The sequence below is a fragment of the Priestia sp. JSM ZJ58 genome, assembly GCF_044383985.1.
Lineage (GTDB): Bacteria > Bacillota > Bacilli > Bacillales > Bacillaceae_H > Priestia > Priestia zanthoxyli.
Genome location: NZ_JBISEM010000001.1, coordinates 1153433 through 1607062, shown reverse-complemented (window position 1 = coordinate 1607062; position 453630 = coordinate 1153433). Strand labels below are relative to the sequence as shown.

The 453630-nt window shown below is 37.6% G+C and carries 510 protein-coding genes, 1 other RNA gene, 10 pseudogenes and 2 riboswitches (2 of these 523 only partly in view); of the genes and pseudogenes, 147 read left to right on the top strand and 374 right to left on the bottom strand.

What is annotated here, in order from left to right:
* The 5 genes from ACH6EI_RS08570 to ACH6EI_RS08550 all read right to left on the bottom strand — a co-directional run.
* Nucleotides 1-690, bottom strand: the 5' portion of a protein-coding gene (locus ACH6EI_RS08570; RefSeq protein WP_099331129.1) for an N-acetylmuramoyl-L-alanine amidase. Its footprint begins 156 nt before the window's first position; only the first 690 of its 846 coding nucleotides appear in the window; it begins with the start codon at nucleotides 688-690; its stop codon lies off the left edge, out of view.
* Between the two features lie 271 nt (nucleotides 691-961).
* Nucleotides 962-1585 carry a LysE family translocator gene (locus tag ACH6EI_RS08565; RefSeq protein WP_028414432.1) on the bottom strand — a complete coding sequence of 208 codons (624 nt, stop codon included), beginning with the start codon at nucleotides 1583-1585 and terminating at the stop codon, nucleotides 962-964.
* 158 nt (nucleotides 1586-1743) lie between these two features.
* On the bottom strand, nucleotides 1744-1878 hold the full coding sequence (locus ACH6EI_RS08560) for a hypothetical protein (protein WP_255219779.1): 135 nt from the start codon (nucleotides 1876-1878) through the stop codon (nucleotides 1744-1746).
* 135 nt (nucleotides 1879-2013) lie between these two features.
* Complete coding sequence (locus ACH6EI_RS08555) at nucleotides 2014-3657, bottom strand: glutamate/serine transporter AimA (protein ID WP_099000364.1); 1644 nt, start codon at nucleotides 3655-3657, stop codon at nucleotides 2014-2016.
* Nucleotides 3658-4040: 383 nt separating this feature from the next.
* Entirely contained in the window at nucleotides 4041-4598 is a 558-nt protein-coding gene (locus ACH6EI_RS08550; protein ID WP_028414434.1) for a thioredoxin family protein, read from the bottom strand.
* 351 nt (nucleotides 4599-4949) lie between these two features.
* On the opposite strand from ACH6EI_RS08550, the gene ACH6EI_RS08545 reads away from it, so the two are divergent.
* The 3 genes from ACH6EI_RS08545 to ACH6EI_RS08535 all read left to right on the top strand — a co-directional run bounded on the left by ACH6EI_RS08545 (nucleotide 4950) and on the right by ACH6EI_RS08535 (nucleotide 7285).
* Nucleotides 4950-5081, top strand: a complete 132-nt coding sequence (locus tag ACH6EI_RS08545) for a hypothetical protein (RefSeq protein WP_013057845.1) — start codon at nucleotides 4950-4952, stop codon at nucleotides 5079-5081.
* 343 nt (nucleotides 5082-5424) lie between these two features.
* Nucleotides 5425-6558, top strand: coding sequence for a processed acidic surface protein (locus ACH6EI_RS08540; protein WP_099331130.1), 1134 nt, complete (start codon nucleotides 5425-5427; stop codon nucleotides 6556-6558).
* Between the two features lies 1 nt (nucleotide 6559).
* Entirely contained in the window at nucleotides 6560-7285 is a 726-nt protein-coding gene (locus tag ACH6EI_RS08535; protein ID WP_028414436.1) for a class D sortase, read from the top strand.
* Nucleotides 7286-7314: 29 nt separating this feature from the next.
* Here the strand turns inward: ACH6EI_RS08535 and ACH6EI_RS08530 are convergent, their stop codons facing one another.
* Nucleotides 7315-8106, bottom strand: coding sequence for a sulfite exporter TauE/SafE family protein (locus ACH6EI_RS08530; RefSeq protein ID WP_028414437.1), 792 nt, complete (start codon nucleotides 8104-8106; stop codon nucleotides 7315-7317).
* Nucleotides 8107-8417: 311 nt separating this feature from the next.
* Here ACH6EI_RS08530 and ACH6EI_RS08525 point away from each other — a divergent pair, with 311 nt between their 5' ends.
* Complete coding sequence (locus ACH6EI_RS08525; RefSeq protein ID WP_013083913.1) at nucleotides 8418-8987, top strand: GNAT family N-acetyltransferase; 570 nt, start codon at nucleotides 8418-8420, stop codon at nucleotides 8985-8987.
* Nucleotides 8988-9180: 193 nt separating this feature from the next.
* Nucleotides 9181-9396, top strand: coding sequence for a hypothetical protein (locus tag ACH6EI_RS08520; protein WP_165573214.1), 216 nt, complete (start codon nucleotides 9181-9183; stop codon nucleotides 9394-9396).
* On the opposite strand, the gene ACH6EI_RS08515 is transcribed toward ACH6EI_RS08520, so the two are convergent.
* On the bottom strand, nucleotides 9389-10213 hold the full coding sequence (locus tag ACH6EI_RS08515) for a 5'-nucleotidase, lipoprotein e(P4) family (protein ID WP_028414438.1): 825 nt from the start codon (nucleotides 10211-10213) through the stop codon (nucleotides 9389-9391). The genes ACH6EI_RS08520 and ACH6EI_RS08515 overlap by 8 nt on opposite strands.
* A gap of 417 nt (nucleotides 10214-10630) precedes the next feature.
* Here ACH6EI_RS08515 and ACH6EI_RS08510 point away from each other — a divergent pair, with 417 nt between their 5' ends.
* The gene (locus tag ACH6EI_RS08510) at nucleotides 10631-11263 is read left to right on the top strand and encodes a YitT family protein (RefSeq protein WP_028414439.1); all 633 of its coding nucleotides are present in this window, start codon (nucleotides 10631-10633) and stop codon (nucleotides 11261-11263) included.
* Between the two features lie 40 nt (nucleotides 11264-11303).
* Here ACH6EI_RS08510 and ACH6EI_RS08505 read toward each other — a convergent pair whose 3' ends face one another.
* Nucleotides 11304-12302 (bottom strand): NADP-dependent oxidoreductase, encoded by a 999-nt coding sequence (locus ACH6EI_RS08505; RefSeq protein ID WP_014459317.1) that lies wholly within the window; start codon nucleotides 12300-12302, stop codon nucleotides 11304-11306.
* A gap of 128 nt (nucleotides 12303-12430) precedes the next feature.
* On the opposite strand from ACH6EI_RS08505, the gene ACH6EI_RS08500 reads away from it, so the two are divergent.
* On the top strand, nucleotides 12431-12658 hold the full coding sequence (locus ACH6EI_RS08500) for a hypothetical protein (RefSeq protein ID WP_028414440.1): 228 nt from the start codon (nucleotides 12431-12433) through the stop codon (nucleotides 12656-12658).
* Between the two features lie 88 nt (nucleotides 12659-12746).
* Here ACH6EI_RS08500 and ACH6EI_RS08495 read toward each other — a convergent pair whose 3' ends face one another.
* Entirely contained in the window at nucleotides 12747-13181 is a 435-nt protein-coding gene (locus ACH6EI_RS08495) for a hypothetical protein (RefSeq protein WP_028414441.1), read from the bottom strand.
* Between the two features lie 251 nt (nucleotides 13182-13432).
* Here ACH6EI_RS08495 and ACH6EI_RS08490 point away from each other — a divergent pair, with 251 nt between their 5' ends.
* The gene (locus tag ACH6EI_RS08490; protein ID WP_028414442.1) at nucleotides 13433-13891 is read left to right on the top strand and encodes a GyrI-like domain-containing protein; all 459 of its coding nucleotides are present in this window, start codon (nucleotides 13433-13435) and stop codon (nucleotides 13889-13891) included.
* Nucleotides 13892-13919: 28 nt separating this feature from the next.
* Here the strand turns inward: ACH6EI_RS08490 and ACH6EI_RS08485 are convergent, their stop codons facing one another.
* Together ACH6EI_RS08485 and ACH6EI_RS08480 are read right to left on the bottom strand one after the other, a co-directional pair.
* On the bottom strand, nucleotides 13920-14393 hold the full coding sequence (locus tag ACH6EI_RS08485) for a hypothetical protein (RefSeq protein ID WP_028414443.1): 474 nt from the start codon (nucleotides 14391-14393) through the stop codon (nucleotides 13920-13922).
* Between the two features lie 98 nt (nucleotides 14394-14491).
* Nucleotides 14492-14617: a hypothetical protein gene (locus ACH6EI_RS08480; protein ID WP_016764808.1), complete on the bottom strand. Its 126-nt coding sequence runs from the start codon at nucleotides 14615-14617 to the stop codon at nucleotides 14492-14494.
* A gap of 303 nt (nucleotides 14618-14920) precedes the next feature.
* On the opposite strand from ACH6EI_RS08480, the gene ACH6EI_RS08475 reads away from it, so the two are divergent.
* Nucleotides 14921-15805: a YitT family protein gene (locus ACH6EI_RS08475; protein WP_016764809.1), complete on the top strand. Its 885-nt coding sequence runs from the start codon at nucleotides 14921-14923 to the stop codon at nucleotides 15803-15805.
* Nucleotides 15806-15843: 38 nt separating this feature from the next.
* On the opposite strand, the gene ACH6EI_RS08470 is transcribed toward ACH6EI_RS08475, so the two are convergent.
* From ACH6EI_RS08470 to ACH6EI_RS08430, 9 genes are all read right to left on the bottom strand, one after another.
* Nucleotides 15844-16602 carry a cytochrome c oxidase assembly protein gene (locus ACH6EI_RS08470; protein ID WP_028414444.1) on the bottom strand — a complete coding sequence of 253 codons (759 nt, stop codon included), beginning with the start codon at nucleotides 16600-16602 and terminating at the stop codon, nucleotides 15844-15846.
* Entirely contained in the window at nucleotides 16595-17077 is a 483-nt protein-coding gene (locus ACH6EI_RS08465; RefSeq protein WP_047750497.1) for a DUF2243 domain-containing protein, read from the bottom strand. The genes ACH6EI_RS08470 and ACH6EI_RS08465 overlap by 8 nt, the downstream gene beginning before the upstream one ends.
* 806 nt (nucleotides 17078-17883) lie before the next feature.
* Nucleotides 17884-18294 carry a disulfide oxidoreductase gene (locus ACH6EI_RS08460; RefSeq protein ID WP_028414446.1) on the bottom strand — a complete coding sequence of 137 codons (411 nt, stop codon included), beginning with the start codon at nucleotides 18292-18294 and terminating at the stop codon, nucleotides 17884-17886.
* Nucleotides 18294-19001 carry a DsbA family protein gene (locus tag ACH6EI_RS08455; protein WP_098112343.1) on the bottom strand — a complete coding sequence of 236 codons (708 nt, stop codon included), beginning with the start codon at nucleotides 18999-19001 and terminating at the stop codon, nucleotides 18294-18296. Before ACH6EI_RS08455 ends, ACH6EI_RS08460 begins: the two co-directional genes overlap by 1 nt.
* Before the next feature lie 38 nt (nucleotides 19002-19039).
* A complete protein-coding gene (locus tag ACH6EI_RS08450) occupies nucleotides 19040-19891 on the bottom strand; it encodes a M56 family metallopeptidase (RefSeq protein ID WP_014459306.1) in 852 nt (283 codons plus the stop codon).
* Nucleotides 19892-19894: 3 nt separating this feature from the next.
* Nucleotides 19895-20308 (bottom strand): BlaI/MecI/CopY family transcriptional regulator, encoded by a 414-nt coding sequence (locus ACH6EI_RS08445; protein WP_013057865.1) that lies wholly within the window; start codon nucleotides 20306-20308, stop codon nucleotides 19895-19897.
* An 84-nt stretch (nucleotides 20309-20392) separates the two neighbouring features.
* Nucleotides 20393-20530 (bottom strand): YvrJ family protein, encoded by a 138-nt coding sequence (locus ACH6EI_RS08440; protein WP_013057866.1) that lies wholly within the window; start codon nucleotides 20528-20530, stop codon nucleotides 20393-20395.
* A gap of 55 nt (nucleotides 20531-20585) precedes the next feature.
* Nucleotides 20586-20798, bottom strand: coding sequence for a DUF2922 domain-containing protein (locus tag ACH6EI_RS08435; RefSeq protein WP_014459305.1), 213 nt, complete (start codon nucleotides 20796-20798; stop codon nucleotides 20586-20588).
* A 15-nt stretch (nucleotides 20799-20813) separates the two neighbouring features.
* Complete coding sequence (locus ACH6EI_RS08430) at nucleotides 20814-21032, bottom strand: DUF1659 domain-containing protein (RefSeq protein ID WP_013057868.1); 219 nt, start codon at nucleotides 21030-21032, stop codon at nucleotides 20814-20816.
* A 118-nt stretch (nucleotides 21033-21150) separates the two neighbouring features.
* Here ACH6EI_RS08430 and ACH6EI_RS08425 point away from each other — a divergent pair, with 118 nt between their 5' ends.
* Entirely contained in the window at nucleotides 21151-21594 is a 444-nt protein-coding gene (locus ACH6EI_RS08425; RefSeq protein WP_028414451.1) for a hypothetical protein, read from the top strand.
* Between the two features lie 38 nt (nucleotides 21595-21632).
* Here ACH6EI_RS08425 and ACH6EI_RS08420 read toward each other — a convergent pair whose 3' ends face one another.
* Together ACH6EI_RS08420 and ACH6EI_RS08415 are read right to left on the bottom strand one after the other, a co-directional pair.
* Nucleotides 21633-21779, bottom strand: coding sequence for a hypothetical protein (locus ACH6EI_RS08420; RefSeq protein WP_165351766.1), 147 nt, complete (start codon nucleotides 21777-21779; stop codon nucleotides 21633-21635).
* Nucleotides 21780-21936: 157 nt separating this feature from the next.
* The gene (locus ACH6EI_RS08415) at nucleotides 21937-23259 is read right to left on the bottom strand and encodes an AlbA family DNA-binding domain-containing protein (protein WP_099331131.1); all 1323 of its coding nucleotides are present in this window, start codon (nucleotides 23257-23259) and stop codon (nucleotides 21937-21939) included.
* Between the two features lie 148 nt (nucleotides 23260-23407).
* On the opposite strand from ACH6EI_RS08415, the gene ACH6EI_RS08410 reads away from it, so the two are divergent.
* Nucleotides 23408-23962: an HAD-IIIA family hydrolase gene (locus tag ACH6EI_RS08410; protein ID WP_099331132.1), complete on the top strand. Its 555-nt coding sequence runs from the start codon at nucleotides 23408-23410 to the stop codon at nucleotides 23960-23962.
* Here ACH6EI_RS08410 and ACH6EI_RS08405 read toward each other — a convergent pair.
* Nucleotides 23913-24488, bottom strand: coding sequence for a poly-gamma-glutamate hydrolase family protein (locus ACH6EI_RS08405; RefSeq protein ID WP_099331133.1), 576 nt, complete (start codon nucleotides 24486-24488; stop codon nucleotides 23913-23915). The two genes, ACH6EI_RS08410 and ACH6EI_RS08405, sit on opposite strands and share 50 nt — an antisense overlap.
* Nucleotides 24489-24725: 237 nt before the next feature.
* On the opposite strand from ACH6EI_RS08405, the gene ACH6EI_RS08400 reads away from it, so the two are divergent.
* Together ACH6EI_RS08400 and ACH6EI_RS08395 are read left to right on the top strand one after the other, a co-directional pair.
* Complete coding sequence (locus ACH6EI_RS08400; RefSeq protein WP_034328103.1) at nucleotides 24726-25259, top strand: TetR/AcrR family transcriptional regulator; 534 nt, start codon at nucleotides 24726-24728, stop codon at nucleotides 25257-25259.
* Nucleotides 25256-25582 (top strand): DMT family transporter, encoded by a 327-nt coding sequence (locus ACH6EI_RS08395; protein WP_013057875.1) that lies wholly within the window; start codon nucleotides 25256-25258, stop codon nucleotides 25580-25582. Before ACH6EI_RS08400 ends, ACH6EI_RS08395 begins: the two co-directional genes overlap by 4 nt.
* Nucleotides 25583-25679: 97 nt before the next feature.
* On the opposite strand, the gene ACH6EI_RS08390 is transcribed toward ACH6EI_RS08395, so the two are convergent.
* Nucleotides 25680-27257: a peptide chain release factor 3 gene (locus tag ACH6EI_RS08390; protein ID WP_028414456.1), complete on the bottom strand. Its 1578-nt coding sequence runs from the start codon at nucleotides 27255-27257 to the stop codon at nucleotides 25680-25682.
* A 242-nt stretch (nucleotides 27258-27499) separates the two neighbouring features.
* Nucleotides 27500-27697 (bottom strand): cold-shock protein CspD, encoded by a 198-nt coding sequence (gene cspD, locus ACH6EI_RS08385; protein WP_013057877.1) that lies wholly within the window; start codon nucleotides 27695-27697, stop codon nucleotides 27500-27502.
* A gap of 327 nt (nucleotides 27698-28024) precedes the next feature.
* Between cspD and ACH6EI_RS08380 the strand changes: the two genes are divergently transcribed.
* On the top strand, nucleotides 28025-28747 hold the full coding sequence (locus ACH6EI_RS08380; RefSeq protein ID WP_226313301.1) for a DUF421 domain-containing protein: 723 nt from the start codon (nucleotides 28025-28027) through the stop codon (nucleotides 28745-28747).
* 77 nt (nucleotides 28748-28824) lie between these two features.
* On the opposite strand, the gene ACH6EI_RS08375 is transcribed toward ACH6EI_RS08380, so the two are convergent.
* The gene (locus tag ACH6EI_RS08375; RefSeq protein WP_033580536.1) at nucleotides 28825-30312 is read right to left on the bottom strand and encodes a hypothetical protein; all 1488 of its coding nucleotides are present in this window, start codon (nucleotides 30310-30312) and stop codon (nucleotides 28825-28827) included.
* Between the two features lie 535 nt (nucleotides 30313-30847).
* Here ACH6EI_RS08375 and ACH6EI_RS08370 point away from each other — a divergent pair.
* From ACH6EI_RS08370 to ACH6EI_RS08360, 3 genes are all read left to right on the top strand, one after another.
* Complete coding sequence (locus ACH6EI_RS08370; RefSeq protein WP_034267848.1) at nucleotides 30848-31462, top strand: NAD(P)-dependent oxidoreductase; 615 nt, start codon at nucleotides 30848-30850, stop codon at nucleotides 31460-31462.
* Nucleotides 31463-31484: 22 nt separating this feature from the next.
* Complete coding sequence (locus ACH6EI_RS08365) at nucleotides 31485-31733, top strand: hypothetical protein (RefSeq protein ID WP_033580533.1); 249 nt, start codon at nucleotides 31485-31487, stop codon at nucleotides 31731-31733.
* A gap of 238 nt (nucleotides 31734-31971) precedes the next feature.
* Nucleotides 31972-33051, top strand: coding sequence for a PrsW family intramembrane metalloprotease (locus ACH6EI_RS08360; protein WP_099331135.1), 1080 nt, complete (start codon nucleotides 31972-31974; stop codon nucleotides 33049-33051).
* A gap of 468 nt (nucleotides 33052-33519) precedes the next feature.
* On the opposite strand, the gene ACH6EI_RS08355 is transcribed toward ACH6EI_RS08360, so the two are convergent.
* The 7 genes and pseudogenes from ACH6EI_RS08355 to ACH6EI_RS08325 form a co-directional block, all read right to left on the bottom strand.
* Nucleotides 33520-33660, bottom strand: a complete 141-nt coding sequence (locus ACH6EI_RS08355; RefSeq protein WP_014459290.1) for a hypothetical protein — start codon at nucleotides 33658-33660, stop codon at nucleotides 33520-33522.
* Between the two features lie 262 nt (nucleotides 33661-33922).
* A pseudogene (locus ACH6EI_RS08350) lies at nucleotides 33923-34189 on the bottom strand (manganese catalase family protein); the annotation flags it as partial.
* A 43-nt stretch (nucleotides 34190-34232) separates the two neighbouring features.
* A complete protein-coding gene (locus ACH6EI_RS08345) occupies nucleotides 34233-35189 on the bottom strand; it encodes a siderophore ABC transporter substrate-binding protein (protein WP_028414464.1) in 957 nt (318 codons plus the stop codon).
* Between the two features lie 23 nt (nucleotides 35190-35212).
* On the bottom strand, nucleotides 35213-35971 hold the full coding sequence (locus ACH6EI_RS08340; protein ID WP_028414465.1) for an iron ABC transporter ATP-binding protein: 759 nt from the start codon (nucleotides 35969-35971) through the stop codon (nucleotides 35213-35215).
* The gene (locus tag ACH6EI_RS08335; protein WP_034267834.1) at nucleotides 35965-36912 is read right to left on the bottom strand and encodes an iron chelate uptake ABC transporter family permease subunit; all 948 of its coding nucleotides are present in this window, start codon (nucleotides 36910-36912) and stop codon (nucleotides 35965-35967) included. Before ACH6EI_RS08335 ends, ACH6EI_RS08340 begins: the two co-directional genes overlap by 7 nt.
* Complete coding sequence (locus tag ACH6EI_RS08330) at nucleotides 36905-37855, bottom strand: ABC transporter permease (protein ID WP_028414467.1); 951 nt, start codon at nucleotides 37853-37855, stop codon at nucleotides 36905-36907. The genes ACH6EI_RS08335 and ACH6EI_RS08330 overlap by 8 nt, the downstream gene beginning before the upstream one ends.
* A 563-nt stretch (nucleotides 37856-38418) precedes the next feature.
* Nucleotides 38419-39225: a cell wall hydrolase gene (locus ACH6EI_RS08325; protein WP_099331136.1), complete on the bottom strand. Its 807-nt coding sequence runs from the start codon at nucleotides 39223-39225 to the stop codon at nucleotides 38419-38421.
* Nucleotides 39226-39587: 362 nt separating this feature from the next.
* Here ACH6EI_RS08325 and ACH6EI_RS08320 point away from each other — a divergent pair, with 362 nt between their 5' ends.
* On the top strand, nucleotides 39588-39842 hold the full coding sequence (locus ACH6EI_RS08320; protein ID WP_013057893.1) for a hypothetical protein: 255 nt from the start codon (nucleotides 39588-39590) through the stop codon (nucleotides 39840-39842).
* 81 nt (nucleotides 39843-39923) lie between these two features.
* Here the strand turns inward: ACH6EI_RS08320 and ACH6EI_RS08315 are convergent, their stop codons facing one another.
* The 6 genes from ACH6EI_RS08315 to ACH6EI_RS08290 form a co-directional block, all read right to left on the bottom strand.
* Nucleotides 39924-40088, bottom strand: coding sequence for a hypothetical protein (locus ACH6EI_RS08315; RefSeq protein WP_013057894.1), 165 nt, complete (start codon nucleotides 40086-40088; stop codon nucleotides 39924-39926).
* A 490-nt stretch (nucleotides 40089-40578) separates the two neighbouring features.
* Nucleotides 40579-40764, bottom strand: coding sequence for a hypothetical protein (locus tag ACH6EI_RS08310; RefSeq protein WP_014459286.1), 186 nt, complete (start codon nucleotides 40762-40764; stop codon nucleotides 40579-40581).
* Between the two features lie 556 nt (nucleotides 40765-41320).
* The gene (locus tag ACH6EI_RS08305) at nucleotides 41321-41884 is read right to left on the bottom strand and encodes an NAD(P)H-dependent oxidoreductase (RefSeq protein ID WP_098112347.1); all 564 of its coding nucleotides are present in this window, start codon (nucleotides 41882-41884) and stop codon (nucleotides 41321-41323) included.
* Between the two features lie 235 nt (nucleotides 41885-42119).
* Nucleotides 42120-42680, bottom strand: a complete 561-nt coding sequence (gene lepB / locus ACH6EI_RS08300) for a signal peptidase I (RefSeq protein ID WP_098112348.1) — start codon at nucleotides 42678-42680, stop codon at nucleotides 42120-42122.
* An 86-nt stretch (nucleotides 42681-42766) separates the two neighbouring features.
* Entirely contained in the window at nucleotides 42767-43126 is a 360-nt protein-coding gene (locus tag ACH6EI_RS08295; RefSeq protein ID WP_028414471.1) for a nuclear transport factor 2 family protein, read from the bottom strand.
* Nucleotides 43127-43233: 107 nt separating this feature from the next.
* Nucleotides 43234-43779 carry a CBO0543 family protein gene (locus ACH6EI_RS08290; RefSeq protein ID WP_028414472.1) on the bottom strand — a complete coding sequence of 182 codons (546 nt, stop codon included), beginning with the start codon at nucleotides 43777-43779 and terminating at the stop codon, nucleotides 43234-43236.
* Nucleotides 43780-44061: 282 nt separating this feature from the next.
* Between ACH6EI_RS08290 and ACH6EI_RS08285 the strand changes: the two genes are divergently transcribed.
* The gene (locus ACH6EI_RS08285; RefSeq protein ID WP_028414473.1) at nucleotides 44062-44718 is read left to right on the top strand and encodes a DUF975 family protein; all 657 of its coding nucleotides are present in this window, start codon (nucleotides 44062-44064) and stop codon (nucleotides 44716-44718) included.
* A 114-nt stretch (nucleotides 44719-44832) separates the two neighbouring features.
* A complete protein-coding gene (locus ACH6EI_RS08280) occupies nucleotides 44833-45246 on the top strand; it encodes a DUF1259 domain-containing protein (RefSeq protein WP_028414474.1) in 414 nt (137 codons plus the stop codon).
* Nucleotides 45247-45362: 116 nt separating this feature from the next.
* Here ACH6EI_RS08280 and ACH6EI_RS08275 read toward each other — a convergent pair whose 3' ends face one another.
* Both ACH6EI_RS08275 and ACH6EI_RS08270 read right to left on the bottom strand, forming a co-directional pair.
* Nucleotides 45363-45692, bottom strand: a complete 330-nt coding sequence (locus ACH6EI_RS08275) for an AzlD domain-containing protein (protein ID WP_033580525.1) — start codon at nucleotides 45690-45692, stop codon at nucleotides 45363-45365.
* A complete protein-coding gene (locus ACH6EI_RS08270; protein WP_033580524.1) occupies nucleotides 45689-46414 on the bottom strand; it encodes an AzlC family ABC transporter permease in 726 nt (241 codons plus the stop codon). Before ACH6EI_RS08270 ends, ACH6EI_RS08275 begins: the two co-directional genes overlap by 4 nt.
* 95 nt (nucleotides 46415-46509) lie before the next feature.
* Here ACH6EI_RS08270 and ACH6EI_RS08265 point away from each other — a divergent pair, with 95 nt between their 5' ends.
* Nucleotides 46510-47061 (top strand): helix-turn-helix domain-containing protein, encoded by a 552-nt coding sequence (locus ACH6EI_RS08265; RefSeq protein ID WP_028414477.1) that lies wholly within the window; start codon nucleotides 46510-46512, stop codon nucleotides 47059-47061.
* A gap of 38 nt (nucleotides 47062-47099) precedes the next feature.
* Here the strand turns inward: ACH6EI_RS08265 and ACH6EI_RS08260 are convergent, their stop codons facing one another.
* Together ACH6EI_RS08260 and ACH6EI_RS08255 are read right to left on the bottom strand one after the other, a co-directional pair.
* Nucleotides 47100-47783, bottom strand: a complete 684-nt coding sequence (locus tag ACH6EI_RS08260; RefSeq protein WP_028414478.1) for a TerC family protein — start codon at nucleotides 47781-47783, stop codon at nucleotides 47100-47102.
* A gap of 272 nt (nucleotides 47784-48055) precedes the next feature.
* The gene (locus tag ACH6EI_RS08255; RefSeq protein ID WP_028414479.1) at nucleotides 48056-49039 is read right to left on the bottom strand and encodes a LacI family DNA-binding transcriptional regulator; all 984 of its coding nucleotides are present in this window, start codon (nucleotides 49037-49039) and stop codon (nucleotides 48056-48058) included.
* Nucleotides 49040-49199: 160 nt separating this feature from the next.
* On the opposite strand from ACH6EI_RS08255, the gene ACH6EI_RS08250 reads away from it, so the two are divergent.
* Nucleotides 49200-49679: an RrF2 family transcriptional regulator gene (locus tag ACH6EI_RS08250; RefSeq protein ID WP_013057917.1), complete on the top strand. Its 480-nt coding sequence runs from the start codon at nucleotides 49200-49202 to the stop codon at nucleotides 49677-49679.
* Nucleotides 49680-49697: 18 nt separating this feature from the next.
* Nucleotides 49698-50081 (top strand): nuclear transport factor 2 family protein, encoded by a 384-nt coding sequence (locus tag ACH6EI_RS08245; protein WP_028414480.1) that lies wholly within the window; start codon nucleotides 49698-49700, stop codon nucleotides 50079-50081.
* 37 nt (nucleotides 50082-50118) lie between these two features.
* Here the strand turns inward: ACH6EI_RS08245 and ACH6EI_RS08240 are convergent, their stop codons facing one another.
* Nucleotides 50119-50943 carry an SPL family radical SAM protein gene (locus ACH6EI_RS08240; protein WP_099000372.1) on the bottom strand — a complete coding sequence of 275 codons (825 nt, stop codon included), beginning with the start codon at nucleotides 50941-50943 and terminating at the stop codon, nucleotides 50119-50121.
* A 446-nt stretch (nucleotides 50944-51389) separates the two neighbouring features.
* Here ACH6EI_RS08240 and ACH6EI_RS08235 point away from each other — a divergent pair, with 446 nt between their 5' ends.
* Both ACH6EI_RS08235 and ACH6EI_RS08230 read left to right on the top strand, forming a co-directional pair.
* On the top strand, nucleotides 51390-51518 hold the full coding sequence (locus ACH6EI_RS08235) for a hypothetical protein (RefSeq protein WP_255219776.1): 129 nt from the start codon (nucleotides 51390-51392) through the stop codon (nucleotides 51516-51518).
* A 145-nt stretch (nucleotides 51519-51663) separates the two neighbouring features.
* A complete protein-coding gene (locus ACH6EI_RS08230; RefSeq protein WP_099331137.1) occupies nucleotides 51664-52188 on the top strand; it encodes a hypothetical protein in 525 nt (174 codons plus the stop codon).
* Nucleotides 52189-52325: 137 nt separating this feature from the next.
* Here the strand turns inward: ACH6EI_RS08230 and ACH6EI_RS08225 are convergent, their stop codons facing one another.
* Nucleotides 52326-52766 carry a cell wall hydrolase gene (locus ACH6EI_RS08225; protein WP_014459259.1) on the bottom strand — a complete coding sequence of 147 codons (441 nt, stop codon included), beginning with the start codon at nucleotides 52764-52766 and terminating at the stop codon, nucleotides 52326-52328.
* A 77-nt stretch (nucleotides 52767-52843) separates the two neighbouring features.
* Nucleotides 52844-53362: a dihydrofolate reductase family protein gene (locus ACH6EI_RS08220; protein WP_099331138.1), complete on the bottom strand. Its 519-nt coding sequence runs from the start codon at nucleotides 53360-53362 to the stop codon at nucleotides 52844-52846.
* 90 nt (nucleotides 53363-53452) lie between these two features.
* Between ACH6EI_RS08220 and ACH6EI_RS08215 the strand changes: the two genes are divergently transcribed.
* Entirely contained in the window at nucleotides 53453-54388 is a 936-nt protein-coding gene (locus ACH6EI_RS08215; RefSeq protein ID WP_099331139.1) for a helix-turn-helix transcriptional regulator, read from the top strand.
* Between the two features lie 256 nt (nucleotides 54389-54644).
* Here ACH6EI_RS08215 and ACH6EI_RS08210 read toward each other — a convergent pair whose 3' ends face one another.
* Both ACH6EI_RS08210 and ACH6EI_RS08205 read right to left on the bottom strand, forming a co-directional pair.
* The gene (locus ACH6EI_RS08210) at nucleotides 54645-57794 is read right to left on the bottom strand and encodes a bifunctional cytochrome P450/NADPH--P450 reductase (protein WP_099331140.1); all 3150 of its coding nucleotides are present in this window, start codon (nucleotides 57792-57794) and stop codon (nucleotides 54645-54647) included.
* A gap of 26 nt (nucleotides 57795-57820) precedes the next feature.
* Complete coding sequence (locus ACH6EI_RS08205) at nucleotides 57821-58399, bottom strand: TetR/AcrR family transcriptional regulator (RefSeq protein WP_028414486.1); 579 nt, start codon at nucleotides 58397-58399, stop codon at nucleotides 57821-57823.
* 303 nt (nucleotides 58400-58702) lie between these two features.
* Here ACH6EI_RS08205 and ACH6EI_RS08200 point away from each other — a divergent pair, with 303 nt between their 5' ends.
* Nucleotides 58703-59071 (top strand): nuclear transport factor 2 family protein, encoded by a 369-nt coding sequence (locus tag ACH6EI_RS08200; protein ID WP_033580511.1) that lies wholly within the window; start codon nucleotides 58703-58705, stop codon nucleotides 59069-59071.
* Nucleotides 59072-59140: 69 nt separating this feature from the next.
* Here ACH6EI_RS08200 and cotJC read toward each other — a convergent pair whose 3' ends face one another.
* The 3 genes from cotJC to ACH6EI_RS08185 are packed head-to-tail and all read right to left on the bottom strand — an operon-like array spanning nucleotide 59141 to nucleotide 60237.
* On the bottom strand, nucleotides 59141-59710 hold the full coding sequence (gene cotJC, locus ACH6EI_RS08195; protein WP_025751043.1) for a spore coat protein CotJC: 570 nt from the start codon (nucleotides 59708-59710) through the stop codon (nucleotides 59141-59143).
* 21 nt (nucleotides 59711-59731) lie between these two features.
* The gene (locus tag ACH6EI_RS08190) at nucleotides 59732-59992 is read right to left on the bottom strand and encodes a spore coat protein CotJB (protein WP_025751042.1); all 261 of its coding nucleotides are present in this window, start codon (nucleotides 59990-59992) and stop codon (nucleotides 59732-59734) included.
* Nucleotides 59989-60237 carry a spore coat associated protein CotJA gene (locus ACH6EI_RS08185; protein WP_028414488.1) on the bottom strand — a complete coding sequence of 83 codons (249 nt, stop codon included), beginning with the start codon at nucleotides 60235-60237 and terminating at the stop codon, nucleotides 59989-59991. The genes ACH6EI_RS08190 and ACH6EI_RS08185 overlap by 4 nt, the downstream gene beginning before the upstream one ends.
* A 203-nt stretch (nucleotides 60238-60440) precedes the next feature.
* Here ACH6EI_RS08185 and ACH6EI_RS08180 point away from each other — a divergent pair, with 203 nt between their 5' ends.
* A complete protein-coding gene (locus tag ACH6EI_RS08180; protein ID WP_033580509.1) occupies nucleotides 60441-60803 on the top strand; it encodes a hypothetical protein in 363 nt (120 codons plus the stop codon).
* 87 nt (nucleotides 60804-60890) lie between these two features.
* Here ACH6EI_RS08180 and ACH6EI_RS08175 read toward each other — a convergent pair whose 3' ends face one another.
* The 3 genes from ACH6EI_RS08175 to ACH6EI_RS08165 form a co-directional block, all read right to left on the bottom strand.
* Nucleotides 60891-61025: a hypothetical protein gene (locus ACH6EI_RS08175; protein WP_260503752.1), complete on the bottom strand. Its 135-nt coding sequence runs from the start codon at nucleotides 61023-61025 to the stop codon at nucleotides 60891-60893.
* Nucleotides 61026-61183: 158 nt separating this feature from the next.
* Entirely contained in the window at nucleotides 61184-61813 is a 630-nt protein-coding gene (locus ACH6EI_RS08170; protein ID WP_108674788.1) for a LysE family translocator, read from the bottom strand.
* Nucleotides 61814-61840: 27 nt separating this feature from the next.
* Complete coding sequence (locus ACH6EI_RS08165) at nucleotides 61841-62674, bottom strand: AraC family ligand binding domain-containing protein (RefSeq protein ID WP_099000376.1); 834 nt, start codon at nucleotides 62672-62674, stop codon at nucleotides 61841-61843.
* A gap of 202 nt (nucleotides 62675-62876) precedes the next feature.
* Here ACH6EI_RS08165 and ACH6EI_RS08160 point away from each other — a divergent pair, with 202 nt between their 5' ends.
* The 6 genes from ACH6EI_RS08160 (at nucleotide 62877) to ACH6EI_RS08135 (ending at nucleotide 67419) form a co-directional block, all read left to right on the top strand.
* Entirely contained in the window at nucleotides 62877-63698 is an 822-nt protein-coding gene (locus ACH6EI_RS08160) for a sensor histidine kinase (RefSeq protein ID WP_028414492.1), read from the top strand.
* The gene (locus ACH6EI_RS08155) at nucleotides 63699-64340 is read left to right on the top strand and encodes a response regulator (RefSeq protein WP_028414493.1); all 642 of its coding nucleotides are present in this window, start codon (nucleotides 63699-63701) and stop codon (nucleotides 64338-64340) included.
* A gap of 134 nt (nucleotides 64341-64474) precedes the next feature.
* On the top strand, nucleotides 64475-65854 hold the full coding sequence (locus ACH6EI_RS08150) for a PepSY-associated TM helix domain-containing protein (protein ID WP_099000377.1): 1380 nt from the start codon (nucleotides 64475-64477) through the stop codon (nucleotides 65852-65854).
* Nucleotides 65855-65883: 29 nt separating this feature from the next.
* On the top strand, nucleotides 65884-66348 hold the full coding sequence (locus ACH6EI_RS08145) for a FixH family protein (protein WP_099000378.1): 465 nt from the start codon (nucleotides 65884-65886) through the stop codon (nucleotides 66346-66348).
* Between the two features lie 140 nt (nucleotides 66349-66488).
* Nucleotides 66489-66911, top strand: a complete 423-nt coding sequence (locus ACH6EI_RS08140; protein ID WP_099000379.1) for a NucA/NucB deoxyribonuclease domain-containing protein — start codon at nucleotides 66489-66491, stop codon at nucleotides 66909-66911.
* A 163-nt stretch (nucleotides 66912-67074) separates the two neighbouring features.
* The gene (locus ACH6EI_RS08135) at nucleotides 67075-67419 is read left to right on the top strand and encodes a DUF1516 family protein (RefSeq protein WP_028414497.1); all 345 of its coding nucleotides are present in this window, start codon (nucleotides 67075-67077) and stop codon (nucleotides 67417-67419) included.
* A 40-nt stretch (nucleotides 67420-67459) separates the two neighbouring features.
* Here ACH6EI_RS08135 and ACH6EI_RS08130 read toward each other — a convergent pair whose 3' ends face one another.
* The 20 genes from ACH6EI_RS08130 to ACH6EI_RS08035 all read right to left on the bottom strand — a co-directional run bounded on the left by ACH6EI_RS08130 (nucleotide 67460) and on the right by ACH6EI_RS08035 (nucleotide 86232).
* Nucleotides 67460-68053, bottom strand: a complete 594-nt coding sequence (locus tag ACH6EI_RS08130) for a hypothetical protein (protein WP_028414498.1) — start codon at nucleotides 68051-68053, stop codon at nucleotides 67460-67462.
* Between the two features lie 152 nt (nucleotides 68054-68205).
* A complete protein-coding gene (locus ACH6EI_RS08125; RefSeq protein WP_028414499.1) occupies nucleotides 68206-68862 on the bottom strand; it encodes a TetR/AcrR family transcriptional regulator in 657 nt (218 codons plus the stop codon).
* 22 nt (nucleotides 68863-68884) lie between these two features.
* Entirely contained in the window at nucleotides 68885-70162 is a 1278-nt protein-coding gene (locus tag ACH6EI_RS08120; protein ID WP_099000380.1) for a glycosyltransferase, read from the bottom strand.
* 332 nt (nucleotides 70163-70494) lie between these two features.
* A complete protein-coding gene (locus tag ACH6EI_RS08115; RefSeq protein WP_108674790.1) occupies nucleotides 70495-70980 on the bottom strand; it encodes a hypothetical protein in 486 nt (161 codons plus the stop codon).
* 78 nt (nucleotides 70981-71058) lie between these two features.
* On the bottom strand, nucleotides 71059-71727 hold the full coding sequence (gene fsa / locus ACH6EI_RS08110; RefSeq protein ID WP_099000382.1) for a fructose-6-phosphate aldolase: 669 nt from the start codon (nucleotides 71725-71727) through the stop codon (nucleotides 71059-71061).
* A 49-nt stretch (nucleotides 71728-71776) separates the two neighbouring features.
* Nucleotides 71777-72670, bottom strand: coding sequence for a phosphogluconate dehydrogenase (NAD(+)-dependent, decarboxylating) (gene gnd, locus ACH6EI_RS08105; protein WP_014459235.1), 894 nt, complete (start codon nucleotides 72668-72670; stop codon nucleotides 71777-71779).
* A 30-nt stretch (nucleotides 72671-72700) separates the two neighbouring features.
* Complete coding sequence (gene tkt / locus ACH6EI_RS08100) at nucleotides 72701-74695, bottom strand: transketolase (RefSeq protein ID WP_099000383.1); 1995 nt, start codon at nucleotides 74693-74695, stop codon at nucleotides 72701-72703.
* 28 nt (nucleotides 74696-74723) lie between these two features.
* Nucleotides 74724-76226: a glucose-6-phosphate dehydrogenase gene (gene zwf, locus ACH6EI_RS08095; RefSeq protein WP_028414505.1), complete on the bottom strand. Its 1503-nt coding sequence runs from the start codon at nucleotides 76224-76226 to the stop codon at nucleotides 74724-74726.
* 445 nt (nucleotides 76227-76671) lie between these two features.
* Nucleotides 76672-77043 (bottom strand): hypothetical protein, encoded by a 372-nt coding sequence (locus ACH6EI_RS08090; protein WP_034328210.1) that lies wholly within the window; start codon nucleotides 77041-77043, stop codon nucleotides 76672-76674.
* Nucleotides 77044-77310: 267 nt separating this feature from the next.
* On the bottom strand, nucleotides 77311-78165 hold the full coding sequence (locus ACH6EI_RS08085; protein ID WP_028414507.1) for a GAF domain-containing protein: 855 nt from the start codon (nucleotides 78163-78165) through the stop codon (nucleotides 77311-77313).
* 306 nt (nucleotides 78166-78471) lie between these two features.
* Nucleotides 78472-79038: a GNAT family N-acetyltransferase gene (locus tag ACH6EI_RS08080; protein WP_028414508.1), complete on the bottom strand. Its 567-nt coding sequence runs from the start codon at nucleotides 79036-79038 to the stop codon at nucleotides 78472-78474.
* Nucleotides 79039-79271: 233 nt separating this feature from the next.
* Nucleotides 79272-79661, bottom strand: coding sequence for a VOC family protein (locus ACH6EI_RS08075; protein ID WP_028414509.1), 390 nt, complete (start codon nucleotides 79659-79661; stop codon nucleotides 79272-79274).
* 5 nt (nucleotides 79662-79666) lie between these two features.
* Nucleotides 79667-80227, bottom strand: a complete 561-nt coding sequence (locus ACH6EI_RS08070; protein ID WP_028414510.1) for a shikimate kinase — start codon at nucleotides 80225-80227, stop codon at nucleotides 79667-79669.
* Nucleotides 80228-80238: 11 nt separating this feature from the next.
* Nucleotides 80239-80691: a hypothetical protein gene (locus tag ACH6EI_RS08065; protein WP_226313302.1), complete on the bottom strand. Its 453-nt coding sequence runs from the start codon at nucleotides 80689-80691 to the stop codon at nucleotides 80239-80241.
* Nucleotides 80692-80921: 230 nt separating this feature from the next.
* Nucleotides 80922-81617: an ABC transporter ATP-binding protein gene (locus ACH6EI_RS08060; RefSeq protein WP_028414512.1), complete on the bottom strand. Its 696-nt coding sequence runs from the start codon at nucleotides 81615-81617 to the stop codon at nucleotides 80922-80924.
* Nucleotides 81617-82702 carry an ABC transporter permease gene (locus tag ACH6EI_RS08055; protein ID WP_028414513.1) on the bottom strand — a complete coding sequence of 362 codons (1086 nt, stop codon included), beginning with the start codon at nucleotides 82700-82702 and terminating at the stop codon, nucleotides 81617-81619. The genes ACH6EI_RS08060 and ACH6EI_RS08055 overlap by 1 nt, the downstream gene beginning before the upstream one ends.
* A 72-nt stretch (nucleotides 82703-82774) precedes the next feature.
* Nucleotides 82775-84157: a sensor histidine kinase gene (locus ACH6EI_RS08050; protein WP_108674791.1), complete on the bottom strand. Its 1383-nt coding sequence runs from the start codon at nucleotides 84155-84157 to the stop codon at nucleotides 82775-82777.
* Nucleotides 84154-84828, bottom strand: a complete 675-nt coding sequence (locus ACH6EI_RS08045; protein ID WP_028414515.1) for a response regulator transcription factor — start codon at nucleotides 84826-84828, stop codon at nucleotides 84154-84156. The genes ACH6EI_RS08050 and ACH6EI_RS08045 overlap by 4 nt, the downstream gene beginning before the upstream one ends.
* Nucleotides 84829-84991: 163 nt before the next feature.
* Complete coding sequence (locus tag ACH6EI_RS08040) at nucleotides 84992-85873, bottom strand: PhzF family phenazine biosynthesis protein (protein ID WP_028414516.1); 882 nt, start codon at nucleotides 85871-85873, stop codon at nucleotides 84992-84994.
* A gap of 14 nt (nucleotides 85874-85887) precedes the next feature.
* Entirely contained in the window at nucleotides 85888-86232 is a 345-nt protein-coding gene (locus ACH6EI_RS08035; RefSeq protein ID WP_028414517.1) for a YunG family protein, read from the bottom strand.
* Nucleotides 86233-86422: 190 nt separating this feature from the next.
* On the opposite strand from ACH6EI_RS08035, the gene ACH6EI_RS08030 reads away from it, so the two are divergent.
* Nucleotides 86423-87196 carry a DUF2628 domain-containing protein gene (locus ACH6EI_RS08030; RefSeq protein ID WP_028414518.1) on the top strand — a complete coding sequence of 258 codons (774 nt, stop codon included), beginning with the start codon at nucleotides 86423-86425 and terminating at the stop codon, nucleotides 87194-87196.
* A 58-nt stretch (nucleotides 87197-87254) separates the two neighbouring features.
* Here the strand turns inward: ACH6EI_RS08030 and ACH6EI_RS08025 are convergent, their stop codons facing one another.
* From ACH6EI_RS08025 to ACH6EI_RS08015, 3 genes are all read right to left on the bottom strand, one after another.
* Nucleotides 87255-88391, bottom strand: a complete 1137-nt coding sequence (locus ACH6EI_RS08025; protein WP_108674792.1) for a sensor histidine kinase — start codon at nucleotides 88389-88391, stop codon at nucleotides 87255-87257.
* Between the two features lie 80 nt (nucleotides 88392-88471).
* Nucleotides 88472-89044, bottom strand: coding sequence for a GNAT family N-acetyltransferase (locus tag ACH6EI_RS08020; RefSeq protein ID WP_028414520.1), 573 nt, complete (start codon nucleotides 89042-89044; stop codon nucleotides 88472-88474).
* 347 nt (nucleotides 89045-89391) lie between these two features.
* Nucleotides 89392-89697 carry a hypothetical protein gene (locus tag ACH6EI_RS08015; protein ID WP_051418588.1) on the bottom strand — a complete coding sequence of 102 codons (306 nt, stop codon included), beginning with the start codon at nucleotides 89695-89697 and terminating at the stop codon, nucleotides 89392-89394.
* 516 nt (nucleotides 89698-90213) lie between these two features.
* On the opposite strand from ACH6EI_RS08015, the gene yjcZ reads away from it, so the two are divergent.
* Nucleotides 90214-90363 (top strand): sporulation protein YjcZ, encoded by a 150-nt coding sequence (gene yjcZ / locus ACH6EI_RS08010; protein WP_014459214.1) that lies wholly within the window; start codon nucleotides 90214-90216, stop codon nucleotides 90361-90363.
* A gap of 298 nt (nucleotides 90364-90661) precedes the next feature.
* On the opposite strand, the gene ACH6EI_RS08005 is transcribed toward yjcZ, so the two are convergent.
* From ACH6EI_RS08005 to ACH6EI_RS07995, 3 genes are all read right to left on the bottom strand, one after another.
* Nucleotides 90662-91108, bottom strand: a complete 447-nt coding sequence (locus tag ACH6EI_RS08005; protein WP_028414522.1) for a GNAT family N-acetyltransferase — start codon at nucleotides 91106-91108, stop codon at nucleotides 90662-90664.
* Between the two features lie 20 nt (nucleotides 91109-91128).
* Entirely contained in the window at nucleotides 91129-91512 is a 384-nt protein-coding gene (locus tag ACH6EI_RS08000; RefSeq protein ID WP_025751010.1) for a MerR family transcriptional regulator, read from the bottom strand.
* Between the two features lie 364 nt (nucleotides 91513-91876).
* Nucleotides 91877-92812 carry an aldo/keto reductase gene (locus ACH6EI_RS07995; RefSeq protein WP_028414523.1) on the bottom strand — a complete coding sequence of 312 codons (936 nt, stop codon included), beginning with the start codon at nucleotides 92810-92812 and terminating at the stop codon, nucleotides 91877-91879.
* Nucleotides 92813-93081: 269 nt separating this feature from the next.
* On the opposite strand from ACH6EI_RS07995, the gene ACH6EI_RS07990 reads away from it, so the two are divergent.
* The gene (locus ACH6EI_RS07990; protein WP_028414524.1) at nucleotides 93082-93297 is read left to right on the top strand and encodes a hypothetical protein; all 216 of its coding nucleotides are present in this window, start codon (nucleotides 93082-93084) and stop codon (nucleotides 93295-93297) included.
* A gap of 34 nt (nucleotides 93298-93331) precedes the next feature.
* On the opposite strand, the gene ACH6EI_RS07985 is transcribed toward ACH6EI_RS07990, so the two are convergent.
* Complete coding sequence (locus ACH6EI_RS07985; RefSeq protein ID WP_108674793.1) at nucleotides 93332-94252, bottom strand: DMT family transporter; 921 nt, start codon at nucleotides 94250-94252, stop codon at nucleotides 93332-93334.
* 108 nt (nucleotides 94253-94360) lie between these two features.
* Between ACH6EI_RS07985 and ACH6EI_RS07980 the strand changes: the two genes are divergently transcribed.
* Nucleotides 94361-95260, top strand: coding sequence for an AraC family transcriptional regulator (locus ACH6EI_RS07980; RefSeq protein ID WP_028414526.1), 900 nt, complete (start codon nucleotides 94361-94363; stop codon nucleotides 95258-95260).
* Nucleotides 95261-95290: 30 nt separating this feature from the next.
* Here ACH6EI_RS07980 and gvpU read toward each other — a convergent pair whose 3' ends face one another.
* The 16 genes from gvpU to ACH6EI_RS07900 all read right to left on the bottom strand — a co-directional run bounded on the left by gvpU (nucleotide 95291) and on the right by ACH6EI_RS07900 (nucleotide 104522).
* The gene (gvpU, locus tag ACH6EI_RS07975) at nucleotides 95291-95707 is read right to left on the bottom strand and encodes a gas vesicle accessory protein GvpU (RefSeq protein ID WP_013057987.1); all 417 of its coding nucleotides are present in this window, start codon (nucleotides 95705-95707) and stop codon (nucleotides 95291-95293) included.
* Between the two features lie 23 nt (nucleotides 95708-95730).
* A complete protein-coding gene (gene gvpT / locus ACH6EI_RS07970; protein WP_186807953.1) occupies nucleotides 95731-96606 on the bottom strand; it encodes a YtxH domain-containing protein in 876 nt (291 codons plus the stop codon).
* 36 nt (nucleotides 96607-96642) lie between these two features.
* Nucleotides 96643-96945: a gas vesicle protein gene (locus ACH6EI_RS07965; protein WP_028414528.1), complete on the bottom strand. Its 303-nt coding sequence runs from the start codon at nucleotides 96943-96945 to the stop codon at nucleotides 96643-96645.
* A 21-nt stretch (nucleotides 96946-96966) separates the two neighbouring features.
* Complete coding sequence (locus tag ACH6EI_RS07960) at nucleotides 96967-97251, bottom strand: gas vesicle protein K (protein ID WP_028414529.1); 285 nt, start codon at nucleotides 97249-97251, stop codon at nucleotides 96967-96969.
* Nucleotides 97205-97492, bottom strand: coding sequence for a gas vesicle protein (locus tag ACH6EI_RS07955; RefSeq protein WP_033580320.1), 288 nt, complete (start codon nucleotides 97490-97492; stop codon nucleotides 97205-97207). Before ACH6EI_RS07955 ends, ACH6EI_RS07960 begins: the two co-directional genes overlap by 47 nt.
* 17 nt (nucleotides 97493-97509) lie before the next feature.
* Nucleotides 97510-98319 (bottom strand): GvpL/GvpF family gas vesicle protein, encoded by an 810-nt coding sequence (locus tag ACH6EI_RS07950; protein ID WP_028414531.1) that lies wholly within the window; start codon nucleotides 98317-98319, stop codon nucleotides 97510-97512.
* The gene (locus ACH6EI_RS07945; RefSeq protein WP_013084016.1) at nucleotides 98320-98586 is read right to left on the bottom strand and encodes a gas vesicle protein GvpG; all 267 of its coding nucleotides are present in this window, start codon (nucleotides 98584-98586) and stop codon (nucleotides 98320-98322) included.
* Between the two features lies 1 nt (nucleotide 98587).
* Nucleotides 98588-99355 (bottom strand): GvpL/GvpF family gas vesicle protein, encoded by a 768-nt coding sequence (locus ACH6EI_RS07940; RefSeq protein ID WP_028414532.1) that lies wholly within the window; start codon nucleotides 99353-99355, stop codon nucleotides 98588-98590.
* A 14-nt stretch (nucleotides 99356-99369) separates the two neighbouring features.
* Nucleotides 99370-100296 (bottom strand): gas vesicle protein GvpN, encoded by a 927-nt coding sequence (gvpN, locus tag ACH6EI_RS07935; RefSeq protein ID WP_099000389.1) that lies wholly within the window; start codon nucleotides 100294-100296, stop codon nucleotides 99370-99372.
* A 28-nt stretch (nucleotides 100297-100324) separates the two neighbouring features.
* A complete protein-coding gene (gene gvpO / locus ACH6EI_RS07930) occupies nucleotides 100325-100591 on the bottom strand; it encodes a gas vesicle protein GvpO (RefSeq protein WP_028414534.1) in 267 nt (88 codons plus the stop codon).
* Between the two features lie 74 nt (nucleotides 100592-100665).
* Complete coding sequence (gene gvpA, locus ACH6EI_RS07925) at nucleotides 100666-100932, bottom strand: gas vesicle structural protein GvpA (RefSeq protein WP_013057997.1); 267 nt, start codon at nucleotides 100930-100932, stop codon at nucleotides 100666-100668.
* A gap of 19 nt (nucleotides 100933-100951) precedes the next feature.
* Complete coding sequence (gene gvpQ / locus ACH6EI_RS07920) at nucleotides 100952-101425, bottom strand: gas vesicle protein GvpQ (protein WP_099000390.1); 474 nt, start codon at nucleotides 101423-101425, stop codon at nucleotides 100952-100954.
* Nucleotides 101426-101450: 25 nt separating this feature from the next.
* Entirely contained in the window at nucleotides 101451-101936 is a 486-nt protein-coding gene (gene gvpT, locus ACH6EI_RS07915) for a GvpT/GvpP family gas vesicle accessory protein (RefSeq protein ID WP_048019585.1), read from the bottom strand.
* 60 nt (nucleotides 101937-101996) lie between these two features.
* The gene (gene gvpA / locus ACH6EI_RS07910; protein ID WP_013058000.1) at nucleotides 101997-102257 is read right to left on the bottom strand and encodes a gas vesicle structural protein GvpA; all 261 of its coding nucleotides are present in this window, start codon (nucleotides 102255-102257) and stop codon (nucleotides 101997-101999) included.
* Nucleotides 102258-102707: 450 nt separating this feature from the next.
* Nucleotides 102708-103193 carry a general stress protein gene (locus tag ACH6EI_RS07905; RefSeq protein ID WP_047750451.1) on the bottom strand — a complete coding sequence of 162 codons (486 nt, stop codon included), beginning with the start codon at nucleotides 103191-103193 and terminating at the stop codon, nucleotides 102708-102710.
* A gap of 108 nt (nucleotides 103194-103301) precedes the next feature.
* A complete protein-coding gene (locus ACH6EI_RS07900) occupies nucleotides 103302-104522 on the bottom strand; it encodes an MFS transporter (protein ID WP_099000408.1) in 1221 nt (406 codons plus the stop codon).
* Between the two features lie 109 nt (nucleotides 104523-104631).
* Between ACH6EI_RS07900 and ACH6EI_RS07895 the strand changes: the two genes are divergently transcribed.
* On the top strand, nucleotides 104632-105498 hold the full coding sequence (locus tag ACH6EI_RS07895; protein WP_033580312.1) for a LysR family transcriptional regulator: 867 nt from the start codon (nucleotides 104632-104634) through the stop codon (nucleotides 105496-105498).
* A gap of 27 nt (nucleotides 105499-105525) precedes the next feature.
* On the opposite strand, the gene ACH6EI_RS07890 is transcribed toward ACH6EI_RS07895, so the two are convergent.
* From ACH6EI_RS07890 to ACH6EI_RS07870, 5 genes are all read right to left on the bottom strand, one after another.
* Nucleotides 105526-106005, bottom strand: a complete 480-nt coding sequence (locus ACH6EI_RS07890) for a DUF2798 domain-containing protein (protein ID WP_033580311.1) — start codon at nucleotides 106003-106005, stop codon at nucleotides 105526-105528.
* A 252-nt stretch (nucleotides 106006-106257) separates the two neighbouring features.
* Complete coding sequence (gene gltP, locus ACH6EI_RS07885) at nucleotides 106258-107502, bottom strand: glutamate-aspartate/proton symporter GltP (protein WP_098112378.1); 1245 nt, start codon at nucleotides 107500-107502, stop codon at nucleotides 106258-106260.
* A gap of 200 nt (nucleotides 107503-107702) precedes the next feature.
* Nucleotides 107703-108041, bottom strand: a complete 339-nt coding sequence (locus ACH6EI_RS07880; protein ID WP_029715023.1) for a zinc ribbon domain-containing protein YjdM — start codon at nucleotides 108039-108041, stop codon at nucleotides 107703-107705.
* Nucleotides 108042-108131: 90 nt separating this feature from the next.
* A complete protein-coding gene (locus tag ACH6EI_RS07875) occupies nucleotides 108132-108332 on the bottom strand; it encodes a hypothetical protein (protein WP_034263931.1) in 201 nt (66 codons plus the stop codon).
* A gap of 32 nt (nucleotides 108333-108364) precedes the next feature.
* Entirely contained in the window at nucleotides 108365-108547 is a 183-nt protein-coding gene (locus ACH6EI_RS07870; RefSeq protein WP_099000392.1) for a hypothetical protein, read from the bottom strand.
* Between the two features lie 223 nt (nucleotides 108548-108770).
* Here ACH6EI_RS07870 and ACH6EI_RS07865 point away from each other — a divergent pair, with 223 nt between their 5' ends.
* Nucleotides 108771-109109 (top strand): hypothetical protein, encoded by a 339-nt coding sequence (locus ACH6EI_RS07865; protein ID WP_099000393.1) that lies wholly within the window; start codon nucleotides 108771-108773, stop codon nucleotides 109107-109109.
* 29 nt (nucleotides 109110-109138) lie between these two features.
* Here the strand turns inward: ACH6EI_RS07865 and ACH6EI_RS07860 are convergent, their stop codons facing one another.
* From ACH6EI_RS07860 to ggt, 3 genes are all read right to left on the bottom strand, one after another.
* Nucleotides 109139-109750 carry a CBO0543 family protein gene (locus ACH6EI_RS07860; RefSeq protein WP_098112381.1) on the bottom strand — a complete coding sequence of 204 codons (612 nt, stop codon included), beginning with the start codon at nucleotides 109748-109750 and terminating at the stop codon, nucleotides 109139-109141.
* A 38-nt stretch (nucleotides 109751-109788) separates the two neighbouring features.
* Nucleotides 109789-110289 (bottom strand): CBO0543 family protein, encoded by a 501-nt coding sequence (locus ACH6EI_RS07855; RefSeq protein WP_034263928.1) that lies wholly within the window; start codon nucleotides 110287-110289, stop codon nucleotides 109789-109791.
* A gap of 206 nt (nucleotides 110290-110495) precedes the next feature.
* Nucleotides 110496-112106 (bottom strand): gamma-glutamyltransferase, encoded by a 1611-nt coding sequence (ggt, locus tag ACH6EI_RS07850; RefSeq protein WP_099000394.1) that lies wholly within the window; start codon nucleotides 112104-112106, stop codon nucleotides 110496-110498.
* 176 nt (nucleotides 112107-112282) lie between these two features.
* Here ggt and ACH6EI_RS07845 point away from each other — a divergent pair, with 176 nt between their 5' ends.
* Nucleotides 112283-113671, top strand: coding sequence for an alpha/beta fold hydrolase (locus ACH6EI_RS07845; protein ID WP_108674794.1), 1389 nt, complete (start codon nucleotides 112283-112285; stop codon nucleotides 113669-113671).
* Nucleotides 113672-113705: 34 nt separating this feature from the next.
* Here ACH6EI_RS07845 and ACH6EI_RS07840 read toward each other — a convergent pair whose 3' ends face one another.
* Together ACH6EI_RS07840 and ACH6EI_RS07835 are read right to left on the bottom strand one after the other, a co-directional pair.
* Nucleotides 113706-114035 carry a 4Fe-4S dicluster domain-containing protein gene (locus ACH6EI_RS07840; RefSeq protein ID WP_033580302.1) on the bottom strand — a complete coding sequence of 110 codons (330 nt, stop codon included), beginning with the start codon at nucleotides 114033-114035 and terminating at the stop codon, nucleotides 113706-113708.
* Entirely contained in the window at nucleotides 114035-115633 is a 1599-nt protein-coding gene (locus tag ACH6EI_RS07835; protein ID WP_034263924.1) for an FAD-dependent oxidoreductase, read from the bottom strand. The genes ACH6EI_RS07840 and ACH6EI_RS07835 overlap by 1 nt, the downstream gene beginning before the upstream one ends.
* 492 nt (nucleotides 115634-116125) lie before the next feature.
* Between ACH6EI_RS07835 and ACH6EI_RS07830 the strand changes: the two genes are divergently transcribed.
* The gene (locus tag ACH6EI_RS07830; RefSeq protein ID WP_034263923.1) at nucleotides 116126-117556 is read left to right on the top strand and encodes an MFS transporter; all 1431 of its coding nucleotides are present in this window, start codon (nucleotides 116126-116128) and stop codon (nucleotides 117554-117556) included.
* A 103-nt stretch (nucleotides 117557-117659) separates the two neighbouring features.
* Here the strand turns inward: ACH6EI_RS07830 and ACH6EI_RS07825 are convergent, their stop codons facing one another.
* Complete coding sequence (locus ACH6EI_RS07825; protein ID WP_049165602.1) at nucleotides 117660-118202, bottom strand: GNAT family N-acetyltransferase; 543 nt, start codon at nucleotides 118200-118202, stop codon at nucleotides 117660-117662.
* Nucleotides 118203-118295: 93 nt separating this feature from the next.
* Between ACH6EI_RS07825 and ACH6EI_RS07820 the strand changes: the two genes are divergently transcribed.
* Nucleotides 118296-118769 (top strand): hypothetical protein, encoded by a 474-nt coding sequence (locus ACH6EI_RS07820; protein WP_223546186.1) that lies wholly within the window; start codon nucleotides 118296-118298, stop codon nucleotides 118767-118769.
* Nucleotides 118770-119174: 405 nt separating this feature from the next.
* Here the strand turns inward: ACH6EI_RS07820 and ACH6EI_RS07815 are convergent, their stop codons facing one another.
* Nucleotides 119175-120359, bottom strand: a complete 1185-nt coding sequence (locus ACH6EI_RS07815; RefSeq protein ID WP_099000397.1) for a M20 family metallopeptidase — start codon at nucleotides 120357-120359, stop codon at nucleotides 119175-119177.
* The gene (locus ACH6EI_RS07810; protein WP_099000398.1) at nucleotides 120349-121677 is read right to left on the bottom strand and encodes an LLM class flavin-dependent oxidoreductase; all 1329 of its coding nucleotides are present in this window, start codon (nucleotides 121675-121677) and stop codon (nucleotides 120349-120351) included. Before ACH6EI_RS07810 ends, ACH6EI_RS07815 begins: the two co-directional genes overlap by 11 nt.
* A 367-nt stretch (nucleotides 121678-122044) precedes the next feature.
* Here ACH6EI_RS07810 and ACH6EI_RS07805 point away from each other — a divergent pair, with 367 nt between their 5' ends.
* The 4 genes from ACH6EI_RS07805 (at nucleotide 122045) to ACH6EI_RS07790 (ending at nucleotide 126529) form a co-directional block, all read left to right on the top strand.
* The gene (locus ACH6EI_RS07805) at nucleotides 122045-122737 is read left to right on the top strand and encodes a response regulator transcription factor (protein ID WP_099000409.1); all 693 of its coding nucleotides are present in this window, start codon (nucleotides 122045-122047) and stop codon (nucleotides 122735-122737) included.
* A complete protein-coding gene (locus tag ACH6EI_RS07800) occupies nucleotides 122730-123734 on the top strand; it encodes a sensor histidine kinase (RefSeq protein WP_099000399.1) in 1005 nt (334 codons plus the stop codon). Before ACH6EI_RS07805 ends, ACH6EI_RS07800 begins: the two co-directional genes overlap by 8 nt.
* Before the next feature lie 100 nt (nucleotides 123735-123834).
* A complete protein-coding gene (locus ACH6EI_RS07795; protein ID WP_098112392.1) occupies nucleotides 123835-124596 on the top strand; it encodes an ABC transporter ATP-binding protein in 762 nt (253 codons plus the stop codon).
* Complete coding sequence (locus ACH6EI_RS07790; RefSeq protein ID WP_099331163.1) at nucleotides 124586-126529, top strand: ABC transporter permease; 1944 nt, start codon at nucleotides 124586-124588, stop codon at nucleotides 126527-126529. Before ACH6EI_RS07795 ends, ACH6EI_RS07790 begins: the two co-directional genes overlap by 11 nt.
* A 48-nt stretch (nucleotides 126530-126577) precedes the next feature.
* Here the strand turns inward: ACH6EI_RS07790 and ACH6EI_RS07785 are convergent, their stop codons facing one another.
* The 3 genes from ACH6EI_RS07785 to ACH6EI_RS07775 all read right to left on the bottom strand — a co-directional run bounded on the left by ACH6EI_RS07785 (nucleotide 126578) and on the right by ACH6EI_RS07775 (nucleotide 129110).
* The gene (locus ACH6EI_RS07785; protein WP_099331164.1) at nucleotides 126578-127192 is read right to left on the bottom strand and encodes a GNAT family N-acetyltransferase; all 615 of its coding nucleotides are present in this window, start codon (nucleotides 127190-127192) and stop codon (nucleotides 126578-126580) included.
* Between the two features lie 107 nt (nucleotides 127193-127299).
* Nucleotides 127300-127902 carry a dienelactone hydrolase family protein gene (locus ACH6EI_RS07780; protein ID WP_099331165.1) on the bottom strand — a complete coding sequence of 201 codons (603 nt, stop codon included), beginning with the start codon at nucleotides 127900-127902 and terminating at the stop codon, nucleotides 127300-127302.
* A gap of 5 nt (nucleotides 127903-127907) precedes the next feature.
* A complete protein-coding gene (locus ACH6EI_RS07775; protein ID WP_099331166.1) occupies nucleotides 127908-129110 on the bottom strand; it encodes an aminotransferase-like domain-containing protein in 1203 nt (400 codons plus the stop codon).
* Between the two features lie 519 nt (nucleotides 129111-129629).
* On the opposite strand from ACH6EI_RS07775, the gene ACH6EI_RS07770 reads away from it, so the two are divergent.
* From ACH6EI_RS07770 to ACH6EI_RS07760, 3 genes are all read left to right on the top strand, one after another.
* Nucleotides 129630-129956 (top strand): PadR family transcriptional regulator, encoded by a 327-nt coding sequence (locus tag ACH6EI_RS07770; RefSeq protein ID WP_028414558.1) that lies wholly within the window; start codon nucleotides 129630-129632, stop codon nucleotides 129954-129956.
* Nucleotides 129957-130496 carry a DUF2812 domain-containing protein gene (locus ACH6EI_RS07765; protein WP_028414559.1) on the top strand — a complete coding sequence of 180 codons (540 nt, stop codon included), beginning with the start codon at nucleotides 129957-129959 and terminating at the stop codon, nucleotides 130494-130496. It abuts the gene before it with no gap.
* A gap of 95 nt (nucleotides 130497-130591) precedes the next feature.
* Nucleotides 130592-130768 carry a hypothetical protein gene (locus ACH6EI_RS07760; RefSeq protein ID WP_165573543.1) on the top strand — a complete coding sequence of 59 codons (177 nt, stop codon included), beginning with the start codon at nucleotides 130592-130594 and terminating at the stop codon, nucleotides 130766-130768.
* Between the two features lie 26 nt (nucleotides 130769-130794).
* On the opposite strand, the gene ACH6EI_RS07755 is transcribed toward ACH6EI_RS07760, so the two are convergent.
* From ACH6EI_RS07755 to ACH6EI_RS07705, 11 genes are all read right to left on the bottom strand, one after another.
* Nucleotides 130795-131571: a sulfite exporter TauE/SafE family protein gene (locus ACH6EI_RS07755; protein ID WP_028414560.1), complete on the bottom strand. Its 777-nt coding sequence runs from the start codon at nucleotides 131569-131571 to the stop codon at nucleotides 130795-130797.
* Nucleotides 131572-131641: 70 nt separating this feature from the next.
* Entirely contained in the window at nucleotides 131642-131866 is a 225-nt protein-coding gene (locus ACH6EI_RS07750; RefSeq protein WP_108674795.1) for a sulfurtransferase TusA family protein, read from the bottom strand.
* Nucleotides 131867-131890: 24 nt separating this feature from the next.
* Nucleotides 131891-133018 (bottom strand): MBL fold metallo-hydrolase, encoded by a 1128-nt coding sequence (locus ACH6EI_RS07745; RefSeq protein ID WP_028414562.1) that lies wholly within the window; start codon nucleotides 133016-133018, stop codon nucleotides 131891-131893.
* Nucleotides 133019-133080: 62 nt separating this feature from the next.
* Nucleotides 133081-133632 (bottom strand): sulfurtransferase TusA family protein, encoded by a 552-nt coding sequence (locus tag ACH6EI_RS07740; protein WP_098112398.1) that lies wholly within the window; start codon nucleotides 133630-133632, stop codon nucleotides 133081-133083.
* A gap of 55 nt (nucleotides 133633-133687) precedes the next feature.
* Nucleotides 133688-133984 (bottom strand): rhodanese-like domain-containing protein, encoded by a 297-nt coding sequence (locus tag ACH6EI_RS07735; protein ID WP_098112399.1) that lies wholly within the window; start codon nucleotides 133982-133984, stop codon nucleotides 133688-133690.
* Nucleotides 133985-134006: 22 nt separating this feature from the next.
* Nucleotides 134007-134363 carry a rhodanese-like domain-containing protein gene (locus ACH6EI_RS07730; RefSeq protein ID WP_028414565.1) on the bottom strand — a complete coding sequence of 119 codons (357 nt, stop codon included), beginning with the start codon at nucleotides 134361-134363 and terminating at the stop codon, nucleotides 134007-134009.
* A gap of 27 nt (nucleotides 134364-134390) precedes the next feature.
* Complete coding sequence (locus ACH6EI_RS07725; RefSeq protein ID WP_013058040.1) at nucleotides 134391-134873, bottom strand: DsrE/DsrF/DrsH-like family protein; 483 nt, start codon at nucleotides 134871-134873, stop codon at nucleotides 134391-134393.
* Between the two features lie 46 nt (nucleotides 134874-134919).
* Nucleotides 134920-135147 carry a sulfurtransferase TusA family protein gene (locus ACH6EI_RS07720; RefSeq protein WP_028414566.1) on the bottom strand — a complete coding sequence of 76 codons (228 nt, stop codon included), beginning with the start codon at nucleotides 135145-135147 and terminating at the stop codon, nucleotides 134920-134922.
* A gap of 91 nt (nucleotides 135148-135238) precedes the next feature.
* On the bottom strand, nucleotides 135239-135499 hold the full coding sequence (locus tag ACH6EI_RS07715) for a metal-sensitive transcriptional regulator (RefSeq protein ID WP_028414567.1): 261 nt from the start codon (nucleotides 135497-135499) through the stop codon (nucleotides 135239-135241).
* On the bottom strand, nucleotides 135489-135848 hold the full coding sequence (locus ACH6EI_RS07710) for a sulfurtransferase (RefSeq protein ID WP_099000403.1): 360 nt from the start codon (nucleotides 135846-135848) through the stop codon (nucleotides 135489-135491). Before ACH6EI_RS07710 ends, ACH6EI_RS07715 begins: the two co-directional genes overlap by 11 nt.
* Before the next feature lie 343 nt (nucleotides 135849-136191).
* Nucleotides 136192-136509, bottom strand: a complete 318-nt coding sequence (locus ACH6EI_RS07705) for a hypothetical protein (RefSeq protein WP_028409369.1) — start codon at nucleotides 136507-136509, stop codon at nucleotides 136192-136194.
* A gap of 158 nt (nucleotides 136510-136667) precedes the next feature.
* Between ACH6EI_RS07705 and ACH6EI_RS07700 the strand changes: the two genes are divergently transcribed.
* On the top strand, nucleotides 136668-136886 hold the full coding sequence (locus ACH6EI_RS07700; RefSeq protein WP_028414570.1) for a hypothetical protein: 219 nt from the start codon (nucleotides 136668-136670) through the stop codon (nucleotides 136884-136886).
* Between the two features lie 107 nt (nucleotides 136887-136993).
* On the opposite strand, the gene ACH6EI_RS07695 is transcribed toward ACH6EI_RS07700, so the two are convergent.
* The 3 genes from ACH6EI_RS07695 to ACH6EI_RS07685 form a co-directional block, all read right to left on the bottom strand.
* Nucleotides 136994-137530 (bottom strand): hypothetical protein, encoded by a 537-nt coding sequence (locus ACH6EI_RS07695; RefSeq protein WP_028414571.1) that lies wholly within the window; start codon nucleotides 137528-137530, stop codon nucleotides 136994-136996.
* A gap of 149 nt (nucleotides 137531-137679) precedes the next feature.
* The gene (fabI, locus tag ACH6EI_RS07690; protein ID WP_013084067.1) at nucleotides 137680-138459 is read right to left on the bottom strand and encodes an enoyl-ACP reductase FabI; all 780 of its coding nucleotides are present in this window, start codon (nucleotides 138457-138459) and stop codon (nucleotides 137680-137682) included.
* Nucleotides 138460-138589: 130 nt separating this feature from the next.
* The gene (locus ACH6EI_RS07685; RefSeq protein ID WP_028414572.1) at nucleotides 138590-139462 is read right to left on the bottom strand and encodes a LysR family transcriptional regulator; all 873 of its coding nucleotides are present in this window, start codon (nucleotides 139460-139462) and stop codon (nucleotides 138590-138592) included.
* Between the two features lie 114 nt (nucleotides 139463-139576).
* Here ACH6EI_RS07685 and ACH6EI_RS07680 point away from each other — a divergent pair, with 114 nt between their 5' ends.
* The gene (locus tag ACH6EI_RS07680) at nucleotides 139577-140470 is read left to right on the top strand and encodes a DMT family transporter (RefSeq protein ID WP_098112404.1); all 894 of its coding nucleotides are present in this window, start codon (nucleotides 139577-139579) and stop codon (nucleotides 140468-140470) included.
* A gap of 160 nt (nucleotides 140471-140630) precedes the next feature.
* A complete protein-coding gene (locus ACH6EI_RS07675) occupies nucleotides 140631-141059 on the top strand; it encodes a hypothetical protein (protein WP_141483523.1) in 429 nt (142 codons plus the stop codon).
* Nucleotides 141060-141141: 82 nt separating this feature from the next.
* On the opposite strand, the gene ACH6EI_RS07670 is transcribed toward ACH6EI_RS07675, so the two are convergent.
* From ACH6EI_RS07670 to ACH6EI_RS07660, 3 genes are all read right to left on the bottom strand, one after another.
* Nucleotides 141142-141633, bottom strand: a complete 492-nt coding sequence (locus tag ACH6EI_RS07670; protein WP_098112406.1) for a GNAT family N-acetyltransferase — start codon at nucleotides 141631-141633, stop codon at nucleotides 141142-141144.
* 23 nt (nucleotides 141634-141656) lie between these two features.
* The gene (locus tag ACH6EI_RS07665) at nucleotides 141657-141839 is read right to left on the bottom strand and encodes a hypothetical protein (RefSeq protein ID WP_223546684.1); all 183 of its coding nucleotides are present in this window, start codon (nucleotides 141837-141839) and stop codon (nucleotides 141657-141659) included.
* A 169-nt stretch (nucleotides 141840-142008) separates the two neighbouring features.
* Nucleotides 142009-142719, bottom strand: coding sequence for a GntR family transcriptional regulator (locus tag ACH6EI_RS07660; protein WP_014459154.1), 711 nt, complete (start codon nucleotides 142717-142719; stop codon nucleotides 142009-142011).
* Nucleotides 142720-142887: 168 nt separating this feature from the next.
* On the opposite strand from ACH6EI_RS07660, the gene ACH6EI_RS07655 reads away from it, so the two are divergent.
* Together ACH6EI_RS07655 and bglA are read left to right on the top strand one after the other, a co-directional pair.
* A complete protein-coding gene (locus tag ACH6EI_RS07655) occupies nucleotides 142888-144774 on the top strand; it encodes a beta-glucoside-specific PTS transporter subunit IIABC (protein ID WP_099000404.1) in 1887 nt (628 codons plus the stop codon).
* A gap of 13 nt (nucleotides 144775-144787) precedes the next feature.
* Nucleotides 144788-146227: a 6-phospho-beta-glucosidase BglA gene (gene bglA, locus ACH6EI_RS07650; protein ID WP_099000405.1), complete on the top strand. Its 1440-nt coding sequence runs from the start codon at nucleotides 144788-144790 to the stop codon at nucleotides 146225-146227.
* Between the two features lie 77 nt (nucleotides 146228-146304).
* Here the strand turns inward: bglA and ACH6EI_RS07645 are convergent, their stop codons facing one another.
* The 5 genes from ACH6EI_RS07645 to ACH6EI_RS07625 all read right to left on the bottom strand — a co-directional run bounded on the left by ACH6EI_RS07645 (nucleotide 146305) and on the right by ACH6EI_RS07625 (nucleotide 150306).
* A complete protein-coding gene (locus ACH6EI_RS07645) occupies nucleotides 146305-146454 on the bottom strand; it encodes a hypothetical protein (RefSeq protein ID WP_013058052.1) in 150 nt (49 codons plus the stop codon).
* A 201-nt stretch (nucleotides 146455-146655) separates the two neighbouring features.
* On the bottom strand, nucleotides 146656-148053 hold the full coding sequence (locus ACH6EI_RS07640) for an NCS1 family transporter (RefSeq protein ID WP_099000406.1): 1398 nt from the start codon (nucleotides 148051-148053) through the stop codon (nucleotides 146656-146658).
* A 241-nt stretch (nucleotides 148054-148294) separates the two neighbouring features.
* The gene (locus ACH6EI_RS07635; RefSeq protein WP_028414580.1) at nucleotides 148295-148558 is read right to left on the bottom strand and encodes an excalibur calcium-binding domain-containing protein; all 264 of its coding nucleotides are present in this window, start codon (nucleotides 148556-148558) and stop codon (nucleotides 148295-148297) included.
* Between the two features lie 98 nt (nucleotides 148559-148656).
* The gene (gene bla, locus ACH6EI_RS07630; protein WP_028414581.1) at nucleotides 148657-149589 is read right to left on the bottom strand and encodes a class A beta-lactamase; all 933 of its coding nucleotides are present in this window, start codon (nucleotides 149587-149589) and stop codon (nucleotides 148657-148659) included.
* A gap of 171 nt (nucleotides 149590-149760) precedes the next feature.
* On the bottom strand, nucleotides 149761-150306 hold the full coding sequence (locus ACH6EI_RS07625) for a helix-turn-helix domain-containing protein (protein WP_028414582.1): 546 nt from the start codon (nucleotides 150304-150306) through the stop codon (nucleotides 149761-149763).
* 137 nt (nucleotides 150307-150443) lie between these two features.
* On the opposite strand from ACH6EI_RS07625, the gene ACH6EI_RS07620 reads away from it, so the two are divergent.
* Together ACH6EI_RS07620 and ACH6EI_RS07615 are read left to right on the top strand one after the other, a co-directional pair.
* Nucleotides 150444-151061 (top strand): LysE family translocator, encoded by a 618-nt coding sequence (locus tag ACH6EI_RS07620; protein ID WP_028414583.1) that lies wholly within the window; start codon nucleotides 150444-150446, stop codon nucleotides 151059-151061.
* Nucleotides 151062-151169: 108 nt separating this feature from the next.
* Nucleotides 151170-151304: a hypothetical protein gene (locus ACH6EI_RS07615; RefSeq protein WP_260503756.1), complete on the top strand. Its 135-nt coding sequence runs from the start codon at nucleotides 151170-151172 to the stop codon at nucleotides 151302-151304.
* Nucleotides 151305-151326: 22 nt separating this feature from the next.
* Here the strand turns inward: ACH6EI_RS07615 and ACH6EI_RS07610 are convergent, their stop codons facing one another.
* Nucleotides 151327-151653, bottom strand: a complete 327-nt coding sequence (locus ACH6EI_RS07610; RefSeq protein WP_028414584.1) for an MGMT family protein — start codon at nucleotides 151651-151653, stop codon at nucleotides 151327-151329.
* Between the two features lie 345 nt (nucleotides 151654-151998).
* On the opposite strand from ACH6EI_RS07610, the gene ACH6EI_RS07605 reads away from it, so the two are divergent.
* Nucleotides 151999-152550, top strand: coding sequence for a MerR family transcriptional regulator (locus tag ACH6EI_RS07605; RefSeq protein WP_028414585.1), 552 nt, complete (start codon nucleotides 151999-152001; stop codon nucleotides 152548-152550).
* A 32-nt stretch (nucleotides 152551-152582) separates the two neighbouring features.
* Here the strand turns inward: ACH6EI_RS07605 and ACH6EI_RS07600 are convergent, their stop codons facing one another.
* Nucleotides 152583-153467 (bottom strand): LysR family transcriptional regulator, encoded by an 885-nt coding sequence (locus tag ACH6EI_RS07600; protein ID WP_028414586.1) that lies wholly within the window; start codon nucleotides 153465-153467, stop codon nucleotides 152583-152585.
* A gap of 253 nt (nucleotides 153468-153720) precedes the next feature.
* Between ACH6EI_RS07600 and ACH6EI_RS07595 the strand changes: the two genes are divergently transcribed.
* Complete coding sequence (locus ACH6EI_RS07595) at nucleotides 153721-154938, top strand: MFS transporter (protein ID WP_098999222.1); 1218 nt, start codon at nucleotides 153721-153723, stop codon at nucleotides 154936-154938.
* Between the two features lie 215 nt (nucleotides 154939-155153).
* Here the strand turns inward: ACH6EI_RS07595 and ACH6EI_RS07590 are convergent, their stop codons facing one another.
* Complete coding sequence (locus ACH6EI_RS07590) at nucleotides 155154-155729, bottom strand: LysE family transporter (protein WP_098999221.1); 576 nt, start codon at nucleotides 155727-155729, stop codon at nucleotides 155154-155156.
* A 139-nt stretch (nucleotides 155730-155868) separates the two neighbouring features.
* On the opposite strand from ACH6EI_RS07590, the gene ACH6EI_RS07585 reads away from it, so the two are divergent.
* Nucleotides 155869-156741, top strand: a complete 873-nt coding sequence (locus tag ACH6EI_RS07585) for a LysR family transcriptional regulator (RefSeq protein ID WP_098112413.1) — start codon at nucleotides 155869-155871, stop codon at nucleotides 156739-156741.
* Nucleotides 156742-157069: 328 nt separating this feature from the next.
* On the opposite strand, the gene ACH6EI_RS07580 is transcribed toward ACH6EI_RS07585, so the two are convergent.
* Nucleotides 157070-157459 (bottom strand): VOC family protein, encoded by a 390-nt coding sequence (locus ACH6EI_RS07580; protein WP_028414590.1) that lies wholly within the window; start codon nucleotides 157457-157459, stop codon nucleotides 157070-157072.
* A gap of 221 nt (nucleotides 157460-157680) precedes the next feature.
* Nucleotides 157681-158069, bottom strand: an RNA gene (rnpB, locus tag ACH6EI_RS07575) — RNase P RNA component class B.
* 248 nt (nucleotides 158070-158317) lie between these two features.
* On the opposite strand from rnpB, the gene ACH6EI_RS07570 reads away from it, so the two are divergent.
* The 3 genes from ACH6EI_RS07570 (at nucleotide 158318) to ACH6EI_RS07560 (ending at nucleotide 161917) form a co-directional block, all read left to right on the top strand.
* Nucleotides 158318-159136: a histidinol-phosphatase gene (locus ACH6EI_RS07570; RefSeq protein WP_028414591.1), complete on the top strand. Its 819-nt coding sequence runs from the start codon at nucleotides 158318-158320 to the stop codon at nucleotides 159134-159136.
* Nucleotides 159137-159430: 294 nt separating this feature from the next.
* Nucleotides 159431-161011, top strand: coding sequence for a histidine kinase N-terminal 7TM domain-containing diguanylate cyclase (locus ACH6EI_RS07565; RefSeq protein ID WP_028414592.1), 1581 nt, complete (start codon nucleotides 159431-159433; stop codon nucleotides 161009-161011).
* Between the two features lie 144 nt (nucleotides 161012-161155).
* The gene (locus ACH6EI_RS07560; protein ID WP_098999219.1) at nucleotides 161156-161917 is read left to right on the top strand and encodes an MBL fold metallo-hydrolase; all 762 of its coding nucleotides are present in this window, start codon (nucleotides 161156-161158) and stop codon (nucleotides 161915-161917) included.
* Nucleotides 161918-162054: 137 nt separating this feature from the next.
* Here the strand turns inward: ACH6EI_RS07560 and ACH6EI_RS07555 are convergent, their stop codons facing one another.
* Together ACH6EI_RS07555 and gdh are read right to left on the bottom strand one after the other, a co-directional pair.
* Nucleotides 162055-163044, bottom strand: a complete 990-nt coding sequence (locus tag ACH6EI_RS07555) for a DUF4003 family protein (RefSeq protein WP_028414594.1) — start codon at nucleotides 163042-163044, stop codon at nucleotides 162055-162057.
* A 142-nt stretch (nucleotides 163045-163186) separates the two neighbouring features.
* Nucleotides 163187-163972: a glucose 1-dehydrogenase gene (gene gdh, locus ACH6EI_RS07550; RefSeq protein ID WP_028414595.1), complete on the bottom strand. Its 786-nt coding sequence runs from the start codon at nucleotides 163970-163972 to the stop codon at nucleotides 163187-163189.
* A 449-nt stretch (nucleotides 163973-164421) separates the two neighbouring features.
* On the opposite strand from gdh, the gene ACH6EI_RS07545 reads away from it, so the two are divergent.
* Together ACH6EI_RS07545 and ACH6EI_RS07540 are read left to right on the top strand one after the other, a co-directional pair.
* Nucleotides 164422-165048, top strand: a complete 627-nt coding sequence (locus tag ACH6EI_RS07545) for a nitroreductase family protein (protein ID WP_081732904.1) — start codon at nucleotides 164422-164424, stop codon at nucleotides 165046-165048.
* A gap of 60 nt (nucleotides 165049-165108) precedes the next feature.
* Nucleotides 165109-166413, top strand: a complete 1305-nt coding sequence (locus ACH6EI_RS07540; protein ID WP_099331168.1) for an aldehyde dehydrogenase — start codon at nucleotides 165109-165111, stop codon at nucleotides 166411-166413.
* Nucleotides 166414-166450: 37 nt separating this feature from the next.
* Here the strand turns inward: ACH6EI_RS07540 and ACH6EI_RS07535 are convergent, their stop codons facing one another.
* The 6 genes from ACH6EI_RS07535 to ACH6EI_RS07510 all read right to left on the bottom strand — a co-directional run bounded on the left by ACH6EI_RS07535 (nucleotide 166451) and on the right by ACH6EI_RS07510 (nucleotide 172404).
* On the bottom strand, nucleotides 166451-167821 hold the full coding sequence (locus tag ACH6EI_RS07535) for a DUF2254 domain-containing protein (protein ID WP_047750403.1): 1371 nt from the start codon (nucleotides 167819-167821) through the stop codon (nucleotides 166451-166453).
* 398 nt (nucleotides 167822-168219) lie between these two features.
* Entirely contained in the window at nucleotides 168220-168993 is a 774-nt protein-coding gene (locus ACH6EI_RS07530; protein ID WP_099331169.1) for a TPM domain-containing protein, read from the bottom strand.
* Nucleotides 168993-169562, bottom strand: coding sequence for a LemA family protein (locus tag ACH6EI_RS07525; protein ID WP_028414600.1), 570 nt, complete (start codon nucleotides 169560-169562; stop codon nucleotides 168993-168995). The genes ACH6EI_RS07530 and ACH6EI_RS07525 overlap by 1 nt, the downstream gene beginning before the upstream one ends.
* Before the next feature lie 287 nt (nucleotides 169563-169849).
* A complete protein-coding gene (locus ACH6EI_RS07520) occupies nucleotides 169850-170470 on the bottom strand; it encodes a polysaccharide deacetylase family protein (protein WP_028414601.1) in 621 nt (206 codons plus the stop codon).
* Between the two features lie 127 nt (nucleotides 170471-170597).
* The gene (locus ACH6EI_RS07515; protein WP_028414602.1) at nucleotides 170598-171947 is read right to left on the bottom strand and encodes a glycosyltransferase family 2 protein; all 1350 of its coding nucleotides are present in this window, start codon (nucleotides 171945-171947) and stop codon (nucleotides 170598-170600) included.
* Nucleotides 171948-172161: 214 nt separating this feature from the next.
* Nucleotides 172162-172404 (bottom strand): spore germination protein, encoded by a 243-nt coding sequence (locus ACH6EI_RS07510; RefSeq protein WP_013084095.1) that lies wholly within the window; start codon nucleotides 172402-172404, stop codon nucleotides 172162-172164.
* 220 nt (nucleotides 172405-172624) lie between these two features.
* On the opposite strand from ACH6EI_RS07510, the gene ACH6EI_RS07505 reads away from it, so the two are divergent.
* The 3 genes from ACH6EI_RS07505 to ACH6EI_RS07495 all read left to right on the top strand — a co-directional run bounded on the left by ACH6EI_RS07505 (nucleotide 172625) and on the right by ACH6EI_RS07495 (nucleotide 174735).
* Nucleotides 172625-172942, top strand: a complete 318-nt coding sequence (locus ACH6EI_RS07505) for a winged helix-turn-helix transcriptional regulator (protein ID WP_013058076.1) — start codon at nucleotides 172625-172627, stop codon at nucleotides 172940-172942.
* A 30-nt stretch (nucleotides 172943-172972) separates the two neighbouring features.
* Nucleotides 172973-173608, top strand: a complete 636-nt coding sequence (locus tag ACH6EI_RS07500) for an FMN-dependent NADH-azoreductase (protein WP_028414603.1) — start codon at nucleotides 172973-172975, stop codon at nucleotides 173606-173608.
* A 491-nt stretch (nucleotides 173609-174099) separates the two neighbouring features.
* Nucleotides 174100-174735, top strand: a complete 636-nt coding sequence (locus tag ACH6EI_RS07495; RefSeq protein ID WP_099331170.1) for an FMN-dependent NADH-azoreductase — start codon at nucleotides 174100-174102, stop codon at nucleotides 174733-174735.
* Nucleotides 174736-174796: 61 nt separating this feature from the next.
* On the opposite strand, the gene ACH6EI_RS07490 is transcribed toward ACH6EI_RS07495, so the two are convergent.
* Nucleotides 174797-175336, bottom strand: a complete 540-nt coding sequence (locus tag ACH6EI_RS07490; protein WP_028414605.1) for a GNAT family N-acetyltransferase — start codon at nucleotides 175334-175336, stop codon at nucleotides 174797-174799.
* Nucleotides 175337-175534: 198 nt separating this feature from the next.
* Here ACH6EI_RS07490 and ACH6EI_RS07485 point away from each other — a divergent pair, with 198 nt between their 5' ends.
* The 4 genes from ACH6EI_RS07485 to ACH6EI_RS07470 all read left to right on the top strand — a co-directional run bounded on the left by ACH6EI_RS07485 (nucleotide 175535) and on the right by ACH6EI_RS07470 (nucleotide 177901).
* Complete coding sequence (locus ACH6EI_RS07485) at nucleotides 175535-175744, top strand: hypothetical protein (protein WP_028414606.1); 210 nt, start codon at nucleotides 175535-175537, stop codon at nucleotides 175742-175744.
* Between the two features lie 4 nt (nucleotides 175745-175748).
* Nucleotides 175749-176273 (top strand): hypothetical protein, encoded by a 525-nt coding sequence (locus tag ACH6EI_RS07480; RefSeq protein ID WP_099331171.1) that lies wholly within the window; start codon nucleotides 175749-175751, stop codon nucleotides 176271-176273.
* Between the two features lie 238 nt (nucleotides 176274-176511).
* Entirely contained in the window at nucleotides 176512-177405 is an 894-nt protein-coding gene (locus tag ACH6EI_RS07475; protein ID WP_028414608.1) for a tyrosinase family protein, read from the top strand.
* 292 nt (nucleotides 177406-177697) lie between these two features.
* Nucleotides 177698-177901 carry a YjcZ family sporulation protein gene (locus tag ACH6EI_RS07470; protein WP_375164330.1) on the top strand — a complete coding sequence of 68 codons (204 nt, stop codon included), beginning with the start codon at nucleotides 177698-177700 and terminating at the stop codon, nucleotides 177899-177901.
* A 57-nt stretch (nucleotides 177902-177958) separates the two neighbouring features.
* On the opposite strand, the gene ACH6EI_RS07465 is transcribed toward ACH6EI_RS07470, so the two are convergent.
* From ACH6EI_RS07465 to ACH6EI_RS07450, 4 genes are all read right to left on the bottom strand, one after another.
* Nucleotides 177959-178936, bottom strand: coding sequence for a ring-cleaving dioxygenase (locus tag ACH6EI_RS07465; RefSeq protein ID WP_028414610.1), 978 nt, complete (start codon nucleotides 178934-178936; stop codon nucleotides 177959-177961).
* A 211-nt stretch (nucleotides 178937-179147) separates the two neighbouring features.
* A complete protein-coding gene (locus tag ACH6EI_RS07460) occupies nucleotides 179148-179771 on the bottom strand; it encodes an FMN-binding negative transcriptional regulator (protein ID WP_099331172.1) in 624 nt (207 codons plus the stop codon).
* 273 nt (nucleotides 179772-180044) lie between these two features.
* A complete protein-coding gene (locus ACH6EI_RS07455) occupies nucleotides 180045-180422 on the bottom strand; it encodes a hypothetical protein (RefSeq protein WP_098999213.1) in 378 nt (125 codons plus the stop codon).
* A gap of 23 nt (nucleotides 180423-180445) precedes the next feature.
* A complete protein-coding gene (locus ACH6EI_RS07450) occupies nucleotides 180446-180619 on the bottom strand; it encodes a glycine zipper domain-containing protein (protein WP_167387325.1) in 174 nt (57 codons plus the stop codon).
* Between the two features lie 293 nt (nucleotides 180620-180912).
* Here ACH6EI_RS07450 and ACH6EI_RS07445 point away from each other — a divergent pair, with 293 nt between their 5' ends.
* Nucleotides 180913-181485 (top strand): CBO0543 family protein, encoded by a 573-nt coding sequence (locus tag ACH6EI_RS07445; RefSeq protein WP_098999212.1) that lies wholly within the window; start codon nucleotides 180913-180915, stop codon nucleotides 181483-181485.
* Nucleotides 181486-181661: 176 nt separating this feature from the next.
* On the opposite strand, the gene phaZ is transcribed toward ACH6EI_RS07445, so the two are convergent.
* From phaZ to ACH6EI_RS07430, 3 genes are all read right to left on the bottom strand, one after another.
* Complete coding sequence (gene phaZ / locus ACH6EI_RS07440) at nucleotides 181662-182558, bottom strand: intracellular short-chain-length polyhydroxyalkanoate depolymerase (RefSeq protein WP_028414614.1); 897 nt, start codon at nucleotides 182556-182558, stop codon at nucleotides 181662-181664.
* 207 nt (nucleotides 182559-182765) lie between these two features.
* Nucleotides 182766-182957 (bottom strand): hypothetical protein, encoded by a 192-nt coding sequence (locus ACH6EI_RS07435; protein ID WP_013058089.1) that lies wholly within the window; start codon nucleotides 182955-182957, stop codon nucleotides 182766-182768.
* Between the two features lie 89 nt (nucleotides 182958-183046).
* Nucleotides 183047-183577: an ECF transporter S component gene (locus ACH6EI_RS07430; RefSeq protein ID WP_028414615.1), complete on the bottom strand. Its 531-nt coding sequence runs from the start codon at nucleotides 183575-183577 to the stop codon at nucleotides 183047-183049.
* 421 nt (nucleotides 183578-183998) lie between these two features.
* Between ACH6EI_RS07430 and ACH6EI_RS07425 the strand changes: the two genes are divergently transcribed.
* Both ACH6EI_RS07425 and ACH6EI_RS07420 read left to right on the top strand, forming a co-directional pair.
* Complete coding sequence (locus ACH6EI_RS07425; protein WP_028414616.1) at nucleotides 183999-184502, top strand: YehS family protein; 504 nt, start codon at nucleotides 183999-184001, stop codon at nucleotides 184500-184502.
* Between the two features lies 1 nt (nucleotide 184503).
* Entirely contained in the window at nucleotides 184504-185211 is a 708-nt protein-coding gene (locus tag ACH6EI_RS07420; protein ID WP_028414617.1) for a M48 family metallopeptidase, read from the top strand.
* A 53-nt stretch (nucleotides 185212-185264) separates the two neighbouring features.
* Here ACH6EI_RS07420 and fbp read toward each other — a convergent pair whose 3' ends face one another.
* Both fbp and ACH6EI_RS07410 read right to left on the bottom strand, forming a co-directional pair.
* Nucleotides 185265-187193, bottom strand: coding sequence for a fructose-1,6-bisphosphatase (gene fbp / locus ACH6EI_RS07415; protein WP_098999211.1), 1929 nt, complete (start codon nucleotides 187191-187193; stop codon nucleotides 185265-185267).
* Nucleotides 187194-188060: 867 nt separating this feature from the next.
* Nucleotides 188061-188936, bottom strand: coding sequence for a YitT family protein (locus tag ACH6EI_RS07410; protein ID WP_013058095.1), 876 nt, complete (start codon nucleotides 188934-188936; stop codon nucleotides 188061-188063).
* 289 nt (nucleotides 188937-189225) lie between these two features.
* Here ACH6EI_RS07410 and ACH6EI_RS07405 point away from each other — a divergent pair, with 289 nt between their 5' ends.
* Nucleotides 189226-189426 carry a cold-shock protein gene (locus ACH6EI_RS07405; protein WP_025908891.1) on the top strand — a complete coding sequence of 67 codons (201 nt, stop codon included), beginning with the start codon at nucleotides 189226-189228 and terminating at the stop codon, nucleotides 189424-189426.
* Nucleotides 189427-189623: 197 nt separating this feature from the next.
* Here the strand turns inward: ACH6EI_RS07405 and ACH6EI_RS07400 are convergent, their stop codons facing one another.
* The 15 genes from ACH6EI_RS07400 to ACH6EI_RS07330 form a co-directional block, all read right to left on the bottom strand.
* On the bottom strand, nucleotides 189624-189797 hold the full coding sequence (locus ACH6EI_RS07400) for a hypothetical protein (protein ID WP_014459100.1): 174 nt from the start codon (nucleotides 189795-189797) through the stop codon (nucleotides 189624-189626).
* 207 nt (nucleotides 189798-190004) lie between these two features.
* The gene (locus ACH6EI_RS07395; protein WP_013056405.1) at nucleotides 190005-190208 is read right to left on the bottom strand and encodes a cold-shock protein; all 204 of its coding nucleotides are present in this window, start codon (nucleotides 190206-190208) and stop codon (nucleotides 190005-190007) included.
* Nucleotides 190209-190503: 295 nt separating this feature from the next.
* The gene (locus ACH6EI_RS07390) at nucleotides 190504-191907 is read right to left on the bottom strand and encodes an MFS transporter (protein ID WP_028414619.1); all 1404 of its coding nucleotides are present in this window, start codon (nucleotides 191905-191907) and stop codon (nucleotides 190504-190506) included.
* Between the two features lie 796 nt (nucleotides 191908-192703).
* Nucleotides 192704-193918: a threonine synthase gene (locus tag ACH6EI_RS07385; protein ID WP_099331173.1), complete on the bottom strand. Its 1215-nt coding sequence runs from the start codon at nucleotides 193916-193918 to the stop codon at nucleotides 192704-192706.
* A 369-nt stretch (nucleotides 193919-194287) separates the two neighbouring features.
* Complete coding sequence (locus tag ACH6EI_RS07380) at nucleotides 194288-194935, bottom strand: MOSC domain-containing protein (RefSeq protein ID WP_099331174.1); 648 nt, start codon at nucleotides 194933-194935, stop codon at nucleotides 194288-194290.
* Between the two features lie 20 nt (nucleotides 194936-194955).
* A complete protein-coding gene (locus ACH6EI_RS07375) occupies nucleotides 194956-196143 on the bottom strand; it encodes an MFS transporter (RefSeq protein ID WP_099331175.1) in 1188 nt (395 codons plus the stop codon).
* 63 nt (nucleotides 196144-196206) lie between these two features.
* A complete protein-coding gene (locus ACH6EI_RS07370; RefSeq protein WP_099331176.1) occupies nucleotides 196207-196887 on the bottom strand; it encodes a FadR/GntR family transcriptional regulator in 681 nt (226 codons plus the stop codon).
* A gap of 138 nt (nucleotides 196888-197025) precedes the next feature.
* Nucleotides 197026-197934 carry a hypothetical protein gene (locus tag ACH6EI_RS07365; RefSeq protein ID WP_098999205.1) on the bottom strand — a complete coding sequence of 303 codons (909 nt, stop codon included), beginning with the start codon at nucleotides 197932-197934 and terminating at the stop codon, nucleotides 197026-197028.
* 271 nt (nucleotides 197935-198205) lie between these two features.
* A complete protein-coding gene (locus ACH6EI_RS07360; protein WP_098999204.1) occupies nucleotides 198206-198496 on the bottom strand; it encodes a hypothetical protein in 291 nt (96 codons plus the stop codon).
* Between the two features lie 13 nt (nucleotides 198497-198509).
* Nucleotides 198510-198791, bottom strand: a complete 282-nt coding sequence (locus ACH6EI_RS07355; protein WP_099331177.1) for a hypothetical protein — start codon at nucleotides 198789-198791, stop codon at nucleotides 198510-198512.
* A 30-nt stretch (nucleotides 198792-198821) separates the two neighbouring features.
* The gene (locus ACH6EI_RS07350) at nucleotides 198822-199604 is read right to left on the bottom strand and encodes an SDR family NAD(P)-dependent oxidoreductase (RefSeq protein ID WP_098999202.1); all 783 of its coding nucleotides are present in this window, start codon (nucleotides 199602-199604) and stop codon (nucleotides 198822-198824) included.
* 188 nt (nucleotides 199605-199792) lie between these two features.
* Nucleotides 199793-199927 (bottom strand): hypothetical protein, encoded by a 135-nt coding sequence (locus ACH6EI_RS07345; protein ID WP_261763710.1) that lies wholly within the window; start codon nucleotides 199925-199927, stop codon nucleotides 199793-199795.
* A gap of 152 nt (nucleotides 199928-200079) precedes the next feature.
* On the bottom strand, nucleotides 200080-200820 hold the full coding sequence (locus ACH6EI_RS07340; protein ID WP_098113692.1) for a CPBP family intramembrane glutamic endopeptidase: 741 nt from the start codon (nucleotides 200818-200820) through the stop codon (nucleotides 200080-200082).
* Between the two features lie 158 nt (nucleotides 200821-200978).
* Nucleotides 200979-201206 (bottom strand): hypothetical protein, encoded by a 228-nt coding sequence (locus ACH6EI_RS07335; RefSeq protein ID WP_098113691.1) that lies wholly within the window; start codon nucleotides 201204-201206, stop codon nucleotides 200979-200981.
* Nucleotides 201207-201250: 44 nt separating this feature from the next.
* Entirely contained in the window at nucleotides 201251-201697 is a 447-nt protein-coding gene (locus ACH6EI_RS07330) for a helix-turn-helix domain-containing protein (protein WP_223546196.1), read from the bottom strand.
* Between the two features lie 255 nt (nucleotides 201698-201952).
* On the opposite strand from ACH6EI_RS07330, the gene ACH6EI_RS07325 reads away from it, so the two are divergent.
* Both ACH6EI_RS07325 and ACH6EI_RS07320 read left to right on the top strand, forming a co-directional pair.
* Nucleotides 201953-202459, top strand: coding sequence for a CcdC protein domain-containing protein (locus ACH6EI_RS07325; protein ID WP_176521448.1), 507 nt, complete (start codon nucleotides 201953-201955; stop codon nucleotides 202457-202459).
* 215 nt (nucleotides 202460-202674) lie between these two features.
* Nucleotides 202675-203619, top strand: coding sequence for a phosphotriesterase family protein (locus tag ACH6EI_RS07320; RefSeq protein WP_099331179.1), 945 nt, complete (start codon nucleotides 202675-202677; stop codon nucleotides 203617-203619).
* 83 nt (nucleotides 203620-203702) lie between these two features.
* Here the strand turns inward: ACH6EI_RS07320 and ACH6EI_RS07315 are convergent, their stop codons facing one another.
* From ACH6EI_RS07315 to uxaC, 9 genes and pseudogenes are all read right to left on the bottom strand, one after another.
* Complete coding sequence (locus ACH6EI_RS07315; RefSeq protein WP_099331180.1) at nucleotides 203703-204965, bottom strand: SulP family inorganic anion transporter; 1263 nt, start codon at nucleotides 204963-204965, stop codon at nucleotides 203703-203705.
* A 469-nt stretch (nucleotides 204966-205434) separates the two neighbouring features.
* Nucleotides 205435-207840, bottom strand: a complete 2406-nt coding sequence (locus ACH6EI_RS07310) for a glycoside hydrolase family 31 protein (protein WP_098999198.1) — start codon at nucleotides 207838-207840, stop codon at nucleotides 205435-205437.
* A gap of 118 nt (nucleotides 207841-207958) precedes the next feature.
* Nucleotides 207959-209347, bottom strand: coding sequence for a glycoside-pentoside-hexuronide (GPH):cation symporter (locus tag ACH6EI_RS07305; RefSeq protein ID WP_048019648.1), 1389 nt, complete (start codon nucleotides 209345-209347; stop codon nucleotides 207959-207961).
* A gap of 145 nt (nucleotides 209348-209492) precedes the next feature.
* Nucleotides 209493-210839, bottom strand: a pseudogene (larC, locus tag ACH6EI_RS07300) (nickel pincer cofactor biosynthesis protein LarC).
* A 25-nt stretch (nucleotides 210840-210864) separates the two neighbouring features.
* Nucleotides 210865-211635: a nickel pincer cofactor biosynthesis protein LarB gene (gene larB, locus ACH6EI_RS07295; protein WP_099331182.1), complete on the bottom strand. Its 771-nt coding sequence runs from the start codon at nucleotides 211633-211635 to the stop codon at nucleotides 210865-210867.
* Between the two features lie 46 nt (nucleotides 211636-211681).
* The gene (gene larE / locus ACH6EI_RS07290) at nucleotides 211682-212491 is read right to left on the bottom strand and encodes an ATP-dependent sacrificial sulfur transferase LarE (RefSeq protein ID WP_099331183.1); all 810 of its coding nucleotides are present in this window, start codon (nucleotides 212489-212491) and stop codon (nucleotides 211682-211684) included.
* A gap of 30 nt (nucleotides 212492-212521) precedes the next feature.
* Entirely contained in the window at nucleotides 212522-213292 is a 771-nt protein-coding gene (locus tag ACH6EI_RS07285) for an SDR family oxidoreductase (protein WP_099331184.1), read from the bottom strand.
* Nucleotides 213276-214574: a nickel pincer cofactor-dependent isomerase, group 22 gene (locus tag ACH6EI_RS07280; RefSeq protein ID WP_397377038.1), complete on the bottom strand. Its 1299-nt coding sequence runs from the start codon at nucleotides 214572-214574 to the stop codon at nucleotides 213276-213278. The genes ACH6EI_RS07285 and ACH6EI_RS07280 overlap by 17 nt, the downstream gene beginning before the upstream one ends.
* A 70-nt stretch (nucleotides 214575-214644) precedes the next feature.
* A complete protein-coding gene (gene uxaC, locus ACH6EI_RS07275; protein WP_099331186.1) occupies nucleotides 214645-216048 on the bottom strand; it encodes a glucuronate isomerase in 1404 nt (467 codons plus the stop codon).
* Nucleotides 216049-216283: 235 nt separating this feature from the next.
* Here uxaC and ACH6EI_RS07270 point away from each other — a divergent pair, with 235 nt between their 5' ends.
* Nucleotides 216284-217471 (top strand): ROK family protein, encoded by a 1188-nt coding sequence (locus tag ACH6EI_RS07270; RefSeq protein WP_014459076.1) that lies wholly within the window; start codon nucleotides 216284-216286, stop codon nucleotides 217469-217471.
* Between the two features lie 489 nt (nucleotides 217472-217960).
* Here the strand turns inward: ACH6EI_RS07270 and ACH6EI_RS07265 are convergent, their stop codons facing one another.
* The 8 genes from ACH6EI_RS07265 to ACH6EI_RS07230 form a co-directional block, all read right to left on the bottom strand.
* A complete protein-coding gene (locus ACH6EI_RS07265; protein ID WP_098999190.1) occupies nucleotides 217961-218170 on the bottom strand; it encodes a hypothetical protein in 210 nt (69 codons plus the stop codon).
* A 104-nt stretch (nucleotides 218171-218274) separates the two neighbouring features.
* Nucleotides 218275-218460 carry a hypothetical protein gene (locus ACH6EI_RS07260; protein ID WP_047750373.1) on the bottom strand — a complete coding sequence of 62 codons (186 nt, stop codon included), beginning with the start codon at nucleotides 218458-218460 and terminating at the stop codon, nucleotides 218275-218277.
* Nucleotides 218461-218626: 166 nt separating this feature from the next.
* A complete protein-coding gene (locus tag ACH6EI_RS07255) occupies nucleotides 218627-218932 on the bottom strand; it encodes a hypothetical protein (RefSeq protein WP_098113683.1) in 306 nt (101 codons plus the stop codon).
* A 240-nt stretch (nucleotides 218933-219172) separates the two neighbouring features.
* On the bottom strand, nucleotides 219173-219826 hold the full coding sequence (locus ACH6EI_RS07250) for an ABC-2 transporter permease (RefSeq protein WP_098999189.1): 654 nt from the start codon (nucleotides 219824-219826) through the stop codon (nucleotides 219173-219175).
* Entirely contained in the window at nucleotides 219827-220678 is an 852-nt protein-coding gene (locus tag ACH6EI_RS07245) for an ABC transporter ATP-binding protein (RefSeq protein ID WP_098999188.1), read from the bottom strand.
* A gap of 275 nt (nucleotides 220679-220953) precedes the next feature.
* Nucleotides 220954-221193: a hypothetical protein gene (locus tag ACH6EI_RS07240; RefSeq protein WP_034268427.1), complete on the bottom strand. Its 240-nt coding sequence runs from the start codon at nucleotides 221191-221193 to the stop codon at nucleotides 220954-220956.
* 55 nt (nucleotides 221194-221248) lie between these two features.
* Nucleotides 221249-222013: a membrane protein insertase YidC gene (yidC, locus tag ACH6EI_RS07235; RefSeq protein WP_098999187.1), complete on the bottom strand. Its 765-nt coding sequence runs from the start codon at nucleotides 222011-222013 to the stop codon at nucleotides 221249-221251.
* Complete coding sequence (locus ACH6EI_RS07230; protein ID WP_098999186.1) at nucleotides 222014-222325, bottom strand: hypothetical protein; 312 nt, start codon at nucleotides 222323-222325, stop codon at nucleotides 222014-222016. It lies immediately after the preceding gene.
* Between the two features lie 291 nt (nucleotides 222326-222616).
* On the opposite strand from ACH6EI_RS07230, the gene ACH6EI_RS07225 reads away from it, so the two are divergent.
* Complete coding sequence (locus tag ACH6EI_RS07225) at nucleotides 222617-222892, top strand: DUF4190 domain-containing protein (protein WP_098999185.1); 276 nt, start codon at nucleotides 222617-222619, stop codon at nucleotides 222890-222892.
* Between the two features lie 787 nt (nucleotides 222893-223679).
* On the opposite strand, the gene ACH6EI_RS07220 is transcribed toward ACH6EI_RS07225, so the two are convergent.
* From ACH6EI_RS07220 to ACH6EI_RS07200, 5 genes are all read right to left on the bottom strand, one after another.
* Entirely contained in the window at nucleotides 223680-224969 is a 1290-nt protein-coding gene (locus ACH6EI_RS07220; protein ID WP_099331187.1) for an FtsW/RodA/SpoVE family cell cycle protein, read from the bottom strand.
* Between the two features lie 8 nt (nucleotides 224970-224977).
* Nucleotides 224978-225385 carry a PadR family transcriptional regulator gene (locus tag ACH6EI_RS07215; RefSeq protein ID WP_099331188.1) on the bottom strand — a complete coding sequence of 136 codons (408 nt, stop codon included), beginning with the start codon at nucleotides 225383-225385 and terminating at the stop codon, nucleotides 224978-224980.
* Nucleotides 225386-225388: 3 nt separating this feature from the next.
* Nucleotides 225389-225922, bottom strand: a complete 534-nt coding sequence (locus ACH6EI_RS07210) for a sigma-70 family RNA polymerase sigma factor (RefSeq protein ID WP_099331189.1) — start codon at nucleotides 225920-225922, stop codon at nucleotides 225389-225391.
* Between the two features lie 142 nt (nucleotides 225923-226064).
* Nucleotides 226065-226322: a hypothetical protein gene (locus ACH6EI_RS07205; protein ID WP_099331190.1), complete on the bottom strand. Its 258-nt coding sequence runs from the start codon at nucleotides 226320-226322 to the stop codon at nucleotides 226065-226067.
* Nucleotides 226323-226379: 57 nt separating this feature from the next.
* Entirely contained in the window at nucleotides 226380-226787 is a 408-nt protein-coding gene (locus ACH6EI_RS07200) for a DUF1878 family protein (protein WP_033580205.1), read from the bottom strand.
* Nucleotides 226788-226955: 168 nt separating this feature from the next.
* On the opposite strand from ACH6EI_RS07200, the gene ACH6EI_RS07195 reads away from it, so the two are divergent.
* A complete protein-coding gene (locus tag ACH6EI_RS07195) occupies nucleotides 226956-227156 on the top strand; it encodes a hypothetical protein (RefSeq protein ID WP_099331191.1) in 201 nt (66 codons plus the stop codon).
* Between the two features lie 62 nt (nucleotides 227157-227218).
* Here the strand turns inward: ACH6EI_RS07195 and ACH6EI_RS07190 are convergent, their stop codons facing one another.
* The gene (locus ACH6EI_RS07190; RefSeq protein WP_099331192.1) at nucleotides 227219-227716 is read right to left on the bottom strand and encodes a hypothetical protein; all 498 of its coding nucleotides are present in this window, start codon (nucleotides 227714-227716) and stop codon (nucleotides 227219-227221) included.
* 107 nt (nucleotides 227717-227823) lie between these two features.
* Here ACH6EI_RS07190 and ACH6EI_RS07185 point away from each other — a divergent pair, with 107 nt between their 5' ends.
* Nucleotides 227824-227994 carry a hypothetical protein gene (locus tag ACH6EI_RS07185; protein WP_167387326.1) on the top strand — a complete coding sequence of 57 codons (171 nt, stop codon included), beginning with the start codon at nucleotides 227824-227826 and terminating at the stop codon, nucleotides 227992-227994.
* Between the two features lie 14 nt (nucleotides 227995-228008).
* Nucleotides 228009-228782: a Cof-type HAD-IIB family hydrolase gene (locus tag ACH6EI_RS07180; RefSeq protein ID WP_099331193.1), complete on the top strand. Its 774-nt coding sequence runs from the start codon at nucleotides 228009-228011 to the stop codon at nucleotides 228780-228782.
* 26 nt (nucleotides 228783-228808) lie between these two features.
* Here the strand turns inward: ACH6EI_RS07180 and ACH6EI_RS07175 are convergent, their stop codons facing one another.
* The 3 genes from ACH6EI_RS07175 to ACH6EI_RS07165 form a co-directional block, all read right to left on the bottom strand.
* Entirely contained in the window at nucleotides 228809-229174 is a 366-nt protein-coding gene (locus ACH6EI_RS07175; RefSeq protein ID WP_028414653.1) for a cupin domain-containing protein, read from the bottom strand.
* Between the two features lie 31 nt (nucleotides 229175-229205).
* Complete coding sequence (locus tag ACH6EI_RS07170; RefSeq protein ID WP_099331194.1) at nucleotides 229206-230459, bottom strand: erythromycin esterase family protein; 1254 nt, start codon at nucleotides 230457-230459, stop codon at nucleotides 229206-229208.
* 136 nt (nucleotides 230460-230595) lie between these two features.
* On the bottom strand, nucleotides 230596-231657 hold the full coding sequence (locus ACH6EI_RS07165; protein WP_099331195.1) for a beta-carotene 15,15'-monooxygenase: 1062 nt from the start codon (nucleotides 231655-231657) through the stop codon (nucleotides 230596-230598).
* A gap of 189 nt (nucleotides 231658-231846) precedes the next feature.
* Here ACH6EI_RS07165 and ACH6EI_RS07160 point away from each other — a divergent pair, with 189 nt between their 5' ends.
* Nucleotides 231847-232149: a hypothetical protein gene (locus tag ACH6EI_RS07160; protein ID WP_028414656.1), complete on the top strand. Its 303-nt coding sequence runs from the start codon at nucleotides 231847-231849 to the stop codon at nucleotides 232147-232149.
* Nucleotides 232150-232566: 417 nt separating this feature from the next.
* Here ACH6EI_RS07160 and ACH6EI_RS07155 read toward each other — a convergent pair whose 3' ends face one another.
* Nucleotides 232567-232893, bottom strand: coding sequence for an antibiotic biosynthesis monooxygenase family protein (locus tag ACH6EI_RS07155; protein WP_028414657.1), 327 nt, complete (start codon nucleotides 232891-232893; stop codon nucleotides 232567-232569).
* A 232-nt stretch (nucleotides 232894-233125) separates the two neighbouring features.
* On the opposite strand from ACH6EI_RS07155, the gene ACH6EI_RS07150 reads away from it, so the two are divergent.
* On the top strand, nucleotides 233126-233950 hold the full coding sequence (locus ACH6EI_RS07150; protein ID WP_028414658.1) for a hypothetical protein: 825 nt from the start codon (nucleotides 233126-233128) through the stop codon (nucleotides 233948-233950).
* A 92-nt stretch (nucleotides 233951-234042) separates the two neighbouring features.
* Here the strand turns inward: ACH6EI_RS07150 and ACH6EI_RS07145 are convergent, their stop codons facing one another.
* A complete protein-coding gene (locus ACH6EI_RS07145) occupies nucleotides 234043-235500 on the bottom strand; it encodes a S8 family serine peptidase (RefSeq protein ID WP_098999178.1) in 1458 nt (485 codons plus the stop codon).
* Nucleotides 235501-235757: 257 nt separating this feature from the next.
* Here ACH6EI_RS07145 and ACH6EI_RS07140 point away from each other — a divergent pair, with 257 nt between their 5' ends.
* Nucleotides 235758-236624: an alpha/beta fold hydrolase gene (locus tag ACH6EI_RS07140; RefSeq protein ID WP_223546198.1), complete on the top strand. Its 867-nt coding sequence runs from the start codon at nucleotides 235758-235760 to the stop codon at nucleotides 236622-236624.
* A 233-nt stretch (nucleotides 236625-236857) separates the two neighbouring features.
* Here the strand turns inward: ACH6EI_RS07140 and ACH6EI_RS07135 are convergent, their stop codons facing one another.
* From ACH6EI_RS07135 to ACH6EI_RS07095, 9 genes are all read right to left on the bottom strand, one after another.
* On the bottom strand, nucleotides 236858-238321 hold the full coding sequence (locus tag ACH6EI_RS07135; RefSeq protein ID WP_098999177.1) for a sensor histidine kinase: 1464 nt from the start codon (nucleotides 238319-238321) through the stop codon (nucleotides 236858-236860).
* Nucleotides 238309-238986 carry a response regulator transcription factor gene (locus ACH6EI_RS07130; RefSeq protein ID WP_049165724.1) on the bottom strand — a complete coding sequence of 226 codons (678 nt, stop codon included), beginning with the start codon at nucleotides 238984-238986 and terminating at the stop codon, nucleotides 238309-238311. The genes ACH6EI_RS07135 and ACH6EI_RS07130 overlap by 13 nt, the downstream gene beginning before the upstream one ends.
* Before the next feature lie 7 nt (nucleotides 238987-238993).
* On the bottom strand, nucleotides 238994-239767 hold the full coding sequence (locus ACH6EI_RS07125; protein ID WP_048019469.1) for an ABC transporter permease: 774 nt from the start codon (nucleotides 239765-239767) through the stop codon (nucleotides 238994-238996).
* A gap of 13 nt (nucleotides 239768-239780) precedes the next feature.
* Nucleotides 239781-240608 carry an ABC transporter permease gene (locus ACH6EI_RS07120; RefSeq protein ID WP_098999176.1) on the bottom strand — a complete coding sequence of 276 codons (828 nt, stop codon included), beginning with the start codon at nucleotides 240606-240608 and terminating at the stop codon, nucleotides 239781-239783.
* Nucleotides 240605-241330, bottom strand: coding sequence for an ABC transporter ATP-binding protein (locus ACH6EI_RS07115; RefSeq protein WP_098999175.1), 726 nt, complete (start codon nucleotides 241328-241330; stop codon nucleotides 240605-240607). Before ACH6EI_RS07115 ends, ACH6EI_RS07120 begins: the two co-directional genes overlap by 4 nt.
* Nucleotides 241331-241393: 63 nt before the next feature.
* Entirely contained in the window at nucleotides 241394-241657 is a 264-nt protein-coding gene (locus tag ACH6EI_RS07110) for a YesK family protein (RefSeq protein WP_098113665.1), read from the bottom strand.
* Nucleotides 241658-241710: 53 nt separating this feature from the next.
* Nucleotides 241711-242022, bottom strand: coding sequence for a hypothetical protein (locus tag ACH6EI_RS07105; RefSeq protein WP_098113664.1), 312 nt, complete (start codon nucleotides 242020-242022; stop codon nucleotides 241711-241713).
* Nucleotides 242023-242430: 408 nt separating this feature from the next.
* Nucleotides 242431-243897: a SulP family inorganic anion transporter gene (locus tag ACH6EI_RS07100; RefSeq protein ID WP_098113663.1), complete on the bottom strand. Its 1467-nt coding sequence runs from the start codon at nucleotides 243895-243897 to the stop codon at nucleotides 242431-242433.
* 208 nt (nucleotides 243898-244105) lie between these two features.
* The gene (locus ACH6EI_RS07095; RefSeq protein ID WP_028414668.1) at nucleotides 244106-244309 is read right to left on the bottom strand and encodes a helix-turn-helix domain-containing protein; all 204 of its coding nucleotides are present in this window, start codon (nucleotides 244307-244309) and stop codon (nucleotides 244106-244108) included.
* Nucleotides 244310-244541: 232 nt separating this feature from the next.
* On the opposite strand from ACH6EI_RS07095, the gene ACH6EI_RS07090 reads away from it, so the two are divergent.
* Nucleotides 244542-245084 (top strand): recombinase family protein, encoded by a 543-nt coding sequence (locus tag ACH6EI_RS07090; protein WP_098113662.1) that lies wholly within the window; start codon nucleotides 244542-244544, stop codon nucleotides 245082-245084.
* 62 nt (nucleotides 245085-245146) lie between these two features.
* Here the strand turns inward: ACH6EI_RS07090 and ACH6EI_RS07085 are convergent, their stop codons facing one another.
* The 3 genes from ACH6EI_RS07085 to ACH6EI_RS07075 form a co-directional block, all read right to left on the bottom strand.
* Entirely contained in the window at nucleotides 245147-245758 is a 612-nt protein-coding gene (locus ACH6EI_RS07085; RefSeq protein ID WP_028414670.1) for a DUF421 domain-containing protein, read from the bottom strand.
* A 175-nt stretch (nucleotides 245759-245933) separates the two neighbouring features.
* Nucleotides 245934-246317 carry a DUF302 domain-containing protein gene (locus ACH6EI_RS07080; protein WP_098999174.1) on the bottom strand — a complete coding sequence of 128 codons (384 nt, stop codon included), beginning with the start codon at nucleotides 246315-246317 and terminating at the stop codon, nucleotides 245934-245936.
* Nucleotides 246318-246442: 125 nt separating this feature from the next.
* Nucleotides 246443-247156 carry a DUF4396 domain-containing protein gene (locus ACH6EI_RS07075; RefSeq protein WP_098999173.1) on the bottom strand — a complete coding sequence of 238 codons (714 nt, stop codon included), beginning with the start codon at nucleotides 247154-247156 and terminating at the stop codon, nucleotides 246443-246445.
* Nucleotides 247157-247339: 183 nt separating this feature from the next.
* Between ACH6EI_RS07075 and ACH6EI_RS07070 the strand changes: the two genes are divergently transcribed.
* Complete coding sequence (locus tag ACH6EI_RS07070; RefSeq protein ID WP_098113660.1) at nucleotides 247340-247669, top strand: four-helix bundle copper-binding protein; 330 nt, start codon at nucleotides 247340-247342, stop codon at nucleotides 247667-247669.
* 83 nt (nucleotides 247670-247752) lie between these two features.
* On the opposite strand, the gene ACH6EI_RS07065 is transcribed toward ACH6EI_RS07070, so the two are convergent.
* Nucleotides 247753-248595 carry a LysR family transcriptional regulator gene (locus ACH6EI_RS07065; protein WP_098113659.1) on the bottom strand — a complete coding sequence of 281 codons (843 nt, stop codon included), beginning with the start codon at nucleotides 248593-248595 and terminating at the stop codon, nucleotides 247753-247755.
* 117 nt (nucleotides 248596-248712) lie between these two features.
* Here ACH6EI_RS07065 and ACH6EI_RS07060 point away from each other — a divergent pair, with 117 nt between their 5' ends.
* On the top strand, nucleotides 248713-249456 hold the full coding sequence (locus ACH6EI_RS07060; RefSeq protein WP_028414675.1) for an SDR family NAD(P)-dependent oxidoreductase: 744 nt from the start codon (nucleotides 248713-248715) through the stop codon (nucleotides 249454-249456).
* A gap of 74 nt (nucleotides 249457-249530) precedes the next feature.
* Here ACH6EI_RS07060 and ACH6EI_RS07055 read toward each other — a convergent pair whose 3' ends face one another.
* The gene (locus tag ACH6EI_RS07055; protein ID WP_098999172.1) at nucleotides 249531-250262 is read right to left on the bottom strand and encodes a nucleotidyltransferase domain-containing protein; all 732 of its coding nucleotides are present in this window, start codon (nucleotides 250260-250262) and stop codon (nucleotides 249531-249533) included.
* Nucleotides 250263-250484: 222 nt separating this feature from the next.
* Between ACH6EI_RS07055 and ACH6EI_RS07050 the strand changes: the two genes are divergently transcribed.
* A complete protein-coding gene (locus tag ACH6EI_RS07050) occupies nucleotides 250485-250745 on the top strand; it encodes an HPr family phosphocarrier protein (RefSeq protein WP_028414677.1) in 261 nt (86 codons plus the stop codon).
* A gap of 197 nt (nucleotides 250746-250942) precedes the next feature.
* A complete protein-coding gene (locus ACH6EI_RS07045; protein WP_028414678.1) occupies nucleotides 250943-252004 on the top strand; it encodes an NAD(P)-dependent alcohol dehydrogenase in 1062 nt (353 codons plus the stop codon).
* 77 nt (nucleotides 252005-252081) lie between these two features.
* On the opposite strand, the gene ACH6EI_RS07040 is transcribed toward ACH6EI_RS07045, so the two are convergent.
* The 3 genes from ACH6EI_RS07040 to ACH6EI_RS07030 all read right to left on the bottom strand — a co-directional run bounded on the left by ACH6EI_RS07040 (nucleotide 252082) and on the right by ACH6EI_RS07030 (nucleotide 253327).
* The gene (locus ACH6EI_RS07040; protein ID WP_028414679.1) at nucleotides 252082-252471 is read right to left on the bottom strand and encodes a MerR family transcriptional regulator; all 390 of its coding nucleotides are present in this window, start codon (nucleotides 252469-252471) and stop codon (nucleotides 252082-252084) included.
* Between the two features lie 248 nt (nucleotides 252472-252719).
* On the bottom strand, nucleotides 252720-252896 hold the full coding sequence (locus ACH6EI_RS07035) for an aspartyl-phosphate phosphatase Spo0E family protein (RefSeq protein WP_223260221.1): 177 nt from the start codon (nucleotides 252894-252896) through the stop codon (nucleotides 252720-252722).
* Nucleotides 252897-253138: 242 nt separating this feature from the next.
* Nucleotides 253139-253327, bottom strand: coding sequence for a hypothetical protein (locus tag ACH6EI_RS07030; protein WP_028414680.1), 189 nt, complete (start codon nucleotides 253325-253327; stop codon nucleotides 253139-253141).
* Nucleotides 253328-253602: 275 nt separating this feature from the next.
* Here ACH6EI_RS07030 and ACH6EI_RS07025 point away from each other — a divergent pair, with 275 nt between their 5' ends.
* Together ACH6EI_RS07025 and ACH6EI_RS07020 are read left to right on the top strand one after the other, a co-directional pair.
* Nucleotides 253603-254130 carry a cupin domain-containing protein gene (locus tag ACH6EI_RS07025; RefSeq protein WP_049165744.1) on the top strand — a complete coding sequence of 176 codons (528 nt, stop codon included), beginning with the start codon at nucleotides 253603-253605 and terminating at the stop codon, nucleotides 254128-254130.
* Nucleotides 254131-254282: 152 nt separating this feature from the next.
* Entirely contained in the window at nucleotides 254283-254594 is a 312-nt protein-coding gene (locus tag ACH6EI_RS07020; protein WP_028414682.1) for a hypothetical protein, read from the top strand.
* 172 nt (nucleotides 254595-254766) lie between these two features.
* On the opposite strand, the gene ACH6EI_RS07015 is transcribed toward ACH6EI_RS07020, so the two are convergent.
* The 3 genes from ACH6EI_RS07015 to ACH6EI_RS07005 form a co-directional block, all read right to left on the bottom strand.
* The gene (locus tag ACH6EI_RS07015) at nucleotides 254767-255471 is read right to left on the bottom strand and encodes a hypothetical protein (RefSeq protein ID WP_049165748.1); all 705 of its coding nucleotides are present in this window, start codon (nucleotides 255469-255471) and stop codon (nucleotides 254767-254769) included.
* A gap of 16 nt (nucleotides 255472-255487) precedes the next feature.
* A complete protein-coding gene (locus ACH6EI_RS07010) occupies nucleotides 255488-256645 on the bottom strand; it encodes a ParM/StbA family protein (RefSeq protein WP_034268326.1) in 1158 nt (385 codons plus the stop codon).
* A gap of 397 nt (nucleotides 256646-257042) precedes the next feature.
* Entirely contained in the window at nucleotides 257043-257915 is an 873-nt protein-coding gene (locus tag ACH6EI_RS07005) for an STAS domain-containing protein (RefSeq protein WP_049165752.1), read from the bottom strand.
* Between the two features lie 231 nt (nucleotides 257916-258146).
* On the opposite strand from ACH6EI_RS07005, the gene ACH6EI_RS07000 reads away from it, so the two are divergent.
* The gene (locus ACH6EI_RS07000) at nucleotides 258147-258359 is read left to right on the top strand and encodes a cold-shock protein (protein WP_049165754.1); all 213 of its coding nucleotides are present in this window, start codon (nucleotides 258147-258149) and stop codon (nucleotides 258357-258359) included.
* A gap of 446 nt (nucleotides 258360-258805) precedes the next feature.
* Nucleotides 258806-259312: a hypothetical protein gene (locus ACH6EI_RS06995; protein ID WP_223546688.1), complete on the top strand. Its 507-nt coding sequence runs from the start codon at nucleotides 258806-258808 to the stop codon at nucleotides 259310-259312.
* A gap of 113 nt (nucleotides 259313-259425) precedes the next feature.
* On the opposite strand, the gene ACH6EI_RS06990 is transcribed toward ACH6EI_RS06995, so the two are convergent.
* The 4 genes from ACH6EI_RS06990 to ACH6EI_RS06975 all read right to left on the bottom strand — a co-directional run bounded on the left by ACH6EI_RS06990 (nucleotide 259426) and on the right by ACH6EI_RS06975 (nucleotide 264895).
* Entirely contained in the window at nucleotides 259426-259923 is a 498-nt protein-coding gene (locus ACH6EI_RS06990; protein ID WP_028414688.1) for an ankyrin repeat domain-containing protein, read from the bottom strand.
* Between the two features lie 133 nt (nucleotides 259924-260056).
* Nucleotides 260057-261568 carry a methyl-accepting chemotaxis protein gene (locus ACH6EI_RS06985; protein WP_098999169.1) on the bottom strand — a complete coding sequence of 504 codons (1512 nt, stop codon included), beginning with the start codon at nucleotides 261566-261568 and terminating at the stop codon, nucleotides 260057-260059.
* Nucleotides 261569-261584: 16 nt separating this feature from the next.
* Nucleotides 261585-263228 carry a sensor domain-containing diguanylate cyclase gene (locus tag ACH6EI_RS06980; RefSeq protein WP_167387327.1) on the bottom strand — a complete coding sequence of 548 codons (1644 nt, stop codon included), beginning with the start codon at nucleotides 263226-263228 and terminating at the stop codon, nucleotides 261585-261587.
* Between the two features lie 338 nt (nucleotides 263229-263566).
* Nucleotides 263567-264895: an SH3 domain-containing protein gene (locus tag ACH6EI_RS06975; RefSeq protein ID WP_098113652.1), complete on the bottom strand. Its 1329-nt coding sequence runs from the start codon at nucleotides 264893-264895 to the stop codon at nucleotides 263567-263569.
* Nucleotides 264896-265242: 347 nt separating this feature from the next.
* Between ACH6EI_RS06975 and ACH6EI_RS06970 the strand changes: the two genes are divergently transcribed.
* The 4 genes and pseudogenes from ACH6EI_RS06970 (at nucleotide 265243) to ACH6EI_RS06955 (ending at nucleotide 267566) form a co-directional block, all read left to right on the top strand.
* Nucleotides 265243-266454: an AGE family epimerase/isomerase gene (locus ACH6EI_RS06970; RefSeq protein WP_394530360.1), complete on the top strand. Its 1212-nt coding sequence runs from the start codon at nucleotides 265243-265245 to the stop codon at nucleotides 266452-266454.
* A 133-nt stretch (nucleotides 266455-266587) separates the two neighbouring features.
* On the top strand, nucleotides 266588-266890 hold the full coding sequence (locus ACH6EI_RS06965) for a hypothetical protein (protein ID WP_048019436.1): 303 nt from the start codon (nucleotides 266588-266590) through the stop codon (nucleotides 266888-266890).
* 17 nt (nucleotides 266891-266907) lie between these two features.
* Nucleotides 266908-267210 carry a hypothetical protein gene (locus tag ACH6EI_RS06960; RefSeq protein WP_016764991.1) on the top strand — a complete coding sequence of 101 codons (303 nt, stop codon included), beginning with the start codon at nucleotides 266908-266910 and terminating at the stop codon, nucleotides 267208-267210.
* Between the two features lie 132 nt (nucleotides 267211-267342).
* Nucleotides 267343-267566: pseudogene (locus tag ACH6EI_RS06955) on the top strand (hypothetical protein).
* Here the strand turns inward: ACH6EI_RS06955 and ACH6EI_RS06950 are convergent.
* Entirely contained in the window at nucleotides 267559-268500 is a 942-nt protein-coding gene (locus tag ACH6EI_RS06950; RefSeq protein WP_099331197.1) for a magnesium transporter CorA family protein, read from the bottom strand. The pseudogene ACH6EI_RS06955 and the gene ACH6EI_RS06950 overlap by 8 nt on opposite strands.
* A 165-nt stretch (nucleotides 268501-268665) precedes the next feature.
* Between ACH6EI_RS06950 and ACH6EI_RS06945 the strand changes: the two genes are divergently transcribed.
* Nucleotides 268666-269523: an STAS domain-containing protein gene (locus tag ACH6EI_RS06945; protein WP_099331198.1), complete on the top strand. Its 858-nt coding sequence runs from the start codon at nucleotides 268666-268668 to the stop codon at nucleotides 269521-269523.
* Nucleotides 269524-269568: 45 nt separating this feature from the next.
* Here ACH6EI_RS06945 and ACH6EI_RS06940 read toward each other — a convergent pair whose 3' ends face one another.
* Together ACH6EI_RS06940 and ACH6EI_RS06935 are read right to left on the bottom strand one after the other, a co-directional pair.
* Nucleotides 269569-269793 carry a hypothetical protein gene (locus ACH6EI_RS06940; RefSeq protein WP_028414694.1) on the bottom strand — a complete coding sequence of 75 codons (225 nt, stop codon included), beginning with the start codon at nucleotides 269791-269793 and terminating at the stop codon, nucleotides 269569-269571.
* 32 nt (nucleotides 269794-269825) lie between these two features.
* Nucleotides 269826-270695 carry an SDR family oxidoreductase gene (locus ACH6EI_RS06935; protein WP_047750323.1) on the bottom strand — a complete coding sequence of 290 codons (870 nt, stop codon included), beginning with the start codon at nucleotides 270693-270695 and terminating at the stop codon, nucleotides 269826-269828.
* A gap of 221 nt (nucleotides 270696-270916) precedes the next feature.
* Here ACH6EI_RS06935 and ACH6EI_RS06930 point away from each other — a divergent pair, with 221 nt between their 5' ends.
* On the top strand, nucleotides 270917-271255 hold the full coding sequence (locus ACH6EI_RS06930; protein ID WP_034264441.1) for a YflT domain-containing protein: 339 nt from the start codon (nucleotides 270917-270919) through the stop codon (nucleotides 271253-271255).
* A 259-nt stretch (nucleotides 271256-271514) separates the two neighbouring features.
* Here ACH6EI_RS06930 and ACH6EI_RS06925 read toward each other — a convergent pair whose 3' ends face one another.
* The 4 genes from ACH6EI_RS06925 to ACH6EI_RS06910 form a co-directional block, all read right to left on the bottom strand.
* A complete protein-coding gene (locus ACH6EI_RS06925) occupies nucleotides 271515-273170 on the bottom strand; it encodes a M14 family metallopeptidase (RefSeq protein WP_099331199.1) in 1656 nt (551 codons plus the stop codon).
* Nucleotides 273171-273750: 580 nt separating this feature from the next.
* On the bottom strand, nucleotides 273751-274335 hold the full coding sequence (locus tag ACH6EI_RS06920; protein WP_099331200.1) for a hypothetical protein: 585 nt from the start codon (nucleotides 274333-274335) through the stop codon (nucleotides 273751-273753).
* A gap of 156 nt (nucleotides 274336-274491) precedes the next feature.
* Entirely contained in the window at nucleotides 274492-275571 is a 1080-nt protein-coding gene (locus ACH6EI_RS06915; RefSeq protein ID WP_099331201.1) for a DNA alkylation repair protein, read from the bottom strand.
* 2 nt (nucleotides 275572-275573) lie between these two features.
* The gene (locus ACH6EI_RS06910; RefSeq protein ID WP_099331202.1) at nucleotides 275574-276056 is read right to left on the bottom strand and encodes a GNAT family N-acetyltransferase; all 483 of its coding nucleotides are present in this window, start codon (nucleotides 276054-276056) and stop codon (nucleotides 275574-275576) included.
* A 327-nt stretch (nucleotides 276057-276383) separates the two neighbouring features.
* On the opposite strand from ACH6EI_RS06910, the gene ACH6EI_RS06905 reads away from it, so the two are divergent.
* Together ACH6EI_RS06905 and ACH6EI_RS06900 are read left to right on the top strand one after the other, a co-directional pair.
* Complete coding sequence (locus tag ACH6EI_RS06905; protein ID WP_099331203.1) at nucleotides 276384-277514, top strand: GerAB/ArcD/ProY family transporter; 1131 nt, start codon at nucleotides 276384-276386, stop codon at nucleotides 277512-277514.
* 74 nt (nucleotides 277515-277588) lie between these two features.
* Nucleotides 277589-278059, top strand: coding sequence for a hypothetical protein (locus tag ACH6EI_RS06900; RefSeq protein ID WP_099331204.1), 471 nt, complete (start codon nucleotides 277589-277591; stop codon nucleotides 278057-278059).
* Nucleotides 278060-278117: 58 nt separating this feature from the next.
* Here ACH6EI_RS06900 and ACH6EI_RS06895 read toward each other — a convergent pair whose 3' ends face one another.
* The 5 genes from ACH6EI_RS06895 to ACH6EI_RS06875 all read right to left on the bottom strand — a co-directional run bounded on the left by ACH6EI_RS06895 (nucleotide 278118) and on the right by ACH6EI_RS06875 (nucleotide 282760).
* Nucleotides 278118-278363, bottom strand: a complete 246-nt coding sequence (locus ACH6EI_RS06895) for a hypothetical protein (RefSeq protein WP_050690391.1) — start codon at nucleotides 278361-278363, stop codon at nucleotides 278118-278120.
* Nucleotides 278338-279897, bottom strand: coding sequence for a sodium:solute symporter family protein (locus ACH6EI_RS06890; RefSeq protein WP_099331205.1), 1560 nt, complete (start codon nucleotides 279895-279897; stop codon nucleotides 278338-278340). Before ACH6EI_RS06890 ends, ACH6EI_RS06895 begins: the two co-directional genes overlap by 26 nt.
* 278 nt (nucleotides 279898-280175) lie before the next feature.
* Complete coding sequence (locus tag ACH6EI_RS06885) at nucleotides 280176-280871, bottom strand: FadR/GntR family transcriptional regulator (protein WP_013058211.1); 696 nt, start codon at nucleotides 280869-280871, stop codon at nucleotides 280176-280178.
* A 225-nt stretch (nucleotides 280872-281096) separates the two neighbouring features.
* A complete protein-coding gene (locus tag ACH6EI_RS06880; protein ID WP_099331206.1) occupies nucleotides 281097-281726 on the bottom strand; it encodes a CPBP family intramembrane glutamic endopeptidase in 630 nt (209 codons plus the stop codon).
* A gap of 104 nt (nucleotides 281727-281830) precedes the next feature.
* Entirely contained in the window at nucleotides 281831-282760 is a 930-nt protein-coding gene (locus ACH6EI_RS06875) for a hypothetical protein (protein ID WP_099331207.1), read from the bottom strand.
* A gap of 116 nt (nucleotides 282761-282876) precedes the next feature.
* On the opposite strand from ACH6EI_RS06875, the gene ACH6EI_RS06870 reads away from it, so the two are divergent.
* Entirely contained in the window at nucleotides 282877-283377 is a 501-nt protein-coding gene (locus tag ACH6EI_RS06870; RefSeq protein WP_033580165.1) for a GNAT family N-acetyltransferase, read from the top strand.
* Between the two features lie 73 nt (nucleotides 283378-283450).
* Entirely contained in the window at nucleotides 283451-284140 is a 690-nt protein-coding gene (locus ACH6EI_RS06865; RefSeq protein ID WP_028414707.1) for a YoaK family protein, read from the top strand.
* A 36-nt stretch (nucleotides 284141-284176) separates the two neighbouring features.
* On the opposite strand, the gene ACH6EI_RS06860 is transcribed toward ACH6EI_RS06865, so the two are convergent.
* Nucleotides 284177-284386 (bottom strand): hypothetical protein, encoded by a 210-nt coding sequence (locus tag ACH6EI_RS06860; RefSeq protein ID WP_028414708.1) that lies wholly within the window; start codon nucleotides 284384-284386, stop codon nucleotides 284177-284179.
* 53 nt (nucleotides 284387-284439) lie between these two features.
* The gene (locus ACH6EI_RS06855) at nucleotides 284440-285198 is read right to left on the bottom strand and encodes a DeoR/GlpR family DNA-binding transcription regulator (RefSeq protein ID WP_014458988.1); all 759 of its coding nucleotides are present in this window, start codon (nucleotides 285196-285198) and stop codon (nucleotides 284440-284442) included.
* 164 nt (nucleotides 285199-285362) lie between these two features.
* Here ACH6EI_RS06855 and ACH6EI_RS06850 point away from each other — a divergent pair, with 164 nt between their 5' ends.
* The gene (locus ACH6EI_RS06850) at nucleotides 285363-286238 is read left to right on the top strand and encodes a Cof-type HAD-IIB family hydrolase (RefSeq protein ID WP_028414709.1); all 876 of its coding nucleotides are present in this window, start codon (nucleotides 285363-285365) and stop codon (nucleotides 286236-286238) included.
* 28 nt (nucleotides 286239-286266) lie between these two features.
* On the opposite strand, the gene ACH6EI_RS06845 is transcribed toward ACH6EI_RS06850, so the two are convergent.
* Nucleotides 286267-286497, bottom strand: coding sequence for a DUF3953 domain-containing protein (locus ACH6EI_RS06845; RefSeq protein WP_028414710.1), 231 nt, complete (start codon nucleotides 286495-286497; stop codon nucleotides 286267-286269).
* Between the two features lie 11 nt (nucleotides 286498-286508).
* Nucleotides 286509-287474, bottom strand: a complete 966-nt coding sequence (locus ACH6EI_RS06840; RefSeq protein WP_028414711.1) for a 2-hydroxyacid dehydrogenase — start codon at nucleotides 287472-287474, stop codon at nucleotides 286509-286511.
* A gap of 126 nt (nucleotides 287475-287600) precedes the next feature.
* On the opposite strand from ACH6EI_RS06840, the gene ACH6EI_RS06835 reads away from it, so the two are divergent.
* On the top strand, nucleotides 287601-288083 hold the full coding sequence (locus ACH6EI_RS06835) for a DUF2500 domain-containing protein (RefSeq protein WP_028414712.1): 483 nt from the start codon (nucleotides 287601-287603) through the stop codon (nucleotides 288081-288083).
* A 429-nt stretch (nucleotides 288084-288512) separates the two neighbouring features.
* The gene (locus ACH6EI_RS06830) at nucleotides 288513-288953 is read left to right on the top strand and encodes a DUF5391 family protein (RefSeq protein WP_028414713.1); all 441 of its coding nucleotides are present in this window, start codon (nucleotides 288513-288515) and stop codon (nucleotides 288951-288953) included.
* A gap of 72 nt (nucleotides 288954-289025) precedes the next feature.
* Here ACH6EI_RS06830 and ACH6EI_RS06825 read toward each other — a convergent pair whose 3' ends face one another.
* Together ACH6EI_RS06825 and ACH6EI_RS06820 are read right to left on the bottom strand one after the other, a co-directional pair.
* Entirely contained in the window at nucleotides 289026-289160 is a 135-nt protein-coding gene (locus ACH6EI_RS06825; RefSeq protein WP_255293408.1) for a hypothetical protein, read from the bottom strand.
* 127 nt (nucleotides 289161-289287) lie between these two features.
* Nucleotides 289288-289899 (bottom strand): annotated as a pseudogene (locus tag ACH6EI_RS06820) (transglutaminase-like domain-containing protein).
* A 139-nt stretch (nucleotides 289900-290038) separates the two neighbouring features.
* Between ACH6EI_RS06820 and ACH6EI_RS06815 the strand changes: the two are divergent.
* Both ACH6EI_RS06815 and ACH6EI_RS06810 read left to right on the top strand, forming a co-directional pair.
* On the top strand, nucleotides 290039-290671 hold the full coding sequence (locus ACH6EI_RS06815) for a LysE family translocator (protein WP_028414714.1): 633 nt from the start codon (nucleotides 290039-290041) through the stop codon (nucleotides 290669-290671).
* Nucleotides 290672-290837: 166 nt separating this feature from the next.
* Nucleotides 290838-290978 (top strand): hypothetical protein, encoded by a 141-nt coding sequence (locus tag ACH6EI_RS06810; RefSeq protein WP_013058226.1) that lies wholly within the window; start codon nucleotides 290838-290840, stop codon nucleotides 290976-290978.
* A gap of 81 nt (nucleotides 290979-291059) precedes the next feature.
* Here ACH6EI_RS06810 and ACH6EI_RS06805 read toward each other — a convergent pair whose 3' ends face one another.
* From ACH6EI_RS06805 to ACH6EI_RS06730, 16 genes are all read right to left on the bottom strand, one after another.
* Nucleotides 291060-291473: a DUF5301 domain-containing protein gene (locus tag ACH6EI_RS06805; RefSeq protein WP_028414715.1), complete on the bottom strand. Its 414-nt coding sequence runs from the start codon at nucleotides 291471-291473 to the stop codon at nucleotides 291060-291062.
* Between the two features lie 31 nt (nucleotides 291474-291504).
* Entirely contained in the window at nucleotides 291505-291669 is a 165-nt protein-coding gene (locus ACH6EI_RS06800) for a hypothetical protein (protein WP_165573570.1), read from the bottom strand.
* A 74-nt stretch (nucleotides 291670-291743) separates the two neighbouring features.
* Nucleotides 291744-291956: a hypothetical protein gene (locus tag ACH6EI_RS06795; RefSeq protein ID WP_028414716.1), complete on the bottom strand. Its 213-nt coding sequence runs from the start codon at nucleotides 291954-291956 to the stop codon at nucleotides 291744-291746.
* 24 nt (nucleotides 291957-291980) lie between these two features.
* Nucleotides 291981-292181: a helix-turn-helix transcriptional regulator gene (locus ACH6EI_RS06790; RefSeq protein WP_034328143.1), complete on the bottom strand. Its 201-nt coding sequence runs from the start codon at nucleotides 292179-292181 to the stop codon at nucleotides 291981-291983.
* A gap of 434 nt (nucleotides 292182-292615) precedes the next feature.
* Entirely contained in the window at nucleotides 292616-292861 is a 246-nt protein-coding gene (locus ACH6EI_RS06785; RefSeq protein ID WP_028414718.1) for a hypothetical protein, read from the bottom strand.
* A 118-nt stretch (nucleotides 292862-292979) separates the two neighbouring features.
* Nucleotides 292980-293480 (bottom strand): GNAT family N-acetyltransferase, encoded by a 501-nt coding sequence (locus ACH6EI_RS06780; RefSeq protein WP_028414719.1) that lies wholly within the window; start codon nucleotides 293478-293480, stop codon nucleotides 292980-292982.
* Nucleotides 293481-293624: 144 nt separating this feature from the next.
* Nucleotides 293625-294242, bottom strand: a complete 618-nt coding sequence (locus ACH6EI_RS06775; protein ID WP_028414720.1) for an acetate uptake transporter — start codon at nucleotides 294240-294242, stop codon at nucleotides 293625-293627.
* A 142-nt stretch (nucleotides 294243-294384) separates the two neighbouring features.
* Nucleotides 294385-296679, bottom strand: a complete 2295-nt coding sequence (gene metE / locus ACH6EI_RS06770) for a 5-methyltetrahydropteroyltriglutamate--homocysteine S-methyltransferase (protein WP_108674796.1) — start codon at nucleotides 296677-296679, stop codon at nucleotides 294385-294387.
* Nucleotides 296680-296829: 150 nt separating this feature from the next.
* Nucleotides 296830-297018, bottom strand: a riboswitch (cobalamin riboswitch).
* A gap of 79 nt (nucleotides 297019-297097) precedes the next feature.
* A riboswitch (SAM riboswitch) is annotated at nucleotides 297098-297208 on the bottom strand.
* Nucleotides 297209-297288: 80 nt separating this feature from the next.
* On the bottom strand, nucleotides 297289-297540 hold the full coding sequence (locus ACH6EI_RS06765) for a hypothetical protein (RefSeq protein ID WP_028414722.1): 252 nt from the start codon (nucleotides 297538-297540) through the stop codon (nucleotides 297289-297291).
* Nucleotides 297541-297798: 258 nt separating this feature from the next.
* Entirely contained in the window at nucleotides 297799-297969 is a 171-nt protein-coding gene (locus tag ACH6EI_RS06760) for a hypothetical protein (protein WP_186806743.1), read from the bottom strand.
* Nucleotides 297970-298126: 157 nt separating this feature from the next.
* Complete coding sequence (locus ACH6EI_RS06755; RefSeq protein ID WP_223546690.1) at nucleotides 298127-299002, bottom strand: metallophosphoesterase family protein; 876 nt, start codon at nucleotides 299000-299002, stop codon at nucleotides 298127-298129.
* Nucleotides 299003-299148: 146 nt separating this feature from the next.
* Entirely contained in the window at nucleotides 299149-299397 is a 249-nt protein-coding gene (locus tag ACH6EI_RS06750) for a hypothetical protein (protein WP_108674797.1), read from the bottom strand.
* Nucleotides 299398-299540: 143 nt separating this feature from the next.
* Nucleotides 299541-300920, bottom strand: coding sequence for a sugar porter family MFS transporter (locus tag ACH6EI_RS06745; protein ID WP_108674798.1), 1380 nt, complete (start codon nucleotides 300918-300920; stop codon nucleotides 299541-299543).
* 145 nt (nucleotides 300921-301065) lie between these two features.
* Nucleotides 301066-302490 (bottom strand): L-arabinose isomerase, encoded by a 1425-nt coding sequence (araA, locus tag ACH6EI_RS06740; protein WP_108674799.1) that lies wholly within the window; start codon nucleotides 302488-302490, stop codon nucleotides 301066-301068.
* Between the two features lie 29 nt (nucleotides 302491-302519).
* Nucleotides 302520-303218 carry an L-ribulose-5-phosphate 4-epimerase gene (locus ACH6EI_RS06735; protein ID WP_108674800.1) on the bottom strand — a complete coding sequence of 233 codons (699 nt, stop codon included), beginning with the start codon at nucleotides 303216-303218 and terminating at the stop codon, nucleotides 302520-302522.
* Nucleotides 303212-304843 carry a xylulokinase gene (locus ACH6EI_RS06730; RefSeq protein WP_108674801.1) on the bottom strand — a complete coding sequence of 544 codons (1632 nt, stop codon included), beginning with the start codon at nucleotides 304841-304843 and terminating at the stop codon, nucleotides 303212-303214. The genes ACH6EI_RS06735 and ACH6EI_RS06730 overlap by 7 nt, the downstream gene beginning before the upstream one ends.
* A 338-nt stretch (nucleotides 304844-305181) precedes the next feature.
* Between ACH6EI_RS06730 and ACH6EI_RS06725 the strand changes: the two genes are divergently transcribed.
* On the top strand, nucleotides 305182-306288 hold the full coding sequence (locus ACH6EI_RS06725) for a GntR family transcriptional regulator (protein ID WP_028414728.1): 1107 nt from the start codon (nucleotides 305182-305184) through the stop codon (nucleotides 306286-306288).
* An 88-nt stretch (nucleotides 306289-306376) separates the two neighbouring features.
* Here ACH6EI_RS06725 and ACH6EI_RS06720 read toward each other — a convergent pair.
* A pseudogene (locus ACH6EI_RS06720) lies at nucleotides 306377-307384 on the bottom strand (HD domain-containing protein).
* Between the two features lie 230 nt (nucleotides 307385-307614).
* Between ACH6EI_RS06720 and ACH6EI_RS06715 the strand changes: the two are divergent.
* Nucleotides 307615-307995, top strand: coding sequence for a FixH family protein (locus tag ACH6EI_RS06715; RefSeq protein ID WP_028414730.1), 381 nt, complete (start codon nucleotides 307615-307617; stop codon nucleotides 307993-307995).
* A gap of 45 nt (nucleotides 307996-308040) precedes the next feature.
* On the opposite strand, the gene ACH6EI_RS06710 is transcribed toward ACH6EI_RS06715, so the two are convergent.
* The 5 genes from ACH6EI_RS06710 to ACH6EI_RS06690 form a co-directional block, all read right to left on the bottom strand.
* Nucleotides 308041-308418: a hypothetical protein gene (locus tag ACH6EI_RS06710; RefSeq protein ID WP_108674802.1), complete on the bottom strand. Its 378-nt coding sequence runs from the start codon at nucleotides 308416-308418 to the stop codon at nucleotides 308041-308043.
* Between the two features lie 73 nt (nucleotides 308419-308491).
* Complete coding sequence (locus ACH6EI_RS06705) at nucleotides 308492-309175, bottom strand: hypothetical protein (RefSeq protein WP_108674803.1); 684 nt, start codon at nucleotides 309173-309175, stop codon at nucleotides 308492-308494.
* 177 nt (nucleotides 309176-309352) lie between these two features.
* Nucleotides 309353-310720, bottom strand: a complete 1368-nt coding sequence (locus ACH6EI_RS06700; RefSeq protein ID WP_165573979.1) for a ferrous iron transporter B — start codon at nucleotides 310718-310720, stop codon at nucleotides 309353-309355.
* Between the two features lie 13 nt (nucleotides 310721-310733).
* Nucleotides 310734-311465 (bottom strand): FeoB small GTPase domain-containing protein, encoded by a 732-nt coding sequence (locus ACH6EI_RS06695; protein ID WP_034267073.1) that lies wholly within the window; start codon nucleotides 311463-311465, stop codon nucleotides 310734-310736.
* Entirely contained in the window at nucleotides 311458-311715 is a 258-nt protein-coding gene (locus ACH6EI_RS06690) for a FeoA family protein (protein WP_397377002.1), read from the bottom strand. The genes ACH6EI_RS06695 and ACH6EI_RS06690 overlap by 8 nt, the downstream gene beginning before the upstream one ends.
* A 425-nt stretch (nucleotides 311716-312140) precedes the next feature.
* On the opposite strand from ACH6EI_RS06690, the gene ACH6EI_RS06685 reads away from it, so the two are divergent.
* Entirely contained in the window at nucleotides 312141-313070 is a 930-nt protein-coding gene (locus tag ACH6EI_RS06685) for a DUF3298 and DUF4163 domain-containing protein (protein WP_108674806.1), read from the top strand.
* Between the two features lie 346 nt (nucleotides 313071-313416).
* Here ACH6EI_RS06685 and ACH6EI_RS06680 read toward each other — a convergent pair whose 3' ends face one another.
* On the bottom strand, nucleotides 313417-313584 hold the full coding sequence (locus tag ACH6EI_RS06680) for a hypothetical protein (RefSeq protein ID WP_165573574.1): 168 nt from the start codon (nucleotides 313582-313584) through the stop codon (nucleotides 313417-313419).
* A 353-nt stretch (nucleotides 313585-313937) separates the two neighbouring features.
* Here ACH6EI_RS06680 and ACH6EI_RS06675 point away from each other — a divergent pair, with 353 nt between their 5' ends.
* A complete protein-coding gene (locus ACH6EI_RS06675; RefSeq protein WP_028414738.1) occupies nucleotides 313938-314318 on the top strand; it encodes a VOC family protein in 381 nt (126 codons plus the stop codon).
* Nucleotides 314319-314458: 140 nt separating this feature from the next.
* Here ACH6EI_RS06675 and ACH6EI_RS06670 read toward each other — a convergent pair whose 3' ends face one another.
* From ACH6EI_RS06670 to ACH6EI_RS06660, 3 genes are all read right to left on the bottom strand, one after another.
* The gene (locus ACH6EI_RS06670) at nucleotides 314459-315664 is read right to left on the bottom strand and encodes a hypothetical protein (RefSeq protein WP_028414739.1); all 1206 of its coding nucleotides are present in this window, start codon (nucleotides 315662-315664) and stop codon (nucleotides 314459-314461) included.
* A 278-nt stretch (nucleotides 315665-315942) separates the two neighbouring features.
* Nucleotides 315943-316326: a FixH family protein gene (locus ACH6EI_RS06665; RefSeq protein ID WP_108674808.1), complete on the bottom strand. Its 384-nt coding sequence runs from the start codon at nucleotides 316324-316326 to the stop codon at nucleotides 315943-315945.
* Nucleotides 316327-316530: 204 nt separating this feature from the next.
* On the bottom strand, nucleotides 316531-316878 hold the full coding sequence (locus ACH6EI_RS06660) for a DUF6054 family protein (RefSeq protein WP_028414741.1): 348 nt from the start codon (nucleotides 316876-316878) through the stop codon (nucleotides 316531-316533).
* Between the two features lie 143 nt (nucleotides 316879-317021).
* Here ACH6EI_RS06660 and ACH6EI_RS06655 point away from each other — a divergent pair, with 143 nt between their 5' ends.
* Entirely contained in the window at nucleotides 317022-317441 is a 420-nt protein-coding gene (locus tag ACH6EI_RS06655; RefSeq protein WP_108674809.1) for a MarR family winged helix-turn-helix transcriptional regulator, read from the top strand.
* Nucleotides 317442-317487: 46 nt separating this feature from the next.
* On the opposite strand, the gene ACH6EI_RS06650 is transcribed toward ACH6EI_RS06655, so the two are convergent.
* Both ACH6EI_RS06650 and ACH6EI_RS06645 read right to left on the bottom strand, forming a co-directional pair.
* Nucleotides 317488-318651: a DUF4179 domain-containing protein gene (locus ACH6EI_RS06650; protein WP_108674810.1), complete on the bottom strand. Its 1164-nt coding sequence runs from the start codon at nucleotides 318649-318651 to the stop codon at nucleotides 317488-317490.
* A gap of 19 nt (nucleotides 318652-318670) precedes the next feature.
* Nucleotides 318671-319183, bottom strand: a complete 513-nt coding sequence (locus tag ACH6EI_RS06645) for a sigma-70 family RNA polymerase sigma factor (protein WP_108674811.1) — start codon at nucleotides 319181-319183, stop codon at nucleotides 318671-318673.
* Between the two features lie 148 nt (nucleotides 319184-319331).
* Between ACH6EI_RS06645 and ACH6EI_RS06640 the strand changes: the two genes are divergently transcribed.
* Nucleotides 319332-320345, top strand: coding sequence for a S66 family peptidase (locus ACH6EI_RS06640; RefSeq protein ID WP_099331210.1), 1014 nt, complete (start codon nucleotides 319332-319334; stop codon nucleotides 320343-320345).
* A gap of 146 nt (nucleotides 320346-320491) precedes the next feature.
* On the top strand, nucleotides 320492-320674 hold the full coding sequence (locus ACH6EI_RS06635; protein WP_108674812.1) for a hypothetical protein: 183 nt from the start codon (nucleotides 320492-320494) through the stop codon (nucleotides 320672-320674).
* Here the strand turns inward: ACH6EI_RS06635 and ACH6EI_RS06630 are convergent.
* Nucleotides 320649-321002: a DUF4181 domain-containing protein gene (locus tag ACH6EI_RS06630; protein WP_099331212.1), complete on the bottom strand. Its 354-nt coding sequence runs from the start codon at nucleotides 321000-321002 to the stop codon at nucleotides 320649-320651. The genes ACH6EI_RS06635 and ACH6EI_RS06630 overlap by 26 nt on opposite strands.
* Before the next feature lie 192 nt (nucleotides 321003-321194).
* Here ACH6EI_RS06630 and ACH6EI_RS06625 point away from each other — a divergent pair, with 192 nt between their 5' ends.
* Nucleotides 321195-321845, top strand: coding sequence for a DUF975 family protein (locus ACH6EI_RS06625; protein ID WP_098999716.1), 651 nt, complete (start codon nucleotides 321195-321197; stop codon nucleotides 321843-321845).
* 48 nt (nucleotides 321846-321893) lie between these two features.
* Here ACH6EI_RS06625 and ACH6EI_RS06620 read toward each other — a convergent pair.
* Nucleotides 321894-322810 (bottom strand): annotated as a pseudogene (locus ACH6EI_RS06620) (DMT family transporter).
* Between the two features lie 515 nt (nucleotides 322811-323325).
* Between ACH6EI_RS06620 and ACH6EI_RS06615 the strand changes: the two are divergent.
* A complete protein-coding gene (locus ACH6EI_RS06615; protein ID WP_034267107.1) occupies nucleotides 323326-324168 on the top strand; it encodes a C40 family peptidase in 843 nt (280 codons plus the stop codon).
* A gap of 57 nt (nucleotides 324169-324225) precedes the next feature.
* Here ACH6EI_RS06615 and ACH6EI_RS06610 read toward each other — a convergent pair whose 3' ends face one another.
* The gene (locus ACH6EI_RS06610) at nucleotides 324226-324897 is read right to left on the bottom strand and encodes an MOSC domain-containing protein (RefSeq protein ID WP_098999715.1); all 672 of its coding nucleotides are present in this window, start codon (nucleotides 324895-324897) and stop codon (nucleotides 324226-324228) included.
* Between the two features lie 54 nt (nucleotides 324898-324951).
* The gene (locus ACH6EI_RS06605) at nucleotides 324952-325167 is read right to left on the bottom strand and encodes a hypothetical protein (protein WP_098113254.1); all 216 of its coding nucleotides are present in this window, start codon (nucleotides 325165-325167) and stop codon (nucleotides 324952-324954) included.
* Nucleotides 325168-325634: 467 nt separating this feature from the next.
* Between ACH6EI_RS06605 and ACH6EI_RS06600 the strand changes: the two genes are divergently transcribed.
* Nucleotides 325635-326810 carry a NupC/NupG family nucleoside CNT transporter gene (locus tag ACH6EI_RS06600; RefSeq protein ID WP_098113255.1) on the top strand — a complete coding sequence of 392 codons (1176 nt, stop codon included), beginning with the start codon at nucleotides 325635-325637 and terminating at the stop codon, nucleotides 326808-326810.
* Between the two features lie 51 nt (nucleotides 326811-326861).
* Here ACH6EI_RS06600 and ACH6EI_RS06595 read toward each other — a convergent pair whose 3' ends face one another.
* The 9 genes from ACH6EI_RS06595 to ACH6EI_RS06555 all read right to left on the bottom strand — a co-directional run bounded on the left by ACH6EI_RS06595 (nucleotide 326862) and on the right by ACH6EI_RS06555 (nucleotide 339007).
* Nucleotides 326862-327095 (bottom strand): hypothetical protein, encoded by a 234-nt coding sequence (locus ACH6EI_RS06595; protein WP_141483543.1) that lies wholly within the window; start codon nucleotides 327093-327095, stop codon nucleotides 326862-326864.
* Nucleotides 327096-327944: 849 nt separating this feature from the next.
* The gene (locus ACH6EI_RS06590) at nucleotides 327945-329399 is read right to left on the bottom strand and encodes a GntP family permease (RefSeq protein WP_098113257.1); all 1455 of its coding nucleotides are present in this window, start codon (nucleotides 329397-329399) and stop codon (nucleotides 327945-327947) included.
* A 201-nt stretch (nucleotides 329400-329600) separates the two neighbouring features.
* On the bottom strand, nucleotides 329601-331589 hold the full coding sequence (locus tag ACH6EI_RS06585) for a YjhG/YagF family D-xylonate dehydratase (RefSeq protein ID WP_098113258.1): 1989 nt from the start codon (nucleotides 331587-331589) through the stop codon (nucleotides 329601-329603).
* 111 nt (nucleotides 331590-331700) lie between these two features.
* On the bottom strand, nucleotides 331701-332630 hold the full coding sequence (locus ACH6EI_RS06580) for a dihydrodipicolinate synthase family protein (protein ID WP_098113259.1): 930 nt from the start codon (nucleotides 332628-332630) through the stop codon (nucleotides 331701-331703).
* 308 nt (nucleotides 332631-332938) lie between these two features.
* Nucleotides 332939-334243 carry an MFS transporter gene (locus tag ACH6EI_RS06575; RefSeq protein WP_098113260.1) on the bottom strand — a complete coding sequence of 435 codons (1305 nt, stop codon included), beginning with the start codon at nucleotides 334241-334243 and terminating at the stop codon, nucleotides 332939-332941.
* 101 nt (nucleotides 334244-334344) lie between these two features.
* Nucleotides 334345-335811, bottom strand: a complete 1467-nt coding sequence (gucD, locus tag ACH6EI_RS06570) for an alpha-ketoglutaric semialdehyde dehydrogenase GucD (RefSeq protein ID WP_098113261.1) — start codon at nucleotides 335809-335811, stop codon at nucleotides 334345-334347.
* Nucleotides 335812-335914: 103 nt separating this feature from the next.
* Entirely contained in the window at nucleotides 335915-336808 is an 894-nt protein-coding gene (locus tag ACH6EI_RS06565) for a fumarylacetoacetate hydrolase family protein (RefSeq protein WP_108674813.1), read from the bottom strand.
* A gap of 74 nt (nucleotides 336809-336882) precedes the next feature.
* Nucleotides 336883-337647, bottom strand: coding sequence for an IclR family transcriptional regulator (locus tag ACH6EI_RS06560; protein WP_098113263.1), 765 nt, complete (start codon nucleotides 337645-337647; stop codon nucleotides 336883-336885).
* A 355-nt stretch (nucleotides 337648-338002) separates the two neighbouring features.
* A complete protein-coding gene (locus tag ACH6EI_RS06555) occupies nucleotides 338003-339007 on the bottom strand; it encodes an AbaSI family restriction endonuclease (RefSeq protein ID WP_098113264.1) in 1005 nt (334 codons plus the stop codon).
* Between the two features lie 431 nt (nucleotides 339008-339438).
* Between ACH6EI_RS06555 and ACH6EI_RS06550 the strand changes: the two genes are divergently transcribed.
* Nucleotides 339439-339990, top strand: coding sequence for a DUF4352 domain-containing protein (locus ACH6EI_RS06550; protein ID WP_108674814.1), 552 nt, complete (start codon nucleotides 339439-339441; stop codon nucleotides 339988-339990).
* Nucleotides 339991-340157: 167 nt separating this feature from the next.
* Here ACH6EI_RS06550 and ACH6EI_RS06545 read toward each other — a convergent pair whose 3' ends face one another.
* From ACH6EI_RS06545 to ACH6EI_RS06535, 3 genes are all read right to left on the bottom strand, one after another.
* Nucleotides 340158-340430, bottom strand: coding sequence for a hypothetical protein (locus tag ACH6EI_RS06545; RefSeq protein ID WP_372491966.1), 273 nt, complete (start codon nucleotides 340428-340430; stop codon nucleotides 340158-340160).
* Nucleotides 340431-340594: 164 nt separating this feature from the next.
* Entirely contained in the window at nucleotides 340595-341443 is an 849-nt protein-coding gene (locus ACH6EI_RS06540) for a sialate O-acetylesterase (RefSeq protein ID WP_397377981.1), read from the bottom strand.
* 91 nt (nucleotides 341444-341534) lie between these two features.
* Nucleotides 341535-341762, bottom strand: coding sequence for a hypothetical protein (locus tag ACH6EI_RS06535; protein ID WP_098999710.1), 228 nt, complete (start codon nucleotides 341760-341762; stop codon nucleotides 341535-341537).
* A 501-nt stretch (nucleotides 341763-342263) separates the two neighbouring features.
* Here ACH6EI_RS06535 and ACH6EI_RS06530 point away from each other — a divergent pair.
* Nucleotides 342264-342452: a hypothetical protein gene (locus ACH6EI_RS06530; protein ID WP_014458940.1), complete on the top strand. Its 189-nt coding sequence runs from the start codon at nucleotides 342264-342266 to the stop codon at nucleotides 342450-342452.
* A 262-nt stretch (nucleotides 342453-342714) separates the two neighbouring features.
* Here the strand turns inward: ACH6EI_RS06530 and ACH6EI_RS06525 are convergent, their stop codons facing one another.
* The 11 genes from ACH6EI_RS06525 to ACH6EI_RS06475 all read right to left on the bottom strand — a co-directional run bounded on the left by ACH6EI_RS06525 (nucleotide 342715) and on the right by ACH6EI_RS06475 (nucleotide 348699).
* Nucleotides 342715-343200, bottom strand: coding sequence for a tetratricopeptide repeat protein (locus tag ACH6EI_RS06525; RefSeq protein ID WP_108674815.1), 486 nt, complete (start codon nucleotides 343198-343200; stop codon nucleotides 342715-342717).
* Between the two features lie 123 nt (nucleotides 343201-343323).
* On the bottom strand, nucleotides 343324-343617 hold the full coding sequence (locus tag ACH6EI_RS06520) for an RNA polymerase alpha subunit C-terminal domain-containing protein (RefSeq protein ID WP_098999708.1): 294 nt from the start codon (nucleotides 343615-343617) through the stop codon (nucleotides 343324-343326).
* Between the two features lie 163 nt (nucleotides 343618-343780).
* A complete protein-coding gene (locus ACH6EI_RS06515; protein WP_108674816.1) occupies nucleotides 343781-344488 on the bottom strand; it encodes a DNA alkylation repair protein in 708 nt (235 codons plus the stop codon).
* Nucleotides 344489-344528: 40 nt separating this feature from the next.
* Nucleotides 344529-344900 carry an iron chaperone gene (locus ACH6EI_RS06510; RefSeq protein WP_098999706.1) on the bottom strand — a complete coding sequence of 124 codons (372 nt, stop codon included), beginning with the start codon at nucleotides 344898-344900 and terminating at the stop codon, nucleotides 344529-344531.
* A gap of 139 nt (nucleotides 344901-345039) precedes the next feature.
* The gene (locus tag ACH6EI_RS06505; protein ID WP_108674817.1) at nucleotides 345040-345633 is read right to left on the bottom strand and encodes a YdeI/OmpD-associated family protein; all 594 of its coding nucleotides are present in this window, start codon (nucleotides 345631-345633) and stop codon (nucleotides 345040-345042) included.
* Between the two features lie 163 nt (nucleotides 345634-345796).
* The gene (locus ACH6EI_RS06500; protein ID WP_226313303.1) at nucleotides 345797-345964 is read right to left on the bottom strand and encodes a hypothetical protein; all 168 of its coding nucleotides are present in this window, start codon (nucleotides 345962-345964) and stop codon (nucleotides 345797-345799) included.
* Nucleotides 345957-346364, bottom strand: a complete 408-nt coding sequence (locus ACH6EI_RS06495) for a MepB family protein (protein WP_108674818.1) — start codon at nucleotides 346362-346364, stop codon at nucleotides 345957-345959. Before ACH6EI_RS06495 ends, ACH6EI_RS06500 begins: the two co-directional genes overlap by 8 nt.
* Nucleotides 346365-346441: 77 nt before the next feature.
* Complete coding sequence (locus ACH6EI_RS06490) at nucleotides 346442-346876, bottom strand: SMI1/KNR4 family protein (protein ID WP_108674819.1); 435 nt, start codon at nucleotides 346874-346876, stop codon at nucleotides 346442-346444.
* Between the two features lie 249 nt (nucleotides 346877-347125).
* Nucleotides 347126-347629: a MepB family protein gene (locus ACH6EI_RS06485; RefSeq protein WP_108674820.1), complete on the bottom strand. Its 504-nt coding sequence runs from the start codon at nucleotides 347627-347629 to the stop codon at nucleotides 347126-347128.
* 492 nt (nucleotides 347630-348121) lie between these two features.
* Nucleotides 348122-348427: a hypothetical protein gene (locus tag ACH6EI_RS06480; protein ID WP_108674821.1), complete on the bottom strand. Its 306-nt coding sequence runs from the start codon at nucleotides 348425-348427 to the stop codon at nucleotides 348122-348124.
* A 104-nt stretch (nucleotides 348428-348531) separates the two neighbouring features.
* Nucleotides 348532-348699 carry a hypothetical protein gene (locus ACH6EI_RS06475; protein WP_165573584.1) on the bottom strand — a complete coding sequence of 56 codons (168 nt, stop codon included), beginning with the start codon at nucleotides 348697-348699 and terminating at the stop codon, nucleotides 348532-348534.
* A 272-nt stretch (nucleotides 348700-348971) separates the two neighbouring features.
* Here ACH6EI_RS06475 and ACH6EI_RS06470 point away from each other — a divergent pair, with 272 nt between their 5' ends.
* On the top strand, nucleotides 348972-349880 hold the full coding sequence (locus ACH6EI_RS06470) for a DMT family transporter (RefSeq protein ID WP_048019380.1): 909 nt from the start codon (nucleotides 348972-348974) through the stop codon (nucleotides 349878-349880).
* Nucleotides 349881-350134: 254 nt separating this feature from the next.
* Here the strand turns inward: ACH6EI_RS06470 and ACH6EI_RS06465 are convergent, their stop codons facing one another.
* The 3 genes from ACH6EI_RS06465 to ACH6EI_RS06455 are packed head-to-tail and all read right to left on the bottom strand — an operon-like array spanning nucleotide 350135 to nucleotide 352548.
* Nucleotides 350135-350926: an amidohydrolase family protein gene (locus ACH6EI_RS06465; protein ID WP_108674822.1), complete on the bottom strand. Its 792-nt coding sequence runs from the start codon at nucleotides 350924-350926 to the stop codon at nucleotides 350135-350137.
* Nucleotides 350916-351323, bottom strand: a complete 408-nt coding sequence (locus ACH6EI_RS06460) for a carboxymuconolactone decarboxylase family protein (protein WP_108674823.1) — start codon at nucleotides 351321-351323, stop codon at nucleotides 350916-350918. Before ACH6EI_RS06460 ends, ACH6EI_RS06465 begins: the two co-directional genes overlap by 11 nt.
* Before the next feature lie 34 nt (nucleotides 351324-351357).
* On the bottom strand, nucleotides 351358-352548 hold the full coding sequence (locus ACH6EI_RS06455; RefSeq protein WP_108674824.1) for an MFS transporter: 1191 nt from the start codon (nucleotides 352546-352548) through the stop codon (nucleotides 351358-351360).
* 104 nt (nucleotides 352549-352652) lie between these two features.
* On the opposite strand from ACH6EI_RS06455, the gene ACH6EI_RS06450 reads away from it, so the two are divergent.
* The gene (locus ACH6EI_RS06450) at nucleotides 352653-353486 is read left to right on the top strand and encodes a helix-turn-helix transcriptional regulator (RefSeq protein ID WP_108674825.1); all 834 of its coding nucleotides are present in this window, start codon (nucleotides 352653-352655) and stop codon (nucleotides 353484-353486) included.
* A 120-nt stretch (nucleotides 353487-353606) separates the two neighbouring features.
* Here ACH6EI_RS06450 and ACH6EI_RS06445 read toward each other — a convergent pair whose 3' ends face one another.
* Nucleotides 353607-354989: a hypothetical protein gene (locus ACH6EI_RS06445; RefSeq protein ID WP_108674826.1), complete on the bottom strand. Its 1383-nt coding sequence runs from the start codon at nucleotides 354987-354989 to the stop codon at nucleotides 353607-353609.
* Nucleotides 354990-355551: 562 nt separating this feature from the next.
* Nucleotides 355552-355962: pseudogene (locus ACH6EI_RS06440) on the bottom strand (Y-family DNA polymerase); the annotation flags it as partial.
* 152 nt (nucleotides 355963-356114) lie between these two features.
* Here ACH6EI_RS06440 and ACH6EI_RS06435 point away from each other — a divergent pair.
* Nucleotides 356115-356342 carry a hypothetical protein gene (locus tag ACH6EI_RS06435; RefSeq protein ID WP_108674827.1) on the top strand — a complete coding sequence of 76 codons (228 nt, stop codon included), beginning with the start codon at nucleotides 356115-356117 and terminating at the stop codon, nucleotides 356340-356342.
* 202 nt (nucleotides 356343-356544) lie between these two features.
* On the opposite strand, the gene ACH6EI_RS06430 is transcribed toward ACH6EI_RS06435, so the two are convergent.
* Entirely contained in the window at nucleotides 356545-358236 is a 1692-nt protein-coding gene (locus tag ACH6EI_RS06430) for a hypothetical protein (protein WP_108674828.1), read from the bottom strand.
* An 87-nt stretch (nucleotides 358237-358323) separates the two neighbouring features.
* Here ACH6EI_RS06430 and ACH6EI_RS06425 point away from each other — a divergent pair, with 87 nt between their 5' ends.
* On the top strand, nucleotides 358324-358455 hold the full coding sequence (locus tag ACH6EI_RS06425) for a hypothetical protein (protein ID WP_310876523.1): 132 nt from the start codon (nucleotides 358324-358326) through the stop codon (nucleotides 358453-358455).
* 443 nt (nucleotides 358456-358898) lie between these two features.
* Here ACH6EI_RS06425 and ACH6EI_RS06420 read toward each other — a convergent pair whose 3' ends face one another.
* The 4 genes from ACH6EI_RS06420 to ACH6EI_RS06405 all read right to left on the bottom strand — a co-directional run bounded on the left by ACH6EI_RS06420 (nucleotide 358899) and on the right by ACH6EI_RS06405 (nucleotide 368447).
* Complete coding sequence (locus tag ACH6EI_RS06420) at nucleotides 358899-362795, bottom strand: CHAT domain-containing tetratricopeptide repeat protein (protein ID WP_310876524.1); 3897 nt, start codon at nucleotides 362793-362795, stop codon at nucleotides 358899-358901.
* A gap of 203 nt (nucleotides 362796-362998) precedes the next feature.
* A complete protein-coding gene (locus ACH6EI_RS06415; RefSeq protein WP_397376986.1) occupies nucleotides 362999-366205 on the bottom strand; it encodes an SIR2 family protein in 3207 nt (1068 codons plus the stop codon).
* Between the two features lie 726 nt (nucleotides 366206-366931).
* Entirely contained in the window at nucleotides 366932-367843 is a 912-nt protein-coding gene (locus ACH6EI_RS06410; RefSeq protein WP_108674832.1) for a hypothetical protein, read from the bottom strand.
* Between the two features lie 22 nt (nucleotides 367844-367865).
* Complete coding sequence (locus ACH6EI_RS06405) at nucleotides 367866-368447, bottom strand: hypothetical protein (RefSeq protein ID WP_397376984.1); 582 nt, start codon at nucleotides 368445-368447, stop codon at nucleotides 367866-367868.
* Nucleotides 368448-368662: 215 nt separating this feature from the next.
* Here ACH6EI_RS06405 and ACH6EI_RS06400 point away from each other — a divergent pair, with 215 nt between their 5' ends.
* The gene (locus ACH6EI_RS06400) at nucleotides 368663-368863 is read left to right on the top strand and encodes a cold-inducible protein YdjO-related protein (RefSeq protein WP_033580116.1); all 201 of its coding nucleotides are present in this window, start codon (nucleotides 368663-368665) and stop codon (nucleotides 368861-368863) included.
* 233 nt (nucleotides 368864-369096) lie between these two features.
* Here the strand turns inward: ACH6EI_RS06400 and ACH6EI_RS06395 are convergent, their stop codons facing one another.
* The 3 genes from ACH6EI_RS06395 to ACH6EI_RS06385 form a co-directional block, all read right to left on the bottom strand.
* A complete protein-coding gene (locus ACH6EI_RS06395) occupies nucleotides 369097-369297 on the bottom strand; it encodes a cold-shock protein (protein ID WP_033580115.1) in 201 nt (66 codons plus the stop codon).
* A 911-nt stretch (nucleotides 369298-370208) separates the two neighbouring features.
* Complete coding sequence (locus ACH6EI_RS06390) at nucleotides 370209-370385, bottom strand: hypothetical protein (protein ID WP_165573594.1); 177 nt, start codon at nucleotides 370383-370385, stop codon at nucleotides 370209-370211.
* 126 nt (nucleotides 370386-370511) lie between these two features.
* Nucleotides 370512-371027, bottom strand: a complete 516-nt coding sequence (locus ACH6EI_RS06385) for a hypothetical protein (RefSeq protein ID WP_108674835.1) — start codon at nucleotides 371025-371027, stop codon at nucleotides 370512-370514.
* A 259-nt stretch (nucleotides 371028-371286) separates the two neighbouring features.
* Here ACH6EI_RS06385 and ACH6EI_RS06380 point away from each other — a divergent pair, with 259 nt between their 5' ends.
* Nucleotides 371287-371454 (top strand): gamma-type small acid-soluble spore protein, encoded by a 168-nt coding sequence (locus tag ACH6EI_RS06380; RefSeq protein WP_033580113.1) that lies wholly within the window; start codon nucleotides 371287-371289, stop codon nucleotides 371452-371454.
* A gap of 51 nt (nucleotides 371455-371505) precedes the next feature.
* Here ACH6EI_RS06380 and ACH6EI_RS06375 read toward each other — a convergent pair whose 3' ends face one another.
* Nucleotides 371506-372546 (bottom strand): zinc-binding dehydrogenase, encoded by a 1041-nt coding sequence (locus ACH6EI_RS06375; RefSeq protein ID WP_108674836.1) that lies wholly within the window; start codon nucleotides 372544-372546, stop codon nucleotides 371506-371508.
* Between the two features lie 298 nt (nucleotides 372547-372844).
* A complete protein-coding gene (locus ACH6EI_RS06370; protein WP_014458924.1) occupies nucleotides 372845-373339 on the bottom strand; it encodes a lactoylglutathione lyase family protein in 495 nt (164 codons plus the stop codon).
* A gap of 143 nt (nucleotides 373340-373482) precedes the next feature.
* Here ACH6EI_RS06370 and ACH6EI_RS06365 point away from each other — a divergent pair, with 143 nt between their 5' ends.
* Nucleotides 373483-373818, top strand: a complete 336-nt coding sequence (locus tag ACH6EI_RS06365) for a winged helix-turn-helix transcriptional regulator (protein WP_108674837.1) — start codon at nucleotides 373483-373485, stop codon at nucleotides 373816-373818.
* A gap of 728 nt (nucleotides 373819-374546) precedes the next feature.
* Here ACH6EI_RS06365 and ACH6EI_RS06360 read toward each other — a convergent pair.
* Nucleotides 374547-375020 (bottom strand): hypothetical protein, encoded by a 474-nt coding sequence (locus ACH6EI_RS06360; protein WP_098112499.1) that lies wholly within the window; start codon nucleotides 375018-375020, stop codon nucleotides 374547-374549.
* A gap of 473 nt (nucleotides 375021-375493) precedes the next feature.
* On the opposite strand from ACH6EI_RS06360, the gene ACH6EI_RS06355 reads away from it, so the two are divergent.
* The gene (locus ACH6EI_RS06355; RefSeq protein WP_098112498.1) at nucleotides 375494-375682 is read left to right on the top strand and encodes a hypothetical protein; all 189 of its coding nucleotides are present in this window, start codon (nucleotides 375494-375496) and stop codon (nucleotides 375680-375682) included.
* Nucleotides 375683-375862: 180 nt separating this feature from the next.
* Here the strand turns inward: ACH6EI_RS06355 and ACH6EI_RS06350 are convergent, their stop codons facing one another.
* Both ACH6EI_RS06350 and ACH6EI_RS06345 read right to left on the bottom strand, forming a co-directional pair.
* Nucleotides 375863-376432, bottom strand: coding sequence for a GNAT family N-acetyltransferase (locus ACH6EI_RS06350; protein WP_098112497.1), 570 nt, complete (start codon nucleotides 376430-376432; stop codon nucleotides 375863-375865).
* 105 nt (nucleotides 376433-376537) lie between these two features.
* The gene (locus ACH6EI_RS06345) at nucleotides 376538-377413 is read right to left on the bottom strand and encodes an ABC transporter six-transmembrane domain-containing protein (protein ID WP_223546694.1); all 876 of its coding nucleotides are present in this window, start codon (nucleotides 377411-377413) and stop codon (nucleotides 376538-376540) included.
* Nucleotides 377414-377611: 198 nt separating this feature from the next.
* On the opposite strand from ACH6EI_RS06345, the gene ACH6EI_RS06340 reads away from it, so the two are divergent.
* Nucleotides 377612-378433 (top strand): MerR family transcriptional regulator, encoded by an 822-nt coding sequence (locus tag ACH6EI_RS06340; protein ID WP_108674838.1) that lies wholly within the window; start codon nucleotides 377612-377614, stop codon nucleotides 378431-378433.
* A 228-nt stretch (nucleotides 378434-378661) separates the two neighbouring features.
* Here the strand turns inward: ACH6EI_RS06340 and ACH6EI_RS06335 are convergent, their stop codons facing one another.
* The 18 genes from ACH6EI_RS06335 to ACH6EI_RS06250 form a co-directional block, all read right to left on the bottom strand.
* A complete protein-coding gene (locus tag ACH6EI_RS06335) occupies nucleotides 378662-379075 on the bottom strand; it encodes a DUF6892 domain-containing protein (RefSeq protein ID WP_098112494.1) in 414 nt (137 codons plus the stop codon).
* A 531-nt stretch (nucleotides 379076-379606) separates the two neighbouring features.
* The gene (locus tag ACH6EI_RS06330; RefSeq protein ID WP_108674839.1) at nucleotides 379607-380926 is read right to left on the bottom strand and encodes an MFS transporter; all 1320 of its coding nucleotides are present in this window, start codon (nucleotides 380924-380926) and stop codon (nucleotides 379607-379609) included.
* A gap of 93 nt (nucleotides 380927-381019) precedes the next feature.
* The gene (gene dgoD, locus ACH6EI_RS06325) at nucleotides 381020-382168 is read right to left on the bottom strand and encodes a galactonate dehydratase (RefSeq protein ID WP_013058319.1); all 1149 of its coding nucleotides are present in this window, start codon (nucleotides 382166-382168) and stop codon (nucleotides 381020-381022) included.
* Nucleotides 382155-382817: a bifunctional 4-hydroxy-2-oxoglutarate aldolase/2-dehydro-3-deoxy-phosphogluconate aldolase gene (locus ACH6EI_RS06320; protein ID WP_108674840.1), complete on the bottom strand. Its 663-nt coding sequence runs from the start codon at nucleotides 382815-382817 to the stop codon at nucleotides 382155-382157. The genes dgoD and ACH6EI_RS06320 overlap by 14 nt, the downstream gene beginning before the upstream one ends.
* A 17-nt stretch (nucleotides 382818-382834) precedes the next feature.
* The gene (locus ACH6EI_RS06315; protein WP_108674841.1) at nucleotides 382835-383788 is read right to left on the bottom strand and encodes a sugar kinase; all 954 of its coding nucleotides are present in this window, start codon (nucleotides 383786-383788) and stop codon (nucleotides 382835-382837) included.
* Between the two features lie 17 nt (nucleotides 383789-383805).
* Nucleotides 383806-384564, bottom strand: a complete 759-nt coding sequence (locus ACH6EI_RS06310; RefSeq protein WP_108674842.1) for an IclR family transcriptional regulator — start codon at nucleotides 384562-384564, stop codon at nucleotides 383806-383808.
* 500 nt (nucleotides 384565-385064) lie between these two features.
* On the bottom strand, nucleotides 385065-385814 hold the full coding sequence (locus ACH6EI_RS06305; protein WP_098112488.1) for an ABC transporter permease: 750 nt from the start codon (nucleotides 385812-385814) through the stop codon (nucleotides 385065-385067).
* Nucleotides 385815-386576, bottom strand: a complete 762-nt coding sequence (locus tag ACH6EI_RS06300) for an ABC transporter ATP-binding protein (protein WP_028414816.1) — start codon at nucleotides 386574-386576, stop codon at nucleotides 385815-385817.
* A gap of 189 nt (nucleotides 386577-386765) precedes the next feature.
* Entirely contained in the window at nucleotides 386766-387119 is a 354-nt protein-coding gene (locus ACH6EI_RS06295) for a DUF1048 domain-containing protein (RefSeq protein ID WP_013058327.1), read from the bottom strand.
* 70 nt (nucleotides 387120-387189) lie between these two features.
* Complete coding sequence (locus ACH6EI_RS06290; protein ID WP_028414817.1) at nucleotides 387190-387510, bottom strand: PadR family transcriptional regulator; 321 nt, start codon at nucleotides 387508-387510, stop codon at nucleotides 387190-387192.
* Between the two features lie 541 nt (nucleotides 387511-388051).
* Complete coding sequence (locus tag ACH6EI_RS06285; protein ID WP_098626300.1) at nucleotides 388052-388954, bottom strand: AEC family transporter; 903 nt, start codon at nucleotides 388952-388954, stop codon at nucleotides 388052-388054.
* 91 nt (nucleotides 388955-389045) lie between these two features.
* Complete coding sequence (locus ACH6EI_RS06280; protein ID WP_108674843.1) at nucleotides 389046-390479, bottom strand: aldehyde dehydrogenase family protein; 1434 nt, start codon at nucleotides 390477-390479, stop codon at nucleotides 389046-389048.
* Between the two features lie 30 nt (nucleotides 390480-390509).
* Complete coding sequence (locus ACH6EI_RS06275; RefSeq protein WP_108674844.1) at nucleotides 390510-391244, bottom strand: GntR family transcriptional regulator; 735 nt, start codon at nucleotides 391242-391244, stop codon at nucleotides 390510-390512.
* A gap of 84 nt (nucleotides 391245-391328) precedes the next feature.
* Entirely contained in the window at nucleotides 391329-392669 is a 1341-nt protein-coding gene (gene sftI / locus ACH6EI_RS06270; RefSeq protein WP_098626296.1) for a sulfoquinovose isomerase, read from the bottom strand.
* 113 nt (nucleotides 392670-392782) lie between these two features.
* On the bottom strand, nucleotides 392783-394822 hold the full coding sequence (locus tag ACH6EI_RS06265) for an alpha-glucosidase (RefSeq protein ID WP_108674845.1): 2040 nt from the start codon (nucleotides 394820-394822) through the stop codon (nucleotides 392783-392785).
* 56 nt (nucleotides 394823-394878) lie between these two features.
* Nucleotides 394879-395550 carry a DUF4867 family protein gene (locus tag ACH6EI_RS06260; protein ID WP_108674846.1) on the bottom strand — a complete coding sequence of 224 codons (672 nt, stop codon included), beginning with the start codon at nucleotides 395548-395550 and terminating at the stop codon, nucleotides 394879-394881.
* An 86-nt stretch (nucleotides 395551-395636) separates the two neighbouring features.
* Nucleotides 395637-396317 carry a transaldolase family protein gene (locus ACH6EI_RS06255; RefSeq protein WP_028414826.1) on the bottom strand — a complete coding sequence of 227 codons (681 nt, stop codon included), beginning with the start codon at nucleotides 396315-396317 and terminating at the stop codon, nucleotides 395637-395639.
* A 163-nt stretch (nucleotides 396318-396480) separates the two neighbouring features.
* Nucleotides 396481-397878, bottom strand: a complete 1398-nt coding sequence (locus ACH6EI_RS06250) for a glycoside-pentoside-hexuronide (GPH):cation symporter (protein WP_108674847.1) — start codon at nucleotides 397876-397878, stop codon at nucleotides 396481-396483.
* Between the two features lie 735 nt (nucleotides 397879-398613).
* Between ACH6EI_RS06250 and ACH6EI_RS06245 the strand changes: the two genes are divergently transcribed.
* The gene (locus tag ACH6EI_RS06245; RefSeq protein WP_154989972.1) at nucleotides 398614-398838 is read left to right on the top strand and encodes a hypothetical protein; all 225 of its coding nucleotides are present in this window, start codon (nucleotides 398614-398616) and stop codon (nucleotides 398836-398838) included.
* A gap of 84 nt (nucleotides 398839-398922) precedes the next feature.
* Here the strand turns inward: ACH6EI_RS06245 and ACH6EI_RS06240 are convergent, their stop codons facing one another.
* From ACH6EI_RS06240 to ACH6EI_RS06215, 6 genes are all read right to left on the bottom strand, one after another.
* Nucleotides 398923-399666 carry an alpha/beta fold hydrolase gene (locus tag ACH6EI_RS06240; protein WP_108674849.1) on the bottom strand — a complete coding sequence of 248 codons (744 nt, stop codon included), beginning with the start codon at nucleotides 399664-399666 and terminating at the stop codon, nucleotides 398923-398925.
* A 133-nt stretch (nucleotides 399667-399799) separates the two neighbouring features.
* Nucleotides 399800-400396, bottom strand: a complete 597-nt coding sequence (locus ACH6EI_RS06235; RefSeq protein WP_189643507.1) for a GNAT family N-acetyltransferase — start codon at nucleotides 400394-400396, stop codon at nucleotides 399800-399802.
* Between the two features lie 249 nt (nucleotides 400397-400645).
* Complete coding sequence (locus tag ACH6EI_RS06230) at nucleotides 400646-401977, bottom strand: DUF4179 domain-containing protein (RefSeq protein ID WP_108674851.1); 1332 nt, start codon at nucleotides 401975-401977, stop codon at nucleotides 400646-400648.
* Nucleotides 401967-402494, bottom strand: a complete 528-nt coding sequence (locus tag ACH6EI_RS06225; protein WP_080754480.1) for an RNA polymerase sigma factor — start codon at nucleotides 402492-402494, stop codon at nucleotides 401967-401969. The genes ACH6EI_RS06230 and ACH6EI_RS06225 overlap by 11 nt, the downstream gene beginning before the upstream one ends.
* 561 nt (nucleotides 402495-403055) lie before the next feature.
* Nucleotides 403056-404477, bottom strand: coding sequence for a sensor histidine kinase (locus tag ACH6EI_RS06220; protein WP_108674852.1), 1422 nt, complete (start codon nucleotides 404475-404477; stop codon nucleotides 403056-403058).
* A complete protein-coding gene (locus ACH6EI_RS06215) occupies nucleotides 404470-405171 on the bottom strand; it encodes a response regulator transcription factor (RefSeq protein ID WP_108674853.1) in 702 nt (233 codons plus the stop codon). Before ACH6EI_RS06215 ends, ACH6EI_RS06220 begins: the two co-directional genes overlap by 8 nt.
* 153 nt (nucleotides 405172-405324) lie before the next feature.
* On the opposite strand from ACH6EI_RS06215, the gene ACH6EI_RS06210 reads away from it, so the two are divergent.
* Together ACH6EI_RS06210 and ACH6EI_RS06205 are read left to right on the top strand one after the other, a co-directional pair.
* A complete protein-coding gene (locus ACH6EI_RS06210) occupies nucleotides 405325-406074 on the top strand; it encodes an ABC transporter ATP-binding protein (protein ID WP_221816652.1) in 750 nt (249 codons plus the stop codon).
* Entirely contained in the window at nucleotides 406071-408686 is a 2616-nt protein-coding gene (locus tag ACH6EI_RS06205; RefSeq protein ID WP_108674855.1) for an ABC transporter permease, read from the top strand. The genes ACH6EI_RS06210 and ACH6EI_RS06205 overlap by 4 nt, the downstream gene beginning before the upstream one ends.
* A 735-nt stretch (nucleotides 408687-409421) precedes the next feature.
* Here ACH6EI_RS06205 and ACH6EI_RS06200 read toward each other — a convergent pair.
* The 4 genes from ACH6EI_RS06200 to ACH6EI_RS06185 all read right to left on the bottom strand — a co-directional run bounded on the left by ACH6EI_RS06200 (nucleotide 409422) and on the right by ACH6EI_RS06185 (nucleotide 412852).
* On the bottom strand, nucleotides 409422-409709 hold the full coding sequence (locus ACH6EI_RS06200; RefSeq protein ID WP_108674856.1) for a 3-isopropylmalate dehydrogenase: 288 nt from the start codon (nucleotides 409707-409709) through the stop codon (nucleotides 409422-409424).
* A gap of 131 nt (nucleotides 409710-409840) precedes the next feature.
* The gene (locus tag ACH6EI_RS06195; protein WP_108674857.1) at nucleotides 409841-411019 is read right to left on the bottom strand and encodes a DUF418 domain-containing protein; all 1179 of its coding nucleotides are present in this window, start codon (nucleotides 411017-411019) and stop codon (nucleotides 409841-409843) included.
* A 409-nt stretch (nucleotides 411020-411428) separates the two neighbouring features.
* Nucleotides 411429-411638, bottom strand: a complete 210-nt coding sequence (locus tag ACH6EI_RS06190; protein ID WP_028414832.1) for a hypothetical protein — start codon at nucleotides 411636-411638, stop codon at nucleotides 411429-411431.
* 674 nt (nucleotides 411639-412312) lie between these two features.
* The gene (locus tag ACH6EI_RS06185; protein ID WP_028414833.1) at nucleotides 412313-412852 is read right to left on the bottom strand and encodes a TetR/AcrR family transcriptional regulator; all 540 of its coding nucleotides are present in this window, start codon (nucleotides 412850-412852) and stop codon (nucleotides 412313-412315) included.
* Nucleotides 412853-412991: 139 nt separating this feature from the next.
* On the opposite strand from ACH6EI_RS06185, the gene ACH6EI_RS06180 reads away from it, so the two are divergent.
* Nucleotides 412992-413330, top strand: coding sequence for a DUF2834 domain-containing protein (locus tag ACH6EI_RS06180; protein WP_051418592.1), 339 nt, complete (start codon nucleotides 412992-412994; stop codon nucleotides 413328-413330).
* Nucleotides 413331-413734: 404 nt separating this feature from the next.
* On the top strand, nucleotides 413735-414289 hold the full coding sequence (gene lepB, locus ACH6EI_RS06175) for a signal peptidase I (RefSeq protein WP_028414835.1): 555 nt from the start codon (nucleotides 413735-413737) through the stop codon (nucleotides 414287-414289).
* A gap of 85 nt (nucleotides 414290-414374) precedes the next feature.
* Here lepB (ACH6EI_RS06175) and ACH6EI_RS06170 read toward each other — a convergent pair.
* The 7 genes and pseudogenes from ACH6EI_RS06170 to ACH6EI_RS06140 all read right to left on the bottom strand — a co-directional run.
* A pseudogene (locus tag ACH6EI_RS06170) lies at nucleotides 414375-414545 on the bottom strand (carboxymuconolactone decarboxylase family protein); the annotation flags it as partial.
* Nucleotides 414546-414611: 66 nt separating this feature from the next.
* Nucleotides 414612-414803 (bottom strand): annotated as a pseudogene (locus ACH6EI_RS06165) (tautomerase family protein); the annotation flags it as partial.
* A 114-nt stretch (nucleotides 414804-414917) separates the two neighbouring features.
* Nucleotides 414918-415544 (bottom strand): hypothetical protein, encoded by a 627-nt coding sequence (locus ACH6EI_RS06160; protein ID WP_028414836.1) that lies wholly within the window; start codon nucleotides 415542-415544, stop codon nucleotides 414918-414920.
* Between the two features lie 19 nt (nucleotides 415545-415563).
* Nucleotides 415564-416115, bottom strand: coding sequence for an SF0329 family protein (locus tag ACH6EI_RS06155; RefSeq protein WP_028414837.1), 552 nt, complete (start codon nucleotides 416113-416115; stop codon nucleotides 415564-415566).
* A gap of 1016 nt (nucleotides 416116-417131) precedes the next feature.
* A complete protein-coding gene (locus tag ACH6EI_RS06150) occupies nucleotides 417132-417482 on the bottom strand; it encodes a DUF2178 domain-containing protein (RefSeq protein WP_014458864.1) in 351 nt (116 codons plus the stop codon).
* Nucleotide 417483: 1 nt separating this feature from the next.
* A complete protein-coding gene (locus ACH6EI_RS06145) occupies nucleotides 417484-417711 on the bottom strand; it encodes a helix-turn-helix transcriptional regulator (RefSeq protein WP_028414839.1) in 228 nt (75 codons plus the stop codon).
* 241 nt (nucleotides 417712-417952) lie between these two features.
* The gene (locus ACH6EI_RS06140) at nucleotides 417953-418537 is read right to left on the bottom strand and encodes a DJ-1/PfpI family protein (RefSeq protein ID WP_098112479.1); all 585 of its coding nucleotides are present in this window, start codon (nucleotides 418535-418537) and stop codon (nucleotides 417953-417955) included.
* A gap of 137 nt (nucleotides 418538-418674) precedes the next feature.
* Between ACH6EI_RS06140 and ACH6EI_RS06135 the strand changes: the two genes are divergently transcribed.
* Entirely contained in the window at nucleotides 418675-419118 is a 444-nt protein-coding gene (locus ACH6EI_RS06135) for an Lrp/AsnC family transcriptional regulator (RefSeq protein WP_098112478.1), read from the top strand.
* A 133-nt stretch (nucleotides 419119-419251) separates the two neighbouring features.
* Complete coding sequence (locus ACH6EI_RS06130) at nucleotides 419252-420151, top strand: alpha/beta hydrolase family protein (RefSeq protein ID WP_098112477.1); 900 nt, start codon at nucleotides 419252-419254, stop codon at nucleotides 420149-420151.
* A 233-nt stretch (nucleotides 420152-420384) separates the two neighbouring features.
* Here the strand turns inward: ACH6EI_RS06130 and ACH6EI_RS06125 are convergent, their stop codons facing one another.
* From ACH6EI_RS06125 to ACH6EI_RS06075, 11 genes are all read right to left on the bottom strand, one after another.
* Nucleotides 420385-421764: a PTS ascorbate transporter subunit IIC gene (locus ACH6EI_RS06125; RefSeq protein WP_028414843.1), complete on the bottom strand. Its 1380-nt coding sequence runs from the start codon at nucleotides 421762-421764 to the stop codon at nucleotides 420385-420387.
* A gap of 21 nt (nucleotides 421765-421785) precedes the next feature.
* Nucleotides 421786-422067 carry a PTS sugar transporter subunit IIB gene (locus ACH6EI_RS06120; RefSeq protein WP_028414844.1) on the bottom strand — a complete coding sequence of 94 codons (282 nt, stop codon included), beginning with the start codon at nucleotides 422065-422067 and terminating at the stop codon, nucleotides 421786-421788.
* Entirely contained in the window at nucleotides 422067-424109 is a 2043-nt protein-coding gene (locus ACH6EI_RS06115; RefSeq protein ID WP_098112476.1) for a BglG family transcription antiterminator, read from the bottom strand. The genes ACH6EI_RS06120 and ACH6EI_RS06115 overlap by 1 nt, the downstream gene beginning before the upstream one ends.
* A gap of 337 nt (nucleotides 424110-424446) precedes the next feature.
* Nucleotides 424447-425283 (bottom strand): alpha/beta fold hydrolase, encoded by an 837-nt coding sequence (locus ACH6EI_RS06110; protein WP_098112475.1) that lies wholly within the window; start codon nucleotides 425281-425283, stop codon nucleotides 424447-424449.
* Between the two features lie 36 nt (nucleotides 425284-425319).
* On the bottom strand, nucleotides 425320-426411 hold the full coding sequence (locus ACH6EI_RS06105) for a low temperature requirement protein A (protein ID WP_189643470.1): 1092 nt from the start codon (nucleotides 426409-426411) through the stop codon (nucleotides 425320-425322).
* Nucleotides 426412-426667: 256 nt separating this feature from the next.
* The gene (gene ycaC / locus ACH6EI_RS06100; RefSeq protein ID WP_033580062.1) at nucleotides 426668-427312 is read right to left on the bottom strand and encodes an isochorismate family cysteine hydrolase YcaC; all 645 of its coding nucleotides are present in this window, start codon (nucleotides 427310-427312) and stop codon (nucleotides 426668-426670) included.
* Between the two features lie 172 nt (nucleotides 427313-427484).
* Complete coding sequence (locus tag ACH6EI_RS06095; protein WP_028414849.1) at nucleotides 427485-428051, bottom strand: NADPH-dependent FMN reductase; 567 nt, start codon at nucleotides 428049-428051, stop codon at nucleotides 427485-427487.
* A 155-nt stretch (nucleotides 428052-428206) separates the two neighbouring features.
* A complete protein-coding gene (locus ACH6EI_RS06090) occupies nucleotides 428207-429145 on the bottom strand; it encodes a ring-cleaving dioxygenase (protein WP_108674266.1) in 939 nt (312 codons plus the stop codon).
* Nucleotides 429146-429287: 142 nt separating this feature from the next.
* Entirely contained in the window at nucleotides 429288-429686 is a 399-nt protein-coding gene (locus ACH6EI_RS06085) for a DoxX family protein (RefSeq protein WP_013084346.1), read from the bottom strand.
* A gap of 611 nt (nucleotides 429687-430297) precedes the next feature.
* On the bottom strand, nucleotides 430298-431065 hold the full coding sequence (locus tag ACH6EI_RS06080; RefSeq protein WP_224980445.1) for an FUSC family protein: 768 nt from the start codon (nucleotides 431063-431065) through the stop codon (nucleotides 430298-430300).
* Nucleotides 431066-431249: 184 nt separating this feature from the next.
* On the bottom strand, nucleotides 431250-432518 hold the full coding sequence (locus tag ACH6EI_RS06075; protein ID WP_098112472.1) for a glycosyltransferase: 1269 nt from the start codon (nucleotides 432516-432518) through the stop codon (nucleotides 431250-431252).
* Between the two features lie 573 nt (nucleotides 432519-433091).
* Between ACH6EI_RS06075 and ACH6EI_RS06070 the strand changes: the two genes are divergently transcribed.
* The 3 genes from ACH6EI_RS06070 to ACH6EI_RS06060 all read left to right on the top strand — a co-directional run bounded on the left by ACH6EI_RS06070 (nucleotide 433092) and on the right by ACH6EI_RS06060 (nucleotide 436528).
* A complete protein-coding gene (locus tag ACH6EI_RS06070) occupies nucleotides 433092-434594 on the top strand; it encodes a BCCT family transporter (RefSeq protein ID WP_108674267.1) in 1503 nt (500 codons plus the stop codon).
* Between the two features lie 403 nt (nucleotides 434595-434997).
* A complete protein-coding gene (locus ACH6EI_RS06065) occupies nucleotides 434998-436179 on the top strand; it encodes a cation:proton antiporter (RefSeq protein ID WP_098999680.1) in 1182 nt (393 codons plus the stop codon).
* Nucleotides 436180-436318: 139 nt separating this feature from the next.
* The gene (locus tag ACH6EI_RS06060) at nucleotides 436319-436528 is read left to right on the top strand and encodes a hypothetical protein (RefSeq protein ID WP_028414856.1); all 210 of its coding nucleotides are present in this window, start codon (nucleotides 436319-436321) and stop codon (nucleotides 436526-436528) included.
* Between the two features lie 47 nt (nucleotides 436529-436575).
* Here the strand turns inward: ACH6EI_RS06060 and ACH6EI_RS06055 are convergent.
* The 8 genes and pseudogenes from ACH6EI_RS06055 to ACH6EI_RS06020 all read right to left on the bottom strand — a co-directional run.
* Nucleotides 436576-436755 (bottom strand): annotated as a pseudogene (locus ACH6EI_RS06055) (IS3 family transposase); the annotation flags it as partial.
* A gap of 373 nt (nucleotides 436756-437128) precedes the next feature.
* The gene (locus tag ACH6EI_RS06050; RefSeq protein ID WP_108674859.1) at nucleotides 437129-437410 is read right to left on the bottom strand and encodes a hypothetical protein; all 282 of its coding nucleotides are present in this window, start codon (nucleotides 437408-437410) and stop codon (nucleotides 437129-437131) included.
* A 10-nt stretch (nucleotides 437411-437420) separates the two neighbouring features.
* On the bottom strand, nucleotides 437421-437810 hold the full coding sequence (locus tag ACH6EI_RS06045) for an SHOCT-like domain-containing protein (protein ID WP_016766321.1): 390 nt from the start codon (nucleotides 437808-437810) through the stop codon (nucleotides 437421-437423).
* Between the two features lie 11 nt (nucleotides 437811-437821).
* Nucleotides 437822-438187: a DUF2089 domain-containing protein gene (locus ACH6EI_RS06040; RefSeq protein ID WP_028409887.1), complete on the bottom strand. Its 366-nt coding sequence runs from the start codon at nucleotides 438185-438187 to the stop codon at nucleotides 437822-437824.
* A 280-nt stretch (nucleotides 438188-438467) separates the two neighbouring features.
* A complete protein-coding gene (locus ACH6EI_RS06035) occupies nucleotides 438468-439913 on the bottom strand; it encodes a DHA2 family efflux MFS transporter permease subunit (RefSeq protein ID WP_028414859.1) in 1446 nt (481 codons plus the stop codon).
* A 535-nt stretch (nucleotides 439914-440448) separates the two neighbouring features.
* Nucleotides 440449-440982 carry an SF0329 family protein gene (locus ACH6EI_RS06030; protein ID WP_098999679.1) on the bottom strand — a complete coding sequence of 178 codons (534 nt, stop codon included), beginning with the start codon at nucleotides 440980-440982 and terminating at the stop codon, nucleotides 440449-440451.
* Between the two features lie 149 nt (nucleotides 440983-441131).
* Complete coding sequence (locus ACH6EI_RS06025) at nucleotides 441132-442829, bottom strand: MFS transporter (protein WP_028414861.1); 1698 nt, start codon at nucleotides 442827-442829, stop codon at nucleotides 441132-441134.
* Between the two features lie 68 nt (nucleotides 442830-442897).
* The gene (locus ACH6EI_RS06020; RefSeq protein WP_028414862.1) at nucleotides 442898-443527 is read right to left on the bottom strand and encodes a TetR/AcrR family transcriptional regulator; all 630 of its coding nucleotides are present in this window, start codon (nucleotides 443525-443527) and stop codon (nucleotides 442898-442900) included.
* Nucleotides 443528-443813: 286 nt separating this feature from the next.
* Here ACH6EI_RS06020 and ACH6EI_RS06015 point away from each other — a divergent pair, with 286 nt between their 5' ends.
* Nucleotides 443814-444008 carry a hypothetical protein gene (locus ACH6EI_RS06015; protein ID WP_028414863.1) on the top strand — a complete coding sequence of 65 codons (195 nt, stop codon included), beginning with the start codon at nucleotides 443814-443816 and terminating at the stop codon, nucleotides 444006-444008.
* Between the two features lie 231 nt (nucleotides 444009-444239).
* Here the strand turns inward: ACH6EI_RS06015 and ACH6EI_RS06010 are convergent, their stop codons facing one another.
* The 4 genes from ACH6EI_RS06010 to ACH6EI_RS05995 form a co-directional block, all read right to left on the bottom strand.
* Nucleotides 444240-444437, bottom strand: a complete 198-nt coding sequence (locus tag ACH6EI_RS06010; protein WP_098999678.1) for a ChaB family protein — start codon at nucleotides 444435-444437, stop codon at nucleotides 444240-444242.
* Between the two features lie 152 nt (nucleotides 444438-444589).
* Complete coding sequence (locus ACH6EI_RS06005) at nucleotides 444590-446104, bottom strand: glycoside hydrolase family 32 protein (protein WP_028414865.1); 1515 nt, start codon at nucleotides 446102-446104, stop codon at nucleotides 444590-444592.
* A 54-nt stretch (nucleotides 446105-446158) separates the two neighbouring features.
* Nucleotides 446159-447868, bottom strand: coding sequence for a glycoside hydrolase family 13 protein (locus ACH6EI_RS06000; RefSeq protein ID WP_081732912.1), 1710 nt, complete (start codon nucleotides 447866-447868; stop codon nucleotides 446159-446161).
* A gap of 319 nt (nucleotides 447869-448187) precedes the next feature.
* The gene (locus tag ACH6EI_RS05995; protein WP_028414867.1) at nucleotides 448188-449180 is read right to left on the bottom strand and encodes a LacI family DNA-binding transcriptional regulator; all 993 of its coding nucleotides are present in this window, start codon (nucleotides 449178-449180) and stop codon (nucleotides 448188-448190) included.
* Nucleotides 449181-449570: 390 nt separating this feature from the next.
* Here ACH6EI_RS05995 and ACH6EI_RS05990 point away from each other — a divergent pair, with 390 nt between their 5' ends.
* The 5 genes from ACH6EI_RS05990 to ACH6EI_RS05970 all read left to right on the top strand — a co-directional run.
* A complete protein-coding gene (locus tag ACH6EI_RS05990) occupies nucleotides 449571-450800 on the top strand; it encodes an MFS transporter (protein ID WP_034328168.1) in 1230 nt (409 codons plus the stop codon).
* A gap of 1069 nt (nucleotides 450801-451869) precedes the next feature.
* Nucleotides 451870-452130 (top strand): hypothetical protein, encoded by a 261-nt coding sequence (locus tag ACH6EI_RS05985; protein ID WP_047750117.1) that lies wholly within the window; start codon nucleotides 451870-451872, stop codon nucleotides 452128-452130.
* Between the two features lie 190 nt (nucleotides 452131-452320).
* The gene (locus ACH6EI_RS05980; protein ID WP_028414868.1) at nucleotides 452321-452752 is read left to right on the top strand and encodes a hypothetical protein; all 432 of its coding nucleotides are present in this window, start codon (nucleotides 452321-452323) and stop codon (nucleotides 452750-452752) included.
* A 144-nt stretch (nucleotides 452753-452896) separates the two neighbouring features.
* The gene (locus ACH6EI_RS05975; RefSeq protein ID WP_028414869.1) at nucleotides 452897-453130 is read left to right on the top strand and encodes a hypothetical protein; all 234 of its coding nucleotides are present in this window, start codon (nucleotides 452897-452899) and stop codon (nucleotides 453128-453130) included.
* A gap of 111 nt (nucleotides 453131-453241) precedes the next feature.
* Nucleotides 453242-453630, top strand: the 5' portion of a protein-coding gene (locus ACH6EI_RS05970; RefSeq protein ID WP_028414870.1) for a hypothetical protein. 205 nt of this gene lie beyond the right edge of the window; 389 of the gene's 594 nt are visible here — the first part of the coding sequence; the start codon lies at nucleotides 453242-453244; its stop codon lies beyond the right edge, outside the window.

Genomic DNA, 453630 nt, shown 5'->3' with positions numbered 1-453630 from the left:
AACAATCTGCTGCCCAATTTGCAGTTTGGTAGGATCTACGCCGGGATTTGCATCCTGCAGCTGCTGAACGGTGATATTATACTTCTTTGCAATGCTATAAAACGTATCTCCAGATTGAATGATATAGAATGTAACGCTAGTAGAAGGTAAGTTTAAATACGCAGCAATTCCACGCGCGTGTGCTTCTCCCACTTCACGAAGAAACGTCGCGTTTTTTAATTTTTCACCGTCGGCTGTTGTATCGATAAACAAGTTTTCAGTTAAAACAGCAGGCATATTTGTTTCACGCAGGACAGCATAATTAGCTGTTTTTAAACCGCGATCTGCAATCGTTCCAAATTTGCGCATGGTTGGTAAAATCTCTGCATGAAGCTCTTTTTGTAAAAGAGAAGATTGACTTCCCTCTTGTGATGGATAGCGATACGTTTCAAATCCAGTACCTCCGCCGGCATTAATGTGCATCGAAACAAATATATCTGCTCCCCATGCATTAGCTCGGTTCGCTCGATCTGATAATGAAACGAACACATCGGTTGAACGAGTTACTTGAACATCTACTAAATAGTTATGCTCTAAATACGCCCGCGCGTGTAGTACAAGCTGCAGCGTAATATCTTTTTCACGCAAATTATTTCCTAAAGCGCCTGAATCTGTACCGCCGTGCCCTGCATCTAGCCATACTTTTTTCATGTGAACCTTTCCTTTCAGCCATAATATGAAAGAACTTGGGGTTAACACCGGCTTTGTCCGATGTTTTATCTCTCATTTTATATATATATGTAAGTGGACAAGAAGGGTTCGTCCTCTTAAAGGTTAGAGAACAATAACTTAAAAAACTGGATTTTACCATAAACATAAAAAATCCGAACGAATTGGATTTATCGTTCGGATTTCCCTTTAACTAACCTATGTCCACGCCTCTTAATAGAGATAAAAAGCAGGTTCGCCATCTTATCTTCTGCTATTTCTCACTAAAAGCAATTTTTAAGCCAATAAGTGTAAAGATAGAGCCTTGCACGAGATTAAGCCGCTTAGACAGCGCCGGAGATTTTCGCAAAAACTCCCCTACTTTCCCTGCAAATAGACTAATTAACGTAAAGATAATCAGCGCTTGAACTAAAAACACAGCTCCATAAACAAGCATTTGCTGCGTGGTGTGTCCGGTTGAATGATTAACAAACTGAGGTAAAAGAGCAAGAAAAAAAAGCGAAACTTTTGGATTTAGCAGGTTCATAATCACTCCTTTTTTATATAGCACCTTGTACTCAATGGCTTCTTTATTTTCAACAGCGAGAGCGGAATCTTTGGCTGTAAACGTCTTATAAGCCAGATATAATAAATAAGCTGCCCCAGCGTATTTGACAATAGCAAATGCTAAAGCTGATTGATAAATAATAGCCGACAGACCCAACGTTGCCGCTGCTATATGACCAAGCAAGCCCGTGCAAAGACCTAATGAAGTCGAAATCCCTGCGTGTTTACCGTTTGATATGCTTTGTGCTAAAACAAATAAGTTATCAGGACCAGGCATAACCGTAAGCAAAGCGGCGACACCTAAAAAAGAAGTGATTGATACGATATCCATAAGTCGTTCTCCCCCTGCATGATTTTGCCAACCATTATAGCATTTTTTACTATCTAGTATTCAAAAAAAGAAAATTTATCCATAAAAAAAGGCTGGGACATAACTAAATCAATCTAATCTAAAGACGAATAAATTGTATACATGAGCTGAGCTGCTTGTTACACAGCTGTTGATTTCCGTGCAAGGCTTCGCTTTCCGCGGGCGGCCGCTGAGCCTCCTCGTCGCTTACGCTCCTGCGGGGTCTCATCTGTTCCGCTTTTCCCGCAGGAGTCTTCGCCTTGTCCTCCAATCAACTGCTAGAAGCAATTGAAAACATGAAATCTATCTTCAACATAACAACAAAAAACACGAACTACCAATTAAAAATAATTAATAGTTCGCATTTGACTTTAACTGAAATACTTTTGTCCCAGCCTTATTTTTACTACTTATTTAATTTGTTTTTCCATGATTTGTTCTTTAGCCGAGGCAGACTGTGCTTCCGCTGCTTTCATTTCATTATTAACATGAATTGCTTCTTTTAAATACTCTGTTTTGTACCCGCTTTTAAGTGCCCAAGCATAAAAGAAAAGTGCAACAATTGCAATAAGTCCCATATCCCAGCCGTATTTAATAATATTGAGTCCCCCGAATTTTTCACTTCCTATCCAGGAGATTGTCATCATACATAATAAGTAGACAATCATCCAAACGCCAGCTCGGAAGTTTTGACCAAAGCCTTTCCATTTTGATTTTGCTTGATAATAAAAATAAATTGGCAAACCAATTAAAATAATAAATAATACCTGTCCAGTTAACGGCCATCTCGCCCAGTAAAGAGTAAGTGAAGCAAAAATAAAGCCAAGAGGCGCTATTACATTTAACCCTTTTATACGTAAAGGTCTATAAAGATCGGTCCCCGTTTTTCTTAACGTCATAGCTGTGATAGGACCAGTAAGATATGAAATTAACGTAGCTACAGAAATAATTTCGGCTAAAATTCCCCAGCCTCTAAATAAAAATAAAAAGATGAATGAGACAAATAGATTAAAAAACATGGCTTGACGAGGAACGCCGTAAAGCGGATGAACTCGTCCTAGTATATTCGGCAAGTATTTATTTTTTTCCATACCATAAATCATGCGTGACGTGGTAGCTGTATACGTAATACCTGTTCCTGATGGCGATACAAACGCATCGGCATATAAAACAATAACAAGCCAGTTAATATTTAGTGCAATCGCTAAATCGGCAAACGGCGAATTAAAGTTCAGATGACTCCATCCTTTTACGATTTCTGAAGGATTTACCGCTCCAATAAACGCAATTTGAAGCAATACATAGATCACGGTTGCAATCAAAATGGATCCTACCACGGCAATTGGAATAGAGCGTCCCGGATTTTTCGCTTCTCCCGCCATGTTAATAGGGCTTTGAAAACCGTTAAAAGCAAACACAATCCCAGACGTAGCAACAGCTGTCAACACGCTTGCCCATCCATTTGGAGCAACGCCTCCTGCAGAGGAAAAGTTTCCGCCGTGAAATCCTGCAAATAAAAGAGCACCAATTGTAAGCCCTGGAATCACAATTTTAAAAACGGTAATAAGTGAGTTAGCTTTCGAAAATAAGCCTACCGTCCAATAATTTAAAAGAAAATAAATGATTAATAGCCCTGTAGCAATAGCCAAGCCTTTTCCAGTAAGAATTCCGTTTTCTACTAAACTGCCTGTCCATTTCGCCCACTCCCACGGCCATGAACTCATGTACTGAACAGAGGCAACCGCTTCAACAGGAATAACGGATACAATGGCAATCCAGTTTGCCCAAGCCGCAATAAAGCCAAGAAATGAGCCGTGCGAGTACTGCGTATACTTAACCATACCTCCTGCTTCTGGAAACATCGATCCTAGTTCACTGTAAGAAAGAGCTATAAATAAAATAACAACCATTCCAATAATCCAAGAAGCAATTGCTGCAGGGCCTGCAATTTGAGCAGCTCTCCATGCCCCAAACAGCCATCCTGATCCAATAATAGATCCAAGGCCGACCATCATGAGAGAAAACGTTCCCATTTTTCTATGTAAGTTATTCATGTATCTAACACCTTTCTTCTATATATTCTGAGAAGTGAGTTATTAAGCGCTTTCATTAAATTTAAAAAATAAAATTCATTTTGATCTCTAAAAATGCTGCTTAAAAGTACTAACCAAAAGCTTTTACATTCATTCACGCGTCCCCCTTCTTCATTTATTATTTGCTATTATATCATCATCAAGTTAAAAAAGTACGCGTTTTGAATAAAAAATATTTTTATTTTTAGAATTTTGTGCGTTTTACCAATTAAAAGTGCGCGTTTTGAACACTAACATTTATAAAAACAGCCTTTTCATTAAAGTGATATACAAACGATTTTGCTGCAATAACCAGAAAAAAAGCAGGGTAAAATGAAGCGCTCATTTTACCCTGCTTTTTTAAATTATTTTACAACAGCTAACACTGTTTCTTTGAAGCTGTTATAAACATACGACCAAAGAGCCGGTTCTTCTTTATATCTTGTTCGTAACGCAGAAAAGACTTCTTTTTGCTTTTCTTCAAACGAAGGATCTTCTTTTGAAGGAAGTTCGGCGCGAAGCTCATCCACGATTTGCTGAACTTCAGGAGCACGAGGACCCCATTTACCTAGTAAATTTCCTTCATTATTAAAAATTAAAATAATCGGAATAGCACGGCCGCCGTTTGTTAAGTGACGATCAATTAATTCGGTGTCCGCATCGCGCAGTGCAACACGCACATCGATACCGGCAGCTTCAGCTACTTTACGAATGATTGGGTTAATCATCATCGCATCTCCGCACCAATCTTCAGTAATCGCTAAGAAGTGAAGCTTGTGAGCTTTTAATTTGTCAGCCAGTCCATCTTTAGGAAGCTGAAATTGTTCATAAACAGCTAAACTTTCCTCTTTTAATGTACTCATGTCGTTCATATATGTTTGAATTGATTTTCCTTCTTCAAAATACTGCTGTTCTGTTTTCATCAAGATCCCTCTTTCTTTTTTGTATACGAATAGATTAGATATCCAATCTCGTTTTCGTCTTTTCTATACGCACTACTAGTATAGCTTTTAAGCACCATGAATCAAAATATAAAAGTCTGCGTGCTCATTTTGATCATGTTTTTTTATTCTGCGACGGAATTCATAAAACTTCAATTTAAAAACAGCACATTGAGATGTTATAAAAAAAGAGAATGGGGTACATGTACACTATCAATGTAACAAATTTTAAATCTTTGTGAATATTTGAGAATGTTTATTGTGTAACCGTCATCTTTTGATTATGATAATGATATGTTAGCTACTTGACTAAATATGGAGGATGAGGCGAATATGAATCAATCCCCGCATGAAAAGCGAAAAAAACGCAAACAGTTTGTAGAACGTTTAAGACTAAAAGGAATCAAAATAGAGCTGACAAAACCGCGCTCTCACTTTTCTTCACTATCCTTACTAAAATCATAACTCGTAGCCACCTTTTTCTAAAGCGGAACGGTATCGAATTTCAACTATCTATGCTAATGCTTACATATCATTTCAAAAAGAACAGCTTCTAAGTGCTGTTCTTTTTTGATGTTTCTTTATATTTCTGCTTTGTCAAAAAAATTATAAACCTTTTTCTTTATTTTCCCCTTTTTTCTACCTAGGTCTTTCCGCTCCCTTCCATATGGTATTCTCAAAATATATAGTTCTATAAATACCTTAAATTACCACTATATTCAAGGTATATATAATATAAGTATATATTGTAAATTTATAACTCTTACTATATAATCTTGTAGAAAACGTAAAAAAAAGGAGAAAATTGATGAAAAAACTGGGGACAATTTTATTATCATTTCTGCTGTTTGTTGGCGTATTTCCAACGTCTTCATTCGCAGCCGCGTCAACATTTGACGCAGACTTCAACAAATATTTAAAATCGGTAAGCCAAACGCGAGGTTTTGAAGTAACCAAAGACGACGTTGAATATTCACTTTCACTGTATGACGATAGTCTTGAAAACTACGATACAATCGCAGATTTAGAAGATTTGTTAGGTGAACCGATTGCAGCTGACTTACATAACGTGCAAGATTTGTATGCAGATTTTGACTTAGACAAAACAAGCTTAAATGCGTTATTAAAAGAGAACGGCCAAAGCTTAGACGATTATGTGTACCTAGATGATTTATACGATGATGTCGGCTTCTATCTAGAAGGCGATGACTGGTATGAAGATGATGAGTCATATGACGAAGAAGACACTTCTTACGATGATGAATTAAGTGAAGAAGATTTAAGCGACTTACTATCATTTATGCAGTCTGAATTAGGCTTAACTTCAGAAGAGTTAAATCGAATTGAAGCACATTTTACATCGTTAGAAGATGAGCTTTCAAATGAAGCAACGCTTAACCGCTTAGATCAATTAGGCGAGCGCTTAGCGGCATTCGAAGATTTTGATACAGCAACAGAATTATCTGCTGATCAAATCGCTGAATTAATGTCTATTTATAAAGAAATGCTAACAATCTTCCATTTAGACGCTAAATTTTCACTTGTACAAGGTGGAAATGAAAGATCGCTTTCTCTTACTGATTTAATCAACTTAGAAGAATTAAAAAATGCAAGTCTAAAAATTTCTCTTTATACAACAGACGGTAAATTTTTAGCAGACATGGTGATCACAGGCGATATGTTTAATTCTGATATCATCACAGACACAGGAAAAGAAGTAGAAAAATCTGCTGAAGCTGTAGCAAAACCAGCTCAAGCGCAAAAACCAGCAGTGGAAAAGAAACAAGAACCGGAGAAGCAACAAACGAACAGCGCTGTACAAAAAACCGTTAAAGGCGGAAAACTTCCGGAAACGGCTTCTAATTATGTAACAAATACATTAATTGGATTAGTGCTTGTAGCAGCTGGCTTTGTTCTTTTCCGCAAAGTGAGACGCGCATAAAATGGAACCAAGAAAAACAAGAAGAACAATCAATCGTAAAAAGCGGTTGATTGTTCTTTCCCTTTTAGCCGCTGTCATCTGCTTTGGTCTTTGGTTTACAACAACAAACGCCTATAAATTTGCAAGAGGCTATTTGGCATTTAAAACAATGGATACAGAAGAACCAGCCGCAGCTTCAGTCTCTAAAAGCAAGGACTCATCAACAGCAGACTCTTCTGCTGAAGCTTCTTCTGTTGAACCCAAAAAAGCGGTACACTCTCGTACTGCTAGCTCAGAAAAAAAGCCAAAAGTGTCAAATGTGTCTTATCCGAAACAGCCAAAAATCGGTGATTTAATGGGAGAACTATATATTCCTAAATTAAACGCGAAGCTGCCAATTTATCACGGTACGAACGAAGATGAATTAGAAAAAGGCGTCGGTCATTTTGCGGGAAGCGTGCTGCCTGGTCAAAACGACAATTCTGTTCTATCAGGACATCGCGATACGGTTTTTCGTAAGCTTGGCGACGTGGGTGAAGGCGATTCGCTTGTGGTAAGTACAGCAGCAGGCACCTTCACATACAAAGTAAACAAAGTACGAATTGTGGATGCGGATGACCGGACCGTTATTGTGCCAAAACCTAGAGCCACTTTAACCGTCAGCACCTGTTATCCATTTAACTACGTTGGTTCAGCACCTGAACGCTATATTTTAGTCGCTCACCTTGTTGCATCAACAACAAAATAAAAAAGCTGCCCTTAAAGAGGCAGCTTTTTTTAATGAATAGATTTCATTAGTAAATCAAACCATATTTTCAACGAAGTCGCCGTAATAACGACTGCTAAGATCACTTGCAGCGACGCTACCTTCGTCTTTTGCCCGACAAAAGCGCCAATCGGAGCTGCTAGTAAGCTTGCTCCAATAATCATAAGTGCCGGAAGCAAAAGGACTTGATGCGTCATTACTTTACCGAATGTTGTTCCCATAGACGAAATAAACGTCACGGCTAATGAGCTTGCAATCGTTACGCGCACGGGAATTTTTAACACAGTAATCATAATAGGCACGAGTAAAAATGCGCCTCCTGCTCCGACAATCCCCCCGCAAATTCCAACTAAAAACGCCAGAGCTGCTGCCAATGGTTTTGAAAACGTCACTTCGAATGAATCAGCCGCTGGATTATTTTTTTTGGGCATAAACATTAATCCTGCAGCAATTGTTGCCATCACGCCGTAAATGAAATTAATCATTCCTTCTGAAAACGAGTTTGATAGCGTCGAACCAATGAGACTGCCAACTAAGACGCTGATACCCATATATAAAATTAACGGTTTATTCAAATAGCCGCCCTTTTTGTAAGCAAGAGCTCCTGAAACAGACGCAAACAGCGACTGTACGGCTCCTATACCAGCTACTTCGTGTGCGCTGAACATTCCCACTCCTACAAGAGGCGGAACAAATAGCAACAGCGGGTACAAAACAACTGACCCTCCAATTCCAAGCATACCTGCTAAAAATGACCCGAAAAACCCGAGTGCAAATACCGTTATTAATAGTTGTACATCCATGTTTTTACCACCTGCTTATCAATCCAATATCATGTTTGTTATAAAGTATGTATAAATTACAACGCCTTATCTCTTCTTCCATTGTATCACTGTATATGCTTCTTTTCTGTAAAAATATTGATAAAAGTGCTTTCAATTATTAATTTTTTTAATCATTAAAATCCTATCGACTTTATGCGTTATTTACTTTTAGCCTAAACTTCCTCGTTCTCCCTTCTATTACTTGTGGTAGAATAAAGAAAAACTAGATGTTAGAACTGCCTACATGCTACGCTTATCTCAGCAGGCCCATCATCACAGGAGGCTTTCGTATGTTTGAATACAAAATTGATGACGAAGTTAGTTTGCATTTAATTGAATCAACTGACGCTTTCCCCTTGCTTTCTCTTATTAACGAGTCAAGACCTTACCTAAAAGAATGGCTCCCATGGGTAGATAGCATGCAAAGTATTGCTGACTATGATGAACTCATCCCTGAATGGAGAGCTCAATACTATAATAACCAAGGGTTCCAGGCGATCATTCGGTACTACGGAGAAATCGCCGGAATGATTGGTTTCCACGGAATTAATTGGGGAAATAAAAGTACAAGTCTCGGCTATTGGATTGGACATGATTTCCAAGGAAAAGGCATTATGACAAGAGCCGTACACGGATGCCTGAATTATGCATTTAATACGTTAAACCTTCATCGAGTCGAAATACGCTGCGGCGTTAATAATGAAAAAAGCAAAGCCATCCCTACGCGTCTAGGTTTTACGGAAGAAGGCATTTGCAGAGAAGGTGAATATCTATATGATCACTACCACGATCTTGTAATTTATGGCATGTTAAAACACGAGTGGAAGCAAGCTCCTTATGCTCCGTGGCTTCTTTCTTAAAAAGTAGAATCATTTGGACAAGCTATCGTTTAAATAGGGTATAGTAAAAAGATTAAAAGAAGCTGGGACAACACAATATGTGAGTTGAAGAGAAATCCGAACGAGGTTGATTCTTAATGAAGAATCAACCTCGTTCGGATTTTTTATTGTGATGCTGAACACAGGTTTCATTCAATGCAGGTGATACCAGCTGTTGATTGGAGGGCAAGACGAAGACTCCTGCGGGAAAAGCGGAATAGATGAGACCCCGCAGGAGAGAAGCGACGAGGAGGCTCATCGGCCGCCCGCGGAAAGCGAAGTCTTGTACGGAAATCAACAGCGGTGTAACAAGCGGTTTAGCTCATGTATCCAATTTGTTCGCCTTTTGATTGGAGCGATTTCGTTATGTTTCAACCTATTTTTTAATTAAAATATTGAAGCTGTTCGCGGCGAAGCTTATCTTTTTGTTTGTCCGAAATTGAGTAGTCGTAGTTATAAATAGCTCCTTCCCAATCTCCATACATTGGATTTGGAAACACAATTAGCTTTTGACCAAATGCTTCTTTTTGTTCTTCTACAAGCTTATTTCGATCGTTCATCGACTTTTTATCAAAGCCGCTAAAATCAGATAAGTTATCACCAAACAGCAGGACTACATTATGATTCGTCGCTACTTTTTGACGGCGCGTTTCTTTTCCTTCGTCTTTTGGACCCGTCAACAGCACATGGTCTTTGGTTGCTTGAGGAATATGTAAATTCTTTAGGTTTTTAATTGTTGCCTCAAGCTGAGAAGTTGTACGGCCTGAAATGTAGTAAATATCTACACCTTTTTGATCTGCATACGTCAAGAAATCGACAGCACCTGGCACTGCTTTCGCTTTTGCTGCTTGCACCCATTCATCCCACTTATAAGGGAATCCTTTACCCGTTTTGATGGCTGAAGCTTGAAATGGGCTATTATCAAGCACGGTCTCATCTAAATCCAAAATAATGGCAGGCTTTTTATCGGTACTTTTTGCAAGCGCCTCATCTAAACGAAGCTTCCCTGTATTATAGCCTTGGTAATACAAAGCTTTCATTTCGCCGGATGTCTGGTACCAAGCGTCCGCCATAATTTGCTGATCAGCTAGATTTTGAACGGGTTCTTTTTTCTCAGCAGAAACCTCTTTTTCCTGCTGAGGGGCACATGCTGTAAGCGAAAAAGCAAGTACAGCCACACCTGTCAACGCTGATAATTTCTTATTCATTTTGCATCCACTTCCATCTCTACATATTTTCATGCTAATAATGTTATATATTACCTCAATCAAACAAAAAATCAACACAAATACGAATAATATTTTAATTAATAATTAAAATAGTTCGTTTTAACTGATATTCCTTCCCTTTTTTTGACCATTATCCAAATATTTGTTTATACATTTTCCAAAATCCGTTTTTCTCATTCTTTCTTTTTAATCTTTTTTTAGAAACATATCGGCTTATCACTCATTTGCTCCAGAAGAACTCAATAAATCTGAATTATCTAACTTTTTATCTTGTGTTAGATTCTCTCACAAAAGTGCTTTTTTTTGAAAAGATATATAGTAAAATAGATTTTGTGAATTAAAAGACGGTGTTTTCTATCGAAAGTATTGTATAAATATACAAAAGGGGATGGAGATATGAATCACGTAAAACAATGGGGATGGATTACCTTTGGCTGCTTATGCGTTGCCATCGGAATTCAATTTTTAACCGCTTCTAACCTCGTTATTGGCGGAACGGCAGGACTTGGCATTGTGCTGCAGCATTTAACCGGTATTTCATTTGGGGTATTGTTCTTTATCATCAATCTACCGTTTTATTTTATGGCTCTTACACAAATTGGACTGCAGTTTACGATAAAAAGCTTCATCAGCGTTAGCTTGATGTCAGTGATGTCCGATTTATTAGCTGCCAACTTTTCATTTGCACTTCCGCATCCGCTTGTAGCCGCGGTTATGGGCGGCATTATCGTCGGCATTGGACTAATCTTTTTGTTTCGTCACGGCTCTTCTCTTGGCGGAATCAACATGCTATGCGTGTTTCTTGATAAGAGATTTGGCATTAATCCAGGTAAAACAATGCTTTTGACAGATGTGTTGATTGTAGGCTCTGCAACAGTGGTATTCGGCGTAGTTCAAGTTCTTTATTCGTTAATTGGTATTTTTATCATGACAGGACTGCTTGGACGCTATCACAAACGCTCGCCAATCGAACGAACTGGTGAACATATTGAAGAAGAAGCCAAGCAACAAACGGCTTCAACTATGTAAAAAAACCGTGCGGAAATGATCCCGCACGGTTTTTTTACGCTTATTCTGCTACTTTTACAAGCTGTTTTCCTAAGTTTGCTCCTTCGAATAACCCAAGGAACGCTTCAGGTACATTTTCAAAACCTTCTACAACGTTTTCGCTGTACTTGATTTTCCCTTGCTGCACCCATTCGCCTAACTGCTTAATGCCTTCAGGGAATTTGTCAGCATAGTCGGCTACGATAAACCCTTTCATTAGCGCACTGTTAATTAATAAAGGTGTTTGAACACGTGGTCCAACATCTTGTTTTTCTAAGTTATACAGTGAAATTTGGCCGCAAAGTGGAATGCGCGCAAATTTATTTAATAAGCTAACAACTGCATCTGAAATCTCTCCGCCGACGTTTTCAAAGTAAACGTCAACACCATTAGGACACGCTTCTTCTAACGCTTCTTTCACATTTCCTTTTTTATAATTAATCACTTCATCAAATCCGAGCTCATCTTTTAAATAAGCAATTTTATCTTCAGAACCTGCGATGCCGACAACACGTGCGCCTTTAATTTTAGCGATTTGACCAACAACAGATCCAACAGCACCTGCTGCACCGGAAACGACTACTGTTTCGCCTTCTTTTGGCTGACCGATTTCAAGCAGTCCAAAATAAGCTGTGAGACCAGGCATACCAAGAACGCCGATAGCCGTTGTAATTGGCGCTAGCTCTGGATCAACTTTCTGTAAGTTTTTTGCTTCTGCGGCTGAATAGCGTTTCCAAGGAAGCATACCTGTCACGATATCGCCTTCTTTAAAGCGATCTGATTTTGATTCCGTTACGCGTGCTACAATGCCGCCTGCAAGCGGTGCGTTTAGCTCAAATGGAGGAACATATGATTTTGTATCGTTCATGCGTCCTCTCATATACGGATCAACAGAAAGGTAAAGTGTTTGAACAAGTACCTCGCCTTCTTTCGCTGTAGGCATTTCAATTTTTTCGTATTTAAACGTATCTTTTGTTGGCATTCCCTTTGGGCGTTCTGCTAATAAAATTTGTTCATTCATCGATATCGCTCCTTTTTATTTCTCTGTTTTTTGTAAAATGTGCTAAACTTACCTTTGTTATTTTAAATTATATATTGTGCACAACGCAAAAAATATGATTGTGCAATAACACCGAAGGAGAAAAAGACATGGAGCTAATTCGCTGTAAAGAAAATGTTGTTAAAAAACTAAACGAGTTTGTTCAAGTAACTCCCCCCGTTATTTTGTTTAAAAAAGGCAATATGTATCCGATTAAAATGGATATCAACTATAACTGGATTGCCACGGATGAACAAGGTCATGAGCATATTGTCGCTTCAAACACAAAGAATGTGCAGGACGACTACTGGTTTAGCTACCATTTTGACTTATATTAAGGAGTTTCCCGGATTTACTCTTCGTAAACGTTATATAAATAAAGTGTTGCATCAGTAAAAAAACAGCGCCAGAATTCTGGCGCTGTTTTTATGTAGTAATCGCAATTGCACGGGTAGTCGTTTGAACGGTCACCCCAGTTGAAGACCGGACAAAAAATTCCATTCTGACTGAGTACGTGTATGTACCAATTGATGCTACTGTATCTACCCATGTAAAAGAAAGAGCATTTTGCTGAGTAAATGATAGTGTTAGAACGGCTGCAGCTCCTTGCTGTAAATTCTGTGAAAACAAAAGCTGAGAATTTCTATATACTCTAAGTGTTACCCCGTATTGATAGCTAGTTAATCCAAGAGGAATGTTTGCTTCAATTGTAGCAAACCCATCTATTTTCATCTTCTGATTGTTTTTTTTCGTCTCAGCATTTACTGTTAAAATGCTCGTTTCAGAACCGTAAGTCAACGACTGCACGCTTTGAGACTGCGATGAAAATATATTCAGCTGGCTTTGAATTACGTCTCCCATTACTTTCCCTCCTCTTAGTTATATGAAATATATGGTAATAAAGTATATACTTACCTTTTGGTTTACATGACTAAGAGTTCAAAGACCTCCGTCAACCAGCTTGCTAAAACTATTTCTTAATTCACAAAAGCTGGCTACTGTAATGTTCCATTTTCTGCATCGATATCTACTTAAGATTATGTTACAATCACGGTAAAGTAATTTATGATTGATAGAATAAAAGCTAGAGCTTGAAAAATTCGAGGTGGATTATGCAAGGTAAAGTTGTATATAAAGAAGGATTTTCAGTGATAGGCATAGCAAAAAACGGAGAGTATCAAAAAGAGAATCTTTTGAAGCAAATACTTAAAGAAAAAGAAATGATTAGCTCTTCAAAAGAACCTTATATGGTTACAGGCATTTGCATGGCTCCGAAAAAAGAAAATTATTTTTATATTGCAGGGACAGAAGTGGCTGATACGGCTTGTATTCCAAACGGTATGAGCGTTCATACGTTTCCTTCGTTTACATACCTGCAGTTTAAACACAGAGGTCCCATTACATCGCTTGGGTCGACGTATAACAGCATCTGGAATGAATGGCTGCCGAACTCTTCTTACAGCATGATTGAAGGTCCTGCTCTTGAAATTGTAAATACAGCTATACACGGCAATTTATATAGTGATACATATGAAATGGATATTTATATTCCCATAAAGCTTGGACATTAAAAAAGGTGAACTTACGTTCACCTTTTTCCTATTTTTGCAGCTGTTTATATAAATGATAAAGAGTAAAAACGCACTCTGGATGCCGCTCTTTATGGTTAAAAAAGCCATGGGGAAACATGAGTGAAAGATTCCCTTTTTCAATTCCGGTTACATACTTGTTTTCCATAAGCGGATATTCTTTCACAACCCAGCGCGCTTCATCAATCGTAGACGTAACCACTTCACCAAAGTATACGCCCATACACTCTTCGAATTCTTCTTTTGTCATCGAAAAATAGTCAAAACAATTGCTGTCTTCTAGATCATAGTAAAGAAGCTCTAATATTTTCAAACTTTCATCTGTAAAATCAACGGTGAATTCAGCTACCGCTTTGCTTATTTCATGAATATGATTCATGCACTGTTCGCGCACTTGATGATAGTAATAGCTAGCTTCAAACTGATGTTCACACGTCACTAGCGATTCTCCGTATGATGTTGTTAGATCATGATGCTTGCTCATGCTGACACCTCCACGCTAAGCTTATGGAGCAAGTATAACATTAACCAAGCTACTATTGAGCATCTTCCATTAACAACCTATCCGCGGCAATATTAGGTTCACTTTTTACTCATTATTCTGCCGTACACAAATCCTCCGCTAACAAGAAGAATACCGCTAATTAATACGCTGCTTAAAAAGATTTGCGAGTGCATCAAGTGATTATACATCATCCACACGCTCATTTCGTCATCTCCTTTTGGCCTTTTTTAACTAGTATCCCCGATTTTCTTGCCGCACATGCCGGCATTTTCATCATTTTTTCATCAAGCCTCTATATAGTTAAAGCCGTGAAGCCAATTATCTTTTTTCATCGTTTTACTCTTTAAAAAGCCTGCTTATGACTCTAAAGCAGGCTTTTTTTTATAGAGTGAAATAAGTAATTAAGCCGTCTATCCCCACTAATTGTGCATAGTAAGGTATAATTAAAGATAGTTTCACTTTTCTAAAGTGAGAAATACATAGGAGACATCAAAGGAGACATGCAAATGACAGAACTCGAAAAAGCGAAAATTCAGCACCGAAAGCTGTCCAAGGGACAGGTATTTGGTAGGGCTATCGCCATTGCGATCGGTGCCCTGCTCATGGCCACAGGACTTGAAATCTTCCTTGTTCCAAACCACGTTGTGGACGGAGGAATTACCGGTATTTCCATCATGCTTTCGCATATTACCGGCGTAAATCTAGGAATCTTTCTTTTTGTACTAAATCTTCCGTTTGTATTTATCGGGTACAAGCAAATGGGAAAAACATTTGCCCTTTCCACTATTTTTGGCATACTGGTTGTATCCATCTTAACTTCTATGTTTCATGATGTCCCCGCGTTTACCGCAGACGTTCTCCTTGCTACCGTTTTTGGAGGGATTATTCTCGGAATTGGAATTGGACTCGTAATTCGCTACGGCGGAGCGCTTGACGGTACGGAGATACTTGCTATTTTAATCAGTAAAAAAATTCCGTTTTCTGTAGGAGAAATTGTAATGTTTTTCAACTTCTTCATTTTAGGAGCAGCGGGATTTGTGTTCACCTGGGACCGCGCCATGTATTCTATCCTTGCGTACATCATTGCGGCTAAAGCCATTGATACAGTTGTAGAAGGATTGGAAGAATCAAAATCAGCTTGGATTATTAGTGATCATTCTGATGACATCGGCGATGCGATTAATGCGCGTCTAGGTAGAGGCGTTACCTATTTGCACGGTGAAGGTGCTTATACGGGCGATGATAAAAAAGTGATTTTCTGCATCATTACGCGCCTTGAAGAATCAAAGCTAAAAACCATTGTTGAAGATTTTGACCCTACTGCCTTTTTAGCCGTTGCAGATATTACCGAAGTCCGCGGCGGACGCTTTAAAAAACGAAACATTCACTAAAAAAAACGCGCAGAAAGCATGATGCTTTCTGCGCGTTTTTATGTAAAAGAGACTTTTTGAACCCGCTTAAACCATTCATAACAAAGAAGTACAATTAAACATAAGTCGATTAAATCGCCTCCGTAATACATCAGCATAGCCCCTTGCTGCGCCTCTTCTGCCGAGACGTGCATAGGCGGGTGAGCGTACACATATTTTGATAAAATACCGTGGGCGGCAAGAGCAAGAACCAATACGAACGCTCGGTACGTAAAAGTTTTTTGATGCGGCGAAGGATCAATTGAAATCATCGATACGGTGAATAAATAGCCGGCTAAAAATACGTGAATATGTACAGCGACATGCACGAAAAAAGAGTGATGCATCATGCCATACAGACTTGTTGTATAAAGAATCCAAAGTCCTCCTACGTTAAGAACAGAAGCTGTCACCGGACTGCTGATGAACCGAACAAACCGTCCTTTTAAAAGTTTTGACACCTTTCTGGCTGCATGAACCGGAAGCGTGCGAAGCAGCAGTGTAAAAGGTGCTCCTAACGCCATTAAAAGCGGAGCTAACATACCTAAAAGCAAATGCCCCGTCATATGCGCGGTAAAGTCCATATGAGCACGAGCTGCGAGCGGTCCTGCTACAGAAGATATGGCGCATAAAATACCAAGTGTCCAGCTGGACGTCCTATATAATGACCATTTTCTATACGTTGCATTTGAAGACGTTACAGCCCACACGTATAAAAAAAAGGCAGCGACAAAAGGCAGGGCTAATAAAAGCTGAGATATTACTTTATATTTAATCATGATGTGCACCTTGTTTACGTGTAAACCATGTTAACATGATGCCAATAAGCAGCATCAAACATGCAAGTACATTCCACGTAATGTCGTAAGGTGCAATCTTCACTCCGTACCGAATTTGGTGAAGGCCCATAAGCTTATGTTGCACGGTCCCGTCATAAAGCTGAAACGCCCCGGCTCCAAGCAATACTCCTCCTATCCACCTTTTCACCCACCAGCCGCCCCGGCGCCTTAGATCTGCCACCATAAAAAGTGATGCAATTGTAGCGAACCAGCTGAATGCATGAAACAAACCGTCTGACACTAAACCAGCGGCCGTTGTGGACTTATCATAAAAATGATGCCAATGAAGCAGCTGATGAAACACTGCTTCATCAATAAAAGCAACTAACCCTACGCCAAACAAAAAGCCTGACCAGCTATTTCGAGCGCGGTGAACCACGCGCTGATTTGCAGTTGCTTCGTGCTTCTTTTCCATATATATCCCTCCCTGCCAGTTCTTTAAGTTTATATCGATTCTAATGAACGTATACCCTATTAAAGAGAAATGAATCTATAATATGGAAAAATAGGAGCTATATCCTAATCTCGTTTTCACTATCTTTTCACCATAAAGGTATAGGATAGTATTTGCGAAGCCAATTAGCATATTTTTTCATAGTTTTACTCCCTTTCTAATGACCTGTTTCCCCAAAGCAGGTCTTTTTTATATCCCGCTTCTCTTTTCACCATTTTTTCACCATAAAGGTATAGGATAGTACTTGCGAAGCCAATTAGCATATTTTTTTCATAGTTTTACTCCTTTTGAAGACCTGCTTCCCCAGAGCAGGTCTTTTTTTATATCCAGTTTCTTTTTTCATCATTTTTTCACCATAAAGGTATAAGATAGTACTTGCGAAGCCAATTAGCATATTTTTTCATAGTTTTACTCCCTTTCTAATGACCTGTTTCCCCAAAACAGGTCTTTTTTTATTTTTTCTAAAAGCTTCCATCTTTTCACCGTTTTTTCACTTTTCTTTTATATACTGTTCTTGTCAAAACAATTTCATCATTTTTCATAAATGACCCCTATTTATTCCCCGCTTTTTGTGAGCGGGGCTTTTTTTATAAGAAAAGCATATTTTTTAAAAAAGCTTTTCTCTTTTCACCGTTTTTTCACTTTTCTTTTATATACTGTTCTTGTCAAAACAATTTCATCATTTTTCATAGATGTACCCTATTTGCACCCGCTTCTTGTAAGCGGGACTTTTTTTGTTTTCAGATAAAAAAAGCTTAACCCGGAGGTTAAGCTTTTTTCATCTGCTTGCGAAGAACAAGCATCATAATCGTAATAATGGTAAACGCAATAAACGCTAAAAAAGGAATGGTGATAAATCCAAGCCAGTTAATATATTGACCTGAGCAAGGAACACCGCTTGTACACGTTTCAAATGCTTTAAGAGCCGGTATCTTCTGCAGGCAATAATGATAGCCTGAAAGCGCCATACCAATCACCGAAAACGGCAGGACGTATTTGTAGATGAACGTATCATTCCGATACACGGCTACACCTAACACAATCGCGAGCGGATACATTAAAATTCGCTGATACCAGCAAAGTTCACACGGGATAAAGTGAAGAACTTCACTAAACGTTAAGCTTCCAAGCATCGCGATAAGCGCTGTAATCCACCCGAAAACTAAAGACTTGTTCATTATTTGTTCTCCTTAGCCGCATCTTTGACCATTTGATCAAAGTCATCGATTGTTTTTCCTTCGAATTTTTTGCCGCCTACATAAATGGTTGGTGTACCTGTAATGCCTAAGTCATTGGCTGTCTTCATATCTTGATCAAACGCATCTTTTCCTTTTTCATCTTTAAATGCACTCGCTACTTTTTTTGCATCGGCATCGCTAGATACTTCTTTCAGCGTATCTTCCAAGTAAGATTCCGTTAAGACATCTTTCTTTTCGTCCGCTGCGTTTTGCTTTTTATAAAGAAGTTCATGGAATTTCCAAAATGTATCGTTTCCAAGCTCTTTGTATACCGTCTCGGCAAACTCTGCTGCACGAGAAGAGTCGTTGTTGATAAACGCATAGTTCATAAAGTAGAATTTGACTTTACCTGTATCTACATAATCTTTTTGAATCAGCGGGAAAAAGGATTCCGTGAAGTTTTTACAAGCCGGGCATTTGTAGTCTCCAAACTCTACCACTTCTACCGGAGCTGACTCTTTTCCAAGATACGGCTGATTATCATATGTAAGAGCGGCCTTTTCATCTCCTCCGCCCTTTGACATATTAGAAAGGACGATTAACCCTAAAATACAGACCGCAATAATTCCAATCACCCAAAAAATCCACTTGCTCGAGGACGTTTGCTGATTGGGCGTTACTTTTTTCTTTTTCTTTGCTTTTGACACAATCTCATCTCCTTCTTTTCTTTCTCTCTCTTAAAAACTTACAAAGCTGTTAGAGCTGTAAAAATTAGCGCACACAAAATAAAAAACACGTATAGCGACGTCAGCGTTAAAACAACAGGAGGCTGCATCGGCATTTTGGTTTCCGGATTTAAAATATATTGAATGCGATAATTAACCGACGTATCAGCAAATGATACGTGCGCACACGAAAGACTACCCTGTCCCGTTTTTACCATTTTTAAAAGCGCGCTGCCGATGTGAGCAGGCGTGCCATTTTTCACAATGGCATCTTGATCAGCCAGCACTTCACGCATGACCTTGAAGCGTTTATGGCTCCATTTAATAAACGGAATATACCATAGTGCAGAAGCAAGCGTGCTTAGTAAAAATGTTTTGAGCGGATCTTTGTTTGCAACGTGCGACTGCTCATGGTAAATAACAGCTTCTAGTTCATTTTCATCAAGCACAGACAGCAATCCTGTAGACAGGACGATATGCGGTGTAAACAACCCCATTGTTAATGCAATGGGCTGATCTGTTGTTAAAACTGTTAAACCTTTTCCATACGCTTTTTGCAGGTTAGTCGTTGTTGTTTCATCTCGCAGCTTCGTAATCATTTTACGGACTTTCCGCATTTGAATCACTTGCTTTACAGCTTTAATGAACAGCACGAACATCGTATGAAAAACAACCGCATTCAGCATGTATTCAATAAAAAACAAGCCGAAAAAGTGGGCTACTTTATTACAAAGTAAAATTAAGTTGAACGATAAATTCCATCCAAACAGCAAATGCAGCACATACATGCCCATCTGCATAAGCAACGTCACGGCAATAAAAAAGCACAGGTTAAAAATAAGCTTAGAACGCTTTAGTATTCCTTGATTCATTGATTATTCATCCTTTTTTAACTGTTTGACTTTTGATTCGAGCATGCTTAGCAGTGAATCATCCACTTCTTCTAGCGCATCAAGCATATGAGTAACAGCAAGCGAGCCAAATTCATCGATTAATTCGTGCGTTAACTCTTTCGACTGAGCATCGATAAATTCCTCTTTAGAAAGAATTGGCTGATACATTGATGTACGTCCTTTTAGACGCTTTTGCAACACGCCTTTTTCCACCAATCGATTCATAACGGTCATAACGGTGTTGAAGTTAACTGCTTTTTCTTTCTCAAGCACGTGCTGCACGTCTTTAATGGACATTTCACTTCCGTTCCATAAAGCCGTCATAATTTTCGCTTCAAGCGGGCCAAAAAAGCGATTAAGGCCGGTTTCATTAAATTTAAATTTTTCAATTTTCATATTTGACACCTCACACTACCAATTGTAGTGTGAGGTGTCAAATCCGTCAACTTTTCCATGACAACCGCCTTACAATTGTCATAATCACTTTTTTACTTCATCGGTTAAATGCTGAATGGACAGCACAACTGTATCGAGCTTGGCTTCGATTCGGTGAAGTAAATAAAGCGTCACCACCACTGGAAAACCAACGTCTGAGACAAGCGTAAACCATTCTGTCATCTTCCTCTCTCCTTTTAAAAAAGCCCTTCGCACCGAAGTGGAAGGACTTTCATTTTTAAATCGTAAATTCCGTTACATTTCGCTCGACGATTTGAGCGCCTTTTTTAGCAACGAGCGCTCCGCCGCTTGAAGTAAAAACATCGCTTGCGATCAGCGCGTTCATTGCTGCTGTGATGGCTGCTGCGTCTAACGTATCTTTTGGTGATTCAATCGATAGGCTTACTGCTTTTTGTGACTCATTCAAAAACTGCATCGTTAAAGTTTTCATACTCTACCTCTTTTCTTATTTTAAAAGTGAAAACGTGACAACTTCGTTGATTTCAACAAGCGGCAGCGACTGCAGGCTGGCGATGGTTTCGCTTGCTGTAATGAGTGCATCTGCAGAACTTCCGGGCTGAATGTTCATATAGGATTTTGTCTTTAAATCGGGTTTTCCATCCTCTTTTATTCCTTGTTCTAATACTAAGCGAAGCTGGCTTGAATGCTGAATTTTTTCTGCCATCTTTTATTCCCCCTTTCACTTTATATATAGAAATGGAAATAGGAAAGAGGGATGATGGAAACATAAAAATTTTTGGTTTATAATGGGAGATAGTCTGAGTTAGAAAGAGGCTTTGGTAATGAGAAAGTGGAGCTTTTTATTTTTTGTTCTAGCATTCATGCATCCAGCTTCAGCACTTGCTGATGACGGTGCAGATGAAAAAAAGCTTGGTCCGTTTTACTACACGGTTTCTCATGATTATAGTCGAGAAAAATGGGATGTAGGGGTGTTAAATCAGCAAGACAAAACGAACATTCCTGAGACTGATTTGAACGATGAAACGCTAAAACTGTTTCAAAGCACGGTTGATGATTTAGCAGAGCTCGCGATTCGATTTGCTGCTATGAGCGTACTGCTTGTATGTTCACTCGTTGTTTTTACGTACTTTCGCATTCAAAAAAAACGCCCTTTTCTCCGCTTGTTTTTTATTTTTTCAAGCGTTGGCTTTCTATTTTGCGTCTATACATCATTGGAGTTATTTAAAAAAACTGAACAAGCAAAATCTTTATTTTACTTACTATGACTTGAAACCAAAAAAAACCAGCCGATTGGCTGGTTTTTTCATGCATTTCTTACGGTTATGTAGTTCTGTTCATACGTCATTTCTTCCGTTTGCTTTTGCTGCTCCAAATGATAATAAGCAGCGCATACTCCTCCTAGACCAGCAAGTGCTAGGACAATTAGAAGTATGGATGTCGCTTTTTTCATTACTTTTTCTCCCCTTATGTTTAACCCTACCTAGCAACGGCAGCTGTAAAAAAGAGTCCCCTTTCTCTTCTTTACTTGCTCATTACTTACGAAAGATATTATCATACTTTTTTTCATTTTTGTCATTTTTTTAGCTATTGTCAAAAAATTGTATATTTTATACTCGGTTTAACGAATGTTTAAGAAAGTCCATGGACTGGTTTTTTGAAAGGCCAAACGCCGTTACGATATAATCAACGTAGGCAAGAAGCTCGACGTTTCCCCCTAGTTTTGTTGTTTTAAATGATTGATTAAACCGATACTGCTTTTTATCTGAAAAGACGAGCCCTTCTTCTTCTAGAAATGTTTGAAACTGCTGATGCGGAAAGTAAAGCACATCATTTCGAACGTTCTCTAAATCAATTACAATAATCATGTCTTCGAGCTCAGTTTTTAATTCCATCATACAATCGATGTATCCGCCGATGCAGCTGATTAAAGATGTAAGAAAAAAGGGTCCGTTTATATATTGAAACTGCTCAAAAATCGTCTCATCAATGTAGCTTGAAATGCTGGATTTCAGCACGTCATGAATTTGTTTTGGTTCTTCCATATACGGAATAGGAATGTGAAACTTAGCTGATCCGTTATAAAACTGCTCCCACGCAATTGTTTTATCATATGCATCAATTACGTCTGTGCTTCGAAAAATGATGGATTCCGCTGAATAAGAAGCTTTGACAAACGGTGTATGCAGCATCACCGTACTCTCATCGTCCAAACGATAGTGTTTTGGTTCGCTAGACTTGCTTAAAATATATTGCTTTAACCGTTCTTCTTCCATTTGTTCGATTAAATGCAAATCATATAGTGGCAGCACGTACATATTACACATCCCGTAATGAATATAGCTTTTCCCGTGCATCGGCCACTTTCTGTTATAGATAGACAGTTCTTTTGTGCAAAATTCCTCTATTCGCTGCGTTTGATCCTCCGATTTTTGATAAAGACGATCTAAATGATAGCGATCATCGATTTCCGTAACCGGAGATGTGCCGCTTCCAATTCTTCTGTAAATTTTCCCGTAAGACATGTACGGAGGGTTCGGACCTTCGGGAATCCAAATAACAAAAACACCTTGCCCGGGGTGATCTTCAGGTGATAAAAAGCGCGTAACGATACGAGGAATGGGATTGGTGACATCTTTCAGCATATTATTAATAAACAGCTCATATTCCTTGCGCTCGAGCAGGTTAATGGAATGGTCGTCTTCATCTACGCCAAAAATAAGCCACCCTCCTTTTTCATTGGCAAACGAAGCGATGATATTTGGGATTTTCCGTTTGACCGTTGAGCTTACTTCGCGCTTGAACTCAAGCTGATAGCCTTCTTCTAAATGTTTTTCCATCATGCGCTGCACATCTGAAAACTCAATTTCTCCAATTGTTTTTTTCTTTCCGTCTTCGCTTATAAATGGTGAATAAAACGATTCTTCGTTCACTTGTCTTCCCCTCCTCACCACTTCTATTTAACTTATCCATATGATGAGAAGTAAAAAGACAGTCATACTTCTTTGATTTTTTTCAAAAAACAAAGTTTTTACCGAATTCATCCTGTTTTATATTATGATAGAAAAAGAGGTGAATAACATGATTGAAGCAATATTTTTAGACCGAGACGGAACGATTGGAGGTAGTAATGACATTCAATATCCAGGTGATTTTCAGCTGTTCCCCCAAGCAAAGCAAGCGATTAAAGACATAAAGAAACAAAACATTCCGCTGTTTTCCTTTACGAATCAGCCCGATGTTGCAAAAGGAAAGGTAAATAAATCACAGTTTATCTCTGAACTTTTAGCTTTTGGATTTGATGATGTTTACCTTTGTCCTCATGAAGATTCAGACGCCTGTTCGTGCCGCAAACCAAACCCCGGCATGCTGTTAAAAGCAGCGGAGGAGCACAGCTTAAATTTGGCTAACTGCATCGTGATTGGCGACCGGTGGAAAGACCTAGTAGCGGCCAGTGCAGCAGGCGCTCACTGCATTTTAGTGTTAACAGGAGCCGGGCATGACACGTTACATAAACGAGGAAAATGGGCTGATGTACAACCAGCCTTTATTGCAGCCAATATACAGGAAGCTGTTCAATTTATCTTTACATCACTGAGTTCACAGCCGATACTATCGCATTCACATACTCGTTGAACAGCTGCTCATCCTGTAATAATTGTTCATACTGCGGAGTGGTGATTTCAAGCTGCAGTCCTTTATGCCGCTGATTGTCGTTGGCGATATTTCGAGGTGAAACGCCTTTTAAATGTACGGGCGTTTCACTGATCGGAAAATTCGAAAGTGCTTGACGCACCGCTTTTTCTAACTTTTCGTCTCTTCCTCCAATATAAGTTGTGCAGACATCGCTATAGGCACCGTGAAGAGAAATGGTGACCTCTGATTTTTTCACAAGATGACGGGCCATTTCTTCATCGTAGTTTGCAGACGTAACATGTAATTCAAACGGATTTTCTGTTTTCAGCGTTTTAAATACGTACACCGTTGCGTTCAGCTTTTCTGCTATTTTTTCCGCTACTTCTCCTGTCCCAATTTCCATCGTTCCTCCGTGAATCGCAAGCACGACAATTTCTCTCCGGCGAATGACACACTCTATTTCGTAATCAATTCCCGCTCGTTCACACTGAGATAATTCTTGAAAACTTTGATACACATCCCTCATCTGTTTCTTCACACCTTTCTTTTATCTTTCATATACCCAGGCTTTAATTTTCCTTTTTCTTCATATAGTAAAAGTAGTAAAGGGATTAACCCTTTGTTTACGCGTTCATTTTTGTTTTTATACTTTATATTTTAGTGTGCACAAAAATTTTTTTTGAAATTCGAAATAAAAGTATTGCCAAACAAACCGTCCAGACGGTAAAGTATTCTAGGGAAAATCAAAAAGGAGGAAATTCATGTGTCTACATATGATGATATATTGCTTGCGGCCACTCAGGTTGTACAGCGTGACGGCGTTGGAAATTTAACGCTCGAAAAAGTAGCAAAAGAAGCCGGTGTTAGTAAAGGCGGCTTGTTGTACCACTTCTCATCAAAAGATGAATTGATTCAGCAAATGCTGTACTCAGTCACAAAGCAATATGATGACGGGCTACACGTGCAAATTGAACATGATGATGCTCCTGGCAAATGGAGCCGGGCTTATCTCGCTGAGACGCTTCATGACCTTCAGCGTGAACAAGCGATGAGCGCAGGGTTGCTTGCAGGTATTGCAACGAATCCTGAACTTCTGCAGCACCTTCAAACACACTATGAAAAGTGGCAGCAGCATATTGAACAAGACGGCATTGACCCTGTCCTTGCTACCATCGTGCGCTTAGCAGCCGATGGATTATGGTTCAGCCAAATGTTTGGGCTCGCACCCGTGGATCCAGACATGCAAAAACAGATTCAACAACAACTTCGGAAATTAACAGAGGAGGGTTTTCGATGAAAGCCTATTTATTTTTAGCAATTGCAATTAGTTCAGAATTATTTGGTACATCTATGTTAAAAGCATCAAACGGATTTACAAAATTTTGGCCTAGTCTTGGTGTTTTATTAGGATTTGGTCTTGCTTTCTATGCGCTTTCCACATCACTTCAGCACATTCCACTCAGCGTTGCATACGCCATTTGGTCTGGTGTAGGAACTGCTGTGACAGCTGTAATTGGCGTAGTCATTTGGAAAGAAAGCGGCAGTCTTACGATGGTATTTGGCATCGTATTAATCATTGCAGGAGTCATTCTTTTAAATTTAAAATCAGTGGCTCATTAAAAAAAGAGCCAGTAAATACTGACTCTTAAGCAAAGGAGGAAAATCGACTGTCTACTTATGAAAGTAGTATGTATCGTTTTCCTTTTTTTATACTCTTTTATAGATTAAACGGATCTAGGAATTTAACAGATGGATATTTGTCCTGGAACAAACGCCATACAAAATCGTTTTCAAACATAAGAACAGCATGCTTATCACGATCTTCTACTAGCATCACGCGAGAATCTAGCATGCGATCTTCAATTGTTGCTTTGTCTACCCATTTTGCAATGTTGTGAGACATGCGTGTGAATTCAAGATCGACATTGTACTCACCTTTCATACGATGTTCAAATACTTGGAACTGAAGTTCACCGACTGCTCCTAAAATATAATCTCCAAAGAACGGCGTACGGTAAAGCTGTACCGCCCCTTCTTGTACAAGCTGATTAATCCCTTTTTCAAAGTGCTTGGATTTCATTGCGTTTTTCGCACGAACTTTTACAAACAGTTCAGGCGGGAACTTTGGAAGAGCATCAAATTCGAATACTTTTCCTTCTCCTACAATTGTGTCCCCGATTTGATACGTGCCTGAATCATATAAACCAATGATATCTCCAGGATACGCTGTGTCTACTGTTTCACGGCTTGACGCCAGGAACTGATGAGACTGCGCTAGCTTCATTTTACGGTTTGTTCTTGCTAACGTCACGTTCATTCCACGCTCGAATTTCCCTGAACATACGCGTACGAACGCAATGCGGTCGCGGTGAGCTGGGTTCATGTTCGCTTGAATTTTAAAGATGAAACCTGAGAAGTTTTCATCCGTAGGCTGAACGGTGCCATTCGTTGATTCACGAGGCTGCGGCGGTGATGTTAATTGTAAAAATGAATTAAAGAAAGACTGTACACCAAAGTTTGCAATCGCACTTCCGAAGAAAACAGGTGTTAATAGACCTTGCTTTACTTTTTCAATTGAAAAATCATTACCTGCTTCGTCTAATAGAGATAAATCATCCACTAAGCCTGGTAAATACATTTCATCGACGTGCTTTTTAATTTCATCGTCGATATTTTCACCGTCAAAGTCTGCAAAATATGACTCTTTGTTTCCTTGGTATACTTCAATTTGTTTTGAAAAACGGTCATACGTTCCTTGGAATCGTTTCCCCATGCCAATTGGCCACGTTACAGGGTATGATTCAATACCGAGTACATCTTCAATTTCTTCAAGCAGCTCAAGCGGCTCTTTTCCTTCACGGTCTAATTTATTGATAAATGTTAGGATGGGAATACCGCGCATACGACAAACTTTAAAAAGTTTAAGCGTTTGTGCTTCAATCCCTTTTGTTCCGTCAATAACCATGACCGCACTGTCTACAGCCGTTAAGGTACGATACGTATCCTCACTGAAGTCTTCGTGTCCTGGTGTATCCAAGATGTTAATAAAGTGATCTTTATACTCAAACTGCATAACACTTGATGTAACCGAAATTCCACGTTGTTTTTCGATTTCCATCCAGTCAGATGTAGCAAACTTGCCTGATTTTTTTCCTTTAACCGTTCCGGCTGAACGAATCATTCCACCCAGTAACAGCATTTTTTCTGTTAACGTTGTTTTCCCGGCATCCGGGTGAGAAATAATGGCGAATGTACGACGTGAATCGACCATCGTTTCTTGAAGTTGGTTGCTCATACGTTTTAAAATCCTTTCTGCTCTACAATTCCTATTTTCATCATTTCATTATACGCTTTTTTTATACTGCGTGACTAGTTTTTTTCATATTTGAATACTTCTGCAAAATCAAAGAAATCGTCAACAAGGTGTAAAAAGCGAACAAGAAAAGACCCCTTTTATAAAAGGGGCCTTCTCCCAGTTTAGTTTAACGAACGACCAGAGAAACGTTCTGCTGATCGGCTTAAACTTTATAAAAAAAATTACTTTTGAACGTTAGCAGCTTGTGGTCCACGGTTGCCTTCAACGATTTCAAATGTAACTTCTTGACCTTCTTCTAAAGTTTTGAAACCTTCGCCTTGGATAGCAGAGAAGTGTACGAATACATCGTCTTGTCCTTCTACTTCGATGAAACCGAAACCTTTTTCAGCGTTGAACCATTTTACTTTACCTTGTAACATATCTCTTTTCCTCCTTGTGTGACAATCCACACATTGTGTATTACTCTATTCCTGCTCTTACAATAAGTCAAGACGAACACTTCGAACTATCCTTACCGAACAAAAATAAGCACCTTTATTGTAACAAATCCTCCAAAAAATTTCAAAGGAATTTGCACATTCTTTTTGTTCGCTTCTATCCCTTACCTACAGCCTTTCTACCCCTTTTTAAGCAGCCGAATGTGAACGAATTATCCGCACTTCTTCTTGATTTTTCTTCTTGTATAACGATCCTTTAAATGGATAACGCTATAGAGATAAATACTCTTTCTATTTATGAGAAAGCAGGTGACATCACAAGCGATGGAAGACATTCTTTTGTCCCTTCTTAGAACCTTTGTTTCTTTTATTATCTTAAGCATTACAACTTTCCTGATTGGAAAACAAATTAACACGCATAATAATCATTTTACATTTGCAATGTCCATCATTATTGGATCGTTCATCGCAAATATGGGATTTGATTTAAAATTAAAATTTCTGCCGATGTTCGCTTCTTTTGCTTTTCTTGTGGCCATTCATTTTCTTTTAGCATCAACAGCTCTAAAAAGCAGGCGCTTACGAAAATGGATTACAGGCCGCCCGACGGTTATTATGGAAAAAGGAAAGCTTCTTGAAGCAAATATGAAAAAAGTCAAATATTCCATTGACGACTTGAATCAGCATTTACGAGAACTAGGAACGTTCAACATTGCTGAAGTAGAATTTGCTGTTTTAGAAGTAAGCGGAAAACTGTCGGTATTAAAGAAAACTGCTTATCAAAACATTGCCAAACAGGACGTTTTGTCTAAGCCGTTTAAAGAAATGAATTTACCGGTAGAACTCATCATGGACGGAGAAATTATTCATAAAAATTTAACATCTCAATATACCGAACAATGGATCAACCTTAAGCTTTCAAATCGTCAGCTTCAGTTGAACCAAGTGCTGTATGCAGTTGTGTCAACAAACGGCATGCTCTATGTAGATGAGTATAAAGATCAGCTGTCCGCTCCTACAGACAGAGAATAAGGTTGAGACATAACTAAACGAGTTTGATTCTTCATAAAGAATCAAACTCGTTCGGATAAAATACGTTTGTCCCAGTTTTACTGTGCCATTTCTTCAACTGTTCCTTCTTTTAAGCCATAATAGTTCCGCTCAAATCGCTTTATTTCTTGATCATAGCGGCGTACTTTTGCATCGGCTAGCTGGCGGCTTTGTTTTGTTTCTTCAAGCAGCTCGACCTGCTGATTAATTTGAAAAATAGTCGTCGTCAGCTCGTCTTGATAATCATAAATTTCATTTTGAATATCCACGCATACGGGCAAGCGATTTGCTAAAATAAAGTCCGTCATTTGCATAAGCACTTTTTTACGCTCTACTTCTTTCACTTTGCTTTTGACAGCTCGTTCTGCAGAACGGAACGTCAGCCTTACTTTAGAGAAGAAGTCACCTTTAATCGAAAGCTTGCGCTGCAGTTCTTCTACATCCTGTTTTAATGATTCATGCTCTTCAATCATTTTTTGAAGCACAAGCCCTCCGTTTAACGATGTGAGCTCCATTTCATCAAGCTGATGGCGAATGGCTGTTTTGAGCGTTTCAATTTGTTTCACCGTCTTTTTCTCCGTAGCGCGGAGCTGCTTAACATACTGCTCTGTTTTATAAATAAAGTTGTCTAACCGTTCACGATCAAACAGTGACTGCTCTTTCTTTTTTACATAATCTTGATACGTTGTGTGTACAGATGACCACTTGATCAATAGAGACTGATAATTCAACAGCTCATCCTGATGCTCAAGCTTGTACGTCCACATCAGCTGAACAACTACTAATAACAGCGGTAAAAACGTTCCAGCTTCTTTGCGTTTTGCAATAATTTCATGACTTTCAAAGCTCGCCATTAAAAAAAGCGGCGCATTCATACTAAATAGCAGTGCTGGCGGGTAATTAACGGGAATAAAGATACTCATTACGGTTGCCATAAGGCCTGAAATAGCAGGGTATGCGTGCGGAGGAAGCTGTTTGTATAGCTCGATTGTCCCTTTTTTTTGCAGCAGTTTCACAAGCGCTGCCTGCTGATATTCTCCTAATACATCAATCATTCTTTCCTGATACATGGGAGGAAGCTGCTCAATCCAATTCATCAGCTGCTGCTGAAACACAGCTTGCTGACGATTTGTAGCAATCATGTATTGCGAATCAATTAGATGAAAGAACAGTCGGATTTGATGGCGCATTACGTCTTCTAGCGTATGACAGCGTGCAATTGAAAACAGCTCATTGTATTTAGATACAAGCAAATTTCCAATGTTATCGCTTAACTCGTACAGCTCGCCGTTTGTTGTAGCATGAGAAACGGGAAGTTCAAAAAACTTCGCCATTTCAAGCAAAATATGCAGATGCATGTCTACTTCAGGCTGTTTTTCAAGCAATTTCATTTCTTCTACCAATGATGCTTGAAAATCCGTATGCTCCGTTTGCTGATACTGTGCTGACATTTCCGTATAAATGCGGTGGTCACATAACACATAAGCAGCTCTTAGGATATCGCCTTTAGACGTAAGCAACCCATACAATAACTGTTGTCCGTTCATCTTCACACCGTCCTTCATTAAATTTTCTTACTATAGCTTTCTATCATTTTATACTTTTTCTATAAATTCGATGCAATAGTTCAAATTTCCTGTTATCTTTCTTCTTGCTTTCTTAATACGAAGAGTGCCGTCCAACATGACATCAGTGCAGGCGGGATCATCCAAGTCATATATCGCCACTCACCGGTCACAAGCGCCATAATGAGAAAGATGAGCGGAAAACCTATTAGTACTATGATAACACGTGCTCGGCTTACCGATTTTTTCATCGTGCATCGCCCCTTCTGTTCGTCCCTTATTCTTATAATACCCTTTCGCTTCTCTAGCATTAAACACCTTTATAAACCGTTCGTACATTTCTTTGTTTTCTAGACAGTCTATGACATAAGTTTTAAAAAAGAACAGAGGATACCTCTTACTTTGGTGAATCTCGTAAGTAGCTTTTATGTTTTGACAAGCTAAATCGAGAAAAATGTGTTATGGTAAAAGAAAATTTCGTTTTTACTACCTACATTGAAACGAAAGGGTTGATCGTATGAACATTTTTTTGATTGGCGCAAGCGGCAGGACCGGACAGGAAGTAATCAAGCAAGCGATTAAAAACGGACATTATGTAAAAGCTTTTGTGCGAAATCCATCTAAGCTTAAGGTAACGCATGCGAACGTACACATCATACAAGGCGACGTGCTTGATTATTATGAAGTGTGTCAGGCTATGCGAGGGTGTGATGCAGTCATTTCTTGTCTGGGAACCGAAAATCTAGGGCATTCTACCCTTTTAGTAGAAACGACAAATCTGCTGATTCAATGTATGAACGAAAACGGAATTCAGCGTATCGCCTACACGGCTTCAGCCGGAATCGACGGAGAAATTCCAGGCATGACGGGCTGGCTTGCTCAGCGTATTTTAAAAAATGTGCTTCGCGACCATCACGAAGCCGTGAAGCTCTTGAAGGTAAGCGGACTCGACTGGACCGTTGCTCGGCCAATGGGTCTAACGAGCGGTCCGTTAACCACGTATTATCGTATAGGAGAAGCTAGCATACCAGAAAACGGACGCAACATCAGCCGTTCTGATGTCGCTCATTTTCTCCTTCAAGCCGTAGAAAACAACAGGCACATAAAAAAATCACTAAGTCTTTCGTATTAAGTGTTCTAAAGGAGTGTTGATAGTGAACCTATCAAAAATTTTTCTAAAAATAAGTCTTGTACTTTTAATGGCATGCGTCTTTATTGAAGGTAATTTCCAAGTGGCGCTTGGCATCTTTGCTGCTGTTTGCATGCTTGTCATCATTTTTGCCAAGCCTCTTTCAAAATCGCTGCTTCCTGCTAATAAAAAAACAGGAAAAAAAGACCGCGAAACATTAATGATGGTCATTGGTGTCATCATTTTTATTTCAGGAAGCTTTTTTATTGCGTAGTAGCATTATAAACATCCACATTTTTAATCATATAAAGGGCTGTGCTGTAAGTCGAATATTCGCCTTATGACGCAGCCTTTTTTAGCTTTCATGAGGTCTCTTTCAGCAATAGCTTCTGTACCATTCCATTATTTAAGCAAATTACCTGCCAAACCCTCTTATGCTTTTTTCATCAACTCACATAATATATGTAGAAGATATCGTAAGACAAGCGTCAAAAGAAAGAGGAGGAAGATAAATGAAATGCCCCCATTGCGCTTATTCTAATCCGGAAGGGGTAAAATTCTGCTTAAATTGCGGCCATGAAATCGTGGACCACGATGAAAACTACAGCATATTCTACTTGTTTGCCCATCGTGTTGATAAAATTCCAAGAAATGAACGTTCGGTTGAACCTAAATTTCGAAATATATTCTCTCGAGTCTTCCGACAGCACAGTGAAATGGAAGCTGAACGGCTTTTTATTGTAGGAACAGGGCTTACGACTCCTAAAATAGAAGAAGTTGTAAATACATGGCCAAAGCCTTGGCTTTTTGCAAGGGTCTTTCTTATTGCGCTTGTCGCATACTTAGGACTATATCTAGGCGTAAGCTTGTTCGAAAACATCAACTTTATACCCGGTCTTATTGTAGTCGGTGCTTTTGCAGTGCCATTTACTACGCTCATTTTCTTTTGGGAAATGAACGCTCCGCAGAATATTGCTATTTACAAAATTGTTTATGTCGTTTTTATTGGCGGAATCCTCTCACTTTTATTAGCACTTGTGTTTTATGATATTCTTGGAAATAACACAAACGTGATCGTGATTGGAATATGTGAGGAACTGGCTAAAGTTATCGCTGTTATTTATTTTGTACGCAATCTTAAATATAGATATATCCTTAACGGACTTCTCTTAGGAGCTGCAATAGGAGCTGGTTTTGCTGCTTTTGAAACCGCTGGCTATGCTCTACGGGCACTTCTTTCCGGCAGCTTTCACATGCTTTATTCCACATTACTCTGGCGCAGTATTTTCGCTCCTGGGGGGCATGTGGCTTGGGCTGCCTTGACAGGAGCTGCCATATGCATCGTACAAGAAGATAAGAAATTTCAGTGGAACATGCTGGTAAAACTGAAATTTCTCGGTGTATTTTTGCTTGTCGTTTTTATGCACGCTCTTTGGGACTCACCTATACTAGGTGTTGTCCCAGCAGGACATACGATTTTGACGGTTGTCTTATGGATTTTAGTATTCAGTATGATCCGTATTGGTCTAAAAGAAATCGCGGATAAAAAGTTGGAGTTGACCTACTCTAAAGAAAATCCTACACCCTCTTAGGAGATGTTCAGCTTGCGTTAAGCTGCTCGTTTTAACTTTTTATTACCTTTATGTTTCATTTTGAAAATTGGTGTTACAAATTGTAAAAAACAGCATTCAAATTACCTGTACATGATATGATAACCTCAATAACATGAAAGGGTGACTTGGTGAATGAACCTCACTGAAATTAAGCATATGATAACAAATTTAGTAAATTATAAAGATAGTGACATTACTCATACTCTTGCTAATAGGTTTACACTGAGTTATTCAGAACAATTAAACAGTTTTCAAATCTGCGACATTGAGAACGATATCATTTATCGTTATGAAGAACTGGAAACAGCTGCGTTAGCTTTGTTTAATATGATCCATAATCTTCCTAAGACCATTAATAGACATATTAATTCGTTTGAGCAAGTTTAAAACAGACAAAAAAGTTCATTTATTAACTGACATGAGCTTTTTTGTCTGTGTCTATCTATTTTAGTTATTTATAACCTTTTTCAAAAGCAGAATATCCTTTTGAATGGCCCGTCTAATTTCTTCAACTTTACAACGTTTATATTCTTGTACTAAGCGATAGAGCTCTCTTTTAAATAAAAATTCATCTTGTTGACTACTCATAGCAGCATGCCCCTTATTAGCTTTCTATTACAAGCGATTAAAGAAAGTATTCCCTTTTCTTCTTGTAAAAAACAATTAAATTAACAAATAGATGTAGAACAAACATTTCATCCGGAGCTTATGCAAACGACGAGGTGTTCTTACCTTTAGAGGAATGACATCATTTAGCTGAGAAAATATAAAAAAACATTGACTACTAGCTCTCAGTCAATGTTTTTTTATTTACTTTAGCTCTAATTCATTAAAGCTAATTGGCATACTTTTATGCATTCATGTCTCCTGAACCTGGAGCGTGCTCATTTGGCATTTCAGATAAGTGAGGAACGGGAAAAGCTTCCGGTGGAGGCGTTACGCTCAAGTCTCCGCCATTTCTGCTTGGCGTCTGCCCTTGGAATATTTCTTCCATTCTGTGCAGATCTAACCTAAAATCAAATTGCGTGTTATGATAGCCCATCTCGACAAATTTTCTTCATTCAGGGTATTTATTAATATCATAATTTGGTACAGGGAAAAGCTTGCCCCAGTCCATGCACAAAAAAAGGAGCTGGTTAAAACCAGCTCCTTTTTCTCTATTATTTCTCTATCCCTGCTTTGATTTCTTTAATCATGCCTGCCATTGACTCAAGGCCTCCTCCAGATAAATACCAAAGACCTGGATCAAGATACACAACGTGATTGTTTTTCACTGCATTGACTTCTTTTACATACTCATTTTCAACAATTTGTTTAGCAGATGATTTTTCACCAATTGCTGCGCCGCGGTCAACCACGAATAAGTAGTCCGGGTTTTGCTTAACTAAATATTCATATGCAATGCTTTGACCGTGCTTAGCCGATGGATCTAGGCTGTCGTCTGCTGCTTTGATACCAAATACATCATGAATTAATCCGTATTTAGACCCTGGACCAAATGCTGTCATTTTGCTGTCATTTGCCATCATTACAAGCGCTTTTTTATCTAGTTTGTCCGCTTGTTTTTTCAAATCTGCAATTTGCTTATCAATTGCTGCTAGATCTTTTTTCGCTTGATCTTCTTTATCAAAAATTTGTCCTAGTACTTTTGTGTTTTCTTTAAATGACTTCATATAGTGCTGGTTGTCCGTATCGATATAGATCGTCGGCGCAATTTTTGAAAATTCATCAAATGAATCTGCTTGGCGGCCTTGAATAATAATTAAGTCTGGCTTTAGTTCTGCAATCTTTTCGAAATCAGGTTCTTTTAAGCCACCTACATTCGCATACTTATCATCTTGATACTTTGATAAATACTCAGGAATCGCTTGTTTTGGCAAGCCCGCTACTTCAACGCCTAGTTTATCTAGCGTATCAAGTGCACCCATGCTGAATACTACAACTTTTTTAGGATTTTTCTCAATTTTAATTCCGTCTTTATTGAACTGATCGGTTACCGTTACCGTTTCTTTTTGCTTACTTTCTCCACCTGTTGTTTCTTTTGCTCCTTGATTACCGCAAGCGGCCACAACAATCGCCGTTAAGACTGCTACAAACATTACTAACACTTTTTTCACTTTTGTCACCTCATGAATAAATTTTATGAAAAATAAACGCAAATACGCTGTCCGCCAACCGTTTCGATTGGAATATCCATATCGTATATATCCTTTAATACAGATGTTTGAATGATGGTTTCTGTTGGGCCTTCACGGATCACTTCACCGTTTTTAAGCGCCACGATGTAATCCGAATAGACAGACGCAAAATTAATATCGTGAATGACAATCACAATGGTTTTGCCTAAGTCTTCTACGAGACGTTTCAACAGCTTCATAATTTCAACAGAATGCTTCATATCTAAGTTATTGAGCGGTTCATCTAAGAAGATATACTCCGTGTCCTGTGCGATGACCATAGCGATAAAAGCTCGCTGACACTGTCCTCCGCTCAGTTCATCTAAGTATTTATCTTGAATACTTTCAAGCTTCATATAACTCAGCGCCTGATCAACCGCTTGTTCATCGCTTTTTGTTAACCGGCCTTTTGAATAAGGAAACCGGCCAAAATTTACGAGTTCACGTACGCTAAGTCTGATATTCAGCTGATTGGACTGTTTTAAAATGCTCATTTTTTTGGCTAAATCCGAGCTGTCAATATTCTCTATATTTTTTCCTTCTATTGATATTGATCCTGAGTCGGCTTTAATAAGACGGCTCATAATGGAAAGCAGCGTACTTTTCCCCGCTCCGTTTGGGCCGATAAATGATGTGATTTTCCCTTTTGGAATCACCACAGATGTTTTTTCTAAAACGGTTTTTTCTCCGTATTTTTTACTGACATTTGTTACTTCTACCATGATCTATTCTCCTTTAGCAGCAAATAAATAAAGTAAATTCCGCCGGCAAAGTCAATGATGACGCTCAGCGTGGTGCTGAAGGTGAACACTTTTTCAACAATAAATTCTCCTCCGACGAGGGCTATAACACTAAGCAGCAGTGATCCCATCATTAGATAGGTGTGCTTGTAAGTTTTGAACAGTTCTCTCGCAAGGTTCACAACAAGCAGTCCAAGAAAGGTAATCGGCCCAACTAAAGCTGTGGCCACTGAGACAAAAATGGCGATCACAATCAGCATTTTTTTGACAAGCCTGTCATAATCAATACCTAAATTTACCGCATGTTCTCTTCCTAACGACAGAACATCAAAAATGGAGGTAAAACGCCATACGTAAATGCCAAGCAGGATAAAAATAACCGCTGCTATGTATAGCAAATCAGTATTGACATTGTTAAAGCTTGCAAATGATTTATCTTGTACAATTTGAAATTCATTCGGATCAATCAGCATTTCCATAAATGAAGACATGCTTTTAAATAACGTGCCGAACACAATTCCAACCAGTAAAATAAAGAAAATATTCTTACCGGCTTTTTTGAACATCAGTATGTAAAGCAAGACCGAAAAGATAATCATCAGCGAAACGCAAAGAAGAAAGTTAAGATTTTTGTTCATGATGACAATATTCGTCGAGCCAAAGATGTACACAATAAACGTTTGCAGAAATAAATACAGTGAATCCAGTCCTAGAATACTAGGAGTTAGAATTCGATTATTGGTAATCGTTTGAAAGATAACGGATGAAAACGCAATTGCTCCTCCGGTTAAAACAATCGCAGCGACTTTTTCAATTCTTCGCGGCAGCGTGTACTGCCAGTAGCCTAAATCATAGCTGATAAACAGCGCAGCCGACAAAATAGCCAGCGCGGCCAGAATAATAATTTTATATTTGTTATGCATAACGACCTCTCCTTATCAGCATAAAAAGAAAGATCGCACTTCCTATTACACCGACCATTAACCCAATAGAAACTTCATAAGGGAAAATAATGACTCTGCCTAAAATATCGCACGCAAGTACGAATACAGCTCCAAGCACCGCTGTATGAGGCAGGCTTTTTCGCAAATGATCTCCACGGTAAATCGATACGATATTGGGGATGATTAATCCTAAAAAAGGCAGCATGCCAACGGTCAAAATCGTAATCGACGTAATAAGCGAAACAATGACTAATCCAATGTTTACGATTTGTTTGTATTTCACGCCTAAATTGATTGAAAAGCTTTCTCCCATACCAGCAACCGTGAACTTATCTGCGTAAAGATAAGCAATTATTAAGAGCGGTATACTCAGGTATAAAAGTTCATATCGCCCTTTGACTACTAGCGAAAAGTCGCCTTGCAGCCATGAAGAAAGGTTTTGAATCAAATCGTATTTGTAAGCGATGAAGGTAGCTAGGGAACTTACGATACTGCCGAGCATTAAACCAACTAGTGGAATATAAATCGTATCGTTAAATTTAATTCTGTCTAGTATTCTCATAAACAATAGATTGCCCGCAAGTGAGAAAATGAAAGCAATGCTCATTTTTAATAGAGGACTTGCTGAAGCAAATACTAGTAGAGAAATCAACACACCAAGTCTTGCCCAGTCCATCGTTCCTGCAGTTGTTGGAGAGACAAACTTATTTCGCGTAATTTGCTGCATAATTAACCCGCAAATACTAAGGCTCATTCCCGCCATAATAATACTCAAAAGCCTAGGAAAACGACTAAAAAACAGCGTTTGGCTTTCTTCTTTTGTTAAATGAAACAGATCCATCGCTGACAGGTCTTGTACTCCTACAAAAAGAGACGAAACCGCTAGTACAGCAAACACAAGAATTAACTGATAAAACTTCAACTTTCCTTGCTCCTTTCTTTCATCTAGAAGTCTAGTTATCTCCTCCTCTATATCATATGTAAATGATTATCATTATCAATTGACTACCCCTATAATACCATTATTCTCTAAATAATCAATGGTTTTCTTAAAATTAAAGCAAAAAAATGCCTTAACAGATGGATCTGTTAAGGCATTTTAAGGTTCAATTAAACTTAAAAAGAGCTATTTCTCTCTTCATACATAAGAGATTAAAACATACCTAACTCGCCCTCATTTAAAGACGAATAATAGGAATAAATGATCTGGACTGCTTGTTTCACCGCTGTTGATTTCCGTGCAAGGCTTCGCGCTCCGTGAGGTCTCATCCCTTACGCTTTTTTCGCAGGAGTCTTCGCCTCTAACCACCAGCTAGAAATAACTACATACATGAAATCTACGTTCACCATAACAACAAAAAATCCGAACCATTAATAATTATTAATGGTTCGGATTTAACTTTAAGCAAAATACTTTTGTCGCAGCCTCTTTGTATCGCAATTACATATATATGAAATATATGTTTATATTTGAAAGAAATCTACTTATTTTGCAAATACATGGTTTCCGATAACTGCCGTTACTTGCTGCGTTGCAACCCATTGACTTTCAGCGATTTTCGGATTATAGAAAAACAGCGCAGCGTTTTCATGCGGGTTTGATAATGCTTCACTTACCGCTCGTTTTGATTCTTCTGATGCAGGCTGATTAATTGCTCCGTTTGCTACTGGTGAAAATTGATAGACGCCGTTTCCTAGCTGCTGATAAATAACGTCGTGAATGTTATTTGGGAATTCCGGTGAAGCTACACGGTTTAATACCACAATTGCTACCGCTACTTTTCCTTGGTACGGCTCACCTTTTGCTTCTGCCTCTACTAATCTAGCTAGTAAATCTTGATCTTGTGCAGAAACCGATGTAGACGGAGCAGTTTGTGCCGGCGCCGGTGCTTCTCCTTGAAGTTTTAATGTTTGTCCGATGGTAATGATATCACTTTGTAAACCGTTAACAGCTTTTAACTGATCCACAGTCATGCCGTTTTGTGTTGCAATATGATATAACGTTTCGCCTTGTGCTACTGTATGTACAGATGTTGCCGGACTAGCGGCAGGTTGTGCTTGTCCCTGGTCAGGAATCGTTAATGTTTCTCCAACGTAAATCATGTCGTTTTGGCGGTTATTAGCACCTTTCAGCTCATCTACCGTAACCCCATTTTGTTGGCCAAGCCCCCACAAGGTATCTCCTTTTACGACTTTGTGCGAAGCTGCTGCTGATGCTGTTCCTTGACTTGCTAGAAATGCTACAGACGCTGCAGAAGCAACTGCCCATTTTTTTACACGTTTTTTACTCACAAAAACTACCTCCTAAAATTTGAACCTGTTATTACCTTAGCACATAGATTCGCCTTTTCATTAAAAAAAACAGTAACATTTGTTCTAATTGGATTAAGTTTCTTACAGTGCCATTCATTATGTTACAACTTTTACATGCCCCTTAAAGAATATGTAGAAATATGACGATTTCATTGCGAAACGAGCTTTTTATCTGTTTACTTACATTCCTCTTTCTGTAAAAAACTTGATTTAATTATGATTAATCGCAGAGATAAAAAGGAAAACAGCAGTCAAATAGAGAAATAGTGTAACTATTGAGGAATGATTCAGCGCTTCTTTGTCAATTTACGTTTGTTTATTAATAAAGGAGGTCTATTTGGATGTGTGCAAATAAAATGTATGTGACGTATAATACGGAAAAACCGGCTATTACAATTCAAGGAGCTTTTTATCATACGGGAGGAACGCAGGAAGAGTTTTTGCGGGAATTCAAGTACTGGCTTGAATCTCACGGCTGGTCATTTATGGGCGTAACAAATGAAACAACGATGACAACGGCGAACAAAGAGTTAAAAGAAACGATGGAACAGCATAAAATAGAAGGCAAAAAAGTTCAAAGACTAGAAGATTTATAACGATTGCTTCTATGACCCTTCACACATGTCCAAACGCCAATACGTAAAAAAGCCTTTAGATGAGCTAAAGGCTTTTTTACATTAACGAGAAAGTGCGACCACCTTCTGATTTTCTACTCTCTCTTCAACAGGCTTTCTCATTTCTTTTTCCGTCCATACGCCAATGCGTTTTTGTCTTTTCCCAAGAGGCTGTTTTTCACATGCATAGCAAATTTCTGAAATATCATCAAAATGAGCTAACGACATCTTTATCCCTCCTTTTCTAAATATACACAGGCAAGTTAGTATGCTTTTTCCCTTATTTTCCAACGCTAAACTGCTTCATGTTGGATTTAAACAATTTATAAACAAATGGAATAAATAACTTCTACTTCATTATCATTTAGATTGTTTTATTTACATATAGGGGGGTAAACAAAAACTATCCCACCTCACACCCTGAAGTTTGAAACTGTCACGTAAGAAAGCTGCTTTATATAAAGCAGCTTTTTTATGTTTTTACTTTTCCTAGCTCCATACCTGATAAAATTTATATAACATCTAAAAAAGCATTCTCACAATTAAAATTGCTGCTTGATGTGCAGATCCTGTAAGTGCTCAGCAAGCTTATTTTCAAAAGATTCCAGTTAAACAAAAAACACCTGTAGCATTTAAAAAAAGATAAATACTACAGGTGTTTGTGCATGAGTTATAATAACAGGCAGCGCTAACTCACATCTCTTTTACAAACATCGCGCTATGTTTTTGATACATCCCCGGTATTTGTTATAAAGCAAGTATGACAAATATCTTCAATGCCTGTACAACTGGTGATGATGTCTTTCTTTCCTTCTTTTTTAATAGAAGAAAGTTCTAGATTTACGAGCCGATCCGTCACAGGGCAATAGGCAACCCAACGTTTATTTTCTAGTCGTTCATCCATCCCATACCTTCACCTTCTTAGACTTTAAAGTAAAGATACGTGTAAGTACTGCTTCATAATTCATTTCATATCGGAGAACTATTTACTATACCCTTTCCTTAAACATCCAAAACATGATTTTCAAGGAAATCATTTATATAAAAATTTTAAGAGCAGCAGTTCATTTTTTGTATCGGTGAATAGTACGCATGGATTCGTTAAAATCTTTTATGAGACGATAAGGCTTGCTCACTAACCTTATAGGAACTCCAATTAAAAATTTATTTATATCTTTTTTATATTTTTTTGATACTCGGTTAGGTTTCGTAGAGACACGCTTATAAACCTCTTTATAAAACTCTTTATAAACATCAACTTGAAATACCATTGTGCGATTGCATTCATGACATTCTACGCGCACAATTTTGCCGTTAATATAGGGAAGTTCCTCTTTACAACCGTTGCCATATAAATCGGCTTTGAATCCTCAGCTCCAATAATTAAGAGATACGATTTTTGCATCATAATGAATAAAAAAAACCGACTGTTTAGTCGGTTTTTTTGTAGAGATTGATTTTTAATGTCCCTCACCTATTCCAAATACTTCTGCTACGTGATTTTCTAATTTATGCTTGTAGTGATCAATGTTTGGATGTTTAACTACATCGTGAATAGAGTATGTTGGAAGTGGACTCATACCGACGTACTGATTCATTTTATGCAAATGCATAATGGCTTCGTCTAAACTTTTTCCTTCATAGAAAGCTTCGTCATTGTTAAAAATCGCTTCCGGCGCATTCCATGTAAGAGAAAACATGTATTGTTTCCCCGTTAATAAGCCGCCTCGCCCGTATTGATTGGAACCTTTAAAGAAAATGTTATCCATATACACGCGATCAATATATTGCTTAAACTTTCCGGGAATGCTGAACCAGTAAATAGGCGTCTGCATAATCACAACATCAGCCCATAGCCACTTTTCAATTTCTTCTTCTACTTCGTAGCCTTTATCAACCACCGTTGTTTTAATGTCAAATTGATCAGCGAGTAAATGCTGCATTTCATTAAAAATCGTCTGATTTAACTCTCCTTTTGACTTTTTATAATACTCGTGTCCGTTAATGATTAATACGTTTTTCATGCTGACCTGCTCCTTTCCAAAATCCTTGCTTCTTTATCTTCATATATCTGTATACCCATAAAAATCACTTACCTATCAGTACCTACTCTTACTTTGAAGTAACATAAGGTCTAATTTACTAATTCTTTAGAAGATGTTTAACTTGCATAAAGCAAGTCGTTTTTTTAAAAATCAGTTCTTTTCACCCAACAAAAAAAGACTGACGAATTAAATTTCGTCAGTCTTTCTGTCTTTTTTATTTCGGTTCGCCTACTTCATTTAACGGATAGTAGCGAAACTGCACTTTTCCGATCACTGATTTTTGTGAAATAAAGCCAAATGCTCGTCCATCATGGCTTACAGGACGGTTGTCACCCATGACAAATAGTGAATTTTTCGGTACCTTCACTTTGCCATCAGTTGCAGGCAGCGTTTGAAGCGTAAAATCTTCCGTGAATTTTTCATTAGGTGCAAGAGATTTTTTAGAGTCTTTTAAATACGGCTCTTTATAAGCTTTGCCGTTGATATACAGAACGTCGTTTTTCATTTCTACCGTATCTCCTGGCAGTCCAATTACACGTTTAATATAGTTTTCATCTGCATCCGGTGCATGAAATACAATCATATCAAAGCGATCAACATCACTGATTTTATTTAAAATAACGCGGTTTGAATCTTCAAACGTTGGATACATCGATTCACCGTGAACCGTAGTTGGCGCAAATAAAAAATGGCGAACTCCCACTACAATAACCAATGCAATAACAATGGACTTAATCCATGAAAACACTTCTTTTTTTACGTTATTTTTGCTCATTTCAAAACATCCCTTACGTCAAAATATACTTTCATCATAGCATCAAATAGAGGGAAAGTATAATAATAACCGAATAATCTTATTTATTACTCACCGTTTGTCACTGTGCCTTGATGGAAAAACAAGCGCCACTTTTCTTCTCTTTTTCGCCAAATAGAACTGCGAAGCGTCTTTTTTTCTGCCGTATGGTTCATAAGATGATAGGTAGTTAATACGCAGTCAGGAGACAATACGTCTACATGAAAATGAGAGATCTCAAATACATCTGGCGAAAGTACATGATTGTTATTGTAATCTTTTCGTTTCCATACCCTGCCCGAGCTGCCAAACTCCACGTAACCATCTGCAAGAATGTTTGAAAGCTCTTTAGCAGAGGTTCGTATCTCTGATTTTAAGTGGCTGCATTCCAACTCATAAAATGTCCGGGTGATATTCGCTTTTTCCACTTTCACGGTCTCCTCTCATTCTTTCTTACATTTATTATAAAGGAATACTGCCGTTTTCCTTTAAACAAATAATACTCCTATCTCAAATAGACAGGAGTATTATTTGTTTAGCTAACCCTATAACCTCTCTTCTTACCTGCCATCCAATCGCTAATTATTTTCACGACAATTCCCATGATGAATACTGTAAGAAATGAATAAAACATCGACCAGTTCAGCAATTTGTACAAATACAGCGCTTTGAATATTGGAATGCCTATAAAAGCAATAACGGCAGACGTAATAATATGTGCGATAAAGAAAAATTTCCATTTGCTGAAAAATTGGTAGACGAGTGCAATACTTACCGGAATAATAGCAAAGTCAACCGTATTGAAGCGATCTGTAAACGGCAGCATCTGGTGAGGATAGCACCACAGGTTAAAAAATTTCCCGAATTCATCTACTAAACCGACTATGTCAAAGCTGATAAAAAAAACGAGAAGCATAAAAAAGAGGCGCTGTCTATCAATAAAAAAGTAAAAAAGCAGCAGAAAAAGAGCGTTTATCACTACTATGAGCCACCATTGAAAACTAAAAAGATCTTGATGAACCCAATAAGAAAATTCCTTTTTGTTTAAGACTTGTTGCATCATTTTAATCATTTCAAACATAGAAATCCCTCCTATCTTAGAAAGTCTTTCCATGAGGGTTTCACTTCATACTAAAATAAAACATCGCACACAGTGCTTTTGCACCTCCTCCTTCTTCAAAAGCAGATTGTAGCTACTTAGAGATTTCTATCTGTCTAGTAAAAATTTTTGTAAGAGCGCTCTTTTCATCTCAGAACCTATTGACTATTATTTTCATTTCATACAAAATTAACAATTGTGCATGGTTTACATGTTAATACGAGCAAAAAAGATACTGTTTTGCAACATTAAAGGAGGAACAACATGAACATCGGTACGATTAAAAGAGAAGCTAAAGCTTCTTTAAAGAATCGCTGGGGACTTGCGATTCTACTGACAGTGGTGACGTACGGAGTATATACGCTTCTGCCTATTCCATTTGAAATTGTGGCAAGCGGCGGCTATGACAATTGGATGAAAGATGAATCTGATTCCGCTTCATGGATTTCAACTGCCTTTGCTATTGTCTTCTCGCCTCTTCTGATGGCGAACTACTGGGCATTTTTAGGTCTAGCACGAGGTGAATCTGTTCGATTGGGGCACTTGTTTAAAACATTCCAAGACTTTGGCCTTTATGTAAAGTCATTAGGAATTTATGTACTTATGACTCTTTATGTGATGCTGTGGTCACTGCTTTTACTGATTCCTGGAATTATTAAAGCACTGGCATATTCACAAACGTACTATATTTGTAAAGACAATCCTACTTACTCGATGAATCAAGCGATTACAGAAAGCCGTAGGTTGATGAATGGTTATAAAGGACAGTACTTCCTGCTGCTGCTAAGCTTTCTTGGCTGGTTTTTATTAAGTATTATTACAGTAGGAATCGGCTTTTTATGGTCTATTCCATACCTTTCTGCTTCACTTGCTCGTTTTTATGAAAATTTGTTAAACGAACGTTCATCGCATGCTGAATAATAAAAAAATCCTCTTCATCGTGAAGAGGATTTTTTTATAAGAACACGGTTTGCATAAGTGAAGCTCTTATGTCATAAAGCTTACTAAGAGTATAGAAGAAAGGCAGGGGCTTATATGTATACTACAAGTGAGATATGTCAGCAGTTTGGCCAGATTTTAAACGCTAAAAGCAAAGTTAGTCCAACAGGATGCTCAGTGTCGCTTAAAAGAAGCTTTCAGGCTTCTGTTCAAGGGCGGAAAAGCAGCTCTGTCGTTCCTGTTGGCGTATCATTTGAGGCGATAGACGCGCAGGGAAACGCGTTAAACTTGGCTGAGATTGCTATTTTACAAGAAGAAATCCCTCGTTTTACAGAAGCTGCTGCGCGGCAAGGTCTTATCGTAAGCGCTTTGCATAACCATTGGCTTTTTACAGAACCCGTCCTTATGTATCTTCATATTCAATCTGTAGAGCCTCCTTTGCATTTTGCAAAAAAAATGGCTTTTTGTTTTACAACGCTAAGCAGCTTGCCTGTTTCAACAAACGTATAATAAAAAAGAAGCACCTTTTAAAAGCATGGTAGAGCTATAAAAGATGCTTCTTTTTTTATGAATGAACATATTATGAGTAGACTCAATTTTATCTTCAACTAAACGAAAAGCCTCTTTTATGAAAATAAAAACAAACGAAGCAGCGCCATCATTCCAACTCCGCTAATAACGGTGATGGATAAACTTTTTGTTTTCAGCGCAATCAGTAAGGTTGGAATAACTACGATGATGACGGGCCAGTTAATTTTCACACTGTCATTTGTTTGAATGATAAAGTTCTGTACAACAAGTGCTGTTAAAATACAAATAGGAATATAGGACAGCCATTTTAATACGGGTTCTGGCAGCGCGATGTTACGCACAACTAAAAACGGAACAATACGAGGAACTACGGTAACAAGGGCACACCCTAAAATAATGATAAGTGTTGAATAGTGGATACTCATTTATCCGTCACCACCCCAATCGTCGCTACAATAATCGTTGAAATTAAGACAGCTACATGTGAAGGTACCAAAAAAGACAGCACAATCATAATAATCGCCATATAAAGAATTAAACGTAAATAATGATTAAGTTTTGAAGGTAACACGCTTTCGATTTGTAAAACAAGCAGAGCTAAAAACATAGCCGTTAAGGCAAAATCAAATCCAAAGGCTTCCGGGTCAGATAGCAAATGCCCAAAAATGGCTCCCATCGTACAGGCGATAATCCAGCTGACGTAAGCCGTTATATTTAATCCGTTCATCCAGCGGTCATTAATTGGCTCCCCTTTTGCAATTTTATTTGAAGACACTCCAAATGATTCATCCGTCAGAAGTGCTCCAATTCCGACGTTTTTTAATAACGAATATTTTGTGAATTTAGGCGCGACCGTAGCACTCAAAAGAAAATGTCGTAAGTTAACGATGAATGTTGTGAGAATAATAGCTGAAATCGAACTGTTCGCAACCATCAGTGCACAAATAATAAACTGAGCAGCCCCGGCATACACGAGCGCTGATAATAAAGTAACTTCCATAACGGAAAGATGCGAGGACACGCCGACAATCCCGGCGGCAAGCCCTATGCTTATGTAACCGAGTAGCGTAGGGACACAGTCCTTGGCCCCTTGTCTGAACGTTAGATCCACTTTTTCTCTCTGCTGTACTGCTTTTTCTGCGATCACCGTACTCCCTCCTTTTCTGCTATATTATACATCTATACGTTATATTAAACAACGGTATGTTATACTATCTTTATAATCATTAAAGGAGTACAACAATGGACGCGATTCAAGATATTATTGCTAAAAATCTTGTTAAACTACGAAAAAATCGAAATTTGACGCTTGATCAAGTTTCTGAATTAACAGGTGTGAGCAAAGCAATGCTTGCACAAATTGAAAAAGGTAAATCCAGTCCGACAGTTACTACGCTTTGGAAGATTGCGAACGGCCTTCAAGTCTCTTTTTCTGTATTTATAAAAGAAGACACTCCGGATGTGCAGAAAGTAAGCATAAAACAGCTAGATCCCATCACGGACAACAAAGGTGATTACTTAGTGTATTCTTTTTTTCCTTATCACCCGGAAAAAAAGTTTGAAATTTACATTGTCACATTAAAGCCCGGATGCGTGCATGAAGCAAAAACTCACTTAGGAGATGAATACTTACTTATTAAAGAAGGAGAATTAACGGTTCGTTTTGAAAGTGAAGAACATGAATTAGTCTCAGGAGACGCTCTGCATTTTTCAGGAAATACCTCTCACAGCTATATCAATTCATCTGAAGAAGAAGCAAGCTTTTTTTTACTTATGCACTATCCCGAATCATAAAAAAAGAGCGTACGGATCATCCGTACGCTCTTTTTTTATTAAGCTGCGTGGGCTTGTTCTTTTTTCATTTTTTTGTTTTTCATGTATCCAATACTTACAACTGCAATCGTTAAGATAACTTGAACAGCAAGATGTAAAGCTGTACTTGGAACAAATCCACCAATAATTTTATCTTCAACAATCATTTTTCCAGCAGACCATGCGAGCATCGCCGCTCCAGCGTAAATGATAATCGGAAATTTTTCCATTGCTTTCATAATAAAGCTGCTTCCCCAAATAATAATCGGAATTGAAATTAATACACCAATCATAATTGGAACAAATTCATGAGCTACACCAGCTAGAGCTAATACGTTATCTAATGACATGACCGCATCTGCGATAATAATCGTTTTAACCGCACTCCATACCGTTGCTCCACCTTGAGGGTTATCGCCGTGTTCGTGATTATCGGCTAATAATTTATACGCGATCCAGACTAGCATCAAGCCGCCGACCGCTCCGATTAATGGAATCTTTAATAATGGGACAATAATAGCCGCAAATAATAATCGAAGACCAATCGCGCCGCCTGTTCCAATTAAAATCGCTCTTTTTTGTAAGTCTTTTGGTACGTTACGAGCCGCCATTGCAATCACAATCGCGTTATCTCCGCTTAAAATTAAATCAAGAAAAATAATTTGCAGCAAACCTTGCACTGATACGCCAATTAGTTCCTCCATAGTTACCTCCACCTTCTCTTTTTATGTAACGTTTCTCCTCTAAATGTCCGAGCCTTTTCCTCCTTTTTTATAATTGAATACAAAAAAGACCCTTACCAAATAAGCGGTAAAGGTCTTGCTAACAACATAATGTCGCCAACAAAGCCGAGAGATAATCTCTGTAATGACGACTTTGCTGTTAAAGCTACTCCCCTTTAGGAGATACGTTCAATTATTTGTTTGTATTTACACCATTTATACTATAGCACCTCCTACATTCTGTCAATCATTTTTTATGTAAAACGATTGTCAACGCTTTCTCTTTCAATCAATTCATAGTTCGAAAGTGTAAGCTTTTCGACTTCTTCGCCGTTAACTAGCTTGATAATTCGCTGTGCTCCCATTTGGCCCGCTTCTTTATAGTAATATTTTACGGTTGTTAAGCTCGGATGAATCACACCTGTAATTTCATAGCCTCCAAAGCCGGTAATGGATACATCTTCAGGAACGCGCAGTCCGTTTAAATAAGCGGCCTTTAACGTACCAAGCGCAATGTTATCGGTCGCACATACAATCATGGACGGGTTAAATTCTTTCATCACTGCCGTAGCTGCTCCGATTGCATCGCTCATGTTAAAGCTTGTTTCATAACAGCGGATCTCGCAGTCGCTGTCTTTAAGACCTTGCTTTACCCCTTCTTTTCTCTTTACACCTACAGCTATGTCCTTTTCAGTTACGCCTAAAAAAGCGATTTTTTTATGCCCTTTTTCCCCTATGTACCTTCCAATGTCGCATGCAGCCTCGTAATCTTGGTGAATTAAACTGTGAACTTCTTTATGCTCCTGTCCAATTAGCAAAACGGGAATTGAAATCGTACGGAACGCTTCCAAATGAGCTTTTGTAATCTGAACGGCAAGCAAAATAATACCGGCTACCTTCTGCTTAGCCAGCGTATAAATATTTTCAATTTCTCTTTCTAAATCTTGATTAGAATTGGAAACAATCATTTGATAGTGGTGGTCTCTAAGTTCTTGGTCAATGCCATCTAATGTGCGGGAAGTCGCAAAAGAACCCATGCGCGGAACAATGACACCGATGATATTTGTTTTTTTTGCTTTTAAGCTTTGAGCAAAAGCATTTGGGCTATAGTTTGTTTCTTTAATAATTCCTTCAATTTTTCGTTTCGTCGCATCGCTCACAGACCCTCCGTTAAGGTAGCGGGATACAGTGCTTTTTGCTACTCCTGCAAGCCGAGCGATATCTGCAATAGTTGTCATTCTCTCATCTCCGTATTTTGTTGCTGCTTCTTTCACAGTATACACGAATATCGCGTGTATATTAAGTAACTGCTTTACTTTTTGCTTCATAAGCGGTATGATAACCTAAACGTGGATAAATATTATCCACGTTGTACACATATAGCAGGAGATGATGTTTTTGCACATGAAAACAGGCGTTGAGCAATCCGTGTATGCCATTTTGCTGCTTACGTTTTTACCTGAAAAAGCTGTGCTGCCAGGAGATGTTATCAGCACTCAGCTTGGGGGCTCGCCTACGTATTTTCAAAAGCTTCTTCGCAAGCTGGTTAGCGCTGATTTACTTGCTTCCGTTCCTGGTAGCAAAGGTGGATTTCGCTTAAAGAAAACGCCGGAAGAAATTCGAATCTATGACGTATACGTAGCCATTGAAGGCAAGCAGTCTCTTTATTCATCAAGCGGTATTTTTCACGATATGCTTAATTTAAAAGACAAAGATATTTGCTTATTATCCGATTTAATGGAAGAAGCCGAATCTTCATGGCAGTCCATTTTAAAACGGCAAACCATTGCCACGCTTACAAATGAAATTCATAAAAAATGTCCAAAAGAAAACCTGGACATGCTAAAAGCAACTGTAGAAGAAAAAATGGTGCTGTAGCACCCAAAGGAGATTATCATGGAAAACTTAAATAGATATTTTGATTTATTCGATCAATCACGTACAAGCGAACAAGCATTTGAAGAATTGGTGAGCCTTTTTTCAGACGATATCGTATTTGTCTTAAACGGCCACGAAAAGCAAGGCATTGAAAACTGGAAGCTGTTTGTGAAAATGGTTTTTAAAGAAAATGCTGATATTAAGCATATGTTCGAAGGCTGGAAAGCAGTTGAAGGTACGGACATGTTTGAAACGCCTTGGGCAGTATGCGGAAAACGTGCATCTGGCAGCGTATTTACTCAAACAGGAAAAGATATTGCTAAGCTAGATAAAAACGGGAAGATCAGTTATTTAGAAAACGTACCTGATGACACAAACATGTTTGATACGTATAAAAATTAATATGGAGAAAAGAAGGGCTATATAGGCCCTTCTTTTTTTACGGCGCAAACCCTTCTTGAGAAAGATAAATCATCGAAGAAGGATAAAATTTTTCAAAATAACGAATGGCTTTGATATGAATGTCTTTGTCATACCAGTCTAGGAAACCGTGCTGATCAAATAGTTCCGGCATCCCTAGCCTTTTAGACGTTTTCCCTAAGGAACCGTCTCCTAAGTACAAGGTATCAATGCAAATCCGGTCCATCATTCCTTCTATTTTCTCAGGAAATTCAGGCGTGAAAGGAAGCATTGGAGCAATGGCTACTTGCGTTAAAATTCCGCTTTCTTTTACTTTTTTTAACGCATTCATACGAAGTTTCATCCCCGGAGCATAAGGAGAAAAAATTTGTTTTACATCTTCTCGGTCTGTTTCAATAGTCATCGATACGCGAAGGTCACATACTTTTTGAAGCTGTAAAAGCAAATCAATATCTCTCGTCACAAGCGGCGATCTTGTTTGAATCAGTAAAAAATCAGGCGGATGATTGATCATTGTTTCTAAAAGAGCCCGAGTGATGCCTGCTTTACGCTCAGCCGGCTGATAGGGATCTGTCGCTGAAGACATAAAAATGCACACCGGCTGCTCTTTTTTTCGCAGTTTTTGTATTTCTTTTTGATAGACTTCAGCTGCGTTGAATTTCAGCTCTAACCACGTTCCCCACTCCATTTCTTTAAAACGCTGAATTGGTAGTTCTCGCACGTAGCAAAATTTGCAGGAGAATGTACATCCAGCATACGGATTTAAACTATGAGTATAACCGGATGCCAAAAAGCCGGTCGCTTTTGTTAAAATACTTTTCGAAACCACGTCTTTTTGGTTCATCTTTCTCACCTCTTTGTCCAATAAGTATATCAAGTTCACAAATGAAAAAACTACTTCCCACATGGAAAGTAGCCCTTTATGTTTTCAACTCATCAACTTTGATTTTCTTTCTTTTCACTTGTCGTTTCAAGTAAAGAGGTTAAATATGAATTTAACTCAAATTGGTCCTTTTCAATAAAATCAGATAATACAGGCTGCTCTTCTTTTCTCATCTTTCTCCACTCCCTTTGTTTTTTATGTATGTGTTTTCAATCATCAATGGATAAAAGTAATGTACTTAACTCTACCCGTATCTAAACAAAAATAATCATGGTATTTTATACTATTTTTACATTTATGCACGTTTTATTTGTATATTTTTTACAATGTAACGTAAATTAATAGCAAGATTAGTAAACGTATAAACTTGATTAACAGCTCACTTCATAGAAGGAGGAATGACAAACATGAATCATGAACAAAAATCCACGCTGTCTCCTGTTTCACAAGAGCAGCAAAGCCCCGATACTCAACTAACGGAAAAAGAAGAGCGTATGCCGGAGTATACGCATACTTCGCTTAATCCAGACTCATAGAACAAAAAGAGAAATGCCGAGGCATTTCTCTTTTTAATGTTTCTATACTTTTCTTCATTAATCATGACGTTGAGACAAATAAAGGTAAAGATAATGAACATGGCGAATGAGTACCATTATCTATTAATGACAAAGGAGAACGAGCATGAAGAAAAAAGTGATGGGAGCAATTTATGCTCTTTTAACGCTGTTCATTTTAAGTGCCTGCAGTACCGAAGACGTTGTGACAAATAATTCAGATCCAAAAGTTTCTGTTTCTACTACAGTTACACCGCTGACGAAAAAAGAATTTAGTGAAGTTGGAACATCAGGGTTAACAAGCCCCTCTAAAAAAGATTTTCACAAAGTACATATGACTCTTACTTTACGCGGTACGAACTACCTGTCGGATATTCAAGTTAAGCTACCTAACTATAAAGAAGCTTTTAATAACATGAAAGACGATCACCAAACAAGATATTGGTTTGGCAGCGGTGCAGATGAAGAGCAAGAAAACAAAAACATCTATACAAGGGAATTTGTCCTTTATACGAAAGGCTTAACCGATAAGCAAATCAAAGATATTTTAGCAGCAGCTAAGGTAAAGACGTCCTGGGTGGTAAAGGATACAAAAGCGAAGGATCAATCCGAATTTGCTGCTGGTAAAAACATAAAATTTGAAGCAAAATGAGACATGCACCAATTAGCAAAAGCCCCCTTTATGAAAAGAGGGCTTTCTTTCATTATATGAAGAACGACTACCTTGTCACCTGCAGCTAAAGTTTTTTAAGGTCAAACCTTTAGAATGCAGCATATCTCATAAGCTATCTAACCGTTATAAACGCTAGCGCACGTTCCTGGTTTTGGCTCATAGTAACAGTGATTTTTGTATTGACCAGAAGCGGGCTGACCGTACCAGGTTGGAGGGCATGGAGCGGATGGATTAAAGTACCACAAGGCATATTTCCCCGGGTGTTCTCTCCAATAATCCAAATTCTTTTTGGCTAACCTTTTTTCAACACTTCTTGCTCTTTGATAAAATACGTTCCCTTTTTGAACTGCTTCAAATGAATAGTTGCCTCCTTGCACCTGGTAAATAACTTGCGGAACTGATCTTAAATCTTTGAAATCTAAACAGTTTGCTTTAAGGCGATTTACAATGACATTTCCAACATACAGCATGCCTTGTTTTCCTTCGCCTTCAGCTTCTGCTCTCATCATCCTTGCCATTAAAGCAACATCTGAATCTCGATAACTTACTCTTGGCATTTTTTCACCCCAAAAATATACTATGAAAAAAGGACGCTCTTGATGTCACTGTCCCTAAAATAACAGAAGGTGGATGTTTATCCTCTTTTGTAATACAGCTGAGCGATTTGCCCGTACTGCTTCATATCGGTAAGCTTCAAGTCCATTTCTGGAATTCCTTGTTTGAATAGCGGAATACCACCCCCAAGCAAAACAGGAATGACCGATATGATAAATTCATCTACACTCTCTGCTTTTAAGAAATCAGCAAGGATCTCAGCGCCTCCCACTAGCCATATTTTTTTAGCGTCTTGATCGAGGTTGTTGAGAAATGACGCCACGCTTTCGTTTACAAACTCTACGTACTGATCTTTTCCTTGAGCTGATCGGCTAAACACGTAGCACTTTTTATCGAGATACGGGAACTCAGGTGTGAGCTTCAGCACGTGGTCGTACGTAGCCTTTCCCATAACGACCGCATCACACGTTTGATAAAAATCTTCGTACCCGTTGTCTCCCTCTCCTTCTACGCTTTGTAGCCAGTCAATCTCTCCGTTTTCTCTTGCGATATACCCATCTAAGCTTGCAGCAATATATACGACAATTTTTTTCTTCATTCCCTTTTCTCCTTTCAACTTTACTGTTTCTGTATGATATCATCTTAATACGACACTTTTTGTCATATTAAAAGAAAAAGGTGAAAATAAATGGCTAAATCTAGACGACTTGTAGATATGCTCATGTTTATTAACACAAAAAGAACGTTTACGGCAAAAGAACTAGCAGAGGAATTTGGGCTTTCCGTGCGGACCGTTCAGCGCTATTTACTGGACTTAAGCGAATTAGGACTGCCTCTTTACAGTGAAAAAGGACGGAGCGGTGGTTACAGAGTGTTAAAAAACCGTATTCTCCCTCCTATTTTGTTTACAGAAGAAGAAGCCATTTCGATCTTTTTTGCCTATCAAGCTCTGCAGTATTATCATAACCTTCCATTTGATGCAGAAATTCATGCAGCTCTTCAAAAATTTTATGTATATTTGTCTGAAGAAACGAAGAAAAAAGTAGATAAAATGAGTGCTCATATTGCATTTTGGAATCCTAAAAGAAATCTAAACACTCCTTATTTGAAAGCGCTGTTAGAAGCAAGCCTTGAAGGAAAATATATTGAATTTCTTTATGATTCAAGGACGGGTCAAACAAGGAAACAAGCCAAGCCTCTTGGCATTTATGCTCATAACGGTTTATGGTACTGCCCCGCTTATTCCTACGATAAGCAAAAAGTATTATTGTTTCGAGCAGATCGTATTCACTCATTAAAGATTTTAGAAAAAGACGAAAAGAAGTCTCTTACGTTAAAGGAATGGCTTGAAACAACTCCTGAAAACACACAGCCGATTTCGTTAAAAGTAACCTTGACGCACGAAGGCGTTCGTCAGTGTAAAGGCGTTCCGTGGCTTGAAAATCATGTGAAGGTGACGCGTGATGGCACTGGCTATATTGATACGATAACGGACGGAAATGAATTAAGCTACATGGCTTCTTTTTTCTATACGCTAGGTGCTCATGCCCTTATTGAAGAACCTCAGGAGCTAATTCAAAAGATCTGCTGTCACGCAGAAGAAACGCTAAGGCGGTATAAATAAGGTGGGGACAAAAGTAGTTTTCGAAGGAAGAAACGATGAATTGAGACTCTTGATAGAGAATTAAATTCGTTTGGGTTTTTTCATTGGTATGCTGAATGGAGGTTTCATGTATATGGCTACTTCTAGCGGTATCACAAGCAATCCATACGAGTTCATTTCTCAAGTTTGTTCGTCTTTAGATGATATGTGGGTTTAGTTATGTCTTCACCTCGCTATAAAAAATAACCTCCGCCAAATAGCGGAGGTTATTTTTTATTTACCCAGCCCACACGTCTTTTGCGTATCGGCCCTCTTCTTCTAGGTGCTGCAGCCATAAGCGAGCGTCTGCTTCACTCACTTCATGAACGTCAGCATAGCTTTTAATAAGCGTTGCTTCAACGTCCGGTGCCATTTGGCTTCCGTCTCCGCAAATATAGAAGTGCGCTCCTTGATCAAGAAGTTCAATCAATTTCGTGCCGTCTTGTTCCATCACGTGCTGAACGTATGTTTTCGGCTGATTTGATACGCGAGAAAAAGCAGTGTGAAGCGTAATGATGCCTTCATTTTGTGCATTTTCAAGCTCTTCTTGATACAGATAGTCTTCATGAGGTGAACGGCAGCCAAAGTATAAATGCGCTTCTCCAAGCGACTGTCCTTGTTCTTTTAACTGCTTGCGAGCCTGCACAAAGCCTCTAAACGGCGCGACGCCTGTTCCCGGTCCGACCATGATAATCGGTGTTTCAGAGTCTTTTGGCAGCGCAAAGCCTGACTGCGGTGTGGAAACAAAGCACGTAATTGTATCTCCTTCTTGCAGCTCAGCAAGATAGTTCGACGCAATTCCTTTGTACTCTCCATACCCGCTCCACGCTTCTCCAGAGACAACGCTGACCGTGATGCTTGCTTGTTTTTCATCGACGCGAGGTGATGAAGAAATTGAGTAGTAACGCGGACGCATGCTTGGAAGAAGGGCGATAAATTCGCTGAATTCCATTTCACACGCCGGATATTTTTCAAGCAGTTCAAGCATTGTTAAGCGTTTTGCCAGCACCTTTTCTTTATACGCTTGCTTTTCAAGCAAGGCTTCAAGCTCCACTTTATGCGGCGGGCAGACCGTTTTAGCAGCCATTGCGCGAAGCTGTGTGCGCGTAACAGGGTCTTGAAGCTCCACATATTGCAGAAGCTCTTCTACTGATACGGTTTTACCGAGTGGCAAATGCGCTAATTTTTCTTCTTCAGCTTCCAAACGGATTTGCTGTGATGCATCTAGACCGAACCTTGTCGTTACACGATTTACTATTCCTTCATAGTTGCGAGGAATAATACCTAAATGATCTCCTTCTTGATAAGAAACTTCTTTTGGAAGCTCAATTTCAAGATGACGCGTGCTTCGTTCACTGCCTGGTTTTTGTAGTTCTTTGCTTGCTACAACGTTCGCCGAAAAAGCACCGTGCATTTTCGCAAGCGGCATGTCCGCAGCGCTGTCGACAAATTGAAGTGAAAGCGTAGATTTATTATCTTCACTGTTTTCTATGTCGAGGTTAAAGTAAGCTGCTACGTCACTCCACATATGTTCACGCCATTCTTCGTATGTGCCTTCAAAGTCGTCGCTTGCATCTGCTTCGCCGCGTTCAGCGATGTTTTCTGCCCCTTTAGCGGCTAGCGTTTCATCGATAAAAGCAGGCACTTTCTGATAGGTAGTTGCCCAGTTTTTATCGCCGCATCCAAATACGGAGTAGCGAACGCCTTTTACTTCATCAGCAGACGCTTGGTCTAACCAGTCGACAAACTGCTTTGCGTTATCAGGCGGATGTCCGTTATAAGAAGCCGTTACAATTAAAACAGCTCCTTCACGCGGAAGATTTCCTGCATGGGAATCAAGCGTTGCAACCTGAGGTGCGAATCCTTTGCTCATCGCAATATCTGCTAAATCCCTCGCCGTTCCTTCAGCTGTTCCCATATTTGAACCGTATAGCACAAGCAGCGGCGTATTATGAGCGTTCTCTACCTTTTTGCGTGCTTTTTTAGCAGGCTGTTCCGTGCTAGGTGAAGGAATGCCACCAAGCGGAATTTTTTTTGATTTTGCTTTTACAACAAAACCTTCAGGTTTTAACGTTAAAGTTTCTTTAATATCCATCTCGTAATTTGTATGATCTTCAAAATCAAAATGTTTTAGCATCATACCAAGTACAAGCGTTGCTTCATGAAGAGCGAACTGCTGACCGATACACGCACGCTGACCGTTTCCAAACGGTTTAAACGCATGCTGCGGAATCGCGCTTGGATTTTCAAAACGCTCTGGGCGGAACTCTTCCACATCGTCTCCCCAAATCGTTTTATCACGGTGAAGCTGAGGAATTAGAACCATCAGTTCATCGCCTTTTTCTAACGGATATTCTCCTCCAAGCACCGTATCCTCTTTTGCATATAGAGAAAATGCAGGAGCTGTCGGCCATAAGCGCAGCGCTTCGTTTAAGACCATGCCGACGTATTTAAGCTGTTTCACTTGTTTATAGCTTGGAACAGGATCTACTAAAACTCGTGCTGCTTCTGCTGCTGCTTTTTGTAATACATGTGGATTTTTCACTAAGAAATACAGCGCAAATGATAAAAGACCACTTGTTGTTTCGTGTCCCGCAATTAAGAACGTAATAATTTGATAGCGAATGTTCTCATCATCAAGCGGCTCACCTGTTTCTGGGTCTTTTCCGTTTAGCATATGCGTTAATAAATCATCGCTTTGTTCACCGCTTGCCTTGCGATCTGCGATAATTTTATCTACTAGATCGTTCATCACCTTAATATCTTCTTGAAACTGACGCTTATTTTCATCGTAGGCAGGATCATCTGGATTTGCTCGCTGCAGCTTGTTCATCGCTTCGTCCAGTGCACGAACCATACTTGTAATAAACGGGTGCGGCTGATCGCGATAAAAGCTGTTAAAGCGGTAATTAAAGCCGCAAAGACCGATTGTATCAAGCGTTAAGCGCGTCATATCTTCCGGTACTTCAATATGCTCATCTGCATTTAGACGCTCCCACTTTTGAATAAGCTGCACGGCGATATCGACCATCATCGCGTGATAGCCTTTCATCGCTTGCTGACTGAAGCTTGGAAGTAAGATATTATGCGCTTTTTTCCAGTTTTTTTCGTGCGTCCAGCTTGTAAATAAACCGTCTCCTGCAAAATCACGCACAAATTTAAGCGCTTGACTTAAGTTTTTATCAAAGCGGGATTCATCGCATGCTTCTTTAATTAGACGCTGACTGGATAAGTAGCGCGTCACACGTCCAGGCGCTTCAAATTTAAAGATTTCCCCTAATTCATCTGCAATTTTCATCAGCGTTTGAATCGGTTTATCTGTGTTTAATAACGGTAAGTTTTTAAGCTCTCCAAATGTTTTTGGCTGAGGCATTTCTTTAATTGTCATGTTATCCCTCTTTCACTTGTTAAGTTTCATGATTGTCTGCTAAGTGCTGCCCACAGACTCTCTTCTACGCCGGCAAGAAGTTCATCAGTTAAAGATAAATAGTCATTTTCAATCATTTCATATACTTCCATAAAGCTTCCAAATAAAATAGCAATGAGCGCATTTTCAGGAAGGTTTCTAATAATGCCTTGCTTTTGTCCTTCTCTGAAGAACGTGCAAACAAATTCCACCAGCTTTTGATAGGCTAAGCGACTCTCTTCTGTTAAAAAAGCTCCTTGACTATGAGTTTTAATAAAGCCAAGCGCACGAGGATGATTTTTAGTGAATGTCACCATACCTTCAAAGATATGATGAAATCCATCTCGATATCCTTCTCTTTCGTTAGCCAGGCCGCTTTCAATACACTGTAAAAACTCGTTTACATGCTGCTGAAACAGTTCGTTTACAAGGCTTTCTTTATTTTTAAAGTAGCGATAAATTGTTCCTGCTCCTACTTTGGCATTTTCTGCAATCATTGGCATCGTGGTTGCATCAAATCCTCTTTCTGCAAACAGCAGAAGCGAAGCAGAAAAAATCGCTTTTTGTTTTGTTGGAGTAGATTCCACTTTATCACCTCTTTCCAAAAACGGAATGAACGTTCATTCCGCTACAATTACAAGTATAAAAAACTGCTTCTTAATAGTAAAAAGATAACTAAACAAGTGGAAAGAAAAGGTTCTTTCACTCTAATTTTATACCATTTAAAGGTAAATAATGGAGTCTTTCAGAATATTTTATGCTTACAGAAAATTAGTCCACTTATCCCCTTTATTAACATAATTTAACACAATCTATTAAAGGAAGAAGTTTAAAGGAAAAGCAACGTGGAAATAGAAAAGAGTTACACAAGGCGTAAAGGAGGATTAAAAATGAACCAAGCAAGAGTGATAGAATACGAAGAAATGCTTCGCTCAGCCATGCTTTCTAATAACGTAGAGTTATTAGAAGAATTACTTTCAGATGAGCTTATTTTTGTGAATCACTTTGGGCAATGGTTGTCAAAAGAGCAAGATATAAATGCTCATCGTTCAAAAAGTCTTGATATAGCGGGCATCGAAGTGTTGGAACAAGAAATTAAACTGTTTCAAGAACTTGCCGTTACCGTTACAAAAGTAGCGTTAAATGGGTCGCTTGCAACTGGTGAATCTATTGGAGGCGAATACTGCTATACGCGAATTTGGAAAGATGTTGAAGGAACATTAAAGGTTGTTTCTTGTCACTGCAGTTCTAGCGCATAATCAACGCTGCCATAATAAAAAACATCCCTCCTTTCATTTGCATTCGCAAAGAGGGATGTTTTTTGCTAGTTAAAAGATTTTCTTCCTGTCTCTGTCATCTTTTAAAATCTCCACGGCCTCACGGAAACGCTGTGAATGAACAATCTCTCTTTCTCGTAAAAATCGTAAGCTGTCGTTTAAATCAGGATCATCTGATATATCAATTAACCATTGATATGTAGCTCTTGCTTTTTCTTCTGCCGCTATGTCTTCATAAAGATCTGCAATCGGATCTCCTTTTGCCTGTATATACGTAGCGGTAAACGGAACGCCAGCAGCATTATTGTAATAAAGTGCACTATCATGGTTTACATAGTGTTCTGTCAATCCAGCTGCCTTCAGCTGCTCCGGCGTTGCATCTTTTGTTAGCTTATAAATCATCGTCGCAATCATTTCAAGATGAGCAAACTCTTCTGTCCCGATATCGTTTAGCAGTCCAACAACTTTATCGGGAATGGTATAGCGCTGATTCAAATAACGAAGTGCAGCTGCAAGCTCTCCGTCCGCTCCCCCGTACTGTTCCATTAAATATTTGGCAAGCGTTGGATTACACGTACTTACTTTAACTGGATACTGCAATTTCTTTTCATACACCCACATATAGTTCCCGCCTTTATCTGCTTATATTTGCCATGGCCAAGGGCTTGTTCCCCAGCTCCACTTCCCGTCGGTATAGCTGTTTCCATACTGCTGGAGCGGCCCGTACTTTGTTTCAAAGTTTCTTTTTAACTGCATAGCCTGCTGCGCGTATTCGTTAAACTGCTGCATAGCCTGCTGGTCATTTGGATGGGTATCTAAATACAGCGTTAATTCTACAAGTGCAAAATCAATCGCCTGTATTTCTTCTAAATCCTGATAGTACTCCGGAGGTAGTTTTTTCATTCTTTATCCCTCTTCTTATCTTTGTATGGATTTTCATAGTAGTCCCAAAAAGCCGGCCACAGCGTTCCTTTTTTTAGCGCTTCTTTCGGTGAAAACTGCTGCAGATTCGCGGGTTGAAATCCCATGTATAATTGAGGCGGCGTAGAATAATATTTAACTCCTATCGGCCGGCACGGATCATAGATACTGTGGAAAGGTTGATAGGTCTTAACCGGTGTAAACATCTTTTTTGGATTGTTATCCATGAAAAGTCCTCCTCTAAAAACACACTCTGTTTTATCCTATTCAGTTTTTATCGAGTTCATGAAGGAATTCATTCCCGACTTAAGAACCAAACTTTTCTTCATAAAAAAGACCTATGTAAAAAAAGCTATAGTTGCCCAATCCCTTTAGGCAGCTTTCTCATACTTTATAAAATAGTGATTAAGAAAATAGAGGTGCTTAAAAAATGGACATTAATTACATGGATTTTTATTTTTACCCAGCACGATTTCCTGGACCTCAACTCCCGCCCGGTCCACCTAGACCACCAGGCGGTTTACCTACACCTGACCCGCAGCAAGCTCCAACTTCCCCTCCGCCGGCATTTATTCCAGCTCAGCAAACGGCAACTCCATTTGCTGTTGACCCAGGAGCCATTTCTCTTTGTCTATTCCGCAATACGTTCATATGGCTTAGAAACGGCTCTAGCTTCTGGTATTTTCCTATTTTTGTAGGACCGCGATCGGTTGCAGGGTTTAGATGGAACGGACGTTTTTGGACCATTTTCGGTGTCGATACACGACAAATTGTTTCGTTTACGTGTTTTTAAACGTTAAGAAAAGAGATTGAGACATAGCTAAATCAATACAATTTAAAGACGATAAAATTGAATACATGAACTAGTATCCGTGGCTTGTTACACTGCTGTTGATTTCCGTGCATGGCTTCGCTTTCCGCGGGCGGCCGGTGAGCCTCCTCGTCGCTTGCGCTTCTGCGGGGTCTCACCTGTTCCGCTTTTCCCGCAGGAGTCTTCGCCTTGCCCTCCAATCAACAGCTAGAAATAACTGAATAAATATATGAAGGCTATGTTCACCATACTAATAAAAAAATCCGAACGAGTTTGATTCTCCATCAAGAATCAAACTCATTCGGATCTTCCTTCAACTAACATATTTTTATCCCAGCCTCTTTTTTGCTTACTAGCTACTATTACACGATTGTTCTTATTCCAAAACCAATCAGCAGCACTCCGCTGCATCTCTGAAAAACTTTTTGAAACATCGGTTTTTTAAGCCATTTTTTCACGTAATCTACTACATACACTAAGATTAAAAACCAACCTACCGCTATGAGTGTAAGAATAAAACCAAGCATAAGCAGCTGCTGATTCTTGTGAGCATCCAAGTTGATAAACTGTGGCATGAATGTAATATAAACCAATACCGTTTTAGGGTTAAGAAAATTACTAAGAGCTCCCTGTATGTATGATTCTTTATAGGCGTGATTAGATGAAGGCTTAACAGCTTTTTCTTCTTCTGAAATGTGCTCCAATGAGAGCGTATTTTTTGTCAGAAATACCCTGATACCTAAGTAAAATAAATACGCGGCACCTATATATTTAATGGTGTTGAACAGATACACCGACTGCGCGATAGCAACAGACAAGCCAAGCACAGCAATTAACGTCCAAAACGTGAGGCCTGTAGCCATGCCGAGTATGGTAAAACGTCCTGCTTTTGCTCCGTGATGAAGCGTATTTTTCATGATAAGAATCGTATCAGCACCAGGTATCATTGACATAACCAGCGCCATCAGCATATAAGCAGCTAAATGATCCACAGCTCTTCTCTCCTTTTTAAGCTATTACTAGCATTCTGTTTTCTTTTCACTTTCAAAGATTTTCATGTATTGTTTTGGCGTTAGCCCCACCTGACTTTTAAAAAATCGAGTCAAATGACTTTGATCACTGAATCCAGTTAAAAAGGAGACGTCAATCGGTTTTTGTCCCTGTTCTAGAAGCTTTTTAGCCTGATTGATTCGAACTGTTTCTAAGTAGCTGTATGGAGAGATTCCTTTTTGCTTTGTAAAAGAGCGCAGCAGCCGGTATTTGCTCCATCCAATTAGCTGACTTAACTCATCCAGCGTGATCTTGTTTGTATAGTTGTCTTCCAAATAGCTGCAGATTGTTTTGATTTCATGAGACGTGTCAACGGCTGATGAAAGAAAAGAAAGATTTGAATGATCCTGCATGAGTTCTTCTAGCAAATATAAAAATAACTCTTCTTTCTTAAACTCCCGTTCACCATTTAAAATTTGTAAATGAAGCTCTTTTAAACTAGAGACAGCCTCACTTCTTTGTACCACATTGCTGTTAAAACGCGGAAGACTTTCACTTCCGTTAATGTCAAAAACAGCTTTTTTCATCGCGTCTGGCGTCACGTTAATACAGCGATAATCAAGCGTTTTGCCGTCTATTTGTTCACAGCTATGGACATCATACGGATTAAACAGCAGCAAATCGCCTGGATTAATGATGTATTCTTTGCCTTGGCAGATTAAATGACGCTGACCTTCTTCAATAAATCCAATCACATAATACTCGTGAAAATGAGCAGGAAACTTTTGCATAATTCCTTTAAAACGGTAAGCTTCAATATGTAAATCAGCGTCAACGTGCGCTGTCCGAATTTCTTTTGCCATTAATAAATCACTCCTTGTCACATACTAAGCTTTTTAACCATACCATTGACTCAAGAATTTTTCTTGTATGATATTGCAGATAAGATTTTCTTTATTAACTTTATCCACTCACCCCTAAGAGTGATTTCTCTTCTTTCCTCTAGTAATTTTCCGCTCAAATGATAAAATATAGACACATTTTATGGATGAAAGAAGGGATACCGTGAAATATAGACAAATTAAATGGCTGATTTTGCTTCTTCCAACTCTGACCATCGCACTTTGGGAGTATGTTCGCCATGCCTTTTTGCTCCCTTACATCTCAATGGACATGGGAAATGTTCTTTCTCCGCTGCTTGTCTTTTTTGTAACGCTTGTCTTTGTCCGCTATTTATTTTCTATTTTAGAAAAAATGCAAGAGGAACTAAGGCAAGAAAAAGAAAAGAAAGCTGCGCTTATTGAGCGTGAAAAATTAGCTCGTGAACTGCATGACGGCATTGCGCAGTCGCTGTTTCTCCTATCTGTTAAAATGAACAAGTTCGGAAGAAAAAACAACTTAGAGCAGGATCCTGATTTTATCCGAATGAAGCAAACTCTGCAGCATGTTCATGACGATACGCGCCAAGCGATTACAAATTTAAAGCACTCTCCTTCAGACTCTTCAGAAAGCTGGACTGAAAGCATTCATCAATACGTCGATGATTTAACACATACTCATTTACTAGATGTCAATTTAGATTGGAGACTGTCAGAAACAACGCTTTCGAGAAAAGAAAAAAATGAGCTGTTTGCCTGTGTGAAAGAAGCTGCTATGAACGTCATTAAACATGCAAAAACAAATAAAATCTGGATTACAGCCGGTGAAACGGCAGGCGGATGGATTTGTGAAATTACAGATTTCGGTATAGGTTTCACCTCTGAATCCCTTAAGGCCGGTCTTGGTCTGCAAATTATGAAAGATCGTGCCAAAGATATGAACTGGGACTTTTCCATTCAACGAAAACAGAACCAGACCATTGTTAGTATTAAAAAGGAGGTTACGTAAATGCAGCCGTTTCGTATTTTGATTGTAGATGATCACGTTCACGCAAGAGAAGGCATTCGCGATATTTTAGAAGAATATGAAGATTTTATGATTGTTGGCGAAGGAACCAACGGGCAGGAAGCAATCGAACTAACCGAAAAATTAATGCCTGACATTGTGCTAATGGATATTAAAATGCCCGTGATGAATGGATTAGAAGCGACAAAACAAATTAAGCTTCAGTTTCCGTATGTTAAAATTGTGGTCATCACGGTTTCAGACGATATTACGGATTTGTTTGATGCGCTGAAAAAAGGAGCCCAGGGCTATTTGTTAAAAAACCTGCAGTCTGAAGTGTGGTACGACTATTTGCGTGCGTTCGCTTTAGATGAAGTTCCTATGTCAAAAGAAATTGCGTTTCAAATTTTAAAAGAGTTTCCGCAGGAAACATCGATTACAAAGCCAGACACTCCCCTGTCTGCACGGGAGCTTGAAGTGCTTCAATTAGTGGCTAAAGGACTGTCAAACCGCGATATCTCGGCGCAGTTATTTATTTCTGAACACACGGTAAAAAGCCATTTGAAAAATATTTTAAGCAAGCTTCATTTAGAAAACCGCGTGCAGCTGACAAGCTATGCGTTTCAAAATGGCTTAATGAACTAACAGCTTTTACGAGCTGTTTTTTTATTACCCCCTTCCTCTTATAAACCCCAACAATCACTCTCAGGGGTGATGGCTAATTCTCCCTTTCCTTCTATAATAAAAGCACGTTAGTTAGTAAAAAGGAGGAAAAAACGATGCAGGAAAAGCGCGAAGAATCAGCGAGTACAACGAAAAAAAGCACGGCGCGTTCTCAAGGTCTATACAAAGCCATATGGCGCTGGCATTTTTATGCGGGTTTAATGTTTACTCCGTTTCTTCTTATATTAGCTGTTACGGGCGGGATGTATTTATTCAAGCCTCAAATTGAAGAAAAACTGTATCACGACTTCTATCATGTACAAGCTCAGTCACAGTCCGTATCCCCTTCAGCACAAGTACAGGCTGTAAAGGAAAAGTATCCAGACGCTGATGTGTTGACGTATAAGCCCAGTGATCTCTCTACTCGTTCGTCAGAAGTAGGAATTTCATTAAAAGACCATACATATACGATGTTTGTTAACCCTCACAATGGTCACATCATAGGAAAAGTAGATGATTCCAGTCGCTTGATGAATCAAATTGAAGAATTTCACGGAGAGCTGATGGCGGGAACAGCAGGTGATCGTATCGTAGAACTTGCGGCCTGCTGGGCAATTGTCTTAATTGTAACCGGCGCTTTTTTATGGTGGCCGCGCAAAAAAGACAAAATAAAAGGCGTGCTGATTCCTCGTTTTTCAAAAGGTAAAAACGTACTGATACGTGACCTTCATGCAGTACCGGCCTTTTGGATTTCAGCGGGGATGCTTTTTCTCGTACTAACAGGACTTCCGTGGTCAGGACTGTGGGGCAATGCGTTTCAGCAAGTCGCCACAAACGCAGGTGTTGGGTACCCTCCGTCTATTTGGGTAGGCAGTGCTCCTACTTCAACCGTGCAAACAAAAGATGTTGCGGACGTGCCTTGGGGAGCTGAAACGTTAGAAGTGCCAAGCTCCACAGCTTCGCAATATACAAAAGTATCGCTTGATGACATTGTCACGATTGCAAGAGAACAGCATATGCACGACGGCTACACCATTTCTATTCCGCAAGACGCTCAAGGTGTGTATACGCTCTCTGTTTTTTCACCAAGAGCTCAAGATGAAGCAACCATTCACCTTGATCAATATACCGGAGCTGTGTTAGCCGATTATCGGTACGACAACTATGGATTTATGGGCAAATTGATTGCGCTTGGTATTACGCTTCATAAAGGCACACAGTTTGGATTTATCAATCAGCTTATGGGCCTTATTATTTGTATCGGAATTGCTGGTATCGCTATCAGCGGATCCTTACTGTGGTGGAAGAGAAAACCAGCTAAAAACATGGGGGCTCCTAAAGTTCCTGAAGGAAGTGCAATGCGAATCGTGACGTGTATAATCGTCGTGTTTGGTATCCTCTTTCCTTTAGTCGGACTGTCCTTAGTTATCGTGTGGCTTTTAGATTTCTTTGTTATCAAACGAATTCCAGCATTGAAGCGATTTTTAAACGCATGATTGATGAAACGATGTGAGGTGCAGTAACAATGAATAAATGGAAAATGTCCGGACTAGTCATACTCAGTACGCTTGTGCTTTCCGCGTGCTCCGTAAACAGTGACGCAGACCAGCTCTACAAGCAGCAAAAGCCTCTGTCGGCGCATGTGATGCTTCCTGAAAATATAGAGCCACAGAGCACACAGGTGTTAGAAGTCCATGTGATGCAAGAAAATAAAACGGTGGATGACGCCAAAAGCGTTCAGTTTAACGTGTGGAAAAAAGATGCTCCCGGTAAAGTTGAAACAATAAAGGCACATTATGACGGCAGTATGTATAAAGCAAAAGCAGCCTTTAAAGAGGATGGTATTTACTATATTAAAACCGATATTAATGCTCGCGGTGAGCACATCCTTCCTACTCAGCAAGTCGCAGTAGGCAAATTATCAAAAGAAGAGTTACGTTCACTACAGCCAGCTGAAAACGAAACGCATCATCACCACTCTCATCATTAGACATAAGCTCACGTTCAGCAGCTGAACGTGAGCTTATGTTTGTCTTATGAATTCTAGCTAGTTCCATTATATGTTTTTACATTTTTTTCTTATTACTTTACAATAAGAGTGATAAACGTTTTATAAAGGAGTTTTACAGGTTGAAAAAAATTGTTTCTGGTATTTTAATTTTAGTAATAGCCGTTATTGTTATGATTGAAGGAAATCCGTTAGAGCAGAACTCTTCAACGAATACCTCCTACGATGAAGTCATTTCCTTCCCTGCTGATCGTTACCCTGAAACTGCAGCGCACATTCAACATGCAATCGATAAAGGAAAATCGGCTGTTTGTACAATCGATCGAGACGGTGCTGAAGAAAACCGCCGTGAGTCTTTAAAAGGCATTCCGACTGAAAGCGGCTATGACCGAGATGAGTTTCCGATGGCCTTTTGTGAAGAAGGCGGAAGCGGTGCAGATATTGAATATGTAAAGCCTTCAGACAACCGAGGCGCCGGGTCTTGGATTTCACATCAAGTAGATGAGTTTCCAGACGGTACGAAGGTTTTAATTGAAGTGAAGTAAAAAGAATGGTCATTGCGACCGTTCTTTTTTTATGTTGAGAGCCTGTATAAGAAAAAGAATAAAAAAGGAAGAATTGTTCTTGCCTAAAGATACTCTTCACTTTTAAAATAAAAATGTATGTTATACATATATGCATCATCGTTTTATAGGAGGAATGAGTTTCTTGGACAATCTATGGCAGCAGTTACTTCCTGCCTCATGGCAATTAACTTTATTTATTTTCTTTTTTGTCTATATCTTGCGCTACAAACAAGAGAATAAATTCAGCATGCAGCTTCACGTGCTGCTTAAGTTTCTTTATGCCGTTATTTTGATTTTAAATGCGGTGTTGTTTTTAGTGGAAAGTCAGCGCGATTTTCTTTTTTATGCAACGCTTTTCATGAGTATCCTGACAATTATTTTGATGGAGTTCACGCTTTCTGCAAAAAAACAGAACGAGCTTGATTTTATTTCAGCCGTTTCTTGCTGTGTTCTTCCGATTTTTATTTCTTTACTTGAACTTAGTTAATGAACCAAAGGCCTCTGGTGATTCAGAGGCCTTTTTGATGTTATTGATCTTTGTTGTTACGGTCCATCATATCTTTTGGATCTTCTACAATATCTTCTGGATCACGGTTGTTGTCTTTTTCATCATCTTTATAGATGTTGTCATTTTTATCTACACCAGGTACGTTATTGTTGTTATTCATATTGTCTAAACCCGTGTTGACAAACGCCACGTATACTTTGTCAATTTTACTATCTGCTTCTCTCACACGGTCCGCAATTTTTTGTTCAAAATCAGTTGAAACTTCATGATAAGTATCGCCGTTATACGTTACGGTGTTCACCTTGCCGTTATCGTTGTTGTCCGCTGCGTCATTTCCCGCTAAGTCTACCGTTACATAGGCATTATTATTATCGCGAAGCACATACGCATCGTCAACTTCCTTCATATCTTCTACATTTTGCGCTGCTTCAACTGACTTGGTCGGCTGATCAGTATTATCCATTGGAATATTGTTATCAACCCCGTCGTTTGTAGAAGTGTTGCGTAAGTCATTTTGAGTATTGTCCATTGCGTTATTGTCTTTATTTCCTCCACATGCAGCTAAGCCTGAAAGAAAAAGAACTGAAGAAGCAATGATAAGCCCTTTTTTCATTTTTTCCATCTCCTTAAATATAGTTTGCAGTCGTATTATGCTTAATTTTTGCAAAACTATTCAAAGGAGACGAAGAAGTGAGTACCTTTTTTCTCACTATACTTACCGCTGCTAGCCATACGATAAGGAACATTTCAAGATTGCAGCTGTACTTATTCACCTAACAGCTTTCGGACAGCTACTGACAGCGTATTGATATGACGTTCTACGTTTGCCTCTTCTGCAACTTGTTTCTGTTCATCGACGTTGTAAACCGGCGCTGGATTTTGTGTAATTCCATTAATCGTTGTAGCCATAAAAGCTAGCAGATCATCTGTTGGTACAGCCGGAGAGAAATTCTTTACTTCTATTTGTTCCGTAATAAAGTCGTGAAGCTTTTTTTGAATATATTTAAGGTTTGATACTTCAACTAGCTGATTTTCAATTTTCATAAAACGCTGAGGGTCTTTTGAATACAATGCTACTAGTTCAAAGTAAATTTCTCCTCCTGCTGTCATTGATTCCTGGATATGCTCTCCAATATACATAATGAAATCATGCAGCATTTCAAAGGAGTCTTTCTTTGTCTGAAGCAGGGCTTCAATTTTATCTTTTACTTTATAGCTGACGCTTTCTTGATTAAGAAGTCCGACAAATACTTCATCAAGGTTTGAAAAATATTTGTACACGCCTCCTTGACTCATTCCAGCTTCCAAAACGATATCTCGCATGGCTACATCATGCACCGGTTTGCTCTTGCATACTCTTTTGGCTGCTTCTAAAATCTCTTGCTTCTTTTTTTCAGCGTATCCTTCCCTTACTTTTGGCATTTTTTTCACGCTCGCTTACTGTTTATTTATTCCCGAATGTCTCGAGTGTATTAATAATCACCTGAGCTGCTTTTTCGGCTCCTTGTTCAGCTCGGATTTGTTTTCCGATTTCTTGTGCTTTGGATTGAATTTCATTAACTTGCGTATAGGAAATAGCTGCGGATAATTTTTCAGCCGTCAATTCTTTTCTAGGAATGGCTTTTGCTCCAGCTCCCAGCTCATAAATTTTTCTTCCCCAAGCGAATTGGTCATTTCCATAAGGAATAATAACACTTGGAACGCCAGCTCGAAGGCCTTCGGCTGTTGTTCCCGCTCCTCCATGATGAACAACGGCAGACATTTTAGGAAACAGCCACTCATGAGGGATATCTTTTACAAATAAAATGTCTTCTGTTATCTCCCTCGTATGATTCATTCCACTTCCTCCTATATTGATGATACCTCGTTTCCCGGCAAGTTTTAAGGCTTTAATCACTAAAGCAGTCGTTTCGCCTGCGTTTTTTTTATCCCCAATACTTCCAAATCCAATATAAACCGGCGGTTCTCCATTCTTTAAAAATCTTTCCAGCTTCTCTTCCGGCTCATAGCTATGGTCACTGTCCATAAACCAATTTCCGTAGGAATGAACGTGTTCAGGCCAATCTTTAGATACGGAAAATACGGCGGGACTTGATGAAATAATAGTTGGGTTAGCTGCTGTACGCTGCTTTGGGTACGGACATAAAAAATCTTCAGGTCCTTCTCCATGCTGCTGAACCCAATATTTTTTTAAAGGACCACTTACTACTTTCCAAAATCCCCATTCAAAAATGCGATGCGTCAGCTTATTGTATATTTTTCCAAATCGTGGTCGATCATAAAAAATTAAAGCTGGATAGTCTTTTGTTGGTGTCATTGGAAAAGGGCTGGCTAAGATACTTGGTATATTCATCTCTTTAGCAGCAAAGTAACCAATTGCCGCACCTGGATGATATACAATTGCATCGGCTCCTTTGCATGCTTTGTGCAAATCTTCTTGTATATTAATCATCATACCCATCATCTTTTCATTTTTTAAGCTTGAAAAAAATTTGAGAGGATTGTCTGCATTAATTGCGTCGTCTGCTGCTCCGCTCTCTATAATTTTAGAAACATCTCCTCGAAGCATGGCATATTCAAACCCGTACGATTCTATGAAGTTTTGGTAAGCTTCTGAAGCGGCAATTCGTACACGGTATCCTTTCTTTTTTAACTCTAATCCTAAAGCCATAAAAGGCTGGGTGTCTCCTCGAGTTCCTGTTGTTAACATCGTAATAAGCATCATTTCAGCCTCCTTATATTAAAACGACAACTATGTCGTTTTAATATAATGTACCCTTCTCCGATTAATTCGTCAATAAAAACGACAATATTGTCATTTTTATTGCTACCCTTTATTTTCCTAAGGCTCTTTTCGTAAAGTTACATAGTTGAATTTGCTTGTCTTAAGTCCAAAAACGTAACATAGATGTCTTTAATCATTGAGAAAGCGCCTCCTGAAAGAGTATTCTAAAGATAACGCCCTCTTTATAAAGAATGAAAAAAAGATGCTTCGGGTTTTAAACGAAGCATCTTTTACCTATTAGAGCTATGAATAGTTACCTATTTTTCAAGTTAAACTGCTCGTGAAGCAGCTAATTTCTCGATTGGGGCTTGTTCAATGTCTGCTGCTGAAATATGCAGCAACTTTTCTAAAATAGCCGTTATGCCCTCATTTGTTTCATTAGTTTTTTTACAGTCATTAATATGCTGGTTTAATTGCTTTTTATAAGCCTCGGTATGAATGAGCCAATGACTTAAAAGCTCTTTTGTTGCCGTTCTTTCGTCTTCGCTTTTAGCTCCAAATAAACTTTCCATATCAGGTTCTTGAATAATTAGCTTACTAAAATCTTCGCTTACTGCAAGCCAAAAATAGTTTTTTTCGTATTCGTAATATCTGTGTTCTTTTAATAAAAAGTAGCCAATTTCAAATTCAATGCGATAGAGCGGCTGGTTAACTTTCGGCGCATGAAGGCTTTTAAAGTTAATATGCTCTGCATCGTCTACATAAACTTCTGAACCGTATTGGGTTTTAATAATTTTAGCGTCTACTGTATTCATGATGTTTACCTCTTTAGGGATATTATGAGAGAACGCGTGCATTCTTTTTCTAGAATGCGCACGTTCTTTATCTTTTACTTAGTTTTGAACAGCGTTTTTCCAATCAGCCGCAAACTTTTCAATTCCTTGTTCGGTTAAAGGATGTTTAACAAGCTGCTCAATTACTGAATACGGAATGGTTGCAATATGAGCTCCGGCAAGGGCTACGCGTGTAACGTGGTCCGGATGTCTTACAGAAGCCGCAATGATTTGAGAATCGATATTTTGAATGCGGAACAGCTCGGCAATTTTAGCCACAAGCTGTACGCCGTCTTCTGAAATATCATCAAGGCGACCAAGGAATGGAGATACATACGTTGCACCTGCACGAGCTGCTAAAAGCGCTTGGTTTACAGTGAAAATAAGCGTTACGTTTGTTTTTACACCTTTTTCAGCAAGGTAGCGAGTCGCTTCCAATCCAGCGAGTGTCATTGGAAGCTTAATCGTAATGTTTTGATCTCCGCCGTTAATTTTGATTAATTCTTCTGCTTGTGCAATCATGTCTTCTGCTGTTTCGGCATCCGGCGTCACTTCTGCTGAAACGGATTCTACTTCTGGAACGGTTTTTAAAATTTCTTCAATACGATCTTCAAACTTTACGCCTTCTTTTGCAACAAGAGAAGGGTTTGTTGTGACGCCAGATAAAACGCCCACTTTGTATGCTTTTTTAATATCGTCAAGGTTTGCAGTATCAATAAAAAATTTCATTTTTTCATTCCTCCATTAGTTTTTTTTACTATACCCACTATTTCACTTGTTATTTCTTTTCCACAGCATGACCGCCAAACTCGTTTCGAAGCGCGGAAACTACCTTTCCTGTAAAGGTATCATCTTCAAGCGAGCGATAGCGCATCAGTAAAGACATCGCAATAACCGGCGTAGCTGTTTGAAGGTCTAGAGCCGTTTCGACCGTCCACTTCCCTTCACCAGAAGAGTTCATAACTCCTTTGATGTCATCTAGCTTAGCATCTTTAGAGAATGCATTTTCCGTTAATTCCATGAGCCATGAACGAATAACTGACCCGTTATTCCATACTCTCGCCACTTTTTCGTAATCATAGTCGAACTGGCTTTTTTCAAGAACTTCAAATCCTTCTCCGATTGCTGCCATCATGCCGTATTCAATGCCGTTATGAACCATTTTTAAAAAGTGGCCGCTCCCTGCTTCTCCAGCATATAGATATCCGTTTTCTACTGCTGTATCGCGGAAGATAGGTTCAACAATTTCCCACGCTTCACGATCTCCGCCAATCATATAGCAAGCTCCGTTACGAGCGCCTTCCATTCCGCCAGATGTTCCAACGTCCATAAAGCGAATTTTGTTTTCTTTTAACTCGTTATAGCGTCGAATAGACTCTTTGTAATGAGAGTTTCCGGCTTCAATTACGATATCTCCTTCAGCTAAAAGAGGAGATATTTCACTAATAACAGAATCAACAACCGTATGAGGAACCATCAGCCATACGACTCTTGGCGTTTCTAATGACTGAACAAGCTCCTGTAAGCTTGATACTCCTGACGCACCGTACCCTTTCATTTGTTCCACTGCGTTTGAATTTACGTCAAATGCTACAACGTCATGACGCTGATCCAATAAGTTTTGTCCTAAGTTAATCCCCATTTTCCCTAAACCAACTAATCCTACTTTCATGTGAACAGCTCCTTCTATTTGTCTAATTGTTTAAGCCTTTAGCAATTCTTTTGCTTGTGCCACTACGTTTTCTTCTGTAAATCCAAACAGCTTCATCACATCAGCTCCGGTTCCTGAAGCACCGAATGTGTCAATAGCTAACACTTTTCCTTTCTGTCCTACAAAACGTTCCCAGCCAAGTGAAATTCCCATTTCTAGAGAGATTCGTTTTGAAACAGATTCAGGCAAGATGCGCTCTTGATACTCTTTTGACTGTTTGCCAAACAGCTCCCAGCTAGGCATTGCTACAACTCGAACAGATGTACCTTCACGCTCTAGCTGAGCTTTTACACTGACCGCTAGTGCTACTTCAGAACCTGTGGCGATGAAAATCATCTCCGGGTTATCGTCTGTTTCAGTTAATACGTAAGCACCTTTAGCTAGGTCGTTGATATTTTGTTTTGTTTCTTCAAATACAGGCAAGTTTTGACGGCTAAGCACTAAGGCTACAGGACCTTCCGCTTGCTGAAGCGCGTAAGCCCAAGCGCTTGCTGTTTCGTTTGCATCAGACGGACGGATTACGGTAAGCCCTGGAATTGCACGAAGAGAAGCTAAATGTTCAACGGGCTCATGAGTTGGTCCATCTTCTCCTACTGCTATGGAATCATGAGTAAATACATATGTGACCGGCAGCTTTTGCAGTGCAGCTAAACGAATCGCTGGACGCAAGTAATCATTAAAAACAAAGAATGTGCTGACAAACGGCTTCACACCGCCGTGAAGGGCCATTCCATTACCGGCCGCTCCCATTGCATGTTCACGTACGCCGAAATAAATATTTCGATTACCGAAATATCCGGGTGCGTAAGGGCCTTCTTCTTTAATGTCCGTCATCGTGGAATGTGATAAATCAGCACTGCCTCCAAAAATAGATGGCACAGATTTAGTGAAATAATTAATAGCTTCTCCGCTTGCAACACGCGTCGAAATCGCTTTTTCCGATGAGAATGTTAAAATATCATTCACTTCAATTAGTGCCTCACCAGTAATGGCACGTTCTAATTCATCTGCCAGCATAGGGTATTCTTTTTGGTAAGAAGCAAACAGTTCGTTCCACTCTGCTTCTGCTTTCATCCCTTTTTCTTCTAGCTTTTCAAAATGAGCTTTTACTTCTTCTGGAACATAGAAGTTTTCTTCAGCGTCCCAGCCGTAGGCTTGTTTTGTTGCTTTTGCTTCTTCTTCTCCAAGCGGATTGCCGTGTGCTTTATTTGTTCCCGCTACTTTTGGACTTCCGTAGCCAATAATTGTTCTCACTTCAATGAGTGTTGGCTGTTCCGTGTTCTGTTTCGCTTTTTCGATGGCGCTTGTGATTTCATCCACGTCATTTCCATCTTCTACACGTAAATACTGCCAGTCCGCAGATTCCGCTCTTTTTTGGATATTTTCGCTAAATGAAAGATTTAATTCCCCGTCTAACGAAATATCGTTGGAGTCATATAAAGCAATAAGTTTACCAAGCTTCATATGGCCAGCCATTGACATCGCTTCATAAGAAATGCCTTCCATTAAGTCACCATCGCCTACTAACGTATACGTATAGTGATCAATAACAGAGAAATTTGGTTTATTAAATTTTGCCGCTAAATGAGCTTCTGCCATTGCCATTCCGACTGCATTTGCAATTCCTTGACCTAAAGGACCTGTTGTTGCTTCTACGCCGTCCGTATGGCCAAATTCAGGATGACCCGGTGTTTTACTATTTAGCTTGCGGAAGCCTTTTAAATCTTCTACTGATACATTGTATCCGCTTAGATTCAGCATGCTATACAGCAAGCTTGAGCCATGACCGGCTGATAAGATAAAACGATCTCGGTTAAACCAGCTTGAATTTGCCGGATTATGCTGTAAGTGATTCGCCCACAGCGCATAGGTCATCGGAGCCGCTCCCATCGGAAGTCCCGGGTGTCCTGAATTAGCTGCGTTCACCGCGTCAATTGACAGGGTACGAATCGTATTAACTGCGAGTGTATCTATGTTGGTACTCATGTGTCATCCTTCTTTCGCTTTGTTTGTATTAAACTGGCTGCACTTCGCGTGATTGACTTGCTGTTTCTTCATCCAACCACCATTTAAAGCCGTCTTTTTCTACCAGTGCATGTGATGCATCAGGGCCGTATGAACCAGCAGCATATTTGTGAAGCGGCACTGTATTTTCCTGAAATGCTTCAAGAAGCGGCTGAACCCATTCCCAAGCTAGCTCTACTTCTTTCCAATGAGCAAAAAATGTAGAATCTCCGGCGCATGCATCTGCAATAAGGCGTTCATATGCTTCCGGTGCTCCTTCTTGCTGACCTGAAAAATTAATTTGTACAGGCTCAATATGACCATGATTAAATGGATTTTTGCTGTTTAACTGCAGCGTAATATTTTCGTGCGGGTTAATTTCAATGATCAACAGATTTGGAGATGTTGTTTCTCCTTTGTCTAAGTACAACTCTTTTAGCGAGTCTTTGAATTCAATAACAATTCGCGTCGCTTTTTCCGCCATTCTTTTCCCTGTACGAATGTAGAAAGGAACGCCGTTCCAAAGCGAATTATCGATATATAGTCTGGCTGCTAAAAACGTGTCCGTCTGAGAAGATGGTGATACACCGGGCTCATTTATGTAGCTCGGCACTGAAGCCCCGTTTATTTTTCCAGCCTCATATTGACCGCGAACAACGTCTAGATCCATATCTTCTTTTACAAGCGGACGAAGCGCTTTTAACACATTTATTTTTTCGTTTCGAATATCATCAGCGCTAATGCGGGCCGGTAAGTGCATAGCCGTCATCATCAGCATTTGCAGCATATGATTTTGAACCATATCTCGAATGGCTCCTGAATGGTCATAATAGCTTGCTCTTTCCTCTACGCCGACCGTTTCACTTGCTGTAATTTGTATATTCGCAATATGTTCGTTATTCCATAATGATTGAAGAATAGGATTAGCGAATTCCAGCGCTTCTAAATTTTGTACCATCGACTTGCCAAGATAGTGGTCAATGCGGTAAATCTCTTCTTCTTTAAACGCTTTGCTTAAGTTTTCGTTTAATTGACGAGCTGACTGTAGATCATGGCCAAACGGTTTTTCAATAATTAACCGTTTCCAACCTTTTGTAGCACCTAAGCCACTGTCTTTAATATGCTCGGCAATCGTACCAAAAAATTCTGGTGCAACGGATAGATAAAACATTCGGTTGCTTGGAATGTTTCGTTCCTCTTCGCGTGCTTCTACTAGATTTAACAACTTTTTATAATCTTCAGCATTCGTTGCATCCAATGGGCTGTAGCGAAAAGCTGAAAGAAAATGCTGCATAAGAGATGAATCTTTTTCGACGCGACGTGAAAAAGTATGAATAGACTCTTTTACTTTTTCCTGAAAGTCAGCGTCGGACATCTCCCTTCTGCCTAGTCCTACAACAGAAATTGATTTAGGGATTTTCCCGTCTACAAATAAATTATAGAGTGCAGGATAAATTTTGCGTTTCGCTAAATCACCTGTTGAACCGAATAAAACAAAAGTCATCGCTTCCATATCTCTTCCTCCTGTTAGGAAAAATATAATCTTTAAAAAGTAACTTTTCTTTCATTCGTTACTTTATGTAACCTATCTTATTCCTGAAATATTTTTTCGTCAAGATATAAAACTCATAAAAAATCATTTCAATTTTCTTTTGTTCTTTAAACCCTATAGCCGCTTATCTTAGATAATTTATGGAAAAATAATGAAAATACTTTTTAGTTGAATTTAGAAAATAAATCTGCTTTAATGGATTTGATAGAATTGTATGAAAGTAAAAGCATACATAATGTTTGCATATGTACCAAGGGAAAATATCAAAAGGTGGAAGTAATATGGAAGCTCAGCTAATCAAGATGCCTGAAGATCTATCTGTTTTTCACATAGAAAAATCGTAGCTCAATCCAAAAGAGTCACCGGAAGTTGACCTCTTTTTTTGAGCTACACTCACACTTTAACTTTAATGCGTCACTGCGACAAGAAGCATAAGCATCATATAGAGGTTAAAAACAGCAAGTAAAACAAGAACGATATAGACTAGTTTTTTACCTATCTTACCTAAAAAGTAGACGTTGACTAACATAAAATACACGCCTGCTGCGCATAAAACGAACGTAAGAAACTCTTTACACTCGTTCAATGTCATTTGAAAATCTTGATTATAGTAAATTCGGAGATCTTTACTAATAGCGAACGGCACGGTCCACCACCTGATCAAAATTCCAATAAACATAAGTATCCCTATTGTGTTTAAAGTGGACTGAAGTGTTCTCCGCTGTTTCTTTCTCATATCCACATCCGTTTGTGCGGACCTTTTAAAGTTTGTTCGCATGTATTTCCCCCCCATGATGTTTTTGCATACAGCAAAAAGGGTCATCAGCCATACACAGGTCTCTCCCCCGGCTATTTCTTACACCACCAAAAGGTGCGTAATGATCATCACGCAAGGCTTCAATGAAGCTACATTCTTTATCTATATTCACTTTATGCTGCATTTGATGCTTTCACAGCTTCTGAGCATACCAGCTTGTTTTTCGTTTCGTATTGAATTATATACATACACAAAAATAAGCCCTGGCTGATAGAGCCAAGGCTTGGTTCATGTTTTGATTAAGTTATACCCCACACATTGAAGAGCTTGTTGAATATTTTTCACGACTTTTAACTGTAAGTTTCTCAAATCATGATTTTTAGTTTGCTCTTTCGCAAATGTGGGGGTTACACCTGTTATAACTGCTTGAGCACCCATGAGCTGAAGTGCTGTAATCATTTTCAAGAAGAAATTCGGAAACTCTTTTTCTCTCAGAAGCAGCTTCGATAAATCAATGATAAAGTAATCTATTTCATTATGAGCTGCATCGTGAAGCACATCTGTCATAATCTGATCCGCACGCTCTTTATCAATAATACCTTGAAGAGAAAGAATCGAAACCCCCTCTGTAATCGGAATAATTGGGACGCTTAAAAATCCCATCTGATATCGTGTTTCATCCAGATCGATCATATGGGATAAGATACCTGCCATTGATTGTAAAAAAGCGATATCTTCTCCTGAAAATTCTTTTTCTTCCTTGTCCATTACACAGAGTGTTCCAAATACATTTCCTTTTAAATCTTTTAATGTAACACCTAAAAAACCTTTTACCTGCAATTGATCCGTTACTTCTAGCTGTCTTGTAACGGCATCCTTCATCAGATTTGCCGTATGCATAACGTCTCCGTCATTCATAATAATTAAGCGGCAGTATGTACCTCCGTATTCAACGCTGTATCCTTCAGGAATAATCTCTTCCTTCTCGTTATATGAGCTGAGGACCGTCATCGCTGTTTCTCCTCTTCTAGTTACGTACGTTGTGCTGACATTCAGCTGTTTGGTAATAACCTCAAATAATTTTTGCGAAACAGACCGCAGTGAATAAAAATGAGGAACTTTATTTTCTCCATCAACGTTCATTTAGTTACCTCCATCGCAACTATCATTCTCTCTGCCATAAGTGCATTCTTTCATAAAGATACGCACAGCTTGGCTATAACTTTTTTGTAGTATGAGAGAGGACAGCTATATTGCCTATTTTCTATCTTATACATACCAGATTTGACATATGACATGATTTCACATAAGAAAAACTTCTTCCGTTCATGAAGGAAGAAGTTTTAAATTATATAAAAATCTCACACGTCCCCATTTTCCCTCTATTCCCCATATTAGGATATATCAAACTAAACTGCCTAGTTCAATGACAACATAGCACAAAGGGTATTAGAGCTCCTGCTTCATCTTTTTGTTCCATTCTCTTCGCAGAATTCCCATTTTGACGCTATCAAAATATTCACCGTTTACGATACGTGCTTCTCTGATTCTTGCTTCTTCTTTCATACCTATTTTTGCCGCTGTTTTGATCATTCTGATATTGCCTGACCACGTAGACATGCCGAGTCTATGCAAAGGTGTAAACTCAAATAAAAAGTCGATCCACATTCCATAAGCTTCTGATCCATATCCTCCGCTCCAATAGTCTGAATCGTAAATGACAATTCCAGTTTCCATCCAGTTTGTACGTTTGTCCACCCAGTAACAGTTCACCGTTCCTACAGCTATTTCATCAATAATAACCGCAAGCATTCGGGGAACTGATGGATAAATCTCATACTCTTCTTCCCATGAATTCATATACTTTTCTTTCGTCAGCTTTCGATCTGGTATGTACGGAGCATTCCATTTTTTCGCTTCTTGTTTTTTCTCTTCGTATTTCCAGTAATAGAGCGTATTAACATCTTCCTGTGTCGCTTCTCTTAATAACACTTTTTCTCCTATTAATTTTATCATGAGAGGCATTACTCCTTGATTTATGAAATGGCTTATTAAATTTTAGAAACTTAAAGCGACTCTTAATACACGTTTATACAATCATAGCGTTAAATAATGAAGAAAAGGAGTAAATTTATAAAGAATAGTATTGCTACTGCCAATCAGCAGATGAAAATGAAAAGTAACTTATCCTGCTTTGCCTGTAAAACACCGAGACAATATATATGCTCCCGGTGTTTTTTGTTTTTGCTCTATTTATTATTCGCGTTTTCCATAACTGCAAAATAGTTACCTTCACTGTCTGAAAAATTAAAGACTTTTCCTGAAGGCATCGATACAATTTCTCCCACCGTTACGCCTTTAGCAGTTAAATCTCTATATAATTCATCCACATTCTCCGTAAAAAACAGAAGCGAAGGTGTCCCGACATTTAATTCCGGCTGCATTTTTGCTATTAGCTGTTTGTTATGAAGGATAATGGTTGTTTCAGCACCCGCTACCGGCGCTAGCTCAATCCACTTCATGCCTTGTTCATTATTTTGTTCGGACATAACCTGAAATCCCATTTTTTCTGTCCAAAACTTTACCGCTTGATCTTGATCGTTTACATACACCATAATTTGACCGATTTTTTTAATCATTGCTTTCACTCCTTCGATATAGATGAAATAATTTCTTTTGCTACTGTATCTGCCGACTTTTCCTTTGTGTAAATTGTTTGCTTTGCCAGCAGCTCATTTGACGGATGCGTTACAAAATGTTTGTTAAGCTTAAAAACATCTTCATCATCCGTTATTTGCTGCAGTCTTTGATGTAATAGTTGTATGGACTCTTCTTTATCAGCACTGGGAAGCAATAAAAATAGAGACTGATAAGGTTTTAATATCTTTTCTACTTGCTGAAACAGTCCCATGTCTTCGTAGACCGAGTGACCGGCGCCAAAATCAATGACCGCATGTTTGTACTCTTCTAGTATTCTTTTAACGGCATAGGCTTCAAACGGCTTCCAATAGGCGTACATACCCTGAAACCCTTGTTTTTCTCGAATGTCCTGCTGTGTTTCTTTGCTGAAACCTATTTCCTCGTAGTAAGAAAATCGCACTTCGTCCATTGAGCACTGAGGAATACTTAGTTTTTGCGCTACTTTTTCACCAACCGTCGTTTTACCCGCGCATATAGGTCCAATGAGAATAATAGGGGGTTGCATAGGCTCTCTCCTTATTTCACTTCCAATACAAACGCGTACGATGCATCTCCATTAGATACATTTTTTTGACTTTCATCCATCCACCACACTGAATATGAGTAGTAGTACGTGCCTGATTCAGAAGGTGCTTTCAGCTTATTTTTCTTCAGTGGTATTTCCACTTCATGGCTGTTTTGTATTTGTGCCATATGCTTTTCGTTGGGCTGCCGCTTATACTTGATAACAAGCGATAGCGATTCATTTGCTTTTACTTTAATCGGCTGTTCTGTTTTTAACAATTCTAAAGGGCCTGCTTTATCCACACACGTGTTTTTCCAGCAGTAAGTGCCAACTTTTGTTTCATAAAGATGGTTGCTTGCTTCGAGATACGCTTTTGGCGGGAATTCTTCAAGAAATCCACTGCTTGAACATCCTGTAAAGCTTGCTATGATAAGTCCACCTGCAGCTGTCTTCCATTTCTTCATCATTTCATCACCTTTTTACTATTTCTTCATTGTTCTGTTATCTCCTGTTTCTTACTTTCTAAATAGCATTGCTTTATTTTCAATACACGCTTTTTAATAAAATGGAATATGAATACCTAACTGATTTACTAATAAAGGAGTGAACGTATGAAGGCGCCAAACCGAGACGACAAATATGCACATGATGAAGAACGCAAAAAAGTGCTGCTCTTGTCAAGAGCAGCACTTTTTTAGACTTGCACGCTATTTGATTCTACTAATTTCCCATCTTCCATCCACACAACGCGATCGCATAAATCCAGCATTCTTTGGTCATGGGTAACCATTACAGCCGCTTTTCCCCTTAGCTTCACTTCATCTGCAAGCATTTGAACGACCGCTCTTCCTCGCTCTGAATCCAAGCTTGCCGTCGGCTCGTCTGCGAAGATAATTTCAGGGTTATTCATCCACGCTCTTGCAATCGCTACCCGCTGGCGCTCTCCGCCGGATAGACTTTCAGGATAGTGATGTTTTCGATGGGCAAGCCCGAGCTTTTCAAGCAAATCATCCGCTCTTTTTTTTGCTTCTTGATTTCGATTTCCTTCTAGTTCCGTGACAAGAAGAAGCTGATCGCGAACCGTTAAATACGGGATTAAATTAGCTGATTGAAAGATAAAGCCGATTTTCTTGAGACGAATGCTGTTCATTTGTGATGGAGACATTTTATTAATCTCGTCTCCGTCAATAATTACACGTCCGCTAGACGGTGAAAGCAGCGCGCCAGCAATGGATAAAAAGGTACTTTTCCCAGAACCAGAAGGACCGACAATCGCCACAAGCTCTCCCGCTTTTACACGCAGCGATAGATCATTTAACACGACTACAGCGTTTTCTCCGTCTCCAAACGACTTGCTAACACTCTCTAAAACTAATTTTTCTTCACTCATTATACAGCCCTCCCAATCGCTTCAACCGCATCTACTTTTGCTACGCGATACAGCGACAATAATGAACTCAGTACAGAAACGGCTATAAACAGCGCGGAGCAGCCTGCGATTAGCGATAAATCCAAGTGAAATGGCATTGAATCAGGCAATATAGCAGCTACTCCGTATGTCAATCCAATACTAATAGCGAGACTGCATAAAGTTAACACAACCACTTGAGATAAAATCGTTCGCGCTAAATAGCTTGTTTTTGCTCCTATCGCTTTTAACACGCCAAACTGATTCATTTTTTGAAGCGTCATCACGTAGAAGAAAACGGCTAAGACAAAAGCTCCAATGATAAACAGAAACGCGACCATCATTAAAAGTGAGCCCTGTTCTTCTTGATAACCCGGAATTCCTTTTAACGCTTCATCCTTACTGATTACATCGATTTCAGCTTCTTTTTTTTGAAGAGTCTGTGCTTGCTGGCTGTTCATATTCAATACGACTGCATTAAAAGCACCTGTGCTTTCAATTGTCTTCCACTCTGTAAGATTAATATGAATAACAGGCGCGTGACTAAACGACTGATTTTTTGTAAAACCAACAATTGTAAAGCTTTTTCCTGAAGCCGTATCTTTTATCGTATCACCTAGCTTTACTCCTTCTTCTTTTAGCGAAGAGTCCGCCACGGCTTCATGTTTCGCATCGTCCGTAATCATCTTCCCTTCCGTTATGTTCGGAGCTAAAAAGCCGCTTGTGCTTATGGCAAAAAACGAGGCGTCTATTTTTTTCTCTTTTCCTTCATTTATAACGGCTGTCATCATCACACCAAGCGGCTCAGCTTTTTTCTTTCCCCTTAGTTGTTGAATATCTTCTGTTTTGTTTGTTGATAAAACAGAGCGCGTCAGGCGCTGATCCGCTTCTTTTTGAAGCGCAACGTAATTTCCTTTCATTTCTTGAACAGCTGAAGCATTGTCAGAGGAAAGCCCTTTTGCTAAGCCTGATACAAAAAGCACAAGCCATACAATTAACACCATAATCACGCCAATGAGTAAGTAGCGCAGCTTCGCATGTTTTAATTCACGTAAAGCCAAAAACATCTTTCTTTCATCTCCTTTTTTCATTCTATTTAAAGTATAAAAACAGAAAATGAATGGAAGATGAACGGCTCATTACATTTTCGGAAGATAGACGTGAAAAGTGCTGCCTTTTCCTTTTTCGCTTTCAACGTGAATGGAACCTCCGTGCATGTCGACAATTTGCTTCACAATCGCTAAACCAAGACCGCTGCTTCCTTCCGTCCGGCTTCTTGCTTTATCTTCCTTATAAAAACGATTAAAAATATGCGGGAGGCTTTCTTTTGACATACCGATTCCCGTATCTTGAAACTCCACGTGGCAATACGTATCTTCCATACCAACGCGAAGAGACAGCGTTCCTCCTTCTTCCGTGAACTTTACGCTGTTAGTAATCAAATTTGTCCACACTTGATGAAGCAGTTTTTGATCGCCTGAAATCATCGTTGAAGGAAGATCCATTTCAATGGCCAATTCTTTTTCACGCCAGCTCCACTCCGTCATGAACAGCACTTGCTTGATTTGAGTTGCAACGTCAAACGTGCTTTTTTCGATATGCTCACTTTCTTTATCAAGTGAAGCAAGCGTAAGCAGCTGTTTGCTGAGGGACGACATGCGCCGGCTTTCTTCTTCAATAATAGACAGATACTCATTTCTTTGTTCATCTGAAAGGTCAGCAGAACGGAGCGTTTTCGAAAACCCTTGAATGGACGCCAGCGGAGACTGAATTTCATGTGACACGTTCGATACAAATTCCTGGCGCATCTCTTCAAGCTGCTCTAAACTTTTAGCCATTTCGGAAAAATGTGAAGCAAGCGCGCCGATTTCGTCTCGGCGCTTTACGTACAGCTCAACGTTGTATTTTCCTTTCGCCACTTGCTTTGTTGCTTTCGTTAGCTTGACGATTGGTTTTACTAAATAACGCGTGCTAATAAGTACAAACAAAATGCTTAATACAATCATCAGCAGTAAAATGACCGAGAAAAAAATGCGCATTTCCCCGAACTGCAGCTGAATATCAGGGCGAATAAACAGCGCTTGCTGCTTGTTACCCTCTCCTTTTAACGGCACGCCGATGGTATTAGCTAACACATTATCAAAAAACCCCGTCACAAACACCTGTGAAGGAAAGTTTGCAATTCCGTGATACATTTTGCCTTCTAACACTTGTTTGACAGCACTCTTTTCTAAGCGCTGGTTTCTAAACTCTCGTCCGTAAAACGTCTCATGTCCAGTGCTGTCCACTACATATATTTGATAGCCAAGTTTACTAATATGCTGTAAATAAGACTGTTGATCTACGCCTCTATTGCTTTCGTAAAAGCTCACAATGTCTTTTGCCATACGCGTAAGCTTTTGATCGTTATAAGGTTTTAAGCTGTACTGATAATAAACGTTCGCCACAATAAACGCGAGGAGACTGCTAAATACCATCACAGCAATCGTTGTCAGGACAATCCGCAAATAGAGCGTCTTCATTTTGCCGTCACCTCAAGCTTATAGCCGACGCCTCGAACCGTCGTAATGACAAAATCATCGGTATGTTCAAACCGCTCGCGCAGCCTTTTTACGTGTACATCAATTGTGCGGTTATCTCCGTTAAAATCCGCTCCCCATATCAGATGAATTAATTCTTCTCTTGTGAAAATTCTTCCTGGATAGCTCGCGAGCTGAGCTAATAATTCAAATTCTTTCATTGGAAGAATGAACAGTCGTCCGCTGCAGTGCACTTCATAGCTTTTTCGGTCAATAGAGGTGCTGTTCAGTACGATCATCTTTTCATTTACCACTTCGTATCGGCGAAGCAGTGCTTTGATTCGGAAAATCAATTCTTTTGGTTCAAACGGCTTTGTCACATAGTCATCCGTTCCCGCTAAAAAGCCTTTTTCTTTGTCTTCGAGCTGATCTTTTGCTGTTAATAAAATAATGGGAAAATCATAGTAGCTGCGTATTTCTTCGCAAACTTCATATCCATCTTTATGAGGCATCATAATATCGACAACCGCTAAATGAATGTGCTGCTTAGCAAGCAGACCCGAAGCTTCCTCTCCGTCTTTTGCTTCATGAACCATATAGCCTTCAAGCTGCAAATAGTGACGAACTAATTGCCGCATATGCTCATCGTCATCCGCCAGTAAAATGTGAATCATTTTTTCTACCACTCCTTTTATGAACCATTTAAAATGGCGGCCTTTTGGCCGCCATCATTTATTCTTTCACTTTCTATCTGTTTACTAGTGTAACCAAACGCCGTGTTCATATTGCGTTTTTATTAGGGTAGAGACTTATTGTGAACAGCAGATGAACAGCTTGTTACAAAATCCATTCACCGCGCGCAATCATCTCTACTTTTCCGCCTACTTTAATGTGAAAAGTTTCTCCGTCATAACTAGCTTTTACATACAGCAGTGAAGGTCTTCCTATTTCGTATCCTTGTTCTACACATATGTCAATAGCTTGCTGATTAAAATAACCGTATTTGACTAAATATGCTGCTAAACAGCCGTTGGCGCTGCCAGTTGCCGCATCTTCTGGAACGCCGTAATAATCAGCAAAATCTCGCACGTTTACGTGATGATCTTCGTGATAGGTTTCCGGTGAAAAGACCATAATTGCTTTTGCTTCCGTGTTTTCTATCAGCTTGAAATATTTTTCTTTGTCTACGTTTATCTCTTTAGCTGCTTCTAATGATGTTAACGGGACAAGGATGACCGGCAGACCCGTGGATACTTCTTGAACGGGAAAACGCATATCGATATAAGTTTCATCAAGGTTTAACACGTCCGCCACCTGCTTTTTATCTAACACTTTCCCAAACGTCGGCTGACCTTGTGTCATCCACAGTACATCTTTTTGTTCATCATATGTAACGGGCGTAGGACCTGCTTTATAATGAAGAATAAGCTCCTCTGTATCTTTTTCTTCTAGTTCTTCTCGGATAACACAAGCGGTACCGAGCGTCGGATGGCCTGCAAATGGTACTTCTTCATTAGGTGTAAAAATCCGCACGTCATATTCTCCTTTTTGCGGAGAAGCCGACGTAATGAACGTCGTTTCAGAGAAATTAATTTCTTTAGCCATTTGCTGCATCTCTTTGTCTGAAAGGCTTCCTGCGTCTTTAAAAACGGCTAGCTGATTTCCCGTATATTTTCTCTGTGCAAATACATCAACAATGGAATACTGAATAGTTTTCATTCCTGTGTTCCTTTCTAACGCAAATTTTTATGTACAAAATGGGTCATTACTTTTTTCTTTAAAGCCTCATATTGCTCCTCATTCGTATCCATAAACGCTTCTTCCCGACTGGATAAAATATCTGCGTAATGGAGAGGCTCACGAAATTGTTCTTGTGTAAAATCATAGCGCTGTTCGTTGAGCTGATTATAGAAATGCCAGCCTTCTTTACACGGAGTTTTTAAAATATCTCCTCCTTTGATATCTTGAACGACAAGAGCTGTCACGCCGCACTGTCCTTTAGCAGGATTGTCAGCCGTCCACTTCGTGCTCGAATGAATTGACCACGATTGATGCAGGGCTTTCTTTAAACGATTCACGTTGGGGAAGCTCCTTTTTCTTCAAATCTACCATATTCTTCTTTTTTATGAAAGTTCTCATTAAAAAATTGACAGCGCAAATATTCTTACTTTAAAAATAATTTAAGGAAGAATAGAAAAATACTAGAAATAATGTATAATAATAGAGTCATTTTAGATGATAGATTATAAACAATGAAAGGTGTTTTAAATGGAAGAACAAGCAGTAAATGAACTCCTGTCTTTTGAAGAAGAGTATAAAGTAGTTCAAACAAATACGCCGTATTATGATTTGAAATGGGGAAAAACAGCCAATCCAGCTAAAAACAACACGTGGAACTGGGCAGCCTTTTTTCTGACAAGCGCTTGGTTTGCATACCGAAAAATGTATAAGCACTTTTTTATTTTAACGCTTATTGAAGTATTTTGGTTTTCCCTTTTGTGCTTTGTAGACATACCAGAGTGGTCGGATGCAATTGTATTCGGCGGTGCTTCACTTATTACAGGGCTATGTGCCAACCGCTGGTATTATAAACACGTTAAAAACGTGTTAGCTCGAGCCGAAGCTCAGCCGGAGCAGCGGAAAGAAGCTTATTTGCAAATAAAAGGCGGCACTCACATCGGAATTGCTATTGGTTTAAGTATCTTAGCGCTTGTGATTACGTTTGGAGTCGGAGCGGGATTATCATATTTACCAACAAAAACAAATATTAAAGATGTGGTTCGCTACGGCGACGAAGCAATTACGCTTGAAACGTACAACGATCATCCAAAATGGACCTATATTAAAAAAGAAGGCCGTCATCACGTTGTACAATTTACCGGCTACGATTATACAGAAAAAGAGCATGTGCGCATTGTGTTTAACGTTTATTTGGATAAACAAATTTACGAATGGGACAAAATTTACATCAACGGCAAAAAGTTAAACAAAAAAGATGCGGAAGACTATGAATACTGGATTGAAGACAGTTCAGCATATTAAAAAAGTCAGCCAAAAAAGAAAGGATGAGTGCGTACTCTCCTTTCTTTTTTGTTTTATCTTAAAGCGTCAAAGGCAGCTTCACCGTCACTACTGTCCCGTTCTCATCACTTTCAATCGCAAGCGTACCGTTATGCTCGTTGATGATCGTTTTACAAATAGAAAGCCCTAACCCCATGCCTGTTCCATCTTTTGTTGAGAAAAACGGATTTCCTACTTTATTAATAATGGATAGCGGAATCCCAGAACCGGTATCTTGAATGTCAATAAGAGCCCAATCTTCCCATTCTTTGATAATAAGATTTACTTCCCCGTGTTTCTTTTTCTCCATTGCTTCAATGGCATTTTTCAAAAGATTCATAAACACTTGTCTCATTTGAGCAGGATCGACTGATACAAGTGGAATGGCTCCTTCTATTCTTACGTTCATTTCGACATTATACAGCGCAGCTTCACTTTTCAAGAAAGCAACGGTATCATGAATAACTTCTACAATCGATACGATTTCTTTTTTAGGCGCTGTTGGCTGCGTGACAAGCAAGAAGTTGTTAATAAGTTCATTCATACGATCCAGTTCATCAAGAACAATTTTTTGAAAAGGCTCTGCCTGCTCATTTTCATTAAATAAAAATTGAATAAAGCCGCGCACCGACTGCATCGGGTTTCGAATCTCATGCGCTAACCCTGCTGCTAGCTGCCCTACGAGTGCCAGCTTATCAAGCTGCAGAATTTTCTCTTGAATTTTCGGCAAAACAGCCGCTTGATTTTTATAAATAATATGAGACAAAATACCAGCCAGCCGGTTTAACCCTTGAATTTCACTTTCGCTAAACGGATAAGGATCCGGATCGACCGCACATAAGGTACCAAACATTCTCCCATCTTCTAGCACAATAGGTGTTCCTAAATAAGAACCTACCCGGGCACCATCAATGATGGCTAAATTAGACGTTCTAACATCGCGTTTTGTATTGGGAATAACAAGGGGTTCATCACACGTGACTAAGTTGCATACCGCAAGCTCTAACGGCAGCATCAGTCCATCCTCTACAAGGCTTCCCCCTTCTTTATTAAAGGCTTTCATAACTGAAAATTGTTCGTCGAAAATCCCTACAAACAGCGTCCTGCTTCCGACTACTTCGCTGGCCATCTGCAATACATCCCAAACGGCTTTTTCATTGATGTTCCTCTCTTCCATTACCTTAGTCACCTACTATTTAAATATAGACTGTTCTATTCTCTTATTCTCATTATAAATTTTAAATGTACAAACGTATATCAAAATTTTAAGAACTCGTTTATTTCTTCTATTTTGTCATTAGGGTTAAGGATAGCTAAGACTTGATGATCTTCCCATATGCCATTAATATTTACATTTTTTCTAGCGATTCCTTCTCTATGAAACCCAGCTTTTTCGAGTACGCGCTGAGAAGGCACATTACGTGGCATCACCCCAGCTTCAATGCGGTGAAGATGCAGCTCTTCAAACGCATAGTCAACAAGTGCTTTTATGGCTTCTGTTGCGTACCCTTTCCCATTATGATGGTGATCTAAAAAATAGCCGATAACTGCGCTTTGTAAAGATCCCCGCATCACTTGAAAAAGACTAATGGTGCCAATTAATTTATTATTCTCTTTTTGAAAAAGACCAAAATAGTATTCTTGATCGTTTTTCCTATTCTCTTCGTGACGCTGAATTTTTTCTACTTGGCTCTCTAATGTATAAAAAGAATGCTCTCGACTCATAGAAAACTGCTTAAAAAAGTCTCGATTGTCCTTTTGCAATCGGAGGCTGTCGTGCGCATCGCTGGCAGTCAACGGGCGCAAATAAATAGTGTGGCTTTCAATCATGTTATGTCTCTCCCTCTTTTACTTCTCACAGAAAGTTGTGTAAAAAGAATGCTTCGTTAATATCTTCCATTTTCTCACATAGTAAGCGTTTCTTACTGTAATGTAAAGAACCAAAAGCACGATTCTAACATCTTTTCTTTATCTCTTCCTGCCACTATTTTTTATTTCTTCACTATGTAAAATCAAAAACCACCTGGAAAAATGACCAGGTGGTTTTATATATGAGATGGGGTGTACGTTCTGATTCACTGTGGATGGATATAATGCCTTACGTTTCCAAACAGACTTCCTTATAGAAAAGAATGATATAAAAAATACTTCTTCTGAGATTTTTCTTTTATTTATATTTAACAGCCGCAGCCAAAGCCATAACCGCCGTAGCCGCCATACGGATAACCACCGTAACCGTATCCGTAACCGCCATAGCCATATGGTGATAGCAGTGAGCCTGCTACTAGCCCACCTGTTAATCCTCCTAAAAATGGACCTCCAAAGCCATAGCCGAATGGTCTGCCAAAGCCAAAGCCAAACGGGCGTCCAAAACCAAACGGTCTGCCAAAGCCAAACGGCCTGCCAATAAACCTTTCATCTGCGTGTTGAAGTTGATGATCTTGAGCATACATAGTAGGTAAAAAATGCATTTCTGAATCCATAAGAGAAACCTCCGTTTTTTTATTTTTTACTTTCACCCAAGAATATGCATTTACCTATTCGCTGTCTTGGGCAAATATCTTGGTTATGCTGAAAATAAGGGAAAAGAATTACAAAAAAAAGCAAATGACTAAGTTTATATGAAAATGAGCTTGATTTCTCTTTAGTACCTAATACATACAAAAGAAGCGGATCCTGACTTAGAAGGGTATACGGAAAGTACTAACATGTTTACTTCATAGTAAAAAACAAGAAGCCGAAGAAAAAATTCTTCGGCTTCTACTTCATTATGTACGCAGGCTAAGGAGGAAGTGGTATTAGCCTGCTTCGTTATAACATGGGGGCTCATATATGAGATCTTGGGATGATTCATCCTATGTAGAAAGTGAGAAAAAGTACCGTGTCCATCTTATTTTCTTATCTTTTTTTATTTTCATTGAAATCATTGGATATTTTTGGAGCACTTTTGCATTTCAGGCATATGTTAAAAATGTACTCAGAACTTGGAGGTGAACTATATGGGCTTCTATGGTGGCTGTGGTTATGGCGGTTACGGTTACGGCGGTGGCGGCTGCGGATTTGGCAGTGGCTTTGCTTTAATCATCGTATTATTCATTTTATTAATCATCATCGGCTGTGCTTGCTGGGGAGGATTTGGCGGTTGCTAATCATTAGAAATAATGATGAACAGCTTCATTTTCACTAATTTTTTTACCAAAAGCTAGCTTTCCACTTTATTATGAAAAAGCAGTGTCCACATAATGGGCACTGTTTTTAGGTGTGCTCACAATGAGACTCACCACTGAGAAAAAACCACGGGCTTTTTAATCTACCGTTCCTTGTTTACGCCTTCTCATTACCTTATTTTTCTTGTTCATACTTCCCTTTCTTCTACATATTAATAGGTAAAAAGAGTAATTAAAAAGAGAGCCACTCTGCAGCTCTCTTCCCGCTTTATGTAAAAAATTATACAAACGATTTTTTCAAGACGACCCGCTGATCATTTACAGTATAGCCGTTTCTTTCATAAAAAGCCTGTGCAGCTCCTCCAGTCGCCGTTAAGAGATACAAGCTGTTGATATCGTGTCTTTGAAGTTCGTTCTCAAACCGGCTTAAGATAGCTGAACCATATCCTTTTCCTTGCACGCTTGCACTGACGCAAAGCTCGGCCACGTAAAAGGTCATACCGCTGTATGATTTTTTCGCGTGACCTGCAATCATTCCAATCAACTCTCCTTGGTCATAAAATAAATAGCCTATAAATTTAGGCGTGTTCAGTAGATCAGTCAGCCTTTCTTTAGCTGATTCTTCCGTCCATGGTTCATCCCAAGGCTTTTTTGTAAATACATCTAGATACAAGTCAATGCACTGCTGTATATTCTCTGCAGTGAGAGGTACTACTTTTTCGATCATTTTTACGCTTCCTTTTTTGTTTAGTTTGAAGGCTTGTTAACAATTCGCTCGTACATTTCCGGCAGGTGCTTAATTTTATAATCAATCGTCTCAAGCTTGTGATGGATTTCTTCGATTTCTTTTTGCACCGCTTTTTTATGGTCCATCAGCATTTGCAGACTTTTATCAAGCACGGCATTTTCAAGCGTACAGTTTTCAATAAGCGTTCGAATATCCTTGATTTGCATACCCGTGCTTTTTAAACAGCAAATTAAATCAATCCATTCAATATCTTGTTCTTTAAAAATACGATTTCCTGACGCTGTACGATCTAAAAATGGAAAAAGCCCTTCTTTATCATAATAGCGAATGGTATAAATTGTCACGTTCAATTTCTTCGCAACTTGTGAAATGGTATACGTCATACTGCTTCCTCCTACATCTTAACCTTCTCAGAAAAACATCATGATTTTGCCTTGACCTCTAGTTATCTCGAGGATTTATTCTTTTAGAGTCTTCTTCATTGCGCTTTTTATGCTGCAGACTTTTTGTACAAGCAGCAACATACATTCAACTCAGAAAGGATGATACGATGAATACTGCTCACATGATGCTTACCATTGTAATCGGCGGTTTTATTGCCTTTTTATTAGGTTTTGGCGTCACAAAAATAATTGAGCTGCTGCTAACTCTTTTTCTAGCTTAACCAGTAGTTCTTATCGTAAAACGCAGGTAACTCCGTTCTATGTTCGAACGGAGTTACCTGTTTTATTTTAGAGACTAAAGCGGTTAAGGCACCATGTTGCCAGCGGCTTTATAAATATCGTACCATTCTTGGCGTGTTAACTTGATTTCTGAACCTTTGCTTGCATCTTTCATACGCTGAATATTTGTCGTACCAAGTACTACTTGAATATTTGCAGGATGCGTTGTAATCCACGCAACGGCAATCGCTGTATTCGTCACGCTATATTTACTTGCGATGCGATCAATTACTTCGTTTAGCTTTCCAAATTTCTCTTTATCACCTAGGAAAGGACCTTCAAAAAATCCGTTTTGGAACGGCGACCATGCTTGAAGCGTGATATCGTTCAAACGGCAATATTCAAGCACGCTGCTGTCGCGGTTAACAGCTTGATCAATTCCCATGTTTAACGAAATACCAGAATCAATGATTGGCGTATGTGCGATGCTGAACTGCACTTGGTTTACGACAAGCTTTTGGTTAATATATTTTTCAAGCAGCTGAATTTGCGCTGGGTTGTGATTCGATACACCAAAGTGACGTACCTTTCCGCTGTTTTGCAGTTCGTTAAATGCTTCTGCTACTTCTTCAGGGTCCATTAGTGGATCTGGACGATGCAGTAATAAAAGATCTAAGTAATCTGTTTTTAAACGCTCTAAGCTGCCGTTAACAGAGTCTATGATATGCTTCTTTGAAAAGTCATAGTAATTTTCCGCTGCGTTAATGCCGCATTTGCTTTGAATCACCATTTTTTCACGAAGACTTGGGTTCATTTGTATAGCGTTTGCAAAATATTCTTCGCATTGCCCTACATAATCAGGACCGTAAATATCAGCATGATCAAAAAAGTTAATTTCTTCTTCCATCGCTGTGCGGATTAGCTTCTCTGCTTCTTGTAAAGAAAGCTCTGTTAAACGCATGTTTCCCATAATTAAATTTGATACGTGTAAGTCAGTATTAGCAATTGTATGATACTTCATGTAAAGCCCCTCCTTGAAATGATACTACTACAAGATAAACCATAGAGTTAACTCTAGGTCAAGCAGAAAGAATAAAAGATTTTGCAAGCAGCGGCGGTAAAACACCCTATCTTTTTTGGTAAAAAGATGAAATACTAGGTTGTGGTGTGATAAAAGTCACTGCCGCTTTGCATTTGATTTAGTAGTATATGTTACGTTCTTTTCTTCCTTTTTATCAAAGCTTATTTCATAGCAATACATTAATTTATCAGGCAAAGGAGTTTATCACCATGGAGAAAACGAAAACAAAACAATTTGAAATACATTATTCCGTTCTAAAAGATGAAGCCAAAATCAAAGGAACTTTTGTAGTAGAAGCTGCTAAAAACCGAGATGACGCATCAAGACTTGCTAAATTAAATGTCTCTACAAAAGAAAGAGTGTTTATTCAATATGTAAAGATTTTAAAAGTCAAACGAGTTTCTACAGATTCGGCGGCAAAGTGACATTGGTTTGCTTCTTCTTTTAGCAAGCCCCCATTTATGCTGAAAGTGTCGTCTCAGAAGATACTTGTTTCGTTCGTGTGAGTAATAAAACTAATCCAATAATACAAGCTGTGCCCATCCATTGATAAAAACCAAAAGGCTCTTTCAGCCAAACAACGGTTGTGATAACAGCGGCTAAAGGCTCTAAACTTCCAAGCAAACTCGTTTCTTTAGGTAAAAGACTTTGCAGACTTTCTACATAAAACCAAAAAGCAAGCATCGTGCCAAAAATAATGACAAATAAAATATATCCCCAGGTTATTGGTGATAAGCTTGACGCTTCCCAAGGAGGATGAATAAAGCTCATTACGCTTCCCCCAATTACCATTGACCAGCCAACGATGACAAGCGAACTGTACTTTTTGATCAGCGGAACTGCATACAGCGTATAAAAAGCAGCCGCTACGCCTGACAGCACTCCCCAAACAACGGCAGATACAGGAACAGACAGCTGAGAAATAGAGCCGTTTGTTAATAAAAAAAAGCAGCCCCCCAGTGCCAGCAGAACAGTGATGACGTCTTGTCGCGTAAATATAGACTGCTTGCGCAAAAGCAAATAAATGATAATCATCACTGGTGATAAATACTGCAGCAGCGTAGCTACTGCTGCATTTCCATGCTTAATAGAAGCCATATACGTATACTGAACGGCGAGCATACCAGCTATGGCAAAAACGACGAGCTGAAAAGCTGACTTTCGGTTCTTCCATACTCCAAGTACGTGAGAATGATTCCTTTTTATACATGAAATCATTAGCAGCAAAAAACCCGCAGTGAGCAGCCGTACTGAAACAAGCCAGTCTACACTGATTTCAAATTCTTGAAAAAGCTTTTGAGCAACCGTTCCTCCCATCCCCCAACATATAGCTCCCGTTGTTACAAAAAAGAAACCTTTTTTTCTGCTGAGATCGTTCATCTTTCATCCCTCACTTTTATTATAAGAATAGTGTTATAATAAATGAAAAACGGGGCAGAAAATACGCATATTGCATTAAAAAATATAAATATATTGAGGTGGCCATGTATGCCAGCAGCGCATTTTAAAATTGATGAAAACTTAAAAGAGCTAACGACCCATCGCACCGTTGAGCTGCCAGTGGCATGTTATCAAACAACAATCAGTGATCACATAAACGGCTACATCCCTCTTCACTGGCATGATGAGCTTCAATTTGTATTGGTTATAAAAGGTCATGCGTCTTTTCAAATAAATGAAAAAACAGTGACTGTAAAACAAGGCTACGGACTGTTTATTAACAGCGAATGTCTTCATATGGCTGAAGACATAAACAAATCTGGCTGCGTGTACATTTGCTTAAATGTTTCTCCTCATTTTCTTGTGCCGCAAGAACTTTTCACAAATTACGTTTATCCCTACATTCATGCAACGAATCTATCACATTTATTCATCAGTCCAAAGCAAGCCTGGGGGAATAACGTGTTAGATTCTATACATAAGATATACACATGGATCCATAAGCAGCCGCTCCACTATGAAATAGAGATTGCCTCTGAACTCAGCATACTTTGGAAAAATGTAATTCTTAACGGGTTGCAGCTAAAATACAACGAAAAAGAAATGATCAAAAATCAGCGGATGAAGCAAATGCTGAATTGGATTCATTTGCACTTTGCTGAAAAGATTACGCTCGATGATATTGCCAAAGCGGGACAATTAAGCCGTTCTGAATGCTGTCGATATTTCAAGAAAATGTTAAAAAAATCGCCTTTGACCTATGTATTAAACTATCGAATTCAGCAAAGCTTAGTTATGCTGCAGCAAGCAGAAGCAAATGTGACGGACGTCGCCTATCAAGTAGGATTTAATAGTACAAGCTATTTTATTAATCAGTTTCGAAAAGAAATGAAGATGACTCCGCTCATGTATCGAAAAAAGAAGCTGCACATCTCATCACATCACTAAAAAACGGCGGGGCAATCACCCCGCCGTTTTTTATGAACTCTTTTTACTCGTTGATTTTGCATCAGAAATCTTCCCTAAGAAGAATCCGTCTACTTCTGCTATTTTTCCTCTCCAAAAGATCTTTCCTTTTGAAGGGGTAGACTTACTGTCTCCACAGTAGATCTTTGTATTTTTTAAATGAATAAAATGGGCTTCTGCTTCTCCGTTTGATTCGCTCGCTTCGCTTGCTAAAGAGAATTGTTCGCTTAGCGCCTGAGCCACTTCACTGCCTTCTTCAAACGTTTCGCTTAAGTAATCAAAGTATTCTTTTGCTGAAATCATGGTACCGGAAATCACAGCGCCGTTTACATTTAATGAAATATCAAGTGAAAAGCCGTGTTTATTAGAAGCTTTCACAAAGTATTCAAGCGTATTGTCTTTAGTTGAAAAAGAAGGGCCTGTACTCATGTATTTCTTTCCTCCTTTACGTCTTAGGCTGTTGTATCGTCTTCACTAGAAAGAGATGTTGCGTCATCATCTTCTTCATCCGTGTTTTTCTTTGCTTTTGTATTTTTTGATTTTTTAGCTGTTGACTTTTTTGGTTTCGCTTCCTTTTTTTCTTCTTCACTTTCCTCTTCTTCGTCTTCTTCTTCTGTTTTTACTTTTTTATTTTTTTTGTTTGAACGAGAATCTTCCTCTTCTTCCTCGCTGTCTTCGTCACTTTCACTTTCTTCTTCCTCTTCTTGCTCCTCTTCTTTTTTGTTCTTTTTACGAGGCTTAGATGTTTCTTCTTCGTTTTCATCGTCCTGCTCGTTTTCCTCGTTCTCATCGTTCTCTTCTTCGTCGGAATCTGTATCTTCCGCTTCTTCATTTTGATTTTTATTGAGGCTAAGCTCAACAAGCATGTTCATTTTTTCTTCAAGCTGTGATAAACGGTCTTGAAGCGTTTGATTTTCTTCTTTTAACTCATCGTACTCTTGAACGTTATCGTCTTCTGTTTCGCTACTAGAAGAATTTACGTTTTCTTCATCATCTTTTGATTTATCTTTTTTAAACAAGCTTCCCGCAGATGTTTTCAGGCTGGCCACGCTGCTTTTTGATTTTTCTTTTACCTTTGTTCCTAAATCAGATGCTTTGCTTTTTAATTCGTCTGTATCGATGCGGTCAAGAAGGCTTTTTCGATTTTCAGGAGTCGATACATATCCAATCGTTGCACCGATGATACCTCCTGCTACCGCTCGTTTGATTGGCCCGCTGCTTGTTGTTTTGCTTGCTTTTGAATCGTTCTTTTCTTTTGAACCGTTTTCCGTATTTTTGTTTTCCTTGTTTTCTGCCTGTGTGTTATCTAATTTTGTTTCAGTTGCCATTGTAAATCCCTCCATTTTTTAAGTAGCGTACAGTTTTTAACGTTCTGTTTCTATTTTTTCTTCAAGCGTTTTTAACCGCTCATGCAGCATTTTATTTTCTTCTTCGAGCGCTTTACTATTGGCTCCTTTTGAACTGAGATAGGGATCATTTTCCCACCAGTCCATGCCGATTTCTTTTGCTTTATCAACCGAAGCCACAATCAAGCGGATCTTTATCGTTAATAGCTCGACATCTGCAATTCCTACGGTGATGTCCCCCGCTATGACGACTCCTTTATCCAAAATCTTTTCGAGCACATCTACAATCGTACTTGACTGCATATTATGTTCGACTGCCATACTGTTCCTCCCACTGACCGCTTAAAGCAGGCTGCCTAGCGGTCCAAGATCAATATTTAAATCTTCTGCGTCCAGACCGAACACCTCTTTCAACTCGTCCATTTTTTCTTCTAAGTTCATTAGTGCAATTCCTAAGTTTTCAATTTGTTCGTCCGTCAACGTTCCACCCTCCACCCGCCTCATGGCATGACGTTCAACGATTTGCCTCAATAGCTCAATAACTGTCATCACAAGCTGCGCTAAGCCTTGTTCAGCTTTATCAGGATCCAAGTGGATTCGTCCATTTGCTTGGCTGACCGGTTGCATCCAGTAATTCCTCCTTTTGTTTATCAAATTGTTCAGAAGTGATGGGTTTGCGATTTCCTTCTTTTGCTTGCACCAGCGTTTCAACCGAAGAAATAAGCACCCGCAAATCCAAATACACTAAATCGACGCCGGCTATGGAAATGATTAAGTCTCCTTTAATGGCGACTCCTTTATCTAAAATGACATCTAAAATATCAATAAGAGCAATATCTTTATTCTCCATAGATTGTTTAAGAGACATAATGTTAATTCCTCACTTTACGCAAAGCTCGAGAAATGATAGGGCGGCCATGGTCCCGTCACTTCAAATTTCCAGCCTTTATTTTCAAGCTTTTGCTGAAGCTCTTCTATTTCGTTTACAAACTTAGTGATCTGCAGAGACGGAAGAAGAAACACGCTGTTCCACGCCATTTGTTCAGCCGCGCCCGTTACGTCCTTGCTCCAATTCTTTTTAACAGAGTCATAAAGCGACAGTTCTTTAAGCTTGTCATGTATCTCTTCACACACTTTGTTTTTGTGAAGTTCTAATTCTCTTTCAATCAGCTGATCTATTTTTTTCTTTTCAAAAAACTGTCTTCCTGGTGATAAGTGACTAATTTCTTCTTTTTTCGCTTTCACGCTTTCATTCGTTTCGCTGATTCCTTTTTTAAGCTCTTTATCATCACAGTAAATCTTCACGTTCCACTCTTCATTTCCTTGAAGCAGCGTCAGTGAATTCTCTAGCTTTTCTTTGTTAAGCTCAATAGCTGCTTGCAGACTTTCTTTACTTTTATAAATGGTGCAAAATTTTAATGGAATGATCGTAAATTCTTCGTACAAAGCGGCTACCGTTTCGTGATGATGAAATGCTTTTTCCTGCAGCCAGCTCATATCCTGCTCCATTTTTTCTTTAATCACTTCTTCTGAATAGGCGTCAGCATCCAGCTTAGAAACGACAGCCGTCACCTGATCAATCGTTATTGGGTACAGTGAATGTTCTCCGTCAAACCCTTTATAAGATGGAAACGGCTCTCTGGCTGCTGCTTCTTTTGTTGGAATTAAACCGTATAAATACAGTAATTCTCCCATCTAGGATTCCTCATTTCTTTTTTTTGTCAGCTCTTCCCATTGTTCAATTTCTCTGCGTTTCGCGATTTCGTACCTCATTAACAATTCATCTTCTTTTTCTTGAAACGCTTCTTCCGGAATTTCACCAAGCTCAAACATCATTTGAAGCTGAATGAGTTTTTGCTGAATCGTCGGAAGGTCATATAGCTGTTTATCAGCTTCTTCCTGTACTTTCTCGCCGATTTTCACTACAAGGTTAATAGGTGCGGTTACTAATTTGTGAAGCACGTTATTTCTCTTCTACTTTTAGGCGAATGTTCACAAAATTATAAGCAGGCCAAGGACCGCTGTAATGAAAATCGGCTTTGTCTTTCCAGTTTTCATGCGCTTCATTCACTTTTTCATCAAACTTCGCTTCATCTTCTCGGTTAATTAAGAAAGAAGCGTTTAAAAGCATCGTTTCGCCCGTCGGCTCATTTGCTTTTGCTGCTTCCGCTGCCTCTTCAAGCGGAGAAAACACATCTGTCTTGACTTCTTTTTGCAGGGAAGTAAACATCTTTTGAGCCATTCCTCCAAGCTGAATACGCTCATAATAACCGGCTGCTTCTGATTTTCCTTTTACGGAGGCTGATACTTTTTCAAGTTCAGGATTTTCGTTTACTTTTTTCTCGAGCCATTCTTTTTTTCCAATTACTTTTAAACCAACTTCAATTTTTCCTTTGATGGCTGGAAACAGCTTTTCAAACTGCGGATAAAGGTTTTCTAAAAGAACTTTTACGTCTTCTTTTGATTTGAATACATTCCCAAAGCTGATTGGAATAACCGTATCATTTTTGTCCATAATCGCTGCTACTGCGTGTTGATGCATTAATAGATTTTGGCGATTAGGATGATAAATTTTCATCGGCACTTCAGCTGCTACCATCGCCGCGTCTTTGTAGCGAATCAAAAACGTTTCAGCTTTTGTTCCTTCTACTTCTACCGATCCAAAATCTTCGTCTTTATCCGTTTGAATGGCGCTAAAAATATAAATGCCCGTTTCGTTTGTTTCACTCATGTTTTCAAGCTCCTTTACTTTTCTTCAGTGTCTATATTCTTACACTCTTCTAAAATGATTTTTTCGGCTTTGCTTTTTGCATTTTTCTCGTCTAAACATTTGGTAAGCGGATGATGCAGAATATCCATACATAACGTTTGAAAATCTTCATCATCTCCGTCGATATCAATGTCTTGCTGCGTAGCAAGGGTAGCGATCATAAGCGAAGCCCGCAGGCTAAGTCCGCTGCTGTTTTCGTCTCCAGAGCGGTTTCGCACGTTTGCTACGAGCGTTACAATTGTGCGCGCTTCGTCTTCTTCTACGTCCGTTTTCTCCGTTAAAATCGCTGTCTCTCTGTCGATGTCTTTATAATCAATAAACATAGTAATTAACCTGTCAAGAAGCGCATCTTGCGTATCATACACGCCAGCATACTCAGCTGGGTTGCTTGTGAAGATGACGCGGAAATCGGGGTGCACGCGTACAAAAGGATCGGTCATTTTCACTCCATACAGCGGCAGCACGCCTTCTTCTAATATTGATAGAAAGATATTATTCGTCGTAGGCTTAGACCGAGTAAATTCGTCGTAAATCAGCGTATAGCCGTTTTTTACGGCTTCAAGCAACCGTCCATCCTGCCAGTTTTCACTTACTTGTTCATCTTTTTTATAAACAGAACGAACATACTGGTCGATTACTTTTTTGCTCGTATAGCCCGTAAAATCGCCAATTAAATCTTTGTTGTTGAGCTCGTGATTCCCGTGCATCAGCATTACAGGACGCTTTCTCTTTTTAGCAAGCGCTCGTGCTAAAGAGGTTTTGCCTCCGCCGGCAGGGCCTGTAAAATGAATGGAATAGCCGGATTTTAAATAGCTCAGCGCTCTTGAAAGAACCTCTTTTGTCTCGTCATCTTGTATAAAAGCGCCACTGCCTTTTTTCCTTTTGTCTGTTAAGACGGTCATTTTTACGTTCCTCCTGCCATCTTATCGTTTATGCTTCAATGCCAATGGCGCTTCTATATCTGACGTCGAGTCGTTTGAATGAAATGACTTCTTTTTCTTTATTTAAAAAGCACTCGTATGTTCCAAGCATTTCATCTTTGGCGTATTTTTTCATATATTCTCGTTCTTCAATGACTTCAACAATAACTCTCCAGCCTTCATCTTCAGTAGCTTCCACCGAGGTAATTTTATGAGGAGGAGCTACGTTTTCAGCAAAAAAGTCGTTCACGGCTTGCATAATTTTTTTAATTTCCATCTTTAGTAGCCTCCAATAGTTAGATCTAAAAGCTGGAACCACCCTCAAAAAGGAAGGTTCCATACCACTTCATATTAAATACTAAAACGCGGCTGTCCTTCACTTGAATTTGAACGTTCAGGAAGGCCGTTTTCTTCTACGTCGTCACGAAGAAGCCCTACTGCTTCTGCATAGCGTAACCATGTATCAACACTGGCAATAACCACTCGCGCTTCAATTGTTAAAATTTCAATCCCTACAACAGACACTCTTGCAAACGCATCAATAACAATTCCTTTATCTAAAATACGGTCAATTACTTCTGCTAAACTTGAACTATTAGTACTTTTTTGAATAGACATATCCCATTTCTCCTTTCGCTTATGATCCCATTGTTTTTAAATCTGTAGATGATTTAATATCATTGGAACTTTTAATCTTAGTAGAGCTTTTAATATCCGTTGCTTTTTTAATCTGATTTACGCCTTTTATTTTCCGCTTGTTTTTTGACTTATCTTTATCGTCTGAAGAAGAAACTTTTTCTTGAAAGTCTTCTCCAGCTTCTTTCACATCGCTAAGCTTATCTTTTACTGATAATAAGACGTCTTGAAGCTTTTCTTTTGCGTCTTCTCCTTTGCCGTGTACCTTTTGGGCATTTTTTTCTTTCGTTTCCTGCAGTTTTTCTGACGCTTCATTTGCTTTTTCCTGCAGTTTCCCTTCGGTTTTTTCGACAAACTTTTCTTTCGCTTTTTCTTTAACCTTTTCTTCTACCTTTTCCTTAACAGGTTCAGGCGTGTGCTCCACTATTTTTTTTCCTGCTTTTAAGGCTGCTTTCTCCACATCTTTTTTATCCATGAAATTCCCCTTCAGGACGGATATCTTACTTCTTCGCGTCCATGAGTTTGTTTAGCATCTCTTCAATGCGCTGCAGCTGATCGTTCATATTTTTATTTTCTTCTTTTAACTCTTCGTACTGAGACGTTTCCATTTCTGCGCTTGCGCTGACTTCTTCCTGCGAATCTCCCTGTTCATTTGATGTTTCTTCTTTTTTCTTTTTAGGTGCCAGCAGCTTGCTTAAATTGTCTTTTTCAAGATAGCCTGTAGCCGTCTGTCTTAACGCTCCCATCGCTTGCTGCGTTAAAATATCCTGTGCGTTTCTTCTTAACTCTTGTCCTGTCGCACGTACAATTTCTGATTGTCCTAAGCGACTGAGTACTTTTTTACTCGTTTGCGGACTTGAAAGAAGTCCAATTCCCGCTCCTACTACGCCTCCTAAAATGGCAAGATTCAAAGAGTTTTGCGTTTTTTCTTCCTGCTGCTGATTTTCTTGTTTTTCACTTTGTACATTCTTATCAGTTGTTGACATGTTTCATCCTCTTTTCTCTTATTATTATTTATTTAATGAATTTTCTTACGATTAAAAGACTTAAAAACTAAGCCCTGCTCCTCGCTCCTCTGTTCGGCCAGGCAGCCCTTCTTCCTCTACTTTGTCGGTTAATAACCCGACCGCTTCTGCGTAGCGAAGCCACGTATCGACACTTGCAATAACGACTCGTGCTTCAATCGTTAAAATTTCAATTCCTACGAGTGATACTCGAGCAAAAGCATCGATGACAATTCCTTTGTCTAGAATTCGATCAATCACTTCTGCTAAACTTGAACTATCTGTACTCTTTTGAATACTCATTTTTTAGCAGCTCCTTTCGAGATTTAACTAAATGAATGATGCTACTAAACAACCTGCTTAACTTTTTTTAGTAAACATACTTTTGAAATATACTTTTTAGCCCTCTTTCAAACATGAATAATTTGCTAAAAATTAATTCTTGAAAAATAATTAGAAAATTATTCTACTTCGTATAATAGTTTACAGTTAATTCATGGATGTATTTTGCGCGTAAATCCCGTTGTTAAAGCTTTTATCGAAACTCAAATTCCAAAATAAAACAATAAATACATTATTGTTACAATAATATTACATTATAATTTAAGGCATATTATCTTTCAGGTTACCCTCAAATACTTTGATATTTTTAACTATTATGGAATATTATTGTGCATGTAGTTCTCTTAAATAAAACCAGCGCATAAAAAAAGCTGCCGCACTGCGACAGCTTTCTCCTATACATAATAAGTTCTATAAAATCATTCCGGTTAAAGGCGCTTTCGGGTTTCCATCATGATCTGAGTCTTCTTTGTCTACTAAAACAAGCAGGCTGCCTTCTTTGACTGAATCATTATAGTGCTCGGCCTGCTGTTTTGGAATTCCCATACCGACTAAAATACCAGACAGACCTCCTACACTCGCACCAGCTGCTGCACCTGTTAATGTAGCTACAATCGGACCAGCCGCTACAATTGGGCCTATTCCCGGGATTGCAAGAGCTCCGGCACCTGCTAATATTCCGGTCAAGCTCCCTAACGTACCTCCGGTAAGCGCTCCAGTTGCTGCCCCTTCTGCTTTTGTATTCGTTTCTTTCTGAACTTTTTTGGTCTTTTTATGTTTACCGATGATAGATATTTCTTCTGATGCGTATCCTTCTTTTTTTAAATTCTCTACAGCATGAATTGCTTCTTGTTCCGTTTCATATACCCCCACAACATTCTTTGCTTTTGCTTCCATACTATCTCCTCCTCATTAATGTTGTGTGTACCCGGGAGCATGGCTTTGAAACGTTTTAGAGAGTAAGAGGTCTTCTCTATTCTTAAATAAATGGCCCTACATCACTTTTCATTTAGTGACGTTTTTATTTAAAAATGAATGAACTCGCTCTTTTTTTAACCATATTCCTCCACAAGCAATGATGCATGCAGCCGTACTAAAAGCCAACGCGTAGCTCCGGAGCCAATCCACAAGGAGCCCAAACCAAATCGGTGCAAGCACAATGGCAAATTGATTGAGCGTTAACGCAATGCTTACCGTTAAACCAATAAAACGATCATCGGCTTTTTCTGCTATTAACACGATAAACAAACTAAACCAGCCAATTGCAAAAAAGCCGAGGCTAAAACAAAAAATAGTTAGTAGCCAAAAAGGCAAAGTAAATCCAATATAAGAAATAGCTATGATTAGTCCTACAGTCACCCAAACCGTCGCTTGCAAAGGTGTTCTTCGATTTCCGTTATACACATGATCGCTTAGCCAGGCTAAAGCAATTCTCCCAATCATTCCCCCTAACAGTGTGACGCTCAGCAACATGCCCGCTGAAGCAAAATCCATCTTTATGGCTTTCGTTAAATAGCTTATAAAGTGCGCCACAATGATCATTTGAAGAGAAATCATTGAAACACCTACAAAGAATAAGGGATAGAGCGTTTTATCTTGAGAAATACGCATGATTTTTTGACGAAGCGTAAATGTTTCTTTTTTTTCTGGCGATGATGGGTATTCTCGATAGAGTACTAAAAAAAGAAGACCTCCCCCGATAGCTGCCGCAGCCTGTATGAGAACAGCCCCATGCCACCCGTATTGATAAAACACTAGCGGTAATGCCGCGGAAGCAATAGCGCCTCCAGTCGGAATTCCCGTTTGCCGAATTCCCATGGCAAGCCCTCTATGACGAGATGGAAACCACTTCACCACGGCTTTGCTTCCTCCTGGCTGTGCTGTTCCATACCACACGCCTGCTGCGAGAAGTACGCCTGTTAGATACAAATAATGATCAACGCTATAGGCAAAAAGCATGCTTATCCCCAGCAAAATAGATCCTCCTCCTACAAGCCACCTTTCTCCATATCGATCCATCCAGTTTCCAAAGAACAGCATGGAAAAAATCGGACCAATTTGAACAGCTGATACGAGCAGTCCTGTTTGAAACTGCGATAAATCATATAGTCTTTGCCAAAGCGCTGCCAATGGTCCCGCGCCGTACGTGACAAACGTTGCACACGTCTGAGAAAGGGTGGCAATAAATAAAATCATCCACTTATAAGAAGCTTTTTGTCTGCTCATTTTCTCTCCCCCACCTTTACTTTCAGTGTAGAGTAGCGGTGATATCATGTAAAATAAGCAATAAAGATAAAAGTCATCAATAAAAATGATAGCTGAAGGAGGAGATTTAATGGATATAAAAGATTTGCTTGTTTTTACAACGGTAGCAGAAGAAAAAAACATTTCAAAAGCTGCCAAAAGCTTAAGCTACGTGCAGTCGAATGTGACGATGCGAATTCAGCAATTAGAAGCGGAGCTGGGCACAAAGCTCTTCCAACGCAGCGGTAAAGGGGTAACGTTAACTTCCAGCGGAGAGCTGTTGCATCGTTATGCTGAACAAATTCTTCGTTTAACCAATGAAGCCACGGCAGCTGTGCAAAGCAGCTCGCAAACGCCGATAGGACCTTTAAAAATAGGTGCAACTGAATCCACCGCGGCTCTTCGGCTGCCGCCTTTGCTTTCTACTTATTGCACTGCCTATCCTAATGTAGACTTCATCTTAGAAACACATACAACCGATGTTCTTATTCAACTGGTTTTAGAACGAAAACTTGAAGGCGCATTTGTTGCAGGCAGCTGTGAACATCCTGATCTAAACTCTTTATTTGTTCAAGATGAAGAGCTTGTACTTGTGAGCCGCCACCCTCTTCCTTCTCTTTACAGCCTAAACGATATGAATTTATTAGCATTCAGCAGCGGATGCGCATATCGACATACGTTAGAAATGCTCATGACAAAAGAAGGCGTGTTTCCAAAACGCATATTAGAATTTGGTACGATTGAAGCCATTATTGGGTGTGTAAAAGCAGGTATGGGCGTAGCTGTAATGATGAAATCCATTGTATCTAACTATAATTCATTAACGTTAACTCCGCTGCCGCAGCCATATAGAAAGGTTCCTACTTTTTTTATTACGCGAAAAGATGCCTTTGTATCGGCGGCTTTACGTGAATTTTCTTCTCTTCTGACTGAACAGCTTTGCACAACAAAACCCTAAGAAAATAGGCGTTCTTAGGGTTTTGACTTAAGCCGTTGCCGGATTCTTTTTCACAAATTTCATAAACAATCCGCGAACTAAAGGTCCCATAATGAGAAGCTGAAGCGGATAGGCTACGATAAAGTTTTTCATAACGATAAATGCATAGCTTGAAAGAAGCGGCTCTCCGTCTAAACCTTTCGTAAGTGACATCGTAATTAATCCATATACAGACATGGAAAGCACCATTCCAATAACCATGCATGATGATAAAATCAACACGACTTTTAACTGTTTAGACTTATCAAACGGCAATGAAAATGCTACTTTTTTTGCTACGGGACCTACTAAGAAAGTTTCGACAGCCATGGCAACTACAAATGTGATAACCAAGTTTAAAATACCTTCTGCAAGTGTGATATGCCCGATGACATCATTTATGAACATGTTATACATCGTCATCACAAGCACCATCCCTCCGCACATCATCATTCCAAAATACATACTTTCTTTTTTAGTTGTGGGCATATTCCTCATCCTTTTCATGTTTTTTACTTGGCTTAGTATAGCTTTTTATCTTCCTTCTTCGTAAGTGAACAATTTGTGAACATTCATCTAAAAAAAGCCCTGTGACCAAAAAACAGTCACAGGGCTTTTTTTAGACTTAAGCGGCGCGTCCTCTTTTTTTGAGTAGGGCTGAGTATGACAAATTACTCTAGTCTACATCGTTAATGATTTAAGAAAAAACCCCCGCTCTATGAGCTAAAGCGGGGGTTGGTTTTATAGAGATTCCGTGTGAGTTGCAGGCGGAATTGGCGTTTGGGTTCGAAATACTTTTTCCCATTTCGAGACGACGATACAGGCAATGGCGTGGCCTGGAACGTTAACTCCTGTTCTGGCCATATCCATGATGCGGTCTACTCCTGCAATGATTGCGACTCCTTCAGCCGGCAGACCTACTGCATTAGCTGTTGCTAAAAGCACAACAAGTGAACCTGACGGGACAGCCGCAATTCCTTTACTTGTCATAACGAGTATAAGCATCATAAATAATTGCTGAGTTAAGGGCATGTCAATATTAAAAGCCTGTGCTAAAAAGACGCATGAAACGGATAAATACAAAGTAGATCCATCACAGTTTAACGACAGGCCGGACGGAATAACGAACGACACCACTCGTTTAGGACATCCGTACTTTTCCATACGCTCCATCAGCTGTGGCAGCACCGTTTCTGTACTTGTTGTTGAAAACGCAATAAGAAACAAGTCCCAAATCATTTTGAAGACTTCAAAATAGTTGAATTTGAACAAAAACCCAACAAGCGGAAATAAAACAAATAAAATAATAAAAAGGCCTAAAAAGACGGTTCCAATTAGCTTCAGCATCGGAAGCAGAAGGACAATGCCGTATTGCCCCACAGATGCAGACATTAGCGCTAGTACACCAAGAGGCGCTGTGACCATCACAATTTGCGTTAATTTAAACATAATTTTAGCGGTTGATTCAAAAAATTTCATTGCAGGTTCGGATGCTTTCCCAACTCCTGAAGCGGCAACACCGAATAAAATAGCAAAGAAAATCACGGCCAGCAAATCATTTTTTGCCATCACATCTACGATATTCGTTGGAATGATGTTTAAAATCATTTGTTTAAAGTCCACGACCTTGTCGGTATACTGAGACAATTCACCGATATCTTTTTTAACAAGATGAGAAAGATCGAGGCCTACTCCGGGCTTTAGCAAATTCACTAACAGCAGACCAATCCCTAATACGATGGTAGTAATAATTTCAAACCAAATAATCGTCTTTAACCCTAGACTTCCCATTTGTTTCATACTGCCGCTTCCCGCAGCACCTATGACGATGGTTGAAAAGACAATCGGCACTACAATCATTTTAATGAGCCGGATAAACCCGTCTCCTACCGGTCTTAAAGCCATCCCGAAGTCCGGAAAAAAGTGCCCGATAACAGCTCCAATTACTAATGCAATTAAAATTTGAAACGCTAAAAATTTTTTCACATTTCTCCCTCCCCTTTGTCTTCATGAAACGGACATCAGTTCCATTAATATCCAAGTTCTCAGACACTTTAAGTAAATTCGGGACATTTAGTTAAATTCCTTCTAAAATAGACAAAACGGTCTATATATTTCACTTTGTCCGTTAAGATACATAGAAAAAAGCCAGGATGAAAGTCTTCTTCATCCTGACTTTTTTATCGTTATGCTTTTTTCACAAACTGAGATTTTAAGCTCATCGCTCCAAATCCATCAATCTTGCAGTCAATGTTATGATCGCCTTCTACTAAACGAATGCTTTTTACTTTCGTTCCGATTTTTACAACCGATGAGCTTCCTTTTACTTTTAAGTCTTTGATGACAGTAACTGAATCTCCGTCTTTTAAAGCATTACCGTTTGCATCTTTTACAGTAAGCTGTTCTTCCGTGCTTTCTGCTTTTTCATCTTGACCCCATTCATGCGCACACTCCGGGCAGATGAACAGGTTTCCATCTTCATATGTATACTGTGATTGACAGCTTGGGCAATTAGGTACATTCATTTTCTTTTCCTCCAGCAGCAGCCCGTAACCAATGGTACGATCACGAGATTACGTTTTTTATCTGTTTTATACTGTCACATTTTTATACGTTTAACAAGCTTTTCTATTTTCTCTATGCTGATGTTTTCTTTTCCAAATAAGTGAGCCGATAAACAGAACAAAACCCGCTCCAAAGACAAGAAGCTGATCTAAATAAAGGTCACCTGTCTTTACATACCGTATAATAAATAATCCTCCAAACATGAGCATCAGCATACATGAAAACCGAATGAGGTATGAATTGATTTCCATTTTTCATTCCTCCTTTTTGTAAGACTTTTTTGTTACGAATAGAACGCGAACCATATGCCGAATGTAACTGCGTATAACGGCAAAATGACGGCTAGTTTTTGCTTCCAACCTTTAAAAAAAGAAGAATTATGAGGTGCAAACCAAAGCTCTAACGTACCGTATACCAGCAGTGCTCCCGCTGCTAGTATCGCAATCACAGTCTCTCCCAAGCCCATAAACACTCCTCACTTTCATTCTACGCACTTGAAGCTAAGCGCAGCGTATATAGTAAATCTCATCATTACAAAAAACCTTATAATCGTGATGCATGCGGATTTTGAGCACTTTTAACAATACATTTATTACCATTATATCATAATAAAAGCATTTTCGAGACTTTTTGTACATGTAAATTATTGTATAATGAAAAGTAGACACAGAGAAAAAAGGGGGGATTTTTTGAAGAAAACTCAGCTTTTTTTTGTTATTACCCTGCTTATTGAAGGGGGATTAACCTATGCGTGCTCATCTTTTTTGTCCATTCGCTTTATTGAGCTTATGTTTTTTAGCGGACTTTTGTTTTCAGTTTTAACTTTTTGGTTTTCAAGCAGCGGAAGCAACAGCGCTCATTCTCACTATAACACTCACTCCATGAGGTTAATGTCTGGAGCCAATGTCGAACATAATCCGTTTCGTTTGCGCTGGACGGCTTATTTTCTTGCTTCTTTAAGCTTTACGGGAGTCGGCCTGATTTTTTTCATTCTGTTGCTGACGGACGTTATTCCTCCAGTAAGCTAAAAAACCTGCTCTTCACAGAGAGCAGGCACTTACGAGAACAGCTTGAGGAGCAGGCATTTCCGCCTTACTTTATTCGCAACAGCTTGAGTCACATGATCTTTTAAAGGCCGAGTCAATATTCGTTTCAGCGGATGTTTTAGCATTCGTTTGCTAATGGGAACTTTAAAAATGATGCTGAGAACGACTGTTGCAAAAACCGATAGCAGCAAGACCGCAAAAGGCTTTTTTTGAAACCATCTCGAAAAGATAAGCATCATTACATAAATAAGTGCTGACCACCCCAAATGCCAGCCGTGTCTAAATGTAATCCCCTTACACCTCAGACCAAGCCATTCTACAAATGAAGCTGTACATACCCATTTTACGATATATTTTACCTGTTTAAGAAGTGTAGACGGATAAGTAGCTAAGAACGACAAAATCATGAGAGGTGTAATAAACATAAGGTGTAAAATACGCAGTACTTTTAATGAAAGATGAGAAGATTTAAAATCCCAAAGCAACTTATCGTTACATAAAAAGTAATAAAGAATATTAAAAAAGCTCACGTATAAAACCCCAGCATATAGCTCGTGAATTTTTTCCCACGTTTTCTTCTGGATATTTTGAAAAATCAGCCATAGAAGGACAGAAATATGCACCTTTGTTCACCTCTCTAACGTCGTTTTTAGAACCAATGTTATTTTATTTTCATTTCGTCCTGCTTCTTTTCGATTTTCCGAATCCATCCAATCAGCAGCCGGTTAAGGTAGGATTTTAACGTTACGCTAATAAAGGTGTGGTACCACATCCAGCCTGTTTTCCATTCGATGAGCTTCGTTCGTTTTTCAGCCCATAATTCAATAAAAAACATGGGAATCGTAAAAAGTACAATTTTATATAAAATCTTTAACCCTTTATCGTGATACGTAGCCTGATTAATCATAACGGATATGCTAGGATACAGTAAAAAGTCGAACAACACATTAATTCTAAACTGTTTTTTCAGTAAGCGAGTTGGATATCGAAGAAGGCCGTGAGAGACAATAAATTTATCAATAATACCATTTGTTAAGGCATTAAATGCATAAGCCAGCAGCCAGTCTTTGATCGGTGGTTTTCTAAATAGAAAAGGGAGCATTCCCAGCCCTATAATCAGCATTGTACGTAAAAAATTCACTTCAAATTTTTTATTTCTCATAACCTTTTCGCTCCTTTCACCAAGTGTTGTTAGTATACCTTCGTGTCGATTGGCAGCTTAAGACGGTTGTTCTAATCCCGTTCTCTTTACGTACGTACATGTTTGTTTTAGTTTTCAGTTCTTTGAAGAGATTTATACATAAGGTTGAGACATGAAAAAAGCCCGACTCTAATCAGTACGGGCTTCTTTCTTGATCTATTTTGTTCTTACCATCCAGCTACACAACCATCCGTTCGTGATTCACTTCCTCCGCATAGCACGCCGCTTTCAGGGTCTCTCCAAATAATCTGTCCGCGCCCAAATGCCATCGAATCCACGGCTACTTCAATTTTATGTCCTTTTCGTTCAAGCGCTTGTGCTACGTGTGAAGGAAAAGTCGGCTCAACAAGCACCGTTTTATCTTTTTTCCACTGCCATCTTGGCGCATCTAAAGCGGCTTGAGGATGAAGGTGAAAGTCAATCGTATTCATGACAACTTGCATATGTCCCTGCGGTTGCATAAACCCGCCCATCACGCCAAAAGGTCCTACGGGCGCATTATTTTTAGTGAGAAAGCCTGGAATAATGGTATGAAACGTTTTTTTATTAGGAGCAAGACAGTTATCGTGATTAGGGTCCATTGAAAAATTGTGACCGCGGTTTTGCAGAGCAATTCCCGTTTCTGGCACAACAATTCCAGAACCAAAGCCCATATAATTACTTTGAATGAATGAAACCATGTTTCCTTCTTCATCAGCCGTTGCTAAATACACTGTTCCGCTTCCGACAGGTTCTCCTGCTTCAGGCTGCAGAGCATGTTCTTCTATAAGGCTGCGGCGATAGCTTGCATATGTATCAGACAGCAGTTCCCTGACAGGTACGTTCATTTTCGCTTCTTCGGTAATGTATTTTGCTCCGTCCGCAAACGCAAGCTTTATCGCTTCGATTTGTTTATGATACGTATCGACGGCGTCTTTTTCTTGAAGCTCAAAGCCTTTTACGATATTTAATGCCAGTAACGCAATAAGCCCTTGTCCGTTCGGAGGAATTTCCCAAACATCATATCCACGGTAGTGAGCGGAAATAGGATTTACCCACTCCGGTTCGTAAGCTGCCAAATCTTCTTTTGATAAAAAGCCGCCATATTTTTTGCAGAATGCATCCATACGTTCTGCAAGCTCACTTTTATAAAAGGCTTCTGCATTTGTCTCACCAATGAGCTGAAGCGTATGAGCATGATCAGTAGATGACCACATCTCTCCTGCTTTTGGTGCTCGTCCATTCGGCGCAAACGTTTGAAACCACGATTCAAATTCTTCGCTTGTATGTACTCGTTTAAACGTATCGTACGCTTGTTTCCATTGTTTAGCGAGTGTAGGAGCTAACGGAAATCCTTCTTTAGCATATTGAATAGCAGGCTCCAGCACTTGAGAAAGAGGCAGTTTACCAAATCGCTTTGATAAAGCAGCCCAACCAGCCGGAGCACCGGGAACCGTAACGGGAATCATTCCGTACTTAGGAATTTCTTTGTATCCTATTTCCTTCAGCGCATCAATGGAAATAGACTGCGGAGAAGGTCCGCTCGCGTTTAGTCCATACAGCTGATTATTCGTCCAAACAAGCGCAAACGCGTCTCCTCCGATCCCATTAGAAGCCGGCTCTAATACGGTAAGACTTGCCGCTGTCGCGATCGCTGCATCAATAGCATTGCCTCCTTTTTTTAAGATATCAAGACCTGCCTGCGCTGCAAGCGGCTGAGATGTGGATATCATTCCTTTCTTTGCATAAACGGGCACTCGGTAAGATGGATATGGATGATAATGCGGATCATAGTTCATAAAAGCTCCTCCTCTTTTACACTTCTTAATTTATTTTAATTTTCTAAATAATTTAACTTCTTTATTTTACCATATTTATAGCCCAGCGCCTTTCTTTTTATCTCAGAATGACATGACTTCATTTACCTAAAATTGGTATACTGGTAGAGTAAAAGAATCCCCAAGGAGGATGATGTATGAAAAAAGTAAAAGCTGCCCTTCCACTCGCTGTTTCTTTAGCTCTCGGTCTTCAAGTACTTCCTATGTCCACTTCAACCATTCAAGCTGAAGCAGCGGCGAATGCTGCTCATCACTCAGCAAAAGTTGAATACAAACGAGCTAATTCATTTCTAACCAATCTATCGAACGGAAAAACAAAAGAAGCTACGCGCTACTTTTCCCGCAGCCTGCAGGCAAAAATGAGTGAAGATAACCTAAAAACGTGGTGGTCATCTCTAACCGCTCAGCTTGGTGCTGTAAAAAAGATTGGTACAGGTGTACAAGGCGAAGTCAATACCGTTCATCGGAATATAGACATTCCCATTAAATTTGAACATGCATCAGCTACTTTAACCGTTCGTTTTAGTCAAAATCGTCAAATCGATGACTGGCGAATTGTGCCGGACGAGCGCCAGTTTTCATTTTCCACACCGCCTTATGACACCCCTAAGAATTACAGAGAAACACAGCTTTCAATCGGCAAAGCACCTTACGAACTTCCAGCAACGCTCACTCTTCCAACACGTTCAAAGCATCAAAATGTCCCCGTTGTCATTTTAGTTCACGGATCAGGTCCTTCTGATCAAGATGAAACCTTTATGAGCTTAAAGCCGTTTCGAGATCTGGCTTCAGGACTGGCTTCTCAAGGAATTGCCGTTTTACGCTACAACAAGCGTACATACGAACATACAGCTAAAATGTCCGGTGAAAGTAAAATAAGCGTTGACGATGAAACAACTGATGATGCCGTACTCGCAGTCAAAGCAATGGCGAAACAAAAAGGCATCGACAGCCGTAACATTTTTATACTAGGACACAGTCAAGGCGGCATGATGATGCCCAGAATTTTAAATCAAACGCCTGATAAAAGCGTGCGGGGCTCTGTTTTACTTGCTGCACCGAGCCGCACACTTCCAGAGTTAATGCTTGAACAATTTGCCTATCTTGTATCGCTGAATCAGCTTCCGAAAGAGCAGCTTTCTTTTTTCCAGCAGCAGTTTGCCATTTTACAAGACCCAAATTTTTCGCCAGCTCAGCCGCCAAAAGAATTTTTGCTTGGCACGCCTTATTTTTGGTATGACTTAGCTCACTGGCACCCCGCAGAAATTGCAAAATCTCAGAAAACGCCGCTGCTTCTTTTACAAGGAGCGCGTGATTATCAAGTAACGACCGAAGATTTTGAAGGCTGGAAGCAAAGCTTGTCTCAGCGTTCCAACGCTTCTTTTAAGCTTTATCCAAAGCTCAACCACTTTTTCACAGAAGGAACTGGTGAAAAAAGCACGCCCGATGAATATGCTGTTTCAGCCAACATCCCTTCTTATGTCATTGATGATATTGTGAAATGGGTTCGTGAAACGCAAAAGTAAAGAAAAAAGAGCGGCTTTGTCCGCTCTTTTTTGTCTATTTTCTATTTAAGATGATATGCGACTGATCAGAAGAAGCGGTGGATTTTCTTCCTTTTCCCCAGCCTACAGCTTCTCGGTAACTTCCGAGCAGGTGATGATTAATTAGGTGCTGTTCATCTACTTCTGCAGTTTGTTCAGCTAAAGGCGTCACGTACAAAGCATCTACCGGACAATACAGTTCACACATAAAGCAAGTTTGACAATCGGATTGACGAGCTATGGAAGGAGCGCCTCCCATGCGAGAGCGGTCAAAGACATTTGTTGGACAAACGGATACACAAAGATTGCAGTTAATACACCGGTCTTCACTAAGGATCTCGATCATTATATAACCCCCTTTACGTGATTAGAAGACTTTGTACCTAAGGGTCTCGCCCAAACTTCTTGCACGCCTCCGCTTAGAATTCGGTAATGCTGCTTGAAATCCATAAACGGAAAATCGTCACGCCGGTGCATTCCTCTCGTTTCTTTTCTTTCTAATGCACTTGTATACATCCATCGCGCCGTTGCCGTCATGGACGCAAGCTCTCGACTTCTCACGATGTTTCTTTCTTTATCATACACTCCGTTCTTCAACTCATTCCACACCGCATTTAACCTCGTCAGAGAATCTTGCAATCTTGCTTCTGAACGAAACCAGTTCCGGTCATATGGAAAGACTTCGCGCTGAACCGATGCTATCATTTCTTTCGTATCAGCTGAATCAGAAGAAGCTACTGACTTTGTGATTCCTGACGCTTCTGATAAGCCTTTGGCATGCCGACTTGCAGTATTTCGCCCTTGCTTAACAGCGAATGCTGCCGCTGCTTTTCCTGACCAGCAGCCTGAAGAGATAGCCCATGCTGCATTATGGCTGCCTCCTCCGGTAAATCCTCCGCAGATTAATTCGCGTGTTGCCGCATCTCCGGCTGCATATAACCCTGGAATGTCGGTTCTACACGTTTCGTCTATAATGTGAATACCGCCTGTTCCTCTAACGGTTCCTTCAAAACGCAGGGTGATTGGAAACATTTGAGTAAAGGGATTCATATGAAGACGATCAAACGATAAAAAGAAATTTGGCTGTGATAAGCGCATTGCTTTTTGAATACGTCCATCCGCTTTATCCAGCCTTGCATAAACAGGCTGGGTCATTAACGTTCTGGCTATGATGGAGCGTCCTTTATGAGAACCGGCTCCTTCAATCACTGTACCGTCTTCATAATAAAATGTAGCCCATTTATAAAATGCTGATTTTGTGATTGGAGAAAAAGCTGGCGAAATCGAATAAGCATTTGAAAACTCCATGCCGGAAAGCGACGCACCTGCTTCTGTAGCTAATAAGTAACCGTCTCCTGTTAAAACATTTGTACCGAGTGCTCCGCTCAGAAATGCACAGCCTCCCGTTGCAATCACAACTGCAGCAGCCTCCACTCTCCATGTTTCTTTCGTTTGATTATTAATTCCGCAAGCACCTGCCACACCGTGTTCATCTGCAAGAAGCTCCAGTGCCGGGCTATGATCTAAAATCTGTACGCCTGCTTTTTGAAGCTGACGCCGCATTAGCCTCATATATTCAGGCCCTTGAAGTGTCGTTCGCTGAGAAATTCCTTTTTCATCTACAGGAAACGGATAGCCAAAATGAGCTAATTCATTTACTTGTTCAAACGTACAATCAAGCACTCGTTTCATCCAGCTTCTTTCAGCTAAATATCCCCCCAGCTCTTCTCTGCTTTTCATTGCTTCCAGCTGTTCATCAGAAGTAGGTTTCACATACCAAACTCCTGTACCCGAAGGCGCAGTTGCTCCGCTCGTTCCGCAATATCCTTTATCAACAAGTACAGCTTTTGCACCTTCTTTAACTGCTTGCAGAGCTGCCCATGCACCGGCAGGGCCTCCTCCAATAATTAATACATCTGTATGAAAATGAAAGTCGGCAGTCATATACGGATCCCCCTCTTAAAATGTTTGCGCTCTCAAAAACCTTATTAAGAAAAACCTTGCTTATTATCCACTCGACTATTTTGCTCATCGTTAAATCTATACCAACTATTCCGTTCCAGAATCCAACTCTTCCATAACACCCATTCAATATAAAAAGGAGACCAGTCCATTTGTTTCACCACAATGGTCTGGCCTCCAGTTGCCTAGTAGGCGCTTTTTCGTATAGTATCATCAATACCAAGTAATTCACTTTGTTTAATTATATATTAAAAGTTTATGCTACGATTGTCAATGATTATGTTATTCTTAGAATTTATTTGAATCGTTCGTATCTCGTATTGACAACTCTATGAATTTTTTGGTAAATTAATCTCACTAAACATATAGGATTTAAAAACCGACCAGACAACTGGAGGCTCTCATTCTTTTTAATAGATGAGAGTCTTTTTTGTTTCTTTGGTTAAGGGTTTTAATACGATAAGGAGGTCAAGTATGGCAAGTGCTCAACCACACGTAATTCAATCCCGTCAAGACATTATCAACTTTGTTAATTCAAATCCAGTTACCTCTAAAAGCTGGAAAATCATTTTAGTAGCTTTAGGGGGCATTTTTGTCGATGCCTACGACTTTACCAGTCTCGGAATTGGAGCTGATCAATTAAAGGAACAATTTAACCTTTCTCCTGCCGGCCTTGGAAGCCTTACAGCTATTATGGCCTTTGGCGCCTTGCTAGGAGCTACTGTAGGAGGATATTACACGGACAAATTCGGCCGCAACAAAATGTTTTTAATCGATTTATTTTTCATGGTATTCTCTGCTCTTGGCGCTGCTTTAGCAACTGATTTAGTTTGGTTATTTATCTTTCGGTTTTTAATGGGCATAGGCGTAGGACTAGATGTTCCGGTAGCGCTCAGCTTTATTGCTGAGTTTAGTAATTTAAAGAAAAAAGGCCAATACGTGAACTTGTGGTGTCCCCTGTGGTACGTGGCCGCAACTGTTACTGGACTTGTTGTTCTTCCTTTTTACCTGCTCGGGCAGCACGAAGACATTTGGCGTTGGTCGGTAGGATTTGGAGCTGTTGCTGCACTAATCGTGTTAATTTTGCGCTACCGCTACATGGATGAAAGTCCAATGTGGGCGGCTCATCATCTTCCGCTTAAAGAAGCTGTCAAGGTGTTAGAGAAAACCTATGACATACAAGTCACGGTGGCTAAAAATGCAAAAGAAGAACCAGTATCTCGTTCAAAAAAACTGTCTTACAAAGCTATTTTCCAAGGAAAGTATCGGGCTCGGACATTTCTAGCTTCCATCATTACGGCTACTCAAAGTATGCAGTATTTTGCAGTTGGCTTCTATATCCCAACCATCTCCACGCTTATTTTTGGTAAAGGAATGATTTATGCAATTATCGGTACTCTTTTCTTTAATTTATTTGGGATTATTGGCGGCTTTACACAATCACGGCTAACTGAACAAGTTGGCATAAGAAAACTTGCGATTACAGGCTATATCATTTGTTCTTTAAGCTTGGTCCTGATGGGACTAACAGGTGATACTCATTTTATTGCGCTGCCCATTTTATTTATTGCTTTATTTATTTTTGGTCAATCTTTTGGCCCGGGAGCGCAAGGGATGACAATGGCCACTCTTTCTTACCCTACTGAACTGCGAGGGCTAGGCTCTGGGTGGGGGCAAGGAACAACGCGTATCGGCAGCATTTTAGGTTTTTACTTATTCCCGGTTGTCCTTTCGATTGGCGGAATTTATACAACATTTCTCGTCCTTACAATCGTTCCCGTTATTGGTCTGATCGCGACGTTTCTTATTAAGTGGGAGCCTATTGGCACAGATGTCGAAAAAGAAGAAGAACAAGGATTTGAAATCAATAAAAGCTTTAGTGAAAAAAGTGAGGTCTATCACTAACTATCATTCTAGTAAAACAGGCGAAACGCAAAACACCTTCAAGTATAGTGTACTTGAAGGTGTTTTTTTCTTTAAAGATCGATAAAAAAATCCTCGTAAAAAGCTATGCAAAGCGCCCCATCACTACTGTATTATAGAACTTGCCGTCTGACAGCACCTTGTCATTCTTTAATACTCCTTCTACTTCAAATCCGAACTTTTCATATAAATCAATGGCTTTTTTATTCGTTTCTAACACATTCAGCGTCATTTTCTTCATGGTCGCGCTCTCTGCCCACAGTATGGATTGCTGCAAAAAACCTTTGCCAATTCCGTATCCCCAATATTCTTTTGCGATGCATACACCAAACTCTACTTTATGAGCCAATCGCTTCAACTCATTACCTTCACATCTTGAAAATCCGACAATTTCATTATGTACAACCGCTACTAAAAATAAGTTTCGTTTACTTTCTGTGTCACGTTGAATAAGTTTTTCAAAGTCGGATTCGTCCATATACCCTTCTCCTGATTCACGATCTAAGTTTTCCGTTTCTCCATCTAGCTGAACTCTTAGGTGAGACAGTTCGTTTGCATCGCTAGTGGCAGCTGAGCGAATAATGTACTGAAGTCCTTTTACATGGTAAATCTGCTGGTTGATGACCACCCTATACCTCCAAATGTATTTCTTTCATTCAATCTATCAATTAGTTTTAATTTCCTTTACTATAAATATTATACATAAAGAGATGAAAGAGAGTTGAAGGAATTGCTTTGGTTATTGCTTTTGATTCTATACGGCATTTACAAGTTGTATAAATCAAGGAGACCGCTAACGAAGTTTGATCATTTTTACGAGAGAGCGTTTGAGCTGGAAGAGAAAAAGCGCTATGGAGATGCGCTTGATATACGTAACCAAGGAATTGAACTCCATACCCTTACCGATTTAGAACGAGCTGATTTACATTTAGCGAACGGGCGTATGCTTTTAAAACTAAAGCAATATGAAGAATCAACGAAACACTACGATGCATCATTTAAACTCGCAAAATACGAAAAATTCCCTTACTCAGAAGGATTTGACGAAGTCATTGAAGCTTACTTGTATGCAGGGCGTAAAGAAGATGCGCTGATAATAACCAACGACATGTTAAAACGGCAAAGCTATGATCAAAAATTTAAAAAGCTAGAGCCTTTAAAAGAAAAGCTTCTTTCATATGAAGACTCATGGTAAAATTAAACAAATGAAAGCGTATTATTAAGAGCGATTGAGGTGAGCATAGTGGTCATAACGATTATTGTAGGAGTGCTGGGTTTAATTGGTTTAATTGCAGCAGGATTTGCGACGAATTATAAAGATACAAAGTAAGATGGCGTAAAGAAGAGTGGGTGGGACAAACGTAGTTTAGTTGAAAAAAGATCCGAACCATAAACCGTTGGGATCTTTTCATTGTGCTGGCGAACGTAAATTTAATCTATGTAGTAGCTTCTAGCTATTGGTTGGAGGATAAGACGAAGACTCCCGCGGAAAGCGAAGTCTTGCACGGAAACCAACAGCGGTGTCACAAGCGAGCCATACAAGCTCCTTTGTCCCTTTTTTCGTCTTTAGATTGGGTAATTGTATGTCTGAATCTCTTTTTTAACGAGCCAACAGCTTTTCAGTAACTCGCAAAAACATTTTTACTCCGACTTCAAGCGAGGCTTCATCTACCGTAAACTTCGGATGATGATGAGGGTATACGATGCCCTGTTCTTCATTTCGCGCTCCAATGTTAAAAAATGCTCCTTCTGTTTCCTGCAGGTAAGCTGAAAAGTCTTCTCCTCCCATTTTAGGAGACAGCGTCTTTACACGGTCTTTTCCGTATTCTTCAATGGCTGTTTCTTCAATTAACCTTGTAATTTCTTCAGAGTTAATGACAGGGTGATAGCCTTTTTCATACGTAAACGTGTACTCTGCGCCGTAGGCTTCTGTTAGTCCTTTTACAATCCGGTCAATTTGTGCCGGAACTTTTTCTCGTAGAGCCGCGTCAAAGCTTCGAACGGTACCGTTCAGCTCCACTTTATCAGGAAGTACGTTGTGCGTAGTTCCTCCGTGAAATTGTGTAACCGATACGACTAATTTATCGATTGGATTCGTCGTTCTTGAAACAATGGTTTGAAGGTTGGTCACAATTTGCGCTCCTACCACAATGGCATCAACTGCTTCATGAGGCGCTGCGGCGTGTCCTCCTTTTCCTTTAATCGATATGTTAAACGTGTCAGGCGAAGCCATCATAGGACCTGCAAGCACGCCGATTTCTCCGACGGGAAGGCCAGAATTCAAATGCGTGCCAATTACGTAATCCACACCTTCCACCACGCCTTCTTTCACAAGCTCCTGCGCTCCTCCCGGCAGCAGCTCTTCTGCGTGTTGAAAAATCAAGCGAATTTCTCCTTTAAATTCATTTCCTAACTGAGAAAGAACAGAAGCTACTCCTAATAAAATAGCCGTGTGACCGTCATGTCCGCATGCATGCATCACGCCTTTATGAACAGAAGCAAATGCAAACGTGTTTTCTTCTTCAATCGGCAGCGCGTCCATATCCGCTCGAATCGCAACTACTTTTCCCTGCTCTTTTCCTATTAGTCTAGCCACCACGCTTGTTGGTGTAGGACGCGTAATGATAAAGCTTCCAAACGAACGAAGCGTATCTTCAACGTACTGAGCCGTTCGATGCTCTTGAAACGATAATTCAGGATAGCGATGAAAATGTCTTCTCCACTCAATTACCTGCTTCTTTAAGCTTTCTGTGACGCTGTATTCACTGATTGATTTAACTGTCATATACAAACTCCCCCTTTGTTTGACTATATCGATTGGCTGGAACGGAAAGGTTCAAATTCCCGCGCAGCGTACTGCTTTCGTATGAAGTGTCGTAAAGACCACGCTCTTGTAAAATAGGCACTACTTTTTCCACAAATTGATGAAACGTCTCGCTCATAAAAGGACGAAGCACAAATCCATCCGCTGCTTCTTGCTCATGCCATTTTTGCATTTCATCCGCTACGTGTTCAGGTGTCCCTGAAAACGGCGAACGCGGCAATATTGTTTCAAGCGCCACTTGTCTTAACGTTAACTTTCGAGCAGCCGCCGCTTGTTTAATTTTATTTGTCGTGCTTTGAAAGGCATTGGCTCCTATATCCCCTAACTCTGGAAACGGTGCGTCTAGGTCAAATTGCTGAAAGTCGTAGTCATCAAAAAAACGAGCTAAATATGTAATGGCGTGATCAATTGGAATTAGCGCAGCAAGCTCTCCATATCTTCTTTCTACATCTTCCTCGCTATCTCCTATAATTAAATCAATACTTGGAAAAATGAGAAGCTCTTCGGGATTTCTTGCTCTATTTTTCATATCTTGATAGAATGCCCGCGCTTCTTCTAGTGTATGTGCATTTGTATAAATCGCATCGGCATTCTCTGCTCCGAATTCTCTTCCTCTTTCTGATGAACCTGCTTGAAACACAACCGGATGTCCTTGCTTTGAACGAGCAATATTTAACGGCCCTTGAACTTGAAAATGTTTGCCTTTAAATCCAAGCGTATGCATTTTCTTTGGATCAAAAAACTGCCCCGTTTCTTTTTGATAGATAAAAGCATCGTCTTCCCATGAATCCCACAGTCCTTTTACTACGTCGAGATGCTCTTTTGCAATTTCGTATCGTTCGCTGTGAAGAGGAAGATATCCTCTGCTGTGATTGCGCGCTGCCCCTTCTTGCGGAGAAGTAACTAAGTTCCATCCTGCTCGGCCACCGCTGATATGATCAAGAGACATCAGCTGACGAGCGATTGTAAAAGGCTCACTGAAACTTGTTGAAACCGTTCCAACTAGTCCGATGTGACTCGTAGAAGCAGCAAGAGCTGACAGCAGCGTAATTGGCTCAAAACGATTTAAAAAGTGAGGAATAGACTTTTCAGATATGGCTAATCCATCCGCAATAAAGACAAAGCTGAAAAGTCCTTTTTCTAATATACGCGCTTGTTTCTTATAAAACTCAATATTAATGCTCGCATCAGGCTCTACGTCCGGATGTCTCCATCCATCCGTCGTATTTCCAAGTCCTTTAATATTTGCTCCTAGCTTTAGCTTTCTTTTTTTACTCAACGTATACTTCCTCCTTTTTACGACAAATAAAAAGAGATGCTTTGATTGTTCAAAGCATCTCCAGTCGTCTGGTCGATTGTTTTTAAATAGCTGTTTAGTTGACCTATCTGCATGTTATACCTACTATCCCGGTAAGTCAAATTAACTTTTTAAATATTTCCTTTTATTTCTGTAAAACTACAGCTACATTGCTTTCCTAACAGCTCTCCTTTTTTTCTTAGAGTTCAGCGTATGTTTATAAACTATGCTCAGCCAGTGTTATTCTTTACATTTTAAAAAGAACCCCTATGAATCTACTAACATATATGGTAAATAAAAGGATATTACTATAAAATGAGTATAAAAACAGAAAGCGTGGTACGTGTTATTGTTTAAACTTCTTTTAATTGAAGATGATGTAACGCTGTTTAACGAACTGAAAGAGCGGTTGGAGCAATGGTCATATGATGTTTATGGCATCCGTGATTTCAGTAACGTTATGCAGGAGTTTAGCGAGGTAAAACCTGATTTAGTGATTATGGATATTCAGCTGCCGAAGTATGACGGATTCCACTGGTGCAGAATGATTCGCTCTCACTCGAAAATCCCTATTATATTCCTATCTTCACGAGATCACCCTTCTGATATGGTGATGTCTATGCAATTTGGAGCCGACGACTTTGTGCAAAAGCCGTTTCATTTTGATGTGCTTGTAGCAAAAATACAAGCCCTTCTCCGCCGCGTGTATAATTACAGCGTTGAACAAGTAAGCCTTCTTTCGTGGCAAGGCGCAACGATTGATTACGAAAAAAATAAAGTATCAACGGAATCTAAAGCTATTGAGTTAACCAAAAATGAAATCTTTATTTTAAAATGCTTAATACATAAAAAGAATACGATTGTAAGCCGAGATGAGCTGATTAATAGTTTGTGGGAAGATAAACGGTTTATCAGTGATAATACCCTAACGGTAAACGTCAATCGCCTGCGAAAAAAGTTAGATGAAATTGGACTAGGAAGCTTTATTGAAACAAAAGTCGGTCAAGGCTACGTAGCGATTGAAGAGGAACGCTATGATTAAACTCTTTATTCGCGAGCGTCTAAGCTGGATTCTTTTCTTTTTTATGATGCATCTTTTAATGCTTTTTATCGCTTATATTGATGAATCCATTCCTCTGTCTTCGATTCTTTATATCGTGTTTTTATCATCCATTATCTTTCTTATTTTTTGCGTCTTCCGCTATCAGAAAGAAACGAAATTTTACCAAGGGTTAAAAGATGAAGAGGATTTCTTTGATTCTTCTACTCTTTCTCATCCGCTGCGCCCCTTTGAAAAGATTGTTCAGCAAAATCTGATGCAACAATTAGAACAGGCGAAAAAAGATGCGGTGCAAACTCAGCTGCACGTGACGCAGGAAAAAGATGAAATGTTAGCTTGGATTCACGAAATTAAAACGCCGTTAACTGCAATGCATTTAATAATTGAACGCTTAGAAAATCGAGAAGTTAAAGCAAACTTGACGTTCGAGTGGCTCCGTATTCACTTTTTACTTGATCAACAGCTGCATCAAAAGCGCATTTTTTTTATCGAAAATGATATGTATATTGAACATCTGGATTTAGAGTCCCTTATTTTCACTGAAATCAAAACGCTGCAAGCTTGGTGTATGCAAAAAAATATTGGGTTTGATGTGGACATACAGGCAGAACGTGTACTGTGTGACGCAAAGTGGCTTTCGTTTATTATGAGACAGCTCTTAACAAACGCAGTCAAGTACAGTGAAGCATCTGACGTAATGATTAGAAGCTACAAGCACCATGGTCAAGTGTACGTCGAGATAAAAGACAGCGGACGCGGCATTTCTCCTCAAGATATGCCGCGCATTTTTGAGAAAGGTTTTACATCAACCACTCAGCATGAAGACAGCCGTGCCACAGGTATGGGTTTGTATCTCGCTCAAAAAGCTGCGCACGCTCTTTCTATTCACATTGGCGTGCAGTCAGCTCTTAACGAAGGCACGACGTTTACACTTGCCTTTCCTAAATCAAATGATTTTGTTGATATGAAAAGCATGTGACAAAAATGTCACATGCTTTCGTCATTTGTTCGGTGAATCAAAGGAAAACGCAAGGCTCTTTTTTTATAATAAACGTATCAGATCAAAGGAGTGAATACATATGAACATATTAGAAGCTACTAATATTCATAAAAGCTACGGAAATAAATTTAATAAACAAGAAGTATTAAAAGGTGTAGATATTACCATTATGAAAGGAGAATTTGTAGGAATTATGGGGGCTTCCGGCTCAGGTAAAACCACGCTTCTGAACGTGCTTTCCTCGATTGATAAAATCAACGGCGGAACCATCAAAATTGAAGGAAATGAAATTAGCAGAATGAAAGAAAAGCAGTTAGCAAACTTCCGAAAAACACATTTAGGCTTTATTTTTCAAGACTATAACTTGCTCGATACACTGACAGTCAAAGAAAATATCCTCTTGCCTCTTTCTGTTGTCAAAACTCCTTCAGCAGTAGCTCACAAAAAATTTGACGCGCTAGCCAAACAGCTCGGCATCTATGAGCTCAAAGATAAATATCCAAATGAAATTTCGGGCGGACAAAAGCAGCGTACTTCTGCTGCAAGAGCCTTTATTCATGAGCCAAGTATGATTTTTGCTGACGAACCAACCGGTGCACTTGACTCAAAAGCAGCCAGCGATTTATTAAACAAACTGACCGAGCTTAATGATAAAAGAAGCGCAAGTATTGTGATGGTAACGCATGACCCAGTGGCAGCCAGCTACTGCAGTAAAGTGATTTTTATAAAAGACGGACAAATTTATACGCAGCTGTATAAAGGCGACCAAACGCGAAAAGACTTCTTTGAAGATATTATGAAAACTCAAGGTGTACTAGGCGGAGTGCAAGATGAATATTAATCAGCTCGTCTTCCGCAACTTCAAAAAGAATGTAAAAAACTATTATTTGTACGTTTTTGCACTGGTTTTCAGCGCAGCTTTATATTTTGCTTTTGTCACGCTTCAGTACGATCCTGCTCTTGATGCAACCAAAGGCTCCATTAAAGGAGGCGCGGCGGTTCGGGCCGCTTCTGTTTTACTTGTAGCCATTGTTTCTATCTTTCTATTATATGCAAATACGATTTTTATTAAGCGACGCAGTAAAGAAATTGGCTTATTTCAGCTAATTGGCATGACCAAAACAAAAATTTTCCGTATTTTGACCGTTGAAAATTTTATGCTGTATTTTGCCTCACTGATTGTCGGCATTTTAATTGGGTTTTCGTTTTCAAAAGCGGTCATTATGATTTTGTTTAAAATCACCGATACAAAAGGCATTGCCAAGCTTCACTTTTCAGAAGAAGCCTTGATTCAAACGCTGATTGTGTTCGGCGTCATCTATTTGTTAATCATGACGATGAACTATCTTTTTATTAAAAGACAGACCATTTTAGCACTATTCCGCGTTACGTCATCAACAGAAAGCAAAACAAAAAAAATCAGTATTCTTGAAATTATTATTGGAATTCTTGGCATGATCTTTATTGCTTCCGGCTACTATATTTCTGCTAAATTGTTTGACGGATCTTTTACAAGCATGAATGCTTTGTCCATCGCAATGGTATCTATTTTAGCTTCGGTTATCATCGGAACCTATTTGTTTTATAAAGGCTCAGTTCGCTTTTTATTAAATCTGATGCGGAAAAGCAAAAAAGGCTATTTGTCGATTAACGACGTATTATCTCTTTCTTCCATTATGTTTCGCATGAAATCAAATGCACTGTTACTGACGGTTATTACAACCGTATCGGCTCTTGCTATTGGTCTGTTGTGCTTGAGCTACATCTCTTATTATTCTGCTGAAAAGTCGGCCGAAGATTATGTGCCTAACGATTTTTCTATCAATAATACAAAAGACGCTGCTTCGTTTAAAGCCGCGCTGGATCAAAAGAAAATAGCATATACGGAAAAAAAGATGGACGTCATCCAGGTAAAAGCAAACGTAAAAAACATCTTAGAAAATAATTTGGAAGGCCCGATGGTAGACTCGTCCGCTATGGTTTTTTCAGTTGTTAGCGAAAAATCTGTTAGTGGTGTAAATGTAGCTCAAAATGAAACTTTGTTTACCGGCTATAATGATATGCTTCAACGAGTAAATTCATTTAAAGATTCCGGAGAAATTGAGCTAATAGGAAAGAAAAAAGTCCTTCCGCAAAAGTATATAGGTTTAAATCGAAAATTTCTCTTATCTACCTATTTTACGAGCGGTATGCCTACTGTGATTGTAGACGATTCTGTGTTTAATGAACTAGAAAAAGACGTGAATCCTTCTGTCCAAAAAGAATCTTCTGTGTACACAGGGATAGATATATCACAAAAAAATGACTTACCAAAAGCAAATAAGATCTTTAAAGAAGTGAAATTGGGCAATCACACCTTCAATGACTCGCGTATCGAAACGGTAAAAAGCCAAAAGCAGACTATGGGTCTAATTATGTTCATTGTCGCTTTTCTAGGACTGGCCTTTTTAATCACGTCAGGGTGCATTCTTTACTTTAAACAAATGGACGAAAGTGAAGATGAAAAGCCGAACTATACGATTCTTAGAAAACTCGGCTTCACTGAAAATGATTTACTAAAAGGCATAAAAATAAAGCAGCTTTTTAATTTCGGCATTCCGTTAATCGTAGGCTTGCTTCACAGCTATTTTGCCGTACAATCCGGCTGGTTCTGGTTTGGAACAGAGGTTTGGACACCCATGATTATCGTCATGATTGTCTATACGGCGCTGTACTCTACTTTTGGTATTTTATCTGTTCTTTACTATAAAAAAATTATTAAACAAGCTCTCTAAAAATAAAAAGCACAAGCTATAGCTTGTGCTTTTTATCTTTAAATGCCATTAATTGCTGGCGTTTTCTTTATTTTCCGCACTGGCTTCATGTAAAAAATTTTCTAATCGCTTTTTGACAAACGGCCATTCGTCATCGATTATACTGAAGATGACCGAATCTCGTACGTATCCATCTGGTAAAAGCATATGTTTTCTGCTAATGCCTTCTTGCTTAGCACCTAACCGTTTAATAGCCGCTCTAGACCGCTTGTTTCGCGCATCCGTTTTGAACTGAACGCGGTGAAACTTCAGCTCTTCAAAACAGTATTTTAATAATAAATACTTACACTCCGTATTAACCCGGGTGCGCCACACGGACGGATGATACCACGTCCACCCTATTTCGACGCTTTTGTTGGGAAGTGATATATCTAAAAACCTTGTGCTTCCTACAATCGAATGTGACTCTATATCAAATACAGCAAAAGGCAGCTCTCTTCCTTCCTGCTTTGCTTTTAAAGAACTTTCAATCAGCCGTTTCATATCACTTAGACGATGAACTTTTACCGGGAGATGCTCCCAAATTTCTTTCGGTTTTGCAGCTTCATAGAGTCCTTGCTCATGCATTTTTTCAAGCGGCACTAGCTTTACCGCTGTTCCTACAAGCTCACCTGACTTTAGCATAACCTCACTCCTTTTTGATACGTTTAAAGAAAATGTTAATACAGGTATACGTACTGAAAAAGGGTCAGTTTCTGCTTATTGTAAGGTATCACTTTCAGCGTGTATAGCTAGTGATCAGCTAAGTGCTTTTCGAGAAAGTCACTTACTGTTTGGAAGGCTTCGTCCGCTGATTCTTTATTAAAGGTTTGTGAAAAAGGATTCATAAACCCATGAAATCCATAAAACTTTTTGATTTCCAAAAGCGGCTCTCTTTTTTGCTCTAGTGAGTTTATTAAACAGTCTACATCAAATGTTTGCTCTTCAGCGGGAAAAATAAGAAGAGTTGGACACACAGGACGTCTATTTATATAGTCTCTAATGCGCGATCCGTAACAGCCAATCACGAAGTCACACAAATTGTTTTCACTGCATAGCCACGATATTGTGGCTCCTACACTAAATCCTATGACCCCTACTTCTTCATATTCTTGCTTTAGCTGAATTAACATGTTATTGATTTGTCTTGAACCCTCATCAATACCGATGTTTTGAACAAAGTTTTGATAAGCCATGTCCTCTTCTTCATAACGATAAGGAACGTCTTTAGATAATAAGTTAGGACAGATAATATCTGCCTCTAACTTAGACAATTTCTCTTTCATAAACTTCATATGATCGTTCACACCGTATATTTCATGAATCAATAAAATCGCTTTATTTGATTTTTTCATTTCTTTTATAAAACAGTCGTTTCCCTTGTCAGTTCACGGTGCAATACGTCTCCCATGCGCTTCATGCCTTCTACGATTTGCTCCGCAGACATATTGGAATAATTCAAGCGCAGCGCGTTGTTTCTTGTGCCATTTGGAAAGAATGGTGTTCCCGGAACACAGGCTACGTTATTTTTTAGACATTCTGAAAAGATATGTGCTGAATCGATTCCTTGGGGCAGTTCCACCCAAATAAACAATCCGCCTTCTGGCTTACTGTAAGACAAATTCTCGGGGAAAAATTCTTCAATGCACGATAACATTTGCGTACATCGCTCTTTGTATACGGCTTTGATTTTTTGAATGTGCTCTTCGATATCGTAAAGTTCCATGTACTTAGCCGTTACGCGCTGAGCAAAGCTGTCGGTATGTAAGTCAGCCACTTGCTTAAACGCCACGTACTTGTCAATGAAAGCTTCGTCCGCGCACACCCAGCCGATTCGAAGACCTGGTGCAAAAATTTTAGAAAATGTGCTGATATAAATAACTCTGCCTTCTGTATCAAAATGCTTAACGGGCGGAAGGGTTTCTCCTGCAAATCGTACGCCTCCGTATGGATTGTCTTCTACAATCAGCACGTCGTATGCATTCGCAAGCTCGATCATTCGCTGACGTCTTTCTCGCGTTAAGGTGCGTCCTGTAGGGTTTTGAAAATCTGGAATTGTATAGATAAATTTAGCATTCGGATTTTCTTGAAGTTTTTTCTCCAGCTCTTCCATAATCATTCCGTCTTCGTCCATATCTACTTCTACAAACGTTGCATTGTAAGATTTGAAGACGTTAATGGCTGCTAGGTACGTTGGACTTTCACAGATTACCACGTCTCCGTCATTAAGAAACAGTCTTCCTGTAAGATCGATTGCCTGCTGAGATCCGGACGTAATTAAAATGTTCGAAACAGTGGACTCGATGCCAATATGCTTCATTCGTGTCGAAATGGCTTCTCGTAAAGGAATATACCCTTCAGTTGTACTATATTGGAGCGAAGCGGCTCCGTCTTCATTTAATACGGCGCGGCACGCATCGTTCATTGCTTCAACGGGAAATAGCTCCGGCGCTGGAAGTCCTCCTGCAAACGAAATCACTTCTGGTCGTTCCGTTACTTTTAAAATTTCGCGCGTTTCAGAGGATTTTACAAGACTAGCTCGTTGGGCAAATTTATCTTTCATTGATGATCATTCCTTTTTTAGATTTTAAACTTTTGCAGTGACTCAAACTTTCAATGGCAAAATTAATTATTCGAATAGTCAGAAAAATTAAGACGGATGCTTCTATTCATGAGATTATGCAGCTTTTACAGCTTGCAAGATGCCTTTTTAACAGACAACTAGCATGTGCGTCCTCTCTGACTCTCCCTTTCTCCTTTCAATATATATTTTTCTTATTCCCTATCTGTAATACAATTCAAAGGTCGTACGATAAATATGGCCTTATATTTAATGTATGTTAAAAAGGATAACATAAAATTCAAATAAATAAACAATAAATTCTACAAATTCTTAATTTTTTATACAAATATATTTATCTCACTAAACGATTCTTCAAAATCATTCCTTTTATATATGTGTCAAAGAAGTTCATGGCGCAATTATAGACCTAAAATTTAACATTTTCTATTGACTATTTATATCATTAAATGATATATATTAATTAACGATATATCGTTTAATGATATAAGGAGGTTGAATATGCCGCGAAACGATTCATTAGAGACGGGGGAACTTACCGACACGTCTTACTACATCTTAGTGTCCCTCATAGAAGCAAAACACGGGTATCTTATCATGAAAACCATTGAAGATATGACCAATCAACAGTTTTCGATTGGACCTGCATCTATGTACACTACAATTAAAAAACTTCTTGCAGCTGAGTTAATCATGCTTTATGGCGAAAGCAAAGACAAAAAGAAAACGTATGTTGCAACAGAAAAAGGAATTCAGTTTTTAAAAAAAGAAATTCAGCGTCGCAAAGAAATGATTAAGCACGCTGAAGATATTTTAGGAGGTTTATAAATGAAAAAGACAAAATACATACTGAGCGGCGGGACTGCTTTTGCCGAAAAAGAAGATTTACAAAAGCTCAGCGACTATGCAAAAAAAGGCTGGCTTTTAGACCGTTGGGCTCTTTTTGGATATACATTAAAAAAAGGAAAGGCTCAAGAGCTTCAATATTCACTAGATTTTCAAGAACATGCAGATGATGAATATTTTTTGCTTTTTAAAGAAGCCGGATGGCAGCACGTTTGTTCAACAGGTCATGCTATGCATATTTTCAGCGCATCTCCGGGAACAAAACCTATTTATTCCGATGTAGAAACGATCATTGACAGATACGAACGAGAAAAGCGTTCTGTAGGAAAAGCAGCTCTATCTATTCTTGTCGCGATGGTGTTTCTGCTGCTTTTTGACGTTATGAGCTTATACGGCTGGCTTCCGGAAGCAGTAGGTACAATAAGCGAGATTTTATTAGCGATTTCAACAGTAATTTTAGTATTTCCAGGACTTCCTTACCTTGCGTATCAGCGTAAGCTAAAAAAGCTTAGTAACATCTAAAGAGATTCCCTTTTCATTGACCTGCCGTATAAAACTCGTTATAATCCTTATTAACTCGATAAGATTTAAAGGTTTTAGTACAGGAGTGATGAAAAGTGAAATGGCTTCATTTTCTGTTTAATGAACGATGCCCAAAATGCAAGCAAGTGTTAAATACATCAAAATCTAACGCACTTCACGCTACTGTTGTGAAAGTGTGTCCGTCTAACCACTATCAAAAAGAATTTCATCCTGCGCTTGAAACGTATGTGGAAAGTGATGAAGTGCTATAAAAAAAGCTATGGGAATCCATAGCTTTTTATAGTAGCCCCCACCAAATCTTAATTGCCGTTGCTAGAATCAAACCGGCAAGGATCCACTGAAGCACTTTTGTATTCATTTTCTGACCAACTTTTGCACCGACTGGAGAGGCAATTAAACTTGCCGCAACTAAAATAAGTGCCGGTATAAATGGGACTTGATGGGTCACCAGCTTTCCAACCGTTGAACCAATGGAAGAAATAAAGGTAACGGCTAGTGAAGTTGCGATGGTTATTCGAGTTGGAATTTTAAGCACCACAAGCATCACAGGAACTAAAATAAAGGCTCCTCCTGCTCCTAACACTCCTGCTACGGCTCCGATAAGCAGTGATAAAATAGAAGCTAATCCTTTATTGAATTGAAGTTCGCCTTCTTTTATCTCATCTACATTTTTCTTTGGAATAAACATCATAACAACCGCAATAAGAGCTAAAACTCCATATACAACATTTAACCCTTGTTCATTCATATAATGTGAGCTGTAGCTTCCAAGCATGCTTCCGATTAGAATATTGCTGCCCATATATAAAATTAATGATTTATTTAAAAATCCACTTTTTCGATATGCCCATACGCCGCCTATTGTCGCAAAGAACACTTGAATGGCTCCTGCACCTGAGACTTGATGAGCCGTTAGTGCTCCTACTCCTACTACTGGGGGAATATATAACAGCATCGGATAATTAATAACAGACCCGCCAATACCGACCATACCGGAAATAAACGACCCAATAAATCCAATAAGAAAAAGCGTGATGATAAACGTAAGATCCATCTATAGTCGCTCCGTTTCATATAAGGAAAGGGTACCTTTTACAAGAGATACCCTTTTCATCCATTATTTCTTATCCTTTTTTAATCCAAAATTTAAGAACGTCGCCTTCTTCTGTCTGAAGAAGCTCATGACCGCCAGATTTTGCCCAAGCTGTAAGGTCATTTTTCGCTCCTTTATCCGTTGCGTGAATTTCTAACACTTGACCTGGTTCTAGTTCATTCATTGCTTTTTTTGTTTTAACAATCGGCATTGGACATGCCAGCCCTTTTGCATCTAGTACTTTATTTGATTCCATTTCTCTCTCTCCTTTGTTTAGGTTTTAGCGAATCGCACAGCGGTTTGGTCCAATTTCCATTTCACGCTGTTTTTCTTCATCTGGGATTACTTTTCCCATGTTGGTTTCACGAATTTCTTGATACGCATTCGGCTGCGGCGGTAAATTATCTGTTACTAAGTGTCTGAACTCTGCTTCGTTTTCAATATTTAATCCATGATTTTTTGCAAACAACGTACCTAACTTTTCAGCTACGCTGCCGTTGTCATTTAGCTCATCAATAATCATAAAGTGAGCTGGTAATACGATTAACTCATCTGATAATGCTTTATAGCGTGTATAAAGCGTCTCGCGCAGATCGCCTACCCAGTCTTCAGCCATACCAGCTAAATCAGGACGTCCAATTGAATCAATGAACAAAATATCACCTGAAAGCAAGTATTGATCGTCTACGATAAAAGAAGTTGATCCAATCGTATGACCCGGTGAATAAAGAGGCTGAATCGTAATCATTGTGTTACCAATCACGACATCGCTGCCTTCTTCTAAAGCCTTGTAGTCAAAAACCACTTCTTCTGCATCTTTTGGAGGCAGCCAGTACGCTGCATTTGTTGCTTCCGCAATAACTCTTCCTCCTGAAATGTGATCTGCATGAAGGTGCGTATCAAACACATGCTTAACAGTGACGCCAAGTTCTTTGGCAAAGTTGATGTACACATCTGCCATACGCGTCGCATCAATAATAGCCGCTTCACCGTTTGATACAATCATATAAGATAAGCATCCTTTACCGATACGAACAAACTGATAAATTTCTCCGCCGTCTTTTAAATCTCCAACTTTAACAGGCTCTAAATATTCACTCCACGCTTTCATACCGCCTTTAAGGTACGATACGGTAAGTCCCGCTTCTGAAAGCATGTCAGCTACCATCACGGATGAACCTTCTTTAGCACAGACAACTAATACTTCTTTATCAGAAGGGATTTTTTCTAAGATTTCTTCTACTCCGTCTAAAAGATCGAAGTATGGAACATTTAAATGCTGAAATTGATGACCTTCAATTTTCCAATCGCTAAAATCACTTTCGTTACGAACGTCTAAGATAAATAGCGGTTCTTTATTGATAATTTTAGATGTAACTTCTTTTGCAGTAAGTACATGTACTGTCATATTAAAATACCTCCTTAGGTATATAAACTATCAAAATTTTTTAATTCGCTATGCTCAATTGATTATTCTACTTTACCCGTCCAGTCACGCATACCAGGAACCACGTTAATTAAATGTTTAAATCCTTGCTTTTTCATTGTTTGTCCTGCCATTTCACTTCGTCTTCCAGAGTGGCAAATAATATAAATTTCATCTTCTTTATTTAACTCATTGAAACGTTTTTCTACTTCACCAAGCGGAATATGAACTACGCCTGGAATATGAGCTTTATCGTATTCTTCTACTTCACGAACGTCTAAAATATGAAGATGTTTATCATTTTCTACTTTTTTCGCAAATTCTTCTAATGAAATTTCAGGAATTGGCGTTACGTTTTCTTCAGCTCCGCCTTTACGAAGAAAGTGGTGAAGAACGTCACCTGCTGCCTCGGTACCTAAATACTCATGACCTGTGCTTTTTGCCCACGCTTGTAAGTCAGCCGTAGAGCCTTTATCCGTTGCTTGAATTTCTAGCACTTGACCTGCTTCTAATTCATTCATTTTCTTCTTTGTTTTTACGATTGGCATTGGACATGCTAACCCTTTTGCATCTAATATGAAGTTTGCTTGCATCATTTCTTTTTCCTCCTTGGTTTAAATACTAGTAGGGGTATATTTTTATCTAAAAAAATTAGACCGTTTCCCCTTTCCACTCCATCATGCCGCCGGTCATATTCGTTACACTGTAGCCTTGCTGCTCAAGAAAACGAGCTGCCATTCCGCTTCTGCCACCAGAACGACAGACAACAATATAATTCTTTGCTTTATCTAACTCATGCATACGGAATTCCAATAAAGGAAGCGGAATATTTAACGCATTTGGTATTTTACCTGTTTTTACTTCCTCTACTTCACGCACGTCTAAAATGTGAATTTGTTTTTGGTTCTGTACTAATTGTTCTACTTCTTGTGCTGCTATTGTCTTCACTCTGCGTCTCCTCCTTCTTGATTTATCTCCACGTATTCATGCCGCCTTTAACGTTGGTAATGGCTATAAAACCTTGCTTTTTCAACAGCTTACTTGCTTTCATACTTCTCATTCCGCTTTGACAAATAACGACTACTTCTCTGTCTTTTGAAAGCTGACCTGTTTGCGCTGGCAATTCTGATAAAGGAATGTTTCGAAACCCTTTAATATGTTTGGTACGAAATTCATGTGGTGTTCGCACATCGATAAACTGGTTATCTTTATTTTTTAACTTTGCTTTTAACTCCGTTGTGGCTATTTGCTGAATACCTTTTACTGTTGCAAAACGCTGATACAAAAACCACAGCAGAAAGACGATAATAAGCGCATTAATAATCATATTGACCCTCACTTCATGAGCTATCTTTTAGATAAATAAGTTTACGTTTCCGTCTTCTGCGTCGGCTAAATACGCCGCTACGCCTGCATATTCAATATTATCTAGCAATTCTTTTTCCTGTAACCCTAGAAGATCCATCGTCATCGTACAAGCCACTAGCTTCACATCTTGTTCCTGTGCCATTTCGATAAGCTGCGGCAGCGTTAGGGCATTATGCTTTTTCATGACATTTTTAATCATTTTAGGTCCCATACCTGCAAAGTTCATTTTAGATAAGCCCATTTTATCCGCACCGCGCGGCATCATTTTGCCAAACATCTTTTCTAAAAATCCTTTTTTCACCGGCACCATTTCTTCTTTACGAAGCGCATTCAATCCCCAAAACGTATGGAATATCGTCACTTCATGGTCATAAGCAGCCGCTCCGTTAGCAATAATATAAGCTGCCATCGCTTTGTCATAATCACCGCTAAATAATACAATTGTTGTTCGTTTCTTTTGCTCAGTCATGTTGCTCCTCCTATTACCCTATGGGGTATATTTGAATTTAAAAAAATTAGCTCTTTTGAATGTAAAAGATAAATGTGCTTCCTTCTTCTTTAAAATCAATAAGCTCGTGTCCTGTTGATTTTGCCCAAGCTGTTAGATCACTTTTAGCACCTTTATCTGTCGTTTGCACTTCTAATACTTGGCCTGTTGTTAAAGTATCCATTGCCTTTTTTGTTTTGACGATTGGCATTGGACACGCTAATCCTTTTGCATCTAAAACTTGATCAATTTTCATAGTGTTTATCTCTCCTTTTATATACATATACCTGTAAGGGTATATTATACTAAATAATGATATTCGTCAACCTTAAATAAGGTGACAACGATTAACGACTTTTCACTAACAGCTGTACAGCTTCTTTCACTAACCCTTCCGTTGGCTCTCCTTGCTGAAGGCTTTCTCTGACGCACTGTTCAAGATTTCTGCTCACAATAACTCCCATTGTGCGATCAATGGCACTTCTTGCAGCAGATAATTGAGTCACGACGTCTCGGCAGTCTTTTCCTTGTTCCATCATGCTAAGCACGCCTTTTAACTGCCCTTCAATTCGGCGCAGCCGATTTTTCACTTGTTGGTTATACTCCATAATCGAATACCCCTTTCTTTCCTTTACTTTTACACGCTGCTAACTCATAGCTGCGTACTTCAAAACCTTTTTTTCGTAAGAACCGTACGCCTAAATTTAACTCCACTCTATCTCCGGCAATCAGATGAACGCTGCCCTGTGGAATTTCTGAATAAAAGCGTTTGAGATACGCATACGGAATAACTGTACCAATAGAATCGCGAACTTCATGATAATGGCGAATATCTAAAACCGTTCGCCCAAGTTCTTTTGCTTCAGATTCCCGTATGCACTGTATTCCTTTAACAGGATAATAACGTCTGTATGCAATAAATGAAATAGCAAGCAATAACACTGCTATATAAAGCATAACAATCACCGCCTTGCTATTGAATTGATGTTGTTTACACGCTCTATATTATACCCCTGCAGGTATATTGTCAAGCGAGAAAATTATATTTAATTTTGCTTGTTTACATGGATCCTTTCACACGAGCCAATCCACTTTATACAGTTTAGGAATTATGAATGTTTTCTTTAACCTGCTTTATTGTGTGTACCCCCTACCCTATAGATCAAACATACTTTTCCGTTTTCATTCATCACCTGGGCTCATATAAATTACTAGAAAATAAGCTTACTGCGTCATTCACGTCTACACACAAAAGGTCCAGTTCCTAAGGAGAACCGGACCTTTTATGGTAAAAAGCTGATTAGCTTTGATGATAAATATTATGCCATTGATTCCATGAACTGTGTGGATGCTGCTGGTGCCACTGATTCCATGGCACATATGGATTTTGCTGATGCCACTGATTCCACGTACCGTGCGGATACTGCTGATGCCACTGATTCCATGGTGTGTATGGATGTTGTTGATGCCATTGATTCCATGTGCCGTGCGGATACTGTTTGTGCCACTGCTCCCAAGGGACATGAGGATGTTGCTGATGCCATTGATTCCACGTGCCTTGAGGATGCTGGTGATGCCATTGTTCCCATGGAATATAATGTTGCTGTCCTTGATGCATGTTTCTTCAACTCCTTTTCCTTTGCCACATCATATGTTCTTTTTAGGATTTAGAGCTTATCTATTTTAAAATATATAGGCGTTTGATTAATTATGAATTACATAACACTTTTGTTTTTATATGGTAATATCAATATAAAACATCCAGGAGGATTTCAGTTGGTTAAAAACTTACCTTTATTAATGGCTATCTTACTTATAGGAGTAAGCTCTTCTCTTATAAGCGGAAGCATAAACTTATCTGGAAGTATAGAATGGATATTTTTTATTATTAGCCTTATTGCTAATATTACTGCCGTGATTGGTCTTTCTTTACACGTATTCCTTTACCTTCCTATGAAAAAAGCTGAGAAAAATCTAAAAGAAACGTTTAAATGAATATAAGCAAAAGAAGCAGATTTCTTATGAGAAGTCTGCTTCCTTTGTCAGCTTGTATTAAACTTGTTTTTTTCGACTTCTTTACACCAAAAGATGCATATAGCTCTTTATTCGGAAGGAGATGGAAATCTTGCTGCTTCGAAATGCGACACATTTTCTGTTGTGACAATTGTGCCGTCAACATTACTTTCTGCGAAGACTTCAACTCGGTCTCCTTTTTCTAAATTATAAATAGTAGAGACAGATACCGCATTAACAAACACAGTGTTTCCACCAAAGAAATCGTTATCAATTGCGATAACCGCCGTGCCGTTGACACGAATTTCTACGCGCGCTCGATAATCGACAGTCGTATCATTAGGAAGAAATCCAATTGTAGCAACAAGGGAATATACGCCATCTTTTTTGGGGCGAAAAACAGACGTAACGGGATTGTATTCATTTGCTAAATCAAACTGTTTAAACTGATAGGAAACTTTTACAGACGTGTTTGCTGATACTGGCTGATTTGTAAGGTTAAGAGCACGAAACGCTGAGTCTCTTGTATTTCCTTGCTTGTCTTGTGGACAAGAACTATGGTGATGTTTCTTAGAAGAATAAGATCTTTCTACATGATATTTATCATCTTTTTTAATCGTAATCATCCTTTCTTTGTGTGTCTATCTATTTTATTCATTCGCAGGAAAAATGCTTGGATGCTTGTTCTTTGACTCATAATTTTTAATAGAGGAAACGATAGATTTCTGAATTTCCCACAAAAAAACACCTTCTCATTTGAGAAGGTGTTTTGCAATTAACCTACAATATTATAACCAGCGTCCACGTGTACGATTTCTCCCGTTACGCCGCGTGAAAGGTGGCTCAGTAATACAACCGTCATGTCGCCAACTTCTGCTTGCGTTACGTTACGCTTAAGAGGTGCTTTTTCTTCAACATGGTGAAGAATTTGGTTAAAGTCAGAAATGCCTTTCGCTGCAAGTGTACGAATTGGGCCTGCTGAAATCGCATTTACGCGGATATTGTCTTTCCCTAAGTCTAATGCTAAGTATTTTACTGAAGACTCAAGCGCTGCTTTTGCTACGCCCATTACGTTATAGCCTTCAACTGCGCGCTCTGCACCAAGATAGCTCATCGCTACAAGAGAACCGCCTTCTGTCATAAGAGGTTTCGCTGCTTTCGCTACGGCGATAAATGAATAAGCGCTTGTATCTTGAGCAAATGCATATCCGCTTCTTGATGTATTGATGAACTCACCGTTTAAATCTTCTGAGTGAGCAAACGCAACAGAGTGAATCACTCCGTGAACTGTGCCTGCTTCTTCTCCGATTTTTTTGAAAGCTGCTTCAATACTTTCGTCGCTGTTTACGTCACATTCAGCAATTAATGATGCTTGAATTTCATTTTTTTCTAAAAGCTTGTTCAATTTTCCTAGTGAACGTTCTTTACGGTATGTAAAAATTAAGTTTGCTCCTACTTGATGAAGGGCTTTTGCAACACCCCAAGCAATACTTCTGTCGTTGGCAACTCCCATAATCACAATGTTCTTGTTCTTTAATTGTAATAAATCTTCCATATTATCCTCCAAAAAAAATTAGTCATCAATGATGACTAATAGGTAATTGTATAGCTTTATTATAGCACAAAGATGCTCTTAGTTCCTAAGAGTCTTATGAATTAACCGATTTTGCTTTATAAATAATCTCTTACTTGTCCGAATTTTGCAGCCATGCTTGCGTTGTTTCAGCAAATTTTTTAGCTGCAGGTGAAAGATGATAACGAGTAGCTAGACCAATTGAACGGTAGCTGTCCACTTGAAATGGAATCGCACGCAGCTCTTGCGGGATAGAATCCAAAAGCATTTCAGGTAAAATGCTAATGCCTAAGTGATACGTAATCATCGATAGGATAGCACTTTCATCCATTAATTCAAAGCGAATTTCAGGCTGAAGCCCCTGTTCTTCAAACAATTGCTTAATATCATGATATCCGCCGTATGTCGGCATAATAAACGGTTCTTTCTCTAAATCTTTAAATGAAACGTTTTTTTGATGATACAAAGCACTTTGATTTGATACGACACACAGCAGCGGGTCTTTTTTTAAAGGGATAATATGAAATTGACTTGAATGCGTAATGTTAATAAAACCGCAGTCTATTTCTCCACTTAGCAGCCACTGTTCAATTTCAAGATAATCGCCTTCTTTTAGCTGAATTTGAATGGCCGGATAGCTTTTTTCCATCAGCTGAATAATTTCGGGGAGCCACTTGGTGGATACGCTTTTAAAAATCCCAACTTTAATCGTTCCTTTTGCAAGACCTAAGAGACTGGCTGCTTCTTGATGAACTTTTTCATTTTCTTGCAGCACTTTCCGAATGGCAAGAAGCATCGTTTCGCCTTCTGTTGTTAAGGTAATACCTGATCTGTTTCGATTCACAAGCGAAAATCCAAATTCTGTTTCGAGATTTGTAATGGCATGACTGACCGCTGACTGCGTGAGTGCCAGCGCATCTGCCGCTTTTGTAAAGCTTTTCACTTCAGCTACTTTGTTTAAAATTTCATATTTCACTAAGCTCATTTTATCCCGCCTTAATATGAATTTAATTCATGTTCATCATTATAAAGATTCATTTTATTAATATCAAATTCCTTTGTATACTGTGAGTACATCATAAACAATGGAGGGTTGAACGTGAGTTACCGCACGCGAGCAAATATGATGATGGTTGGTGTAAATGTATTTTGGGGCATGTCGTACGTGTTTATGAAAATGGGGCTGGGTTCGCTCGGGTCATTTACTATCATTGCACTCAGATGTTTAATTGCTTTTTTGATTGCCGGACTGTTTTTCTATAAGCCTTTACTACATATCACGCGCAAAACGATTTTATCATCAGCTATTTTAGGCTTTTTACTATTTTCCGTTTTTTCGTTTGTCACGTTTGGCGTCAGCATGACGTCTGCTTCAAATGCCGGATTTCTTGTCAGTTTAACGGTCATTTTTGTTCCGTTGCTCAACTGTTTGTTAGTAAAGAAGCTTCCTTCTTGGCCGATTGGACTTGGAGTTATTGTTACCCTAACCGGTATAGGTGTGTTAACTTTAAAGCACTCCTTTCATATGAATACTGGTGATGTACTTTGCATCGGAACGGCGCTATGTTATGCCATTCATATTACCTTGACCGGCACGTTTACGAAAAATGAAAATCCAATTGCACTCGGCATTTTACAGCTAGGGTTTGCTGGATTATTTGCACTGACTTGCAGCTTTTTATTTGAACACCCCAGCATTCCAACTACGTTATCATCATGGATTGCGATTTTAGGTCTTGGCGTTCTTTGCAGCGCGATTGGATTCATTTGTCAAGCCATTGCGCTGCGCTACACAACTCCTACTCACACAGGACTTATTTTTGCAACAGAGCCTATTTTTGCTGCGCTGTTTGCCGTTCTCTTTTTGCATGAGCTGTTTACGCTTAAAGACCTTGTTGGTTCTATTATTGTGATTGCGGGGATTTTAATTGCTCAATTAGACGATTTGCTATTTAAAAAAAGAGTTCATTACCAAGAGACTTTGCCAAAGTAAAAGCCGCTAGATAAGAACCTAGCGGCTTTTGTTATGAAGCTAAGATATAAGATTTCTTATAGCAGCCCCAACACTATTTCCACTTTTCTTTTAATAGATGCTAGTATTTTTCAGACTACCTTGCTATTCTATATAAAAAAGTACGTCTAGGTGAACGACTGTGAAGCTTATTAAACGAATACTTTCAACTATTATTTCATCGATATGCGGCGGTGTGGTTTGCATCGAAATATTTGAATTAAATTCCCTTGGCTATACAAGTATAGTAGATTATTTATCGACTTTGCTTATTGGTGTGTATCTTACCGCTCCATTTATTATTATAGTAGGCATCCCTTGTTCAATAGCTATAGCAAACATCATGAAATACATAGCTTCATTTAAAATATTAATTGAACTAATCCTATATCTTCTTTTCGGTATCGTGGGAGCACTCGCCGTATTAACTTTATTTTTGCTAAGTGACGGAATATCGGCTTTTAGTCTCTTTCCGCGAATCCTTATTGTAACGTTGAGCTGCTCATTGCCGTTTGGGTTATCTTCTATACTCATAAACAAGCTATCTAAAAAGACGGTCTATTATACATAGACCGTCTTTTTAGATGCTTTGCTACAGACACATCGCTATCGTTCATTACACTAACCGATATGATTTTGCATAAAGGCTAAGCTTATACCTCATATGTATAAAACTTTTTATCTACGTTCATCACTGGGAAATTTGCAGGCAGCTTTTCTTTTTCTATATGTTGAAATCCATTTTTCTCATAAAATCGATGCGCAGCCCTATATTGTAACGTCGTTCCTAAGTATATTCTTTCCACTTCCCTCTCTTTTGCCCACGCGATGGCTGTATGCAATAAACGGTGAGCTGTTTTGAAGGTGGCTCCTCTATAAGGTTTGGCTACAAACATTTTCCGTAGCGCTACTTGACGGTGTCCAATGTCTATTAAAGCTACGCTTCCTACTGCTTTTTCGTTGCAAACAGCAACCCAAAAGTTTCCGTTGCCCTGTTGATAAAAGCTTTCGATTTTAAATAAATCGGGCTGATCTTTCTCCGTTATTGGAATGTGATATTCTTGCTGCTGAATAGGAAGAATTAAGTCCACTACTTCTTGTTGATACTTACTAGCATATGGCTGAATGATGATACTTTCACTCAAAACCTCCACCGCCTCTAATCAGTTTACTCCACCTTGTTTTTGACTGTTTTTAATACTGCACAACCTATGTTCATTATAAAACCAATTACGGCACCTGCAAGAATCGATATCACACCTACAGCGATAAAATCGCCTTTAGTCGGCTGAAATAAATTCATGGAAAGCAGACCAAACATAAAAAGCATTGGAATAAGATAACTCAGCATCTTTTTCAACTTAGCACCTCATTTCCTTATTTCTATAAACCCTGTAACCATTTTATCGTATATTAATTTCCTATTTATTACAATCTTTATCTTCTTTCATGTTTTTATCAAAGAAATGAAAAAAAGTGCCTGCCTCTCGTTCCTTAGTAATTGAGAGACGGGCACTTTTTTATAAAACATGACTCGTTGCTTGTAAAAAGAACTGAGACTGTTCGTAGTTATATGTCACTTTTGAAAAGTCAAACGGCTGGCCGTTCGCTAAATGAAAAAGTGTTTCAATAAATAATTTAGGATCGCCTTCTTTTAATCCTAAGTACTTTGCTTCTTCTTCGTTCAGCTTGCCGACGTGAAGATATAGATCAGAAAACCCGATTTTTAAGCCAAGGCCTTCTTTAATGTAATGAAAAATAGACTGAGAAACAATTTCGTTATTTAAGTACGTAACGATGGACTTATTATAAAACGATTCTTCCAGACAAAGCGTCTGGCCGTTAATATACCGTACTCTTTTTACATAATAGACGTCGCTATTTTCTTCTATGTTTAAATTTAACGCCGCTTCTTGCGTCGGTTTCCGTACATCTAGCTCAATTACTTCCGACGTTAACTGAAAATCTTCAAGTTCACTTGTAAATCCTTGATTGGAAAGCAAGCCAATATATCCTTTTCGTTTATGACGACGGACAAAAATGCCGCTTCCTCTTACTTGAAAAACAACGCCTTTTTTCTCTAATAGATCTAAGGCCTTTGTTACCGTACTTTTACTCGCCTCAAATTGTGCCATCAGCGTTTCTAATACCGGCAGCTTGTCTCCTTGCTGAAGCTTGTGTTCTTCAATATAGGTTTCAATTTCAATTGCAATTTGTTGGTATTTGATCATAGCTATACCTCTTTACTGAATTTGTCTCAAGAATAACACGATTATACCATAATCTAACTCCATCCCATAAACTTAAATTATTTATTGATTATTATTTTATTTGGGTATTGATAAATTGTATCGGTACAATTATACTGAAAGCGTATACTCAACAAGGGGGTTGAACATATGGGAGGGAAAATTAGAGATTATCACAAGCTTGCAGCAGATATTTTAGATGCAGTAGGTGACGAAGAAAATATCGTAAGCGCTACACGCTGTGCTACGAGGCTGCGAATTGTATTAAAGCGCTCGAAGCCAGAAGCCAAACGTAAGGTGTCTTCTATGGCTGGTGTCATTACGGTTGTTGAAAACAGCGGGCAGTTTCAAGTCGTTATTGGACAGCACGTAGGAGACGTTTATGAAGAATTTGCTAGTTTAGTAAATTTGGATACAGCAGAGGAGCAAACTGAAAACAAAGGCACGATTTTAAACCGTGTGATTGCTACAATGTCCGCTGTGTTTGCACCATTTGTATATATCTTAGCAGCGGCAGGAATTTTACAGGGGTCGTTAATCTTAATTAATTTGTTTTCGGATAGCTTTGCCAAAACGGGCACCTATCAAGTATTAAGCTTTATTTCGTGGGCACCGTTTGTTTTTTTACCTATCTTTATTGCCATCACAGCATCCAAGCATTTTAAAACCAACACCTACATCGCAGTGGCGTGCTGTGCCGCATTAGTCAGTCCAACATGGGCAGAAATGGCGGCCAAAATTGCCGACGGAAGCAGCATTTCGTTTTTAGGTCTTCCCTTATCCGAAACGATCTATACTTCTTCTGTTTTACCGCCTTTATTTTTAGTATGGATTTTGTCTTACCTTGAAAGGTTCCTAAACAAGAGCATTCATGAAGTGGTTAGACCGCTGTTTGTTCCGTTTTTATGTATGGTGATTATGGTTCCTATAACGATTTTACTCATTGGCCCCGTTACAACGATGGGAGCTAACGGAATCGCTCACGGCTATAACTTTTTAGCTGAAAACGTACCTGCCTTAGCTGGAGCAATCATTGGCGGCTTCTGGCAAATTGTTGTCATCTTTGGAGTACATTGGGGAATTACGCCGATGGTGCTTGCAAACTTTGATTTAAACGGCAGAGATTCATTTCAAGCGTATCAAACAATTGCCGTAGTAGCTCAAGTTGGAGCGGTGCTTGGGGTTATTTTAAAAGCAAAAAGCCAAGAAGCACGTAAAGTAAGCGTATCAGCCGGAATAACAGGATTATTTGGTATTACAGAGCCAGCTATCTACGGCGTAAACTTACGTTTTAAAAAGCCGTTTATCTTTGGATGCGTTTCAGGTGCTATTGGTGCCGTTGTAGCAAGTTTCTTTCACCCATATTACTTTGCTTACGCAGGATTGCCTGGACCGTTGACCATTGTAAACGGCATCAGCCAAGACTATCCGATGTCAATCTGGGGAATTTTAATTGGATGTGCTATTGCGATTATTCTTCCAGTTGTGCTTATTCAAGTATTCGGTTACGGAGAAGACGCAGCAAAAGAAGCTGCTGCTGCTGCTCCTTTAAACGAAGTAGCTGTCAGCAACCTGAACGAAAATGAAGAAACGATCAGCGCACCGTTTAGTGGGAAAGTTATCCCACTTTCTAGCGTACCGGACGAAGTATTCAGCTCAGGTGCGATGGGAGAAGGATTAGCGATTGATCCTTCAGATAACAAGCTTTATGCACCTTTTGACGGAACGGTAGTCATGGTAGCGCCAACGAAGCATGCTATCGGCCTTCGTTCAGAATACGGCGTTGAGCTGCTTGTTCATATTGGATTAGATACCGTTACGTTAGACGGCAAGCCGTTTACCCTGCACGTAGAAGACGGTGTAAAGTTTAAAAAAGGCGATTTACTAATTGAATTTGATAAAGAATTTATTGAAACACAAGGGTTACAAACGATTACACCGGTTATTATCACAAATTCAAACGCTTACCGAGAAGTAATCGTTGAAGATGTTGAAAATAGCGGACTAAATCAAACATTATTTACCGTAGTGAAATAAGGAGGAACTAACGATGACAAAAATGCCAAAAGATTTTTTATGGGGCGGCGCATTAGCAGCTCATCAATTTGAAGGTGGATGGAACCAAGGTGGAAAAGGACCGAGCGTAGTAGACGTTATGACTGCAGGTGCGCACGGTGTAGCGCGACAAATCACTGAAACAGTAGAAGAAGATAAATTCTATCCAAATCACGAAGCAATTGATTTTTACCACCGCTACAAAGAAGATATCGCACTGTTTGCAGAAATGGGCTTAAAATGTTTACGAACGTCTATTGGCTGGAGCCGTATTTTTCCTAAGGGCGATGAAGCTGAGCCAAACGAAGAAGGACTAAAATTCTACGACGATGTATTTGATGAACTGTTAAAACACGGCATTGAGCCGGTTATTACGCTGTCTCACTTTGAAATGCCTCTGCATTTGGCTCGAGAATACGGTGGATTTAGAAACCGAAAAACGGTAGATTGCTTTGTGAAATTCGCTGAAGTTTGTTTCGACCGCTATAAAGACAAAGTCACGTACTGGATGACGTTTAATGAAATCAACAACAAAATGGACGTAAACAATCCTCTATTTCTATGGACGAACTCAGGCGTTTCTGTAAAGCCTGGTGAAAATGCAAAAGAAGTGATGTATCAAGCGGGACATCATGAACTTTTAGCAAGCGCTCTTGCCGTATCAAAAGGAAAAGAAATTAATCCAAATTTCCAAATCGGAGCAATGGTGTCACATGTGCCAATCTATCCGTATTCTTCAAACCCTGAAGATGTGATGTTAGCAGAAGAAACAATGAGACAGCGCTACTTCTTCCCTGACGTTCAAGTTCGCGGCTATTACCCGAGCTACGCATTAAAAGAATTCGAACGAGAAGGCTATCATATTCCGTTTGAAGAAGGCGACGAAGAAATTTTACGAAATGGAAAAGTCGATTATTTAGGCTTTAGCTATTACATGTCAACAACGGTTAAAAGTGACGTTGAAGCTGATAATACGGGCGATATCGTAAACGGCGGATTGCCAAACGGCGTAGCAAACCCTTATATCAAATCAAGCGATTGGGGATGGTCTATTGATCCAACGGGCTTGCGCTATACGTTAAATCGCTTCTACGACCGCTATCAAATTCCTCTGTTCATTGTAGAAAACGGATTTGGCGCCATTGATACGGTTGAAGAAGACGGATCCATTCATGACGCATCGCGAATTGAATATTTAAAGTCCCACATCGAAGCGTTAGAAAAAGCCGTGACGTACGATGGTGTTGATTTAATGGGCTATACGCCGTGGGGAATTATTGATATTGTTTCCTTTACAACAGGCGAAATGAAAAAACGATACGGCATGATTTATGTCGACCGTGACAACGAAGGAAACGGATCGATGAAGCGCTACAAGAAAGACTCCTTTAACTGGTATAAACATGTGATTGAAACAAACGGTGAAGAACTATAAGAAATCAGAAAAGATGGGTTCCTGCGTGAAGACACAGGAACCCATCTTTTTTTAGTGTAAGAATAAAGGCAAATACGTTATCTCGGTTTATCTACTAGCTGCGTTTGCGCAATTTCTGTTTGCTTAATTCCTGCTCGTTGAATTTCATCCGCAAACGATTCATGCTTCAGCGTTTTGATTACCTTCTCGCTTCCATCTCGAAGAGTATACACTCTAAATTCATACATACTCTGCCCTCTCCTTTAAGCTATGATTGATGCGATACATTAGATGCGGTCCTATTAAAAGCAACTCATAATAGAGATAACTTTTTCTCTTCTTTACTTTACCCACTTTTTAGGAAACTAGACAAAGAGATTTGCTCTGACGCGGTAAAAGACACACAAAAAGCCTTTGCGGCAAGCAAAGGCTTTTATCTATCTCATAAGTTATTGTTCAAAGATGGTTCCTTTTTTGAACTTTGACTGTTTAAAAGCAAATTTCGTTAAAAGAATATACGCAACTCCTGCGACTACTACTCCTATAATCCAGCCTAAATCAACTTCAATAAACGCAGCACCTGCACCGATGAGCATCGCAAGCAAAGCGCATGGATTGTAGCCGGAAAATGGCCCTTTTTCTTGATACAATTCCTCTACATTCACTTTTTGCTTCCGTAAAATATAGTAATCGACTAGTAAAATAGAAACAATCGGCCCTAAAAAAGCAGAGTAAATCAAAATGAACAAACCAAGACCTGCAGCTGATGAATCTTGAACAAGCACCCAAGGGAACGAGCAAAAGGCAAGCAGCCCGGTAATCGTAACCGCTACTTTATAGTTTGCTTTTGTCAGCAGCGTAATCACATACGTAGGTGGAATAATGTTTGCCACCATGTTTACGGCAATCACGCCAATCACAATAAATGCTGATACAGCAACAGTGATATACGAATTATCGACTACAACCGCGAACGCTTTAACTGGATTGGAAATACCCGTAGCAGAAGCAAGCATTGCTCCGATTGTCAGAACGAATCCGTAGGCTACTAGAATCGGTGTAAAGTATAAAAATCCGCGCTTCTTGTCGCTAATGCCTGGCTTTAGCTCTCTGGAGTAATCGGCTGCGCTTAGAAAAATCGCCGCATAATTACCCATAAACATCATAATGAAAGAAAAGAACGGAAGTCCCCACGAACCTTTTGTATGTACCCACTTCTCTCCTACTACCTCACTATGAGAAGTTAAAAGAACGCCAAATACGTAAACAAGGCCAAGCAATATGATGATTGAAGCAAGCATCTCTACCCATTTAACCGCGTGGAAGCTGTACAGGGAAAGCACAATTTGCAGCAGCTGAATGATAATAAAACAAAGAACAAGATTATCAAAAGACCCTTTGCTCACAATTTTCCCGATTTCATTTAAAGCGGTACCGCCTGTCCAGCTTTGGAAACCATACCAAATGATAGCTGGAATACCTCGTAAAAGTGACGATATAACGGAGCCTTTTATACCAAAAGACATTCGAAGCTGCATCACGTAAGGTATACCCGTCCTGTAGCCAATTCGATCGTTTAACACAAAAAAAATAGAAATAATACCGATGGCAATAATGGCTGCTACAAACGTTTGAAAAAGATTTAATACCGCAGTACCTGCGATTACCAAGCTAGCACCAAGCGTCATGTTTCCTAAGTTAACGCCGTCTCCAATCCACATAAACATATAGGCCAGTGGAGTTAACTTTCGATCCGCATCCCTTTTTGGCTTCAGCGAAGGATCAAGCCCCCTATCTTGATGAGAATGCACCTCTTCTATAACGGAACTTGTTGCATTTGTAGACACTATACACTCAACTCCTTTTTATGATGTTTCCACTCTTATTTCTAACATAAGATGTAAGTTAATTTAACATGTACATAGTGTATACGAATTTTAACGCAAGTTCATTATTATTTATGTGAATTTTCTGATATTAATTTGTGCGATTTAACTAATTTTTGATCTTAGCTCGCAACATACAGGAGTTGATGACAATAAAAAATCCAAGCGCTTACAATAAGCGCTTGGATGAGTCACTCAGTATTTATTTTTCACAGGCAATGTAGTCTTTATCTCGATCTAGCTTTGTATTGGCATCATACAGTGCTTTTGATACGTACGGTTTGTACTTTGTTTTGCCGCCTTTATTCTTTACATTAGCCGCACGAGCTACGCCGCCTTTGTAGTCTTTGTTTAATTCGGTACAGTTTTTGTAAGATTTAGCTGCCGCATCTACGTTTGAAACCATGCCAAAAGATACGCTTGTTAATAAACCGAAAGATAGAACAATTGGAAAAATCTTTTTCATAAGAGATACTTCCTTCCTATATTTTGTCTCATTAATAATAGAATGTTCTATCAATCTTTTCAATCTTTTTTTACATTTAAACTACTATTATCCATTTTTTATTTATGAGTAACTTTAAGAGCCTTGACCGCTTGTTTAGCCGCTTCTGCAATCAGTTTATCATGATACTCCGCATCTTTTTCCGTACGATCGGAAAGGATCGCAAGAACAATTGGATCTCCGTTTGGCGGCCAAAGAATGGCAATATCATTTCGCGTCGCGTAGGAGCCTGCGCCTGTCTTATCGGCTACTTCCCAGCTTTTTGGCACGCCCGCTCGTATCAAGGCATCCCCTGTCGTATTTCGTTTCATCCAATCCGTTAAAAGTGCACGTTTGTCTTCAGGAAGTGCCTGTCCAAGTACATACGTTTGAAGGCTTGCAGCAAGTGCTCTTGGTGTACTTGTATCGTGGGTTTCTCCTGGATTCACTTCATTTAAATCGGGCTCAAACCGCTCAGGCAGCGTTACATCGTCTCCTATGTTTTCTAAAGCTTCTTTAAATCCGTCCGGTCCGCCCAGCTGCTGCAGAATTAAATTCCCTGCCGTATTGTCGCTGTAGCGAAGCGATGCATCCGCGAGTTCTTTAAGAGTCATGCCTGTATCCACGTGTTTTTCTGTAATAGGGTTATAGTTCACAAGGTCATCGCGCGTATAAAAGATTCGCTCGTTGAGATCTTCAATTGATTTCTGCTGTAAAAGTGCACCGACAGCAAGCGCTTTATGAGTAGACGTATAAGCAAAACGCTCGTCCGGGTGATACGTTACCGTTTTATTTGTACCGGTATCTAATGCATAAATGCCAAGATTCGCATCATATTTTTCTTCAAGCTTAGCAAACTCTCGATCACTTTTAGTTTCTTGTTTTTGACACTTCACCGTTTCAGCCTGTACTCCGCTGCTTGAAAAGCCTACAACCGCCGCGCATGATAGAGCCAGTGCAGGCATCATTTTTTTAAGCTTTGAAGTGTAAAACATCTCTTTCCATCTCTTCATTACCTTTCAACACCTTTCCAAAAAGTATTTAGTATGTAGTCTCTTAGGTAGAGGTTACCAACAATTCTATTTTATCAATTGTTTACTCTCACAAACATGATAGTTTTATCACATTTATATAATAAAGTACCCGATAATGAAGAATAACTAGCATACCACCTATTAATAAATTTAAAATACCGGCGGCGTAACGGAAAATAAAATAACGGCTTTCTCATCAAACGGATTGTCCCATTTGTGCTTAAGATGCGAAGGGATTTTGACGCTATCTTCTTTTTCTAGCACGTATACTTCCTCGTCCAAATACACTTTAATTTTTCCTTCTAAAACGTATGCCACTTCCTCCCCTTTATGCGCTAAAGGAGTTTCAGATGAAGACATCATGGGAGGGACTTCCATAATCGCCGTAGCTAGATTTCCAGTAAAATCTGGTGATACTAGCGAATACGTTAACTCTTTTACCTTCATCGTTTTACGCTCGTTTGACCGTACGACTAAATGAGAGGTATTTATGTCTTCAAGCAAAAAGCTAAAAGTAGGCACGTCGAGGCATTTAGCTAAAATCTTAAGCGTTGAAATAGACGGATTAGCTAACCCTCGTTCAATTTGACTTAGCATAGACGGCGTGACATCCGCTAATTTTGCTAATTCACGACTGCTTAGTCCCTTTTCTTTTCGAAATTTCTCTACTTTTTTTCCAATATCTATGTTTTCCATGATGATTCCTCCGTAAAAGATGTTTAATTATATTTAATTTTATTAAATTAAACTTAATAAACTGAGTTAAGTGTGTTAAATTATATTTAATAAATAAAGTATATTTTAATTTTATCACAGCGAGGAGGAAGAAAAAAATGAATGACATCTTGACCTTTTTGGTTCTTACATTGTTTGTTATTATGAGCCCTGGTATCGATACCGCCCTTATCACGAAACGAACGATGGCAGACGGACAAACGGGCGGCTATAAAATGGCATTAGGCTTAGCGAGCGGCTCTTTAGTTCATACGCTCGCCGCCACGTTTGGCTTATCGGCTCTTCTCCTTCAGTCAGCTTTGGCATTTGAAATCGTAAAATACGCAGGAGCCATTTACTTAATGTACTTAGGCATCTCGGCCTTCCTTTCTAAAAAAAGCAATGCATCTTCTTCTGTAAAAGAGGAAAAGTCAAAAGAAACATCCGCTTTTCGTCAAGGCCTTGTCTCAAATGTACTTAATCCAAAAGTAGCCGTGTTTTTCTTAACTTTTTTACCTCAATTTGTTCAAAGCGATCAAAACGTAACGCTTCAATTGCTTCTTATGGGAATAACGTATACGATCCTGGCTATCACGTGGTTTTTCGTATTCGTCTTTTTTATTAACTATTTACGAAAATGGCTTACAACACCTAGCGTGCAGCGCTTTATGGATAAAGCAACGGGCGTCGTGTTAATCGGGTTTGGATTAAAGCTCGCTTTTGAAAAACATAAATAACAAAAATAAGTTAGTTGAAGAAAGTTCCGAACGAGTTTGATTTTTGATGGAGAATCAAACTCGTTCGGATTTTTTTATTAATAGGGTAAATGCAGGTGCTTCTAGCCGTTGATTGAAGGGCAAGGCGAAGACTCCTGCAGGAAAAGCGGAATAGATGAGCCCCCGCAGGAGCGCAAGCGACGAGGAGGCTCATCGGCCGTCTGCGGAAAGCGAAGTCTTGCACGGAAATCAACAGACGTGTAACAAGCAATTCATACTCAATCATTTATCTCAATTGTTGTTTATGCACGTCAGGTTCATAGAGATAGACTTTAAGATCAAGTCTTCCATCCGAAGAAACGAGTATTCCTTCCGCTTCGAGTGAAAGTTTTTGGACAACATGCATTTCTTCATCTTTAAATCCAATTTCTCCTTTGGAATTGATGACTCGGTGCCAAGGAAGATTATGTTTCTTACTCATTGAGTGCAGTACTCGTACAACTTGTCTTGCACCTCGAGGGCTTCCAGCCAGGCGGGCAATTTGTCCGTATGTCATGACTTTCCCATGAGGAATTTGTTTAATAAGTGCTACTGTTCGCTCTGTAAAACTCATGCTGCCCCTCCTTTTATTCTTTAGTACAACATTACCATAATTAATAAACAGTGAAGTAATCACTCGATTTTTCTTCAGCAACATTATAAGATAATACATAAGAAGTACGCTCATCATTGTGCAACATTCTTCAGGTAAATGCTTGTATTTCCTATTCTTCAACTAGCAAATCTTTGCGCGAGTGGCAGCTTATCCCTTATTTATGACACTGTGATTATAAAAACGTTACAGAAATCAACACAGCAAAGTACGTAGAAGCGTTACGTGATAAGATAAACAGTAGATACTAGTACAATTTCAAATTGATGCTGACGAATAAGTAATCATTTAAAAAGTGGTGAGAAAATGACAAAATGGCTTAGTGTAAAAGAATTATCTGAAGAAACGAGTATTCCTACTTCAACTATCAGAAGATACATAGATAAATTCGAAGATTTCTTTATACAAAAAGAAGATCATCGACCAAAACAATATGAAGCTGCAGCTGCGACCGTTTTACTGAAAATTAAGCAGCTTTATGATGAAGGCTGTCAAGCAGAAGAAATCAATGAAGCGCTGCAAAAAGAATTCTCTTTGACTACAAGCGAGGATCAAGCTGCCGTGTCTCTAGACGAAGACAAAGAGGACACAGAGAACACGGCAGAAGCCGATGACCAGCCCGAAGCCGATGACCAGCAGCCGACACCTCCCGAACAGCCGGTACAGCCTTCACCCCAACAAGAGCCTGATACAAAACAAATTCTTCAGGAAAAAGATAAGCAGCTTATTCAATCTTTGCGTAAAAGTCTGCGTGAACAGCAGGCCATTTCAGAATTAGTAGAAGCTTCAAAAGAAAGCAGCGTAGTAGGTAAAAAGAGATCGATTTTAAAACGGTTATTCAAACGAAAAAAGGACTAAGCTTGTATACGAGCCTAGGTTAAAAAACACCTTTATTTCTGGTCATGGAATTTATGTAAAACAAAGTTTCTAAACTGTTTAACAGCCGGCGATAGATATCTTCCTTCAATCCATGCTAGTCCAATTACTCGGTGGCAGTTGGCTTTAGCTAATGGGATTTTCACTATTTTGCTTTGATCTATTCCGTGTAAATCTGGAAGGATAGAAATTCCTAAGCCGGCTCCTACTAGTCCTGCTACGGTATCAGCTTCCTCTCCTTCAAACATGATGTGAGGCATTCTTCCTGACTCTTCAAATAACTGCTCAAACGTAAGACGAAGAGAAAAGCCTTCTTTTAAGTGAATAAATGATTCCTCAGCAATTTCTTCTAGTGCAATACATTCACGATCAGCATACCGGTGATTTTTCGGTACGATTACAAACAGCTCTTCACTCCAAAGATGCTGCCATTTAATGAACGATTTCTCTTCCATCGGCGCAATCAAACAAAGATCCAGTTCGCCGAGCTCCAGCTGTTCAAGGAGCACGTGCGAAGGACTTTGCCTCAGCTGAAAATTCACCTTAGGATATAAACTGCGAAACGAAGCGATTAAATCTGGAATCAAATCCGTGCTGAGCGTATGTAAAAATCCAAGTGACACCTGCCCTTTTTCAGGATCTAGCAGCGCTTGAATTTCCTCTTGTCCTTTATCAAATTCTTTCATTATGTTATCTACACGCTTTAAAAAAACTTTACCATATTGATTTAATATAATGGAACGTCCTTGCCGGTCAAATAGCGGTGCTCCTACTTCCTCTTCAAAACGAGCGATTGAACGACTGAGCGCAGGCTGCGTAATTAACAGCTCTTCTGCTGCGCGCGTCATATGCTGCGTACGTGCTAGCGTTTGAAAATATTTAAACTGCTGCCATTCCACTTTGTACCATCTCCTTATCAAGCGGCTCTACTCATTACATAGATGTATGAAAAATATGATTATAATGAATTATACATTATAAATAGCAGGTGTTACGATAAAAAATGGAAACATACTCGAGGATGTTTTTAGTTTCTTTTAACGACTGCTGTATACAGCTCCTACAAAATTTTATAATCATCATTTTCTAGCAGAAAGAAGGATTTGTTATGAAACGTATCGTACATCTGAGAAAGCGTAAGCTGGTTGCTCTATGAGTTACATAAAAAAAGGAACGCCCGTTTTTCGCAAAACGAGCTTTGCATTTTTTGCAGCCGGGTTCAATACATTTGCGATTTTATACTGCGCACAGCCTTTAATGCTGGCGTTCACAAAAGAATTTCATATTTCTCCAACAACTTCTAGCCTATCACTTTCCGTTACAACCATAGCTTTGGCTATTAGTATGCTTATTTTCGGTTCGCTATCGGAAGTTTGGGGAAGAAAGCCTGTCATGGTCTATTCCATGCTTGCCGCTTCTTTATTATGCCTGTTGACTGCATGGAGCCCTACTTTTCATATTCTGCTATTTTTCCGAATAATGGTAGGAATTACACTAGCCGGTCTACCTTCAGTGGCAATGGCTTATTTAGGGGAAGAAATCGAAGCTAAAAGCCTTGGTTCAGCAATGGGCCTCTATATAAGCGGCAATGCAATTGGCGCGGTTGGCGGAAGAGTGATTGCGGGAACGCTCAGTGATTATTTCGGCTGGCACGGTGCAATAGCAGGAATTGGTATTATAAGTATAGCAGCGACCGTTATCTTTTGGATTAGCCTGCCTCCTTCACAGCACTTCCAATCTCGTAAATTAGAAGTTGGAAAGTTAGGGAAATCGTTACTTGATCATCTTAAAGATCCGAGGTTAGTTTGTTTATATGGCTTAGGATTTTTGTTGTTAGGCAGCAACGTCGCCTTATTTAACTATATTGGGTATGTACTAACGGCTCCACCTTATTCCTTAAGCCAAACGATTGTCAGCTGGGTCTTTTTAATTCTTATTATCGGAATGTTTAGTTCGGTGTGGACCGGCAGACTGGTAGACCGCTACGGAAAACAAAAAATACTTATGATCAACCTTTTAATTACGCTAGCCGGTGTCGTTTTAACGTTAAATCCTGCTTTACTTGCTAAAATAGCCGGTTTGGGCTTGTTTACGTTTGGGTTTTTCGGCAGCCATTCGATTGCCAGCAGCTGGGTAGGTCAGCGCGCTTTAACAAATAAAGCCCAGGCTTCTTCACTTTATTTGTTTCTATATTACACGGGGTCAAGCGTAGGCGGAACGCTCGGAGGAGTCTTTTGGTCGATGTTCGGCTGGTGGGGCCTCATTTGTATGATTATTGTTTTTTTATTGATTGCTTTTCTCCTTTCTGGTTTTCTTTTAAAGAGCTCAGTAAAGACAAGACACGCTACGAATGTTAAGGAAAGTTATTAAATGAAGGAAAACTAATTGGGATATCCTATTATCTAGATCAAGAAGTAGAAAAATACACATCAAAAAAGACCCCCTAAAAAAGGTCTTTTTTGATGCAGTCATTATGTAACTATTTATATTACTTATTTATCCTAAATCCTACTTACCTCTTGCAGTTGATTCTTTTGCTTACATTTCACCATTTAATACAAGATGAATTTATAAACAAGCAAGTTTTAGAAAATTACAATTGCCGAATAAATAAGCAACACGCACATTATTACATTTATTTTTTTATCATATTTTGCAAATAGTTTTTTAAATACAGAACCAAATGCAGTCCACAGTAGCAATGCGGTGCACCCTATAAATATCGTTAGACACACCAAAAAGAGTACAGCTGGTTTTGAATTAGTATAAGGGAGCACAAAAGTTGTCATGGCCGTTAAAAAATACAAAATACTTTTTACATTGAGAATTTGAAAAAACAGCCCCGAAAAAAAAGAAGAGTGTGTACAGGAATCATCCTCTTTTTTCTTCTTAGAAAAAGCTATTTGCCATGCTAGGTAAACTAAATAGGCCGCACCAACGATCTTAAAGTAAGGTTCTACCATTGGTATCCACTGATACAGACTTGTTGCTAATAATGCAGTTACTACACCTAGAATAATAAACCCCAACATAATTCCACCGCTGAAGCGTAGGGATCTTCTGAATCCAAACCTTCTCCCTTCGTTCATTACCAAGATATTACTTGGGCCTGGAGTAAAAGATGTAATAATTAAATAGGAAAGGAATGCTGTAAAATTCATATAGTTAATTTCTCCTCTTACTAAAAAATTGTTGAATGAGTTACGTGCTTCATTGTAATATAAGCCTATCTATCGGTAAAATTGAAATAACAAATAACTACTATCGTTTTTTTAAATAGATAAGAGGAGTTTATGACCAATGGAGATACGACAATTTACTACGTTTCGAACGATTATCGATGTGGGGAGCTATACAAATGCGGCTCTAAAATTAGGCTATACTCAGTCAACTATCACTTCTCATATTAAAGCATTAGAACGCGAAGTTGGCGGAGAGTTATTCACTTATACTAAACGAGAGTTAAAATTGACTGCTCTAGGAAAAGAATTAATACCTTTAACCGACGAACTGTTATATACGTATAAACGTATATCCCATCTGAAAACTCATAATAAGGTCAGCGGCGAGCTGAAAATTGCTGCACCTGAGTCCCTAACTATTTCAAGATTAGGACCTATTCTAAAAAAATATTCAACTAAGTATCCCGATGTTAAGGTTATATTAAGCAATGGAACTTGCGGGCAAAATCAAACAGATCTTATGAGCGGAGATGTTGATGTTGCGTTTATGGTTTGGCCAAAATTAGAAGCAGATAATTTCATTCATCATGAGTTGCATAAAGAAGAAATTGTTTTAATTACAAGCCCGGATAAAAATCAGCACTTTGATGATTATAAAACCGATAGAACTACTGACTTCTTTATAACAAACGAAGAGGGATGCAGTTATCGTTCGATGTTTGAAAAGTATCTGGCTGCTCATAAACTGCCTAAATTTCAAACAATGGAGCTATGGAGTTTAGAAGCAATCAAACAGTCGGTAATGAGCGGATTAGGGTTTTCTGTACTTCCTTATATCACCGTAAAAAATGAGGTTGAAAAAGGATTATTAAACATTCTTGAACACAATGAACAATTTGTGCCCTTTTACTCGCATCTACTCGTCAAGTCAAAAAAGTGGCAATCTCCTGCTGTTGAAAAATTTATTGAGTTAACTCTAGAATCCGTATAAACACGGCCTCGATAAAAATTAATAAACTTTTTTGCATACAAAACTGCCCCTCCAGTTGTCAGTCATTCTAATTAGAGGGGCCAGTTTTTTTATCACAGCACATACTCGAAACCAAGTTAAAAGTGGTAAATTTCTAGATGAATACAAGCCGTTTTTATATAATGATACGTGGAACGAACTGATGCCAATCTATGACCTAAGTTTACTGTCTACTTGCTATCAATAGCGTTCGTGTTAGCTATAGGTGTATTTTGGCAAGGCTATTTTATTAAAAACCTGACTGCAAAACACATTCTTTATTGTATGTACCCCTTTAAAGTAACCTTTTTTAGAGTTTAACTCTTTCTACTAACTGCAGCAATTCTTCATTTGGTCCGTGAAATAAAATCATACGTCCGCCTTCAAGCGTTGGCTGAGGCTCAGATGATAAAAATTCAATTCCTTTGCTCTTATAATGTTGAATCGCCTTATTTATATCCTCTACCGTAAAGGCAAGATGGTTAACAATCCCGCTTTTGTTGTATTCGCCAATTGGATCAATATCTCGAATGAGCTCAATTTCGATCCCCGGCTGTTCTTCAAGATACAAAAAAGCCATCTCTCTTTTTTCGGTAGATCCTTGAAGGCGAACTTTAAAGCCAAACATATCACAGTAGTAGTGAATCGTCTCATCCATATTTCCAACAATAATTGCTGTATGCTCCATTTTTTTAATCATCGATCTTCTCCCTTTCCCCGTATTTAGTAAGTACAAGTAAACTATACCGCAATTTAGGCAATATGTATTTCCATATACCTTGAATCCTGATACTATGGTTAAAAAAATTCAAGCACTCTATCAATGAGTCGGCTATGAGTTGAAAAATAACAAACAAAAAAACAAACCTCATTGGTTTGTTTTGGTTACGTATTTTATAGTCAGTCTCTGTTTCAACAACGTTCGATAAGCCATGTTTTGTACCTTTGTACTGCAAGCGATTTTAATCTCGTACTCAGGCGGTAATCATCTATCTACGATTACGCATGTAATCGTCCGTCTCTCCGTTAAATTCCTTCAAGACAGTTCCCCTACCATTGTTTGGGTTTCTCGCTCGTGGGGTTTACCGCGTTCCACCTTTGCTGTTTCCAGCAAAGCTTCGTCACTGTGGCACTTTCAGGGATACTCGACCATATCCGAGGACTTAGGTGGTTTTTCCCGCCGTCAGCTAAGCTATAAGCCAAGCTGCCCTAGCTTATTTTTTCACTAGGCACGAACACTACGGGCATCTCAGCACCGTGCGAGCATGGACTTTCCTCTACATCAAATGATGCAGCAATTACCTGAACGTTATTTCAGATCGTGTATGAGTAGTATATGCGTTTTAGCTTGCCGAATCAAATGTAACTTTTGGTATGGATTCCAATTCAATTTTTACAGCAAATTAAATAAAATAACTTGTTTCTGTACACTCTTTTTAGTAGGTGAATTACAAGCAAATTCAAGAAATGTTCTCTTCATCCATTTCTACGGGGGATACTTTGTTTCTTTGTAGAATATTCTATAAACCACATAAAAAGATGACAGAGGTGATGAAACATGAACGCTGAGTTAAAATTTGATTTTCATACCCATCACGACCGATGCGGACATGCTCGCGGAACAATTCGAGATTATATAGAGGCATCTATTGATAAAGGCCTTGATATCATTGGGATTTCGGATCATTCTCCTTATTTTGCGAGCGAAGAAGACCAGCCGTTTCCTCACATTGCGATGGGAAAAAGCGCATTCTCCGGATATGTAGCTGAGATTTTGAAACTAAAAGAAGAATATAAACAGAAAATTGAAGTGCTGTTAGGCGTGGAGTCTGATTTCTTTCCCGAGCATGCGGAAATATATCAGAGCTACTATAAAAAATATCCGTTTGACTACATAATCGGCTCTGTTCATCAAGTTGATGAAATCAGTATCTTTCATAAAACGCGTTGGGAAGGGCTTTCTCAAAAAGAAAAGCAGCGCACGAAAGAAACGTATTATCAATTAATTGAAGAATCCGCCCGGAGCAGAATGTTTCAAATCCTTGGCCATATTGATGCCATGAAAGGATTCTATCCCTCTTTTTCTTCTATCGAGACAGCTGTCATTGATCAGACGCTAAAAGTGATTTCGGCACATAACATTGCTATAGAAGTGAATACATCAGGCAAAACCAAAGACTGCGGAGGCTGGTATCCTGCAGACGATATTTTAGAAAGAGCCCTGCACTACGGGGTACACATTACATTTGGTTCTGATGCTCATGACCTAGAGCGTATTGGCGACGACTTTGAACTAGTAAAAAAGCGTCTTAAAGAAATCGGCTTTACGGATTGGGTCTTTTTTAGACAGAAAAAAATGCAGATGACACCTTTATAAAACTTAAATAGACTCACAATAAAAATATGCCTGAAGACACGCAGATGAAGGAACATCTCGTGTTTTCAGGCATGTGTTTTTTACTGAGAAACTTTGACTTTTGTAGATGAAGATAAATCTTCTCTGTTCGTTTCAATTACTTGTTGTTTAGGCGTCATTTTTTCATCGTCCTGACCTATCCTTATAGTTCCTCTACTATCTCCAACACTACTAAATTCCTACATAAAATATCCACATTTCATTTCAACTGTGCTACATTTAACTAAAAATGCTTTCTTAATGAGGGATACAATTGTGAATTTAGATTTAACAGCTTATATAACGCTTATCTGCACGTCTGGTGTTCTTAATCTATACTTATGTTTTTACGTATTTATTAAGCGTCACCACTACGCTAACATTGCGCATTTATTTATTCTTCATACAGGTTTCACTACTATTTATTGTATGGGTGCGGCGTTTAGCTTACTATCCGTTAACCTCGGAGAAATGAAATTTTGGACCGCTATTCAATACGTGGGCATGCCTTTTTCGCCTCCTGCAGGACTGCTGTTTGTTATGCAGTATGTCGGCATAAAAGTAAGGAAAAAACATATTTTCACCCTTTTTATCATTCCTTTTATTAGTTTGATTATGGTCGCAACAAATGACTGGCATCACCTTCATTACCGCGTGTTTGAAATTGATCCCGTTCTAGGTGCTCCTTACGTTCATCAAGAAATTGGACCATGGTACACAATTCACGGCATGTTCATCTTTTCGTCTATGTTCGTTGCTTTTTTGCTCGCCGTTTACCGCTGGAAAGAAACAGCCAAAGCTTATCGCCTGCAGTTAATTTCATTAATGGTCGGTCAATTAGTCCCTATCGTCACAGCTTTTATCTATTTAATGGGCTTTACGCCGCAGGGAATTGATCCAGTTCCGATGGTTTTATGGGTTTCTTCATTTTTATATTTATGGTCCATTAACTCATCGCGTATGTTTACAGTCATGCCCGTTGCGAAAGACGCGATATTTAACAGCATCAATGACGGTGTTATCGTGCTTGATGAATCCTACAGACTAATTGAATTTAATCTAGCGTCTAAAAACATGTTTCCGCAGCTAAAAAAGTCGATGCTTGGAAAACATTTTGCTGATATTTGGGGGACGCTATCGGGCAGTTCATTTCCTTTTGCATTCGAAAATAAAAACAGCAGTCAAGAGCTGCAGCTTTTTTCTGAGGATCAATCTCCGTATACGTATCAAGTTCGCACTTCTCCTTTGCAGTATGCTAACAACAGTCACGGCTTGCTGCTTATTTTTACGGATATCACGGAGCTAAAAAGACTTCAGCTAAAGCTTGAAAATCAAGCTTATTACGATGAGCTGACGCAAATTTATAATCGCAGGGCATTTTTTCAGCACAGCAAGCAAGCGTTCGATGAAGTAAAAAAGTCCGCATCTTCTTTTACACTTTTTTTACTTGATATTGATTATTTTAAAAAAGTGAACGATACGTATGGCCATTATACCGGCGATCAAGTGCTTGTACATGTCGTAAAAGCCTGCCAGTCCGTATTATCACAAGGAGCCCTTTTTGCTCGGTACGGCGGTGAAGAATTTGTACTCGCGCTAAAGGGCTATACTTTATCTCAAGGTGAAACGCTTGCTGAGCAAATTCGCCGTCACGTCGAGACTCACCCCTTACTGATTAATGAAGAAACCATTTCTGTTACGCTAAGTCTTGGAGTAGCACAAGCGGAAAAACAAGAAAATGAAACGTTAGATGAGCTGTTGAATAAAGCAGATATCGCCCTGTACGCTGCCAAACAAAACGGCCGCAACCAAGTACGTGTGTATGAAGAGAAAAAAGAAATACTAAAAAGAACCTGAACAGCACTGTTTCGGTTCTTTTTGCTTTTGACTAATATTCTTTCATTTATCAAGTAAAAGTGCGAAAAGACTTGATTTTGTTTATGTATTTGAAAACAGCTTATCCTATAAACTATATGTAGATCAAAAAAAGGAGAGATAGAGATGAAGATTACACATATTCGAAATGCCACTTTACTTGTTGAATACGGGGGAAAAACGTTTTTAATTGATCCCATGTTAGCGAAGAAAGGAACGTACCCTCCTTTCCCAAATTCGATCAGACAAGATCAAAACAATCCTTTAGTAAGCTTACCGTTATCCGTTGAAGAGATTATTGAGGGTATTGATGCCGTAATTCTCACTCACCTTCATTTGGACCATTTTGACGATGCCGCTAAACAGGCGTTGCCAAACGATATCAAAATGTTCGTTCAAAATGAAGAAGATGCCGCAGTAGTAAGAGCTGATGGTTTTAAAAATGTAGAAGTACTAACAAAGAACACGGTCTTTGAAGGCATCCAATTATCCAAAACAAAAGGTGAACACGGAAGAGGAGAAATTTTAAAGCGTACTGGTTTAGTATGCGGCGTTGTTTTTAAACACAAGAGCAAAAAAACGCTTTATGTAGCTGGAGATACGGTATGGTATTCCGCTGTTGAAGAAGAAATTAACACCCATCAACCGGATGTCATTGTCGTAAACGGCGGCGATAATCAGTTTTTAGAAGGCGGTTCTCTTGTGATGGGGAAAGAAGATATTTACGAAGTACACAAAGTGGCCCCTCATGCTACGATTCTTTCTGTTCATATGGAAGCTGTAAATCACTGGGCGCTATCAAGAGAAGAGTTAAAAAGCTTTATCAACGAAAAAGATATGGCGTCCCGCGTCTTTGTTCCAGATGATGGCGAGGTTTATACTTTTTAAGAGAGAAGATGAGACAAAAGTATTTAAGTTGAGGAAAGGTCCGAACGAGTTTGATTCTTGGGTGAGAATTAAACTCGTTCGGATTTTTTCATTGATGTAGTTATGTCTCCCTCTCTCTTTTATAGCTCTTTAATTTATCAAGTAGTAGTCGTAGTAGCAACTGCTGAAGTGCTCGCAATAACCGCTAGCATAGCTGCTTGCTGAGCTTGAATAATGGTTTCAATCGTTGTATAGATGCCCGTTTCGACCACTCTAGAATCCTTCAGTTTTTCACTGATAACCAAATTAACCCCCAGCATAACATTGATGTCTTTCTGCCATTTAAAAAGCTTGTCTGCGTTTAGCTGTTTCACTACTTCATGGATAAGTTCAATTTCAGTTTCTGGTTTTTCAAACAGTGCTAATAAGCCAATGACCGGGTAGTGCATCGCTTTTACTTTCATACCTGCCGATTCACAGGCTTCTTTTACTGATACGCATCTTTCAATAAGTGTATCTGCATCTAAATTTTTATCGATTGAGAGAATATGACTTAAAAATTGAAGGTCATTTCCTTTTTTAAATCCATGCTGCGCCAATGTTGTATAGAAGTGTTCAATTTCATGCATGAGATCATCAGTAGACTCGCTCGTTTCAGCTAATAGAACGGCAAGAGGTACATCGCCGCTTGAAGTAAGGAAAAGATGCTTCTTTTTCATGCCTTGATAAATTTCTGCGGATCTTCGGACCATTTCTTTATGACTTCGGCTTGACTCATTCGACAGCATAGCCGAAGCCGCAATGTACGTAAACGCGCCTCTCGTAAATCCGCCTTGTATCAATTGATCATATACGTCAAGAAACTCATGAAACGTTTCTTTTGGATTCTCATAGCGAGTATCAAGCATAGCTGCTATTGTAAAACGCTGTGATGATTTTAACGTAGAAAACATCCCTACTTGATTTTTGATATAGTCGCTTAACTCGAGGTAATCCTGAAGCTTGAGCGGTTTACCTTTCACTGCATACATAGAAGCGATAGCCATAAACTGCTTGTGATCTGCCGCTTTCCATTTGAGCTCATTTTTTAAGCTGATATAAAAATCTCTATACTGATTTATTTTTTGTTGAATATTCCCTGGCACCATCTCAACACGTCCTTTATTAGGTGTTAGCTTATATACGTAACACTTCAACAAAAGTTTCAATATTTGGTAAATATTCTGCGCATTTATTGCAAAAAAAAGACCTCGGAATATTCCGAGGTCTTTTTTTGTTCAGTTCTATTTATTAACCTCTTCCCGCTTGGAAAGAAGGATATTTTGTCATACCGCCATCCGCAAATAATGTAATACCTGTTACATAGCTTGCTTGTGATGATGCTAAGAATGCTGCAACTGACGCGATTTCTTCCGGGTTACCGATGTAGCCCATTGGAATCATACTTTCTACGTCTGCACGCTGTTCTGGATCAGCGAATTTTTCAGCGTTAATTGGTGTATCAATTGCCCCAGGTCCAATGTTATTCACGCGGATTCCTTTTGGTGCATATTCAAGAGCCAATGTTTCCGTCATTAGCTTCATGCCGCCTTTACTTGCTGCATAGTGAACAAATAATGGCCAAGGAATCATTTCGTGAACGCTAGACATGTTAATAACGTTTCCTTTGATATCATTTTCAACAAAATATTTAATCGCTTCGCGGCTGCCTAAAAACGCGCCCGTTAAGTTTGTGTCGATTACTTGATTCCAGTTTTCTAATGATAATTCATGAGAAGGAACCGGGTTTTCAACACCAGCATTATTAATCATAACGTCTAATGTGCCAAATTCTTTAACAGCTGTCTCTACAAGGTTCACAACGTCTTCTTCTTTTGTTACGTCGCCTCGAACAATAATTGCTTGACCGCCAGCTTGTTCAATTTCTTTTTTCACTTCTAGCGCTTCGTCTTCATTGCTGCGGTAGTTTACAACTACTTTTGACTGCTCTTGACCAAAACGAACGGCCATTGCGCGACCCAATCCTTTTGATCCACCTGTTACAACTACTACTTTACCTTTTAAATCTGTATACATCTTGAAGTCCTCCTACTTTTCCTGCGTGATATGTCTTGTTATACTGTATTAATTATAGATACAGTTTAAGTTTTAAAAAGAGAATAAACATTTTTCTATCTCTTCTTTCTCAAACTGTCATTCATTTAAAAAGTAACAAATTCACTTTTGTTTCTTTTCGTTACTTATCGTAACCAAGAGAAATAAAGTAGTCAAACTTTTTGTTTGATCATTTTTATCATTTCTTTTTTCCTTACTCTCTTTATAGTTGTTTGTTCACTGGAGAATGATTCTTCACACTTCCAATTCACACCACTTCAAAAGTTTAAACTTTTTCCCTTGCAATTCTTAAATCAATGTATTATATTGTTGATGTATCAATTATTGATATGTCAAACAATTGTCCACAATCAAAAATATGGAAATGACAATAAATATGTTTAACGCCTAAAAAGAAAGGAATAATGACTATGACTACAAAAGACTTTAACGAAATTGCTTTAAAACGTCGTTCAATTAAAAAATATGATCCTTCAATAAAAATTAGCCGTGAGGAAATGGAGGAAATTCTTACAGAAGCTATGCGCGCTCCTTCTTCTGTTAATATGCAGCCGTGGCGCTTTGTTGTAATTGAAACGCCGGAAGGAAAAGAAAAGCTAGCTGAACTTGCGAAATTTAACAGTGAACAAGTTCATACATCTTCAGCTGTTATTGCCGTGTTTGGTGATATGAATAACGTTGAATATGCAGATGAGATTTTCGGCAAGGCCGTAGAGCTTGGCTATATGCCTCAAGACATTAAAGAACAGCAGCTAAATTTCTTTAAGCCGATTTACGAAAACATGCCAAAAGCAGATATGAAAGACATCGTGCTGATCGATTCAGGTCTTGTATCTATGCAGCTTATGCTTGTTGCTCGTGCTCACGGGTATGATACAAATCCAATTGGCGGATACGAAAAACACTTAATTGCAGAAGCATTCGGTCTAGATAAAGAACGTTATCTTCCAATTATGCTTATCTCAATCGGAAAAGCAGCAAGCGAAGGCCATGCTTCTTACCGTTTACCGGTCAATACGGTTACGACTTGGAAATAAGCAGCTAGTTCTATTCAATAAGTAAAGAGCTAAAAATGTGAAGTAAAAGGAGACTTTCTGATGAATAACTATCAAGAACTTACAAAAAAACAGCTTTCATTCTTCAACAGCGGTAAAACAAAAGACGTTGCGTTCCGTATCGAAACGCTAAAAAAATTAAGAGAACTTGTGGTGCGTCATGAAGAGGACATTTTAAAAGCAGTAAAAGCTGACCTTAACAAACCAGAAATGGAAGCAAAACGTGCAGAAGTTGGTCTTGTGCTAAGCGAAATCGACTTTGCAGTTGAGAATCTTGCAGAATGGGCATCGCCAAAAGAAGTAGAAACACCATCTACTCACGCTGGAGCAAAAAGCTACATTTATCAAGATCCATACGGTTTAGCTCTAGTGATTGCACCTTGGAACTATCCGTTCCAACTTGCTGTCTCACCGGTAGTAGGCGCGATTGCTGCAGGTAACTGCGTGGTGTTAAAACCTTCTGAATTAACACCTCATACGTCAAGCCTTCTTGCTAAGATGTTTAATGAAAACTTTCCTGAAGAATACTTGACTGTAGTCGAAGGTGAAGTGGAAACAAGCACGGCTTTACTAAAAGAAAACTTTGATTACATCTTCTTTACAGGAAGTACAATGGTCGGCAAAATTGTAGCAGAAGCTGCAGCTAAACATTTAACGCCTGTTACGCTAGAACTAGGCGGAAAAAGTCCTACAATTGTACACGAAGATGCTAATATTGAAGAAGCAGCTAAACGCATTGCGCGTGGTAAATTTGCAAATGCTGGTCAAACTTGCGTAGCGCCAGACTACATTCTTGTTCAGCGAAATGTAAAAGACGAGCTGCTAGCTAACCTAAAAGCAGTCGTAACAAACACATACGGTGAAGATGTTTCACAAAACCTAGACTTCCCTCACGTAGTGAGCGAAAAGCATTTTGATCGTCTTAGCAGCTTCTTAACAAACGGAGATATCGTTTTTGGAGGCAAAACGGATCGTTCTCGTCTGTTTATTGAACCAACTGTTCTTGACAACATCTCATGGGAAGATGATGTGATGCAAGATGAAATCTTTGGACCAATTCTTCCAGTCATCGTATACGATGAAATCTCAGAAGTAATCCAAGTAATCGTCAAACGTCCAAAACCATTAGCACTTTATCTTTTCTCTGAAGATGAAGCTGTTCAAGATCACATTTTAAACAGCGTGTCATTTGGCGGCGGTTCTATTAACGATACAATTAACCATATGACATCTCACTACCTTCCATTTGGCGGCGTTGGTGACAGCGGAATGGGTGCGTATCACGGAAAAGCAAGCTTTGATACATTTTCACATGCTAAAAGCATCTTAAAACGTTCAAATAAATAAAGAAAAAGCCGAAGTCAGCGTCTGACTTCGGCTTTTTTTATTCTTTCATTTGTTTGGCGATTTGTTCATACTGCTCTTCTTTTTTTGTGGAAACCGCTAAATCGCAAAGAATATGTAAAAAATATTTTTTATCTTGAACAAATAAATACTCTTCTTCAAAGCCTTTGGAAATGTAGACGGCGAACTCCCAGATGTCGTCATAATAAGCTGGCCCAATGGCCTCAGCGAGATTTCCAAGCGTTTTGAGCAGCTCCATCGTAATGATAATATTCCGTCTCGCATAGTGCCGGATATTCGCAAATCCATCATATAAAAAGTCCTCAAACTTTTTGTCAGGGATCACCATTCGTATCACGCCTTTATCATCAACTAAGTAAGAAGAAAATTGACTCGCGGCACAAATTTCCCGAAGAATATCGCTAATTTGGTGAATGGAGTTAACTGCCGTTTTGAAGTCATCATTTCCTAGTGATTTAATCGCCATCTCCACAAACTTGGTAATAATATACGTCGTGTCTTGAATATCAGTCTGGGATTTCCCTACATGGATATATTGGTGAAAGACGGTGCAATCCATTTCATCGTGCTCTGTCGAATCTCTATGCCAATAATAAAACAATACGGTTCCGCTGAGCACATAATCCCCTACTTCACGCTCCATTTTTATCACTAAATTATGCTCTTTGGCACAGTGAATCAATTGGCTGTAGTTCAACGTTTGAATATAGCCAGATGTTTGAATACATACCGGCTTTTTCTCTCCTTCTGGAAAGGAAAATTGTTCGCTATGACTAGACTGCGTTCGATGAATCTCCAGTTCCTCGCGAATCGTTGTCTTAATCGCTTTTATGGACGCTGTTTTCATTGATTGAGTCATATGATTTACTTGCAGCCACTTCACAGAGTGATTAATGAAGTAGACAAACGTACCCGCACTAAAAACCGATAGCGCCGTCGTCACAAATGGAATTGCAAAATATCCGTCTACTTGTGAACTGTTTAAAAAAAGAAAGACAAAAAGTGTATACAAAAAACTCCCTATAAAAATACCTAAAATTCGCTGAGTAGACTTAGAAGAAGCAAAGTTTTTTAACACGCGAGGAGAAAACTGAGCTGCAAATGATGTAAACACAACGAGCATTAAATTAAAGGTAAATGTGGTAATCGATAAAATCCCGGGCATAATCGTACTCACTAACGTATTCGTTAAATCCATGTTGATTGAAAAAAATGAAGGGACCTTCTCTCCTACTTTGCAATAATAGTCAAGAAACAGCGTCAGTGCAGCTAAAAGAACAGAAAAGAAAGCATAAATTAAGGGACTAAACCAGATTTGACTAGTTAACTCATCTTTAAAAGCGCGAGGAGAAAGCTGTTTCCTTGCAGCTATCCATCTAAATGTATTCATATAAAACCTTCCTTTTTATTTGTAAATCTCTAACTTTTTTCTTAGTTCCCTTAATTTTTCTAATTATGCTTGTACAATGGAAAAAATCTATTTTTTAAGATATAGGCACACAACGCAAAAAAGAGGTTGAGATACCCCTAATTATTTCATCTAAATGAGTACAAATAGAATACATGAGCTGAACCGCTCATGACGCGGCCGGTGAGCCTTTCCCCGCAGGAGTCTTCGCCTCGCCCTCCAATCAACTGCTAGAAGGAACTGAATGAAGATATGAAAGCTATGTTCACCATCCAAACAAAAAATCCAAACGCGTTGGATTCTCAATCAAGAATCCATCACGTTCGGATTTTCTTTCAACTAACCTAATTTTATCTCAGCTTCTTTTAACTCTTATCTTTTTACCAGCCTCGGCTCGCTCCGCCGCCTCCGGAGCTGCCGCCTCCACCTCCGCGAGGACCGCTTCCACTGCCGCCACCTCCGCCGCCTCTTCCTCCAAACATGACAAGGAAGTTTAGCAGAAATTGAGTGATGGCTCCTTTAAAAAAGACAAAGTCAAGGATAAGCAAGCCCACAATAACAGCTGCAATCAGCAGCGTTTGAAGGGGTGTGAAATGAACACCGCTATCAGAAGGAGGAGCTGCTTTTGGCACTTTTTGTTCAAAATCTGTTCCTAAATCATACTCTTTTACGACTTGGTTATAAACAGCTTTGTATGTGCTTTCTAGCGCCGTATCGTATTTGCCGTTTTTTAAGTTAGGAATAGCATAAGAGTCAATGATTTCTCCAGATTTGATATCGGTGATAGCTCCTTCTAACCCATACCCTACTTCGATTCGGATTTTTTGTTCTTTTTTAGCGAGCAAAATAAGAACGCCATTGTTCAGCTTTTTATCACCGAGTTTGTACTTTCGAAACGCTTCATTTGCGTACTCTTCTACATCCGAATCACCTAATGAATTCACGGTCAGAATCGCTACTTGAGCTTTCGTTTCATCATCTAACTTTCTGCCCATTTGATTGAAATCCGCTTTTTCCTGGTCATTTAACAGATGAGCAAAATCTTGAACGTAAATATCGCCTACCGGATTTGGGATATCAGGTGCAGCAAAAGCAACGCTTGCGGTATTACATAAAAGAGATAATAATAAAGCAAACGAAGCAAGAAATTTCATCACTTATCGCTCCCAAAATCAACTTTCGGCGCTTCTTTTTCTTCATTTGTTACTTCAAAATATGACTTTTTTTCAAAGCCGAACGTACCCGCTAACATGCTTTTAGGAAATCTCTTAACGGATTTATTGTATTTCGCAACTTCATCGTTATAGTCTTTACGGGCTACAGCGAGTCGGTTTTCTGTCCCTTCTAAGCTGTCCATTAAGCTTCTGAAGTTTTCGTTCGCTTTTAAGTCTGGGTACTTTTCAACCACTACAAGCAGGCGATTTAACGCGCCGCTTAATTGCTGATCTGCATCAGCTTTATCTTCAGGCGTTTTCGCTCCCGCTAGCTGCGCTCTTGCCTGAGTGACTGAATCAATTGCTTCCTGTTCATGCTTAGCGTAGCCTTTTACCGTTTCCACTAAGTTAGGAATTAAATCAGATCGTCTTTTTAGTTGGTTATCCACTTGGGAAAATTTATTATCTACATCTTCCTCTGCGCTAACGAGGCCATTGTAAGAGCTTATTCCGTAAATTACAATAAGCACTAACACAACAATCGTAGCGATCAAACCTTTGTTTCTCAATGTATTACCTCTTTTCTTCATCAAAATTATGTATCTATTTACTAGTACGAATCATACCCTAAAAAGATTCATTTTTTGCCAATTTTATTTATGATGACCACATGTTTTAACGATCACTCTCTCTATAAGTTGAAATACTTTTATACTACTCTCATCGCAAACTCCTCATTTCTCAAACACGATTCTCTATCTAGTCTTTCTATAATTTAGTACATGTAATCCTTATCCATTTTATCTTATTTCATACATCTAAAAAAGGAATGGCTAAGAACCATTCCTTTTTCTACTTAAGACCAACCTTCAATCTTGTATGCGACTCGGTGAAATTCAGGAACCGTTACAAATTGATAGTCGTTCTTTATTAAATACTTAATGAGTTTCGGCAATGAAGTAACAATTTGGTCTCGCGCTCCGCTGCCGTATCGATCCCCATCGTGCATGACAATAAGATTCTTTTCTTGTAGATTTTTAATCGTATGTTTGTATATGGCCAGTGGATCTTCTTCACGCCAATCCTGGCTATCTATATTCCATAGAACAGACGTCATTCCCAATTCCTTAATGGCAGCAAGAGCTGTATCATTTATCGAACTGTAAGGTGGACGAAACAGCTTGGGAGAATAACCGATGATTTTCTCTATTTGAGCATTTGTAGAAATGATTTCTTTCCACAACTCATGCTTAGAAAGAGTTGTAATATCAGGATGACTCCACGTGTGATTTCCAATTACGTGCTTTTCTCTATGAATACGTTGGATCAGCTTTGGAAATCTTTCTACTTCCGAACCAACGACAAAAAAGGTCGCACGTACATGATATCTTTTTAGAACTTTTAAAACTGCAGCCGTGTAAGCTGAGGGGCCATCATCAAACGTTAACGCAACGTACTTTGGTGAATTTTGATTCATGTTTTCTCCCCTTATATAAAATAGATATAGAAATAAACCCCTCAATTTGTGGGTGTAAGCTGAGGGGCTTTTACGGCGAGACAATTTTTAAAAGATGATGTTATATCTTTTTCTGCATGTAATAGCGCTATAGGTAATAGATTTGTTCAAAAGAACTCGCCAAGTAGTCAAATCCGCGAGGGCGCAGTGTTTCGAACTGCTGAATAATTTTTATTCTTTCATCTGATCCTCCTGGGAGATCGTAAAGTTTCGTCACGGGCTGTCCACTATTTAAATATTCAATGATTCTATACAGCATGACGCGAAAAGCATGTTTAAATTCCTTATATTCATCAGGAAAACGCTGCTCCAGCGCTTTATATTCAACTAATGTTCTATGCATATGCATAAACGGAAGCTCTTTCCATTCAAGAGAGAGGATAAGAACGTCTATATTGGGATGTTTTTTAACGAAGCGATAGTGATTTCCCCACTGTTCTTTCACTTTTCGCTTCGATATCCCATGTTCCTGATGATAAGCAACTGTTGAGGGATCTAAAACAAATTGTGCACCATTTTTATACAAACGATATCCAAGCTCCCAGTCTTCTGCCCCATAGCCAACAAACGTTTCATCAAAAAGACCGGATTTTTTTAAGTTCTCTTTTCTTACTGATACATTTCCACTTAAAAATGCAATATAAGGTAGTGTAAACCCTTCAAGTCGCTCACCGAAATGTTTTAGCCCGCTGTTAAGGAAATAGCGATTAGGAAATGATAAACGTTGAAAACGGTTTGTATCAATGTCTTCTTTTGTTACAAGAGGATAAGGAACGTTTGAATGCCACTTCGTCTGTTCATAGTTTTCATACGATCTTCTATACTCAGGATCCCTACCGACTAGTTCTTTTAAGTGGGCCATTTGATCTTCATTATAGTCTGGCATAATAAATGTGTAGACTCCTTCATAATGCATGGCACCGGTAACCACGAGATTTGATTCGTGCATATGATGTTTATAATGATTTTTAATAAAAGAAGGCGGCGCTAGCATTTCTCCATCTAAAAAGATTAAAAGATTCCCTTCAGCATGATTAATTCCTATATTGCGAACAGAGGAGCGTCCTTTATTTTGTTTCATGCGGATATACTTAAATTTGAACGGGACATCAGCTTCTTTAAAAATATTGGGCGTATCATCAGAAGAAGCATCATCCACTAAAATGACTTCATACTCAGCTTGAGGAAACGTTTGTTTTGATAAACTATAAAGCGAGAGAGAGGTTTGATGATATTTATTATACGTAGGCATAATGATACTAACTTTAATAGGATGTTTGTGATTATTTTTTATACTCATACTATATAATGAATGGTCTGCTTTATTTATTTTATTTTTGGTCTCTTTTAAGGGATTTGGACTCTTTTTTTTCTTTTTAATATAGTATTTTCCATCGGAACGGTTGTAATAGGAATCATATAATTCTATTTTAATCATCCTTTCTTTGTTTTTCCTCTATATACTATTCAATAAATGACCGGGTGCTTGTACAATATATAATTTTTTTTGGAAAAGGCGTATATAATAGATTCGGGAACTTTAGTAGATCGTTCTATTGAATTAGAAACATATTCTCTTATCATAAATAAGTGTTCTACTTCTCAGTATAAAAAAGCTGCTTACAACTTCATGTGTTATAAGCAGCTTCCTTTTATAGCTGATTTCCATATACCCCATCAATATTTGCAACAGCCGTTTGATCAAATATATCTGCATCCATATTTGTATTTTTCATTCGCGCACAAGCAGCTGAAATGTCTCCATAGGTTGAGTTGATTCCAACAGATTTAACATCCGCTGTGTGTCCGTTGTGAAGAACTTCTCCAAAATTCATCGATCCATTTCTTGCCATACCATTAATTCTCGTGTTACAGATGTTAATAACTCCTGCCATGACCATACCACCTTTTCTTAAAATGAATTCGTACATCGTATGTTGTGACAAGCCTATGTGTGAAAAGTTTTTATAAAACAAAAGGCAAGGTACAAACATTAGTGAATTTATTCATTTCACCCTGCTTCACCCAAAGTTTCCACATGTTTTTATGCTTTTTCTGTTACAATAAATGCATAAGTTATTTTTCATCCATATTGTTTGAAGGAGGATACGTAATATGGACGAACCAAAAGATATTCAACCTAAAGTAGAAAAAAGTTTCGAACTGATTGGCAAGAAGTGGACAGGATTAATCATCTATGTGCTTATGAGCGGTCCTAAACGCTTTAGTGAATTAAATGAAAGTATACCAGCTTTAAGCAGAAGGCTGTTGACAGAACGGATTAAAGAGCTTGAAGACCACGGAATCGTTGTCCGAAATGTCATTCCCGACCGCCCTATTCGTTCTGAATATTCGCTGACTCAAAAAGGAACAGAGTTAGGTAAAATACTAGGACCGATTAGCCAGTGGGCAGAAAGCTGGGTCCAAGATTAATAAAACTACTCCATAGAAAGGATGAGCATCATGGCAAATGTTCTCTATATTACTGCACACCCTTTAGCTGAAGACGAATCGCTTAGCATGGCTGTAGGGAAAGAATTTATTGACGTGTATAAGCAAACACATCCAGAAGATGATGTGGTTCATTTAGATTTATATCAAGCAGATATTCCATACTTAGATGCAGACGTATTTAACGGATGGAAAAAGCTTCGTTCTCACTCCTCCATCCAGGATTTATCAACGGATGAACGATTAAAAGTGGGACGGTTAGCCGAACTAGGCGGACAGTTCGTACTCGCTGACAAATATATTTTTGTCACGCCAATGTGGAATTTTTCCGTTCCTGCGATCATGAAAACGTACATCGATGCGATTACCGTGTCAGGTAAAACCTTTACATATACAAAAGAAGGCGCTCAGGGATTGCTTAAAGGAAAAAAAGCAATTCACATTCAGTCCCGCGGAGACGTGTATTCAGAAGGCCCAGAAATGGCAAGAGAAATGGGCCACCGCTATTTAGAAATCATGATGGACTTCTTTGGTATTGAAGCGTTTGAAAGCATTATTATTGAAGGGCAAGTAAAATTCCCGGATCAAATTCCGCAAATTAAAGAAAAAGCACTCCAAAAAGCACATTCAATGGCCAAAACGTTTTAAATTCAATAAGAATCAAAAAGACCTCGAAGCTGACCGGGGTCTTTTTCTTTTCTTTCCTCTTCGCTACATTATATTTCCCTTGAAATATTCCTCTCTTTCTGTCTCGTTTTGCGCTAAAAATATATGTTAAACAAACGGTTAAACGCTGTTATTTTTTGTTACTATTAATAACGCATGAAACAAAAATATATAATTTTTCTTTTTCGTTTTTTAATTATCCACCTTCAAAAAAAGATAGTTCCTCTAGATAAATAACGTTTAAAATCACACTTCAACCTGAAAAAACCCTTATTTTTAAAGGATTCAGCCATAAAATCCAAAAGCGTAATACTCTTAAAAATGTTTGTGAACATGATAAAACCCAATAAAAAACCTTTGACTAAATTTGTTACGTAAGTTACTATTAATAACGTAGTAGATGTTTTCGAACATATTATCTTTAATTCATAAAACAACATTTATATATTGAAAACAGAAAGGTGAAAAGAATTATGGCAAAAGTATTATATATTACAGCAAACCCTAACGATGCTACGCAATCATTCAGTATGGTTGCGGGAGATGCATTTATTAATGAGTATAAAGAAGTAAACCCAGCGGATGAGATTGTTCACGTTAACTTATATCAAGAGCATATCCCTCACATCGACGGCGATGTATTCAGCGGATGGGGCAAACTTGGAAGCGGCGCAGAATTTGATACACTTACTTCTGAAGAACAGCGCAAAGTTGCTCGCCTAAACGAGTTAAGTGACCAATTTGCTCAAGCGGACAAATATGTATTTGTTACACCAATGTGGAACTTCTCATTCCCTCCAGTGATGAAAGCATACTTAGATGCTGTAGCAGTAGCTGGAAAATCATTTAAATATACAGCAGAAGGTTCTGTAGGTCTATTAACAGATAAAAAAGCGTATCATATTCAAGCAAACGGCGGTATCTACTCTCGCGGCCCTGCTGGTGAACTAGAAATGGGTCACCGCTATATGCGCATTATGATGAACTTCTTTGGGGTTCCTTCTATCGGAAGCCTATTTGTAGAAGGACAGGCTGCAATGCCAGATAAAGCACAAGAAATTAAAGAAGACGGTATTGCTCGCGCTAAAGAAGCTGCACGTACGTTCTAATAACAAATATAAGCACAAAAAAAAGGAACATCTCCCCATGTTCCTTTTTTTGTGCTTACAATTATATCTTTGCTTCCCCGCGCAGCAGCGAATAAACATATGTATCAAACGGGATATTGTTTTGATATAGGTACTCTCTTAACGTCCCTTCTTTTTTAAATCCTACTTTGCTTAACAAAGCGATAGATCCGCTATTTTGCGTAAATACAATCGCTCCTATGCGATTGTATTGAAGTTCGTGGAAGCCATAAGAAATCGCTTCATGAACGGCTTCCGTTGCGTATCCTTTGTTCCAGTGCTCTGGAAAAAGAGCATAGCTTATATTTGCTTTTTTATGCTCTGAAGACCACTCTTGAAACCCTATTGTGCCAATCAGCTTTTCGTTTCCTTTTAGCTGAATCCCCCATTTAATCAACTGCTTTTCTTCGTAGCCTTTGGAAAAATTCTCAATGATCCCTTTCACTTGGTCAATCGATTCTAAAGATTTTTGCCCGTAATAGCGCAGCACGTCTTCATCAGAAAAGCATTCTAAAATCTCGCCCGCATCATTTTCTACAATTTTTCTTAATATCAGCCGTTTTGTCTCTAATTCCGGAAACATTTTCTTCCCTCTTTTCTGCGCAGCTTATCTATCTACGGTAAACCATACTATTCTCCTCTCAACTAGCAATATCCTGCTAAAACCTCACCCGGGAGGGCTCATTTCCTATCCAAATAGTCGATTTACAGCAGAGATAGTGGTATTTTATATAGTGGGCATACGTTGCTTTTTATCAATACAGAGGCGGTGAACGCAGAAATGAGCCAAGATAAAGAATTGCTGTCCACGATACACGCTCTTCAAAAAGAGCTGCAGCAAGAAAAAGAAAACCGTGCGTATATGCAAAAAGATATGGACGAACTAAGAAGCGCTTTATTACAATCAGAACAAGTAAAACAAAACTTAATCGATCAGCTAGAAAAGAAAGTTGATTTGATTTTAACGTTGATTCAAAAAGGAGACGCATAAAGGAATGGATTTTTTAAAAAACAGCAAAATACTATACACCATTGTAGCACTTGTGATTGCTCTCATCGCTGTATTTACCAACAATTCGCCTTTTTCCCTCATTCAGCAGCATGAAAATTCAAGCAGCACATCCAGCAGTACATCGGGGAGTACATCGGACACTACATCAAGCAACGAATGCTCTGCAGAGACTCAAAGCGACAGGTTATTTACCGGCAAAGAGCTTGTCTTACAAGAAGGAAATGATAAATACGGATATTGCCACATTGTCGCGCATATGCAAAAACCAGGAGCGGACAATTACCATGGTAAAAGCCAATTCAGCAAGTATTTAAATGAAAAACAAGCCATGTCTATTGCCGAAAAAGTCATTAACGAAGGTGAAGACGGCACCAATAATAAATCTGGCAATTACGTTAAAGAAAAATATATTAGTTCTTTAAACCAAGAAGTTAGAGTTGTGTATACCGACTACAGAGGCAAAGACTACGACTACAGTGTAACGACCATGTATCCAATAGGTCATTAACCCTAATATATACAATGAAAAAGCAGGCCCACGCCTGCTTTTTTTCATTATACCTCTTCTCATTATCTACAGCTCTAGAAAGTTAATAATTGATTTAAAGTCTATTTGATATGTAAAAAACCCAACTTTAGACTGTTAAATTTTGGAGATATGACAGTAGCACTTTTACCTCTTGGACATATTCTAAATATAAAAAAGAAACAGTCCTTTGCTTCTTTTTTAAGAAAGAGGTTTAAAAATGAGTAACAAATATAAAGTCAGAAAAAACGTATTACATCTTACAGACACCGAAAAAAGAGATTTTATTCGTGCCGTGCTAATACTAAAGGAAAAAGGAATATATGACCGCTATGTAGCCTGGCATGGTGCAGCAGGTAAATTTCATACTCCTCCGGGCAGCGATCGAAATGCAGCACATATGAGTTCTGCTTTTTTGCCGTGGCATCGTGAATACCTTTTGCGATTCGAACGTGACCTCCAGTCGATCAATCCAGAAGTAACCCTTCCTTATTGGGAATGGGAAACGGATGCACAGCTGCAGGATCCATCACAATCAGCAATTTGGAACGCAGATTTTATGGGCGGAAACGGAAATCCCAAAAAGGATTTTATCGTCGATACCGGGCCATTTGCAGCTGGGCGCTGGACGACGATCGATGAACAAGGAAATCCTTCCGGAGGGTTAAAACGTAATTTGGGCGCAACGAAAGAGGCACCTACACTCCCTACTCGAGATGATGTTCTCAAAGCTTTAAAAATAACTCAATATGATACGCCGCCTTGGGATATGACCAGCCAAAACAGCTTTCGTAATCAGCTTGAAGGATTTATTAACGGGCCGCAGCTTCACAATCGTGTACACCGTTGGGTTGGCGGACAGATGGGCGTTGTCCCTACTGCTCCGAATGATCCTGTCTTCTTTTTACACCACGCAAATGTGGATCGTATTTGGGCTGTATGGCAAATTGTTCACCGCAATCAAAACTATCTGCCGATGAAAAACGGGCCGTTTGGTCAAAACTTTAGAGATCCGATGTATCCTTGGAATACAACCCCTGAAGATGTTATCAACCATCGAAAGCTTGGGTACGTATACGATATAGAATTAAGAAAATCAAAACGTTCCTCATAACCCGTTCTAGAAACAGCGGTATAAAATTTAGAACAGGTAACCCCCTTCCCTTCTGACATAACTTATAAGGCCACAAGCATTGTAAAACTAAGTTCAACATTTCCATTCACCATAAAATATAGTTAATCAACCATAATTGGGCTGTGAATAAGCTTCATATGAGGACCTTCGAACATATGAATAAGTTATCAAAGCTTTATAAAAGTTTTATAAATGAAGGGAAGATATTAAAATGCATAATAACGTAAACGCACCTTTTAGTTCTAATGAAAATATGCCGTTCTCACCTGCTATGGCTCACCACGGCTATGCTGCTCCTGCTTATGACCATATGATTCCACACTGCGGATATACAATGCCGGACTATGGATATATGGAATGTGGATATAGCGTTCCTTGCCACAGAGGTAATGGTTTTGCCATTATCATCGTACTGTTTATTTTACTCATTATTATTGGTGCATGTGGTTTCGGTTTCCATCACGATGATTGTTAACCTAAAAAACTCCAGTATAAATACTGGAGTTTTTTCATGTCTTAATCGCTGCAAACCCTATAGCGTTTCGTCCAAATCTAGCGGTCTCAGCTTCTCTTCAATTTCTTTGCGCTTCGGCTCTAAAAATGGGGGCAGCGCTAGTGTTTGACCCATCGTTTCAAGCGGTTCATCGGTCGCAAATCCAGGTGTGTCCGTTGATAATTCAAATAAAATGCCGTTTGGTTCTCTGAAATAAAGTGCTTTAAAATAGTATCGCTCTACTTTACCGGAATTCGGCAGACTGTTTTCATTTAATCGAGTTGCCCACTTATTGTATTCTTCTTCATTTGGCACACGGAAGGCAACGTGATGAACGCCACCGCGCCCTAAGCGAACTTTCGGCAAATCGGGTCTCGTTTCAATATGAACTTCGGCTCCGCTTCCGCCTTCACCCGTTGCATAAACCAAAATATCCTTTTGATTTTCTGCAAAAGATGGATAAGAACCTACATAGCGAAATCCCATAATGTTTGTTAGTACACCGACTGTTGGTTCTGCCGTGCCCACCGTTAGCGTGACCGGTCCTAAGCCGATGATCGCATGTTCTAACGGAATGTCTTCGCGCTTCCACGGCACGCCTGCTCTTACACCTTTTTCACCGTTGTCCGCGACAAGAAGCAAACGTGTACCTTCGTAATCTTTAAATGCTAATGTATCACGATTAGCTCGTTTAGCTATTTCTTCATATTCCACTCCGTGCTGCTCGAAGCGTTCTTTCCAAAAGTGTAGAGAATCCGTACTTTTAACGCGAAGCGACACAGTCGAAATGTCAGATGCACCTTCATGTGTTCTTGCAAGCCCTGGAATATCAAAAAACGTTACTTCCGTTCCTGGGGTCCCTTCTCCATCTGCATAAAATAAGTGGTAAGACTGAGTGTTATCTTGATTCACCGTTTTTTTTACTAATCGCATGCCTAAAACTTTAGTGAAAAACTGATAGTTTTTCTCAGCTTTCCCCGTCAGAATAGATACATGATGCAACCCTAACAATTCCATCTGATCCGCCTCTTTTCATAATATATAAATTTTTTAACTCACGCTAAAATTATCTTTAATTTAATTATCTTTAATTAAAGATAATTTTAAAGGATATACAGCCTGTTTGTCAATAACAAGAAAATGTTGTGAACATAAAAAAGAAACTAAACACATAGTTAGTTTCTTTTTGGATTTAAGCTACCGAATAGATCATTCTTTCAACTAGCCCTTACTTTTTAAGCGCGCGCTGCACATTTTGTTTCATCAGGGCTGCAATTTTCTTTTCATTTTCACGCGACGTCTGCTCTAATTTTTCTATAACTAGCTGCTGTCTCTCTGCTGAATGATTTTGACTTATCTTTTGTTTGCCTTCCATTTTAGTGATATCGATTTTAAATCCAACGATTCCTTTACTTAAACCATTCATATAAGCAGGATCAACGTCATTTAGTGTATATGTACTGCTCGGACTTTCATATTTCTCCACCATCTTCCTCAGCAGCCCAAGCAGTTCTGCTGGTTCTTCAATCATTTTCATCGTTCCATACACGTGAACAGCTTCATAATTCCATGTTGGTACAGCTTGATTCGTTTCATACCAAGACGGTGAAATATAGCAGTGAGGCCCTTGAAACACAATCAAAATATCTTGATTTTCAGCATCTTTCCACTGCTGATTCGGACGAGCAAAATGTCCGTATAAAGCTTTTTCTTTCCGGTTTAACATCAGGGGCAAATGAGTAGCATAAGGCTTTTCGTTATGATACGAAAACAAAGTGGCGAATCCATTATCTTCAATAAAATCATACATGATTTGTTCATCATTCACTTTAAAATACTTTGGAATATACATCGGCGCTTCTCCTTTATCTCTTATTTAGTAAAAGATATAATACTATACGCGTTTGCAACAGCGTCAGTTATGAACTTTTTATGGAGGTCAGCAAACATTTAACCATTTATGAATCGATTTTTTAAGAAGTTTATGCTACACTGGTGCGATGTAAACCGCCGATTTTTTACATGTATTTATTTAGCACATGATGCAATTAGATAGCTGTTGGCTAAATAAAGCTCCCGGAACTCAAAAAAGAAGAGCTTGTTTAAAACAGCTCATTTCTCACGTTTATCTATACAATTGAGGATTTCTTTCTCGTTTGATAGGTCCGCCTTTGGCTATATGCCACTCAATGACGCGGTCGGTTAAACGATCGTATACGTCGTCTTCTAAGTACGGATCTTCTGCCGAAGTGAACAAGATGTGAACATCGGCTTTTATTTCGGCTAACATAGCTGCGCTGAATACGTCCGGGTCATTTAATACGTCTAGTATATATAGCACTAGCATCTCAAATCCGCCGTCCCAATTGGCATTTCCGTTGCCTTGAGCTTCACAGCGAAGCTTTTCAATGGCTCGGATGACCTCGCCTTCTACGATATCCGACTGCCCATTTCTCGGAACATAGTTTAACCATAGTTCTTTTGCTTCGTCAAAATATTTCATTCTGCACTCCTTTCTTCTGAACTTTATTCTTTTTTGTTTCTTTGATTCATCGTCGTTCCAAAAACAACGCCTAATGATGTCCCAATCGCAATACCAAACCCGATATTATCCATCAACATTCCAAGAGAAGCCCCCATTGCAACACCTAAACCTAATCCTACCCCTAGATAATCTGTCTTTTTCTTTTCTTCAGACAAAAAATCACTCCTTGTTGCTACTATTTTATTGATACCTTTTATACGTAAAAAACGCGCTAAAAGTTTCATAAAAATGGAAAAAAGCAGTTACTTTAACTGCTTTTTAGATAATTAGCTGATAAACGGCCTCTCCGAGCAGCAAAATCGACGTAAGCATGCAGATAAAACCGAATACATACATCGTTTTACGTGCAGAAAAATACAAACAACTCAACAGGGAAAGGTATCCAAACCTTAAGAAAAGGGCAGTTTAAAAATAAAAAACTTTTCTTACTTAAAAAGGATGGATCACGTTGACAACCAATCAAAAGGAATATCTTGAAAAAATACATAGTATACAGGAAGATCTCTCCAAAACGTGGGCTGAATATTGGCATCACTACTCCACTCCAGGCTCTTGGCAGTTTTGGGTGACCTTGGGCGCTTTTATTTTACCTTTAGTCATTCTCTATTTTTTTATTGATCGAAAAAAAGCCTTTCACTTAGGGTTTTATGGATTTAACGTGCACGTTTGGTTTTACTATAGTGACACCGCTGGAGTTTATAACGGGCTGTGGACGTATCCTTACCAAATCAACACAATCATACCCGTAAGCTTTAGCCTAGATGCTTCGCTTATTCCCGTTGCTTTTATGCTTCTCTACCAATGGACGATCAACCATCATAAAAATTATTATTTATATGCAACGGCTCTTTGTTTATTTTTTGCTTTTATTTTCAAACCATTATTAACAGGGATCGGCTTTTTCCAGCTGCATGAATGGGCTACTTACGGTTATTTATTTGTATTTTATCTCGGGGTGATAGTGCTATCAAAATGGATTACCAATCTGTTTCTTTATTTTGAAAAGCAGCATTCAATATGATAAGTGGCATCAATAAAAAACGTAAGCACCTTCAAAAGACCTTACGTTTTTTTGCTTATTTTCTTTACTAATTGTCAGCTTCCTCAAAAAACAGCTTTCTTTTCTTAATGTTAATTTAGAACATGCTGCATCTAGCAATAATAAAACTTCTGTTACTAAGGAGAATGGCAATTTTCCTAAGCCCTGCTTAACTTAGCGTTGTATAAGTCCATTAAACTGCTTAAATCATCTAACAACGGGCAGTGGCCTACACCTTTCATGATTTTTAACGTTGCATTTTCCCCTATGCCTTTTGCGATGTCAGATGCATCTCTTGTTGAAACCATCTTATCTTCATCTCCTTGAATAACCATAGTAGGAATCGTGATTTTTTCCACCTCTCCTGTTCCTTGAACAACCCCGTTAAAATCGTTTGAAATGTTAAATCTCATGAGTGCGTAATTGATATCAATTAAGTTGCGCTGCTTGATCGTTCCTTCTAAATACTTTTCAAATTGATCAGCAGACGGCTTATTTTTTGTATATAAAAATTGACGCAGCATCATTTTTAAAAACCATGTGTTTTTTGTTTCTTTCGCGTTTTCTACCATTCTAAATGCTTCTTTTACTTCTTCTTTGGTTTGTATAAAATTGTTAGGAATAGGCAGTTCTAGAAACGTTCTTCTTGGAATGGGATAGCCTTTGATGTTGACGGAGCTTAATAGGATTAAATTTTTGGCATCATTCGGATGATCAATCACATATTGCATAGCAACTGCTCCTCCTAATGACCACCCGCTTATTGTAAAAGCAGACAACTTTAAAGCATCTGCAAACAGTTTGACATCATCTGATAAGTCTTTGATTGTGTGGATAGGTGTATGATAAGTGGAGTCTCCAAACCCTCTTAGGTCGATGGCATAAGCTGTGATATGTTCTGGCAGTTCGTTCATTAACACATCCCAGTTAAGGGAAGAATTCATGTTTCCGTGAATTAACAAAAGCACCTCTTTTCCGCCTTTTTTCATTCGGTAATTTACTGTTTCTCCATTCGGTAATTCTACTTTTGCTTGTTCTAAAGCAGATACGGTCATCGCTATTTTCCTCTTTTCTTATATGATTAGAACGATAGCTATCTTTAATTTTTACATACCCTATTTATCTAGAGTTAAGCAGTTCAAAAGAAGTTGTACAAACACCAAGATGATTGTGCGTCATTCTATTTGCTAAAAAAAGCAGCCAAATACGCGATTCGGCTGCCTTTTTATTATGAAGAAATATACGAATGAGCAACAAGGCCATTACTTTTTCGGTGCGTCTAATGCTTGATAAGCAAGCTGATATTTCCCGCCTTCAGCCACTTCTGCATGGTAGAGAGCTTTAAGAGCAAAGTTTTTTTCAAGGCTGTGCTCTTTCATCAGTCCATTCAGCTTACCTTGCAGTTCCTGATTGTCTTTAATGAGCTGCTTCATCTGTGATTTTAGATATTTCATGGTGTTTTCCGCTCCTTTCACTTGATGAATATCTATCAAGTATATCACTTAAGGATAGGATAATGGTAAAACGACTTACGATTGACGGATTAAATTTGTACCGCTCTGTTCTTTAAGCGCCCTACAAGCGGAACGACAATGATACCGGCGATAACAACTTGCATCACATTGCCTGGTATAGAGCCAAGCGGAAGGATCCAGTTACCGTAAAGAATCACTTCGGCAAAATAGTAGCCCACGATTTTCACAATCAGCGCAGCAACAACTGCCAGTGTGTTGACAAGTGCTCTTTTACCAGGTGCTTTTTCAGAGATAAGACCTGCTAAAAAGCCCATAGCCCCTACAATAATAAACGTAAACGGTGCCCATGCTGTCCAGCCCGAGATCAGATCGAATAACCCCATTCCAAAAGCGCCGGCGATGGCTCCTGTTTTTTTACCGTAAATAAAGGCCGCTATAAAAAGAGGAACGTTGCCTAAATGGATGAGACCTCCGTTACCCATGATTGGAAGCTTTATGTTGATAAACATTGTCGCTACAAACGTCAGTGCGATAAAAAGCGCATGCATGGATAAAGCTTTGATTTTGGTTGATTCTCTTGGTGAGTATGTTGAATTCATCTGTTGACCTCTTTCTTTTTTTACTACTATCATACTCCTATTTGGATACTAAATAAATATGTAAAACTATTTATTTAGTAGGGTATATCATTCTAGCAGCACACAGAGATCCGCTAACTTCAAAAATTGTCCTATCTCTTCTTAAAAAATAAAGCTGCCTCTCCTTCCTTTAGCAGACTGCACCTCCTAATTTTTGTTATGGCAAAGTGTCTGTTCGGACATAATATGAGCAAATCGTTCTTTTTCAAGAGTTGACGAAGGCTGATAAATATGAGAAGTTATATGTTTGTAGAAATGAATGGAATAACTTAGAATTCCAGCGGAACCTGTTACTATCATTGTACTGATATTGACCAAGTCCGTTCAGATTGTGGCAGTCATAATTTTTACATACAGCAAGCAAGTTATAGGAGGAGCAAGAATGGATAATAACGATATTTTAATTAGATTACGATATGCCTTAGATTTAAAAAATACAGAAATGGTAGAGATCTTTACTCTTGGCGGAGTAGACGTAACAAAAGAAGACGTATTAAAAATCCTTACGAGAACACCGGATGAAGAAGACGAGGATGCAGTTCATGCGGACGATCATATACCGTGCACGAACAGTATGTTAGATTCTTTTTTAAACGGTTTTATTACCTTTAAAAGAGGAAAACAAGATCCTAAATCAGGGCAAGCACCTCCAGCGCCGGTTCAGAGCAATCAAAATATGTATAACGTCTTATTAAAGAAAGTGAAAATCGCTTTATCCCTAACAAGTGAAGAGATGTTAGAAGTATTTGATGACGGTGGAATACGTGTATCTAAAGCAGAATTAGGTGCTTTATTACGAAAAAAAGGCCATAAAAATTACAAACCGTGCAAAGAGAATTTTGCTCGAAAATTCCTAAGAGGCTTAACCGTACAATATAGAGGATAACATGATACACACTTTTTCAAATCAGAGTATCCATTATGAAATACGATATAAAAACCGAAGTTCTTTTGCAATTAAAGTAGACGGATACGGAACGGTCGAAGTCCTTGCTCCTAAAGGAACGTCTACTGAACAAGTACGTATGTTATTAGAGAACAACTGGGCATTGATTCAGCAAAAAATAAATGAAATGAAAGATAGAACGCATGGACCCAAGAAAAAAGTCTATGAACACGGAGAAAGCTTTTTATATGTAGGAAAAAACTATCCGATACAAATTCATCACGATTCGACCATTCCAAAGGATTCTGTAGTGTTTGAAGCGAACACGCTTCAGATTTATGTCAATCAGCACGACGATGAAGCGATAAAACAAGCGCTCAAACGTTTTTACTATCAACAATGTAAAGCGCTCGTAACCAAAAGTATCTCCTCCTATCAAAAACATTTTAAAACAAAGCCGCGATCCATCTCGATTTCCGATAGCAAAAAAGCGTGGGGCACGTGTGATTCTAAGCGTCAGCTAACCTTCAACTGGCGGCTGGCAATGGCACCGCAGCACGTCATTGATTACGTAGTCGTTCATGAAATGTGCCACATGGTTCACATGAATCATGATCGGTCCTTTTGGCGTCTTGTCGGGAAAATTATGCCCGATTATCGTGAACAAGAGCACTGGCTGGAAATGTCGAGCTGGGAAATGACGGTGTAGTGGCTACATAAAAAAGAGCAGAAGCCCCGGGGCATACTGCTCTTTTTTTATCTTTAACTATAGCGATATTTTCTTAAATCTTTTAAAATCGAAATTTCTTTTAACAATTCTTCTCCGACATTTGTTTCTAAAACCATTTTTCTTTCTAGTTCTTTATCGACCAATCGCTTTACGGATAAGACGTCCGTTCCTTCTAATAAAATATCTTCTTTTGAATTAAAGTGTTTGTGAGCAACTAGCTGCATGCCGTAAGAATTATATAATAATGTATATCCAGCGATACCTGTTGTGGATTGATACGCTTTTGAAAAACCGCCGTCAATAACAATCATCTTTCCATTTGCTTTGACCGGGTTTTCTCCTTCGATTTCTTTGACAGGCGTATGACCATTAATAATATGACCGTGATCAGGATTCAGATTAAATTCTGCGAGGATGTTTTGGCAGACTTCCTCATTTTCCCGTAAATAGTAGTATGGATTTTTCTTCTCTTTATGCGTTGCTTTATCACTGATAAAATATCGTTCAAACGTCGTCATGGCGCGTTTCCCAAAGAGTGATGAATATTCTCCTGTCCATAGGTACCAGACCATATCTGTTGCCAAATCATCCGTTTCTTCAGGGTGCGCAAAAGCCTCCTGTAAATAATGTTCAAACACATCAAGCAAGTTACGGCCTGCATACGTTTTATCTTCTATCGTCATTTTTTCCATGTTTCCTTCTTCATCTAAAGGAATGCAGCCGTGTATTAATAAGTTTCCGTTGTATTTCAAATAAAGGCTGCCTTTTTTCATAAGAAACTTCATATGTCTCGCCAGCTTTTCCGAATGCTGCACGGAAAGCAGCAGTCTTTCCATTACCTGCTCTTCTTCTTCTAATAGCTGATCAGGCTGCGCCGGATCCACCGTTGCAAAGCAGCGGTTTTCTAGCGGATATGTGTTTCCGTATATCGTAATTTCATTTTTATCATAATCAATTTTTTCAAGCAGCAGCCTTTCTGACATATTAAAGAAAGGACGTCTTTTTATAATCGGACTTTCAAGCTTGAACTGAATCATCGCAATGGCCTGATGAATTTTCGTGATTTGTAGTCGCTCGTGATCGGATAGCTTGTCACTCGAGCTTACTTTTGGTCTAAAAGCAGGATTATCATCATAGTATTTCTCCGCCAAGTTAAGCAGCGGTCTCAGGTTAATGCCATATACGTCTTCAATAATATCTAGATTGTCGTATCTCGCGCAGATCCGAATAATATTGGCAAGACACACTTTCGAGCCCGCAAAAGCGCCTAGCCATAGCACATCGTGGTTTCCCCACTGAATATCAACGGAGTGATAGTTAATCAGCGTATCCATAATTTTATCCGGTTCAGGTCCACGATCATAAATATCCCCTACTACGTGCAGATGGTCCACAACCAATCTTTGCGTCGTATAAGCTAGCCCTATAATAAGCTTATCGGCTTGCCCTAAAGAAATAATCTGCTGAACAATCTTTGTATAGTACTGTTCTTTATTTGTAAATTCATCGGTTTTATATAGCAGCTCTTCAATAATGTACACAAATTGATCCGGCAATGCTTTACGCAGTTTAGAGCGCGTGTATTTAGAAGAAGCGTACGAGATGAGATTAAGCATACGATCGATGATTTCTTTATACCACTCATATAGTTCTCGTTTGTTTCGAAACTGCGCTTTAATCAACGGTAATTTTTCTTCAGGATAATACACTAATGTCGCAAATTCATTGATTTCTTTGTCAGATAATACATTTTTAAAAAGGTCTTTGATTTTCTCTTTTACATTTCCTGAACCATTTCGCAGCACGTGCTGAAAAGCTTGATACTCGCCGTGTAAATCACTGACAAAATGTTCAGTCCCCTTTGGCAGATGAAGAATAGCTTCAAGGTTAATAATTTCGGTTACCACTTTTTCTTCCGTATCATACTTTTGTGCAAGTAAATCTAGATATTTTGTGTTCAAAACTATGTATCCCCTTTCAACGTTCACCATTTAGTACAATCACTCATCAAGCTTGTGATTATGATGTTAAATACCTTTTATTTAACTCTTCTCTTTTCTCTCCACGCCTCACCCCTTTATTTTAACCTATTTTACGTATGGGTAAAATGGTATAAAGTCTATTTGTCTATAAAGATTAACCAGTCTTGCCCCCTTGAAGATGATAGCTAGCTGGTAACAAAAAAAACCTGCTGATCTTAGTCAGCAGGTTCGATACATATGAAAGAAGCGCACATAATTAAGAAAGTTTACTCCGACCTCTATACAATAGCAGAGTTTTTCTTCCCTCGCTGTGAGAAAACGCACAGCGCCAAGTCCTTGGTGGTGGTACGATAAAGATGACCTTTCTGAGACAGGAAAAGTCATCCTTTGTATGATATAAGAATCATCATTCTGTTGAATCTCTGTTCTTCTACGTTCAGAGATTTTTTCTGTTGGCTTTGTTAAGTACAGCACGAGAGGAAAGTGAATACAAATACATATGGTACACGTAGGCTATCTGAGTCTGCTGTTTGACGGCGGAAGAAGTTGCATGTGGCTTTTCCGAGTAACAATTGCTTCTATTATAATATGGAACGCTGTTGTCAAATTTCCAAAGAAGAAATACAAAGGAAAAATCATTACGTGAATGTCTGCAGGTACCCTATCTACTTTAACTCTGACCGTCTCATTTTTTGAGCATATCCGATTTTAAAACCCTCCGCTCAGCATGTGGATTTTACGATATAAAAAAGCAGCGGATGTAAAACATCACGCTGCTTTTTCTTATCTCTACACGCCTAAGTAAAAAAGGATGTGGTAGAGTGTTCTTACAATGTATTGATGATGTTAGTGAATATTATTCTTTCGGAAATTACCGCCTTTAACTTCGGCTACGTCATATACCGTAACAAAAGCCGTCGGGTCAATTTCATTAATAATTTCTTTCATTTTGCTTTCTTCCAAGCGGTTGATTACACATGTGATTTCCTTGAATTTCTCATGGGAGTATCCGCCGTAAGCTTCTTTATATGTAGCGCTTCGACCTAAACGATCACGTATTGTCTCTACCATTAACGCAGGCTGAGAAGTGATAATTTGGAAGGTTTTCGATCCGCTTAGACCTACTTCTACGATGTGAATAACTTTGGATGCAATAAAGTATGCAATTGCAGAAAGAATCGCGCCTTGCAGACCAAATACTAGTGAAACAAAAATAAAGACAAACGCATTTAAGAACAAAATAAGATCACTTGTTCCAAACGGCAATTTTCGAGAAAGCAGTACAGCTAGCATATCGATGCCATCTAGCGCGCCGCCATTACGCAGTGCAATTCCCATTCCAAAACCAAGGATAATACCGCCGACAACGGTTACGAGTAGTGTATCTCCTTCAATAATCGCTGGAGTATGATGCATGAGGCTTGTACCAACAGCTAGTGAGACGATTCCGAGGATGGAAAATATAGCAAAACTTTTCCCGATTTGTTGATATCCTAACCATACAAAAGGAATATTAATAACGGCAATGAGAACTCCTAGTGGTAAGCCAAATAGGTTTGACGCAACGATACTAATGCCTGTTACTCCTCCATCTGAGACGTGGTTTGGAATTAAGACAGTTTCTAAGCCGTAAGCTGCAATAATCCCTCCGATAATGACCATTAGTGCTCGGAAAGCAATTTTTAGCCGCTTAGGCCTGTGGTGTTTTTTAGTTGTGTTCATATAATTCCTCGCTTTTAAATGTTTTTTACTATTTAAGTGTACCACAAACATTCTCTTTATTTGAACTGAGGAGGCTTACGTATCGGTTTTTAGCTCACATAGTGCAAAATAGACAAAGGATAACTTCTAGCTGTACAGACTCTATCCTTGCAATACGTCATCATTTCTGTTAAGTTTAAGGAGAATTATTTTTGTTCGGTAAAGATTGATAAGTTACATAACTTTCGTCTATAGATTTGAGCAAGGATAGTAACACAATGTGTGCGTGTCACACTAGGAGGCAACAATTATGGAACAAGGTAAAGTAAAATGGTTTAACGCAGAAAAAGGTTTTGGATTCATCGAACGCGAAAACGGAGACGATGTATTTGTACATTTCTCAGCAATCCAAAGCGAAGGCTTCAAATCTTTAGACGAAGGTCAAGCAGTTACATTTGAAGTAGAACAAGGTCAACGCGGCCCTCAAGCTACTAACGTTCAAAAAGCGTAATCCGTCATAAATAGAAAAAGACAGACTCCATGGAGTCTGTCTTTTTCATTACTTTGAAAATGTAATAATAAAACCCTATCCACTGAGGAATAGGGCTTATTAATACAAAAATAGTAATCGGTAATACAAATGGTAAACTCAGTATAGCATAGTATTGGCGGAATCCAAACTATAAATCAATATTTCTTCATGAATAATTATGATTCGTGCTTCATTAACTCTTCTTCAAAGAAAAATGTACTGGGATATTTATCAACTGTATAAGAATATCTTTTCATATTTTTCACATAATGACTTTTTAAGATGATCACTATTTCATTAGATGCTTTTATACTTACTGTTTCTCCATTAGCAAATAAGCTTATACTCATATCCTTCATCCTCTCTCATATCAAAAACAAGCAAATTTTTAACTTTATTTATCGGGAAATATAATGTGCATCTTATATTTGAGACGTTATCAGCATTCTGATAGTCGGCAATCTTTTCCAACGGCTAGTCCAGCGAAGATTTCTTTTTTAATTATTAAAATCCAAAGCAAAAAGACCCCTATGTGGAGTCTTTTTACGTTGGATTAATTATGCTACTTTATGAACGTTAGCAGCTTGTGCTCCGCGTTGACCTTGTTCAATGTCAAACGTTACTTTTTGACCTTCTTCTAACGATTTAAAGCCTTCACCTTGAATAGAGCTGAAATGTACGAATACATCGTCTCCGCCTTCAATTTCGATAAAGCCGAAGCCTTTGTCTGCATTAAACCATTTCACTGTACCTTGTTCCATAATAGTGCCTCCTGGTGTGGAATACTCCACGGTTGTATTACTACCCTTGTCCAACCATACTATCTTAAGATAAAAAATTCTATTGAAGAGATTTCTCTTCTCTCAATCCTATACCGAACAAAAATAATTAATTTAATCGTAACATACGGAACCGCAGATAGCAAATACAGGAAATGGAATAAATCATCGAACGATAAAAAGAGCCTTCTCTTTGTAGCTCTATACAAAGAGAAGGCTCTTTTTGAGTGTTCCTATTTTACGCAGCAGTGAATGTAGCAGCTGCTTATTACTTACTTTATTTTTCTGTTTGCTCTGTGTTCCACCATAATGAATCTTTTGGATTTTCAACTGCTTCATTGTACTCAGACTTAGAAGCAACTGTAGGGTATGAACCTTTGAGTGATTTTCCTGCCGTGTTCGCAAACAGGAACAAGATTACGAAAAATCCGATGATGCTCACAATCGTTAAATAGAACGCTGGAGCTAAGTGATTGCCCGTTGCGTGAACTAACCATGTCGCAACTAATGGCGTCGTTCCACCAAAGATAGAAACTGAAACATTAAACGTAATCGCTAATGTTCGGTAGCGAATATCTGTGTAGAACATCGTTGGCAGCGTTCCTGGCATTGTTCCTTCATACGTAGCAAGTAAAACACCTAGAATAAGAATACCGATTGAAATAAAAACCAAACCATTTAAGTTGATTAAATAGAACGAAAAGGCTGACAGTAAGCTCAATCCGCCTAAACCGATTAAGAAAACTTTCTTGTTTCCGATTTTATCGCTCAATTTTCCAAACATAAGAGCAAGCGGCACCATTAAAATCATAACTGCCGTAATTAATACCGTACCAACTGTGTTTGATAAACCAATAATTTCATTCAAATAAGAAGGCATGTACGATAATAGCATATAGTTTGTAATGTTAAAGAAAGCCACGGCTACGAAACAAACAAACACATCTTTTTTGTGATTTTTTAAAATAGAGAGGAAGCTTTCTTCTTCAACTTCGTCTTCGTTGGAAAGTTCATTTTCAAAAATAGGTGTTTCCCCTAAACTTCTTCGTAAATAAAAACCAATAAGTCCTAAAGGCAATCCTAATAAGAAGGGAATTCTCCAGCCCCATGAGGCCATCTGTTTATCCGAGAGAACAAAAAACAGTAAGCTGGCTAGCAGTGAAGCAAGAATATAGCCAACAAGTGTACCGATTTCTAGTCCACTTCCAAGCACATTTCGCTTATTGTCTGGAGACGATTCTGCAATATACACCATCGCACCAGCATATTCACCACCCGTTGAAAAACCTTGAATGATTCGTGCAATTAATAAAAGGATGGGTGCCCATATACCGATTTGATCATATGTAGGTAACAACCCAATGAGTAATGTGGAAAAGGCCATTAAAATAATGGTGGTGGTTAAAACGACTTTCCTTCCTAACTTGTCTCCAATTTTACCGAATATAACACCGCCTAATGGACGCATTAAAAAGGCAATCGCAAATGTGGCAAATGTGAACACTAATTTGAGCTGATCATTTTCAACTGCACTAAAAAAGTTTTGACTAATAATAACGGCTAAATATGAGTACAAGCCAAAGTCAAACCATTCCATCGCGTTTCCTACTCCTGTAGCAAAGACGCTTTTTTTAGCTTTGTCAATATCTACGACGTTAATTTTTTTCTTGTTAAACTTCATTTCATCACGTCACCTCCGCGGTATACGATTATACAAGACTGAGTAGTAAAGTCAAATTTGACTTACTGTAATTCACACGTAACTGTCTTGGAACACTACTTATTTTTAAGTAAAAAACAAAAAATATTCATCTGGCGGTAAATATAAAAAAGGTTGCTGCTAAAGGGGTTAGAGCAAAAAAAAATGCTAAAGAATAATCGTTGATAAAGAAATTAATTAAAAATAAAATAATTTTTTATTTCAACGTACAATTCACGGATCATAATTTCCACTCAGATCACCTGACAATTATTGTCACAACCCATTAGATACAAGCTTCATTTTTGCAATGAATACACGGTTTTCATTACGAAAATTATGTAAACTTAGTAATAAATTATAAAGCTCGTTCTAATAATTGTAACAGTGTATGATTCTGCCCTTAGAACAAAATTTCAAGAGTTGGCTGGGTTCGGGGGATAAAAATTCAGCTCCTTTCTCCCTATCGTGGTTCGTGGCTTCATGGAAGTTTTCTACCGTAAAAGCAAACTGGTTTACAGCGCTGCTTTTGTCATATTCTTCAAGCTTTGTAATATGCTCGCTCAACCTCCTCACCAAGCTGTTTTTCCAAATTGAAAGATATCCTCTTTCTTCTCTTAGATACCCTCTAAGACAAACTTTAAACCTACATTTACTCATATAGTTTTGAACATAAAGATTCACACTTATTACAATTATTTACATTAAATAAGTGTGAGTGTGCGATGACATAAAAAATAGACCTCCACTTAGGCGGAGATCTATTTTTTCACTTGCTTTATTTTTTAGTAAGGCTGCCATTTCGCTCTAAAATTGGTACTTCAATATCTACCGTGTTTGGATATTTAACTCCAAGCCCTGTATTTAAAGCAACAACCGTTTCGTTTTCTTTAATCCAGCCTTCTTCTCTTAAACGGCGTGCAGCTAAGAATGTAGCAGCACCTTCAGGACAAATGAACGAACCTTCAAGCTGCGCAACCTTTTTTTGTTCCTCCACAATCTTATCTTCGTCCACCGCAATCGCGCATCCATTTGTATTGTAGACTGCTTCTAAAACAAGAAAGTCCCCGATTGCTTTTGGTACGTTGATACCAAAGGCAATGGTTGAAGAATCCGGCCAAAATTCAGATTCTTGTTTTCGTTCATTCCATGCTTTTACAATAGGCGCGCAGTTTTCAGCTTGTACCGCAACTAAACGAGGAAGATCACCTTTAATCCAGCCAAGCTCTTTTAATTCATTTAACGCTTTATAGATTCCAATTAAGCCAACGCCTCCTCCTGTTGGATATAAAATCACATCAGGAAGATTCCAAGAAAACTGTTCAGCAATTTCTAAGCCCATTGTTTTTTTACCTTCGATTCGGTACGGTTCTTTAAGCGTAGAAGCGTCATAAAGACCCCATGCTTTAATAGCCTCGCCGACAATTTTACCCGCATCGCTGATGAGTCCATCGACTAAGTAAAGTTCAGCTCCAGCAACAGCACACTCATTTCGTGTAATAACAGGCGCATCTTTTGGCATGACAACGGTTGCTTTTATGTCAGCGCGTGACGAATACAGTGACCAAGCAGCTCCTGCGTTGCCATTTGTAGGCATCGCTAACTGTTCAACGCCAAGTTCTTTTGCTTTTGACACCCCTACAGCGGCGCCTCTAGCTTTAAATGATCCCGTTGGAATAATGCCTTCATCTTTCATATATAAGTTTGGAATGTTCATTTCTTTCCCTAGCTTAGGCATTTTTATAAGCGGAGTCATCCCTTCACCTAAGGACACGACGTTTTTTGGATCTTCTACTGGAAGCAGCTCATGATATCTCCATAAATTTGGTTCTCTGCTTTGAACAGCTTCTGGAGTCAAGTTAGCTTTCAATCTCTCTAAATCATACGCTACCAATAGCGGTGAGCCACATTCACATAATTGATGTTTTTCTTTTGGACTATATTCTTTTTTGCATTTAGGACAATATAAGTGAGAAACATAACTAAACGGCATCATACACACTCCTTTAAATTCTGTAAACATACTACCCTATATACATTATAATTTATATTATTTTTATCAGAATTGTAAGGTATGATTTACCCATCATTTTATTGAATATTTTAAAAAGCATAAAATCCTATTAAATTAAGATTTTATGCTTTTTCCTACGTTGTTTATATTACTTTTTTAGAATTAACCTCAGTAAATTTAAATAAAAATGCGAAAAAGAAACGCACTTCACACTTTAAATATAGGAATAATTATTTTAGTGTGTTAAAAAGCGACTTGAAGGAGGTAACGAAGGGCAGTGAGTGCACTTTCGATGCTGAACAAACGTAATAATAGAATGTACACTTATATAAAACTCCACCTTCACTATTATTCAGAACGAAACTGCTTCAATAAGACCTCTCTTAAACTAGTAGACAAGGCCTCTGCTTGCAGAACTCTATCCAGCTTCTCTTTATTAAACCGGTCTTTGAATTTTACGTCGTTAACTGTTGCTATAGACACTTTGTTCGGATCTTTTTCAAGCAGGATCAACTCATCTCTCACGGAGACGATGCCTTCTTTCAAAACGCGAAATAAAAACCCTGTATAGCCCGTGTCTCTCATTTTCACGACGATATCCGGCACTTCGTATTTTGCAGCAAGCTTGTAACAAGGATTTCTAGGTTCAGATACTTGAATAATAGCCTCACCAAATGCAAATATATCCCCGACGTGCGCGTTTCTTTCTGTTAATCCAACGGTTGTGATGTTTTCTCCAAACAACGCGGTTTTAACAGGGTTTTGGATGATGTTATTCCAGTATTCATAATAATCATAAGGATACAGACATAGCGCTTTGTCCACTCCTCCATGATCTTTGTACGCCTGTTTGTCACCTTCTAGCCCCAACTTACTTAAAAAGACGGGTTCATCTGCTGCTGTTTTTCTAATAGCTGATTGAAACGTTCGTTTTCCATATGTAAGTGTTTCAATTTTTCCGTAGTTAAGCGACTGAACTTGATAGTGATCTGCCATATGCTCTCTCCTTTTTTAAATCAATAGATTTTTTCATCATGTGATAATTCTTTCACCTCTGAGCGCTTGTGCATGAATGCAGTAAGCACTAGCAAACAAATTGTTAAAACAAGTAAAACAAAAAATAACAGCGTATTTGTATGAAAGAGATCGCGCACAAAACCAGATAAAACCGGAGCGCACCCTCCTACAATATATCCCCCTGATTGCATCATAGCTGTCCACGAGCTTGCTTCTTGAGACGAAATTGTCTCGTTTAACGGCAGCATAAGTGCTAAAGGAAAAAGTCCTCCGAGCCCTATTCCTAACAATATCGAAGAAAGCCAAAGCGTCGTTACAGGATAGAGAATGAACACCAAACCCGCTGATACAAATAATGTACTGCTTACAAGCCAAAAGGTTTGGTTTTTATAATAATCGGCTAACGTTGGAATTAAAAAGCTAAACGCCATTTGAACGAACGTAAAAACGGTAATAAGCGTACCCGCTTCTTGATTGCTCATGCCCAAATCGTGTGCGGCTGGCGCTAGCCATGTGGTCACAGAGTAAAAAATGCCGGCCTGCAGCCCAAAGAAAAGCGTAAACACCCAGGCTTTTTTATTTTTTAACGGCAGCTTGTTTTTTCTGGAGCCAAACGCTTGCTGAGATTTATGCGCAATCGGATACCAAACAATAAGAGCAATCACGGCCAGCACGCTCCAGCTAGCAAGAGCTACATTCCACGAATCGTGTAGTACATGCTGCAAAGGTACCGTCAGCCCCGCGCTTAACGAAGCGCCCGTTCCCATGCCCACGGAGTAAATTCCGATCATGAGGCCTATTCTATTCGGAAATTTCTTTTTGATAAATCCCGATAACAGCGGTCCAGCGATGGCAATACCTACACCTAAAAGAAAAGCACTGCTTAAAAGAACAGATATTGAGTGTGCGGCCACTCTCATACACGTCGCGATTCCAATCACCACTAAGCAAAAAGAAATCACTTTTTCAGCTTCCCACAGCCCTTCAAGTTTTCCTGTAAACAATGCAAACAACCCCATACATAACACAGGAATAGCTGTTAAAAAACTAACTGTAACATTGCTCAATCCCAGCTGATTACGTATGGTTTCAAGCACAGGCGATACGGATGTAATACCGATTCGTAAATTAATTGAAACTAAAAATAAAGCAATCACGTACACATATATTCTCTCTTTTGACTTCATGTTGTTATTCCTCTCTCGTTGATTCAGTATATCATCTGATGTTTAACTTTTTAAAAAAGGAACTTAGATAAGCTCCAAATTTTGACCGGCATATTTTTTTGCTTGCTCTGTATCTCCATTCAAAATAGCGGTAAATAAGTTTTCATGAATGGTGGAATTATCTTTATAATCAATCGTTTTTAAAATGAGCTGACTCAGCGTATGTCGCAGTACAAGCACAAACGATTGATATAAATCCATTAAAACATTATTTTTACTAGCTTCTGCAATCGAAAGATGAAACTGAATATCCGCATCTATATATTCAGCATAATTGCCTTTTTCAAGTTCTTTTTTCCGTTTATCTAAATGCCCTTTCATCTTTAACAAGTCTTCGTCCGTTCGACGCTGCGCCGCTAACATCGCCACTTGCAAATCAAGCATTTCACGCGCTTCGTAAATATGATTTATATCTGCCGTTTGAAGTCTTGTTTCAAACGAATCCTGTGTGAAGCTAAGAGACTTAATTCTCGTTCCTTTTCCTTGTTTCACTTCCAGTACATTTGCATGAACAAGAATTTTCACCGCTTCTCGCAAAGTAGATCGCCCTACCCCGAGCTCTTCCATTAGCTGAGGCTCCGTTGGAAGCTGATCTCCTACCTGATATTGACCTGAAAAAATTTTCGTTTGAAGCTGCTCTAGCACCTCATCCACTAGCTTTCGACGCGGTACTTTTGAAAACGATTGTTTATTATGTATATTCATCTGCTCATCTCCTGTTTATATCACTTTTATGATAAACAAATTTCGTTTTTTTAGCAAGGTTGCTAGTTCGATTCTAGGGAGACAAAAAAGACCATTCTGAGCGAATTACCATTAAAGATTGGATTCAACGGCTCGTTTTTAACTTTGCGGCTTAGCTGGGTAGAAATCAACTATACTAGGAACACTTTCATACACAGAATTAGCGTACTCCTGCAGTTTTTTTAGAAAAAGTACAATCTCCGTACTTTCCATTTTCGCATGAGTAAGATGAAAAATATTATCTTTCCCGATAATCAGCTCGTCTTCCAATACATATAGAGGTAAAGTTCGGAACACATACCAAGGATAATAGAGAGAAACAAAGGTTTCTCTAAAGTAAATTCCATTTTCACAAACAATAATTCCGTCCGTTTTCTTTAACGGGAACGTACATAAAAAAGCAACAATCTTTTTATTAGCTTGTAAATTAAAATACCGTATTATTTTCTTTTTTAAGTCTAAAGAAATATGTTCATCTACTAACAGACCATTATTCGGTTCAAATGCTTCCTCATATTTTTCAAATAGCGCACTTATACTATTTAGCTCATGATAAGTTACAGAACAAGATACGTTCTGATGCTTTAAAAGTAATTCATACGAATATTCTTTTAAGAAATCTCTTATGTTTGTCAAAAGATCTATAAATAACAGGGATGGGTAATTGCTTCCTCCACCTATTAAAAATGCTTTTACTTCATCAAAGTGAACTTCAACTTTATTTTGAATTGTAATCCGATTTACTTTACGGAATTCAGTCCATTCTATATTACCTAATCCATTACCTAAACTTCTCCATCTTAATCCTTTATCAGTAAAATAAACTCCAACCTTTCCTGATCCTAATATCGTACAGTCAAGAAAAGCAATAATTTCCTCATTCTCTCCAATTTCAAATCTTTTATTTGCTTTGGACAAAATAGAGGCAGGAATTTCTTCAATGTAAAATTTGTCTTGCTGATACCTTGAGCATAATTCAGTTAAATAATTAAATTTTATTTCCTTCATTCTAACAATCTCCGTTCATTTTAATAGATACTTTCAATATTTATTAAAACATAATTTTTACCTTTTATTCCATTAAAAAGAAGAATCTCTTTTATCTCTTCTTGATATGTAGATTATTAGAGTACCTAAGGTTTATTTATATAAAAGTCGTTCTAAAAATTGAAGACACCAATCCAAATTTAACCTGAATTGGCGTTTTTTATTAATTAAAGATTTTAATTTTGGAGTAATATTACTATCAATCAAACTCTTGATTGTTCTTTCTTTTTTCTTAAATAGATTTATTCACACTCTCTTTCTTAAAGACTCCTATTAAAAGCGTAACAAGTCCTACTAAAAAGAAAAAAGGAAATAATAGCATCATTAAGGCAACCCCTGCAAAACCTTCTTCCTGACTGATTGCATACAGAACCGAAACGACCCATGAAAAAAATGGGGCTATGATTAATATAATCGTTGTTCCCCACACTATATATTTTCTTTTAGCTGTTTTTCCTTGGCTTAGTCCGCTTGCAAACATCAGACCTACTACTAAAACAAGTAATGCCACTCCAATTGCCATTTTATCCCCACCTTTACAGCGTTTTCTTTTTTGCCTCTTGTACGGAAATGAATACGCTTGTAACAACAAGTAAGAGTAAACCTTCTCCGATAATGATTAAACCTTTTATTTGAATGTCTAGAGCATCAAGCCCTCTTATTTTCGCAAAAGCGTAAAAAAGTAGAAATAAACCGAATAACACTGTAACGAAGGAAATAACCAGCGCGGCTATTTTATTGTTAAATACAATACTTACAAAAAGGATTACCACAAATATGATACTAATGGCCATACAATTAGTAAGAATGAAAGACATACGCATCCCCTCAAATCTCTTTTCATTCCATTATTGTGACTCAAACCTAAACCCAATCCCGCCGTCTACAATAATGTTTTGACCCGTAACAAACGATGCGTCATCCGAAAGGAGCCATTTTACTGCTTTTGCGGCTTCAAGCGGATCACCAATTCTGCCTAGCGCGTTTAATTTTTGATAGGATTCATTGAGCTTTTCTTTTTCCTCTGAAGATAGAGCTAAAAACTTTTCTTCTAGCATAGACGTCCGAAATGCACCTGGACACAGAGAGTTAATTCTTATGTTTTGATGGCCATATTCCTGAGCAACTGACTTTGTTAAAGCAATCACACCGCTTTTCCCAGCCGCATATACGCCTGTCCCTGCTGAACATAAAATAGCGTCCATTGACGACGTATTCACGATGACACCGCTGTTTTGTTTGGTCATGACCTGCAGCTGATATTTCATACAAAGCCATACGCTTTTTAACGTAACGTTTATTAAATGGTCAAAGTCTTCTTCTTTGAATTCATGGGTAGCATTAGAAGCTGCCTCCGTGTTAGCCGCATTATTAAAGCCCACATCAATTTTTCCAAAAGTAGAGTATGTGTGGCTCACAAGGTTTTTGACATCTTGACTATTCGTTACATCCGTTTTAATAAAAAGAGAGTGAGGAGACCATTTTCTTAATACAGAAAGAGCTTCTTCTCCTTTTTCACTATTTCTAGAAGCAATCACAACATGCATGCCCTCTTTTGCGAGTAATTCCGCTGTTGCTAAGCCAATCCCCGACGTTCCACCCGTAATAATCCCTACTTTTTCTTCAAACATATAGTTCTCCCCTTTTGTGTTCAATAAGATCCCAAAAAATTAAATTTAGTAACATTAGCCATAGAAGTTATTCAGCTTTGGGTAGATTAATACCTGCTTCGAAACACTAAAAAGAGAGTGAGACACAACTAAAGCAATTCAATCTAAAGGCGAGCAAATCGGATACATGAGCTAGTTTGGGTCACTCGCTACACCGCTGTTGATTTCCGTGCAAGGCTTCGCTTTCCGCGGGCGGCCGCTGATCCTCCTCGTCGCTTACGCTCCTGCGGGGTCTCACCTATTCCGCTTTTCCCGCAGGAGTCTTCGCCTTGCCCTCCAATCAACTGCTAGACGCACGTACCCACATAAACGAAATCTACGTTCATCCCAATAACAAAAAATCCGAACGAGTTTGATTCTCCATCAAGAATCTCCATTCCTTGTTCGGATTCACCTTCAACTACACTACTTTTGTCACAACCTCTTTTAATTAGCATTAGCCACTAACTTGATGTTGAGAAACAGATAAAGTAGATTTTCGATTCCATAAATAAAAGGCATATCCGCCTAAAAATAAAAGCAGCGCGTAATTAACAAATAAAGAATCATTTGCGTTGACAGGGCTTGTAAACTGGAGAAAATTATTTAAGCCATGAAATACAATCGTCACTCCAATCGATTGACCGTTAACGATCAGTAAAGCCAAGACCAACCCAATAACAAATGCAAATAAAATTTGAAAAATTGTATTTGCTACCGATTGACCGCTTAGCATATTCAAACTGTGCGTAAAGGCAAATAGGAACGATGATAGAAGAACCGCCACTTTATAGCTTTTTGATAACAGCAAATTCAGCATAAATCCTCTAAATACCATCTCCTCTACAAATGCTATGACTAGAGTTTGGGTAAGCAAAATAAGAACAATATCTGCAGTAGAACTTCCGTGTACACCTTTGTTCCCGATGAGGATAATAAGCAAATACAAAAGAAGCGGAGAAAGAACGAGGATTCTTGTTCTAAAGGACATGTTTTGTTGAAAGGAGAAAAAATGCTGCCACTTTTTTGTTTTTGTTAGATAAAAAGCTATTCCTATTGCTAAAGGGACAACTCCTAAAAACTGAAGATAATGTGCAGTAGGATGCGTCATGCTCACGTATGCACCGTTTACCACAAACCAAAAGATAACTAAGATTTCTAGGCCAATAACTTTCCATAAAAGCTTTGACTTGATCATCACTACACTACCTTTCTACTTTAGGCTTCATTGATAACCTATATTCGTTTTAAGGATTTTATATGTTTTCACCTTTTTATCATTCAAGCTCAAAGACCATGTGAGGCAACGCTTTTTCCTTTTAAAATAAGAAGATCGTTCCTCCTTTTTTACTGTGATTACACAAGATACAAAAATGCACAAAACCCTGCCCATGTGACGTAATCACTGAACTCCATTTTTTTATCGCCTCTCACGAGTACATTTACAGCCCAATTCAAAACACTTCCCTCAGACGTTTTATCTACATATTTTCTCGCTAAAGCGTATGCACCCACTCGAAATAAGTAATAGCTGATTAAACATAAAAAAGAGATGGTCATAAAATTTAAATTTAACTCTTTCACCTTGTACACCTCATCGTTTTTGTGTTATTACATAACATTGCTTTTTATTTCTGTTCATAAAAATCTTTTTTGACACCTTTCAAAAGCTTTAAGATTTCTTTATAAAAACAGATAATTAACATTCCAGCGATGTTTGTCACCATCATAATCATAAGATTGCCGATGATGAGACTCAGAAAATTCCCAAAAAACATGAGGCCAATTCCGATATAAAAGCCTGGGTGAAGCAGCTTATCGTCGTCTTCTTTTTCTTCTTCCTGAATGTTTATTCTGTTTTGTAACGCAGCATCATTTTTAATAAACTCATTAATAGTTGCTCCATAGATGTCGCTTAAGTTTAAAAGTTGTTGGATATCAGGGTAGCTCTGATTACCTTCCCATTTATGTATGTGCTGTACCGATACACTCAGCTGTTCAGCAACCTCTTCTTCTGACATTTTTTGTTCTTCTCTTAATTTTTTTAATTGATTTCCTAGCCTCAACTCATTCACCTCTATAACTGTGGCAGCTTGTAAACAAAATTTGTTTGCACTACGTTTTCTCGTTTTCTACAATTCTAACATATTGTGGTAAAAAAGAAAGAAACAGTAATGAGACGTATAAACCATAAAACGATACCCCTAAAAAATAGTGAGAATTCTCATGTGTAAAAAATGAAAGAATGCACTTTTATCTTCATCCTTTTATTGTTTATACTAAATAGTGGATTGTAAGAACGTAGAACTGAAAAAGGAGGCAAACTGACGATGGAAATGCTGCTTATTTATCTATTTGTTATCGCTCTTATTGGATTCATTATTTGGAGAAAAATGAAAAAGAAAAATAAGCCCATTAAAAAGAATGGACTTGGTATATTAGCACCTATTTTCTTTATAGTCATTGCATTTTCTCTTAGTCTAAGTCAGATGATGCACATACCGGGCCAATCATTTCACTTACCACCCTACTGGGAAATGATGATTGCTGGTGTATTAGGTATTATATTTGGACTCATTATGCTTAGCCAAACAGACTATGAAGTAAGAGAAGATGGCTTTATTTATTCAAAGCCAAACAAGAATTTTAAATATGTAATTATCGCCATTATCTTTATAAGAATGGCTTTGAGCCAGTACTTCAAAGGCTTAGATTCCATAGACTTCGCGGTCTTGACGATGACACTAGCTTTTATATATATTGTCATTTGGAGAGTTGGCAGCTATTTAAAATTCCGTAAATTAAATGGTGATAATTACAGTGTAAATGCTGGGTAATCATCAATATAACTAATCCTTCTTCCTGTTTGGAAAGAAGGATTTTTTGTCATAGTGAGTAAAAGTCTCGCGTGTTGTGTAAGACAACCTATATATTGTATAATGCAATATGTGTTTTTTATAACAGAAGTCTATCTATAAAAACAGATTATAGGAAAACTGTACCTAATCACCAGCTGTTTGATTTACAGGTATATAATGAAAGGAATCGTCACATGACATTTATCAATTCTGTAACAGGCCAAGTCGATGCGTCAGAACTAGGGCTAACACTAATCCATGAGCATATGCGCGTTCGTTCTGAATCTGTTCACGCACAGTTTCCTCAGTTATATGATGAGAAACAAGAAATCGCTAAAGCAGTCGAACAAGTAAATCGTGCAAAGAAGCTTGGAGTTAAAACAATCTGTGATCCTACGGTGATGGAACAAGGACGCGATATTCGTTTTATTGAGCGAATTGCCCGTGAAACAGACACTCAAATCATCGCAGCCACAGGAATTTATACGTATAACTACATTCCTACCCACTTTCAAACTCGTAGCATTGACTATATGGCAGACCTGTTTGTTCGAGATATCGAAGTCGGCATTCAAAACACGTCGATTAAAGCAGGCTTTCTAAAATGCGCTACGGATGCACCTGGCGTAACGGCTGATGTAGAAAAAGTAATGCGCGCTGTCGCACGAGCTCATAAAAAAACGGGCGTGCCGATTATGACCCATTCACATCCGGCAAGCGGCACAGGCTTAAAACAGCTTGATATCTTACTTGAAGAAGGTGCTAATCCAAATCAAATTCTGATTGGACATACAGGAGATACAGATAACCTTGAGTATATTTCAAACATATTAAAGCAAGGTGCTTTTATCGGTATGGACCGCTACGGCTTGACTAGAGAATGTTCAACTGAAAACAGAAATAATACGGTCATCCAGTTAGCTAAACAAGGCTATTCAAACCGCATGTTTCTCTCACAAGACTACTGCTGTACAATGGACTGGTTTCCAGAAGGCGTGATTGAAGAACGTTTTCCAAAATGGTCGATGAGCTTTGTATTAGAAGAAGTCGTGCCTGAGTTAAAAAGAAAAGGCTTAACGGAACAGCAGATTCAGCATATGCTTTTTGATAACGCCCGCTGCTGGTTTGAAGGAAAATAATTGAGATATTCTTTTTGTTACTATAAAAACCCCCACTGTGCAAGCTTACAGTGGGGGTTTTTCGCGTATTATTCTACCTTACGTTAACCTGTTTTTCTTAATAGCTTTTGTTTTTCGCGGCTCTTTTTCACCATAAAGTGTATACCACATAAGCACAACCCGACGGCTATTCCAATTGTCAAGTTTGTAAACACTGTTAACGAAAATGTCGTAAGTAAAACCAGTGAATGAAATGATTTTTCTTTTATCACCTTTGCAAACTGTTCTTTTTTACTGATATTCCATGCTACGACCATTAAAACTGGCGCAAGACTGGCAAGCGCAACGTATGAAGCATACGGCGCTAGCACTAACAGCACGATTAACACAAAGATAGCATGCGTCATTCCTGCAATTGGAGATGAAGCGCCGTTTTTAATATTGGTAACAGTTCTTGCAATCTCTCCTGCTGCGGGAATACCTGAAAACAGCGGTGTTACCATATTTACAATTCCTTGACCGATCAGTTCTTTTTTGCTGCTGTGCTTTGATTTTGTCATTTCATCCGCAACGCGAGCTGTCAGCAAAGACTGTAACCCTACAAGTATAGCAATCACAAACGCAGAAGGTAAAAGAGTGACCACCCTCTCCACTGTTATATCCGGAAACGCTGGCGCCGGGAAATGACGAGGTATCTCTCCATAAATGGAACCAATGGTTTCAAACTCATTGGAAAAGAAAAAAGATGCCAAGCCCGTTGATACAATAATTCCGAGTAAATAAGACATCCCAAGCGACTTGGGTGAAAAGTAAAGAACAATTAAAATCGTAGCTAAGCACAATCCTGCTGTAGCGATACTATAGATGTTGATGAAGTGTAAATTACCAAAAATCTCTTTTATATTCAAATGAAAAAACTGAAATTTGTCAATCGCGTGCAGCCCAAGGAAGTTTGGTATCTGCCCGCTAAAGATAATCAGCGCAATTCCTGACTGAAATCCTACAATAATAGAAGACGGAAAATACTTGATTAAAGCTCCTACTTTACATAGCGCAAAGATAATAAGGAGAATCCCTGACATAAAGCCGGCAATTAATAAGTTTTCATAACCATATTGCAATACAATTCCTAATAAAACAGGAACAAACGCACCCGTAGGTCCAGCGATTTGAAACCTACATCCACCTAAAATAGCAATTAGCAATCCTGCTACAATCGTTGTATACAGTCCTGTAACAGGCGATATTCCAGAAGCTATCGCAAATCCTAATCCCAAAGGTATGGCTATAATACCAACAACAATACCCGATAGTATATCTTTCTTCAAATGCTGCAAGGAGTAATTTCGAAAAACCTCTAGATTCATAAGTGTACATCAGCCTCCATTTTAAGTAGTGAGGTTACCCATTCGTATTTTGGTCATACAACCTTATTTCACTTCCATTCGTTCAAAATAAGGTGGGCTACTCGATTACTTCTATCTTAAAGGAGACAACTTACAAAAAAATAAAGAAGAAATTAGAAGTTTCTTAGACAGTTATTAAAATTTTCTTAAAAATCCTTACTTTTTATTCTTTTAGTTATTTTTTAGTCAAAATTATGTAAAACACGTATATTTATCTTTACGCTTGCCTCTATATAAAGCTTTAAGACCGATAAATTGAACAAGTAGTGAAGTTTTTGTCCACATAGACCTTAGGTAGAGGCTTGAAACAGCGGCTTCTAGTCGTACAATTTTTGATACCTATCGCTATTTTTTTACTCAACTACGCTATAAATGTAGAGATAAAAACAACTAGACCCTATAGTAGCTATAGGGTCTATGATTATATTTATTAACAGCTCAGATTATAGTTAAATGTTCCTTTTCCAACATTTTGATCTAATCCATTGATAGTTAGCTTGCGCTGCTCTTTTTCCGGAAGGTGAAACGTAATCTGGTTATAAGGTAATTCATACGAACCTTCCTTATTAATGTTTATTTGAATCTCATTTTCTGTAGTTTCCATATCAACATGAATGTACGCAAATGTGTGCAAATATTCGTTTGTTAACCCATCATCTTCATATAAGCTATAAGAAGACTTCCCTTTTCCTCTACAAGGGAATAATAAAAATCCTCTTTCATCCATATTCTTCGTTGAAAAAGTTACTTCTGCTTCATTAATCGGGATGATTGCTCCCGCCTTAGCTAGTAACGGCGTATAGTGTAAAGGTGCTGGAATTTCAACCTTTTTTCCCCCTTCATACCATGTTCCAAGATGAAAATCGTACCATCCTCCAGGATTATTTGGCAAATACACTTCTCGTTCTTTCTTTCCTTTTTCAACAACGGAAGCAACCAGCAGAGCCTCGCCTAGCATAAAATCGTCATTTTCTTCAAAGGTAGTTTCATCATGTTCAAAATCATAAAAAGTAGGCCTTATAATAGGATGATAGCTATTAGAGGTTGCTCGCAACTCACTATAAATATATGGAATTATTTTTGTTCTAAATTTGATTAATTCCCTAATTGAGTCTAGAACTTCAGGATACATCCAAGGTTCATTAACTGTCTCGTCATCGTTCCAAGAGTGGATAGTGAATCTTGGATGAACAATTCCATTTTGTATCCATCTCACGAATAATTCTGGTTCAGGAGCAGGGCCAGAAAATCCACCTACGTCATGTCCAAAATTATAAATACCGGATAAACTTAGCCCTATCCCCATCTTGATATTAAATTTTAACGTTTTCCAACTGGTGCGATTATCGCCTGTCCATGTTTGCACATAACGATGCATTCCTACAGAACCGGATCGTGATATTAAATAAGGACGCAACTGAGGGTTATGTTCCAACTGTGCTTCATAGGAAGCCTTCATCATAAGCAGTGGATGAAGTGCACGAATCAGTTCAAACTCTTTATTGTTCCCAAAGCCGTGACAGATGGCTTCCTTACTCCAGATTTCAAATTCATTATTATCATTCCAAGTGGAATCAATTCCATAATCCAATAGCTTTTCTTTTACTTGCCCTTTCCACCAGTCGTAGGTTTCTTTATTGGTAAAATCTAAATAAGCACCTCTTTCATCCCAAAATTGTGCCATTTCAGGTTCTTCGTTACGACTATTTGTTATAAACATCTTTTTTTCTTTTAACTCATTAAATAAGGGATGATCTTTTAATAAACAGGGCTTAATATTTGCACATAAACGTAAACCCTTATCATGAAAGTCGGTTACCATCTTTTTTGGCGAAGGAATTTTTGATTGATTCCAATTAAATACATAACGCTTATCTTCAATTGACGTATAGCCCGACGACAATTGGAATGAATCACATAAGATATCATGTTTTTCACACAGCTTTAAGAATTCGTTTAGCTGCATTTGTGCATCTGGAGCATCGGTATAACTCATTGTCGATCCAGAATACCCCAAGCTCCACTTCGGTGGAAAGATTGTTTGTCCAGTTAACCATGAAAATTTCCGGGTGACATCTTTAACTTTTGGACCTCCAATAATATAGTAATCTAAATCACCTTGTTTAGCTTGGTAGTATCTGTATAGCTCATGATAGTTATCGAGTTCCGTACCTAGTTCGAAAATTGAACTGGACAAATTATCATAGAAGACCCCAAATGAGAATCCTGTTTCTCTATGCCTTGTGATGTAAAAAGGAATATGTTTATAAAGAGGATCGCTATATTCTGCATCGTACCCCATTGCATCAATTGCTTGCATTCGATAGCGCTTTCCATGTTTATCAACTGATCCTGTCTTTTCTCCTAGTCCAAAATATTGTTCATCTAAATCACGCTTTAAATAATGAACAATCCCCTCACCAAGTGAACCATCAAAATTATACGCCTGAGTTTTTCGGTCATTCGCAAAATTCACCCACCCAGAATCCTCACGATAAAACCAGCTAATCTTAAATCCATTTAAATCAACATTAAGCTTTAACGCTGAGGTTTCTACGGTGCATTCACCGTTATTATTACTAAACTCATAGCTTGGTAGTGAAAAGCCGCTTGTATCCAAACGTTTGCGCCCCTCCAATGGAACATCTGACTGCCCGGGTGCGACACTCCAAGTTTTATCTAGTTGTAATTCCTCACCGTCTGTAAACAAAATCCTGATAATATCTGTTTCAAGTATCATAATTTTCGCATATATGTTATTCTCTGTTAGTTCAAATTGAAGAATGTTATCAGTTTCATTTATGAAAGTAAATTGATAATTTTCCTTAATACTCATGTGGTATCTCCTTTACTATGCATGTATTATAAAATGGTATGTCAAGCTGCTTCCTAATAAAAGTTTAGAAATATTGTCTTTAGTAGCTCCTATTCAAAATACTTTTTATCAAATTTTTTTAGTTAAAGCTGCTTCTCTCTTTCAAGTCGGCAACAATTTTACTGTATAAATTATCTGTAAGGTTATAAAAGAAAAATAAAATGATTAACCCAATAATATTAAGAGCCGCCGGAGCAAGAAATAATAGCCCCTTAAGACCTAACAATGTATCTGAAGACTGCTGAATATTTGGAACGTACCCAATTAAACTCAGTGCAACTCCTGGAATAAAACCTGCCAAAGCCTGCGCAAGCTTTCGAAAGAAACTGTATGTTGAGTAAACAATGCCTTCTGTACGTTCTCCCGAATTCCACTCATGATAGTCGATGGAATCAGCAATCATTACCCACGGTAGACCAAGCGCAAATGCTAATGCAAAGTTTCCTAATGAAAAAACAGTTAAAAACGTTACTGTACTCGTTGGTAATACAAAATTTAAAACATCACAGGCAATGCAAACTAAAAGCCCAAGCATAAATGTATTTTTCTTCCCTATTCTTTTTACCATTGCCGGGATGAACATTGAACCAACTACAGCAAGCCCTATACTTAAAAAGGAAAGTATTGACATTAATTCTGGGCTTTTTAAATTATACTCCAAATAGTACAACTGAACAGCGTTGCGAATATTGGAAGAAGCAATCATGAATAACGCTGCTAAACACAATACAATAAGAGGGCGGTTTGAAAACAATGCTTTGAATAGTTTAGATAAAGGCACCTTTTCTTTTCTTGGGGCTCTAATAACGTTTTCTTTAGTATTACGATAGCAAATTAAATGAAACAAAATTCCGAATATTGACATTACAGATATAGCCACGATGTACCCCACTTCTTTATTAGCAAACTGTAGCACAATAGGAATTACCACTACTCCTGAAATAAGAAGAGCTGTCTGACTACCAATTGCTCTAAATGAACCCAAAGATGCACGATCAATTGGATCTTGTGTCATCGCTGCAGACAAAGAACCATATGGGATATTAACAAATGAATAGGCTAGCCCAAATCCCATATAGGTGGCAAATGCCCAAACAATCTTTCCGGTGTCTGAAAAGTTTGGAGCCAAAAACGAGATGACCGTCATTAATGCTAGAGGAACTGTTCCCCATAAAATGAAAGGTCGGAACTTTCCTCTTTTTGAGATATTTGTTCTTGAATCTACAAATGCACCAACACTTGTATCCGCAAACGCGTCAAATATTTTAGAAATTAAAAATACTAGCCCTCCCCAGTAAGCAGAGATTCCCAAAACATCTGTATAAAATTTTAGAAGGTATAACTGTCCCATATCAAACATAAGTCCGTTACCAATATCACCAAAACCATAAGACATCTTTTCTTTGAAAGTTAGCTTTTTAGAAACCGTAACTACTGGCCTTTTACTTGGAACCACTGGTAATGCCATATAACTATCCCCTCTTTCTCCCATTTACAATCCCCTTTTGTAAACCCTTTCATTAAGAAGTAGACATAGATGTTTCAATAGTTAAAATCTATCACACTCCTTTCAGATGTCTTTTTTTAAGTTAGTAGCCCACAAACTTAAAGCATCAATTTTCTCTTTTCTTCAACTCTTGCCATACTTGTTCATATACTTTTTTTAAAGGAACGCTGTAAGTCTCAGCAATGAACTTACAATCTTCAAATTCTGGTGCCCTTTGTACAACTTCACCTTTCATAAGTCCGGTTTTTACTGTAACGCTTCCCCATTCGGTTTCTACTTTATGGAATTCTCGTTCCAGCCGATGAACCGACAATGGATAATAGCGAATTCCCAAAGTTGTTGTTTCCTGAAATAAAATCTCCTTTATTTTATCTACATACGCTTCTGCACAAAGCAGCTGAAGCAAAACCCCCGGCCTATTTTTTTTCATATAAATAGGCGTGTAAAAGACGTCGTTGGCTCCGGACTCTAAAAGCAAGTCCATAATATATCCCAGTAATTCGCCAGAAATATCGTCAAGATTCACTTCCATTTTTATCATTTTACGATCGATGTGCTCCAAGTTAGGAGGAATGTGTGAAGACAAAATAGTCTCTCCTTTCTTTTAGTTCTTGTTTACTTTGAGATATGATACTTCAGACTTTCAATTTTCCTCACCAATCATTACTCGGAGCACATTAGGATGTTTTTCAAAATCTTTTGTTCCTGCTCCATACCCTACTGATTGTACTGTCATGGAAGGGACTGTACAGAATTCTTCTGAAAGCACTGATATAATAGCTGCACCTGTAGGCGTGGTTAACTCGCTTTTTATATTGCTTTGCTGAAGAGGAACACCTTTTAATATTTCTAAAGTAGCAGGTGCAGGGATTGGATAAATCCCATGATCAATATGTACTTTACCAGCACCTACACAAACAGGTGATGATTTTATTTTTTGAATTTCTAGTTTGTTTATTAAAATAGAAGCTCCTACAATATCTATAATTGAGTCTACAGCTCCGACTTCGTGAAAGTGTACTTTTTCTAACGAAATACCGTGAATAAGACCTTCAGCTTCCCCAATTTTTCTAAAAATGTTTAACGAAGTTTCCTTCACTTTTTGAGATAATTGACTTCCGTCGATTAGCTTTACAATATCTTGGTAAGCACGATGACTATGGTGATGGCTGTGTTCGTGATGATCGCTATGCTCATGCTTGTGATGATGGTCGCTATGCTCATGTTCGTGATTGTGGTCGACATCTTCATGTTTATGATTATGTTGATGTCCATCATCATACTTGTGATCAGCTATTTCCGATAGTTCTACATCAAACTTCGTACTAGAGATTCCATTTTTCACAACTTTTCTCCAGCTCAATTTATACTCTTCAGAAATATTTAGTTTTTGAAGCTCCTCTTCTAAAAGAGTTGGATCTCCTCCAGCATCAATAAGTGCACCAATGAACATATCACCACTAATGCCTGAAAAGCAGTCAAGATAAAGCGTTCTCATCATGTTTAGCTCCTTTTTGAATTAATCGGTGAATCAAAGCAGCGTTGTAAGCAGCGCCGAACCCATTATCAATATTAACTACGCTAATTCCGGAAGAACATGAATTTAGCATAGTTAATAAAGCTGATAATCCGTTAAAATTTGCTCCATAACCAATGCTAGTAGGTACAGCAATGACCGGATGGGAAACCAATCCACCAACAACGCTTGGAAGAGCTCCTTCCATACCAGCTACTACCACTGTCACAGTAGCATTTTGAATCTCTTCAATATTATTTAAGAGTCGATGAATACCAGCTACTCCTACATCATAAATACGGCGAACTTTACACCCGAGTATTTCTGCAGTTACTGCAGCTTCTTCTGCCACAGGCAAGTCAGAGGTTCCTGCACAAACAATGGCAATATATCCTTCAAAAAAAGAATCCTGATCCGAGTCCTTCCAAAAGAGAATTTTTGCTACTTCGTTATATGCAAAACTTGGACATGCTTCAAGCACTTGATTTGCTTTTTCTTTTGATATTCGCGTCACAAGCACCGACTTATCTTTCAGTTGAAGCGCTTTAACAATAGAAATGATTTGTTCCGCTGTTTTCCCTTCACCAAATACCACTTCTGAAAAACCTTGACGTTTTTTTCGATGATAATCTACCTTAGCAAACCCTAGATCCTCATATGTAGCTAACTCTTTTTCAGCATCTGCCACAGTTAGTTTTCCTTGCTGAACTTGTTTCAAAATTTCTTTTATCATTGTTCGTCACACACCTTAGATTGTTTATTCAATGAAGTTAGTTCCTCTACTCCACTTTTGATAAAACTTGATTCATACTACCACTTTGATAACCAGTTAAATCTAATGTAATATATTTATAGCCTAGCTCCTTCAATTTCATAGTAATGATGCTGTTCCTTTCCATAATAAAGGTCATATCCCGAGGTTCCACTTCAATTCTAGCAATCTCTTTATGGGTTCGAACTCTCACTTGACTAACACCTAGTTCTTTTAAGTAGGCTTCTGCTTTTTCTACTTTGGTTAATTTTTCTTTCGTAATATACTCCCCGTAAGCAATTCTAGAAGATAAGCAAGCAAATGAAGGCTTATTCCAAGTTTGTAACCCCAATTGCTGAGATAACTCTCTAATTTCTTTTTTAAACAAATTAGCCTCTAGTAAAGGCCCTCGTATTCCTTTTTCCTTTGCAGCCTTCATGCCAGGTCGGTGTTCATTCATATCATCTGCTATAGCACCATATACAATCGTTTTAAATTGATATTCTTCAATAATTGGCTTCAGATGATCAAATAAGCTACTTTTACAAAAATAACATCTATTTTTATTGTTTTCCGAATATCCTGGAATAGCTAATTCTGATGTCTCAATGATCTGATGCCTTACCCCAATTTGCCTTGCTAGCACCTTGGCTTCTTCTAGTTCACTTGATGGATAGGTCTCCGAATCTGCAGTTACTGCAATCACATTTTCATTTCCTAATGTTTCAACAGCCACTTTTAATAAGAAAGTGCTATCTACTCCTCCGGAGAAAGCTACAACAACTGATTCCATATCTCGAAGAATAGAAGTTAAAATCTCGTATTTTTTGCCCAACATGTTCTTATCCTCCCGTCTTTGACAATGCTTTTAAATTGTCATGCTTCCAAATCCACCATCCACCCGTATTAGGGTTCCTGTTACAAAACTAGAAGCTTCTTCAGAAGAAAGCCAAACAGCTGCTCCTTGTAATTCTTCTGGCTTACCAAATCGCTTCATAGGTGTATGTCCCATAATTGACTCTATCCTCTCTGAACTTAGTAATTTTTTATTTTGTTCTGCTGGAAAAAAACCAGGAATAATTGCGTTGACCCGAATACCGTTCGGAGCTAATTCTCTAGCTAAAAATTGCGTTACGCTATTAAGACCGGCTTTTGACACAGAATACGTAAATACTTTAGATAACGGAGTAGTGGAAGAAACAGAAGAAATGTTAATAATACTGCCTTTTCTTTTTTGTTCAATCATTTTTTTAGCAAAAATTTGACACGTAAGTACAATCCCTCTTAGATTGACATCCATAATGTCATCCCATTCGTCCATATCTAACTCAAAAAAAGGAGTTCCACTATTTTTACCAGGAGCGTTAAGAAGAATATCCCACCCTCCTGACCATTTCTCGATAGCACTAGCTACTTCAATTAAAGATCCACGATCACTGACATCAGCTTGAAAAGCTTTTGCTTTTCCTCCATTACGTTCTATTTCCTTTACTACATCTTCTGCTTTTTCTAGATTACGTCCTACAATAGCAACTGTTGCTCCATGATTAGCTAGTCCTATCGCTATAGATGAACCTAAAACACTATTTCCACCAATTACGACTGCAGTTTTTTTAGTTAAATCAAATAATTGTTTCATTTCTGTCCTCCACTCTCAAAAAATTTCCTTCTTTATTAAATGATATAGAATACAGCTCTGAACTTTGTTGCATATGAGGGTGAGAATGGATATGATTTAGCAATGCCTCAGAAACCTCAATTTCACTTAGCTCTAACGTATTTTTAATTCGCACCATCTTTACTTTAGTAAAGTCTAATATATTACTCGTTTTAATAGCTGCCTGAATGGCTTGGCGATCATTAGGTAACGTAGTAGGTATTTTTGTAGGCGCCACAACTGTTGAAGTTAAGCCATTGGCGTACATAAATTCTAGGTTTGCTTTATCTACTAATCTTTGAGTTGTAAAGTCTGCAGTTCCGACTCCATTTGCATTTCCTTCTGTTTGAGGAGTCAAGTCCAAAACAACCATCTTATTAACAGCCGGTCCGCCGTGAGCATATGGAGTTGGGTAGCGTCCTGTGACATTAGGATCCATTCCATCCCCACTAATATTTTTACCAATTTCATCAATAACCAGCACGTCTAGCTCATCAAAGTACAGTTTCGGTAAAAGCTGTTTAGCTATAATTTGTAGATTCGTCTCTTTATCCTCAATTTGTTCAGACGGCAATACTTCTATTACAGCTACTTTATCAAATGAGTTTTCAATACTAGCAATGCCAAATAGAACAGGAAGTTCTTGCATAATAACTTTAGCCATTGCAGGAACGTTTTCAGCCATATATTTAAATCCTAGCTGATGGCAAGCTTCGGCCCCTTTTTGTTTTCCTAAACCAATGCTAATCATTTTCATGAGACCACTTTCCACCGGACCGCGAAAAGCTGTATGTGGTTTTATTCGATTTACAACGATAATTCCATCAGCTTTTGAAGCATGCTTATCTACAAAAACAGGTAATCCATTGGACAATCGTCCAATTTCCATTACCTCCATTGAAGAACGAATCTCACATTGTACACTCTCTTCGGTTATTCCAAGATGGCGTAAAACTTCTTGCTGGCCTGCAGCAGTTGCTCCGCCATGACTACCCATGCTTGGAACAATAAAAGGATTAGCTCCAAGTCCTTTTAAGAATTGTACTGTGGTAGCTGTCATTTCGACTATTTGATCAAGCCCTCTACTACCTACTGCAATGGCAATTTCCATTCCAGGTGTTATTCTTCTTTTTATGTTTTCTTGATTTAATTTTTCCGTTAATACATGTTGAACGTCATGAATTCTTGTATCATCAAATGCCACTTGTACCTTAGCCATTTTAGGAATAGGAATATCTTTTAATAAATCTTGCAAAATACCCATCTTTTTCTCTCCTTTCTTTTAATCTGTAACATTAGAATTATCCGTAATAAGAAAAAGAACTTTATTCATGTTAACGTTGTAAAAAGTATCTCTCTGCATTGTAATAAGAAATATTTTCAATCAGCGCTTGCAGAACTGTAGAATCATTGGGAACCTTTCCTTGCTCTACCCATTCGCCAATTAAGTTGCATAGTATTCTACGAAAATAATCATGTCTTTCATAGGAGAGAAAGCTGCGAGAGTCTGTCAACATACCGATAAAATGACTGAGTAACCCAACGTTAGCAAAATCTTTCATTTGTCTCTCCATTCCATCAATATGGTCGTTAAACCACCAAGCTGTGCCAAACTGAATTTTTCCAGGAATACCCTCTTCATAAAAGTTTCCCATCATCGAGGCAAGTACAGAATTGTCTTTAGGATTTAAATTAAATAATATGACTCTCGGCAGCGCATTTTCTTGATCAAGCGTATTAAGAAGTTTTGATAAGCCTTGTGCAATATCTGCTTCTCCAATCGAATCAAACCCTGCATCCGTCCCTAAAAGGTTTTTCATTTTTGTGTTGTTGTTTCGCATGGCTCCAATATGTAGTTGCATTACCCACTGTTTGCGAGCATACATTTTTCCTAATTCTTTTAAAAGAAACGATCGGTACTTAATCAACTCATCTTGTGAAAGAAGTTCGTCATTCATACGTCTCGTAAAAATTCTTTCAGCTTCTGCTAGAGTTACCTCTTGGTATTTCATGTAAGGAATATCATGATCTGCTGCCCTTCCTCCATTATCATGAAAATAATCAACTCGCTGTTTAAGCGCTTTTATTAAAGATGCCAAAGATGTTACTTGTTTTTGAGCTACGTCTTCAAGGTTCTTGATCCACTCCTGGAAAGTTGGACGTTCAATAAACATTGCTCCATCAGGACGAAAGGTTGGAACAACTTTTGTTTCAAACGTAGAATTTTGCTTTAGCAATTGATGATATTTAAGAGTAGAGGTCGGATCATCCGTAGTCCCTATAAATCTTACATTAGATTTCTTAATTAGCGATTGAGGTGTAAACTCGGCACTTTGCAGTTTTTCGTTGCATTCGTTCCAAATTTCAAGTGCCGTATCTTGGCTAAGCCTTTCATTAATACCAAAAAAGTTCTTTAATTCCATGTGAGTCCAGTGATACAGCGGATTTCCAATTAAAGTGGGAACCGTCTCTGCCCAAGCAAAAAATTTTTCCCAGTCACTAGCTTCTCCCGTAATGAAATGCTCAGCTATACCATTCATTCTCATTGTTCGCCACTTGTAATGATCCCCTGCTAACCACAGCTGAGTAAGATTTTTATATTGTTTATTTTCTAAAATCTCTTTTGGGTCTAAATGGCAGTGAAAATCAAAAATTGGCATTTCTTTAGCAATGTATTTATATAACTCAACAGCTGTAGGTGTGTATAGTAAGAAATCGTCTGCTAAAAACTCTTTCATGTTATTTTCCTCCTAAGGAAACAAAATTGACTTTATGGCTAAAAGGATATGTAAACACTTTCATTTTCTGTTATAATTAATTTGTTCGTTCACTAAACTAATTAATTATAGAAATAATTTAGCATGTATACAAAATTCAGTCAATTAAATATTTTAAATTTTACAATTAATATTTTTCCACACGAAGATGCTATAATAAAAAAACAATGTCAACGAAAATTTGGAGGATATATTTATGCCTAACGGTGATGCAGCTTATATCAAAAAATTAAATCGATCTTTAATTATTAGCAAAATTGTAGAGGCAGGAATGATTTCACGAGCTGAATTGTCTAAGGTTACAGCATTAACAAAAGCTACTATTTCAGCACAAGTTGCAAATCTACTTGAAGAAGATATTATTATTGAGACACAGCAAGACTATTCAAACGTTGGAAGAAAGCCTATAATGTTATCTTTGAACGAAACGGCAGGATATGCACTAGGAATTGATCTAGATTATGGTCAAATCTCATTTACTCTTTCTAATCTTCTTGGACATCCAGTTTCTTCAGATAAAGTCAAAATACACGATACAAATTACTCAAATATATTTAATATATTAGTAAAAAAAATTAATGACTATAAAGATAAATGTCTTATGTCTAGATACGGCCTGATTGGTATAGCTATTTCGATACATGGTCTCGTTACCACTGATGAAATTATTCACTACATCCCTAGGTTGCAGTGGCATAATATTGCTTTAAAAGAGGACTTAGAAGCAGCAGTAAAGGTGAATGTTTCTCTTGAAAACAATGCAAATTTGCTAGCTTTTGCTGAACGAGCTTATACACATCATAAATCTGATAACTTAGTATGTATAACGCTTCGTTCAGGTATAGGTCTTGGAATCTTAATAAACAACAAATTATCTAAAGGGCATGATGGCTATGCAGGAGAAATTGGTCATATGATTGTTCAACCAAATGGAGAGCTTTGTGCCTGTGGAAACAAAGGATGCTGGGAGAAATACGCATCTGAGTCAAGCTTTTTAAAGAACCTTTCCCAAAGGAAACAAGCACCTAATATGTCTTTTAAGCAAATCGAAGAAGAGCTTAGTAGAAAAGATATTGAAACTCATCAAGAAATGGAGAATTTTATTCATTACCTTTCAATTGGTTTGAATAATGTCATTAATATCTACAATCCTGAAGTTTTAATTATCGATAGTGAATTACTTTCTCGATATCCAGATTCTATACAAAAAATTAAGAGTAACCTTTCTTCCTCTATAAGTCACTACCGTGAATTATTACTCTCCTCAACTGGAAAAAAGGCATATGAATTGGGTGCATGCGCATTAGTAATTAAGCATTTCCTTGAAATTACAATGCCAAACTTGGTATATTCCGAGCTAACAGAAAGCTCCCTTTTAAAATAAGTACTTAAAATAAGTACCATCTACATTTCAGCTTATATAGTAAGAGTAATTAAAGATAAATGTTTTTACCTTCGAAAAAAGAAATAAAAGATTAATTAAGACTTTCAACCTTTCTAAGAAAGAAAGTAAAATGATCGTAGTATGAGCTTAAACTAAAACCGGAGCTACCTTACCTAGACAGCGATTAAGAATTGCCTCCTACTTGCTAGGAGGCAATTCTTTTATTTCTATATCTTAATCACCATAATAATACTTTAAAAAGTTTAAAATGGATAACAGGATAATCAAAATAACCAAAACTCCCCCTATTAATATCCTTCGTCCTTCTTTTGGAGATGTCTTTTGTTTTTTATGGGCATACAAAACCAGTTTTCGAAAGGAAATGTGAAGTAAAATAACGAAGGCAAACAAACCAATCTTCACAAGAATAAACAAATTATCACATCCATTTCAACAAACTAAAGATCTAAGAGACATTCGGCAAACAACTCAGCTATGAAACTTTTTATTTTCTTTGTTCTTTTGATACTCTACAAAAAAGGATACTGGAACTGCTCCAATACCTATACCAATCGAAATAAACAGCGACTGGTTCAGCTGAAGACTCGGATTTGCCGCTGCCTTACTATAAATGATAAAACACACAAAGCTTAAAAAGCCTATAGCTAAAGGAATAAGCGCGTGCTTGTACCATTTCATTGTATTAGCCTCCCCTCTTTTTCACCCCGCCTAGCTTGATAGTCGCAGCATACGATTTATTTGTCAGCAATTAAGAGATGCACCGATTAATAGCACAATCCTGTTTAGGTAAAATGACTTCCCGCTATAGCGCTGGCTAAAAGAACGATTACGGCTAGCCCTCTTATCATATAGGTTTGGCTTTCACTCAAAGGTTTCCCCTTTCTTTCACTCATAACAGGGTAAAAATAAAAAAGGTAAAAAGATAAAAGAAAACCCATACCCGCTGTCACAGCTATGATCATTTCCAAATTATCACATCTCCTTTTTCTTCCTTTTCCTTCTTTTCTTCTTGTTAAACAAGTTTAGCCAAATAGTCAGCGGCGCCTCCCTAGAACATACGAGTCCTCTTGAAATCATACAAAAATAAAAAAGGCAGGATTTCTCCTGCCTTTTTGCATATGTAATTCCTCTTCACTATGTCAACTCAGCGCTTTTAGCGAGCATAAAAGCAGAGATACTAAACAAAACAATCAATAAAGAAGCGGCATGTAACAGTAAAAAAAGAAATTTTTGGCCGCCTTTAATGAAGCACGAATAAATCATTCCTAGGATTGTTACTAAGATTAAAAGTGCTGCTGCTATTTTAATTACTATAGCAAAGAAAGCTCCTGCAAATACAATTGACGGAATAAAACACGCTACAATAATTATGTACAAAATCAGTGTAGCAATAAAAGCGTTTTTTGATACGTTTGAAGCACGTTTAAACAAATTCCCCATATAATCTCCTTTCCCATTTTAAAACTGCATCTTTTACTATAATACATGTGTCTAGAGGACACAATTAACTTTTGTGAAAACCTTAATAAGTTAAGCTTGATCACCAATAATATCAGCTATATTTTTGAGATCTTGTTTGCTTAGTTTATCAAATGTTCTAGCTGTTTTTTTGTTTGAATTATTTGATGATAAATAACCTTAAAGAACGCTTTGTAGTATTTACTTCAAAATCAATTCATACTAAAATTCTCTCTTCCGGTAGATAAACAGCGCAATAAAGTAAGAAGCAATATACATTACCATCCCCAAAAGAGTATATAAGATAGGAACATGCAAAGAAGAAGCGATCGGTAAGCTGGATGCTGCTAATATTTCAACTATATACCCAACAACTCCTTGTAAAGCAATCGCAACGAAAAGGCCGCCCATTCCACCTCCAAGTACTATTCCGTCAGATTTCTCTGCCCCGAATACATAAAGAAGCGGATAAGCAATTGCACCGGCGAAAAGTACGATAAATGTACCAAACGAAACGATATTTACTATATTCTCTACTGCACGCTTGGAAATAAGCGAATACATTGAGAAAACACCATAAGATAGGATGGTTCCGCTGACGACAATTAAAAAGTAAAAAATATAGTGACTTTGCACCACATTTTTCCGGCTAATTGGAAGGGTAAGCACGTATTTGTCATAGCCGGTTTTGCTTTCTAGTTTGATCACTTCAAGCGCTGGCATTGCCATTAATAAAATAATTAACATCGCTATAATACGATAAAATGAAGGATCAGCAAAATAAAAGATGACTGCAGAAATAACTATGGCGAGCGCTGTGTAAGTCAAAAAGCTTCGGTGAATGAGGTAATAGTTCGTTAACAATAGACCTTTCATTTATCGTTCACTCCTTGTTAAAAGCACGCTTAGTTCTTCCATCGACATCGGTTCAGTTACAGTTCCTTCTGGCAGCTGATGCTTATCTGATACGAGTACACGGGCAGACGTATCATACGTTCTTTTTGCCACTACTACATCTTCAGGAAGTACATTCAGCTGTTCTTCCTTCATAACGGCAATTGCGTACTCCTCAAACACTTTCTCTTTTTCTTCATTTAATAAAATTTCACCGTTTTTAATCACAACAAGATGGCTCGCGATTTTTTCGACGTCGCTCATAATGTGAGATGAAAGCAGTATTCCGCTGTTCCCATCGCTGACAAAAGCTTTTAATTCATCTAATATCTGCTCTCTAGACGAAGGATCCAATCCTCCTGTCGCTTCATCTAACAGCAATAGTTTAGCACCGTGAGACAGCGCTACCGCTAGAGATAATTTCATCGACATGCCGCGTGAAAACGTATGTATTTTTTTATCTTCTGGCAATGAAAAAGAATGAATCAACCGGTGAAAATCAGCTTCTTCCCAAGATTTAAATAGTTTCTTAAAAACGTTGTTTAACTGTTTTATCGTTAAAGAAACCGGCAGATTAATCGCATCAAACACGACTCCAATGTCTTCTTTAATCGTCGCATCTTTATTTAAATTGTCTTCACCAAATATTTCGACCGTACCGCTATCTCTTGAAATCAGTCCTAGTACCGCCTTAAACGTCGTCGATTTCCCTGCTCCGTTATCACCAATAAATCCTACAATCGATCCAGGAGGTACATGAAATGAAACATCTTTTAAAACCTCATTTTGGCCAAACGATTTTGCCATGTTTCTAACTTCTAAAAGATTTGTCATTTGCTCACTTCACTTTCTCTATTAGTAGTTAGTGTAATCTAATCGCTATGATGATTCGTAATATCACCTTTTTTTTACAAAAATGAATATTCACTACCAATTATAGCTAGTAAACTACAAAAAGTCGATGACAACCTAAAGCTTTATTACTCCTTCGTTTGTTTTTTATAATCGTAATATGTATGACAACATCTGCCTGTACTATTCTTATCCTATCCACTTATCAAAAGCGCAAATAAAAAAAGGATCTCCTATAAAAGATCCTTTTTTCTTCACTATAATTGATGACCCTGCTTTTTTTCTTTTTCACTTAATACGTAGTCTGTTATAAAACCAAGAATAAGTCCAACGGCTACCGGTATTAAACCGCCTTTTGCTTCCATTTGAAAATTTTCCGGTTCATTTACATAAATCCACTGAACTGAAAGCAACGAAATATGAAAGGTATTTCCGATAAAAAATAAAAGTGCTATGGTGCCAATTGTTACGCCGAATGAAATGATGTATTTCTTCACTGTACCCCTCCTTTCATTAAAAGGCTGCTCCAAGCAAAGCAACCTTTTAATTTCTTTATTTTGCTTCAAGCACTGCCTTTTCTCGAAAAACCTTTTTTAATACAAGAGATTGAAAGATCATAAACAAACTGCCCGTCATCCAATACAAGACGAGACCTGACGGTGAAAATAGCCCAAATGAAAGCACCATGACAGGCGAAAGAATTTGAGCTACCAGTGCGTGGGATGAATTCATTCCTTCTGCTCCTGTTTGCATGACTCTTGTCTGCAAATACGTAGCTAATGCCGCAGCGATTGGAAGGATAAAATGCGGATCCGCATGTCCTAAGTCAAGCCACAAAAAAGATGATGCGCTAATTTCATCTATTCGTCTAATCGCGTAGTACACAATTGAAAAGACCGGAAGCTGGACCAGTAAAGGAAGGCAGCCCATAAGAGGATTGGCTCCATTTTCTTTAAGCAGTTCCATCATTTCACGCTGATATTGCTGCTGACTCTCAGGATCTTTATTTTTGTACTTCTCTTTTAGCTGTTGAAGCTGAGGCTGTATACGTTTATTGCTCAGCTGATTTTTATATTGAAGAATGTTTAAAGGAGCCAACAGCATACGTACGCCAACCGTCACAAGCATAATCGAAAAACCAACGCTTTGATGAAGCCACGTATTTCCTATAAACAAAATGAGCAGTGAAAAAGGATAAATAAAATAGTGATCCAAAAAGTGAGTGTGCGAACTTTGAATCACGTTTGCTGAATCACAGCCGGCAAGTAGAAAAACGGAAACAGCAATAAAGAAAAGCTTCTTTTTATGTTTTAACATTTATATTCCTCCAGTATTTTTTAAGTTAAACGAAAAAAATACTGGCGAATGCGGACCTTCATCATCTTGTTCACCTATTGCCTCTTGTCTGTGAACAGAATGTATAAATTTAAATTTATGATACACACAGTATATGAGATTCTGAGCGCGTAACAGATTTACGTTTTGTATGAGATACATGTCTTTTTGCTGCAGGCAAACATGCTTATGTAGCGTTTGAAAGGTAGCTAGTTTAATAGCCGCATGTACAAAAAAGGCCGTCATAATCGCAAATGACACATACAGAAAAGCATCCGGTATAAACAATTCCATTTATTCACATCCTTATGGATTATTGTATCATATTTTCCTTAATTTAGGTTAAATGTTTTATAACGCAGAATCTGCTATCTCAGTAAATATACTCTACAGAGTCGATTTCCTTATAGGAACGTCAAAGAATAAGTTTCTTTTTGTACATATCATCTTACCTTTAATAAAACGACGCATAGAAAATATACAGAGACACATATAATTCTAAAAATTTCTACTTTTATTAGTAAAAAGGATATTATTCCTTTTTATGGTATAATCAAAAAATATAATTCATAGGGAGTGAATTCATTGGAAACTAATACAAAACCTCAAGTAAACACCAACTCTATTGTTTCTCTAACTCTAGGTATCGTATCTATTTTCATTCCAATCATTGGGTTTATTACAGGGATTATTGGAATTATCTTCTACAAAAAAGCATCTAATCAAATAGCTGCTACGAATCAAAGCGGTAAAGGACTCGCGATTGCCGGGCTGATCTGCAGTATAGTAGGCGTGATTTCTCAGCTGTTCTTCGTATTAGGAATTATTACGTTTGTATTTGCAGGAACGACAATGGAATAAAAACGTAGTTTATATAGAATTATTCACATTTCTATGTAAAACAATAAAAGCTTGATTTTCAAACAGTTGAAAATCAAGCTCCTAAAATGTAAACGTTACTTATTTAATCATCGTTACTACACTTACGCGAAATTGCAAAGGAGAATACAAAATTAAATCTATCGTTGAATCCAGAATAAAAGAAATCATAATTGTTCTACTTACTTTACTGGTAGTCATCTCTGTGTTGATTAACTGTTCTAGCTATTTTAATAGTACAGAGATAAAAACGTTCACTTCAAAATGTTATGATAACGGCGGAAAAGCGATAGTAGAAATACATAATCCAATTACCAATGACTATTCTTTTGAATGTAAATAACTGAGTTAAAAAACAGCTGGTCACTGAACAAGCTTACCTAGAAGAGGGCTAACGATTTAGCCCTCTTCTATACGTTAAAGTATAGACGTATTCAGTCAACAATAAAGGAGTTCTTTATGAAACATGTCATATTAGGCATCTGCGTATTCGTATATGCCGTACTATTAGACTATCTAAAATATAACTATGGTCTTAACCTTATAGGAAAGGTGCTAATTCTGTCTGTTTTAACTGGTGTTACGTATAAAATTATCGAGAAAATATATGAAAACCGAGAAACTACCTCAAAGAATTAAAGAACCTATAACGACTCTAGATATAAAACAAACGCTGACAATTGGATGTCAGCGTTTGTTTTACTTGTTTTTATGAAGTGAATTATTTGCTCATAAAAGCAACAGATCTTAAAGTCTCACGATCTATACTCTATTGCTGATTACCATGTAAGGTGTTTGTAACCATTAAATCCTTACGTCTATAAATACTCAACACAATTCCAATTAAGAAAGCATTTAACAAGATCGGCATCAATCCGTAGCTAATAAACGGTAAAGACATATTTGTCATAGGAAAGAATCCGGCAATCATTCCTACGTTCCCAACTAGCTGTACAGTATAGACCATTACAACTCCTGCTAGTAAAAGCTTGCTGTACGTATCGTTTAGATTTCGGGCAATAAATATAATTCTCAGAGCAACTAAACAAAGAACCACAATAAGAATTGCTGCAAATAACCATCCGTAATAATACGTAAAACTTAAGAAGACGAAGTTAGTATGAGCCTCAGGGATAAATTGATCCGCAAATGAATGCTTGCCAAACCACCCTGCACCCACAAATAGATGATGTATTTCTAAGAGTCCAAATTTGGATGTTAAATATTCAGCATTATAGGGATTTAAAAATGAAAGAACCCTATACTTCTGATAATAGGCAACGGTCATCCATCCAATTATGCCCCAAGCAGCGACTAACGCAAAGCTAGTTCCTAGGACAATGGCTATTTTCTTTTTATTTAGCTTACTCCACCAGATCATCGTAAAGGTCATGGCTACATATATAAAGAGCATTGTAAGGCTGAATTGTAGAAAGAAATACGATGATAGAATAAACAAAAGAATAAATTTCCATATTTTAAAGCGATCGCTTTGAAAGAACCCTGCCCATGCCATAAGAAAAAAAGGAATGGCCATTAAACCTTCCATTTTTAAAGGCCCTAATTTAAAAACAGCTTGACCGTCTACGACGGTGTTAAAATGCCTTGTGAGGAACAATAAGAGTGCAGTACCTAATAAATAGAACAACCATCCTTTATTGGCCATCTTTCTATAGTCTATAAACATCATGCCAAGAGCTAAAACCCCACCTAAAACTACAAAGATAGCCTTATACATAGAAAAATGATTATGATTCATATACCCTTGGGACAGCAGTGGCAGAAACCCTAAAAGAAGAGCAGCTACAAATAAAATTAAGGTCATCCAGTCTACTTTCGGTCGATGAATACGGTTAAGGTTTTGACCAATACTGATGGGATTTCCCATTTGAGTAACGGCCTTTTCTTCTGCTTGGTCTTCGCTTATCCCTTTTTGCAGCCAATAGCTTTTCACTTCGTTTAAATGATGATGCAATTCTGCCGAAACAAATGCCCTGGCTTCTTTTGATTTAATTTGCGATCGCACTTGTTCTAAAAATGAATTTCTTTGTTCACCCATATACTCATTCACCCCTCTAGTATTTTTTTAAAACTTATGTGGTTAGATAATGGCTGCTCTTCCACTTTTTTAAGTAGCCTGCAGCCCTTTTTATTTAATTGATAAAACTTAGCTCCGTCTTCTTGCCAATTGCTCGTCAATACACCTTTTAGCTCTAGTCGATGCAGGATGACATATAAAGACCCTTCGTTTTCTTTGAAATTTAAAATTCCTCGGCTTTGCAGTAAGCTGACTAACTCATAGCCCGTTTTCTCCTGCACAAGCAGCTGCATCATAGCAATCAGAATTTCTTCGTCGCTATGAGTCTCTTGCTTTATTTTTTCTCGAATGCTTTTCTTATGACTTTCCGTAAATTTTAGCTGAGCAAACACTTCACGATTCATTGTTTTTCTAAGATTTTTAAGACGTTTATCCATGACTCATTCCTCCAGCATTTCTTTTAAAAGTGATTTTGCACGCCTCAGTCTTGTTTTTACTGTATTCATTCCGGTTTTGGTTACGAGCGCAATGTCTTTAATTAACAATTCTTCATAGTAAAAGAGGTAAATCACTTCTTTATATTTGGTAGGCAGCTTCATAACAGCTGACATCAGCTCGTGGTCTTCTTCGTGTTGAATAACAGCTTTCTCTATGTTTTCTTTTTCACTTATATGATTTGGAAAATAGTCTGTCGCCGGTATAATGTTTTTGTTGTACCAGCTTTTTAAAAAGTCTTTACAGTGGTTAATTGCGATTTGCCATAACCACGTCCGAAACTTGGATCTACCGCTGTACTTGTAAAGATTTTTGTAGCATTTAATAAAAATCTCCTGCGTCAAATCCTCCGCAACCGCTACGCTGTTTACATATGAGTAAGCCAGCTGCAAGATTTCCTGTCCATATCGATCCATAATTTCATCTATCACTAGTTCTTTGTCTTGCACGTGTATCCATTCTACGGTTAGTTCTTTCACTTCTGCCTCTCCTTTCTTGTTCTTAGACGAAGCGTTTTATAAAAAGGTTTTTGTATTTTCATTTTTATTTTCTAGATAATTGCATGTACATAAAAAAAGATTCTCTACACGAGAACCTTTCCTTGTACCTCTTATGTATGTGCTATGAAAAAAGATTGCCGATGAAGATAATAAATCCCGTCACTAGAGTTAATCCAGCACTAATTACTACTGTCAAAATACTTCTCACAGCCGATACCCAATTGTTTATTCCAAAGAACCCTGCGATGCCGGTGAAAAATAGAATAATTGCTAAACAAAGATTGATATTCAATAACGCTGGATAATAAAAAGCGATGAAAAAGAAACCAACGCACAGTAGCGTAAAGATAAATGACCAGAAATTAATAATTCGCGCCATCTCACCTATCCTCCTCTACTTTTAAAATTTCCACGTTTAAACACACTCTTAGATTATTTATTTCAAATCTATTTTTAAACGTTGCAATAAAAAGTCACACACTTCCATTTGAATACACTGCTTCTTTAAACTGCACAATAAATATTCTAGTTCAAATTCCTGATAAAAGATTTTAGCAACAACCGATTTTAATTCCTCTAAAGTTGGTTGTTCTGACGCATATAATTTATCCAACGGAAGATTAAATTGAGAGAACAGCTGATCATTTTGATAAAAGGTAGAAATGTCTTCACCTTTGATTCGACAGCTAAACACACCTAGCATGTTTAAAAATGCCTTTACTTGGTTTTCTTCAAATTCATGATCAATCACAAACATAAAAAAAGGATGTTCCTCTGCGTTAATCATGTGCTTCATGAGACTCATTTGATATTTTAATAGCTTCACTTCTTTTACGACATCCAACTTCTTCCCATCTTTCTTTTAAAAATGATCCTACTATACTCTGTGAATTTTACCATAATCTAGTAGTGTCAATAAACCGTTTATAGAAAATTACTTTGTAATGATTGGAATAATAAGGTATATTGTTATAAATGGTAATAATTTCATAAACCGAAAGCGAGGATACATATGGGCCTGTTACTAATTGCGGTTATTATCACGCTATCCATCATTTTAGATTACTTTATTTTTGACTATGAAGATAAGCACTGGGGCTGGTTGAAGAAAGCTTCTACACCCTTTAGAAGAAGTGTTATTGGCTGTTACTTGCTTATGTCGTTTGTTATTTATTTTGGTTTGAGTCTTCCGTATATTAAGCCTTTTTTATAAATATTAGTCTGCCTAAACTGGTTAGCCTATAACTCTTATCTAAAGGTTACAGGCTAACCCACTCATTTCACCACCACTACAAATTGTTTGTCTTCAAATTTGAACATTTCCCCTAATTCATAGATATACTTCTTTTTGTCTAATTTATAATACTTTCCAAAATACAGCGTTTTCAAGTTAATACTCATATCTAGACTTGAATCTTTTTCTTCCGCTTCACCTCCGTCTAAGCAAGAGTATAATTCAATGTAACAGCCCTCTATAAGGTGTTCTTCAATACAAGTAAATAACTCTCTTATCGATTTAGGATGTGTATCACAAGATAATTCATAGATATATGGCAAGGTGAATACGTGCTTGATGTCGCTATACCCGTCGGTTAAACGATTAACACTAATACCGTACGCATCTTCTTCTTTTTCATAGATTGTAATTATCTTTTCTTTCTTTGAATTTCGATTAAAGGAAGAAACTTCGGATAAAGGAACCAGCGTTTCTTTTGTGCCAAAACTTCCTGTAGGCAATTCATAAGGAGATCCTATATAGTGATGTACAGTCATATTCGCACTTCTCTTTGCTTATGTAAAATACTATTATTCTATCACTCTTATTAAGATTACATACAAATACAAGGAAAATATGTATAATAAAACCAGGAGGTGACAGCATGAAGAAACTACTGCCTTTTCTATTTTTAGCCGCTCTCTATTTGTATGACTCTTCATACAATCATACTGCTTTTTTACATAAACCGGTTGTTTCGGCGTTTTTATATGTAGGTGCTATTTTTGCCTGTTCGCTACTGCTTGTAAATGTAAAAAAAGAGCGTGCTGTTTAAATAAGGAGATTACTATGAGCTATAAAATTGTATTCTTTGACGTAGATGGAACTCTTACTCATCACGAAAACGGGACTATTTCCACCAAAACTCGAGAGATTGTAAAAAGTTTAAAGCACAAAGGATTAAAAATCGTAGCCGCTACCGGAAGGCCTTTATCTCTCTGTGAAGAAATTAGAGAATTAGGTATAGATACGCTCATTACCGCAAACGGAGCGTTTACTGTACACGATGAAAAAGTTATTCATAAGCTGTCCATGGATAAGGACGTTGCGCGCGAAGTCTTTGAATACGCAGCCTCCCAAAATCACGGCCTTTCATTTTACACAAAAGAGCTCAGCATGAACGGAATCAAAGATGACAACATTTTAAAAGCACTAAAGGAAACATTATCGCTCAATGATTATCCTCAAATGAATGAGCGTATTTATGATGAAGATATTTATTTAATGTGCTTGTATGGTGATGACAGAACCGCCGAGCACTATGCACAGCGATTTCCTCATTTACTATTTAAAAGATGGCACCCTTTTGTCGTAAGTGTGCTTCAAGAAGAAATCACAAAATCGGTAGCTATCCTGAAGGTCTTAGACTATTTTAACATCCATCAATCTGAGGCCATCGCATTTGGAGACGGAGAAAATGATATTGATATGATAGAATTAGCCGGCCTTGGAATTGCGATGGGTAACAGCTCTGATAAGTTAAAAAGCGTTGCTGATTTTGTCACGAAGAAATCGGGTGAAGAGGGGATTGAGTTTGCCCTTAAAAAATTTAAAGTCCTATAGAAAAGTCACACGCCTAGATAACTTATCTAAGCGTGCTTTTTCCTTTCCATAAATGTTTCAGGATTTAGCTCCTCCGATTGAATGACAATGGCCGCCATACCGGTTTCACTTCCCGATGTATGCCACTCTCCTTTTTCCCACAGTGCTGCTTCTCCACGTTTAATCGAAATTCGTTTTTGATCCTCTCCTGTTACCCACCCTTCACCTTCGACTACGATAAATAACTGAGGTATAGGCGCTTCGTGATATCCTACCGTTCCTTCTCCGTCTATATACATATAACCGATCGTAGCTGCTTCGTTTGTTTGAATCATTTTTACGTAAGTAGCTAAATTCGACTGATATTTTTCTACTTTTTTGCCATGTTTTTTACTAAATTTATAGATTTTCAATGTACACCTCTTCTTTGTTCATTACGATTTTTTATTTATTTTTACTCCGTTTAAGATACTCGGGCGGAGAAACAGATTCAACAAATAAAGCACCGTCTAGCTGATCACGCGGTACAAATAAAGTCGGCATAGTACCGCTTTCTAAAAAGATCGTTTTAGTGAATATCCACTTGTTGTCTGAGTTTTTTTCAAGCTGTGAGAAATCCGTAAATAACGCCGGTGATTGCACTTGATGCATGTAATCTTCTAGACTTTTTTTAGGCGGCTTCTCTATTTTGTATGGCTGCCCTGTATCCGTATGTATTTCACCTTCATACATAAATAAGCCTAAGTAATAAGACTGTTTTTTTATTTTATTAGAGACAATTGCTCCTAGAGGTTCAAATCCCGTAAACGTTTTGTATTGCTTAAAAATATGAAGGTTATGAGCCCAGATGATGATCTTTTCATCAGGATACAGCTCCTGACAAATCCATTCTAGATTTTCTTTCATTCTTTTTTCCCTTACTTTTTTATAGGTTCGGTGGTTATGGTGAATATGGTTAATAAAATATAAGCGATTTTGCAGGCATCGAATAATCATTTTAAACTTACATACAAGCTCTTGATTTTCAAGATACAAAACGTATTCTTCATGTAGATAAGCTTCTAAATCTCCTATCACTGCGCTTGCTTTTTCTTTAAACTCTTCAAACTCATGCAGCATTTCTGCTGGGACTTTTTTTCTTCTCGCTTTATATTGCCCTAGCTGGTAGTACCATTTATATACGCCTGCCTCAATGTATTCGATCTTTTCTATCACGTCTTTAGACACTACGGGACTCAGCTGCTGAACAAATTTTACGAAAAGATCAGGATTAGAAGAAGGATTAATATCGATTCCTATTAAACTTAAATCTGATTTTTTCATCAGCTGAAACAAAGACAGATTTTCTTTTGTTGCCCATAAAGAATAAATCGCGTTTTTTAAAAAGTCTTCATCTGTAAACTCTTCCTTTAACTCATTAGCACTATGGCATTCCGCCAAGCCGCTTTCAAATGCCAGTACGGTAAAATTCATTTCTTTATGTAGAAATTCTATTATTTTTGACTTCATCATATTATGTTCTCTTATGTTATGACCGTTTTCTCCTAACCACACAACTCTCTTATCTTTTACGATATGACGGAGAAATTCAAACTCTTGCGGCGTACATTCAGTTGGTTTGCTTAAATGGATTGAGTTTTCAGATAGCCATTCTATAGAGTTTAAATACTTCTCTTTTCCTCTAAAAAAAATTCCCATACACTATCCCCCTTTATCGCATTACCTATTACTTCCATTTTACTAAAATACAGCTAACACTTCACTATTTATGTCCAGTAGCTGATCACTAGCAAAAAGACCTTATATATCTATAAGGTCCTAGCTTTCTAGAATCCTAGATTAAGCCCTTCTGAGCTTTCTCCAAACGTTCTTTAATTATTTTCTTAAACGCATGAGGATCATCTACGCGAATAGCTACCTGCTTGTATTTCTTTTTGATTCCCATAAAAAGTGTTGCTTCAACTGGAAACTTTAATGTTAGTAAGAGATCAGGATGCACGGTTTCAAAGTCGCGTGCGATAAATTCAATCGTGGTGCTGGGTAGCTTTTGTTCGAGGATGTGAGTGTCTTCTATTATTTCTTCAATATCTTTAAAAGAGATTTCCATACGCTTGGCTAAGCCAAACGAAACGTATATACGGTCGTCTTCAACTCGTAAAGGGTTAAGCCTTAATGCTTGAATATCTCCTATAAAGAAAACAATACTGTAAATATTAAGGATCAGTAAAACGATTGAAAGAGTCATAGACGTATTGTGCAGCAGCCAGTGAAGCCCTAATGTTTCAATAACAATCGCGTGAATAATCATAATTTGAAACGTAATAAAACTTGAGCGCTTATACAGAGTAAAGGTGTTAACTTCAGTACTCGGCTGCTTCTTCCACGTTCCAAACGCATAGTAAAACATCAGCATTTCTGAACACAGTATGTGTATAAAAGTTTGTTTGGGAAACTTTTCGTTTATAGCCCGCGAAAAGGAAAATAAAAGCGGTAAAGAGCTTGATTTGACTCTTTTCAAAATAGGCGGTACGTTTTTAGCCAGCATAAACAGCAGCGAAAGTTCAAAGAAAATGAGTACCCCTTCTATGCCAACGCCTAGCCACATAACCGACTGAAAAGAAGCTAAATATTCACTTGGAATGATAAAACGCGCAGCAATAAGACCTGTGGCCATTAATACAATAAAATATTTTACGCTGAACTTACGCTGCCAAGCTAGAAATAAGAGCGGAGCCACAAGGCTTAAGTCTAAAATAGAACCTACTACTACTCCGTTGAAATTACCAGGCAACGACTGAAGTCCAAAAGAAGAATGATATAACACGTAATTTGAACTTATTACTAACAGCAGTAAAAAAAGAGCGACCAGAGACACCGTTTTTTTATGAAGAACCAAATAACCCACCTCACTTTTAGTTGGTGAAACACAAAAATTCCTGTTACTTCCATTTTACCAATGGAGTTGATTTAAGTCACTTTGTAGCGTGACATTGTGTTATAAAATCATTTTTTATTTACCAATTCTTCTATACAAATAATTTACAATGTAAAAAGAGTTTTACATTTATTGTAAGGAGGAGTAAGAATGGATTGGGTTAAAATTGTGTATTCATTCATCCTGTTAGTTTGCGGAATTTTGATTTTTGTTTCATCATCTTCTCGAAAAGGTGATGAAAGAAAGAAGTTTATCAGTACGAAGGCTCAATCATACGCATTTGTGGTAGTTATAGGTATGCTGATTTTAGAAGTTATAGAGTCCATTTACCGGACTTTTCAAGGGAAAAGTTCTTATGATGGCATTGGCATTTCGCCGCTAATATTTCTAACGATGATTTCAGTTATATATTTGATAACGTTTCTTACCTACAGAAAAAAATACGGTGATTAAATGAAAGCTCACAAGTAAGAAATAAAGAAATTGAGCTCATATTTTCTGGTGAAACGATAAATATAACCTCACTTTATAATTAGCCTCTAGATGACATCCGACAGTAAATGAGCTTGTTATAAGTGCTTTTAAAAGTAATAACTAGACCTCCTACTGAGGTTTTTTTTATGCACTCTTAAAATAAAACATCTCCCTTAACTAAACTCAGGAGATGATATTATAAACGGTGAGTTCATTAGCGTTTTCTTACTCTCTATTCTGTTTCTCAAGTAATTCAATCACTCGATCATTTTGTTTAACAATCGTTCTTAGCTTTGCTTCTATCGAACACAAAGTGATAAAAACGGCTATAAATCCTATAACGCCATAAAACATAACGGCTTCTCCCTTGTTGCAAAATAATCAGCCATATACGTCCTACATCTCAAAAAAGCTATGTCTTTCCACTTTACACACTCTAAGCGAAAACGTTTGATACCATTCTGTTTTTCCTTTGTGCTGGGCTACGCGGTGAGCTGAATGTTCTTTCCACATTTTGATTGATTCTAAGGAATCCCAGTATGAAACGGTAATGCCTAAATCTTGATCTCTGGCACTTTCTATTCCTAAAAAGCCTTTTTGTTTAGATGCAAGCTCCACCATTTTATCTGCCATTAGTCCATAACCCTTCTCACCTTCCGTTCGTTCAGAAGCAAAAATAACGGCATAATAAGGCGGTTCGGGGGTTTTAGCAATTCCACTCATATTGATTTCCTCCTTTAGACGTCATATTAATAGTAAAAAAGTATAAGTACATAATTAGTTTTTTTATTACCTTTATCTTCTTTTAGCACTATTTTTATAAATTCCATTATAATACCTTTTTAAGTTTACCTATACAAAATGTAACATTTAATAGTATATAAAGATAAATATTCCATTTATATGATATAGTCTTTATAAGTAAGTAATAAACAAATAGAAATGGAGTTTCAACATGAGGAACATAAGCAAGATAACAACAGGTACCATTACAATCGCTTTGGCGCTTGGATTAATGGGGTGCAGTCACACAACTTCAAACAATGAGAGCATAGATGGAAGCGAGGCAAAAAAAGAGCTGGCCATAGAGCTGAAATTTCTGCAAAACGAGTCCGAACGCTTAATTAATAATGACGGAAAGATAGAAGATAAAACGTTTCAAAGCTACAAAAATGATTTTAACCTGCTGTCTGCGTCTATTAATAGTACGTCAAAAGTAGAAACACAAAGTGATAGCGAGCTAAAAAAAAGCATAGCCCACTTAGCAAAAGACGTAGATACTTTAACAGAAAAAGAGTATGTAACATCCTATAAAAAATTCAATTCAAGCAAGACGATCTATGAAGTTACGCTCATGAACAATATGCATGACGTTATAGATGCAACAAAAACTTCGGAAGAAAGCAGTAACGTGTTAGACTCATTTGATGATAAACACTTTCATTCTTCCGAAGCACAAATAAAAAAAGATATGGGGCCTGCGATTAGTCATATCAACACCGCATCTAAATATAAAATAGAGCTCATGCAAGACGAAATCCAAAAGCATCGCGACAGTTATACAAAGCTCCAGCTCGAACAATTAAAAAAAGCCACTCATAATTTTGATTTGTCTCTTAACGATCAAATTAAATCGATTCAATCCTATAAACCTATAAGTGGAGATTATAATATAAGCAGAAACTTTCGCTATAATTCCTATGATAAATATACAAATGCCTGTGTGTACATTACTGACTTTGAATCTAATTTAGGAATTGCCAAGGCCGGTGATTTTTAAGAAAGCACTAATGCTCAAGATGATAATTTTTCAAAAAAGTCTTCCTAAAAGCAATGTTTTAGGGAGACTTTTTACTGTATCCATTACAAGTACTAATTCTTTATATCTTCTAACGCTCTATAAGCATTTGCTTCTCCTGAACCAAATAAAGCGTCGTGTCCTTTTTTTCCATAGTCAACAGCTGTTTGCTTAATACGTGCTGTTACTTGAGCGGGTTTATACTCAGGATGAGCTGCTTTAAGAACTCCTGCAATTCCAGCTACTTGAGGAGTTGCCATGGAAGTACCGGCGTTTAACTCATAGGAAGTCCCTAAATAAGTCGGCCATGTACTTAGGATTAAATTGTTTGGATCAGCTGTTGCAGGATCATTAGTTTTTGCATATTTCTCTCCGAAATCTCCTCCTGGAGCCGCCACGTCAATGGCGCTGTTTCCATAATTAGAGTAGAAAGCAAGCTGCTGAGTCGACCATTTTGTGGAAGCCGAAACATTAATTACTCCTGGCATTTGCGCCGGTACGACAGTTGCTGGCCCTTTGACACTTATACCATATGGTTCATACAAGGTATTTAAAAAGTCGTTTACTTCCTTTTTATTATCTAAATTTAAACTTTCGTTTCCACTACCGGCTACGACCGTTACGCCATTTTTCACGGCATACTGAATGGCTCTTTTCCAAAGCAGTGTTTCCGCAATTGATTTATAACTTTCTCCTTCAATAGTCATCTTGTTATTATTATAGAAACGAAGAGACATATTAATCACATCGACTTTATCATTGGTTGCGGCAATAATTCCGTCTATAATCCAAGCAGGCATTCCAAGAGCTTGCTCTGAATACAGTACGCGATAAGAACGTATTCCAAGTTCTGGTCCTACTCCTTTTACTTTTCCATTCGCTCCAATGATCCCGGCAACATGCGTACCGTGTCCATTGCGATCTTTTATATCTGCGGGATCTCCAGTTTCAGATTCGTCCATTCCAGCCGGAACAAGATTACGTCCACCTAGTATATTATTTTTTAAATCAGGATGAGATGCATCAATACCCGTATCAATTACTCCCACCACTGCTTTATGAGTTGTACTACCGTCTTTATTTTTATATCCGCCTGTTTCTACATCATAAGATTTTCCGCCATTTGTCACTCGTTGAATATCCCACTGAGAGTCCCAATAATTATCTACATTCTGTGAACTGATAATATTAGACTGATAGTTATAAGGACTACCTGATGTTTTGTCCAAGCTTAGAGGAATTTCCCTGTTAGCAGCTTCGATCGAAGAATTCCCTTTTAAATTATTAAGAAAAGAAGCCTGTTCAGATTGAGCTTCTATCCCTCCTACTTCAGGAAGCGCTTTAGTCACTTTGCCACCAGCTTTTTGAATAATCTCTTGATAGTTGTCTGGCAATCCATTTTTAAAAGCGATTGTGTATGTGTTACTTACCTTTTGATCTTTACTCTTAGCTTGAGTAGGAACTCCGCCAACAGCAAATATTCCTGCTCCTACTGCCAGTGAAAGCACCGTATGTAGAATTTTCTTTTGCATATGTCTCCTCCTATATATGGAAATATTTATCATATACTATCTTATTACATACTCTTTTAAATTCCAAGTTTTTCTAATAGATTAGGATTATTCAAAATAAAACTGGGGTTATATTTCACAAATAATAACCAAAATAAGGGTTTTAAGAGAGCTTTATAGCTCATTTACCGCGTCAGGAAACCTTATTGTTTGATACATCAACTAATAAAGAGTAAAGTTTTTCTATAATAAAGGTTAAAAGCGAAAGGATGAGTAAGATGTTTAAAGACGGTTATGTAAAAGTAAATGATGTAAATCTTCATTATGTAACAAAAGGTGAAGGCGAGCTTATGCTGTTTCTACACGGATTCCCTTACTTTTGGTATACATGGCACCATCAGTTAGAAGAGTTTTCGAAAGATTATCGCGTGGTAGCTGTAGATATGCGAGGCTATAACTTATCAGATAAGCCAGAAGAAATTTCTTCTTACAGCATGCCCATTCTAATGGAAGATGTAAAGCAACTAATTGAAGCATTTGGTGAAAAAGAGTGTGTGCTAGTGGCGCATGATTGGGGCGGCGCTGTAGCATGGGCATTTGCTTATACATATCCGCAGTATGTCAAAAAGTTAGTGATGTTTGATGCACCGCACCCTTACACATTTATAAGAGAGCTTGCTGAAAATCCTGCTCAACGAGAAGCAAGCAGCTATATGAGCTTTTTCCAAAAGCCAAACTCTCAGGATGAGCTACTCGCGAATCATAGTGAAAAATTAAGAAACATGCTGACGGAGCCTGGCATCAAAAAAGGCTATTTAACAAAAGAAGAAGAAGCTAAATACGTAGAGGCGTGGAACCAGCCGAATGCAATGAAATCCATGCTTAACTACTACCGTGCGTCTTCCCTTTATCCGTTTGAAGAGCGCGTTCATAAACCTGTAGCACTGCCGCATAAAGTATTCGAATCTCCAACTTTAATTGTATGGGGAAATGCGGACGAAGCGTTTGAAAATAGTAATTTAGATGGAATTGAAGAGTACGTTCCAAACGTAACGATTCACCGCTTAGATGGTGTAGGACATGCTCCTCAACATGAGCAGCCAGAAAAGGTGAATGAATTTATGAGAGAGTTTTTAAGCAAATAAACGAGAGAAAGACTGCAGAATACGGTATACCGCCGTTTTGCAGTCTTTTTTTAAATGCTAAAAGCTAATTTCATCTATTTTTTACATGATTGGTTTATTTTTCAACGTTTTAACAAGTGCATACCGGGTATAAATTTTACTGTACAGATGCAGTCCCCCAAAGGAACATGTACATTTCTTTCTTACTTACCCTTTTTGGAACTCTCTTTTTTGAGGGTTCTTTTTTTACGCATTTACTCTTTCCTTATCGGAAGAACAATCTTAAATAATGCCCCTCCCGTCTCTTTATTATCGACCGTGATGCTTCCTCCGTGGTTTTTCACAATGGAATGAGCAATATAAAGACCTAACCCTAAGTTTCCGTGGCCGCTTGTTCTTGACGCATCTTCTCTGTAAAACTTTTTAAACACCTGCTCTTTGTTCGATAACGCAAAGCCGGGACCCGTATCATGTATTTCAAAAATAACTTCGCCGTGATGAATGACGGTATTCCACCCTATTTCCCCTCGTTCAGGCGTGTAGCGAATACAGTTTGTAATAATATTATCTAATACTTGAGAAATGCGCTGAGGATCTCCGTAAAATTGACTTGATGCTTCTGTTTCACTAACCGAAGGTAAAAAGGCAATCTCTTTTTTTTGACATAAAAGCTGAAACTCGTTTGTTTTCTCATGAACAAATGAGATTATATCGATTGGCTCTCTCTTTACGGTAAAGCCCGGATTTTCGATCACAGATACTTCTTGCAGCTGATTTAATAGCTGAATCGAACGCTGTGTATTTGTGTAGATCGTATGTAAATATCGATTAAGCCTCTCCGGGTCTCTTTTGCTTCCTTCTACTAAAATTTCCGTATGTCCATGAATAATCGTAAGAGGCGTTCGTAAATCATGCGCAATCGCAGCCGTCATATCTTTGCGGTCTTCTTCTAGCTGCCACTGTTTAGCTAACGATTGCTTTAATTCTTTTCGCATTTCTTCAAAGGCATGAAGCAGCTGACTTAATTCTTTGGCGTCTTGAGTGACGGACAGCGAAAAATCTAAATTATTATGCTGAATATTTTTAGCTGCGGTCATCAGCTCATTAAAAGGCCGTTCAATTTTTTTGCTAAATCGTCTTCCAAACAAATAAGCAAACAAATAAAAGTAAAGAAACGGGCTGGCTAGCGATACAAATGTGACAAGCGCAACGATCCATTTAATATTCGGATTAGCAGAAGCCATATTTAATTGATATCTTAGCGCAATCGCCCCGTTTACTTCGTCTTTTGAATTAAAAAGCGGATAAACTTTTATAATATATTTACCTGAGCGGATATTGGTATTGACCTGAGAGTAAAAATCCCGTTTATTTTTTATGTATGAAGTGGACATGGACCCATACACAATTTGCCCTTTTTTATTTATAATTTGATAATCCATTCCTTCTAGCGGAATCACCGCTTCTACTTGGTTTTTAGCATCTCTTGAAAGGAGCGCATCTTCTTTTTCTTTGACGAACTGAAGAATATCAGGAATTTGTTTTTCATAGTAATTTGCGGGATTCAGTGCTCCAGGCATAAGAAACCAGTTTACTGCAATCACAATGCCCCACGTTAAAAGCGTCGCAAGCAGGCTGTACAGTAAGATTAAATGAAACGATAACACAAACTGCGCTTTTAATGTTGCTCGGTTCATCCATTTTTTTATTTTACCCATTTGTAGCCAATGCCCCAAACGGTTGAGATGTAAGGCGTTTCGTCATATTTTAATAGTTTTGCTCTAATTTTCTTTACGTGTTCCGTAATCGTAGACGAATCTCCTTCCGCGTCATAGCCCCACACCTTTTCATACAGCTGCTCGCGTGTAAAAACCTGACCTGGATGAAGAGCGAGGAAATGAATGATCTCAAATTCTCTTGAAGTAAACGGAATCACTTCATTGTTATGTAAAATTTGATAGCCATTTAAATCAATGGTTAACTCTCCAAAGTGAAGCCTGTTATAGGAGTTACTGTTAATTCTCTGCTCTCGGCGCAGATGGGCGTAAATGCGGGCTTTTAGTTCTTTCATGCTAAAAGGCTTAACTAAGTAATCATCTCCACCCACTAATAGTCCTTTTACTCGGTCCTGCTCCGTTTGTTTAGCGCTTAGAAAGATAATGGGGCATGATATGCTTTTTCGGATCATTTCACAAAGTGCAAAGCCGTCCATGCCTGGCATCATCACATCCAGCACAATTAAGTCTGGATTTATTTTTAACTTTGTTAACGCTTCTTGCCCTTCGTAAGCAAACACCACCTCATATCCTTCATCTTGGAGCGCATCTTTCATAAATGAAATAATGTCTTTTTCGTCGTCCACTAGTAAAATTGTTTGCTTCATCTCCATCTCACCCTACCCATTCCTTCTTTTTCCATACGAATAGGTTTATTATAAGGCTAATAAGCAAAATTGGAAATAATAGGTTCACTAAAAATTCAGAGTTTGGCCTGCTTAATTCATGAAAAACAGAATCGGTTACGGAGAAAAAGAAGCTTAGTTTATCTGACACATACACGCTTCCAATTAAAGCACCAATGGTTGCGACGTAAGATAAAATGGAATTAGGCATAAGAACACTCAGGATACTCCCGATACTAATAACCGCTATAAAGATGCAAAAACAAATGCCGTAAAATTTCAACGAATATAGTAACGCCCCTAAAGTCCCTAGCGTATGTCCGCCTAAAAATGTGGTTTCATTTACATGAGGCATAACCATTCTTCCAAGACATGTCCCCACTACCCACGTAATACAAAGAATAATAAAAACTAGTAAACATTGAACTGCCCACTTTACAAAAAACAGCTTCAAACGATGATGCGGCCGAATTAATACCATACGTAGCGCTCCGGACGTGTACTCGCCGTTAAAACTATCTGCCACAAACATAGGAATAACAATAAACGTAATCACAAACGATAGGTCTCGAAGAAGTAGTGGTGCTGAATTTAAAGAATCAATTTTTACGTCATGAGCCGCATCAAAAAATGAAATGCCTCCCCTTTGAAAGAAAAAGAACCAAATAAAAGCAAGTAATCCTATGTACACACCTAGTACCACTGCTGTCTTTTTCCGTTTAAACGTTCGCTCTAATTCACTGATAAAAAGTCCTGTCATCATGTCTTCTCTCCTTTTATAGAAACGATTCTTTTTTTCGAATAGCTACATATGTTAAACCGCCAAAAAATAAAATATAAAAACCTAAAACGCCGAAATTCCAGCCTACAAACTGCGGTTTCTCTGCCATCATGACTGTGATCCCCTGCCATTGAATCATCGGTATGGAAGTGAAAAACAGCTGTCCAAAAAACTCTTCACTCATCCACTGCCTAAATCCTCTTAGTAAAGTCGGATACGAAAACGAGATTAGTATAAAAGCAACCCCAATTCCAACAGCTGTAGTGGTCGTTTTACTAATAACAGAGATAAAAAACAGCACACAGCATATTGCAATCGTCGTTAAATAGGCATATCCATAGAATGCAAGATTATATACTAGCGCTTCTTTTATGTTGAAGACATGGCTGTGATAAAATACAAAGTAGCTTTGCGGGTGTTCAAACAGCAGAAACCCTATCACATAGCTCATACAAAAATACGTGATAAAAAACAGTAAATTAAACAGCAAAATCACTGCGGCCTTTGCGATGATAATTTCTTTAAACGAATACGAGCGGATCATGACCATTCGCAGCTGTCCTGACCGGTACTCTTCAGTAACAACGAGTGTAATAAAAACTAAGAACATGGCATTAAAAACGGTAAATAACATTTCGGCTAAGCTCAGTACAGGGAAGTTTCCCGCAAACGTATACTGTGGTAAATCGACTGTGAGTGCTCCATTTTGTTTTTGGAGATAAGAAGAAGCAACTAACAGCACAACAGGAACTAATAAAAAGGTCAGCCACGCCACTTTTCGTTTCCAAAGTCTTTCCCACTCCGCTACTAACAGCTCCTTCATTGCGACACCAGCTCTACAAACGCATCTTCAAGATTTTTACCGGATGCTAACTGATCTAAAGCGCCGTCCCACATTAGCTCTCCTTCTCTCATCACCACAATTTGATCACATACTCGCTGTAATTCATCCAGTAAATGACTAGAGATTAAAATCGTTTTGTTATAGTCACATTTTAAGGTAAAAAGCAGCTCGCGCAGTTCACGTACGCCCATTGGATCTAAGCCGTTGGCTGGCTCATCTAGTATTAATAAGTCCGGGTCGCCTAGGAGGGCTTGAGCAATACCGAGTCTTTGCTTCATCCCAAGAGAATACGTTCGAACTTTATCATTTTCTCTGCCGGTTAATCCCACAATATCAAGCACTTCTTTCACTCTTTGCTGCCTTTCTTGTTTCGTCGAAAATGGATGCAGTCGAGCTAAGTTTGTCAGGTTTTCTTTTCCCGTCATATAAGGAAAAAAGATGGGTGACTCTACAATTGCACCAACGCTTTGCAGTGCTTCTTTTCTTTGTGAAACAATAGGTTTATTAGTAATAAAAACTTCTCCACCGGTTGGTTTAATCAACCCCGTCAATAAACGAATTAACGTCGTTTTACCAGCTCCGTTTGGCCCTAGCAGTCCGCATATTTCTCCTTCCCCAATTTGAAACGATACTTCTTTTACTAAGTGACGACGTCTCACTTTTTTTGAAACGCTCTTTACCTCTAAAATAATATTTTTCATCTTAAATCCCCCCTACACGTAGTATAGGAGGGATTTATAAAGAATTTATAAAGTTTATAAAAATTATCCTACAGGTTTTTTGGCAATGATAAATGCAACAGTCGCAAACACAAGTAAACATACGCATAAAAACAAATAGCCAGCGCCTTCAAACCCTCTTACTTCTACATAGCCAATATAAAAAAACACAGCGGCAGCCATAACGGTAAGCATTGAAGGAAGCATTCTAATGACCTTGTTCCATTTCATTTTTCTGAACAGCCAAGTTAACATGAGTATAAGTACACCTGGCAGCAGTGCAATCAGTAAAGGACCGCCTATCATCATATCTATCAACCTCTCTAAATCCTTTTCATTCACTTAAAATAGAGATAATCAGCTTACGGCTCAGAAATTCCATTTGCAATCGCTAATAAAAACATCAAAGCAGAAAGCAACACAAAAAAGATGCTGTTTGTGATAATGCTAAACCACACGACGCTTGGCTTCTTTGTTCGAACTCCTAAAACTAACGCCACAATAAAGCCAACATCTATCGCAAAAAACAGCCACAGCGGAATAGTCAAATCACCGCTTCTACTTGGAAAAATTGAATTTGATGGGAATATCCGATTCGCAAAAAACACTACAAACGCAGCTGCCAGCAAAATAATTGTTAATACAATTGGCTTATTTTCTTTTGAAACACTCATTTCAAATACCCTCCTAACTAAAAAAAATAATACCATATAGTACTAAATTGAAATATACAAATTACAAACTTCATTCATTGTTCCAATAATCTTGATTTCTCAGATTAAAAAACCATATATTCAATAATATGGTAAAATCATTTATATAAAATCGTTTAAGGAGTCTATATATGAAACTGGATTCGAAAAGAAGAAACATTCAATCGAAATATAGAGAAAAAATAAACGTAAAAAAAGCGGAACGACAACATTCTGCCGAAGCCTTATTTGTTTTTGCCTTCTTTATACTGCTTGGTTTTCTAGTCTTCCAAAACTATATAGACTGGTAAAGAAAACAAGGTGACATATTTAACCGCAAAAGAAAAGGTTCAAATTCTATAGAATTTGAACCTAGGAATTATCACTCTCTTAATGAACTGATGCTCTTGCATTTGGCTTGTTGTAAGTCGCTAATCTTTGAAGTAATTCTTCACTTACATCATTTAAACCTGTCAGCTTCACCTCAGCAGACGTTTGTTCTTTTAGCTTCAGTACAATTTTATCGATAGCCGCTACGGCTGAGTCATCCCAAATATGCGCTTCTGAAAAATCAATCAAAATTTGATCTTGTTTTTCTGTAAACGTAAAAGAATGAACAAAGTCTTCTACGGAGGCAAAGAACAGCTGACCTTTTACTTTATAGACCGTTCGATTTTCCGATTTCTTTGCTGATACGTCTAGCTTTGAAATTTTTGCAGCAAAGAAAACTGCGCTTAAAATAACACCCGCAATAACTCCTTTTGATAAATCATGTGTTGCTACAACCGTAATTACCGTCACAAGCATCACGACGGTATCTGTTAAAGGGACTTTCGTGAGCGTACGAAGTGAAGACCAGTCAAATGTTCCGATCGATACCATAATCATGACGCCTGCTAGTGCAGCCATTGGAATTTTGACAACCCAGTCCCCTAGCACCAAAATGAGAAACATAAGAAATATCCCCGCTACAAACGTTGATAAACGACCGCGTCCGCCTGATTTTACATTAATAACGGTTTGACCGATCATCGCACAGCCAGCCATGCCGCCAAAGAAACCAACGACCATGTTCGCAATTCCTTGCCCTCTGCTTTCTTGGTTTTTATTACTAGACGTATCTGTCATATCATCCACAATCGATGCCGTTAGCAGCGATTCCGTTAATCCGACAATAGATAATCCTAGCGCTGTTGGAAAAATGATAGACAGTGTTTCCATATTCCAAGGAACGTTAGGAATAGAAAACACCGGCAGTGATTTTGTAATTTCTCCTAAGTCTCCTACTGTACGCAAATTAAATCCTCCAAAAATAGCTACAATTGTCATGACGACAATCGCTACTAATGGCGAAGGCACTGCTTTTGTAAAGCGCGGTAAAACGTAAATAATAACAAGAGTTAACGCCACAAACACATACGTCATTGTTGAGATTCCTACAAAATGCGGAACTTGTGCCATAAAAATTAAAATCGCTAATGCATTCACAAATCCTACCATCACGGATCGAGGAATGAATTTCATAAAGCGAGCAATTTTAAAGATGCCAAACAGAAGTTGAATCACACCCGTTAAAATAGTCGTTGCCCATAAATACTCCATTCCATGCTCTTTTACGAGTGTCACCATCAGCAGGGCCATCGCGCCGGTAGCTGCAGAAATCATCGCAGGACGCCCTCCTACAAAGGCCATCACAACGGCGATACAAAAAGATGCGTGTAAGCCCACCATCGGATCTACCCCGGCAATAATAGAAAATGCAATAGCTTCAGGAATGAGCGCAAGCGCTACGACAATACCTGAAAGAATATCTCCTTTCACGTTGCCAAACCACTCCACTTTTAATTTATTGAACATGATAACCAAAAACACCTTTCTCTCTATAGTCATAAACGTTTACTGTACGCTTTTCTAGATTTTGGACAATAAAAGTAGTAAAATAGAAAATAAATAGCACCTAAATGGAACGTTTATGGTACTTTTAATATATAAAAAAATGAGTGAAAACAGCCCAACATATCCCATCTTCCTCAAGTATTATATTTACGTACATGAAACACGTTTATTAAAACGATGAAGTCAGCTTCTTTATTTTTTCCTCATTTAATCCAAACGCTTCTTTCACTTTATTTTCTAAGTCCTCTGTAATCCTCCTCTTCCCAACTTCCACTAATGCAATGAGTGAAAAACTGCAGTTTACTCTTTCAGCGAAATTCCGCTGATTCAAATTGTAGCTTTTCCGAATCAATTTGATGGTGTCTTTATCCATATTGTCACCTCGCTTTTTTTATATAAGTGGCTTCCAACTCTCATAGAAGCCGAGACGTTGTTAACAACTAAAACTCTAGCAGACCTAAACCAAAATGTCTATCACTTTTTGTTCCAAAAACGATCTTTTTTGGAACTATACTTCTTTCTATACTGAAAAGAAATGTTATGAGCGGAAGGAATTTGGTACAATAGGTAAATATAAATAAACAATCCATGCAGGAGATGGTGTAGTGATTATTGGTTATACCCGTCCATATAGCGAAGATGAAAACTTGGACAAACAGTTACAGGCGTTGCAGCCTTTTAATTGCGATAAAATTTATCATGAAAAAACAAATTCCATAAAAAAAAGAGTAGAATTCGATGAGATGGTAGCTTCACTTCAGCCAGGCGATACAGTCGTTGTATATAAATTTTACTGCATTGCAGACTCTACTCGGCACCTTATTGAATTAATTGAATATCTTTCAGATAATCATGTTCACTTTGTATCGATTTTGGATGACGTTGATACATCCACCGAACAAGGAAAAACCTTTTTCAGTACCATTAAACGTATTGGTGAATTTCAACATGACGTGATCAGTGAACGCACAAAAGCCGGTCTTCAAGAAGCAAAATCAAAAGGAAAAAGCGGCGGCCGGCCAAAAAAACCTGACTATAACGTCCACCGAGCACTTGACATGTACTGGAGTAAAAACTATACGATTGCTCAAATTACAGAAGCTACAGGTATAAGCAAGACGACTTTGTACCGTTACTTAGATAACTAAAGCACATGTAAAAAAGACGTCCTTTTATTCGGTAAAAAGGCCGTCTTTTTTTAGTGACTATATCACTGAAGGTATTTAGGATTCGGTTTAGAATGGTGATTAATTTCTTCAAATATATTTGAAGAAGGTTTAGACGACACTTTGTTATGTAAATCTTGCGCAGGCACGCTGGTTTGAGAAAAAGATGACATATATAATTCCATCAACTGTTTAAAGTCCCCTACAGTCAAAGGTTTTGCATCTTCTCGAAGTTCGTATCCTAACTGTCCATTTGGTTCGATTGTGGCGATTTTAACATCTTTTATGTTTGATATACCTGCATTTCGTAATCTCATTTCTAATTGATCGGCGGTTAAACGTAATTTTTTAAGCTGCTTAGTATCTAATTGACCGTTATTTATAACGATTTTAGATTTACCTGTCAGAAATTTTTCAAATCCATTAAACTTTAATTGTAAGTACTCTAAAACTAAAATAGCAAGAACAAAAATTGCTGCCCCGCCAATGGCTTTTAGCATACTTTTCTCAACAATAGGTTGTACAATGATGGTACCTAAGGAAATCATAACGACCGTTTGAGCGAGCGTCATTTGAGCAATCGATTTTCTTCCCGCTATTCTCAACAATAATATTCCCGTTAAAATCAAGATTACAGATTGCCAGATAAAATTCATAATATCATCCTTTTTATTACAGTCTGCTTTTAGATTAGGCATCTGAAAGCAAATTATTCATGTATCAAAAATTTCGTTTCCACTCCTCATACCCTAATAAAGTTAGAAAACAAAAAGATACCTTACGTAAAGGTATCTTTTTGTTTTGTTATTTTCTTTCTCGGAATCACAGGACTTATACAGATTGATCAATGCAGCGTATTAATCTTGTTTCAATGTCTTCTGCTAGTGTTTGGAGCTCTTCATTATGAAGCATATTAATCATAGCCGTAGGCCTAGGCATGCCAATCTTTGTTTCACTTTCATCTTGATATACAACCATTTTACAAGGGAGAAAATATCCTACTAAAAGATTTTGCGAAAGAACACGCTGAGCTTCTTTCGGATGACACACTTCTAATACTGTAAACGGTGTATGAAAGTCCTGCCCTTTTTCCTGTAGCTTTGCAGTTAAATCGAAATTCCACAACACACCGAACCCTTCGCTTTTTAAGTTTTCTTCTAGAGAACTAATCGCTTCTTCTAGGCTTTTCGAGGTTTTTACCGTGTAATCAAACATCCAATCTCCTCCTGTTAAGTTAGAATGAATTCCTTTCTTCTACGAAACTTGAAGTTCATGTTATTCTGCCCCATCCTTAAAGTTTAAATCTATAGAATATCAACGGCAGCAGCTCCAAATAAAATCTACATCGCATGTTTTACCCCTTTTTTAACAAGTACCCAGTTCGCTGGATAGCTTGTACAAAAGCCAATGATCATGGCGATTTGCATCATAAACCAAAAGACCGCGCTGTCTGGTTTGGGTGCCTGTGTAAAAAAGACATAATGTGATAAAGCCATCCAGCCGAACATCCCTATTTCAAACGCAATAAGCGACCACGTATCTGCTTTTACTGCATTTTTCAGCTCATCTTTTGAGCCGTTATCTTTCATACTCATACCATAGTATTGAAAAGCAATTCCCGCTATATAAGCAAGAATAAATTCCACTACGTAATCTGCAAAAAGTACGCTTCCGGCAATCGTCCATCCCGTTAAAAATACGATTGGTGCGCCAATTAAATCTCCGACCGAGCACCCGCTGCTGCAGTGGGTCGTAGATACAAAAACACTTTGCCAAAAAGGCTTCTTACTATGATGGTGTTCATGATGATCTTCATGGCTATGATGCATATGTTCAGAGGAATCATGAGCGTGATCGTGTTTCTTTCGATCTTTACGGCCTAATTTAAAGTAAAACCATATCCCGGCCACAGGAAAATATAGGCCCGTAATAGGCCACACAATATTCATCACAAACATCATCTGCGGATGCCTGATCACGTCGATTGTAATAACTAAAAATTGAATAATTCCGATTGTAATAGCTATATAAGAAAGTATTTCTAGCCAGCTCATGTGCTACACTCCTTTAAGATTTATGTATCAATCACATACCCTCTACCCCTATATCTAAACGTAAAAAAGAGAAACTGCTCATTACTTAATAACTTTTACAATGCTGTTATCTTTTATTAGGTTTAATAAACTAAACGATAGTCTAATGTAATAAAGAGAAGAAAAATAAGGAGGAATTTTACAATGTCTAACGAAAATTATCAAACTGTTATTCAAACGCTGCATGACTGTATGAGTGCCTGCAACCAATGTTTTGATGCTTGCCTAAAGGAAGAAAATGTAGGGATGATGGTGGACTGTATCCGTTTTGACCGAGAATGTGCAGATATGTGCGGATATTTGGAACAAGCTTTAGAAAGAGGAACGCCTTTCGTTGCTGAACTAGCGGGAGTTTGCGCTGAAATTTGCGAAAAATGCGGTAACGAGTGTAAGAAACACGATCATGACCACTGTCAAAAATGTGCAGAGGCTTGCTTGAAATGCGCGGATGAATGTAGAAAATTAGCTGCATAATCTTTGGAATATAAGAAAGCTAGAACCCTTGAAGCGCATTTCAGGCATTAAGGGTTCTTTTTAGTGATAAGGCAAGAGAGAATCTATAGGCTTTCTAAAAAACGAATAAACTTTTTAAGACTTTGCGAGCGCTGCTTCCCTTTCTTTACTATAAAATCAATTTGAACGTCTTCTGCAAGCTCTTCGTATTCAATTCTTTTCATATCACCACGAGAATTTACTACGCTAGCCGGGACTACACTCATCCCCAGTCCATCGCGGACACCTTGTAAAATCGCTTCTAATGAATCAAATTCCATCATGTTGGCTTTATGTGTATGATGTTCTTTTGAAAACGCTACTAGTCTGTTTCTATAGATGCAGTTTACATCACTATTGATGAGCAGCATTGGTGGGGTTTTTTCTTCTATATCTTCAGACGTAGGTGAGATGAGTACCACCTTTTCTGCGTAGTGATAAACTCTTTCAAACTGAGCCCCGTTATAGGTACCGCTAAGAAAAAGTCCATCAATTTCCCCGTACGAAAGCATTTCTTGCAAGACTTGTTTTCTATCTGTTTTGATTTTAACTTCAATATCCCGATGTTCTTTCAAAAAAGACGAAAATAAAGCTGGAACTTTACTAGCAGAAACCGTCTGCGACGCACCAATGATTAAAGATGTTCTAAACTTATTCGGATTAACTTCTGCTTTAGCTTCCTCCATTAACAGTAAAATACGCTGTGCATAGTTAAACAAAGCTTCCCCTTCATCCGTTAACGTGACTCCTCTATTTGTGCGTGTCAGTAATTTAGTATCTAACTCTTCCTCTAATTTTTTTATGCGCTGACTGATATGCGGTTGAACATATCCTAATACCTCGGCGGCTTTTGATAGTGATTTTGTTTCTGCCACACATTTAAAAATTCGTAAGTCTTGGCTTTCCAATTTCCATTCCTCCGCTGATATCATTTTAAATGATACCTCTCTTAGTATTACCTATTATATCCTTTTTTTTATCGAAGATATAATAAAAGATGTTGAGAGAAAGGAAGGTTAAGAGAAATGAACGATTTTAAAAACAAAGTATTTATTATCACAGGCGGAGGCACTGGTGTAGGCAAAGCAACGGCTTTAAAGCTAGCCGATAAAGGCGCAAAACTTGTGATAAACTACAGCAACTCAGAAAAGGAAGCTAAAAAAGCTGTGGAAGAAATTTTAGAAAAAGGAAGTATGGCTTTTGCTTTTAAAGCGAATGTAGCCAACGAGAATGAAGTGAATGAAATGATTCATCAAACGATTGCACAATTCGGACGGTTAGATGGATTAGTGAATAACGCTAGTATTACTGCTCAAATCCCGATGCATGACTTAGAGTCTGCAACGGATGACGTATGGGACTCTTTATATGATATAAACGTAAAAGGCATGTTTCACTGTGTAAAAGCAGCCGTTCCACATATGAAAAAACAAAAGTCAGGAGCGATTGTTAATGTAGGAAGTGTTGCCGGCACAACTGGAATTGGCTCGTCTATTCCTTATGCAGCAACAAAAGCAGCGATTCATACGATGACGAAGTCGTTAGCGATTGCACTGGCACCCCATATTCGAGTCAACTGCATCTCTCCTGGTGCAGTCGACACAAGGTGGTGGTCTGGCAACGAAGATAAAATGTATCAGCTTGCAGGAAATCTGCCTCTTCAGCGCATTTCTTCTCCTGAAGATATCGCAGATGCTATTCTTTTTCAGTTAAAACAAGAGTCCGTGACGGGCCAAGTGTTTACGATTGATAACGGACAAACTCTTTAAGCATATGAAAATATTCCAAAAAATAAACCCCACTACTAGAAAGAAATAGTAGTGGGGTTATAATAAGCACTATGCTACTGATTGGCTCTCTCTTTCCCCAGTGAAAATCCTTCAAACAGCCGGCCTCCATATGGTTCTAACACTTTATCAACCAGTTGAATCACTTTATCTTTATTCCCTGTTTTATAAAAGGTATCAAATGCCTCTACAAACTCTTTACTAAAGCGTTCATTATAGTGATTCAAAGACCGGACAATCCATTTAGAATCCCCGATCCAATGACCGTTTGTTCTTAACACAAATTCATGCGTTATATAAGCGAGCGTGTTGGCAATAAAAAGTGCTTCACCTGTATTTGAAGAACCGATTAAATCATCCAACGCATCGCTTACAAAATATCTTTTTAGTTCAATCGTCTCTTCCGACCATTTTTCCGGTCCTTTTTCTAGTAATTGTTTCGCTTCTTTTTTTATAGACTGGATTACTCCTTTATCCACTAAAATAATTCCCTCGGAAATCATTCTTGGCAATGAAGGTCTAGCCCTCTTACAGTCGCTTTTAAAAAAGACTTGGTATGAAGTCGGATTATGAGCAAAAACTTCAATGGCCCATCTAAATTCAATGAGTGACTCTCTAAAAGAAGAAGGAAAATCATCATCAAAAATAACAAGATCAAGGTCAGACGTGTGTGTAGCCTCTCCTCTTACTACGCTTCCGGCGAGTAATGCGCCTTGACAATTAGGATAATGCTTAGAAATAAATTGTGTAGCTGCTTGCAGCGGTTCTAACCTTTTTAGCTCTTTCATCGTATTCCTCCAGAAAATGATATATATTGTTTTTCTGGTTAGAACGTGGAAATTCCTTTAACAATAAGTTCTTATTTAACCTTTCTGAACATGTCTACTGTATTTACTTTTAGTTACCGTCATTTAAATGACTCTTTTATCCAAATTCCCCCTTGCCTTAAAGTTAACTTTAACGTTTAAGCTAGTTTTATAGTTTTTAAAATACAAAAAAGGGGAAACACTATGCTAATTAAAAGAATAACGGTGCAACTTTCCGGTGGACTTCTAGCTAGACATACAGCTTTGTTTGTACGCGAAGCGTGTTCGTTTCAAAGTGATATTTTTCTTGCGAAAGATGGAAAATGTGTAAGTGGAAAAAGCATCATGAAGGTAATGGCTTTGGCTGTTAAGAAAGGAGATGAAATAACACTGCTGACAAATGGAGTTGATGAACAAGCTGCCGCTCGCACCCTTGAAGAATTTCTTTTAACTAAACATAGATAGAAAGCTGCCATGCTATTCCTTCCTTTCCTTTTTTCATAAAGTCATAGAACGAAATTTTTTTCAAAAAACTCTTGCTTTAAAGTCGACTTTAACGTTTAAGCTAGTATTGTAGTTTTTAAATACATCAAGCGTAGTCAGTGAATGCACGTTTAGTAGCAACTGGTTATGTTTAATACGAAAGGATTGTGTTTTTACTTATGTGTAATAATCATCAACATACAACAACATCACGTGTTTTAAGTGCGCCGCACGCAAAGGCAAAATTTGAAAATACGACAATTGAACGCAGAGAACTGCGAGCAGACGACGTTTTAATTGATATTAAGTTTAGCGGTATCTGTCACTCTGATATTCATAGTGCATTTGATGAGTGGGGCGGCGGGATGTTCCCGATGGTTCCTGGTCACGAAATCGCAGGAGTAGTTGAAGCAGTTGGCGAAAACGTAACAAAATACAAGGTTGGCGATCGCGTAGGCGTTGGATGTTTCGTTGACTCTTGCGGAGAGTGCGAGTACTGTGTGAACGGTGACGAGCAATACTGTACAAAAGGCGTTGTTCAAACGTACAATTCATTGGATTACGATGGAAACCGTACATACGGCGGCTACAGCCAAAAAATCGTCGTAAAAGAAGGATTCGTTGTTCGTATTCCTGATAACTTAAGTATGGATGCAGCAAGTCCGCTTCTATGCGCAGGGATTACAACATTTTCTCCATTAAAGCACTGGAATGCTGGCCCTGGCAAAAAAGTGGCGATCGTGGGAATGGGCGGCCTTGGACATGTAGCGATTCAATTTGCACATGCAATGGGTGCTGAAGTGACGGTATTGAGCCGTTCTAACAATAAAAAAGAAGAAGCACTAAGCTTTGGTGCAGATCATTATTTTGCAACAAGTGATGAAGCGACATTTACTGAATTAGCTGGTCGTTTTGATCTTATCTTAAACACGGTATCTGCTAACTTAAACGTGGATCAATATTTATCTTTACTTCGCGTAGATGGAACGCTTGTTAACGTGGGCGCACCTGCTAACCCAGATCAATACAGCGTATTCTCCCTTATCATGGGACGTCGCAGCATTGCGGGTTCACTTGTAGGCGGCATTCGTGAAACACAAGAAATGCTTGATTTTGCGGCTGAACACGGCGTTGCTCCTATGATCGAAGTTATCGATGCAAATCAAGTAGACGAAGCGTATGAGCGCGTTCTTCGCAGCGACGTTCGCTATCGATTTGTTATTGACATTTCTACACTGTAAGTTTTAAAAAAGCGGGCAGCTAATTGGATTAGCTGCCCGCTTTTTATTTCTTTATAAAATAAAAAACAAACGGTAAATTAGGCTTTAGATGAAAGCTCTTCCCGGTACTTTTGCTCTAATTTATCATAGTAGTCAATTTTCGTTTCCACTTTTCTAAAAGCTGCGTCCAGCTCTCTTTGTTTTTCCATCATTTTCTCTCTATGCTTTTCAAATATCTGCTTGCGCAAACCGATTGTATCATCACCTTCTTGTGTTAATTCAACAATTTTACGTAACTCTAAAAGAGAGATGTCTGTTTTTCGTAAGCAAATAATAAATTCCAGCCACTCGATATCCGACTCGCTAAAAATACGATTTCCGTTTTCGTCTCTTTTTATAAAAGGCAAAAGCCCTTGCTGCTCGTAGTATCGAAGCGTATGCGTAGGCAGCCCTACCTTTGCAGCGGCCTCTTTAATATGATATTCCATTCCACTATACCCTCCATCGCCATTCTTAGTACGGCGTTTGCTTTATGTATCTAAGCTTCCCTTTTCAAGGGTGCTTTCAACTCATCTTCTAGGTTTCTACTATACGATATATATAATCAAATCCCCTATTTTCTTTGCTATGAGATAACTGTATAAATAGTATCATAAACATTAAAGCAAACGTGAAGGCAACTTATAAAGAGCTGCCGTGAAATCAGCAGCTCTTTTCATTTATATATAAAATACGATTAATCTGCGGCCATCACTTTACTTAGTTCATTTAATAAATAATCCAGGGTTTGACTGATTCGAACTGTATTACGACTTGTAAGACCTTCTGTAAGTCCCAACATAACCATGTGCTCTCTTGCTGTTTCGATTTCTGTCATTAAGACTTGCATGACAACTCCTTTATACCACTTCACAGCTCATCACCCCTTTTTACTATACATATATCTCATATGCGGCAATCTTAAACCTATCATACAGGTTTTTGGGGGTGAATAGCGAGTTTTAGACCTTCAACAGCTGTATTTTTTATGAAGTAAATATACTAATATACTTATTGAAATAGAAAGTATCACTCCACTTACTACTAGAAGTGAAGAAAAGGCCCCCTAAATGGAGGTCTTTTCTTATTTCTTATAAAGCAGTCTAATACAAAGCCTTAGCCTTTAAAATATTCTCGGTAATACGAACCTTTCTCACACTCTATCTCATAGCGCAGCCTCGTTTGCTTCCTGTAAAGCTCTTCGGACAGCTCATTAAATTCACCTTCTGTGATAGATCCATGAATTAAATTGTTGAATAAATTATTAAGATGTTCAGTTAATTCTTGAAGTTTTTTTTCTTTCAATGAACGTCACCCTTTAAAATAATTTTCATCTTCTAAAATTATATCAAATAAAACGTTTTCATACGATATATTTTTTACTGAATTATCGTATTAAAGTGATGAAAGTATTTTTTAACCACCGAAAAACAATCAAAGAGCTCAGAGAAATCATTAATTACATGATTTGGGCAAAAAATAAGTGGATAAAGACCGCGGACAAAAAGGCAAATGGTATCAACCGTTTTGACAAAAGCATAGGATGAAAAGAAAAATGAAACGAGAAAAGGAGAATGAGTATGCACTATGCACCTTATTATCATCAGTGGCAGACCCCAGTGTACTATGGCTGGCAGCCATATAGTTATTATGTGCCGAATCACTATCACACCAGCGAACAGTTTCAACAAAGAAACGGTAAATTAAAGGACTACGGACCAAGGCCATTTGTGATTAACATTAATGAAGCGTCAAAGCAAAACAATACGTACCGCACTGCTTTATGGACGGGAACACATTTACAAGTGACGCTAATGAGTCTCAAGCCCGGTGAAGATATCGGCTTAGAAATCCACCCTAACGTTGATCAATTCCTGCGCATTGAACAAGGGCAAGGCGTTGTTCAAATGGGCAAAAGTAAAAACAACCTAACCTTTAAACGAAAAGTCTACGATGATGATGCGATATTTATCCCTGCCGGAACGTGGCATGATCTCACTAATACGGGTACCACTCCGCTAAAGCTTTACTCCATCTACGCTCCTCCAAACCATCCGTTTGGCACAGTTCATGTGACAAAAGCAAATGCCTTAGCTGAAGAACATTAACTAACATAAGCTCGCTAGAAAATCGGTGTACTACCTTTTCTAGCGAGCTTTTTTTAACTTGCTATACATAAAGGATTTTATAGCCAAAGAAAGAATTATAGAATAAACGAACCTTTTTAAACAGCTTAAAATAACTGAAAGGCAAACGGGCGATGAAATTATTTTATAAAATTCCTAAATCAAACGTAAATCCTTCCCTTAAACTAGCAAGAAAAGTTCTATATATATCGGTAGAAGCAGTCATTATGACCATGCTTGTGATTAAATCTTTTACTGTGGCCTATGAAAACGACATAAATTTAATTCTCAGGCAGCTAAATGAACTAAAAGCTTCGATTGGCGGATTTGGCATAAACGAAGCTCTATTTTGGTTTATGATAAAATGCAGTATTTGTACCATCGTTACATTTGATATTTGCTTATATTTTCAAAAAAAGCTAAAAAGAAACCAAAAAGATTTATGATGTATACGCTAAAGCTTTTACATCGGACCGCTGTTAATTTCCGTACAAGTTGGATTCACAATCAAGAATCAAACTCGTTCGGATCTTCCTTTAGCAAAAATACTTTTGCCCCAGCTCCATTTTTAATAGAAAAATAATAAAAGTAGAGGCATATCACGCCTCTACTTTCTGTTTAAAAATCTACATCGATATCTTCTTGAATGGTTCCGGTCACTTTTTCACTTTTAATTAATTGACCTTCTTTAAACGTTTCTTCCTCATCTGTAACGGGCTTCAGCTGCTTATAAGAAGGAACTGACGCAGAGCCAAGCTCTTTTTTAAGCAAGTGAATTTCTCCTAACAGCTCGCTTCTCAATGAATGAACTAACGATTGAAAATCTTCTTCGCGGCTGTCTTTCTGCCCGTTTTGTTCCACAAGCTTCGCTACATAATCCTGAAGTTCATTTGCCTGCGAGGACTCATATTCCTCACGATTTGCAGCAAAACGTGAATTCATTTCTTGTTTTAGCAAGTCAATTTCGCCCAACAGCTCTTTTCGAAGTGAATGAACGAGCGACTCGACTTCATCTTTTTTATTCATTTTTTGCAAGTCTTGCTGTATGAGTCTCACTATATAGTCCTGCAGCTCGTTTGCCTGCTGTTTTTCTTTTAGAAATGAAGACACTTCTGACGGAATGTCAGCAGTTTCAATTGTAAAACTTGCATGTTCATCTCTATTACTTACGGTCTTTCCCCTTGCTCCCATCATATCTGCTGATAGATTCCCAGCTGTTAGAAACGCATTTGATAATAAGTAAAATGGTGCAGCCACCTGGGAGCTTAGCTGACCGTACCAATCGTCTAGTGCTTCCTTAAGGCGAGTGTGTTGATGACTCATGTATGGCTCCCCCTTTTTAAGCGTGAACCGCTGCGTTTGTTTCATGTCTGCTTAAAATTTCAAGACCGTATAAATTTAACTTTCGTGTCTCCGGCAAGAAAAGATGGTTTTCTTCTCTGATTTCTTCCCCATACATGTTATCAATCTGCTCTGCAATAAACTGTTGAAGGATAGGAGCCAGTCCTCCAATATAAATATATTTATAGACTTTATCTTTTGGCGATGGAAATAGATTTTCAACTTTTGTTAATAAAATTTGCGTGTATTCTCTAAGCGAAGCGTGAATAGGCTCCGTGAGATCGACTTTTTTCCCGCTGTTGCCGTCTCTTTGCTCCATTTTTGCTTTATGGATATTGGCAATAATAAATTCTTCTAATGAACGAACATCATCAAAATACTCAAGCAGCTTTTCATTTCTTAGCTTTTCAATATGCTTCAAATATGAAATATCCGTAAGACACTTCAACGAATTTCTGCTTTTAGGAGCTTGAAGTCCTGCAGGAAGCAGTGCCAGGTCAACCGTACCTCCGCCCAAATCTACAATCAATGTTTCAAAATGTTTGAATGCATTTGCTTCTTCTCTATCTTGTAATTCAAAATCTTTTTTGATCGCCCAGCGAGCCACTTCGCTTTCAATACGGCATTTGCTCGTTTCAATGTTCACAGTGACCGTTTTTTCTAACCCAGGAGTCAATACCGTTACTGTATGCTCTCCTTGAAAACGTTCGGCCATCTTCTGCTGCATTTCACTGAATTTATTTGTTTTCTTAAGCAGCCAAATCGGAAGCATAGTCGAGAAAAAATTAATCGTCACATGATTATCCTCTTTGTCTTTTCCTTTAAGTATGTTGTAATAAGCAACTGAAGCTAAAAACATCACATAAGGAATATCAGATTCAGTTTTATTATGTAACTTATTAATATGGATATTGCCTAGCACGTGTTTCTCTGCGGCGTCTCCTACTAAATAATACTTTTCAACCCCTTCAATTGTGGTAGAAATCAGTAAATTTTGAAGAAGTAATTCCGGTTCATTTACACTTGAAGGAAAATGCCCCTCTGCCTGATCTTTTGTGATTTCTACTACGTTTGTAGGAATTTCATAGTAATAACCATCCACTAGCGTTTGAAAAATTGAGTTACCAAAATCAACGTTTTGACGTTTGATATCCATCCTTGTTTCTCCCCTTTATCTTTTCGTGACAACACTAATAAGTATATATTTTCCTCATTTGTTTGTCTAAGTATTTAAATAATTTATGTTATTCGAAATTGACAATTAATTAATTTTAGACGGCTAATGTAATTGAAAAGCGCTTGAAATGCTTCTTTTTACCAGTACCCCTTTTTACAAAGAATGTAACATGTGACGCTGTGACTTCCCCCTTAAATTTTTCACAATATAAGCCTCTCTATTATTTTTTAGAGACACGAGAAAACAAAGAGGTGGAAACATAACTGAATCAACCTACGTTCACCATAAAAACAAAAAACCCGAACCATCAATCAAATTAATGGTTCGGGTTTGACTTCAACTAACATACTTTGTCTAAGCCTCTCACTTTTTTTATTTATTGAAAAGGCCATTTGTTTGGTTTTCTTTGCAGATTTTCTGGCAGTTTACTGAAGCCTATTTCTTCAAGACCTTTTTCTAGCGTTGCTCTTGTTTTGATTGTTCCAAAATCGACGCCTAAATCAACAACGGTTTGCGCGATTTCCGGACGTATTCCAGTAATCATCGTTTTAGTGCCGATAAGCTGTAAGGCTTTTACAATTTGAAAAATATTGTCCGCTACCATCGTATCGACGATCAAAACACCTGAAATATCAAATATTAAATAACTCAGCTGCAGCTGAGCGCTTTTTTCTAAAGCCGTTTCCATAATAAGCTGCGAACGATGCGTATCAATTTGTCCAACGATTGGCATCACAGCGATTCCTTCAGAAAGAGGAACGATGGGAACTGATAATTCTTCTAGCGCTGCATAAGCTCGTTTTATGGTTTCGGTATTATGTTCTTCATAGATTTCGACAAATATATGATTAAGCTCATCAAGCATCGGATCAATTTTTTTACTTACATCAAGCATCGTAATAGGAGCAAACTGCTTCTGCTGCAGCTCTTCTGTAAAAACGCCCCATATCACTGTTCGAAACAGCGCGAGTGATTTTAACGTTTGACTCAACGAAAGTCCGTTTTCCACAGCCACTTTTCCTATATCTGTACCCCACTGAATGATTTTCTTTAAAACGACCGAGTGCTCTTCGAATAACGACTCGCCTAAATACTCAATGAGTTCTGCTCTCCATTTTAAAACTTCGCTTTCTTCATGGTAAACAAGCTTCCGCTTATATTCAGAGTCCATCAGATCAGAAAATTGTATCGCTAATTCCTGTTTATTATCGATAATTTTCTTCCCTATATATAACAACTCATCCCTCATTTTTTTCTTTATCTCCTTTAGTTAGCAGAATTAACGATTACATTTTATAACAATAGTTATATCACAGACAATATAAAAATATAACTGAAATGAAAAAATTGTTAAGCCCTCCCTATTTGCTTTTCCCGACTCTTCTAATCGGTATAACGATCATAAAAATGATTGAGATTTCAGCGTTTGGGTAAAAACCTATTAAGAAATTATTTCTATACTTATGAGGGGGATTTATCAATGAGCAAACATAAAGGAACCGTTAAATCGTTCAATGAACCAAAAGGATCTGGATTTATCACACCCGAGGACGGATCAAAAGAAGTGTTCGTTCACTCTAATGCGATCGACCGTGAGGAATATAAAAACCTGTCAGAAGGACAAAAAGTAGAGTTTGAAATCCAAGAAGGAGCTAAAGGACCCAGCGCTATAAAAGTACACCCTGTTGACTAATAGAGTGACATTTACATACAGGTTATGAGTAGACTCTCGAATCGAATACTCTTCGAATAAAAACACCTCTTCGACTTTCGTTCGAACGAGGTGTCTTTTATGATGCAAATACTTCTACATTCAAAATTAGTTACTAGTGGCTATTAAAAAACACAGTTCTAAAGTTGTCGGACAAGTATCCAAACATTTCCTCTATGAGTGAATACAGTATAGAGTACTGCAAAGAAAGGGTGATTATTATAAAAAAGTATTATTTCCATTACAATGATAAAGATGATAAATATTATGTAGAAAAATCTTATCCTCACAGGAAGAAAGCTTCCCTTAACAATAAGAAAGAGCAGCATCAAGAAGATGCTCCTGAGGAGGCACGCGGCTGGGCTTATGGTCACGAAGAAGATAGCTCTGAAGAATCACAAGTTTGGACTTATGGACGCGCAGAGGATTTGTATGAGGAGTCACATGATTGGGCTTCTAAATGTAAAGAAGATAAAGACAAAAAAGGAAGTACACGGGAGTCAGCATTTAGAGCGCTCAATTTAACGATGCCTCAAAATGTTCCTGCAAATACGTTTGTAAAAGCCGTTTTCCCAACTGAACAATTTGATTTAGCAAATGAATATAACCCGATTACTTCTACCTTCCGCCCCAAAAAAGATGGCGTATATTCCATCATTGCTACAATTGGATTCTCTCCTAACGACCAGATGCTAGATTATAGAACTCGCATTGAAATACGTGTAAATGGGACAACCGCTATTGCTATCGATAACGATTTCTTTGGCGGGAACACACCGTTTGTTAATGCGATATCCGTTTCTACTATTTATAATTTAGAAGCTGGAGACCGCGTTGAAGTTTTTGTTCAAAGCAGCATAGCCGGTACAATCGTCACATCCGAAGATGGCTCACATTTTGAAGCAGCAAGATTTCCTTCTCCAACAAACAACTAAACAAATGGAACATTAGCTTTTAGAGAAAAGTATGAATCCCCTTTTGCAGATAGCTTCATATCTCAAAAAAGGGGATTTGTACTAAATTCAGTGATCTAAAGGCAGAAAATTTTTTAAGCGTTGGTATTTACATAATTTTTTAATAGATTTATTACATTTTCTTGTCCATTCTCTATCGCTACATCAAGCGGCGTTTGATCATCATCTTTTTTCACCTGAATCTGAGCTCCGTTTTCAACTAAAAGTTTGACGATGTCTTCTGCGCCGAGTAGGGCAGCTTCGTGAAGGCTTGTCCATCCGCCGCTTTGCTTGGCGTTGCTGTCTGCACCGCCCTGTAATAAAATCTCTACCACTTTTGTCTGTTTATTGGCAACAGCTGCGTGAAGCGGCATATTTTCATTGCTATTTTTCGCCCGAGCTTTCATGTTCGCTCCTAATGATAGCAATAGTTTTACAGTTTCTTCTTTCCCAAAATACGAGGCTAAGTGAAGCGGTGTCCATCCGTCTAAATTAAATTCATTAATAAGTGCAGGGTTTTCACCAATCAAAACTTTTATTTCTTCATTATTTCCACTCATTGCGGCCTGTGTAAGTTCTTCCATTCTATCCATATGCCATTCCCCCATATAAAAGATGAATTACTTATCCTTCCATTTTATCACATATAACTGGAAAATAAGCGAATCGTATTTCTAATGAAGAGGCTAAAAATTATGTACGTCTACGTCATCTGCTCTACCTCACTCACGCTTGCTTCGCTAACTTTTCCGTTACGCTGCCAAGCTCTTCAACTAACCGACTTAAAAATTCCGCCGTTTGGTCGATAGTCTGCAGCGATTCCAGCTGACGCACGGAAGCAGAAGAAATGCTGCTGCTACTTGCCGCTGATTGGTTCGCAAAAGCGGTCATCTCGCTGACGGCATGGAGCACCTGCGTAGATCCGGCTGCTATTTGCTGTGCGGAAGCAGCCGTTTGCTGAATTTGTTCGTGAACGTACGTAGATGCGTCGGCGATTCGATTAAAAACATTTTCCGCTTCGTTGGCTAGTAAAATACCGTTTTTTACATCAGCAGTTCCTGATTGAATGAATGCTACGGCTTGAAACGTTTCTTGCTGAATATGCTGAATGAGTCTTGCTACTTGTTCGGCTGACTGATTGGATTGTTCTGCAAGTTTGCGAACTTCCGCTGCTACGACCGCAAACCCTTTACCATGTTCGCCTGCGCGCGCTGCTTCAATTGCAGCATTTAGCGCCAGTAGATTTGTTTGTGCAGCAATGCCTGAAATCACACTCATAATATCGTTGATTTCTGCAGAACGTTCTTTTAACTGATGAATAACGCTAGCTGCATGCTGAACAGAAGAATCGATTGTATGAATTTGTTGAATGGCTTCTTGAATTTTTTCTTTTCCCTGCACGGCTTCATTTGCTGTTTGATCAGAAGCTTCGCTGACTGCCGCTGAAGCCTCGGCTATTTTGGTTACGCCTTGCGTCATCTCTTCTAGAAACTCACTGCTTTTTTGAGCCATTATTACCTGCTGGTCCGCTCCTGCGGCTAGTTCTTGCATTGAAGCCGTCGTATGATGACTCGCTGCTTGCGATTCTTCTAAGCTTTCCTTTAAGTCAGCAACCGTTTGTCTTACCTGACCATTCGTTTCATGCAGCTTTTTCATCATGTCATAAATGATGTGCTGCTTTTGTTTATTTTGCTGCTGAAGCTGTTCTGTGTATTTTTTCTTTGAAGTAATTTGCCAAGCGGTTGCCCCTGATGTAAAAATCAGATAAGCGGCGTGAAGGCAAAGCATCGAAAAGGAATAAGAAGACGTTCCGAAAATAATCGGTGTAAAAAATGGCACGAAAAATCCCACTAGATGCTCGACGACAAAAATACCCGTCATTAACAATAATAGCTTTACATTTTCATAGTAGGAAAGAATGGCTATCACCATAAAAATTGAAAAGTGATACTCAACCATTCCTCCTCCGCCTATAACCGTGCTGATGCTTGAAAACGTGAGCGTTAGCGTCACAAACGCAGGTACTAGCTCATGCTTTTTAACATACAGTACAAGCAGCACACCAAGAAAAACAATAGGAAGCATCAAAAAGATCAATGACACTTCGCCTGGCGCTGAATTATGTTCCATCGACATGCCGGACATCTCCATCGGCCAAATACGATGAATGATATGTATGAGCAGAGAAAGTATCACTGCTCCGCTTGATAAAACAACCATTAATTTATGTTTATTCATATTTATCCTTTCTATATTAAACAATACTTTCTTTATCTATAGAATCGGCTACAGATTGGTTTTTTTTATAGAAATTCACGTTATTTTTCCCCTGTCGTTTTCCTTCGTACAGCGCTTGATCCGCCTGTTTTAGCAGTTCTTGAAACGACTCTCCGTTTTCTGGATAATAAGCGGCTCCAATGGTCGATGTAGCTGTAAAAATGCAGGATTCAATACTCCATTCTTTTTGAAGCTCTCGGTGAATTCGTTCCATGATCTGCTGGATTTCCTCGCGCCTTTCAATGTACCGAAGCAAGATAACAAATTCATCCCCTCCGAGGCGATAAGCTTCGTCACATGTGCGAATGCAAGACGTTAAGCGATGTGCGTACTGGATTAAAAATGCATCGCCGATATCATGACCAAATTGATCGTTCACTTCTTTAAAATTATCACAGTCTAAAAACAGCAGGCCAAATCTTTCCTTTTGCTCAATCGCAGCCTGCACTTGTTTTTGCAGCATCATTCGATTCGGCACCCCCGTCAAACTGTCATGAAACGCCTTAAACTTCAGCTGATTTTCTAGGTTTTTTTGCGCAGTAATATCAGTTTGAATCAGCACGTAGCTTGAGATTCGGTGATGAATATCGGTCAGCGGAACGATGGTCTTATGGCTCCACACGATGACGCCTTCTTTTGTTATGCTTTTGACTTGCCCTCTCCAAACCTTTCCTTGGCCAATACTTTCAAGAACCCGAAGGTCATAGCTTACATCAAATAACTTGTATGATTGTCCGATTAGCTCTTCTTTTTCATAGCCAAATATTGTACAGAACATATCATTGACATACCTAATCGTTCCATATGGATCCAGGACGCTTACGATTGCGGACTCATCAAGGGCATACTTCATGTTTGCTAAATCTTTCACCGTGTTTTCCAGCTTTATTTCAGCTACCTTTTCTTTCGTAACGTCCTGAGCAATCAAGTAAATACCCATCCATTCATTTTCCACGATGATGGGCACGTTTGTAACATATAAATAAATCATTCCTTTTTCTTTGTGCCACGCTTGGATTTCTTTGCTGTAGCTTTGGTCGTATATGATGTGATGCAAAGGCAAAGCACGGACATCAATCTTCAGCTCTTTTAGAAGCTGCATGTAAGAACTATTGATGATCTCTTGCGTATCGTAGCCGAACATTTGCTCACAGGCAGGATTTGCTTGAACAATTTTACCGCTTAAATCCATCATACATATGGCGTTTTCATGGTTCATAAAAAGCGACTTATACCGCTCCATACTTTGGGCTAAATCTTTTTTTAACTTTTGGATATTTTTACTCATCACTAATAAGTGCGTACTATTGTCGGTATCATCAAAAATGGGGGTAAGCGTTGTTTCAAACGCTTCAGCTGCATCTGAGAAGGTATTTATGTCATGGTAGGTAACTGGCTTTTTTGTTTCCATCGCTTTTATATAGTAAGGGTAAAGGGAGTGATACGCCCGCTCAGGGAGTACGCTTTCTAGCCGCATGCCCGCTTCTCCTTGGTACCGTACAAGCTTAGCAGCCGCTTTATTCATTTTTTTATAATAAAGATGCTGGTTCTTTACTTCCGCCAAAAAAACCAGCTCATTCATTTGATCAAAATAAAATTCAAACATATGATCTTTCAACATGATAGGATGCATCTCCTTCGTTTTTTCACAGATGAACGCCCCCTGTACTTTACACTTCTGTATGAAATATACACTAGATCTTTTCACACACAAACTCAACTTTAAATGTACAAACAGTAGTTCTTTTGTATCGTTACCTACCCTCCTTCACAAGAAAGGTAAACATGATGAACAAAAATAAAAGAGATTGAGGCATAACAAACCACTAGAAGCACCTACATACATGAAAGCTATCTTTACCACAACAATAAAAAGATCCGAACGCGTTTGATTCTAAATCAAACGCGTTCGGATCTTCCGTCAACTAAGCTACTTTTATTCCAGCCTCTTTTTTAAACCTACTTAATTCCGTAATATTCTTCAAGCGTAATGCCTTTACTCTTAATCGCCTGCGCCACTGGTTTGCCTACATAGCGTAAATGCCACGGCTCATATTTATAGCCGGTTACCGCGTCTTTCCCTTTTGGATAACGAATAATAAATCCATATTCGGCTGCGTGGGCATCGAGCCAAGCTGCTTCTTTTGTTCCGCCAAAGCAGTCTTGAGCAGCACATGTGCCGTCTCCTTTTGTTACATCAATTCCAAGACCCGTTTCATGTTCACTCGTGCCTGGCAAGGCGCTATAAGTTGCCGCTTTATCATAACCGTCTCGTTGAACATACGAACTAAAAAGCGCGCTTTGCGTTGCATGTGAACGGTAAGCTGATACGCCAAGAAGCGTAACGCCTTGTTTTTTCGCACCTGCAAATAACTGTGCAATAGCAGCGGCTGCTTCACTGCGCATTTTTTTCTTTTCCGTTTGTTCTTTGAATGTAAACGGAATCGTTGTATATACTAAATCTTTCGGAACGTAGTTTTCCGGAAGCTTGTTTTGTTTATTCACAACAACTTGTATACTTTCAGGGTTCGAAACCACTTTCATCCCAGCTAATGCTCGTACGTATTGACCGCTTACATAGCCAACCTTCCCTTGATACGTAATTTTTAGCCAGCCGTTTGCTGCTTTAGCCGTTACGTCGAGCTGTGTGCCGGCTTTCAGTGTTGCCGTAACCGCACCAGAAGTTGAAGCAGTTGTTCGAACATTTAAATTCGCCGTTGCCACATAGACAGAAGCCTCCGGAGCTGGAGCTGGTTCAGAAGAACCCGTTGATTCTTTTACGTACTGCGTGCTCACGTAACCCGTTTTGCCTTGATAGCTTACTTTTAGCCAGCCGTTCGCTGCTTGTGCTGTCGACGTTAGCTGCGTGCCTTGTTTGACCGTTACAACAATCGCGCTTGACGTAGATGGACCGCTTCGAATATTTAAATTTGCCGTTGTTACATAGGTTTTGGTCGTTGAACTCGCTGACTTTTTAACATACTCACTGCTTACGTAGCCCGTTTTGCCTTGATAGCTTACTTTCAGCCAGCCGCTTGCTGCTTGTCCAATTACCGTTAGCTGCGTGCCTTGTTTAACCGTTGCAATAATTGCGTTGGACGTCGATGGGCCGCTTCGAATGTTTAAATTCGCCGTGGTTGTATATGTTTCCGCCGCTGCGCTTGCGACAGTTGGCTCACCCGTAAAATGTAAAGAATGAAGACCTAGAGTTCCTGCCCCTACAAGTGTAAAAGCAAGACCTGTTACCGCTAATTTTTTGTAAAATCTTTGTTTGTTCACTTCTGTCATTTTTTATACCTCATTTGCAAAATATAATAGAAATACATGTTGCCAGTTTAATAGATTAAGTGAAAACAGGATCCGATGTTTAAGCTCAATCTTAAACTAGCCACACTAAATAAAATCATTTGACGTCTAGAGGCTCTGTACATTTGTTCGTTCCAGCTAGCACGTACTTTTAGAATACCGGATAATCGTGTCAAAAGTATATCAAAATATTTCAAACTTGTTTCCAAACTGATACATTTTCAACAAAAATAGAATAATAGAGCAAAAAAAGCAAAAAAACCCTTACGTTTACTCCTAATGGCTTAGGGTAAAAAACAATTAAAAACAAAGATTGAGATGGTGATAAAATGAACACGGCAACGGATTTTTCCTCAACTGCGTTTCGAAAACCTCACACATTAAAACAGCATATTTTTGATACGCTTCATTTCTACTACCCAGCTTGTATTGACCAAAAAAACGGCGGGTATATCCATGAACACTACGACGACGGCACCGTCAACAACACGCATTCAAAGCACTTAGTAAGTACGGCGCGCTTTATTTATATCTTCAGTGTAGGGGCTCTTTTAGACGGACCGGATTGGTGCAAAGAAGCAGCTCAGCATGGCATTCGTTTTCTACAAAACAACCATTATGATAGAGAGAACGGCGGGTATTTTTTTGAAATAACCGATGACGGAGAAGTAAAAGATGATTCTAAACAAGCATATGGCCACGCTTTTGCTCTTTTAGCTTCTTCCATCGCGTATCAAGCCGGTATTCAAGAAGCAAAAGAAACAATTGAACAGGTATATGACGTGATGGAAAAGTACTTTTGGGAAGATGCGCACGGCTTTTACCGAGACGAATGGGACGCATCGTGGTCAGCTTCTTCTTTCTATCGGGGCCAAAATGCAAACATGCATATGTGTGAAGCGATGCTTTCTGCCTTTGAAGCAACAAGAGATAAAAAATACGTAGACCGGGCATACACGCTTGCAAAAGGCGTTACTCAGCAGCTTGCTGAACGATCTGGCGGTATGATTTGGGAGCATTATGATACAGACTGGCAGCCAGATTGGGACTACAATAAAAACAACACAAAAGATGAATTTCGTCCGTACGGCTTTATACCAGGACATCAGTTTGAATGGAGCAAGCTGCTTTTATGGCTTGATCGGCACCGTTCGGAAAACTGGATGACAGAACGTGCAAAGTATTTGTTTGATAAGGGCTGGAACCGAGGCTGGGATGCTAAGTACGGAGGTCTTTACTTTGCGCTGTCTCCTCAAGAAGAGGTCATTGACCCGGATAAAAACTACTGGGTGATGGCCGAAGCCATTTCTGCGGCTTCACTGCTCGGGGTAAAAACCGGAGACAGCGGATATTGGAAAGCATACGACGCCCTGTTCTCCTACTCTCAGAAACACTTTATCGATCACACATATGGAGGCTGGTATCAGCTGTTAAATCAGCAAAACGAACGCTACAGCTCGAAAAAAAGCCCGGCTCCTAAAGCCGATTATCACCCTGTGGCAGCTTGCTATCAAACGCTGATAGCGCTGAATTCTCTCTAAGATCATAACCATAAAGAAACCGTTTTCTTCCAGATGCGTTTATTTTGTTTATTTAAGGGAATTTACTAACTAACAATCAATGTTTCTACATTTCAGCAAAAGCACGACTATATATATGCAAGGAGTGAGGACGATGTATTTTTACGCGTTAGCACAAGGAACAGATTCTGGAGACCCAGTAACACTGCATCATGAGAAAAAATTTTCAAAAAAAGAATTTTTAGAGATGTTTAATGAAGCGTTAGATGAGCTGGATACGCATCCAGCTCCAAGCGAGGTCGGCGAATACCTTTGCCGTGCATACGGATTTCAAGAAATTGAAATCGAGACGGGTGTTGTCTGCTACTGCGCTCCTTTTAGAAAGCTAGATGACTCGGATATTATAGAAGACCGCACGTACATGGACGCCACGACAGGAACATTAAAATACAACTAATCAAAAAGAAAGGTTGGATGCGTGTGAAGACTGTACAGAACATTTATCGAACGAGTGAAGCTGTACCAGAATCGGGCGCTTACATTTGTGCGGAAGGTGAAATTAAACTTTTTCAAAAAGATGATCTTTTTACACCTTGCCCCCACACACGTGAATCAACGACGTGGAAGCCCGTAGATGACGCCTTTTCAACCGGCGAATTGGTTCCACAAACCGGTCGCTATACCGATGAAAACGGCAATCAAGTAAAGCTAAAAGAAAATGATTTATTTCCAAGATGCCTTCGTTCAGGTGAGCCGACGACGTGGAGGCGAGGATAACAAACAACAAAGAGGCTGGAACAAAAATAGTTTAGCCAAAGTGAAAAACGAACCATTAATCAACATGTTTGATGAGTGGTTCGTTTTTTGTGATGGTGAATATAGTTTAATCTATTTTGTTCCTTCTAGCAGTTGATTGGAGGGCAAGGCGAAGACTCCTGCGGGAAAAGCGGAACAGATGGACCCCGCAGGAGCGCAAGCGACGAGGAGGCTCAGCGGCCGCCCGCGGAAAGCGAAGCTTTGCACGGAAATCAACTGCGGTGTCATAAGCAGTCCAGCTCATGTATCTCCTTTGTTCGCCTTTAGATTGGATTCATTTCGTTATGTCTCAACCTCTTTTATTAAAGCTTATTTAAAAAATGAGTTCTTTTTTCTTCCTTTTAACAGATCGCCCGTCCACCCTTTCATTCGTAAATAGAGATAAATGGCAATGGTCGAAAGAACGATTAAAATGAGTGCATAGATATAGCCAAACTTCCAATCAAGCTCCGGCATCCCTTTAAAGTTCATTCCCCAAAGGGCTCCAAAAGCGGTTAAAGGCGTACTAATTGCTGTTAAAAGCGTTAAAGCTTTCATAATCTCATTTCCTCTGTGAGTCGACACAACTTCTTCTAATTTAATTAACGCGTCAAATTCTTTTTGATATTGTTCAATCAGCGTGAGGCCAATTTCTATTTTTTTACACATTCGCTGATATTGAATCGTTTGGTTAATTTTTTTATGAAACGCTTCTTCGATTCCCATTGTGACTTCTCGAACAGAACTGATTAAATTTGTCCATATAAGCAGGTCATAGCGCGCTTTATGAATTTCATCTAACACGTCGATGTTATTATTATGGCGCACTTCCCACAGAAGCTCTCTGAAATGACTTTCAAACTGATCAAATCCATTTAAGTGTTTTTTCATAATTTCGCCTAAAAGAATAAAAAAACTTTCCGCCGTGTTAGCAGCCTGCTTCATGCGTTCAATCATTCGTTCGTGATTGGTGTTCTCAAGGATTTTCAAATCGATTCCTGCCGTTATAATAAATTCCTCAGTAATATAAAAATGAAACGAATCGTAATTTTTTTGATCAAACGACTTCTTATGATAAATCAGTGAACCATAAATGAGCTCACTTTCTCCTATTACATCTACTTGAATATGATTAGAATTTTTCTTTTGAAGCTGCTGGCAAAACCATTCATCTCTTGGATACTGATAGTCTTTGATTATATCAGCTATTCCATCGGCTTCTTCTAAATCAAACTGATACCATTTCCACTGATCGCTCGTCACGGTATTCATACTTTCCCTCTTTCCCCTTTTATTAAAATTTTTCCCTATATACAATCACTTAAAACCTCACACGCAAAATAAACATACATTTCATATCCATCTTTATAAAAAAGATGCTATAATAAATACGTTGCGCACCTGCGCATGTTTTATCAGTTTGAGAGGAGAATAACAGTGAAGAAAGATATCGCTTTACGTTCTTATCTGCTAGAAAGTGCACCAGCTATGACGGAAGAATGGTATGAATCTTTGGACAAAACATCTTCTGAAGGCGTATATACCTCTAATGACCCTGACGTCATTCAACGCTTAAAAGCGCAAAACTATGAATTCCATTTATATATTAGCAACGTCTTTATAGAAGATGAAAAAAGCTTTTTTGACTCTTTTAACACGTGGCTAAATAAAGTTGCCAAAGACCAACAGCATCTCAGAACCCCCATTCAAAGTATTATTAAAGAATTTATGAACGTCCGCAAACAATACTGTGAGTATATTCGCCGATTTGCAGAACTTCATGATGACATCACTCAGCAGCATATCGATATGTGGAATGAAAAAGTAGTACGGGTATTTGATATTATTATTTTGAAATTCATCACAGAAGCGCAGGAATATGCCTCAAACCGCCTCCGCTCTCAGCAGGAAATGATTCATGAATTAAGTTCACCTGTTATTGTGATTAAAAAAGACGTGGCTCTTTTACCGTTAGTCGGAGATATTGATACGGCAAGGGCCAGAATGATCCTAGAAAGCACGTTAAAACAGTGTGCCGAGAAGCAAATCTCTCATTTGTATATTGATTTGTCAGGAGTGGTGATGATCGATACAATGGTCGCGCACGAGCTGTTTCAGCTGATAAATGCGCTTGATTTAATTGGCGTTAAATCGATTTTATCGGGCATTCGTCCTGAATTAGCCACTACTGCGATGCAGCTTGGTTTAAGTTTTGACCATATACGAATTAAATCGAATCTTGCTCAGGCATTAGAAGATGATTCAAAAATTGTCATTGCTTCTAATGCTCATTAATATAAAAACACAGATAAAAAAAAACAGCCCGAGAAGGCTGTTTTTTTATTTTCGATGATGAATGTTTTCAGAACCCGATTCATCTTTTGTTTTTGTTTTATTTTTCTCTTCTTTTTGTTCAAGTCTTATATCTTCCATTGGCATAGGATCCACCGTTTCTTCTTCTTTAAAACGTTCAAACAACGTTTCGTCTTGATCTGTTACACGCTGCTCCGTTTCATCTCGTTTTTTTGGTGTATTTGAAATAGATCTTTTCTGGCGCTCTCCCATCGTTTTCTCCTCCTTTATAATAGGTGAAGCAATTATGTGTTCATGAAATCTCCGCCGTTGACATGAAGCGTTTGACCCGTCATATAAGATGAATCATTTGAAGCTAGCAGCACATAGCAGCCCACGTGTTCTACAGGGTGTCCAGGTCTGCCCATCGGTGTATCTGTACCGAATTCTCCTACTTTATCCCCTGAGAAAGTAGACGGAATAAGCGGTGTCCAGATTGGTCCCGGCGCTACGCCGTTCACACGAATACCGTCTTTGACAAGCGCTTGCGCCATACTGCGCGTAAAGCCGTTAATTGCACCTTTTGTCGCCGTATAATCGATCAGCTGAGGATTCCCGCGGTAAGGATTAATGGACGTTGTATTAATGATGGCACTGCCTTTTCCTAAATAATCAAGCGCTTTTTTCGTAAAATAAAAGTATGAATAAAAGTTCGTTTTGAACGTTCGTTCAAGCTGTTCACTCGTAATTTCTTTAATGCTTTCTTTTGGATGCTGCTCTCCTGCATTGTTCACAAGGATATCAAGCTTTCCAAGCTCACTCACCGTTTTTTCTACCGCTTCGTTACAGAATGATTCGTCTCCTACGTCTCCTGCAATCAGCAAGCATCTTACACCTTCTTCTTCAATGCGGGCTTTTGTTTCCTCGGCGTCGCTATGTTCGTTTAAGTAAACGATGGCTACGTCCGCTCCTTCTTTCGCATAGGCAATGGATACAGCTCGTCCAATTCCGCTGTCTCCCCCGGTAACCAGCGCTACTTTTCCTTTTAATTTTCCTGTACCAATGTAATTGTCATCCTCATAAATAGGGAGAGGATTCATCTCACTTTCGATACCCGGCTGGCGGTCTTGCGTTTGCTCGGGCTGGCCTTGTGTTTGTTGATCTTGTAAATTCATTTTAGTCTCCTCCTATTTTTGATGGAACTTTTTAGTATAGTCTAGGTTTAGCCTTCTGTTTTGAAGTTCAAACATCTTTTTTGAAAATTTATGATGTTTCTATTCTCTTTTACTATCTGAGAAAATTCATAGAAAACAAGTTTAAAGTTGGAAACAAAGGCTACATGTTGAGTAGAAGATGTATTTCGGAAATATCTTTTATCAGGAGGTTTGGTTCGTGTATGAAACACATTCAAGTAGCAGAAAACCAAGAGGAGGCAGTCTGCGTCATCCGTTCTTTTTTAAAGAGAGGATTTACAAGCAAAGAGATTTATCTGCTGGCCTACGATAAAGAATGGGCTCAGCATTTAACGGAGGCAACACATACAAAAAAGTACAGAATGGCAGAGCAAGGTATTTTTGAAACGGCGGTCAATATGCTTCTTTCAAGAGAAGATGAGCTTCTTTCAAAGATGGCTTCACTCGGCTTATCTAACAGGGAGGCAAACCGGTATATAGAAGAGATGAGACAAGGTCATGTCGTGGTTGTTGGCGCACAGAGTCAATCCATTCCCTACTAAAACAGCTGAAACGTTTTCTATTAGCTTATAAGGGTATTTAGTAAAATAAACCATTTTTTATCAAGAAAGGACGTTATGATAATGTTAAACTACTTGGGCATTCAGATAGGCTCTCTTTACTTTCCTACTAGTATTCTTCTTATTACACTTCTTCTATTAGCCGGCTTTTTTATTTATTTCTTTTCTAGAAGAAGAAAAAACCGACAGCAGTCACGTGATCATAATGAAAAAGCGTGAAGCCAAGCTCCACGCTTTTTCATTATTTACGGGATTCTTTTTGCAAAGGCGATTTTTCAATGGAACGCGTAAACCGGTAAACATCAAGTTCTTGTCCTACTTCTGAAGGCAAATAACCAAACGTTGTGAAGCTGTCCACAGATTCTGGCTCAAGCGATAGAGACAATAAATTGTTTTGCGGCTGAGACGTTAAAAAGACGTAGCTTCCTTTTGGGAACGTCACCGTTTTTGACTTGACGATTGTTTGCACGTCCACATTTGGTTTATTTTCGTAGACTTCATTTTCAATGCGGCTGCTGACATTATACGCTTCTACTGAAAGAGCCGTTTCTTTCGTTAACTTGAAACTTTTTACGCCTTGTCCCTGCAGTTTTTCTGCTAACTCTTCATGTCCCGGTTTTAAAAGGTAAGCAGTCGGACGTTCGCGGACAAGCGTCGGTGTTGCTTTCTTTGCACTGTAGTACGTCACAGGAATTTCTTTAACAGACGCGCTTTCTACATCGACCATTTCTAACGTAGAGTTTGGTATTTTTTTATTTTCACTGTTCACCACAATTGGATCATGATCATTTGCATTTTTTCCTTTTTTGACAAGCACCGCTTTTTCTTTGGCAATCAGCGCTTTAATTTGTTTGGCGTGATTGGCTGTTTGTGTAATCAGCTTTTCTTGTGTAGCAATTTGCGCACTCACTCGCCGCGGAAAATCTTCTCGGCCAATGCCGATTCCTCTGCTTTCGACTAAAAATGAAAACGATGGATACAAGCCTAGTGAGTTTCGCCCGATTCGCGGTTCAACTGAGCCTTCTTCTACTTCCAGCTGCCCTTGTTTATTCACTTGAGACGTATAGTATACTTCTCCTGAATATCCCTGCTTTTCAATGGCTGTAAGCGTACTGTTCACAAACAGCTCATCCGACACGTCGCGAATGTTCTGCGGAATATTTAAGTTTCGGCCGGACTGCAGTAAAATATCGTGATACTTCCACACGCCTTCTTTACCGATATTTTTAAATCCGCTGCTGTAAGGCGTATATTCATGAGCGTCGATGACGACTTCTGGTGAAAAACGGTTAAATTCAGCTCGTACGCTCTGTACTTCTGGGCTTTCAAGCTTTATGTAGTCGCGGTTTCCGTCTAAATTATTTGCTAGCTGACGTTTAAATGCATAAGATCCGTCAGGATTAATGCGCGGCACAATGACAATGTTGACTTTATTTAACACATCTTTTCCAAAGTCTTGTGTCAAACGCGTTGCAACGGCGAGTACGGATTCACCGCTTGCCGGTTCATTACCATGAATTTGACTTTGAAGCCAAATCGTTGGCTTTTTAGATGTCTTTCCATCAGCAAACTTCTTTTCCTTTGAAAAATATAGAGCTGGAATGTCTCGCCCTTGCTGTGATTTACCGATAATCTTCAGCTTTACGTACGGACTTTTATGAGCAAGCGTTTGAACATAGCTCATCATTTCTTCTTGAGTCGTAAATGCGTCTTGCCCTTTCAGAAATGCCGGCGTTGCTTCATCCACCTTTATTTCCGGATAAAGCGCTTTAATTTTTTCCGGCTGACTGTAGTCTTTTCCGTAGTAAGGCATCTCAGCTTGTACCGCAAGCGGCGACAGCAATAATCCAATTGACAAAATCGCCGGCACGGCCGTTCGTTTTACAGTTTTTTTCATTCATTTACTCCTCCCCATCCCCTTGATTAGACATTTTAAATTTTTTAAATATTTAAAATGTTACATAAATAATTATACCGTTTAAGGAAATAACTTCAAGATAAGGGAGCTGAACCTTTTTGACTATTTTTAATGTATCAAATGAGTGCATTTATATAAAAAAGGATTGAGACATAGCAGAATCAATTCAATCTGAAGACAAATAATCTGGATTAACAATTCGGACTTCTTGTTCAACCGCAGTTGATTTCCATGCAAGGCTTCGCTTTCCGCGGGCGGCCGATGAGCCTCCTCGTCGCTTGCGCTCCTGCGGGGTCTCACCTGTTCCGCTTTTCCCGCAGGAGTCTTCACCTTACCCTCCAATCAACTGCTAGAAAGAATGAAACACATGAAATATACGTTCAACCTAACAAAACAACGAACCCCTAATCAAACATGTTGATCAATGGTTCATTTTTCCCTTCGGCTAAAATACATTTGGTCCAGCCTCTCTTTTATGTATGAACTGCTATAAACTTTAGCCCTTCATTGAACCCGCACTGTCCGTAATTTAGCTGCACATACTCCATGCAGCTATTGATCATTTCTTTACAGATTCTAACGTCTCTAAATCATATCGACCAATTTCTTTGTTATTTCTTGTAATGACGAGCTTTCCATGCCTCGCGACTTTTTGGAGGTTTTTTAATTTCTGATCGGAAGGAGCGAGAGGCATTTCTTTGTTTTTAACAGTCGCGCCCAGATCGTAGTGCACATCGACCTTTCCTTTTTTCATATAGTTAAACTCTTCAATTCCCATACCTGTACCGAACTGCTCATGCCCTTCATCAAATACATTAACGCCTACTGTATTGATAGATGCTTTCTTTAAATCTTCATTCGGTATAATTTTAGCTTCTATTTCGTCTTTATCATTTTGATAGAATTTACGCTTGCCTTGCTGCTTCATTTTAAACTCGTAATACAGCGCTTTTGGTTTTACGTCGACCATTTTTCCTTTGCTATCTTGTATACCAACTTTTCCAATTAAATCAGCATCATCCGTTATCTTGACTTTCACTTTTTGAATGCTATAGCCGCTCTCTTCTTTGCTAGCAGAGTTTGAGCACGCTACCAATGACATTGCCAAAAAAGCACTCAATGTGCCCACCATAAATTTTTTCACTTCACCACTCCTTAAGGATTAATATACCATAAAAGGAATTTAAATGAATGTTTATCAGTCGATTTTGTAAATAAGTAAAGGGACAGCAACCTATTGACTTACGTTTCCTCATCAGCTCTATAGAAACATAAAAAAACTCTCTCCATCAGGAAAGAGTTACTCAATCACAAAATCCGCTTCTGCTTTTACCACTCCGTTTACAATAACAGAAAGCGTATGCTTACCATTATAATGTTTTCGTGTACTTAAATCTTTAAACCCATGCTTTTTTGTGACTGTCAGCGCTTGGCCTGCTTTTGCTTGAACATTTTTTAGCATAAACACTTTTTGAGTGCGGTTTCCTTTTGCTTTTACGTAATGAATTCCATACTCTATGCGAAGCGGCATGTTTTTTTCCACCGATAACTCAAAGGAAAAGTCAATGCTATCACCAATCGTAATGACATGCGGCTGTAAGCTAAGCCCTGTGACACTCACGCCCGGATCATCTCCATAGCCAAAAAGAGACAGAGCTTCAGGATCTCCTTTTTTCAGCAGTGAACGGCACGCATGCTTGACGATCCAATCGGTTTTAACGTCTTTTCCGTACCATCTTTTCATCACGTCAAGCATCCAATCTTTTTCTATGTACGAAATATCGTTTAAATGATTGGCTACGCTTTTGCGGACATAGAGCGATTCATCTCGTTTTAACTGCTCTAAAATCGGGAGCGTTTGTTTTGGATCCTGCTTTAACGCAGGTACTGATTGTCCCCACGGAAGTCTAGGTCGGCTCCCTTCGCTTGCTAATCTGCGAATATGATGGTTTTCATCTCCTGCCCATTCAATCATTTGCTGGAGCATTCGATTTGTATCTTGAATCAAAAACGGACGCACCCCAAATTCTGATGTGGAAAACGGTGTAAAAAACGCGAGTGCTTTTATGGAAGCTTCCCAAGCGTTTAATCCGTATAGTTCAACGTAATCTGGAAAAATCGTGCCTTGAAGTCCTCCTACCGTTGGAGCCGCTTTATATAAAATATGAAGTGCTTCTTCATAATCCGCCGGCAGCACTTCATGCATGGAAAGCGTAATTCTTCTCATGCGCTCTTTCAGCGCTAAGCCTTCCCAGTCCTGTTGAAAAACCAGCTGATGAAATGCTTTTTGATCAAATGAACTCATTTCACGTGAAAAAGCGTCACTCAAGTGGGTAATCAATTCTTCATTAAATACGCTTTTACGTAACTCTTCAGCCATATCTATCCCTCTTTTCCAGGCAGTATTTTATTTTCTTTTGAATAAAGCGCCCGCTCATACATGCCTTTTTTAAAAATTTGCATAAACAGCTGCTTATTTTTAACTTCTTTAAATCCGTACTGACTGTACAAACCGTGAGCATCTTTTGTCGCTAGTAAAATTTTTCGTACGTCTTGAATCGGCTGATAGCGAATCATTTCTTGTACCAGCGCTTTTCCAAGGCCGTTGCCTCGCGCGTGCGGAAGAATAAACACATCCGCCAAATAAGCAAACGTCGCAAAATCTGAAATAATTCGCCCAAATCCTACTTGTTTATCACACTCATCATATACGCCAAAACAAACGGAATGTTCGATAGACGTTTGAACAAGGTGAAGCGGAATTCCTTTTGCCCAGTACGATTCATGATGAAGGTACGAGTAGATGACATCTATATCAAGCTTTTCTTTATCTGTGTGTATGGTAAACTGATGATTTTCTTTCATGCTGTATCCTCCTTGCTTCTCTATCATAGCACAAATGTTCGCCATAGAAAAAAGCCTTTTGCAGAGAAAAGGCTTTTTTCGTTAGTATGATATTTTTTTAGAAACGGAAGGAGTTTTTCTATAGCGTCTTCCCACTATGTAAATAAGCGGACTTCAAATAAATCCAATACGCTCTCTCCTTTTACGTACTTCTCTCTTATATCTTCGGCTAGCGCACTTAGTTTTTAACAAAATATCCCTATTTCCTTTCCAACTCTTTACTTACATGATGCATATGCTTGACGTTAAAAAGCGCATACTAGCTGTAGAAAAGGAGGCGGATAGGCAGTGGAAAAAGCTCGAATTAGCGGATGGCAGCTGTTTGTGTTAATTACGCTCTTTGAGATTGGCAGCGCCTTTTTAGTCGGCTTAGCAATGGACGCTAAGCAAGATGCTTGGATTGCCATTTTAGTTGGTATGATCAGCAGCTATGCACTTATTTTTATGTATTATCGCTTGCACCGCTATTATCCCGATTTAGCGCTGACGGAGTATATCGAAAAAATTATTGGAAAAGTGCCCGGACGCATACTGGCTTTTCTTTACGTATTATATTTTGCGAATGGAGCCGCGCGGGTGCTGCGCGATTTCGGCGCGATGCTTCTTACTTTTGTCTATCCTGACACGCCGCTGTTTATAGTGAACGCTTTACTGATGCTGGGAATTATCTATACGGTTCGCCAAGGAATTGAAGTGATGGCACGTTCGGCGGAACTGCTGTTTTTCTTCATTTATGTACTCGCCGTCGCTGGCTTTATTCTTATCTTCGTTTCTGGCCTTCTTGATTTTTCAAGTCTAAAGCCAATGCTTGAAAACGGTATTTCTTTAGTGCTGAGGGTTGCCTACAGCCAGACGCTGTATTTTCCTTTTGGCGAAGTCATTGTATTTGCCATGATTTTCCCATATACAAAAAATGTGAAAAAGACCGCTTTGATTGTATTCAGCGCAATTACGTTAAACGGTATTAATCTTATGATCACAATGATTGTGAATATAGGTGTGCTGGGCGTTACCTTAACATCGAGGTCTGCTTTTCCGCTTTTAAGCACTGTTCAAAGCATTCAATTCGCAGGGTTTTTAGAACGGCTTGATGTGTTTTTTATGCTGGCTTTAATCACTGGCGGCTTCTTTAAAATAGGTCTGTTTTTCTACGCCACTGTGCTGGGCCTTTCCCACGTGTTTCAGCTTAAAAACCCGTCACCGCTTGTATTTCCAATTGGCTTAGTCGTTTTGTTTTATTCATTGTCCCTTGCTCAAAACTATTTCGAACACGTATATGAAGGGTTAAAAATCATTCCGTTCACTTTACACCTTCCGTTTCAAATTGTCATTCCTGCTTTTTTACTCGTGATCGCATTTTTAAGAAATCGAAAAAAAACACAGTCCGTCCCTGTGAAAAATACCGCAGAAAATTCATAGTATGTCCATTTCTCTATTGGATTTAATCTCCTAAAATTATACAATATAGTCAAGAAGCCAAAAGGAGAACCAATATGATTGGATTAATTCTTTCTATTTTAATATTTAACGTTCTTGCTTTTAAAACAAACAAGCGCTTCACAGCAAATCAAATTGTACACATTTGGATGTTCACCATTGCTGCTCAGCACATCTTTGACGTCTTTATTAATTTCAAATTTCACGGCTACTGGTATTTTACACAAGAGACGGACTGGCAAGGTATTTTTGCTTATACCGTTCTCATTCCGCCTGTAAACATGCTTTTTCTTACCTACTATCCCCTTGCCGGGAAACTCACAAAAAAAGCCGCCTATATTTTATTTTGGTCGGTTGCTGTTTTACTTTATGAAGTAGTGGCTCTTCTCCCTGCTCCTTGGGGTTATTTTCATTACGGATGGTGGACGTGGTGGTATTCGCTCCTCTTAAATCCACTGTTGTTTTGGATGGTGGTGCAGTATTACCGGTGGGTGTGTAAGTTGGAGAGGAATTCTAGACCAATTTAAGTAATCAATGAAAGAACAGCTTTTCTGCAAAAGAAAAGCTGTTCTTTGATGAAATCTATTATTTTAAAGCACTATCCTTCTTCTCCCTCACGAACTCCACCACAGGCCCGACAATAATACAAATCCCTGCGATAATCAGCCAGCCAAACGCCAGATACGTCCAACCTTTAAAAAAGGAAAGCGTATATTGATAGCCCGTTAAAAACATCACGCCTGGAAACAAGAGGACAAATAAGAATGTAAGTCCCAGCGCCCAGCGCGTACATAGCTTTGCGTCTTTATTTAACTGTTGTTGTGGATCCATACGCCACTTCCTCCCTTAATGGTTCATCTCCATGTTCATCAAAGCTTTTGAATTTGTCTTTTAGTTCATCAAAGTCAAATTCTTTTTTAGCAAGCAAGCCGTGTCCAATTGATATGACCCCACTGATGATAAAAACGGTAGAATTTCCAATAAGCATTGGATACAGTCCGCCAAGGGCATCCACATTAATGTAACCATTAATCACGTAAGCAGATGTGTTCCATGCGATAACGCCTCCGATCATTCCTAACAGCGCGCCGTAAAATGCACCTGTGTTCGTCGCTTTTTTCCACATCAGTCCAAGCGTGACGGGAATAACGGCTCCGCTGACGAAAATACCCATGGCCATATACACAAACCCAAGGCTAATTCCTAAGTAAAACAGTAAAATGGAAAACACGCCCATCGCCAGCCCAAAGCCAAGCGTCACTTTTCGCGACGTGCTTAAGATTTTTTTACTGCTTGCTTTCGGGTTGATAGAACGCAGGTAAATGTCCGTTACGATAATATTCGTGATCGCCGTTAATTCAGCCGCTCCTGTCGACATTACTGCCATAAACAGCATCGTTAAAAACAAAATAGAACCTAGATTTCCAAGCACGTGTGACGCCATAACGGGTGCAATGGAATCTGGTGAATCAACCGCAATTCCAAGACCAGCGGCACTTACGCCAAGGAAAGTGGCAACGGCAAAGGGAATCGAAAACCAGGCAATTCCGCCGTAAATATACGCTTTTGAAGCAGCGCTGTTTTTACTTGCGATGGCACGCTGCCAGTAAGCTTGATCCACAAAGACCGTACCGAAGTTCCCGATAATATTAATCATCCCAAACAAAAGGCCCGGCACCGATGCCATCGTAAGCATATGCTGTGACGAAGGCAGATTTTTCAGCCCTTCGTACACGCTTGTTACGCCGAACTTATAATAGACGGCAGCAGCAAAAATAAATAAAATAATGAAAATAAAAACAGTGTTAAAATAATCAGCAACAAATGAGGCTTTTAAACCGCCAATCATGGTGTAGATGGTAAACGTAAGAGGAATTAAAAAAGCGGCAACAAAAATATTCATCCCAGTAAGAGAGTTTAAAGCAATGGCTCCTCCTAAAATAACCATGGCGGTCACAATAATATTTGTCATAAGAGCAAAGCCAAGCATTAAACGATGATTTTTCACGTCGAAACGCTGTGCAATAAATTCTAAAAACGTATGAGCGTTCGGTGCTTTTTTCTTCAGGTTAATCGCTACAATGGCAAACAGCAAAATTTGAATGCTTGCTCCCGCTGCGTACCAATACGGTCCGCTAATTCCGTACTGATAGCCTGTGGATGAAGACATCATTAACGTAGCGGCCCATGTCCACGCGGCGATAATGGATGCACTCGCCAGCCCAACGCCTACATTTCTTCCGGCTGTACTGAACTGCTCAGCCGTCATTTCCTTTCCTTGACGGCGCTGCATCATAATTGTAACGGCCGTAAATCCTCCTCCAAAAATCAGTAAAATCAAATATCCGACGCTTGATGAAAGCATCTTATCCCTCCTCTTTCTATAAATGTTAGATTTACTAACATAAATATGTAAATAAAAGTAACATTTGTTAATAAAATACCACGTCGTAAAATTATTAACAATACTGTATTTTCTGATTATTAAAGAGTATAATTAGATATTTTCTCCTTTCACACAAAAAAAAGCCGGCACATTTGCACCCGCTTAAGCATAAATTTTCGTTTTCATCGTGTGCTATTTCCTCACATGAATGGTCTGATTAATAAAAAACGACAGCCACTAGGGCTGTCGTTTTTTTATTATTGAGATACCATTACTTTTTGGCGAACGTGCTCTAAATGATCACGAACCGCTTCTGCTGCTTCTTCTGGCTCTCCATTTTTAATCGCTTCAAAAATACGCTCATGGTCGGCATCCGTTTGCTTACGATTTTCTTTTTGGCTTTTATTTAACGAATAAGCAAGCGCTTTTCGATACAAATGACCTAAATCTTCTACAGCATGAAGAAGGAATGAATTATGAGCTGCTTTCACGATATCATGGTGAAAACGATAGTCTGCTTCATGTCCAATTTCTTCACTGTTATGAACCGTCTTTTTAAATGCTTCTAACGATTCTTTAATTTCAATCAGTTCTTCATCTGTGCGGCGCAGCGCGGCTAAGCTTGCTGCCTGCGACTCGATGATAATACGCATTTCAATTAATTCAAGAACCTGATCTGCTTCAACCATTTCAAACGTCATTGGATCAAGCATGCCCACTAAGTTTACACGCTTTACGTAGCTTCCTCCGCCTTGTCTTGATTCAATCAATCCACTGGCAGAAAGAACGCTTAGCGCTTCACGAATTGGTGCGCGGCTCACTCCAAACATTTTTGACAGTTCATGTTCCGACGGTAAACGAGACTCTGGCGGGAACGTTTTCTCTTTAATCATTTTCTTTAATTGATCAAGCACTTGACTAGATACTTTTTTACGCTCAATAGGTACAAACATACTTCTATTCCTCCTCCAAGTAATTATCTCTCTCTCTTTTTTTAGTTTTCATCGGACCCAGATTAACTATGTGTATTCCGATTTATGTAAACGCTTCAATCTTTGTATTACAAGTATACATTATTTCAATTCAAATGTGTTGATAAAATTTTACTATTATTGTTATTATACCATGAAAACAAGTTATAAATGAATAACGATTCATGGTTTTTTGATATAATACCACTATCTTACATATAATCCGTATACAATCATAATCGCCGCATCCGCTAGCGCATGGCTGATGATGGCCCCTTTGATACCATATTGCTCTCTTATATACGCCCACATCATACCTGCTGAAAAGACACCTATTACCGAGATCACATTAAACGGAAATACAAAAACAGGAAGGATAATGAATACGTGATAAAGCGTATAAAAGCTTGATGTGACAGCGCTTGAAGCAAGTACAGAAACATGCTTTTTCACTTTATTTTGTATATACACCCGCCAATACATTTCTTCTAAAACAGGATTAATAAAAATTAAAACGACGGCTAAAACGGCAACTTTCCACCCGCTAAATCCCCATATTTGCAAAACCGCTTGCATATCTTTCACATGAAAGATTTTACCAGAAAAAAGCAGGCTGCTTCCAATTATCGCAGCGGCACATAGAATTCCGCTGAGAGTTCCCACATAAAGAGATTTCTTTGTAAGCGCTACCTTAAAGTTAATTTTATTATTCGCATATAAAATCATAAACATCCAGCCGTAAAAGCAAACAAATGTTACCAACACATTTTGGATAAGCCACAAACCGAAAAAAACAAAGATTGTAGGCATGAACAGCAAAAACAAAAATTTTATCACGTTTATGGCGCACCTTCTTTAAAAGCCGCTTTTCATTTACCAAGTAAACCTTTCGTCTTCAAAAGGTTTACTATCTTTTATCTTATAAAAGTCCAGTGTTATTTTCAATTATTTTTTAATTCTTGCTCCAGCTCGCGAAGACTTTCTTCCAGCTTTTTCTTTTCTTCTTCAAAGTGAGCATCGTCTTTAAAAGCTGAAGCTAAAGGCGCTGCCTCTTCATTTTCTCTTAGCCAATCCGGCGTCAATTCTCTGCGAACGACACGCTTTTTATTGAGGTAGGAAATCGGCTTGTCAGTCTGTTGACTCGCTAGCGCTCGCTGTGATGTTACATAATGCTTATGAAAAAGATGCTGTTTGATATAAGCAAACGCTCGAATCGTATCACCACTGTATTTAGGCACGTAGCGATCGAATGCTTCATGCAGTCCTGATAGCGCCGTTTCTAGTGGTATTTCGCTTTTTGCGACTTCGTACATATGCTTTAAATCACTGGCTGAAGGATACATCCCTCGGTTTCTTCTAGCAATAAAAGCAGCTTCCAACCTTTGGACGTAAGCGTCATCCGCATCTTCTTCTCTTTTTATTTGATTTGTATTTTCTGCTGTAGTCTCTGTTAATGACGCCGTCACTGTGACCGGCTCCGCTGCTTCAATTTGACTAGCCCTTTCTGTCAAATTGACATCTTCGAGCTCTTCAAATTCATCGCTTGGCATAAGCTTTTCTAATTGCTCATAATCAATTCGGTACCAAACCGTGTTGTTAAATTTAGAGCGGTTGTATTTTCCTTTTATAATCAACCCTTCTTTTTCAAGCTTTGAAATGATGCGTTGAATTGTTGAAAGCGACCAAAACGGAAACTGCTGCAGCCACTGCTGATTGGTATTGTATACCCACGTATATCCGTCCTGCACGTTTACGCTTTTTTCAAGCCAGTAGTGAAGCTGCTGAAGAAACAGCGCTCCGTTCACTCCTACTTTGACTGCAAGCGCCGGCAGTACAAGTAACGGCTGATCTTTTAATAATAATTTACTCATTACGTCATCTCCTTTGTTATGTAAAATAGCTACTATATATATACAAAGAAAACGGAAAAACGGGGATACCACCTTTAAATTTATGTTAAAATATAGAAAAAAAACGAGGTGAGCAGATGATACGTCAAGGGAGAATTGGTGATGAAGCGGGCATTGCCCACGTACATGTAGAAAGCTGGAAATCGACTTATAAAGGACTTGTTCCGGATTCTTTTTTACATTCGTTGAACGCTGAAAAACGAAAAGCCATCTGGAAAAAGCAGCTGGAATCAAATTCTGTTTTCGTTGCAGAAGAAAACGGTCAAATCGTAGGCTTTGCTTCTTATGGTAAAGAAAGAACCAACAAGCATCCTTCCTATACCGGAGAACTGTATGCCATGTATTTACTCACAGAGCATCAGCGAAAAGGAATTGGCAAAGCGCTTATGCATAAAATAGCGCAAGAGCTTGTAGACCGTGATATACATACGATGCTCACATGGGCTTTTGAACAAAACGGCGCCTGTCAATTTTATGAAGCGCTTGGCGGAAAAAGAATCGATCGCGCCGACGTTATCATTGATGGTACATCTCTATCTGAAGTGGCTTTTGGGTGGGACACACTTGAAAATTTGTAGGACAACTCTCTGGACAGATTTTTTTCTTCACGGTAAACTGTTTAGTTGGTATAAAAAGAAAGGATGACTTACCGTGACGAATTCTACTTATCGAAACATTATTTTGCTCGTTCTTTGCGTAACAGCAGGTATTGTGGATGTAATTGGCTACTTAAGCCTTGGCCATATCTTTACTGCAAATATGACGGGAAACATCGTGCTGCTTGGGTTAGCAATCGGAAACTCGCTTGAAACAACTGTTTTTCATTCCCTCACAGCTTTAGGAGGTTTTATTGTAGGAGTTGTAGGAGCTGCAATCCTAGTTGGAAACAAAGAAAAAACGTTTTGGCCTAAAGCCGTAACGATTGCCCTTGGAATAGAAGGATTGATTTTACTTGTTTTTGCACTTTTATCTTCGTTTTCTCCTTCTTTACACTTAACTTACTTATTTATTTTCTTATTAAGCTCAGCAATGGGTCTTCAAACAACGGCCGCTCGAAAGCTTGGCGTAGCCGGAATTTCTACAACTGTATTAACAGGGACGCTTGCTAACTTCTTTGAAGACGTAACGGCACGTTTTCGCAGCCCTCGCTACCGCAAAACGTTTAACACCGATGCGATTCTTCGCGCGCTGTCTCTTGTGCTTTACTGCTTTGGCGCTGTTATCGCCGCACTTGCAGAGCCAGCTTATAAATTTGAAATTATTTGGCTGCCAATTGTGATTCTATTAGCTATTATCATTTTTGTCAGCACGAAGTTTCGTTCTGATTCAGAAAACAAATAATAATAAAAAACCCGTTTCAATAAAGAAACGGGTCTTTTATTTTCCGGATAGTGCCCCTAACACGCCAAAAATAATGGCGACCACAGGTCCTACAATAAATAGTCCAATTAAAATTGATCGTATAGCTTCCCATAGAAACCATAAAGGGCCTTGCCTGGACTCTGCTTTTTCCACTCTTTCCTCTAGGTGTTCGACTCTTTGCTGAAGCTTCGCTAATTCCTGCGTAACATCTATTTGTTCGCTCATCGCTCAAGCTCCTTTTTTACTCTACATTACCATATACTTCCTTACCAAAACTACTATTTATTTGTGATCACTTCAATGCCGATTTCGCGATAAGCATTTAACACGGTTTCGTTCACATGTTCTTCTGTAATGAGCCAATCTAGTGAGTTGGCTGAGCTGAACGTGTACGTTGAAGACGTATTGAGTTTTTTAGCTGTTACAATAGCCGCTACTTCACTCGCGCTTTTTATCATTTGACTTTTGATGTGCATTTCTTCAAGCAAAGGAATGCTCATACCGATTTTAGGATCGATTGCGTATACGCCTAAAAAACAAAGATCCGCTCGAATTTGCTTAAGCGTATCAACCACGCTTTGTCCTACTGTGACCATCGATTCTTTTCGAAACGTTCCTCCAAGAGAAACAACTTCTACAAAGTCATGTTCCGCTAGTGCAACGGTAATTAACGGACTGTTTGTAATAACCGTAACGTTTAAATTCTTTGGAAAAGCTTTGACGAGCTGAATATTTGTTGTACTTCCGTCCATCAAGAGCACCTGCCCGTCTTTAATTAACGGAAGCGCCGCAACGGCAAGTGAATGCTTAACATCCATCAATTCACGTTTACGCTCTTTGTAATCAACCGCAGACGTGGAACGCGGAAGCGCTCCTCCGTGTACGCGCTGCAACAGACCAAGCGCGTCCATTTCCCGCAGATCTCTGCGGATTGTATCTTCTGAAACGTTCAGCGTTTGGCTAAGCGTCGTAGCTACAATGCGCCCTTCTTTTTCAAGCAAATTCATAATTTGTTTGCGTCTTTCTTGTTTTAACATTGCTTGTTCACCTGTTTTCTTTCTGCTTTTTACTTTATTATACTTGTTTCTTTTGTAAAAACAATGTAAAAACGCTTGATTATCAGTGTTTTTTCGTTTATTGTAGGATAAACAAGATAAAACATGCAAAAACAAGTAATAATAGTCAAAGGGAGAGATAGTTTATGAAGATGATTTTTACAGACTTAGATGGAACTCTTTTAAATAGCAGCAGTGAAATTAGCACAATTAATGCAGAAGCAATTAAAAAAGCGCAAAAACACGGAGTTGAAGTCGTGGTTGCTACGGGGCGCGCTTATTTCGACGTGCAGGAAATTTTAAAAAAAGCTGAGCTTTCCAACCTTTGGGTGATTGCCGCAAACGGAGCGACTATTCATGACCCGGACGGACAGCTCAGACATTCTGTTCCAATTGATGCCCATCACGTAAAAGAAGCGCTTCAGTGGCTGGATGCAAACGAATTTTATTATGAAGTGTTTGCTGAACATGCCATTTATACGCCAAACTCAGGCCGTGAGCTGCTGGCCATTGAAATTGACCGAGTAAAAAGCGCCAATAAAAACGTGGACGAAGAAAGACTTCATCACGCGGCGGCTAAGCAGTACAGCCAAACGGGATTTGCCTTTGTTGCATCGTATGAAGATATTTTAAATACAAACGCTGAGCTTTATAACGTATTGGCTTTTTCATTTGATGATGAAAAACGAAAAAAAGGCTGGGATCACTTTAGCAAGCAGCACGACATGACCCTTGTCTCTTCCGCTGATCATAACTTTGAACTCGAACACAAAGATGCGTCAAAAGGAAACGCATTAAACTACGTTGTAAAAGAGGTTGGCGCTTCTCTTCACGATACCATTGCCATTGGAGACAGCTTTAACGACGTATCGATGCTGCAAAGAGCTGGAAAAGGAATCGCTATGGCAAATGCGCATGCAGAAATTAAAGCACTAGCTGATGACGTTACATTAACAAACGATGAAAACGGAGTAGCTTCCGTTATTGAAAACGTGTTAGAAACGCAGCTAAAAGCACATTAAAAAAACGCTTGGCAAATGCCAAGCGTTTTTAAATCGTCATGCGATAAAGACCGGCAAACCAGCTGAATAGCGCAACGAAAAACAGCAGCCACGCGCTGGTTTTCTTTCTTTTTTGCCACTCAATTGCTCCTAAAACTAGCATCGTTAAGCCTAGGAGTATATTTAAAAGCGAAAGGAACTGGTCATTGTGAGTGAGCATCATATAAAGAGCCAGTCCAACGGTAATAATTGAAAAAATAAGCTGTAATGCTTTTAACAAAAAATCTCTTCTTACTTGTAGTTCACTTCTTCATTCACGCACGTCACTAAAGGCTTTTTCTCAAGACCTAAAAGCAGGTTCTGTACGGCTAGATCTGCCATGCGATTGCGCGTTTCGTACGTAGCGCTTCCAATATGCGGCGTTACTAGCACATTTGAAAGCTGCAGCAGCTTGTGATCTGCCGGAAGCGGCTCTGGGTCTGTTACGTCCAGTGCGGCATACGCAATTTCTTCATGTTTCAGCGCTTCGTACAGTGCTTCCGTATCCACTAATCCCCCGCGCGCTGCGTTCACAAAATACGCGCTGTTTTTCATAGCTTTAAATTCCGCTTCTCCAAACATGCCTTTGCTTTCATTTGAAAGCGGCACTAAGCATACGATACAGTCAGCTGTGTGAAGCAGCTCTTCAAATGAGAGGTATACGGCATCAAGCTCTTTTTCGGCTTCATGCTTGCGGCTTCGGTTGTGGTAAACGATGTTCATCCCCGATGCCTTTGCTCGTCTGGCAACGGCGCTTCCGATATCGCCCATTCCAACAATACCAAGCGTTTTTCCAAATAAATCAACGCCAAATACCGTTTCCCAGTTTCCTTGTTTCACTTTTTCATAGCCTTCATGAATGCGGCGAGCTGCTGACAATAAGAGACCAAACGTTAAATCAGCCGTCGCTTCTACTAACACGCCCGGCGTATTGCTAAACGGCACGCCTTTTTTGGTACACGCTTCGACATCTACACTGTCATACCCGACACCCGATTGAGAAATAACGCGCAGATTCGGTGCTGCTTCTAACAGTTCTTCATCTACTGTAATGTGGCCGATATTAAAAAAGCCGTCAGCATCACGAAGCCAGTCGCGCAGCGTTTCTTGTGGAATCTTCCCTTCTCCTTCCCACATTTGAATATCGCAGTGTTCCGCTAGCTTTTCGTAAGCGTTTGGCCACGTCTTTCCAGACATAACAACTTTGTATTTCCCCATGTTGATCTCTCCTTTTCCTTGTTCACTCATATGTATGAATAGTAACTAGCTATCCTATCATAAGACTACTATAAAGATGAAACTTTTTCCATTCAGGAACCGTATTTATAGTAAGGGGGAATACGAATGTTTGAAGATGAAATGATATTTGAAGATAACCCGTCCGGAGATGACATTGTTTTTGAAGGTGATGCTGACCTAAGCGGAGGCGCTTTTTTTCCAGACGATGCGTTATTTAACGGAATGCCTACGTTTGTTATGCTATTTTTTGTTATTGTTATTGGTATTTTCTTATTTTCTATTTTTAAAGGAATCAGCACGTGGAGCAAAAATGAGCAGTCTCCCCGTCTATCTGTAAAAGCAAAAATTACGGGCAAACGGACAAACGTCCAGCACCATAACAGCCATGCTCACGAACATCACCACTCTCATACGTCTACAACTTACTACGTAACCTTTCAATTTGAAAGCACCGACCGCTCTGAATTTACTGTTTCAGGCAGCCAGTACGGCAAGCTTGCAGAAGGAGACGAAGGAATACTGACGTTTCAAGGAACTCGTTTTTTGGATTTTCAAAGAAATCTCAGTGAAGAACATACAGATGCTTAGCTTATGACCTCGTGCTTTTAGAGGTCTTTTTTACTGTAATGGAGCATTCATATAGCCAATGACCTAATTGTGCCCTTTTTGCATTGTAGAAGAACGTTAACCAACGTAAAAACATACCGTGTAACACATTCATTTAAGCAGGCAGGTGATTTTATGTATTCTCCTTATTCAGGCAGCGGTATCTACTACGGACATTACGGAGAGGCCCCTCATTCGCATCCTATTCAAACAATACTGACGCAATACTGGCACGAAACCCACTATCCAGGCCCACACAAAAAATATGTTCACGTGTATTATCTCAACCCATCTTCTCTTCATTATTATCCAGCCTATCGAATATTTTTGTAAAAAATTGGTGATTTCCGGACTTTTATATTGTAAAATTAATCCATATACTTTTTTATTGAGAAAGGAGGTTAACAAACAGTGCGTAATTCGACAACAAAAAATAGTGTAGCGATCACCACTTTGCTTTCTGCCCTATTTTTCTGCTTTATCTTGGTTCTTGCTTCGCTTTCACCTCTAGCAGATTCAGGTCCAAATGTTAACACGTTCGGTTCAGTTGGGATGTGGTTATCTCTTGGCATGATTCTATTTTTATATCTGTTGCCTTTAGCATTTTATCTGCTAGGAATGCATTTCTTAAAATTTGTGATGGCTGCTTTTTGCAGCATTGGACTTTTAATCGCTGCTAGTACTCTATTACTAATGCCGGCTCTGTTTTTATTTGGACTGGAAGATTTCTCAGGAAACTTAGCTTCCATCATAGGTGTAATGATTTCTTGCTTAGGCTTACTGATTACGAATATTGTGTGGTTAGTTGCTGCGTTTAAAAGACCGTCAACCACCGTGCAGGAAAGCGTTTAAAATGGTGAAGAGATGGCATACTAATTTTTCAGTTAAAGACGAATAAAATGGAGAGATGAGCTGAACCGCTTGTTACACCGCTGTTGATTTCCGTGCAAGACTTCGCTTTCCGCGGGCGGCCGGTGAGCCTCCTCGTAGCTTACGCTCCTGTGGGGTCTCACCTGTTCCGCTTTCCCCGCAGGAGTCTTCGTCTTGCCCTCCAATCACCAGCTAGAAGCAGCCACATACATGAAACTATCAATAAAAAATCCGAACGAATTTCATTCTCTATTAAGGTTCTCCATTCATCGTTCGGATCTTCCTTCAACTAAAATACGTTTATCCCAGCCGCTTTTTATAGCTCGGTAGGCAAGTAGTGCAAATACATATCCAAGCAGTCTTCGTGCTGAGACAACACGTCCATTGTTTCTTTGCGAGGTTTTGTATAAATAGTCGCATAGTCTACTTCACCCTGTGTAGGATTTACTGGAAAAGCCAGTTTTTCTTTTTTTAGCGAAAAGTCGGCTTGCACTCCTTCTTTATTTCCTCTCGCGTCTAATCGAATCCATTTCTCTTCACTTTTGATGTAGACAGCATTTAACGCATGAATACAGTAGCCTGTGTCTATCGTATCCCCAAGGATTAATCTTTGATAACAAAAGCCTGTCGGAATCCCTTCTGCACGCAGCAAAGCGGCTAGTAGATTAGATTTGCTTTAACAAATTCCTTCCTTTTCTTTTAAAGCCTCTGAAGCCGTTTTCGTGATGATTCTGCTTTGAATATCCCATGAATGAGAAACTTCATCTCTCACAAACTCGTACGCTTTTTTTATGTACGCTATTGGAGAATAAGGCGAGCCGCTTTTGAGTTCACGTACCTTTTGTTGAATTAAAGGATGTGTAAAATTCACTTCAGAAAGTTCTTGTATATAGTCTTCTTTTTGTAACGATTCACAAATTAACTTCATTTACTTTTTTCCTCCTCTTATCTTCACTGTATGTTTTTTTATTCATAATATTGAATTTTATTACATATTTTTATATAATGAAAGACCACTTAAAAGGAAAACGATAGTAGATACGAGATTGAAAGAGGTTTTGTTTTTGGTGACGTTATTTTTAACAAATGTGCTGCTCGGTCTTTCGATTGCCCTTCCCGTTGGTACGGTAACGATTGAAATGACGAAGCAAGGTTTAAAAAATGGTTTTCTTCACGGCTGGGTTGTGGGACTTGGAGGCATGACGGTTGATTTGTTGCTAATTGTGCTTCTTTACTCTGGACTGGCTTCTTTTTTGTCTGCTCCTTTTATCCAGCTTGTTATGTGGCTTGTAGGGGCACTTTTTTTACTTTATATTGGCTATGACAGCATTAGACACGCGGATCATGATATAACGGCTCCTGGAGAACACATAAAAAAGTCGTTTGCCTCTTCTTATGTGAACGGAATCTTTGTTGCGATTTCTCCGAGCAATCTCATTTTTTGGCTGAGCGTGTTTGGGACGGTGCTGACAAATTCGCTTCAAGCCTCTCACTCGTTTCATTTCCTAGTGATTGCTGCCGGAATATTAACGGGAATTTTAATTCATGATCTGGGCTTAATGACAATTGTCTCTGGAACTAGAAAAGTGCTGAATCAGCTTTATATCAAATGGGTTTCTATTGCAGCTGGATGTATCTTAATTGGCTTTTCATGCTATTTTCTCTACCGATTTATCGGGAATCTGCGCATGTACTTTTAATATTTCTACATATTTTATGATTTACTATATCCCCTCTTTATCTAGTATAGAGAGGGAATTTTTATAATCTATCAGGGACTATCAGACAAAAAGTTCACAATTTCGTCACATTTCTATTGATTTTTTTCTCTTTTTATACGAAAATATAAAAAAGGGAGGAAATATCATGAAAATCAAAAAAGCACTTCGCATCTTTATTGGATCAAACGTCCTTGTATTATTAACATTTGGCCTTCTTCCAGCACTGTTAGTTAACCCTGATATTGACCTAATTCAATCATTTATTAATTATATAGGCAAGGATTAATTCCACTTAAAATAGTCAAAATTTTCAATCTATTATTTTTATAAAAAAAGACAGCGCAGGCTGTCTTTTTTAGTAGGTTTTTTATTTAGTTGAAAACAGCTTTTTAACATCTACTTTTTGATCTTTAACAATCGTATACGTCGCCTGTTTTTTATCTTCAAAGTTAAACGCTTTTATGTAGTCATTATCGTAAATCGTTAATCCGTACGCATCTTTTCCGTTTTCAACGATTTTTACCCAGTAAGACTGGTCAAACTTTGGATCGAGTTCCTTGCTTTTTTTCACTTCTACTTTTGCCAAAGAATGTACGATTTGCTTTATCTCTTTTTTATCATCTACTACACGTTTTCCTTCGTCCGTATCTATTTCAATACGCGTAACGTTTGCTTCATCTACTTTTATGACGTCTTTTAACTGATAGGCTTTCCCGGTATATGTAAAATAAAATACGATGATAAATAAAAGTGCAGCTATAATAATCGTTCTTTTTTTCAAAAGGAACCTCCTTTTCCGCATCACGCTGCATTCAGGTGATACACCTTTTTATTCCTCCTGTTCCGCATCCTTTTAGTACAATGCTGCTTCCTACAAGCAGACTGTAGATTAATCCCGGAACAGGAAGTATTAACGTTATCATCAACAGTAACATGCCCGTACTTGTAAGAGCTACTCGTGCAGCTCGATTTTTCATTCATTTCACCGCCGTTGCTCTGTAAATCTCTTTTATATGAAGTGATCAAAGTATTTTCGATTTCCGTTCACTTATTAGCTATGTACTTTTCGCTTGTAATAAACGAGTGTCCAAAAATATACGCATATTCCTACTAGTAAGATTGTGGCTTCCCATCCTCTTTCACCGGTTTTAATAAAATCATAGGAAGACCAAATTAACAGCGCTACTGTATAAAATAAAAAGCCGTTTCGCGCCGCTTGCTTGATTTCAAACTTTTCCATTTCGTCCGCTTTTTTTACTTTCACATTATCTTCTCCTTTTTAACTAACTTATGATTTATGAAATAAAAACAGCTCATCTACTGTTGCTCCCAGTTCTTGGGCCAGCTGGAAAGCCAGCGCTAAGCTTGGATCATACTTATTGTTTTCAATTGCGTTAATCGTTTGTCTAGATACACCGCATACTTTCGCCAATTCATCTTGAGACATCCGCTTGACTTTACGCAGTTCTTTAATTAGATTTTCCACCATTCATCACTCATCTCTAAAATGTAAAAAACTTTTTACACCCATATCTTATATTATCTTCCTTGTTACTGTCAAATATGTTTGACAAATTAATGTCTCTTACCTACCTAAAAAAGAGATTGAGATATAACAAAATTAATTCAATCTAAAGACGAGCAAACGGGATAAATGATTGAGGATGTATCCCGCTGTTGCTTTCCGTGCAAGACTTCGCTTTCCGCGGAGTCTTCGCCTTGCCCTCCAACCAACCGCTAGAAGCAACGAAATAGATTAAGCACATGTTCATTATCACAATAAAAAAAACCGAACGAATTTAATTCTTCATTAAGAATCTCAATTCATCGTTCGGATCTTCCTTCAACTAAAATACTTTTGTCCTGTCCATTTTTCCCTTATTGTTATACATTTGTTAAAATTAGTTAAAAACCCCTCACTTCTTACTTTTCTATAATGCCTACAACGAACAAAAACACTGCTAATGAAAGCATCCAAAAGTTTAAAACAACTCCGCCAATAATTGAATACCATTTTTTCGACACAGACGCAAAAACAATGCCCACCAGCGAAAGAATCCCCAGCACTGCAATATCGACATACATATTCACACCGGGACCTCTTCTTACCATAAAAAATGAAAAGCTGATGATTACTAGTATAAAAGAAAGCACGCCGTACTTATTCATGTAAACACCCTCACTTTTACATATTTACAATAATTATACATAATAAAGAGTAAAAAAAGCACAAATTCATTAAAAGAGAACTTGTGCTTTTTTTATATCATTTTATTTTTCGTAAAAATTAAAGCTCCTTACTCATATTAAACCACTGCACGCCTGCATGCTGGGACTGCGCAACTCCTTGATTCACATATCCGTTTTTTTCATAAAAAGGAATCAATTCTTCTTTACATGTTAAAGTCACCGTTACGCGCTGTTTGTTCCGTGCCTGTTTTTCAAACTCTTTTAGCAGCATACTGGCGATTCCTTTATGATGATGCTTGGGGTTTACAACGATACCTAAAATACTTTGATGACCACCTGTCTCAGGGTTGGAAATCGTTTTTTCAAACAAATCATCCGTAATAAACGGAGCTGAAATGACGGGTCCGTTCACATATCCGATTATTTCTTCATTTTCTTCGGCGATGATAAACGTATCAGGAATGGTTTTAATTCGCGTGATAAACGCTTCTTTTGAGGCAGCTTCTTCAGGTGTAAAGCCTTTGTTTTCTAACGTAATTAATTGGTTTAAATCTTTTTCATCCACTTGTCTTATAATCATTGAAACGGTTCCTTTCATTATGTATTTCTCTTTTTTCTCTAAAAGCTTCTATTAGATATAACTATCTCTTTCTACTATATATAAAAACGCACAAACAAAAAAGGATTGACCTCTGCATCATACAGAATTCAACCCTACTTCGCTGTTTAATGAACGTCTTGATTATTTAATAAATGCACCAAATGGCTTGCCCACTGGAAGCACAACTCGACCATAGTGAGTATTTAATACAGCCGCGGCAGATCCATAGAATGAAAACAGAGCAATTAATAGCTCTGAGACTGCTGCTAGTAAATGTGTGTATTCATAGGCCACATCAAATGTACTTAGCGATAATCCAATAAATAAGAAATCAATTAATACAAAAATAATAAATAATACTTTATGAGTGCCCATTGCTCCAATCGTCATAAAAACGCTGAAAATTAAGTAGCCGACAAAAGCAAATGCGAGCTGCTTCGGATCCGCTTCTTTTGCGAGCGCTTCCCCAAATGCGCCAAGCTGAATAAGCCATGTCATAGCTACACCTAGCCAAAATAAACCGAAGGCACCAAAAGCAGTTGCGCCGAAGGTATTATTATGTTTGAAATCTTGCATAGACGCAATTAGCTGTCCTATCCCGCCTAAAAAAATTGCCCATGGCAATACCAATGAAACACCATCGGTTACCCCAAGCTTTTGAAACGATGCAACAAGTGTCACCATGGCAAGTCCGAATAGGCCTAGCGCTGATGGATCCGCTGTTACAATTTTAACGTGCTGCGTGCTGTTGTTACTCATGTTGTACCTCCCTGATTTTAAAAACACCTTTAAAAAGATACAAAAATCTACGGGAAGTGTCAATGGATATTTTTGGCCTTTAAAAAACCTATAAGACCAAGCAGTGTAGCGTTTACAGTGCTTGGTCTTTACTTTCTTGTTATTAAACGTTTTGTAATAAATTTTGTCTTGTTTGTTTTGCAGACTCAACCATCACTTTTACAGCTTCAACCGTCTCGCTGATTCCTCTTGTTTTAAGGCCGCAGTCGGGATTAATCCAAAACAGTGCAGGGTCAAGCACCTTCAGAGCTCGGTCAATGTTTCGTGTCAGCTCTTCAAGCTTCGGTACGCGCGGACTGTGGATATCATATACGCCAAGTCCAATTCCCTGGTTATACGTATGTTTTTCAAACGCATAAATTAATTCACCGTGGCTTTTGGACGTTTCAATGGAAATCACGTCGGCATCAAGCGCTTTGATCGCATCAATAATCTCTTCGAACTCTGAATAGCACATATGCGTGTGAATTTGCGTCTCGTTTTGCACCGATACCGTGGCTAGTTTGAACGCATACACCGCCGCGTTCAAGTAGCTTTCCCAGTTTTCTCGTTTTAACGGCAGTCCTTCACGCAGCGCCGGTTCATCTACTTGAATCATTGAGATGCCCTGACTTTCAAGTGCTTCCACTTCTTTTCTAAGAGCAAGCGCAATTTGATTGGCCACGTCGTAGCGTGAGATATCATCACGTACAAACGACCAGTTTAAAATTGTAATTGGCCCCGTCAGCATTCCTTTAACAGGCTTATTGGTTAGAGACTGTGCGTAGACCGTTTCTTTGATTGTCATCGCCTGCTCGTACGAGACATCTCCGTAAATAAGCGGCGGCTTCACGCAGCGAGAACCGTATGATTGCACCCAGCCAAACTTCGTAAACTGAAAACCTCCTAATTTTTCACCGAAGTATTCAACCATGTCCGTGCGCTCAAACTCTCCGTGCACAAGGACATCTAAGCCGATGTTTTCTTGAATTTCAATCCATTTTTTGATTTCAGCGTTAATGTACGCTTCATATGCTTCATCGCTTAACTCTCCTTTACGCCACTTCAGACGCTCTTTTCGCACTTCTTTTGTTTGCGGAAAGCTTCCAATTGTTGTCGTTGGAAGAAGCGGCAGTTGAAATGCTTCTTGCTGAACGCGTTGACGTACGTCAAACGGCGCTTGGCGCTCCGCTTTATAGCTGTGCAGCTGCTTCAGCTCTTTTTGAACGTCTTGATGGTTTCGAAAAGATGATCCATTTAATGCTTGAATCGCTTGTTTGCTTACACTTATTTCTTTTTCAATTGCTTCTTTTCCTTGCTGCACCGCTTTTGTTAAAAGCGTGATTTCCTTCAGCTTTTCATCTGCAAAAGACAGCGCGTTTTTTAGAATTGGCTCAATGGTTTTTTCGCTTTTCACCGTGACAGGAACATGTAATAAACTTGATGAAGGCTGCAGAATCAAACGGTCTTTTGATACAGCTTCTTCAATTTCACTGATTGTTAAAAGCTGTTCGTCCAAGTTTTCACGCCAAATGTTTCGTCCGTCAATCACTCCTGCTGCCAGCACTTTATCAGTTGGAAAACCATATTTATTAAGCGCCGTGAGATTTTCGCCTCGGTCATGTACAAAATCCAATCCAATTCCGTGAACAGGAAGAGCAACTACTTCTTTATAGTAATCTACGCTGTCAAAGTACGTCTGCAAAATGACTTTTACATTCGGTGCCGCTTTTTTCAAAGCTTCATAGACTTCTTTATACAGTGCCAGGTCTTCTTTTGATAGCGTTGTAGCTAAAATCGGCTCATCTATTTGTACCCACTCGACCCCTTCTGCCTCCAGCTCCGCTAAGATTGTTGCATAAAGAGGAACAAACTGTTCAACTACTTTTTTAAACTCACTTTTTTTATATCCTTTTGACAGCTTCACAAATGTTACTGGACCTAAAATAACGGGTTTGCCTTTGATATTCAGCTTTTGTTTTGCTTCTTTGTAAAATTGAAGCGGACGATTTTCTACAAGGGCAGGCGTACATTCGTCAAGCTCTGGTACGATATAGTGATAATTTGTGTTAAACCATTTTGTCATCGTAGAGGCTACCGCACCTTTTGTTCCTCGGGCGATGTCAAAATACGTTTCAAGGGATACCGGGCCTCCGTTATATTCAAAGCGCTTTGGCACCAAACCAAACATAGCGGCTGTATCTAACACGTGATCGTATAAGCTAAAATCGCCGACTGGAATTAATTCAATTCCTGCGTCACGCTGTTTTTTCAGATGCCCAAGACGAAGAGCTTCAATTTCCTGAAGAAAGATATCTTTCTCTATCTTTCCTGCCCAAAACTGCTCAAGCGCTTTTTTCCATTCTCGTTTTTCACCAATTCTTGGATAACCTACATTTGAACTTTTTACACTGCTCATTTTTTCCACTCCCTATATATTTTTTTATCGCTAAACTAAAAAATCTCCCTTTTCGAAATGAAAAGAGAGATGATACGCATACTTAACTAAAGTTGAGATAGCCTGTTTTTCTCAACACGTATTCCTCACTCCTCTCTATATCCCGTAGAGCTTAAGTGCATACAACAGGCAGGTCTCCTGACTTAGGTTCATCGCTTCCTATCCCTTCCCATTTCAACATGAAACAGTGGTTAATAAGTTGCTCCCCATTACAGTGGCGGGACCGCGCCGGCTTTTCACCGGTCTTCCCTTTTAAGCTGCGTACATTCGTTACACAGCACCTGATGCATTTCTATGAAATTGTTCATTCAAAACATATTCACATAAAATAAAAAGCCTCTCTATCATGAATAGAGAGGCATAGTATCTATGAAATCCTCTCTTATTTTTCAAAGCTGTACGCTTTGCAGGATGTAGCACCTTTTTAACAAGATTGTTAAATGGTTGCCGGGCTTCACAGGGCCAGTCCCTCCGCCTCTCTCAATAAGAGTTTTAATTGTTTATAATATTTTGAATGTAGAGTCATCTTAACACCTTACATTTATGTTGTCAAAAGAAATTTCAAAAAAATTAGTTTTCAGGAGGCGTTGACGCTAATTTTTGCCTTAATAATTTGTAATCATCTTTTCGATGTGTTTCGATCAAGTCTTTTGCTCCTTGATGATACCCTGAAGAATAGATGTACTCTACCGCCGTTTCGATAAGCATTCTCTTTTCTTCCGCACATTCTCGGTCCATTAGGGGGAACAGTCTACCTAAAAGGTCATTTAAATCTTCCTTAATAAAACGATTGAGTCCTTCTTGCATCTTTTCGTTTGCCATGATAGCTCCTCCATTTGCTGTGTATGTTTTAAGCCTCTATAAACACGCATTTCACTGTGAATGTTAAGATAAAGTTAAGTCATTAAACAGTATATCAAGTGAATGTTTTTCTTCAATTACATATGTAATACAAATATATGACAAATATAGAGAATATATCATCATTCATTATCTATTATAACGTTTGACTGAGCCTTCTGCTACAAGGTTTCGTACGGTTTTCCAAAAGAGGTTGAGACATAACCAAGTGAATCCAATCTAAAGGCAAATGGGATACATGAGCTGAATCGCTTGTGACACCGCAGTTGATTTCCGTACAAGACTTCGCTTTCCGCGGGCGGTCGCTGAGCCTCCTCGTCGCATACGCTCCTGTGGGGTCTCACGTGTTCCGCTTTTCCCGCAGGAGTCTTCGTCTTGTCCTCCAATCACCTGCTAGAAAGACCTATACACATGAAATCTACGTTTACCCTAATAAAAAAATGAACCACTAATCAAGATGCTTGATTAGTGGTTCATTTTTCATTTCGCCTAAAACCCTTTTGTCCCAGCCTCTTTTTTTTGAACCTAGCTTTCTACTTTCTTGTTTTTACAAACAACTTCTTCGAGGTCGTCCAAAATCCTTCCAAAGAAGAGGTCCTAAAATGTCGTACCGGCTAACAAAAAACTCCGTAAAATTATAATTATTTAAAATTAAAGGCGGTTCAAAATCAAGGGGAGCACCCGCGCCTCCTGATAATACAAAATCAGTACCTCTTCCAAGCGTAAACGACCCGTTTCTGTTTTTTCTAATAAACTGCTCGTCATACGCATGCACGTGGCTGACTAACACTTTTTTCACGCGATGTTCTTGAATTAAATCAAAAAATTCTTGACTTTGAGGAGTCGTTACAGGAAAACCTCCCAGGTCTGACCACCGGCCAATATTTGGCTGCGCATGCATGGCTACAACGGTATTACGAGGAGCATCCTCTAGCTGCTGCTCTAAATAATTCAGCTCTCTATCTGTAAATCCATATATTTTATTCTTGGGGCTGATGATATTATTTAATGCGATGCACCGGAAGTTAAAGACAGGAATATCAATGACCCAGTGCACTTTTCCGATAGTGGCTCTGAAGTTTTCGAGGTTGCTTTCTTCAAGGTTTAATTCATCGTGATTCCCTACGCATACAAACACGGGAATGTTTGGTGCTATTTTTTCGACAACTTTAACAAAGTGCTCCAAATACCTCTTTTCTCCTGTATACACGGTGTCTCCCCCATGAATAATAAACAGCGGATTCAATTCCACCGCCTTTTTTAACACAAGCTCAAATTCACCGCTCATCGTGTAACAATTATCGTTTGGTCCGTCACCTCTGCTGTCGCCCATAAAAACAAAGTTGAATGGATCTCTCGGATTTAATTGTTTAATTCTTTGCTTTAATAACTTTTCAGAACGTTCATGAAGCGTCAAATTCATCAACTAGTTAATCCTCCTATTACTAAATAAAATTGGTTAAAAGTAAACAAGCTTACTTATTTATATGGAAATTTGCTGATGAAGGTCACTATCTTCTTGTAAGCAGAACGCACATTTAAATGAGTTTCCATAGCTTATCTATTCTTTCATTTTGTTAAGCACGGATAAGACAACATAAAAGCTAGAATCTCAGTATCTATTAATAAGAGCTGGAGCATAATCCAAAGACGAACAAAGGCCGACATGAGCTGAACCGCTTGTTGCCCCGCAGTTGATTTCCGTGCAAGGCTTCGCTTTCCGCGGGCGGCCGATGAGCCTCCTCGTCGCTTGTGCGCCTGCGGGGTCTCATCTGTTCCGCTTTTCCCGCGGGAGTCTTCGCCTTGCTCTCCAATCAACTGCTAGAAGAAATGAAACAGCTGAAACCTGCGTTCACCATAAAAAACGAACCACTAATCAAACACTTTGATTAGTGGTTCGTTTTTCACTTCAGCTAAAATATTTTTATCTCAGCACCTTACATTTAAAACATTTACGACAATTAAACATATTTATTACGCTCAACTGGACTTAACGAATTTCTTTCAGAACGAGCTGCCATGTCTGTTTCAATTTGCTCTAGGCTGCGCCCTTTAGTTTCGATAACTACAAAGCGTATGAAGAATAATCCGAGAATACAAATGATCCCAAACGTTGAAAAGATCACACCTAAGCTAAACTGATCGGCTAATATAGGAAACACAAGCCCTACTGCAAGCGATCCTGTCCAGTTAAAGGCAGATGAAATACCAGCACCGATTCCGCGCACAGAAAGCGGGAAAATTTCTCCTACAATGATCCACGTAAGCGGCGCCCAAGAAAACGCATAGCACAGGATAAAGCAGCAAAGTGCAATTAACGTAACCCAGTTAACAACGGATTCATTAACGCCTACTGCTCCAAGAATAGCCGGTGTAAAAAAGGAAAGAGCCATTCCCGCACCGCCAACCGTAAGAATGGTACGGCGGTTGAATTTATCAACAAACTGCAGAAAAATAAGTGTTGTCACAACGAAGATTACCCCAACGATGACCGTAAAACCAGCAGCTACCTGCGGCGCTAAACCAACTTGACGAGCAATGCTTGTTGCATAATAAACAATTGAGTTTGAGCCTTGAATCTGCTGGAAAGTTGCCATTCCGACACCGATAATTAAAGCTAAACGAAACTTTTTCTGAAACAGCTGTTTAATGCCTGATTGTTCATGCACAGCTACGCTTTCAATTTCAGACACTTCAGCTTCGACTTCCGCTGCTGAGGAACGAAGCGTGCGCAGCACTTCACGCGCTTTATCTGCCATTCCATTTTTAATTAAATAACGAGGTGACTCTGGAAGCTTGATCATACCGATGCATAAGACGATCGCAAAAATACCGGCACTGCCAAGCATAAGTCGCCAGCTGTTTGGAATCGGTTCAAAAATAAAGGCTACGATATAGCTTAATAATAATCCAATTACAATCATTAGCTGATTCAAACCTGAAAGCTTCCCGCGAATATGAGCGGGTGCGATTTCTGACATATAAGCAGGAACTAAAGAAGAAGCCGTTCCTACTGCTGTACCTAAAAAGACGCGCGCAATCGTTAACGTAATTTCCTCCGGTGCAATCGCTGAACCGATGGAGCCTAACAGAAAAATGATAGAGGAAATTAAAATTAACTTTCTTCGTCCAAACTTATCACCTAATAATCCGCTTAAAATAGAACCGATAATGGCTCCGCCCATTAGCGATGAAACCACAATCCCCAGCCAGAGCGGACTTAAATGAAACGCTTCACGGATATGACTTTCTGCACCAGCAATAATCCCAATATCATAACCGAATAAAATACCGGCAAATGAGCCGAAGAAGAAGATAAACTTACTTGATACTTTACTCATGATTATATCCCCTTTGTATTGTCTTAGTTTTGCTTCCTGCCACACTTATTTAAAACGCTTTCATTTGTTTCTAAAAACGGCGTTCTTTTACTGACGCTATATTTTCACTTCCAAGGAAGCAGTGCTCCCTCGGAAGTAGTGGTGCTTACTTAATAATGACGTACTCTAGATCAACAAGCTTTGCATAGCTCACAATTTGATCCGTAGTTAAATTTAATGAAAGAACCGTATGATGGCCTCCTCCGTTTTCAATCCACGCTTTAACGCCGTCTTGAAAGTTCGGCTTAATGTTCCAAAGCACGCGTGCTACCGGAAGGTTTGGGGCTGGAACTTCCGGCTCAAATGCCGATACTTCGTTAATTAACAGCTTGTAATGCGTGCCGAAGTCAGCCATAGAAACGACTACGCCTTCTCCTTGTTTACCGTCAAACACTAAGCGGGCCGGATCTTCGCGGTTACCGATACCTAGCGGAGAAACGATTAGTTTTGGCTTGTTTACTGCTAGCGTCGGGTCTACTTCAAGCATGTGTGATTGAAGCACTGACTCACGTCCGGGAGCCAATTCATACGTGTAGTCTTCCATAAAGCCCGTTGACTGATTATGGCTCATCACTTTGAGCAAGCGGTCAAGCGCGGCTGTTTTCCAGTCTCCTTCACCGGCAAAGCCGTATCCCTGTGCCATCAAGCGCTGTACCGCTAGACCAGGAAGCTGTTTCATGCCGTACAAATCTTCAAAGTTAGTCGTAAAAGCGCTGTAGCCGCCTTCGTCTAGAAAACGTTTAATCGCAATTTCATAGCTTGCCTGTACTTTTACGCTAGACTCCCAGTCTTCTGCAGAATAATCACCGTAGACAAATTCATACGCGTCTGCATATTCAGCAAATAAATCATTGATTTCTTCTTCCGTAACGGCATTGACATATTGAACAAGGTCACCGATTCCAAAGTAGTCAACCGTCCATCCAAATTGAATTTGCGCTTCGATTTTATCTCCTTCTGTTACCCCCACGTTGCGCATATTGTCACCGAAACGCGCGACTTTAATGTTGAAGCTTTCGTTATAAGCAGCGGCTACGTCCATCCACTGTGCAATTTGCTGCTGTACGTCGGGGCGCTCCCAGTAGCCTACTACAATTTTATTTTGCTTGTTCAAACGCGCGTTGATAAAGCCGTATTCACGATCACCGTGAGCGGACTGATTCAAGTTCATAAAATCCATATCAATTGTTTCCCAAGGAATACTTTCGTTAAATTGTGTTGCCAAATGAAGCAGCGGTTTTTGCAGTAACTTGGTACCGCGAATCCACATTTTTGCAGGCGAGAACGTATGCATCCACGTGATTACACCGGCAACTTCATCTCGGTAATTCACTTCTTTCATCATGCTTGTAATCGTATCAGCACTCACAGCTAAATCTTGCAGCACAAGCGGATAAGGTAAGACACCGCTTTCATTTAAAGCATCAGTCATACTTTGCGCGTGTGCTTTTACTTCTGCTAGCGCTTCTTTTCCGTAAAGGTGCTGTGAACCAACAATAAACCAAAATTCTTTTTGAGCTGTTTTTAACATGATAATCCCCTTTTCTGTATGTAAGTCTTTTAATTCCCTTGCCCGTAATACGCGTTTTGTCCGTGTTTTCGTAAATAATGTTTGTCTAATATGCGCTGCGGCAGCTCTTCAGCCAGCCCGTTTAATTTTTGTGTAAAGAAGTTCATCTTGGATACTTCGTCTAATACGACGCTGTTCATTACCGCCGTTTTGGCGTCTTTTCCCCATGTGAACGGTCCGTGTCCTTGAAGTAAAATACCAGGAACCGCTAGCACATCTAAACCGCGCTTTTCAAACGTTTCAATAATCACCTTGCCCGTTTCCACTTCATATCCGTCATTCACTTCTTTTTCTGTCAAAAAGCGCGCGCACGGTACGGAACCATAAAAGGTATCGGCATGAGTCGTTCCCATTGCCTGCACATCAAGCCCTGCTTGAGCCCAAATGGTCGCCCACGTTGAATGCGTATGAGCAATACCGCCAATTTCGGGATAGTGTTTATATAGTACGGCGTGTGTCAGTGTATCAGAGGACGGATTAAGCTCACCTTCTACCACGCGGCCATCTAGGTCTACGACTACCATATCTTTGGCCGTCATTTTTTCATACGTCACCCCGCTTGGTTTAATCACAAACAAACCGCTGTCTCGATCAACTGCACTTACATTTCCCCACGTGTACTTGACCAGTCCGTGTTTTGGCAAATCGAGGTTTGCTTGAAATACTTCTTCTTTTAATTTATCTAGCACAGTAACTCCTCCCGTTCTTCGCTGTGATGCTCGGCAGCTGCTTTTTCAATTACTAGCCCTTTTTTATATCTTTTAATAAATGCTTCAAACCCTTTTACATCGAGTTCGTCAGGGTAGATTTCCTGTGCGGTCACTTCTTTAAAGACTTTATTATCCAAGAAATCTTCTAAACTTTCATTCTCACTTTTATTGAGCATATAAGAAGAAAGAATAGCCATGCCCCACGCGCCGCCTTCTCCTGCTGTGTCCATGACGGAAACCGGGGTATTAATTGCCGCTGCCATCATTTTTTGACCCACTACCGGCGTTTTAAATAATCCTCCGTGCGCTAAAATGCTGTGAATCTTTACGTTTTCTTCTTTGACTAAAAGATCCATTCCTATTTTTAAAGCGCCAAAAGCTGTAAAAAGATGCGTTCGCATAAAGTTTGCTAGATTAAAATTGCTTTTTGCTGACCGGACAAATAGCGGACGTCCACTTTCTACTCCGGTAATATTTTCACCTGAGAAATAGCCGTAGCTAAGCAAGCCCCCTCCATCAGGATCAGCTTCTAACGCTTTATTTAACATCACTTGGAATAATTTATCCGACTCTACTTTTTGCCCCATCGCCTCCGAAAATTCACGAAACAATCCGAGCCAAGCGTTCAAGTCGCTTGAACAGTTATTCGCATGAACCATGGCAACTGGACTGCCGTTGGGCGTGGTAACCAAATCAATTTCCGGATAGACTTTTGAGAGCTTTTTATCTAGTACAATCATCGCAAAAACGGACGTTCCTACTGAAACATTTCCCGTGCGTTTTCTTACGCTGTTTGTCGCCACCATTCCCGTTCCTGCATCTCCTTCTGGAGGACAAAACGGAATGCCCGGCTGCAAATTTTTTGATTGATCTAAAATACTAGCTCCTATCGCTGTTAACGTGCCTGCTTGCTCGCCTGAAGTATGAACTGCAGGCAGAATATCTGATAGTTGCCACGAATATCCTTTGTAAGAAATGAGCTCGTCAAACTGCTTCATCATCGCTTCGCTGTAATTTTGCGTGCGTTCATCAATTGGAAACATTCCTGAAGCATCTCCAATGCCAAGCGCCTTACTGCCCGTTAGCAGCCAGTGAATATAGCCGGCTAGCGTTGTTATGTAATGGATGCGTGGCAGATGTTTTTCTTGATTGATGATTGCCTGATACAGATGCGCAATGCTCCATCGTTCAGGAATATTAAAGTTAAAATGTTCAGTTAATTCTTTTGCTGCTTCGCTTGTTGTTGCATTACGCCACGTTCGAAACGGAACAAGCAGCTCACCCGTTTTATCAAACGCCATATATCCGTGCATCATAGCTGAAACGCCGATGGAGCCAACTGTTCGAATGGTGATCCCGTAGCTTCGTTCCACTTCTTGCTTCATTTCACGGTAAGCACTTTGCAGACCTGTAATAATATCGAGTAAGTTGTACGTCCAAAAACCGTCTTCTAAGAGATTTTCCCATTCATAACTGCCTGATGCGATCGTTTCAAAGTTTTCATTGATCAGCACCGCTTTAATACGAGTAGATCCAAGTTCAATCCCAAGGGACGTTTTCCCTTTAGCAATTGCTTGTTTTATGCTTTCTTGAGTTGTTTTCACGTTTAATCTCCTTTCTGATAGCTATAAAGATACCTATAGCAGTAAGGAAGCGCTTTCCGTTTTATGTAACGCTGTTTGAATTTGTTAACAACTTAAGTATATTTATTTGTACGTACATTTGTCAATAATAAAATTATATATGCACACAAATACTCAAAACACCCTACTATTCTCTTCTTAAACTTTTAAAAAATCGGTATTCAACCCTTAAATCATTTTCCTTTTGATTAAAAATTACGGAAATCTTTTCATTTATTCACGTTCATGATAAAATATGTCCATACAAATTTTACACATAAAAAAAGTTGAATGTATACAACTACGAAAGAAGTGAAAACATGAAGCCAAAATATCAGGTGATTATTGAAGATATAAAAAGCAAAATTCTTTCAGGCGATTACAGCATTGGCGAGCAAATCCCGACTGAATCGGTCATGCAAGAAACGTATGGTGTCAGCAGACATACGGTTCGAAAAGCGATTTTAGAGCTGTCGAATGAAGGATTTTTAAGAAGCGAAAAAGGGTCTGGCACCTATGTAAGCAATCAGTATCAATCCAAAGCGAGCGGGACTTCTGCCAACAAAACGATCGGCGTTATTACCACGTATATTTCCGACTATATTTTCCCTTCGATCATTCGCGGAATTGAAAGCAGATTAAATAAAGATAATTATTCGCTGCTGCTGGCGAGCACAAATAATGATGTGGAACAAGAAAAAAAAGCGCTGGAAATGATGCTTTCCTACGGAGTAGACGGCTTAATTGTTGAGCCTACAAAAAGTAATTTGTACAATCCAAACATCTCTTATTATTTATCATTCAAAGAACAAGACGTTCCGTTTACGATGATTAACGCCTACTACGAAGAATTAGAGGTTCCGTTTTTTTGTTTAGATGACGTTCAGTCAAGCTACCTTGCCACAAATGAATTAATTTCAAAAGGACATACACAAATTGGACTTATTGCCAAAATGGATGACCTGCAAGGAAAATACCGAATGAAAGGCTACATAAAAGCGCTCGGTGATGCAAAACTCCGCTTTCAGCCTGAGCATATTTTGTCTTTTAACACCGAAACAAAGCTCGATTTGTACGCTAATTTAAAAGAGTTTCTTACTGAAAATCAAGACGAAATGACCGCTCTTGTCTGCTATAACGATGAAGTAGGGTTAGAAGTCGTAAATGTATGCAGACAGCTTGGCATTTCCATTCCGGACAAGTTGTCAATTATTGGTCAAGACAATTCGTACATCGCTAAAAATGCGACGATTAATTTAACAACGTTAACCCATCCGCAAGAACAAATGGGACGCGACGCGGCGGATTGGATCATTAAAAAGCTGCAGGGCAAAAAAGATTTGCCAAACGAAACTTACTATCAGCCTGTGTTAGTTGAAGGAGAAACGATTAAAGAATTAACTGCGAAGCGTGATGAAGTTCGTTAAGAGAAGGCTTCCTTAGAGGTCTATAAAACTTCTTATAAGATAAGGGGATGCACATTATTGCATCCCCTTTTTTATGTAACGATTCATTTTATAACGGAGCCTGAACGTTGATATATACTCCTTTTTCTATCCTTTGTTTCGCTTGCTCTATTACTCTTTTAGCGGTAAGTGATAACTGAGATACAGGAGCCGCCCCATCTGAACCAATAACAAGAGGATCAACCCAGCGCATTTTTGTCGTTTGGTAAACATCATAACAAGACGCCGTTCCTGTTTCTACTTTGCTGTTAAAAAGAGCAGATAGCATCCCTTCAATGCTGCTATCTCCAGCGTTTTTCAGCAACCGAACCACATCGTCATCCTGCTTTAAAAAATCTTCCATAGACACTATATCTTTCTGCAAAGCAAGCTTGATAATTTCCGTCAGCTGATAGTTTCCAAACATATTAAGCGGATTCATAAAAAAGCCAATGACTTCTTTGTAGTAAGCATCCACAAACCACTCTGCCGCTGATAAATTACTGCACGCCATTTGTCCATTAAATCCGACAAGCTGATCCAAAAACGCATGCACTTCTTGTAAAGTAATCTCGCCGCATACGTACAAATCCCGCAGCGTATAATCCACGCGGTCAGCGTATAATCCACGCGGTCAGCGCATAAGCGCGGAGCGTTCTGTTCAAGCAGCGTCCACTGGCTTTCATCAAGTAAGATATATATCTCGCCAGTTTAAACCGGCGCTCGTTAAAATAGAAGGAATAGACGACCCGGTCACAATTTGTTCGTAAATCATTTCATGATAATTTTCTTCTTTTTGTTCCAAAACATAGTCAATCACATGAGAAAATGCCGTATGTGAAACGTCATGTAATAAAGCCGCTATTTGCTCTTCCAAAGAGCCTCCTAGCCTATGTACAAGCATCATCGCACCAACGGAATGATCATATCGAGTAGTATTCCATTTTTCATTTACAAACCGGCTCGCTCCGCCTTGGTAAATTCCTTTTAAACGCTGTACGGGGTCACTTTGAATCAGTTCTAAAAGAACGCCTTCTGCTTCAAAATTTCCGTACAGTTCATCATAAAGTGTAAGCATATCCTTCTCTCCCTTTCCTAGCTTATTATGTTTAATCCTAAGGTCAAGACACAATGCTGTAAAGCCGCGTTGCGATAGTAACCTATTTTTTGTAACAAAATGTTCAATTTTCTTGCCGTCACACTCATAAAAAATCACTCATTGGGATGATTTTATTTTATAACTTAAGTGATAAAGTTTTATGGAGAAATTTATTTACTAGTAGAAAGTAAGATAAAAAGGAGATATTTATGAAAAAGCTTAGTATGCTGCTGCTCATTTTAGTCATTGCCGTAGTCGGCTGTTCAAAAGGAAACGAGCAAAAATCACAGGAAGTAAAAGGAACAATTGAAGTCCCTCAAACCATTAAAGCAAATGAACAAACATCTATTAACGTGCTCGTTACACAAGGAGACAAAAAGATAAAAAATGCAGACGCTGTACAAATTCAAGTTGAAAAAGAAGGCTATATTAACCAGAAAATGATCCCTGCCAAACATCAGGGTAATGGCACATACAGCACTGACTACACGTTTAAAACAGACGGTGAATATACGATTACTGCTCACGTTACGATAAAAGGCGACATGAAAATGTTTACGAAAAAAGTGACGGTTGGCGAGAAAAAGTAAACTGCCTATTAAAAAACGACCTCTGCTTGCCAGAAGTCGTTTTTATTATTCCTTGGATTCTTTAATACGGTCAAGATACTGCTTCGCATGAAGCAAGCCAAGATTTTTTTCTTTTCGTATGTATTTTATAGCCTGAACGTCGCTTCGGCCATTCATAAGCATCAGATTGACTTTGTTTTCAAACGCTTCGTCCCTCTCTATTTCTAGCTGCTTCCACTCTTCCTTTGAATCACGTTTAGGTGTTGTTAGCAGCAGGATCACTAATATCATAAGAGCGCTGCTTGTCGTCACATAAAGCCAAAACCAGTCCAGAAACCAGCTGTTAATGACATTCAGTATGATGACGATGGTGAAACCGAAATATAATTTTGTTTGATACCTACTCGTTTTTTTTGAATCTATTTTATTAAAAAATACCCTCACGGTCAGCCTCCTTTCAGCATTTTATCGGTGAGTTTTTCTACTAATCTCTCTTGGCTCAACCTGCAGTTTCTTTTTACCTAATGATGACACTTTTCGTAGTACCCTCGCTTGTCTGATAGCCACCTGAACTGTTGCTGCCAATCACTTGTATGCTGCCGTAATCATGATAATCTTTGTTCGAAGAATGAGAGATTTGTAGTTGTTTTAACTCCGTTCCCTCTAAAACAAAGTAAGGGCCGTCATAACTCGTATTCTCGTACTCACCGGAAGAATGAAGGTGCGTGTACGCATAGCGACTAGTTGTAAAGAAGTGTTGGTTGTTAAGGATTTCTACCTTCGAAAAAAACTCATCTGCGGTCATTAATCGGTCATATTGAGCAGGCTTTCCATCAACTTTGTCACTTGTAACCGTCAACCAGTCCTCTCCTTGATCTTCACATGAAAAACATGAGCTGTAATGTAGCATCGTATAGGAGTTATAATCAGAAGGGTCTATCACTGTAAACCGCATAGAAGATATGTTTTGATCCCTATCTAGCGTTAAACGAAAATCCTCTATTTTTGCTTTATGCTGTGAGAGCTGCTGCTCTTTTCGAAAGAATTCCCAGCTTTTGCTTACTTCTCCAGACTTCAGCTCATCTCTCGTAAATAACAGCGTTTGTTTTGTACCTTTATAAACGACATTCCCGATACTGAGAATAAGGAGAGCAAGGATTGCCAGCCAGCAGATGGTTTCTGCCACCTTGTTTTTTGCCATAGTTGTTCTCCCCCAGAAGTTAAATGTGTGCGTATCATAAAAGAAACACACATCATACAAATTACCATTTATCCTAAAAAATATCAATTAATCTCACTAAGACTAAAAATCTATTGAATCAGCGACTTATAAAAAAGTGCAGGACTCTCTCAAGAGCCCTGCACTTTTATTTCATATCTAAATAAGGTTAAACGCTTTTACCACTTGAGCAACCGTAAACGTAACGCCAATCGCAATCACTGTTGGAATCGCAAAAGCAAGAAACGTCCACTTTGCATTTTTAGTTTCTTTATAAATATTCACAAGCGTTGTTCCGCACGGAAAATGCAGAAGCGAAAACAGCATCATATTAAGAGCCGTTAGCCACGTCCAGTGGTGATCAAGGAAAATTTGTTTGAGTCTTGTTGCATCTTCAATTTCAATTAATGATCCTGTTGATAAATACGCCATTAGTAAAACTGGTACAACAATTTCATTAGCCGGCAAGCCAATAATAAAAGCAGCTAGTATATACCCGTCTAGCCCTAGCGTCTTGGCAAACGGATCAAGAAACTGAACGAAGTGCATTAAAATACTCGTATCGCCAATATAGATATTAGCCAATACCCACGTTAACACCGCTGCGGGTGCTGCAACAATAATCGCGCGTTTTAACACAAAAAGCGATTTATCCAGCGTTGCGCGTACAATTGTATCTACAAATTTTGGCTTACGGTAAGGCGGAAGCTCGAGCGTATAGTGTGTTGGTACTCCGCGCAGTGCCGTTTTAGACAGTGCCCATGATACAAACAGCGTCACAACAATTCCAAATAACACGGTTCCCACTACCACAAGCGCCGTTACGAAAGTTTTAGCACTCCTTGTAAAGCCTGTTGCCATAAATAAAGAAGCTAACAAAATCAGCGTAGGCCATCTGCCGTTACATGGAACAAAGTTATTTGTTAAAATCGCCATCATACGTTCACGCGGCGATTCAATAATACGCGTTGACATAATCGCTGCGGCGTTACATCCAAACCCCATCGCCATCGTCAGGGACTGCTTGCCGTGTGCGCCCGCTCGTTTGAACAAACGATCCATATTAAACGCCACGCGAGGCAAATAGCCGTAGTTTTCTAAAAGCGCAAACACCGGAAAAAAGATAGCCATCGGAGGCAGCATGACGCTAATGACCCAACCCGTACCGCGAAACAGTCCTAATACAAGAATTCCGTGTAGCCATTCTGGTGCATGCATCGCTTGAAAGAAAGCTGTTAAATATCCTTCCGCCCAGCCGAACCCTTCTGCAATTAATCCAGAAGGAACGTTTGCCCCTGCTATAGTGATATAAAAGATGATCGATAAAATACCAAGCATAATCGGAAATCCCCAGATTGGCGAAGTGAAGACTTTATCCAATTTCTCCGTGCGCTGAAGCTTTGAGCGGTCTTGGTACACAACGGCTTTTTTACATATTTGCTGTGACGACTGATAAATGCTTGCCACCATATTTGAACGATGATCTTTTTCTTTTGCCTGTTGCGCATAGCGCGTTAGCTGTTCCATCGCTAATGAGTTTTCAGGAGTTAACGGATTTCCCATATGCGCTGTTCCTCCTTTCTGTGTGGCTGATATCTTGCTGCTGATGCTGCTGAATCGTTTCTAAAAACGACGTGTCTCCATCAAGAACCCGTAAAGCAATCCAGCGGAGAGGAAATTGATTTCCCACAATAGAAGCAACTTGAGGTTCTAGCTCCTTTAGTGACGCTTCAATTTCTTTTGTATACTGCACCTGGTAAGGAGTAAGCTTTACTTCCCCGCGCACGACTCCTTCAATCGCATCCAGCAAATTCGTAATGCCTTTTTTATTACGTGCTGATATAGGCACAACCGGTACCCCTAACGATTCAGCGAGCTTTTTTTCGTTAATCACAATTCCTTTTTTCTTTGCTTCATCCATTAAGTTCACACAAATCACGACGTTTTCCGTCATTTCCATTACCTGCAGGGCTAGATTAAGATTTCGTTCCATCGCCGTTGCATCCACCACAACAACCGTCACGTCAGGTCTTTCAAATAAAATATAATCGCGCGCTACTTCTTCGTCTGCCGAATTTGAATAAAGTGAATACGTTCCAGGCAGATCGACGATTGTGTAGAGCTGCTCGTGATGTTCAAACGTCCCTTCTGCTTTGGCTACAGTTTTTCCCGTCCAGTTTCCCGTGTGCTGCTTAAGACCGGTTAACCCGTTAAATAACGTACTTTTTCCCGTGTTCGGATTTCCTGCTAATGCAATGCGATACTCACTCAACGTCGTCACCTACTTTTTTCACATAAATTTTTGAGCTTTCTTCTTTTCTGAGACCAATCGTTGTATGACTGACTTGATAAGCAACAGGATCTCCTAACGGGCTTTTTTGAAGCACTTTGATGATGGCTCCTGGAATAAACCCTAAATCTAACAAGCGGCGCTTTAAGGCACCTTCGATTTCAATTCGCTCTAGCTGCACCGTTTCACCTGTCGTAAATGTAGACAGCGGAGATTTTTTTACACTAGCCATCTATTTTTCACCCCTTCTTGTTTTTTATACAAGGTTATATTTTTTTCGTTAGACCAACTTTTAAGGTAAAAAAATATACTCGTTGATTTGTAATAGGCTATTCTGCTTAAGCAGAAAAGTGAACCTGTCTGCATCAATTATTTAAAAATTTTAGTTTTCACTTATAATAATACCGAAAGTTTACCACAGGAAACTTTTTTAGTCCAGGGTAAATAACTGACTTTTTTCTTCTTTTTACTGAAGGCATAAAGTGGTAAGTGCTGGTCTATTTTTTCTAATAAAAGTAAGTCAAAAAATAATTACGTAAAAAGGAATTAATAAAAGTAAAAAAATGTAAAGTTGTGCTATACTAGTGAATGAGCTTTTTTGGAAAATAAAGTATGTATTAGTTTTAAAACCTACAAAAATCACTTTAGGGGGCTTTTATGAAAAGGTTCAAAAGGGTTAGCGCAGTTGTTTTAGGTTTTGCTTTGTTATTTTCACCGCTTGCTCCGCAAACAGTTGCAGAAGCAAAAGTCGTGTGGGGGAATCAGGAACTGGTTAAAGGGCAAATAGGACGCGTTACCGTTTTAAAGAACACGAATCTTTACAACATAAAAAACAACAAGTTAGTAGCGGCTAGAAAAGTGACAAAAGGGCAAGTATTCCGCGTTTATTCTGAATCTAGCAAATTTGGTGGTCTGTATGGGGTATCAAAGGGTACCTATGCTCAAAAGTCATCAAGTATTAAGTATGAAAAAGCCCCTAGTGACAAAATTCAAGCCTTAGGGGTAACAGTTACGAAGAAATCTTTAGCAAGCAACATTAATTACCCTCAGGTATCTGGTCTTATCAATAAACCATTTGAAGCTAGCTATAATCGAAAGTTCTTAAATATTGCGAAAGAAGCACAAAAAGAACATAACGAGCTAAAAGAACAAGAGAAGGAAGACCGCAAAAACGGCTGGGCGCCAGGTCCTTATTCTCGTAATATGACATACTCTGTACCTTACAATCAAGATAATATTTTAAGTGTTGCTGTTACGAATGATGCGTACGCTGGCGGCGTTCACGGCAACGCTTGGATTGATACTTACAATTACGATTTGTTAAAAGCTCGACAAATTAGCTTAAAAGATATTATTAACACCAACACTAAGTTAAACAAGGTTAATAACTATATCCGGAATGAAATGATTGCGCGTAATAAAAAAGGTGCTCAGTTCTGGGTTAATGAATTTACGTCTGTAAATTTAAAAGACGATCAGTTTTACTATACAAGTAGCGGCATTGCCATTATATTTGGTGAGTATGAGTACGGCCCGTATTCTAACGGCATTCATACGTTTAAAATTCCGTCCACCATTTATAAATAAGATAGTCGTACAAAAAAACATAAAAAAAGAAGCATGCGAACCATCAGTTCACATGCTTCTTTTTCTTTTTTTCTGCAGAATAAGCGGAGCAAAAAAGAAAGGTGAGCCCTATTCCGCCTCCAACCATCATTGAATAGGAAAACGTATCTCTTAACGCTAGGCCGCCTATCATTGACAATACAAACAGAAAATAAAACAGTAATGTGTAGTTCCTCTTCACAATCTCTACTCTCCCCTTCCTCATCATTTTCCGAAAACCAAATCATCCAATACAACCACGGAAGAACTCAGGGCCGCATGCATTACGCTTCTTGTAGCAGACGAAAAACCGCTTTTCAAGGTATTTTTATAGTGTTTGAAAAAGTGAAATGGTCAGAGCTAACGTCAGCAAGGAGCCTGCGGATGTTAACATCATTATTTTTCGGTTACTCTGATTCTTTTCAGGTTTTAAAAACTCTTGAATGGCTACAAACCAGATAACAAAAGTGATTAAAGAAAGTATCCCCATAGGCATACGAGCATCTCCATTCATATATGTATTTAAATTTTCAACACATCTAATCAACAAACTTTCCGGAATAAGTTACTAAAATAAATGCTACTCTCTACTTAATATTAACATAAAATTCCATATTTTTTAATGTGTGATGTAAAAACCGCAGCATTTTAGAAAATAAGCTATTTATAAAACGCTCATTTGAACTGGAAATGAACATAAAGCTGTCTCTGGCTATTCTCCACTTTACATCTCTGGCTATTCTCCACTTTACAAATGATATACTTATTTATAGAAAAACCTCTCAGATCTCACCCAGTACTTACCCTACCGTCAGAAGAAAAAAGTGTACCTTGTTAGGAGGAAACGAAATGATTAAAAAACTAGACCATTTTGTGTTAACAGTAAAAGACGTTGAAAGAACCATTCACTTTTATACGGTTATTTTACGTATGCAGAAAGAGACGTTCGGAGAAGGAAGAGTAGCGCTTCGTTTTGGTGATCAAAAAATAAACCTACATCAAACAGGGCATGAATTTGAGCCTAAAGCAAATCACCCTCTTCCGGGTTCCGCTGATTTATGTTTTATTACAGAAGAAAAGATCGAAAGCATAATCCATCATTTACAAAAACATAATGTAGAAATTGAAGAAGGACCGGTCAGACGTACAGGTGCTGTAGGGCCTATTGTTTCTGTTTATATTAGAGATCCTGATTACAATTTGATTGAGCTGTCGAACTACGTAGATTAAGGCGACCTTCTTAAAAAAGGCTGTTTTCATAAATATTATTGCTATGTTATAGAGGCTCAAAAGAAAACTCGCAGTAGAAATTTGCGAGTTTTCTTTATTATATAAGGGACCCCGCTTCTTATAAACTGCGTCCTTACAATCTATTTAACAACCAAATTGATCGTATCTTTTTGTATTTCATACTGACCCTTTATTTCTCCAATACCAGTGATAAAAAGTGAATCACCCGTTTCCAATGGTTTATCCTGTAATACGATAAGTAATTTATTTATATTTTTCAATCCAACCGCACAATAGGCAAGGGATGGTTGTTGAATAAGGTATTCTTGGTTAATTATCCTTACTTTTATATAATTTTTATGTAATAACCTGCCTTCCAAAGGAACAATATTCATCGGATCAAAGGATAAAGCAATGATTTCTCCTTCAATGAAAAGATGGGTTCCTATCTGTGCTTCGAATTCATCAAGTTCTTTCTTCCTTGATTCAACAGCAAAATTTACTGCTTCTTCTGTTTCATGGCTTATTTGAACATCTTCAATTGCCTGTTTTCGAGGGACAATATTAAGACGTTTAATTAAATCAAATAGTGTTACATTAATATCAAAAAAACTTTCCTTCCAATCAGGTGACAATTCATCCAGCAGCAAACACATAAATAAGCCTGAACTATAACAGCTCCGCCTTATATTGGAAGTGGATTCAACTACGTCTATTAGATTTTCCCCATATTTTTTTAAAATCAAATCATTAGCAAGCGGGGATTTTTCTGAAAAAGCCTTTATTTCAACATACCAGGCAGGTCCTTCAACAGATTCAATTAAGTTTTCATATGTTAAATGCTCTTTTATTCCTTCTGTCCTTTTTTCCCTTAGGCTGATAAATTCGTTCAAATACTGCTTCTTTTTACTGATATCAGTTTCTAACAATGCATTATAAAGACTTTTCCTTTCGCGATTTCGAATTTCTACATTCTCTTTTGTTAAGGGATAGGTTATTCCCAGCGTTTCATCAGGAAAGCGTTTTTCCCCTTTTACATATTGATTTCCGTGGAATAATTCGTGAACCAATATCGAAAAAAATCCTTCATAGTCATCGTACAGTTCCATATCAGCAATAGCCGTAGGATAGCCATCAAATAGAATAAGCGTATTTCCCACAAACTGCTCGTCCCGTTTTAAAATTTCATATGATTTAGGAGGAATGTCATTATACCTAGGATGATTGAACAGGAATACACTGTTTTGGTCGTACAATGCATAGGCAACAAGTTCAAAATTTGGCCAATACCTTTCTACGTTCGTATTAGTTAAGTCCTTGGCAATTTGATTCAGAAAATGGTTCATTCTTTTCATCCCCAATTGTTAATTCCCTAAGGAAAGAGAATATTCTTTTTTAGAAAAAAGGGTTTGTTCAATTTGACTGTCCCGTTAGTTGAATAAGATTACTGTTATTATCCTAATTTTAACATAGGTTTCCTAACGTTTGGTTTACTGTCTAGGAAGAAACGAAATGATTAAAAAATTAAACCATTTTGTGTCAACGGTAAAAGACGTTGAAAAAGGAACTTATTAAAAAAAGAGAATGCACAAGGCATTCTCTTTTTAAATGGCTATATAAGGTACTACTCTTTAGACTTGCCTACCTCTACTTTTTTCGTAAACATTTTCATGTCATCATCTACCGTCACGTGAGCGGTAATCATATATTCGCCGTCTTCTTTAAACGTATAGTCCGTACTGTATACACCTTTTCCTTCGTGCGGTGCTTTTGTCATTTCTTGATTGATGTAGCCTTCTTTTTCAACTTGGAACTGTACGTCATCTGCGTTTTCTACTTTTTTATCTCCTTGCGTCACAAGGACTTTAAGCTTGACTTGTTCGTTTGCTTGAATGGATTCCGGTACTTCAATCGTTCCTTTTACTTCTTTTGAACGTGAATCATTTGCCTTTGAACAGCCTACTATAGCTATCATTAAAACAAATAATACGATGCTGAGTTTTTTCATTATGTTGTTCTCCTTTGTTATGTAAATGTGAAGTCTTCCTGCAATTTCATATTATACTCATTTATCCGGTAAAAAGAGAAAAATTGCTTATTGTCCACATAAAGTTCTTATTTCTACAGTAGCTTTTACATCTTTTCATTTCTCTAATCGTCATTTCCTTCACAAAAAAGCTGAAGAAGCGTATTGCCTTCTCCAGCTTTACCTTTATCTCTGCGGTTCTTCTAGGGTATAAGCAGACAGTGCGTTTTCGACCCATCGTACAAAATCTTTGCTTGCTCCCCAGTCAATATTTAATACTCCTTCTGCGCTTCCTGAAGGAATACACTTAACTTTGTTTGGACCCGACACATTTTCTAGAATAATGGTTAGTGATCCTCTGCCGCCGGTGCGGAAAAAATAGCGTTCAAACACAAGTGTGCACAGCTGCTTGCCGTCTCCAAGGTCATAATATTCTTTGTATAGTAAGTCACTTTCCGAATTATTTGCGTTCACAAGCTTTTTTGCTCCATCAAAAGGAAGCAGCGTCGTTTTAAATTCAATTACCTTTCCCATCACTCAAGCCCCTTTCTATCGCAACAGATACCTACTACTTCTCTTTTTCCCTCTAAAAAACCTGCCGCTTCTCTTTATGTACAATATGGTACAATAGAAAAGAAAAAGAATTGTTTGAACGGAAAAAGGAGCATACAACCTCTATGAATACACGAGATCAACTTATCCAAAATGTGGTTTCCACGATGCGAAACCAAACGAAAAAAATGCAGCTGTCGGTTATCCCCACTTTAAAATCATATATTCCTTTAAATGAATTTTTAGCGCTTCGCCTGCTGTATAAAGAAGGCAATCATATCGTTTCTGAGATTGCCGAGCATATGCATATCTCAAACAGCAGCATGACGTGCGTCAGCGACCGTCTCATGGAAAGAGAATTTGTCACGCGCGTACGCAGTCAAAAAGACCGCCGCGTTGTCTACTTATCGATTACGGGTAAAGGAAAAGCGTTTGCAGAAGAAATGGAAAAAGTGCTCACCAAAGAATACGGTGAAAAGCTTAGCCATTTTACGGATGAAGAATTACAGACGTTTCTTCGCTTGTTAAATAAAATGGATATTTAATAAAAAACCAGATGCCCGCTAAGCAGGCCTCTGGTTTTTATTTGTGTTAGTTGTCATTTACCTTCAAATTAAAGGCGTCTGAAGTTAAGTCTTTTGACCAGTCTTTTTCGTGTTCACTTACATACGGAATAAATCGAAGCATAGTGACGTCCTTATCATTTCGGTACTCTCCGTCCATCTCTATCACTGTGTCTGTTCCTCCTCCACTGCCGCTTTCAGAAAGATTTCTTCCATTTTGATCTTTTATGTCTACACCAACATCCGTTCCGCCTCGGATGCTTCCGTTTGATGATGTAAACGTATAGTGCATTTTAATCGAAACAGGCGATACGCGAACTTCTTTAATAGACAATACGCCTTCTATTCCCTTTTCGCTAATCGGAATTTCCTTGTTTAACGGATACACTTTAGTATCAGCAATAATTTTTGAGCCGTTTACGCTGGTGTGTACGGTCCAATTCCCTTTAATTTCTCCGTACGAATCCCGGTAGTTCCCGCTTTTCGTCTGACCAGGATTCTTTTCAAATTCGAGGCTTGTGAACTGCGCGCTGATTTGATAGTTTTTGTTTGGATCAATATGATCTAGCACGCTGTAGCCTTCCACATCGATTTTCCCGTCTCCGTTCGTGTCCGCTTGCGTTAGTTTTAAAGCGTACAGATAGTCCCAGCTTCCGTCTTTGTTTTTGATTGGTTCCTCTCTAATACTTGAAGCAGAATCAAAAAACGACATATTACCAATTTTCACGCGCAGCTCTCCCGGTCGAATTGGGGTGTTTCGGTTAAGACCTAGTGCCGTTCTTCTAAATTCATCTGCGCTAATGGTTAACCCAAGCAGCACCTGTCCGTCATCAAGCATCATTTCATTTACTTTTACTTGAATGCCTTGGTCCGTTGCCGTTTCATTTACCGCTTTTTTATAGCTGCTCAAACTGCCTTCAGGCTTGTTCATAAGCAGCTCAATTTGCTGACCAAGCTGCTGACTAATTCGCATAGCCGATGCCCATACCGTTTCGTTTTTCATCATCACAGGTGTTACAGCAAGCAACAGCACCGCAGCGGCAATCAGCGGACGCGCTTTTTTCCGCGCGGGCTTTATTTCACGTTTTAAGCGCTTTTTCATTCGTTTTTTCTCGCTTGCCGTTAGGTCGATTTCTTCATATTCATCAAAGTCTACAGAAGATCCGTTTAATAAGTCATATTGATTTTTCATATCTGCCCCTCCTTATTTCTTATTTAAAAATCGCTTTTAACTTTTTTCGTCCGCGCGACAGCCGGTTATATAAATTGCTGATGGTGGTCTCTTGTTTTTTCGCAATTTGCTTCAGCTCGACTTCTTGTAAGTAATACGCTTTAAACAGCTCGCGGTCTCCTTCACTTAAGTGACCTAAAAGTTCTTCCAAGTCGTCCCTTTGAACGTTATGAACTCCTGGTGTTTCACCAAACTCCGCTTCACCAAGCGCTTCGTGCTGCGTTTTTATGTATTTGCGCTGATAGTCAATGGCTTTATACTTCGCAACAGCCGCAACCCAGTTTTTAAACGTATTTTTCTCCGAATCAAAGCGGTGAATATGATGCCACACCGCTAACAATACGTCGTTTACACACTCTTCTTCATAACCTTTCAGCGTGCCTAGATGCTTACGTACAATGGCCGTAATTAACCCTCCGTACTGATCGATTAACAGCTCTAATCCTTTTTCTTTTTTCCGTGTTATACACACAACAATCCAGTCATCTTCCATGACATTGCTCCTTTCCGCTTGCTTTTACATCTATTAATACGGATTCTTTTTACAAAACCTATCAATCTTCCTACATTAAATTAAAAATAAGCTTGTTCAGTATTTCTCTCGCTGGTAAAATAAGCTAAAACCTTTGAAGGAGGCCGCTATGATTACCTATCCTTTTCTGACATCCAACCCAACTATCGGCGTAACCGCACCTTCTTCTGGTGTACCTCAAGCTCTTCATTCCATGTTTTCTTTATCGTGTGAACGAATGAAAGAAAAAGGCTTTTCTGTTATACCGGGTGAAACCGTTTGGACGCAGCATAAAGCAAAATCTGCTTCTCCTAAAAAACGTGCAAACGAGCTTCAAGGCATGATTGCTGATGAAAACGTTGATATCATTATTCCGCCTTGGGGAGGCGAGCTGCTCATTGAAATACTTGAACATCTTGACTTTACAAAATGGAAAACAAAATGGGTGCTTGGCTATTCTGACACCAGCGTTCTTTTGCTGGCTATTACACTTAATACCGGGATTGCAACGGCTCATGGAACCAACTTTGTGGATTTACGCGGAGAATACTGGGATCCAACGACTGCGATGTGGCAACAGGTGCTGACGACCAAAGAAGGCGAAAGCGTAGCTCAAGTTTCTTCTGATTCCTATCAAACAGAATGGCAGCACGATAACCCGTCACCATGCGTGTTTCATTTAACGGAACAAACGGCTTGGAAACATACAGAGTCAAGCGACGTTCATATCGAAGGGCGCCTGCTCGGGGGATGTATAGACGTAATCAGACACTTAGCCGGCACTTCTTTTGGAGACGTCAAAGCTTTTCGAGAAAAACATATTCCTTCAGAACCGGTCATTTGGTATTTTGACAACTGTGAACTGACGACTGTAGACCTTCGCCGTTCGCTTCTTCAGCTTAAGCTAGCGGGCTGGTTTGATAACTGCTCGGGCATTTTATTCGGTAGAAGCAGCGCTAATGAGCCCGTTGATTTCTACACTGCTGAAGATGTGTATCATGATCTTGCCTCCGACTTACATATTCCCGTTGTCTATGACATCGACTGCGGCCACCTCCCTCCTCAGCTCACGCTTATTAACGGCGCGTATGCGAGTGTTAACGTAGAGAGAGATAAGGGCACAGTTGTTCAATACTTTACGTAAAAAAAGAGGCTTGTATATAAGTAGTTTATTTAATTGAAGAAAAATTCGAACGAACTTGATTCCTGATGGAGAATCCAATTCGTTCGGATTTTTTTATGGATATGGTGCAAGTAGGTTTGTTTCATATATGTAGGTGCTTCTAATGGTTGATTGGAGGGCAGGACGAAGACTCCTGCGGGAAAAACGGAACAAGTGAGACCCCGCAGGAGCGTTCGCGACGAGGAGGCTCACCGGCCGCCCGCGGAAAGCGAAGTCTTGCACGGAAATCAACCGCGGTTCATTTCGTCGTTTCACAATTTTGTTTTACATATCTGTCATCAGTAATATAAACGTCCCAAACAGGAAAAAAGTTGCACCAAACCACGAGTGATAGTGCTCTTTTTGTTTTCTTTCAAACTTCCATTCTTCAAATCCTCGAATTACGTACAGGAAAAAAAAGAAAAGAAACATAAAAACGGAGGTATAGGCTGGAGGTATAACAAAGATCAGCACTAAAAACGCAGCAAGCATCACCATTTCAAGTGTGATAAACAGCGGACGCCTTCCCTTAAAGCTTCTCCAATAGCTTTTTTTCATCTTTGTATTCAGCTTCTTTCGCATGGCAAGATCCAGAAAGATATAAACGACTGCCAGAATCAGCAAATACACAAGCGCCATTTCCGTCCCTCCTTCCGACTTAAAATATCCTTATACTTCCATTTTAAAGGACTTTCCATAAATTTCAAGTCTCTAAAAAACTTTATCCAACTTATTAGTGCAAGCATTCATATATTTAAAAATCGCTAATATATTGACTAATGTACAGGTTGAATTCTCTGTATAAACTCACCTAGAGGGGGACATCAAGTTATGAGAATAAAAGAAGTGAAGCAAGGTGCACTCACAGCGCTGAAAAACCGCTGGGGATTCGCCGTACTGCTTACGTTCGTTACGTATCTAATTGCTGCCGGTATTCCAGGACTTATTGACTTTCTTGTTAACGGATTTCCAAGCGGGTCTGAAACCGAATACTCACAGTCTACCTTAGCTAATATTGTATCCCTGCTGCTCGTACCGCTCTTTTTTTCTTACTACTGGGTACTGCTGCGTTTAGTAAGAGGAGAAAACGTCTGCGTTAAAAGTGTGTTTGATTCGTTTTCATCTGCAGGCTTATACTTTAGAACACTCGGACTTTACTTGCTAACGATTATTTATACCGTGCTATGGAGCATTTTATTAATCATTCCTGGCATCATCAAAAGTCTTGCCTATTCACAGGCTTACTACGTATTCCGCGATAACCCAGATTATTCGGTGAACCAGTCTATTACTGAAAGCAGACGGTTAATGAACGGCTACAAGTGGACCTACTTTTTACTCCTTTTAAGCTTTATCGGCTGGGGAATTTTAAGTATGATCACGCTTGGCATCGGGTTATTATGGCTCGTTCCGTATGTAACGACTTCGCTTGGCGTATTTTATGAAAAGCTAAAAGCAAATGAAACAGAAGTTGCTGAATAGAAGAAAAACCGTATTCGAGTTGCGAATACGGTTTTTTTATGGATAGCTTTACGCTGCCTGATCTCCTCCATCAGAGGGCTTTAACTTTTGATTCTTCGCTTTTTTATTCACTAAATAAATACTGATAATAATAAGCACTAGCCCTACAAGAAGTGACGATGTAAAAGGTTCGTCTAAAAAGAGCGTGCCAATGACAATTGAAATAATGGGAACAAGAAAATTAAAGGACGCCACTTTGCTGGCCTCTCCTTTACTGATCAAATAAAAATAAATGAGCCACGCAACGGCAACAGAAAACAGTGCTAAAAATAAAAGCAGCAGTATAGATGATGAATTCCACACTATATGAGACCATCCTTCCACTCCGCTGCCGGTCGCTGTCATAACGACTCCGCCGACAAGACTTTGAATGGTAATAAGCCAAATGCCATCTACACTGTCACTAATACGTTTGATATAGACAGTTCCAATCGCCCAGCTCAGTGCCGTAAGCACAGCAAGAATAATTCCAACGGCTGAAGCATTAGCAGATAATTCTCCCATGCTGATGGTAGCTACACACCTACAAAACCAAGAAGCAAGCCACCTATCTTCACAGCGTTCATGCTTTCTCCAATCCACATCCATGCAATGATGCCGATGAGCACCGGCTGCAAATAGACAATCACGCTGAAGACCCCTGCTGGCATAAACATAAGTCCAATCGTTTGCAGACCGTAGAATAAGATTGAATTAAATAGACCTGACACCATATATTTACGCCAGTTCTGCTTCCAGTGAAGCTGTTTAGCTCTTGGCAGTGCGACTGCTAATAAGATGATTCCCGCACTTAATGACCGCAGTCCAGATAACAAAATAGGCGATGAATAGCCAAGCGCAAGCTTCGACATCGGCCATGTTAATCCCCAAATCAGTACAAGAGCAGCTAAAAGAATCCCATTAATAAAAGATGATGACTGTTTCATACAACAACCACTCCTACATATATGAATGTAAATGATTCACGCGTTCATTCCTCCTTGTATACTACGCTTCTTTTTCACTCGCTTCAACTGGATGCTTTTGATGTAATTTATGTATAGCAGTTATAGTAACTGAGTTTCTTTTATGACAGCGTATCTTTCTTCTCTATGTGCTCATTTAGAAAAAAATAAAGTGTATCGCTAGTGGCGATATCACTTTTTACCTATAGCTTTTATACATCCTAAAAGCCTTGAAGCCATTCAGCTGCTGGGTTTCTGCTCCCCTTTTTCATTTAGCTGACATATTTTCTAATAAATCTATGAATCTCCTAAACATTTCTACCTAGATGAATTGTCAGAATTATTACAGAGAAGGTGACAATTCTACTTATATCGCCCTTTAATATTAAAACTATGTTACAAAATGTCGTAATTTGGAATTAGATGTTTACTTTTCCTGTCAGGATTGATAGACTCACAGTTGTGAATAAAACAAGTTATGGAAAGGGAGAAAGAACATGCTAAAGAAAGCAAATCGTACAGTTATGAATATGGGGTTAGCAGCATTACTTGTTCCCGCTGCCCTAACATTTAGCACAACTTCAGCAAGTGCAAATGACGGAGGCGCTGCACCAGCACCCGTACAAGAAAAGGTAACGCCAAGCGTACCTCAACAACAAGCAACTACTACTAATCAAAAAGTCATCGTAAACGTGAGTGCGTTAAATATTCGTCAAGGAGCTAGCTTTTCATCTCCAGTTGTTGGAACGGCAACACAAGGCCAAGAGTTTGCTATTTTAAAAGAAGCAAACGGCTTAGTTGAAATTGCACCAAACAAATGGATTTCAAAAAGCTCAAGCTACGTAACAATTGCATCAGGTAAACCAAGCGCAAGCCAAGTAAAAGGTGTAAGCACATCAACTCCTTCTACTTCTACAGCATCTGCATCTACATCTGCAGCAAAAGAAACTAGCACACCAGCACCTGCTCCAACAACAAGCACGGCTTCTGGAAGCACAGTAAATGTTGCACGTAGTTTAGTAGGATCACCTTACCAATGGGCAGGAAACACACCAAGCGGATTTGACTGCTCAGGCTTTATCGCATACGTGTTCAACCATAGCGGTCACAGCATTTCACGTACAAGCGTAGCCAACTACTGGAACATGGCGACAAAAATTTCGTCTCCACAACCAGGCGATCTAGTATTCTTCCAAAACACATACACAAGCGGCCCATCTCACATGGGAATCTACATCGGAAACGGCCAAATGATTCATGCTGGTTCACACGGTGTAGCAGTAGCTGACCTAGATGTTTCTTACTATCAAGATCATTTCTTAGGATACGGACGCTTCTAAGAAAAAAATGCCCTCCAATCGTTAGATACGTTCTAACGATTGGAGGGCATTTACTTTTTATCGCTGCGCGACAGAAAGAGCCTTTTCAATACGCGTTTGAAATTTATTTTTCCAGTCTTCCGCAAGTTCAGAAACTTCTAACGCCCGCTTCATCCCTTCTACATCTTTTGAATGATGGAAATATAAATCAAGCGTGAACCAAACGGATACTTGATCTGGATGAGCTTGAATTAATTTCACTTCCGCGTCTTTCGTAATTGTGCCTTCTTTCAGCACGCGGCAAAGGTAGCCGGTATAGCTTGTCTCAATCATTCGTTTTAAAAGACCTTTAACGCCCGTTCTCTTTGTAATCGTGTCGCATGGATTTCGACCTTGCGTCACTTGAATAACAGCGTCCCCCACTTGATAAACGTCTCCAATGCATACGTCTTTTTCAACCATGCCCGCTAAGACAAGATTTTCTCCAAACGCAGACATCGGCAGCTCCGTATCAAATTCTTCGTTCCATTTTTTATAGTGCTCATACGGATACACGCACACCGCACGATCCGGTCCGCCGTGATACTTTAAGTTCGCTACGCCGTCGCCTTGAAACCCTTCTTTTGCTAAAAAGGTCTCGTCTACTTGCTTTTTGCATATACCTGTCCGCATTTCTTTGTCAGAGCCGTATGCCATTTGTTCAGGCATGCCGGTTGCTAAATGAATCAGCTTTCTCTCGGGTGTTGTCATTATGTTTACACCTCTTTTATCATTTTTACTAGTTTACCACATTTATAGAGCGTTTTATTTACTGGATGTACTTATGAGCTGTCTCAGCGGCTTCCACTTAAGTCCTAATGCATAATTAATAGCGGTAGCTGCAACAAATCCAAGCAGCACTCCTGAAACGGTCGGCATAAATAAAGATGGAAACACCGCTACGCACGCCAGTGTTACCAAAAAATTTCCGGTATACGACCATTTCGGATGCTTTGAAAAAAAGGTTTGAATACTATTCATTTCTAACTCCTTTATATAACTACTTTGTCATTCCTCATGAATATCCTACCATTAAAAAGGAAATATTTCTCTCAAACGACGTATTATAGGTCGTTTTGTCTCTTTTTTACTTCTCATGCTGTAATTCCAAGAACCGGAAGTATCATAAATTTTTAAAAATATTTCACAATTATATTAAAAATATCTTCATTTCCCCTTTTTCTTTTGTTCAAAATGATTTAAGATAGTAGAGGCTGTCGAAATATAAGTTATTATGTCAGTTCTGCATGTTTTTTTACATATTAGCACATAGTAAATATTATTTTACACTTACGTCATTTTTTACAATGGCCTAAAAAATTTTGCCCATTTTTAACAAAATTGGCGTAGAAGTTCCGTTTTTGTATAAAATAGAGGCCGATTTGCATAGTCATTTCTATGCACGTCCCTCTTTTATAAATATAGAATACATGTAAGGAGAAAAGTAAATGTCAATTTTAATGGGAATTATCGGGATTGTAATTATCTTAGCAGTTGCATTCCTCATGTCAAACGACAGGAAACTTATCAACTATAAAGGCATCGCAGTTATGCTTGTCATCCAGCTTGCTATCTCTGCTTTTATGATGAATACATCGATTGGTCGCAAGGTGCTTGACTTTATCACAAGTGTATTTACAAAGATCTTATCATTTGGTAACGACGGAATTTCGTTCGTGTTTGGAGATCTTGCAGGAAAAGGCATTTTCTTTATCCAAACGTTAGTTATGATTGTATTCGTTTCAGCATTATTAAGTATTTTAAACTACTCTCGTATTTTACCCTTTGGGATCAAATATATCGGAGGACTTGTTTCAAAAATTACCGGACTTCCCCAAATTGAAAGCTTCACAGCCGTGAACGCGATGATTTTTGGTGATACAACGGCATTAATTGCGGTAAAAAACCACATCGGAGGTTTAACGCCAAACCGTTTATTTATCGTTACAACAACATCTTTAGTATCCGTTTCTTGTTCGATTCTAGGCGCATACATGCAGATGATCCCGGCTGAATACGTATTAATTGCCCTTCCGCTAAACGTATTCTCTGGTTTAATCGTTTCTTCTATCGTTGCACCAGTAAAAGTAGAAGATGAAAATGAAGTCGATATCAAAGCGCCTGCTAAACAAGGCACGCTGTTTGAAGCAATCGGTGACGGAGCCCTAGACGGCGGACGCGTTGCGTTAATCGTAGCAGCTATGCTTGTTACATACGTTGGTCTTTTAGCATTAGTGAACTACGTATTAAACGGTGTCATCGGATTAACGGTTCAAGACATTTTAGGCTATATCTTCTACCCAATTGCCTTTATCATGGGTATCCCGGCAGACGAACTGATGAGAGCCGGCGGCGTAATGGGAACAAAAGTAGTAGCAAACGAATTCGTTGCCATGCTTGACTTCCAAAAAATGATGCCTCACCTTTCTGAAAAAACGATTGGTATCGTATCAGCTTACTTAATCTCATTTGCAAACTTCAGCTCAATCGGTATCGTTCTTGGTACGATCCAAGCAATCAACGGCGAACAAGCTTCACGCGTTGCAAAGTTTGGTTTGAAAATGCTGTTAGTCGCTACAATGGGATCGATTTTAACAGGTATTATGGTTGGATTGTTTATTTAATGAAAAAGCACTCACTTGTGGTGAGTGCTTTTTTAGCTTTTCTATCTGTTTTTAATTCATATCAACAATAGAAGTAACGCGGTAGTTATCATTATAGCTGACGTTTACTACGTATTGCTTCGATTCGCCTTCTTTCACCTTTCCCGTTACCTCTATATACTCAAAACCACGGTCCGCAAAATCTGCTTTTTCCACCACTAAGTCTTTATGTCTTTTTTCTTTAAAGTATGTAATGGCTGCCTGCTCTGCCTTATGGAACATTTGATCATTTTGTTTTTGCTCCATTTGTTTTTCTCTAGAATGATCTATGTAAATCCCTCCTCCTAAGAGTAGGAGTATAAGAACTGAACAAAAAATGAGAGCTTTTTTCATTATTTTTCTCCTTCTTTATATGGTTACAGACTGCATTCTCAATATCCATATAAGAGATTTTCACCTTTTACGGAGATTTTGAAGTAAGCTGAATTGCGATTGGGGCATTTCCTACTTCCCTTATCTAGACATTCATTGGATTAATACACTTTATCAAGATTTATCTCTTCCAAGCTAATCACTCTTTTCTAATTGCCTATTATTAAATTATCACACATAAGAGTAAATAAAGGTTAGAATTTAATTATCCTATTTATCATTTTGCAAACCTTATCATACATCATAATTTTAAAAACTGAAATAGCTAATAATGTGATTTTTCGGTGAGTTTTGTTTCTATTTTTTATGAATCACCCTGTTTTTTTCTAAAGGTCACTGTAGACACTGGTAGTCTACGTATCGTTTAAACCTTAATGAATACGGTCTTTGGGATTTAAAAATAAAGACTAGTATTAGCTGGGGCACTATTTCGTTGGTAATAGTTTGCATAGAGGGTTTTAAAAAAAGATAATTATGTTTGAGGGGGAACTGATGAATAAATTACATGGTAAATTATACAGTAAGTAATGATACGAAAAGAAAAATTGAAAAAGTTAAGTATTATGGACTCAGATATATTTCGAGTGCAAATGATCGTACAAGGAATGTAATTCAAATTGTTCAATTTCACTAACAAGGCAACCAAATATATAGCTGCCTTGTTTAACTCCATATCTTCAAAAATATAAAATCACTATTTGTCTTTTAAAAAGCTTTACACCTTTATACGTCTAAAACGTCGTTTTTATCCTTAGGTTGCTTGAAAGGTTTGTTAAATATACTGAGATACATTGCTACTGTGCTAATGGAAATTATTAATATTATTGAGATAATTACAGATGTATCTAATAATAAAATAAACCCTAATCCTGCTATGGAAGTAATAGTTGAAAGTATTGTCCATGTTGAAAATGTTTCTTTCATACTTAACCCGAAATATTCTTTAATCATCCAAAATCCTGCATCATTAACATGTGAGCATATTGAGCTTCCCGCTCCAGTTGCAAGAGTTACTAAGGCTAAATTAGCATCGTATTGAGACAGCATTGGAATAACTAATCCTGCAGTGGATATAGCGGCAACTGTGGCTGATCCTAAAGAGATACGTAATAATGCAGCAACTACCCAAGCAAGTATGATAGGTGACATTGAAGTTCCTTTAAACAATTCTGCTACATAATCTCCTACACCACCATCAATTAGTACTTGCTTGAAGGCACCCCCGCCTCCAATAATTAATAGCATCATACCAATTGCAGCAATTGATGATGCACAGGAGTTCATAACTTCTTTTATAGGAGTATTTCTTGCTATTCCCATTGTATAAAATGCAAGAATTAAAGATATCAACATTGCAGATGAAGGGTTTCCTATAAGACGAATTATTTCAATCGTTGTATCATCTTCAAATCCTACTGATTTTTGAATCATATCAAGAATTGTAGATATAGACATTAATAAAACAGGAAACATTGCAGTTAATACGCTTATGCCGAAACCTGGTGTTTCGTTAAGTTTGAACGTTTTTTGTTCACCTAAAGAAGCTATATTACCCGTCTTCTTGAATGCATCAGGTACGATTTTTTTAGCCATCTTAGTATATAGAGGACCTGCTATAATGACGGTTGGTATTGCAACAATAATACCGTAGAGTAAAACTAATCCAATGTCAGCACCATACTCACCAGCTATGACTGTTGGTCCTGGGTGTGGGGGAAGGAAACTATGAGTTGCTAATAAAGCTGCAGCCATAGGAATACCTAAGTGCAAGATAGAGGCTCTTAATTCTTTCGCAATCGAAAATACAATTGGGATTAATAAAACTAATCCTACTTCAAAAAATAAAGCTATACCTACAATAAACGAAGCAACTACAACAGCCCACTGAATTCTTTTTTCTCCAAATTTGTTAATTAGAGTCATGGCGATACGCTGAGCTCCCCCTGCGTCAGCAATTAATCTACCAAGCATTGCACCAAGTCCAAATATTAAAGCTATATGACCAAGTGTACCTCCTAATCCAGCTTCAATGGATGTGACAACCTTTTCCATAGGCATTCCAAGTGCTAAAGATACAACAAAAGATACAATTATCAATGAAACAAATGTATTTAATTTAAATCCAGTAATCAAAATTAGCAACAGAATAATCCCAATCGCTACTATAAACAATGGCATGATATACCTCCAAAAAATAATTAAAATATTTTTACTTGCTCCACTTATTGAAACACTAATTTTATATTTTAATTAGTAAGTAACTCTAGGACGCTTATGCTATTTTGTTTACTAGTCATAAAGTACAACTATTTGAAAAAACGCCCTTTAGTAAACGCTTTCAATTAAAGTCATAAATATTTTAAAATTAATATTAATAGGTTAATTCTGTACTAATGTTTTTTCTTTGTCTAATGCTTCTACGCCTGCTTTTAGAACCTCAATAATTCGATCTGTGTCATAGATATTTCCACGCCATGTTCCTCCACTGACTGATTGAAGCGCAGCCCACAAACGAGTATCATCTGGAAGACCCGGATCCGGTTTTAGCTCTGGATGAAGGTCACGTTCTTGCAAGACTTTAGTTGCTTTTTCTAAAGAAAGTCTTGTATTCTCAGTTCCAACAAAATTAACTGAACCCACTAATTGATTACGGTCAATAATGATTTCAATTATGTCTCCATCACGTAATCTTCCAATTGGTCCCCCAGCTAATGCCTCAGGTCCAATATGTCCGATACAGGCACCAGTAGAAACACCAGAGAAACGCGCGTCTGTAATTAAGGAAACATGTTTTCCAAAAGACAAATGTTTTAAGGCCGATGTTAATTGATATGTTTCCTCCATTCCGGTTCCTGAAGGACCACCGCCCATAACTACCATTATATCTCCTGCTTCTATGCCTCCTGTTTTAATCGATTTTATGGCTGCTTTTTCTGAAGTAAAGACCTTTGCTTTTCCTCTATGTCGATATACCCCGTCTTCTCCTACCACAGATGGATCAATAGAAGTTGATTTAATTACTGATCCTTCAGGGGCGATATTTCCTTTCGGGAATGTAACTGTGGAAGTTAGACCTTTTTCTTTTGCTTTGGCTGGATCCATAATAATATCATCAGGATTGATTCCATCAGCCTCTAACGATTGTTTTTTCATCATTGCACGTCTTTCTGATTTTTCCCACCAATCTAGGTTTGAACCAAGAGTTTCTCCAGTAACTGTTAGCACATCTTCATGCAAGACACCTAATTTTCTCAAATGAAGCATTACCTCCGGTACTCCACCTGCTAAGAATACCTTAACAGTTGTATGACCTACAGGACCATTTGGTAGTACATCGACTAAACGAGGAACTTTTTTATTGATTCTAGTCCAATCTTCAACGCTAGGTATCTTACAATTAGCTGCATGAGCAATTGCTGGAATATGAAGTAATAAATTTGTTGAACCCCCGAAAGCTGCATGAATTACCATAGCATTCTCTATAGCTTTATCTGTAATTATATCTTTGGTGGAAATCTTTTTCTTCTCCATTTCTAAAGCCGCACGTGCTGATTGCTTAGCCATCTCCATCCATACTGACTGGCCTGAAGGTGCTAGTGCCGAGTGGGGTAAAGCCATTCCAATTGCTTCTGCAACAACTTGAGAGGTACCAGCTGTCCCAAGAAATTGACATCCTCCTCCCGGTGTAGCACAAGCACGACATCCAAGATCAGCAGCTTCTTGCAAAGTAATTTCGTTATTTGCGTATCTTGCCCCAATTGTTTGAATCTTGCCTGCATCTTCTCCATTTGTAGGTGGAAGAGTAACACCTCCAGGAACAATGATAGTTGGCAAGTCATGCATTGATGCCAGAGCTACCATCATTGCTGGAAGACCTTTATCACATGTAGCTACTCCGATAATTGCTCTGCGAGTAGGCAATGAACGAATTAATCTTCGATAAACTATAGCCGCATCATTTCGAAAAGGCAGTGAGTCAAACATACCAGTAGTTCCTTGGGAGCGACCATCACATGGATCACTTACGAAACCTGCAAAGGGCACGCCACCTTGTCTACTAATCTCTTGGGCTGATGCCTTCATTAATAAACCTATTTCCCAGTGCCCAGTATGATAGCCTAATGCAATTGGAGTACCATCATGATTCCTGATTCCACCTTGAGTACCGAGAATTAGAACTTGTTTTCCCAGTAGATTTGAAGGTGCCCAGCCCATACCAACATTTTGGGATAATCCAAAAAGGTCACCACTTGGTGAGTCTAACAACATTTCGGGTGTAAGTGGGAGTGAACCATCTGCTCCCTTCGAATGAGTTTGAATTTTATAAAGAGATACATCCTCTTCGCCAAATATGGATTGCAATGACATATGTATTCCTCCGTTAATAAGATTTTTTATAAAAAAAGACATATTTTTATGTTGCTCATACTATTTTCTATTAATTGGAGAATATAGGTTCCTCGAAAACAACATCTTTCATTAATAATTTATGAAATTTTTTTCTGTCCCTAGTGCCTGGCCTAGTATTTGTTCTACTTGTTCCTTCTTTCTTTCACTAAGTTCACGAGCTGGAGCTATCATGTTTGTAGAAACTTTTATCCCTCTTAAGGAAAGAGCTTCTTTAATCACACTTACAAAAGGCTTATCTATTTGATATAAGGATAATAAACTTGATAACAGACGATGAGCTTCAATTGCGCGGGCATAGTCTTTTTCCATAAAAGATTGATAAATATTTATGGAAATCTCTGGTGCAAAATTAGCAGTACCAGGAATGGAGCCATCTCCGCCAAGAGATAACGTATTTAAAAAGTGATCATCGTATCCTGAGAAAACAGCGAAATCAGGATAGGTAGCCTTTACAGTCAAGATCATTTCCCTTGTATGAGCAACTGAATCAACAGTTTCTTTAATACCTACAATGTTGGGATAAGATTCGACTAACTTAAGAACAAGTTCCGGAGATAAATCTTGGCCTGTTAATGCTGGAAAATTATATAAAAGGGTGGGCATATTTACTTTTTCAGCAATTTGGGCAAAATGCTGAAAAAGATTATCCTCGGATAAAGGCCAATAATATGGGTTAATGACTACGATTCCATCCGCCCCTATTTCTTTGGCATGCATACTTAGTGAGATAGTCTCTTTTGTACTTGGAGTACCAGTGCCAATTAGAACTGGCAGACGTCCATTTACATATTCCACTGCAAATTCCGCTACTTTTTTCCTTAAAGAAACTGACATTTGACTGAATTCTCCACCTGATCCTAAAAAAAACAGCCCATTCACTTTAGAATCAATTAGAAAATCAATTAAATTTTTCATTCCTTTTTCATCTAAACATTCATTTTGATCTACTATTGTAGAGACAGGCGGAATTACCCCATGAAACCTTGTTATTTTTCTCATTATATTTCCATCCTTTTAAAATTTAATAAAAACAAATTTTTTAAGCTCATATAAAAACTCAACTTAATTATTTAAATATAATTTTGTTGTATTTTGGCAAAAAGATATAGGAGATTGCTATATCTTCTATTTGTTAAGAGATAACTTTCTTCTAGTAAAGGATCTCTTTAGATACGTGTAGTAGCTAGAATTGTTTCTTTTTAAATGCTTTAATTAACCTAATAAAAATTTAGTTATTATTGGCTAAGCAATATTATTATAAATCTTTGCTTAGCCTTCTTAATATCACATCGTTTATAATCATTTTATTATTCTACTCTCTCTTGAATAGGGTTTTTCACTAAAAACCAATAACAAAATGCTGCACATCCTGCAATAATACCACCGGATATGAAGGCAAGAGAGTAAGATCCAGTCTTATCTACAATTAAACCTGCTATAAAGGGTGAAAGTGCTCCTCCAAAATAACCTCCAAAGTTTTGTATAGCGCCTACAGATGCAACCATAGAAGGAGGGGCAATATCTCCGGCAAGCGCCCAAGCACTTCCTGTAATTGCGGAAATAAAACAAAGTGCCAGTGTGAATAAAGTTATTTTCATAGTAAGACTATCCACAAAAGGAACAAAAATCACCACAATAGCAGCTAATATAGCACAGATGCTAATTAGCGCACGTTTTGCCTTAACTGGAGACGTTATACCCTTATCTACTAGCTTTTTTGTAAGATACCCTCCAAAAATAGCACCAAATATTCCACCCACCCACGGGATACTTGCATAAATGCCTAGCTCTTGAAGGCTAACTCCATGCACTTCAACGAGATACAGAGGAAGAAAGACTAAGAAGATATTCCAAATCCAAATGGTACAGAAGAATCCTAAAATCATTCCCCAAACAGTTTTGTATTTAAATAACGATCTCCATTTAATCTTTGAATTTACTAGGTTTTCCTCAAAGCCAGCACCCTCTGATTGAATATATTCAAATTCTTCTTTAGAAAGTTTTCTGCTATGTTCAGGGTTTTTATAAAAAATCCAAAAAGCAATACTAAATAACACTCCTGCAATACCGGTAATATAAAATAATGACCTCCATCCAAAAGCCAACATGATTGCGACTAAAAGAGGAGGAGCAATAGCCGGACCCCATTTCGATGACGAATCCCAGAGGCCTGTTGCAAATCCTCTTTCTTTTTTTGGAAACCAGTAAGATGTTATTTTTGCACCTGTTGGCCAGCAAGGGGCTTCACCAGCCCCTAGAAGTAACCTTACAATAATAAATGAAGGTAGCTTACTGAAGAGCCCCATCATAAATGTAGCTCCACTCCACCACAAGACTGCAATTGAATATATCTTTTTTGTACCAAAACGATCAATTAGCCAACCAGCAGGAAGCTGCATTAAAGCATAAGACCATGAAAAAACTGTACCTAAAAGTCCTATATCTGTTTTTGTTAAATTTAACTCTTTCATCATTTGCGGAGCAGCAATAGATAGATTTGCCCTATCTAGGTAGTTGATAAACCCACCTATGATTAACCAGATTACAACCGTCCATCTCCAATTTTTTTTGGGTGCAGCAGAAAGCACGGGCTCTTTAGTTTCAATTTGCATTTGTTTATCTCCTAATCAATTAAAATAGATGAAAATAAAGGAAGTGATAGTTATGCACCTCCTTATCATTATTTGATTTCATACATTGATTAAAAATGGAATTACGGTTTTACAAATACGGTTTTAATAGAAGTAAAAAATTCAATTGCAGCTTGCCCTTGCTCACGAGAATGAGAGCTAGATTGTTTCATTCCTCCGAATGGTGCTTGCAATTCTACTCCAGCAGATTCCGCATTGATACGCACAAGGCCAGCATCCATCTCACTTACGAATGAAAGCATACGCCCAATTGATTTCGTAAAAATGGAAGCACTCAGTCCAAACTTTACATCATTTGCAACATCCAGTGCTTCTTCTAACGTTTCAACCTTCATAAGTGCAAGTACTGGACCGAAAATTTCCTCTTGAGCAATAGTCATTCCACTAGTCACATTTTCAAATATAGTAGGCTCCACATAAAAACCATCAGCCAGCTCTCCTTCATCTAGACGCTTACCACCATAAGCTAACGAAGCCCCTTCTTCAACACCTTTTTCTACGTAGGCGAGTACTGTGTTAAGCTGGTCTTCACTTGCACAAGGTCCCATCCAAACATCTTTTTCGAGGCCGTTCCCAACTTTTATTTCTTTCACTTTATCAATCAGCTTTTCTTTAAACTCTTCATAAATTTTACTTTGTATAATTACCCGACTCGTAGCTGTACATTTTTGGCCAGTGGAACGCAAACCTCCACTAATAGTTGCCTCTACTGCTTGTTCAATATCAGCATCGTTAGCAACGATAACTGGATTTTTCCCTCCCATCTCTAATTGATATTTTGCACCACGTTTTAGTGCACCCAAACCAACTTGTTTACCAACTGCATCGGATCCTGTAAATGTAATTCCTTTAATATCTGGATGATCAATAATGCCTTGTCCAATAACAGAACCAGAACCCGTTACCATATTAACCACACCACTTGGCAAACCTGCCTCTGCAAAACATTCCATAACTTTTGCAGCAGTAACTGCTGCTTCTCGAGCTGGCTTCAATATGATAGCGTTTCCATATATAAGCGCGGGAGCAATCTTCCAAATAGGAATAGCTACTGGAAAGTTCCAAGGTGTAATAACACCCACTACCCCAAGGGGAGCTCGAGTCGTGTACATAAATGCTTCAGAGTCTGTTGAAGGTAAAACATCTCCTATCTTTCTTAGACCCTCTCCTGCATAATAGCGTAGAATTGCAACGCCTCTTGCAGTTTCACCTTTTGCTTCTGAGAATGTTTTTCCCATCTCGCAGGTCATTGTCTTTGCTATTTCATCTAAGCGCTGCTCAAGCATATTCGCTACTTTATATAAATACTGACCACGATCGGCCCCCGATAGTTTGCTCCAAGCAATTTGAGCTTTTTTAGCAGAATTGACAGCCCTATCTAAATCTTCTTTTCCAGAGTGCTGTACATACCCCACTACTTCATGCCGGTTGGCTGGATTAATGCTGCTATCAACTCTCTTAACAGAACCAGGTACCCACTCGCCAGCAACATAATTTAAATACATTTTTTCTTCCGTTTTTATACTCATCGTATTTTCCTCCATATATCTAAATTAAAAGTTATTTAATTCTTAAATTTCTGATATTTCAAAATAGAAAAGTAGTTTAATAATTAAGTTTGAATTTATTTAATTAGACCGAAATTTTATTTGGTAACGTTACACTATTTTTTAATATACCAATACTGGGAATTTCAATTTCAATCTGATCACCCTCTAATAATGTAAAGTCATTTGGTGGTACAATACATGTGCCCGTTAATAGTACGGTCCCATCAAAAATTTCATTATCACGAGCTAAGAAGGAAACCAATTCTTCAAATTTTCTTTTTAATTGACGCGTACTAGCTGTTCCTTCTACTACAAGGTTTTCATGGCGATAAATACGACATGTAATATCAAAGTTATATGGATCTTTTACGGATTCCGCGAGAAGAATAGCTGGTCCAATAGAACAAGAGTGCTTCCACATTTTTGCCTGTGGAAGATAAAGCGGATTTTCTCCCTCAATATCACGGCAGCTCATGTCGTTTCCAATTGTATAACCAAGGATTTCGCCTTCCTGACTAATAATCAAACCGAGTTCTGGTTCAGGAATTTGCCATTTAGAGTCACTACGAATATAGACTTCCTGATTAGGTCCAACTGTGCGAGCAGCTGTAGATTTAAAGAAAATTTCTGGACGTTCTGCGTCATATACTTTGTCGTAAAATGTGGTAGCGTCTAAATTTCCATCTGTAGCTTCATAGTTTCTGGCATCTCGGCTCCGTTCGTAAGTAACTCCCGAAGCCCATACTTCTTGGGCAATAATAGGTACAAGTAGTGAAAGCTCTTCAATAGATTGTGGGATAGGCTTTGACTCAGAAATCATATTTTGAACAAAAGAAAGGGGAGAAATGTTTTGTGCGTGCGCTTGGTGGATTAGTTGCATAAACCCTTCCTGCTCGAGGGGGTAAACTATTCCCTCTGATGTAAGGGCTGCCAAAATGGGTTTTAAATCTTCACTCAAATATCGAATAATACGCATAGAAAAACCTCCATTTGTTTTATAATATAAAACCTAGTTTTTTAATATAGACAAAAGAGAAGGGACCCTCTTTATTAAATCGGTATCCCATGTCCCATCTGCTCGGATAATTCGGAAGCTGCTTGTTTCAGTTGTTGAACGAAAATACCTAACTGGATGTCATCTACTCCTGCTATAAGTGTAGAAAGGCTTATAGCAGCTATAACTTGATTGTCGTGGTTTCGAATAGGTGCTGCAATACAACGAACACCAGGTTCATTTTCCTGATTATCAACTGCATAGCCCTGACTTTGAACTTTTTTAAGTTCCTGCAAAAATTCAAATTCGTTTGTAATAGTGAATTCAGTTTGCTTAGTGTACTCATATCCAGCTAAAATTTTTTCTATTTCATCTCTTTCTTTAAAAGCTATTAGAGCTTTTCCTACTGCAGAACAGTGAAGTGGAATTCTTTTTCCTATTCGGGAATAAAGAATAACCGCCAACGGACCTTCTACTTTATCAATATATGTTCCTGCTTTACCATCTAAGATGACTAAATGTGTAGTTTGTCCTGTTTTTGTTGATAAGTCTATCAGATATTTTTTAGCTAATTGTCTAATATCTAAAGACTGAATAACATAGTTTCCTCTTTCGAAAAGTTTCATCCCTAGCCCATACTTTCCATTCTCGAGGTTTTGACTAATATAGCCACGTTGTTGAAGTGTTTTCAATAATGAATGAACAGTACTTTTATGAAGACCCATCTGATCACTTATATCTGTTATCTTTAATTCTGTTGTATGTTCATCAAAGAGGTCCAGAATACGAAGGGCGCGATCTACTGATTGAATAATAGGCATGGAGTTCCACCCTTTTGTTTTATATTATAAAACTTGTTTTTATTATTACAAACAATTTTATAATATAACTATAATGCCTATTATTCAGAAAAGTCAAATGCTTTTTTTAACTTAATCAAAATATAAAAGTCTATACCTCAAACTGAAATTAAGAGTTAGCATTTCATGAACACCTTTTAACAAAATTCTCATAGTAATTCTTAAAAGAATGTGTACAAAATAGAACAGGAACATTTAAACAAAACCTAGCATATTTCATTTCATAGAAGAATAACAGAACTCATTACTGGAATAAAACGATTGAAGCATTAATTGTAACAAAATAAAAAAGTGTAACTGACCATAGCCAATCTTTTTATGAATACGATATTACCTTATATCTCTCTTTATATTTGTCCTCAAATTTCCTAACCTGATTTTCTGTATAAAAATGTGCTACTTTATATTCCTCATTATTATAGGCTTCTGCAATTCTAAGAGGTTGTTTAACATCTTTTGGATAGTAAGTTGGCATTATTGTAGATATACGATTATAAGTCAGAATGCCTGTCTCTTTGCTTTTTTCACGATTTAATACATAAAGCCCTTTAAATATCGCTTCAAAGCGTCCAGAAGAAGTTTTAGCATATGCAAATAGTGCAATCTTCTGATTCAGCTGATACATTCTTTTCTGAAAGTAGGCTTCGTTCTCTTCTGGAATTGTATTATATTCAATAAACAGTTCTTCATTTTCAAGAAGTTGATTGTTCCACGTTTCATTAGGGAAAAATTTTAACCTTTTAATATCTGTATCTTCTTCAAACTTGTGTGGTGCTCCGCTTTTTTGAATTCCGTGAGCATAGCCAGCTCCAAACACATTGCAACAGTCTGCGACTAATCTTAAAGAAATATTATCGTCGGCATCTATATATCCTTGTTCAATATACGTATTTGGATCGTATTCCTTCTCCACATCCCATGGAATAAACCCTTTCTCCTTTGTTAGTAAATTAATTTTTTCTACTATCTGGTCAATCTTTTCGTGAATCTTTTCAAGAGATTCAGTAGCATCTATTCTGATAAATTCACAATCTAAGGCATTTACAATATCGTTTTTTCTAATTTCGTCTAATGTTTGATTTATATTATTCTTATGATGGGCTTCATCAATTTCAATGGCCAAATTAAACTGTGGAAAATACAAATCAATTAATCCGTATTCAACCTTTTGGTGTTTATTTGATCGTACTACATACTGTTGAGTATTTATTTTTATATCGTAATTATCAAGCAAATGCCAGATCCTTGTAATGATATAGTTTTCATCGTTTTTTTTATTCGTTTTCGCTAATTGTCTTTTAATATAGTCATACTTGTTCATTACTTTTCTAGATCCTCTCTTTTTCCTCTACTGTAGCACTATAAAAATGAATGCCTAAATAACCATATCCAAACGATAAAGACAGTGCAACTCTTTTGATGAACCGTCTACTGGGCCTCGCCTTTGTAATTCACCCCTCTTGTTGCTATAAGTTTCTGCTAAGTATTTTGATATACATACGTACACACTATTTTCAATATTTATATATTGGTAAAATAATTTATATATACAAAAATTAACCATCAAACATATCAAGGCTTAATTTCAGGATAATAAGTCCTTATTAATGTATATTAAGCAGTTTGATCTAATCTATTATTAAAATAAGGAAATTTAATATTGTAATATAACTATTTATATGTAAAGATTAAACATGCATTATAAATACATAATAAATGCATGTTTAATGGTACAGGAGGAAATGCACTAAAATGAAAAAATTTTTTAAGATTGGCTGTTTAGGATTTATTATTCTGATTGCACTTATTGTAGTAATTGCTGTCGTAGCATCAGGTGGAGACGATAGTGGTTCTGGATCTAGTTCTAACTCTTCAAAATCAGAAGAACAAAAAGCTCATAAAGTGGGAGACACTTTTACAGTAGATGATAAAGCGAAAGTTTCTGTAACAAAAGTAGAGGAAAGAGAACAAGTTGGAAACCAATATGCAAACAAAAAAGCTTCTGAAGGCGGTACACTTGTTGCTATTCAATGGACTGTTAAAAACATCTCTGACAAACCATTAGGTGCTTTTTCAACCCCAACAATTAACCTCGTTGATGAAAAAGGTACAAAATATGACGCTGATATTGATGCAACATCAAATTATGCAGTTGAAACTAACATTGATAACTCTAAGATTGCAAGTGATTTAAATCCGGGTATCAAAGTTACAGATGTTGACGTATTTGAGGTTTCAAAAGATAGTTATGCAAAAGGTAAATGGTACATTGAAATAAACGGAAGTAAAGTTCAAATTAAATAATACTTTTCCATACAGTAAAAGCTCACTAAACGTTCAACATTTAGTGAGCTTTATTATGTTATCTATATCCTTGAGAGAGTATATTGGGAAACGGTCTTTTTTTCTGTAGAGAATGTTGAATATTAAGGAGATATTATATACTACTTCAGACAAATGCAATTTCGAAATTATAAATAGAGTCCTTTAATATAAATAGATGCGATATTCTTGGCAATTTGATCTACAGGGTGCTCATATTCATTACGAACAATTTCCCAAAGGTACATTTCATTGGTGAAAAACCATCCTCTTGCTACTAACTCGTTATGTACATTTTTACGTGCTAATCCATTGCGCTGCGCATAGGCAATGTCTTGGGAAATTCGTTGAATAAACTTTTCCTGAATGTTTTTCCATTTCTCTGAAACGAGAGGAGAAATACAGGTTTGAAATATTCCCACCTAACACTCTGTCTGCAACTTCTTCACTAGTTGCACTTGAAAAATTTGCGTGTCTTGAATACCGGCTTTTTGGAGTTCCTGTTTAAAGGATTCTCCTTTTTTAGTTTTAATAATTAACAAATCTATACGAACTCCACTCCTCACAAAATGGGATTAATTCTGCTTTACTTACTTTCATTAATAATAGAGATATTAAGAGAAAACTCCTCAAAACTTACTTGTCCCAAGGCAAGCTTCATACTTTCAACAAATATACGTTCATTTTTAGTTAGTTCACGCTTTGCTTCCTTTTCAATCCATTCATGCTCAACGTCTAAAACATCTAACACATGCTTTTGTTTTGAAAAAGCCTCATAGTATCTTAATCCAAACTTTCTTTGGGAAACGGCATCAATATGAATGCCATCTGGATTTGCTGTTAAGCCTTTTGATGTTACAAAATAACAATTTTTTTCAGTATGGGCAACTTTAGATAATATCTGGTTTATTTGTTTATATTCTACGGCGCTTTTTCCAAATCCGACGTCTCCAAGGTAATGCCCCAACTCACCGATAATAATGGGGATATCTGGTGCATTCAATTCTTCTCTCAAATATTTAAACAATGAAAGCAGTTTATCTTCATACGTCTTATAACGTTCTCTGTAACTGTCGCTTTCTCCTTGATGCCATAGAATTCCCACTAACTCACTTGTTTCCATTGCGAATTTTGCTTCAGAAATCGCGTGTCTTGTTAATAGTCCTTCAATTGTCCACTCATCAATTGAGCTTCCTCCTTCGGCACATGGTATTACCCCAATGGACTCGCCCGGATGATCCTCTGTCCAAGCTTGGGCAAAAGAGGCTGCTGGCCCGACGCCAGATATGTGACGATCAAAATTAAGTGGTTCTGCCATTGTTTTCCATCTACCGTTTCTCAACATATGTATATGCTCATTATAAATCGGCGGTACATCCTCAATAAATCCTCTGCCTGCCATATTTGATTGTCCAATTAATAATATAGATTTCATAGAAATACCTTCTTTCTCTTCCATGTTGATCACTTTTTTCTAATTTGCTCGTGCTTATACTTATAGAATTAGTTACACTCTCATATATAGCTTAATTGATGGTTTCAAGAGCTTGTTTCAAATAATCCATTTCAGAGGTTATATCATCTATCTGTTGGTTTAACTGACTTACTTTATCAAGAGTATTCCGTGCATCCAATAAATTGATTTCTAACATCAAACGGCTTGCTTCACTCTCAAGCTTCAATCTCTTTGCAAATAATACCTCGTGCTTTTTTATAATTTCCGATTTTAAATTTTCACTATTGTTTTCTTCCATACTTCTACCTCACTAACTTGTAATAACAGTATTTTATTGAAATGTAAATTTCCCTATATAATTTAATAATTACCTACAGGGAGGTTTATAACATGGTTAAAATCCCCTTTTTCACCTACAGGAAAACCGCATTTACATAAGAGAAATAATAGGAACCAATTAAAATAAATTCCATTATTCGCTTTCCTTGGATGGCGTTCATAAGTTTTTAGTGTTGGCATTTAAATACATACTGAACGTTCAGAAGCTCCCCTAACTGTCAAAAATAAATGAATTATTCCAAAATAAGGGAAAAACGAAATCATTTTGTTTTTTTTGCAGGAAAAGAAAGCTCAGTATATAAAGATAACAGTATACATCAAAAAGTGTTGAGAAAATGTTATGATCATTTTCTATCAGCACGAGATCCATAATTCGAGAAAAGAGCTTATATTAGTCCGTGTCTTAAGTATGCCTATTATATAGAATGGGTTACTTAGTAAATAAGGGAAGGTGATTTATATGTTAGGGGAAGAAGATTTAAAAGTAAATTGTATATCAGCTGCTATAGGTTTACTAATCCAACATAATATCATCACTCACCAGGAACTGGACAAACTAACTAAAACAAATTATCACGTTTTTTATCATTTTCTCATGGATAAGCTAATTGAAGAAGAGTTTAGTAAGGATAGGGTTGTACAAACATAAGTGCTTCAACAAAAAAAGAAGCGCAAGATCCAAATCAGGAATCTCCTATTTCAAACGTAATTCGTATAGGGCTCCTTACATATTAGACATATATAATATGTAAGGGCTTTCTTGTTCAACAAAGCCTCCTATAGTTTAAATGTATTTCTTCACAGTCTATCATTTTAAAAGTCTTTTTATCAAAGGAAGCCTGCCAATATTGTTACAAAAAAGTCCTCTCCTCGTTTCAGGAAAAGAACTTATATGCAGTGAATTTTACAAGCTACTTCCAAGTCTGATCAAGTTTATCTGAATAGAAATGTAAGGCTTTTTTATAACTTAGTATTTCATTGTCATTTGTTGTATTTAGTAAGCATTTCAGTAGCAGTTCCATCGCTTTGCTATGCTCTTTTAAATTGTATAAGGTCATGGAATAAAACACTTTAATTACGTGATTATCTGGGAATAATTCCATTCCTTTTAAAAATGTCTTTTTTGATTTTTCATACTCCCCCAAGGCTCTATACGTGCTGCCCAATCCCACTATTGCCCCTTCCATATCCTTAGAAGGTAATCCTATCTTTATGGCATTTTCGTAAAAGGGCACTGCCTTTTCTTCTTCTCCTAATACGTCAAAGCTCCAAGCACATTGATAGTTATATAAAGCATTGTCTGGAAATTCCTTAACTAATTCACTTAGCAATTCGTTAGATTCTTTGTGATTTCCATTCTTTCGTAACGCTAATGCTTTATCTAGTTTGTTATTCATTATCTAAATCTCCAGCCCTTCTTTTTCCCACTATTTATCTCTTAACATCCTTCCATATCCAGAAATCCAGCGTATTTGTACACTTTATCTAGATCTATTTCTTGCTTTAACTATCCTTAATGTTTAATTTTTAAAGACTAACCCATTGTTCTGCAAAGCTTCTCTAAGTTTAGGTAAAGAAGCCGGCCCTATACCGTGAAATTGTAATATCTCTTTTTCACTAAATGTTGATAGCTGCTGCAAAGAAGTTATCCCGTTGTTTTCCAGTGCTCGTCTTGCTGGTGCTGATAGCATGGAAAGAAATCCATCTTCAGGTTTGCGTTCTTGCTCACAAGTTGGGCAGGTCGGACAACTACTGCTTTTATAATATTTGTGTCCTTTATGACAGATTCTTAGATTTCCTTTTTGGGTTTTCATTTTTAACCTCTCCTTTTCTCAAGAATTTTTTTAGCTTTTATCCCCTGCCACTTCTTCAATGGATGGTTTATGAAGGAACAAAACATCATACGTATAGTAAACTCATTATCATTAAATACTTATCAGTCTCGTTTTAGATAGTGCAGTTCCATTACAAATTATGCTAACACCTCACATGTTTGCGTTTGAAACCAATCCGTCCTCTATCTATATCCTTTTGAATGTTTTCGGAAGCAAGAAGAATACTACTTTTTTTCTTATCCTTCTTAACTTCGACTGGACCTACTGTCTTTGCAGTTTCAAGGGCCTTTTCATGAAGTGGCAAATATGAAACACCGACTGTATAGATAAAATTATTCATAGCCGATTTCGTTCGATCTGGAGAATCGTGAATCGTATTTTTCACTTGATTAAGCATATCAGCAATCTTGCTTGTGCTAAATTCATCGTCAGGACGATTACCCAAAAGCCAGCAGTAGCAACTCCAACCTGCCGACATTTTAAGTTCTTCACCGCTTGCCACCCATCTATCAGCAACAGCTTGCGCAAAATCGGTTTCTGACAAAGTTACTGCAACTACATAATCGGATAGCATGTAGAAATACGCTTTATCAATCCAACGCTCAAAATCCTCCGCAGTCATCTCTGTTGGGTCTGCAATGATACCAGCAAAATACATAGCATCATAATTGCCAGACGCATAAAGCTGCTCGGCCAAAGCCTGATTTTTCTTGATTTTCTTTGCAATCGGCTTCATTTTTCCTGTTGCTACTCCAAAAAGTGGATCGTGTGCACCATTGTTTATGTAAGTCTTTTTAATTCGTTCCGTACCAAGCGCTTCAAGTTCTTTCATAACCATTTCAAAATCCATCTTTCTATACCCTCCTTCTTCTCCGTTCATAATCTACTCTTTATTTCCGCCAAAAAGTTGAACAGTCTTTCTTATCTAACATATTAAACTCGATTATTTTCTTAAGTAATTCATAGTTTACTGGCTCAGTCCATAAAATTCGAAACAGACCTTTGGTAGCGCTGTATCCAGCCTGGGTGATGTCATGATTAAAGTGCGCCATGCCTGTTTCTTCAGGTGAAACGCTCAAATGATGTTTCGCTGAGGCAAAGCCGATGATAAATGTTCCATGATCAGTAAACATTGGAGTATTCCATTTAATTTGTGGTTCCAAATTCGGGAAAGTATTAGCAATCCAAGCCAAAACCTCCTCTGTTCGGTGACGGTGGTCAGGGCTATCTATACGCGCTAAATATTCTGCAAAAACTTCCATAGCATCTTCTCCTCAAATAAATTTTTTTAATCTACTCTACTTTTATACAAATCAAACATCAATCGTTCATTTAACCTTATTTCATTTTTAACTCAAATACATTAACGATTTATATTAGCGATGTTTTAAATAAAATGTACTAATCATTTAATCCTTTTCCATTAAGAATGTTCGGAATGCATTTTTCAACCCTTGATGCTCGAGTCTTAGATTGTTTGGCCGCAGAAAAATGAAGAATATATGCTCTTTGCCGTCCTGGAGTCAATGTAGTAAAAGCATCTTTTAAATCAGGTATTTCATCAAATTTGTGCTGTAGCTCTTCAGGAATAATGAGCTCTTCAGGCTTTTTAGCTTTGACTTTTAATCCGGCTTTTTCCACCTCGATGGCCTCATGAATATAAGCTTTTAAGACGGCTTCCTTTTCAGCTATTTCTTGCACATTGGTAAACCGAATTTGTCGTGCCCCTTGTACATTCTCCGTTTGTTGAATTAGAATACCATGAGAATCTTGTAACAGAGAACCTTTAGGAAACAGCAGCGCACAGTATTCTTTAAATCCATGTATTAAAACAATGTTTTTTTTCTCAAACGTATAACAAGGATTCATCCACTTAAAATCTTCGGTCAACTCACAATCAAGAACAATCTTTCTCAACGTCTCATATTCTTCTTTCCACTTTTTAGCTTTAGTTAAAAATTCATCAACCTTAGGATTCATTTTGCTATTTGTCATCAAGGAACACTCCTATTCAATTTTTTAATCTGTCGCTCTCGCAATGATATAGTCAACCTTCAATTCATTTAATGGTGTTACTATTCTTCAAATGCAAGAAATGCCCTTCTTCAATTGACTTGATAGTTATCAAAATTATAAACATTTTAAGTATGTTTGCTCATTATACAAAGCGAACATCGATTAGTTCACTTAACTGCATGTGATCCATGAAAATAAATAAATTACTAAGAGCATCAACAAACTGAATGAATCCTGTCTCTGTTATACATTGACTTCTCTTATAGTACGTAAAGTACACTTGTTTATTTGTATGTAAGGCTTTAATCATTGCGACTCTCGAAGTATAGCTTTAATAATTTTTGATGGAGCAAATTATTCGTATAGTTCGTCTCAACAAAATATTCTAATTGCCATTTCTGTGTTTCCATAGCTTGTTTGCTAGTTGGTGTATCCCATATCGGGTACACTCTAATTGCCATCTTGCCTTTTGTGGTAGCCGTTTTAAGAATTTTTTGTTTTAAAAGAACTTCTTTTGGAAAAATGAATTGTCCAAATCTATTTGTACTAGTGAAGGTATTAATAACTAATAGATCGGTAGCTTTTTCATACGAAAAGGCTTGGTTTTTATGAGTCGCATCTTTTTCCCAAAAGGATACAAACTGCCCTACCTTGTTAGGGATAGTTTTCGCCACCCTAAATCGTACATATTGACCTTGTTTGTTAAACACAATACCCTCTAATTAATCACAGTATGGTTATACCGGCTGATCCAGTCCATGTTGCTGGCTCTTCTCTAAAGGTGAAATTAGCCCTCTTCCCACCAATCATTTTCAATAGCATTGTTAATCTCTTCTAATAAATATTCATAAAAGTTGTCTGCAACTAGATAAACACCCTTTTCAAAGGCGCTCCAATTTACAACAGGACATTCATTGTTAATCATTTTTTCTGTATCTAAGCAATAAGAATATTCATCACAGTGTTGAATAATAATGTATGCTTTAGGGAGGTCAGAGGATTTAAAACGGTTATGATAATACAAAATATCTTTGCAACCATTAACTTCAAGTCCATCGCCTCCACTACCATACTCTTTTAGAAACCAGCGATAGCTCTCTGGAAATTTCACATTCAGCTTTTCTTCGGTATCTTGAATTATTTCCTCATTTTCTTTATAGAAATTATCTTCTTGACTATATTGTTCAATTAATTCTCTGATTTTTTTACGATACAATTCCATTTGCACTTCTCCCTTTTTATTACTGGACTTGAGTCAATAAATGTATGTTAGCCTTACACGATTCTTACATCAGCAAGTTCACTTAAACTCATTTTATTTTTCAATTCAAATACTCCATTGATAAAAATAAATCGACCCCCTAAGGAATCCATAAACTGCATGAATCCTGCCTCTGTTACGCATTGATCCTGCTTATAATATGTAAGGTACACTTGTTAATTCGTATGTAGGGCTTCGATCGTTACCCTTCTAGGAGTATAGCTTTAATAATTTTTGGCGGGGCAAATTGTTCGCATCATTTATCTCAACAAAATATTCTAATTGCCATTTCTGTGTTTCCATAGCTTGTTTGCTAGTTGGTGTATCCCATATCGGGTACACTCTAATTGCCATCTTACCTTTTGTGGTAGCCGTTTTAAGGATTTTTTGTTTTAAAAGAATTTCTTTTGGAAAAATGAACTGTCCAAATCTATTTGTACTAGTGAAGGTATTAATAACTAATAGATCGGTAGCTTTTCCATCCGAAAAGGCCTGGTTTTTATGAGTCGCATCTTTTTCCCAAAAGGATACAAACTGTCCTACCTTATTAGGTGTAGTTTTCGCCACCCTAAATCGTACAGATTTTGAATTTAACTGAAAGATACCAGCGCCATAATCTGAATTTTGAGCTTCTTCTCGAATAGCTTTTATAGCGAAGTGATTGGGTTTATAAAAATTCTCATTTACATAGGTTAACGCCTCATAAAATTTCATTGTTTTTACCTCTTATGTTTATAGGCTTCTTCAATTAATAGTAAGTGGTTTGTATGTCTTTCCTCGAAATTGCGTCTAAATATCTTAAATATTCCAAAATGTTATAGCGAAGCTATTCTCTTCTTATAACACCTCTTGATTCCTTAAGCATTGCTACCCTCTTAATATAGTTAATGTGCTACATATTAACCTCATTTTTTCACTTTGGTTCGTGATCTCTTTGTATTACTGAAATACTTGGAGGTTCAGTTGAAACCACATCAATTATATGGTTTAAAGCATGTATTCCATAGTGTTTAAACGGGCCAGGGTGTATATCGTCAGCTATGGTACCAATTTCGATAAAATCTAGATATCTGGACTTTGAATAAACTGCAAAAGCGCTTCCTTTATACATTTCATACTCATCTATTACAGTAAAACTTTCGTTTCTAACAGAGTATGCAATGTACCAATCAAATGTAAGTCGAATTATAGGGAGGAAGTTAGGATTTATTTTATCTTGAATATGATCTTTCTATGATCCTGTTTTATACGTTTCAAGCGCAGCTCTATTTTTCTATCTAACATTTTATGTGCAGTTTGGAAAGTTACACAGATGAACAGTAAGATAACAGTAATAATTATAGCTTCTGGCACTTGGAAGCAAAAACATAATACTGCTAAAAGAAAAGATATAGTACAAGTAAAGTTGATTATCCATTTTTTATTTCTATGAGCTTGAAGACTTTTTTCAAGCAGCTGCTTTTGTCCTTCTTCCCTTTTTATATCTTCTGAATTATTGAGTGTAGAGTTCAATGTTATTTCTCCTTAGAAAACTAATTTTATATAATTTATATATTGGTTACCTTCTCCTTTTAAGATGATGGTATAGTGGGGTGTTCTTAAAGGGAAAGCCAAATTTAAACAATCGTTTTGGCAAGCGCATGGGCTTCTTTTACGCTGATTACAATATCCTCCAACAATCTCATTTTCTCCTCTTCTTCAACGTTTGCATTTAATAGAAAAAAATAAAGCACGGAATACCTTAATGTCGATACATATAATGACTCTGTTTGGTAGCTACTCATAATCAATCCAAAGAACCTATCAAAAAGAACATTCGTTCTCTATATTATACAAGAACAAACGTTCCCTTTTCAATAAAAACTCTAAACTTTTCCCGAATTATTCCTATGAATAACGTCAAATTTATTATTTTATAAAAAAAGAAATATTTTATATACCTAGAGAAAGATATCGAGATAACGAAAAAAACATGAGAAAATGTTCTACAAAGCAAAATTTCGGAGTGAAATAATCAACAAAATTTGCCATAATAAGTGAAGTAAGGAGGTGTATTATGTTTCGATTGTATGGAGCCTTAATTGGGCTTAGTTTCATTTGGGGTTTATCTTTTGTATTTATGAAGTGGCTGCTTCCCTCAGCTGGTATATGGGGAATTGTATTTTTTCGTTGTCTAGCAGGTGCAATCATCTTGCTCCCGTTTCTATGGTGGAAGCGTAGAAAAGTTAAAGAGAAACTACCCTGGAAGGCATTAATTGTTGTTGGTATATTTAACTGTGGTTTAGCGTGGGGATTAATTTCCTTAAGCGAAACTGAGATAAACAGTACAACTGCCTCTATTCTAAATGCGACCACTCCAATCTGGACAGGTCTTATCGGATTTATTCTTTTTTCTTATCGACTTACCGGACGTCAGTGGATCGGTATTCTTATCGGTTTTTTCGGGATACTCGTCCTAATGGATTTTCAATTTGGTCAGATTTTCGGGAAAGGGTTTGTCGGAATTGGAACAATGCTTGTTGCTTGTATCTGCTATGGGCTTGCTGGGCAGTTAACAAAGCGGTTTTTGTCTGGCGTGAGCGTATTAACTATAACAACCTTCACCTTACTAACAGGTGCTATCATCGGTTTAATTGGAATGTTGTTTACTGAACCATTCAAATCAGATTTGTTGATTCATCCACTTCCGCTTCTGGCAATTGTGGGTCTCGGCTGTTTTGGCTCAGGATTGGGTCAGTTAATCTATTTTTATATCAATAAAAATGGTGGCCCTGAATTAGCAGCGACGGTTACTTACCTGATCCCTGCCTCGGCCATGGTCTGGGGTTATTTACTACTGGGAGAGACAATTACTCCAAATGTCATTGTTGGACTACTTATTATCTTTGCTGGCGTTTATCTTTCATCTAGGAAATCAAAAGGTAAAACTCCGCATGTCACTCTCGTTAGCAATAAACAAAATTAAGTAAGTAGATTTTACAATGTGAGTCTTTAAAGTTATCTATGAGAGAGGAATTAAGAAACTGAAGGACTACAGAATATGATATATTTCAAATGAAATTCATCATATGTAATGATAAAACGTAATTCTAGTTGTTCAATCTTGTTTAAAAGGCAGCCAAACAGAGGGCTGCCTTTTTTTATTTCAACGCAGAAAATAATTTTAAAATTCAGTGCTAGTTATCCCGTACAACACAACATCACACAAAAACGCTGAATTTATATATGAAGCAAATTCGAGATATTTCCACCTAACACTCTGTCTGTAACTTCTCCGCTAGATGTATGACGCTTAACGGCCTGTAGATTTAAATATGGATCTCCATATGGAAAATCTGAACTAAATAACGTTCTTTCAGGTATTTCTTTTATAGCCAACGACAAGGCGTATGTTGTATAAAATGCAGATATATCTAAGTAAGCATTTTTAGTGTCTTTTATCATTTCTATCGTTTGTAGCCAATGAATTCCGCCCATATGCCCGTATATCACCGGCACATTTTCATATTTTTGAGTGAGAAGAAATAACTCTTGAATATCCTTTAAGTTCAAAGGATGAAAAGTATGTACCCAGATAGGCAAAGACGTATAGTCACTTGCTGCTTTAAATATAGGTTCTAACAATGGAATTTGACCTGGGCCAAGAGTGAATTCTCCAAGACCTTTCATCTTTTGCTCTTTGACAAGTTTCTCTATCCAGTCATTTAGAGTTACATCACCCGGAGAATAAGAAAGAGGAACTGAACCAAACCCTACAAACCGATTTGGGTGCTGCTTAATCGCACCGCTTACTTCTTCTAGCGCATTTAAGCGTGCTTGTACGGGATTTACCTCGTTATTTAGAATTTGATTTAGTTTGTTCATTTCCGTGGTAAATTCTTTAACATTGCTGCTTTTTTCTGGATGAACAAGAGTAGAAAACAATACGGTTTTATCTATTCCACTGTCATCCATCATTTTAATATGTTTCTCTATAGGTAAAACCACATGTGCATGACTATCAATAATCATTTTGTTTCTCCTTTTCATTTCTTTCGTAAAAGACTTCATTGGCAACTGTTAAAATCGTATTTAAAGCTACAGGGAATCCAGCATAAATGACCATTTGTAACATTGCTTCTAAAATTTCTTCCTGTGTCCACCCAACATTCAAAGCCCCGTTTAGATAAAATTTTAGCTGTTTCGTATTGCCTAATGCAGTTAGTCCAGCCACTGCAGCAAGAAGGCGTGACTTTAAGTCTAAGCCTGGTCTCGAGAAAATTCCCCCGTAATTAAACTCTACAGCTAACGTTCCTAAATCAGGCAGGGCTGACTGTTCAAAGCCTGCCATTATGTCCTTATAGTTCTCTGGATCAATCTTAGCTAATATATCTAATCCTCGTTGAAAGTTATCTGTATGTGTTCTCATTACATATTACTCCCTTTCTTATTCATGAAATTTCCTATTGTTTTTTAGGAATGCTTATTGGAATTAAAGAACAAAAGCTAATGACTATCATCAGCATGGCTATGGCACACACTCCATGCCACTCCCATTTACTCCATGCAAGTAAACCCACATAAGATCCTAGTGAACCACCTAAAAATGTGGAAACCATATATAACCCATTTAATCGACTTCTTTTTTCTTCTCCTAATTGGAAAATAGTAAACTGACAGGCAACTTGGTTTGCTTGAGTTCCTATCGTTATGAGAAGAGCTCCTAAAATTAACCCAGGCAACCAGTACCCTCCCCTTATAAGGTCTATAAAAGCAAGTAAAGATATGGACATACACAAAAGACTTGCAACCCTCGCCTCTTTTGTATCGATTAAACGTCCGATAACGGGCGTAGCAAATGCTCCCGCTATCCCGACTAACCCTATTACCCCTACCATGTCACTTCCATACGAATAGGGATGTGTATGTAATAAAAAGACAAGCGTGGTCCAAAATGTGCTAAACGAAGCAAACATCATTCCCTGACTTACACATGCTTGTTGCAAGGCTCTTTCTTTTATAAATAGCGGACCTAACGACATGAGCAATTGTTTATAACTGGTCCCCTTTCCTCCTTTACTTTTGGGAAAATAGACGTAAACTAACAAAATCATAAAAAGTGTAGCCGCAGCAGACGTCCAATACACCATTCGCCATCCAAAATGTACATCAATAAAACCACTAATAAGCCGAGCGCCTAAAATACCACAAACTAATCCAATGGCGACATTTCCTAAAACTTTTCCTCTATTATGATCTGAAGCGATATTCGCAGCCAGCGGAACAATAATTTGAGGAACAACCGTTACGATTCCTAAAGCTAAACTTGTAACCATCATCCACGTTTTGTTAATAGATAAAGCGTTTAAAGCGAGAACGATACATATAGCGAATAATAAAAACAAAATCAATTTTTTTCGTTCGAAGATGTCTCCTAACGGTACTAAAAGGAGATTTCCTAGTGCATATCCAATTTGAGCTAAGGTAGCTATAATGCCTATGCTGGCTGCAGAAATGTGAAAACTGGCGGACATGCTTACTAAAAGGGTTTGATTTAAATAGACATTAGCTACTGTAAATCCACAAACTGTAGCCATTAAAAGTACTAATCCTTTTGATAGATCAGACGTCTTTTTGCTATCTTTTACTACCATCTGTTTCACCTCCCTTACCTAGATCATAAAATAAGGATTATAATGGTAATAGGAGTCTAGTTATACTAGTAGTAAAAGTACTACCTACACAAAGGAGTAAAATCATGGTAAGCGATAAAGAACGAAGAAAAGAATTAGGGGATTTTCTAAAGATAAGACGAGAACGATTGTCTCCAAAAGATTTTAATTTGCCTATTGGACCGAGAAGAAGAGCTAAAGGATTACGCAGAGAAGAAGTGTCTCAACTAGCAGGAGTCGGCATAACTTGGTATACATGGCTGGAACAAGGACGAGATATACAAGTATCTTCCGAAGTATTAGAAGCCATATCCCGTATTTTTAAATTAAACAAAGAAGAAATGGAGCATTTATTCTTACTAGGCAATCAGCCACTTCCATCTGCAACCGTGCAGAATGAAAGAGAAAATATAGATCGCGTTGTCAAAAATCTATTAAGCCAATTAGGCCATTGCCCTGCTTATGTGACAGATGAAAAACTTAATATCGTAGACTGGAATAAAGCTGCTGTAAAGGTATTTGGGGACTTTAACGAGATGGACGAGCGAAACCGCAATGCAGTGTGGCGCTGCTTCACTTCCCAAGAATACCAAAACCTTTTTCAAAACTGGGAAGATCATGCCCAACGACTAATTGCCCAATTTCGTCTAGCTTACACACGCTTCGTCGGAGATGAGTGGTTTAAAACCATGATTAGTGAACTTAGCGAGAAAAGCCCTCAGTTTTACAAGTGGTGGTCTAATCATGAAGTTTTAGGTACACCGTGTGGAAAAAAGACCATTATTCACCCTGTGGCAGGAAAAATGATTATGGACCATATTACGCTTCAAGTATATGATGCACCTGAATTAAAGGTAACTGTTTATCAGCCTCGTGAGGAGAATGAGACAGAAGAGAAGATGAAGCAGTTATTGAGGTAATAGTAGTATATATATTAATGATCTTAATTATTAAAAGCCTATGTACTTTTGATAAGTACATAGGCTTTTTCTTGGGTTGACATAAGATTGGTTATCGGTAGCAAAAAAATCTTTCTAATTTTATTTACTAAAAAACCAATCTCTTATACTTAATCTAGATTTATACGAAGACTTATTTACATATTCCCGAGTAACTATATAATAATAAATTGATTCTTCCAGTCTATTTCTTAAATCCCGCCTAAATTCAAAAATTTTTTTTTCTAATTCTTTCTCTTTTTTCTCAATAATTTCTTCATAAGTATAAGAAGAAAACCGATTATACTTATGAAGAAATTTTTCTTTACTTAATAAGCCATCTTCAACCTGCTTAACTAAAGAAAAAGTTTCAATAAGAAGTCTGTTGTTCTTCAGTTTCACATCATAGAAATCAATTAAAGATTCTCGATTTAGAAGATAATCCCCTATAAAACTTCCTCTGGAACTTACTTTTAAATTTACAAATTCATAGAATAAGGATTTATTTAATTCCCGGTAAGCATCCTCAACAAGATTATCCTTTATTAATTTCAAGTTCTCTTCTATATTCTCTAATTCTTTATTATAGGAGAGGTAATCTTTGAATAACTCTTCACTATTGTCAGGCTTTGAAGTCCAATAAGATTTATCAATAACCAGTCTATCCTGATAAATTCCATATTTATTTTGTTGAGAAATTTCTGCTAAAAAATTATTTGTAATACTCTCTATCTGATATTGTAGCTTATCAATATTTTCTTGTGAATATACTAAACATTTTGCAAGCTCTAATATATTTTTCATTTGGTAATTTATTGATTTTTCATACTTTTCATCATATATCTTCCTTTTTGCCTTTGCCTTCAAGAATGGAACTCTGAGCAAGAATAAAATAACAAAAGAGAGAATGAAAGTTGCAAAACTAGTAATGGCATTGATAGTTTTAAAATCTAGGTTTTTGAGAAAAGAAGAGATATTATTCCAAGAGAAGAAATCAATAACATTCAGTATAATATTTGAATCATAGTAGCCAACAATTAATACCCAAATTACTACATTATCAACTGAAAAACTAAACATTGTTAAGATAAAACTTTTTAATGATTCATACCACCGTAAAAGACTAAATGTACTAATTTTATCAAATGAATTATTAGTATAAGGTGAAAATTTAAAAACATTAGGAGTAATTATGAACAAAAATTTATCTATCAAATAATAAAGTTCTGACGTCAACCATATCCGTTTCAAGCTCTTATTTCTAATGTTTTTTTCATAGAGAGACCTTACTACACTAGCTCTAAATGAACTTATAGTCAATTGAATCCCACCTAAAAGAAAGACAAATATACCAAATAATGAAATATATTGGAGAAAAACCGTCCAAATAAAAGATTTTGTATTTATATCTATAAATTCTAATAATTTATAGATATAAGTAATTACCCAAAGACACATATCGTAAAATATTTTAAATAATTCCATTCAAATTCCTCTTCCTTCAATTAAACATAATAGCTCCATCCATCAAATATTAATTGTAATTAATATAAAAAAAAAGAAACTTTTTATGATTAAATTTACATTCATCAGCACTTAATTTCTTTTTATTATTCTTACCTTTCTTAAGAATATATTTTTTCTATTTTATAACAAACAAATAGTTCTCAAAATGAGAATCCTTGAAACTGTTATATGAACTGACTCATGTTCGGAGTTTCTTATCATCATATAAGTAAGAATTAAAGTATTTTATAATGTAATAAAAGAGGCTGTTAGATTCTCATACTAGACATAGTATCTTCTTTTTATTGTAGTATATTTAACAAATGGGTGCCATTTTTTCATCCCTCTGTTTGTCATATACTTTTCCTCCTTTATTATTTGTGGCCATCAATAAGGCCATTTTGGTAACAAGATGTTGAATGATTCAGATAGCTTGAAGTCTGTAGCATACTATTCTTTCCATAACGCAACCGAATTTCATCTATCGTTTTGGTCAATGCATGGGTTCTTTAACGCTGATTGATATCTTCAAATAAGCCCATTTGCGCTTCTTCTTGAATGCTGGTGTTTCAGCAAATAAATGCAAAGAAGTTGTCGCATCAATAAACAACTCATCAATGCTATACGCATGAAAATCCTCAGGAGCCACATACTATAACACCAAACTCGAAATATAGTTCGAAGCCTTGATATATCTCTCCATGGATGGATTCACCACATGGATATCTTTCCTTTTAGGAATGTCGAAAAGGCGACTTCCCGTTTTGATCCCTTCTTTCTTTAATAAGGGTGTGGCAGCTAACACAACCGATCCTGACCTTTTGATATCTCCTACTACCGCAAGTCTTGTTTTCAATGGATCTAAGCCCCGTATGACAGAAGAAACGGAAGCAAAGAACACCTTCATATCGATACATATAATCACTGTGTTTGGTAGCTGCCCATAATCCATCGAAAGAACTCCTTAAATAAAAGAACGTTTGTTCTCTACACTATATAGGAACAAACGTTCTTTATTCAACACAAACTCTAAAGTTTTCCCGATTATTGTTACTATAATAATAAGAACAAATACTCTACATAATTGAGGATGAAGGGGAATCTATGATTAAAGCTTTCAGCGCATTTTTACTGACTACTATTATTTCTTTTGTTGTAATGGTTGGTGCTTTACTAATTTGGGTTACTATACAAGGAAATCACATAACTGATCCATCACTTGCAGACGGATTAGGGTTTGCGATTGCTTATGGGGGAATAGCAGCTATTCCCATTTCGCTTGCAATAGGAATCTTTGGTGGTATTATTGGTTATTTGAGAAATCGAATTTAAAAATCCTATTTATTATTTAAGGAGAAGTAACAAATGTATCAAATGAGGATCTTTACATAAGAGACGGTACTAAAAAGAAGCCCACATTTTTTATGTGGGCTTCTTTTTAGTTCTATAATTAAGTAGAAACTGAAAAATATCTAGACTCTCTAAGAGAGGATAAAACACTTAATTCAATAACCAAGGTTTTTACATCGGGTCTTTAAATAAAATTAGATAATTTTCTATTTAGATTTATAAATTCATTTAAATCAACCTTAGAATTTGAAAGAAGACTATCACTCAAGAAGTCTTGTAGTTCCTTACTTCCTGCTAAATCTAAAATCCCCTTTTCCAAGTATTTTCTATAATTGATATAATCACCTTGATCAAAGTAACAATTACCTATTTCTAATACCATCATTATTTCTATAAAACTAGGCAATAAGAATGCTTTATCATTATAACGACGCTTTTCATATTGGCTATATACTTTCACACATTCCTCAAGATTCCAAGTCCAGCTTTCCTCCTCAAATAGTAAACTATATGTTAATGTCATAATATTGCACTCGGTCAATAAACTTTGATGGGTCTTATAAACTCTCTCATATTTTAATCTTTTTTCGTCTTCCATTATGTCGTTATAAATCATATATATAATAAACATCGGGAGTTTGTCTTGTTTCTTTGCCTGTGGAAGTAATTCTTCTATCTTAGACAATAAATTATCCACTGAAGGAATTCCTTGTTCCTTACCGTAAAAAGAAGCAGTCGAGATTATTGAGAGTAGCCCTTCTAATCTCTGCTTACACACTTCAGGAATGAAGTTATCAGCTTTATGGACCCAATATTCAGGAGCTAAATTAACATACATCATTCCAGGTAAATCATCTTCCCAATTCCACTCTTCATGCCCAAGATTTTCATGATTATTTATAAAACTTTGAATAACATTATAAGTTAGTCTAAACAAGCCGTTATAAGTCAAATAAGGCTGATTTCCCCACTGAACTGTTTCCGACTCTAAAGGTATTGTTAACTGATTCATCATTGGTACTAATTGATGAACATAACCTGATCTAATAGAATACGCATTATTTAATGTTTGAACTAAATCAGATTTTTTTAAGGCCCTCTTTAAACCTTGTGCATTCGTAGTGAAAAAGTCCTGTGTTAAATGCTGAGTAATAAATGTTATAAATCTTTTTTGGAGTTTTAGATGAGCTGAATCCAACAATACATCTTTTAAAGCAGTTGATTGTTCAACTTTTAAATCTTTAAACACTTTATCCAATTTTCTTCTTACTTTTTGATCATAATCTTCCCAAGTAGGTGTAAAATTATCAAAGGACTGAGAAAGGGTTTCTAATGCATACACAAGCATTGAATATGCTGCATTTATATCGTACTTTACAGTTCTAATCGATTCTACTAAACGATCTAAACATTTAATAATCACTTTATAGGTTTCCCGAGGGAGGCTCAATATCTGATAGACATTTTCAATTAAAAATTTTATATCTTCTCCTGTACCGATAATTTCGTTTTCAAAATAACCTTTTAAGAATCTAGATGGGATAAAATTATTGCTGTTTATTGTTTGAGTTTCTAATTTTTCTTGATCCTTACTAAAGTAACTCTTTAATGTGAAAGAGCAAATGAGACTCAACTGTTCTAATACTTCATTTGTTCCTACCTGTATAAGTCCTGGTCCATCTTTTTTTTCTAGTCCACTCTTATAACTATAAATATAAGTATTGATGTTAGAATGATTAACAGAAGGTTCTTTTGCCAATTGACCGTGACAAAGTTTTATTTCTCCGCCATATTTGAAGTTAGAGTATAGTTTACCACTAGCTTCACTGTCATATCTCTCCTTAGTGAAAAATTTCCCAGTGACTATCTGTAACATGTAACTTCCTCCCCAAAAAATTCATATATAAATATTATACTTTATATAGGATGTTATTTTATAAATTTGTCTTTTTAAAAAGGAAGAATGTACATATCTGAAGAAGAAACAAAATGGATGCACGGGAATATTGGTACAGCTCCTCACACATACATCCGAATTCTTTTTGTAACATCTACTTCTAAGAAAGAGCAAGTATTTCATAGTGCGGATGCCTAAAAGGTGTAAGCGTCTTTCCGTAGCAGACGAGATCCACCAGAAATCCTTCATTAGGTGAACAGATCACAACTAAAAGGAGATACCTCGGAGCAATTCCTGCTGGGCTATTCTTCACCTCACAATCTAAACTGTTATTAGTCAGTGAAAGGTTAGGTCGATTCCTTCAGTAGCTGGAAGCATTGTTTCTCAATAAATCTCATGGATGGTTTTATGGAATAATTCTTCTGGTGCTAAAGCGAATAAATGCAAAGAAGCCATTGCACCAATAAATAACTTACAAATAAAAAGAGAAAATTAAATAAGGTTAGAGTCATCTAACTGCTAACTGAGCGAATTTTACTTTGACCTTCAATTCTCGATATTTCACATTATTTCTCTTAGCATATTGCTAGCCAATGCTTTAACTAAAGATTAAATTATACAGTTTATTGAATACTGAGACATTAATTTTTCCAAAATTCAATACCAGCCCAATACATAGGATTATCGTATTTTAACTTAGCCTTTTTTTGTGCATTTATTACAGCTTTATCAATACTTACTTTTTTATGTTTTATCTGATTAATAATCTCATCTACAATAAACACAGAGGATTTGGTTGGAACATCCCATTTACACGATATTATATTTCCGTTAAAGCCTTCTAGCATATTTGCCCAAGTACCAGTTGAGTTCTCAGGACTTTCACTGTATGGGGAGCCTCCCCTACAACTTATTAGTATGAGGTTCTCTACATTTTGTAACTTATTTACAATCTCATCTAAACGAATTAAACCTTTTTGACCTTCAATTCCCTGAGCGCCATCGATTGGAGACGCTTTAGGGTCCGTTACTCCGTGACCATACACAATCACTGTATTTACATAATCAGAAGATGCTAGCTCAGACAAATTACTAGTATCATCAGAATTATTATCTAAAACTATAAAATCATTGTCTTTTTTAGTGATTAACCACTCATTAATCGTCTTTAATGATATATCAGTTGGCTTCCCTATTATTCTATTAGCTACACTAAAAAAGTCTTTTTCTAAGCTATGCTTATCTCCGATTAAAGTATAATCAATTATATTAATGATTGACTCTACTCTATCAATTATGTACGAATCATCAATATTAGTGATTAATATTGGGAATAGTCCCATTTTAAAATCTTGCATAAGATAAACTCTACTAATTTCTTTCAGCTTAATATGATTAATTAGTTCATCAGCAATAGCTCTAGAGATATTATGAGTTAAGTTTTCAATCTCTTTATCATGATTATCATCATCTTGAATTAAGTAACTAAATTGTTTGGATAACTCTATTATATCCTCACTGTCTAAAGAAATTAATTTTGTTTTAAGTTCAATACTTTCTTTAGTAATCAGTAAAGTAATAACTGTCATTGGTGTTACTATATATTGATAAAACACCTCTTTTTCTCCTAGTAAGCTTTGTATATTCTTAAAATTAATTGTTTCGTGATTAGGAAGTGGTTTGTAATATGGATGCATATCTATTAGTTTGTTGGTGATTATTTCAATTTCCTTAGCCTTATCATTAATTAGTTCGAAATTGGTCCTGTTTTTTTCAAATAGACTATTGTACTCTTCTGTAAGAATGCTTTTTCTTCTAACTAATTCTTCCATCTCTAAGGTGATTTCTTTAGTTATATTATATTTTTTTTGTTCTATAATTGACCTAGGGTTCATCTTCGGAAGTACGCTCTCTATTTTTTCTTGCATAAGAATCCTATCATTACTACTTATGCCACCAATCCCAAATAATAGACTACATAATTGAATATAAAATCTATAGATGTCTTCGGATGCCTTTCCGACACTAGCTCTTTCTTCTTTGTGATGAACACTTCGTCTGTGCTCTATGTCCTCCATTCCCTTTTCTAATAAAGTAATTGCTTTCTTAATAGCATTCTCATTACTTACATGAAAAAAATAAATTTGTGCCCAATTTAAAATAACTTTATATCTCAAATCAATTCTTCCAGATAATTTTTCTAAGGCTTTATCACCATACTCTTCCAATAGTCTAATTGCCGCATCTGCTCTTTCATTTTCCATGTATGCAGAAACTAGGTTTACAACTTTACCACCCCAACCTAAATCCTTAGTTTTAGCTAATTTAACATCATTCTCTAAATCATTTATTATTGAATCGCTTGTTCCATTGATAAAATGTAATACATGACCTATTGAGTTATTATATGAATTAAATGAATTCACAAAATTATTTATTAAATATTTATCATCTTTATTAATTATCTTTTTATTATCTGATAGGAAGCGAGCTACTATATTCACTCCCTCTTCTACAAAAGGTACAAATTCATTTAATTGCTGAGCTAATTGAAGGGTCGATATTATACATGCAATTCCTTCAACTTCTCTTCCTATTCTATATTGTGAATTTCCCCAAGCAGTCAGTCCAAGATAAATACTTAAGGATTTTATCTTTTTATCTTTTACTCTGGGATAATATTCAAATATACTTAGAGCAATGTTATTCGCCAATTGAGTTTCACCCTTTTGGCTAAGAATAACTGATAAGTAGTATCTACTCCATAATTGAGAAGGGATGTCTCCATACAACTCACTAACTGTAAGAATTACATTAATAAACTCATCTAAATCTTTAAAATTCCCTTCTATTAAAAACTCTCCTGATTTAATTTTTCTTAACAACTTTAGTCCTTCGTAAACTTTGGAACTATTCCATCTATCCTCAATTTTTTTTATATATGAATGATCTAATTTATCATCAAAGTTATCAATGGGTACTTTTAATATCTTTTCTTTTAATTGTATAAACATACTTTCCTTCCAATTATCATCCAGCTGTGAATCCGAAATAAAAGCACGCCAGGATAAATACCCTGTAAAGCTTGTAGCCAAAACAGGTATACACTCTAACAGTGTCTCAGCCCTTTCATCCCTCAATAAATTGGCATCTCTCTCCCTTTTAAAAGGCTTTAATTTCCGCAGAGCTTCTGAACCTTTAACAACATCCGTTAGAATTTCGAACTTCAACTTGGCAATCTCAATGGTTCTTGGTTCGCCTATTTCCATATCAGATTGCTTTAAAACTGAGTATGCTGTGAAATAACTATTTTTATGATCAATTAGAAATTTAGATAACCTGTAGTTTGCCTCATTTTTTAACTTGGGATTTTCGTCGATTATACTAAAAATGTAGGATTGCGCTTCTGTTGATTTTGGAGATGCATCTAATAAGTCGTTTATTCTCGCAACTAACTCATAATAAGGTGAAAAATCCATAATATCTCTTATTTCTCTAAAAACTTTGGCTGCTCCCAGATAATCACCATTATTGGATAACCAATTACCATGATACTCTTTAATTACTGGATTTAATGGATCTAGTTTCAGGGAAATATCTATCCACTTTTTCTTAGTAAGATTATCACTATCTTCATTTAGCCTAAGTATTGCTTGTAATAATCCTTTGTGGTACTTATCTGATTGGAATAATTCATCAAGAATCTCTTTTGCTCGTTCTTTTTCGTTTATTGTTGTTAATAAATCTGCTAAGATGAGTTTTTCTTCATTTCTTAAATTCTCGTAATTTGATTCAAGAATTTTTTTTGCTTCTGATATATTACCTTGATGCATATATGCTAAAGCTTTCATGTATCTATATGTATTGTCTTCTAACTTAGACTTATTACTTTCTAAAAGATTAATTATTTCAGAAAGTGAAGAGCCTTCAAATTTCTCAAAAAGTTCTCTTTGTAATTTTTCGTAATCTTCATTTTGATTAGATAACTCAATACATGTTATCGAGAAGTTACCAGACTCTTCTGATAGTTCTAAGAATAAATCTCTACTTTTTATATCTACACAGATATTAAAAAAAATCCCTTGCAAACTCTTTTGCATATCTCCGTATAGTTTGTCTATCTCATCTACAAAGACGCCCCAATTTTCATAATCCATAAAATGTAAATTAGCATTTCGACCATTAAACTTCGTACTTATTATTGAGCTGGTCTTTGAAAAAGATATTAGTCTCTCTCCACCTATAATAAATAAGTAATCATCGACACTTAAATTTTCAGCATATGTCTCTAAAGATACAAAGTTCATAGGAATATCCTTTGCTATAACAATTTTTTGTCGAATATCAGGTTCGTCTTTGTTAAAGTCTGAATTATATTTATTTATTAATTTATCAAGATCTAAAGAAGTATAATTAATTATATGGATATTATTTCTAACATTATCCAGTAACATATTGAATAAAAATCCAGTACTCCACTCCACTTTTCTTGAAACATCTAAATTGATTGTAAAGTTATCAAAAGGGATATTTTCCAATTTGTATATTCTCTCCTTTTATAGCCCTTAAAATGATTCAAAGTGCACTATACGTTTTTTTATTTTACTTTTGCAATTGTATTATAATTTGGGATTTAATAAATTCTATGCATTTATATATTTAATTTTACACCAGAACGAATAAACTTAGGTTCTGGTGTAAAAGAAAGATATAAATGAATTCAAATGTTTTTAATACCTCTTTATTTGATATATCTTTTTAAAGAATTTAGCAGACGTAAGCCTTTATCTTTATACTTAACTCTATACTCGTCTTGATAATAGTTTCCAATTTTATTAATGGATTCTTTCATCTTGTGAAAATCAATATTTTGAATAAGTAACTCAAAATATTGTTTGTCATGAGAGTGTATAGTGTCGATAAAGTCTTGAATATTATCTTCAAAGTCAATTTCTTGTATATTTGAGATTCGGTGTGATACGTCCACAAGGTTATCCCTAAATATCTTTTGTGCAACTAACAAATTTTCTTTATATATACCTTTTGTTAATTTATTAAGTGCATACCAATTTATATAATCAGATTGTCCATCTTCAATGAACATTTGACTAATACCCTTTTCGTAGAGATAAACTACAGTGGGAGGTGAAAGAAACATTGCCTTAAGTGGAAATTTATTTATTTCCTCCCTTTGTGAATAAATAAGAGAATTAGCTGGTTCATAACTTTCTTCTTCATATGCTAATATATATAGTAAATGGGTTAATTCGTCCGGAAAAGTAATCCATGCTTTTTTATTATTTAACGACTCTTTCAGTAAATCTAAATTAACTTTCTCAATAATTTGACTGTGCTTCTCTGGATTCACTCCATCTATTAAAAACATTAAATATGCTAAATCATGCCAGTCCCTTAGCTCTCCACTCTCTATCTCAAGAGCCATTTGATCAGGATTAATTACATCAACAAACTTCCTTGAGAATTTTTTTGTATTTTCATTAATATCTTTTCCTTCAAAATCTAAGGTGTTGTAGCCCATTATAAAGCTTTGGAAACTAAAGTCTAACGACCTCCAAGTGTGAACAATACTACGATTTAAATTTTCATTTATAATATAAAAATATTTATATGCTAATTCATAGGCTTTAACAGGGTCAAATAAGTAAATTGAAACAATTATTTCACAAAACGATGCCAAACGATCTAGACTAATTGATTTAATAGCTTTCTCCATTATGTCTAATTTAATATGTTTGAAAAAAAACTTCCGTTTGTTTTCTTCTCTTAAACATATATTTATTCGATTTAAAAGATGTCCCCAAGAATAGATATATTCTCCTTGCATTTTATCAAAACAAAGTGCTAATTTTTTTAACTCAATACATTCAAGAAACTTTATAGCTTTTTCGTTATTTAGATTGTATAAAGAGTTAATAAGATCGCCCATAGCATAAGCCGATTCATTTGTAACATTTTCAAGCCAGTACTTTATATTATCTTGATAGTCAAATAAATTAATTTGATCTCTAAAATTCCAATCAATAGTTCTTAAGAAAAATAAGGCATTTTTAATATTTTCAGGTGTATCTGCATTCAGGGCTTTTTTTACTAGTATATCTATTATCTGATCTGTGAAAATTTGTTGTAAAGATTGATATGCTTGTGTATGTCTGCTAAATCTACCTAAGAACCACACTATTCCTAACAATGAAACAGCATTGTCTTTGAATTCATTTTGTAATGTCAAGACAAGCTTATAAATAGTACCCCTATCCTCTTCTGAAAAAAATAACCCAATTATTTTTCCAGTTGCTTGGATATGATGTAATCTTATTTCACTTTGACTTATTAAGTTTTTTTCTCTCAAATACGAAATTGATTCATCTATCCAGTTAGAATTCTTGTTAAAAAGAATTGCTTGTCTCTTTAACCAATCTACCTCAACATTTGCGTCTAATTGCATAAGTTGTTTACATGCTATTAAAGTTAGAACAATATTTGCTTCTAGCCCATCTTTAGCTATATAGTAATCGTCTTTAATTGTGTTCCAACCACCTCTTAATACATAGTTGAAATTCCATAGATTATTTTCCCTCGAAGCTATTTCAAGCCTGCGTTCTATAGGCATTCCTAAGAAATTTTCATTTACATCTTTATCTAATTTTGAAACAAGTCCAAGTACCTCATTCTTCCTTTGCAAGTATGCTTCATATACAGTTTTTACTGATTGAGTATTTGAAATAGTAATAGAAGGTCCTTCTAAAGAAAAGTCGTCTGTAATTGCTAAAATAAACTTTCTATCTTGAGAAGAATTCTCTAACATTTTTTCTAAGAAAGGCTTCGAAAGAATTTGTCCATCATCAATAATAAATAAAGTTTTATTAGCAACTTCCGGAAAATCTAAATCCATTCTATCTTTTACTAAACTAGTATTTAATCTTCTTACTTCAAAACCTTGCTTCAACAATTCGAAAGCTGACTGGTAAATTACAATAGATTTACCGGCTCCTGGTTTACCTTTTAATATTGCTGTATTTGTAACTTCTAGATCATTAATAACTGTTTTGACTTGAGGAAGTCTTGGACATATACTTACGTCCTTAGGAGATAGCCTGTAACCCATTATTGCATTTCCTAAATTTGAGGTTTGGTTTAAGAAATTTAGATATTCCCATTCTTCTTCACCATTATCGAAAGTAAGTTTAGGAACTAATCTTTCTAAGAATCTTTCTGCTGTAATTTGTATAGCTCCCTCGCCCGTTGCACTCGGTCCTATTCTGTAGACTTTCCAATTGCTTTCGTATGGTTTTATTAATTTATCTACTATTGTTTCATCTTGTTCTGAATAGCCCATAATTATTAAAGTTCTAGGGTTAGATGAAGCTAATTCTTTTATATAGTTAGATTCTGATTGTGTAATCTGACCAGGACTATTAGGGAATATCCAAGTATCATGAATTTTATTAACATCACCATGAGGTTTTAAAAGTCTTGTTTTATTACTATTTATTTCTGTACCATAATTAAATCTCCATGATTTTTCCAGTAAAGTATCCCAATTAAAAGAAACTACAAGCTCAATAATATTACTGTGCAGGAGTTTGGAAATGTAATCATGGGTTTTTGAAATAGATGTTTTATCATTTAATACTTTAAACTGGTTTTTAAATTGATAAGCTGCTTTCTGATTTTTTTCTATTAAACTAAAAGCCTTAACCATCTGTGAAAAGTCAGTGCCTATTCGATTTTTTGCTGTTCCAACTCCTTCTATTTGTTCTAATATATCTGGGAACTCTTGAACAACTTTCCAAATTGTTGGAGCCATTTGTTTGTATAATGGCATACCTGCATCTATAGATATTCCAGCACCTACAATTAAAACAGCATTATTTACCTTTAATTCAAGGGTAAGTTCATTAATACGTTCATCTTGCACGTTAGCTTCCACTATATATTCTCCCCATTCTCTTAACTCCGAAGAGCTACCATCTATGAATTATTCCATACTTTATTGTTATCGAAATATCAATTTTAATTCTTCAAGAATATTCTAGAAAAATATTCCCTTTAATCAATTATCATATATCTTTTACTTTTAAAAATCTAATTAAGTAAATTGTAATACTAAAGAAATATTTCTTAAAGTACATGCATAAATTAGATTTTTGAAAAATAAAGTCTCACTATTACTATATTTAAAGGTATATTACACTTTTATACAATATAGTAATTACATAGAGTGTTAAACAAAACATGTAAGTGATGTTGACTTCTATCCTTGTTATTGTAGTTATAATTAATTTTCATTCCTTTGAGCTTTGTTCTTTATTATAATCAAAACTCTCTAACGAATGAGAATAACGAATGTTTCACAAGTATATATTTAAATTGTGGTACTAATTTTCATCTTATTTTACAAAAAAACGTTCGTAAAAGTGTGTGTAGATTAAAGTACGTTCGTAAATTATTTTTAAACTTAAACAAACGGTAAAAACGATAGATTTCTTACCGGAGAGAAAAGTCCGTAAACGTATACATTTACGGATACTGATTTTCCAATGTTAAAAGAATAAAGTCAGGTTTTTCTACAAATTGTTAACATTCTTTATAGAAAGATAGCATAACCGAAACTGACCCCACAGCAGCCTCGGCTATGCCCTCCTACCTTCCTCCTCTAATTATTATAAGCATTCATCTGTTCACTGTACTCATACTGAACCATCTCAAAGTCATAGCCCCATCTGCTTAATGCGTTTTCCATTTGTGTTTGTTTCACTTCACTATCAACCGCTACGTTCTTCAACTGATTGTAAGCTGAAGTTTGCTGCTGTACCTCATAGTCTTGCATTTGATAATCATCTTTCCATCTTTGTTCTGCATTTGATTTAATTGTACTAGCTACATTGCTTGAATTAAGATCAAGAACAGGGTTATGAAAACTACCTGATGATGCAGTTTCTTTTTTAGGTTCTTCTTTTACCGGCTCTTCTTTAGCAGGTGCAGGTGTTTCTTTCGCTTTAGCCAGTGCCTTTTCAGTTTCTGCTTTTGCCTCTTCCGCTTTCGCATTGGCCGTTTTCACTTCATCTTTGGCTTTCGCGACTTGATTGTTAGCTTCCTTTAATTGTTTTGTTAACTCAGTTACCTTAGCATTCGCACTATCTAATTTATCCTTAGTCTCTTTTAAGTCCTCTTTCGTTTCTTTTAAGCTGCTTTCACTTTTAGCTAATTTGTTTTGGAGTGCTTTCGAATCTTTTTTACCAGCTTCTTTTTTATCTTTTGATGCAGACTCTGCTTTCTTCAGCTTTGTTTTGCTATCCGCTAGCTTAGCTTGAGCATCTTTAAGAGAAGACTTTGTTTGTTCAAGTGAAGATTCTACTTTCTCTCGCCTTGCTTCGCTTTTATCGAGTTTTTCTTGAACCTCTACTTTTTGCGAGGTCACTTCTTTTACTGATTCCGGCGTAAGCCCAAATCTGATAATCGCAGCAGTAAAAATAAGAGCAATACATGCGACAGGTACTAGTGCCCATGCCCACCACTTACTAAATAACGTTTTAAAGAACCCTTTTTGCTCCTGTTGTCTCGACATTTTCTTTCCCCCATTATTTGATTTAATCAATACGCACTTCTAAACTATTTAACTTACTTGCCAGTTCATTATCTTTTTCATTTGTGATTTGAGAATAAGTCTGATAAGAACCGGAAGGATTTACGTAATTATTCATATCTTTAACAGCCGTATAAGCGTCAAGAGCGACGGTATATTCATCTTTAAACTTAGCCGGAGGATTCTTTAATTTATCCATTGTCTGGTCTAACGAAGTCATGGTAGCTTCTACCGTGGCTAAGTCTCCATTCGTATCATAAGATGCTATTTGAGCAGCTAATGCCATGTTAAAATCTGTATAGTGTTGACCATCGATCGTAGCTCCATTACTCCATATAGCTGCATGCCAAACTTCTGTATAGCCATTAATAATGTCTTCCATCATTGAGCCAGCAGCTACCATTTGGTCATAGGCTGAGGCCAAATTTTCTTTATATTTTTGCTCGGCTGCTACGCGTTCTTGGTGATTATGATAAGCACCAATCGAAGCAAATGCTGCAATAATGAGCACAAATGTCAAAACAATAAGCATCAGTTTTCTTTTCTTTTCTTCTTTTTCTCTGTCTTCCTGTGCTAAATTACTCACATTCATTCCCCCTCTTAACAACATCATATTACGATTGGAATATTTTTAACTCATAATATAAAAAAAGAAGCAGGGAACTTTCCCTGCTTCTTCTCACTTCACTCTTATTTCCAAATATGAGATTGATGCTAGTGAAATATGAACGAAATAAAAGATATAAAGTATTTATGCTCTCTTTATAAGGTATACTTCTAAAGAGAGGAGCAGTGATTAATATGCATTATAGTAAAAGAAATCAAGAACCTCCGATTCAAGAGGAAACAGAAATTTGGGAATGTACAGTAGAAGAGTGTAAAGGCTGGATGAGGAAAGACTTCTCTTACGATAGTCATCAGAAATGTCCTTTGTGTAAAAGTCAGATGGAAGCTAAAAAACGGCTTATTGATAAAATCCCCCGTAATCCGCATAAAAAATAATATAAACCTATGCTTTCTAAAAGATTAAACACTATTTATCCATAAAGAAGTTTTGGTTCCTATTTGCTTTCTATTTCTGTTGTATGTTATAACTAGTTAACCTTGTACCAATCGTCTTGTCTAAAACCCAGGTTTTTTTAAAGCCTGGGTTTTTCTATTGAACCAATAGTATGCTAATTATGACACCATAAAAAAAAGACCCCTTCACAGGAGTCTTTTTTTATCACTTTTAATTATGCTTTGTGAACGTTAGCAGCTTGTGCTCCGCGTTGACCTTGCTCGATATCAAAAGTAACTTTTTGACCTTCTTCTAATGATTTGAAACCTTCACCTTGAATAGCACTGAAATGAACGAATACATCTTCTCCGCCTTCAACTTCGATGAAACCGAAACCTTTGTCTGCATTAAACCATTTTACTGTACCTTGTGTCATAATGTTGCCTCCTGCTGTGGAATACTCCACAAATGTATTACTAATCTTGCCCAAACATACTATTTCAAGATAAAAACTTCTACTTAGGGTTTTTTCTTTTCTCAATATACCGAACAAAAATAAGTTATCTGTAGTGTAACACATAGTAGGATTGATAGCAAACAAGAAAAGTATCCCCTTCAACAAGTTCTACCTATTCATCTTTCCCCTACCAAGACTTATGATAGGCATATGTAGCATATATTGAATAAATCGAATATGTATATATCTCCATTTATTATAGCTATTCATGATAATTCACTATTTAACCTTTCTTATAAATAAAGGATATATGTAATCCAAAAAACACCTGTTAACTTTACTGAATTATAAAGAGGCTATTGGGATATTCTATTTAGGGAAGAAGGAAAACAAGTTATTGATTACAACTAATCATTACAAAGCTTCTTACATTTGGGATGAGGTGTCTACAGCAGGCCTATTTCAGAAAACCTTATTGTAAATCGATGTATGTTTGATTCATAAGGGGATGGTAGTCATGAACGTAGTAAGAATATATATAATGGGTAGACAATAATATTCATTTATCACTGTACAAATGAGGTGTTTGTCCCAGACCAAGAACGATTTCGTTCACATTGTATATTTTTTTAGTTCAATGCTTAAATGAGGTGTTTGTTAAAGAGAATATACTTTTTCAAGTTACTGTTTCATTAGGCAATGGAATTACGTAAATGAGGTGTTCCTTAAAGATCATATGCTGCATTAAAAGCTGATTTTTCCTTCTTCACCTAACGGGATGCATAATCGTTTGCATCTCGTTTTTGTTATACATACTATCTAAGGTATACTTGTTTATTTGCATGTAAGTCTTCAATTAAGGTGTACAGAGTTCTCTACATAGGCTTTCTTTAATTGTATCCGTACCCTGTTACTCGGTAATCATCACCGTAATCTACTGTGACAGACACCTCTTTTTTCTTCTCTTTACCATTAGCATATCCGTGGACTAATACTGCACTTAAATCTTCTCCACCTGAAAATTCAACATCTTTGGGAACAAAATCAATGTCTTCTTCGTCTTTCATATACGTAGCCGAGAAAAAAGAGATGAGAGGTTTAAAAAAGCTGTCTCTACTTTCAAGTAGAGACAGCTGAAGAAACAATCAGCTATTTAGAAGGTGTTTGTCGTGTCTTGTAGCCAGATACTTTTATCACTCATCCAATAACCTAATAAAGGAATGCTCCCCATTATCCGGCTTTACCTCTAGTTTCTTCGACATTATAAACTCACTCATATGTTGAAAACCATATAACAGGAGTTGTCTAACAGTCAAAATGGTTACGTACTGAAAAGGATTAATTTTCTTAAGCTTAAAGATGCTGCCCTTTTTTAATTTAGGTACAACTACAAATGTAAATGTAGTATGAATCATAAAGTTTACAGCTATATACAGAGGCAATTTACGGTATGTGGATTTAAGCACCCACATAGATACAGTAAAAAAGGGCCCCCATGTCCACACATCTTCACCAGGAATTTTCGGATGTACACTTTGTTTAAAAGACCAAAAATTCTTTCTCTTAGCATAAGAATTAAGGTATTTAGTTACCATACAAATAGCAATGGACGCTGGAAGAAACCGTTTAAAATCTTTGCCTTTCATAAATGAAAAGCTGGACCAACAAGTGATAACTAACAGTATTAAAAATAGTCTATTCTTTTTCATGATTTTATACACCTCTCTATTTTAAGGTGTACATCTATTCTAAAATTACACAACGAATTATCTTAAGAGCATGCTGCCTAAGGATTATAATATATAATCGGTAAAAATTCGAACAAACTATTGACGATGTTTTCTTGTACATGTTGCCTCATAGTTGTATGCACAATACTTCCTGAAATTTTCAATTTTTTCTTACCAGGTACTTCGAAGAATACTGTCTGTCCACTTGGATATATTAATTCTTGTGGAGGTGATAGTAATGGAAAACAAATACTCTAACAAGACAGCTTCAGGAACAGATGTACAACACGTGAAGCAAAAGAATGCTCAAGCATCTTCTGGCAAATACGGTACGGAATTTGCTAGCGAGACTGACGTACAACACGTTAAACGTCAAAACGCTCAAGCAAACAAAAACCAAAAATAATGTTAAAAGGGTTCTTTCATGCTCGTTGAAAGAACCCTTTGTGATACAAGGTTATTCTTCGGGAAGTAATAAAATCTTCCCTAACTTCCCTTTATTTTTAAAATACACTTGGGCTTCTTTTGCTTTGTCTAAAGGGAAAATTTTATCGATAACCGGTTTAATTTCCCCCTCAGAAATGGCCTTAAGCATATCTTTAAACTCTGCTCTCGTTCCCAACACAGATCCATACATTGTAATATGTTTTAGATACAATGTTCTAAAATCAAAATTTGTATGCTGACCACCAGCAGAACCTGAAATGCAAAATTTCCCTCCGTTTTTTAAAACTTGAAGAGATATGGAAAACAAAGCATCTCCTACAACATCTAGAACGGAATCGACCGGGCCTCCGTTCAGTTCTAAAATGTCTTCTGAAAGAGTATCAGATTTATATGATAATACGTGTGTCGCTCCCAATTCCTTAATTCTTTCTTGATTCTCTAAGTCCCCCGTGATTGCAATAACTTTAGCACCAAAGACTTTAGAGGCAATCTGTACATTTAATGATCCCACACCACCATTTGCTCCAGTTACTATAACTGTCTCACCTGGTTGAGCTTGAATTTGGTTGACCATGTGCCAAGCAGTTAACCCACTTACCGAAAAAACAGCACTTTCTGAATAGCTTGATAGGGGCATGTCAAAGCAAAGTTCAGCAGGCCAGACCACATATTCAGCATAACCACCATCGTATTCTGAACCTATAAAGGACATATCATCAGAAATATGTTCGTACCCTTCTTCTCCACTAGATATAAAAGGGAATAACACAACATCTTTTCCCACTATAGACTCCTCTACTAACTTTCCTGCTTTTACTACTTTTCCCGTTATATCAGATCCTGGTGTACGTGGAAACTGGACTCCTTCCGGTCGCCATCCAGATTTTGAGTCAGTACCGTAAGCACCCTCTCTCATCCAAATTTCTGTATTGTTAATAGCACAGGCCTTCACTTTTATAAGAACTTCATTTTCTTTGGGTTCAGGTATAGGAATTTCTACTAGGCTTAATTTACTTACGTCTCCATAACCTGTTACTTGTACAGCTTTCATAGAACAGTCCCCTTCTTTTTTACGAATATAGTTTTTAATATATTTCATACGGCTGCTTATAGTTTAGAAAAAAACATGCATATTTCATTATGCACTCTTCTTTCTATTATCATCAAGTTTGGAGTCAGTATACTTTTACGGCCTTTTCTTTTTACTTCTGTTTCGCAGTGTCAAAAACCACTGGATCATTAAATTTAGAAATGTTAATAAACTCTCTTTTTTGTTGTTTTGTAACATGGCGCTACCATATAATAAAAAACACCAGCAAAAGATTTTGCTGGTGGAAAGAGATTATTTATTAGTAAGCGCCTTGTGAATAAGTTAACTCATAGCTATGCGTATAAATTTCAAAAATATTTCCAAATGGATCTTCTACATAAACCATTTTATATGGTTTTTCTCCTGGGTAATATTCTCTGATAGGCATACGTTGTTTACCACCATGTTGCTTAATTTTCTCTACAAGACCTTCAATATCTGGATCCTGAATGCAGAAATGGAAAATGCCTGTTTTCCAATACTCAAAGTTATTTTCAGGTGTTTCATTTTCAGGGAACTCAAACATTTCTACGCCAATTTTATCTCCCGTAGCTAAATGTGCAATTCTGAATTTATCCCAGTCATTCCCAAATACATCTCGACACATTTGACCGATAGGTGTGTCATCATTTTCCACATCTGAAGGTTCCATAATAACGTACCAACCGAACACATCAGTATAGAATTTAATTGCCTCATCTAGGTTAGGTACTGAAAGACCGATATGAGAAAATGTTTTAGGATATGTGAACATAATTTATATTCCTCCAATTTTTTTAATGATTTTAGTGTTTGCTGTCGAACACATAAATAGTGTATTTCACAATTTTAAATTATGGAAGAACGCACTTTTTTGTAAGAAACTAACCTAAAGGTAAGAAAGGACTGAAGAATGAAATGAGCACTCCGATAGACGATACAGGAAAATTAAAATGTTCTATTGAATATACATTAGGAAAAATAGGTAACAAATGGAAAATGGTGATCCTATGGCATTTAGGCGTAGACGGGACATTAAGGTATAGTGAATTACGTCATTTGTTACCTGGTGTGAGCCATAAAGTAATGACGAAACAATTAAAAGAACTTGAGCAAGATAACTTAATTAATAGGACTCAGTACAATACCGTACCACCTAAAGTGGACTATTCCTTAACCAGCAAGGGAAAAACGTTAATGCCCATCTTAGACCTGATGCATACATGGGGGAAAGAACATGGAGAAGGTTTTTGATTGGAGAGCTTTGACAAAAATATTTGCCTATCGTAAAATACTCTAAATCTTGGTAATCAATTAAGAACTGGTATATAGGAAGCAATACCGTTAGAAGGTAATTTTGTACATATTAAATTAAGTGGTACTAAGGGTTATACAGTATTAGGAAATCTAACTCACCCTTAAAAGTGGTTAAGAGCATCAGAAAATGACATGGTCGAAAGCTTTGAGTGAAGATTAGAACTTGAATAACGTTATAAAAAAGCAACCTCGGCATTGGCCAATGAACGAAGTTGCTTTTTTATAAGGGTTTGTTCATACGTATCCGAAGTATTGAAATATAAGAATATTACCATTTTATGTAATTAAAGGATATTTTTAATATGTCTATGCATATGAATAAAAGGTGCGCTTTTTATGCATCATCTCTTCAACTACTTGTAAGGAGAAATTCGTCATATCAAGGATGTATAAAAATCTGAATATTCTATAAAAGTGACCCTTGTAGAACCCTTACTCCCATAAGGGTTCTCTTTTTTCGTGTCTTCTGGAAAGAGACATTATGTTAACTAATAATGTATAGATTATACATCTTGAAAACAGAAAAAACTATCTGTTGTCCGGTTAGAAAGGTGGCTAGATAGTTTTTTTCTGTAACGCAATCATATTTTTTTGATGATTCAATTCATCTTGAGTAGTTTGCTCATAATATTATGTTTTATTTGTATGTAGAGAAAAAACTAATATTATGAAACAGGTTTTTCTGTTTTTGAAGGGTTCTCATACCATTTTTGAAACCCGTAAATAACTAATGAGGTGGAAAGCATTAGACTTAGAATAGATGTTCTTGAAATATGACTCTTTCCAACTCCGATTTTCTCTGCAAAAGGTACGAATACATATGTGAAAAATGAATCAATAAGAGCATTCGTAAGTAGATACGGAAGGAATCCAATTTTATAGACCAATTTAAATATCCAGATTGTCCCTATAAAAAAAGGACCAAATACATAGAACATGTTGATGGATTTAAGTCCTGGTATAATAGGTTTTTTTAACTTCCACCAACCAAAATCAGTAGCAATAACAAATATTAGTGAAACAATAAGAGAAGTAAAAATAGATACAGGAGTATATTTTTTCACTTCCTTTTTAGGAATAAATATTAGACTTATCCAAGATATAATTAAAGTAAGAAATGCAAAGAGTTTTGGATTCAAGATATAGTCAACCCCTTATGGTTATAAGGCTAGTATGAGATTAAAATGATTTTGTTATTCAAGTTAAAAAAAGCCCATGTTTAAACATTTCTGTCTCTCTTTGCTTCTCATAAATAGTTTTATGTTAACTAGAAAGAAATAGCTGCTGCCATAACATCAAATGCTGTTCGATTTCTAAAGTATTAAAAATTAAAAAAACTGTTAAAGTTACAGGTGGTGCAACTAAATTTGCTAACAAACTTGCTAAATCTTATGATTACTATTCAAGAATTAAAAAGCCTGGTAGCAGAGTTGCTAAATACTCCAAAACAAAAGCTATGAAATTAGCGTTGAAAAAGACAGCTAGAGCTACACCAGGTGCTTTTGACGCATTATAAGCACCTCTAGGAATAGATACGTTTATTAATGGTTTTCTAAAGTAAGTTTCACTACACCTTTGGAGTAGCTTATTCAGGTAAAGGGGATTGTTTTTTATGTTTAGTAAAAAAAGAACCTATCAAATATTAATAGCAATTGTTTCGATTGGACTTGTTGTTTACAACTACACATTAAAATCTAGTGTGAGTGAAGCGACAGATTCCTACGTTATTTTCCCTATTAGTATTGTGTTACTTTTATTATTTGCCTTTATGTACGTAAAAATAGATAAAAAAAATGATTAAAAACAGATTTTGTCTACCTTCCTTAAACCCCAGATAATCAAAATATCTGGGGTTTTTTATTATAAAGGTTTTAATATTTACATTAGATAACGACAAATACATAGCTTTTCTACAAATTGCCTATATCTTAGATTACTAAATATTAATGGATTTAATACTAATTCTGTTTATCTAGATGAATTAAGGAGATACTTTTTCCTCAGGTTCATTAAAAGAAATATTTTTCATCCACTCTTTTTTTAATAATGCATACTGAAGAGTATTTTCATACTTAGGTGTTCCATCTTCGTATTTAGTAAACGAAATAAACTCAACAAAACGTCCTTCTTTACGCATTCCTAATTTTTCACATAGTTTTTGTGATTTGTAGTTATCCTCCTCAACGTATGCATAGACTCTTCTTGCGCCCTTTTGAGTAAACAGATACCTAAAGAACTCCTTCACACTCTCGCTTGCGTACCCTTTCCCCTCATATTGAGCATTAAAGTGCCAACCAATGGAATAAGTATCTGGATCTTCCTTTAAGTAGAATATTTCTCCTATTAGATAATCACTGCCTTTTAAGCAGACTGCAACAAAAGAGTCATCTTTTTTTCTTTTTTGAGCTTTTAAAGTAGCTTCCTCTATTGTGTGAACTTTGTCTTCAAGAAAGCAGTTTACCCTTGGATTAGCCAAGTATTCCAAAAGAGCTTGAGAGTCTGCTTTAGAAAAGTTTCTCAATAGTAATCGATCAGTTTCAATCTTTTTCATTAAAAATCCTCCTAGTCTATAGTTATGAGCTTATTTCTCTGAAAAGACAACAACAATAATTTAGGGGATAAAATAGCAATAATGGTTAGCTAAGCTTTTGTGGCTTTAGCTGTTAACGTCTTCAGCAACACGTTCACCAATATCAAGTACACGCGAAATATTTTGCACAATTTCAGGAAGACCAACTACTGCCTCTTGAAACATCCAAATATAAGCTAGAACTGCATAAATAGCACCAGGCGTAGTACCCTGAACACCTGTAAGTCTAAGTAGTGTAGCTAGGGTTAAGAGAATGACGACAATCTCCATCATCCCCCATGTTTTAGCCTCAGCGTTAGAAATAGCAACACGCCACAAACGTAACCGTGCAAAATGTTTTTGAACAATGGTAAGTGGACGATGAACGACTATATCTGCCTCTTCTTCAATTCGGTTGTTAAGTGCGTGGTTCAAACGATAAGAACGTCGACCGAACCAATGATTTATGATTAGTATTGGAATTATTGCCAATAAACTTAAGAACCCAATAAACCGGTCATAAAGAAATAACATGATAATAGCGCCCAAAAATCGAATAACCGTTGTTACAACTGCCGGCAGCTCCATCTGAAAGAAATCTACTACCTCTCGAGACAATGAGACACGTCCTACAATTCGAGTTCCTTTTACTCCATCAGCACGCTGGCGCTCCACCATTTCTGCAGCAACATTAGAATAAATTCCAACGAATACTTTGGTATCGTAAACGTGCCTGAACAAGCCAACCCCTAGGTGAAGGATCCATAGTAGAGCAAGTGGTATAAGGCTAGCCGGATTCCCTTTAAGCAACCCATCGATTGCAAAACCAATTGTTGCAGCGTAAAGAAGATCGCAAACATTTTCAACAAGAGTGAGCATATAGGTAAGGCTAATTCCTTTACGATTTTTTGACCATATACCTTGAAGGAGTTGACCTACGGAGGATTTTTTCTTTTTTATCATTTGCATCTTATCTACTCTTTCTTTTCTCTAATTAAACAAACTTTAATTCTATTCATTGCTTTATCTTCAAATTCATCATCAATTTGCCTTTTCACTTACTTTAATGAAATAAAGGACTCGTCATTGCTGTTTATATCCCCTTTCCAGTACAATGAACATCATAAAGTATATGGTTACCGTATAGTCAAGGAGGATTTTATGAGTGAAGAGTTGGAAAAGTACTTTAGTACTGGTGAATTCGCGAATCTCTGTCGTGTAAAAAAGCAAACTCTATTTCATTATGAAGAGATAGGGTTACTTTCACCTCAAATAAAAAGAGAGAATGGATATAGGTACTATTCGTATGAACAATTTGAAGTCTTTCAAGTGATTGCCTTATTTAAAGAATTCGGTGTTCCATTAAAAGAGATAAAAGTTCTTTTAAAAGATAAAAAACCAATAAATATGATTACTCTTTTAAAGGAAAAATCTCTTGAAATTGAAGAAAAAATTAAGAGCCTTAATCATTTACAAGCAATTATTCAAACGCGTTTACAGTTAGCAGAACATGCTTTAAAAACTGATTTTTCTTCTATTTCATTGCAATATTTAGATGAAGAAACCTTTATGATTAGTGAAAATATTTTAGAAGAAGCCGAACAAAAATATACTACAGTTATTCCGGAGCTCATTCATTATACTCAACTTCATAAATTAGACCGAGGATATCCAATTGGAGCAATGCTTGCGAGAGACCAAATCCAAAAAAAAGAGTTTTACAATTACGAACATTTGTATATCAAAATCCCAGAAGAGATAGAAAAAATTCATTGTCATACACGTCCCCAGGGACTATATGTTGTTGGGTATCAAAAAGGTGCCGAAACCGAACATGCTTACGATCGAATTATTCAATTCGTTAGAGAAAAAGGGTTAAAAATAGCGGAGTATGCATATGAGGAATACGTGATTGATGAGGTAATGGCGGATGGAATAGAGAATTCAATTACAAGAATTCAACTTCAAATTCAAAGCCAATAACGTTTTTTAGTTTGTATTGCAAAGAGGTACTATATTTACTAAACATATGTGGCGTATACAGGCTAAAAATAGAAAAACCAACCTATGAGCTCTAAAGGTTGGGTTTTCTGTTTTTGTAAACGGAGTATAGGAGAATTGCTTATTGCTTTTTTCTAAATGGAAATAATGAGGAAACTTGACTCTTCATTACGACGAATTGCTTCTTTTAGCGCAATCACGTCTTTCTCATTAATCCTCAACCTCAATTCCAGCTTCCTTGAATGGTTCTAATACTTCTAGATCGCACATGGAAATATAGTCCACTGCTTTTAGATTCTTTAAGTTCTGAAACCCTTCAACAGATAGTACGTCAAATAAACTGTCTTCACCGTCCCAATCTGGCTTTAGAATATGATAAATTTCATTACCTCCATCAAAGCAAAGGGATTCAACCTTTTCCAAATCACTCTTTTCCAGAGTTAACTCTTCTAAATAATCTTTGATTTCAACAATGGGTCCAGCTCCAAAATACCATTCGAAATTATTCGTATACTTATCTTTTAAATCGGTTAATTCTTTTAGAAATAATGGCTCTTGATCTAATAAAGCTTCAATAACCACTAATTTAAAATTAAAATCTTTAAACATTCCACTTTTCCCCATTTTGCTACCTCCGATTTTATCTCTGTATTAGGCTTGTAATCGCCCCTGCACTATTCGTATTATAACAATCATCTATAAATAAAACCTACTTATATTGTTGACTTTGACAGCCCCAAAAATAAGAGCCCCTGTAAATGAAGGTCCGCTCTTATTTACTTAGTTTAATTACTACTGCAAGCTGCTAATGCTAGCAATAATACAGCAGAAGTTGCTAAAACCTTTTTCATACATGCACCTTCAACTCTCTAATAACCATTCTCCACCTATTATTTATTGTTAATAAAAGGTAGAAACTTTGTATATTTTATCATGTTTTTTGTATTCATGAACATCACTACTACCTAACCTAATAATCTTATTTTTGTACGGACTGAAGTTCTTCTTTATAGGTAACAAAAAAGCATAAACCCGTTGGTCTCCAACAAAATTTATGCTTCTTCTTTAATAAATCTTTTACGAATTCTCTTTTAATCCCGCCACAAATAATTCCAGATGTATGATTCCTAAAAAACTATAAGATTATAAACAGCCTTACACAATATCTCGATTCAATTTTTCATCTTTAACCACTTTAATTCTTTCCACTTTTCCTACAAGGAAGATATACGAAAGTGCTCCTAAAAGGGCCAATGCCGCTATGAATACTAGCGCTGGAGCAAAGTTGCCTCCTTTAGCTAAGAAACCAATAACAATTGGAACGATGATAGAAGCTAAACCTCCGATAAAGTTAAAAACTCCCCCTGTCAAACCCACTAAATGTTTAGGTGCTAGCGTCGAGACAAACACCCACGTAATAGAAGCCAGACCATTTCCAAAAAACGCAATAGCCATAAACATGATAATGAGAGATGTGCTATTTACATAATTGGCTCCGATAATTGAAGTTGATAAAAGCAGACCTACGATAATTGGTGTTTTTCTTGCAATACCTAGTGATACTCCTTTTTTCACTAAGGCGTCCGATACAAAACCAGATAGTAATACTCCTACAAACGCTGCTAAAAACGGAGCTGATGCTAAGAATCCTGATTTTAAGAAATCTAACCCTCTGTATTCCACAAGGTACGTTGGAAACCAGGTAAGGAAGAACCATAAAGTAGAGTTGACGGCAAACTGTCCTAAGTAGATGCCCCATAGCTTTCTGTGAGAAAAGGCTTCTTTAAGATTTCCCCATTCGAACTTTGCTCTTTCTCCTTTCGTATCAGCAGCTTTAACTAAGCCTCCACCTTCTTCGATATGCTGTAATTCTGCTTTATTTACTTTACTATGCTGAGAAGGATCACGATAAAAGATATACCATATAATGCCCCACGCTATACCAATAACCCCTGTAGTAATAAACAGACCTCTCCACCCTAAAAAGTGCTGAATGGTAACTAGTGTAGGTGTTAAAAATGCTAGCCCTGCAAACTGTCCTGAAGTATAAAAAGCAATTGCTGATGCTCTTTCCTGATTTGGAAACCAGCTGGTAACTACTTTATTATTGGTCGGAAAAGCCGGTGCTTCGAACGCTCCTGTCGCTAGACGCAGACCAAAAAGACTCACAAATCCCTTGGTAAATCCTTGTAATAATGTAACAATAGACCAGGTGATTAAGCTAACGGCATACGTAACACGAGCACCAAAACGGTCAGCAATTACCCCTCCTGGTATTTGTAAAGCGGCATAAGCCCATCCAAAGGCTGAAAATATAAGGCCCAGTTCTACTGATGATAGCTTTAAATCCTTGGACATGACCGTGGCGGCTACAGAAATATTACTTCGATCCATATAGTTGATGACAACGCTTACGAAAATAAATGCTAAAACACGAAATCTAACGCGAGTCGGCTTTTCGCTATACCCCTTCATTCCCTTATCCCCCTGTATATGACTAGTTTAAAAAGAAGATCTGACTGATGGTCATTTATCAATCAGATCTCCCGTACTAAAATGATTTCCCCTTTACCATTCCGCTACAGAACCATCTTTATGACGCCATACTGGATTACGCCAGTTATGACCGATATCAGCCATTTTTCTAACATGGTCTTCATTAATTTCAATACCTAAGCCAGGTCCATCAGGAATTTTCACGAATCCTTCTTCATATTTAAATACGTGGTTATCAACAATATAATCTAGTAAATCACTGCCTTGGTTATAGTGAATGCCTAAGCTTTGTTCTTGAATAAATGCGTTGTGGCACGTTGCATCTACTTGAAGACAAGCGGCTAATGCAATAGGTCCTAACGGGCAATGAGGCGCAGCTGCTACATCAAAGGCTTCAGCCATTGAAATAATTTTCTTACATTCTGTAATTCCCCCTGCATGTGATAAATCCGGCTGAATGATATCCACGTATCCGTCCGTTAAGAGCTTTTTAAACTCCCATTTTGAAAACATTCTTTCCCCTGTCGCAATAGGAATGGATACGTGATTGGCGATTTCTCTTAATGCCTCATTGTTTTCCGGCAAAACCGGCTCCTCGATAAACATTGGACGATAGACCTCTAATTCTTTAGCTAAAATTTTTGCCATTGGCTTATGTACTCGTCCGTGAAAATCAATACCTATTCCTACATAAGGCCCCACTGCTTCTCTGACAGCAGCGATACGTTCCACTACTTGATCAATTTTTTCATATGAATCTACGTATTGAAGCTCTTCTGTCCCATTCATTTTTACTGCTGTAAACCCTTTTGAAACAACTTCTCTTGCTGCTTCGCCTACATCTGAAGGGCGGTCTCCTCCAATCCACGAATATACTTTAATAGATTCTCTTGCTTTTCCGCCTAACAGTTGATGTACAGGAGCATCGTAATATTTTCCTTTTATGTCCCACAATGCTTGATCAATTCCTGATATCGCGCTCATTAAAATAGGTCCGCCTCGATAGAAGCCGCCTCGGTACATAACGTTCCAATGATCTTCAATATTTAGTGGATCTTTGCCAATAAGATACTCCATCAGCTCATCTACTGCAGCTTTAACGGTAGAGGCTCTTCCTTCGATAACAGGTTCTCCCCACCCAACAATTCCTTCGTCTGTTTCTATTTTTAAAAATAACCAGCGTGGCGGCACTTGAAACAATTCATAATTAGTAATTTTCATGTACTTTTTCCCCTTTCGTTATACCATTCACTGCGGCTACGTATGCTTTAGCCTTTTGTGTTAGCTCCTGCAGGTATGCATGAGTAATTTCACGATTTGTATCTACTAAAGAACTTCCAATCCCAAACCCTACAGCACCTGCTTCTTCAAATTCTTGAATATTATCTAAGCTCACTCCTCCTGTTGGAAGAAGTGGAATATGAGGAAGCGGCCCTCGAATATCTTTAATATAGCTAGCCCCCAGCCTAGCAGGAAAGACTTTGATAATATCTCCGCCATTTTCATATGCCGTTAGAATTTCAGTAGGTGAAAAAGCCCCTGGAATACTCACCGCACCGTATCTTTTTGTTAGTTTAATCGTTTCAATATTAACCGTTGGAGAAAGGATAAACTTTGCACCTGCTAAAATAGCTGAACGTGCTGTTTCAGGGTCAAGCACTGTACCTGCTCCTACTAGCACTTGATCACCCAGCTCTGTAGAAACCTCTTTAATGGCTGAAAGTGCGTCCGGAGAATTTAGAGTAATTTCTATATTTTTTACACCGCCGTCATTAAGCGCAGAGGCAATCTTCACTACGCCCTGCGGTTTGGCTCCTCTAATAATCGCAACGATTTTATGCTCTAATAAATGTGATAAACTATCCGTCATGGGTAAGCCCCTTTCTTTTATCGTATAACGTCTTCTTTTGTAATCGCATTCATAAATTCGTAAAGCTCTTTCTTATCAGGCAAGCCTTCAATATCACCCTCTACGGTTACAACCATAGCTCCTATAGCACACCCTCTTCTAACCGTTTCTTTTAAAGAAGATTTATCTATTAATCCCGATAGTATCCCAGCGGCAAAACCGTCACCAGCTCCTACTGGATCTATCACTCTAGCAACTTTAAAACCTCCCACGTAAGCGGATTCATTTTCAGTCGAATAATAAGCTCCTTCCTCACCTAGCTTAATAACAACTAGTTCTGCACCTAATTGATGAAACGCTGCTGCAACATCTTCAGGGTTATCCTTCTCAAATAAAAACTGACCTTCGTTCATTCCTGGTAAGATAATATCCGCATATGTAGCCATTTCAATGAGTGTTTGACGCGCAGTTGATTCATCCCAAAGCGTCTTGCGTAAATTTGGATCAAACACTATTTTTACACCATTTTTTTTAGCTGCTTTCATTGCTTGAAAAACAGCTTCATGGCAGGAGTCGCTCAGCGCAGGTGTTATTCCTGTCACGTATAAATATTTGGCAGAAGAGATATACTCTTCATTCATATCATGCGGATTCATAAAGCTTGCTGCTGACCCTTGTCTGTAATAAAACACTTTACTGTTCATTTCATTTGTCTTTTGCTTTAAAAAAAGACCTGTAGGAGCATGATCATCAAATATTACATGTCTTACATCTATTCCTTCTCCTTTAATACTTGAAAGAACCCGCTCTCCTAGCTCGTCTTTTCCTAATCGGCTAACCCATCCCGTTTGATAACCTAGTTTTGACAGGGCGATTAACGTGTTGCTTTCTGCCCCAGCAATTTTCGAAGAAAAATCTTTAGCATATCGCATCTTTCCATTCGAGTGTGGGGTAAACAGAATCATTGTTTCCCCCATGCTTATCACATCCATTTTACCCCTCTTTTCATTTATCTCTTCGCCTCTTCATATCCAGCAATAAAAGATATATTAGTCGCTGTTTGAAGCAGCCTTTCTACAATAAAGTCTTTATGCTTCAGCATTCTTTCCTTAGGACCAGCTACACTAATAGCAGCTTGAATGCTTCCCTTTGCTCCAAATACAGGTGCAGCAAGGCAAAATAACCCTTCTTCATTTTCTTCATCATCAATTGCATAGCCCATTTGAACAAAAGAATCTAGATTGTCATTAAGAACTTTTTTATCTGTAATTGTATAGTCCGTAATAGGCAGCAGCTCCGTATGTTCAAGCAGCTGCTCTCGCTGATCTTTAGGAAGAAAAGCTAAAAAAATTTTTCCTAATCCGGTACAATAAAGCGGCTTTCGGTTACCAGGCTGAGCGGTTGTTCTAATAGAGCGATTATTATCAATCTTAACAACATAGACCAATTCTCCATCTGACAGCAAGGCCATAAACACAGTTTCTTGAACATCCTCCATCAGCTTCTTTAAATACGGTTTTCCCTCTGAAGAAATATCCAATGATTCCATAGCCGCTGTTCCAATTTGAATTAGCTTTGGCCCTAGCTTGTACTTCTTTAATGAGTCCTGATTCAAATACCCTTCATTATGAAGTGTTCCCACAAGATTAAACGTACTGCTTTGCGGAAACGAAAGTAAATCGCTAACTTCTTTTACTGTTAACCCCTCGGGATGTTGAGCAATCAATTCAAATACCCTTAATACACGTTCTGCTGATTTTACTGACATGAATAAACCCTCTCTAAATCACATATGTGATTTTAAATTTTATATATGATTTACTGATTTAAATATTATCATAGACAGATCATTAATTCAAAATATTTTTACAAATAAAACAAAAATACTTATGACAGAAACTGAAAAATGATTAATAAATACCAATATAAAAAAGCTTCTATGATGAAATCATAGAAACTAGAAAAAATTGTAATGGAAGTTAGTTATGAAAAATAGAGATTTTTTATTATCGATTTTTTTTAATGTATTTTTAGCTTATCTATGGGTCTTTCTCCTTTATTTAATTTTTGATTTTGTTCAGTTAGCTGTATAAACGATAAACTCAAAAGGTGAACAAGCCCTTGAGTACCAAGGGTTTGTTTTTTGCATGAGTTCCGGAAAGAGGCATTACGACAACTAGAAGTAATCCCTGTTTTATGCTATCAATACTTTACATTAAAATTCCGATGATTCCATATACGTTTGGTAGCTTGCTCAGTTTATAAAATTCACCCTAATTTGCGTTTGAATTCTTTACTAGCGAACAAGTAAGCGATGACCATGATACCTAGGCACCAGGCAAGGGCACTCCAGATATCGTTGCCAACAGATCCTTCATACAAGAGTGCACGAATCGTATTCACGATTGAAGTCACGGGCTGGTTCTCGGCGAATGCCCGAACAGCTTTAGGCATCGTTTCAGTGGGAACAAAGGCGGAACTAATAAAAGGTAGGAAAATCAGTGGGTACGAGTAGCCTGTGGCTCCTTCCATAGATTTCGCTGTCAGTCCTGGAATAATGGCCAACCATGTCAGGGCTAGCGTAAACAGCCCGAGTATCCCGGCTACCGCGAACCAATCTAGGATATCAGCGCTGGAACGGAAACCCATCAAGAGCGCGACGAAGATAACTATCACGATAGTAAGGGCATTGGAAACAAAAGATGTCAACACGTGAGCCCATAATACCGAAGAACGTTTAATGGGCATGGTGATGAAACGGGCCATCAGTCCACTTTTTACATCATTAAATAGCCGAACGGAAGTGTAAGCGACGCCGGATGCGATAGCCATCAGCAGGATTCCCGGTAATAGATAATTGACGTAATTGGCTGTTCCTGTATTTATAGCGCCACCAAATACGTAGACAAACAGTAGCATCATCATAATTGGCGTAATCGCCACCGTAATAATCGTATCCGGGCTGCGCATAATCGTGCGCATCAAACGTCCTAGTAATACAACTGTATTGTTTTTCATTTACATTTCCTCCTTTTTGCCGATGATTGCGAGGAAGATTTCCTCTAATGTTGGCTGTTTCTCAATGTATTCCACTTTTGCTGGGGGGAACATCTCTTTAAGTTCGGTAAGGGTACCGGTTTTGATGATTTTTCCGCCATGTAGGATGGCTATACGATCTGCCAGTTGTTCAGCTTCTTCCAGATACTGAGTCGTGAGCAAGATGGTCGTACCACCGCCAGCAAGCTCTTTGATAGTGTTCCAGACTTCAATCCGGGCTTCCGGATCAAGTCCGGTCGTCGGTTCGTCGAGAAAAATAACAGCTGGCGCCCCAATCAGACTCATAGCTATATCAAGTCGGCGCTTCATTCCACCGGAATATTGATCCGCCCGGCGATTGGCTGCATCGGTCAAGCTGAATCTTGCAAGGAGATTGTCAGCTACTTCATTAGGATTAAATACCCCTCGCAATTTGGCGATCATTATCAGGTTTTCCTTCCCAGTAAGCATGCCGTCTAACGCTGCGAACTGCCCCGTTAGGCTGATGTTTTGGCGGACGTCAGCCGGTTGACGTTGGACGTCAAATCCGCAAATACTTACTTCGCCGCTATCAGCCTTCATCAGTGTTGAAAGAATGTTAACTGTCGTCGTCTTCCCTGCTCCATTTGAGCCCAGCAGTGCAAAAATTTCACCGCGCTGCACCTCAACATTCACCCCTTTTAAAACTTCTTTGTCTTTAAAGGACTTTTTTAATTCTTTTACAAAAATCGCTGTATTTCTCATACGTTTTTCCTCCTTTTAAAAAGCTCCACAAGCTTGCTTGCTAGAACTGTCATGATGTAACTAAACTGAGCGTCTCGTAGAGCTAGGTTTTTGATACCTTACTATTCAGTCTGACTGATATTCTGTATCACTTAGTACTTAGTTTAAAAAATGACTGAATAGCAAAAGCAACTAGCTATTCAGTCGATGTTATTGATTAAATTTATTTTTTCCTAATCGTTCCTTAATACTCTGGTTCAAATCTTCACGATACTTAACCATATAAGTTTTAGCATTTGCCACTAATTCGTCAGCAAAGGAAGCCACATCGTCTCCAGTAATTTCGAGCACCTGTCTACCTTCTGCAGCACCTGCTTCGAATAAATCAATTAATTCATACTGCATGTGTAGCATATCCATTCCGTTGCCCGATGAGAAATTCCACATGTAGTTTTGAATTTTTTTAAATACAAACTGATAGTCCTCTGGCAAGGCTTCAACCCGTGCCATCATCATTTTATACTCTTTTTTATCACCAATCATTTTTTTGAATATTTCCAACATGTCATTTTTCCTCCTTTTTATAAAGCTTCATAAGATGCTTTAAAACTATCCGACGGTCTATCCTATGAAGCTAGTTTGACTTCAAGACGTTGATTTTTGATGATACAAAATCCCACCTTTTCCAAAACAACTCAAGCTCCTTGTAGCCCGCCTCATTAAGCGAATAAAATTTGCGGGGTGGGCCCATATCTGATGGTTTTTTTTCTATATTCACAAGTTTTTTCTTTTCTAATCGTACGAGAATAGTGTAGACCGTTCCTTCCACGACCTCGATAAATCCAAGCTCGTTCAGACGGCGTGTAATCTCATAGCCATAGGTTTCATGGCGGCTGATAATTTCTAACACACAGCCTTCCAGCGAACCCTTCAGCATTTCAGTTAAATTTTCGATCTTCAGAACCTCCTCTATATTGTCTGACTTATATTCTGTATTACTTAGTACCAAGCCAATTTTTACTTAATAACTTTTAAAATTAAGCTATTAAGTAATACTTAGTATATGTAGATTGTAATACTTAGTACCGGGCATTTCAACTATTTTTTAAAATATTTTCAAATGTAGATATATTCAGGGATAATACTAAGAACCAAAAAAACTTATTAAAAGAATCCATAAGTTCTTTTAATAAGTTTTTTCCGTTACAGATACCGTTACAGATACCTTTACAGTTTTTCCGTATAACCTCTTAAATTTCGAATTAAAAAAGAGATCCCCGTCAGTAAACAATTAAGAAACAAATATTTAGTCAGATAGTGTTGAAAACTGTATGTGAAGTAGAAGTATAAGAAGAACACAAAACTAAAATAGAAAATAAACTTTAAATATCTTTTTAAAACTGCGTTATGAGGAGAATTCACGTTGACTACTCCTTTTAAAGTCATATAATAAAATTATTTTTTTAACCTATATTGAACCATTTTTCTGTGTTATTTTACAAAACAATTAGAAAAATGATAGGCAATGTAGCAAGGCTTAGAGAGGTACTAATTAACGTTGCGCTTGATACAAACTCCGGCTCTGTATTAAATTGCAGCGCATACATAGTTGTATTAGCAGCTGTGGGCATAGCAGCCATAATAATCATAATTTGTTTAACCATCTCATCCACAGGTAGCAGAAGAGTTAGTATATAAGCGATAAATGGTGAGATTACAAGCTTGATAGCTAATGACCATGAAACTTTGGCTTTGGCTAAATTTCTAATTGATATTTTAGCAAGCTGCATGCCAAGTACGATCATGATGGTAGGAATAGCTGCACCCGCTACTAAATCAACCGCTTCTTTTACAGAGTTGCTTAATGGAATATGAAGAAACTGAAATATAGCTCCTAAAAGTCCCCCATACACAATTGGTATCCGTCTAACTGAGTCAATGGCTGATTTTATACCATTTCCCTGTGGACTTCCTTTAGCTGCATAGTAAACTCCAACTGTACACATGACCAATTGCTGTATGACCATTAAAATAATGGCAGAGTCTAAGCCTGTCACGCCAAAAAGTAATAAAACAACGGGTGTACCGTAGTTTCCATTATTCATAAATGAAGACGCTAATATCATTCCACAGGTTTCTGAAGTAGAATATCGCTGAAAATAAGCAATAATATAGACGACAGCAATTAATGCAAAGCAAAGTGCAAATGTGTATAACGTAAGATATAAGTAATCAATCGTAAATTTGGTTGTGTAAAATGTTTTGAACACTAGAACTGGAGACATCAAATAAAGTGCCATTGTTGAAATCGTTTTGGTATCAAATCCTATTTTCTTTTGTCCAATAAATCCAAGTGCAAAAATCCCGAAAATAGGAAGAAGGATTGTTAGGAACTCCATGTTTGTTCACCTTCGTCATTTTTTCTTTGTTATTTTCCAAATGAAAGACCTAGAAAATTAAGAATCTAGGTCTTTCATTTAAACTAATACATTATAAATTTAGAACAATGATACGTTCTTCCGTCATTTCTTCAATTGCATATTTTGGACCTTCTTTTCCGTTACCGCTCTTTTTCACACCGCCATACGGCATATGATCGACACGATACGCTGAAGCATCATTTACAATTAATCCGCCTACTTCGATTTCACGAGCTGCCTTCATAGCAAACTGTAAGTCGTTCGTAAAAAGGCCTGCCTGTAACCCATAGTCAGAATCATTTACTTTTGAAATCACTTCATCAATCTCATCATATTGAGCAATAGCTACTACTGGCCCGAATACTTCTTGACGACAAACTTTCATCTCATCATTTACATTAGTCAAAATTGTAGGAAGATAAAAAGCACCGTCACGCTTTCCTCCAAGTTCAATTTTTGCCCCTTCTTCCACCGCTTCTTTTACCCATTCTTCCACTCTCTCTGCTTCTTTAAGACGAATCATAGGTCCAATATCGGTTTGCTCATCCATTGGATTACCGACTACTAACTTTTCTGTTTTTTCTTTTAGCTTATTAACAAAAGCAGTATAAATATTCGTATGAACATAAATTCGTTGAACGGAAATGCAAACTTGTCCTGCGTTATTAAAGCTTTTTTGAGAAATTAAAGATGCAGCTTTTTCTAAATCAGCGTCTTTATGTACGACAGTAGCCGAATTATTTCCTAGTTCAAGTGAAACTTTACGTAAACCTGCCTTAGATCGGATAAGTTCTCCTACTCTTGGGCTTCCTGTGAACGTAAACATATTAACATCTTGGTTTTCTAATAACCATTCACCAATTGCTGCCCCATCTCCAGTCAATACTTGAAGGCGCCCTTTTGGCAGCCCTGCTTCTTCCATTAACTCAGCTAGCTTGAGCGCACAAATTGGAGTGACTTCAGCAGGCTTTAATACTACACTGTTCCCAGCTGCGATTGCCGGTCCAAGTTTATGACAAACTAGATTGATAGGTACATTAAACGGTGTGATAGCTGCAACAACTCCAACCGGGACTTTTACTGTAAAAGCCATACGATTCTCCGAGCCTTGAGCCGATTCAACAGGCACACCTTCTCCATGAATACGTTTTGCCTCTTCCGCTGAAATTTGTAAAGTTGTAGCTGCGCGCTCAACTTCTCCGCGAGATTCACGAATAGACTTTCCAACTTCAGTAGCCAAAATTTCAGCAAATTCTTCTTGACGGCTTAGTAATAGCTCAGCTGCCTTCATTAATACCTCGTAGCGTTCGTACGGTGAAAAAGTGTTTTTTAACGCCTCTTTCGCGCTGGCCACAGCTTTATTTACATCATCTTTTGTAGCTACTGAGATTTCAGCTGCAGGCTGCTGCGTATATTTATTTAAGACTTCCATTTTTTCTGCTGTTGTTTCCCATTCCCCATTTACATATAAACCATATTGTTTGACTTGAGTTAAACTTGTCATTATCTCCACATCCCCAATTGTATTAGCGTTTTATCTTGTAAGCTCAATATTGTAATGATATTTATCACTACGATATTTTGTTACCGTAAATTCGAGTGGCTTATCATCAAAACCGTAACTTACTCGTGTCATTTCAAGTAAAGCTTCTCCGCCTCGTATGCCTAACAGATCGGCTTCATAAATCGTTGCATTAATCGCAGATATCTTCTCTTTAGCTCGTTTCAAGAAGATTTCATTATCTTCTAGTACTTCATAAAATTTTGCACGGTTTAAATCTTGTTCAACTAGTATTTTCCCAATATGCGTAGGCCAGCAAGAACGTTCAATGGCAATAGGCACTTCATCAGCAAAACGAATTCGTTCAATAACTAAAACTTCTTCTCCAGCGTCCAATTCCAGCATGGAAGTTTCATGATATAAATCTTTTTTAAAATCAGTACGAATGAGTTTTGAATTTGGTGTTAATCCTTTTTCTGCTACTTCTTCTGCTAGTCCTTTAAGCTTGCCTAAGCTGCCGCCGATAAGAGGCTGAGGTTTTACAATTGTTCCTCTGCCTTGTTTTTTTTCCAGCAGCCCGTCCTGTACTAACATAGAAATAGCTTGTCTTAAGGTAGTACGGCTTACATCAAACTCTTGCATTAATTCCTGTTCTGTTGGAATTAACGTATTGGGCTTCCAAGTTTTCTCTTGTATACGTTTAATTAAGACATCTTTTACTTGAAGATAAAGCGCGATATTTTTATTAGAACCTATTGTATCCTTCATGTTCTCAAACTCCTTTTAAGTTAGCGTTTGGTATTATTATATAGTATTGGCTAACTTTTACTGTAGCAGAGAAGTACGATTTTCTTAGATATAGACCTTTGTTTCTAGATTAAGCATGCGCCCTAGTTCAATTAGATGTTCTGTCACATCACCATACACTAGTGCAAAGTGAGGCTCATATCCCGCATGCATAAGTTCATAAAGTGTGTCTGATGCATTTGTCGCCAGTTCCACTTCTACAGATGTACCTGTAAAAGGCTGCTCTACATCTAAGGCATCTCCTTTCATCACTAGAAGGCGATACCCATCAGGCGTATGACTTACCCTGAAGATCGTTACTTCTCCTGCTTTTAATCCAAAATCCATCGCAAAACCAATTTTTCTGTTAGGATGAACCCCTGCTGTTGCTCCAGTAGAAGGATTCGCGAGCGAATATGCTCCTGCACCGCAATGCCAAAAAACAACTGAGTTTTTTTCTTCGTCTATGTGAACTAAATCTCCCAGGTAAGGCGCATTTCCACCTGCTAACTCACGCAGGATAAACATGGAGATTGATCCGTGAATATCTGACTCACAGGATGTCACCATTCCGTCTTCCGTAAACTGAGATAGAGTTGAGCACGGAGCAGCTCCTAAATCATTAAAGAAATCGGGCCAACATCGCATAGCTAGTGCATCTAGCTCTTCACGTTGAATGTGCTTTTTAATATATGTGGAAAATTGAGCAAATTTAGCAACGGTTTCATCGTTTCGATTCAGACCAATCACCTGCTTTTCTGCCCGCTCAACTTCACCTATCCATTCGTGTTCTGGAAGCTTTACGCACTCTTTAAACGCTTCTTGTAAATCCATCTTATGAAGCGTTACGCCAAGTGCGCTTTTTAATTCTTCTTCGTTGGCTTGTGAAAAGAAGAATCCCGGCGGATAATCTCCCACTACCCCAATTTTTAATTCATTTAATGCTTTTAACACGCGCATAACGTTAATTTGTCTTAATAGACGATCCTGCAAGGCTTTCTCATCTGGATTTCCAAATACAAACGCAAACGGATGCTGATGATTACGCAGTACATTACTGGTGCTATTTCCGCCTGTTAACGAGTTTAAACGTAAACGTCCCCCTACACTTGGCTCACGTACGGACCAAACAATTACAGGCTGTTTAAAATACTCCAATATCTTAACCATAAATTCACCGTCGGCAAACGTAACGCTTTGATATAGAACGGTATCAATCTTATCCCCTTTAATTGAATCAAGAAATCCCTGTAATTCTTCAACTGAAGTTATAATTTGCTCCGGCGCGATAAGAGTACTGCAGTTGCCGTTCAGCCACTCCATACTTTTTTGACGATACATTTCAGCCGCTTCAATATCAAATGTTTTTCTACCTATAGGCACATATAAAACTGTTGTATTTTGCATATAGAGTTCCCCTTGTCGTAAAACTATTTGTTATAACCATTTTAAAATACATAATTACCTTTATCAACACTATTTTCCGTTTGACTACATTTCTTATATAAATAGCTCTTAAATTAGATGTGAAGTAGTTTAGAAAACAACTCACTCCATATAGATTTTTTACGGTAAAATACAGGTGGATAACCTAATGGCGCTTGAACAGTAACCGATCCTCCTGTGTGCTCTTCACCGCTCCATACATGGACCCACTGATCTTCTGGTAAATATACTTCCCACTCTGTTTGGTTTTCTTGATGAACCGGCGCAACAAGTACATCTTCACCAAATAAGTATTGATATTGAATATCATATGTTTTTTCATCTTCTTCATAGTGCATAAACAAAGGTCGCTGAACAGGAATTCCACGTCGCGCATTTTCTTCTACAAGTGATCTAATATAAGGTGCCATCGTTACATAAACATTAGACATTCTTGCTAAATGCTCTAGTGTTTCCTCATCACCGTCAAACTGAAAACAATCATCAGGACGGTTTCCTTCGTGTGTTCTCATCATAGGCGTGAAGGCTCCCATTTCTGCCCATCTCATCAGCAGCTCTTTTGAACGTTTATTACCATGTAGACTTGTGTACCCGCCAATATCGCTATGGTGTAAGCCACAGCCACTCATTCCTGATGATAAAGCTGCAGGAATAACGGAAGCTAAACCATCATCCAGCGACCAATCTACGCTTTGATCTCCGCCCCAAAGAAGCGTACAGTATTTTTGTATGCCCGTATATCCGGCGCGCATAAAGTATACAATCTCACCAAGTTTTCCTGCTTCTGATACCGCTTCATAGTTCGTTTTTGCCCACATTGTCGGCCAAGCATTATGCATAATCTTAGCGTCGACTCCATTTTTGAGCACAACATCCGTTGGTAAGTATTCGCCAAAGTCGGCCATCCATCCGTCTAATCCAAAATCAATCATGTTCTCTTTAATAACTTGTTTATACCATTGGGTAGCCTCTTCGTTGGTAAAATCCACAACTCCGCAATAAAATTCACCGAAATCCACTAAATACGTATTTCCTTCCGTATTTAATGCTAAGTATCCTTTATCTTCAGCTTCCTTATATAAATCACCTTCAATGGCTACATATGGATTAATGTAACCTAGAAAACGAATATCATTTTCTTTCCACTCTGCAATTTTTTTATCTAACTCCGGGTATTCACTCTCGTTCCATTTCCAATTCCACATTAAACGTTTGCCGAAAGAAGTAATACGTTTGCCCTGCCAATCTTGGCACCATACTCCAGATACCTTCATACCTTTCGCTAAAACTTTTTCTAATTTTTGTTCAACAACATCTGTACCGCCTTGAATACCTAAAACCACGCCGTTATATACCCAGTCTGGTAGCTCGGGCTGTCTTCCGAATAAACCCGTAATTTTTTCAACTAATTCAAGGTACGTATCCGCCGTTTCAAACAGCATATATTCAGGTACTTCCCAAACCTGCAGTTCATGGAACGTCTCATTACGAAAATCAAAGTCCGCGTATGCCGTTGTTTCTACGTGACAATAGTACTTTTTACTAGATACATATGTAGGCTGAGGAAAGTTGGTATTATAGTAATCTCCTCCAGCTCTATCAACTACATCAGCTTGCCATGTTACATATGTCTGTTTGTTTCTTCCTACGCCCGGCTCAGATGTCCATAAAGGAAAGTTTTTTCCTCTCATATTAAAATGAGAAAGTTGTTCTCCGCATCCATAGACTTTTTCCTGTTCATCTGCAGCTACTCGTAGCCAAAAGCGATTAATGTTCGCATCGTGTTTTTGGTATTCTACTTTTAAGCGGTTCTCTTCTTCCTTAACTATAAGAGACAGCATAGTATCTCCATTTTTATAGTTGGAGAAATCTATTTTATATGCCCCTTTTACTTCTTCAACAGTTGCGTAGCGAAGAGCTGTACGTTCAGTCACATAATCTTTAATATCAAAGTTCCCTCTATACATTTCAATCGTTTCTTCTCCATAACCAACAAACAGCATTGGCTTTTGTATTGTATGCTGAAGCAGAACTACACCGTTAAGAGCAACTTCAAATCCATCTTGTAAGATCTCCACATTTACCCCTTTAGTTACGTTTAAGGTACCTGACATTTTTATCTCTCCCATCAATTAATAGAGCTTAGTCTTTTGTCTAACATTCATGCGCTCTATTGATAAACTTTAATATTTTCTCCTTTTATACCGGGATGTGCGCCTTTATTAATTAATTGCGCTCTTTCAGGATGAGCAATTAACCATTTATTTTTCATAAACAATAACTCATCTTCTTTTGTTCTTTTTTGAATATTAGTTGATAACGGATCATTTGTTCCTTTAGGTAAAATGACGACTGTTTTAAACCCTTCGTTATTGACCTTACAAGGAGCAAAATGTAATGTCGTACCATACAATTCAACTGCTGTTCCTTCAGGTACAAAGAAAGCGATTACATCACTTGAATTAAAAAAGTTATTTTCAACTCCCTGTACCTTACCTAATAAAAGAACCATATCCGTTATAGCGATGTTAATTTCACTGCTTTTATGATACTCAAGACCATTCAAAATTGAATTAGGACCATTACAATATCCAATTTGAATAGGCATCTCACCATAAAAAGCTTCTTGAAGCTGATCTTTAATAATGGTATTTTCCATCTCCGTGACGGATGCTACGTATACATTCTGATCTTGAGGAATAGTTAAACTATCCATATATGTTTCTAGTTCACTGAAATCGTATTCATTAATTATCTTTCCATAAGGCTTAAATTTGCTGTCCTCTATATGATAAAAAGGTACATGTTTATTTAAGTCTTTCATGTATTGAAAGCTGCTCAACGTTTTCTTCTCTCCTTTTCTATGTAAAAAGCCCCTCCAAGAAGATAATAAGATTCTAAGAGGCGCCTTTTATAAAATACATATGTTTATTTTAAGACAGGAGCTTCTGTGACTGTATTATCCCAAGCGTTGCGAAATTTGTTTAAACCATAGTCTGTGAACGCATGCTGGAAGCTTTCTTTATATACATCAAATCCGCAAGTCACAATATGCGCACCAGCTTTTGCCGCATCTACAATTTGTTTACCATTACGTAAAGCAGCAACAATGATTTCTGTGTTGTAATCGTAGTTTTTATAGATATTCACAATATCCTGAATGTATTGAGTTGTATCGTCCCCGCTATTTTCTTTCCAGCCGACAAATGGAGATACAAATTTAGCTCCAATTCTTGCAGGCTGAAGTGCTTGTGATGGCGAGAAGACAAGAGTGACGTTAGTAGAAATACCTTCTTTTTCAAATTCCTTTGCTGCAATTAAGCCAGGCTCTGTGCATGGAATTTTAATAACAAAGTTTGACGATAATTTAGCAATCTTTGTCCCTTCTTCTACCATATCTCTAGCATTATCTAAATGAGGATTGATTTCCACTGAAATTGGGAAGTTTTCGACTCCTTTAAATTCACTTGCAAATTCATCTAAAACCGTTAAGAATGGTTTACCGCTGTTCATAATGTGGCGAGGGTTTGTTGTAACTCCATCAATTGCCCAGTTTTCATACGCGTAACGAATTTCCTCTAAAATTGCACTATCTAAAAAATACTTCATCTTTATACCTCCAGTTAAGTGACTATTACCCCTAAAAGATAATGACCTTTATATAATTTGTAATAACCTTTGTATTTATAATATGAAAACGCCACCAATATTTCAAGTACTTTTTGCTAGATTATTAAATTAATTTTGTATTTCGTCCATTTTACCTATCATCTTACATTGGTATTCTATTTTTACTTTTAGCAAGATCCGCTACGATTTTATTGTATTTTTCATCTGAAAGTTTATAAAAGAAAAACATGACAATAATCGTTGCAATGGCTAATGCACTTGGATAAATAAACATTAACCCTCTGATTCCCTCCAGTACATTTGCACTTTGCACCGCGTTTGGAACGTAACCCACAACTCCTAACACAACGCCAGGAATAAAGCCTGCAAGCGCTTGAGAAAGTTTACGGAAGAACGTAAAGAAAGAATACACAACACCTTCAGATCGATTTCCAGTCTTCCATTCGCCATACTCTACAGCATCAGAAACTAATGCCCAGTTCAAACTGTTTACAAATGAGCTTCCGAAGAAAGCAAAGCAAGCTAATGTAATAAAAATCACTGCGTTATCTGCAAAAACATAAGCTAAAATGTCTCCTACAGCCCAAATCGCGCACCCTAATATGTACGTAGATTTCTTTCCAATTTTTTTAACCATGAAAGGAACCATTGCTACGCCGATAAATACACAGCCGATACTAAAAAAGCCCATATAAGGAACGATTGCTACATTTTTTAAAACGTACTGACAAAAATAGACTTGTACAGCAAGCTTGACGTTAAAAGCTGAAAAGGTAAACAAATTAACTAAACAAAGAATGAGTAAAGGCGTATTCTTAAAAAGACCTTTATAGCTGTCAGTCAGCTTTACATTTGTGTTTTGGGGTTTTTCATACACATATCTTTCTTTTACATTGGCATAACAATAGACTTGTAATAAAACGCCCAAAAATGCAAAAATAGATACAGCCACTAAATAACCAGTAGATTGATTGTTAAACATTAAGACAATCGGCATAAACCCTACAGTTGTAATAAGAAGGCCTAAATTTGATCCTGCTTGTCTAAATGATGCCATTTCTGCTCGTTCAACGGGATCTTTTGTCATCGCAGGTACCATTGATCCATAAGGAATATTTGAAATGCTATAAATCGTTCCAAATGCCATATACGTTACATATGCCCATATAATCTTTCCGGTTATTGAAAAATCAGGATTAGTAAAGCTGACTATCGTTATCAAAGCAAGCGGTATTGCAGCATAGAGAAAGAATGGTCTAAATTTTCCTTTAGGGCCTATCTTCTTACGGTTATCAATCCAAGTACCTACTGTAATATCAGCGAACGCATCCCATATTTTCGTAATTAAAAATACTAAACCTGCTGTTGCAGAAGGCAAGCCTAACGCATCGGTATAAAACTTCAGCAAATAAATTTGACCCAAGTCTAACATAAAGTTATTTCCTACATCTCCCAATCCATAAGCAACCTTCTCTTTAACTCTTAGTTTCTTAGGCGTATTAATTGAATGTTCTACATTTTGAACCAATGGCTGTTCCATAAGTTCTCCCCCTTTGATTAACACATTTTAAGACTTCACATTAAACATGCATCACACAGAAGATTACAATTTTGATAGACTTCCAAACTTATAACCTCCTCTAAGTTGATACTAAAATCACCTCCCCCTTCATAACATCACAATGTTTAAAAAAAAGTTACTACCTTTTTATTTATAATATGAAAACGCATACAAATTATCAAGTGTTTTTTTTATTTTATTTACAAAAGGCTGAATAATAATAACAATAAATCTATAGATGTCCCTGGAGGAATAAGGATTCTTTTTGGGTTGTGTGTCGGAAAGAATGGTTATGTGCACTAGTTTTATACATGATATAAAGAACTTTCCAAAGAATAATTATGATAAAATGGGGTTAAAAGGAATTTAAAAATTAAAAGAGGTTAAATCAATTTGGGAAGAAATTTTGTTATAACGTTATTCATTTGTGTATTAAGTATTCTACTGAAAATTATAATGCTTGTTCTAAATTTGAATGGCATTTACGTGCAAGGCACCAACTTTTCTGAGGACACTATTGACCTTATTATAAATACCGTAATCCTATTATCCGTTACCAGGATTATTATGTATAAACTAAAAGATAAAACGTTAAAAACCCTTACTGTTATATGTTCGACCTTTCTCATAGTAAGTAATTTTTGTTGGTGGCTGCTTATAGATAGTGATACTGCATACACTACTTTTTATTCCCCTAGCAGGAATGAAGCTTTTGTGGTTAAAGAAACGCGTCATAGTGAGGTCTATCAACTGTGGAAATTTAAATTATTATCAAAAAAACTTGTGGATATTCGTGGTGATGATGGTTACAGAATGTTTTACGAGGATAACTACAAATTAGAATGGATGAATCAGAACCAATTAAAAATCCACTATCTATTTGACCCAATAAGCCCTAATGATTATAAGAATGTAACTGTTACATACAAGGAATATTAAATATCTAGATATACTAACAGCCTTTAGATTTGCCAACCTAAAGGCTGTTTTGATTGTTGAAACAGGTATTACATGAGCCCCAACTTATTTTTTTACTTCGTCCAAAGTAGCTTTAATAATATTAATAATGACCTGAGGTTGATCAACATGAAGAAGGTGCCCTGCGCCCTCCACAACAATATGTTTACTTTTCTTTGACAAACGTGTAAGGTCTCTTTGAAATAGATTCCAAGCTGCAAAAGATTCAGCTGTGTGATAAGACTGTAGGCCAGCGCTCACAATTATAAGGGGGACGTCTCCCAAAGATTGAACTTCACTTATTTGCTCAAAGCTTTTTTCAATATCACCTATAGAACCTTCGACTGAAAACTGGCTAAAATAAATAGACCTCATTTCTTCAGTAAATAATGGTGGCATAATTTTATTTTGGTCTTCATGACAGGAATCTAAAAGGATAATTCCCGCTACTTCTTCAGGGTATTTACTAGCATATAACCTTACATTTGCCCCTCCAATTGAGTGACCTACAAGTACGTATGGTGCTTTAATATTGGCATTTTGTAAAAGAATATGTAAATTTTCAACGGACTGCCTACTGTCTTTTGCTCTAGCATCTTGTTCACTTTCTCCCAGGCCTGATCTGTTGTAGATAAAAAACTGAGCAAATTTTGAAACTTCCTCCTTGATTGGATTCCAGTAATCATAAGTGCATCCATATCCAGATTCGAATATAATTGTTACGTCTTCATGTTGTTTTTCAAAAAACTCGTAAGAAAGTTTAATACCGCCAATATCTTGCATTTTTCCTGCTTTAATTACTTCTTCCATATAAAAACCTCCAGGTATATTCAGGTTTTAATAATCCATTCACTGTATAAATCTTATTGTTTAAAAAAGAGTATTCCTAAAAATATCCTAATAAAAATAAGTTTGATCGATAACACAAAAGAATTAGTCATCATTACAGGAGTTCCTTTCGATAGCAATAGCACTCATGCACTCTATCGTATTCACGAATAATCTTTTCCTTTTCAGGCCCTGTATAATGGGCAAATGCCTGAACTGGCTGTAAATAGTGGACTGAGCTACTAAGGGCTTTTTTTATTTCCGTAGATGTTTCAAGGAATACATGTAAATAAGATGCCGTGGTTTTAAAATTGTTTTTTAAATACCATTTATTTACCCAGTGATCATCCCGAGTCCACGCTTCAAGATAAGTAATCCCTAGCTTTCTAACTTGATTTTCTGCTTCACAAAGCAGTTGATTGGCAATTCCCTTGCGACGAAAACCTGGATGAACAGCAAGATGCCAAATCATACCTCCAAGCCCGCTCTCTAAACCGGAACAAACCGTGCCTTTTTGAGATTCACATTCAACATCAATAAGTCCCACAATTTGCTTATTTTCTACAGCCACTAGCTCAACAGCTGAATTTTTATATTTCTCTTTCACTCTAAGAACGTTATCAAAATAAGCAGTGTCCAAGAACGATAATACTCTACACCGAAGCCATTCAGTTTCATCTGTTTCTTTATAATCTCTTATATACAAGAAAATCCTCCTAAACTTATTAATCGCTTAAGAAGACCTTTTCTTTTATCACTTATAAATTTCCTCGTTTATACCAAAAGTTTTTATTTAGTGGGGTAAGAAAGTACTATTACGGATACTTTTTTAAACGTATATCTTTCCAATCCATATGTATTGTAACCTTAACTAATCAACGTTAAGGCGAGCTATTAAAATCGTTAATGCTAAAAAAGCTAAGTTTCTTAGTGCGATAAGTAAGAAACTTAGCTTTATCTTTTATTTAGATACTTTAACAACTGTACCATTTACATTGATTGCTTTGATTTTTGATAAATCTAACGGAGAAGAAGGTAGAAATTTAGCTTTAACGCTTTTATTATCACTAAAGTTTTGTAATGAGTCGAGTGATTGAATGCTTCCATTTTTCATTTTCACACTCACTTTTATGTTATCAGTATCTTTAAATTGGCCTTTTCCATATAGCGTTACACCTAGAGATGAAAGGGTCATTTTAGTTGCTTTCCAACTGCCAAAGTCTTCATTAAAGTTCAGGCTTTTTTCATTTTCTACAGAATGCAGTTTAAATGTAGTGCTCCAATCACCTTTTGTAAAATTACCGTTAGATACAAGGTGTCCCATCAGCTTTAACTTACTAAGATCTTCATTATTTACATCAAAAATATATTCTACATATTTATTTCCATAAACGGTTTTCCCTGATTTTTCTACTCCATAATGGACGCTAGAAGAAGCATTTATCTGCTTTCCAAAGGAATCAACTAAGTAAAAATCTCCGTGGCTATCGATATCGTCATCGGACCATTTTGTTTGAACGTGAAGTTGACCATCCACAATTCCAATGTTCGATACATGCATAAACTTTATTTTTGGCAGGTAAAGAGTGGTTTCGTTAGGTTTCAAGATTTCTATCTTTTCACCTTTTTCAAGTTTATTAAACATCTCTCCACCACCTCCAGACGTACTATCTGAGTTAATAGAAACTGTCGCTACTTCTTTATTTTTCAAATCTGCTAAGTGAGTGTCTACATGAATACCATCATGGTTATGCTTGTGGCTAAGGAAAGAGCTTACTTGGAAATTTATTTTTTTATGGTTTAAGTTTGTGCCTCCGTTTGCTTGAACTCGTAACGTCGCTGTGTTTGTATCTTTATCGTAGTCAACAATTTGGCTATTAAACATATGCCCTTCAGTTAGTGTGTAATCATAAAGGTCCAACGTTTTGTCTATGCGGTTACCGGTTAAATCTTGCATCGTAACATAAATAACAGCCATTTCATCATCATTCATGGCACCTATAACCTTCATTTTTATTCCTTTATCTTCACTAGTGGTTTCAATAGGCTGAAGAAACAAAGCAATGTCAGGACTAACAAGAGATAGTAAGTGATTAAAACTTGGAAAGGCCGCTGCACTTACACCTGCAGAGCCTATAAGGAATAAGGCTGCGGCAGCCGGAAATACAATTGCTTTTTTAAATGTTCTTCTTGGTTGCTCCAATTTAGCCTTTTCTACACCGAGTTTGGCTCTCATATGTAATTCTTTTGGAATTTCAATTTGTTCAAGTTCTTGTTTCAGTTTATTCTTCATAAATACCAACGCCTTTCACTTGTTTACGAAGTTTAGCTAAAGCACGATATAAAATAGATTTTGCCGTGCCCAAAGGAATGGTTAACGTCTCAGCTATTTCCCTAAAAGAATAGCCTTCGTAAAATCTTAAAATAACCACACTTTTTTCATCTTCATTTAATTCTTCTACTAGTTGGTGAAGGGACAATGTAAGGGGAATATCTTCAATGTCTGAACCGATGATTTCCTCATGTTCTGGATGTAATTGAACGACCTTGCTATTTTTTCTTAGATGATCGATTGCGCACCTAATGGTAATCTTGATTAACCATGTCTTAAAGTATTCAGGCTTTTTTAATGTATCTATCTTTTTAAAAGAACGGTATGCTACTTCTTGTACTACATCGAGCGCATCGTCCTTATTTTTGACATATACATAAGCCATTCGATAAATATCTTGTTCATATGTCTGAAAAAGCTTCAAAAAGGCTTTATCATTACCTTTTTGAGCTTTTTTAACGATCCTAATAATTGAAATTCATCCTCTCTGCTTTTTCCTTTTATACCTATTAGACAAAGTTACTTGGCATTTGGCTTAAAGTTTTATAAAAAATAAGAAGATAAAAAAACAAGAAATACATATCCCTTGTTTTTGCTCACTTTATTCAACTTAACACCACTTTTTACAAGTAAATTACTGAAAAGCAATATACTCTATTTCCTTTTTCTCGTTTATATAGTTTTGTATATTTTTGTTAAAAAGACGAGTCACGTCGATGTATACAAAATGTACCTTAACTAGGTCCTCCACAAATATAATAAGATACCCTCCGTACCAATTTTAACAGTATATTCACCTAAAAATATTGTTGTTAGAAATGCCGCATGCCCAAACTATTAGATATAAACAAAGCCGCCTGTACACATATAAAGAATAGATGACCTTCATTATGTATAAACTGAATTTTTATAATTTTTTAAATTCATTAACGTATACTTTTATGGATATGTATCTTTACATATTATGGAGTATGGTCAGTTCTCAGAGAAAAAAATTCCATTTAACATTAATTATTAATAAAATTAAAAGACTACATTGCTAAGATGTAGTCTTAATAGGTAGGACAATTTCAAAAATAGTTCCTTGCCCATTATTGCTATGAACTTTAATAACTCCTCTATGTTGATCTATAATTTGTTTAGCTATAGACAACCCTAATCCATTGCCTCCCGTTTTTCTATTCCGAGATTTTTCTCCACGATATAGTGGTGTAAATATATGAGGAATCTCGCTAGGTGAAATTCCAATACCGGTATCTTTTATAATTATTTTGCAATATTCTCCGTTTATAGTTGTAACCGTGACACATACTTCTCCTTTATTAGGAGTATACCTTATAGCATTTCCTATTATGTTTTCTAAAGCTCTAGATAAGAGATACTGATCTCCATCTATAATGATAACCTCTTCACCATTATAATTAGATTGTAAGCTTATCCCTTTCGTTAAGGCTGCTGGATAGAACCCTTTAATCGTGATATCAACTGTATCAGTTATATTGATTTCTTTAAATTTAGGTGTAGGTTCAATATAATTAACAGTAGTAAAAGTATGTAAATCATTAATCAGTTCATTTAAAATATTTGCTTTCTTATAACTAATATTAACATATTTATTAATTTTTTCAGGCGTATTGGCTATTCCTTTTTTTATTCCTTCCAAGCACCCGCGAATAGAAAAAAGAGGAGTCCGTAAATCATGTATGATAGAGGATATAAAAATTTTTCTTTCCTTTTCCATTTCATTCTGCTTATCCAGGGACTCTTTTAATGTTTCCTGCATACATACTATAGCTTCAGAAAGTTGATTTATTTCCTTTACTGGAGTATGGGGTACATTAAAATTAAAATTTTGTTTACTTACTGAGTCAGTAGCTTTCCTGAATTCCTTCAGTGGAAAAAGTATTTTTCTTTTAATAAACCTTACACTAATTACTAAAATTAAAACAAAAATAGATAACCAAATGAACGCTCCTCCCCATTCATTGATTACATAGGATATCCATCTGTTAGGGGTATGTTTCGTCTCAAAAGTACGATTATCTTGTACATAGACTACGCCCAGTAGCTTGCCATTAGAATAAATCTTATATTCTTCCAAGAAACTTGACAATCCCACCTTATTTTTGGAAATATCTGAGTTTAATTCATACTTATTAGAATTGTTAATGTTAGAAAATATTTGCTTTTGTTTTCGATCTATTAGCTTTATTTTAATTCCTAATTTACTAGTTTTTTCATTAATTGATCTCTGCCATGATAAATTATTCCATTGTTTCACATCATCTAAAACATACTTCTTCATCCATGTATCTAAGTTATCCAATTCCACATTCTTGTAAGGAGAGTAAAAATCTTCATACAGATGAACAGTTAATCTTGTAATAAATAAAGGAATGACTAAAAATAAAATTAAAAAGATTAAGGCCCATTTCTTTATAGATAATTGAAAATTAGTCACCTGAAACCCCTTCTGCTTTATACCCTACTCCCCACACTGTAGATATTTTAAAATCATTTGTTTTTTCCTCAATTTTATCTCTTAATTTACCAATATAGACTCTTACACTATGAAAATCCCCCTGGTTATAGCCCCAGATTTTCTCAATAATTTGGTCATATGTAAAAACTTGATTAGGATTAGTCAAGAAAAGCTTGATAAGATCGAACTCTTTCGCTGTTAGGGTAACTTCTTCATCCTGTATAAATAAAGATCGTGTCAGTGTATTTAATTCTAGACTTTTAAAGCGTATAACTTCATTTGTTTTATTTTTCAATTGATTATTAAAATTAGTTAGTCTTCTTTCAATTGCCTTAATTCTTGCTACGATTTCCCCTGGAGTAGCATCTTTTACAATATAATCATCTGCTCCAATGTTTAATCCTCTAATTTTATCCGTATCGTTTTGTAAAGCACTGAGGAAAATGATTGGCATACTATACAATTCCCTTAAACTTTTACAGAGAGTGAAACCCGACTCTTCTGGCATCATGATATCCAACAATATAAAGTGAATGTCTATTTCAGAAAGAATTGCTTTTGCCTTTTTTCCGTTTGTAGCTTTATAGACTTTATAACCTTCAATACTTAGAAAATCCTCTAATAATTCAGCTATTTCTTCCTCGTCATCTACAATTAAAATGTTTTTATTCATAATAGGTTCTCCTCATTAATTAAATTCCACTTAATTATAACAATAAATTCTTTTTGTATTTATTTTTGTTAATTTTGATACTTTTTTTATATTTATTGAATAATATCTTTAGATATTTTTCTTAATATAAACCCTATAAGGGGGTTATTAATGATGAAAACTATATTAAGCCTTGAAGATATTACAAAGGTATATGGTGAGGGCTCTAATGAATTTTACGCACTAAAAAATGTAAATGTGACAGTCAGAGAAGGCGAATTCCTAGCCATTATGGGGACTAGTGGTTCTGGAAAATCTACTTTGTTAAATATGATGTCTGGTCTAGATAAGCCGACAACAGGTGAAGTGATTCTGGGTAACCAAAAGATTAACAATTTAAATGATTCTGCTTTAACAACTTTAAGAAGGGATAATATAGGGTTTATATTTCAATTTTTTAATTTAATACCCGTTCTCACAGCTTTGGAAAATGTTACTTTACCCATTGACCTTGCAGGAAAAAGAAAAGCAGAAACGAAAGGAATAGAAATTTTAAAACTTTTAGGAATTAGTCTATTAAAAGATTCATATCCTTCCCAAATGTCTGGTGGGCAGCAGCAACGTGTTGCAATAGCACGGGCATTAGTGACAGAACCTAAAATTATATTGGCTGATGAGCCAACTGGTAGTTTGGATTCTAAAACAGGAAAAGAGATTTTAAATATATTGAGACATTTTTGTGATAATTTAAATCATTCCCTTGTAATGGTTACTCATGATGCGAATGTAGCATCCTATGCCCATAGAGTGATTTTTTTACAAGATGGAACAATTCATGATGAATTAGTATTAAAAACCAAAAATTTATCTGCTAAAGAAAAAGTTTCTAGTATAACTGCAAGAGTGGAAGGTATTTTATTATGAGTTTAATTTTTTCTCTAGCAAACAGTTTTCTTAAATCAAAAAAAAGCCGGACAATATTATCTATTATAGGGATTTCAATCGGCTTTATGTTACTTATTTCTTCCAATATATTAATGAGTACTTTAGAAAAATCAAATGAAAACATAGTTGAGGAGAAATACGGTAATTATGATTTAATAGTAGGTTATCAAAAATCTAGTTTATTTTTAAATAATAGCGATGTAGATAAAATTAATGAATTTGACAATGTTCAACAAACCAGCCCATTTCTTTATCCATACATTGGTAAAGGTAACCCTTATAAAAAAGAGATTGAAATACAACCAATGTATGTGGGATTAAAAAATGATTCTTTATCAAAGGAGCATGAATTCACGAAGCTATCTTCAGGTCATTTACCTGGAAAGTCTGAAGTGGTTATTCCATATAGCTGGGCCAAAGCAAAGAATTTAAAAATAGGTTCTAAATTAACTTTTCCATTTCCACCAAATGAAGAAAAAACCGTACGTGTATCAGGAATTATGAAGAAAAGTGAATACCTTCACTCGGTTGTTTTATTCCAATATGATTGGTTAGCTAAAGCTACTTCTCAAAATAATCATGTTACAACACTAATGATTAAATTAAACGACTGGCATGCGAAAGGACAAGTAATAAATCAATTAAAAGAGATTGATCCTAACTTTTTTATTGATAGACAGATAAAAATGGATAAAGAGCGCGAGCAATTAGGAGGCCTCAAACCTGTTGTTCAAGGATTAAATATAGCAGTATTAATCGGGAGTGCCCTTTTGTTAATTAGCACGTTGCAAATGTCAATTCAGGAAAAGAAAAAAGAACTAGCTACTCTAAGGTTGTTAGGTGCAAAGAAGTCACAAATAGCATGGTTAGTTATTTCCGAATCAGTAATTATTGCAACTTTATCTGCTATACTAGGTGTCATTTTTGGTATAGGAATCTCTTTTATCCTGAAGGGTATAATAACAAAAGTGAGTGGAATATCAGTAGAAAACATTTATATTGAATGGCAATCCATTATGCATAGCGTTTTATTAGGTATTCTTATAACAATAGTAGCAAGTATAATTCCTGCTACTTTAGCTAGTAAATTATCTCCTATTCAAGCATATAGACAATCTATTGATACAGAACATAAAACAAGGATTGTTTTACCAACTATTAGCGTTTGTTTAGTTTTCCTATCTGTTGCTTTAAGCTTTTTTAATTATATAAAAATCCACAATCCTAAGATCTATATACTTTCAGCTGCCATATTAATTTTATCTACATTCGTTGGTATTTCTTTCTTGTTAAAATGTACAGTTAAAGTATTATCCTTTATAATTAAACCTTTTTTAAAACAATATAGTCTATTAGCAAGTCGTAATACGATTAGGCAGTTACGAAGAAGCATACAAATAGCAGGTGTAACCATGCTAGGCGTTATCATAAGTATTGTTGGGATAAGTGTTTTAACTACAGTTAGAGATACAACGGAGAAATCAATATTAATGAAATACCCTCTAAGTCATGTAATTGACTCTAATTCAGAGTATGATGAACCTGGATTACCGTTAACTTTTTATAAACAGGTCGACAGCATTCCTGGGGTAAAATCAGTCCCAGTTTATAAAGATATTACGGTATTCACTCAAAATTTTGATAAATCTAATGTTAAAAAGAATTCAAAGCTTATGTTGTACAATGTAAATAAAGAAAGTGAAGTGATGACAGCTCTACAAGGTGTAGACTTTAATAAGATGAAGAACAGTTTACCCTTAAAAGTAACTAAAGGAAGTATAAACACAAACGAATTAAACCAAGGTGGAGTGGTCATAACAGATTATGGTTCTAAAGTGTTAGGCTATAAATTAGGAGACTACATTAAATTTATTCATGATACGGAATTAAATTTTAAAGAAGATAAACTTGAGTATAAAGATGAAAAGTCTAAAGAGCAAATACTCCGTCTAAAAGTAGTTGGTATTATAAAGGATTATCCTATGCAAGAAGGTCCTGACATAGGTATCTACACTTCACCTGAATTTATGAAAAAACGTTTTAATATAGATAGTATAAATGAAGTTTATTATAAAATACTTGATAAAAAATCTCAAAGTGATATAGAGAATAAGATTGAAACTTTAATTGGAAGTCAGCCTTCATCTAAAGTTATATTATATAACCGTCAAACTGAATTAGAGACGTTATATAATCAATTTAATCAGAGGGTTGCCATTTTATTATCATGTGTTGTGTTAATTTGTCTGTTAGCTATGATAGGGCTAATGAATGGTATGGCAAGTAGCCTTCAAGAACGTTCACGAGAGTTTGCTACAATTCGTGCTTTAGGAAGTAAGACCAAAAGTATAGTTCGTTTAACATTAGTAGAAGGCGCTATGGTTACATTAGGTGGTGGAATCCTAGGAGTTCTTTTTGGATCCATACTATTAAACCAACTACTACTATCCCTTGATAATAATAGTGTTACTCTCCCTTGGAAGATGATATTAATTTGCTTAATTATTACTCCTATAATGGGTTTAATTGCAACCTTAATTCCAGCATTGTATTTGTCGAAAAGGGATATCCTTAAAGAATTATCTGAGTAATAATATAAGCCAGCTATGATTAGCTGGCCTTATTTAATGGTTCCTTTTTTAAATTTAACAAAACTAAATTATATAAATCTCATTATAAGGTCCAAAATAAAAATCATGTGCAGGCATACAATAACGTATTTTCACCACATAAACTATATTTTTCTGTACAAGCCTATATATATACCATACACTTTTTATACATCTTTCCTCCACTCAGGCATTGAGTGAATGCCTCTGTATCAAAGATGTATAAAATCATGTATAAATGGTAAATACGAAAAGTAAACGAGCCCTTGTGTATCAAGGACTCGTTTTTGTGGTGTGTTCCGGAAATAACGATTATGTTAACTATAAATGATTAACATATGCAAAGTATTTTAAGTTTTATATTGTATAGTTATTTGTTTGTTTTACGATAGTCTTTGAAATAGTAGATTATAAAAATGGAAATAAAGAAACCGATGAAAAGTCCAATAAGACTTTCTACCTGAACATCTTTATCTCCAATTACTTGACCATAAACTATTCTAAATACAATACCAATAAAAGAGAGAACAGCAGCTATTATGGTAATACGTAAAAACTTTATAAAAATCACACCTTTTTATTAAGTGTATTACCGTTTTTTAACGTATTCAAAAGACTTACACATAAAAATTAGGGTTTTGAATTGCGCACCCTTCCTAGACCTCACATTATGGTAACTACAAATTTATGAAGTATAAGTCTTCCTAAGCAAATTTTTTATTTATTGTTATATTGTTTTATAACTGTGACTATAACTGCCATTAACAGAACAATTGCGCTATTGATAAGTAAATAGTATCCAACTTGTAAACCATAAAATATTGCAAAAGCGTCTCTAATGATCAACAGTGCTAATATACCGCCTATTGCCCCAAATAAAGCCGCCAGTATTAGTATTGTGAAAGCAGCAGCGTATAGACTTTTCTTTTTTTTGTAGGAGATAAATCCAACGACATTTGAAATTATAATAAAGAGGCCGATAAGTATTAAGAAAAAGGTAGCCATTTTCTTTAATTCTCCTCTACGGACTATTAATTGGTTAAAATTATCGATACCTAATATCACTTTAACATAAAATTCTATGTAAAAGTTTTGCTTCTTATAACATGTTTTATATTCATCCAAAAGAAGCTGACTTACATTGTAAGATCTTTCTTTATATTTTTCTTTATAGTTAAACTGGCTAGGCGTTTACGCGCTGATTCCATAGGACCCATTTTAAAATAACGAAGCCACAAAGTAGCAAATAATATTTGAAACAAACAGATTAGTATCCAAACAAAAATGACGAAGAATGAACGAGGGTGTCCACCCAATCCAAGGCCCCATCCATAAAATAAAATTGAGCTTAAAACATTTTGTAACACGTAGCAACTTAAAGACATCTTACCTACTTTTTCTAAAACTCTCCATAATGAAAAGGCCTGAAATTTTTCAATTAGAAAACTAATGGCTCCCATGTATCCAATCGATAAAATAGGGGCAAACACATACCTTACTGGAAAATCAAAGTATCCTCCAGGAACAAATAATAATAGGTTTAGAGGTAACCCAACTAAAAGGCCCGCTTTCATCATCTTCTTTCTGATATTAATACCATTGGAATTATTGTCAAAAGCCCCTATTCTCACTAGTAAAACACCAAGTAAAAACATGCATATATTAAATGGAATGACGAAAATGGCTTCTGTGCGCAGCTCCCAAAAATGAAAAAGTCGATACTGAATTTGATTCATCCATGATCCATGTTGATAAAGGTTCACCACTTCTTTTGGGACAGCAACTAGCTCATCTCCTATTGAGTTAGTTAGCACACCTAAGAACACAAGTACTATAAAGAAAAGATGAATCGCTGCTGCACTAATCATTGTTATTCGTATCATTCTCTTTCGCATTTTTACGATAAGTGATACGACAATGGCAGTTACTGCATAAGACATTAAAATGTCGTACTCTAAGACAAAAATAAAGTGCAAAAGCCCTTCCATTAATAAAAGTAAAGACAGCCATATGTACCTTCCCGGCCAAGTCTGATTTAATCGTTTTGATTGCTGATATTTCAGTTCTAAACCAACACCAAACATAATAGCTAAGAGGCCAAGTAATTTTCCGTTAATTAAGGACAGAAAAAGGATTCTTAAAAAGTCATCTCCTGATAACCACCATTGATTATGGTTAAAAGTAAATATATAATTTATATCTCCCAGATAGGCAAACAGCCAAATATTTGTTCCTAATGTTCCCAGAATCGCTAGTCCTCTTAATATATCTAAAGAGCGAATTCGTTTTTTATTCTCCACTTCCCATGCCCCCATCCTTTACTTTCATTCTAATAACGTTCCGAATACATTTCTAAAAAGGATTGTTTATTTTCGTTACTCTCCTTCTTGATATGTCATAGTTCAACTATATTAGATTACGTCGCGTCACCTTCAACCCTTATTTTTAAATGAATGAATGAATTATTTTTAGTGCAATAAAGAGAGCGTAGATACGTTTTGAGAAGTGCGAAGGCTGCCTGCTTTGGAAACAGGTTTAGCCAAAATCCAAAAGATATACTGGCTTACGCAGAGTACTAATTACAAAAAAAGAAACCCTAGTATTTTTAAGGTTTCTTTCTTTCTGATATTCCACTCTAAGCGACAATTGAAGATAAATTAAAATGCTTTTACTGCAATATAACGTTTTCCAACGTTTTGTAATTCATATTCTAAAAGCTGGCATCTAGCTTTTAGAAAGTTCGTTTATCTCCCTTTCAATAAGAGCTACTGAAAGTTCGAATGCTTGTATCCTTCTTTTAGCTAAGGTTATTTGAGATTTATATCTATCGGCATTTTCTTTAGCTTCAAACGTTTTTACTGTCTGTCTGAGTTTATGTAAAGTTGAATCAATTTGACGTTTTGCTTCAACTAATTCAGGTACGTCAAATTTCATTGGAGTCCCTCCTTTTTATCATTTTTATCGATAAGATGGCTTTCTTTAAAAAGGTTGTTTATCGGCAGAGCTACTGTTATCTATATTTCCTGTACATGAGTAGCCATCCAAAAATGCTTATTATACCAAATATAGTGAACACAAACTTACCACTTAAAACTTCTCTTAACAATATACCTGATAAACTAGTGTTTGTTTATCTGTAGAAGTTGAAAGGTTCCTTTAAAAGAAGCAGGTTTTTTTGAGGTATTGAGAGGTGACGTCAATTTTTATTAAGATGCTCAGCTGTTCTAAAATAGCCTCTGCGTAAGGGCCACGCTAAATAACCCATTCAAAATCTCTCAACGCAATAAAATTTGTCATACAAATTTCGTTTTTCATCTTCACAACAAAAATAGTTTGTGATATACTTCACATGTAAGGATGTTCACATGAACTAACAAACTCTTGAATGTAAAGTAGAAAAAGCTATTTCACTCCGATGCCAATACGATTGAAATAGCTTTTTTTATGCTCTTATTTTGAGAACCCCCACCATTTCTACTGCTATGGCCTTCTGTACAGTTCTCTAGGAGAAGTAGTTACATCTATCTTACTCCCTTGCTTTTAGAGTTTGATGTTCCTAACCTATCACTCAAAAAATAGAGAGGGTTCTATTTTCCGCTTATTGCAGATCAACCCTTATTAATTGCCGCAATCGCTTTTGTAATACGAGCATCGTCACCTACTGCATCTAAGAGAGCTATTCCTTCAATTGTAACAAGAGCTAGTGCTGCTACTTGTTCTTTATCCTCTCCTTCGTCTACCTTAATGATATCTAGGTAGAACTGATAAAAGCTGTCGCAGATTTCCTTTGCTACAGAATGAAATGGGTCCCCTTCTTTTGATGCAACCGCAACTAATTCAAGCCACAGCTTAATGTATGGACGAACTTCAGGATCTCTCATCATGTTATACAAATGGGGAACTAGCGTCTGAAATGAATGCTTCTCCATTTCTGTATTGTGAAGCATGTAAATAAGCTTTTGAGAAATAAAGGATAGCACAACCGTAAATAATTCCTCTTTGTCATTAAAATAATGAAGTAGCATTCTATCGCTGGTTTCCGCTGCTTTCGCAAGATTTCGCAAACTGGAGGCCTGCAGACCATTTAATAAAATATAGTCAGCCGTTTTTTCTATAATTTCTTGTTTTTTCTTTTCACCTTTTTTCATATAAAGCTCCTTACTGTCTTTTTCTGTCGTATAGATACAATTATGAAGGAAACTTAGCTGCTTTGCATTATTCCCATTCATTTTTTTGTTGATAAAAAATGTAATGAGTGCTACATTTTAAGAAAGGGGGATGATTGAATTGATAAGTAAAAACCACAAAGCAATGGACAGCAACACACTTTCTAGAAATGATCGAATACCAAAAGCATTACTTATTTTAGTATTAGTATCTTTTTCTGTTTTAACAGGTTTGGCCGTATATCATTATGGCTTTCTTGGTATTTTTTCTCAGGCATTTAACAACTATGCTTCTATGCAAATATTCTTTGATTTATTGATAGCACTAATTCTAGTGCTTGTATGGATGTGGCATGATGCCAAAAAGACAAACCGTTCTTTTTGGCCATGGGCACTAGTCACGCTAATAATTGGCTCGTTCGGTCCCCTTTTGTATCTGTTGCTGCGCAAACGCATTTAGCAGATTAAAAGACTTTGTATTGCAAAAAGAAAGCCTTTTGCAAAATAAAACAAGGCTTTCTTTTTATCTAATTAAGTATTAATCAGCTGTTTCCTCTAGTACAACTTTAATAGCCTTTGCGAGCATCTTTGCTGTACGTGTTTCTTCCTTCGAGGAGTGGTTTAGAGATTTATATAAGGTTCCATCTTATAACACTATCATTTGGAAAGATAATAAAATAAAAAAGATTCTTTTAGATCCCCAAAAAGTAAAGATAATAAAGCAGGATCAAAATCATGCAATGAAGTTTATTGAACTTGTTAAAAAATCATCTAAGTAAACCTTTAATTGTTAAATTAAAGGTTTATTTCTATATATTGTGTTATACTCTTAAACATGTATTACGGTTGTAGAGGAGTTTTAAATTGAAACAGAAAGAGATTTTTTCGTGGATCAAATCCATCATTATTGCTTGTATCCTGGCTTTTGTGGTGAGAGAGTACATATTTACGCCTATAGTAGTAGACGGCGAATCGATGATGCCTACTTTAAAAGATAGTGAACATATTATTCTTAATGAAATGGGTAAAAATAACCCAGATAATATAAAAAGATTTGATATTATCGTTTTTCACGCTACAAAGGAAAAAGACTATATTAAAAGAGTAATTGGTTTACCGGGTGATCATATAGAATATCGCAATGACACGCTATATATAAACGGAAAAAAATATGAAGAGCCTTATTTGGATCAATACAAAAAAGAAATAGTAACAGGCCCGTTAACTGAGGATTTTAAACTTGAGGATTTTACAGGCAGCAAAACAGTTCCAGAAGGTCAATTGTTTGTCATGGGAGATAATAGAATGTATAGCTTAGATAGCAGATCACCTCAAGTAGGAACAATCTCCGTAGACAAAATCGTAGGAAAAGCAAAATTAGCTTATTGGCCTTTAAAAGAATTTCAATGGATTAAATAAAGTCTTTAAAAGCTCCCTTATTAAAGGGAGCTTTTTCTATTAAATACAAACTAAAAAATAACGATATTTATGTGCTTTACCTTTATTATTTCTCCGCTACTATATTCAGTACTGCAGCTGCTTTTGGCCACCCCACGTAAAAAGCCATATGAGTTATTAGTGCAATAATTTCTTTTTCAGTCATTCCATTCTTTTTTGCCAGCTGCAGATGAAAAGACATTTGTTCAGTGTTGCCAATACTGATTAAAGCAGAAAGTCACAAAGTTAGGAGCAAGATCTCTCATGTCGTTCAGCAGCTTAGAATTAATACCGTTATTCATATTTATTGTGCCTCCTTTTGATTAACCATTTGTGCGATTCCTTGCCCAAATGACCAGTTTTCAAGGGTTGTTTCGTTTACTGTAATAAAGATATTGTTTGTAGAAAGGTCTAAGTCAGTGTGAAGTCCCTCTGCAATGGACTGATGTAGCTTCTTTTTCTGCTCGATAGTTCTCCCCTGCCCACATGTAATAGAAGGAAACTTATTGAACGTAATGAATTTATCTATAAAAAAATCCTTTGCTTCCAGGGCAAAGAATTTTTTTGCAGTTATAGAGAGCTTTGTCCCTTTTACAGATTAATATAATACTCATCCACTATCTCTATCATGAGCATAGTTTTTTGATAAGCTGTCTTTAAAGTCTTGAGGAAGCTTCATATTTCTAAAATTTAAGCCAATTAAATCTTCAACATCTTCATTTAAATACGACCATTTAGATGGTGATGTCATTAAATGGTCTAACAAAACAGATTCATTAAAACCTATGACACATATATCTAAGCTCCTTTCTCCCCATATCGCCCACTGCTTAGAAGAAGAAAACCATACCACCTTCTCTGAATTATAGTAAGGGGCATCCGCAGGGTAATCCTCCGGTCCAATTTCTAAGGCATTCCTATACTCTTCACTTGATAAAGAAGTAGGAAGCTTCAAGTAATTAAAATAGCCAAACTCTTTATAAAAATAGTTTGTGGGGTGTGGATCTAAAACCGCAACTGTAACTTCCTTTTCACTAAAGATTTTTGTTAAATATTGTACGGTAGGCCAAAAATCATCACACATCACCCAATAGAACTCTTCAAATAAATAATAATCACACCTTTGGTTAAATACTTGGTCAGGCAATTCCTTATTTGTGTTAAAGATACTTTTTAAATTTTTATTAGTGGATTGAAATTCTTGGATATCTTTAATGAAGAAATTTGTGGGCTTCACAGTTTAGCCTCCTTTTTTATTAACTGGGCGTATGTTTGAACGGCGTGATGTTATCAACCTCGCACCTTAGTTCATAAAATTGCATGATTAAGGGGGGGACATTAGAATCATATCTTAAAGCTTCCAATGTCCTCTTGCCTAACCTTCTATCTACTAATGCAAGAGCTTGAAGAATAATATTCTCAGAATTTAATGCTCGATGAATGGTCAGCTGAGGATACTGGATAAAAGCGCCATAAACATGTTCAGCGTTAAAAACGCCTCTATGTTTTAGAATACTTGCAGTGTAGTCCATATCATCTACCTGGCCAATGAATTCTGGGAAACATTCATATAAACACTCGGGAAAAGGTTTGCTTGTTTTTCTCTTCACTTCCTCCCAGAGGTTATCATGTTCCATTAAATATTCTGCTGAAGAAGCATTAAAAACTTCCTTTTTATCTAAAGTAATCCAAATACGCGTCTGCTCTCCACGAGAAACGTTATATTTAGTTAGATGAATACTCAATCTATGCTTCAATTTACCACAGATTAAATTCCCCATATCTTTCTTTACTTTTGTCCATTTCATACTATCCTTGTACCCCTATTCTTTCCTAAAACTATACGCTTCAGCTTATAGAAACATTATATTATATAAGATATTTGTTTTTCCTAATGTATTCAGCATATCCATATACCTTATCAAGATCTATTTCTTGCTGCTCTTTCTCTTCTAAGTCAAGCACTCTTTTCTATCTGCGTACGAGTTATGCTAAACCGAATATTCAAACCCCATCAACGCAATAAAGAAGCAGCCTCTCGCAAATAATGAGATTGCTTCTTGTACCTTAAAATTTGTCATACAAATTTCGTTTGCTACCTTCACAACAAAAATAGTTTGTGATATACTTCACATATAAGGATCTTCATATGAACTAACAAACTCTTGAATGTAAAATAGAAAAAGCTATTTCACTCCGATGCCAATACGATTGAAATAGCTTTTTTTATGCTCTTATTTCCATCACCCCATCCTTTCTTAGCTGTACGTTGTTTGAGTCTGTTTCCACTTGCTTCTGTATGTGAAGCGCGATCTTTTCAAAATCTATTTCATCATACTTGTTCATAGTCATACTCCTTTTAAATAAAAAACGTAAAAGCCGCCTCGGTTTGTCAGATAAGGCAGCTTTCACGAGAAATTTAATATAGAATCTGTTTTACTATAAATTATAGTATACTTTTCCGGTAAACACTATATTTTCCTGTAGAGACACACTCGTCTAGGTAGAGAATATAGTTAACTATAAATTTAATGATAAATATGATTTAGTTATTGATCATCATCTATTTCATTTTATAAAACGTAACCGATGGTCTACTATAATTGAATGTCTGAAATGTTGAGCACTAAAGAAAGAGAATGAATGATGGTTGGTCTATAGAAATGTATCAATCTTATTCGTTTAAAGACGACCATAAAAATAAGAGTAGGATTGTCATGAAGTTAATAAGGTTGTTGTAAGAAAATTATAGTTAAAACACTAAAGCCAAAGAAATGTATAGCCTTCTATGGCTTTTTTACTGCTGGCAAATCTGCGTCATTCTCTAGTTTAAAAAATCCCTTTTATATCGAACAGCAAGATATATACCTGAAGCAATGAATGCAATGGAATATTTAAATAAGAAGAAAATTTGCCACATATATTCTTTTGGGAAAATCAGGTCACACAAAATGACTCCATACAGTACAACGAGGGCACTTTTTAAACCGATTTGGCTTGTTCTTTCGTCAGACACACTCATGCCCATTTTCTTTTGAAAAACATATATTAAAACTGCTCCTACTATAAGCGATATAAATCCAATACAAATAAGCATATTCCAGTTACTATTTGATTGTTCTGTCCAGGTTCTCAAAGGAGTAAAAATGGCATTTTCTATTTTGTCAGTTATCATTTTAATCCCTTCCTTTCACATAACTAAAAATATCGTTCACATCTACGTTAAAGAAATCAGCTATTCGAAAAGCTAAAACAAGAGAAGGCGAATAATTGTTCTTCTCCATCACATATATAGTTTGTTTAGATACTCCAACTGCGTCAGCCAGTTCTTTTTGAGACATCCTGTTTAAAACCCGATGTTCATACACTTTATTTTCAACGTAGTCACCATTTTTTTCTTTCAATGTAATCACCTTCCTTTTTTTTGACTACAACTATATAATACAACAAACTTTGATAAAGGTAAAGTAAACTTATACAAAAGATAAATATTATTATACATTCTAGGGAAACAAAAAGAGTTAGACTCTTAGCGAGAAGTCTAACTCTTTTTCTATTTCAACATCAAAAAATAAAGTACTCATTTCCTTTTACTGTTTAAAAACGGTTCATTTTCGTTTCTTCGCTAAAAACAATATTCGTTGATTAGTTAAATCCCATTAAGTTTTTCACCTGTTGAACATTTTCTATAGAAGTTAATTTCTCTAATAGTAAAAAGGCCACATCAAACCCGGTGCTGGGGTTTGACGAAGTAATTATATTGTGGTCTACGACAATATAATCGTCTTGAACAAGTACACCAAATTCTCTTAACTGTGCTCTTCTTATACTTGTGGGGTGATTATAGGTAGTAGCTTTTTTACCTTCCAGAATTCCACTTTTTCCAAGTGAAAGAGCGGCAACACAGACACTGGCTATAGGTTTTCCTGCTGAGTGAAATTCTCGAATAACCTGCAAGAATCTCTCATCGTAAGCATCTTCGTAAAAATTTGCTTCTTCAAAGCCACCTGGTATAGCAAGCGCATCAAATTCTTTTACATTAATATCTGATACTAGCATTTCTGGAATTACAGTAAAGTTCCATGTACATGTTAGTTTTGGATGTAAGCCCGCTGTTATTAGTTCAGTCGTGCCGTCTCCCTCAAATTTATTCCATCCAAACACATCTGTAAAAACGCTTGCTTCTACAGCTTCAAATCCATTTGCTAAAAGTAATAATATTTTCTTCATAGAATCATCTCCTTTCAGTAAATTTTATGAAATATTCATGCAATGTTATATACAAATAATTAGGTTATTTCTAAAGATATCTTTACTAAATTAGGTAATTACTTGATAATAATTAATAAAAAAAGGTTGACGATAAAATGGGCGTAATAGATAGAAAAATACTTCATGAACTGCAGCCAAATGCTAAGATTTCAATGAAAGAATTAGCTCAAAAAGTTTACTTATCTTCTCCTTCTACCATTGAACGAGTGAGAAGGTTAGAGGAAAACGGGATTATAAAAGGCTATAAAACAATTGTTGATGCAGAAAAATTGAATAGAAACATAACTGCGTTTGTTTTATTTGAAACGACAAAATGTAAGGATCATGCCGCGTTTTGTAGCGTTCATCCTGATGTAATGGAATGTTATCGTGTGGCAGGAAAAATAAGTTACATAGCAAAAATATGTACAGAGTCCGTACATACTTTAGAAGAATTTATTCATAAAGCTATGGAGTTTGGTACACCTTCAACAAACATCGTTTTATCATCACATACGAATATGGAACTTAAATTATTTCAAGATACTAGCAGTGGATAACTTTAAAAAAGCATGTTTATATATTTGTTAGTTAACAGTATCCAAATTGATTTTCCAAGAGAGCTAAATCAATCAAATTTCATATATGAGCCTGTTGTAATAGGGATCTTTAAAAACAAGGAGGAGGATATACGTGCAAATAAAAAAAGATGAAAGACAGTCATTTTATGCCGGATGTCAATTCGTAGATATAGAAGATCAAGGAAATGAACACGGCTTTCCTTTACTTATTATGTATCCTACATATAAAGAAGAAAAAGTTGAAAAGATGGGACCTTACACGATAAGCGCTGCGCAAGATGCTCCACTTTCAGACGGATTATTTCCTTTGGTCATTATTTCTCATGGAGATGGAAGCACGCCTCTTGCTTATCGAACCATTGCCCAGTTTTTAGCACGTAATGGTTTTATTGTAGGGGTACCTCAGCATCCATTTAATAATCGAGAAAATAATACGCTATCTGGAACAATAGATAACCTAAAAAATCGACCTACTCATATACGTACTGTAATTGATTGGTTTTTAAAAGAAAGTCCCTTTTCTCCGTCCATTCATTCAAATAACATTTCTCTTATTGGCCATTCAATGGGAGGATATACGGCTCTTGCCGTAGCAGGTGGAGTTCCCACTTCTTTTCCTTCTGAATCTCCTGATCAAAAGCCTTATTGTTTATCTGTTGATCATGATAAGCGGGTTCAATCACTTATTCTTTTAGCGCCAGCCGCCGGATGGTTTAGAGAAAGAGGAGCTCTTGAAGACGTGAATATACCTATTTTAATGATTACAGGAGAAAAGGATACGATTACTCCTTCTTTTCACGGGGAATTTGTGTTAAATGGGGTTTCTGATGCGGAAAAAGTTCAGTATATCGTTGTAGAAAATGGAGGACATTTTTCATTTCTCAGTCCATTTCCGGACTTTATGAAATCTCCTACCTTCCTCCCTTCTCAGGATCCGGAAGGCTTTAATCGCAAAGAGTTTCATGAAAACCTGCAAAACACTATATTGAATTTTTTATTACATTCTTTTTAACAGATTAGTCAGTTGTACCACCTTTTCTTTTGAAGCAATTATATCTAGAAAAGAGCAGTTAAAATCCCTTAGAAACTGATGAGCTTCTAAGGGATTTTATTTGTAACCTTATGCTTACGAATCAGATGCGTCACCCTAAAGAATCCTTGAAGCGGTCAGAATGCCTTTGTTAATTGCATGAACTGATAATGAATGGATTGACGATACTACTTCAAGCTCTTGTCTATCATTTTTTATTTCTCAACTTTTTTGTAAGGCACTGCATGACTTTCTTGCTTGCGTATACTGGCCAAGATCATTATCAGTAACACTAAACCAATACCAACCATAATGGTAGTTTTTCCACCGAAATGAGCTAGCCCACTCAAGAATAGTCCCACTATACCGAAGTCTGAATCTGAAAATGTAGCATTTGATAGACCCAAATCTCCCAACACGGGTATTAATAGAATTGGCATGAAACTGATTAAAAGGCCGTTCACAAATGAGCCTAAAATCGCACCGCGTACACCACCCATTGCATTTCCAAACACCCCTGCAGCTGCACCCGTAAAGAAGTGAGGTACTACACCTGGTAAAATAATGATTCCTCCTGATAAAACTAGTATTAACATACTAACAATGCCGCCTAAAAAACTTGAAAAGAAACCAATTAATACAGCATTTGGTGCATAAGTATATATAATTGGAACATCTAATGCTGGCTTTGAATTTGGCACAATTTTAGAAGATATTCCTTTAAATGCTGGTACAATTTCAGCTAATACCAATCGTACACCAGCTAAAATGACGAAAACGCCGGCAGAAAACATTCCTGCTTGAAGTACCGCAAATAAAATATAGTTTTTTCCGTCACTTAATTTACCTTCGACATAACCAGGCCCCGCAAAAAGAGCGACAATAACGTAGAAAATCGCCATAGTTAATGCAATACTAACCGTACTGTCTCGTAAGAAGCCGAGACCTTTTGGAAAGTTAATTTTTTCTGTTGATACAATCTCTTTCTTTCCCTTTACAGCCATCCCCACGAGACCACCAACTGCAAAACCAACTGCTCCAGAATGTCCTAATGCCACATTATCATTACCTGTTAGTTTACGGATAAAAGGCTGAACGAGGGCTGGAGAAAGCGTCATGAAAATTCCCACCGTTAAAGCACCAAAGAGAATTAATGAAAACGATGTAAAACCACTTACGGATAAAATGATGGCAATCATACATGACATGTACAAAGTGATATGTCCTGTCAGAAAAATATATTTAAATCGTGTAAAACGAGCAATCAGCAGGTTTACAATCATACCAAAAAACATAATTAATGCGGTCGAAGAACCATATTTACTCAGTGCAATCGCAACGATGGCTTCATTATTTGGAACGACACCGTTTACGTTAAATGCTGCTTTGAACATTTCTCCAAATGGAGCAAGGGCTTGTTGAAGAATCCCTGCACCTGCTGTAATAACCAGGAACCCAACAAACGTTTTTGTTGTTCCTTTTAGTGTATCTGAAAGATTTTTCTTTTGTGCAAGTAGACCTACTAGAGCAATTATGGCTACTAAAACTGAGGGTTCACTCAGAACGTTAACTAATACATTTAACACCTGATTCATCGCTATCACCTCTCAATTTCTTTACAGTAGATTTTTTTCTTGCAGAACCCCTGTTAATTTAGCGCGTAATTCTTCTAAATCAATAATATTATCCAAAATTACGACGTTTCCTAAGCTTGCCCCGCCTTCTGCAATATCTTTTGCAAGAAAGAACACGTCTGCATCCTCTGGTGTTGCAGAACCTAAATCAGAATGATTTACTTCTACGCCGCTTACTCCCATCTCATTCAACAACTGTTGAATATTCATTTCCACCATAAAACTTGTTCCTAATCCTGATCCACATACTGTTAAAATTTTCATTATTCATCTTCTCCTTTTTTTCGCATCATAGCTATAATTTCAGCTGAAGTTTCAGCTTCTTTTAAACGTTTTAATGAGTCTTCATTTACTAAAAATGAGGTCAATTCTGACAGTGCTTTTAAATGTAATTTGTTATCAATGGCTGCTAGACAGATAAACAAGTCAATTGCATGTTCTTCTTGGTTCAGTAACAAAACTGGTTTCTTCATTCGTAGAAGGGACATACCAAGCTCTTGTACACCTTGTTCTGGCCGGGCATGAGGAATAGCAATTCCTTTCCCTATATGAATAAAAGCTCCCATTTCTAAAACTCTATCAATCATTGCTTGAGTATAGGCTGAGGTAATATAATGCTGTTCCTCCAAAGGTTTTGCTGCCAATTGGATTGCTTCTTCCCACTCTAGAGAATCGTCAGAGAATTGAATCTTATCCTCTGTTAAAAGTTCAGAAAGCATAGGGGCGTAACTCCTTTCACGTGTATGGCTTTGTCTTAAATGTTTCGTTAAATCTTCATAAAGCGCTTTTTCATTTTTAATAGTTGCATATTTTCGTATGGTCGCCATTAACTTATCCATTGGGATAGTCGATTGAACCGGCAAATTGAAATCAGCTGCCACGGCCTGCTGCAAATAGTTTTCCTCTAGCGCTGTTAATAGTGGACGTGTTAAATAAACAGGCTTGGATGATTCCAAATAAATAGTTGAAAAAATCATATCGTAACTGTCTGGTGACAGTTTTTCGATTTCTGCAGCCGAATATGATTCTGTAAAATGCAATTTTGGAAACAGTTGTCGTAATTGCGTTCGTAGCATCATAGAGGAACTAATCCCGTTTGGGCAAACGATTGTGGCTTTATACACTTTAGGTTTAGCCTCCAGTTTTCGAACATGCCCACCGAATAAAATCGTAAAATACCCTATCTCTTCATCTGAAATACATTTTCCCGTATATTCAGAAAGCGGCTTCAACGCCTGTTTAACAAATTCAAAGAGTACACCGTGCTCTGTTTTAATTGTGTCAATTAACGGATTTGATAATGGCACTTCACAGATGATTCTAAAATAGGCTGGTACCAAATGTTTATATAAGAGCGATTTTAAAATATGCCTTTCCTTAAATGGTACTAATATTAAGCGCTCTACTTCTGAAATAATAGTACTCGATACAAGGTCAAGCTTTTCATCAATATGGAGCTCGTCTATATTCTGCATAGCAGATAACAATTGAACCGTTAGATAGATAACCTCTGCTTCAGCCACTTCATCAAATAAATAAGCTGATAGCTCTTCCCCCATTTTTAGTAAGGGCTGTTCTTTCATTAATTTAATTTGCTTGATTGGTAGAATCAGTTTATGATGCCCAGACCTGCACTGTAGAAATAAGAGTTCATAAACTAGCTGATCTAGCCGGTTACTAACAAAATCAATCCGATATTTTTTAGCTAAATCATTTACGTTCTCTCTAATTACTGAACCCGTATTTTCATAATTCCAACTATTAAGAACCTGCTTCATCCCTGAAATGCCCATTGGCAATTGCAAAAGTGTTCCAATACAAATAGTTGCAAATCGACGCTTAAGCCTCTCTTCTCCCTCTAGATGAAAGCCATCTGTCCGGTTATAAGATAACTGAATGCCTTCTTTCTCACAATACGAACGAAGCTTTTTAATATCCGCTAGTGCTGTATTCCTGCTTACCTGCAGAAAAGACTGATAATGTATATTTGCTATAGGCTCTTTTCTTATATACGTGTATAAATAAATTAAGTATATCCGCTCAGTCTCTTGAAAAACTGACTGCTGACGGTTAAGCGATGTTCCTTCTAGTTTCCAATAATTTTTAATTCTTTCATCAACCTTAAATTCTATATCAATCACTTGAATTTTCGGTAAATCTAAATTGCTTAATGCATTGTTCAACTTATCAAGCGTATAGGCAAATTGTCGAGGTGATAAATTTATTTGAAGTCTCAACTCCGGAATTGATAACTTCGGGTAATTAATCATCTGCTCAAGCAGCTGCAATGATTTATGATCAAACATCTTATTATCCTCCTCATGTTTATTATAAAATAGAAGTGTTAGCGATTACATAACTGTTCAATCCAATCTTTGTTGTCATTTTAGAATAGCTGTTGGACTGAAGGTTATATTTCCCATTTAAAAGTTTAACATAAGCTCTCGCACCACAGAATGGCAAACGTTTATTATTTGATTTTTATCTTTTAAAGCTATAGTAAAGCAATTTAAATGGCCTCCCTTACTATAGTAAGCTTTTCTACCGGCGTAAAAAAACAAAAAAGAAGTGACCCTTTGGTCACTTCTTCTGTTCATTAACTATTTTCCGAGCTGTTTTTACTTATCAAACATTCACTTATATTCAGTCTCTTAAAAACGAAAGCAGCGCTTCGTTAAATTCATGTGCATGCGTTGCATTTAAGCCGTGAGGACCGCCTTTTATTAAAGCTAATTTCGAATCAGAAATGGCTTCATGCGTTCGCTTTCCGCTATATTCAAATGGAACGATCTCGTCTGCATCACCGTGAATAATAAGAGTCGGTATTGTAAACTTAGCTAAATCGTCTCTGAAATCCGTTTTGCTGAAAGCAGCTATACAGTCTAGCGTCCCTTTAGGTGATGCAGCTGCTGCAATATCCCGGTTGTACAGTCGAAATGGTTCGCTGACTAAGCCCTTTCCGTCTTCAGCTCCAAAAAATGTTTTTGTAAAATCCTCAAGAAAAGCTAAACGATCATTTTTTACGCCGTTTTCAAATTCTTGGATTCCTGCATCATCCAATGCTCCTTCAGGATGATCCTCTGACTTGTAAAGAAATGGTGGTACGGCTCCTGCAAATACGGCTTTTTCTACTCTATCTGTGCCGTATGTTCCTACATAACGGGCTACTTCTCCGCCACCCATTGAAAACCCAACTAGTGTCACATTTTTTAAATCCAAATGTTCTAGCAGCTGATGTAGATCAGCAGCAAATGTATCATAATCGTATCCGTCCCATGGCTGAGAAGACTTGCCGAATCCTCGGCGGTCATACGTGATGACTCTGTGTCCAGCCTCAATAAGAGCCGGAACTTGATATTCCCAAGACCGTCCGCTTAGTGGCCAGCCATGGATTAAGACGACCGGCTTTCCTGTCCCGTGATCCTCGTAGTATAGTTCAATAGGTGCTTCATTTTCTGTTCCTACCGTAATTTTTGCCATTTCGCTACCTCCATTATATAGTCATTCTTTATTTGGTTAAGTGGTCGTAAACCTAGCGTAGATCATAAAAAAGATCGCTAATTCTCCTATGACGACAGTGCTGGGAACAATAAGTATTAAGTTAACAATAAAAAATACCGCTAAAATTCCTAAAAACATTCCCAAGTGATACACTTTCAAACGATGTTGTTCAAATCTATATTGGTGAAAAACAAGAGTGGTTGCCATGAAATAAAGCAGCACGGATCCGAATACAAAATATAAGCTGAATGTGTACTGAACTTCATGTAAAAACATGAGCTTAATCGATGCTGCAATCATGCTTAGAGACATGAGGATAAGTAAGTGTCCGTAAATAATCGTTTGTCCGGCTCTTTGAATAGACTTGTTTACTTTCTTTTCTACATTCTCAAAGTACTGCCACCACATAGCAATAATTAGGACAAATGAAATAACCGAAAATAAAATGGTATTCCAGTCCCCTTTTTGTGGCTGTATCACAGCAAGAATGCTGACAACGGATTCTCCAAACAGGATTAATGTTAACAAAGCAAAACGCTCTAATAAATGAGCGGTGTTGGTCGGTAATTTTGCCAGTCTATTATGCCCTAAAACAGGTAAAATCATATCCACTGCAATTCCTGTATACAACACGGCGTAGCGAATCCATGAATCAAAAAGAAGCGAAAGAAGTGAGATGAAAATCCCAATTCCAAAGCATGTGCCTAAAAACACAGCAACTTTTTTTCGTTCATCTCGTTCAAATTTTTGAACAATAAGGTATTGAATCGAGGTTAACGCTCTTAGCCCAATATAGCCAATCAAAAAAGAGACGTAATATTGATTAAAATCTACGGACAAGCTTGAGATCATGATAAGAACAAACAGCATTTGAAGAATCATAAAAATGCGCTGATGCAAAAAGTCTTGTCCAAACCGATTGATAAACATCGTTTGTCCGGTCCACGCCCACCATATAGGAATAAAGATTAGTACAAACTTTAACAAATACTCTCCATGAATATACCCTTGTTCAACGTGAAGCAAAACATGCGTAGCAGTAGCAACGGCTGCCACAAATAACAAATCATAAAAAAGCTCCAGCCACGTAACTTTTTTTTCTTCCACTACTCCGCATCCCTTCCTATCATTTACCAGGCTGTCGTGAATGTACTTTATTTTATATATAAGAGACGCATACTTCATGAAAGGCAGCTTAGTAAAAGATAGGTGAGCCAACGGTTCATCAGTCGGCTCACCTATCTAACAGTTACTTTTATGTTGTTACATTTTCTCCGTCACATAAATGATCCATAGATGCCATTCTACTTTCGTGTTTTATATGTAAAGAGAACGACCGATGCCAAACTTAAGCTCCGCTACGTTAGACACTCTGCTTGCTGAAATCGCGCTGAGCTCCTCTATAGCTGCCCATTAAGTTTTGATAACCAGGAAGATGACTAGAAATTAAATTGCCAAAACCTTCAACGTCGTTGCGCCAGTCACGCTGCAGCTCGCACGCTACGCTAAACCAGTTCATAAGCTGCGCGCCGCCGTGAGCCATACGCGTTAATGCCGCATCTGCGACTTGCTTGTTGAACGTCCCGGAAGCATCTGTCACAACAAACACTTCGTAGCCTGCTTTAATGGCAGAAAGCGCAGGAAAAGCAACGCAGACGTCTGTCACTACACCCGCGATAATCAGCTGTTTTTTCCCGGTCGCTTTAATGGCTTTAACAAACTCTTCGTTGTCCCACGCGTTAATTTGTCCAGGACGAGCTATTTTTGGCGCGTCAGGAAACAAATCAACGAGTTCCCCCATTAGCGGGCCGTTGGGTCCATTTTCAAAGCTAGTTGTTAAAATAACCGGTAAATCAAAGAATTTAGCCGTATCACCAAGAGCCAATACGTTGTTTTTAAATTCATCAACACCATAATCACGTACAAGGCCAGAAATAAGACCCGTTTGGTGGTCAACTAAAAGCACGGCAGCATCATCTTTTGAAAGGCGAGAGTAAAGATCAGACATTTTATCATCCTCCTTAAATTAAGGCAAGTAAGGACACGTACCTTTTTCATTCCTTACAAGCGGTCTATCATTTGAACGGTTTTTTAGATTTCATTTATGATCTGTTGAGTAAAACATGTATAGAAAGAAAAGTTATTTCTGAGGTGAAGGTTCGTGAGGTGTGTTCTCTTTCTTAATCTAGAACAGGAACAGGCGCTTGATCAATCCAATGAATGAACTGCTGTAAGTAGCGCTGAAGATAGCGTTTCGTTGACTCATCAGTTAGGACCTTTTGCTGAGCATCAACTTTTTCATGAACTTGCGAAATCAGCATTTTTTGAAATGGTAAAACATGAACTTGCATAGCTTCTAGTACTTCTCTCGTTTGCTTTTGAGCAAAAGCCGTACCGAAGCCTCCTGGAGTTGCGCCAATGAGACCAACTGGTTTTCTGTTTAAAACAGAAGAAGTCCGAGGCCTTGATGCCCAGTCCAAAGCATTTTTTAATACTCCTGTAATTCCGGAATTGTACTCTGGACTTACAATGATAACACCATCAACATCTTGAATCGCAGCTCTAAAGGATGCGACAGATTCTGGTGATCCGTCAGCTTCTAAGTCTTCATTAAAAAAAGGCAGGCTGCTTATTTCGATCCAGCGATATTGAGCTGAGTCATCTAATGTAGTCAATGACTCAGCAATCATTCGGTTATACGAATTCTTTCGTAAACTTCCACAAATAAGACCAATGGTTTTTGTCATCTATTCACCTCCTTACTTGGAATTAATTTCATATTACCACGGTGTTTCAAATATAGATATTAGTTTTATATATAGATAAATTAATTCCTTCTTTGTACCTAATTTAGGGTTAAACTAGCGTTTTACCATTACTAAAAGAATTATTTCAGTAAAATTCAGTCTAATTCTCTCACTTCAAAAGGAATCAAAGCTCTTTCAATTTGATCTCGATGGGTTTCGTACTGTTCAGGAAGCATGAGCTTTTCTCCCATTGTTTCAAGTGACTCATCATGTGCAAAACCTGGAGGGTCTGTTGCAATTTCAAATAAAATTTCTCCGTGTTCTTTAAAGTAAATCGCATTAAAGTAATTTCGATCTCGAACAGCCGTCACTCCGTATCCGCTATCGGCTACGTATTTCTGCCATTCCAACTGATCTTCATCATCTTTTGCTCGCCATGCAATATGGTGAACCGTTCCAACGCCCATTTGCCCGCGTCCAATGGTTGTTAATTTTAAATCGATGATATTTCCAATGTCAGCTGATGATTGAAACCGTATAAAATCTCCTTCTTGACCTACTTTTTTTAGCCCCATTACGTTTTCTAATAATTGAGCTGTTTCATCAGGTCGAACCGATAATAACGTAGCGCCTCCGAATCCTTTAATAGCAACATCTGAATTAATTTCACCAGCTTGCCACGTATTCTTTTCACCTTCTTCTCTTTCCACAATCTCTAGATGCAAACCATGAGGATCGTCAAACTCTAAATACTGCTCTCCAAATCGCTCCATCTTTGTAGCTGGAACTCCAAACTTAGCTAATCGCTGTTCCCAAAAGCCCATCGCACCTTTTGGAACCACATAGGAAGTTACGCCAACTTGCCCGTCGCCTATTTTTCCTTGTCGTGCATTTGCCCACGGAAAGAATGTGATAATCGTTCCAGGTTTTCCGCCTTCATTCCCAAAGTAAAGGTGATACGTTCCTGGATCATCAAAGTTTACCGTTTGTTTGACCAAGCGTAACCCTAACACGCCCGCATAGAAATTAACATTTTCCTGAGGATGACCTACAATCGCCGTGATATGATGAATACCCGCTGTTTTTTTACTCATTACTACCATCTCCTTCGATACATTTTTCGTCATATGTTTCGTTATCCCTCTTAAAATTACAACTATTTATCGTAAATATCTCGAATTCAAGATATTAGTCAAAAAATAAAAGCACCTTGCTTATTCCAACCCATTTTCTCTTTTAGAAAATAAAAGTATCTAGTGCATAATAACCTGGTCCTGCAATAGCTACACCGATTGCTACGACTAAAAGCGTAAGATTATATTCATATCCGTTTTGTGTTGCCCAGTATCCATTTGGACCGTGTACTTTCACAATCGCCATAACCATTGTTCCGGCAATCAAAAGTGCTCCAAGCGGCGTAAGAAGTCCTGCAGCAAATAAAGCTCCGCCTACTAGCTCAGATAAACCAGCCATTAACGCCATTCTAACGCCTGGCTTCATTCCGATAGATTCAAACCATCCGCCCGTTCCTTTTAAGCCGTGGCCGCCAAACCATCCAAATAATTTCTGAGTTCCATGTGCCATAAAAGATAATCCAATGACTAAACGTATTAACAATAAACCAATGCTCACCATTTTTTATTCCTCCTATTTTTTCATCACTTTAAAATCTCGAATTAAAATATCTTTAATTAAGGATAATTATAAAATCATATGCTCCTACTGTCAATATAAATTTTTATATTTTTTTGTAGCTAGTTAAAAGGCTTAACGACTTATTAAAAACATATTCTAGATTTTATGTGGATATGAGCACTGGAGCGGAAAATATAAAAGCTAAATTGTATTATTTATTCAATAAAAAAAAGAAGTCACCCCTTGGTAACTTCTTTCCCTCTTCTACTGTGCATGTATAGTTCAATAACTGGATACTGAAGTTATCACCCCACTTATAAAAGGGATATCTGGATCACTTGAATTAGTATCATTTTGCTTTTAATTTATCAATTAATTTAAGCGTATCATTATATAGACTTAATTGATATCTCTGGGACTCTAGTTCAGGTGGGATACGGATTTGTAAAGGTATCGAAGAAAGATCGAGTACATCCAAAGATGATTTCTTTATAGAGTAATTTTCTACGTTTTTATTAGCTTGTTCTGTTATGTATTCTCCTAATACCTGTAGTTGAACAGCCCATTTTTGTCCATCAACTGTGGGTAGAGAATTCGTTTTGGACCAGTCGTTAAATGTAGTGAGTACACTCGAAATATAGGTATACCCATAAAAGGAATTGTTCATTTTGTTTTAACTGCTGCTTTTTATTTCTGCCAAATGGGTTCAACCTTAAACTCTTTTCTGCTTTCCTTAATTCCTTTTCGACCTGGTGAAGTTCCTGAAGCAAGTTGGTTGTATCATCTATTAAATTTTCTCCTTCAACAAATGTACAGTTATTATTTACCCAGTAAGCCACCTTTTCAAATAATTGTCCAAGGTCTATTCCAAATTGAGTTAAAGTTCTACGAGCTTCTTTTACGTAATTTGGTGGAACAATTATGATATGAACAATAATAGCGACAAGAGCTCCTATGATCGTGTCTCTTATTCGATCAGAGACATAATAATTTGTTTTATGAACAAATACAAAAACTAATAAAATAGTAAGCGCAATTTGATGAATGATCGTCTTATGTAGCCTTAATACAACAGGAAGCACCATTCCCATTGTTAATAATAACCCTATCGTCCATCCGTTCACTTCTACATGTTTAATGATAAAAATCGTAGCAGCAATTCCAAAAAGAGTGCCGATAATTCGATAAAAAGCATACACAGCAGAATGCTGGATGGTTTCTTGAATAGAAAGAATCACAGTTAAAGGCGCCAAATAAGGATGCTTAGAGCCTAACATTTTTGCCAGTTCCCACGATACACCAGAAGCTATAGATATTTTGGCTATAAGTAGTAATCCTTTTATTAGTTCGAGCTTTTGCTTTCCCTTATTTATATCCATAAAAACTCCTTTATTTAAACACCTATGTATGTAAGTCGACTTACAGTCACTTCCTGTCGTTACTTACTATTAACTGGAGAACGTAACTTTATTACAAACAAAGCTGTTTTCATATATAAGAGTTGATTGGATAAAACTCTTCTCTTAAAACACATACTAGCTGTTTAGCTATCCTTCAATCCATCTATTTATCCCGCAATTTGTGTACTACGCTTTCTATATGCTTCACCGCTTGGTATACACCATTTTCCGATTGAATGATGCTTTTTATTTGTTGAGCATTTTCAATATACTCTTTATTTTCTACTTGTTCTAACGCGTGAACCAATTCGAATACTTGGAGATTTTTTTCTTGTAACGGCTTTAGTGAATACCCTTTTTTATAGAGAAGATTTGCCCAAAACGGTTGATCCACTGTAAACGGAATGATAATTTGTGGTACGCCACTCAGTAAAGCTTCAGACATTGTTCCAACACCTCCATGATGAATAATGCCTTTAGCACGTTTAAATAAAAGTCTATGGGATGCACCTTTAACGGCGAGTATATTCTCTTGTTGATTAAACTTCATACCGCTTGTTCCTGTTAGCACTATTGCGCGATTGTCCGTCTCCTTTAATGCCTGAATTAACTTTTGTTTAAAAATTGATGGACTCTTTAAAGGCATAGAACTAAATGATACTACAATAGGCTTCTTTCCTTTTTCTAGAAAGTTTTCTATTTCATTGGGTAGCACCTCTTCCTCTACTTCTAAAAAGAAAAAACCTGGTAGACATACAGAACCTTTCCAACTCTCTACTTCTTTGAAAAGAAAAGGACTAATAGGATAAATTATAGGAATAGGTGCACCGTTTACGTCATATGTGTAAAGTCCGGCTTTTCTCTTCGGGAATTTTAACGTTTTTTCTCTAAAATCGTTAATTTCTTTCATAAAAGGGTACTCACTGAACTTTACTATCTTGTAGGATAATCTATTTAATGTAGGACCAAAGCTTTGTTTTGACGATAAAGAGAAATTTGGGAACTCTGTAATTGGATACATAATTGGAACGGGCGGTAAGCAAATGCAAGGAATATGATAGTACAGCGCAATATCAACGGCACCAAGAGCTTTAGGATGATAAATGATTAGATCGGCTCCTTGGGAAGCCTGATAAAAATCATCCATACTTCTTCTGTAGGATGGAGCAATTTTTTCTTTTGAAAATTTCATTATTTTAAAAGGTGAAAACTTCTTACCATTAAGTATATCTCTTCCTTCCTCGCTCTCCATTATCGCCATCAAATCAGTAGCAGCGGGATGAAAGGAAACCTTATTTTCTTCAATAAAATGTTGAAACGTCGCACCTGTACAAATGACTACTTCATGTCCAATCTTAATCATTTCTCGAGCAAGTGCAATATAAGGCTGTACATCTCCTCTACTGCCTAACGTTAAAATTGTCACTTTCATAATTTCCACCCCCATAATAAATAATAACTTAACTTTTTTGTTTTGCTGCAACTATATTTTAGCTTATGTATGAATTTTTCTTATTTATTTAATTTTTGATTTCGTTAAGTTAAATGATAATGTTTTATGGTTTGCGATAGTTCTTGCATTCACAGATAATTTACTCTTTGCAAAGGTAATAAGGCAGATTAATCCCTTTGTTGAATATAAAATTACTCATCCTTTAAAAATTGCAAGATTTATAGTTTTCAGTTTGATTGCTATAGCCAACTTATACTGGATAAAATGTTGAATCAGAGTCTTTATATTCTCATGTCTCCTTTTCATCGTCATTAAAAGAAAAACTCATTTCTATTTTAAAAGAAGTCTATTCCGGACTTAATCTACTGAAATGATTAAAAGGTTGCAAAAGCTCTCTCCTTACCAAATAGCTGGTATAAAAGACGTTTTTTCATTCCGTATTAAGGGAATTAAGATAGAAATTTTAGAAAAAGGAGCTAAAATGGCAAAATAGTAAATTTAAGTCTTTCTGGAAGTCATTAATGTTAATTAAAAATATGAAGGAGGAAGATGATGAAGAAAACAACACCTATTTTTTGGATCTCTTTAATCATTAGCGTTTTATTTGTAGGCTGGGGTATATTAAAACCAACTAATCTACTTCACGTCATGACCACCGCGGAAAGTTATTTGCTTAATCGCTTTGGTTGGTTTTATCAATTTTCTGCCACATTCTTTTTAATATTTGCCTTAGTATTAGCTTTTAGTCGATTTGGAAAAATAAAACTGGGCAAACCCCATGAAAAACCTGAGTTTAGTACCCCTACTTGGTTCGCTATGTTATTTAGCGCTGGGATGGGAATTGGTTTACTTTTTTATGGGATTTCTGAGCCAATCTCCCACTATGCTACACCCCCTTTTGGGAAACCTCAAACTACTGAATCTGCAAAACTGAGCCTAGAATATACATATTTACACTGGGGATTTCATGCTTGGGCAATTTATGCTGTAGTAGCACTTGCCTTAGCCTATTATAAATTCCGAAAAAACATGCCTGGACTAATGAGCGCAACCCTAACCCCTCTTATTGGAAATAAGAGTAAAGGACCAATTGGCTACGCAGTAGACATCATAGCTGTATTTGCTACCATATTTGGGGTGGCCGCATCTTTAGGATTAGGAGCTTCACAGATAAATAGTGGATTTCATTACCTAACTGGCATGCCTATTAGCTATAAAGTTCAACTCGTTATTATTGCCATTACAACTATTTTATTTATTACATCTGCAGGAACCGGTGTTTCAAGAGGTATCAAATATTTGAGCAACGCTAACATGGTTTTAGCCGTCATTCTATTTGTTTCTTTTCTTTTTCTTGGACCTACACAATACTTAATAGAGCTTTTCTCTACAACCTTTGGTTCCTACGTTCAACAATTACCAAGCATGGGGCTGCGATTTGCTCCCTTTAATTCGGACAATAACCAGTGGGTAAAAGATTGGACCATTTTTTACTGGGCTTGGTGGATATCATGGACCCCATTTGTGGGAACTTTCATTGCACGCGTATCTAAAGGAAGAACGGTTCGTGAATTTATTATGGCTGTATTAATCGTTCCAACACTTGTATGCTCAATATGGTTTGGCATATTTGGAGGTACCGGTATTTATTTTGATTTTGTGAAAGGATTAGATGTGGCAAAACAAAGCTTAGAAACCTCTCTATTCTTTGTGTATGATCAAATGCCGTTTGGAAGGTTTCTTTCTACCATCTCTGTAGTCCTTATTTTGACGTTCTTTGTGACTTCTGCAGATTCGGCCACTTTTGTTCTGGGGATGCAAACTACAAATGGGAATTTAAATCCACCTTTCTTTGTTACATTTATTTGGGGAATCATTTTAGCTGCTATTTCAGCAATTTTATTAGGTACAGGTGGCCTGCAAGGCATGCAAGCAGCTATTATTGTCAGTGCATTACCATTAGGGATTGTTCTTCTATTCATGTCCTATGCATTAATTAAGTCCTTCCGACAAGAAGTTTCTGAAGATAAAAAGCAAAATAAAAAAACTGCTTAACTTATTTCAATATGAAGCAGCTTTAAAAGGTGTATGATTTATTTTTAAACTGATATTTATATCTTTTGTTTGAGGGAAACTTTATAGTAAACATCATGTATGTAAGCTTTGTTAAAGGTTGTTTCCTTTTAGTGAGGAAACAACCTTTCTCTTCTTGCATGTTTGTAAGTACCAACTTATTTTTTTGATTGAAGTTGTATTCAAATTTATATTATTTAGCATTATATAAGTAATTTATTGCTAATGATACCTTAGGAAAATATTATCTATAATAAACAAAGTTATAAGAAAAGCCGTATATCTCTCAAGGTGACAGAAACCTATCCATAAAGAGAATGTACTCTTAACAATACTTGGCACATGAAGCATAATTTCAGTTTTAAAGAGACAAAGGAGCATAAAAATGGTTACATATTGGATTATTTTATTAGCTATCGCTGTAGGGGTAGTGTTTATCGCGGAAAAACTGAAACAACCTTATCCCACTTTCCTTGTAGTAATAGGATTAATTATTGGTTTGGTACCCATTCCTGCGTTGGGAGAAATAAAAAGTTATGCAGCCAATGATACCGTGTTTCAAACGACCGTTATTTTCATCTTCTTATCAGCTTTGTTAGGGGATGCAGCACTTAAACTTCCCTTTGATGAATTAAAACGTAATAAGAAATCGATTTCTTTATTAGCTTTTTTAGGTACATTTCTTACCTTCTTACTAGTTGCTGCTTCTACTTATTTTTTCTTGCACCTTTCTTTGCAAGAATCCTTAATTTTCGGTGCACTTATGGCAGCTACTGACCCTGTATCCGTTCTAAGCATTTTTAAGTCAATGGGCCTAAACAAGCGCCTCTCCATTGTGGTCGAAGGAGAAAGTTTAGCAAATGACGGAGTTGCTGTTGTACTATTTCAAATTGCTGTGGTAACTACTGCCTTGAGCTTAACAGGTACATTGAATGCGCTGCTTGAATTTCTGAAAGTTGTAAGTGGAGGCATATTGATTGGTGGAGTGTTTGGTTTATTAGCTTCTCGTATTACATCTAAGATTGATCATTATTTAGTGGAGACTGGATTATCGATGGTTCTATTTTATGGTACTTTTCAGCTTGCTGAACACTTTGACGTTTCTGGGGTAATATCTGTAGTAGTAGGTGGCGTAATCTTAGGAACTTATGGACGAAACGTAGGCATGTCAGATCTAACACATGAAAAAGTGAATTCCTTTTGGGAAACAATCGCCTTTCTCTCCAATGCGCTTATTTTCTTACTAGTAGGATTAGAAGTGAGTCGTATTGATTTTTTAGATAAAGGATGGCTTATCGTTGGAAGTATTCTTATTGTTCTTTTAGCACGTTTTCTCGCTGTCTATATAAGCTTAGCTTTTGATAAATCCATTCCAACTTCATGGAAACCTATTATTTCATGGGGAGGATTAAAGGGATCTCTTTCAATTGCGCTTGTTTTAGGCATTACACCCGAATTTGAAGGAAAAAATCTGTTATTAGCAATGACATTTAGTAATGTAGTCTTTTCTCTTCTTATTCAAGGAACAACACTAAAAAAATTAGTTTCATTTTTGAATGTAAAATAAAAGCCTATACTAAAAGAAAGCTGATGTTATGTTTGAAACTTTTCTTACACCCACTCGTATATCCATAAGGAACACCCTTACTCCTTTCTTAGTCAACATACAATAAATACGCGATAGAAAGCTTACAAGGAGGAATTAGATGGAATCAAGAATGAGTTGGTGTATTAAAAATCCTTCGTTTTATTTGGGAGCTGTTTTATTTCTCATCTTTGGTAGCCAATGCGTTATGGGATATATAAAAGAACATCAATTCTACGTTTTAGAGAGCATATTGAGTATCATAGGTGTTTTTATGATTGTTCTACCGTTGAAAAAGAAACTTGCTCCTCATTCACCAAAAAGCACTTAGTTATATGGGACTGACCCCTGATTTCGAGACAAGGATCCAAACACCTTTTAAACAGCCAGTTTTCGGTATTGTACCGGTGACTGGTTGTTTAGTTTTGTTTGAATACAGATATGGTTATAATAAGTAATGTAGCTTTCGACAGTTTGTTCTACGATGGCAGTCGTAGTACATGTTAACTCATCGAGGTAAAATGTTTCAGACTTTAGGGTGAAATGAAACGATTCAATTCAATTCTGTTATTTTGTTAGTAATAGCTTATATAGTGAGTTTTAGATTTAACAGAAAAAGCTAAAATCAATTAAGGAGCTGCTTGATAAAAAGAAATCCTTAATAAAATCATGTAGCAAAGGGGGGCTTTAATACGATTTCGGTATGAATAGGAATCTAGATCGTTACGTTTGTTTCCACATTTCAGGGCACATACTCCGGGTATAGATTAAATAGAAAAAGTAAAGAAGCAGAAAAAAAAAGAGATTATACAGCAAGATAGCACGCTGTGTAGTGTCTTTTTTCTGCCTTTTCGCTTTTATATAGACTAATAAGGTTTTATTTTTACACGAAGGTAGACACCTAAAGCGATTTTCACTTTACAAAGCTACATCATAGTCTAACTCTTACTTCCGTACCATCTGTAGCTTTGACATCTACTAGCACCATCCCCTTATGTTTCTTTAGTTCCTTGACGATAGGCTTTAGCACACTTTTATCTATTAGCGGAAAAGTAAAGTTCAGCTCTTTTCTTTTAAAATGTTCTTTTGTCCATTTATCTATATGCTTCTGGATAAATTTCGAAAAAGCAACGCTAATAGCAACGTTTAAAAGAGCATATGGAATTGGGATACTAAACCGAACTTCTTTGGTTTTCACTTTTACATGAATCATAAGCGCACCGTTATTCAATGATGACTGAAACGGTATCTCCGTTCGCCGATTTAATATCAACAATCTGGCCATCTAACTCGTTTTCAATTGCTTCAACAATCAGGTTTATGTCTATATCTTTTACATATTTTTCTGATTGAGGAATACTTGCTGCGATGCTGTGTCCAGCCATTAATACCAGCTTGACAAGCTTTATTGGCAAATTAACCTTCACATTATCATTTTCAGTTGAAACAACTCGAATTTTCAACGTTTTATCTAAATACGCATTCGGTTTCTTCAAAAGCTTATTGCCTGTTTCTTCTTTTTCTTTTAATACTTGAATCAGTTCTGATCCCTTTTCTGCATCAATTTTTCCTTCTTGAACCATTGTTAACACTTTTGTAATTTCCTCTTTCATAGACAATCCCCCTATTCTTCTTTTAAGAGCTTGATGGCTTCTTCTGCTGTAATTTCACCATTTTCTAACATAGACACAACTTTTTTCTCGTCTACTTCGTTTTTCTTCTTTTCTACATATCCAAGAGATGAAATGATGTCAGTCAGCTTTCCGCGAACAGTTGGGTACGAAACGCCCAGTTCTTTCTCAACTTCTTTGATATTTCCTCTGCATGTTAAAAACACTTCTACAAAATGAAGCTGATCACTCGATAAAGATGCCAGCTTAGATAATTCAAACTCATTTTCAATCGTCGTGTGACAATGGCTGCACTGTAGCTTTGTAATTTTTAACGTTTCACTGCAGACAGGACAATTTGTAAGTACTTTATAAGCCATAATCAAATCTCCTTCTTTTAGTTAATTTGATTATATAACAATTATTTAATATTAAAAACAATAAAATTAAATAATTTTAAATAAAAAATTAAATATAATAATTTATACTTCAAAAAAATCAATAAAATATTTTAAATCACGCACAATGAAAACTAATAAATATTTGCTGAATTAGATGCTTGAGGTTTAAAAAGACACATACAGCTATACAAAAAAGAGTACCTTAAAACCTTCCCCAAACCTAAAAAAACACAGACCATACAATGGTCTGTGTTTTTTATTAATGCGCTTTTTGTTCAACATTAACTCTCTTGATAAAGAACGAGATCACTAATCCAACAATGGAAACAATAATCGCAAAGACGAATGCATGTTGAACACCGTTGGTAAAGGCAAGAACTTGGTTTAATGGATCCATTTTATCTGACACCGTCTCAAGGAAGCTTCTTGAACCTGATGACAGAATCGAGATTCCAACAGCTGTTCCGATTGCTCCAGAAACCTGCTGCAAGGTGTTCATAATCGCTGTTCCATGCGGGTACAGCTCTGGTGGAAGCTGGTTTAAACCATTTGTTTGAGCTGGCATCATAATCATCGAAATGGCAATCATAAGCGCAATGTGTAACCCAATGATAAACCCTGTTGACGTTTCCAGCGTTACGGTTGAAAAACCATACATGGTGCCGACTACAATCAAAAGACCAGGAATAACTAGCCATTTGGGACCAAAACGGTCAAATAATCCGCCCATAACCGGTGAAAGAATTCCGTTAATCACTCCTCCTGGAAGAAGCATTAGGCCAGCGGCAAAGGTTGATAAAGCTAATGATGTTTGTAAGTACAGGGGTAAAATCATCATGGCAGACAGTAGTACCATCATGCAGACTAGAATTAATAAAAGACCAATTGTAAACATTGGATACTTAAAGGCTTTAAGGTCTAACATTGGCTCTTTCATCTTCGTTTGACGAATAGAGAATGCAACTAGTGCAACAGTTCCAATCACAAGAGTTAGAATAACCTGTAGACTTCCCCAGCCCCCGCCTTCTCCAGCGCTGCTAAATCCAAATACAATTCCTCCAAAACCTATTGTTGAAAGAACAACAGAAATCATATCGATTTTTGGCTTTGTTGGTGTGGTAACGTTCTGCATAAAGAAAGCTCCAAACACCAAGGCAACCACTAATAATGGAAGTGAAATCCAGAAAATCCAGTGCCACGTTAATGTTTTTAAGATTAAGCCTGATACAGTTGGTCCAACAGCTGGAGCAAACATAATAACAAGGCCAATGATCCCCATTGACTTTCCACGCTTATGCGGTGGAATAATAACAAGAATCGTGTTGAACATAAGCGGTAAAAGCAAAGCTGTTCCCACGGCTTGCACGACACGGGCAATCATTAGTACCCCAAACGTTGGTGCGATAGCGGCAATAAATGTTCCGATAATCGAGCAGATTAGCGATGCTATAAAAAGCTGTCTCGTCGTAAACCGCTGAAGAATAAAACCTGAAATAGGTACCAGAATTCCTAACGTTAATAGATATCCTGTTGTTAGCCATTGTGCCGTTGTTTCGTGAATACCAAAGCCTGAAATTAGCTCTTTTAACGCCATATTTAGCGCTGTTTCACTAAATAAGCCGATAAACCCGGCAATAAGAAACGACGTAATAATCGGCAGCACTTTGATGTTAGAGCCTTCGGCTGCTGTTTGTTGATTACTCATATTAAATTGTCTTCCTCTCTTTTACGTACTCTTTTTGATAAATTTTTTTCTATCTCAATGATAAGTTGATTAGCAGACAAACGATACATACCGATATAAAGATTAGTAATAAGTTTAAGACATTGTGCTGATTAAGCTTTTTCCTTCTCTTCTCTTTTGACCGGATTGCTTTTTGTCTTCTAAATTCGTTTCTTTCCACAGATACCTCTCTCTCCATTTCATTTCTAAATTACGTATGTAAACTGTTTCCCATTTATGTATATGCTTTTTCAATAAGCAAGATAGAACTAAAAAATGAAAAGAGGAAAGGCACATATTTATACCATTCCCCTGCACAAAGGAAAAATGAATTTCCACTTTGTATACCAGGAATATTGTAACACATCTATAAGTACTGTTTCTATCTAAAATATACTAAATAATGATATCTATATACCTAACTTAGTGCCCTGTGACAATTAAAATTTGTTTCTGTTATTTCATTAGCAATGACGTATATAGTCATTTTTGAATGTAATAGAAGTTCTGTTTATGTTCATTGGCTACTATGTATATTCTCTGCTTCATAACGTAATTTATAAAAATCCTGAACGAATGTGTTTTCTTCTAAAATGGATTCTTTCATTTTACGTAAAGTTCTTTTTCCTACACGACGGTCAAGCATACACAATATTTTTATTAACATATCATTCGACTTTAAAGATAATTCAATTGGTGAATTAAAATATTCCTCCAAAGCAGAAAAGAAATCATATTGTGCATAAATGCCTTCCGTTTTTAATTGTTCTTGAGCTTGTTCTTGGATTGCTCGATTATTAAAAACATTATCATAAGTAAAATCGTCTAACTGAATACGAATATCTCTTTCTCTATAATATTCTTCTTTTTCAGCAGTAATCGTACACATATTTAACATTTCTACTTTATCAACAGTTATGACAGCCCTACCTAACTGGTCATGTGCTTTTCGATAATTAATCACTTGAAAATCTACTCTTGAATGCAAAGATTCGCATACAAAACTCAGTAAACGTTTCTTTGCTTTGCTCCATTTTGGATGATACAGCAATAAACTCCCTCCCTTTCAACCTATTAAATTTTACCATTATAACATATCTGTGGTAGTAGAAAAGAAGTATATGCAAGAATTAAAAGAGCAAACTCTCTTACACGTGAGTTTGCTCTTTCTCTTCTTCATTCAAATTTCTTAAGTTTAACTTATTGTCCTATATCCTTCATCCTTTTAAGAGCTTTTCTATATTCTTGATCTCTCATATGCAGCATTTTATCAGGAGAAGGTTTAGGCTGGCCAAACTTTTTCAAAGCTTCTCTATACTCGCTGTCACCAATGACTCCATTCGAAACAATCTCTTTAGGCGAACGCTCAAAAACGGGAGTAGCTTTTTTACTGTGAACCTTTTCGGTACTCGGCTTTTCTTTATTTTTTTCTTTATCATGCGACTTATGAGCCAGCTTGTGTCCCTTACCTGTTAAAAACATCAAAAACGAGAGAATGAATACCACAATGCTCAATACACACGAAAACGTAGAAAAGGTATGATACGTAATGATTTCAGATTTTACATGTAGAGATTGCGTGAAATTTTCTTTACTAGCCACCTGGCTCTCTGCACTTACCGTTGCAAGGTGATCTTTATACACCTTTGCAAAAACAATACTGCTGATTACAGGAATGACCGCAGATACTGTCACTCGTATAAATTGAACCGTGACCATCCGAGGGACTAAGCTTGGTAGTGGTCCGCCTAAAGCAGCACCCATCAGACCTGCAGCGACTGTGAATCCTACTCCTGCGATTAAAGCGGCAAAGCTGATAATAAAGAGAAAAGCTGAAGCATGACCGTCCACATACATCCACTGTATGTTTACTCCCATAATAATGACGGCTCCTATAATACCTAATACGCCCGGCCCGACTTTATCATATAATACGGCACTTAATATGGCTGCAATTACTATCCCGGCAAAAAGCCCGATATAGATCAGTGACATCTCTCCTTTATCAAAACCAGATTCACTTTTAAGCAATCCTTGTAGGGATAAAAGAGTGAGACTCATACTAATATTTCCTATAACAGCGATTAAGATAGCGAGAGCTGGTTTTCGAGAAGCCACTAATCGAAAGGGAATTAAAGGATTTTTAATATGCCATTCTGCTATAAATAAAAAACATAAAAAAATGATGCTTCCTACTATGCCTATCCATACATAAGTAGATGCCCATCCTGATTTTTGGAGATTAAGTAATGTAAACGTAATAAATGCAGTAACCATAAACATTAACGCTGCACCGATGATGTCAAATGGTTCATGATGTTTTTGCTGTTGCTTGGCATGATCATTTGTTAAAAATTTGTAGCTAAAACCTATTCCCAGTAAGGAAAGTACGGCCGCTATATAAAATAACCATCTCCAGTGTCCGTAGCTTTTCACTAACATTCCGAGAAAAATACCCACAACGCTAGAGCCATAAAATCCGCCAATAAGAATCAGTAATGCCAAGTTCCGTTTCTGAATCGGAAAAGAAAGAACCAGCATTGGAATCATCATCATAAGTGCTAAACCCGTTCCTATCCCTTGTAAAAAACGACCAATTCCCATTCCTAAGAAGCTGTTAGAAGCAATACTTACGATAGCTCCTATAAGAAACAAACACATCGAAAGAACATAATTCCTTCTCTCCCCTAACTTGTGTCGAAGGATAGGTCCAAACGGAATACAAAATGCAAAGCTTATAACCCCTATTAAAACCGGTGTTATCGAAATATAAGATTGATTGTGAAACGTTTGTTGGAGAATGTCACGTATAGAATTTAATGACGTGTTTAACATTAAACCAGGACCAATAGCTAAAACTGCCAGTAAGGAAATCCCCCAGTGTTTTTCTATTTTCATACCACAATTCCTTTCTGCCTTTCATGATTGTAAAATATCTTTATTTGAACAAACTAAAAAATAAAGCTTCAGTAAGGAAGCTTTATTTTATTTTCTAAACCTGCCACTCGAATTGGCCCTAGAAGAGTTAAACGGGTTAATTTATCAGCCATAAATGCAGGGCTAAATTTCATATCGCTTTCTAACCAAGAACAAATGACACCTATATGAGCTGATGTAATATAGCTAATCAGGATATCTTTAGGAATATCCAGTCCATCCTCTTCTTCTCCAATCGAAGAGATTAGCTCTCCGTACACTCTTTTCTTTACAATTTCCGTCATATGACTTCTGAATTGAGGCAATCCTCGGTCACTTAGCATGACTTTAAAATAATCCGCGTGTTCGTAGATGAATTCAAAAAGCTTTAAAAAAGAAACAGACTCATCTTTTTCTTCCACTTCTGAGGAAACCTCGTTATTTTGTTTAGGCTTTACTTGCTCTATTAGCTCTTCTAGAACTTCATTCATAATCTGAACAAGAAAGTCTTGCTTATCTTGATAATGTAAATAAAATGTTCCTCGCGTTAATTCCGCTTTTTCCGTAATTTCTTGAATCGTAATGGACGTGACATCTTTCTCCTTAAGAAGTTCGACTAAAGCGTCTCTTAAGTATTTATTTGTTCTTTTTATCCTAGGATCTACTTTTTTTTTAGTCATAGTTGATCTCCTTGTATCACTTTTATTAAGACATACGATAGACTATTTAAACTATCCTGTATCGTCAACATACATTTTATACATAATGTAAACTAATGAACATCATGTATATTAAGTCTCACAAAGTATTGCCAATCTGTCAATATCAAAAATTGGGTAGCGTTAAAACATTCGTTAGACATGGATTGAGTGAACTCAAGAGTGTAATCTTTTGTAAAAACGTTCAAAAGAAATGGTATTAGAAATGAAGGAATAGTAAAAATTGATATTATGGAGGTGTTTTCTTATGAAAAAGTTTGAAGTAACGTTTCATTTAATCAATGGTGAAATCAGTCATATAGTTGAAACTAAATCACTTATTCGTGCAAAGAACTACATACAATATAGATTTGAAGATAAAAGTAAAGTATTGGACTTAGCAAATGACTTGGTACTCGTTAAAAGCAGCGTTCAATACTTTACCGTAGCTGAAAAAGAATAAGTAATGATATAAAAGGGATAAATGATCGAGTATGAATGGCTTGTTACACCGCTGTTAATTTCCATGCAAGGCTTCGCTTTTCGCAGGCGGCAAGTGAGTCTGCAGGAGTCTTTCGCCTTGCTATCCAATTAACGGCTACAAGCACCTACATTCACCCTCATAATAAAAAAATCCGAACAGTTTATCGTTCGGATCTTCCTTCCACTAAACTACTTTTAAGCTCTTTTCTCGCTATTTTTTCACCCAGTTATCATTACTATTTTTTTTGTACTTTGTTTTCACTGCATTCCACGCAACTTTATGCGCCGTAGCTTCTTCTTTGTATTCGTCACTCGCTGAGTTAAATGCTTCTTTATAAATTTCCTGAGCATGATGAGGAAGGTTATCTTTTACTCCATCAGGCAATTCTTTTAATGAATTGTAAGGCATATAGTATTCCTCCTTGAAAACGTCTTTTACTACTGATTTACCTGTTCTTAATGAGTATAAACATTTAATAAACTCTGAAAACGAATGGGAGTTTTGACTCTATAAAAAAGAACAGCACCTCTCTAGGAAGCCTGTTCTTCAAGTGAATCTAATTATCCTTTAAACATCAGCGGGGAAACGCCCTTACTTAAGTTCCATTTGCTTAAGGTAATCAATTCAATTTCTTGATCAGCAAAGAAACAAATACCTTTTGCATTTTCTACAGGATAGATTCTGCTCGTCATCACTTTCTCGCCTTCATTAATAAAAACTTCAATGGACGATTTATCGACAAAGAGATGAAGATGCAGGTGGTTATCATTTAATCCAACAGGTGCTTTTCTTACTCCTCCATCACCTTCACCTGAGTTATCGCGATTAAAGATAAACAAACTTTCTAATCTATCATAGGTTAAAAGCGTTTCTTGGTGAGTTTCGTTATCTGTTCGCAATTTCACTCCGAATTTTGAAGCGGCTTTTGCGTTAATTTTCACTTCAAGTTCGTAACAATCACCTGAAATACCTGCAAGTTCTTGTTCTCCACTAACGATAATATTTTTATACTGCACGTGATGTTGACGAAGCTGCTTAAGCTCTGGAATTGGTTTACTAATTATGTTCCCTTGTTTAATAGAAAGCTCACGCGGAATAGTCATTGCTCCTGCCCAATTGTATTTTTGTTCAGGCATGCAGCTTTCCCACATAGCCATCCACGCTATCATAATTCGTCTGCCATGTTCATCTTCTGTTGTTTGAGGAGCATAAAAGTCAAACCCGTAGTCTAAAAGTTGAAAATCTTCATGTTGAAGCAGCCCCGTTTTATAGTCTAATTTTCCTTTTATATATCCAGCTTGATGTAAGTTATGATAGAGATCTCCTTCTGGTTTTACTCCTTGAGGCGACATGACAAGCACGTCCTGTCCGTCGAGACTAAAAAGATCTGGACATTCCCACATAAAACCAAGATTCCCTTGGCTTTTGGCCATTATATTTATAAACTCCCAATCCATTAGATCTCTTGAACGATACAAAAGAACTTGGCCCTCATGATCCTTCGTGCGTGATCCAAGAACACAATAATAATAGTCATCTTTCTTCCATACTTTTGGATCTCTAAAATGATCAGGGTGAATATTCCCTTCAGGCACTGAATCAATAACTGGGTTTTGAACTGCTTTATTAAAATGAACGCCGTCTTCGCTTACAGCAAGACACTGAACTTGTCGTAAGTCCGTATCATAGTTAGCTCCCGTCCACACATTCCCTGTATACATGGCATAAAGCTTTCCATCTTTTTCAACTGCACTTCCTGAAAAGCATCCATCTTGGTCATATTCTTCACTCGGAGCAAGAGCAATAGGGAGATGTTCCCAATGAGTGAGATCTCTACTTTTTATATGCCCCCAAAACATTGGCCCCCACTCGGGAGAATATGGATGATGCTGATAGAATAAATGATACTCACCTTTGTAAAAGCAAAATCCGTTCGGGTCATTCATCCAATATGCCGGTGTAGACACATGGTATTGTAATCGCCAATAATTCTGATTAACAGCCTCCTGCTCGTTTAACACACTCTTCATTGCCTTTGAGATTTTTTCTTGATGTTGATTTTTTAATGTTTTCAACCGATTTCTCCCTGCCTTTCTCTACGTGAATGAGTTACGTGTGATAAAAAGAGATTAAAACGATGAATCAATCTCACAAACAATGGATTCGTAAGGTCGCAATTTTAGTTGATTTGGGTGTAATTCCAAATGATCGTAGTTCGATAAAATAACTTCTTTCATAGTAAAATCTAAGTTTAAAGCTACTTCTTTATGATCAAAGTTAGCGATTACCGCTATTTTTTTATTATTAAACTCCCTTGCGTAAGCCATGATTTGTAGACTATCTTCAAACAAATCTTCGTATTTACCAAAAGCGATAACCTCTGAATATGGACTGCTTTTTCTTAATTTAATTAAATTTTTATAGAAATAAAATAAAGAATTATCATCTTTTAAAGCATTCTCAACGTTAATAGAAGAGTAATTAGCATTTATCTCTAGCCACGGTGTGCCTTGGCTAAACCCTGCATATTGAGAATGATTCCACTGCATAGGTGTTCGGGAATTATCACGGCTGCGTCTCCAAATTGCTGCTAATGCTTCTTCTTTTGAAAATCCTTCTTTCAGCGCAGAGTGATATTGATCAATTGAAGCTAAGTCATTGTAATGCTCAATCGACGGATACTCTACATTTGTCATTCCGATTTCTTGTCCTTGATAGATGAATGGTGTGCCTTTTAGTAAAAAATAGACCGTAGCTAACATTTTTGCTGACGTAGGTCCTATATCTTCTGGTTTAATAAATTTATTTAAAGAACGAGGCTGGTCATGGTTTTCTAAATAAAGCGCTCCCCACCCTGTATTGTTATAGAACGTTTGACTATCAGAGATGGCTCTTTTGAAATCAAGCAGATTCCACTTATGCGGTTCATACCATTTTCCTTTTTTTCCTACGTCTAAATCGACATGATCGAATTCAAAAAGCATACTAAAATGTCCTTCTTCTCCCGCGTAAATAGGCAGTTCTTTGTGTGATACTCCAGGAGCTTCCGCCACAGTTAAGATATCATGTGAAGCAAAAGCTTCTTTACTTAGTTCACTTAAAAATTCATGAATGCCTTCTTGATTTGTTTCAATTACATTCATTTCACCATCCGAATTAGCAAAGTCCTGTCGTTTTTTTATAAATGTAATGGCATCTACTCGAAAGCCGCTAATTCCTTTTTCTAACCACCATGTGACCATGTTATAGACAGCATTTCGAAGATCAGGGTTTTCCCAATTAAGATCAGGCTGCTTTTTAGAAAATGCATGAAGATAATACTGTTCTGTTTGTTCATCATACTCCCAGCATGAACCGCCAAAAATAGATTCCCAATTATTAGGAGGGCTTCTATCTTCTTTTCCATCTTTCCAAATATACCAATCTCTTTTCGGATGATTTACATCACTTTTTGATTCTAGGAACCACTCATGTTCATCCGAAGTATGGTTAACGACTAGGTCCATAATAATCTTTATATTTCTTTTTTTGGCTTCATCAATCAGTAGATCCATATCTTCCATAGAGCCAAATTCTTCTGCAATGGCTTGATAATCAGAGATGTCATATCCGTTATCATCCATTGGAGATTGATAAACTGGACTTAGCCAAATAACGTCGATACCTAACTCTTTTAAGTAATCTAATTTTTGAATAACTCCTTTTAAGTCGCCAATTCCATCACCATTCGAATCGTAAAAACTTTTCGGATAAATTTGATATACAACTGCTTCTTTCCACCACTGTTTATTCATCGTTATAGCGCTTTCTGGATTCTTTCTTTCGCTTAGTTGAACCATTGCTTATCAGCTCCTATGTATTTATATTAAAATGATGTATATATTCTTCTGCTTTTATGGTATCGATACCATATGTAATTAAAAAAATTTATGTTATTAAAAAATCTGATATAACCCTTTATACCTCACGCTTCTATACTTACCTCAAACTCTTTGTTCTAGTATGCGATAAATAGCTGAATGTAGAGGAACTGTCTTCTGCTTTAAGGTAAATTTATTGTATTATATTATGGGAACGGTTTCAATTACTTTTCTGAAAATTTTTCAAAAAAGGTGAGAACTAATAGATTTAGCTCTCACCTTCATCTATTATCTCCTATCACGTTGAGCTTCGAACAACTAGCTCGATTGGGAGTTCAAACGTTTCTACTGTCGATTCAGAATCATTCAGCATATCGATCAGGATTTCCATTGCTTTAATCCCCATTTGATCAATCGGTTGTCGTATAGTTGTTAGCTTTGGATCTAACATTTGTGCAAGAGGTTGGTCATCAAATCCAATAATCGCCAAATCATTAGGTATACTTAGACCAGACTCTTTGGCTTCGATCATCATTCCTCCAGCAATTTCATCACTTCCTGTAAATATAGCCGTTGGGCGATCCTCCATTGACAGGATTTTTTTAACTACTTGTTTTCCGTCTTCAATACTATGTTGATTAACAAAAATCCATTTTGGATCCGGCTGAATTCCTGCCTCTTGAAGTGCTTTTTGATAACCTTGGTTACGGTCCTTGTCCTTACCTTCCTCAGCGAACAATCCACCTGTACAGTACCCGATTTTCCGGTGTCCCTTTTCAAGTAAATGCTTTACGCCTATATACGCACCCTTATATTGATTTAATCGAACGATTGGAACATTTGCGTTGTTTACATATTCGTTGCACAACAAAATAGGACCATACTCAGTAAAAGGCTCTATGAGACTCCAGTCATTTTCAATGGACGTCATAATAATTCCGTCAACTTGCTTTGTTTTCAGTAAATTTAAAAATGCTAATTCTTTCTCTTTATCTTCATTACTTTGAAAGATTAATACATGATAGCCCTTTTTATAAGCAACTTGTTCAATTGAATCGACTAAATAAGAGAAAAATGGATTTATAATCCTTGGTACAATAACACCAATTGTAGTCGTTACCTGTCCTCTTAACTTTCTTGCCGAAGGATTTGGCGTATAATTAAGCTCTTTCATTGCTTTTAGCACACGATTTTTTTTCTCTTCTGAAACATACGAATGATTGTTTATAACACGGGAAACCGTTGTTTTTGATAACCCCGATAATTTGGCTACGTCGTATATTGTAGGCATGTGTTTATCACTCCATCACTAACTGAAATCAGTTTCATACTTATTTTACGTTAAAAAAGAGGCAAAATGCAATGAATGAATTCGTTTGCAACTCTATACCATCTGTTCAATAAGAATACAGTAGAATCCCTATAGGTCTTTGAAACAGCCCTTTTTATATAAAATGTTTCATGATTAATAAATCAGTACATATCAAATTGTTTATTTTATATGTAAGAAATCAGTACCATATTAAAAAAACACATTACACTTAAACAAACCTTTTCTGGAAGGTATTTTTGTTAATTATTTTCTTGTTGACATATGAAATCGGTACCATATATAATACAATCAATCGAAAACGCTTTCTAAATAATATTTAGATACATAAACAGCAAAGGGGATTTAAATATGGAAAACAATAAACTTTATTGGAAACTAAGCAGTTTCTTTTTCTTATTCTTCTTATCTATTGCCTCTATTTTTACTTTTTTTGCTATCTGGTTGGGACAAAGCCTTAACCTTTCCGGAGCACAAACAGGTATTGTTTTTTCTGTAAACGCTGTCTTTACTATGCTTTTTCAACCTCTTTATGGATATATCTCTGATAAATTGGGGTTACGAAAGAATTTATTATACTTCATTTCAATTTTAGTTATTTTATCTGGACCGTTTCTAATTTTCATCTATCAACCTCTTTTAAACTGGAATTTTTGGGTAGGAGCTCTGACAGGCGGAGCTTATCTTGCCATCACCTTTTTAGCTGGAATCTCAGTCATCGAGTCATATATCGAAAAAGTTGGCAGAAAGTATGCGTTTGAATTCGGTCGTGCAAGACTTTGGGGATCAATAGGAGCTGCCGTTGCTGCTGCTATTGGAGGACGAATGCTTAATATTAACCCTGATATCAACTTTTGGATTGCATCGGGATCAGGCGTTATCTTATTACTTGTTATTTTCCTTACAAAAGTAGAAGTATCCACTATTGAAGAAAAGAAAGCAAAGTCCCTTTCTATTCAAGATTTAGGTAGCTTATTTAAACGAAAAGACTTCTGGATTTTTATGATTTTTATGCTCGGGACTGGCTGCATTTATAATGTTTTTGACCAGCAATTTCCTGTATATTATGCCTCCCTGTTCCCAACAGAACAATTAGGAAATCAAATCTTTGGTTACTTGAATGCAGGTCAAGTCTTTTTAGAATCCGGGATGTTATTAGTTGCTCCATTCATTGTGCGCAAAGTAGGTCCTAAAGGCGGTTTAATTTTAGCGGGAATCATTATGATTTTACGCGTAGTAGGTTCAGGGCTAGTATCCGATCCATACAGCATTTCCTTTATCAAGCTTCTTAACGCACCAGAGTTTGCCATTATCATCGTTTCTGTATTTAAATATCTGGCTACACATTTTGATACGAAATTCTCTTCCATCTTATATTTAGTTGGATACCAATTCGCAATGCAACTAGGAGCGGTTATACTCTCCCCTATTGTAGGAAACCTATACGATTCCATTGGCTTTCGTCACACATACTTAATCATGGGGGTTATCGTGACTGTCTTTACTCTATTTGGTGCATTTCTTTTAAGAAACAACAATCAAGCATCTAAAGATAATAATGATTCAAAGCTTACTGCTTAGAACAAGGAAAAATATTTATTAACTGTGATTCTCATAATTTTGAAAGCCCTTGCTAATTTTAGCAAGGGCTTCTTTTTGATGAGTTTCTTCTATTAATAATATATGGAACTAAAGTATATATCTTTTCAAAAGAGTTCATGGATAAAAACAAAAAATAAAACGCTTTCATTTTTTTATTCTATTAACTCATTTCCTTTGTTAGAATGAAATTATAGGGATTATAGGGATTATAGCAGAAGGGCAGATGGGACATATGAGTACAAATCTATTGATCATTTTAGGGGTTATATTTCTGACAACAGTTGCTATCACTATTTTAATTAAGATTCCTGAAGAGGAATAAACTACATCATAAAATAAAATAAAAAGCCACCTCATTCTTTTGATATTAAAAAGTGAGATGGCTTTTTCGAATTTTAAGCATTGCAAAAGTTTAAGAAAGATTAGGTCTATAAATAATTATAGCATATTAATTGAAAGGTTGTCATACAATTTTAGATAGAAAGAATCCCCTTCTAGTAAGGTATATACGTAAACATTGTGTGAAAAAACAAGAATTTTATTATGTCGTTGCTGTACATACTACATTTTAAGGAATTCATATGATAGTTAATTAAAAAAGAACTCTACTTATGGGAACTAATGATATAATTACCTTTAATTGTATAATAGGTGATTTTGTTGATAGAAGATTTATTTGGAGGAACACTACCGTTTTTGCCTTCCAAGAAAACAATTGCTGCTAAAAAGAAACTTAGTCTATTAAGTAAGCAAGAATGGTTTAGAACTACTTAACTGAGGAAGGATCTACGAACAATGAAAAAATCGAATAAAGATCATTTACTTTGGAACATGTTAAAGCTGTGGATTTCTATACCTAGAAATATTCGTGTAGCATTTCTTTGGGCTTTTATTTTAGGAATCTCTTACTTGGGGTGGGTAAAGCTAATCCACCGATTTATTTAACATTAGCAATTTACTTTCGGATCGTTTTTATTGTGAAATAATCCAGAGGAGTTATTTGAGTTGTAAAAGATAAAAAAAGCTTATTGGAAAGGGATAGATTCATATGGCTGTAAATATGATTTTTAATCCACTTTTTGCTTTAATAGTCCTTGTTGTAGGGATGTGGACGGCAAGTACGGTTCACCAATTTTTTGGGTTAGTATCGATTTTAGGAGGTTTGTTATTAGGGTTCTCTACCTTATTAAAAAACGGTACAACCATCAATAAAAAGTCAAAGGTTTTACTTTTTGCATCTTTTGTTTTTCTGTTGAGTTTATTCTCATTAGCTTACTTAATTGTATCTGCCTTTATCTTTCATTTCTAAAGACACTTTAATGGAAGGATTCTAAAGGGACTCATAAAGAAACCTTTCCATTAGAACGATCATATAATCCTTTTTAGAGACATGGGTTTACCCAAAAGATTAGTCGCTGATAACATAGTTCAATTTAAGGAAACAAGAAGACCCGAAAAATAAAAAACTCAACTGAATATACTATTAAAGGAGAACTGCCTTGAGTCGCTTTATAAAACTAGTTGTTACATCCCTTTTATCTACTGCTATTTTTGGTGCTGTCTACGGGATAATCAGCTTAACACCTGAAAGTGAAAAAGAACCTAATATTTATTACTTCAGCTTTACAGATACATTCGTATTTACATTTATGTATACTTTACCCGTTTATATAGTTGTTGGAATTATTTGTTCCTATCTAATTGATATGCTAGCACATAACAGGCAGACAAGAAAAATGTACTTGTCTAAACTCTTAATGTACTCGTTAGCAGGAATAGTTCCTGGTTTAGCATTTTACTTTCTGTTTGAAGGAATTCAGTTAGATTATCAATTGTTATTTTATTTTTTTGCCCTGGGTATTTTTGCATCTAATACTTTTTATCATGTTTTGCTACTTATAAATAAGGTTTTTAATAAGCAGAAAATTTAATGAAAGAACCTGTAGCAACGATGAGCATTTCTGTTGTTGGAGTCTCTCTGATTTTTATTTCGTAAAGAATTGTTATAGTAAAAATATTCACTAGTCCTATGTTAAACTGTACATAGAAATATCGATGAGTCTGGAGGCAAGGTAATGAAACGTGCAATAGGAATATTTCTTATTGCTCAAGCTTTATTAACGTACTTAACTATTAATATGATTTATACTCCTTATACAACTACAACAGTGAATAACAATACGGGAGCAGTGACAGTTTCGTATAGTTACCCTTGGGTATATTGGTTAGGTTTTATTGGCTTGGGCATTATGCTTATAGTGGGAACATATTTAGTTTTTGCCAAAGAAAAGAAGCAGATCTTTAATTAAAGATCTGCTTTTGTTTCTATCGACAAATTACATTATAATACATACGTCTTTATAAGGATTTTGATATATAATGAACACTAAAAAAGAATGATTTCAGGAAGAGGAAAATGTGTGAAACGTAGTCGTTTGTTGCTTTTATCGTTAATGAGTAGTTTGTTAATTATTTCAGTATCGTTGTTCCAGTGGGATCTGGTTGATATGATAACGGAATTTTTAATGTTGCCTGTTTGGTTATTTGTATATGCCTTCTTTATCATCATAACTGTATGGGCATTGATTCATCTTTTTAAAAATAGAAAGTGGCAGCCGCTTGTTATTCAGCTCATTACTATTATATTATGGTTCTTCTTTCCCTTTACTCAAGTCAACTTGGATTTGAACTTTAAAATCCATCAAGAGAAGAGAGAAGAAGCTGCGGCTAAAATAGAAAATGGCATGATTAAACCTAACGTACCCGATAGTCCATCACTTATTCAATTGCCAAAAGAGTATACTCAATT

Excerpts from the sequence above, each read along its gene's own strand:
- ACH6EI_RS06615 (WP_034267107.1), top strand. The coding sequence starts at position 323,326 with ATGCTAAAGAAAGCAAATCGTACAGTTATGAATATGGGGTTAGCAGCA.
- ACH6EI_RS06485 (WP_108674820.1), bottom strand. The coding sequence starts at position 347,629 with ATGAAATTTTATGAGGCGTTAACCTATGTAAATGAGAATTTTTATAAA.
- ACH6EI_RS07490 (WP_028414605.1), bottom strand. The coding sequence starts at position 175,336 with ATGTTTCCGGAATTAGAGACAAAACGGCTGATATTAAGAAAAATTGTA.
- ACH6EI_RS06780 (WP_028414719.1), bottom strand. The coding sequence starts at position 293,480 with ATGAAAGGAACCGTTTCAATGATTATAAGACAAGTGGATGAAAAAGAT.
- ACH6EI_RS08025 (WP_108674792.1), bottom strand. The coding sequence starts at position 88,391 with ATGGAAGAGAGGAACATCAATGAAAAAGCCGTTTGGGATGTATTGCAG.
- ACH6EI_RS06345 (WP_223546694.1), bottom strand. The coding sequence starts at position 377,413 with ATGATAAAAAAGAAAAAATCCTCCGTAGGTCAACTCCTTCAAGGTATA.
- ACH6EI_RS07545 (WP_081732904.1), top strand. The coding sequence starts at position 164,422 with ATGACTACAAAAGACTTTAACGAAATTGCTTTAAAACGTCGTTCAATT.
- ACH6EI_RS06065 (WP_098999680.1), top strand. The coding sequence starts at position 434,998 with ATGGTTACATATTGGATTATTTTATTAGCTATCGCTGTAGGGGTAGTG.
- ACH6EI_RS06085 (WP_013084346.1), bottom strand. The coding sequence starts at position 429,686 with ATGGTGAGCATTGGTTTATTGTTAATACGTTTAGTCATTGGATTATCT.
- ACH6EI_RS06250 (WP_108674847.1), bottom strand. The coding sequence starts at position 397,878 with ATGGAACAGCCATTGGTTCAAAATGTAGAACATTCAATTAATACGCCT.
- ACH6EI_RS08075 (WP_028414509.1), bottom strand. The coding sequence starts at position 79,661 with ATGATTAAAAAAATCGGTCAAATTATGGTGTATGTAAACGATCAAGAT.
- ACH6EI_RS07950 (WP_028414531.1), bottom strand. The coding sequence starts at position 98,319 with ATGGGAGAATTACTGTATTTATACGGTTTAATTCCAACAAAAGAAGCA.
- ACH6EI_RS08080 (WP_028414508.1), bottom strand. The coding sequence starts at position 79,038 with ATGATAAAATTAATAGGAGAAAAAGTGTTATTAAGAGAAGCGACACAG.
- ACH6EI_RS06320 (WP_108674840.1), bottom strand. The coding sequence starts at position 382,817 with ATGACGGATAGTTTATCACATTTATTAGAGCATAAAATCGTTGCGATT.
- ACH6EI_RS07100 (WP_098113663.1), bottom strand. The coding sequence starts at position 243,897 with ATGTTCAATAAATTAAAAGTGGAGTGGTTTGGCAACGTGAAAGGAGAT.
- ACH6EI_RS08210 (WP_099331140.1), bottom strand. The coding sequence starts at position 57,794 with ATGACAATTAAAGAAATGCCTCAGCCAAAAACATTTGGAGAGCTTAAA.
- ACH6EI_RS07505 (WP_013058076.1), top strand. The coding sequence starts at position 172,625 with ATGGACGAACCAAAAGATATTCAACCTAAAGTAGAAAAAAGTTTCGAA.
- ACH6EI_RS07870 (WP_099000392.1), bottom strand. The coding sequence starts at position 108,547 with ATGGGCTTGGGAGAGACTGTGATTGCGATACTAGCAGCGGGAGCACTG.
- ACH6EI_RS07855 (WP_034263928.1), bottom strand. The coding sequence starts at position 110,289 with ATGAGAAATAAAAAATTTGAAGTGAATTTTTTACGTACAATGCTGATT.
- ACH6EI_RS06365 (WP_108674837.1), top strand. The coding sequence starts at position 373,483 with ATGAGCACTCCGATAGACGATACAGGAAAATTAAAATGTTCTATTGAA.
- ACH6EI_RS07780 (WP_099331165.1), bottom strand. The coding sequence starts at position 127,902 with ATGAAAAAATCAAATAAAGCGATTTTATTGATTCATGAAATATACGGT.
- ACH6EI_RS06120 (WP_028414844.1), bottom strand. The coding sequence starts at position 422,067 with ATGAAAATTTTAACAGTATGTGGATCAGGATTAGGAACAAGTTTTATG.
- ACH6EI_RS06285 (WP_098626300.1), bottom strand. The coding sequence starts at position 388,954 with ATGGAGTTCCTAACAATCCTTCTTCCTATTTTCGGGATTTTTGCACTT.
- araA (WP_108674799.1), bottom strand. The coding sequence starts at position 302,490 with ATGTTAAAAACAGCTCAAAAAGAATTTTGGTTTATTGTTGGTTCACAG.
- ACH6EI_RS07405 (WP_025908891.1), top strand. The coding sequence starts at position 189,226 with ATGGAACAAGGTAAAGTAAAATGGTTTAACGCAGAAAAAGGTTTTGGA.
- ACH6EI_RS06195 (WP_108674857.1), bottom strand. The coding sequence starts at position 411,019 with ATGGGGGCATGGGAAGTGGAGAATAAAAAACGAATTCGCTCTTTAGAT.
- yjcZ (WP_014459214.1), top strand. The coding sequence starts at position 90,214 with ATGGGCTTCTATGGTGGCTGTGGTTATGGCGGTTACGGTTACGGCGGT.
- cspD (WP_013057877.1), bottom strand. The coding sequence starts at position 27,697 with ATGTTACAAGGTAAAGTAAAATGGTTCAACGCTGAAAAAGGTTTCGGT.
- ACH6EI_RS06520 (WP_098999708.1), bottom strand. The coding sequence starts at position 343,617 with ATGAAAACCCAAAAAGGAAATCTAAGAATCTGTCATAAAGGACACAAA.
- ACH6EI_RS08280 (WP_028414474.1), top strand. The coding sequence starts at position 44,833 with ATGTATACTACAAGTGAGATATGTCAGCAGTTTGGCCAGATTTTAAAC.
- ACH6EI_RS06185 (WP_028414833.1), bottom strand. The coding sequence starts at position 412,852 with ATGAAAAAAGGTGAAAAGAAAAAACAAGAAATTATAGAAAAAACGGCT.
- gvpT (WP_048019585.1), bottom strand. The coding sequence starts at position 101,936 with ATGTCAACAACTGATAAGAATGTACAAAGTGAAAAACAAGAAAATCAG.
- ACH6EI_RS07205 (WP_099331190.1), bottom strand. The coding sequence starts at position 226,322 with ATGGCGCGAATTATTAATTTCTGGTCATTTATCTTTACGCTACTGTGC.
- ACH6EI_RS06930 (WP_034264441.1), top strand. The coding sequence starts at position 270,917 with ATGAAACACATTCAAGTAGCAGAAAACCAAGAGGAGGCAGTCTGCGTC.
- ACH6EI_RS07270 (WP_014459076.1), top strand. The coding sequence starts at position 216,284 with ATGCCTAACGGTGATGCAGCTTATATCAAAAAATTAAATCGATCTTTA.
- ACH6EI_RS07535 (WP_047750403.1), bottom strand. The coding sequence starts at position 167,821 with ATGAATACATTTAGATGGATAGCTGCAAGGAAACAGCTTTCTCCTCGC.
- ACH6EI_RS06335 (WP_098112494.1), bottom strand. The coding sequence starts at position 379,075 with ATGGGGAAAAGTGGAATGTTTAAAGATTTTAATTTTAAATTAGTGGTT.
- ACH6EI_RS07410 (WP_013058095.1), bottom strand. The coding sequence starts at position 188,936 with ATGAACACAACTAAAAAACACCACAGGCCTAAGCGGCTAAAAATTGCT.
- ACH6EI_RS07420 (WP_028414617.1), top strand. The coding sequence starts at position 184,504 with ATGATACACACTTTTTCAAATCAGAGTATCCATTATGAAATACGATAT.
- ACH6EI_RS08310 (WP_014459286.1), bottom strand. The coding sequence starts at position 40,764 with ATGGATGAACGACTAGAAAATAAACGTTGGGTTGCCTATTGCCCTGTG.
- ACH6EI_RS08030 (WP_028414518.1), top strand. The coding sequence starts at position 86,423 with ATGGAAGAACAAGCAGTAAATGAACTCCTGTCTTTTGAAGAAGAGTAT.
- ACH6EI_RS08245 (WP_028414480.1), top strand. The coding sequence starts at position 49,698 with ATGGAAAACTTAAATAGATATTTTGATTTATTCGATCAATCACGTACA.
- larE (WP_099331183.1), bottom strand. The coding sequence starts at position 212,491 with ATGTTGGGCAAAAAATACGAGATTTTAACTTCTATTCTTCGAGATATG.
- ACH6EI_RS08000 (WP_025751010.1), bottom strand. The coding sequence starts at position 91,512 with ATGACGTATACCATTTCACAAGTTGCGAAGAAATTGAACGTGACAATT.
- ACH6EI_RS06390 (WP_165573594.1), bottom strand. The coding sequence starts at position 370,385 with ATGAAAGACGAAGAAGACATTGATTTTGTTCCCAAAGATGTTGAATTT.
- ACH6EI_RS06675 (WP_028414738.1), top strand. The coding sequence starts at position 313,938 with ATGATTAAAAAACTAGACCATTTTGTGTTAACAGTAAAAGACGTTGAA.
- ACH6EI_RS06215 (WP_108674853.1), bottom strand. The coding sequence starts at position 405,171 with ATGAATAAAAACATTTTAATTGTAGATGACGAGGAAGAAATAGCTGAA.
- ACH6EI_RS06395 (WP_033580115.1), bottom strand. The coding sequence starts at position 369,297 with ATGACACAAGGTACAGTAAAATGGTTTAATGCAGACAAAGGTTTCGGT.
- ACH6EI_RS07095 (WP_028414668.1), bottom strand. The coding sequence starts at position 244,309 with ATGGATAAAGACACCATCAAATTGATTCGGAAAAGCTACAATTTGAAT.
- ACH6EI_RS08425 (WP_028414451.1), top strand. The coding sequence starts at position 21,151 with ATGAGAAAGTGGAGCTTTTTATTTTTTGTTCTAGCATTCATGCATCCA.
- ACH6EI_RS08395 (WP_013057875.1), top strand. The coding sequence starts at position 25,256 with ATGAAAGCCTATTTATTTTTAGCAATTGCAATTAGTTCAGAATTATTT.
- ACH6EI_RS08550 (WP_028414434.1), bottom strand. The coding sequence starts at position 4,598 with ATGAAAACAGAACAGCAGTATTTTGAAGAAGGAAAATCAATTCAAACA.
- ACH6EI_RS07110 (WP_098113665.1), bottom strand. The coding sequence starts at position 241,657 with ATGATGATAGGCGGTCCTTTACTGATTGCACTGCTGCCAGGTGTACTT.
- ACH6EI_RS07795 (WP_098112392.1), top strand. The coding sequence starts at position 123,835 with ATGAACATATTAGAAGCTACTAATATTCATAAAAGCTACGGAAATAAA.
- ACH6EI_RS07790 (WP_099331163.1), top strand. The coding sequence starts at position 124,586 with ATGAATATTAATCAGCTCGTCTTCCGCAACTTCAAAAAGAATGTAAAA.
- ACH6EI_RS07660 (WP_014459154.1), bottom strand. The coding sequence starts at position 142,719 with ATGATCAAATACCAACAAATTGCAATTGAAATTGAAACCTATATTGAA.
- ACH6EI_RS08005 (WP_028414522.1), bottom strand. The coding sequence starts at position 91,108 with ATGATCGAAAAAGTAGTACCTCTCACTGCAGAGAATATACAGCAGTGC.
- ACH6EI_RS06200 (WP_108674856.1), bottom strand. The coding sequence starts at position 409,709 with ATGGCTACCTTTTTCTTAATACTTATCGGCCTCTTTATTATAATTTCA.
- ACH6EI_RS07360 (WP_098999204.1), bottom strand. The coding sequence starts at position 198,496 with ATGGCAATTGGAGTGGCATTACTTGTTTTAGTAGTAGGTCTGATGTTT.
- ACH6EI_RS06975 (WP_098113652.1), bottom strand. The coding sequence starts at position 264,895 with ATGACAGAAGTGAACAAACAAAGATTTTACAAAAAATTAGCGGTAACA.
- ACH6EI_RS06115 (WP_098112476.1), bottom strand. The coding sequence starts at position 424,109 with ATGTTTGATCATAAATCATTGCAGCTGCTTGAGCAGATGATTAATTAC.
- gvpU (WP_013057987.1), bottom strand. The coding sequence starts at position 95,707 with ATGAGTACAGGCCCTTCTTTTTCAACTAAAGACAATACGCTTGAATAC.
- ACH6EI_RS06810 (WP_013058226.1), top strand. The coding sequence starts at position 290,838 with ATGAAAATCAAAAAAGCACTTCGCATCTTTATTGGATCAAACGTCCTT.
- ACH6EI_RS06510 (WP_098999706.1), bottom strand. The coding sequence starts at position 344,900 with ATGGAAGTTTTTGCAGAATATTTAGCGCGTATAGATAGCCCTGACCAC.
- ACH6EI_RS08015 (WP_051418588.1), bottom strand. The coding sequence starts at position 89,697 with ATGGATTCAGAAATGCATTTTTTACCTACTATGTATGCTCAAGATCAT.
- ACH6EI_RS06940 (WP_028414694.1), bottom strand. The coding sequence starts at position 269,793 with ATGGGAGAGCGCCAGAAAAGATCTATTTCAAATACACCAAAAAAACGA.
- ACH6EI_RS07755 (WP_028414560.1), bottom strand. The coding sequence starts at position 131,571 with ATGGATCTTACGTTTATCATCACGCTTTTTCTTATTGGATTTATTGGG.
- ACH6EI_RS08475 (WP_016764809.1), top strand. The coding sequence starts at position 14,921 with ATGACAGAACTCGAAAAAGCGAAAATTCAGCACCGAAAGCTGTCCAAG.
- ACH6EI_RS08055 (WP_028414513.1), bottom strand. The coding sequence starts at position 82,702 with ATGTTTTTGGCTTTACGTGAATTAAAACATGCGAAGCTGCGCTACTTA.
- ACH6EI_RS06960 (WP_016764991.1), top strand. The coding sequence starts at position 266,908 with ATGCGTGTGAAGACTGTACAGAACATTTATCGAACGAGTGAAGCTGTA.
- ACH6EI_RS06950 (WP_099331197.1), bottom strand. The coding sequence starts at position 268,500 with ATGAATACCGTGACGAGCGATCAGTGGAAATGGTATCAGTTTGATTTA.
- ACH6EI_RS07765 (WP_028414559.1), top strand. The coding sequence starts at position 129,957 with ATGAAAAAGACAAAATACATACTGAGCGGCGGGACTGCTTTTGCCGAA.
- gnd (WP_014459235.1), bottom strand. The coding sequence starts at position 72,670 with ATGAAAGTAGGATTAGTTGGTTTAGGGAAAATGGGGATTAACTTAGGA.
- ACH6EI_RS07530 (WP_099331169.1), bottom strand. The coding sequence starts at position 168,993 with ATGAAATTTCTTGCTTCGTTTGCTTTATTATTATCTCTTTTATGTAAT.
- ACH6EI_RS07745 (WP_028414562.1), bottom strand. The coding sequence starts at position 133,018 with ATGACAGTACATGTACTTACTGCAAAAGAAGTTACATCTAAAATTATC.
- ACH6EI_RS07115 (WP_098999175.1), bottom strand. The coding sequence starts at position 241,330 with ATGAAAAATATTATTTTAGAGGTAAAGAGCGTTTCAAAAAAAGTGAGA.
- ACH6EI_RS07720 (WP_028414566.1), bottom strand. The coding sequence starts at position 135,147 with ATGAAAATTGATCAAGTTTTAGATGCAAAAGGATTAGCGTGTCCAATG.
- ACH6EI_RS06355 (WP_098112498.1), top strand. The coding sequence starts at position 375,494 with ATGTTTAGTAAAAAAAGAACCTATCAAATATTAATAGCAATTGTTTCG.
- ACH6EI_RS07395 (WP_013056405.1), bottom strand. The coding sequence starts at position 190,208 with ATGGAACAAGGTACAGTGAAATGGTTTAATGCAGACAAAGGCTTCGGC.
- zwf (WP_028414505.1), bottom strand. The coding sequence starts at position 76,226 with ATGGAAGCGATGACTTTTGTTTTATTCGGTTCAACAGGTGATTTAGCG.
- ACH6EI_RS06315 (WP_108674841.1), bottom strand. The coding sequence starts at position 383,788 with ATGGATGTGATAAGCATGGGGGAAACAATGATTCTGTTTACCCCACAC.
- ACH6EI_RS08535 (WP_028414436.1), top strand. The coding sequence starts at position 6,560 with ATGGAACCAAGAAAAACAAGAAGAACAATCAATCGTAAAAAGCGGTTG.
- ACH6EI_RS07750 (WP_108674795.1), bottom strand. The coding sequence starts at position 131,866 with ATGGAATCAAATAAAGTACTAGATGCAAAAGGGCTGGCATGTCCAATG.
- ACH6EI_RS07430 (WP_028414615.1), bottom strand. The coding sequence starts at position 183,577 with ATGAATTCAACATACTCACCAAGAGAATCAACCAAAATCAAAGCTTTA.
- ACH6EI_RS06745 (WP_108674798.1), bottom strand. The coding sequence starts at position 300,920 with ATGAGTAAAGTATCAAGTAAGTTTATCTTCTTCTTCGGCTCATTTGCC.
- cotJC (WP_025751043.1), bottom strand. The coding sequence starts at position 59,710 with ATGTGGGTGTATGAAAAGAAATTGCAGTATCCAGTTAAAGTAAGTACG.
- ACH6EI_RS08150 (WP_099000377.1), top strand. The coding sequence starts at position 64,475 with ATGCAGGAAAAGCGCGAAGAATCAGCGAGTACAACGAAAAAAAGCACG.
- ACH6EI_RS06275 (WP_108674844.1), bottom strand. The coding sequence starts at position 391,244 with ATGAAGGATACAATAGGTTCTAATAAAAATATCGCGCTTTATCTTCAA.
- ACH6EI_RS06610 (WP_098999715.1), bottom strand. The coding sequence starts at position 324,897 with ATGACAACACCCGAGAGAAAGCTGATTCATTTAGCAACCGGCATGCCT.
- ACH6EI_RS07645 (WP_013058052.1), bottom strand. The coding sequence starts at position 146,454 with ATGTATGAATTTAGAGTGTATACTCTTCGAGATGGAAGCGAGAAGGTA.
- ACH6EI_RS07710 (WP_099000403.1), bottom strand. The coding sequence starts at position 135,848 with ATGCTTTATATAGCAGTGTTATTGCTTGCTATTTCATTTATTGCATAC.
- ACH6EI_RS07180 (WP_099331193.1), top strand. The coding sequence starts at position 228,009 with ATGAGCTATAAAATTGTATTCTTTGACGTAGATGGAACTCTTACTCAT.
- ACH6EI_RS07985 (WP_108674793.1), bottom strand. The coding sequence starts at position 94,252 with ATGAACGATCTCAGCAGAAAAAAAGGTTTCTTTTTTGTAACAACGGGA.
- ACH6EI_RS07655 (WP_099000404.1), top strand. The coding sequence starts at position 142,888 with ATGGGAGGGAAAATTAGAGATTATCACAAGCTTGCAGCAGATATTTTA.
- ACH6EI_RS08285 (WP_028414473.1), top strand. The coding sequence starts at position 44,062 with ATGAACATCGGTACGATTAAAAGAGAAGCTAAAGCTTCTTTAAAGAAT.
- ACH6EI_RS06660 (WP_028414741.1), bottom strand. The coding sequence starts at position 316,878 with ATGGGAAAGGTAATTGAATTTAAAACGACGCTGCTTCCTTTTGATGGA.
- ACH6EI_RS06135 (WP_098112478.1), top strand. The coding sequence starts at position 418,675 with ATGGGCGTAATAGATAGAAAAATACTTCATGAACTGCAGCCAAATGCT.
- ACH6EI_RS07610 (WP_028414584.1), bottom strand. The coding sequence starts at position 151,653 with ATGAGTTTTACAGAGCGAACAGTAGCACTTATTAAACAAATTCCTCAT.
- ACH6EI_RS07830 (WP_034263923.1), top strand. The coding sequence starts at position 116,126 with ATGGCAAGTGCTCAACCACACGTAATTCAATCCCGTCAAGACATTATC.
- ACH6EI_RS07155 (WP_028414657.1), bottom strand. The coding sequence starts at position 232,893 with ATGAGTGGAATTGCTAAAACCCCCGAACCGCCTTATTATGCCGTTATT.
- ACH6EI_RS07455 (WP_098999213.1), bottom strand. The coding sequence starts at position 180,422 with ATGAAATATTTTGACGAAGCAAAAGAACTATGGTTAAACTATGTTCCG.
- ACH6EI_RS08410 (WP_099331132.1), top strand. The coding sequence starts at position 23,408 with ATGATTGAAGCAATATTTTTAGACCGAGACGGAACGATTGGAGGTAGT.
- ACH6EI_RS07465 (WP_028414610.1), bottom strand. The coding sequence starts at position 178,936 with ATGGAATTGTTAGGGTTGCATCATGTATCTATTCTGACGGGGAAAGCT.
- ACH6EI_RS07960 (WP_028414529.1), bottom strand. The coding sequence starts at position 97,251 with ATGCAACCGGTCAGCCAAGCAAATGGACGAATCCACTTGGATCCTGAT.
- ACH6EI_RS06515 (WP_108674816.1), bottom strand. The coding sequence starts at position 344,488 with ATGGATTTTGAAATGGTTATGAAAGAACTTGAAGCGCTTGGTACGGAA.
- gvpT (WP_186807953.1), bottom strand. The coding sequence starts at position 96,606 with ATGGCAACTGAAACAAAATTAGATAACACACAGGCAGAAAACAAGGAA.
- ACH6EI_RS06690 (WP_397377002.1), bottom strand. The coding sequence starts at position 311,715 with ATGGCTAGTGTAAAAAAATCTCCGCTGTCTACATTTACGACAGGTGAA.
- ACH6EI_RS06755 (WP_223546690.1), bottom strand. The coding sequence starts at position 299,002 with ATGAATTTGACGCTTCATGAACGTTCTGAAAAGTTATTAAAGCAAAGA.
- ACH6EI_RS06540 (WP_397377981.1), bottom strand. The coding sequence starts at position 341,443 with ATGAAATCTATATTATTAATTGGACAATCAAATATGGCAGGCAGAGGA.
- ACH6EI_RS06560 (WP_098113263.1), bottom strand. The coding sequence starts at position 337,647 with ATGCCTATTATTCAATCAGTAGATCGCGCCCTTCGTATTCTGGACCTC.
- ACH6EI_RS06915 (WP_099331201.1), bottom strand. The coding sequence starts at position 275,571 with ATGGCTGAAGAGTTACGTAAAAGCGTATTTAATGAAGAATTGATTACC.
- ACH6EI_RS08235 (WP_255219776.1), top strand. The coding sequence starts at position 51,390 with ATGAATCATGAACAAAAATCCACGCTGTCTCCTGTTTCACAAGAGCAG.
- ACH6EI_RS08225 (WP_014459259.1), bottom strand. The coding sequence starts at position 52,766 with ATGCCAAGAGTAAGTTATCGAGATTCAGATGTTGCTTTAATGGCAAGG.
- ACH6EI_RS07965 (WP_028414528.1), bottom strand. The coding sequence starts at position 96,945 with ATGGCAGTCGAACATAATATGCAGTCAAGTACGATTGTAGATGTGCTC.
- ACH6EI_RS08130 (WP_028414498.1), bottom strand. The coding sequence starts at position 68,053 with ATGAAAAAAGGGCTTATCATTGCTTCTTCAGTTCTTTTTCTTTCAGGC.
- gdh (WP_028414595.1), bottom strand. The coding sequence starts at position 163,972 with ATGTATACAGATTTAAAAGGTAAAGTAGTAGTTGTAACAGGTGGATCA.
- ACH6EI_RS07370 (WP_099331176.1), bottom strand. The coding sequence starts at position 196,887 with ATGAATATACATAATAAACAATCGTTTTCAAAAGTACCGCGTCGAAAG.
- ACH6EI_RS07105 (WP_098113664.1), bottom strand. The coding sequence starts at position 242,022 with ATGAGTGTTTCAAAAGAAAATAAGCCAATTGTATTAACAATTATTTTG.
- gucD (WP_098113261.1), bottom strand. The coding sequence starts at position 335,811 with ATGAGTATAAAAACGGAAGAAAAAATGTATTTAAATTATGTTGCTGGC.
- ACH6EI_RS06400 (WP_033580116.1), top strand. The coding sequence starts at position 368,663 with ATGCATTATAGTAAAAGAAATCAAGAACCTCCGATTCAAGAGGAAACA.
- ycaC (WP_033580062.1), bottom strand. The coding sequence starts at position 427,312 with ATGTCTGATCTTTACTCTCGCCTTTCAAAAGATGATGCTGCCGTGCTT.
- ACH6EI_RS08050 (WP_108674791.1), bottom strand. The coding sequence starts at position 84,157 with ATGAAGACGCTCTATTTGCGGATTGTCCTGACAACGATTGCTGTGATG.
- ACH6EI_RS07170 (WP_099331194.1), bottom strand. The coding sequence starts at position 230,459 with ATGGGAATTTTTTTTAGAGGAAAAGAGAAGTATTTAAACTCTATAGAA.
- ACH6EI_RS08185 (WP_028414488.1), bottom strand. The coding sequence starts at position 60,237 with ATGGATAACAATCCAAAAAAGATGTTTACACCGGTTAAGACCTATCAA.
- ACH6EI_RS08565 (WP_028414432.1), bottom strand. The coding sequence starts at position 1,585 with ATGGATATCGTATCAATCACTTCTTTTTTAGGTGTCGCCGCTTTGCTT.
- ACH6EI_RS07695 (WP_028414571.1), bottom strand. The coding sequence starts at position 137,530 with ATGATTACGATTAAAAAAGATGATAAATATCATGTAGAAAGATCTTAT.
- ACH6EI_RS07320 (WP_099331179.1), top strand. The coding sequence starts at position 202,675 with ATGACATTTATCAATTCTGTAACAGGCCAAGTCGATGCGTCAGAACTA.
- ACH6EI_RS07475 (WP_028414608.1), top strand. The coding sequence starts at position 176,512 with ATGAGTAACAAATATAAAGTCAGAAAAAACGTATTACATCTTACAGAC.
- ACH6EI_RS06645 (WP_108674811.1), bottom strand. The coding sequence starts at position 319,183 with ATGGAAGATGACTGGATTGTTGTGTGTATAACACGGAAAAAAGAAAAA.
- ACH6EI_RS07120 (WP_098999176.1), bottom strand. The coding sequence starts at position 240,608 with ATGAAGGAGCTGTTAGTAGCGGAGTGGGAAAGACTTTGGAAACGAAAA.
- ACH6EI_RS05995 (WP_028414867.1), bottom strand. The coding sequence starts at position 449,180 with ATGCCTACAATATACGACGTAGCCAAATTATCGGGGTTATCAAAAACA.
- ACH6EI_RS06590 (WP_098113257.1), bottom strand. The coding sequence starts at position 329,399 with ATGCCATTGTTTATAGTAGCGATTGGGATTATTCTGTTGCTAATTTTG.
- ACH6EI_RS07365 (WP_098999205.1), bottom strand. The coding sequence starts at position 197,934 with ATGAAGGAAATAAAATTTAATTATTTAACTGAATTATGCTCAAGGTAT.
- ACH6EI_RS07775 (WP_099331166.1), bottom strand. The coding sequence starts at position 129,110 with ATGAAAGATAAATTTGCCCAACGAGCTAGTCTTGTAAAATCCTCTGAA.
- ACH6EI_RS08125 (WP_028414499.1), bottom strand. The coding sequence starts at position 68,862 with ATGCCAAAAGTAAGGGAAGGATACGCTGAAAAAAAGAAGCAAGAGATT.
- ACH6EI_RS06340 (WP_108674838.1), top strand. The coding sequence starts at position 377,612 with ATGAGTGAAGAGTTGGAAAAGTACTTTAGTACTGGTGAATTCGCGAAT.
- ACH6EI_RS08215 (WP_099331139.1), top strand. The coding sequence starts at position 53,453 with ATGGCTAAATCTAGACGACTTGTAGATATGCTCATGTTTATTAACACA.
- ACH6EI_RS08480 (WP_016764808.1), bottom strand. The coding sequence starts at position 14,617 with ATGAGCGTGTGGATGATGTATAATCACTTGATGCACTCGCAAATCTTT.
- ACH6EI_RS07045 (WP_028414678.1), top strand. The coding sequence starts at position 250,943 with ATGTGTAATAATCATCAACATACAACAACATCACGTGTTTTAAGTGCG.
- ACH6EI_RS06785 (WP_028414718.1), bottom strand. The coding sequence starts at position 292,861 with ATGAATAAGTACGGCGTGCTTTCTTTTATACTAGTAATCATCAGCTTT.
- ACH6EI_RS08510 (WP_028414439.1), top strand. The coding sequence starts at position 10,631 with ATGAATCACGTAAAACAATGGGGATGGATTACCTTTGGCTGCTTATGC.
- ACH6EI_RS07510 (WP_013084095.1), bottom strand. The coding sequence starts at position 172,404 with ATGGCAGGAGTTATTAACATCTGTAACACGAGAATTAATGGTATGGCA.
- ACH6EI_RS06255 (WP_028414826.1), bottom strand. The coding sequence starts at position 396,317 with ATGAAGTATTTTTTAGATAGTGCAATTTTAGAGGAAATTCGTTACGCG.
- ACH6EI_RS08165 (WP_099000376.1), bottom strand. The coding sequence starts at position 62,674 with ATGGCAAAAGAAATTCGGACAGCGCACGTTGACGCTGATTTACATATT.
- ACH6EI_RS08255 (WP_028414479.1), bottom strand. The coding sequence starts at position 49,039 with ATGACAACTATTGCAGATATCGCTCGGCTTGCAGGAGTAGCAAAAAGC.
- ACH6EI_RS06075 (WP_098112472.1), bottom strand. The coding sequence starts at position 432,518 with ATGAAAGTGACAATTTTAACGTTAGGCAGTAGAGGAGATGTACAGCCT.
- ACH6EI_RS08505 (WP_014459317.1), bottom strand. The coding sequence starts at position 12,302 with ATGAATGAACAAATTTTATTAGCAGAACGCCCAAAGGGAATGCCAACA.
- ACH6EI_RS08555 (WP_099000364.1), bottom strand. The coding sequence starts at position 3,657 with ATGAATAACTTACATAGAAAAATGGGAACGTTTTCTCTCATGATGGTC.
- ACH6EI_RS08120 (WP_099000380.1), bottom strand. The coding sequence starts at position 70,162 with ATGCTTATTACGATGTTAACAACAGGAACTCGAGGAGACACCCAGCCT.
- ACH6EI_RS07520 (WP_028414601.1), bottom strand. The coding sequence starts at position 170,470 with ATGAATCAAAATTCACCAAAGTACGTTGCGTTAACGTTTGATGATGGC.
- ACH6EI_RS07560 (WP_098999219.1), top strand. The coding sequence starts at position 161,156 with ATGAAGATTACACATATTCGAAATGCCACTTTACTTGTTGAATACGGG.
- ACH6EI_RS06500 (WP_226313303.1), bottom strand. The coding sequence starts at position 345,964 with ATGATTAAAGCCTTACATACAAATAAACAAGTGTACTTTACGTACTAT.
- ACH6EI_RS08460 (WP_028414446.1), bottom strand. The coding sequence starts at position 18,294 with ATGAACAAGTCTTTAGTTTTCGGGTGGATTACAGCGCTTATCGCGATG.
- ACH6EI_RS06990 (WP_028414688.1), bottom strand. The coding sequence starts at position 259,923 with ATGGATAGAATGGAAGAACTTACACAGGCCGCAATGAGTGGAAATAAT.
- ACH6EI_RS07905 (WP_047750451.1), bottom strand. The coding sequence starts at position 103,193 with ATGGAAGCAAAAGCAAAGAATGTTGTGGGGGTATATGAAACGGAACAA.
- ACH6EI_RS07895 (WP_033580312.1), top strand. The coding sequence starts at position 104,632 with ATGGATATAAAAGATTTGCTTGTTTTTACAACGGTAGCAGAAGAAAAA.
- ACH6EI_RS06045 (WP_016766321.1), bottom strand. The coding sequence starts at position 437,810 with ATGAAAGAGGAAATTACAAAAGTGTTAACAATGGTTCAAGAAGGAAAA.
- ACH6EI_RS06380 (WP_033580113.1), top strand. The coding sequence starts at position 371,287 with ATGGAAAACAAATACTCTAACAAGACAGCTTCAGGAACAGATGTACAA.
- ACH6EI_RS07350 (WP_098999202.1), bottom strand. The coding sequence starts at position 199,604 with ATGTTTGAAGAAAAAGTAGGGATTATTACGGGTGGAACGTCGGGGATT.
- ACH6EI_RS06060 (WP_028414856.1), top strand. The coding sequence starts at position 436,319 with ATGGAATCAAGAATGAGTTGGTGTATTAAAAATCCTTCGTTTTATTTG.
- ACH6EI_RS06425 (WP_310876523.1), top strand. The coding sequence starts at position 358,324 with ATGTACATATCTGAAGAAGAAACAAAATGGATGCACGGGAATATTGGT.
- ACH6EI_RS07080 (WP_098999174.1), bottom strand. The coding sequence starts at position 246,317 with ATGTTTGATTACACGGTAAAAACCTCGAAAAGCCTAGAAGAAGCGATT.
- ACH6EI_RS06680 (WP_165573574.1), bottom strand. The coding sequence starts at position 313,584 with ATGCCTATGGGGATACTTTCTTTAATCACTTTTGTTATCTGGTTTGTA.
- ACH6EI_RS06140 (WP_098112479.1), bottom strand. The coding sequence starts at position 418,537 with ATGAAGAAAATATTATTACTTTTAGCAAATGGATTTGAAGCTGTAGAA.
- ACH6EI_RS07020 (WP_028414682.1), top strand. The coding sequence starts at position 254,283 with ATGAAATTATTTTATAAAATTCCTAAATCAAACGTAAATCCTTCCCTT.
- yidC (WP_098999187.1), bottom strand. The coding sequence starts at position 222,013 with ATGTTAAAACATAAAAAGAAGCTTTTCTTTATTGCTGTTTCCGTTTTT.
- ACH6EI_RS08220 (WP_099331138.1), bottom strand. The coding sequence starts at position 53,362 with ATGAAGAAAAAAATTGTCGTATATATTGCTGCAAGCTTAGATGGGTAT.
- ACH6EI_RS07785 (WP_099331164.1), bottom strand. The coding sequence starts at position 127,192 with ATGCTAAAGTCAGGTGAGCTTGTAGGAACAGCGGTAAAGCTAGTGCCG.
- ACH6EI_RS06050 (WP_108674859.1), bottom strand. The coding sequence starts at position 437,410 with ATGATTCATGTAAAAGTGAAAACCAAAGAAGTTCGGTTTAGTATCCCA.
- ACH6EI_RS07800 (WP_099000399.1), top strand. The coding sequence starts at position 122,730 with ATGATTAAACTCTTTATTCGCGAGCGTCTAAGCTGGATTCTTTTCTTT.
- ACH6EI_RS06775 (WP_028414720.1), bottom strand. The coding sequence starts at position 294,242 with ATGAGTAACAACAGCACGCAGCACGTTAAAATTGTAACAGCGGATCCA.
- ACH6EI_RS07060 (WP_028414675.1), top strand. The coding sequence starts at position 248,713 with ATGAACGATTTTAAAAACAAAGTATTTATTATCACAGGCGGAGGCACT.
- ACH6EI_RS06455 (WP_108674824.1), bottom strand. The coding sequence starts at position 352,548 with ATGGTAGTAAAAGATAGCAAAAAGACGTCTGATCTATCAAAAGGATTA.
- ACH6EI_RS06835 (WP_028414712.1), top strand. The coding sequence starts at position 287,601 with ATGTTTGAAGATGAAATGATATTTGAAGATAACCCGTCCGGAGATGAC.
- ACH6EI_RS07040 (WP_028414679.1), bottom strand. The coding sequence starts at position 252,471 with ATGGAATATCATATTAAAGAGGCCGCTGCAAAGGTAGGGCTGCCTACG.
- ACH6EI_RS06090 (WP_108674266.1), bottom strand. The coding sequence starts at position 429,145 with ATGAGTAAAAAAACAGCGGGTATTCATCATATCACGGCGATTGTAGGT.
- ACH6EI_RS08155 (WP_028414493.1), top strand. The coding sequence starts at position 63,699 with ATGCAGCCGTTTCGTATTTTGATTGTAGATGATCACGTTCACGCAAGA.
- ACH6EI_RS08500 (WP_028414440.1), top strand. The coding sequence starts at position 12,431 with ATGGAGCTAATTCGCTGTAAAGAAAATGTTGTTAAAAAACTAAACGAG.
- ACH6EI_RS07425 (WP_028414616.1), top strand. The coding sequence starts at position 183,999 with ATGGATAATAACGATATTTTAATTAGATTACGATATGCCTTAGATTTA.
- ACH6EI_RS07570 (WP_028414591.1), top strand. The coding sequence starts at position 158,318 with ATGAACGCTGAGTTAAAATTTGATTTTCATACCCATCACGACCGATGC.
- ACH6EI_RS07000 (WP_049165754.1), top strand. The coding sequence starts at position 258,147 with ATGAGCAAACATAAAGGAACCGTTAAATCGTTCAATGAACCAAAAGGA.
- uxaC (WP_099331186.1), bottom strand. The coding sequence starts at position 216,048 with ATGAAAGAGTTTTTAGCAGACGATTTCTTACTATACACACCTACAGCT.
- gvpQ (WP_099000390.1), bottom strand. The coding sequence starts at position 101,425 with ATGGATAAAAAAGATGTGGAGAAAGCAGCCTTAAAAGCAGGAAAAAAA.
- ACH6EI_RS06410 (WP_108674832.1), bottom strand. The coding sequence starts at position 367,843 with ATGTCGAGACAACAGGAGCAAAAAGGGTTCTTTAAAACGTTATTTAGT.
- ACH6EI_RS08190 (WP_025751042.1), bottom strand. The coding sequence starts at position 59,992 with ATGAAAAAACTACCTCCGGAGTACTATCAGGATTTAGAAGAAATACAG.
- ACH6EI_RS07595 (WP_098999222.1), top strand. The coding sequence starts at position 153,721 with ATGAGTTACATAAAAAAAGGAACGCCCGTTTTTCGCAAAACGAGCTTT.
- ACH6EI_RS08445 (WP_013057865.1), bottom strand. The coding sequence starts at position 20,308 with ATGAAAATTGAAAAATTTAAATTTAATGAAACCGGCCTTAATCGCTTT.
- ACH6EI_RS06460 (WP_108674823.1), bottom strand. The coding sequence starts at position 351,323 with ATGAGAACACATACAGATAACTTTCAACGAGGATTAGATATATTAGCT.
- ACH6EI_RS05990 (WP_034328168.1), top strand. The coding sequence starts at position 449,571 with ATGGAAAACAATAAACTTTATTGGAAACTAAGCAGTTTCTTTTTCTTA.
- ggt (WP_099000394.1), bottom strand. The coding sequence starts at position 112,106 with ATGAACTATGATCCGCATTATCATCCATATCCATCTTACCGAGTGCCC.
- ACH6EI_RS07055 (WP_098999172.1), bottom strand. The coding sequence starts at position 250,262 with ATGAAAGAGCTAAAAAGGTTAGAACCGCTGCAAGCAGCTACACAATTT.
- ACH6EI_RS07010 (WP_034268326.1), bottom strand. The coding sequence starts at position 256,645 with ATGGATATCAAACGTCAAAACGTTGATTTTGGTAACTCAATTTTTCAA.
- ACH6EI_RS07160 (WP_028414656.1), top strand. The coding sequence starts at position 231,847 with ATGGATTGGGTTAAAATTGTGTATTCATTCATCCTGTTAGTTTGCGGA.
- ACH6EI_RS08085 (WP_028414507.1), bottom strand. The coding sequence starts at position 78,165 with ATGAACGTTGATGGAGAAAATAAAGTTCCTCATTTTTATTCACTGCGG.
- gvpA (WP_013057997.1), bottom strand. The coding sequence starts at position 100,932 with ATGTCTATTCAAAAAAGTACTAATAGTTCAAGTTTAGCAGAAGTAATT.
- ACH6EI_RS07255 (WP_098113683.1), bottom strand. The coding sequence starts at position 218,932 with ATGGGGAATTTGTTTAAACGTGCTTCAAACGTATCAAAAAACGCTTTT.
- ACH6EI_RS06150 (WP_014458864.1), bottom strand. The coding sequence starts at position 417,482 with ATGATAACTGACAAAATAGAAAATGCCATTTTTACTCCTTTGAGAACC.
- ACH6EI_RS06910 (WP_099331202.1), bottom strand. The coding sequence starts at position 276,056 with ATGAAAGAAAATCATCAGTTTACCATACACACAGATAAAGAAAAGCTT.
- ACH6EI_RS07380 (WP_099331174.1), bottom strand. The coding sequence starts at position 194,935 with ATGGCAGATCACTATCAAGTTCAGTCGCTTAACTACGGAAAAATTGAA.
- sftI (WP_098626296.1), bottom strand. The coding sequence starts at position 392,669 with ATGCAAAATACAACAGTTTTATATGTGCCTATAGGTAGAAAAACATTT.
- ACH6EI_RS07900 (WP_099000408.1), bottom strand. The coding sequence starts at position 104,522 with ATGAGCAGACAAAAAGCTTCTTATAAGTGGATGATTTTATTTATTGCC.
- ACH6EI_RS08465 (WP_047750497.1), bottom strand. The coding sequence starts at position 17,077 with ATGGAAAAGAAGCACGAAGCAACTGCAAATCAGCGCGTGGTTCACCGC.
- ACH6EI_RS07245 (WP_098999188.1), bottom strand. The coding sequence starts at position 220,678 with ATGACAAATCTTTTAGAAGTTAGAAACATGGCAAAATCGTTTGGCCAA.
- ACH6EI_RS06190 (WP_028414832.1), bottom strand. The coding sequence starts at position 411,638 with ATGAAATTTGACGTACCTGAATTAGTTGAAGCAAAACGTCAAATTGAT.
- ACH6EI_RS06655 (WP_108674809.1), top strand. The coding sequence starts at position 317,022 with ATGAATACACGAGATCAACTTATCCAAAATGTGGTTTCCACGATGCGA.
- ACH6EI_RS08370 (WP_034267848.1), top strand. The coding sequence starts at position 30,848 with ATGAACATTTTTTTGATTGGCGCAAGCGGCAGGACCGGACAGGAAGTA.
- tkt (WP_099000383.1), bottom strand. The coding sequence starts at position 74,695 with ATGAGTACCAACATAGATACACTCGCAGTTAATACGATTCGTACCCTG.
- ACH6EI_RS07980 (WP_028414526.1), top strand. The coding sequence starts at position 94,361 with ATGCCAGCAGCGCATTTTAAAATTGATGAAAACTTAAAAGAGCTAACG.
- bla (WP_028414581.1), bottom strand. The coding sequence starts at position 149,589 with ATGAAGAGATGGAAAGAGATGTTTTACACTTCAAAGCTTAAAAAAATG.
- ACH6EI_RS08265 (WP_028414477.1), top strand. The coding sequence starts at position 46,510 with ATGGACGCGATTCAAGATATTATTGCTAAAAATCTTGTTAAACTACGA.
- ACH6EI_RS08115 (WP_108674790.1), bottom strand. The coding sequence starts at position 70,980 with ATGAATACAGTAGACGCTAAAATTATTAAAACCCAATACGGTTCAGAA.
- ACH6EI_RS08485 (WP_028414443.1), bottom strand. The coding sequence starts at position 14,393 with ATGAGCAAGCATCATGATCTAACAACATCATACGGAGAATCGCTAGTG.
- ACH6EI_RS07635 (WP_028414580.1), bottom strand. The coding sequence starts at position 148,558 with ATGAAAAAGATTTTTCCAATTGTTCTATCTTTCGGTTTATTAACAAGC.
- ACH6EI_RS07400 (WP_014459100.1), bottom strand. The coding sequence starts at position 189,797 with ATGAGTATAAGCTTATTTGCTAATGGAGAAACAGTAAGTATAAAAGCA.
- ACH6EI_RS08065 (WP_226313302.1), bottom strand. The coding sequence starts at position 80,691 with ATGAAGAAATGGAAGACAGCTGCAGGTGGACTTATCATAGCAAGCTTT.
- ACH6EI_RS08315 (WP_013057894.1), bottom strand. The coding sequence starts at position 40,088 with ATGTCGTTAGCTCATTTTGATGATATTTCAGAAATTTGCTATGCATGT.
- ACH6EI_RS06470 (WP_048019380.1), top strand. The coding sequence starts at position 348,972 with ATGTTTCGATTGTATGGAGCCTTAATTGGGCTTAGTTTCATTTGGGGT.
- ACH6EI_RS07685 (WP_028414572.1), bottom strand. The coding sequence starts at position 139,462 with ATGAGCTTAGTGAAATATGAAATTTTAAACAAAGTAGCTGAAGTGAAA.
- ACH6EI_RS05975 (WP_028414869.1), top strand. The coding sequence starts at position 452,897 with ATGAAACGTGCAATAGGAATATTTCTTATTGCTCAAGCTTTATTAACG.
- ACH6EI_RS08355 (WP_014459290.1), bottom strand. The coding sequence starts at position 33,660 with ATGAGTAGTCAACAAGATGAATTTTTATTTAAAAGAGAGCTCTATCGC.
- ACH6EI_RS07955 (WP_033580320.1), bottom strand. The coding sequence starts at position 97,492 with ATGTCTCTTAAACAATCTATGGAGAATAAAGATATTGCTCTTATTGAT.
- fsa (WP_099000382.1), bottom strand. The coding sequence starts at position 71,727 with ATGAAATTTTTTATTGATACTGCAAACCTTGACGATATTAAAAAAGCA.
- ACH6EI_RS07220 (WP_099331187.1), bottom strand. The coding sequence starts at position 224,969 with ATGGGTGAACAAAGAAATTCATTTTTAGAACAAGTGCGATCGCAAATT.
- ACH6EI_RS05985 (WP_047750117.1), top strand. The coding sequence starts at position 451,870 with ATGGCTGTAAATATGATTTTTAATCCACTTTTTGCTTTAATAGTCCTT.
- ACH6EI_RS06640 (WP_099331210.1), top strand. The coding sequence starts at position 319,332 with ATGATTACCTATCCTTTTCTGACATCCAACCCAACTATCGGCGTAACC.
- ACH6EI_RS06985 (WP_098999169.1), bottom strand. The coding sequence starts at position 261,568 with ATGAATAAACATAAATTAATGGTTGTTTTATCAAGCGGAGCAGTGATA.
- ACH6EI_RS06385 (WP_108674835.1), bottom strand. The coding sequence starts at position 371,027 with ATGAAAAAGAATAGACTATTTTTAATACTGTTAGTTATCACTTGTTGG.
- ACH6EI_RS07880 (WP_029715023.1), bottom strand. The coding sequence starts at position 108,041 with ATGAATGTACCTAATTGCCCAAGCTGTCAATCACAGTATACATATGAA.
- ACH6EI_RS08440 (WP_013057866.1), bottom strand. The coding sequence starts at position 20,530 with ATGACAGAATGGTTTACGCTTGTCTCAGACGTTGGTTTTCCAGTGGTG.
- ACH6EI_RS07375 (WP_099331175.1), bottom strand. The coding sequence starts at position 196,143 with ATGAAGTCAAAAGAGAGAATATATGTGTACGTGATTGCTTTATTTTTA.
- ACH6EI_RS07135 (WP_098999177.1), bottom strand. The coding sequence starts at position 238,321 with ATGGGTAAAATAAAAAAATGGATGAACCGAGCAACATTAAAAGCGCAG.
- ACH6EI_RS08390 (WP_028414456.1), bottom strand. The coding sequence starts at position 27,257 with ATGAGCAACCAACTTCAAGAAACGATGGTCGATTCACGTCGTACATTC.
- ACH6EI_RS07845 (WP_108674794.1), top strand. The coding sequence starts at position 112,283 with ATGAAAAAAGTAAAAGCTGCCCTTCCACTCGCTGTTTCTTTAGCTCTC.
- ACH6EI_RS08240 (WP_099000372.1), bottom strand. The coding sequence starts at position 50,943 with ATGAACCAAAAAGACGTGGTTTCGAAAAGTATTTTAACAAAAGCGACC.
- ACH6EI_RS08145 (WP_099000378.1), top strand. The coding sequence starts at position 65,884 with ATGAATAAATGGAAAATGTCCGGACTAGTCATACTCAGTACGCTTGTG.
- ACH6EI_RS07665 (WP_223546684.1), bottom strand. The coding sequence starts at position 141,839 with ATGCTGAGTTATCTTATTCCAATGCTTTTTATGTTTGGTCTGCTTTCC.
- ACH6EI_RS07190 (WP_099331192.1), bottom strand. The coding sequence starts at position 227,716 with ATGACTGTACATCACTATATAGGATCTCCTTATGAATTGCCTACAGGA.
- ACH6EI_RS06330 (WP_108674839.1), bottom strand. The coding sequence starts at position 380,926 with ATGAAGGGGTATAGCGAAAAGCCGACTCGCGTTAGATTTCGTGTTTTA.
- ACH6EI_RS06070 (WP_108674267.1), top strand. The coding sequence starts at position 433,092 with ATGAAGAAAACAACACCTATTTTTTGGATCTCTTTAATCATTAGCGTT.
- dgoD (WP_013058319.1), bottom strand. The coding sequence starts at position 382,168 with ATGAAAATTACTAATTATGAATTGTTTCAAGTGCCGCCACGCTGGTTA.
- ACH6EI_RS06300 (WP_028414816.1), bottom strand. The coding sequence starts at position 386,576 with ATGAGAAATACAGCGATTTTTGTAAAAGAATTAAAAAAGTCCTTTAAA.
- ACH6EI_RS06600 (WP_098113255.1), top strand. The coding sequence starts at position 325,635 with ATGTCAATTTTAATGGGAATTATCGGGATTGTAATTATCTTAGCAGTT.
- ACH6EI_RS07605 (WP_028414585.1), top strand. The coding sequence starts at position 151,999 with ATGACAAAATGGCTTAGTGTAAAAGAATTATCTGAAGAAACGAGTATT.
- ACH6EI_RS08060 (WP_028414512.1), bottom strand. The coding sequence starts at position 81,617 with ATGAGTGAAGAAAAATTAGTTTTAGAGAGTGTTAGCAAGTCGTTTGGA.
- larB (WP_099331182.1), bottom strand. The coding sequence starts at position 211,635 with ATGATAAAAGAAATTTTGAAACAAGTTCAGCAAGGAAAACTAACTGTG.
- ACH6EI_RS07435 (WP_013058089.1), bottom strand. The coding sequence starts at position 182,957 with ATGAAATATCTAAAATCACAGATGAAGCAGCTCATTAAAGACAATCAG.
- ACH6EI_RS06650 (WP_108674810.1), bottom strand. The coding sequence starts at position 318,651 with ATGAAAAATCAATATGACTTATTAAACGGATCTTCTGTAGACTTTGAT.
- ACH6EI_RS06080 (WP_224980445.1), bottom strand. The coding sequence starts at position 431,065 with ATGGATATAAATAAGGGAAAGCAAAAGCTCGAACTAATAAAAGGATTA.
- ACH6EI_RS08530 (WP_028414437.1), bottom strand. The coding sequence starts at position 8,106 with ATGGATGTACAACTATTAATAACGGTATTTGCACTCGGGTTTTTCGGG.
- ACH6EI_RS06040 (WP_028409887.1), bottom strand. The coding sequence starts at position 438,187 with ATGGCTTATAAAGTACTTACAAATTGTCCTGTCTGCAGTGAAACGTTA.
- ACH6EI_RS07075 (WP_098999173.1), bottom strand. The coding sequence starts at position 247,156 with ATGAGCTGGCTAGAAATACTTTCTTATATAGCTATTACAATCGGAATT.
- ACH6EI_RS07340 (WP_098113692.1), bottom strand. The coding sequence starts at position 200,820 with ATGATCAAGTCAAAGCTTTTATGGAAAGTTATTGGCCTAGAAATCTTA.
- ACH6EI_RS07185 (WP_167387326.1), top strand. The coding sequence starts at position 227,824 with ATGAAGAAACTACTGCCTTTTCTATTTTTAGCCGCTCTCTATTTGTAT.
- ACH6EI_RS06370 (WP_014458924.1), bottom strand. The coding sequence starts at position 373,339 with ATGTTCACATATCCTAAAACATTTTCTCATATCGGTCTTTCAGTACCT.
- ACH6EI_RS07085 (WP_028414670.1), bottom strand. The coding sequence starts at position 245,758 with ATGAATTTTATCTGGCAATCTGTAATCTTGATTTTAACGGGAATATTA.
- ACH6EI_RS07460 (WP_099331172.1), bottom strand. The coding sequence starts at position 179,771 with ATGTATATTCCAAAGTATTTTAAAGTGAATGATGAACAAATCATGTAT.
- ACH6EI_RS06875 (WP_099331207.1), bottom strand. The coding sequence starts at position 282,760 with ATGAGTAAATTATTATTAAAAGATCAGCCGTTACTTGTACTGCCGGCG.
- ACH6EI_RS07315 (WP_099331180.1), bottom strand. The coding sequence starts at position 204,965 with ATGAATCTAGAGGTTTTTCGAAATTACTCCTTGCAGCATTTGAAGAAA.
- phaZ (WP_028414614.1), bottom strand. The coding sequence starts at position 182,558 with ATGACCGTATCTGCTTTAGAACAAGCAAAAGTAGAATTACCGAATGGA.
- ACH6EI_RS07705 (WP_028409369.1), bottom strand. The coding sequence starts at position 136,509 with ATGCATCAAGGACAGCAACATTATATTCCATGGGAACAATGGCATCAC.
- ACH6EI_RS07770 (WP_028414558.1), top strand. The coding sequence starts at position 129,630 with ATGCCGCGAAACGATTCATTAGAGACGGGGGAACTTACCGACACGTCT.
- ACH6EI_RS07280 (WP_397377038.1), bottom strand. The coding sequence starts at position 214,574 with ATGGGTATTTTGCAAGATTTATTAAAAGATATTCCTATTCCTAAAATG.
- ACH6EI_RS06665 (WP_108674808.1), bottom strand. The coding sequence starts at position 316,326 with ATGAAAAAACTCAGCATCGTATTATTTGTTTTAATGATAGCTATAGTA.
- lepB (WP_098112348.1), bottom strand. The coding sequence starts at position 42,680 with ATGAGCAAAAATAACGTAAAAAAAGAAGTGTTTTCATGGATTAAGTCC.
- ACH6EI_RS07355 (WP_099331177.1), bottom strand. The coding sequence starts at position 198,791 with ATGTCTTTCATTCTTACTAATTGTATGGCCATTAGTATCATATTTGTG.
- ACH6EI_RS07540 (WP_099331168.1), top strand. The coding sequence starts at position 165,109 with ATGAATAACTATCAAGAACTTACAAAAAAACAGCTTTCATTCTTCAAC.
- ACH6EI_RS07305 (WP_048019648.1), bottom strand. The coding sequence starts at position 209,347 with ATGGCATTACCAGTGGTTCCAAGTAAAAGGCCAGTAGTTACGGTTTCT.
- ACH6EI_RS06980 (WP_167387327.1), bottom strand. The coding sequence starts at position 263,228 with ATGTTGAAAGATCATATGTTTGAATTTTATTTTGATCAAATGAATGAG.
- ACH6EI_RS06280 (WP_108674843.1), bottom strand. The coding sequence starts at position 390,479 with ATGACAAGTTTAACTCAAGTCAAACAATATGGTTTATATGTAAATGGG.
- ACH6EI_RS07390 (WP_028414619.1), bottom strand. The coding sequence starts at position 191,907 with ATGAAGTTTAACAAGAAAAAAATTAACGTCGTAGATATTGACAAAGCT.
- ACH6EI_RS06870 (WP_033580165.1), top strand. The coding sequence starts at position 282,877 with ATGATACGTCAAGGGAGAATTGGTGATGAAGCGGGCATTGCCCACGTA.
- ACH6EI_RS08540 (WP_099331130.1), top strand. The coding sequence starts at position 5,425 with ATGAAAAAACTGGGGACAATTTTATTATCATTTCTGCTGTTTGTTGGC.
- ACH6EI_RS06705 (WP_108674803.1), bottom strand. The coding sequence starts at position 309,175 with ATGGCAAAAAACAAGGTGGCAGAAACCATCTGCTGGCTGGCAATCCTT.
- ACH6EI_RS07590 (WP_098999221.1), bottom strand. The coding sequence starts at position 155,729 with ATGAATTTTACAGCATTCCTTTCCTATTTAATTATTACATCTTTTACT.
- ACH6EI_RS08340 (WP_028414465.1), bottom strand. The coding sequence starts at position 35,971 with ATGGTAGAAGTAACAAATGTCAGTAAAAAATACGGAGAAAAAACCGTT.
- ACH6EI_RS07815 (WP_099000397.1), bottom strand. The coding sequence starts at position 120,359 with ATGACAGTTAAATCAATCAGTGAATACAGCGTCACAGAAAGCTTAAAG.
- ACH6EI_RS07740 (WP_098112398.1), bottom strand. The coding sequence starts at position 133,632 with ATGATGCAAGCAAACTTCATATTAGATGCAAAAGGGTTAGCATGTCCA.
- ACH6EI_RS06305 (WP_098112488.1), bottom strand. The coding sequence starts at position 385,814 with ATGAAAAACAATACAGTTGTATTACTAGGACGTTTGATGCGCACGATT.
- ACH6EI_RS06670 (WP_028414739.1), bottom strand. The coding sequence starts at position 315,664 with ATGAACCATTTTCTGAATCAAATTGCCAAGGACTTAACTAATACGAAC.
- ACH6EI_RS07495 (WP_099331170.1), top strand. The coding sequence starts at position 174,100 with ATGGCAAAAGTATTATATATTACAGCAAACCCTAACGATGCTACGCAA.
- ACH6EI_RS08290 (WP_028414472.1), bottom strand. The coding sequence starts at position 43,779 with ATGTTTGAAATGATTAAAATGATGCAACAAGTCTTAAACAAAAAGGAA.
- ACH6EI_RS06855 (WP_014458988.1), bottom strand. The coding sequence starts at position 285,198 with ATGTTAAAACAAGAAAGACGCAAACAAATTATGAATTTGCTTGAAAAA.
- ACH6EI_RS06230 (WP_108674851.1), bottom strand. The coding sequence starts at position 401,977 with ATGAAGAATAAACTGAAACAAGAACTTGAACAAATTGAAATTCCAAAA.
- ACH6EI_RS08040 (WP_028414516.1), bottom strand. The coding sequence starts at position 85,873 with ATGAAAACTATTCAGTATTCCATTGTTGATGTATTTGCACAGAGAAAA.
- ACH6EI_RS07555 (WP_028414594.1), bottom strand. The coding sequence starts at position 163,044 with ATGGTGCCAGGGAATATTCAACAAAAAATAAATCAGTATAGAGATTTT.
- ACH6EI_RS06490 (WP_108674819.1), bottom strand. The coding sequence starts at position 346,876 with ATGGAATTGTATCGTAAAAAAATCAGAGAATTAATTGAACAATATAGT.
- ACH6EI_RS08405 (WP_099331133.1), bottom strand. The coding sequence starts at position 24,488 with ATGAGGGATGTGTATCAAAGTTTTCAAGAATTATCTCAGTGTGAACGA.
- ACH6EI_RS08045 (WP_028414515.1), bottom strand. The coding sequence starts at position 84,828 with ATGATTCACATTTTACTGGCGGATGACGATGAGCATATGCGGCAATTA.
- ACH6EI_RS06025 (WP_028414861.1), bottom strand. The coding sequence starts at position 442,829 with ATGAAAATAGAAAAACACTGGGGGATTTCCTTACTGGCAGTTTTAGCT.
- ACH6EI_RS06375 (WP_108674836.1), bottom strand. The coding sequence starts at position 372,546 with ATGAAAGCTGTACAAGTAACAGGTTATGGAGACGTAAGTAAATTAAGC.
- ACH6EI_RS07470 (WP_375164330.1), top strand. The coding sequence starts at position 177,698 with ATGGCTCACCACGGCTATGCTGCTCCTGCTTATGACCATATGATTCCA.
- ACH6EI_RS06435 (WP_108674827.1), top strand. The coding sequence starts at position 356,115 with ATGATTAAAGCTTTCAGCGCATTTTTACTGACTACTATTATTTCTTTT.
- ACH6EI_RS06445 (WP_108674826.1), bottom strand. The coding sequence starts at position 354,989 with ATGGAATTATTTAAAATATTTTACGATATGTGTCTTTGGGTAATTACT.
- ACH6EI_RS06295 (WP_013058327.1), bottom strand. The coding sequence starts at position 387,119 with ATGTTGGAAATATTCAAAAAAATGATTGGTGATAAAAAAGAGTATAAA.
- ACH6EI_RS07250 (WP_098999189.1), bottom strand. The coding sequence starts at position 219,826 with ATGAAAGGTCTATTGTTAACGAACTATTACCTCATTCACCGAAGCTTT.
- ACH6EI_RS06350 (WP_098112497.1), bottom strand. The coding sequence starts at position 376,432 with ATGAAAAAGATTGAAACTGATCGATTACTATTGAGAAACTTTTCTAAA.
- metE (WP_108674796.1), bottom strand. The coding sequence starts at position 296,679 with ATGAGCAGTGTAAAAAGTTCAAATGTAGGTTATCCAAGAATTGGTGAA.
- ACH6EI_RS07140 (WP_223546198.1), top strand. The coding sequence starts at position 235,758 with ATGTTTAAAGACGGTTATGTAAAAGTAAATGATGTAAATCTTCATTAT.
- ACH6EI_RS06505 (WP_108674817.1), bottom strand. The coding sequence starts at position 345,633 with ATGACAAATAGCAAAATGAATCCTAAGGTTGATGAATTTTTAACTAAA.
- ACH6EI_RS07070 (WP_098113660.1), top strand. The coding sequence starts at position 247,340 with ATGTCTAACGAAAATTATCAAACTGTTATTCAAACGCTGCATGACTGT.
- ACH6EI_RS07730 (WP_028414565.1), bottom strand. The coding sequence starts at position 134,363 with ATGATTATTAATGCGCTTATTATCGTCTTTCTGCTGTGGTTTTTGTAT.
- ACH6EI_RS06530 (WP_014458940.1), top strand. The coding sequence starts at position 342,264 with ATGTTAGGGGAAGAAGATTTAAAAGTAAATTGTATATCAGCTGCTATA.
- ACH6EI_RS06790 (WP_034328143.1), bottom strand. The coding sequence starts at position 292,181 with ATGGTGGAAAATCTAATTAAAGAACTGCGTAAAGTCAAGCGGATGTCT.
- ACH6EI_RS08180 (WP_033580509.1), top strand. The coding sequence starts at position 60,441 with ATGGACATTAATTACATGGATTTTTATTTTTACCCAGCACGATTTCCT.
- ACH6EI_RS06310 (WP_108674842.1), bottom strand. The coding sequence starts at position 384,564 with ATGTCAGTAAAATCAGCAGAACGTGTATTAAGGGTATTTGAATTGATT.
- ACH6EI_RS08335 (WP_034267834.1), bottom strand. The coding sequence starts at position 36,912 with ATGCATAACAAATATAAAATTATTATTCTGGCCGCGCTGGCTATTTTG.
- bglA (WP_099000405.1), top strand. The coding sequence starts at position 144,788 with ATGACAAAAATGCCAAAAGATTTTTTATGGGGCGGCGCATTAGCAGCT.
- ACH6EI_RS06800 (WP_165573570.1), bottom strand. The coding sequence starts at position 291,669 with ATGAAAAATCGAGCTGCACGAGTAGCTCTTACAAGTACGGGCATGTTA.
- ACH6EI_RS08360 (WP_099331135.1), top strand. The coding sequence starts at position 31,972 with ATGAAATGCCCCCATTGCGCTTATTCTAATCCGGAAGGGGTAAAATTC.
- ACH6EI_RS08515 (WP_028414438.1), bottom strand. The coding sequence starts at position 10,213 with ATGAATAAGAAATTATCAGCGTTGACAGGTGTGGCTGTACTTGCTTTT.
- ACH6EI_RS07005 (WP_049165752.1), bottom strand. The coding sequence starts at position 257,915 with ATGAGGGATGAGTTGTTATATATAGGGAAGAAAATTATCGATAATAAA.
- ACH6EI_RS07215 (WP_099331188.1), bottom strand. The coding sequence starts at position 225,385 with ATGGATAAACGTCTTAAAAATCTTAGAAAAACAATGAATCGTGAAGTG.
- ACH6EI_RS06900 (WP_099331204.1), top strand. The coding sequence starts at position 277,589 with ATGATTGGATTAATTCTTTCTATTTTAATATTTAACGTTCTTGCTTTT.
- ACH6EI_RS06565 (WP_108674813.1), bottom strand. The coding sequence starts at position 336,808 with ATGCGTATTATTCGATATTTGAGTGAAGATTTAAAACCCATTTTGGCA.
- ACH6EI_RS08490 (WP_028414442.1), top strand. The coding sequence starts at position 13,433 with ATGCAAGGTAAAGTTGTATATAAAGAAGGATTTTCAGTGATAGGCATA.
- ACH6EI_RS06210 (WP_221816652.1), top strand. The coding sequence starts at position 405,325 with ATGAAAACTATATTAAGCCTTGAAGATATTACAAAGGTATATGGTGAG.
- ACH6EI_RS06010 (WP_098999678.1), bottom strand. The coding sequence starts at position 444,437 with ATGCCTTACAATTCATTAAAAGAATTGCCTGATGGAGTAAAAGATAAC.
- ACH6EI_RS07195 (WP_099331191.1), top strand. The coding sequence starts at position 226,956 with ATGGGCCTGTTACTAATTGCGGTTATTATCACGCTATCCATCATTTTA.
- ACH6EI_RS08470 (WP_028414444.1), bottom strand. The coding sequence starts at position 16,602 with ATGATTAAATATAAAGTAATATCTCAGCTTTTATTAGCCCTGCCTTTT.
- ACH6EI_RS08200 (WP_033580511.1), top strand. The coding sequence starts at position 58,703 with ATGAACCAAGCAAGAGTGATAGAATACGAAGAAATGCTTCGCTCAGCC.
- ACH6EI_RS06205 (WP_108674855.1), top strand. The coding sequence starts at position 406,071 with ATGAGTTTAATTTTTTCTCTAGCAAACAGTTTTCTTAAATCAAAAAAA.
- ACH6EI_RS06525 (WP_108674815.1), bottom strand. The coding sequence starts at position 343,200 with ATGAATAACAAACTAGATAAAGCATTAGCGTTACGAAAGAATGGAAAT.
- ACH6EI_RS06020 (WP_028414862.1), bottom strand. The coding sequence starts at position 443,527 with ATGACTAAAAAAAAAGTAGATCCTAGGATAAAAAGAACAAATAAATAC.
- ACH6EI_RS07625 (WP_028414582.1), bottom strand. The coding sequence starts at position 150,306 with ATGGAAAACATAGATATTGGAAAAAAAGTAGAGAAATTTCGAAAAGAA.
- ACH6EI_RS06585 (WP_098113258.1), bottom strand. The coding sequence starts at position 331,589 with ATGTCATTGCAATCCATATTTGGCGAAGAGGATGTATCTCTTTATAAA.
- ACH6EI_RS08020 (WP_028414520.1), bottom strand. The coding sequence starts at position 89,044 with ATGATTGAAAGCCACACTATTTATTTGCGCCCGTTGACTGCCAGCGAT.
- ACH6EI_RS07145 (WP_098999178.1), bottom strand. The coding sequence starts at position 235,500 with ATGCAAAAGAAAATTCTACATACGGTGCTTTCACTGGCAGTAGGAGCA.
- ACH6EI_RS06000 (WP_081732912.1), bottom strand. The coding sequence starts at position 447,868 with ATGGTTCAACTAAGCGAAAGAAAGAATCCAGAAAGCGCTATAACGATG.
- ACH6EI_RS07485 (WP_028414606.1), top strand. The coding sequence starts at position 175,535 with ATGAGCCAAGATAAAGAATTGCTGTCCACGATACACGCTCTTCAAAAA.
- ACH6EI_RS07840 (WP_033580302.1), bottom strand. The coding sequence starts at position 114,035 with ATGATCGAGATCCTTAGTGAAGACCGGTGTATTAACTGCAATCTTTGT.
- ACH6EI_RS08435 (WP_014459305.1), bottom strand. The coding sequence starts at position 20,798 with ATGAAAACTTTAACGATGCAGTTTTTGAATGAGTCACAAAAAGCAGTA.
- ACH6EI_RS06240 (WP_108674849.1), bottom strand. The coding sequence starts at position 399,666 with ATGGAAGAAGTAATTAAAGCAGGAAAAATGCAAGATATTGGCGGTATT.
- ACH6EI_RS07585 (WP_098112413.1), top strand. The coding sequence starts at position 155,869 with ATGGAGATACGACAATTTACTACGTTTCGAACGATTATCGATGTGGGG.
- ACH6EI_RS06625 (WP_098999716.1), top strand. The coding sequence starts at position 321,195 with ATGAGAATAAAAGAAGTGAAGCAAGGTGCACTCACAGCGCTGAAAAAC.
- ACH6EI_RS07265 (WP_098999190.1), bottom strand. The coding sequence starts at position 218,170 with ATGAAATGGTACAAGCACGCGCTTATTCCTTTAGCTATAGGCTTTTTA.
- ACH6EI_RS06885 (WP_013058211.1), bottom strand. The coding sequence starts at position 280,871 with ATGTTTGTACCTATTGAGCGTAAAAAAGTATCTAGTCAAGTGCTTGAT.
- ACH6EI_RS07125 (WP_048019469.1), bottom strand. The coding sequence starts at position 239,767 with ATGATGACAGGACTTTTTATCAGTGAATTAGAGCGAACGTTTAAACGG.
- ACH6EI_RS06265 (WP_108674845.1), bottom strand. The coding sequence starts at position 394,822 with ATGTCAGGTACCTTAAACGTAACTAAAGGGGTAAATGTGGAGATCTTA.
- ACH6EI_RS08495 (WP_028414441.1), bottom strand. The coding sequence starts at position 13,181 with ATGGGAGACGTAATTCAAAGCCAGCTGAATATATTTTCATCGCAGTCT.
- ACH6EI_RS07050 (WP_028414677.1), top strand. The coding sequence starts at position 250,485 with ATGCTAATTAAAAGAATAACGGTGCAACTTTCCGGTGGACTTCTAGCT.
- ACH6EI_RS06550 (WP_108674814.1), top strand. The coding sequence starts at position 339,439 with ATGAAAAAATTTTTTAAGATTGGCTGTTTAGGATTTATTATTCTGATT.
- ACH6EI_RS07130 (WP_049165724.1), bottom strand. The coding sequence starts at position 238,986 with ATGAAGCAAACAATTTTACTAGTGGACGACGAAAAAGACATTATTTCA.
- ACH6EI_RS08525 (WP_013083913.1), top strand. The coding sequence starts at position 8,418 with ATGTTTGAATACAAAATTGATGACGAAGTTAGTTTGCATTTAATTGAA.
- ACH6EI_RS06535 (WP_098999710.1), bottom strand. The coding sequence starts at position 341,762 with ATGGAAGAAAACAATAGTGAAAATTTAAAATCGGAAATTATAAAAAAG.
- ACH6EI_RS06110 (WP_098112475.1), bottom strand. The coding sequence starts at position 425,283 with ATGGCAAAAATTACGGTAGGAACAGAAAATGAAGCACCTATTGAACTA.
- ACH6EI_RS07515 (WP_028414602.1), bottom strand. The coding sequence starts at position 171,947 with ATGATTAAAATAGAATTATATGATTCCTATTACAACCGTTCCGATGGA.
- ACH6EI_RS08090 (WP_034328210.1), bottom strand. The coding sequence starts at position 77,043 with ATGCGAACAAACTTTAAAAGGTCCGCACAAACGGATGTGGATATGAGA.
- ACH6EI_RS06575 (WP_098113260.1), bottom strand. The coding sequence starts at position 334,243 with ATGCAAATTGAAACTAAAGAGCCCGTGCTTTCTGCTGCACCCAAAAAA.
- gvpO (WP_028414534.1), bottom strand. The coding sequence starts at position 100,591 with ATGGAAATTAAAAAAATTATGCAAGCCGTGAACGACTTTTTTGCTGAA.
- ACH6EI_RS07875 (WP_034263931.1), bottom strand. The coding sequence starts at position 108,332 with ATGGAAATCAATTCATACCTCATTCGGTTTTCATGTATGCTGATGCTC.
- ACH6EI_RS06850 (WP_028414709.1), top strand. The coding sequence starts at position 285,363 with ATGAAGATGATTTTTACAGACTTAGATGGAACTCTTTTAAATAGCAGC.
- ACH6EI_RS07385 (WP_099331173.1), bottom strand. The coding sequence starts at position 193,918 with ATGCCGTTTAGTTATGTTTCTCACTTATATTGTCCTAAATGCAAAAAA.
- fabI (WP_013084067.1), bottom strand. The coding sequence starts at position 138,459 with ATGGAAGATTTATTACAATTAAAGAACAAGAACATTGTGATTATGGGA.
- ACH6EI_RS07285 (WP_099331184.1), bottom strand. The coding sequence starts at position 213,292 with ATGAAACAATTATTTGATTTAACTAAAAAAACTGCAGTCGTAATTGGT.
- ACH6EI_RS06725 (WP_028414728.1), top strand. The coding sequence starts at position 305,182 with ATGAAGCCAAAATATCAGGTGATTATTGAAGATATAAAAAGCAAAATT.
- ACH6EI_RS08375 (WP_033580536.1), bottom strand. The coding sequence starts at position 30,312 with ATGAACGGACAACAGTTATTGTATGGGTTGCTTACGTCTAAAGGCGAT.
- ACH6EI_RS06155 (WP_028414837.1), bottom strand. The coding sequence starts at position 416,115 with ATGAAATGGACAAAAGTAAAGAAAGATATGGGGAATTTAATCTGTGGT.
- ACH6EI_RS06860 (WP_028414708.1), bottom strand. The coding sequence starts at position 284,386 with ATGAGCGAACAAATAGATGTTACGCAGGAATTAGCGAAGCTTCAGCAA.
- ACH6EI_RS06580 (WP_098113259.1), bottom strand. The coding sequence starts at position 332,630 with ATGAGAAAAATAACAAGGTTTCATGGGGTAATTCCGCCTGTCTCTACA.
- ACH6EI_RS08230 (WP_099331137.1), top strand. The coding sequence starts at position 51,664 with ATGAAGAAAAAAGTGATGGGAGCAATTTATGCTCTTTTAACGCTGTTC.
- ACH6EI_RS06595 (WP_141483543.1), bottom strand. The coding sequence starts at position 327,095 with ATGGAGCAAAAACAAAATGATCAAATGTTCCATAAGGCAGAGCAGGCA.
- ACH6EI_RS07500 (WP_028414603.1), top strand. The coding sequence starts at position 172,973 with ATGGCAAATGTTCTCTATATTACTGCACACCCTTTAGCTGAAGACGAA.
- ACH6EI_RS06935 (WP_047750323.1), bottom strand. The coding sequence starts at position 270,695 with ATGAATTTACAAGATCAACAAACACAAGGCCAGCCCGAGCAAACGCAA.
- ACH6EI_RS08070 (WP_028414510.1), bottom strand. The coding sequence starts at position 80,227 with ATGCAACCCCCTATTATTCTCATTGGACCTATATGCGCGGGTAAAACG.
- ACH6EI_RS06840 (WP_028414711.1), bottom strand. The coding sequence starts at position 287,474 with ATGGGGAAATACAAAGTTGTTATGTCTGGAAAGACGTGGCCAAACGCT.
- ACH6EI_RS07015 (WP_049165748.1), bottom strand. The coding sequence starts at position 255,471 with ATGAGTCATCAACACACTCGCCTTAAGGAAGCACTAGACGATTGGTAC.
- ACH6EI_RS07025 (WP_049165744.1), top strand. The coding sequence starts at position 253,603 with ATGCACTATGCACCTTATTATCATCAGTGGCAGACCCCAGTGTACTAT.
- ACH6EI_RS07835 (WP_034263924.1), bottom strand. The coding sequence starts at position 115,633 with ATGACTGCCGACTTTCATTTTCATACAGATGTATTAATTATTGGAGGA.
- ACH6EI_RS07230 (WP_098999186.1), bottom strand. The coding sequence starts at position 222,325 with ATGGAATTGTTTATACCGGATGCTTTTCTGTATGTGTCATTTGCGATT.
- ACH6EI_RS06965 (WP_048019436.1), top strand. The coding sequence starts at position 266,588 with ATGTATTTTTACGCGTTAGCACAAGGAACAGATTCTGGAGACCCAGTA.
- ACH6EI_RS06095 (WP_028414849.1), bottom strand. The coding sequence starts at position 428,051 with ATGACAAAAACCATTGGTCTTATTTGTGGAAGTTTACGAAAGAATTCG.
- ACH6EI_RS06465 (WP_108674822.1), bottom strand. The coding sequence starts at position 350,926 with ATGATTATTGATAGTCATGCACATGTGGTTTTACCTATAGAGAAACAT.
- ACH6EI_RS07995 (WP_028414523.1), bottom strand. The coding sequence starts at position 92,812 with ATGAAGTATCATACAATTGCTAATACTGACTTACACGTATCAAATTTA.
- ACH6EI_RS08545 (WP_013057845.1), top strand. The coding sequence starts at position 4,950 with ATGAATCAATCCCCGCATGAAAAGCGAAAAAAACGCAAACAGTTTGTA.
- ACH6EI_RS07150 (WP_028414658.1), top strand. The coding sequence starts at position 233,126 with ATGAGGAACATAAGCAAGATAACAACAGGTACCATTACAATCGCTTTG.
- ACH6EI_RS07725 (WP_013058040.1), bottom strand. The coding sequence starts at position 134,873 with ATGACTGAGCAAAAGAAACGAACAACAATTGTATTATTTAGCGGTGAT.
- ACH6EI_RS08260 (WP_028414478.1), bottom strand. The coding sequence starts at position 47,783 with ATGGAGGAACTAATTGGCGTATCAGTGCAAGGTTTGCTGCAAATTATT.
- ACH6EI_RS08320 (WP_013057893.1), top strand. The coding sequence starts at position 39,588 with ATGTGTGCAAATAAAATGTATGTGACGTATAATACGGAAAAACCGGCT.
- ACH6EI_RS06630 (WP_099331212.1), bottom strand. The coding sequence starts at position 321,002 with ATGGCGCTTGTGTATTTGCTGATTCTGGCAGTCGTTTATATCTTTCTG.
- ACH6EI_RS06970 (WP_394530360.1), top strand. The coding sequence starts at position 265,243 with ATGAACACGGCAACGGATTTTTCCTCAACTGCGTTTCGAAAACCTCAC.
- ACH6EI_RS06700 (WP_165573979.1), bottom strand. The coding sequence starts at position 310,720 with ATGGAACAGCTAACGCGCTATGCGCAACAGGCAAAAGAAAAAGATCAT.
- ACH6EI_RS06555 (WP_098113264.1), bottom strand. The coding sequence starts at position 339,007 with ATGAACAAGTATGACTATATTAAAAGACAATTAGCGAAAACGAATAAA.
- ACH6EI_RS06895 (WP_050690391.1), bottom strand. The coding sequence starts at position 278,363 with ATGGATCCACAACAACAGTTAAATAAAGACGCAAAGCTATGTACGCGC.
- ACH6EI_RS06715 (WP_028414730.1), top strand. The coding sequence starts at position 307,615 with ATGAAAAAGCTTAGTATGCTGCTGCTCATTTTAGTCATTGCCGTAGTC.
- ACH6EI_RS06015 (WP_028414863.1), top strand. The coding sequence starts at position 443,814 with ATGAAAAAGTTTGAAGTAACGTTTCATTTAATCAATGGTGAAATCAGT.
- ACH6EI_RS07580 (WP_028414590.1), bottom strand. The coding sequence starts at position 157,459 with ATGATTAAAAAAATGGAGCATACAGCAATTATTGTTGGAAATATGGAT.
- gvpA (WP_013058000.1), bottom strand. The coding sequence starts at position 102,257 with ATGAGTATTCAAAAGAGTACAGATAGTTCAAGTTTAGCAGAAGTGATT.
- ACH6EI_RS06605 (WP_098113254.1), bottom strand. The coding sequence starts at position 325,167 with ATGAATAGTATTCAAACCTTTTTTTCAAAGCATCCGAAATGGTCGTAT.
- ACH6EI_RS08430 (WP_013057868.1), bottom strand. The coding sequence starts at position 21,032 with ATGGCAGAAAAAATTCAGCATTCAAGCCAGCTTCGCTTAGTATTAGAA.
- ACH6EI_RS08305 (WP_098112347.1), bottom strand. The coding sequence starts at position 41,884 with ATGAAAAACGTATTAATCATTAACGGACACGAGTATTATAAAAAGTCA.
- ACH6EI_RS06035 (WP_028414859.1), bottom strand. The coding sequence starts at position 439,913 with ATGAGTAATCAACAAACAGCAGCCGAAGGCTCTAACATCAAAGTGCTG.
- ACH6EI_RS06475 (WP_165573584.1), bottom strand. The coding sequence starts at position 348,699 with ATGAGTAGCTACCAAACAGAGTCATTATATGTATCGACATTAAGGTAT.
- ACH6EI_RS07990 (WP_028414524.1), top strand. The coding sequence starts at position 93,082 with ATGGAGAAAACGAAAACAAAACAATTTGAAATACATTATTCCGTTCTA.
- ACH6EI_RS07620 (WP_028414583.1), top strand. The coding sequence starts at position 150,444 with ATGAATGACATCTTGACCTTTTTGGTTCTTACATTGTTTGTTATTATG.
- ACH6EI_RS06925 (WP_099331199.1), bottom strand. The coding sequence starts at position 273,170 with ATGAAAAAAACTGTAAAACGAACGGCCGTGCCGGCGATTTTGTCAATT.
- ACH6EI_RS07940 (WP_028414532.1), bottom strand. The coding sequence starts at position 99,355 with ATGAGTGAAACAAACGAAACGGGCATTTATATTTTTAGCGCCATTCAA.
- ACH6EI_RS06890 (WP_099331205.1), bottom strand. The coding sequence starts at position 279,897 with ATGCTTTCATCAAGCGTCGGATATTTGATTTTACTGATTTTTGGAGGA.
- ACH6EI_RS08420 (WP_165351766.1), bottom strand. The coding sequence starts at position 21,779 with ATGAAAAAAGCGACATCCATACTTCTAATTGTCCTAGCACTTGCTGGT.
- ACH6EI_RS06450 (WP_108674825.1), top strand. The coding sequence starts at position 352,653 with ATGGTAAGCGATAAAGAACGAAGAAAAGAATTAGGGGATTTTCTAAAG.
- ACH6EI_RS07480 (WP_099331171.1), top strand. The coding sequence starts at position 175,749 with ATGGATTTTTTAAAAAACAGCAAAATACTATACACCATTGTAGCACTT.
- ACH6EI_RS07310 (WP_098999198.1), bottom strand. The coding sequence starts at position 207,840 with ATGAGTATTAAGGAAAATTATCAATTTACTTTCATAAATGAAACTGAT.
- gvpN (WP_099000389.1), bottom strand. The coding sequence starts at position 100,296 with ATGACCGTCTTAACAGACAAAAGGAAAAAAGGCAGTGGCGCTTTTATA.
- ACH6EI_RS06685 (WP_108674806.1), top strand. The coding sequence starts at position 312,141 with ATGAAAAGGTTCAAAAGGGTTAGCGCAGTTGTTTTAGGTTTTGCTTTG.
- ACH6EI_RS06430 (WP_108674828.1), bottom strand. The coding sequence starts at position 358,236 with ATGTTACAGATAGTCACTGGGAAATTTTTCACTAAGGAGAGATATGAC.
- ACH6EI_RS07715 (WP_028414567.1), bottom strand. The coding sequence starts at position 135,499 with ATGGAGTATAACCAACAAGTGAAAAATCGGCTGCGCCGAATTGAAGGG.
- ACH6EI_RS06765 (WP_028414722.1), bottom strand. The coding sequence starts at position 297,540 with ATGGCAAACGAAAAGATGCAAGAAGGACTCAATCGTTTTATTAAGGAA.
- ACH6EI_RS06125 (WP_028414843.1), bottom strand. The coding sequence starts at position 421,764 with ATGAATCAGGTGTTAAATGTATTAGTTAACGTTCTGAGTGAACCCTCA.
- ACH6EI_RS08450 (WP_014459306.1), bottom strand. The coding sequence starts at position 19,891 with ATGAATCAAGGAATACTAAAGCGTTCTAAGCTTATTTTTAACCTGTGC.
- ACH6EI_RS07890 (WP_033580311.1), bottom strand. The coding sequence starts at position 106,005 with ATGCCCACAACTAAAAAAGAAAGTATGTATTTTGGAATGATGATGTGC.
- ACH6EI_RS07325 (WP_176521448.1), top strand. The coding sequence starts at position 201,953 with ATGGAAATGCTGCTTATTTATCTATTTGTTATCGCTCTTATTGGATTC.
- ACH6EI_RS08275 (WP_033580525.1), bottom strand. The coding sequence starts at position 45,692 with ATGAGTATCCACTATTCAACACTTATCATTATTTTAGGGTGTGCCCTT.